334 protein-coding genes, 8 tRNA genes and 2 pseudogenes (1 of these 344 only partly in view) are annotated in these 337906 nt (G+C 69.1%); 205 read left to right on the top strand and 139 right to left on the bottom strand.

Translation table 11 applies throughout. The annotated features are described in order from the left end of the window. The 8 genes from NQ152_RS03810 to NQ152_RS03775 all read left to right on the top strand — a co-directional run. Positions 1-720 (top strand): hypothetical protein (locus tag NQ152_RS03810; protein ID WP_257523056.1); only part of this gene is annotated, 720 nt, incomplete at its 5' end. Next, positions 720-1364, top strand: coding sequence for a hypothetical protein (locus NQ152_RS03805; protein ID WP_257503473.1), 645 nt, complete (start codon positions 720-722; stop codon positions 1362-1364). The genes NQ152_RS03810 and NQ152_RS03805, both read left to right, overlap by 1 nt. 15 nt (positions 1365-1379) lie before the next feature. Beyond that, entirely contained in the window at positions 1380-1664 is a 285-nt protein-coding gene (locus tag NQ152_RS03800; protein WP_257503472.1) for a hypothetical protein, read from the top strand. Positions 1665-1822: 158 nt separating this feature from the next. Next, positions 1823-2524 (top strand): hypothetical protein, encoded by a 702-nt coding sequence (locus NQ152_RS03795; protein WP_257503471.1) that lies wholly within the window; start codon positions 1823-1825, stop codon positions 2522-2524. Beyond that, entirely contained in the window at positions 2524-3144 is a 621-nt protein-coding gene (locus tag NQ152_RS03790) for a DNA/RNA non-specific endonuclease (RefSeq protein WP_257523055.1), read from the top strand. The genes NQ152_RS03795 and NQ152_RS03790 overlap by 1 nt, the downstream gene beginning before the upstream one ends. Before the next feature lie 20 nt (positions 3145-3164). Further along, a complete protein-coding gene (locus NQ152_RS03785; RefSeq protein ID WP_257523054.1) occupies positions 3165-3554 on the top strand; it encodes a hypothetical protein in 390 nt (129 codons plus the stop codon). Positions 3555-3696: 142 nt separating this feature from the next. Further along, positions 3697-4419 (top strand): hypothetical protein, encoded by a 723-nt coding sequence (locus NQ152_RS03780; RefSeq protein WP_257503482.1) that lies wholly within the window; start codon positions 3697-3699, stop codon positions 4417-4419. A 45-nt stretch (positions 4420-4464) separates the two neighbouring features. Continuing rightward, on the top strand, positions 4465-5739 hold the full coding sequence (locus tag NQ152_RS03775) for an alpha-hydroxy acid oxidase (protein WP_257523053.1): 1275 nt from the start codon (positions 4465-4467) through the stop codon (positions 5737-5739). Between the two features lie 29 nt (positions 5740-5768). Here NQ152_RS03775 and NQ152_RS03770 read toward each other — a convergent pair whose 3' ends face one another. The 5 genes from NQ152_RS03770 to NQ152_RS03750 all read right to left on the bottom strand — a co-directional run bounded on the left by NQ152_RS03770 (position 5769) and on the right by NQ152_RS03750 (position 12460). Then, entirely contained in the window at positions 5769-6557 is a 789-nt protein-coding gene (locus NQ152_RS03770) for an HAD-IIB family hydrolase (protein ID WP_257503467.1), read from the bottom strand. Between the two features lie 77 nt (positions 6558-6634). Next, positions 6635-6708: transfer RNA gene (locus NQ152_RS03765), tRNA-Pro, on the bottom strand. Between the two features lie 70 nt (positions 6709-6778). Continuing rightward, positions 6779-8674, bottom strand: a complete 1896-nt coding sequence (locus NQ152_RS03760; protein ID WP_257523052.1) for a hypothetical protein — start codon at positions 8672-8674, stop codon at positions 6779-6781. A gap of 139 nt (positions 8675-8813) precedes the next feature. Continuing rightward, positions 8814-9752, bottom strand: coding sequence for a metallophosphoesterase (locus tag NQ152_RS03755; RefSeq protein ID WP_257523051.1), 939 nt, complete (start codon positions 9750-9752; stop codon positions 8814-8816). After that, positions 9752-12460 (bottom strand): transglycosylase domain-containing protein, encoded by a 2709-nt coding sequence (locus NQ152_RS03750; protein WP_257523050.1) that lies wholly within the window; start codon positions 12458-12460, stop codon positions 9752-9754. Before NQ152_RS03750 ends, NQ152_RS03755 begins: the two co-directional genes overlap by 1 nt. A 96-nt stretch (positions 12461-12556) precedes the next feature. Between NQ152_RS03750 and NQ152_RS03745 the strand changes: the two genes are divergently transcribed. Together NQ152_RS03745 and NQ152_RS03740 are read left to right on the top strand one after the other, a co-directional pair. Next, positions 12557-12778: a DUF4177 domain-containing protein gene (locus NQ152_RS03745; protein ID WP_257523049.1), complete on the top strand. Its 222-nt coding sequence runs from the start codon at positions 12557-12559 to the stop codon at positions 12776-12778. Next, positions 12775-13242, top strand: coding sequence for a RidA family protein (locus tag NQ152_RS03740; RefSeq protein ID WP_257523048.1), 468 nt, complete (start codon positions 12775-12777; stop codon positions 13240-13242). Before NQ152_RS03745 ends, NQ152_RS03740 begins: the two co-directional genes overlap by 4 nt. 12 nt (positions 13243-13254) lie before the next feature. Here the strand turns inward: NQ152_RS03740 and acs are convergent, their stop codons facing one another. Beyond that, positions 13255-15222, bottom strand: coding sequence for an acetate--CoA ligase (gene acs, locus NQ152_RS03735; RefSeq protein ID WP_257523047.1), 1968 nt, complete (start codon positions 15220-15222; stop codon positions 13255-13257). A 417-nt stretch (positions 15223-15639) separates the two neighbouring features. On the opposite strand from acs, the gene NQ152_RS03730 reads away from it, so the two are divergent. From NQ152_RS03730 to NQ152_RS03685, 10 genes are all read left to right on the top strand, one after another. Beyond that, positions 15640-16728, top strand: coding sequence for a TadA family conjugal transfer-associated ATPase (locus tag NQ152_RS03730; protein WP_257523046.1), 1089 nt, complete (start codon positions 15640-15642; stop codon positions 16726-16728). Beyond that, entirely contained in the window at positions 16713-17651 is a 939-nt protein-coding gene (locus tag NQ152_RS03725) for a type II secretion system F family protein (RefSeq protein WP_257523045.1), read from the top strand. The genes NQ152_RS03730 and NQ152_RS03725 overlap by 16 nt, the downstream gene beginning before the upstream one ends. Before the next feature lie 104 nt (positions 17652-17755). Next, positions 17756-17950, top strand: a complete 195-nt coding sequence (locus NQ152_RS03720; RefSeq protein WP_257503458.1) for a DUF4244 domain-containing protein — start codon at positions 17756-17758, stop codon at positions 17948-17950. Between the two features lie 29 nt (positions 17951-17979). Then, a complete protein-coding gene (locus tag NQ152_RS03715; RefSeq protein WP_308209098.1) occupies positions 17980-18282 on the top strand; it encodes a TadE family type IV pilus minor pilin in 303 nt (100 codons plus the stop codon). Beyond that, positions 18282-18599: a helicase gene (locus tag NQ152_RS03710; protein WP_257503456.1), complete on the top strand. Its 318-nt coding sequence runs from the start codon at positions 18282-18284 to the stop codon at positions 18597-18599. The genes NQ152_RS03715 and NQ152_RS03710 overlap by 1 nt, the downstream gene beginning before the upstream one ends. A 67-nt stretch (positions 18600-18666) precedes the next feature. After that, positions 18667-21441: a type I DNA topoisomerase gene (gene topA / locus NQ152_RS03705; protein ID WP_257523044.1), complete on the top strand. Its 2775-nt coding sequence runs from the start codon at positions 18667-18669 to the stop codon at positions 21439-21441. After that, complete coding sequence (tmk, locus tag NQ152_RS03700) at positions 21438-22148, top strand: dTMP kinase (RefSeq protein ID WP_257523043.1); 711 nt, start codon at positions 21438-21440, stop codon at positions 22146-22148. Before topA ends, tmk begins: the two co-directional genes overlap by 4 nt. Positions 22149-22158: 10 nt before the next feature. Then, entirely contained in the window at positions 22159-23349 is a 1191-nt protein-coding gene (locus NQ152_RS03695; RefSeq protein WP_257523042.1) for a DNA polymerase III subunit delta', read from the top strand. A 56-nt stretch (positions 23350-23405) separates the two neighbouring features. Further along, on the top strand, positions 23406-24941 hold the full coding sequence (locus tag NQ152_RS03690; protein WP_257523041.1) for an alpha/beta hydrolase: 1536 nt from the start codon (positions 23406-23408) through the stop codon (positions 24939-24941). Between the two features lie 83 nt (positions 24942-25024). Further along, positions 25025-25100 (top strand) — tRNA-Thr (locus tag NQ152_RS03685). Here the strand turns inward: NQ152_RS03685 and NQ152_RS03680 are convergent. Next, positions 25088-26143 (bottom strand): NADPH:quinone reductase, encoded by a 1056-nt coding sequence (locus NQ152_RS03680; protein ID WP_257523040.1) that lies wholly within the window; start codon positions 26141-26143, stop codon positions 25088-25090. The genes NQ152_RS03685 and NQ152_RS03680 overlap by 13 nt on opposite strands. A gap of 209 nt (positions 26144-26352) precedes the next feature. Between NQ152_RS03680 and NQ152_RS03675 the strand changes: the two genes are divergently transcribed. Further along, positions 26353-29679: a hypothetical protein gene (locus tag NQ152_RS03675; RefSeq protein WP_257523075.1), complete on the top strand. Its 3327-nt coding sequence runs from the start codon at positions 26353-26355 to the stop codon at positions 29677-29679. A 125-nt stretch (positions 29680-29804) separates the two neighbouring features. Here the strand turns inward: NQ152_RS03675 and NQ152_RS03670 are convergent, their stop codons facing one another. Beyond that, positions 29805-30311, bottom strand: coding sequence for a CGNR zinc finger domain-containing protein (locus NQ152_RS03670; protein ID WP_257523039.1), 507 nt, complete (start codon positions 30309-30311; stop codon positions 29805-29807). Between NQ152_RS03670 and NQ152_RS03665 the strand changes: the two genes are divergently transcribed. Continuing rightward, entirely contained in the window at positions 30295-31713 is a 1419-nt protein-coding gene (locus NQ152_RS03665) for an MFS transporter (protein ID WP_257523038.1), read from the top strand. The genes NQ152_RS03670 and NQ152_RS03665 overlap by 17 nt on opposite strands. Positions 31714-31976: 263 nt before the next feature. Here the strand turns inward: NQ152_RS03665 and NQ152_RS03660 are convergent, their stop codons facing one another. Together NQ152_RS03660 and sigJ are read right to left on the bottom strand one after the other, a co-directional pair. Beyond that, a complete protein-coding gene (locus NQ152_RS03660; RefSeq protein WP_257523037.1) occupies positions 31977-32546 on the bottom strand; it encodes a dihydrofolate reductase family protein in 570 nt (189 codons plus the stop codon). Positions 32547-32936: 390 nt separating this feature from the next. Then, the gene (gene sigJ, locus NQ152_RS03655; RefSeq protein WP_374113549.1) at positions 32937-33839 is read right to left on the bottom strand and encodes an RNA polymerase sigma factor SigJ; all 903 of its coding nucleotides are present in this window, start codon (positions 33837-33839) and stop codon (positions 32937-32939) included. Between the two features lie 113 nt (positions 33840-33952). Between sigJ and NQ152_RS03650 the strand changes: the two genes are divergently transcribed. The 3 genes from NQ152_RS03650 (at position 33953) to NQ152_RS03640 (ending at position 35649) form a co-directional block, all read left to right on the top strand. Further along, positions 33953-34390, top strand: a complete 438-nt coding sequence (locus NQ152_RS03650) for a DUF6069 family protein (protein ID WP_257503443.1) — start codon at positions 33953-33955, stop codon at positions 34388-34390. Continuing rightward, on the top strand, positions 34387-34779 hold the full coding sequence (locus NQ152_RS03645) for a hypothetical protein (protein ID WP_257523035.1): 393 nt from the start codon (positions 34387-34389) through the stop codon (positions 34777-34779). Before NQ152_RS03650 ends, NQ152_RS03645 begins: the two co-directional genes overlap by 4 nt. 321 nt (positions 34780-35100) lie before the next feature. Further along, on the top strand, positions 35101-35649 hold the full coding sequence (locus NQ152_RS03640; protein WP_257503441.1) for a hypothetical protein: 549 nt from the start codon (positions 35101-35103) through the stop codon (positions 35647-35649). 76 nt (positions 35650-35725) lie between these two features. Here NQ152_RS03640 and NQ152_RS03635 read toward each other — a convergent pair whose 3' ends face one another. After that, positions 35726-36133 (bottom strand): DUF6157 family protein, encoded by a 408-nt coding sequence (locus tag NQ152_RS03635; protein WP_257503440.1) that lies wholly within the window; start codon positions 36131-36133, stop codon positions 35726-35728. Between the two features lie 915 nt (positions 36134-37048). On the opposite strand from NQ152_RS03635, the gene NQ152_RS03630 reads away from it, so the two are divergent. Beyond that, the gene (locus NQ152_RS03630) at positions 37049-38347 is read left to right on the top strand and encodes a sodium:proton antiporter (protein ID WP_257503439.1); all 1299 of its coding nucleotides are present in this window, start codon (positions 37049-37051) and stop codon (positions 38345-38347) included. Positions 38348-38420: 73 nt separating this feature from the next. Here NQ152_RS03630 and NQ152_RS03625 read toward each other — a convergent pair whose 3' ends face one another. Next, positions 38421-39212 (bottom strand): ZIP family metal transporter, encoded by a 792-nt coding sequence (locus NQ152_RS03625; RefSeq protein ID WP_257523034.1) that lies wholly within the window; start codon positions 39210-39212, stop codon positions 38421-38423. A 117-nt stretch (positions 39213-39329) separates the two neighbouring features. Here NQ152_RS03625 and NQ152_RS03620 point away from each other — a divergent pair, with 117 nt between their 5' ends. Together NQ152_RS03620 and NQ152_RS03615 are read left to right on the top strand one after the other, a co-directional pair. Further along, entirely contained in the window at positions 39330-39509 is a 180-nt protein-coding gene (locus NQ152_RS03620) for a nucleic acid/nucleotide deaminase domain-containing protein (RefSeq protein WP_306815617.1), read from the top strand. A gap of 229 nt (positions 39510-39738) precedes the next feature. Then, complete coding sequence (locus NQ152_RS03615) at positions 39739-40134, top strand: hypothetical protein (protein WP_257503438.1); 396 nt, start codon at positions 39739-39741, stop codon at positions 40132-40134. Between the two features lie 28 nt (positions 40135-40162). On the opposite strand, the gene NQ152_RS03610 is transcribed toward NQ152_RS03615, so the two are convergent. After that, positions 40163-41128 (bottom strand): EamA family transporter, encoded by a 966-nt coding sequence (locus NQ152_RS03610; protein WP_257523033.1) that lies wholly within the window; start codon positions 41126-41128, stop codon positions 40163-40165. A 56-nt stretch (positions 41129-41184) separates the two neighbouring features. On the opposite strand from NQ152_RS03610, the gene NQ152_RS03605 reads away from it, so the two are divergent. The 3 genes from NQ152_RS03605 to NQ152_RS03595 are packed head-to-tail and all read left to right on the top strand — an operon-like array spanning position 41185 to position 44619. Continuing rightward, entirely contained in the window at positions 41185-43515 is a 2331-nt protein-coding gene (locus NQ152_RS03605) for an efflux RND transporter permease subunit (protein WP_257523032.1), read from the top strand. Continuing rightward, positions 43512-44093, top strand: a complete 582-nt coding sequence (locus tag NQ152_RS03600; protein ID WP_257523031.1) for an isochorismatase family protein — start codon at positions 43512-43514, stop codon at positions 44091-44093. The genes NQ152_RS03605 and NQ152_RS03600 overlap by 4 nt, the downstream gene beginning before the upstream one ends. After that, positions 44086-44619, top strand: a complete 534-nt coding sequence (locus NQ152_RS03595) for a GNAT family N-acetyltransferase (protein WP_257523030.1) — start codon at positions 44086-44088, stop codon at positions 44617-44619. Before NQ152_RS03600 ends, NQ152_RS03595 begins: the two co-directional genes overlap by 8 nt. Before the next feature lie 69 nt (positions 44620-44688). Here NQ152_RS03595 and NQ152_RS03590 read toward each other — a convergent pair. Continuing rightward, positions 44689-44761, bottom strand: a tRNA-Lys gene (locus NQ152_RS03590). Positions 44762-44961: 200 nt separating this feature from the next. Continuing rightward, positions 44962-45618, bottom strand: coding sequence for a fasciclin domain-containing protein (locus NQ152_RS03585; RefSeq protein WP_257503432.1), 657 nt, complete (start codon positions 45616-45618; stop codon positions 44962-44964). Positions 45619-45878: 260 nt separating this feature from the next. On the opposite strand from NQ152_RS03585, the gene sigK reads away from it, so the two are divergent. The 4 genes from sigK to NQ152_RS03565 all read left to right on the top strand — a co-directional run bounded on the left by sigK (position 45879) and on the right by NQ152_RS03565 (position 49114). Further along, positions 45879-46481: an ECF RNA polymerase sigma factor SigK gene (gene sigK / locus NQ152_RS03580; protein WP_257523029.1), complete on the top strand. Its 603-nt coding sequence runs from the start codon at positions 45879-45881 to the stop codon at positions 46479-46481. After that, positions 46478-47281: an anti-sigma factor gene (locus NQ152_RS03575; protein WP_257523028.1), complete on the top strand. Its 804-nt coding sequence runs from the start codon at positions 46478-46480 to the stop codon at positions 47279-47281. The genes sigK and NQ152_RS03575 overlap by 4 nt, the downstream gene beginning before the upstream one ends. Before the next feature lie 113 nt (positions 47282-47394). Beyond that, positions 47395-48033: a DNA-directed RNA polymerase subunit beta gene (locus NQ152_RS03570; RefSeq protein WP_257523027.1), complete on the top strand. Its 639-nt coding sequence runs from the start codon at positions 47395-47397 to the stop codon at positions 48031-48033. 196 nt (positions 48034-48229) lie between these two features. Beyond that, positions 48230-49114, top strand: a complete 885-nt coding sequence (locus tag NQ152_RS03565) for an aminotransferase class IV (protein WP_257523026.1) — start codon at positions 48230-48232, stop codon at positions 49112-49114. Between the two features lie 19 nt (positions 49115-49133). On the opposite strand, the gene pstB is transcribed toward NQ152_RS03565, so the two are convergent. The 7 genes from pstB to NQ152_RS03530 all read right to left on the bottom strand — a co-directional run bounded on the left by pstB (position 49134) and on the right by NQ152_RS03530 (position 57163). Then, on the bottom strand, positions 49134-49913 hold the full coding sequence (gene pstB / locus NQ152_RS03560; RefSeq protein ID WP_257503427.1) for a phosphate ABC transporter ATP-binding protein PstB: 780 nt from the start codon (positions 49911-49913) through the stop codon (positions 49134-49136). Between the two features lie 18 nt (positions 49914-49931). Next, complete coding sequence (gene pstA / locus NQ152_RS03555; RefSeq protein WP_257523025.1) at positions 49932-51041, bottom strand: phosphate ABC transporter permease PstA; 1110 nt, start codon at positions 51039-51041, stop codon at positions 49932-49934. Between the two features lies 1 nt (position 51042). Beyond that, positions 51043-51984, bottom strand: coding sequence for a phosphate ABC transporter permease subunit PstC (gene pstC / locus NQ152_RS03550; RefSeq protein ID WP_257503425.1), 942 nt, complete (start codon positions 51982-51984; stop codon positions 51043-51045). 73 nt (positions 51985-52057) lie between these two features. Further along, the gene (gene pstS, locus NQ152_RS03545) at positions 52058-53170 is read right to left on the bottom strand and encodes a phosphate ABC transporter substrate-binding protein PstS (protein WP_257523024.1); all 1113 of its coding nucleotides are present in this window, start codon (positions 53168-53170) and stop codon (positions 52058-52060) included. A 132-nt stretch (positions 53171-53302) separates the two neighbouring features. Next, on the bottom strand, positions 53303-54241 hold the full coding sequence (locus tag NQ152_RS03540; RefSeq protein ID WP_257503423.1) for an NUDIX hydrolase: 939 nt from the start codon (positions 54239-54241) through the stop codon (positions 53303-53305). Further along, positions 54238-56403: an RNA degradosome polyphosphate kinase gene (locus tag NQ152_RS03535; RefSeq protein ID WP_257503422.1), complete on the bottom strand. Its 2166-nt coding sequence runs from the start codon at positions 56401-56403 to the stop codon at positions 54238-54240. The genes NQ152_RS03540 and NQ152_RS03535 overlap by 4 nt, the downstream gene beginning before the upstream one ends. A gap of 61 nt (positions 56404-56464) precedes the next feature. Continuing rightward, a complete protein-coding gene (locus tag NQ152_RS03530; protein WP_257503421.1) occupies positions 56465-57163 on the bottom strand; it encodes a winged helix-turn-helix domain-containing protein in 699 nt (232 codons plus the stop codon). Positions 57164-57292: 129 nt separating this feature from the next. Here NQ152_RS03530 and NQ152_RS03525 point away from each other — a divergent pair, with 129 nt between their 5' ends. The 3 genes from NQ152_RS03525 to NQ152_RS03515 all read left to right on the top strand — a co-directional run bounded on the left by NQ152_RS03525 (position 57293) and on the right by NQ152_RS03515 (position 59449). Continuing rightward, on the top strand, positions 57293-57601 hold the full coding sequence (locus NQ152_RS03525) for a hypothetical protein (RefSeq protein WP_306815555.1): 309 nt from the start codon (positions 57293-57295) through the stop codon (positions 57599-57601). A gap of 136 nt (positions 57602-57737) precedes the next feature. Beyond that, positions 57738-58352 (top strand): FABP family protein, encoded by a 615-nt coding sequence (locus tag NQ152_RS03520; protein WP_257523023.1) that lies wholly within the window; start codon positions 57738-57740, stop codon positions 58350-58352. Continuing rightward, complete coding sequence (locus NQ152_RS03515; RefSeq protein WP_257523022.1) at positions 58352-59449, top strand: folate-binding protein YgfZ; 1098 nt, start codon at positions 58352-58354, stop codon at positions 59447-59449. Before NQ152_RS03520 ends, NQ152_RS03515 begins: the two co-directional genes overlap by 1 nt. Positions 59450-59473: 24 nt before the next feature. Here the strand turns inward: NQ152_RS03515 and NQ152_RS03510 are convergent, their stop codons facing one another. After that, a complete protein-coding gene (locus NQ152_RS03510) occupies positions 59474-60298 on the bottom strand; it encodes a class I SAM-dependent methyltransferase (protein WP_257523021.1) in 825 nt (274 codons plus the stop codon). A gap of 71 nt (positions 60299-60369) precedes the next feature. Between NQ152_RS03510 and NQ152_RS03505 the strand changes: the two genes are divergently transcribed. Further along, positions 60370-61119 carry a phosphoglyceromutase gene (locus tag NQ152_RS03505; protein WP_257523020.1) on the top strand — a complete coding sequence of 250 codons (750 nt, stop codon included), beginning with the start codon at positions 60370-60372 and terminating at the stop codon, positions 61117-61119. Positions 61120-61186: 67 nt separating this feature from the next. Here the strand turns inward: NQ152_RS03505 and phoU are convergent, their stop codons facing one another. Continuing rightward, positions 61187-61867, bottom strand: coding sequence for a phosphate signaling complex protein PhoU (gene phoU / locus NQ152_RS03500; RefSeq protein WP_257523019.1), 681 nt, complete (start codon positions 61865-61867; stop codon positions 61187-61189). A gap of 175 nt (positions 61868-62042) precedes the next feature. On the opposite strand from phoU, the gene NQ152_RS03495 reads away from it, so the two are divergent. After that, positions 62043-63257 (top strand): cell wall metabolism sensor histidine kinase WalK, encoded by a 1215-nt coding sequence (locus NQ152_RS03495; RefSeq protein ID WP_257523018.1) that lies wholly within the window; start codon positions 62043-62045, stop codon positions 63255-63257. Continuing rightward, complete coding sequence (locus tag NQ152_RS03490) at positions 63254-63937, top strand: response regulator transcription factor (protein ID WP_257503414.1); 684 nt, start codon at positions 63254-63256, stop codon at positions 63935-63937. The genes NQ152_RS03495 and NQ152_RS03490 overlap by 4 nt, the downstream gene beginning before the upstream one ends. A 48-nt stretch (positions 63938-63985) precedes the next feature. On the opposite strand, the gene NQ152_RS03485 is transcribed toward NQ152_RS03490, so the two are convergent. Continuing rightward, positions 63986-64459 (bottom strand): DNA modification methylase, encoded by a 474-nt coding sequence (locus tag NQ152_RS03485; RefSeq protein ID WP_257503413.1) that lies wholly within the window; start codon positions 64457-64459, stop codon positions 63986-63988. Between the two features lie 146 nt (positions 64460-64605). Here NQ152_RS03485 and NQ152_RS03480 point away from each other — a divergent pair, with 146 nt between their 5' ends. Together NQ152_RS03480 and ispD are read left to right on the top strand one after the other, a co-directional pair. Beyond that, the gene (locus NQ152_RS03480; RefSeq protein ID WP_257503412.1) at positions 64606-65088 is read left to right on the top strand and encodes a CarD family transcriptional regulator; all 483 of its coding nucleotides are present in this window, start codon (positions 64606-64608) and stop codon (positions 65086-65088) included. 139 nt (positions 65089-65227) lie between these two features. Beyond that, positions 65228-66433, top strand: coding sequence for a 2-C-methyl-D-erythritol 4-phosphate cytidylyltransferase (gene ispD / locus NQ152_RS03475; protein WP_257523017.1), 1206 nt, complete (start codon positions 65228-65230; stop codon positions 66431-66433). A gap of 19 nt (positions 66434-66452) precedes the next feature. Here the strand turns inward: ispD and NQ152_RS03470 are convergent, their stop codons facing one another. Then, positions 66453-66914 (bottom strand): GNAT family N-acetyltransferase, encoded by a 462-nt coding sequence (locus NQ152_RS03470; RefSeq protein WP_374113548.1) that lies wholly within the window; start codon positions 66912-66914, stop codon positions 66453-66455. A 2-nt stretch (positions 66915-66916) separates the two neighbouring features. Then, the gene (locus NQ152_RS03465) at positions 66917-67843 is read right to left on the bottom strand and encodes a DMT family transporter (protein WP_257523016.1); all 927 of its coding nucleotides are present in this window, start codon (positions 67841-67843) and stop codon (positions 66917-66919) included. Between the two features lie 102 nt (positions 67844-67945). Between NQ152_RS03465 and cysS the strand changes: the two genes are divergently transcribed. The 3 genes from cysS to NQ152_RS03450 all read left to right on the top strand — a co-directional run bounded on the left by cysS (position 67946) and on the right by NQ152_RS03450 (position 71123). Next, positions 67946-69406, top strand: a complete 1461-nt coding sequence (gene cysS, locus NQ152_RS03460) for a cysteine--tRNA ligase (RefSeq protein WP_257523015.1) — start codon at positions 67946-67948, stop codon at positions 69404-69406. Between the two features lie 3 nt (positions 69407-69409). Further along, the gene (rlmB, locus tag NQ152_RS03455; protein ID WP_257503408.1) at positions 69410-70402 is read left to right on the top strand and encodes a 23S rRNA (guanosine(2251)-2'-O)-methyltransferase RlmB; all 993 of its coding nucleotides are present in this window, start codon (positions 69410-69412) and stop codon (positions 70400-70402) included. 79 nt (positions 70403-70481) lie between these two features. Then, entirely contained in the window at positions 70482-71123 is a 642-nt protein-coding gene (locus NQ152_RS03450) for an NAD(P)-dependent oxidoreductase (protein WP_257523014.1), read from the top strand. A gap of 40 nt (positions 71124-71163) precedes the next feature. On the opposite strand, the gene NQ152_RS03445 is transcribed toward NQ152_RS03450, so the two are convergent. Further along, positions 71164-72603: an amidohydrolase family protein gene (locus tag NQ152_RS03445; RefSeq protein ID WP_257523013.1), complete on the bottom strand. Its 1440-nt coding sequence runs from the start codon at positions 72601-72603 to the stop codon at positions 71164-71166. 270 nt (positions 72604-72873) lie between these two features. Between NQ152_RS03445 and NQ152_RS03440 the strand changes: the two genes are divergently transcribed. Then, positions 72874-73581, top strand: a complete 708-nt coding sequence (locus NQ152_RS03440) for an SDR family NAD(P)-dependent oxidoreductase (protein ID WP_257523012.1) — start codon at positions 72874-72876, stop codon at positions 73579-73581. A gap of 50 nt (positions 73582-73631) precedes the next feature. Here NQ152_RS03440 and NQ152_RS03435 read toward each other — a convergent pair whose 3' ends face one another. Both NQ152_RS03435 and NQ152_RS03430 read right to left on the bottom strand, forming a co-directional pair. Beyond that, positions 73632-74501, bottom strand: coding sequence for an NAD(P)-dependent oxidoreductase (locus tag NQ152_RS03435; RefSeq protein WP_257523011.1), 870 nt, complete (start codon positions 74499-74501; stop codon positions 73632-73634). Continuing rightward, positions 74498-75880, bottom strand: coding sequence for a Xaa-Pro peptidase family protein (locus NQ152_RS03430; protein WP_257523010.1), 1383 nt, complete (start codon positions 75878-75880; stop codon positions 74498-74500). Before NQ152_RS03430 ends, NQ152_RS03435 begins: the two co-directional genes overlap by 4 nt. A 136-nt stretch (positions 75881-76016) precedes the next feature. Between NQ152_RS03430 and NQ152_RS03425 the strand changes: the two genes are divergently transcribed. Next, entirely contained in the window at positions 76017-76712 is a 696-nt protein-coding gene (locus NQ152_RS03425; RefSeq protein WP_257523009.1) for a helix-turn-helix domain-containing protein, read from the top strand. Between the two features lie 15 nt (positions 76713-76727). Here the strand turns inward: NQ152_RS03425 and NQ152_RS03420 are convergent, their stop codons facing one another. After that, positions 76728-77789: a zinc-binding dehydrogenase gene (locus tag NQ152_RS03420; RefSeq protein WP_257523008.1), complete on the bottom strand. Its 1062-nt coding sequence runs from the start codon at positions 77787-77789 to the stop codon at positions 76728-76730. Further along, positions 77786-78097, bottom strand: a complete 312-nt coding sequence (locus NQ152_RS03415; RefSeq protein ID WP_257503400.1) for a Dabb family protein — start codon at positions 78095-78097, stop codon at positions 77786-77788. Before NQ152_RS03415 ends, NQ152_RS03420 begins: the two co-directional genes overlap by 4 nt. A gap of 173 nt (positions 78098-78270) precedes the next feature. Between NQ152_RS03415 and NQ152_RS03410 the strand changes: the two genes are divergently transcribed. After that, positions 78271-79302, top strand: coding sequence for a ketopantoate reductase family protein (locus tag NQ152_RS03410; RefSeq protein WP_257523007.1), 1032 nt, complete (start codon positions 78271-78273; stop codon positions 79300-79302). A gap of 46 nt (positions 79303-79348) precedes the next feature. Here NQ152_RS03410 and NQ152_RS03405 read toward each other — a convergent pair whose 3' ends face one another. Beyond that, positions 79349-80044 carry a GntR family transcriptional regulator gene (locus NQ152_RS03405; protein WP_257523006.1) on the bottom strand — a complete coding sequence of 232 codons (696 nt, stop codon included), beginning with the start codon at positions 80042-80044 and terminating at the stop codon, positions 79349-79351. Further along, positions 80041-80571 carry a VOC family protein gene (locus NQ152_RS03400; protein ID WP_257523005.1) on the bottom strand — a complete coding sequence of 177 codons (531 nt, stop codon included), beginning with the start codon at positions 80569-80571 and terminating at the stop codon, positions 80041-80043. The genes NQ152_RS03405 and NQ152_RS03400 overlap by 4 nt, the downstream gene beginning before the upstream one ends. A gap of 231 nt (positions 80572-80802) precedes the next feature. Between NQ152_RS03400 and NQ152_RS03395 the strand changes: the two genes are divergently transcribed. After that, on the top strand, positions 80803-82992 hold the full coding sequence (locus NQ152_RS03395; RefSeq protein ID WP_257523004.1) for a thiamine pyrophosphate-dependent enzyme: 2190 nt from the start codon (positions 80803-80805) through the stop codon (positions 82990-82992). Further along, positions 82977-84272, top strand: coding sequence for a dihydrolipoamide acetyltransferase family protein (locus tag NQ152_RS03390; protein WP_257523003.1), 1296 nt, complete (start codon positions 82977-82979; stop codon positions 84270-84272). The genes NQ152_RS03395 and NQ152_RS03390 overlap by 16 nt, the downstream gene beginning before the upstream one ends. Positions 84273-84274: 2 nt before the next feature. Here the strand turns inward: NQ152_RS03390 and NQ152_RS03385 are convergent, their stop codons facing one another. Both NQ152_RS03385 and NQ152_RS03380 read right to left on the bottom strand, forming a co-directional pair. Then, a complete protein-coding gene (locus NQ152_RS03385; RefSeq protein ID WP_257523002.1) occupies positions 84275-85612 on the bottom strand; it encodes a DUF4032 domain-containing protein in 1338 nt (445 codons plus the stop codon). A 74-nt stretch (positions 85613-85686) separates the two neighbouring features. Then, positions 85687-86793: an ABC transporter ATP-binding protein gene (locus NQ152_RS03380; RefSeq protein WP_257523001.1), complete on the bottom strand. Its 1107-nt coding sequence runs from the start codon at positions 86791-86793 to the stop codon at positions 85687-85689. Positions 86794-87039: 246 nt separating this feature from the next. On the opposite strand from NQ152_RS03380, the gene NQ152_RS03375 reads away from it, so the two are divergent. From NQ152_RS03375 to NQ152_RS03350, 6 genes are all read left to right on the top strand, one after another. Further along, positions 87040-88023 carry a thioredoxin domain-containing protein gene (locus NQ152_RS03375; protein WP_257523000.1) on the top strand — a complete coding sequence of 328 codons (984 nt, stop codon included), beginning with the start codon at positions 87040-87042 and terminating at the stop codon, positions 88021-88023. A gap of 73 nt (positions 88024-88096) precedes the next feature. Continuing rightward, positions 88097-88172: transfer RNA gene (locus NQ152_RS03370), tRNA-Thr, on the top strand. 344 nt (positions 88173-88516) lie between these two features. Next, entirely contained in the window at positions 88517-89209 is a 693-nt protein-coding gene (locus NQ152_RS03365) for a hypothetical protein (RefSeq protein WP_257503391.1), read from the top strand. A gap of 176 nt (positions 89210-89385) precedes the next feature. After that, entirely contained in the window at positions 89386-89724 is a 339-nt protein-coding gene (locus tag NQ152_RS03360; protein ID WP_257503390.1) for a helix-turn-helix transcriptional regulator, read from the top strand. A gap of 1 nt (position 89725) precedes the next feature. Next, the gene (locus NQ152_RS03355; RefSeq protein ID WP_257503389.1) at positions 89726-90373 is read left to right on the top strand and encodes a dihydrofolate reductase family protein; all 648 of its coding nucleotides are present in this window, start codon (positions 89726-89728) and stop codon (positions 90371-90373) included. Positions 90374-90382: 9 nt separating this feature from the next. Beyond that, complete coding sequence (locus NQ152_RS03350) at positions 90383-90844, top strand: SRPBCC domain-containing protein (protein ID WP_257503388.1); 462 nt, start codon at positions 90383-90385, stop codon at positions 90842-90844. A 129-nt stretch (positions 90845-90973) separates the two neighbouring features. Here NQ152_RS03350 and NQ152_RS03345 read toward each other — a convergent pair whose 3' ends face one another. Then, positions 90974-91426 (bottom strand): hypothetical protein, encoded by a 453-nt coding sequence (locus tag NQ152_RS03345; RefSeq protein WP_257503387.1) that lies wholly within the window; start codon positions 91424-91426, stop codon positions 90974-90976. Between the two features lie 637 nt (positions 91427-92063). Between NQ152_RS03345 and NQ152_RS03340 the strand changes: the two genes are divergently transcribed. Continuing rightward, positions 92064-92333: a hypothetical protein gene (locus tag NQ152_RS03340; RefSeq protein WP_257522999.1), complete on the top strand. Its 270-nt coding sequence runs from the start codon at positions 92064-92066 to the stop codon at positions 92331-92333. Positions 92334-92413: 80 nt separating this feature from the next. Then, positions 92414-93655, top strand: coding sequence for a phosphotransferase (locus NQ152_RS03335; protein ID WP_257522998.1), 1242 nt, complete (start codon positions 92414-92416; stop codon positions 93653-93655). Positions 93656-93685: 30 nt separating this feature from the next. Here the strand turns inward: NQ152_RS03335 and treS are convergent, their stop codons facing one another. The 3 genes from treS to NQ152_RS03320 all read right to left on the bottom strand — a co-directional run bounded on the left by treS (position 93686) and on the right by NQ152_RS03320 (position 97069). Then, positions 93686-95998, bottom strand: a complete 2313-nt coding sequence (gene treS / locus NQ152_RS03330) for a maltose alpha-D-glucosyltransferase (protein ID WP_257522997.1) — start codon at positions 95996-95998, stop codon at positions 93686-93688. A gap of 112 nt (positions 95999-96110) precedes the next feature. Next, positions 96111-96371: a hypothetical protein gene (locus NQ152_RS03325; RefSeq protein WP_257522996.1), complete on the bottom strand. Its 261-nt coding sequence runs from the start codon at positions 96369-96371 to the stop codon at positions 96111-96113. 143 nt (positions 96372-96514) lie between these two features. Continuing rightward, a complete protein-coding gene (locus tag NQ152_RS03320) occupies positions 96515-97069 on the bottom strand; it encodes a carboxymuconolactone decarboxylase family protein (protein ID WP_257503382.1) in 555 nt (184 codons plus the stop codon). Positions 97070-97308: 239 nt separating this feature from the next. Here NQ152_RS03320 and NQ152_RS03315 point away from each other — a divergent pair, with 239 nt between their 5' ends. Further along, entirely contained in the window at positions 97309-98184 is an 876-nt protein-coding gene (locus tag NQ152_RS03315) for an oxygenase MpaB family protein (RefSeq protein ID WP_257503381.1), read from the top strand. Positions 98185-98191: 7 nt separating this feature from the next. Here the strand turns inward: NQ152_RS03315 and NQ152_RS17220 are convergent, their stop codons facing one another. From NQ152_RS17220 to NQ152_RS03295, 4 genes are all read right to left on the bottom strand, one after another. After that, positions 98192-99400 carry an FAD-dependent oxidoreductase gene (locus NQ152_RS17220; protein ID WP_257522995.1) on the bottom strand — a complete coding sequence of 403 codons (1209 nt, stop codon included), beginning with the start codon at positions 99398-99400 and terminating at the stop codon, positions 98192-98194. Further along, on the bottom strand, positions 99397-99753 hold the full coding sequence (locus NQ152_RS03305) for a Rieske 2Fe-2S domain-containing protein (RefSeq protein WP_257522994.1): 357 nt from the start codon (positions 99751-99753) through the stop codon (positions 99397-99399). The genes NQ152_RS17220 and NQ152_RS03305 overlap by 4 nt, the downstream gene beginning before the upstream one ends. 128 nt (positions 99754-99881) lie before the next feature. After that, complete coding sequence (locus tag NQ152_RS03300; protein WP_257503378.1) at positions 99882-100175, bottom strand: hypothetical protein; 294 nt, start codon at positions 100173-100175, stop codon at positions 99882-99884. A gap of 217 nt (positions 100176-100392) precedes the next feature. After that, on the bottom strand, positions 100393-101028 hold the full coding sequence (locus NQ152_RS03295) for a hypothetical protein (RefSeq protein WP_257522993.1): 636 nt from the start codon (positions 101026-101028) through the stop codon (positions 100393-100395). 116 nt (positions 101029-101144) lie between these two features. Here NQ152_RS03295 and NQ152_RS03290 point away from each other — a divergent pair, with 116 nt between their 5' ends. After that, entirely contained in the window at positions 101145-102062 is a 918-nt protein-coding gene (locus NQ152_RS03290) for a DMT family transporter (RefSeq protein WP_257523072.1), read from the top strand. Positions 102063-102065: 3 nt separating this feature from the next. Here the strand turns inward: NQ152_RS03290 and NQ152_RS03285 are convergent, their stop codons facing one another. After that, positions 102066-102710 carry a nitroreductase family protein gene (locus tag NQ152_RS03285; RefSeq protein WP_257522992.1) on the bottom strand — a complete coding sequence of 215 codons (645 nt, stop codon included), beginning with the start codon at positions 102708-102710 and terminating at the stop codon, positions 102066-102068. Beyond that, on the bottom strand, positions 102707-103114 hold the full coding sequence (msrB, locus tag NQ152_RS03280; RefSeq protein WP_257503375.1) for a peptide-methionine (R)-S-oxide reductase MsrB: 408 nt from the start codon (positions 103112-103114) through the stop codon (positions 102707-102709). The genes NQ152_RS03285 and msrB overlap by 4 nt, the downstream gene beginning before the upstream one ends. A gap of 88 nt (positions 103115-103202) precedes the next feature. Between msrB and NQ152_RS03275 the strand changes: the two genes are divergently transcribed. The 5 genes from NQ152_RS03275 (at position 103203) to groL (ending at position 107251) form a co-directional block, all read left to right on the top strand. Further along, entirely contained in the window at positions 103203-104186 is a 984-nt protein-coding gene (locus tag NQ152_RS03275) for a DUF2332 domain-containing protein (protein WP_257522991.1), read from the top strand. Positions 104187-104195: 9 nt separating this feature from the next. After that, positions 104196-104447 carry a DUF3263 domain-containing protein gene (locus NQ152_RS03270; protein ID WP_257503373.1) on the top strand — a complete coding sequence of 84 codons (252 nt, stop codon included), beginning with the start codon at positions 104196-104198 and terminating at the stop codon, positions 104445-104447. A 73-nt stretch (positions 104448-104520) separates the two neighbouring features. Then, complete coding sequence (locus NQ152_RS03265) at positions 104521-105096, top strand: LytR C-terminal domain-containing protein (protein WP_257522990.1); 576 nt, start codon at positions 104521-104523, stop codon at positions 105094-105096. A gap of 126 nt (positions 105097-105222) precedes the next feature. Next, positions 105223-105426 (top strand): cold-shock protein, encoded by a 204-nt coding sequence (locus NQ152_RS03260; protein WP_257503371.1) that lies wholly within the window; start codon positions 105223-105225, stop codon positions 105424-105426. A 205-nt stretch (positions 105427-105631) separates the two neighbouring features. After that, positions 105632-107251 (top strand): chaperonin GroEL, encoded by a 1620-nt coding sequence (groL, locus tag NQ152_RS03255; RefSeq protein WP_257503370.1) that lies wholly within the window; start codon positions 105632-105634, stop codon positions 107249-107251. A 148-nt stretch (positions 107252-107399) separates the two neighbouring features. On the opposite strand, the gene NQ152_RS03250 is transcribed toward groL, so the two are convergent. From NQ152_RS03250 to NQ152_RS03240, 3 genes are all read right to left on the bottom strand, one after another. Further along, on the bottom strand, positions 107400-107687 hold the full coding sequence (locus NQ152_RS03250; RefSeq protein WP_257503369.1) for a WXG100 family type VII secretion target: 288 nt from the start codon (positions 107685-107687) through the stop codon (positions 107400-107402). A 121-nt stretch (positions 107688-107808) separates the two neighbouring features. After that, positions 107809-109527, bottom strand: coding sequence for a cell wall metabolism sensor histidine kinase WalK (locus NQ152_RS03245; protein WP_257503368.1), 1719 nt, complete (start codon positions 109525-109527; stop codon positions 107809-107811). A 69-nt stretch (positions 109528-109596) separates the two neighbouring features. After that, positions 109597-110289: a response regulator transcription factor gene (locus NQ152_RS03240; protein ID WP_257503367.1), complete on the bottom strand. Its 693-nt coding sequence runs from the start codon at positions 110287-110289 to the stop codon at positions 109597-109599. 286 nt (positions 110290-110575) lie between these two features. Here NQ152_RS03240 and NQ152_RS03235 point away from each other — a divergent pair, with 286 nt between their 5' ends. Next, positions 110576-111307: a pyrimidine reductase family protein gene (locus tag NQ152_RS03235; protein ID WP_257522989.1), complete on the top strand. Its 732-nt coding sequence runs from the start codon at positions 110576-110578 to the stop codon at positions 111305-111307. Here the strand turns inward: NQ152_RS03235 and NQ152_RS03230 are convergent. Further along, positions 111300-111848 (bottom strand): TetR family transcriptional regulator, encoded by a 549-nt coding sequence (locus NQ152_RS03230; RefSeq protein WP_257522988.1) that lies wholly within the window; start codon positions 111846-111848, stop codon positions 111300-111302. The genes NQ152_RS03235 and NQ152_RS03230 overlap by 8 nt on opposite strands. 74 nt (positions 111849-111922) lie before the next feature. Between NQ152_RS03230 and NQ152_RS03225 the strand changes: the two genes are divergently transcribed. Then, on the top strand, positions 111923-112810 hold the full coding sequence (locus NQ152_RS03225) for an alpha/beta fold hydrolase (RefSeq protein ID WP_257503364.1): 888 nt from the start codon (positions 111923-111925) through the stop codon (positions 112808-112810). 1 nt (position 112811) lies between these two features. Here the strand turns inward: NQ152_RS03225 and NQ152_RS03220 are convergent, their stop codons facing one another. From NQ152_RS03220 to NQ152_RS03210, 3 genes are all read right to left on the bottom strand, one after another. Then, on the bottom strand, positions 112812-114452 hold the full coding sequence (locus NQ152_RS03220) for a DNA repair helicase XPB (RefSeq protein ID WP_257503363.1): 1641 nt from the start codon (positions 114450-114452) through the stop codon (positions 112812-112814). Between the two features lie 61 nt (positions 114453-114513). Further along, positions 114514-116247 carry a helicase-associated domain-containing protein gene (locus tag NQ152_RS03215; protein WP_257503362.1) on the bottom strand — a complete coding sequence of 578 codons (1734 nt, stop codon included), beginning with the start codon at positions 116245-116247 and terminating at the stop codon, positions 114514-114516. Then, positions 116248-116517, bottom strand: coding sequence for a multidrug ABC transporter ATPase (locus tag NQ152_RS03210; protein WP_257503361.1), 270 nt, complete (start codon positions 116515-116517; stop codon positions 116248-116250). 109 nt (positions 116518-116626) lie between these two features. Between NQ152_RS03210 and NQ152_RS03205 the strand changes: the two genes are divergently transcribed. Both NQ152_RS03205 and NQ152_RS03200 read left to right on the top strand, forming a co-directional pair. Beyond that, positions 116627-117010, top strand: coding sequence for a cold-shock protein (locus NQ152_RS03205; RefSeq protein ID WP_257503360.1), 384 nt, complete (start codon positions 116627-116629; stop codon positions 117008-117010). Next, complete coding sequence (locus NQ152_RS03200) at positions 116994-117671, top strand: DUF3027 domain-containing protein (RefSeq protein WP_257503359.1); 678 nt, start codon at positions 116994-116996, stop codon at positions 117669-117671. Before NQ152_RS03205 ends, NQ152_RS03200 begins: the two co-directional genes overlap by 17 nt. A 166-nt stretch (positions 117672-117837) precedes the next feature. Here NQ152_RS03200 and serC read toward each other — a convergent pair whose 3' ends face one another. Then, positions 117838-118953 carry a phosphoserine transaminase gene (gene serC, locus NQ152_RS03195; protein WP_257503358.1) on the bottom strand — a complete coding sequence of 372 codons (1116 nt, stop codon included), beginning with the start codon at positions 118951-118953 and terminating at the stop codon, positions 117838-117840. Between the two features lie 211 nt (positions 118954-119164). Here serC and NQ152_RS03190 point away from each other — a divergent pair, with 211 nt between their 5' ends. The 3 genes from NQ152_RS03190 (at position 119165) to NQ152_RS03180 (ending at position 121851) form a co-directional block, all read left to right on the top strand. Then, a complete protein-coding gene (locus tag NQ152_RS03190; RefSeq protein WP_257503357.1) occupies positions 119165-119866 on the top strand; it encodes a metal-dependent transcriptional regulator in 702 nt (233 codons plus the stop codon). A gap of 256 nt (positions 119867-120122) precedes the next feature. After that, positions 120123-121022, top strand: coding sequence for a M23 family metallopeptidase (locus tag NQ152_RS03185; protein ID WP_257503356.1), 900 nt, complete (start codon positions 120123-120125; stop codon positions 121020-121022). A gap of 331 nt (positions 121023-121353) precedes the next feature. After that, positions 121354-121851 (top strand): HNH endonuclease, encoded by a 498-nt coding sequence (locus NQ152_RS03180; RefSeq protein ID WP_257503355.1) that lies wholly within the window; start codon positions 121354-121356, stop codon positions 121849-121851. Between the two features lie 6 nt (positions 121852-121857). Here NQ152_RS03180 and NQ152_RS03175 read toward each other — a convergent pair whose 3' ends face one another. Beyond that, positions 121858-122358, bottom strand: coding sequence for a MarR family winged helix-turn-helix transcriptional regulator (locus NQ152_RS03175; RefSeq protein ID WP_257503354.1), 501 nt, complete (start codon positions 122356-122358; stop codon positions 121858-121860). 39 nt (positions 122359-122397) lie between these two features. On the opposite strand from NQ152_RS03175, the gene NQ152_RS03170 reads away from it, so the two are divergent. The 8 genes from NQ152_RS03170 (at position 122398) to NQ152_RS03135 (ending at position 132348) form a co-directional block, all read left to right on the top strand. Next, a complete protein-coding gene (locus tag NQ152_RS03170) occupies positions 122398-123333 on the top strand; it encodes a DMT family transporter (protein WP_257503353.1) in 936 nt (311 codons plus the stop codon). A gap of 190 nt (positions 123334-123523) precedes the next feature. After that, on the top strand, positions 123524-124096 hold the full coding sequence (locus NQ152_RS03165) for a cysteine hydrolase family protein (RefSeq protein WP_257522987.1): 573 nt from the start codon (positions 123524-123526) through the stop codon (positions 124094-124096). A 90-nt stretch (positions 124097-124186) separates the two neighbouring features. Next, positions 124187-124882 carry a hypothetical protein gene (locus NQ152_RS03160; RefSeq protein ID WP_257503351.1) on the top strand — a complete coding sequence of 232 codons (696 nt, stop codon included), beginning with the start codon at positions 124187-124189 and terminating at the stop codon, positions 124880-124882. 1 nt (position 124883) lies between these two features. Further along, complete coding sequence (locus NQ152_RS03155; RefSeq protein WP_257503350.1) at positions 124884-126440, top strand: DNA polymerase Y family protein; 1557 nt, start codon at positions 124884-124886, stop codon at positions 126438-126440. A 33-nt stretch (positions 126441-126473) separates the two neighbouring features. Continuing rightward, a complete protein-coding gene (locus tag NQ152_RS03150; protein WP_257503349.1) occupies positions 126474-129965 on the top strand; it encodes an error-prone DNA polymerase in 3492 nt (1163 codons plus the stop codon). A 64-nt stretch (positions 129966-130029) separates the two neighbouring features. Next, positions 130030-130347 carry a helix-turn-helix transcriptional regulator gene (locus NQ152_RS03145; protein ID WP_257503348.1) on the top strand — a complete coding sequence of 106 codons (318 nt, stop codon included), beginning with the start codon at positions 130030-130032 and terminating at the stop codon, positions 130345-130347. Then, entirely contained in the window at positions 130347-130910 is a 564-nt protein-coding gene (locus tag NQ152_RS03140; protein ID WP_257522986.1) for an SRPBCC domain-containing protein, read from the top strand. Before NQ152_RS03145 ends, NQ152_RS03140 begins: the two co-directional genes overlap by 1 nt. Further along, positions 130900-132348, top strand: a complete 1449-nt coding sequence (locus NQ152_RS03135; protein ID WP_257522985.1) for an MFS transporter — start codon at positions 130900-130902, stop codon at positions 132346-132348. Before NQ152_RS03140 ends, NQ152_RS03135 begins: the two co-directional genes overlap by 11 nt. A gap of 319 nt (positions 132349-132667) precedes the next feature. On the opposite strand, the gene NQ152_RS03130 is transcribed toward NQ152_RS03135, so the two are convergent. Beyond that, entirely contained in the window at positions 132668-133075 is a 408-nt protein-coding gene (locus tag NQ152_RS03130; protein ID WP_257522984.1) for a hypothetical protein, read from the bottom strand. A 107-nt stretch (positions 133076-133182) separates the two neighbouring features. On the opposite strand from NQ152_RS03130, the gene NQ152_RS03125 reads away from it, so the two are divergent. Continuing rightward, positions 133183-134148: an NAD(P)-dependent alcohol dehydrogenase gene (locus NQ152_RS03125; RefSeq protein ID WP_257522983.1), complete on the top strand. Its 966-nt coding sequence runs from the start codon at positions 133183-133185 to the stop codon at positions 134146-134148. A 69-nt stretch (positions 134149-134217) separates the two neighbouring features. On the opposite strand, the gene NQ152_RS03120 is transcribed toward NQ152_RS03125, so the two are convergent. Further along, the gene (locus NQ152_RS03120; RefSeq protein ID WP_257522982.1) at positions 134218-135381 is read right to left on the bottom strand and encodes an ROK family protein; all 1164 of its coding nucleotides are present in this window, start codon (positions 135379-135381) and stop codon (positions 134218-134220) included. Positions 135382-135529: 148 nt separating this feature from the next. Here NQ152_RS03120 and NQ152_RS03115 point away from each other — a divergent pair, with 148 nt between their 5' ends. From NQ152_RS03115 to NQ152_RS03095, 5 genes are all read left to right on the top strand, one after another. After that, on the top strand, positions 135530-136570 hold the full coding sequence (locus NQ152_RS03115; protein WP_257522981.1) for a substrate-binding domain-containing protein: 1041 nt from the start codon (positions 135530-135532) through the stop codon (positions 136568-136570). A 92-nt stretch (positions 136571-136662) separates the two neighbouring features. Further along, the gene (locus NQ152_RS03110; protein WP_257503341.1) at positions 136663-137658 is read left to right on the top strand and encodes an ABC transporter permease; all 996 of its coding nucleotides are present in this window, start codon (positions 136663-136665) and stop codon (positions 137656-137658) included. Continuing rightward, complete coding sequence (locus NQ152_RS03105; protein WP_257503340.1) at positions 137655-138422, top strand: ATP-binding cassette domain-containing protein; 768 nt, start codon at positions 137655-137657, stop codon at positions 138420-138422. Before NQ152_RS03110 ends, NQ152_RS03105 begins: the two co-directional genes overlap by 4 nt. A gap of 53 nt (positions 138423-138475) precedes the next feature. Next, positions 138476-139342 (top strand): sugar phosphate isomerase/epimerase, encoded by an 867-nt coding sequence (locus NQ152_RS03100; RefSeq protein ID WP_257522980.1) that lies wholly within the window; start codon positions 138476-138478, stop codon positions 139340-139342. Continuing rightward, on the top strand, positions 139335-140048 hold the full coding sequence (locus NQ152_RS03095) for a nucleoside/nucleotide kinase family protein (RefSeq protein WP_308209096.1): 714 nt from the start codon (positions 139335-139337) through the stop codon (positions 140046-140048). Before NQ152_RS03100 ends, NQ152_RS03095 begins: the two co-directional genes overlap by 8 nt. Positions 140049-140084: 36 nt before the next feature. Here NQ152_RS03095 and NQ152_RS03090 read toward each other — a convergent pair whose 3' ends face one another. From NQ152_RS03090 to NQ152_RS03080, 3 genes are read right to left on the bottom strand one after another with little or no spacing between them, the layout of a single operon-like run. After that, positions 140085-140732 carry a response regulator transcription factor gene (locus NQ152_RS03090; RefSeq protein ID WP_257522979.1) on the bottom strand — a complete coding sequence of 216 codons (648 nt, stop codon included), beginning with the start codon at positions 140730-140732 and terminating at the stop codon, positions 140085-140087. Continuing rightward, on the bottom strand, positions 140729-141865 hold the full coding sequence (locus tag NQ152_RS17215) for a histidine kinase (protein WP_257522978.1): 1137 nt from the start codon (positions 141863-141865) through the stop codon (positions 140729-140731). The genes NQ152_RS03090 and NQ152_RS17215 overlap by 4 nt, the downstream gene beginning before the upstream one ends. 9 nt (positions 141866-141874) lie before the next feature. Further along, positions 141875-142528: a DUF2306 domain-containing protein gene (locus NQ152_RS03080; RefSeq protein ID WP_257522977.1), complete on the bottom strand. Its 654-nt coding sequence runs from the start codon at positions 142526-142528 to the stop codon at positions 141875-141877. Between the two features lie 108 nt (positions 142529-142636). On the opposite strand from NQ152_RS03080, the gene NQ152_RS03075 reads away from it, so the two are divergent. Then, positions 142637-142708, top strand: a tRNA-Arg gene (locus NQ152_RS03075). Between the two features lie 39 nt (positions 142709-142747). Here NQ152_RS03075 and NQ152_RS03070 read toward each other — a convergent pair. Both NQ152_RS03070 and NQ152_RS03065 read right to left on the bottom strand, forming a co-directional pair. Beyond that, a complete protein-coding gene (locus NQ152_RS03070) occupies positions 142748-143368 on the bottom strand; it encodes a hypothetical protein (protein ID WP_257522976.1) in 621 nt (206 codons plus the stop codon). A 291-nt stretch (positions 143369-143659) separates the two neighbouring features. Further along, positions 143660-144247, bottom strand: coding sequence for a helix-turn-helix domain-containing protein (locus tag NQ152_RS03065; RefSeq protein WP_257522975.1), 588 nt, complete (start codon positions 144245-144247; stop codon positions 143660-143662). 382 nt (positions 144248-144629) lie between these two features. On the opposite strand from NQ152_RS03065, the gene NQ152_RS03060 reads away from it, so the two are divergent. The 12 genes from NQ152_RS03060 to NQ152_RS03005 all read left to right on the top strand — a co-directional run bounded on the left by NQ152_RS03060 (position 144630) and on the right by NQ152_RS03005 (position 156689). Then, positions 144630-145682 carry a dimethylarginine dimethylaminohydrolase family protein gene (locus NQ152_RS03060; protein WP_257522974.1) on the top strand — a complete coding sequence of 351 codons (1053 nt, stop codon included), beginning with the start codon at positions 144630-144632 and terminating at the stop codon, positions 145680-145682. A gap of 5 nt (positions 145683-145687) precedes the next feature. Continuing rightward, the gene (locus tag NQ152_RS03055; protein WP_257523070.1) at positions 145688-146929 is read left to right on the top strand and encodes a M20 family metallo-hydrolase; all 1242 of its coding nucleotides are present in this window, start codon (positions 145688-145690) and stop codon (positions 146927-146929) included. A gap of 316 nt (positions 146930-147245) precedes the next feature. After that, positions 147246-148607, top strand: coding sequence for an NAD-dependent succinate-semialdehyde dehydrogenase (locus tag NQ152_RS03050; protein WP_257522973.1), 1362 nt, complete (start codon positions 147246-147248; stop codon positions 148605-148607). Between the two features lie 521 nt (positions 148608-149128). Further along, positions 149129-150028: an amino acid ABC transporter permease gene (locus NQ152_RS03045; protein ID WP_257522972.1), complete on the top strand. Its 900-nt coding sequence runs from the start codon at positions 149129-149131 to the stop codon at positions 150026-150028. Continuing rightward, on the top strand, positions 150025-150777 hold the full coding sequence (locus tag NQ152_RS03040) for an amino acid ABC transporter ATP-binding protein (protein WP_257522971.1): 753 nt from the start codon (positions 150025-150027) through the stop codon (positions 150775-150777). Before NQ152_RS03045 ends, NQ152_RS03040 begins: the two co-directional genes overlap by 4 nt. A 22-nt stretch (positions 150778-150799) precedes the next feature. Then, the gene (locus NQ152_RS03035) at positions 150800-151681 is read left to right on the top strand and encodes a transporter substrate-binding domain-containing protein (protein WP_257522970.1); all 882 of its coding nucleotides are present in this window, start codon (positions 150800-150802) and stop codon (positions 151679-151681) included. 57 nt (positions 151682-151738) lie between these two features. Then, complete coding sequence (locus tag NQ152_RS03030) at positions 151739-152596, top strand: cyclase family protein (RefSeq protein ID WP_257522969.1); 858 nt, start codon at positions 151739-151741, stop codon at positions 152594-152596. A 43-nt stretch (positions 152597-152639) separates the two neighbouring features. Then, positions 152640-153341: an SDR family oxidoreductase gene (locus NQ152_RS03025; RefSeq protein ID WP_257522968.1), complete on the top strand. Its 702-nt coding sequence runs from the start codon at positions 152640-152642 to the stop codon at positions 153339-153341. A 116-nt stretch (positions 153342-153457) separates the two neighbouring features. Next, positions 153458-155050 (top strand): thiamine pyrophosphate-binding protein, encoded by a 1593-nt coding sequence (locus NQ152_RS03020; protein WP_257522967.1) that lies wholly within the window; start codon positions 153458-153460, stop codon positions 155048-155050. A gap of 167 nt (positions 155051-155217) precedes the next feature. Next, on the top strand, positions 155218-155421 hold the full coding sequence (locus tag NQ152_RS03015; protein WP_257522966.1) for a hypothetical protein: 204 nt from the start codon (positions 155218-155220) through the stop codon (positions 155419-155421). A gap of 77 nt (positions 155422-155498) precedes the next feature. Continuing rightward, positions 155499-155933: a hypothetical protein gene (locus tag NQ152_RS03010; RefSeq protein ID WP_374113547.1), complete on the top strand. Its 435-nt coding sequence runs from the start codon at positions 155499-155501 to the stop codon at positions 155931-155933. Between the two features lie 420 nt (positions 155934-156353). Next, complete coding sequence (locus NQ152_RS03005) at positions 156354-156689, top strand: hypothetical protein (protein ID WP_257522965.1); 336 nt, start codon at positions 156354-156356, stop codon at positions 156687-156689. 272 nt (positions 156690-156961) lie between these two features. Here the strand turns inward: NQ152_RS03005 and NQ152_RS03000 are convergent, their stop codons facing one another. The 4 genes from NQ152_RS03000 to NQ152_RS02985 form a co-directional block, all read right to left on the bottom strand. After that, entirely contained in the window at positions 156962-157282 is a 321-nt protein-coding gene (locus NQ152_RS03000) for a GNAT family N-acetyltransferase (RefSeq protein WP_257522964.1), read from the bottom strand. 168 nt (positions 157283-157450) lie between these two features. Then, complete coding sequence (locus tag NQ152_RS02995) at positions 157451-159892, bottom strand: GAF domain-containing protein (protein WP_257522963.1); 2442 nt, start codon at positions 159890-159892, stop codon at positions 157451-157453. Positions 159893-159904: 12 nt separating this feature from the next. Then, entirely contained in the window at positions 159905-160585 is a 681-nt protein-coding gene (locus NQ152_RS02990) for a response regulator transcription factor (protein WP_257522962.1), read from the bottom strand. 4 nt (positions 160586-160589) lie between these two features. After that, on the bottom strand, positions 160590-160949 hold the full coding sequence (locus NQ152_RS02985) for a response regulator (protein WP_257503292.1): 360 nt from the start codon (positions 160947-160949) through the stop codon (positions 160590-160592). Between the two features lie 136 nt (positions 160950-161085). Between NQ152_RS02985 and NQ152_RS02980 the strand changes: the two genes are divergently transcribed. From NQ152_RS02980 to NQ152_RS02970, 3 genes are read left to right on the top strand one after another with little or no spacing between them, the layout of a single operon-like run. Next, positions 161086-161925, top strand: coding sequence for an alpha/beta fold hydrolase (locus NQ152_RS02980; RefSeq protein WP_257522961.1), 840 nt, complete (start codon positions 161086-161088; stop codon positions 161923-161925). A 27-nt stretch (positions 161926-161952) separates the two neighbouring features. After that, positions 161953-162852, top strand: coding sequence for an alpha/beta fold hydrolase (locus NQ152_RS02975; RefSeq protein ID WP_257522960.1), 900 nt, complete (start codon positions 161953-161955; stop codon positions 162850-162852). 25 nt (positions 162853-162877) lie between these two features. Continuing rightward, positions 162878-163498 carry a DNA-3-methyladenine glycosylase gene (locus NQ152_RS02970; RefSeq protein ID WP_257522959.1) on the top strand — a complete coding sequence of 207 codons (621 nt, stop codon included), beginning with the start codon at positions 162878-162880 and terminating at the stop codon, positions 163496-163498. A gap of 62 nt (positions 163499-163560) precedes the next feature. Here NQ152_RS02970 and NQ152_RS02965 read toward each other — a convergent pair whose 3' ends face one another. Together NQ152_RS02965 and NQ152_RS02960 are read right to left on the bottom strand one after the other, a co-directional pair. After that, on the bottom strand, positions 163561-163941 hold the full coding sequence (locus tag NQ152_RS02965) for a cupin domain-containing protein (protein WP_257522958.1): 381 nt from the start codon (positions 163939-163941) through the stop codon (positions 163561-163563). A gap of 300 nt (positions 163942-164241) precedes the next feature. Continuing rightward, entirely contained in the window at positions 164242-167004 is a 2763-nt protein-coding gene (locus tag NQ152_RS02960) for a LuxR family transcriptional regulator (protein ID WP_257522957.1), read from the bottom strand. 352 nt (positions 167005-167356) lie between these two features. On the opposite strand from NQ152_RS02960, the gene NQ152_RS02955 reads away from it, so the two are divergent. Genes NQ152_RS02955 through NQ152_RS02945 form a run of 3 tightly spaced genes read left to right on the top strand, consistent with a single transcriptional unit; the run spans position 167357 to position 168741 of the window. Then, on the top strand, positions 167357-167938 hold the full coding sequence (locus tag NQ152_RS02955) for a small multidrug efflux protein (protein WP_257503285.1): 582 nt from the start codon (positions 167357-167359) through the stop codon (positions 167936-167938). Positions 167939-167947: 9 nt separating this feature from the next. Continuing rightward, positions 167948-168094 (top strand): hypothetical protein, encoded by a 147-nt coding sequence (locus NQ152_RS02950; protein WP_257503284.1) that lies wholly within the window; start codon positions 167948-167950, stop codon positions 168092-168094. A gap of 14 nt (positions 168095-168108) precedes the next feature. Next, positions 168109-168741, top strand: a complete 633-nt coding sequence (locus NQ152_RS02945) for a hypothetical protein (RefSeq protein ID WP_257522956.1) — start codon at positions 168109-168111, stop codon at positions 168739-168741. Between the two features lie 23 nt (positions 168742-168764). Here NQ152_RS02945 and NQ152_RS02940 read toward each other — a convergent pair whose 3' ends face one another. Continuing rightward, positions 168765-169202, bottom strand: a complete 438-nt coding sequence (locus NQ152_RS02940) for a VOC family protein (protein ID WP_257522955.1) — start codon at positions 169200-169202, stop codon at positions 168765-168767. A 91-nt stretch (positions 169203-169293) separates the two neighbouring features. Between NQ152_RS02940 and NQ152_RS02935 the strand changes: the two genes are divergently transcribed. Beyond that, positions 169294-169809: a hypothetical protein gene (locus NQ152_RS02935; protein WP_257522954.1), complete on the top strand. Its 516-nt coding sequence runs from the start codon at positions 169294-169296 to the stop codon at positions 169807-169809. A 26-nt stretch (positions 169810-169835) separates the two neighbouring features. Here NQ152_RS02935 and NQ152_RS02930 read toward each other — a convergent pair whose 3' ends face one another. Further along, entirely contained in the window at positions 169836-170597 is a 762-nt protein-coding gene (locus tag NQ152_RS02930; RefSeq protein ID WP_257522953.1) for a membrane protein insertase YidC, read from the bottom strand. Positions 170598-170697: 100 nt separating this feature from the next. Then, complete coding sequence (locus NQ152_RS02925) at positions 170698-170982, bottom strand: DUF6412 domain-containing protein (RefSeq protein ID WP_257503279.1); 285 nt, start codon at positions 170980-170982, stop codon at positions 170698-170700. 160 nt (positions 170983-171142) lie between these two features. On the opposite strand from NQ152_RS02925, the gene NQ152_RS02920 reads away from it, so the two are divergent. From NQ152_RS02920 to NQ152_RS02900, 5 genes are all read left to right on the top strand, one after another. Next, positions 171143-172183, top strand: coding sequence for a lactonase family protein (locus NQ152_RS02920; RefSeq protein WP_257522952.1), 1041 nt, complete (start codon positions 171143-171145; stop codon positions 172181-172183). A gap of 85 nt (positions 172184-172268) precedes the next feature. Then, entirely contained in the window at positions 172269-172457 is a 189-nt protein-coding gene (locus NQ152_RS02915; protein WP_257503277.1) for a hypothetical protein, read from the top strand. A gap of 155 nt (positions 172458-172612) precedes the next feature. Beyond that, on the top strand, positions 172613-172882 hold the full coding sequence (locus tag NQ152_RS02910) for a hypothetical protein (RefSeq protein WP_257503276.1): 270 nt from the start codon (positions 172613-172615) through the stop codon (positions 172880-172882). Between the two features lie 66 nt (positions 172883-172948). Continuing rightward, on the top strand, positions 172949-173449 hold the full coding sequence (locus tag NQ152_RS02905; protein ID WP_306815550.1) for a DUF6804 family protein: 501 nt from the start codon (positions 172949-172951) through the stop codon (positions 173447-173449). Between the two features lie 312 nt (positions 173450-173761). Beyond that, positions 173762-173971, top strand: coding sequence for a hypothetical protein (locus NQ152_RS02900; RefSeq protein WP_257522951.1), 210 nt, complete (start codon positions 173762-173764; stop codon positions 173969-173971). Between the two features lie 37 nt (positions 173972-174008). On the opposite strand, the gene NQ152_RS02895 is transcribed toward NQ152_RS02900, so the two are convergent. Then, on the bottom strand, positions 174009-175112 hold the full coding sequence (locus tag NQ152_RS02895; protein ID WP_257522950.1) for an alpha/beta hydrolase: 1104 nt from the start codon (positions 175110-175112) through the stop codon (positions 174009-174011). Positions 175113-175271: 159 nt separating this feature from the next. Between NQ152_RS02895 and NQ152_RS02890 the strand changes: the two genes are divergently transcribed. Together NQ152_RS02890 and NQ152_RS02885 are read left to right on the top strand one after the other, a co-directional pair. Then, positions 175272-176876, top strand: coding sequence for a glycosyltransferase family A protein (locus NQ152_RS02890; protein WP_257522949.1), 1605 nt, complete (start codon positions 175272-175274; stop codon positions 176874-176876). 271 nt (positions 176877-177147) lie between these two features. Beyond that, on the top strand, positions 177148-177348 hold the full coding sequence (locus tag NQ152_RS02885) for a hypothetical protein (protein ID WP_257522948.1): 201 nt from the start codon (positions 177148-177150) through the stop codon (positions 177346-177348). A gap of 51 nt (positions 177349-177399) precedes the next feature. On the opposite strand, the gene NQ152_RS02880 is transcribed toward NQ152_RS02885, so the two are convergent. Next, positions 177400-178572, bottom strand: a complete 1173-nt coding sequence (locus NQ152_RS02880; protein WP_257522947.1) for an epoxide hydrolase family protein — start codon at positions 178570-178572, stop codon at positions 177400-177402. Between the two features lie 74 nt (positions 178573-178646). Between NQ152_RS02880 and NQ152_RS17345 the strand changes: the two genes are divergently transcribed. Together NQ152_RS17345 and NQ152_RS02875 are read left to right on the top strand one after the other, a co-directional pair. Further along, complete coding sequence (locus tag NQ152_RS17345) at positions 178647-178757, top strand: DUF1731 domain-containing protein (protein ID WP_257503270.1); 111 nt, start codon at positions 178647-178649, stop codon at positions 178755-178757. Positions 178758-178797: 40 nt separating this feature from the next. Further along, positions 178798-179115: a hypothetical protein gene (locus tag NQ152_RS02875; protein ID WP_257503269.1), complete on the top strand. Its 318-nt coding sequence runs from the start codon at positions 178798-178800 to the stop codon at positions 179113-179115. Here NQ152_RS02875 and NQ152_RS02870 read toward each other — a convergent pair. Further along, on the bottom strand, positions 179084-179602 hold the full coding sequence (locus NQ152_RS02870) for an ATP-dependent endonuclease (protein ID WP_257522946.1): 519 nt from the start codon (positions 179600-179602) through the stop codon (positions 179084-179086). The two genes, NQ152_RS02875 and NQ152_RS02870, sit on opposite strands and share 32 nt — an antisense overlap. A gap of 65 nt (positions 179603-179667) precedes the next feature. Then, positions 179668-181422, bottom strand: a complete 1755-nt coding sequence (locus tag NQ152_RS02865) for an FAD-dependent oxidoreductase (protein WP_257522945.1) — start codon at positions 181420-181422, stop codon at positions 179668-179670. Between the two features lie 107 nt (positions 181423-181529). Here NQ152_RS02865 and NQ152_RS02860 point away from each other — a divergent pair, with 107 nt between their 5' ends. Genes NQ152_RS02860 through NQ152_RS02850 form a run of 3 tightly spaced genes read left to right on the top strand, consistent with a single transcriptional unit; the run spans position 181530 to position 184371 of the window. After that, entirely contained in the window at positions 181530-182681 is a 1152-nt protein-coding gene (locus NQ152_RS02860) for an NAD(P) transhydrogenase subunit alpha (RefSeq protein WP_257522944.1), read from the top strand. Beyond that, positions 182681-182995, top strand: a complete 315-nt coding sequence (locus tag NQ152_RS02855) for an NAD(P) transhydrogenase subunit alpha (RefSeq protein ID WP_257522943.1) — start codon at positions 182681-182683, stop codon at positions 182993-182995. Before NQ152_RS02860 ends, NQ152_RS02855 begins: the two co-directional genes overlap by 1 nt. Beyond that, the gene (locus NQ152_RS02850; RefSeq protein ID WP_257522942.1) at positions 182992-184371 is read left to right on the top strand and encodes an NAD(P)(+) transhydrogenase (Re/Si-specific) subunit beta; all 1380 of its coding nucleotides are present in this window, start codon (positions 182992-182994) and stop codon (positions 184369-184371) included. The genes NQ152_RS02855 and NQ152_RS02850 overlap by 4 nt, the downstream gene beginning before the upstream one ends. Before the next feature lie 62 nt (positions 184372-184433). On the opposite strand, the gene NQ152_RS02845 is transcribed toward NQ152_RS02850, so the two are convergent. Both NQ152_RS02845 and NQ152_RS02840 read right to left on the bottom strand, forming a co-directional pair. Then, a complete protein-coding gene (locus NQ152_RS02845) occupies positions 184434-184778 on the bottom strand; it encodes an Lsr2 family protein (protein ID WP_257503263.1) in 345 nt (114 codons plus the stop codon). 240 nt (positions 184779-185018) lie between these two features. After that, positions 185019-185876, bottom strand: a complete 858-nt coding sequence (locus NQ152_RS02840; protein WP_257522941.1) for a LuxR C-terminal-related transcriptional regulator — start codon at positions 185874-185876, stop codon at positions 185019-185021. 319 nt (positions 185877-186195) lie between these two features. On the opposite strand from NQ152_RS02840, the gene NQ152_RS02835 reads away from it, so the two are divergent. Both NQ152_RS02835 and NQ152_RS02830 read left to right on the top strand, forming a co-directional pair. Further along, positions 186196-186543: a DUF485 domain-containing protein gene (locus NQ152_RS02835; protein WP_257503261.1), complete on the top strand. Its 348-nt coding sequence runs from the start codon at positions 186196-186198 to the stop codon at positions 186541-186543. After that, entirely contained in the window at positions 186540-188162 is a 1623-nt protein-coding gene (locus tag NQ152_RS02830) for a cation acetate symporter (RefSeq protein WP_257503260.1), read from the top strand. Before NQ152_RS02835 ends, NQ152_RS02830 begins: the two co-directional genes overlap by 4 nt. A 65-nt stretch (positions 188163-188227) precedes the next feature. Here the strand turns inward: NQ152_RS02830 and NQ152_RS02825 are convergent, their stop codons facing one another. Further along, a complete protein-coding gene (locus tag NQ152_RS02825) occupies positions 188228-188749 on the bottom strand; it encodes a methylated-DNA--[protein]-cysteine S-methyltransferase (RefSeq protein WP_257522940.1) in 522 nt (173 codons plus the stop codon). 271 nt (positions 188750-189020) lie between these two features. On the opposite strand from NQ152_RS02825, the gene NQ152_RS02820 reads away from it, so the two are divergent. After that, entirely contained in the window at positions 189021-192641 is a 3621-nt protein-coding gene (locus NQ152_RS02820) for an AAA family ATPase (protein WP_257523068.1), read from the top strand. Next, a complete protein-coding gene (locus tag NQ152_RS02815) occupies positions 192628-192807 on the top strand; it encodes a hypothetical protein (RefSeq protein ID WP_257522939.1) in 180 nt (59 codons plus the stop codon). Before NQ152_RS02820 ends, NQ152_RS02815 begins: the two co-directional genes overlap by 14 nt. 26 nt (positions 192808-192833) lie before the next feature. On the opposite strand, the gene mscL is transcribed toward NQ152_RS02815, so the two are convergent. From mscL to NQ152_RS02800, 3 genes are read right to left on the bottom strand one after another with little or no spacing between them, the layout of a single operon-like run. Continuing rightward, the gene (mscL, locus tag NQ152_RS02810) at positions 192834-193259 is read right to left on the bottom strand and encodes a large conductance mechanosensitive channel protein MscL (protein ID WP_257503257.1); all 426 of its coding nucleotides are present in this window, start codon (positions 193257-193259) and stop codon (positions 192834-192836) included. A gap of 34 nt (positions 193260-193293) precedes the next feature. Then, complete coding sequence (locus NQ152_RS02805) at positions 193294-193626, bottom strand: FmdB family zinc ribbon protein (RefSeq protein WP_257503256.1); 333 nt, start codon at positions 193624-193626, stop codon at positions 193294-193296. A 16-nt stretch (positions 193627-193642) separates the two neighbouring features. Further along, entirely contained in the window at positions 193643-194239 is a 597-nt protein-coding gene (locus tag NQ152_RS02800; RefSeq protein WP_257503255.1) for a 5-formyltetrahydrofolate cyclo-ligase, read from the bottom strand. 95 nt (positions 194240-194334) lie between these two features. Here NQ152_RS02800 and galU point away from each other — a divergent pair, with 95 nt between their 5' ends. The 5 genes from galU to NQ152_RS02775 all read left to right on the top strand — a co-directional run bounded on the left by galU (position 194335) and on the right by NQ152_RS02775 (position 197574). Beyond that, positions 194335-195222 carry a UTP--glucose-1-phosphate uridylyltransferase GalU gene (gene galU, locus NQ152_RS02795; RefSeq protein WP_257503254.1) on the top strand — a complete coding sequence of 296 codons (888 nt, stop codon included), beginning with the start codon at positions 194335-194337 and terminating at the stop codon, positions 195220-195222. A 23-nt stretch (positions 195223-195245) separates the two neighbouring features. Next, a complete protein-coding gene (locus NQ152_RS02790) occupies positions 195246-195875 on the top strand; it encodes a GNAT family N-acetyltransferase (protein ID WP_257503253.1) in 630 nt (209 codons plus the stop codon). A gap of 56 nt (positions 195876-195931) precedes the next feature. Beyond that, on the top strand, positions 195932-196819 hold the full coding sequence (locus tag NQ152_RS02785; protein ID WP_257522938.1) for a large exoprotein: 888 nt from the start codon (positions 195932-195934) through the stop codon (positions 196817-196819). 28 nt (positions 196820-196847) lie between these two features. After that, the gene (locus NQ152_RS02780) at positions 196848-197456 is read left to right on the top strand and encodes a flavin reductase family protein (RefSeq protein WP_257522937.1); all 609 of its coding nucleotides are present in this window, start codon (positions 196848-196850) and stop codon (positions 197454-197456) included. 42 nt (positions 197457-197498) lie between these two features. Continuing rightward, positions 197499-197574 (top strand) — tRNA-Ala (locus NQ152_RS02775). Between the two features lie 105 nt (positions 197575-197679). Here the strand turns inward: NQ152_RS02775 and NQ152_RS02770 are convergent. The 3 genes from NQ152_RS02770 to NQ152_RS02760 form a co-directional block, all read right to left on the bottom strand. Then, positions 197680-198120 carry a pyridoxamine 5'-phosphate oxidase family protein gene (locus NQ152_RS02770; protein WP_257522936.1) on the bottom strand — a complete coding sequence of 147 codons (441 nt, stop codon included), beginning with the start codon at positions 198118-198120 and terminating at the stop codon, positions 197680-197682. A 103-nt stretch (positions 198121-198223) separates the two neighbouring features. After that, entirely contained in the window at positions 198224-199300 is a 1077-nt protein-coding gene (locus NQ152_RS02765) for a Glu/Leu/Phe/Val dehydrogenase family protein (RefSeq protein WP_257522935.1), read from the bottom strand. 179 nt (positions 199301-199479) lie between these two features. Continuing rightward, positions 199480-201378: a heavy metal translocating P-type ATPase gene (locus NQ152_RS02760; protein WP_257523067.1), complete on the bottom strand. Its 1899-nt coding sequence runs from the start codon at positions 201376-201378 to the stop codon at positions 199480-199482. A gap of 162 nt (positions 201379-201540) precedes the next feature. On the opposite strand from NQ152_RS02760, the gene NQ152_RS02755 reads away from it, so the two are divergent. The 3 genes from NQ152_RS02755 to NQ152_RS02745 all read left to right on the top strand — a co-directional run bounded on the left by NQ152_RS02755 (position 201541) and on the right by NQ152_RS02745 (position 203301). Next, on the top strand, positions 201541-201921 hold the full coding sequence (locus NQ152_RS02755) for a VOC family protein (protein WP_257502238.1): 381 nt from the start codon (positions 201541-201543) through the stop codon (positions 201919-201921). 30 nt (positions 201922-201951) lie between these two features. Continuing rightward, positions 201952-202428: a YbaK/EbsC family protein gene (locus NQ152_RS02750; protein WP_257522934.1), complete on the top strand. Its 477-nt coding sequence runs from the start codon at positions 201952-201954 to the stop codon at positions 202426-202428. 69 nt (positions 202429-202497) lie between these two features. Beyond that, positions 202498-203301 carry a methyltransferase domain-containing protein gene (locus NQ152_RS02745; protein ID WP_257522933.1) on the top strand — a complete coding sequence of 268 codons (804 nt, stop codon included), beginning with the start codon at positions 202498-202500 and terminating at the stop codon, positions 203299-203301. Between the two features lie 92 nt (positions 203302-203393). Here NQ152_RS02745 and NQ152_RS02740 read toward each other — a convergent pair whose 3' ends face one another. From NQ152_RS02740 to NQ152_RS02725, 4 genes are read right to left on the bottom strand one after another with little or no spacing between them, the layout of a single operon-like run. After that, positions 203394-205328 carry a glycogen debranching N-terminal domain-containing protein gene (locus NQ152_RS02740; RefSeq protein WP_257522932.1) on the bottom strand — a complete coding sequence of 645 codons (1935 nt, stop codon included), beginning with the start codon at positions 205326-205328 and terminating at the stop codon, positions 203394-203396. Beyond that, positions 205325-206227: a carbohydrate ABC transporter permease gene (locus NQ152_RS02735; RefSeq protein WP_257522931.1), complete on the bottom strand. Its 903-nt coding sequence runs from the start codon at positions 206225-206227 to the stop codon at positions 205325-205327. Before NQ152_RS02735 ends, NQ152_RS02740 begins: the two co-directional genes overlap by 4 nt. Continuing rightward, a complete protein-coding gene (locus NQ152_RS02730) occupies positions 206224-207318 on the bottom strand; it encodes a carbohydrate ABC transporter permease (RefSeq protein WP_257522930.1) in 1095 nt (364 codons plus the stop codon). Before NQ152_RS02730 ends, NQ152_RS02735 begins: the two co-directional genes overlap by 4 nt. Position 207319: 1 nt before the next feature. Next, a complete protein-coding gene (locus tag NQ152_RS02725; RefSeq protein ID WP_257502244.1) occupies positions 207320-208573 on the bottom strand; it encodes an extracellular solute-binding protein in 1254 nt (417 codons plus the stop codon). Positions 208574-208775: 202 nt separating this feature from the next. Between NQ152_RS02725 and NQ152_RS02720 the strand changes: the two genes are divergently transcribed. Continuing rightward, the gene (locus tag NQ152_RS02720) at positions 208776-209795 is read left to right on the top strand and encodes a LacI family DNA-binding transcriptional regulator (protein ID WP_257522929.1); all 1020 of its coding nucleotides are present in this window, start codon (positions 208776-208778) and stop codon (positions 209793-209795) included. Here the strand turns inward: NQ152_RS02720 and NQ152_RS02715 are convergent. After that, positions 209782-210570, bottom strand: a complete 789-nt coding sequence (locus NQ152_RS02715) for an IclR family transcriptional regulator (protein WP_257522928.1) — start codon at positions 210568-210570, stop codon at positions 209782-209784. The two genes, NQ152_RS02720 and NQ152_RS02715, sit on opposite strands and share 14 nt — an antisense overlap. A 61-nt stretch (positions 210571-210631) precedes the next feature. On the opposite strand from NQ152_RS02715, the gene hutH reads away from it, so the two are divergent. The 3 genes from hutH to hutI are packed head-to-tail and all read left to right on the top strand — an operon-like array spanning position 210632 to position 215060. Further along, complete coding sequence (hutH, locus tag NQ152_RS02710) at positions 210632-212176, top strand: histidine ammonia-lyase (protein WP_257522927.1); 1545 nt, start codon at positions 210632-210634, stop codon at positions 212174-212176. After that, on the top strand, positions 212173-213831 hold the full coding sequence (gene hutU / locus NQ152_RS02705; RefSeq protein WP_257522926.1) for a urocanate hydratase: 1659 nt from the start codon (positions 212173-212175) through the stop codon (positions 213829-213831). The genes hutH and hutU overlap by 4 nt, the downstream gene beginning before the upstream one ends. Continuing rightward, a complete protein-coding gene (hutI, locus tag NQ152_RS02700; protein WP_257522925.1) occupies positions 213828-215060 on the top strand; it encodes an imidazolonepropionase in 1233 nt (410 codons plus the stop codon). Before hutU ends, hutI begins: the two co-directional genes overlap by 4 nt. Positions 215061-215086: 26 nt before the next feature. On the opposite strand, the gene NQ152_RS02695 is transcribed toward hutI, so the two are convergent. From NQ152_RS02695 to NQ152_RS02670, 6 genes are all read right to left on the bottom strand, one after another. Continuing rightward, entirely contained in the window at positions 215087-215557 is a 471-nt protein-coding gene (locus tag NQ152_RS02695) for a histidine phosphatase family protein (protein ID WP_257522924.1), read from the bottom strand. Further along, positions 215554-216441 carry an arginase family protein gene (locus NQ152_RS02690; RefSeq protein ID WP_257522923.1) on the bottom strand — a complete coding sequence of 296 codons (888 nt, stop codon included), beginning with the start codon at positions 216439-216441 and terminating at the stop codon, positions 215554-215556. The genes NQ152_RS02695 and NQ152_RS02690 overlap by 4 nt, the downstream gene beginning before the upstream one ends. A 95-nt stretch (positions 216442-216536) precedes the next feature. Next, positions 216537-216884, bottom strand: coding sequence for a gamma-glutamylcyclotransferase family protein (locus NQ152_RS02685; protein WP_257522922.1), 348 nt, complete (start codon positions 216882-216884; stop codon positions 216537-216539). Positions 216885-216949: 65 nt separating this feature from the next. Beyond that, the gene (locus NQ152_RS02680) at positions 216950-218221 is read right to left on the bottom strand and encodes a DUF445 domain-containing protein (protein WP_257522921.1); all 1272 of its coding nucleotides are present in this window, start codon (positions 218219-218221) and stop codon (positions 216950-216952) included. Positions 218222-218239: 18 nt separating this feature from the next. After that, a complete protein-coding gene (locus tag NQ152_RS02675) occupies positions 218240-219412 on the bottom strand; it encodes an acyl-CoA dehydrogenase family protein (RefSeq protein ID WP_257522920.1) in 1173 nt (390 codons plus the stop codon). After that, positions 219409-220164: an alpha/beta fold hydrolase gene (locus tag NQ152_RS02670; protein WP_257522919.1), complete on the bottom strand. Its 756-nt coding sequence runs from the start codon at positions 220162-220164 to the stop codon at positions 219409-219411. The genes NQ152_RS02675 and NQ152_RS02670 overlap by 4 nt, the downstream gene beginning before the upstream one ends. Positions 220165-220266: 102 nt before the next feature. Here NQ152_RS02670 and NQ152_RS02665 point away from each other — a divergent pair, with 102 nt between their 5' ends. Beyond that, a complete protein-coding gene (locus NQ152_RS02665; protein ID WP_257522918.1) occupies positions 220267-220692 on the top strand; it encodes a pilus assembly protein CpaE in 426 nt (141 codons plus the stop codon). Between the two features lie 48 nt (positions 220693-220740). Here NQ152_RS02665 and NQ152_RS02660 read toward each other — a convergent pair whose 3' ends face one another. Then, positions 220741-221946 carry an MFS transporter gene (locus NQ152_RS02660; RefSeq protein WP_257522917.1) on the bottom strand — a complete coding sequence of 402 codons (1206 nt, stop codon included), beginning with the start codon at positions 221944-221946 and terminating at the stop codon, positions 220741-220743. A 358-nt stretch (positions 221947-222304) separates the two neighbouring features. Here NQ152_RS02660 and nrdH point away from each other — a divergent pair, with 358 nt between their 5' ends. From nrdH to NQ152_RS02635, 5 genes are all read left to right on the top strand, one after another. Continuing rightward, positions 222305-222538, top strand: a complete 234-nt coding sequence (nrdH, locus tag NQ152_RS02655) for a glutaredoxin-like protein NrdH (protein WP_257502258.1) — start codon at positions 222305-222307, stop codon at positions 222536-222538. Between the two features lie 14 nt (positions 222539-222552). Continuing rightward, positions 222553-223023: a class Ib ribonucleoside-diphosphate reductase assembly flavoprotein NrdI gene (gene nrdI, locus NQ152_RS02650; protein WP_257522916.1), complete on the top strand. Its 471-nt coding sequence runs from the start codon at positions 222553-222555 to the stop codon at positions 223021-223023. Further along, positions 223005-225164 carry a class 1b ribonucleoside-diphosphate reductase subunit alpha gene (gene nrdE / locus NQ152_RS02645; protein ID WP_257522915.1) on the top strand — a complete coding sequence of 720 codons (2160 nt, stop codon included), beginning with the start codon at positions 223005-223007 and terminating at the stop codon, positions 225162-225164. Before nrdI ends, nrdE begins: the two co-directional genes overlap by 19 nt. A gap of 49 nt (positions 225165-225213) precedes the next feature. Next, the gene (gene nrdF, locus NQ152_RS02640) at positions 225214-226191 is read left to right on the top strand and encodes a class 1b ribonucleoside-diphosphate reductase subunit beta (protein WP_257502261.1); all 978 of its coding nucleotides are present in this window, start codon (positions 225214-225216) and stop codon (positions 226189-226191) included. Positions 226192-226598: 407 nt separating this feature from the next. Beyond that, a complete protein-coding gene (locus tag NQ152_RS02635; protein WP_257522914.1) occupies positions 226599-227501 on the top strand; it encodes a hypothetical protein in 903 nt (300 codons plus the stop codon). 89 nt (positions 227502-227590) lie between these two features. Here NQ152_RS02635 and NQ152_RS02630 read toward each other — a convergent pair whose 3' ends face one another. Then, positions 227591-228151: a site-specific integrase gene (locus NQ152_RS02630; RefSeq protein WP_257522913.1), complete on the bottom strand. Its 561-nt coding sequence runs from the start codon at positions 228149-228151 to the stop codon at positions 227591-227593. 147 nt (positions 228152-228298) lie between these two features. On the opposite strand from NQ152_RS02630, the gene NQ152_RS02625 reads away from it, so the two are divergent. Continuing rightward, a complete protein-coding gene (locus NQ152_RS02625) occupies positions 228299-229339 on the top strand; it encodes a serine hydrolase (protein ID WP_257522912.1) in 1041 nt (346 codons plus the stop codon). A 39-nt stretch (positions 229340-229378) separates the two neighbouring features. On the opposite strand, the gene NQ152_RS02620 is transcribed toward NQ152_RS02625, so the two are convergent. Beyond that, positions 229379-230746, bottom strand: a complete 1368-nt coding sequence (locus tag NQ152_RS02620; protein ID WP_257522911.1) for a glucose-6-phosphate dehydrogenase — start codon at positions 230744-230746, stop codon at positions 229379-229381. Positions 230747-230901: 155 nt separating this feature from the next. Here NQ152_RS02620 and NQ152_RS02615 point away from each other — a divergent pair, with 155 nt between their 5' ends. Continuing rightward, positions 230902-231081, top strand: coding sequence for a hypothetical protein (locus NQ152_RS02615; protein WP_257522910.1), 180 nt, complete (start codon positions 230902-230904; stop codon positions 231079-231081). Next, a complete protein-coding gene (locus NQ152_RS02610; protein WP_257522909.1) occupies positions 231078-231821 on the top strand; it encodes a hypothetical protein in 744 nt (247 codons plus the stop codon). Before NQ152_RS02615 ends, NQ152_RS02610 begins: the two co-directional genes overlap by 4 nt. A 130-nt stretch (positions 231822-231951) precedes the next feature. Here NQ152_RS02610 and NQ152_RS02605 read toward each other — a convergent pair whose 3' ends face one another. After that, complete coding sequence (locus tag NQ152_RS02605; protein WP_257522908.1) at positions 231952-232320, bottom strand: UBP-type zinc finger domain-containing protein; 369 nt, start codon at positions 232318-232320, stop codon at positions 231952-231954. Between the two features lie 196 nt (positions 232321-232516). Here NQ152_RS02605 and NQ152_RS02600 point away from each other — a divergent pair, with 196 nt between their 5' ends. Beyond that, positions 232517-235090 (top strand): ATP-dependent Clp protease ATP-binding subunit, encoded by a 2574-nt coding sequence (locus NQ152_RS02600; RefSeq protein ID WP_257522907.1) that lies wholly within the window; start codon positions 232517-232519, stop codon positions 235088-235090. A gap of 89 nt (positions 235091-235179) precedes the next feature. Here the strand turns inward: NQ152_RS02600 and NQ152_RS02595 are convergent, their stop codons facing one another. Beyond that, on the bottom strand, positions 235180-235920 hold the full coding sequence (locus NQ152_RS02595; protein ID WP_257522906.1) for an EI24 domain-containing protein: 741 nt from the start codon (positions 235918-235920) through the stop codon (positions 235180-235182). 80 nt (positions 235921-236000) lie between these two features. On the opposite strand from NQ152_RS02595, the gene NQ152_RS02590 reads away from it, so the two are divergent. After that, positions 236001-236465, top strand: a complete 465-nt coding sequence (locus NQ152_RS02590) for a DUF3817 domain-containing protein (RefSeq protein WP_257522905.1) — start codon at positions 236001-236003, stop codon at positions 236463-236465. A gap of 14 nt (positions 236466-236479) precedes the next feature. On the opposite strand, the gene NQ152_RS02585 is transcribed toward NQ152_RS02590, so the two are convergent. The 5 genes from NQ152_RS02585 to NQ152_RS02565 form a co-directional block, all read right to left on the bottom strand. Further along, positions 236480-236851 (bottom strand): VOC family protein, encoded by a 372-nt coding sequence (locus NQ152_RS02585; protein WP_257522904.1) that lies wholly within the window; start codon positions 236849-236851, stop codon positions 236480-236482. Between the two features lie 80 nt (positions 236852-236931). Continuing rightward, the gene (locus tag NQ152_RS02580) at positions 236932-237399 is read right to left on the bottom strand and encodes a heme-binding protein (protein ID WP_257502274.1); all 468 of its coding nucleotides are present in this window, start codon (positions 237397-237399) and stop codon (positions 236932-236934) included. 1 nt (position 237400) lies between these two features. Continuing rightward, on the bottom strand, positions 237401-237658 hold the full coding sequence (locus NQ152_RS02575) for a DUF6510 family protein (RefSeq protein WP_257502275.1): 258 nt from the start codon (positions 237656-237658) through the stop codon (positions 237401-237403). After that, entirely contained in the window at positions 237658-238440 is a 783-nt protein-coding gene (locus tag NQ152_RS02570; protein WP_257522903.1) for an FAD-binding oxidoreductase, read from the bottom strand. The genes NQ152_RS02575 and NQ152_RS02570 overlap by 1 nt, the downstream gene beginning before the upstream one ends. Then, positions 238437-239027 carry a molybdopterin-dependent oxidoreductase gene (locus NQ152_RS02565; protein WP_257502277.1) on the bottom strand — a complete coding sequence of 197 codons (591 nt, stop codon included), beginning with the start codon at positions 239025-239027 and terminating at the stop codon, positions 238437-238439. The genes NQ152_RS02570 and NQ152_RS02565 overlap by 4 nt, the downstream gene beginning before the upstream one ends. Positions 239028-239133: 106 nt before the next feature. Here NQ152_RS02565 and moaA point away from each other — a divergent pair, with 106 nt between their 5' ends. Continuing rightward, a complete protein-coding gene (moaA, locus tag NQ152_RS02560) occupies positions 239134-240201 on the top strand; it encodes a GTP 3',8-cyclase MoaA (RefSeq protein ID WP_257522902.1) in 1068 nt (355 codons plus the stop codon). Then, on the top strand, positions 240194-240439 hold the full coding sequence (locus tag NQ152_RS02555; RefSeq protein ID WP_257502279.1) for a MoaD/ThiS family protein: 246 nt from the start codon (positions 240194-240196) through the stop codon (positions 240437-240439). The genes moaA and NQ152_RS02555 overlap by 8 nt, the downstream gene beginning before the upstream one ends. Before the next feature lie 20 nt (positions 240440-240459). On the opposite strand, the gene NQ152_RS02550 is transcribed toward NQ152_RS02555, so the two are convergent. From NQ152_RS02550 to NQ152_RS17210, 4 genes are read right to left on the bottom strand one after another with little or no spacing between them, the layout of a single operon-like run. Further along, positions 240460-240882: a molybdenum cofactor biosynthesis protein MoaE gene (locus tag NQ152_RS02550; protein WP_257522901.1), complete on the bottom strand. Its 423-nt coding sequence runs from the start codon at positions 240880-240882 to the stop codon at positions 240460-240462. Continuing rightward, complete coding sequence (gene moaCB / locus NQ152_RS02545) at positions 240875-241864, bottom strand: bifunctional molybdenum cofactor biosynthesis protein MoaC/MoaB (protein WP_257522900.1); 990 nt, start codon at positions 241862-241864, stop codon at positions 240875-240877. The genes NQ152_RS02550 and moaCB overlap by 8 nt, the downstream gene beginning before the upstream one ends. Continuing rightward, positions 241861-243051, bottom strand: a complete 1191-nt coding sequence (gene glp / locus NQ152_RS02540) for a gephyrin-like molybdotransferase Glp (RefSeq protein ID WP_257522899.1) — start codon at positions 243049-243051, stop codon at positions 241861-241863. Before glp ends, moaCB begins: the two co-directional genes overlap by 4 nt. A gap of 20 nt (positions 243052-243071) precedes the next feature. Further along, on the bottom strand, positions 243072-244163 hold the full coding sequence (locus tag NQ152_RS17210) for a ThiF family adenylyltransferase (protein WP_257522898.1): 1092 nt from the start codon (positions 244161-244163) through the stop codon (positions 243072-243074). A 124-nt stretch (positions 244164-244287) separates the two neighbouring features. On the opposite strand from NQ152_RS17210, the gene NQ152_RS02530 reads away from it, so the two are divergent. From NQ152_RS02530 to NQ152_RS02510, 5 genes are all read left to right on the top strand, one after another. Further along, positions 244288-244701: a hypothetical protein gene (locus NQ152_RS02530; RefSeq protein WP_257522897.1), complete on the top strand. Its 414-nt coding sequence runs from the start codon at positions 244288-244290 to the stop codon at positions 244699-244701. Beyond that, on the top strand, positions 244691-245317 hold the full coding sequence (locus tag NQ152_RS02525) for a hypothetical protein (protein WP_257522896.1): 627 nt from the start codon (positions 244691-244693) through the stop codon (positions 245315-245317). Before NQ152_RS02530 ends, NQ152_RS02525 begins: the two co-directional genes overlap by 11 nt. Before the next feature lie 70 nt (positions 245318-245387). Then, a complete protein-coding gene (locus NQ152_RS02520) occupies positions 245388-245804 on the top strand; it encodes a hypothetical protein (RefSeq protein WP_257522895.1) in 417 nt (138 codons plus the stop codon). Between the two features lie 39 nt (positions 245805-245843). Further along, the gene (locus NQ152_RS02515) at positions 245844-247367 is read left to right on the top strand and encodes an ATP-dependent DNA ligase (RefSeq protein WP_257522894.1); all 1524 of its coding nucleotides are present in this window, start codon (positions 245844-245846) and stop codon (positions 247365-247367) included. Next, complete coding sequence (locus NQ152_RS02510) at positions 247364-248083, top strand: NAD-dependent deacylase (protein ID WP_257522893.1); 720 nt, start codon at positions 247364-247366, stop codon at positions 248081-248083. Before NQ152_RS02515 ends, NQ152_RS02510 begins: the two co-directional genes overlap by 4 nt. 18 nt (positions 248084-248101) lie before the next feature. Here NQ152_RS02510 and NQ152_RS02505 read toward each other — a convergent pair whose 3' ends face one another. The 12 genes and pseudogenes from NQ152_RS02505 to NQ152_RS02455 form a co-directional block, all read right to left on the bottom strand. Next, positions 248102-249235 carry a class I SAM-dependent methyltransferase gene (locus tag NQ152_RS02505; protein ID WP_257522892.1) on the bottom strand — a complete coding sequence of 378 codons (1134 nt, stop codon included), beginning with the start codon at positions 249233-249235 and terminating at the stop codon, positions 248102-248104. 93 nt (positions 249236-249328) lie between these two features. Beyond that, positions 249329-250597, bottom strand: coding sequence for a sugar ABC transporter permease (locus NQ152_RS02500; RefSeq protein ID WP_257522891.1), 1269 nt, complete (start codon positions 250595-250597; stop codon positions 249329-249331). Beyond that, positions 250594-251400, bottom strand: a complete 807-nt coding sequence (locus NQ152_RS02495) for an ATP-binding cassette domain-containing protein (RefSeq protein ID WP_257502291.1) — start codon at positions 251398-251400, stop codon at positions 250594-250596. Before NQ152_RS02495 ends, NQ152_RS02500 begins: the two co-directional genes overlap by 4 nt. A gap of 84 nt (positions 251401-251484) precedes the next feature. After that, positions 251485-252570, bottom strand: coding sequence for a sugar ABC transporter substrate-binding protein (locus NQ152_RS02490; RefSeq protein WP_257522890.1), 1086 nt, complete (start codon positions 252568-252570; stop codon positions 251485-251487). 307 nt (positions 252571-252877) lie between these two features. Continuing rightward, positions 252878-254137: a sugar ABC transporter permease gene (locus NQ152_RS02485; RefSeq protein ID WP_257502293.1), complete on the bottom strand. Its 1260-nt coding sequence runs from the start codon at positions 254135-254137 to the stop codon at positions 252878-252880. After that, positions 254134-254937 (bottom strand): annotated as a pseudogene (locus tag NQ152_RS02480) (ATP-binding cassette domain-containing protein); the annotation flags it as partial. The gene NQ152_RS02485 and the pseudogene NQ152_RS02480, both read right to left, overlap by 4 nt. Before the next feature lie 150 nt (positions 254938-255087). Continuing rightward, positions 255088-256182, bottom strand: a complete 1095-nt coding sequence (locus NQ152_RS02475; RefSeq protein WP_257522889.1) for a sugar ABC transporter substrate-binding protein — start codon at positions 256180-256182, stop codon at positions 255088-255090. 7 nt (positions 256183-256189) lie between these two features. Next, positions 256190-257377 carry an ROK family transcriptional regulator gene (locus NQ152_RS02470; RefSeq protein ID WP_257522888.1) on the bottom strand — a complete coding sequence of 396 codons (1188 nt, stop codon included), beginning with the start codon at positions 257375-257377 and terminating at the stop codon, positions 256190-256192. Between the two features lie 60 nt (positions 257378-257437). Next, on the bottom strand, positions 257438-257695 hold the full coding sequence (locus tag NQ152_RS17340; RefSeq protein WP_374113553.1) for an OST-HTH/LOTUS domain-containing protein: 258 nt from the start codon (positions 257693-257695) through the stop codon (positions 257438-257440). A 393-nt stretch (positions 257696-258088) separates the two neighbouring features. Then, positions 258089-258676, bottom strand: a pseudogene (locus NQ152_RS17335) (NYN domain-containing protein); the annotation flags it as partial. A 62-nt stretch (positions 258677-258738) separates the two neighbouring features. Further along, positions 258739-259722, bottom strand: coding sequence for a Gfo/Idh/MocA family protein (locus NQ152_RS02460; RefSeq protein ID WP_257522886.1), 984 nt, complete (start codon positions 259720-259722; stop codon positions 258739-258741). Continuing rightward, a complete protein-coding gene (locus NQ152_RS02455) occupies positions 259719-261068 on the bottom strand; it encodes an O-acetylhomoserine aminocarboxypropyltransferase/cysteine synthase family protein (RefSeq protein WP_257522885.1) in 1350 nt (449 codons plus the stop codon). The genes NQ152_RS02460 and NQ152_RS02455 overlap by 4 nt, the downstream gene beginning before the upstream one ends. A 101-nt stretch (positions 261069-261169) precedes the next feature. Here NQ152_RS02455 and NQ152_RS02450 point away from each other — a divergent pair, with 101 nt between their 5' ends. Continuing rightward, positions 261170-262024 (top strand): sulfurtransferase, encoded by an 855-nt coding sequence (locus NQ152_RS02450; protein WP_257502299.1) that lies wholly within the window; start codon positions 261170-261172, stop codon positions 262022-262024. A 138-nt stretch (positions 262025-262162) separates the two neighbouring features. On the opposite strand, the gene NQ152_RS02445 is transcribed toward NQ152_RS02450, so the two are convergent. After that, positions 262163-263104 carry an NADP-dependent oxidoreductase gene (locus NQ152_RS02445; RefSeq protein ID WP_257522884.1) on the bottom strand — a complete coding sequence of 314 codons (942 nt, stop codon included), beginning with the start codon at positions 263102-263104 and terminating at the stop codon, positions 262163-262165. 27 nt (positions 263105-263131) lie between these two features. Beyond that, positions 263132-267160, bottom strand: coding sequence for an ATP-dependent RNA helicase HrpA (gene hrpA / locus NQ152_RS02440; protein ID WP_257522883.1), 4029 nt, complete (start codon positions 267158-267160; stop codon positions 263132-263134). A 46-nt stretch (positions 267161-267206) separates the two neighbouring features. On the opposite strand from hrpA, the gene NQ152_RS02435 reads away from it, so the two are divergent. Further along, a complete protein-coding gene (locus NQ152_RS02435; RefSeq protein ID WP_257502302.1) occupies positions 267207-268043 on the top strand; it encodes an aldo/keto reductase in 837 nt (278 codons plus the stop codon). 70 nt (positions 268044-268113) lie between these two features. Beyond that, entirely contained in the window at positions 268114-269964 is a 1851-nt protein-coding gene (locus tag NQ152_RS02430) for a thioredoxin domain-containing protein (RefSeq protein ID WP_257522882.1), read from the top strand. Here NQ152_RS02430 and NQ152_RS02425 read toward each other — a convergent pair. After that, positions 269961-271520, bottom strand: a complete 1560-nt coding sequence (locus NQ152_RS02425) for a phospholipid carrier-dependent glycosyltransferase (protein ID WP_306815577.1) — start codon at positions 271518-271520, stop codon at positions 269961-269963. The two genes, NQ152_RS02430 and NQ152_RS02425, sit on opposite strands and share 4 nt — an antisense overlap. Before the next feature lie 53 nt (positions 271521-271573). Here NQ152_RS02425 and rsmI point away from each other — a divergent pair, with 53 nt between their 5' ends. The 3 genes from rsmI to NQ152_RS02410 all read left to right on the top strand — a co-directional run bounded on the left by rsmI (position 271574) and on the right by NQ152_RS02410 (position 275067). Then, positions 271574-272392, top strand: a complete 819-nt coding sequence (gene rsmI, locus NQ152_RS02420; RefSeq protein WP_257522880.1) for a 16S rRNA (cytidine(1402)-2'-O)-methyltransferase — start codon at positions 271574-271576, stop codon at positions 272390-272392. Between the two features lie 109 nt (positions 272393-272501). Next, complete coding sequence (gene metG, locus NQ152_RS02415) at positions 272502-274079, top strand: methionine--tRNA ligase (protein ID WP_257522879.1); 1578 nt, start codon at positions 272502-272504, stop codon at positions 274077-274079. 94 nt (positions 274080-274173) lie between these two features. Then, positions 274174-275067, top strand: a complete 894-nt coding sequence (locus NQ152_RS02410) for a TatD family hydrolase (RefSeq protein WP_257522878.1) — start codon at positions 274174-274176, stop codon at positions 275065-275067. A gap of 136 nt (positions 275068-275203) precedes the next feature. Here the strand turns inward: NQ152_RS02410 and NQ152_RS02405 are convergent, their stop codons facing one another. Continuing rightward, on the bottom strand, positions 275204-276667 hold the full coding sequence (locus NQ152_RS02405) for a sugar porter family MFS transporter (protein ID WP_257502308.1): 1464 nt from the start codon (positions 276665-276667) through the stop codon (positions 275204-275206). 129 nt (positions 276668-276796) lie between these two features. On the opposite strand from NQ152_RS02405, the gene rsmA reads away from it, so the two are divergent. Further along, positions 276797-277636, top strand: a complete 840-nt coding sequence (gene rsmA, locus NQ152_RS02400; RefSeq protein ID WP_257522877.1) for a 16S rRNA (adenine(1518)-N(6)/adenine(1519)-N(6))-dimethyltransferase RsmA — start codon at positions 276797-276799, stop codon at positions 277634-277636. A 119-nt stretch (positions 277637-277755) separates the two neighbouring features. Continuing rightward, a complete protein-coding gene (locus tag NQ152_RS02395; RefSeq protein WP_257522876.1) occupies positions 277756-278679 on the top strand; it encodes a phosphodiesterase in 924 nt (307 codons plus the stop codon). On the opposite strand, the gene NQ152_RS02390 is transcribed toward NQ152_RS02395, so the two are convergent. Further along, positions 278627-280207, bottom strand: coding sequence for a stealth family protein (locus NQ152_RS02390; RefSeq protein WP_257522875.1), 1581 nt, complete (start codon positions 280205-280207; stop codon positions 278627-278629). The genes NQ152_RS02395 and NQ152_RS02390 overlap by 53 nt on opposite strands. Before the next feature lie 158 nt (positions 280208-280365). Here NQ152_RS02390 and mgrA point away from each other — a divergent pair, with 158 nt between their 5' ends. From mgrA to NQ152_RS02355, 7 genes are all read left to right on the top strand, one after another. Next, the gene (mgrA, locus tag NQ152_RS02385; protein WP_308209092.1) at positions 280366-281433 is read left to right on the top strand and encodes an L-glyceraldehyde 3-phosphate reductase; all 1068 of its coding nucleotides are present in this window, start codon (positions 280366-280368) and stop codon (positions 281431-281433) included. After that, positions 281430-282353, top strand: coding sequence for a 4-(cytidine 5'-diphospho)-2-C-methyl-D-erythritol kinase (locus NQ152_RS02380; protein ID WP_257502312.1), 924 nt, complete (start codon positions 281430-281432; stop codon positions 282351-282353). The genes mgrA and NQ152_RS02380 overlap by 4 nt, the downstream gene beginning before the upstream one ends. 176 nt (positions 282354-282529) lie before the next feature. Then, positions 282530-282850: a DUF427 domain-containing protein gene (locus NQ152_RS02375; RefSeq protein ID WP_257522874.1), complete on the top strand. Its 321-nt coding sequence runs from the start codon at positions 282530-282532 to the stop codon at positions 282848-282850. Between the two features lie 42 nt (positions 282851-282892). Then, positions 282893-283714 (top strand): ABC transporter ATP-binding protein, encoded by an 822-nt coding sequence (locus tag NQ152_RS02370; RefSeq protein ID WP_257502314.1) that lies wholly within the window; start codon positions 282893-282895, stop codon positions 283712-283714. Then, the gene (locus tag NQ152_RS02365; protein ID WP_257522873.1) at positions 283711-284394 is read left to right on the top strand and encodes an ABC transporter permease; all 684 of its coding nucleotides are present in this window, start codon (positions 283711-283713) and stop codon (positions 284392-284394) included. Before NQ152_RS02370 ends, NQ152_RS02365 begins: the two co-directional genes overlap by 4 nt. After that, the gene (locus tag NQ152_RS02360) at positions 284391-285128 is read left to right on the top strand and encodes an ABC transporter permease (RefSeq protein ID WP_257502316.1); all 738 of its coding nucleotides are present in this window, start codon (positions 284391-284393) and stop codon (positions 285126-285128) included. The genes NQ152_RS02365 and NQ152_RS02360 overlap by 4 nt, the downstream gene beginning before the upstream one ends. A 33-nt stretch (positions 285129-285161) precedes the next feature. Further along, positions 285162-286079 carry an ABC transporter substrate-binding protein gene (locus NQ152_RS02355; protein ID WP_257502317.1) on the top strand — a complete coding sequence of 306 codons (918 nt, stop codon included), beginning with the start codon at positions 285162-285164 and terminating at the stop codon, positions 286077-286079. A 102-nt stretch (positions 286080-286181) separates the two neighbouring features. On the opposite strand, the gene NQ152_RS02350 is transcribed toward NQ152_RS02355, so the two are convergent. From NQ152_RS02350 to NQ152_RS02335, 4 genes are read right to left on the bottom strand one after another with little or no spacing between them, the layout of a single operon-like run. After that, positions 286182-287963 carry an ABC-F family ATP-binding cassette domain-containing protein gene (locus NQ152_RS02350; protein WP_257522872.1) on the bottom strand — a complete coding sequence of 594 codons (1782 nt, stop codon included), beginning with the start codon at positions 287961-287963 and terminating at the stop codon, positions 286182-286184. A gap of 41 nt (positions 287964-288004) precedes the next feature. Next, positions 288005-288232 (bottom strand): hypothetical protein, encoded by a 228-nt coding sequence (locus tag NQ152_RS02345; RefSeq protein WP_308209091.1) that lies wholly within the window; start codon positions 288230-288232, stop codon positions 288005-288007. After that, positions 288229-289731, bottom strand: a complete 1503-nt coding sequence (locus tag NQ152_RS02340; protein ID WP_374113546.1) for an SDR family NAD(P)-dependent oxidoreductase — start codon at positions 289729-289731, stop codon at positions 288229-288231. The genes NQ152_RS02345 and NQ152_RS02340 overlap by 4 nt, the downstream gene beginning before the upstream one ends. 34 nt (positions 289732-289765) lie before the next feature. Continuing rightward, positions 289766-290263 carry a MarR family winged helix-turn-helix transcriptional regulator gene (locus NQ152_RS02335; protein WP_257502319.1) on the bottom strand — a complete coding sequence of 166 codons (498 nt, stop codon included), beginning with the start codon at positions 290261-290263 and terminating at the stop codon, positions 289766-289768. A 102-nt stretch (positions 290264-290365) separates the two neighbouring features. Between NQ152_RS02335 and NQ152_RS02330 the strand changes: the two genes are divergently transcribed. The 7 genes from NQ152_RS02330 (at position 290366) to NQ152_RS02300 (ending at position 298715) form a co-directional block, all read left to right on the top strand. Continuing rightward, positions 290366-290437: transfer RNA gene (locus tag NQ152_RS02330), tRNA-Gln, on the top strand. 1 nt (position 290438) lies between these two features. Beyond that, on the top strand, positions 290439-291911 hold the full coding sequence (glmU, locus tag NQ152_RS02325; protein WP_257522871.1) for a bifunctional UDP-N-acetylglucosamine diphosphorylase/glucosamine-1-phosphate N-acetyltransferase GlmU: 1473 nt from the start codon (positions 290439-290441) through the stop codon (positions 291909-291911). Then, positions 291886-292920: a ribose-phosphate diphosphokinase gene (locus NQ152_RS02320; RefSeq protein WP_257522870.1), complete on the top strand. Its 1035-nt coding sequence runs from the start codon at positions 291886-291888 to the stop codon at positions 292918-292920. Before glmU ends, NQ152_RS02320 begins: the two co-directional genes overlap by 26 nt. Positions 292921-292936: 16 nt before the next feature. Then, entirely contained in the window at positions 292937-295639 is a 2703-nt protein-coding gene (locus tag NQ152_RS02315) for an HAD-IC family P-type ATPase (RefSeq protein ID WP_257522869.1), read from the top strand. A 92-nt stretch (positions 295640-295731) separates the two neighbouring features. Next, positions 295732-296223: an FMN-binding protein gene (locus NQ152_RS02310; protein WP_257522868.1), complete on the top strand. Its 492-nt coding sequence runs from the start codon at positions 295732-295734 to the stop codon at positions 296221-296223. A 9-nt stretch (positions 296224-296232) separates the two neighbouring features. Beyond that, positions 296233-297147: an FAD:protein FMN transferase gene (locus NQ152_RS02305; RefSeq protein WP_257522867.1), complete on the top strand. Its 915-nt coding sequence runs from the start codon at positions 296233-296235 to the stop codon at positions 297145-297147. Continuing rightward, positions 297144-298715: an FAD-dependent oxidoreductase gene (locus NQ152_RS02300; protein ID WP_257522866.1), complete on the top strand. Its 1572-nt coding sequence runs from the start codon at positions 297144-297146 to the stop codon at positions 298713-298715. The genes NQ152_RS02305 and NQ152_RS02300 overlap by 4 nt, the downstream gene beginning before the upstream one ends. On the opposite strand, the gene NQ152_RS02295 is transcribed toward NQ152_RS02300, so the two are convergent. The 3 genes from NQ152_RS02295 to NQ152_RS02285 form a co-directional block, all read right to left on the bottom strand. Then, positions 298702-300153, bottom strand: coding sequence for a cell wall metabolism sensor histidine kinase WalK (locus tag NQ152_RS02295; RefSeq protein WP_257502326.1), 1452 nt, complete (start codon positions 300151-300153; stop codon positions 298702-298704). The genes NQ152_RS02300 and NQ152_RS02295 overlap by 14 nt on opposite strands. 131 nt (positions 300154-300284) lie before the next feature. Next, the gene (locus NQ152_RS02290; protein WP_257502327.1) at positions 300285-301019 is read right to left on the bottom strand and encodes a response regulator transcription factor; all 735 of its coding nucleotides are present in this window, start codon (positions 301017-301019) and stop codon (positions 300285-300287) included. A gap of 77 nt (positions 301020-301096) precedes the next feature. After that, positions 301097-302086, bottom strand: coding sequence for an SDR family oxidoreductase (locus NQ152_RS02285; RefSeq protein WP_257522865.1), 990 nt, complete (start codon positions 302084-302086; stop codon positions 301097-301099). Positions 302087-302129: 43 nt separating this feature from the next. Between NQ152_RS02285 and NQ152_RS02280 the strand changes: the two genes are divergently transcribed. Together NQ152_RS02280 and NQ152_RS02275 are read left to right on the top strand one after the other, a co-directional pair. Beyond that, on the top strand, positions 302130-303140 hold the full coding sequence (locus NQ152_RS02280) for a magnesium and cobalt transport protein CorA (protein ID WP_257522864.1): 1011 nt from the start codon (positions 302130-302132) through the stop codon (positions 303138-303140). 52 nt (positions 303141-303192) lie between these two features. Beyond that, positions 303193-304518, top strand: coding sequence for an FAD-binding oxidoreductase (locus tag NQ152_RS02275; protein WP_257522863.1), 1326 nt, complete (start codon positions 303193-303195; stop codon positions 304516-304518). A gap of 17 nt (positions 304519-304535) precedes the next feature. On the opposite strand, the gene gndA is transcribed toward NQ152_RS02275, so the two are convergent. Continuing rightward, positions 304536-306011: an NADP-dependent phosphogluconate dehydrogenase gene (gndA, locus tag NQ152_RS02270; RefSeq protein WP_374113552.1), complete on the bottom strand. Its 1476-nt coding sequence runs from the start codon at positions 306009-306011 to the stop codon at positions 304536-304538. Positions 306012-306374: 363 nt separating this feature from the next. Between gndA and NQ152_RS02265 the strand changes: the two genes are divergently transcribed. Further along, on the top strand, positions 306375-306887 hold the full coding sequence (locus NQ152_RS02265; protein WP_257502332.1) for a gluconokinase: 513 nt from the start codon (positions 306375-306377) through the stop codon (positions 306885-306887). Here NQ152_RS02265 and NQ152_RS02260 read toward each other — a convergent pair. Continuing rightward, positions 306872-306997 (bottom strand): hypothetical protein, encoded by a 126-nt coding sequence (locus NQ152_RS02260; protein WP_257502333.1) that lies wholly within the window; start codon positions 306995-306997, stop codon positions 306872-306874. The two genes, NQ152_RS02265 and NQ152_RS02260, sit on opposite strands and share 16 nt — an antisense overlap. 244 nt (positions 306998-307241) lie before the next feature. Between NQ152_RS02260 and NQ152_RS02255 the strand changes: the two genes are divergently transcribed. Together NQ152_RS02255 and pth are read left to right on the top strand one after the other, a co-directional pair. Beyond that, positions 307242-307892 (top strand): 50S ribosomal protein L25/general stress protein Ctc, encoded by a 651-nt coding sequence (locus tag NQ152_RS02255; RefSeq protein WP_257502334.1) that lies wholly within the window; start codon positions 307242-307244, stop codon positions 307890-307892. A 100-nt stretch (positions 307893-307992) separates the two neighbouring features. Beyond that, on the top strand, positions 307993-308577 hold the full coding sequence (gene pth / locus NQ152_RS02250) for an aminoacyl-tRNA hydrolase (protein WP_257522862.1): 585 nt from the start codon (positions 307993-307995) through the stop codon (positions 308575-308577). Positions 308578-308590: 13 nt separating this feature from the next. On the opposite strand, the gene NQ152_RS02245 is transcribed toward pth, so the two are convergent. Then, positions 308591-309190, bottom strand: a complete 600-nt coding sequence (locus NQ152_RS02245; protein WP_257522861.1) for a hypothetical protein — start codon at positions 309188-309190, stop codon at positions 308591-308593. Positions 309191-309346: 156 nt separating this feature from the next. On the opposite strand from NQ152_RS02245, the gene mfd reads away from it, so the two are divergent. The 3 genes from mfd to NQ152_RS02230 all read left to right on the top strand — a co-directional run bounded on the left by mfd (position 309347) and on the right by NQ152_RS02230 (position 315549). Continuing rightward, positions 309347-313006, top strand: a complete 3660-nt coding sequence (gene mfd, locus NQ152_RS02240; protein WP_257522860.1) for a transcription-repair coupling factor — start codon at positions 309347-309349, stop codon at positions 313004-313006. A 101-nt stretch (positions 313007-313107) separates the two neighbouring features. Next, positions 313108-314799, top strand: a complete 1692-nt coding sequence (locus NQ152_RS02235; RefSeq protein WP_257522859.1) for an MFS transporter — start codon at positions 313108-313110, stop codon at positions 314797-314799. Positions 314800-314841: 42 nt separating this feature from the next. Further along, positions 314842-315549, top strand: a complete 708-nt coding sequence (locus tag NQ152_RS02230) for a DUF2652 domain-containing protein (RefSeq protein WP_257502339.1) — start codon at positions 314842-314844, stop codon at positions 315547-315549. 58 nt (positions 315550-315607) lie between these two features. On the opposite strand, the gene NQ152_RS02225 is transcribed toward NQ152_RS02230, so the two are convergent. Beyond that, positions 315608-316963, bottom strand: a complete 1356-nt coding sequence (locus tag NQ152_RS02225) for an HNH endonuclease signature motif containing protein (protein ID WP_257522858.1) — start codon at positions 316961-316963, stop codon at positions 315608-315610. A 225-nt stretch (positions 316964-317188) separates the two neighbouring features. Here NQ152_RS02225 and NQ152_RS02220 point away from each other — a divergent pair, with 225 nt between their 5' ends. Then, entirely contained in the window at positions 317189-317788 is a 600-nt protein-coding gene (locus NQ152_RS02220) for a gamma carbonic anhydrase family protein (RefSeq protein WP_257502341.1), read from the top strand. Positions 317789-317824: 36 nt separating this feature from the next. On the opposite strand, the gene NQ152_RS02215 is transcribed toward NQ152_RS02220, so the two are convergent. Then, a complete protein-coding gene (locus tag NQ152_RS02215) occupies positions 317825-318022 on the bottom strand; it encodes a hypothetical protein (protein WP_257522857.1) in 198 nt (65 codons plus the stop codon). A 187-nt stretch (positions 318023-318209) separates the two neighbouring features. Here NQ152_RS02215 and NQ152_RS02210 point away from each other — a divergent pair, with 187 nt between their 5' ends. The 5 genes from NQ152_RS02210 to NQ152_RS02190 all read left to right on the top strand — a co-directional run bounded on the left by NQ152_RS02210 (position 318210) and on the right by NQ152_RS02190 (position 322472). Further along, complete coding sequence (locus NQ152_RS02210; RefSeq protein ID WP_257502343.1) at positions 318210-319379, top strand: Na+/H+ antiporter NhaA; 1170 nt, start codon at positions 318210-318212, stop codon at positions 319377-319379. Between the two features lie 101 nt (positions 319380-319480). Beyond that, a complete protein-coding gene (locus NQ152_RS02205; protein ID WP_257502625.1) occupies positions 319481-320101 on the top strand; it encodes a MazG family protein in 621 nt (206 codons plus the stop codon). A 31-nt stretch (positions 320102-320132) separates the two neighbouring features. Further along, positions 320133-321395 (top strand): histidine--tRNA ligase, encoded by a 1263-nt coding sequence (gene hisS, locus NQ152_RS02200; RefSeq protein ID WP_257523063.1) that lies wholly within the window; start codon positions 320133-320135, stop codon positions 321393-321395. Between the two features lie 298 nt (positions 321396-321693). Then, positions 321694-321948 (top strand): hypothetical protein, encoded by a 255-nt coding sequence (locus tag NQ152_RS02195; protein WP_257522856.1) that lies wholly within the window; start codon positions 321694-321696, stop codon positions 321946-321948. Next, positions 321945-322472, top strand: a complete 528-nt coding sequence (locus NQ152_RS02190; RefSeq protein WP_257502345.1) for a hypothetical protein — start codon at positions 321945-321947, stop codon at positions 322470-322472. The genes NQ152_RS02195 and NQ152_RS02190 overlap by 4 nt, the downstream gene beginning before the upstream one ends. A 19-nt stretch (positions 322473-322491) precedes the next feature. On the opposite strand, the gene NQ152_RS02185 is transcribed toward NQ152_RS02190, so the two are convergent. Then, positions 322492-322959 carry a DUF4442 domain-containing protein gene (locus NQ152_RS02185; RefSeq protein WP_257522855.1) on the bottom strand — a complete coding sequence of 156 codons (468 nt, stop codon included), beginning with the start codon at positions 322957-322959 and terminating at the stop codon, positions 322492-322494. Between the two features lie 86 nt (positions 322960-323045). On the opposite strand from NQ152_RS02185, the gene NQ152_RS02180 reads away from it, so the two are divergent. The 16 genes from NQ152_RS02180 to NQ152_RS02105 all read left to right on the top strand — a co-directional run. Next, positions 323046-323402: a GntR family transcriptional regulator gene (locus NQ152_RS02180; RefSeq protein WP_257522854.1), complete on the top strand. Its 357-nt coding sequence runs from the start codon at positions 323046-323048 to the stop codon at positions 323400-323402. Next, positions 323392-324399: a DUF1648 domain-containing protein gene (locus NQ152_RS02175; RefSeq protein WP_257522853.1), complete on the top strand. Its 1008-nt coding sequence runs from the start codon at positions 323392-323394 to the stop codon at positions 324397-324399. Before NQ152_RS02180 ends, NQ152_RS02175 begins: the two co-directional genes overlap by 11 nt. A gap of 50 nt (positions 324400-324449) precedes the next feature. Then, a complete protein-coding gene (locus NQ152_RS02170) occupies positions 324450-325118 on the top strand; it encodes an O-methyltransferase (RefSeq protein ID WP_257502349.1) in 669 nt (222 codons plus the stop codon). Positions 325119-325231: 113 nt separating this feature from the next. After that, the gene (gene eno / locus NQ152_RS02165) at positions 325232-326512 is read left to right on the top strand and encodes a phosphopyruvate hydratase (RefSeq protein WP_257502350.1); all 1281 of its coding nucleotides are present in this window, start codon (positions 325232-325234) and stop codon (positions 326510-326512) included. Positions 326513-326573: 61 nt separating this feature from the next. Beyond that, complete coding sequence (locus NQ152_RS02160; protein WP_257523062.1) at positions 326574-327119, top strand: septum formation initiator family protein; 546 nt, start codon at positions 326574-326576, stop codon at positions 327117-327119. A 57-nt stretch (positions 327120-327176) separates the two neighbouring features. Next, a complete protein-coding gene (locus NQ152_RS02155) occupies positions 327177-327695 on the top strand; it encodes a DUF501 domain-containing protein (protein WP_257522852.1) in 519 nt (172 codons plus the stop codon). Beyond that, the gene (locus NQ152_RS02150; RefSeq protein WP_374113551.1) at positions 327695-328960 is read left to right on the top strand and encodes a S8 family serine peptidase; all 1266 of its coding nucleotides are present in this window, start codon (positions 327695-327697) and stop codon (positions 328958-328960) included. The genes NQ152_RS02155 and NQ152_RS02150 overlap by 1 nt, the downstream gene beginning before the upstream one ends. A 32-nt stretch (positions 328961-328992) precedes the next feature. After that, entirely contained in the window at positions 328993-330390 is a 1398-nt protein-coding gene (locus NQ152_RS02145; protein ID WP_257523061.1) for an FAD-dependent oxidoreductase, read from the top strand. Positions 330391-330420: 30 nt separating this feature from the next. Next, positions 330421-330494, top strand: a tRNA-Leu gene (locus NQ152_RS02140). A 321-nt stretch (positions 330495-330815) separates the two neighbouring features. Next, the gene (locus NQ152_RS02135) at positions 330816-331301 is read left to right on the top strand and encodes a hypothetical protein (RefSeq protein WP_257522851.1); all 486 of its coding nucleotides are present in this window, start codon (positions 330816-330818) and stop codon (positions 331299-331301) included. A gap of 406 nt (positions 331302-331707) precedes the next feature. Next, the gene (locus tag NQ152_RS02130; protein WP_257522850.1) at positions 331708-332175 is read left to right on the top strand and encodes a hypothetical protein; all 468 of its coding nucleotides are present in this window, start codon (positions 331708-331710) and stop codon (positions 332173-332175) included. Positions 332176-332867: 692 nt separating this feature from the next. Further along, on the top strand, positions 332868-334097 hold the full coding sequence (locus NQ152_RS02125) for an alanine racemase (RefSeq protein WP_257522849.1): 1230 nt from the start codon (positions 332868-332870) through the stop codon (positions 334095-334097). Beyond that, positions 334094-335404: a D-arabinono-1,4-lactone oxidase gene (locus NQ152_RS02120; RefSeq protein WP_257522848.1), complete on the top strand. Its 1311-nt coding sequence runs from the start codon at positions 334094-334096 to the stop codon at positions 335402-335404. The genes NQ152_RS02125 and NQ152_RS02120 overlap by 4 nt, the downstream gene beginning before the upstream one ends. A gap of 86 nt (positions 335405-335490) precedes the next feature. Continuing rightward, entirely contained in the window at positions 335491-336060 is a 570-nt protein-coding gene (locus tag NQ152_RS02115; RefSeq protein WP_257522847.1) for a LemA family protein, read from the top strand. Positions 336061-336171: 111 nt separating this feature from the next. After that, positions 336172-337059, top strand: a complete 888-nt coding sequence (locus NQ152_RS02110) for a M48 family metalloprotease (RefSeq protein WP_257522846.1) — start codon at positions 336172-336174, stop codon at positions 337057-337059. A 53-nt stretch (positions 337060-337112) separates the two neighbouring features. After that, positions 337113-337906 carry the 5' portion of a DNA glycosylase AlkZ-like family protein gene (locus tag NQ152_RS02105; protein WP_257522845.1) on the top strand. It continues 301 nt past the right edge of the window, so 794 of the gene's 1095 nt are visible here — the first part of the coding sequence; it begins with the start codon at positions 337113-337115; the stop codon falls past the right edge of the window.

The raw sequence follows: 337906 nt of genomic DNA, 5'->3' as shown, positions 1-337906 counted from the left end.
GGAGGTGTGGCCGTGGGGATGATGTTGCCGAACGAGCTGGTCTGGGTGATGGAGAAGCTCGGGTTCGAGTGGCCGGACATCGATGAGGACGAGGTGCGCAAGGGCGCGGTTCTGGTCCGCAATCTGGGCACTGATCTGGAGGATGTGATCCAGGCGGTCGATCGCAAGGTCAACGGCGATATCTCCGGTGCGATGCGGGGGCAGACGGGGCCGGCGACGTTGGGTGCGTGGAACGCGAACCGGTCGCAGAATCTGCAGAAGCTGGTCGACATCATGCCGCCGGCTGCGATGGCGATGGATGTCGGTGCGGAGGCGATCTTCGCGTTGAAGATGAAGGTCATCGTTGATGTGTCGTCGACGTTGATCACGCTGGTTGCGATGCTGACGAATCCGCTCACCGCTGCCGGTGCGGGGCCGATGCTGCTGGTCAAGAAGAAGCTGTTGAACGCGGCGGTGGACATCGCCGTGGAACAGCTGCTGAATCAGCTTCTGCCGTTGGCGATCGAGCCGATGTCGGAGCAGCTGCCTGCGGTGATCGACGCGGTCCTGGATGCGCCGATGGTGGAGGCGACCGCGGGGGATTCGGATGAGTTCTATGCGGATCTGGCTGCCTTGGAGGATGCGCAGGCGACGATGAAGCTGCATGGTGCAGACCTTCAGTCGGTGACCTCCACGTTCTTCGCGGAGTTCTCCGCGCTCGACTTCGGAGGAGACGACTGATGAGCAGTGCGACCAAAGCGGTCTTCCGGGAGTTGCGGCAAGCGGTTCTCAAGGGAACCGCGCACAGCAGAGACAAACTCCACCATCTCGCCGACAACATGAACGACCATCTCGACAACGTCGTGCGTCAGGTTCGCGACAAGGACAAGTTCGACGACGCGCCGGACACTCCCGCGGCCCCCCGACCGTACAATCCCGTGCGCGGCCAGGACGGTCGATATGAGCCCGGCAGCCTCCCCTCCATCGACGAGCTTCGCGCGTTGACCAGGACGGACCCGGACACGGCGTTCTACTGGTCCGGTCGGGACGCCAACGGTGTCGGTGTCGGGCCCGGCGGGTCCGGCATCGCCGAGAACATCGCCACCGGAAGCGGCGGGCGGACGCTGGAACAGACGCTGGCCGCCAACGGAGTCGACCCGCTTCCGGTCTGGAACCAGAAGGACCCGGAGTCCGTGCGCTTCTGGGAGGACGCCTCGGCGGCGTTCGCGGAGAACGCGAGCGGACAGGTCCGCGCGGTCGTCGGCAGCGATCTGCGGCCGGGAAACATCTGGCAGACTGTCGAGATCCCGCGGCTGGTGGACAACCCGAATGTCACGAGCATCAGCCAGCTCGACCCCGACACCGGCATCTGGGCGCAGCTCTGACCGAAAGGCACCGTCATGACGGACCAACATCTGGACATCAGCGAAGCCGTTGTGGTGTTCCTCAAGAACTACCCGGGCCAGAACGACGAGGAGTTCGAGGCCAGGTTCGGTACGGATGCCGCTCGTGAAGCGGTCCGCGCGGTTCTCGACGAGACCTCGAGGATCCGGATCGACTGGGCGGACAAGTCGCTCGTCGACATCGGCGAAGAGGTCGAGCAGGTGATGCACGAGAGGCACCCCGAGCTGTCCGCCGCTGCGCTCGAGAAGCTCTCGAACTACTTCACGTACCTGGTGAGGTGACCCCTCTGGCGCGGTGACGGCCCTTCTGCGGTCACGTGCGCGCAGAGCGCCCGAGGCGACCGTGACCACTGCCGTGATGCGCAGCTGGTGGGAAGTGCTACCCATGGTCGGTTCCTGACCCGAAACGTAGATTCGACTCAGGAGGTGTGGCCGTGGGGATGATGTTGCCGAACGAGCTGGTCTGGGTGATGGAGAAGCTCGGGTTCGAGTGGCCGGACATCGATGAGGACGAGGTGCGCAAGGGCGCGGTTCTGGTCCGCAATCTGGGCACTGATCTGGAGGATGTGATCCAGGCGGTCGATCGCAAGGTCAACGGCGATATCTCCGGTGCGATGCGGGGGCAGACGGGGCCGGCGACGTTGGGTGCGTGGAACGCGAACCGGTCGCAGAATCTGCAGAAGCTGGTCGACATCATGCCGCCGGCTGCGATGGCGATGGATGTCGGTGCGGAGGCGATCTTCGCGTTGAAGATGAAGGTCATCGTTGATGTGTCGTCGACGTTGATCACGCTGGTTGCGATGCTGACGAATCCGCTCACCGCTGCCGGTGCGGGGCCGATGCTGCTGGTCAAGAAGAAGCTGTTGAACGCGGCGGTGGACATCGCCGTGGAACAGCTGCTGAATCAGCTTCTGCCGTTGGCGATCGAGCCGATGTCGGAGCAGCTGCCTGCGGTGATCGACGCGGTCCTGGATGCGCCGATGGTGGAGGCGACCGCGGGGGATTCGGATGAGTTCTATGCGGATCTGGCTGCCTTGGAGGATGCGCAGGCGACGATGAAGCTGCATGGTGCAGACCTTCAGTCGGTGACCTCCACGTTCTTCGCGGAGTTCTCCGCGCTCGACTTCGGAGGAGACGACTGATGAGTGCCGGCGCACGGGCAGTGATGCGCGAGTTGAAGCAATCGGTCGCGGACGCGGGTCGCCGTCTGAGTGACCGGCTTCCCCAGCTCGCCGACCGGATCACGGACCACCTGGACAACGTCGTGCGGCAGGTCCGCGACACGGACAAGTACGCCAACACCGTCACCACGCGCGGCCCCAACACCAAGACGACGCACTTCGATCCTGACACCGGACGGCCGGTGCAGGAGCAGGGGAAGATCCTCGAGGATTTCGGCGGCTCCGCTCGAGGCGACAATGCGACGGCGATCGGCCGACTGGGCAATCCCGGGGACGACGGCGGCCACCTGGGTGCGCACCGCTTCTTCGGGGACACCCGGGATGAAGGAATCGTGCCGCAGATCGCCAACCTCAATCGCGGCGCATGGAAGAAGATGGAGAGCGAGTGGGCCGACTGGGTTGCCGAGGGCGCCCGCGTCGACTACCGCATTCAGGTCGACCCTCCCGGTGCCGTCCGACCTGATAATTTTCAGGTTGTGTATGTGGTGTCCGACCCATCGACCGGCGACATCATCGAGGTCCGTAATCCGAGTTTCGCGAACGTCAACGGCGAGACCTTCGACCGCATCCACACGCGGTGAACAGACTCGAGAGGAACTCCATGCCAGAAAATGTCACAGCCGATCTCATCCGCGCTCTCATCGACAACATGCAAGCGCCCAACCTCGACGCGGAGGGCTGGGAGGCTCTGGCAATCATCCTGGAGTTCCCCGACGGGGAGTTCAACGAGGCGCACGGCTACCTCTACTGGCCCGACGGCGTGGTATCGGCCGTGGCGTCGGATCCGTGGGCGGTGGCACCCGCGCTGAAGGCCTACACCGACAGCTATTACAAGCCCGGCGAGGCCCTGCCGCGGAAAGCCCTCGTGCAGCTGGACCGCACGACGGGTGAGTACCGGGTGACCTTCGAGGAGACGGACGAGGGGCGCTGGAAGACGACCCCGCGCAACTTCAGGCAGCTGCGTGAGGAGTTGCGCCCCCAATTCACGTGACCCGGCCGCGTGACTTCATCCGACGCCGCGTCACGCCGGTGACGCACTCTTGCTGGCAGGATGTCAGGTGAAGGAGCGTTACGTGACAGATGTGAAATCGGCAAGCGAGCTCGACAGCCTCGACGCGGAGGGCGCGGGCGACGTGGCGCCACTTCGACTTGAGTTCGCCGGCGAGTGGCACGACCTGCCGATCGACCGGCCGTTCATCATCGGTCGCGAGGGCGACCTTGAGATCGACGACAACCGGTATCTGCATCGGCACTTCCTGGAGCTGTCGCACCGCGACGGGCTGTGGTGGCTCGCGAACGTCGGGGTGCGACTGGCGGCCACGATCTCGAGCGCCGGTGGAGCCGTGCAGTCATGGCTCTCACCGGGGGCGCGGATGCCGCTCGTTTTCGAGCGCAGTGTCATCGTGTTCACGGCCGGCCCCGTCACCTACGAGCTGAGCCTGCACACCGAGCAGGCGCCGTACGAGGTTTCGCGCCAGGTGTACGCGTCGATGAGTGGCGAGACCACGGTCATGCCGGCCAGTTTCACGCCCCTGCAGAAGCTGCTCATCGTCGCTCTGGCCGAACCGATGCTGCGTCGTGAGGGCGTCAGCATGAACGAGCTGCCGTCGTCGAGCGCGGCAGCGCAGCGACTGGGTTGGACGATGAGCAAGTTCAACCGCAAGCTCGACAACGTGTGCGACAAACTGGACCGCATGGGCGTGCAGGGTCTTCGCGGTGGGGCCGGCAAGCTCGCGACGAACCGGCGTGCCCGCCTGGTCGAGTATGCGGTGACGTCTCATGTCGTCACGCGCGCCGATCTGCCTCTCCTGGACGACGAGACGCTGCGGAATCGGATCGACTCCGAGAGCGACTGACGCGCCCCGGACGGGTCTGGCCCGCGCCCGACGAAAGGACCGACGATGGTCAAGCGCCAGCTCCCCAAACCCGTCGAGCTGCTCGAGCTCATGCAGTTCAAGAAGCCGGAACTGAACGGCAGGAAGCGCCGTCTGGGTGCCGCGCTCACCATCGCCGATCTGCGGACGATCGCGAAACGTCGCACACCGAAAGCAGCCTTCGATTACACCGACGGCGCCGCCGAGGGGGAGTTGTCGCTGACCAGGGCCCGACAGGCGTTCCAGGACATCGAGTTCCACCCCGGCATCCTCCGTCCCGCGGACCTCGTCGACATGTCCACCACCATCCTGGGCGGATCCAGCGCTCTGCCGTTCGGCATCGCGCCGACGGGGTTCACGCGACTGATGCACACCGAGGGTGAATCGGCAGGGGCGGCGGCAGCCGGCGCTGCCGGGATCCCGTTCACCCTGTCCACCCTGGGCACGACCTCCATCGAGGACGTCCGCGCGGCGAACCCAGGCGGGCGGAACTGGTTCCAGCTGTACGTCATGCGTGATCGGGAGATCTCCTACGGGCTGGTGCGTCGTGCCGCCGCAGCGGGTTTCGACACGCTGCTGTTCACGGTGGACACCCCGGTGGCGGGAGCCCGCCTCCGTGACAAGCGCAACGGTTTCTCCATCCCTCCGCAGTTGACCGTCGGCACGATCCTCAACGCGATCCCGAGACCGTGGTGGTGGTACGACTTCCTCACCACACCCAAGCTCGAATTCGCGTCTCTGTCCACGACCGGGGGGACGGTCGCGGAGCTGCTGAACGCGGCGATGGACCCGACCATCGGCTTCGACGACCTCGCCGTGATCCGTGACCTGTGGCCGGGCAAGATCGTGGTCAAAGGCGTCCAGACCGTTGCGGACTCGGTCCGACTGATCGACGCCGGGGTGGACGGCGTCGTCCTGTCCAACCACGGCGGGCGCCAGCTGGATCGCGCCCCGGTCCCGTTCCATCTGCTGCCGGCGGTCGTGCGGGAGGTCGGCCGGGACGCCACCGTGATGATCGACACCGGCATCATGAACGGAGCAGACATCGTTGCGTCGGTCGCCCTCGGCGCGAAGTTCACGCTCGTGGGGCGGGCGTACCTGTACGGGCTCATGGCCGGCGGACGAGCCGGAGTGGACCGTGCCATCGCGATTCTGCGGGACGAGATCGCCCGCACCATGACGCTCCTGGGCGTGGCCTCACTGGCCGAGCTCGAGCCGTCACATGTCACCCAGCTGGCGCGGCTGGTGCCGCTCACCGTCGACAGACAGGACAGTCCGCGGCATCCGGCCGTTCAGCCGTGAACGGACGCCGGGCGACTCGAAGGGGCGGCTCAGCGCCGGATCGTCAACGTCGGCAGCAGTTCATCCAGGTATTCGGCGGTGTCTTCCCAGCCGGTGACCGCGTGGCAGTCCACGCCCATCTCGAGTACCGGATAGTCGTTACCATCCGGGTCCAGCCGGTCGCCGACGAACAGCATGCCCTCCAGCGGAATACCCGTCTGCTCGGCGAGCTGCCGCATGCCGTACGCCTTGTCGATACCGCGATGAGTGATGTCGATCGATGTCGAGCCGCCCGAGCGCACCTCCAGATCGGGAATCCGAGGGGCCACGGCATCCCGCAGTGCGCTCTTCTTCGCCCCGGTGGGGTCCCATGCCTTCTTGGCATCCAGCGGCGCATGCTGCCCGAGAGCCGAGAAGGTGATCTGCGAGCCGCGGTCCTCCAGGATGTCGCCCCACGTCTCGGGCTCCCACAGTCCCAGCCGACGTGCCTCTTGCTCGACGGCGCGCAGCGCCCGCGTCTTCTGGTCCTCGGTGAGCGAATGCGCGTACACGGTGTCGATGCCGTCGGGCGTGATTCGGTAGTACTGGGTGCCGCAGGTGGGCAGCAGATGGACGTGGGTCAGGGTCTCGGCCGGCGCATCCGGCAGTCGGTCCACCACCTGCGCGCGGAACTGCTCCAGCTGACCGCCGGAGATGATCGCCACCTCGACGCGTTCCGCGAGCTGGATCAGCAGTCGGCCGATGCGCGGATCGATCGCGGCCTTCGAGGGGGCCAGCGTGTCGTCCAGATCGAAAGCGACCAGTCGCGGCGGGATGCTGTCAGCGGGCGTTTCGGTCACAGTGCTCCTGTCCGGGGGCGGTAGACGAAAGGCTCCGCACTGCTTCTTTCCAGAAGCGGTGCGGAGCCTCTCTGCTGTCGGGGTGACAGGATTTGAACCTGCGGCCTCGTCGTCCCGAACGACGCGCGCTACCAAGCTGCGCCACACCCCGTGCAACCGTTCGAGTCTACCCGATGCTCCGGCGTCCTTCGAACGCAGGCGCAACTCAGTGGCTCGGTGGATCATCCGATCGGGCTTGCGAGACGTCGGCGCCGGGAGAGGGTCAGGGAGGTGGCACCCGCTGTGAGGCACCCGACGGCGATCGCGCCGATGGCATGGCTTCGGTCCGTGGCGAGCCCGGTGGCGGCGAGTGCGGGCGCCTGCGGAGCCGAATCCGCCGCTGCGGGTGCGAGCACGCGGGTCGTTTCGCTCGGCGTCCCGCACTCGCCCAGGTGGACCACTTCGCCGGCCGCGTCCATGGCGCGCTCCTGCCAGAAGTACGTACCGGGTTGACCCGGAACCGGTGAGGTCACCGTGTGTTCGCCCGGAGCGGTCATGAGGTGTGGGTCGCTGGCCCACACCAGGTTCGACGGCGTGCACACCTCCGCCGGGGCGGTGCCGTCCGGAGCGAGGTAGACCGCGGACGAGACGAGCAGCCCCTCGGCGGGAAGCGGCGAGCCCACGATGACCGTGTCCGTCAGTGGCGACTCGGCGGTCACCGTCGGCTCGGCCAGCGACGAGACGGCCGGCACCATCGCGATCTGCGTCGTCTCGCCGAAACTCTCCGTCCAGGTGTAGTCCGCCCGAAGATGACCGGCCACGGCCTCGGTCTGCGCCCCCCGGTCCACCGTCCACACGGCGGTGTAGACCCCCGGCCCCGGAAGAGCCCACCCCGAGATCACGGTGTACGACGTCGTCGGCCCGCCCCGCTCGTCCGTGGTCAGCGCGAGCGTCCCCACGGCCACCGCGTCGGTCGGCACGCCGGCCTCAGCGCGGGCGGGCACGCTCTCGGTGCGGTAGACCGTCCCGGCAGCCGTCACCGGAAGGAATCCGCCGTCCGGTGACCGGGGCCAGTGCTCAACGGAGCCGCCGAACACGATGGCGTCGATGAACGAGCCGGCGGCCACGTATTTCGACGCGACCTGGGTGGACACCGTCGGCGCGAACAGCGGGACGCGGGGGGCGGCATCCTCACCGGAGACGTCGAAGCCGACCTCCCCGGCCGGTCCGGCGGTGTCCTGGCCTCCGGCCGTCGTGAAGTGACGCACGGCCGCGACGTCCTGCACCACGAAGCGCCCGCTGCCGGTGACGACGTACGGGCGGCCGGGGGCAGGCGGCTGAGCGGTGATGGCGTAGTCGCGCCCGGGCGCGGCGTTCGGCAGCGTGCTGGTGCCCGTGTCGGCGAATGTGGCGTTCGCCAGGGTGAGCGTGCCGCGGGCCGCGTGGGTGGAGGCATCCACGCGCACGCTGCCGTGCGCGGGTTCCGCGGCATCCGTCGTGAAGACAAGCGCACCGGAGGCGGCGGCTACGCCGGGGGGCGTGCTTCGGCCCTCCTCGTAGTAGGCGACGGCGAGGTTCTGGACGCTCGCGTTCTGCTCGGGGGCGAGGGCCGAGAAGGTCCAGTGGATGGCACCGGCCAGGGAGTCGCCGCGATAGCCGAAGTGGTGCAGCGTCTCGTCCCAGTTCGCGATCGCCTTCACGGCCCAGCCGACGGCTGCAGCCTGCACCGGATCGCCGGTCTGGCCGTATTTCGTCACGAGCAGATTGATCCCGGTCAGCTGCTGCGGCGACAGCCCCGCGGCCGACCCGCTCACCCCGTGGTCGACGCTGGTGCCGGTCGGTGCCGGCGCGCCGGGGAGGATGCAGTACGTGTGCACTCCGTCGATCACCATCGAGCCGTGCCACCCGTACGGCGACAGCGGCGCCCACGTGCCGAAGCCGGCACCCGGGGCCGCGGCGTGCGCGGGCGCCGGCGCGGCGATGACCGCGAGTGCGGCCAGCACGCAGGCGAGCGCGATCGCCATCACTCCGCGGGTGGCGCGGGCTGGGACGAGGCGTTGCTGGACGTGGCTTGTCTGGACGTGGCTTGTCTGGACGTGGCTTGTCTGGACGTGGCGTGTCTGGGCGGGCACCGGCATGGCTTCTCCTCCGAGTGGACAGGCTCCGATCGTCGTCCACCCGGGCGCGTCGCCGATTGCCGGCACGGGCATCGGGGGGTTCTCGGGGGCGTCCGCGGGCTGGGGAGGAGCCGCCGTGGGACGGGGTCGTCCGGCGCGGCTACGCGCGGGGGAGGAGGGTGATCAGCGACGCCTCGGGTCGGCAAGCGAACCGCACCGGGGCGTAGATCGAGTGGCCGAGACCGGCGCTGACGTTCAGCGGTACCGACCTGCCGGCATGCCGCCACCGGCTCAGGCCGCGGGCCTGGCGCAGCGGGATGTCGCAGTTGGCCACGAGTGCGCCGTACCCGGGCACGCGCACCTGGCCGCCGTGCGTGTGGCCGGCGAAGATCATGTCGGCGCCCAGGTCGACGAAGGAGTCCAGGACGCGCCGGTACGGGGCGTGGGTCACTCCCAGTGTGAGTGTGGCGGGACCGACGTCGGCGCGCAGGTCCTCCAGGAGCCGGGGGAGGACACCGAGCGCGTCCCAGCCGCGGTGGGCGTCGCTGACCCCGAACGCGTCGATGCGGGCGCCCGCGATGTCGATGGAGCCGACCGCGTTGTTCAGATCCAGCCAGCCCAGCTCATCGGCCAGATAGCCATCCAGCGCCGCGGCATCCAACGGCTCGCTCGCCGTTCTGACCTTCGACGGACCCGTGAAGTACCGGAGCGGGTTGCGCGGTTGCGGGGCGGCGTGGTCGTTGGAGCCGTGCACGAACATACCCGGGATGCCGCGCAGCGGGTCGAGGGCGGCGCGCAGACCGCCGAGCCCTCGCACGTGGCCGAGGTTGTCGCCGGTGTTGACGACCAGATCGGGTCGCCACTGCTCGGCCAGCGAGGCCATCCAGCGCTGCTTGCGGTGCTGCCACGGCGCCATGTGGGCGTCGGACAGGTGCAGAACCCGCAGCGGGGCGCTGCCCGCCGGCAGCACGGTCACGGTGTGCTCGCGCACCGTGAACAGGTAGCGCTCGATGCCGACGCCCCAGATCGCGGCGCTCGCGCCGACCGCCCCCACCGCCGCGAGGGCGGTGAGGGCGGTCTTCGCCTGCGAGCCCGGCACTAGCCGTTGCCGGGGCCGAAGCCGCCGGCGCAGATCAGGCTCGAGTAGTTCACGGCGATTGCGGCATTGCGATTGACCAGGCTGCCGGCCCCCGGTGAGGTTCCGGTGGCGGTGGGCTGGGCGCCCGCGGCGGCGTTGACGGTGCAGGCGCCGTCCGCGACGTTGCCGAACCCGGCGCCGCGGAGCGCCTGTTTCGCCTCATTCAGAGAGCGTCCCGCGATGTCCGGCACCGCCAGACCCTGGCCGTTGCTGGGGTGGATGGTCACCGTGGTGCCCCCGGCGACGCTGCCCGCACCCGGGTCCTGGGCGGCCACGATGCCCTCAGCCTCGGGCGAGTCCACAGGTTCCCCCACGGCGGAATCGAATCCGGCCGCATCCAGTCGCTGCTGGGCTTCCGGGATGCTCAGACCGACCACGTTGGGCAGATCGCGCAGCACCCGGCGGGTCAGGTTCGAGTCGGGTCCGGGGAACGAATTGCCGCCGTACACGGCGTTCGCGGCGCGCTGGACGTCTTCCGCGAGCTGATAGCGGAGGTTGGACAATCCCCGGCGGAACAGGTCGCCGCTGCCGGTGGAGTTGCCGACCCACGCGGCAGTGACCACGTTGGTGCTGGATTCCACCATCCAGGTCTGCTTCTGCTCATGTGTTCCGGTCTTGCCGATCACGTCGACGCCGTCGTTGGGGTTCGCCGCCGCGCCGGTGCCGCCGTTCATCACACCCTCCAGGGCGTACGCGGCCGTCGCGGCCACAGCGGGGTCGAGCACCTGCGTGCATGACGTCTGCGGCGGCGTGATCTCGTTGCCGTCGGAGTCGGTGACCCGGTCGATCGCGCGCGGCTGGCAGTAGATGCCGTTGTTGGCGACAGTTCCGTAGGCGCCGGCCATCGCGATCGGCGAGAGGTTGTTCGACCCGATCACCGAGAACAGCGTGTCCATCGAGACAGGTGTGCCGTCACCGCGGGTGGCTCCCATCTTGGTCGCCACCTTCTGGATGTCGCACAGGTCGAGCTGCTCGGCCATCGCGAAGTAGCCGGTGTTGAGCGAATCCCGGGTGAACTGCATCGGGGTTCCGGTGTAGCCGCTCTGATTGTTGAAGTTGGACACCCGGGCGTTCTCGACGTTCACCCAGTCGCCCGTGCAGCTGTTGGTCATCCTCTTGAAGATGCGCACTCGACCGTTGAGGGTCTCGTTGACGGAGTGGCCCTTTTCGAGCCAGTCCACGAGGGTGAAGATCTTGAACGTCGATCCCGCTTCGAATCCACCGGAGTTGCCGTACTTCTCATCTCCGGCGTAGACCAGGGACGAGAAGTTCGGGTCGCCCGCCAGTCCGGCATCCTCGCTGAAAGTCGTGTTCTGCGCGATGGAGAGGATCCGGCCGGTGGTGTTCTCGATGCTCACCGTGGCGGCGCCGAACTTGCCGGTGTCCGGGGACACCCAGCCCTCGACCGATCTCGGCGCATTCTCGGCCATCGAGGCCTCGGCCGGCATCTGCACCCGCGGGTCCAGCGTCGTGTAGACGTTCAGGCCGCCGCGCTGCAGCATGCGGATGCGGTCCTCGGGGGTCGCGCCGAAGGCAGGGTCGGTCTTGATGATGTTCTTCACGTACTGGCAGAAGTATGCGGCTCCGCCGGCCACGGCACAGCCGGTCGTGGCGGGGTGCAGCGAGGGGGTGAGCGGTTCGATCACCGCGGCGACGTACTGCTCCTGCGTGATCTTTCCGTCATCCAGCATCCGGCTGAGGACGTAGAGCTGGCGGCCCTTGGTGGAGCTGTATCCGTCCGCGGCGGCGACGTACTGCTCCTGCGTGATGGTGCCGTCGGCCAGCAGGGTGTCCAGCGCGGCCAGCTGACCCTTCGGAACGTCGTCGACCAGGCCGTCGGGAGCCTTGTTGTAGCCGACCCCGTTGGCGTCGAAGATCGATCCGGCGGGCTGGTCGATCCGGTAGGTGTTCGGGTTCTGCACGATTCCGGCGATCGTCGCCGCCTGCGACAGGGTGAGATCCTTCGCCGCGACGCCGAAGTAGTACTTGGCGGCCGCGTCGACGCCGTAGGTCTGCCCGCCGAGGTTGGCGATGTTCAGGTAGCCCAGCAGGATGTCGTTCTTGGAATACTTCTGCTCCAGGGCGATCGCGTACCGCATCTCCTGCAGCTTGCGCTGGATGCCCTCGGTGCCTGACGCCGTGGTCGCCTCGTTCCAGCAGTCCAGGAGCTCTTCGCCGGTGGTGGCGTCGCGCTCGCAGCGCTGGATCAGGACGTTCTTGACGTACTGCTGGCTGATCGATGAGCCGCCCTGCGTCTCGCCGCCGCCCTGCATGTTCTGCAGCAGCGCGCGCGAGGTGCCGATCAGATCGACACCGCCATGCTGATAGAAGCGGGGGTCCTCGCTGGAGAGGATCGCGTCGTACATGACCGGAGCGACCTCGGTGAACTCGACCGGGGAGCGGTTCTGGTCGTAGAACTGCGCCAGCTGGATGTCCTCGCCCGTGTCCGGGTTCTTCGCGTACACGGTCGTCGGCACCATCAGCTTGTCGATGTCCAGGACGCTGGGCAGGTTGTCGAACATCGTGATCGCGCTGGTCGCCGCCGCGCCGGACAAGGCGATGGCGGGGGTGACCGTCGCGGTGATCAGAACTCCCGCGACAGCGCTCAGTCCGACCAGTCCCAGGAGGCCGCCGAGCACGCCGCTGGCCGTCCGTTTCGTATCAGGCATAGGCTTGATCGTAGGGGAGCTACCTGGGCGATTTCTTTACGGACCCGCCTTTTCGCGCCGATTCCCCGCATCCGCCCGCGACCCTTCGGAGCCTCTATGACCACGTGGGAGTACCTCACCACCCCGCTTCTCATCCACAACACTGCGGCGATCCTCAACAACTGGGGCAAGCAGGGCTGGGAGCTCGTGCAGGTCGTGCCCGGGCCGGAAGGCGGGCTGGTCGCCTACCTGAAGCGCCCCTCTGCGGGCGGCGCGGCCAACGCGGGCCTGGATGCTGCGGCCCAGGCGGCCCGGCAGTTCGAAGGAACCGCGCAGTGACCGTCACCGACCGGCTGGCCGAGCTGGGCATCGAGCTTCCGACCGTCGTACCGCCGCTGGCTGCGTACGTTCCGGCCAAGGCGCACGCCGATCTGGTGTACACCGCCGGGCAGCTGCCGATGGTGGCCGGGTCGCTTCCCGCCACCGGCAAGGTCGGAGTCGGACCCGGGTTGATCCCCGCCGAGGACGCCACCTCCTATGCGCGCCAGTGCGCGCTGAACGCCGTCGCGGCTGCCGCGGCCGCCGTCGGCGGAGCGGATCGGCTCACCGGCGTCGTCAAGGTGGTCGGTTTCGTCGCATCGGTCGCGGACTTCACCGGTCAGCCCGGTGTGGTCAACGGCGCGAGCAACGTGCTCGGCGAGATCTTCGGCGAAGCGGGGCGCCATGCCCGGTCCGCCGTCGGCGTTTCGGTCCTGCCGCTGGACAGTCCCGTCGAGGTCGAGGTCGTCTTCACCTACGCATAGCCCGAGCGGGGGCTACCGCACCTGCGCGGAGATCACCGACATCACCGCGGTGTCGGCGAGCGTGGTGGTGTCTCCGACCTCGCGGCCCTCGGCGACGTCGCGCAGCAGCCGGCGCATGATCTTTCCGGAGCGGGTCTTGGGCAGCTCCTCGACGATGTACACGTCTCGCGGTCGTGCGATCGGTCCGATCTGCTCCCCGACCCATCCGCGCAGTGACTGCGCAAGACCGTCGGGGGAGTGGGCCGCGAGATAGCTCTGTTTGATGATCACGAACGCCGCGACCGCCTGGCCGGTGGTCTCGTCCGATGCGCCCACCACCGCCGCTTCGGCGACGGCCTCGTTCGCGACCAGCGCGGATTCGATCTCGGTCGTCGACAGCCGGTGACCGGAGACGTTCATGACGTCGTCGACGCGTCCGAGGAACCACACATCGCCGTCGTCGTCCAGACGCGCGCCGTCGCCGGCGAAGTAGTAGCCCTGCGCGGCGAACTTGTCCCAGTAGGTCTCCTTGTACCGCTCCGGGTCGCCCCAGATACCGCGAAGCATGCTGGGCCACGGCTCGGTGACCACCAGCAGTCCGCCGTTGCCGTTGCCGACGTGGACGCCGTCGTCATCGACCACGTCGATCGAGATGCCCGGCAGCGGCACCTGGGCGCTTCCGGGCTTGGTCTCGGTGACCCCGGGCAGGGCCGAGATCATGATCGCGCCGGTCTCGGTCTGCCACCAGGTGTCCACGATCGGCGCGGTCTTGCCGCCGATGATCTTGCGGTACCACATCCACGCTTCCGGGTTGATCGGCTCACCCACCGAGCCCAGCAGCCGCAACGAGGACAGGTCGAACTTCTTGGGCACCGACCGGCCGATCTTCATGAACGACCGGATCGCGGTGGGCGCCGTGTACAGCACCGTCACGCCGTACTTCTCCACGATCTCCCACCAGCGGCCCGGATGCGGCGTATCCGGCGTCCCCTCGTACAGCACCTGTGTTGCGCCGTTCGCGAGCGGGCCGTACGCGACGTAGGTGTGCCCCGTGATCCAGCCGATGTCGGCCGTGCACCAGAACACATCGGTCTCGGGGTGGATGTCGTGGACGACCTTGTTGGTGAAGGCCGCCTGCGTGAGGTAGCCGCCCGAGGAGTGCATGATGCCCTTGGGCTTGCCGGTCGTGCCCGAGGTGTACAGGATGAACAGCGGTGTCTCGGCAGGGAAGGCCCGGGCCTCGTGTTCGGCCGGAGCCTGCGGCACGACGTCGTGCCACCAGATGTCACGGCCCTCGGTCCACTCGACCCTGTTGCCGCCGCGCCGGACGACCAGGACGTGCTCCACGGTCTCCTGGATGCCGGCGCCGTTGCGGTCGGACAGCGCCATGTCCACGGCGGGCTTGAGCGAGGAGACTTTGCCCTTGCGGTAGCCGCCGTCGGCGGTGATGACCAGCTTGGCCCCGGCATCGTCGATGCGGGAGCGCAGGCTGTCGGCCGAGAAGCCACCGAACACCACCGAGTGGATCGCGCCGAGGCGCGCGACGGCGAGCATCGCGGCGATCGCCTCGGGGATCATCGGCATGTAGACGGCGACCCGGTCGCCCTCTCCGATCCCGAGGCCCTCGAGCACGTTCGCCAGCCGCTTGACCTCGTCGGTCAGCTCGGCGTAGGTCATCTGCCGTGATTCGCCCGGCTCGCCTTCCCAGAGGAGCGCGACCCGATCGCCGTTGCCCGCCTCCACATGCCGGTCGAGGCAGTTGTAGGAGACATTGAGCTCACCATCGGCGAACCATGTCGCGAACGGCGGATTGGACCAGTCCAGAACCTGTGTGAACGGCGTGTGCCAGTGCAGGTCGCGGGCCTGCTCCGCCCAGAAGCCGTCGCGATCGGCCGCGGCCTTCGCATACAGCTCGGCTGTCCCCACGGCGTTCTGCGCGAACGCCGGTGGTGGTGCGAACCGCCGGCTCTCAGAGAGGAGGTGGTCGATCTGGCTGCTCATGCTCGCTCCTTCGCGGGCCGTCCCGGGGCTGCACGGTCGGGAAGACGTGCCGCAACGACAGGGCCAATCTATCCAGCGTCCCCGGCGGTCACTACCTCCGATAGTGGGGAGCGCAGCGGCCCCGCGCACGGCCAGCCGGGGGCGAAACGATATATCGGTCACAGCCTGATGAGGATGTTTGGAGGCCCGATGGAATGTGCGTATGCTCGTCCCCGGCCGAACATTTGATTCTGGCATTGCGGCACCCGACCCTCCCCCGAACTGTGGTGTCGCTTGTGGCGGCATCCCATTCCCCCCATGGGATGCCGCCCTCTCTTTCCCGGTCGCCACTCCTCCCCAGGTGCCTCTCTTATGACGCTCTGCACGGGAACGCGAGACGCTGATCGGGACGCTCCGATGTCGACCTAACGTCGAGGCATGCGCGAACGGTTCGTCGTCCAACCCCGGGTCCCGGGCGACGCGTTGCCGCCGGGCGGCTCCGCCCCGACCGCGACCCACGTCCCCGGAGCGAGCGGCCCGGACAGCGCTGTCTCCGTTCCGGCGACGCGTCGGCGCCCTGCCGGCACGGGGCATCCCGCTCTGCAACCACTGGCACGGTACCTCGATGACCCGGAGGTGACCGACCTGTTCGTCAACGGCGCCGCCGGGCTCTTCGTCGACCGCGGCCGTGGCGCGGCACCGGCCCAGGAGTGGCGCGCCAGGGAAGAGGACGTGCGCGATCTGGCCGTCGCGCTCATCGGGCTGGGCGGGCGCCACATCGACGACGCGACCCCGTGCGTGGATGTCCGCCTCGAGGGCGGGATGCGCGTGCACGCCGTGCTTCCCCCGGTCGCCGCGGAAGGAACAGCCATCTCCATCCGCGTGCCACGTCTGGAAAGCCCCGACCTGGCCGCACTCGAATCGCGGGGCATGTTCGACGCGCCGACCCGCAGACGGCTGGAGGAGCTGGTCGGACGACGCGCCAACCTGCTGATCACCGGCGCAGCCGGCGCGGGCAAGACGACGCTGCTGGCAGCGCTGCTCGGCCGTGCGCCGGTCGCGGAACGGATCGTCACGATCGAGGACGTCGCAGAACTGCGTGTGCAGCACCCCCACCACGTCAAGCTCGAGGCGCGCCAGGCGAATCTCGAGGGGGCGGGCGCGATCGGCCTGGCCCGCCTGGTGCGCGAAGCCCTGCGGATGCGGCCGGACCGGCTCGTCGTGGGCGAATGCCGCGGCGAGGAGGTTCGGGAGCTGCTCAGCGCCCTGAACACCGGCCACGACGGCGGGGCGGGGACGCTGCACGCGAACGGGCTGCACGATGTGCCGGCGCGGCTCGAGGCGCTCGGGGCGCTGGCCGGGCTGGACGATCGGGCCCTGGCACGCCAGGCCGCCAGCGCCATCGGCTACGTCCTGCACGTCGCCCGGGATGTGGACGGGCTTCGCCGCCTGGCGGCCGCCGGACGCCCCGTGGTCAACGCCGCGGGGCGCCTGGAGATCGAGGAGCTGCCATGGCAGCTCGGGTGATGAGCGCGTCGATCGCCGAGACGGTGCTGAGACTGGCGGTGCTGCTGCAGGCGGGCATCGCCCCGGCCCGTGCCTGGACGTACCTCGCCGAGTCCGGGGATCCCCATGCGGCGCGCGTCGGAGAACGCGTGGCGACGGGTGTCCCGCTGGCTGCTGCGATCGCGACCGCCGCGGCCACACCCGCAACCGCCGGTCGACGGCGGATCGTCCGATCTGCGAAGCCGGCGCCGGATGACACGGATCCGTGGCGCGACGTGGCTGCCGCGTGGGAGGTCGCCACCGCCGTCGGTGCACCCCTCGCGGAGAGTCTGCGGGCGTTGTCGGCCGCGCTGCGCGACGCGCAGGAGGCGGCGGACGAGGTGCGCGTGGCGCTCGCCGAACCGGCCGCCACCGCGAAGCTGATGGGCTGGCTTCCCCTGGTGGCTGTCCTCCTCGGCGTCGCGCTGGGCTTCGACACGTTCGGCACGCTCGTCAGTCATCCGATCGGCATCGCGTGCCTCGTGCTCGGGAGTGCGCTGATCCTGGCCGCGCACCGCTGGAACGCGGCGCTGGTGAGGCGAGCCCGCGCCGGATCCGGCATCCCCGGCCTGGGCGCGGAGCTTCTGGCCATCGCGTTGAGCGGCGGCGTGTCGATCGACCGTGCCCGCCGTCTCGTCCAGGCGGCAACCGGCGACGGAACGGATGCCGAGACCGACGCACTCCTGGACCTTTCCCGCAGTGCAGGCGTGCCCGCCGTGGAACTGCTGCGCGCATCCTCGGCCCTCGCGCGCCACCGCGCCCGGGTCGAGGGGCGCCTGCGCGCTGCCCGCCTGTCGTCGCGGCTGCTGCTTCCGCTCGGCGTCTGCACGCTCCCGGCGTTCATGCTGCTCGGCGTCGCGCCGATGCTCCTCAGCGTGATGACAGCGATGCCGATGACGATCTGATCCACCGACTGTGCCCACCGACTGTGCCCACCGCCTGTGCCCACCGACTGTGCTCGCCGACTGTGCCCACCGACCGTGCCCACCGATCAGGAAGGAACCCCTCCATGTCACTGCCCCGTCTCACCCGCGCCCGCGCGTCGCAGCTCTTCGCCGACGACGCGGGCGCCGCCACCGCGGAGTACGCGATCGCGACCATGGCCGCTGTCGCGTTCGCCGGGCTCCTCGTCGTCATCATGCGCAGCGACGAGGTGCGCGGCATCCTCACGGACCTCGTGCGACGCGCGCTCACGGTCGCGTGATGCGCCGCGGGCTCGGCGACCGTGGTTCGGTGGTCGCCGAATTCGCCGTCGCCCTGCCCGCGGTCGCGCTCGTCCTGCTGCTGGGCGCGGGGGCGCTGGGCGCGTGCGCGCGGCAGGTCAGCCTCCAGGATGCTGCGGCCGACGCCGCGCGACTCGCCGCGCGCGGCGAACCCGACGGCGCGCCCGGGGTGGTGGCCACCGCGGTCCCCGGCGCGCACGTCGTTATCGAGGCCCGCGGGGACCTGGTCTGCGTGCGCGTGACAGCGCCCGCGGGCCACGCCCTGCCGCTCATCCTGAACGCGACCGGCTGCGCGCTGGACGGGGGTCGCTGATGGCGGGAACGCTGCTCTGCGTCGGTGTGGTCGCGTGCGCGGCGACGCTCTCGTTGAGCCTTGTGACAGCGGGCTCCGCGGCGGCGTTCTCGCAGAATCTCGCGGGCGTGGCGGACGCCGCAGCGCTCGCGGCGGCCGACGCGGCGTCCGGCGCCGTCGAGGGGGAACCGTGCGCGCGTGCCGCCCAGATCGCGGCGACCTCGGCCGCCCGAATCGCCGCTTGCGATCGGGATGAACTCGTCGTGACGGTGACGGTGACCGGCGCTTTCGGGTGGCTCACGGCGACCGCTTCGGCCCGTGCCGGGCCGCCGCGGTGAGCCGGCGTTCACAGCGCCTGCCTGCCGAGTGGTGTGTATGGTGTGCTTCGAAGAAAGGACGCCCCCGTTGGCAACAGGCAAGAAGCTCGTCATCGTCGAGTCACCGACGAAGATGAAGTCGATCCAGGGCTATCTCGGAGATGACTACGAGGTACTCAGTTCAGTCGGTCACATCCGCGATCTCGCGAGTAAGAAGGACATCCCCGCCGACAAGAAGTCCGCGTACGGCAAGTACTCGATCGACATCGACAACGACTTCGATCCCTATTACGTCGTCAACGACCGGAAGACCAAGACGGTCGCCGAGCTCAAGCGCGCCCTGAAGAACGCCGACGAAGTCCTGCTCGCCACTGATGAGGACCGCGAAGGCGAGGCCATCGCGTGGCACCTTCTCGAGGTGCTCAAGCCCAAGGTGCCCGTGCGCCGCATGGTCTTCCACGAGATCACCAAGGACGCGATCCGGGCCGCGGTCGAGGACACCCGTGAACTCGATCACGCCCTGGTGGACGCGCAGGAGACCCGGCGCCTGTTGGATCGCCTGTACGGGTGGGACGTCTCGCCGGTGCTGTGGCGCAAGGTCGGCAGCGGCCGCGAAGGCGCGGCGCTGAGCGCCGGGCGTGTGCAGTCCGCGGCCACGCGGATGGTCGTCGAACGCGAGCGCGAGCGCATGGCGTTCGTCTCCGCCGGCTACTGGGACGTCCAGGCGCTCGCGCTGACGAAGTCCTCGCCGGAGCCCGACGAAGCATCCTTCACGACTCGTCTGGCACGGATCGACGGTGCCCCGCTGGCCCGCGGAACCGACTTCGACGACCGTGGCCAGCTCAAGAAGGTCGTCGTCGTCCTCGACGAGGTCAAGGCGCGCACGCTCGCCGCGGCGATCGAAGGCGTCGGCGAAGCATCCGTCACCGCCCTGGAATCCAAGCCCGGCAGCCGCAGCCCGAAGCCTCCCTTCACGACCTCGACTCTCCAGCAGGAGGCCGGTCGCAAGCTCTCGATGAGCGCCAAGCACGCGATGAGCGTCGCGCAGCGTCTCTACGAGAAGGGGTTCATCACCTATATGCGCACCGACTCGACCGCCCTGAGCACTCAGGCGATCACCGCGGCGCGTGAGCAGGCGGTTTCGCTGTACGGCGAGAAGGCCGTGCCGCTGAACCCGCGCGTGTACCGGAGCAAGAGCAAGAACGCGCAGGAGGCGCACGAGGCGATCCGTCCGTCGGGCGAGCAGTTCCGCACCCCCGCTTCTGTGTCCGCCGAGCTGGATCGCGACGAGCAGCGGATGTACGACCTGATTTGGAAGCGCACCGTCGCCAGCCAGATGTCCGACGCCAAGTACGAGACCACCACGGTCACGCTCACCGTGGACGCGCCCGTCGACGGTGAGGTGCAGCGGGCCGAGTTCACGGCATCCGGCACGGTGTACACCTTCAAGGGATTCCTCGAAGCGTACGAAGAGGGTCGCGACGAGAAGCGCGGTGACGCGGACAAGGCCGACGACCAGTCGCTGCCGATCCTCGCCATCGGCGACGCCCTCCGACTCAAAGAGGTCGAGCCCAAGGGCCACGCCACCACGCCCAAGCCCCGCTACACGGAGGCCAGCCTGGTGAAGGCCCTCGAGGAGAAGGGCATCGGCCGCCCCTCCACGTTCGCCAGCATCATCGACGTGATCCTGGACCGCGGCTATGTCACCAAACGCGGGCAGGCGCTGGTTCCCAGCTGGCTCGCGTTCAGCGTCATCCGCCTGCTCGAGGAGCACTTCGCCGACCTCGTCGACTACGACTTCACGGCCGCCCTCGAGGACGACCTGGATGCGATCGCCCGCGGCGAGCAGCAGCGCACCGCCTGGCTGCGCGAGTTCTACTTCGGCTCCGACACCCAGCCCGGACTGCGCAACATCGTCGAGAACCTCGGTGAGATCGACGCGCGCGAGCTGAACGCGACGCCGATCAGCGCCACCACGACGCTGCGATTCGGCAAGTACGGGCCCTACCTGGACATCATCGACCCGGACAACCCGGACGCTCCGCCGCGCCGCGTGAACATCCCCGAGGACCTGGCCCCGGATGAACTGACGCCGGACAAGGCCCAGGAGCTGATCGACGCGCCGGTCGCGGGCAACCGTGTGCTCGGTGAGAACCCCGAGAACGGCAAGCTCGTGGTCGTCAAGGACGGCCGCTTCGGGCCCTACGTCGAGGAGACCGATCCCGAGGACCCGACGGCTGTGGACGAAGCGACCGGAGAGGTCGTCGAGGAAGCGCCGAAGAAGGGTGCCGCCAAGAAGGGCACAGCCAAGAAGGGCACAGCCAAGAAGGATGCCGCGCCCAAACCTCGCACGGCATCCCTGTTCAAGTCCATGTCTGTCGACAGCCTCGACCTGGAGACCGCACTGCGCCTGCTGGACCTGCCCCGCACGGTGGGTGTGGATCCCGAGTCGGGGGAGCCGATCACCGCTCAGAACGGGCGCTACGGGCCGTATCTGAAGAAGGGCACCGACTCGCGCACGCTGGACTCCGAACAGCTCATCTTCGACATCACCCTCGATCAGGCGCTCGCGATCTACGCGCTGCCCAAGTACGGCGCCCGGCGCGCGTCCAGCGCGCTCAAGGAGTTCGAGAACGATCCGGTCAGCGGCAAGCCCATCAAGCTGAAGGACGGCCGGTTCGGCCCCTACGTCACCGACGGCGAGACGAACGCGACCATTCCCCGCGGCGAGGTCGCGATGGACATCACGTTCGAGCGGGCCGTGGAACTGATCGCCGACAAGCGTGCGAAGGGCCCGGCGCCCAAGCGGACTCCGGTGCGCAAGGCGGCCACCACCCGCAAGGCACCGGCGAAGAAGAAGTGAGCATCGACGTTCCGGGACCGACGTCCGGCGCGCCGGGCTCCGCGGGAGCGCGGGCCGGTCTGTTCGTCACGTTCGAGGGGGGCGACGGCGTCGGCAAGACCACCCAGGCGGCGCTGCTGGAGGAGTGGCTCGTCGCGCGCGGCCGCACGGTCGTGCGGACCCGGGAGCCGGGCGGCAGCGAGGTCGGCGTGCTGATCCGGGACATCGTCCTGCACCATCGCGGCGAGGTCGCTCCGCGTGCCGAGGCGCTCCTGTACGCGGCGGACCGGGCGCAGCACATCGCGACCGTCGTGCGACCGGCGCTGTCCCGCGGAGGCGTGGTCATTCAGGACCGCTACCTGGACTCATCCGTCGCCTACCAGGGCGCCGGACGCGTCCTGGGCCGTGACGAAGTCCGCGACCTCTCCCTGTGGGCTGCCGAGGGGCTGCTTCCGGACCTGACCGTGCTGCTCGACCTGGATTCCGGACTGGCCCGCGATCGGCTGGCTGCCGACGACAAGCCTTTCGACCGGCTCGAGGCCGAGCACGACGGCTTCCACGACAGTGTGCGCACCGAGTTCCTCGCCCTGGCCGCCGCGGAACCCGAGCGCTTCCTCGTGCTGGACGCCGCCCGCGTGCCGGCCGACCTGGCGACGGACATCCAGGGACGCGTCCAGCTGCTCCTGGATCAGCGGGCCGCGCCGGACGCTGTCGTCAGCGCCGATTAGGCTGGACGCCATGGACAGCGCGGCGATCGCGGATGCTCCCGCGGCGACAGAGGTCGAGGTCCCGTGGGGCGCTGTCTGGGGGCAGGACGCCGCCGTGGCGACGCTGCGGGCGGCGGCATCCGATCCCGCGTCCATGACGCACGCGTGGCTGATCACGGGCCCGCCGGGCTCGGGACGATCGACCCTCGCCTATGCGTTCGCCGCCGCGCTGATCGCCGAGGACGGCGATGAGCGGACCATGCGGCAGGTGCTCGCCGGCACCCACCCGGACATGACGGCCCTGCGCACGGAGGGCGTCATCATCTCCATCAAGGACGCACGTGCTCTCGTCGAGCGCTCCTATTTCGGCCCGTCCCTCGGCCGGTACCGCGTCATCGTCATGGAAGACGCGGACCGGATGGTGGAGCGCACCTCCAACGTCCTGCTGAAGGCGCTGGAGGAGCCGCCGGAGCGCACCGTCTGGATCCTGTGCGCGCCCAGCGACGCGGATCTGCTGCCCACCATCCGCTCGCGGGTGCGCACGCTGCGACTGCGCGAGCCTGACATCGCGGACGTCGCGCGTCTGATCGCACGGCGCACCGGCATCGACCTCGCCGTCGCGGAGCAGTCCGCCCGGCACGCGCAGCGCCACATCGGGATGGCGCAGCGCCTCGCCACCGACGCCGGGGCACGCGCGCGTCGCGACCAGACCCTGCGCGGCGTCCTGGCCGTGCGCGGCGTCGGCGATGCCGTCGATGTCGCCGGCCGCGTCGTGCAGGCGGCGACCGAGGACGCCAAGGCCCTGACCGCCGAACGCGACAGCACCGAGCGGGCTGGCCTGCTGCGCACGCTCGGCATCGCCGAAGGAGCTGCTGTTCCGCCTGCGGTCCGCTCGCAGCTGAGCGCTCTGGAGGACGATCAGAAGCGTCGCGCGACCCGCAGCCTCCGCGACGGTATCGATCGGGTCCTCACCGATCTGCAGTCCATGTTCCGGGACGTCGTGATGCTGCAGTTCGGACGCGGGGGACCGGATGAGGGCGACCTGATCAATCGCGAACTCGAGCCGGAACTGCGCGCGCTCGCCGCCGCGTGGACCCCGGAGCGCACCCTGGTCGTCCTCGACCGGATCGCCGAGACCCGCCGCAACCTGGAGCAGAACGTCGCACCGACTCTCGCCCTGGAAAGCATGCTCGTGACGGTTGCGAGCGGAAGGACCCCGTGAACCTCCACCTCCCGCGAACGGCGGGCACTCCCGCGCGCCGCCGAACCTCGGGCCCGGTGCGCCGCACGCGCCGGCTCGTCGCCCTCATCACGACGCTGGCCGCGGCATCCCTCGCCCTGTCCGGATGCCTGTACTCCGTCATCCCGGAATCCCCGCCGCGCTCGTCCGCCAGTGCGACGCCGGACACGGACGGGGTGGGGGCCGACCTCATCCCGTTCTACTCGCAGCCGCTCACCTGGGTGCCCTGCGACGCGTTCGAATGCACGACGGTCACCGCGCCGCTGGACTGGTCGAATCCCGGTGCCGGTCAGATCGAGCTCTCCGTCATCCGTCAACGGGCGGTGTCGGGCACACCGATCGGCTCCCTGCTGATCAACCCCGGCGGACCGGGGGCCAGCGGCGTGGACTTCGTCCGCGAGAGCGTCGACTTCGCCGCTCGGGAACCGCTGCAGGAGCAGTACGACATCGTCGGGTTCGACCCGCGCGGGGTGGGCGCGTCGACCGCGGTGCGCTGCTACGAGCCGGCTGACATGGATGCCTACCTGTTCGGCATCCCCTCCGCGCCCCGCGGCTCCGACGCGTGGATCGCCGAGCGCACCGAGGCCAACGAGGAGTTCGCCGCCGCCTGCGACGCCAACAGCGGCGGCATCCTCCCGTACATCACGACGGAGAACTCCGCCCGCGACATGGACCTGCTGCGCGCCGTGCTGGGGGACTCCGAACTGCACTATCTCGGCTACTCCTACGGCACCTTCCTCGGGGCGACCTACGCGCAGCTCTACCCGGACCGGGTGGGGCGGCTCGTTCTGGACGGTGCCGTCGACCCCGCCGCGTCAATCGTGGACGTGAACGTCGTGCAGGGGGTCGGTTTCGAATCCGCCCTGCGTGCGTACGTGGCGGCCTGTCTGGACGGGTCGGACTGCCCGTTCCGCGGCACGGTCGACGAGGCCATGGCCGACCTGGGCACCCTGCTGGCGGGCGTCGCACGCTCCCCGCTTCCGGCGTCGGACGGCAGGATACTGGGGGCGGACTCGCTGCTGACCGGCATCGTTGCAGCGTTGTACTCCGAAGGGAGCTGGCCGTTCCTGACCGCCGCGCTGACCGAGGTGCTGGAGGGCAATCCGGATGTCGCGTTCCAGCTCGCGGACTTCTACTACAACCGCGTGAACGGCGCCTACCTGGACAACTCGACCGAAGCGTTCCGGGCGTACAACTGCATGGACTACCCCGCCATCACCCCGGAAGAGATCGCGGCCGGTGACGAGCGGCTCGCGGTGGAGGCGCCCACGGTCGCGCCGTACTGGACGGGCGTGGATCCGTGTGCCGTCTGGCCGTACCCGCCGACCGGGATCCGCGGGGAGATCACCGCCGAAGGTGCACCGCCGATCGTGGTGGTGGGAACCACGAACGATCCGGCGACGCCGTACGAGTGGTCCGTCTCGCTCGCCGATCAGCTCGCGTCCGGCGTCCTGATCACACGGGTGGGGGAGGGGCACACCGGCTACAACAAGGGCAACGCCTGCGTGGATGCGGCCGTCGAGGCGTATCTGCTCGGTGGCACCGTGCCCCAGGACGGGCTGCGCTGCGAATAGGACGGATGCCGGGCCTCCGCGGGTTCGCGGGGGCACCGGCGACCCTGTAAGATCGATGTTCGTGCGTCGCGCAAGCGAAACACGCCACCTTAGCTCAGTCGGCAGAGCGATTCACTCGTAATGAATAGGTCAAGGGTTCGATTCCCTTAGGTGGCTCCACACACCTGTCCGGGGGGTCGCCCCAGGTCGTCGGTGACGCGGATCAGAACCTTTCCGGTGACTCCGTCCTCAACGGCATCGTGCGCGGATGCCGTGTCCTCGAGCGAGAACCACGTCAGCGGCAGGCCGGCTTCTTCACCTACGGGGAGGGCGCCCGCCTCGAGGGCTGCGGTGATGTCTTCGGCGGCGACGGCCAGCGCCTCCGGGCCCACGGTGTAGAGCAGCAGCCCCTGCCAGCGCGCGTTCTTCGCGAAGCTCGTCGCGATCGGCACGCTGAACTCGTCGCCGTTGTTGTTCGCGTAGTACGCGATGCTGCCGTGGTTGGCGAGCACCTCCACATCGAGCGCGGCGTTCTGCGCGGGCGCGACCTCGACGATGTGATCGACGCCGCGGGGAGCGACGGAAAGCACGTGGGCGGAGAGATTACGATCCGGGTACTGAAGGACGTGATGCGCACCTGCCGCGCGGGCCAGCGCCGCCTTCTCATCGCAGCTGACCGTGGCGATCACCGTGGCGCCCGCCCATACCGCCAGTTGGATAGCGGCGTGTCCGACGGCGCCCGCGCCACCCTGCACCAGCACCACTCGTCCGTCCAGGGCGCCGGGCGCGAGACGCGCCGGGCCGAGTTCGTGCACGGTGAGCGCACGATGAGCGGTCATCGCGGGCACGCCCAGACTGGCGGCCACATCGAAGCCGATGCCGTCGGGGAGATGGACGACGCGACTCGCCGGCACCACCGTCCACTCCTGCGCGGTCCCGGTCGGGCGCTGGTGGGCGGCGAGGAAGAGCCACACACGGTCGCCGACCGTGAAATCCTCGACATCGGAACCGACAGCATCCACCACGCCCGCCCCATCCTGGTTGGGGACGACGTCGGCGAACTCGAGTGGCCTGTTTCCCGCGCGGGCCTTCCAGTCCGTCGGGTTGACCCCCGACACGGCGATACGGACCCGGACCTCATCCGGCCCGGGCTCGGCCAGCGGTCGGTCGGTCAGTTCGAGAACCGACGACGGTCCGGACTGGGAGTAGATGATTGCGCGCATGAGGTCTCCAAGGCAGAAGCGCCGGCAAACATTCCGACGCGGGCAGCGGCGCTCAGGCAGTCAGCACACACCTGGGCTTCCACGTCGCGGAATCGTGCGGGGGCGGTCGTCTCGGCCTCACTAGGCTGAACTCGCCATTCGGGTGGTCCATTCAACCGAGTGATTTTCGGCGCTTCGCGCCGGAATCGACTTCGGGGTAAGGACCTTGCATGAGCGTTTCACGATGGATCACTGCCGTGGCCGGAGGCGCGCTCGTTCTGGGCGTGCTCGTGCCTTTTCCGCACAGCGCCGAAGCGGCCACGTTCGCATCGACGGCTGCCGTAGGCGATGCCGCACCGTGTCCGCTCATTCAGCGCACCGTCGCCTCGGATGCGCTGGGCTCGACGCTCGACGATTCCGCGGACACCGCGGGGGGAATCTTCTCGGGTGTTGCGACGACCGTGCTCACCGGGGTCATCTCAGGTGCGGCGGGCAAGGTGGGCGGTGCCTTGGTGGGTTGGGCGCTGGACGCGCTGACGGGCGGCCCAGGACCGACTCCCATCGAAGAGGAAGAGCTCGCCGACCTTCAGCAGATTCAGACGCAGCTTTCCACGGTCCAGCAGGAGATCACGACTCTGAACATCACTCTTCAGCAGGACGAGCTCGCGCTGGCCAATCAGATCGAGGTAGCGGCGCAGTACGGCGCCTATGTCACCCAGGTCACCGCCGCCAATACCGCGCTCGAGAACGTCCGTAACGACATCCAGCTGGTCTGCCAGCTGTCTGCGAACCTGACGACCTCGGCGCAGGCAAGCGGCAATACCAGCTCTCTCTCGGCCGATCAGATCGACGAACTGAAGGCTGTCGTGGAGAGTGGCCAGCAGAGCGTCAACGCCCTCGACGAGGCGCTCATCGGTACGGACGGACAGTCCGGCGTATTCGGGTCCTACCGCGCGCTGCTGTGGGCGGCAGAAGCTTCGGGATCGTCCACACCGTCCGGCACGCTCCTCCCCTCCGAACTGGCCAACAAGATGCAGGCGCAAGCGGCGTTCTATGCCGGCGTCACCACGCTCCACCTGAACGCGTACGCCGAGGCCGTGCACCTGTCCGCCACCGGCGGCGTCACCGCCGATCTGCAGAACTACTACGAGAACACGTACGTGCCGTCGGTGCAGGCGTGGTCATACCTCGCCAACGACAACCTCCCGACTCTTCCCGACGGGGTCAGCGCCGATCTCAGCACCCCGGCGTCGCCGAACCCGGGGTCGGCCGACAGCAGCGGGTTCATACGAGTGTGGACCACCTCGCCGGTGACCCTCGCCGGCACCGACCAAGACCGGTACTGCATGTATCCGAGCACCTGCTATGCCGCTGATTGGGCTCCTGCCGCGGCGAGCGTCAACGTGATCGCCGCGTCGGTCGTACCGGCGACGGCCGTGCTCGCCTCCTATCTCGCGGTTCCGCAGGCCGGCATGACGGGCTGGCGGATCCCCCAGATCGATGACTTCACGTCGCTTGCCGCCACGCGTGCTCCGGTCATCGGAGGCATCCCGGCAGGGGTGACCGTCCCCGACATCTCGCATGGCGTTTCCGCGTGGGCCGCCGTCGAGGGGATCCCCGCGCTGCAGGCCGCGCCCGTGACGGCGCCGAACGGAACCTTCCAGACGATTCCTCCTGTACTGGTGGACTGGGGGCAGGCCCAGGTACTCGGGTTCAACGACCCGAACTTCTCGCAACCGGAGCCGTTCTTCATGGGTGACACGGGGCAGGGTTTCTCCTCCACACCGAATCAGAGCTACGGCGGGGCGCTCATGGTCGTGCAGGATCTGCCGGTGGGTCCGCCCGAGACCCCGCCGTTCCCCGCTGCCTCCTCGTCCTCCGCGTCCACTCCGGTGGGCGATGCGGCTCTGGCCGCGCAGCGCGACGGAGTCGTGCCCTTTGTTGCGAACCCGCCGAGCACGAGCTCGATGGATGCCGCGCAGGCCACCACCTTCACCACCCCCGCGGACTGCAACTCGGGTGCGAACGAATTCGTCCAGCCGTCCGGATACAACGCGGTGACCATCGTCGCCGTCGGAGCCAAGGGCGGCAACGGCATGGCGTACGACGAAACCGACAGCCAGGGGGGAACCGGCGGGGTGGTGACCGCAACCGTTCCCGTCATCGCCGGCAGCCAACTCTTCGTCGGTGTCGGCGGTGCCGGTCAGGACTGGCAGCAGAACACCGGACAGGGGGGAGCGGGCGGTCTCAACGGCGGTGGTGTCGGCGGAAGCATCAACGGCTACAACGGGCAGTTCGACGGTGTGGGCGCGGGAGGCGGCGGATCGTCTCAGGTGTCCCTCGACGAGTCGTGCAGTCTCCCGCTCGTGGTGGCCGGCGGGGGCGGAGGGTCCGGGTCATCCAACCGGGAATCCACGACCAGCGGCGGCAACGCCTGTGTGTCCCTCGCCTGCGCAGGAACGGACGGAGACGGTGGGGGCGGCGGCGGAACGCTCACCCAGGGCGGTGCCAACTGGGGATCGGATGCAAGCCCGCTGGCGGGTGCCGGCGCACCGGGAGCGGGTCAGGCGGGGGGCGCGGGGGGCTCCGGCGGAGCCCCCGGTGGCCTGCGCGGCCTCGGTGGCGGGGGCGGCGGGGGCGGGTTCACCGGTGGAGGTGGCGGCGGCGGCGCGTCCGGTGACGTGATCTCCTGCGGCAATTACGGTTGCGCGGCGGACAAGGGCACGGGCGGGGGTGCGGGCGGTTCCAGCTTTGCAACGGCCGGCGCGATCGACGCGTCGTTCGAGCTCTCCTCGGCGGCAGGATACGGACCCAACGGCTCGGTGACGATCACACCCATCGTCGTCCCCGAGTTCTCGTTGGTCGCGGACGATGCCAGCGGCGCCGGGTATCGGTCGGTGCAGCTGGACGATCAGCTTCCGCCGGACGTCATCGCCGTCCCGGTCGACGCCAGCGACCCCAGTCAGGTGACCGGCGGCACGGGCTGGGCGACTCTGACGCTCCCGTTCGACCCGACCACGCTCTTCGGTTCTCAGCTGTTCGATCCAGTCTCGCAGCTGTGCGTCGATGCGCAGAACGGTGGCGCAGGTCCGCTGCAGATGATCGCCTGCGACACCACGGGGCAGAACCTCGGTCAGCGATGGTCCGCGACCGTCCTGGCCGGTGTCGCCGGTGGGGCCAGCTCGATGGACTTCCACTCCGGGAGCGGCGTCAGCGTCAGCGCCGCGCTCGGACTGCAGGGTCAGGGTCTGATCCTGGTGCCCGGCGCGTTGTGGACCGCAGGCCCGCCGCTCAAAGACGCGTTGAGCGAAGAGCCGCCCGCCCCTGCCGAGCCCGAAGCGCCCAGTCCGGAGACCCCGCCCGCGTCGGGTCAGCCCTCCTCGGAGGGCGGCGACCAGGTCGAGCCCGACACGAACACGGCCCGTTCCGGCAAGCTGGCGTCGACCGGCAGCGATCCGACCCTCTGGCTCGCAGTGACGATCGCAGGCGCAGCGGCAGGGGTGCTCGGCGGGATGCTCCTGGCACGGCGGCGTCGCGCGGCCACTGCGGACGAATGAACAGCTGTCAGGGCTGGTCCAGTACCTCGCGAAGCCCCTCGGCGAAGGCCTCGGGCTGGCCGGGGTAGCCGAACTCGCCACCCATGAGTCGACCGGAAGCCGGTCCTCGACCGCGTCGGTCGACCTCACGCGGGCAGACGCTCGGGGTCACCTTGGCCGGCACGCCAACGTTTCTGTTTCGCGCGATTGCCGCAGATGCTCATCGAACACCACCGACCGGTCCGCGAGCGGGAGTGATCGTAGAAGGCCCATTGGCACGCGTCATTGACGCAGGACTTCAATCTGGGCCACGTTCCATCACTCACCGAAGCCGCGACTGCCGCGACGATTCTCGCGAAGGCAAGGTCCATTCCCGAGCCGGCGGTCCGGAACCTCACGCCGTCGCCGTCGAATCCCACTCTGACATCGCACTGGTCGGCGGCGGAGTGCAGAGCGTCGATCATCCGGGACGGCAGTGGGGACCTGTCGTGATTGGCCAGCAGTCCGGCTCGAAGCGCCTCACGCAACCGGCGTGCGGAGTCCAGATCATCGGGGGATGCGGCCCCTCTGATGCCGTGAGCATCGGCCCACGCCGCCCAGTGGCTGGAGTCACGCAACGCGTCGGAGCCGGTCTCGATGTCCAGCGTGTTCACGAACGCGCGCACGAACTCCAGCTCACCGGGTGCTGCTGGTCCGACGCTTTCCGTCATGCACCGATCTAACCACTGTTGCCCCGACGCCGGTGTCTCGCTAACCTTCGTTGGCATGAAGACGGTTAACAGCGTCTGGCGTAACACGCAGTTCCGACGCGTGTGGGGAGCCGGCGGGATATCCGCGTTGGGTGGAGAAATCGGCGAACTGGCGATCCCCGTGCTGGCCCTCATAACGCTCGGCGCGACAGCTGCGCAGCTTTCTTTCGTCCGCGCGGCGCTGCTTCTTCCTTATTTGGTTCTGACACTGTGGCTGGGCGTTCTGGTCGATCGCGGCAAACGTCGCCCGCTGATGATCGTCGCAGACGTCGCACGAGGGATCTTGCTCGCCATCGTGTGCGGGCTCGCGCTTGCCGGGTGGCTCACCATCCCGATGCTCGTCGCAGCCGCAGCACTCGTCGGATCCTTCACCGTCCTGTACGCGATGGCGGAGTTCGCCTTCGTCCCACTGGTCGTCGAGAAGCAGCAGCTCCTTCAGGCCAACGCGGGGATCACCGCGACCCAATCCGCGGTGGGAATCGCCGGCGCCGGGGTCGGTGGTGCGCTCGTTCAACTGATCACGGCGCCGGTGGCGATCGGTCTGAACGGGCTCAGCTACCTGATCTCCGGAGCCCTGATTGCCTCCGTCCGTGCGGACGAGAAGCCGATCGCGACACCCCGCAAGGACTCGGCGTTCCGTCAAGCTCGCGCCGGCATCGTGGTCCTGCTCAGGCATCCGGTCCTGCGCGGACTCGTGTCCGAGGCGAGCATATGGAACTTCGGCAACGAGATCTTCACCATTGCGCTGGCGGTTCTGCTGTTGCAGGACTACAAGTTCGGGCCGTTCATCTTCGGGCTGGTACTCATGAGCGGGGGGCTTGGCGCCTTTCTCGGGAGTGTGACCAGCCGGCGACTCACCGAGCGGTTCGGCTATGGGCGCATCCTGATCGGCTCGCTCCTTCTCGGTAACACCGCCCCCCTGGCAGGAGTACTTTTTGCAACCACGGCCACGCCGTCGACCTTCATCGCGATGACACTCGCCTTCTTCGTCTCCGGGGTCGGTATCGGCATCGCAAACTCGCAGGCCGTCAGCATCCGTCAACTCGCCGTCGCGCCGGAAATCCGCGGCAGAGTCAACGCCGGCTACCGCCTCGCATCGTGGGGCTTCCTCGCGATCGGTGCGCTCGCCGGCGGCGTTCTTGTGACACTCACCGGCGCGTGGCCAGCAGCGATCATCGGAGCCGTGCTCATGACCTTCGCCACCATTCCCGTCGCCGCCTCCCCGGTCCGCAGCGTCGTCACGATCGCCGACCTCACTCACACCGCGCCGGCTTCTCCCGCGTTACGGGATCTTGGCGGCGACTGAACAGTCTCCGTCCGCGTGGCTGTGCCGGACCCGCTCGACCGGCCCTTCCTGGAGCGGACCGCCCGGTATCCGTGCTCCGGTCTCCGCAGGTCAACGCCGTGCGGGCGCTGCTGGCGCCCGCGTGCCTGTCCTGCAACGCGCCTCAGCGCGATCACTGCGCGGGAGAACGGCGACCCGGTCGTCCAGGCGTTCAACGAGACGGGCCACTTCGCCCCCTGATGCGCTGCCCCAGCGAGACGACCTCAAGCGAGACCGGAGCGCGGCTAAGACGTGTCTCGCGCGGGTCGGTAGCGCATGGCGACCGCCCCTGACCGGAACTCATGGCGATCCACGAGCTCGAGCGGGATGCGCTCGCGCAGCCCGGCCAGCAACGTCGGCCCATGTCCGGCGAGCACCGGCTGCACGAGAAACTCGTACTCGTCGATCAAACCCAGGTCTGCCAACGCCAGCGGCAGCGTCACGCCACCGACCGACAAGCGCTCGCCTGGCTCCTGCTTGAGCCGCTGAACCGCAGGCCCCAGTTCGCCGCGCAGCAGCTCCGCATTCCAGTCGACCTGGCCAAGCGTGGCGGACACGACGTACTTCTTCGCCTGATCAATGGACTCGGCGAACGGGATCTCCCATTCATCCATCCAGTCAGGCCACGTGCCCGTAGCCGGTTTCCGCCACGCGGACTCCATCATCTGGTAGGTCACCCGGCCGAACAGCACGGCGTCGGCTCGCTGCATCTCCGCGGTCCAGTAGCGCATCGATTCCTCGTCCGGAGGAAGTCCTGCCTCGTGATGGCAGCAGCCGTCGAGCGTGACGTTGATCGAGTATCGAAGTGGTCTCATTGCCTTGGTCTCATTGCCTTGGTCTCCTCTGACCCGGGCAGCGCGCTGTTAGTGCATGGACAGTCAGGCGGAGCGCGCGTTCGCTCGAATCGCTCATGGGGTGAGGATAACGAAGGTCGCCGCTCGGCTGCAGCGTCAGCGCGGAAAGAGCGCCGCGTACGGTCGCGCCCGCAGGCGGATCCATCAGCGGCGGTCGAACTCATTGGGATCGGCTACCGCGGCGGTAAGGGCGCGAGATCCTCTGCCCACTTGCTCGCAGTGAAATTGGGGCCGACGCGATCGCCAGGAATGACCACGACAAACTCGCCCTGATCGTTCGGTTGCTCACCGGGCGGTAACGACTGGAGCCCGATAGTCACGCGGCGGAGAGCGGCGCCACTCGCGACACCGTCAGCGGGAGTTCGGTGTCGGACCGCGCTCACTGTCGGCCCAGGCCCGCAGCTTCTGAGGATTCCGCATGGCCCAGATGCGGAGAATGCGGCCGCCGGCGATCTCGAAGGCGAGGACGACGGCCACTGAACCGTCTTGTTCTGCCACAAGACCGGGCTGGCCGTTCACCGTGCGCTCCCTCACCACCAGATCCGGTGCTCGATCTGCCAACGCGGCGAAGGACAGGGCGATCTGGTTCAGACCCTCGACAGGCTCGAGGGTGGCCGGGACGATGCCACCGCCGTCAGCGCTTATCGTCGCGTTCGGATCCAACAGTGTCAGGAGCCGGGGGATGTCCTTCGCTTCCCAGGCACTCTTGAAGACTGCGACGATCTCGCGTTGTTGTGCGATCGGGGTTGACGCCTGTCGAGACGCGCGGATACGGCGGCGTGCCGATGTGGCGAGTTGGCGGCACGCCGCGGGTGTGCGCCCGACGATAGACGCCACCTCGGTGAAGGGGTACCGGAAGACATCGTGAAGGATGAATGCGACACGTTCTGCGGGGGTGAGGTGCTCTAGGACGACGAGGAATGCCATCGAGATCGACTCGTCGAGCGTGACTTGGTCCGCTGGGTCCGTCTGATGGTCGAGCGAGTAGGCAGGTAGGGGCTCGGGGATCCATTCGCCGACGTAGCGTTCACGACGAGCACGGGCCGATCCGAGCACATCGAGACAAAGACGACTCGCGACAGTCGTAAGCCACGCGCCGGGCGATCCGATCGCGTGTCGCTGTTGCGGGGACATCGCATACCACCGGGCATAGGCCTCCTGCGTGACGTCTTCCGCCTCCGTGATCGACCCAAGCAGGCGGTACGCGACGCCCACCAACTGTCGGCGGTGCTTCATGGCTTCGTCCACTGGCATGCCCTCCTCACTACTCGACGATGCGGCCCTGCCGAATGTGAGACCGAAGGATCACATTTCCCGCTCCTGCGCCGTCGGACAGGTGAACCCCCGATGCATATGAAGGAGACCACATGCTCACCGATCTTCCGCGCCGCCTCGTGGCAGTCGCCATCGCAATAGCCGCCGCCGTACCCGTGTGGATCGTCGCCTCCATCGCGGGGGTTCGACTCGAGGTCACCAGCCCCGTGGCCGGCCCCGTCGCGATCAGCATCCCACTCGTCCTCATCACGGCGGCCGTCGCCGCGGCCGCCGCATGGGCACTGCTAGCGGTGTTGGAGAGGCGCTCGGAGAACGGAACCAGGGTCTGGACGATAACAGCGGTGGCGGTGCTCGTGGTGTCCGTGGTCTCTCTGTTCCTGCTCGGCGCTTCCCTTGCGACAGTCATCGCGCTCGGACTCATGCATCTGGCTGTGGGCCTGACCCTCATCGTTCTCCTTCCGCGACGAGGTTCACAGCGTCGTGCGACGACAGTCGCGGCGATGAACCGTCACCTGAGCAGAGAGGGGTGAGCATGCCGACGAACTCGACACGCTTCCGCCCGCGCGGTGCGCGCCTCACGCTCGTCGCCGCCTTATTGGTCGCTGCCCTCGGCATCCTCATCCAGTTCCTGACCGGCGTTCCCGGTTTTCCCGTCGTACCGCCGGGACCGATCATCCTGGCCGCGGTCGCCGTGGTCGTGGCGGTCGTGCCTTGGCGATTCATCCCCGTGTTAGGCCTGATTGCCGCGGCTTTCGTCCTCACCGGGATGTTCTTGGCGGGCACAGGCGATCGGCTGATCAACCCTGCGGACATCGGTCCGTTCGCCGGCACCTGGATGCAGTTGGTCGGCCTTCTCACCGCGCTGTCTGCCGGCATCGTTGCGACTGTATCGGCGGCGCGGGCAACCCGACAGGCGTAGCGGCGCGCGTCCTTCTCCGGCGCGCTCCGAAGACTTAGCGCGCCTCCGGAACTCCCGGCGTGGTCGTCGAGCCCGCGACCCGCCGGCGCGCAAGGGTCAGGGGCTGCGCCGGACGAGGCTGTGTTCGGCTCGGTGTGCTTGCTCATGGACCCTGGCGTATCCGATCTGTATTCCATCCATCGGCCCAGCGTCGTACCGCTCTACAGACGCCACACGATGAGGATCCCTCAGCGGGCTGGCGGCCAACGACCCGCGAGAGGATACTCGTCGGCAACTGACACGCTGGGGGGTGGTGTCGTGAGTGGCGCCAAAGCATGGGGAATGACGGCCACGGTGGTGGCCCTGCTGCTGATCGCGGGATGTGCGGGTGGCGCGCCCGCCGCTGATGAACCGGCGCCGGAGGGGACGGCGGCGTCGACGCCGAAGGCAGATCCGACGACAGCGGAGCCGGCGGCACCGGAAACCAGCGACTACGCGCCCTGCCCACCGGGTGTTGCCGACACCTTGAACGCTGCGAGCTCGGGCAGCACGACATGGGAGGAGGGCAGCTGGCAGGACGTCCCCGTCGGTGAAGCCATCGACGCGCCGGTCCCGTCCTGCACGATGATTCGCGGGTCGGATTGGACGGCCTCTTTCTATGTCGGGGGAGACCAAGCGCTGTGGGATCAGCTCGCCGCGTCCATCACAGCCCTGGGAATTCCGGAGATGCCGACTGACGTCGCCATACCCGGAACGAAGGTCTGGGGAACCGCCGAATCGGGAACGGTGAGTGTGACAAGCATCACCCCCGGCGACACTTCGACCATCCTGGGGCCCGCGTTCGCCGAGCCCACGGTAGAGCTGCAAGTGATGATGGACCCGTTGCCCTGACGCACGAGGCCCCGCCCACGTGTGGCCGAGTACCCGGCCGCGTGCTCTCGCACACCGCGACCGCGATGCTGATCAGTCACGCGCGTCGCGACCTCATAGCGCGCGTGTGCGCGACGGCGGGATCGCCGGCCAGCCGACGGTACTCGTCGGACTCCACCGGATACGCCGCAACCCGCCCGTCCGCGTCCGAGTGGACGCCCCACCCGTAGCGCTTGCCCAGCGGCGACGAGCGCAGGCACGGCTGCCCCTTGGCAAAGAACGCCGCCCGGGCGGCATCCCGTTCGTCATCGGGAATCCCGGCACGGCGCGCATGGGTCTCGAAAATCACGTCGTCGGAAGTGCGCGTATACGGCTCCGCCGCGATGAGATCGTAATGCAGCGCCGCGATGGTCGCGTTCATCACGGCGGGCGGTTCCTGTGCGGACTCGACCGGGCAGTCTTCGGCGACTTCGATGAAGGTGTTGTAGTAGTTCGTCGTGTGCATCGTGCATCCTCCTCCCGCCGAGGGTAGTAGCGGGTGGCGACGTCGATCCTGAAAAATGGTGGCCCTGAGCTTCTTGTCGCTGAGCGCGACAGGTTCACCGCCTCAGCGCTGATCCTCGGGTGGCCGGCCTCACGAGCCGCGCAGACCGTCGAGTGCGTCGAGCTGCGCAGACGGTAGAAGTCTCCACTGGCGGCGATCGAGCCCGTGAGATCGGTCATCAGCCCACCTTGCCCGACGATCGCACGATTCCTCCTCCACAGCCGTCGCCCACTCGCGCCGGCACAGCGATCGGTCCGCTCACGGCGCGTCCATGTCGGCGAGTCTGGGCGGTGCCTTGGTCCGCGTTGAGCGAGGCGACGAGGGCATGGGCCGCGGAGGTGTCGTCATCGAACCGATCCGGTCTTTGCGGGCTGGTCATCTGCCACTTCGTCGCTGAAGAGGGTCTGGCCTCGTTCGGGTGCTGCTCACGGGGTCAACCACTACGGCACGCCTGCACCCGCCGTCGGCCGACTTCATTGAGGGTTCGCTCAGTGTTGCGTCAGAAAGTCAACCGTCAACTCAGCGGACGCTTCTCGACATATGGTCTCCCCATGAAGCACATCGCCTAGACAAGCGGGTCCCTCCTCGCAGGGGACGACGACGCAAACATTCTCCCCACGCGCAGCACTCGCGGACATCGATCATTCCGACACCGTCATATTGCAGCCGATGCTGTCGACTGCAGCGCGGTCGAGTGGCGGCTTCGACGTCAGGTCCCCGGGTGCATTCTCGTCGGCGTGCGCGGTGATCATCACGCCTCCATCCGACTCGGCTGATCGGGCGTACACCTCAACCTGCACACGGGAGACCTGCCAGTTGGACCACACCATGGTCCACCCCGGGATAGCCCTCCTCACCCCACCGAGGGGCACACAAATGACGTTGGATCCTGTCGGGCTGGTCTACCTTTCGGCTGGCATTGCGACCGTGTTCGCTGCCTTGCTGCCGCGACTGCTCGGCAAAGCACCGGTGTCCATGCCCATGGTCTTCGTTGGTGCAGGCATCGTTGCGTTCACCATCGTCCCCGGATTGCCAGATCCCAATCCGACGGAGCATCCCGTCATCGCCGTCCACCTCACCGAGCTCTGCGTCATCATCTCTCTGATGGGCGCTGGGCTTGCGATCAACAGGGTCTTCAGCTGGCGCACGTGGTCCACCACGTGGCGGCTGCTGGGCATCACGATGCCCTTGTCGATCGTCGCGGTTGCGCTGCTGGGCTGGTGGGGACTCGGGCTTGGTGCCGCCAGCGCGATCCTGCTTGGGGCGGCTCTGGCACCCACCGACCCTGTGCTGGCCAGCGAAGTGCAGGTCGCCGAACCGCTCACCGAAGATGACCACGGCGACGACGACGAGGCTCGCTTCGCGATCACCTCCGAAGCCGGCCTCAACGACGGCCTCGCGTTCCCGTTCACATACGCCGCCATCGCGATCAGTACCGTCGGTCTGGCCCCGTCGGGGTGGCTCAGTGAGTGGTTGCTGATCGACGTCGGGTGGCGTCTGGCTCTCGGCATGCTCCTCGGCCTCGGTGTGGGGTGGCTGTTACGCCGCCTGTTCTTCTCCGGACTCTCGCAACGGTTGGGATTCACCGACAAAGCCGACGGGTTCATCGCCCTGGCGGCGACTTTCCTCGCCTATGGAGCAGCGGAAGTCGCTGAAGGATACGGATTCCTCGCGGTCTTCGTCTGTGCCTGCACCATCAGAGCGGCAGAACGAGCCCATGGACTCCACTCGGTCCTGCACACCTTCGTCGAGCAAGTGGAACGGCTCCTCACTGTGGCTGTGCTCATTCTCCTCGGCGGGGCTGTTGCCCGTGGACTGCTTCAGTCGTTGACACTCCCGGATATCCTCGTTGCTGCGGCGGTCCTTCTGGTCATCCGACCCCTCAGCGGCTGGGTTGGTCTTACGCCGGGGAAGACAGGTCCCCGAGAACGAGCGGTGATCGCGTTCTTCGGCGTTCGAGGGGTCGGTTCCCTGTTCTACATCGCCTATGCACTCGAGAACGGCGACTTTCCCGGCGGTGAACGGCTCTGGGCGATCGCGTCCGTCGTGGTTCTCGGCTCCATCCTGATTCATGGGGTGGCAGCAACTCCCACCATGACGCTTCTCGACCGAGCGCGGCGGCGCCGCGCGCAGCGACCGGAGAACGACGCGGGAGCGACCAACACACCCGTCTGAAGCCCGACGCGAAGCGATGAGCGGGAGAGCTGGGGACCGCCGGCACCGCAAGAAGCACCAGGGGTCTCATCGGCTACGCGAGCGACAGTGCGAAGGACACCGCGAACCCCGCGGCCGTGCTCAACGCGACCGCAGGGCCACCGTGCTCGTACGCCTCCGGCATGAGGGTGTCTGCCAAGGAGGCGATCACGGCTCCGGCCGCGAACGCCAACGGCAAGGAAACCACTGCCGGGTCGCTCTGAGAAAGGAATACCGCTCCAGCCACAACCGCACCGCTGAGGAGGACAGCACACGCCGTCCACAACCACATGATCTGCGAGGTAGTCCGTCCCTGGTCCCGCATCGAGGCAGCGCCGACAAGCGCCTCGGGAAGGTTGGATGCAAAGATCGCCGCGAGCAGCGCGATGCTGCCGGTGCCCTCAGTCAGCGAGATGCCCAGTGCCAGATTCTCTGGGACGCCGTCCAGCGTCACAGCGGCCAAAAGCGCCACCCCGGCGGTGCCTCGGGTTGTCGCCGAGCTGGCGCTCCGGCCCGCTGCGGCGGCGTCCGTGTCCAGCTTGACGCTCCCCTTGACCTCGTCCGCAGGCTTCGAACGCGATCCGGCTTGAGCCCAGCGGTCCAGAAGCGCGCTGAGGATCGTGAACACTACCGCGCCGGCGAACAAGCCGACCACCGCAAGCCAGATCCCACCGCGCTCATAGGAGTCCTCGAACAACTCGAACGAAAGGGCCGTGATCAACGCTCCGGCCGCGAAAGACAAGAGAATCGCGAGCAGACGTTTGGGCAGCTCCAGCCGGGCACCCACCGCAGCGCCGATCACGAGCGCGACGGATGCGACGGCTCCGAACAACAAGATCATCCACATGCGTCCAACTCCCAACGGTGGACCGCGTGTAACGTCCGCCGGGCGATCAACTATGACACCGCTGACCAGCACCTTCAAGGCATCGCACCGACGCCGTGAAGGCGGACTCGTCGTTGCCTGCTGCGCAACCGGTTCGGCCGCGAAAATGTCGCGTTGGAGCAGCTGTTCTCGGAGCGGATTCCGTGCGGCGAGTGTCTTCCCGAACTCGAGCGCACCTTCAACGCGGAGATCTTCTCCTCCATCGCCAAACGCGGCAGCCGAGCCACCGACCACATGAGGGCCTACGGCATCCACTAGCGGCTTTCGATGGTTTCGAGCTACGCCGGGGCGCGTCGACGCATCCGTTACACTGGTCTCGGCACATCGAACGCACCGGGCGGGAAACCCCCGGTCAGGTCCAGGTTCCTCAAGACGTCGTCACATCGGGTCGCCTGTCGCGGCCTGTCGTTCATGCGGGCGGTGACGCGAACAAGTCTGGCCGCTGCAGGCCCTGATCTAGGATCAGCGACAGGGGTGGCTCAGCGACATGGACAAAGCGATCGATGCCGTCATCGAGATCTTCACCTGGGTCGGACTCGGGGCCGGAGTCCTCCTGGCAGTCATCGCCCTGGTCGTTCACCTGGTCGACGGGACCTGGGTCCCGGTGCGCGCCGTCGTGGAAGCCACGGAGCACGGCACGGTCGTGCGCTGGTTCGGCGAGGACGGTGGCGTGAACGAGGCGCCGCTCACATCCGAACAGATCCACGCGGTCGGCGGCGCCGGCATGTACGACATCTTCGTCCGGCGCGGCTGGCAGAACCGTATGCGGTTCACGCACGGCTCGCCGCTGGTTCGGGCGCTCACGTTGCTCGCCGGTGGGTTCCTCGCGCTGGGCGTGGCGGGGCTGATCGCGTCCTCAGTGCTGCTGTTCGCGCGCGGCTGAGCCGCGGTGTGTCGGCGCCGGCGGGCGGTCACGCCAGTGCGAGCATGCCCCCGGCGACCAGGGCGAGCGCCAGGCCGGCCCACTGCAGCCAGGCGACGCGCTCACGCAGCACGATCGCGGCGAGGACGATCGTCCCGGCCGGATACAGCGCAGTGAGGGCCGAGACGATCGACAGTTCACCGGCGCGCAGCGCGAGCAGCAGGAGGGCGTTGGCCGCGGCATCCACCACGCCGCATGCGATCGCCAGCCACCATGCGCGGGTGCGCGTGGTGGGCAGCCGGACACTCTGCGGATCGCCGTGGACCGCATGCTCGAGGTCGGCATGGCCGGTGGGTGTGGCGCCGACCCGGAGGCCCGCGGCGTTCACGACGGAGGCGGCCGGTCGCCCTTTGACGACAGCTCGGATGGCCAGGACGGCGACGACGGTGACCGTGATCAGCAGGTTGGTGCCGCGGTTGAGGATCAGCGGAACCACACCGCTCTGGTCGCTGGTCTGGTCGATGACGATGAGGAAAGCGCCGATCGCCAGCCCCGCACCGACAGCCATGAGCAACCCGCGGGTGCTCGGCCGGACCATCTTCTCGCCCGGGATGAACCCGACCAGCACGACGGCCACGATCGCGACGCCGAGCCCCGCATAGCCGACGGGAGAGAGTGTCTCGCCGTCGACGAGCAGCCCCCACAGCATCGGGGCGATCGCCGAGACCACCGCGGTCAGCGGCGAGAGGATGCTCATCGGACCGATGGCCAGGCACGCGTACAGCAGCGCGATCGCGACGACGCCGATCGCCCCGGACAGCGCGCCCCAGGCGACGTCCGACGCCGTCCAGGTTCCGCCCACGAAGGGCAGGGCGGCGCCGAGCACAGCCAGACCGGATGCTGCGGCCACGGCGGTCACGACGATCGAGCGCAACCGCTTCGCGGCCAGACCGCCCAGGAAGTCGGCCGCCCCGTAGACGACGGCACCGACGAAGGCGAGCACGGCCGAGAGCATGGTCGCTCCAGCTTAGAGATTTCGCCGTTCGGGATATTGCTAGATAAGCTAGCGATATGCAGAAATCGCCCTCCGCGCTCCGTCAGCCGACTCGGTGGTTGAGGATCGGCATCCCGATCGTGCTGGCGTTGGTCTGGCTCATCGGCGGGGCCATCGGCGGGCCGTACTTCGGCAAGGTGGGCGAGGTCTCCACGAACGACCAGTCCTCGTTCCTCCCGCAGAGCGCAGATGCGACGCAGGTCAGCGAACGGCTCGCGGATTTCACCGGGGGAGACACCATCCCGGCTGTTGTGGTCATCGCGGGCGACGACTCGCTCACGGACGACGAGATCGCCACTCTGCAGACGGTCTCAGCCGACATCGGCGCCCTGGACGGCGTGTCCGGTGACGTGTCGCCGCCGGTGATCTCCGAGGACGGTCAGGCCGCGCAGATCTTTGTGCCGGTCGCCACGGACGGTGAGATCCGCGAGATCGTCGAGGAGATCGCGGCGACACTCGAATCCGAGCTGCCGGAGGGGCTGGAGGGGTGGGTGACCGGTCCAGCCGGGTTCACCGCCGATCTGGTCAGCGGATTCCTGGGCATCGACGGACTGCTGCTGCTGACTGCGCTGGGCGCCGTCTTCGTGATCCTGATCATCGTCTACCGATCGCCGCTGCTGCCGGTGCTCGTGCTGATGACGTCGCTTTTCGCGCTGTGTGTGGCCTTGCTGACGGTGTGGTGGCTGGCGAAGGCCGGCATCGTCGTGCTCAACGGCCAGGTGCAGGGCATCCTGTTCATCCTCGTGATCGGCGCCGCGACGGACTATGCGCTGCTGTACGTGGCTCGATTCAAGGAAGCCGTCGCCGACGGAGCGACCAAGTGGGACAGCGTCACGCGCGCGTGGCGGGGCGCGTTCGAGCCGATCCTCGCCTCCGGCGGCACGGTCATCGCGGGTCTGCTCTGTCTGCTCCTGTCCGACCTCGCCACCAACCGCGCGCTCGGCCCGATCGCGTCGATCGGCATCGCGTTCTCGATGCTCTCCGCCCTGACCTTCCTCCCCGCGCTGCTCGCGCTCGTCGGCCGCGCCGCGTTCTGGCCCTTCATCCCGAAGCAGCCTGCCGCTGAGCTGCCTGCGGATCTCACCCAGCCGGTGAAGGGATTCTGGGCCAAGCAGGCACGCCTGGTCGCACTGCATCCGCGCCCGGTCTGGATCATCACGACCCTGGTGCTGCTGGCCGCGTGCGCGGGAGCGCTGCAGCTGAAGGCCGACGGCGTTCCCTCCAGCGACCTGGTGCTCGGGGCATCCGAGGCACGAGACGGGCAGGAAGTGCTCGCGGAGCACTTCCCCGCCGGATCCGGCAGCCCGGTGTACGTCATCGTCCCGGAGGATCAGATCGTGGATGCGGTGGGCGTCCTCGACGACAACTCCGGTGTCGAGTCCGTCGCCATCGTCTCCGCGGATTCCCCCACCGGTCAGGCCGCCGTGGCGATCGAGGCCGGCGCGCCGGTGTTCACCGCGCCCGGTCCGCCCGGAGCCGCGGCCCCGGAGCCGACCGTCGTGGACGCAGACGTGCTGCTGGTGGGGACGCTCACGGATACGGCCGATTCGGTGACCGCGGAGGACACCGTGCGTGAACTGCGGGCCACCTTCACGGACGAGTTGGGCGAGGGCACCGCTCTGGTCGGCGGAGTCACGGCGACGGATGTCGATACGAACGACACATCGATCCGGGACCGCACCTTGATCATCCCCGTCATCCTGTTCGTGATTCTGCTCATCCTGATGCTGCTGCTGCGCTCCATCCTGGCGCCGGTCCTGCTCATCCTGAGCACCGTGCTGTCCTTCGGTGCGGCCCTGGGCGTCAGCGCGCTCGTGTTCAACAACGTGTTCGATTTCCCGGGTGCCGACCCCGCAGTGCCGCTGTACGGGTTCGTGTTCCTGGTCGCGCTGGGGGTGGATTACAACATCTTCCTGATGTCTCGGGTGCGGGAGGAATCTCTCGTGCACGGAACGAGACGCGGCATCCTGCGCGGTCTGGTCACCACCGGCGGGGTGATCACCTCGGCCGGCCTGGTCCTGGCCGCCACCTTCGCGGCGCTCGGGGTCATTCCGATCCTGTTCCTCGCGCAGATCGCGTTCATCGTCGCCTTCGGCGTCCTGCTGGACACGTTCGTCGTGCGCTCGCTGCTCGTCCCGGCACTGTCCTACGACATCGGACGGGCGATCTGGTGGCCGTCGAAGCTGTGGCGACGCGGACCGGAGGTGACCGGTCGCCCGCAGCCGCAGGCCGGGAACGGCGGAGCCGTCGCAGAGGCGCCGGTGCCTGCGAACACGGTGCCGGAAGTGCTCGCCGACGACGGGCACCCGCTGACACGCGAGGAGTACCGTCGTACCCTCGGGTCATGACCCGAGCGCTGTTCATCGTCGATGTCCAGAACGACTTCACCGAGCGCGGCGCGCTGGGCGTGGTCGGTGGCGACCAGGTCGCCGAGCGCGTCACCCGGTTCCTCGCTGAGCATGCGGGTGACTACCGCATCGTGGTCGCCTCGCGCGACTGGCACGACGGCGACAACGACAACGGCGGCCACTTCGCATCCGGCGAACCCGACTTCATCGATACCTGGCCCGTCCACTGCGTCGCCGGGACGTTCGGCGCGGAGTACGACGAGGGCTTCGACACCTCCACGGTCACGCACCACCTGAAGAAGGGTCAGGGCAGGCCGGCCTACTCGCTGTTCGAGGGCATGACCGACGACGGTGTCACTGCCGGGCACCTGCTCGAGCAGTACGGGATCATCGACATCGACATCGCCGGGCTCGCGACCGACTACTGCGTCCGCGCGTCCGCGCTGGACGCCATAGAGCATGGCCGCCGTGTGCGGGTCTTCACCGATCTGGTGGCCGGTGTCCATCCGGACTCCAGCGAAAGGGCACTCGCCGAGATCGCCCACGCCGGCGCCGTCCTCCTCGACTCACGTGCCTGATTCCGCAGCGGTGCGTCGCGTGCGGCTGAGCGAGGCGGATCGGGTGCGCAGCATCCGGCTCGAGGCGCTCCGCGACCCGGCCGCGGGCATCGCCTTCCTGGAGACGCATGATCAGGCTCAGGCGCGTCCCGCGGGGTTCTGGCAGGAACGCGCGGCCGGTGCGGCGCTCGGCGAGTTCTCGGCGCAGTTCATCGCCGAGGCCGGCCGCGATTGGGTGGGCACTGCGACGGTGCTGATTCCCGAACCCGGAGGGGTGGACTACTTCGGTCGCCCGCACGTCGCAGGTCGCGCTCTGGTGGTCGCCGTCTACATCCGTCCGTCCCACCGCGGCGGCGGCATCCTCTCCGCCCTGATGGATGCCGCGGCCGAATGGGCCGGTGATCAGGGGCAGCGCGAACTCGCCCTCGACGTGCACGAGGACAACGCCCGTGCGCAGGCCGCCTATGCCCGGGTCGGGTTCGTCGCCACGGGGATGACCTCGGCCGGGCCGAACGGTGTGGAGCGTGAGATGCTCCGTGCGCTGTGACCGGCCCCGGGCATCTGCGCGGCCCGGCATGACGGAAGGGACACCCTGAGGGGCGTCCCTTCGCGCGAGTGGGCCCCGTGGGGCTCGAACCCACGACCCGCGGATTAAAAGTCCGATGCTCTACCGACTGAGCTAGAGGCCCGCGACCTCCAGCCTACTTCGGCTGGGACCATGCCTCGCAGCATCGCACTCACGCGTTCGGCTGTCACGATCTGCGAACAGCTGCGGCGTGTCGTGACAGGGGAGCGGGTGGGGTGCACGACCAGAGCGACCGCCGACGCCACCTCGCAAGCGTCGGCGGTCGCTCCGCCCCCCGGGATGCCGGCTCAGCCGGCGGTCTGGTTACATCGCCGGCGGCATCAGCACCGTGTCGATGAGGTAGACGGTCGCGTTGGCAGTCTTGACGCCACCGCAGATGACGGCGGCCTCGCCGTTGACCATCAGGTCGTCTCCGCTGCCGGTGACCTCGAGGTCTGCGCCGTTGACCGTGGTGTGCGTGCCGGCGACGTCGTCCGGTGCGACCTGACCGGGAACGACGTGATACGTCAGGATCGACGTCAGCAGATCGCTGTCGGTCTTGAGCACCTCGATGGTGGCCGGGTCGATCTTCGCGAACGCGTCATCGACCGGCGCGAAGACCGTGAACTCGTCTCCGTTGAGCGTGTCCACCAGGTTGACGTTCGGGTTCAGCTGACCCGAGACCGCAGCGGTCAGCGTCGTCAGCAGCGGGTTGTTCGATGCTGCGGTGGCGACGGGATCCTGCGACATTCCCTCGACCGAGCCCGCTCCCTCGGGCACCGCCTCGGCGTAGCCCGCGCAGCCGGCCCCGACCAGGTCGGCCGCCGGATCCATCTCGGTCTCCGGCGTCATGCTCTCCTCGGACATGGGCGGTGCGGTGGTCTCGGTCGTGGTGCTCGCGCCCGAGGAACAGGCGCTGAGGGTGATGGCGGCGGCGAATGCGATCGGAAGTGCGAGCAGGTACAGCTTCTTGCGGGACATGATGTCCTCCTAGGTTTCGCGTCGCCGATGCGGCGTCGCAGGGCCAGCGGTGCTGTGGGCCACCGAGGCGGCCTACACAAGGTCTTCGGCGCGAGGTCCGGATCGGATGGGACGGGCATCGGCGTCCGCCCGGAATCCGCCGGTTTCGCAGCCGGGTGGGGGCTGACAGCGGTCATGTCCACGCCTTGCGGATCCAGATCCCATCAACCGCCGTGTGTCAACCCTCGCGTCGCGCACGGGGAGCAGGGCCGTCCTGGGGCATGCTGTTCAGTGTGGTGATCGATGGCGTGGACGTGCCCGATGAGGGCTCGGGTGTCGTCGACCATGCCGGCGAGCTGCTGCTGCGTGTTGCCGGCGGCGACCAGGTCGCCTTCGCCCGCCTCTATGACATGCTCTCGCCGCGGGTCTTCGGCCTGATCCTGCGTGTGCTGGTCGACCGGTCGCAGAGCGAAGAGGTGCTGCAAGAGGTGTTCCTGGAGATCTGGCAATCCGCGGGCCGGTTCGCTCCGAACAAAGGTCAGGGAAGATCGTGGGTGCTGACGATCGCACATCGCCGTGCCGTGGACCGCGTACGGTCGGCCCAGGCGAGTACCGATCGCGATGTGCGGGCGGGCTTCCGGGACATCGGCGTGGCATATGACGGTGTCGCCGAAGAGGTGGAGCTGAGGATCGAGGGCCGACGTGTGTCAGAGGCCCTCGCAACGCTCTCGGACCCGCAGCGCGAGGCCCTGACCCTTGCGTATTACGGCGGTTACAGTCAGAGCGAGATCGCGGCACTGATGGGGACGCCGCTGGGGACGATCAAAACGAGAATGCGGGACGGCTTGTCCCGGCTGCGGGTGGAAATGGGGGTGACGACGTGAACGAGCAGGACTTCGCCGAACTGGCGGCAGGCTACGTGCTGCACGCGCTGTCACCCGAGGACACCGACGCGTTCCGCGCCGCCCGGCGACAGCATCCGGAGTGGGAGCACTACGTCACAGCGGATGCCGCGACCGCGGCGCTGCTGGCAGAGGCCGTCGTCGAGGTCCAGCCCCCGCAGGGCGTGCGCGCCGCGCTTCTCGTGCAGATCGCCGGGAGCGGCCGGCCCGTGGAGGTCGCCCCGCTCTCGCCCGACACGGCGGCGGACAGTCCGCTGCCGCCGGCCGAGCCGCCTCGCCGCACCTCCTCCGGCGGCACCGGCGCGCCGGCGCCCGGCGGGTGGCGACCCCGAGCGTGGTTCACGCTGGCGGCCTCTCTGGTGCTCCTGGTCGGAGTCGGCTGGGGCGCCGTCTTCGTCGGCCAGCAGCTGAACCCCCCGGCATCCGTCGTCGCGCTCAACGAGATCGAAGCGGCGCCGGACGCGCAAGCAGAGACGGTGACCCTCCCGGAGGGCGGGGAAGCGACCGCGCACTGGGCGGAGTCTGTCGGCAAGGTCGTGCTGGTCACGGACGGACTGCCGGAGATCGCCGAAGACAAGAGCTACGAACTGTGGTTCGTCCGAGACGGGGAGCCGATCTCGGCCGGTGTCTTCGCGGCCGATGACGGCAGCGCCACCGCTCTGCTCTCCGGTGCCATGGAACCGGGCGACGTCATCGCCGTGACCGTCGAGGTCGCCGGGGGGTCGCCGACCGGGCTGCCCACCACGGACCCGATCGTGGCGATCCCGACGCAGGACTCCTAGCTCCGAGTGCGGCGCCTGCGTCCGACCGCGGGGCGCCGGCGCGTTCTTCATGACGCGTCCGACCGGCCGTCCCGGCCGAACTGGGGATGTCGCACCGCGAGTAGCCTGGAACGGTGAGCGACGATTCGAGGGAGTTCCACAAGCCCGTGAAGCGGCCTGCCGAGCTGTTCGACCGCCGGTTCGCGGCCGAGGACCCCGCGGAAGTGTCGCGTGTGGCCCACTCGACGGCGCAGGCGCTGCTGGCTCGGGCGCGCTCCGACCCGAACGGGGAGGTGGTGGACCGTCTGGTGGCGTTCACGGACGAGCACGGGATCGACGACATCGCCGAGCTGTGGTCCCGATCGCCGTCGCGGTCGCTGCCCGGCGCGCTGTGGCGGCTGTACCTGATCCAGCTGATGATCCACGACGACCCGCATACCGCCGCGCTGCTCTACGAGAGGGGCAGGAACGAGATCGTCTCGGCCGACCCCGTGGTCGCCGGCGCACCGACTCCGGCAGGACCGGAGGAACTGGTCGAACTGGTCGACACGATCCTGCGCGGACTGTTCCAGGGCGACTTCGCCGTCGCGTTGGACAGGGCGGCCGCGTTCTGCCGGGTGCAGGCATCGGGCGCCAGCCACCTGGCCGATGACTACGAGGCGACCGAATCGGAGCGCGCATCGGCACTGACCACCCGCGCGCTGCGGCTGGCCGATTACGCGGGCGACCTCGCCGCCTGCGCCTCGCTGTGGCGGCGGGAATCACTCACCTAGGGCGGGAGCGTCGGCGACTGCGCGCGGAAAGCCCCACCGGGGGAAATGAGGTGCCGGGCCGCAGAACGCCTCTCGGCGCGAGGCCGCTCGGAGCGGCAGAAGATGGAGCCCGGGGTTACTGCGGCCCGGCTGTCTCAGTGTAACCGAGCCTGCGGCATGGGCATTCCCCGTGGAGCGTCCTCGCTAGGCTCGGACCATGGTTTCGCGATACGCCCTCATCATCGATCCGGCGTCACCCGATGACCCGCGAGCCGACTTCACCTCGACCTTCGCCGAGGTCGATCCGGCGGCGCCCGCGCTCAGCGTCGGAGAACTGAGCACGCAGCGCGGCGACGGCATCTTCGAGTCTGTCGGCGTCGTGGACGGGCACGCGCAAGAGGTGCAGGCGCACCTGGACCGCCTCGCGCATTCCGCCGAGATCTGCGACCTGCCCGTACCGAATCTGGAGCAGTGGCGAGCGGCCACCGCACTGGCCGCCGCCCATTGCGGGCCCGGCGAGAGCGTGATCAAGCTCATCCTCAGCCGCGGCGTGGACCACGGGCCGGCCCCCACCGCCTGGATCACCGCGAACCCCGCCCCCGACTTCACCGCCGTCCGCGTCCGCGGTGTCCGGGTGGTCACGCTCGAGCGCGGCTACGACAGCGCGGTTCCGGCGCGCGCGCCCTGGCTCCTCCTCGGCGCGAAGACGCTCTCGTACGCGGTGAACATGGCTGCGATCCGCGAGGCCAAGCGCCGCGGAGCCGACGATGCGATCTTCGTCTCCACCGACGGCATCGTCTTCGAGGCGCCGACCGCGTCGCTGATCCTGCGGGTGGGCGACCTGTACCTCACGCCGGCGCCCAGCGGCGGCATCCTGCACGGCACGACCCAGCTGAGCGTGTTCGCCTGGCTCGAGCAGCAGGGACTGGCCACGCAGTATCGCGACATCCCGACCGACGAGCTGCCGCAGGCGGATGCCGCGTGGCTGGTGTCCTCGGTGCGCCTGGCCGCCCCGATCACCGAGATCGACGGCGCGCCGATCCCGCTGGACGCGGAGTTCACGGCGCGGCTGAACCAGTACCTGCTCAGCCCGCGCGACTGAACCCGGCGGTGCGCGCGCTCTAGCCGAACCGTCCGGAGACGTAGTCCTCTGTCGCCTGCACGCTGGGGTGGGTGAAGATCGTGCGCGTGTCGCCGTATTCGATCAGCTTGCCCGGCTTGCCGGTGCCGGCGATGTTGAAGAAGGCGGTCCGGTCCGAGACGCGCGAGGCCTGCTGCATGTTGTGCGTGACGATCACGATCGTGTAGTCGTTCTTCAGCTTGCCGATCAGCTCTTCGATCGCGTACGTGGAGATGGGATCCAGCGCGGAGCACGGCTCGTCCATCAGCAGCACCTGCGGTGAGACCGCGATCGCGCGGGCGATGCACAGCCGCTGCTGCTGCCCGCCGGACAGGCTCGAGCCGGGCTTGTCCAGGCGGTCCTTGACCTCGTTCCACAGGTTCGCGCCGGTCAGGGACCTCTCCACGAGATCGTCGGCGTCCGACTTCGAGATGCGCTTGTTGTTCAGCTTCACCCCCGCCAGGACGTTCTCCTTGATCGACATCGTCGGGAACGGGTTGGGGCGCTGGAAGACCATGCCCACCTGACGGCGCACCAGCACGGGGTCCACGCTCGCGGCATACAGGTCGTCGCCGTCCAGCAGCACCTCGCCCTCCACGCGGGCGCCGGGGATGACTTCGTGCATGCGGTTCAGGGTGCGCAGGAACGTGGACTTGCCGCAGCCGGAGGGGCCGATGAAGGCGGTGACGCTGCGCGGCTCGATCTGCAGGGAGACGCCCTCCACGGCGAGGAAGTCGCCGTAGTAGACGTTGAGGTCGTTGACTTCGATGCTCTTGGACACGAGATTCCTTCTGCCGGCTCAGCGGCCGGTCTTGGGGGCGAACACCTTGGCGATCAGGCGCGCGACCAGGTTGAGGACCATGACGATGACGATGAGGATGAACGCCGCCGCCCACGCGCGGTCGATGTAGGCCTGCGCCGGGATGCCCTGGTTCATGTACTGGGAGTAGGCGAAGACGGGCAGCGTCATCATGCGGCCCGAGAAGAGGTCGTAGTTCATCGACGCGGTCACCCCGGCCGTGATCAGCAGGGGCGCCGTCTCACCGATGACACGCGAGATGGACAGCATGATGCCGGTGGTGATCCCGGCGATCGAGGTCGGCAGCACGACCTTCACGATCGTGAGCCACTTCGGCACACCGAGCGCGTACGCCGCCTCGCGCAGCTCGTTCGGCACCAGGCGGAGCATCTCCTCGCTGGAGCGGACGACCACCGGGATCATCAGAACGGCCAGCGCGACCGAACCCATGATCCCCAGCCGGATGCCGGGTCCGAAGAAGATGGCGAACACGGCGTACGCGAACAGCCCGGCCACGATGGAGGGGATCCCGGTCATCACGTCGACGAGGAAGGTGATGCCACGCGCCAGCTTGCGGTCCTGCCCGTACTCGACCAGGTAGATCGCGGTGAACAGGCCGATCGGGATGGAGATGACGGCAGCGGCGAGGGTGATCAGCAGGGTGCCGACCACGGCGTGCAGGGCGCCGCCGCCTTCGCCGACGACATTGCGCATCGAGTTGGAGAGGAACTCCGCCGACAGCCCCGCCACGCCGTTGGCCACCACGGTCCACGCGACCGACACCAGCGGCACCATGGCCAGCAGGAAGGCGGCCGACACGACTCCGGTCACGAGGCGGTCGATCCCTTTGCGCCGCCCTTCCACCAGTGAGGAGATGACCACGATGAACACCAGGTACGCCAGCACGGCGACGATCGCCGCTCCGGCGAAGTTGATGTCCGACTGTGCTGCCAACGCGATGACGGCGAACGCCAGCAGGCTGAGGGCGATGGTGCCGACCAGGATCGCCCACGGCGCCCAGCGGGGAAGGTGGCCGTTGGTCAGGCGCAGCGGTTGCGCCCCGATCTCGGGCGCGAGGGGGGGAGCGGGGGGAGCGGTGGTCACAGTCATGTCAGTTGGCTCCCGAGAATTCCTTGCGCCTGCTGACGATCCAGCGTGCGAGCGCATTGACGGCGAACGTGACGACGAACAGGATCAGGCCGGTGGCGATGAGGACGTTGATGTTCGTGCCGTAGGCCTCGGGGAAGGTCAGGGCGATGTTGGCGGGGATCGTTCCGGGGTTCTCCGCGGTGAACAGCCGGAACGTGACGATGTTGGCCACCGAGAGCACCATGGCGACGGCCATCGTCTCGCCCAGCGCGCGGCCCAGGCCGAGCATCGATGCCGAGACGATGCCGCTGCGTCCGAACGGGAAGACCGCCATCTTGACCATCTCCCACCGTGTCGCGCCGAGGGCGAGCGCGGCCTCCTCGTGCAGCACCGGAGTCTGCAGGAAGATCTCACGGCAGATCGCGGTGATGATCGGCACGACCATCACGGCGAGCACGATCGCGGCGGTGAAGATGGTGCGGCCGGTACTGGAGACGGTTCCGCCGAAGAACGGGATCCATCCGGCGTTGTCGTTGAGCCAGGCGAACACGGGCTGGACGGCGGGCGCGAGGACGATGATCCCCCAAAGGCCGAACACCACCGACGGGACGGCAGCCAGCAGGTCCACGATGTAGCCCAGGCCCTGTGCGAGTCGGCGGGGGGCGTAGTGCGAGATGAACAGAGCGACCGCCACGGACAGCGGCACGGCCATCAGCAGGGCCAGCAGGGACGCCCAGATCGTGCCGAACGCGAGCGGCCCGACGTACTGCCAGAAATTGCCCCTGAGCAGGGATGCCGTGTCGCTCGTGGCCGTCAGTCCAGGGATCGACTGGACGATCAGAAAGATCGCCACGGCGGCCAGCATCACCAGGATCATCGATCCGGCGAACAGCGCCGTTCCGGAGAACCAGCGATCGCCGGGCCGCTGCTTGACCTTGACGGCCGGAGCGGTGGTGGTGGTCATGAGTTCCTGTCTGGCTCTCGGTTCGGTCCGGTTCCCGGCCCGACGCCTCACGGCGCGGACCGGGACCGAGCGACTATTCGGTGACGATCAGGTCGATCGCAGCGTTGACCTTCTCGGTGAGCGCCTCCGAGATCGGGGCGTTGCCGGCGGATGCCGCTGCGGTCTCCTGCCCCTCCGGGCTCGCGACGTACTCGAGGAAGCCCTTCACCAGCGTGGCGGTGCCCGGGTCGGTGTACTCCTGGCAGGCGATCATGTAGCTGATCAGAACGATCGGGTAGACCCCGGCGGCCTCCGAGGTGCGATCCAGCGCGATGGCCAGGTCGCCTTCGGTGCGGCCCTCTTCGAAGGGGGACTCGTCCACGATCGCGGCGGCCGCTTCGGGGGAGTAGGTGACGAATTCGTCGCCGACCTGGACGGCCGCCGTCGCAAGGCCCTGCTCGGCTGCACGCGAGGCATCCGCGTAGCCGACGGTGCCGTTGCCGCCCTGAACTGCCGAGACGACGCCGGAGGTGCCCTGGGCGGCCTCGCCGCTGGAGAGCGGCCACACGCCGTCGGGCTCGAAGGTCCAGACATCCGGGGCGGTGGCGAACAGGTAGTCCGTGAAGTTCTCGGTGGTGCCGGAGTCGTCCGCGCGGTGCACCGGTGTCACGGCCAGGTCGGGAAGCGTCACGCCCTCGTTCAGAGCGGCGATCGCCGGGTCGTTCCACTTCGCGATCGTGCCGGAGAACAGGCCGGCGATGGTCGCCGGGTCGAGGTTGAGCTCGGTGACGCCCTCGACGTTGAAGATGACGGCGATGGGCGAGATGTACGTCGGCAGCTCGATGATGTCGGTGTCCGCGACGCAGCCGTCGAAGGCGCCCGCCTCGATCTCCTCGATCGTGAAAGGGCGGTCGGATCCGGCGAAGGCGACCGCCCCGGCCTGGAACGACTCCCGGCCCGCGCCGGAACCGGCCGGGTCGTAGTTGATGGTCACGTCCGGGTTTGCGCCCTGGAATCCTGCGGTCCACGCCTGCACGGCGACTTCCTGCGACGAGGCACCCGCGCCGGCGAGTTCGCCGGACAGACCGGCGGGCGCGGATGGGTCGACGTTCGCGCCGCCGCCCGTCTCGTTCGCAGCGCAGGCGGTGAGGGCGAGGGCCGCGACAGCGCCGATGGCGCCGATCTTGGCAATGCGGGAGAGCTTCACTGTGAATCCTTCACGGTTGTCGGGTCGTGCCCGGTGCGGGGCACGGATTGACCGTAGACAGCCACGCTTACGAGAGTGCGCGCTCCCGGTGAACAGAAGGTGAACGCGGCGAGGTCAGCTCGAGATCCGCGGTCAGATCTTCGGAGCGTGCGTCTCGATCGCGACGATGCCTGATCCCGGGTTGTCCGCCGACAGGTGCACGACCGAGAAGCCGCCCGCCTCCAGCGCTGAGGCGCTGCCCAGATACGATCCACGCAGCGTGCCGGTGGCCAGGGCGATCTCGGTCAGGATTTCCGGCAGCACGGGCCCATGGCTGCACAGCACCGCGGGCTTTCGCGCCCGCACGCGCTCGCCGACGATGGTGCGGGCGTCGGAGCGACCCTCTTCCCACGCGTCCTGGCTCAGCAGAGCTGTCGTATGGATCTTCCGGCCGAGGGCGGCGGAGAGGGGATCCACCGTTTTCACGCAGCGTTTGGCGGGACTCGAGATGATCCTGCGCACACCGAACGACCGCAACGGCCCGACGATCGTCTTGGCCTGAGCGCGCCCGCGTCCGGAGAGCGGACGGGCGGCGTCCTCGCCCTCCCACTCTTCCCGCGACACGGCCTTCGCGTGGCGCAGCGCGATGATCGGGAAGGTCCGCAGCACACCCTCGTCGACGAGGGTCGCGAAATGCTCGAGGATCTCCACGTCCACGGGATAGCTCAGACGGCCGAAGGCCTTCTTGAGGCTCACCCACTCGAGGGCGGCGATCTCCTTGTTCGGCACGAAGGCGGAGGCGCGGATGGCCGCTTCGGTCGCCTCGGCTGCCCAGTAGTGCACGATCTTCTGTCGCCTGTTCGGCATGCGATATCGCGAGACACCCACCGGCACGCCGAGATCGGCCCGGATGCCGGTCTCCTCGAAGATCTCCCGGCTCGCCGTCTCGGCCAGCATCTCGCCGGGGTCGACCTTTCCCTTGGGCAGGCTGACGTCCCGGTAGCGCGTGCGGTGGATGAGCAGCACGAGGAGCTTCGCGTCGACGATGCGCCACAGAACGCCGCCCGCCGCGTAGACGGCGGTTTCGGTCATCGCGCCGCCCGTGCCCGCCGGCGCCGGCGCACGTTGGTCATGGTGCGGTCCTGAATGTCCACGAGGGGCTTCCCCTCGTCGTCCAGACTGTGCCGGGTCCACGCTCCCTCGGTATCCAGCCACCACGAACTGATCTTGTCGCTCATGGCGAGCTCGAACAGGTCCGACAGCTCCCTCAGGTGCGTGGGCGCGACCACGCGCACGAGTGCTTCGACACGTCGATCGAGGTTTCGGTGCATCATGTCCGCGCTGCCGATGTAGACCTGCGGATCGCCCGCGTTCTCGAACATGAATAGGCGTGAATGCTCCAGATAGCGGCCCAGGATGCTGCGCACCCGGATCGTCTCACTCATTCCGGCCACGCCGGGCTTGAGCGAGCAGATGCCGCGCACCCAGATGTCGATGGCGACGCCGGCCTGACTGGCCCGGTACAGCGCATCGATGATCTGCTCGTCCACCATCGAGTTGACCTTGATCCGGATGCCGGAGGGCTTGCCGGCCAGTGCGTTGCGGCGCTCCTTCTCGATCAGTCGCAGCAGCCCCTTGCGCAGGTGCAGCGGCGCGACCAGAAGACGCTTGAACTTCTTCTCGATGGCATACCCGGACAGTTCGTTGAAAAGGCGGGTCAGGTCCCGGCCGACCTGCTCGTCCTTGGTGAACAGGCCGAAGTCCTCATAGATGCGGCTGGTCTTCGGGTTGTAGTTGCCCGTGCCGATGTGGCTGTAGCTGCGCAGCATCCCATCTTCCTCGCGGATGACGAGCGCGAGTTTGCAGTGCGTCTTGAGACCCACCAGGCCGTAGACGACGTGGACGCCGGCCTTCTCCAGCTTTCTGGCCCACACGATGTTGGCCGCCTCGTCGAAGCGCGCCTTGACCTCCACCAGGGCCAGCACCTGCTTGCCCGATTCGGCGGCGTCGATCAGCGCCTGCACGATCGGGCTGTCGCCGGAGGTGCGGTAGAGGGTCTGCTTGATGGCCAGGACATGGGGATCCTTCGCGGCCTGCTCCAGGAACGCCTGCACGCTCGTCGCGAACGATTCGTACGGGTGGTGCACCAGGACGTCCGCGCGGCGGATGGCCGCGAAGATGTCGGAGCGGCCGTTCTGGTCGGCGGGCTGGAACGCCACGGCCGTGGTCGGGACGTGCGGCGGGTAGTGCAGGTCGGGGCGATCGATGCGGGAGAGGTCGAAGAGCCCGCGCAGGTCCAGCGGTCCGGGCAGGCGGTAGACCTCCTGCTCGGTGATGTCCAACTCGCTGATCAGCAGGTCGAGGGTCAGCTCGTCCATGTCGTCGCCTACTTCGAGGCGGATCGGCGGCCCGAACCGGCGGCGCAGCAGCTCCGCCTCCAGCGCCTGGATGAGGTTCTCGGTCTCGTCCTCTTCGATGACCACATCCTCGTTGCGGGTGAGGCGGAACGCGTGGTGGTCGAGGATCTCCATCCCGGGGAACAGATCCTCCAGATGGTTGGCGATCAGCTCTTCGAGCGGCAGGTAGCGCACGGTGTCGCCGTGGCGCGAGACATCCACGAAACGGGGGAGCATCGGCGGGACCTTGAGTCTTGCGAACTCCTGCCGACCGGTCCGGGCGTTGCGGATCCGAATGGCGAGGTTCAGCGACAAACCGGAGATGTACGGGAACGGGTGGGCAGGATCGACCGCCAGCGGCATCAGCACGGGGAACACCTGGCGCTGGAAGTAGTCCGACAGACGCGCGCGTTCGTCGTCTTCGAGCCCCTTCCACGAGATGACCTCGATGCCCGCCTCGGCCAGCGCAGGGCGGACCTGCGAGGTCCAGACGTCGGCGTGCCGCAGCTGCAGGGCGTGGGCATCGGCCGAGATGTCCGCGAGCACCTCCTGCGGCGAACGGCCGACGTTCGTGGGCACCGCCAGTCCGGTGAGGATGCGGCGCTTGAGGCCGGCCACGCGCACCATGAAGAACTCGTCGAGGTTGCTGGCGAAGATGGCCAGGAAGTTCGCGCGCTCCAGGACCGGCAGTGCGGTGTCTTCTGCCAGTTCCAGCACGCGCTGGTTGAAGGCCAGCCAGCTCAGTTCGCGGTCGAGGTAGCGGTTGTCGGGCAGCTGCGAGTCGAAGACCTCGGAGAGGTCGAAGTCGTCGTCGTCCGCGTCGCCGAGTCCGGCGTCGAGCACGTCGTGTTCGATCATCCCTTCATCATTGCAGGGTGAGGTGACGAGTGTGTGAACGTGTTCCCTCTCGGGCGCCGAGCTATGCGCCGGTGTGCTCGCGCGGTGCCGGGATCTGATCGTCCTCGTACACGTTGAAGCGGTATCCGACGTTGCGCACTGTGCCGATCAGCTGCTCGAGATCTCCGAGCTTGGCCCGCAGTCGTCGGACGTGCACGTCGACGGTGCGGGTGCCGCCGAAGTAGTCGTAGCCCCACACTTCGCTCAGCAGCTGTTCGCGGGTGAACACGCGCGAGGGGTGGGTCGCGAAGAAGTGCAGGAGCTGGAACTCCTTGTAGGTCAGATCCAGCGGCTTGCCGTGGACCTTCGCGGAGTACGAGGACTCGTCGATGGAGATGCCGGAGGTCTGGATGCGGGTGGAGACCTGATCCTTGGTCATCCGCCCCATCGCCAGACGCACCCGCGCATCCACTTCGGCGGGGCCGGCGGTCACGAGGATGACGTCATCCACACCCCAGTCGGTGGAGACGGCGGTCAGGCCGCCCTCGGTGACGACCAGCAGCAGCGGCGCATCCAGACCGGTGGTGTTCAGGATCTTGCACAGCGATTTCGCGCCCACCAGATCCACCCGCGCGTCGACGAAGATGATGTCGGCCGCAGGTGCGTTGACCAGCTGGGCCGGCTCGGCCGGAATCTGCCGCACGCGGTGGCTCAACAGCTCGAGCGAGGGCAGGACGGGGCCGCCGCTGTGGGCGGAGCTCAGAACGAGAAGCTGTGCCAAGAAAGCCGTCCTCCCGGCGCACGGGACGCGCCGTTTCCTCAGTTTAGGGGCGTCGGATGCCGTCGCCCCCGCATCCGGTTGAGCGGGTGTCCGGCGAGAGCCTGTCAACGCCGTGCTGTGAGCACCGAGATGAGCGACAATGAAGAGGTGACCACTCCGGAACTGGCTCCCCGTCGCACCTTCGGCGGCGTGATCGCCGTGTGGGTGATCGCCGCTCTCGTGGGCATCGCCATCGGCGTGTTCGTCGCCGAGGAGTGGCGGGCGGCGTGGCTGACCGTCGGCCTGGGCGGATGCCTGGTGGTGGCGTTCGCCATTCAACTCTGGTTCGGCCGCTCCCAGGGTTTCACCGAGCGGGTGGCCGCCAGCGTCCTCGGAGCACTGCTGGTCATGGGCGTCCTCAGCCTCGGGTTCGGTCTGGCCTCCATCGTTCCCGGCTAGACTCATCGCATGGATCTCGTCGCGCTCGAACTCTTCTTCGTCGGGCTTCTCGCCCTCGCGTCGCTTGCGATCGTCTTCGTCTCCGGCGTCGTGATCAAGAACCTCTATCGCGGCCAGCGCTGACGGCGGCTGCGTCGTGTTGGATCTGCCCACTGATCTGCCCGCCGACCTCGCGCCGCTGTCGTGGCTCATCGGGGTGTGGGAGGGGACCGGCGTGATCGACTACGAGGCCGCCGACCACCGATTCGCGGGCGAGTTCGCCCATCGGGTCAGCTTCAGCCACGACGGGGGAGCGTACCTGAACTACTCGGCCAGCGCCTGGCTTCTGGATGACTCCGGCGGGGCCGAGCCGGTACGCACGCCGCTGGTGTCGGAGATGGGCTACTGGCGCCTCTCCCGCGCGGCGACGGATGCCGATGCCGGACCCGGTCTGCTGCCGGCCCTCTCGGAGCCGGTCGTGCGCACGGCCGACGACGTGGAACGGCTGCGCAATGCCGACGGCGGCTTCGACATCGAAGTCTCCCTCGTCCACGCGGACGGCATCAGCGAGTTGTACCTCGGACAGATCCGCGGCCCCCGCATCGACATCGCCACCGACGCGGTCATCCGTACCGCCGCGGCCAAGCCGTACACGGCGGCCGCGCGCATGTACGGACTGGTCGAGGGCCATCTGCTGTGGGCGTGGGACATCGCGGCCCTGGGCACTGAGCTGTCCTCGCACGCGTCGGCGCGACTGGCGCGGGTCGGCTGATGCCCGGGCCCTTCGCACGCGTCCCCGGTGCCGTCACAGATGACTCCGGGCTCCGCCACCTCGGAAACCCGCTCGGCGAGCAGCGCGCCCTCGCTTCCGGCGCCGCCCTCGCCCCACTGGGCGACCGCGCCGTGCTGGCCGTCCCCGGTGAAGACCGGCTGTCCTGGCTGGATTCGCTCACTTCGCAGGCGCTGACCCGGCTGCCCGCCGGTGCGAGCACCGAGCTTCTCGTGCTGGACCCGCAGGGACACATCGAGCACGCGGCATCCGTTCTGGACGACGGGGAGACGACGTGGCTCATCGTCGATGCCGCTGATGCGGAGGGTCTGCTCGCCTGGCTCCGCAAGATGCGCTTCCGGCTGCGCGTGGACCCGCGGGACGCGAGCGAGGAGTTCGCGGTGATCGGCGGCACCCGGGCTGCCCTCACGGCAGTCGCCCCCGCCGCGCCCAACGGCATGCCTCTGGTCTGGAGCGACCCCTGGCCGGAGGTCACCGCGGGCGGTCATGCCTACGCGACCGTCGAACCGCACGCCGCCGCCGGGCGGGATTGGTCCGAGGCGATCGTCCCGCGCGTCGAGGAGGAGCGCATCGCACTCGCTGCGTCTGCCGGCGAACTGAACCTCGCAGGGCTGGCTGCCGTCGAGGCCCTGCGCATCGCCGCCTGGCGTCCCCGGTGGGCGAATGAGGTGGACGAGCGCGCGCTTCCGCACGAATTGGACTGGCTGCGCACCGCGGTGCACCTGGAGAAGGGCTGCTATCGGGGCCAGGAGACGGTCGCGAAAGTGCACAACCTCGGCCACCCACCCCGGCGGATCGTGGGGCTGCAGCTGGACGGCAGCGACTCTCTGCTGCCGGTCCGCGGAGACGAGCTCTTCATCGGCGAGAACGCCGTCGGTGTGATCACCTCTGCGGCCCTGCATTTCGAGGACGGGCCGATCGCGCTGGCCGTCGTACGTCGCAACACCCCGGTCGACGCGGAGTTCGTCGTGCGGACCGCCGACGGAGCCGTCGTGGCCGCTCAGGAGGTCATCGTCCCGCCCGAAGCCGGGGCCACCGCCAACGTCCCGCGTCTGCCGCGGCTCGGCCGCCGCCGCTGACGACGCTCCGGCCGGCCGCATCGGTCATCCCGGTGCGACGGCGCTCCAGGGCACGGTGAGCTCGCCCAGGCGCCACCGGGACCTGTCGCGCACCGGCCAGCCGCCGTTGCGCAAGGCCCCCAGCGCCGCTTCCCAACGCTGAACGGGGCCGAACGCGGCCACGCTCGCAGCCCGATCCCACTCGTCATCGAGCGCCCTGAGCAGATCGTGGACTCGTTCGCCGGGCACATTGCGATGGATGAGCGCCTTCGGGAGCCGCTCGGCCGCGATGGAGGGCCGTTCCAGTCCGGCGAGCCGCAGCGCGACCGTGAGGGTACGCGGTGCGGCATCCGGTCCGATCGCGATCCAGGTGCAGACGCGCCCCAGTTCGTCGCAGGTGCCTTCGACCAGCAGCCCGTCCGTCGCCAGCGTTGCCGCCATCCGCTGCCAGGCACCCCGCACGTCCGGCTCGTCGTACTGGCGGAGCACGTTCATCGCCCGGATCACGGCCGGCCGGCGGTGCTCCGGCGTCGGCACCTCGAACCCGCCCAGCGCGAAGGAGACGCGGGTGTCTGCGGCGAAACCGGTCGTTCCGGCGCGCACCTGCGAAAGCTGGGAACGGGCGCGCGCAACGCGCTGCGGGTCGATCTCCAGCCCCAGAACCTCGACGTCGGGCCGCACGCGGGCCAGGCGGGCAGCCAGCTCCAGTGCGGTCACCGCGCTCGCGCCGAAGCCGAGATCCACCACGAGCGGGTCGGCCGCGCGCCGCAGCGCGGGATGCCGGGCGATCCACCGATCCACGCGCCGCAGCCGGTTCGTTCCGGTGGTGCCCCGGGTGACCTGGCCGACGGGGGAGCGTCCGGGGGTCATCAGCCCATGATGCCAGGCGGCGCCGTGCGTTCCGGCCGGTCGAGTGGCGGGCCGCTCGGTATCATGGGGCAATGACCGCGCCCTACACGCTGATCCTCCTCCGCCACGGCCAGAGCGAATGGAACAAGCTCAACCTGTTCACCGGGTGGGTCGATGTCCGCCTCTCCGAGCAGGGCAAAGCCGAAGCCGTCCGCGGTGGCGAACTGCTGGCCGAGGCCGGGCTGCTGCCGGACGTGCTGCACACCTCGGTGCTGAGCCGCGCGATCCAGACCGCCGACCTCGCGCTGGACGCCGCGGATCGCCTCTGGATACCGGTCAAGCGCAGCTGGCGCCTCAACGAGCGCCACTACGGCGCGCTGCAGGGGAAGGACAAGGCGCAGACGCTCGAGGAGTTCGGATCCGAGCAGTTCATGCTGTGGCGCCGTTCCTTCGACGTCCCGCCTCCGCCGCTGGACGACGCCTCCGAGTTCAGCCAGGTCGCCGATCCCCGCTATGTGGGCATCGACGGCGAGGTGCCCCGCACCGAATCGCTCAAGCTCGTCATCGACCGCTTCCTGCCCTATTGGGAGAGCGACATCGCCCCGGACCTCCGCTCCGGCCGGACGGTGCTGGTCACCGCGCACGGCAACTCGCTGCGCGGGCTGGTGAAGCACCTGGACAACATCAGCGATTCCGATATCGCGGAGCTGAACATCCCGACCGGCATCCCGCTGGTGTACCGGCTGGACGAGGACCTCCAGCCCGTCGAACCGGGCGCTTACCTGGACCCGCAGGCGGCTGCCGCCGGCGCCGCGGCCGTCGCCGCGCAGGGCAAGCACTGACCGGGCGGACACCCGCAGATGAGCGGATGCCGCACCCGCGGCATCCGCTCAGTGGGTTGCGGCCGCGCTACCTCGCCGTTGTGACGATGTCGATCGCGTCGGTCTCCATCGTCCAGTCACCGGTCGAGAGGTAGACCACCTTCTTCGCGACCGAGACGGCATGGTCGGCGAAGCGCTCGTGGTACCGGCTGGCCAGGGTCGCATCGACGGTCGCGGACGCCTCGCCCTGCCAGCTGTCGCTGAGGACCTTCTCGAAGACGTGGACGTGCAGATCGTCGAGCTTGTCGTCGTCGTTGCGGATCTCTTCCGCCAGCGCCTGGTCCTCGGTGCGAAGCAGCTCGGTGAGCTTGCGCGCGACATTCACATCCAGCTGGCCCATCTTGATGAACGTGGACTTGAGGCCCTTGGGGATGGCGCGCTCCGGGAAGCGCATCCGGGTCAGCTGGGCGATGTGCTCGGCGATGTCGCCCATGCGCTCCAGCGACGCGCTGATGCGCAGGGCGCTCACGACGATGCGCAGATCACGGGCGACAGGCTGCTGGCGGGCCAGGATCTCGATCGCCAGTTCGTCCAGCGCGATCGCCTTCTCGTCGATGATCGCATCCGCCTCGATGACCTCTTCGGCCAGGGCGACATCGCTCGAGCTGAACGCCCGGGTGGCCTTGTCGATGGCGATCGCGACGAGCTCGGCGATCTCGACCAGACGTCCCTGGACGTCCTCGAGCGACTGATGGAAGACTTCGCGCATTGCAGCACCTTTCGTGTTCCGCAGCGGGCACGTGCCTTGCGACCTGACGATTGTCGCCGGAGAAGGTTAACGAACGGTGCCGCGAGAGTGAATAGTAGCCGGATCGCATCCGAGCCGCCCGAAAGCGAACGGAAGCGAACGGAAGCACCGCGTCCACGCCCCGTACGCTGGATGCATGGACACGACGCAGCTTGTGCTGCTCGCCCTGCTGGTGGGGGCGATCATCGGGGGCTCCATCGCCGCGGTCATCGTCCTGTCGCTGCGCGCGCGCGACCGGGCGCGGGCGGAAACCTCCACGCTCATTCCGGACGGGGTCCGCGAGGTTCTGCGGGGAATGGATGACGCAGCGGTGGTCGTGGACAGCTCCTCGACGGTCGTGGCGGCCTCTTCCGCTGCCGGTCCGTTCCACCTCGCCGAGGGCGAGGTGGTGCGCTCCGACAAGCTGCGCGCGGTGGCCCGCCGCGTGCGGGACGGGGATTCCGCGACGACCGTCACCCTGCGACTGCAGCGCGGCGCACCGCCGGCCGAGCCGCGCCTGGTGTTGGTGCGGGCGACGCGGATCTCGCCGCGACTGAGCCTGCTGGTGATGCGTGATATCACCGAGCGCGAGCGTGTGGAGCAGATGCGCCGAGACTTCGTCGCCAACACCAGTCACGAGCTGAAGACCCCGGTGGGCGCGGTCAGCCTGCTCGCCGAGGCGATCGAATCCGCCGCCGACGATCCCGACCAGGTGCGCAATTTCGCGGCGCGGCTGACGGCGGAGGCGTCCCGTCTGGCGTCGCTGACCGCACGCATCATGAACCTCTCGCGCCTGCAGGCAGCGGATGAGCTCACCGACGACCGCGACGTGGCCGTCGACGAGATCGTCGCGGCGGCCGTGGAAGCGCACGCGTTGCAGGCAGGCTCTGCCGGCGTGGCGGTCGTGCGCGGCGGACAACGCGGTCTCTGGGTGCGGGGCGATGCGCAGATCCTGATCGAGGCGGTCGGCAACCTGCTGGCCAACGCGATCCACTACTCGCCGCCGGGCTCCGAAGTCGGCGTGGGAGTCAAGGCCGCCGATCGCGTCGTGGAGATCGCCGTCGCCGACCGGGGGATCGGGATCCCCGAGCCAGACCAGGAGCGGATCTTCGAACGGTTCTACCGAGCCGACCAGGCACGTTCCCGCCGCACCGGCGGCACCGGACTGGGACTGGCGATCGTCAAGCACGCCGTGCAGCGCCACGGGGGCGAGGTGCGGCTGTGGTCACGGCCGGGACGGGGGTCCACCTTCACCATCCGCCTCCCGCAGATCAATCCGCCCGCCGACCAGGTGCCGCCCCCGCGGCGGGGCAAGAAGAAGCGACCCGTCGCGGCGCCGGCAGTCACCCCCACGAATGGAGCATCCGCATGACTCGCGTTCTGATCGTCGAGGACGAGCCCGATCTGGCCGATCCGCTCGCCTATCTGCTGCGGCGAGAGGGGTACGACGTCGAGATCGCCGAAGACGGCCCGTCGGCCTTGGTCGCGTTCCGCGAACGCGGCGCGGACATCGTGCTGCTGGATCTCATGCTGCCCGGAATGTCCGGGACCGAGGTGTGCCGCCAGATTCGCGCGACCTCACGCGTGCCGATCATCATGGTGACGGCGAAGGACTCCGAGGTGGACATCGTGGTGGGATTGGAGCTCGGTGCGGACGACTATGTCACCAAGCCCTACTCCGCCCGCGAGCTGCTCGCGCGCATGCGTGCGGTGCTTCGCCGACTGGCGCAGACCGAGACGGACCTGGAGGAGCACGTCCTCGACGGTGGACGTGTGGTGCTGGACATCGATCGGCACACCGTCGCGGTGGACGGGCGCGAGATCAACATGCCGCTCAAGGAATTCGAGCTGCTGGAGGTACTCATGCGCAATGCCGGGCGGGTGCTGACGCGCGGCCAGCTCATCGACCGGGTGTGGGGCACCGACTACTTCGGCGACACCAAGACCTTGGACGTGCACATCAAACGGATACGCTCACGCATCGAAGAGCATCCCAGCGAGCCGGCGATGCTGATGACGGTGCGCGGACTGGGCTACCGCTTCGAGAACTGACCGTGAGCGCCGGATCGATTCGACGTGCCCGCGACGGGTGACTCCGGATCAGGGCGCCAGGCCGGCGAGGTAGTCGAGCGAGTCATCGAGCACCGGCACGGTGAACAGGATGCCGTCGGCGTCGCCGGACTGGAAGTACATCGGCAGGTCCGAACCCGGCTTGGTGTCGATGCCCTCGAGCAGCAGCGGCTCGGTCTCTTCGGTTCCCAGGCTCACTGTCGTGTTCGCCGGAACGCGGATGGACTCGGTGGACTTGGCCGAGCCTTCACCGAACTCGATCCGCAGCGTCTGCGAGTCGGAGGTGGCGTTGACGATCGCCGCGACGAGATTGCCGTCGTTGCCTTCCTCGTCGGCCACGATCAGGACGTTGCGCACCTCGAGGGGTCCCGAGTCCGGGATGTTCACGCCATCCGACGGCGAATACTGCAGCGTGGTGGCCTGCACGGAGATCATCGAGCAGCCGCTGGTACCGAGGACCACGAGGGCGCCTAGGGCGAGCGACGCGATAAGGCGCGATTTCACAGATCCTCCTGGGACGGCTGACGGCATCTCTAGCATTCTAGGGGGTGGCCGCGACGACCGTTGGGGGTGCACCGGTGGGGCGGGCGGCGAACCTTACCCTATGTTGGCCTGTGGTATCCTAGAGGTTGCCGAAAGGACATAACTACATGCTTTTTGAGGTTGGCGAAACGGTCGTCTACCCCCACCATGGGGCCGCGACGATCATCGAAGTCAAGGACCGGGTCATCAGGGGCGAGACCAAGAAATACCTGAAGCTCAACGTCACCCAGGGCGATCTCATCATCGAGGTCCCCGCAGAGAATGTCGACCTCGTCGGCGTGCGTGACGTCATCGGCAAAGAGGGTCTGGACCGGGTGTTCGAAGTGCTCCGTGCACCGTTCACCGAAGAGCCGACCAACTGGTCCCGCCGGTACAAGGCGAACCTCGAAAAGCTCGCGTCCGGCGATGTCATCAAGGTCAGCGAAGTCGTCCGCGACCTGTGGCGCCGCGATCAGGACCGTGGGCTGTCCGCCGGCGAGAAGCGCATGCTCGCCAAGGCGAAGCAGATCCTCATCTCCGAACTCGCGCTCGCCGAGAAGACCGACGAGGAGAAGGCCGGCGCCATCCTCGACGAGGTCCTCGCGTCTTAGTCGTCACGGAGCAATGCGCGCAGCGCGTCGGTGCGTGACGCATCTCGATACGCGCTGCGCGCTTCACGATGACCGGTCTGGCAGGCGGCGGGCGACAGCTGGACTCCGCGTGAGCGCACGTGACCGGTAGCGTGAGGGCGTGAGCATCACGCCCGTTCCCCGCGTCGCTGTCATCGTCGTTGCGGCAGGCTCCGGCACGCGTCTCGGTGCCGCAGTCCCCAAAGCCTTCGTCGGGATCGACGAGCACACCATGCTCCGGCATGCGCTGGCCCGCGTGTTCGCCGCGCCTGCGGCGCAGGTCGTGGTCGTCGCGCCTGCCGGCCGCGAGGGCGACGCGCTCACCGAGGCGATCGCGGCCGCCGGCGATCGCCGGGACCTCGTCTCCGTCGCCACCGGCGGCGCCACCCGGCAGGCCTCTGTCGCCGCCGGGCTGGAAGCCCTCTGGGGCGATGTCGAGATCGTGCTCGTTCACGACGCTGCACGCGCCCTTGCGCCGCCTGCCCTCTTCGAACGGGTCATCGCCGCCATCGAGACCGGCTCCGCCGGGGCCATCCCCGTGCTGCCGGTCATCGACACGATCAAACGCGTCGAGAACGAACGGATCGTGGCCGCGGTCGACCGCTCCGAGCTGTCTGCTGCGCAGACGCCGCAGGGCTTCCGCCGCGGCATCCTGGACGCTGCGTACCGCACCGCGACGCAGGAGCACACCGACGACGCGGCCCTGGTGGCAGCGGCAGGGCACTCCGTCGCGGTGGTCGAGGGGGATCCGCTCGCGTTCAAGATCACCACGCCGGCGGATCTGGAGCGCGCCCGCCCGCTCGTGGCGCGGCATCCGCTGGGCCGTTCCGACGCCCGGCTGGAGAACTCACCGCCCCCGCCCCGTGTGGGCATCGGCACCGACGTCCACGGATTCGGCGGTGAGGGCGCGCTGTGGCTGGCCGGACTGGAGTGGCCGGGGGAGCAGGTGCTGTCCGGGCACTCCGACGGCGATGCGGTCGCCCACGCCATCGTGGATGCGCTGCTGTCCGCGGCAGGGCTGGGCGACATCGGAACGCATTTCGGCACGGACCACCCGGAGTACGCCGGCGCGCACGCGGGGGTGTTCCTCTCCCGGACGGTGGCGCTGCTGGGCGAGGCAGGCTACCGGGTGGGCAACGTGGCGGTGCAGGTGCAGGCCAATCGGCCGCGCTTCGCGGCGCGCCGCGTCGAGGCGGAGGCGGTGCTGTCGGCGGCGCTCGACGGCGCCCCGGTCTCGGTGTCGGCCACCACCACCGACGGACTCGGCTTTCCCGGCCGCGGTGAGGGCGTCGCCGCGTTCGCGATGGCGCTGGTCGTGCCGGCCTGACCCGGCCGGGCGCGGCCCGTCAGAGGGCGCGCGTCATGAACACCGAGAACGGGTCATCGGCATACCCGTCGAACGGATCGCAGCGGACGAACCCCTCGCTCTCGTAGAGGCGCTGCGCGGGAACGAAGTCGTCGGGACTGCCCGTCTCCAGCCACAGGCTCCGCATGCCCCGTCCGCGCGCAACGGCGACGATGTGACGCAGGATCGCGCGTCCCACACCGCCGCCGCGGAACCGGTCGTGCACGCGCATCGACTTCACCTCGCCGCGTTCGGCGTCGATGGACTTGAGAGCGCCGATGCCGGCCAGGTCATCGCCGATCCACGCCGACCAGAACGTGATGGACGGATGCCGCAGGCCGTCGATGTCGAGCGCGTGCACGCTCTCGGGCGGGGAGGTCGCGTACATGCCGGCCAGATGCGCCGCGATCAACTGCCGGGTGTCCGCCCCGGAGAGATCGTCGGGTCGAATCTCGATGCCCACGCTCAGCCCTCCACCGCGAACGGGACGGGGTCCCGTGGGGCGCGCGATCCCCACGCCAGCAGCGCCAGTCCGACGGCCAGGACGATCAGGCCGGCGATGGCCAGGACGGAGAGCCGTTCGCCCAGGACGGTGATCCCCAGCACGCTCGCCGTCAGCGGCTCGCCGAGGGTGAGCGTCGCCGCCGTGGCGGCCGTCAGCCCGCCCAGGCCCCAAGTGAACAGCACGTACGCGATCGAGATCGTCGCGATCCCCAGCCACAGCGCCATCACCAGGCCCGGTGTCGTCGCCAGCCACCGGAGGTCCACGAAGGGCAGCACCAGCGCCGAGAGCACCGCGGAGCCGGCCCCCATCGACCCGACCACGGTGAACGGGTCCCAGCCCTGGTCGAGCAGCCCCCGCTGCACGTTGGCGATGACCGCGAAGGTCGCACCCGCCCCCACACTGCCGATGAGTCCGAGCGGATCCGTGCCCGTGGTGGTGCCGGCCTCGCCGCCGAATCCGAGGAGCACGACCCCGACGGTGGCCAGAGCGGTCGCCATGATCCAGGTGCCGCCGGGGACCCGTCGGGTCAGCGCCCACTCGAGCAGACCGGCCAGGATCGGCGCGGACCCCAGCGCGACGACCGTCCCCACCGCGACACCGTTGCGTTCCGTGCCCAAGAAGAACAGCGGCTGATACAGGGCGAGGCAGAAGCCGGTCAGACCCATCAGCGCCAGCGGCCGGACGCCGAATCGGGGCGGACGGGCCGGTGAGTGGCGTGCATGACGGCGGGCCAGCACGAACGCGATGGCCGCGAGGCCCGTGCCGCCGATGACCAGACGCACCGCGCCGACCGACAACGGCGTCGTATTCTCGGGGCCGAGCGCCATCGAGGTGCCCGTCGTGCCGAACAACAGGGCCGCGGCGAGGACGGCGAAGACGTGAAGCACAGTGTCATTGATACTCCATACCCGCGGGCCGCCCGGACGCTGGCAGGACGGACCCTGGATCGCGGCCAGGTTGGGTCGGAGTTGCGCCGGTAGGCTGGTGCAGTGACACCCGGTACACCGCCCGTGCGGATCTATGACACGAAAGCCCAGACGCTGCGCGCTTTCGCGCCTCTGGACCCGTCGAACGTGACGGTGTACGTGTGCGGACCCACGGTGCAGTCCGGGCCGCACATCGGTCACCTTCGCGGCGCCTTGAGCTTCGACCTGCTGCGGCGGTGGCTGGCCCACCGGTTCGGGCGGGTCACGTTCGTCCGCAACGTCACCGACATCGACGACAAGGTGCTCGCCAACGCGACCGACGCCGAGCCCTGGTGGGCGCTGGCGTACCGCATGGAGCAGGAGTTCACCCGCGCGTACACGGCGATCGGCATCCTGCCGCCGACCTACGAACCACGGGCGACCGCATCCATCCCGCAGATGCAGGAGCTCATCGCCCGCCTCATCGAGCGCGGCAACGCGTATGCCGCCACGGACTCGGCGACCGGTGCGGGTGACGTCTATTTCGACGTGCGGTCCTGGCCCGAGTACGGCAGCCTCACCCGCCAGTCACTGGACGCCATGGAAGCCGCCCAGGACGCGGATCCCCGCGGCAAGCGGGATCCGCACGACTTCGCGCTGTGGAAGGGCGCGAAGGCCGGTGAGCCCTCCAGCGCAACGTGGGATTCGCCGTGGGGACCGGGCCGCCCGGGCTGGCACATCGAATGCTCGGCGATGTCGCGGCGCTACCTGGGCCCGGAGTTCGACATTCACGGCGGCGGCCTGGACCTGCGCTTCCCGCACCACGAGAACGAACTGGCGCAGTCCACCGCGGCCGGGGATCCGTTCGCGCGCTACTGGGTGCACAACGGGCTCGTGACCGTCGGCGACCAGAAGATGTCCAAGTCACTGGAGAACTTCCTGCTCGCAGCGGACGTCCTCAGCGCGCGCGATCCGCTGGTGGTCCGCTACGCGCTGGCCTCCGCCCACTACCGCTCGAACCTCGACATCACGGCCTCGTCGTTCGACGAGGCCGAGGCCGCGCTGGAGCGGATCCGCGCCTTCATGGAGCGCGCGGTCCGCACGTTGCGCGATGAGTCCGACGATCTGCGCATCGAGGTGACCGTCCCGGCGCGGTTCGCTGCGGCGATGGACGACGATCTGGGTGTCCCGCAGGCGCTCGCGGTGATCCACGAGACGGTCCGCCTGGGCAACACGGCGCTGGATGACGGTGACCTCGCCGCAACCCGCGGAGCTTTCGCCGACATCGCGGTCATGACCGGCATCCTGGGGATCGACCCGCTCGATCCGGCCTGGAACACCGGGTCCGGCGGCGCCGAGGCGTCCGCGCTGGACGCGCTCGTACGCACTCTCATCACCCAGCGCGCCGCTGCGCGCGCTGCCAAGGACTGGGCGGCGGCCGATCGCATCCGCGACGCGGTCGCAGCCGCGGGCATCGCGCTCGAAGACGGTGCCGACGGCACCCATTGGAATCTGCTCGGGACACAGCCCGGGACGAAGGAGTAGGACATGGCCGGTAAGCCGGGGCGCCCGGGCGCCAGCAAGGGCAAGAAGGGCCCCACCAAGGGCACAGGCGGCAAGAACAAGCGATCGCTGGAAGGACGCGGACCGACCCCGAAGGCGGAGGACCGGGCGTGGCACCCCGCGGGCAAGCGCAAAGCCGCGGCCGAGCGCTATTCCGCTGCCGGCGGCTCCGGCAAGCCGGGGCAGAAGGCGAGCGCCTCGCGGCAGTCGCGCGCGAAGAAGGACGATGACACCGAGGTCGTGACCGGGCGCAACTCCGTTCTGGAAGCACTCCGTGCCAAGATCCCCGCGACCGCCTTCTACATCGCTCAGCGGGTGGAGATGGACGACCGCGTCAAGGAGATGCTGTCGATCGCCACGCATCGCGAGATCCCGGTGATGGAGGTCACGCGGCCCGAACTGGACCGCATGGCCGGCTTCGACGGCGTCCACCAGGGCGTCGCGCTGAAGGTGCCGCCGTACGAGTACGCGCACCCGCAGGATCTTCTGGAGCAGGTCATCGACCGCGGCCAGACGCCCCTGTTCGTCGCTCTGGACGGGGTGACCGACCCGCGCAACCTGGGCGCGATCATCCGCTCCACGGGAGCGTTCGGCGGCCACGGCGTGATCCTGCCGCAGCGACGGTCGGCGAGCGTGAACAGCGCCGCTTGGAAGACCAGTGCGGGCGCCGCAGCACGCATCCCGGTGGCGATCGCACCGAATCTCACGGCCACCCTGAAGGAATTCAAGAAGCAGGGCGTCTTCGTCCTCGGACTCGATGGCGGGGGAGACGTGTCACTGCCTGACCTCGCACTCGCCGACCGCCCGGTCGTCATCGTCGTCGGCTCGGAGGGCAAGGGGCTGTCTCGCCTGGTCAGCGAGAACTGCGACCAGATCGTGTCCATCCCCATCGACACGGCGACCGAGTCGCTGAACGCGGGGATCGCGGCATCCGTCGCCCTGTACCAGGTCTCCACGCTGCGCGCGCAGGGCAAATGATTGCGTCACACGTTCGATCCACGGCAATGAACCAGCCAGACTGAGACTTGAGACCCGAAACCCCGTCGAAAGGAACAGCATGACTCGCATCGCCGTCATCGGAGGAACCGGCTACGCCGGCCGCAACATCGTCGCCGAGGCGGTGAGTCGGGGGCACACGGTGGTGTCGGTCGCGCGGAACGTTCCCGCTGAGCGGGTCGAGGGTGCCACGTACCTGGAGGGGAACATCCTCGATGTGCCCAGCCTGGTCAGCGAGTTGGAGGGCGTCGAGGTCGTCGTCTCCACCGTCCCGGCCCGCGGCGACATGGTGGGCAACGTGCGGCCGAGCACGGCCGAGCTGGTCGCTGCGCTGCCCGAGAACGTACGCTTCGGCGTGATCGGCGGCGCAGGCGGCAGCCTCATCGCCGAAGGCGGTCCGCGACTGGTGGACCAGGATTCCTTCACCGAGGAGTACAAGCCCGAAGCGCTCGAGGCGATCGGCATCCTTGAGGATCTGCAGGCGACGGACGCCTCGCGCGACTGGTTCTACGTGCATCCCGCGGGCGGCTTCGGCGTCTACAACCCGGGAGAGCGCACCGGCTCGTACCGCATCGGCGGCGACGTGCTGGTCACCGATGACGAAGGGAACTCGTACATCTCGGGCCAGGATCTGGCCGTCGCGATCGTCGACGAGATCGAATCGCCGAAGTACTCGCGCGCACGCTTCACCGTCGGATACTGAGCGCAGGGTGGGGCCGCTGATTGCGACCCCACCCCGACCGCTACTTCTTGTACTGATACGGGTTGAAGAGCACTTCGCTCTCGGGGATCTCGGGGAACTGACCCGAGATCCAGTCGTCGCCGACCTCGCTCTCCAGATAGGCGACCGTGTCCGCCAGCTTGCCCTTCACGGAGGCCAGGTCCCCGGCGACCACCTTGCCGCCGGCCTTGACCACTTCGCCACCGACCAGCACGGTGTGTACATCGCCGCGCTGGGCCTGGTAGACGATCTGGCCCCAAGGGTTGATCAACGGAGCCCAGGTCGGCGAGTCGTCGTTCTTCAGCAGGACGACGTCGGCGAGCTTGCCCTCCTCGAGCGAACCGATCAGGTGGTCCTTGCCGATCGCCTTGGCCCCGCCTCGGGTGGCCATGTAGACGACATCCTGCGCACGCAGCTTCACGTGGGTGATCGTCTCGGCGGGCTCCAGCTGATGCGCGTGCATGTGCTCGAGCGCACGGTCCGCATTGACGGTGGCCCGCATCGCGGAGAACAGATCGGCGCTGAACCAGACGCTCGTGTCCACTGACAGCGACACCGGGATGCCGTAGCGACGCAGATGGTGAATCGGCGGGTAGCCCTGACCGCAGGTGTCCTCCGACTCCGTCGCGAGTGATACGTTCCCGCCGGTCGCAGCGATCTTCTGGTACGAGTCGGCGGAGAGGGAGGCGGCGTGCACGTAGGTGAACCCCTCCTCCATGACTCCGGCGTCATATGCGTTCCGGATGCCCCAGTCGTTGGTCGCCCCCCAGACGCCGGCGTGGGTCGTGACGCGCAGACCGAGGTCCTTGGCCACTCGATAGGCTGCCAGCTCGGGGAACTCCTCGTCCTGGTTGGGCACGTCGAAGGCGATCTGCGTGCCGAACATCCGGGAGTCATCGCGTGACCTGATCAGCAGGTCCTGGACGGCAGGATCGGCCGTCCACTCCCACGGCGACTGGTGGATGTTGCCGTAGGCGAAGACGAATCGTCCGGGTGAGGATACCAGCGCGTCCACGGCTGCTTCGGCGTGCTCCACGGTGCGCAGGCCGTGCGACCAGTCGACGCTTGTCGTCACCCCGGATTCGACGGCGTCCAGTGCCGAGATGAGGTTGCCGGCCGCATAGTCCTGGGGGCGGAACTTCATGCCGTGCTGCAGGTAGTACCAGACGAAATACTGCGTCAGCGTCCAGTCGGCACCGTACGCGCGCATGGCGGTCTGCCACATGTGCCGATGCGTGTCCACCATGCCGGGCATGATGATCCCGCCCGCGGCGTCGATCTCGAATGTCCCGTCCGGAACGGCCAGGTCGACGCCGACACCGGCGATCTTGCCGTCCACGACGAGGACGTCGCCTTCGGGCAGGACGGTGAGGGCATCGTCCACGGTCAGGACGATCCCGTTCCGGAACACGATGGGTTGGCCGGGCTGAGAAGCGGGTGTGCCGGTCATTGTGACGCTCATCCTCCTTGATTCGCAGTCGCGCGGATGCCGACTTTCCCTAGCCCGCGCCCTCGCCGCGCACGCTGCTCCTGCTTTACTTGCCAGCGTGATCGACGTGACCTAGGTTAAGCAGTACTGAACACCGATGTCCAGTGCCACTTGGCTCCGTTTCCCGGCCGGCTCCGCGCGCGGCGGCGGGTGAAGGGTCGGAACAGTCGCGTATCCCAGGTCGGAGCAATCTGTGGTCGCCGGTTCGGTCGGCACAAGATGACACACCCGCGAGGAGCTGCATTGGGCGACAGGACCATCGTCATCGTCGGTGGAACATCCGGCATCGGACTCGAACTCGCGAAGGACTGCATCGCCCGCGGCGATCGCGTCGTGGTCACCGGGCGCGACCCGGAGCGCACCCGGGCGATCGCGGCATCCCTCGGCGCCGAGGCGACCGGCGTGGCGCTGGACATCTCCGAGCCGGACACGATCGCCGAGCGGCTGAGCTCGGTGGGCAAGGTGCACGGACTCGTGCTCTCCGCGATCGAGCGCGACCAGAACACGATCCGCGAGTTCAACGTCGGTCGCGCCATCCGGCTCGTGACCCTGAAGCTGGTCGGCTATGCCGAGACGGTCCACGCCCTGCTGGACCGGCTGGAGCCCACCGTGGACACGGGCATCGTGCTGTTCGGCGGCCGCGCGAAGGACCTGCCGTATCCGGGCTCGACGACGGTCTCCTCGATCAACGGGGGCGTGACCGGGCTGGTCAACACCCTGGCGCTCGAGCTGGCTCCGATCCGGGTGAATGCCCTCCACCCCGGGATCATCGGCGACAGTCCGTTCTGGGCTGACAAGCCCGACGGCGTGCTCGCCGGATACGAGCGGCACACTCCGGGCGGGAAGCTCGCGACGATGGCCGATGTCGTGGATGCGACGCAGTTCCTGTTGCGTAACCGAGGGGTCTCCGCTGTCAACCTCTACGTCGACCGCGGATCCGGCACGATCTGATCCCGGCGCCGCCGCCACGATCGGCGCGCCGACCCCTCGCGCGCGGCGGGTCAGGCGAGACCGCGGCGGGAGACTTCGGCGATCGCCGCCCAGTCCAGGTCCCGGAGTTCGGGATCGGCCAGCGCGCGATCGAAGACCGCGATCAGCGCCGGCATCGTCGCGGGGTGCACGCCGCCCGCGACGGCCACCTCCTCCGCGAGCGCGAGGTCCTTCCGGCCGAGGGCGATGTGAAACCCCGGCGGGGCGTACGCGCCACGGGCGATGATGTCGCCGTACCCCGTGTACACGACACCGCCGAAGAGCGTGCTGGAGAGCAGTTCGGTGAACAGTGCCGGATCGACGCCCTGGCGTTCGGTCATTGCGACCGTCTCGCCGATGGCCTGCAGCGCGTGGATGATGTTGTAGTTGACTGCTGCCTTCACGGCTGTCGCCACCGACGGTCGATCGCTGATGCGCCACACGCGCCTCCCGAGCAGGGCCAGGTAGGGCTCGACCGCATCGATGTCGGCCGGATCTCCGGCGGCCAGGATGCTCAGGTCGCCGGCGGCCGCCACGGCAGGGCGGCCGAGGACCGGCGCGCTGACGAAGCGGGCACCGGCATCCTGGAATCGCAGTTGCAGAGCCTCGGTCAACGACGGGCTGACCGAGGCCATGACCACGTGGCGGCGGCCGGCCGCGGATCTGACGGACTCGGAGTCGAGGACGGCATCGGTGGCGTCGTCGTTGGCCAGCATCGAGAACGACACGTCGGCGGCGAGTGCTTCCCCCGGGGTGGCCGCAGCGCGGGCGCCGAAGGCGACCAGCTCGCGGGCGGGACCGGGCGAGCGGTTCCAGACGGTGACGTCGTGGCCGGCATCGATCAGGCGGCGGGCCATCCCGCCGCCCATCGAGCCCAGCCCGAGGAAGCCGAGTGTGGTCACGCCTCTCCGCGCCCCCAGGTCGTGTTCAGATGCGACTGAGCGTCCCGCTGGAGGTTCAGCGGACCGTCGACCGTGTAATAGCGGCGCCCGGCCACCAGCAGCTCCTCAGCGGGGAACTTGGTGATCACCTCGCAGCCGTCGGCGGTGACGACGAGTTCCTCCTCGATGCGCGCCGCCCCCCACCCGTCCGCGGATGGCCAGTAAGTCTCGAGGGCGAACACGTTGCCTTCCTGCAGCACTTCGGGGTGATCCAGCGAGGTCAGACGCGAGAAGATCGGCTTCTCCCAGATGGACAGTCCGACCCCGTGTCCGTACTGCAGGGCGAACGCAGCCTCCTCGTCCGCGAAGCCGAACTCCTGCGCGGTCGGCCACACTGCCACGATGTCGGCGGTGGTCGCTCCGGGCTTGACGAGGGCGATCGCGCGGTCCATGTACTCCCGCGATCGCGTGTAGGCGTCCCGCTGCGCGGCGCTGGCCGAGCCGACCGCGAACGTGCGGTAATAGCAGGTGCGGTAACCGTTCCAGCTGTGCAGGATGTCGAAGAAGGCCGGGTCGCCCGGCCGGATCAGCCGGTCCGAGAAGACGTGTGGGTGCGGTGAGCAGCGTTCGCCGGAGATCGCGTTCACGCCCTCGACGTACTCCGATCCGAGGTCGTAGAGCGTCTTGGCGACCAGGCCCACGGCCTCGTTCTCGCGCACGCCGGGCCGGAGAAACCGGTACAGCTCCTCGTAGGCGGCATCGACCATCGACGCCGCCTGGGTCAGCAGGCGGATCTCGTCGGGTGTCTTGACGCGTCGCGCCTCCATGAAGACCTGCTGACCGTCGACGACCGTGATGCCCTCTCTCTGGAGCGCGAACAGGATCGGCAGTTCGATCACGTCCACGCCGAGGGGCTGGTCGGCGACCCCGAACTTCTCCAGTTCACGCTTGATCTTGCGCGCGACGCCCTCGGCGATCTCCGCATCGGGCGGGAATGCCCCTCGGAGGGTCGAGATGCCCGCGCGCGCGCCGGATTCCAGGCGAGGCCGCTTGGCACCCTCATGCGCGGCGTTGGGGTCGGCATCCATCTCTGCCGTGGTGGTGTCCAGCCACGGGTTGTAGAGCGCGTGGTGCTTGGCTGCCGATCCGAAGTCCCACACGATGGGGTCGGTGTTGCGGGTGAGGAGGGCGAAGCGGATCAGCTTGTCCATCGCCCACGTGCCGATATGCGTCGCGCTCATGTACCGGATGTTCGAGAAGTCGAACGCCAGCACCGCGCCGAGCTCGGTCACATCGAGTTCCGCCTTCAGCCGCGCGAGCCGGGCATCTCGGAGGCGCTCGAAATCGACCCGCTCCTCCCAGTCGACGGCGTTGGTGCCGGTCGTGCCAGTGCTCTTCATCGAGTCCTCCTGAGCGTCGCTCCACGATCTGCGCGTGCAGTACAGCTTAACAGTAGCGACTGTCTGTCGCCCGTAGAATGACAGCAGCGACCGTGCCATTGCAGGACCGGTTCACGACGAAGGTGAGTGGGAAAGCATGCCGGACAGCCTCGGTGCACGGCTCCGCGAAGTGCGAACGCAGCGTGGGCTCAGCCTGCGCAGCGTTGCGCAGTCGCTCGGCGTCTCGGCGTCCTTGATCTCCCAGGTCGAGATCGGCAAGACGCAGCCTTCGGTGGCCACGTTGTACGCGCTGGCCAGCCACTTGGGGGTCTCGCTCGATGAGTTGATGGGCATTCCGCAGTCCGGGGCGAAGCCGGCCGCGTCGCTGTTCGGTCACTCCGGACCGGCCTTGCCGGACGTGCAGCGCGGGGCGGAGAACCCGCGCATCGAGATGGAGAACGGCGTGGTCTGGGAACGGCTCGCGGTGGGCGCCGGCGGGCCGGCCGATGCGCTTCTGGTCACCTACGCGCCCGGTGCGAGCAGTTCCATCGAGGGGAAGCTGATGCGGCACTCCGGCGTGGAGTACGCCTATCTGCTCGAGGGGGAGCTGACCCTGCATCTGGATTTCGAGACCTTTGTCCTCCGTCCCGGCGACTCGCTCCAGTTCGACTCGGTGAGGCCGCATCTGTACTCGAACCGCACGGGGTCTGTCGCGAAAGGCGTGTGGTTCGTCGTGGGGCGGCGACAGCAGAATGAGTCGCTCCGGGACGCACCCGGCGCGGAGGCGGCCGCCGGGCGGGCTCCGTCCTCGGCCGTGGACGTCCTCCGGGCGATGGACGATCTGGACTCCTGAGGCGGTCCGCCGGCGTCAGCGGGAGTGCTGCGCGGCCCGGGGCGTGCTCGCCCACGGATCGACGAGTGTCTTGATCTGACGCGAGCGACCTTCCAGCAGCGGCTGAAGCCCGGCCTCCACGACCTCGTCGATCGGGATCACCTCACCGGCGATGTCGGACCAGTCCTCTCGTGTGCCGAGGAGGCGCACCGCCTCAGGGAAGTCGTCCTGGTACACATGGGCGACCGTCCCTACGATCGTGAATTCGTTCAGCGTCCACCGGCCCAGAGGTAACGCGGGTTCGCCGCGCTGGATGCCGACCGGCACGATGGTCGCGCCGGGCTTGGCTGCATCGAGCACTGCGGCCAGGCCGGCGGCGGACCCGCTGACCTCGAAGAACACGTCCACGTCCATCCCGAGCTCATCCAGCCGGGCAGCCATCGGCATCGACCCGGAGATGAGGCCCGAGGCTGCCCCGAGGCGGAGCGCGAGCTCGATCCGGTCCTGATTGAGGTCGACGACCAGCAGCCGGGCGCCGGTGGCGGCTGCGGCGACCGCAATGAACGCTCCGATGCCGCCGACGCCGACGATGACGGCATCCTGGCCGGCGCGCAGCCCACTGCGGCGGACGGCGTGCACGGCGATGGCCATCGGCTGGGTGAGCCCGAGAGTGTCGAGAGCAAGGCCCGAAGCCGACACGTCCAGCACGATCCCGGCCGGCACGAGGACGTAGCCGGCGAGACCGCCATCGTGGTGGAAACCCACCGTCGTGTAGGAACGGCACAGGTTCGTGCGGCCGTTGCGGCAGGGCTTGCACTCTCCACACGAGACGCCGGCGCCGCTGACGACCGTGGCGCCGACCGCGAGCCCGTCCACGCCTCGTCCGACGGCCGCCACGACGCCGACGAACTCGTGGCCCAGCGTCACCGGCGGCACCGCGAGCACCAGCCCGCGGCCGAACTCCGTCGCATCGCTGCCGCAGACGCCGCAGACGGCCACGCGGATCAGGACCTCGCCCTCGGCGGGAGCGGGCACCTCGACCTCCTCGATGCGGAGATCGCCCACATCGTGCAGCACGGCCGCGCGCATCGACGTCATGCGAATGCGCCATCGGAGATGGGCAGCTGCACAGCAGAACGCTCCGCGATCATCCAGCCCAGGTACTTCTCGTAGACCGCCATGTGCTCCGGGTGATCCAGGTAGGTGTTCAGCGCCGCCGCATCGTCGAGGATCGCGGCGATCCCGTAGTCGGCGCCGGCGGGGCGCAGGCGGAGGTTGGCGCCGGCGACATACGACCGGATCTGGGGGATCCCGGAGGCCATCTCCCGAAGCGCCGCCGTCAGTGCCGCGACATCCGCCTCGGCGACCTCTGGCTTCCAGCGGAAAGCTGCGATGTGGAGGATCATGTCCTGTTCTCCTCGCTGACTGGTGACCTGGCCTGAAGATACTGTCGAGCGATTCTCGTGTCATGTCAAGTGAAGGTGTACAACGGGACCAGCCAGCGCGTGTTTCTGAGACTATCGCGGGCCCGGTGTACATCTGGGCTGTATTCTCGATTCGCCCGCGAAGGAGAGGACCCATGATGAGCGACCCGCGGATCGCCGTGCTCGGCGCCGGCGCCAACGGAGCATCGATCGGCGCGGATCTCACCGCCGCCGGTCACGACGTGGTGCTCGTGGAACAGTGGCCCGCGCACGTGGAACGGATGCGGACGGACGGATTGCGCGTACGGACGCCCGAAGGTGAACTGCACGTGCGGCCACGCGTGATCAACCTGTGCGAGGTCGCCGAGCTGAAGACGCAGTTCGACGTGGTGCTCATGGTGATGAAGGCGTACGACTCCCGCTGGGCGGCGCAGCTGCTGGAGCCTCACCTCGTCGCGGACGGTCTGATGGCGGGCGTGCAGAACGGGATGACCGCTCGTGTCGTGGAGGACGTCGTCGGGGCAGAGCGCACCCTGGGGGTGGTCATCGAATGCTCGGCCACGATGAACGAACCCGGTCTGGTGCACCGGCACACGGGCGTGGCGCGGTCGTGGTTCGCCGTCGGAGCTCTCCCCGGCGGACCGTCCGACCGCATCGAGGAGGTTGCGAGCCTGCTCCGACACTCCGGAACAGTCGCCGTCTCAGATGACATCCAGGCCGCGAAGTGGATGAAGCTGGTCAGCAACGCGACGCTCCTGGTCACGTCGGCGGTCCTTGGCCTGCCGATGCTGGACGCCCTGCACCTGCCCGGCTATCGGGACGTCATGGTCGCAGCCGGTGACGAGGCGCTCGCGGTCGGGGCGGCGCTGGGCCACCCGGTGCTGCCGATCTTCGGGCTCACGGCGGGGGAGATCGCCGACAGCTCGAGGGTCGTTCAGATCATGACCGACAAACTCTTCGCGGCGTTCGTGGTGCCCGGCGCCACGACGACCGTCCTGCAGGACTGGCGCAAGGGACGCCACAGCGAAGTCGACGACATCAACGGCCACGTCGTCGGCGAGGGCGCCCGCCTCGGCATCCCCACCCCCGTCAACGCCGTCGTCCTCGAATTGGCGCACCGCATCGAGCGTGGCCGGCTCCAGCCCGACCCGGTGCTCCTCGCGCGCCTGCTGGCCGCGGCGCGCTGAGTCGCAGCGCACGCCCGGGCATCGGTCGCTGCCGAGCGGATGACGCTCAGCTCGCGAAGATCTGCGGACTCTTCACCAGCTGGCGCCGGGTGCGGCGGATGTGCCCGGCCAGCACGCGCTCGGCCTCTTCGATATCGCCGTCGCGCAGAGCGGCGACGATCAGGTGGTGCTCCTCGTGGGCGATGCGTCTGGAATCCGCCTCCCACGAGGCGACGTACGCACGCCGGTACGGGGCGGTGGTGTTCCAGAGCTTCTGGATGAGATCGCCCAGCACCGAGGTGTGTGCACCGGCGTAACTGGCGAGATGGAACCGCCTGTCCAGCGCGAGGAAGGTGTCGGTGTCGGCACCCTCGACGGTGATGCGCTGGGCGAGGTCGGCGAGGCTCTGGATCTCGGACGGGCTCAGATGCGGCGCGCTGTAGCGCAGCAGAAGAGGCTCGAGCCGTTCGCGCATCTGATACACCTCCTCGCACTCGGCCAGCGTCAGGCTCGCCACCCAGGCGCCCGCGTTCGCCACGACCGTCACGAGACCTTCGTACTCCAGCTGCTGCAGCGCCTGGCGCACCGGGACTCGGCTCGCGCCGAATCTCGAGGCGAGGTCCTCTTGGCGGATGCGCGTCCCCGGCGGGTAGTCGCCGCGGATGATCCCCTCGCGGATGCTGTGCGCGATGCGCGCGCCGGCGTCGCCGTCCCGGCCGCGACCGGGCTCGAGCGTGCCGCCGCCGCTGTCGTCGTCGCTCATTGGGCCGGCCTCGCCGGATGCCACAGTGTGACCGGAGCCTCCGCTTCGTATGCCTTGCCGTCCGGGAAGCTGACCAGCTCGAACTGCATGCCCCAGGGCGAGCGGAAATACAGCCAGCGCTGACCCGCGGACGCGCCGGCGCTGCGGACCGGTGCACCCATGACCTCCACGCCCTTCTCGCGCAGGAACGCCTCCGCCGCGTCCATGTCGTCGACGTACAGAGCGAGATGATGACCGCCGATGTCGCTGTTGCGCGGCTGTGCACGCTGCCCATCGGCTGCGTCATAGGCGAACACTTCGAGATTGGTGCCCGAACCCAGCCGATAGAACCGGATCTCGCGGATCACCGTTCGCGGATGCACGCCGAGCTGCGTGGCCATCCACTCGTCGTCGGCCCGCTTTTCACCCAGCGTGTAGACCGGGATGGCACCGAGCACGTCCACCAGGAAGCGCTCCGCCTCATCCAGATCGGGCACCGTGAAACCGACGTGATCCACGCCTCGCATGCCGGGCAGCGCTGCAGTCATGCCTGACCTCCTCGTCCTGATTGGATCCAGTATGGCAAGCAACGACGCAGCGGCGCACGCATATCCCGCACAAAGGCTTGTATTGGATCCAATTGCGGGTTAGTTTGACAGCCACGCTCGGTTGCGGCGCGGGATCGGGCACGCGTGATCGGGCAACCGTGATCGGGCAACCGTGATCGGGCATGCATGATCAGGCATGCATGATCAGGCACTGTCGAGGGAGATGGCCGGATGCCGAAGCGACGACGCTTGCAGACCGGGGTGGAATGGGTTCAGCTCCAGACCACCCCCGCGGACTGGCAGGCGGCGGATCCCGCACTGCTGAGCACCATGCTGGGACAGCTGCACCTGATCCGGGCATTCGAGGAGTCCGTCCTCGATCTTGCTGCGGACGGTCTCGTGCACGGCCCCGCGCACTCCAGCAACGGCCAGGAGGGCGGAGCGGTCGGTTCCATCGTCGGACTGCGCTCCACGGATGCCGTGAACGGCTCGCACCGCGGTCACCACCAGTTCCTGGCGAAGGCCATTCATCACGTCGCGACCGGTCCGCTCGACGCGGCCGCACTGGTGACGTCGCCGCTGCAAGACCTGCTCCAGCGGACGCTGGCCGAGATCCTGGGCCTGGCGCAGGGATTCTCCGGCGGGAGAGGCGGATCCATGCACCTGCAGTGGCTGGAGGCGGGTGCCCTCGGCACGAACGCCATCGTCGGCGGCGGGGCCCCCATCGCGACCGGACACGCGTGGGCGCAGAAACACGCCGCGACCACCGATGTGTCGATCAACTACTTCGGCGACGGCGCCAGCCAGATCGGGTCCGTTCTGGAATCGATGAACCTCGCGGCGGCGTGGAAGCTGCCGGTCATGTACTTCATCGAGAACAACCTCTACGCCGTATCGACGCACGCCGAGGAGGTGACCGCGGACCCCCGGTTCTCGGTGCGCGGACAGGGATTCGGCATCCCCAGCTGGCGTGTGGACGGCATGGACCCGCTCGCGGTCCACCTCGCCACGGACGAGGCGCTCGCCCGCATGCGCGCGGGGGAGGGGCCGGCCATCGTGGAGGCCGAGGTCTACCGCTTCTTCCACCAGAACGGCCCGTACCCCGGGAGCGCGTTCGGCTACCGCACCAAGGACGAAGAGACCGGGTGGCGTGCACGTGACCCGCTTGAGCTGGTGGCGACCCGGATGCGGGAGCTGTCCCTGATCGATGACGGCACGATCGCCTCGATGCGCGAGCAGGCTCAGGCGGCGATGGCCGCAGCCGTGGCGAATCTCACCGAGGACGACCCCGACGACGACGGCCGCCGCCGCATCCGGCCCGAGCTGTGGCCGGATCCGGCCGTCGTGGACACCGGGATCCGCGGAGACGCGAGCGAATTGGAGGGTCTGGACGCCCGCGAGCCGGAGGAGCACGCCGGCGCCTGGCGCGAGATGAAGTTCGTCGATGCGGTCGCGGCCACGATGGATCGGCGCATGGAGACCGACCAGCGCATCATCGTGCTCGGAGAAGATGTGCACCGCCTCAACGGGGGCACCAACGGCGCGACCAAGGGCCTGGCGCAGAAGTACGGCCCGGACCGGGTGATCGGCACGCCGATCAGCGAGAACGGCTTCTTCGGACTGGCCGGCGGGGTGGCGCTGGATGGGCGCTTCCGGCCCGTGGTGGAGTTCATGTACCCCGACTTCATGTGGGTCGCCGCCGACCAGGTCTTCAACCAGGTCGGCAAGGCCCGGCACATGTTCGGCGGCAACAACACCGTCCCGCTGGTGCTGCGCACCAAAGTCGCGATGGGGTCCGGCTACGGCTCGCAGCACCTGATGGATCCGGCCGGGATCTTCGCGACCCAGCCAGGGTGGCGGATCGCCGCGGCCTCCACCGCGGCGGACTACGTGGGGCTGATGAACGCCGCGCTCGCGCTGGAGGACCCGGTGCTGGTGATCGAGCACGTGGACCTGTACGGACAGGCCGACCGGATCCCGGACGGGGATCTCGACTACGTCATCCCGCCTGGCCACGCCGCCGTGCGTCGGAGCGGATCGGAGGTCACCGTGCTGACCTATCTGTCCATGGTCGGGCACGCCCTGGAGGCTGTGGAGCAGACCGGCATCGACGCCGAGGTGATCGATCTGCGTTGGCTCGACCGGGCGTCGCTGGACTGGGACACGATCGGCGACAGCATCCGCAAGACGAACAACGTGCTGATCGTCGAGCAGGGTGCGCGCGGTCCGTCCTACGGCGGCTGGCTGGCCGACGAGCTGCAGCGCCGGTTCTTCGACTGGCTGGATCAGCCCATCGAGCGGGTGACCGGGGGTGAGGCCAGCCCCAGCATCTCGAAGGTGCTGGAGCGCGCCGCGATCGCCGGTACCGACGACGTGGTCGCCGGCCTGCAACGGATGCGCGCCGCATGGGGAGGCCGCTGATGGGCGTGGTGGTCAGGATGCCGCAGCTGGCAGCAGGCGGGAACGAGGCCGCCATTCAGACCTGGCTGATCGACGTCGGCGACCAGGTCACCGTCGGTCAGGCGATCGTCGAGATAGAGACCGAGAAGGCCGTTGTCGAGTACGAGGCCGAAGCGGACGGGACGATCGCCGGTGTGCTCGTGGCTGCCGGCGAGACGGCCACGGTGGGAAGCCCGATCGCCGTTCTGGCTGCGCCGGGCGAGAGCGCCGAAGAGGCGTTGCGGAGCGTCGAGGCGACGGCGACGGCGGCGGCGGCGGTCGCGCAGGATGCCGCGCCCACACCGACCGCCGAGGTCACGACGGCCACCGCAGCCGCCGCGTCCACTCCGGCCGCCGCGCCGGGTGGAGCCGGCAGCCGACTCTTCGCCAGCCCGCTGGTGCGCAGGCTCGCTCGCGAACGCGGCATCGACCTTTCCGCGGTGGTCGGGTCGGGGCCGAACGGACGGGTCGTGCGACGAGACCTGGATGCCGTTCTGACGGCCGCTCTGGGCGGTTCGGCGCGCGCTGCCGTGCCGCCGGCGCCGGCCTCGGCATCCGCTCACGTCGACGCCGTGCCGGACCAGTACACCGACATCCCGCACACCGGCATGCGCCGTGCGATCGCCCGGCGGCTGGGTGAGAGCACGGCGACTGTGCCGCACTTCTATCTGGTCGCGGACTGCCGGGTCGACGAGCTGCTCGCCGTGCGCGCACGCATCAACGACGCGGCGGATGTCAGCGTGTCGGTGAACGATCTCGTGGTCAAGGCGGTCGCCGCAGCGCTGCAGGACGTGCCCGAGGCGAACGCCATCTGGACCGACGACGCCATCCGCCGGTTCACCGGCGTCGACCTTGCGATCGCGGTCGCGGTGCCCGGCGGTCTGCTGACACCGGTCGTGCAGGGAGTCGAACGGATGCCGCTCGGCGAGCTCAGCCGCGCCATCCGGGATCTCGCGGAACGTGCGCGGGCAGGTCGTCTCAGGCAGCACGAGCTGGAAGGCGGTTCGTTCTCGGTCTCCAACCTGGGCATGTACGGAACCCGGGAGTTCTCGGCGATCATCAACCCGCCGCAGGCGGGGATCTTCGCGGTGGGCGCCGCGACCCGGCGCCCCGTGGTCGATGCCGACGGCGAGCTGGCGGTCGCGACGGTGATGACGGTGACGCTCTCGGCGGATCACCGGGTGCTGGACGGTGCGCTGGCGGCGCAGCTGCTGGCGGCTTTCGTCCGCCGCATCGAGAACCCGGTGAGCGTGCTGGTCTGAACTCAGACCAGGTCGCGCCAGTCCAGGCTGTCCGCTTCCTCGTCCGCCTCCAGAGGGGCGTTCTCGTCCGGCCCGAGCGGCCGGCCACTGGAGGTGACCACCGGCAGCGACATCGTCTCGGTGACCGGCCCCATCAGGGTCGCCTCGTCGCGCCGGTGGCGCAGGACGTCGTCGATGTAGCTGGTGAGCACCTCGGCCAGCGGCACCGAACGCCCGCGACGCTGAGACATGTACCAGCGATGCTCGAGCACCTGGTGGAACACCTCGGCCGGTTCGAGCTTGGCGCGGAGGTCGAACGGGATGGCCTTGATCACCGGCTCGAAGACGCGCGTGAGCCACTCGTGCGCCACCATGTCCTCGTCATCGCCCGTGCGCGAGATCCTCGCCCGGAACTCGTCCAGATCGTTCAGCAGTCGCCGTGCCTGGTTCTCTTCGACGTCCAGGCCGGTCAGGCGCAGCAGTCGGCGCTGATGGTGCCCGGCGTCGACGACCTTCGGCTGGATCGAGACACGCGTTCCGTCGGTCCTGGCCTGGATGGACATCTCCCCGATGTCGAACCCGAGATCGTTCAGTCGCTGCACCCGCTCGGTGATGCGCCAGGACTCGTTCGCGGCGAAGGTCTCCTGATCGGTCAGGGCCGCCCACAGCAGCCGGTACGACGAGAGGATGCCGTCGGCGATGGCCACCGCATCCACGCCGCCTTCGAGGCGGCCGCCCGCTTCCAGGTCCATGATCTCGCCCGCGATGTTGGTGCGGGCGACATCCAGGTCGTGGGCGCGCTGGCCCGGTGTCAGACCGGATTCGTGCAGCTCGCCGGTCTCGGCGTCCACGAGGTAGGCCGCGAAGGCGCCGGCGTCACGGCGGAAGAGGGTGTTCGACAGTGAGACATCGCCCCAGAAGAATCCCACGTTGTGCAGACGCACCAGCAGGACCGCAAGCGCATCCACCAGGCGGTTCGCGGTGTCCGGGCGAAGCACCTGCGTGAACAGTGCACGGTACGGCAGGGAGAATTTCAGATGCGCGGTGACCAGCGCTGCCGGCAGGGCTCTGCCCGCGGCATCCATCCTTCCGGCGATCACCGCGACGCGATGGACGCAGGGCGCATCGAGGCGATCCAGGTTCCCGAGCATGTCGTACTCGCGACGCGCCATCTGCTCGGTCGTCTCCTTGATCGCCACCACGCGGCCGGAGAGGTTGGCGAAGCGGACGAGGTGACGGGAGAGTCCCTTGGGCAGGAACACGATCGTGCTGCTCGGCCACTCGGCCAGCGGAGTCGACCAGGGCAGTGCCAGCAGGGCGGGGTCGACCGAGCTCGCGGTGATGCTGAGCGCGTCTGACATATCCCTCCAGGGTCTCTGGAAAATGAAACCGCGGCGCGGGGGTCGATGACCCTCCGCGCCGCGGTTGCTGTTCGCTACGTGCCCGAGATGACCGGAGCGTCGTTGAGGCGCTCGCCGGTTTCCACATCGAAGGCGTGGACGTGTCCGGCGGTGGCGGCCAGCGTGACCGTCTCACCCGCGTTCGGGTGGTTGCGGCCGTCGACGCGCGCGACGATGTCGGTGCGCTTGCCGCTGATGTCGGTGTGCCCGTAGAGGTATCCGTCTGCGCCGAGCTCCTCGACGAGATCCACCACGACCGACAGGCCACGGCCGTCGGCGGGGCCGACCACGATGTCCTCCGGGCGCACGCCGATGGTGACCTGGCTGCCGTTCGCGCGGCCGACCGTGTCACGATCCAGCGGGACAACCTCGGAGCCGAACCTGACGCCGCCCTCGGCGAGGTCGGACTGGAAGAGGTTCATCGCGGGCGAGCCGATGAATCCGGCGACGAACACGTTGTTGGGGCGCTCGTACAGCTCGCGCGGCGTGCCGACCTGCTGCAGGAGGCCGTCCTTCAGCACCGCGATCCGGTCACCCATGGTCAGGGCCTCGGTCTGGTCGTGCGTGACGTAGACCGTGGTGACGCCCAGGCGGCGCTGCAGTGACGCGATCTGGGTGCGCGTCTGCACGCGCAGCTTCGCGTCCAGGTTGGACAGCGGCTCGTCCATCAGGAAGACCTGGGGCTGGCGCACGATCGCGCGACCCATCGCGACGCGCTGACGCTGGCCGCCGGAGAGCGCCTTCGGCTTGCGCGTCAGGTAGTCCTCGAGGTCCAGGAGTTTGGCCGCCTCCAGGACGCGCGCCGCGCGCTCCTCCTTGCCGACGCCGGCGATCTTCAGGGCGAAGCCCATGTTCTCGGCGACGGTCATGTGCGGGTAGAGCGCGTAGTTCTGGAACACCATCGCGATGTCGCGGTCCTTGGGCGGGACGTCGGTGACATCGCGGTCGCCGATGAGGATCCGACCCGAGTTGACCTCTTCGAGGCCGGCCAGCATCCGCAGCGAGGTGGACTTGCCGCAACCGGAGGGTCCGACCAGGACGAGGAACTCGCCGTCGCCGACTTCGAGGTTGAGCTTGTCGACCGCCGGGCGGGTGCCTCCGGGGTACAAGCGGGTTGCGTTGTCGAACGTGACTGACGCCATTGTTTTCTTCTCCTTCACCGGCAGGTACGTGCCGGACGATCCGTAGTGATGGAATTTGCGGGGCGAACCGCACGCCCCTCATCGGGCGCTCCATTAGTATGCCACGGGCTCTCACGCAGACTCCGTCTGGGTATTTCACAGCCTGTCTGGCTAGCATCGTCATCGGCCGCCCTACCCGTGCGGCCGCGCCGCAACTCCGCCGCGAAAGCGACGCCGACCGGCCGTATGTTCGCTCCGAGAGGTCCCATGTCCAGCGACGAATCCCCGAACGTGCCCGCTGGGCGCGACCGCCGACACGCGGTGCGCGAGAAAGCGCAGCAGGTTCAGGCCCAGCAGTCGCGGGCACGCGTCATCCGCACCACATCGATCGTGACGGCGCTGATCGCGGTCATCGCGATCGCTGCGGTCGTGGTGGTCTGGGCTGTGACGTCGGCGAGCTCGAAGCCGTTGCTGAAGCCGGCGAACGTCACCGACGATGGTTTCGTCGTGACCACCGTCTCCGGGGTCGGAGTGCCCACCGAGGCGGGGTCCGTCCGCGACGAGACGCCCGGTGCGCTCGGCGCGCTGCCCACCGAAACGGAGCCTCCCGCCGAGGCCGTCACGCCGGCTCCGGCGGAGACCGCACAACCCGTCGTCGATATCCGCGTCTACGTCGACTATCTCTCGACCGGCTCGCACGACTTCCAGGTCGCGAACGTCCAGCAGCTGTCCAAATGGGTCAGCGAGGACGCGGCGACCCTGACCTACTATCCGGTCGCGATGCTGACGGCGAAATCCAACGGCACCAAGTACTCGCTGCGCGCCGCCAGCGCGGCCGCGTGCGTGGCGACGCACTCGCCGGCCACGTTCTTCGCGTTCAACAACGCTCTGCTGGGCCAGCAGCCCGCCGTCGACTCCGACGGATACACCGACGTGGAACTCGCCGACATGGCGATCGCCAGCGGATCGGACTCTGCGAAGGTCGTGCGCTCGTGCATCGAGAACGAGTCCTTCGCCTCGTGGGCCAAGTCTGCGACCGAGCGTGCGCTGCAGGGACTGCCGGACACCAAGGGCGTCGCCCTCACCGGCACTCCGATGGTGCTCGTCAACGGGGTCCCGTATGTCGGAGCCCTCGACGACCCGAAGGAGTTCGCGCAGTTCGTGCTGACCGGCGCGAGTGACGCGTACTACAAGACGCCCACCGCGACTCCGACGCCGACCGTCACCCCGGCGCCCACGACCACACCGTAGCGGGCGGCTGCGGTTCGATTGCAGGATGCCGCCGTCCGCGGTCGCGCATCCGCGTTCGGTAGACTGGGCACCTGCCGACTTGGCGCAATTGGTAGCGCACCTAACTTGTAATTAGGGGGTTACGGGTTCAAGTCCCGTAGTCGGCTCCAGAAGGCCCGTGACCACGTCTGCCTGTCCGATGGGGGGATTGCGCCGTCCGTCGTGGTGCGGCATGGATGCTGCCTACTCCGTCGCGTTACGGCAGCGATCCTGTCTCGGGCCCGTGTCGACGAAGGCAGGGCAACGGATGTGGCACGGTCGTTGACCGGGTTCCCGTCGATGCCTTCGAGGCGCGCTATGTCGGGGACGACGCGAAGCTCGCCGAGGGGATCCTGATCGTGCCGGCGACGGGGAAGTGACTCGGGGCGGCACGTCATGGCGCCGTCGCGTGGTCGACCACTGCGAGGTCGCATAGGATGCCACGGGCTGGAAGTCGACGGGCCGGGGGTGACAGGTGGCCGAAGGATTCACGATCATCGTGCGCGTCCAGGTGACAAGTGGCGCGGAGGTCTGGTCGGCGTTGGGCGAGCTCGAACGACTGGTGAGATACGTCACGGCGGGGGAGCTCGCCAAGCCCACCCGCTGGCGGGCCGGTGATGGCAGACGTCAGGTCAACCACGACGACCTCAGTGCCCTGCGAGATTCGCTGCAGCAGCATCCGCTGGACCCGACGTCGATCGAGGTGTCCATCCGACGGCGAGCACCCGCTGCATCTTGGGTGCTCCGGGGCTGGATCTATGAGAAGACGTCCGCCTTCGAAGCGAGCGCCCAGATGACCGGCCTGGATCGGGCAGAGGTCGAGCGACTCTCTCGACGGCTGGCCGTCGAACTCGAGCGCGGCGGGTCGCTGCCGGCCATCGGTCGTCTCCGAGCGTCAGCCATCGCCGACGACCACGATGCGCCGGACGCGGACCACGCGCCGCGCTCCAGTGAGGGTGTTCTCACGACGGATGGCATGCCCGTAGGTGAGGAGCCCGAAGCTGAACCGATGACGACACCAAGCGAAGGCGCGAGCGCGCCGGCTGGGCGTGAGCGCCGGACCTTCGGGCGTTTCATCGCGGACCATTCCACGGCGCTGTCCGTCACCGTCGTAGGCTGCGTCACCGTCATCGCGATAGCTCTCTGGCTGGGGCTCATTCCCTTCTGAGGGAGCTCGTGCCGCTCGACGCTGCCGGGCCGGCGACTGCCATCCACCGTGCAGTCGGCGCGCTCGGGGAACGAGGTCGGCGTGGCGCAGAGCAAGGCCGGGGCACGTGATCCGGGTCGGCAGCGATCGTCTGCGCCGGGTTGACGGCGAGCGACCCAACCGCAATGGTTAGGTGTATGCCTAACTATCGTGACGAGGTCGATGTGGTGCTTCGCGCGCTGGCCGATCCGACCCGTCGGGCGGTGGTGGAGCGTCTGGCGAAGTCACCGGCGGTGGTGTCGGAACTGCTCCCTCTGTTCTCGATGGCGTTGCCGTCGCTGCTCCAGCATCTCCGCGTGCTCGAAGACGCACGAGTGGTCACGTCGACCAAGGCGGGGCGCGTCCGCACCGTTTCCCTGCGGCCCGGCGCTCTCGACGTCCTGCACCTGTGGCTCGGGGAGCAGCGTACGCCGGCCGAACGCTCAGCGGATCGCCTGGGCATCCACTTGTCCCGCACAACCTCGAAGGAGACCTGAGATGACCCGCGTTCGGATCGACCTGTTCTCGTCGCTTGACGGATTCACTGCGGCGCCGACGGCCGCATCCGAAAACCCCATGGGCGAGGATTGGGGTGCGTTGACCGCGGCGTACGCGGCCACCCGCACGTTTCGGGAGAAGGTCTTCGGTGACACCAGTGGAGCGGGGACAACCGGAATCGACGATGCCTACGCGGCAGCGTTCTTCACGGGTGTGGGCGCCGAAATCATGGGCGCCGCCATGTTCGGATTCCACGAGCACCCCGACGACCCGGAGTGGAAGGGATGGTGGGGAGATGAACCGCCGTTCGGCTGCCCGGTCTACGTCCTGACCCACACGGCACCCCGACCGCCCATCCCGATGGCCGGCGGCACCTCGTTCCATTTCCGGACAGGTGCGATCGCGGACGTTCTCGCCGAAGCGACCGCTGCTGCTGAGAACCGTGACGTCCGCGTCGGCGGCGGAATCCGAACGGCGCGGGAGTTCCTGCGCGCGGACCTGGTCGACGACCTTCACATCGGAGTCGCTCCCATCGTGCTCGGCCGAGGCAACCGCGTGTGGGAGGGCCTGCGCGGGCTGGAGTCCACGCACACCGTCACGACGGAGGTCGCAGAAAACGGCACGATCCATGTCACCTTCACCCGATAGGACCTGCCGATGACTGTCGAACGCCGACTGGCCCACTCCGGTTTCACACTGACCCGCGACTACCCCGTTCCCGTGGCGACCATCTGGGGTGCGTTCTCTGAGGAAGAACGAAAGCGGGCGTGGTTCGGCGACGGTGACACGTTCGATCGCCGCGAGTGGCTGTTCGACTTCCGCGTCGGCGGTCGCGACGTCGACGAAGCGAAGTTTCATGGTGGGCCGCTGTCCCGTTACGAAGGCACGTACACGAACATCGTCGAGCACGCCCGAATCGTCACGACCTACGACATGTGGCTCGACGGCGCCCACATGTCCACCTCGCTCGCCTCGTTCGAGTTCGAACCCATTCCGCAAGGAACGCGACTCACGCACGTCGAACACGGAGTCTTCTTCGATCAGTTCTGGGCTGACGGTCCGCAACGCGAAGCAGGCATGCGCGGCATCCTCAGTGCCCTTGCCCACCATCTCGACTGACACGGCTGCCGGCGTATCGAACTCCCGCAGACGTGGCCCGTTCGCGTGCTGGATCGGCGCGCGGGGCGCGCACTCCACCGGACGTTCGTTCATTCCGGCGAGGCGGGGCCTCGCGCCGCGCGTGCTGTGTCAGGGCGAGGGCGTCTGGACCTCCTCGCCAGGGGCGTTCGGCGTCCAGCCATACCAGCCACCCCGGGTGGGAACGATCGTCCATTTGCCGCACGCGTAGACGGTGTCGACGGCGTACACGTCGGGGGCTCCTGCGATCGAGAGGGACGGCGCCGACTGGCGATCGACGGGTGCGCAGACCGCAGGATCGAGATCTGACGCGCTATCGACCAGGACGGTGGCGTCCGTCGCGCCCTCGCGCGTCGATTCGACGAGGCGGATGGATGTCGCGTCCGACGGCATCCATTTCAGCTGGAGGGCTCCGTCTTCGTTCATCTGGGAAACATCTTCGAACGATGTCGAGTGCCGCTGGTAGGCGATCTCATCGACCACGGAACAGGCCGGAACTGCAAGGAGAGCCACGACGGCGGTGGCGAGGGCGAGGAATGACTTTGCGGCACGGTGAGCGGGCATGACACCAGCTTCCGGCGTGACGCCTCGAGGCGCGTCCGCCGGGGGAGGTATCGGGCTCCACCCTGAGATGTAGTTGCTGCGCTCAGGGAATGGGATCCGCGTGAACGTATGTCCGGGCACCTCAACCGGACGGACGCGCACCCATCGCCCTGCGCCTCGAACGCGCTGCGGCCACTGCCGAACGCGCGACGACTCTGGGCTAGTCGCCCACCGACACGCGGCGGTTGTGCAACGGGATGGTGAGAAGGGCAGGCAGTAGCGCCGCCGTCAGGACAGCGACCGACCAATACCCGATCGTCGGGGCGAGAAGGCTCGCAGAGAGGCCCGCGATGAAGACCCCGACGGCTCGCAGTCCAATCGCTGCACCAGGCGTGACCTCCGGATTGCGCCAGTAGGGAAGCCGTCGTCGGGCGTTCGCGCGACGAACGACCCTCATCGACAGGTAGAAAACGACAGCACCAGCGAGGACTCCCACCCAAGCCGCAACAGCCATCATCCGCACATCCGACCATGGTTTGCACGGCCAAAGCAAACCGGTCCTACCGCGGGACAGTCTGCGTCCTCACGTGGATCGTGCCCCTCCTCTCGCCGACTGCGGCATGCCAGCGGTGGACTGCGAACGCGAGATGATAGGCGCATGTCCTCTTCCGTCGAACGCCGCTCCAATCCGACAGCCTGGGCCGCCTTCTGGATCGCGCTGGCCGGTCTCGTGCTCATGCCCATCCCGCTGTTCATCGGTCTGATCCTCGGCGGTGCCCTGTCCATCGTCGCCGCGATCCTGGCCGTGATCGCCCTCCTGAAAGGCCTCGCACGCAGCGGCCAGGGCATCGCGCCCGTGGTGTTCGCAGGCATCTTCATCGCGCTCACCTGGGGCGGCATCTCCGTCGGCGGTGGCACCGTCTGGTAGGTCGGCCGGAGCGCCTCTACGCTCTTGCGGTTCCGCCGTCCACCCCTTTCTTCCCGAGCCCATCCGGGTCACAGTGGGGTGTGCATTTCACGGACGATCTCGGCGCCTGGGTGGCGCAGCAACGGTGGTACGCGGGCAAGAGCCACGCTCCTCGATTCCGGATCCTGGACGCCCAAACCGTCCCCGGGGCCATCCGCTACCTGGTCATGGACGACGGCGGCACAGCGCCGGCCCTGTACCACGTGCCCCTGGCGCTGTCCGTGGAGCCCGTCGACCCGAGCGCGGTCATCTGCCGGGACGACGCCGGCTATCTGGTCGATGCGACACGGCATCCCGAATTCGCCCTCGGGATGCTGGCACAGATGGGACTGGACATCAGCCGGGTGACCGGCTTCCGCACGCTCACCGGGGAGCAGTCCAACACGTCGATCGTCTTCGATGAGGACGGGGAGCAGACCATCATCCTCAAGCTCTTCCGCAATCTTCATCACGGGGAGAATCCCGACGTCACGGTGCAGCGGGTGCTGAGCAACGCGGGGTCGCCGTACGTGCCGCGATTCTTCGGCGACCTGGACGCCGAGTGGCCCGATGTCGGCCGCGAATCCGGCGTCGCGTGCGGCACCCTGGCATTCGCGCAGGAGTTCCTCCGGGGCGTACGGGACGGATGGGCGGTGGCACTGGAGGCCGCGCGCGCCCGGCGGGATTTCACCGAGGAGGCCCGAGAGCTCGGAACCGCCGTGGCCGGAGTGCACGCCGCGCTCGCCGCGTCGCTCGAGACGGCGGATGCCGGCCCGGACGAGATGGCCTCGACGGGCGCCTCCTGGCGGCAGCGGCTCGCGATCGCGGCCGCCGAAGTGCCCGCCGTCGCGGAGCGGCTTCCTGCGATCGACGCGGTGTACCGCGCCGCACTGGAGCGCCGGTGGCCGCGCCTGCAGCGCATCCACGGCGACCTGCATCTCGGGCAGGTGCTGTCGGTTCCCGGCGGCGGGTGGCGCATCGTCGATTTCGAAGGCGAGCCGCTTCGCCCCATGGAGGAGCGTGCGATCCCCGACCTGCCTCCTCGAGACGTGGCCGGGATGCTGCGATCCTTCGACTACGCGAGCGCCGTGGGCGGCGGAGCGGATGCGAAGGACTGGGCCGCCGCGTGCCAGGCAGCGTTCGTGGACGCATACGCCGGTGCCGCGGAATCCGTCGAGCTCGATCCGGTGCTCCTGAACGCGCTCGTGCTCGACAAAGCGGTCTACGAATCGATCTACGAGGCCCGCAACCGTCCCGACTGGCTGCCGGTCCCGCTGGCGGGCATCGACGCCACGCTGGCCTGAGGCGGTCGCCCGGCGCCCGCCGGGGCGGGCTTACTCGGCGCCGGGGTGATCGGAAACGGGCTCGGCCGGCCGGAGCATGAGGAACATCGCTCCGTAGGCCGGGAGTGAGACCGAGAAGCTGCGCAGGTCATCGACGCTGCCGACCTTGTCTCCGGATGCCGCGTCCACGACGTCGCTTCCGGGCACGAGACGTTCGGAGCGGACTGTGCCCTCGGTCGGAACCTGCGAGAAGTTCAGTACGGTCACCTGGATCGGGGCGTCGATGTGCGGGTCCCCGTCGTCGATGCGGTGGACGAGCACCAGCATGCCGGCGTGCGCCACGTCCGGGATGTCCACCTGCGACGCCGTCGCGATGCCATACTCCCGCCGCAGGCGCAGGATGCCGGCGAGGCGGGAGGCGAACGAGGCGGGGTCCTCCAGCTGTGCCGGCAGCGGGCCGTACAGCGCGCGTGCGCGCGGCATGCCCTCCGCGGATCGCGTCGCCTCCGGGTCGACGTCGAGCAGGTCGTGAGCTCCCCGCTCGATCCATCGGGTATCGCCGGCCGCGATGAGATCGGCGACCTCGGGGGCCGGGACGGTGAGCATGCCGGTCAGATCCCAGCCCGAGAGCGCGAAGACGCCGGGCTGCCAGGCGTTCGCGGCGCACAGCAGCAGATGCGCGTCGCGGATGGCGGGGATGTCGTCCTCTGAGATGTCGTCCAGGTGACCGAATCCTCGTGTGGCCGCGATCAGCGAGGCCGAGGTGCCGGCGATGCCGTTCTGGGTGAAGACTCGGTTGTAGTCGGCGGTGCCGGTGAGGCTTTCGGTGAGGTCGGCGCGTACTTCCTCGGCGAGCTGACTGCCTGAGATCTCACGACCGCGGAACTGGAAGGAACTGTCACTGCGGCTGCTCGCCCAGTGCACGAGTTCGTAGGTGAGCTCGTCGTGGTTCTGCAGCCCGTGGACCAGCTGCACGGGCTGCACGCCGAGGCGAAGCGAGGTGGTCAGGGCGAGACGGAGGAATTCGGTCTGCCCGGTCGCGAGGGCGTGATGGTAGCCGGGGCGTCCGATGAAGTCGTAGGAGAGATCTGCTCCGACCGCCCCGGTGTCCCGGATGTCCTCGATCGTGAGGTTGAGCTCCTGGAAGGTGAAGCCGCCCACTTTGCGCACCATTCCGGCGATGATGTGGTTCGCCGCATGAGAGAGCGGGTGCCCCTCCGACCACGCGGGAAGCCCTTCGGCGCTCTTCTCGACGCCGAGGAAGCCATTCGCGTCCAGGCGCAGGGCAGTGGCGCCGAGCTCGCCGAGTGAGTGCAGGGCGTCGCCGATGACCAGCCGCATTCCCGCGAAGGTCGGATCGAGCCAGTTGATCGACGGCTGCCCCTGCTTGAAGTAGTGGAGGTAGACCCACCGTCGAGTGACGCCGTCGGGACCGGTGACGGCAGCCGTCGCGCTCCAGTTCGTCTCCTTCACGCCGGGCGTGTAGAAGATGACGCGTTGGAGGGCACCGATGATGTAGCCGTGCTCGGCGAGGTCGTGCTCTGTCTCAGGGTCGAGATTCACGCTGTCGGCGCCGCCCGGCACCTCCGGAAGGAGCGACCAGTCCTCCGGCGGGATCTCGATCATGTGGTAGATCCCCGGGTAGTCCTTGTACCCCATCTCGGCAAGTCGGAAGTCCGCGCCCTTGCCGGTGTGCCCCGGCACGATGTCGTCGATGATGCTCCCGCCGTGCGCATCGGCGACGTCGCACAGCGCGCGGAACTCGTCGTCGGTGCCGAACGCCGGATCGATCTGCGTGCTGATGCGATCGAAATGACCGTCGACGCTCGGGGTCTCCACCCATCCGTCGATGCCGCCGGCGCGTTTCACCGGGCCGGTGTGCACCGCCGTGATCCCGATGCGTTCGAAGGTGGTCCACAACTCCTCATCGCCCAGTGCCGCCAGGAACGACTGCCCCGGCCGGGTGATGAGCGAGATCGGGTAGGCCGTGAACCACACATCGGTCGTCGCGATCGCGCGTCGCGCATCGGGACGAGCGTAGGCGTTGCGCCACATCGTGGGCTGCCCGGACAGCCGACGCGCCAGCACGTCGGCGTCTTTGAGCATCGCCTGGCGCACCAGCCACTCGACGTACGACGGGTTGGTGCCGTTCGCCGTGCGCGGGTCCGTCCTGATCCGGCGCACGCTGCTGCCGCGAAGGTGGTCACGCGGGCGCAGCCGTCGGGGTCGCGCGGGATAGCGCTGCTCGTCGTAGCTGATCTCGGGCGTCTCCGGATCCAGGCCTTCACCGTCTGACGCGTTCACTGCGGCCAGGTCGATGGGGCCGGTGTACAGGTCATCAAGCTGCTGCTCGTCGGGTGCCATTCTTCAACGCTAGAGGTCCCGCAGCTTCGCCTGGAGGGGGTGGTACAGCTGATCTCGAGGCACTAAGGGGTTTGACGCGTACGATGCCGGGTGGACGGGCGAGGAGCACTCATCAGCGTGCGGCTGATGAGATGACCGCGCGCTGTGCCACCGTGAGCGTGCCGTACCGCCCGATGCCGTTCGAGTCGCGGTCGACCGCGACGAATGACCCCGTCCCCGTGAGGACCACAGCCCCCAGCAGTGCACCGGATCGGCGGGCGACGTAGGAGCCTGGCTCCACCTCCACCCACGACGCCGACGCGGGACGGCGAAGCGGCTTCGCCGGAGCCGGCGCCATCGGATTTTTGCCTGTCAGCACCTCGGACAAGTTCATCGGCTGCTCCCCACTCTGTGTGGAGTCGGCCAGGGTCCGGGGGCGACCTACGCCAATTTTACGCTCGTCCTTTCACCGGGGCAAGGATCTGCGCAGGCGCGCCGCGCGATCTCGGGCACCCGGTGTTGCGCGGCCGCTTCGCCTCATCCCACCCGGAACACCCGCAGCTGCAGTGCAAGTGTGGAGTAGTACCCGACCAGAGCGGTGAGCTCGAAGATGCCGTCCTCGCCGATGACCGCGGACGCCTCATCCCACGCGTCCTGCGGAAGATCGCCGGCCAGCAGCGCGACGGTCGCGCGGCCGACGACACCCTCGGCGGCGGTGAATCCCGACACGTCCAGCGCACGGATCGCGGCGAGTTCGTCGTCGGTGAAGCCGATCGCGCGCGCAATCGCTTCATGTGACTCCCGCTCGAAGGCGCTGTCCGCGTGGGCTGCGACCAGCAGGATCGCAAGCTCCCGCATCCGGTCGCTGAGTCGGGTGCGATAGCGGATGGCGGCACCGAGCTCCTGCTGGGCGGTGCCGACGGCGGGGGAGCGGAGCATCAGGTCGAACGGGCCGCGCAGCGATCCGTCGGCGGCGGTGAGGGCGAAGTGCTGGGTGCCCGCGGCGCGCGGTCCGCCGGTGATCGTCTCGTAGAGCTCCCGCTGATCGGGGGTCAGCTCGCCAGGGGTGAGTGAACGAACACGAGCTGCCATGCGGGTTCCCCTCCGGATCGTGCGGAATACGGGCGACCGACTATACCTGTCCACCCAAATGCCCCTTTCGCCATGTAACAGGATGAATCTCCGGAATGTCGCGGAAGGAGCACGGTCTTTCGGGGTCCTTCCGGACCGATAGGTTCGAAACGACGCACCAGGCCCGATGACGCACCGTGCGAGGTCGAGGTCGAATGGCGCAGGGGCGCCGGGTGGTCGTTCCGAAAGGGGAACATGCAATGACGGACGTCTACCCGAGCCGCTCGCTCGCCGACGCACCACGCGCTGATGACGGCTATTACGGCCCCGACAGTGTCTCGTGGCGGGTCTTCTCGGATCCCGGTTCGGCGCTGGGTGCCAAGAACGCCATATTCCTGCAGATGCTCGAGGCGGGAATGATGACGCACTTCGAGCGCGTCTCGATGACCACCGAAGGCCCGGAGGCGATGGCAGCCCGGTTCGACCGGACGTCGGCTTATCTTCGCGATGCGGTGTTCGCCGACAAGGCGCATTCGGATGCCGCGGCAGCCCACGTCGACATGCTTCACGAGCGATCCAGCTGGACCAACCCCGAAACCGGGGAGGTCGTGAGTGCGAAGCAGCCGGCGTGGCAGCGCTGGACGTGGTGGACCTACATCTGGTCGGCGGTGCGCGGCTATCAGGAGTTCGGACCGGGCCTTTCTGTGGCGGATGCCGATCGGGTCGTCGTCGAGTCCCGGCTGGGCGCCCAGAAGCTGTTCGTGCCCGGGCCGTATTTCGATACGTTCGCGGAGCTGGACGAGTACATCCGGGCCGACCTGAACAGCAAGTCGCTGACCATCTTCGCCGCGCTCGCCGGCCACTCGCTTCGTCATCCCGACGTGAAGGGCCCCGTGGCGAAGTGGGTGACGCGTCAGGTGCTGAACGGCGTGCTCTCGCTGCTGCCGCCGAACGCGCTGCTCTTCTACGCGCTGGAGGATCGCAGCACGAAGGAGCTGGCGCGAGGTGCCCGGTTCACGAAGTGGATCGCGAAGCTCTCCCGCAAGAATCAGACCGCGGAACAGCTCATCGCGCAGGCCATCGGCGACTCCATCGCCAAGCCCTATCAGAAGGTGCGTGTCAAGAAGGCCGCCTGAACGACGGTCACCCGCGGGGGAGCAGTGAGCGCAACGGCACTCCCGGGTCGGAGAGCTGGTCGACGCTGACGGCGACGGAGCGATCGATCAGCCGCCGTGCCGCGCGCACCGCCATCGGGTCATCGACGCTGGCCGCGCCGAGCAGTCGATCGCCGTCGATCCGGAACGCGGTCGGGTGGGGGCCGGGCCGGACGACTTCACGCCCGTCCCCGGCCATGTCGCCGACCACTTCGATGTGGTGTCCGTAGCGGTCCGACCAGAACCAGTCCGCTCCGCGCGGGTCGGGCGCGGTACCCAGGATCGCCGCCGCGACCGCCCGGCCATCCAGCCTCGCCGCTTCCCAATGCCCCCGGGAGGCGGCGAGGCCGCCCGGCAGGCGCCGGCGCGTCGCGTCGCCCACGGCGAAGATCCCCGCCGCGGAGGTGCGCCCCGCGTCGTCGACGACGATGCCCTCGTCGACGTCGAGCCCGGCATGATCGGCGAGCGTGGTGTCGATGACGATCCCGGTTCCGACCAGCACGCCGTCCACGTCGACGCAGCCGCCTCCGGTGAGCTGGACGCGGAGCTCTCCGCCCTCCGCGGCCGTGACAGCGGTGACCCGGTCCGTGCGCGTGTCGACGCCGTGATCGGCGTGCATGGCGTGCAGGTACCCCGCCATCGTCGGGCCGAAAGCGCGCACGCCCGGCACCTGGTTCGGGTCGATCAGCACGACCGGTGATCCGGCCTGGTGCAGCGCCGCCGCCGCTTCGGCGCCGATGAGTCCGGCGCCGACCACGGCGACTCTGCGACCGAGGAGCCCCTGCAGGGTCACCGCATCGGCGTAGGTCCTCAGCGTGCTCACACCCGGCAGGGCAGCACCTGGAAAGGCGGGCACGCGTGCGAACGCGCCGGTGGCCAGCACGACGGCGTCGGCCGCCACGGCGGCGCCGTCGTCCAGAGTCACGGACAGGTCTGCGGCATTCAGGGCGGTGGCCGTGCGGCCGACGCGCGTCTCGATGCGCAGTTCGGCGAGCTTGGCGTCATCGGCGAACCGCAGCGCATCCAGGGGCGTGTGGTCGACCAGCGCCGTCTTGGACAGCGGGGGCCGGTCGTAACAGGCGGCCTCGCGTTCGATGATGACGATCGCGTCGTCGTAGCCGCCTTCGCGCAGAGAAGCGGCGACGGTCCAACCAGCGATCCCTCCACCGACGATGACGACTCGTCGGTGTCCGCTCACGCGAGGCGCTCGGGGTTCGGGGTGAGCATCAGATCCTCACCCACGACCTCGATGGTGTGCGCGGCGACGCCGCGCGGTGCCGGCGGGGAGAGCACCGCGCCGTCGGCGAGCCGGAAGGTCGATGAGTGCAGCGGGCACTCCACACAGCCCGCCTCGATCCATCCCTGCGCGAGCGAGGTCTGTTCGTGGGTGCAGGTGTCATCGATCGCGAAGTAGCGTCCGCCGCTGAAGATCACTGCGATGTCATCCTGTGTGCCGGCGGTTGCACGCGGCACCACCAGCGCCTCGTCCTCGCCGATGTCGCCCACGACACCCACCTTGATCGAATTCCCCGTCTGCGTCGGCATGCCCATCCGGTCACCGTATCAGCGCCCGATTGCCGTGCTCGCACACGCCGGTGGATGCCGCGCCGCACAGACCGCGTGCGCTCCACCTGCGTGGGCGCGCGGGTGTGCGCTGCGGCTTTCGGCGCTCGGCCGGGTCACCCCGCCATCATCGAGCGCGCCGTCACCGGGCGCCGGTGCGGAATCGGCGTGGGTTTCGTGGATGCCGAGACCGTCCGTGCGACATCTTCCAGAACACCCGCGATCGACGGGTACCGGTCCGGTAACGCCAGCTCTCGCAACCAGATCACCTCGACCTCGAGCTGGCTGATCTCATCGACGCATGCGACCGTGCGGCGCGGATCGTTGAATGCGAACCAGTTGTCGTTGATCACCCATTCCGTCGCTGTCAGCCGCTTCAGTTCGAACCTGGAGTCCACCGCTCTTGCCATGACCACTCCCAAGTCAGGTCCCAGCCCTGACGGGCGACGCGCCACCTGACCACCGGCGGAGGCCCGTTGACGCCCGACGGGTCGCCGACCACGGCCTGCGGAGGCCACCTTGCCTCGCTGCGCGACCTCGACGGCTCAGCCCACTCGTCGGACGTCACCCTGAGGATAACCCCGTCCGCTCGGCGCGGCAATGGATGCGGCGTCCGGTTCGGCTGCCTCAGCGGCCCGGCTCGAAGACCAGCGTCACGAGGGTCGTGCCGCCGTCGCGATGGAACAGAAGCTGCGCGGTGACCTGAGCGCCGCCATCGGAAGGACCGACGGTCGCCGTGAAGGCGTCTTCGGTCCCGTCCCGGTTGAAACGGGCGAGCTCCTCGTCCAGGGCGGTGACCTGCTCCTCATTCCAGCCGACCGTCGGGGCCAGCGCGCGGACGTGGGCGAGCGCATCGAACCACGTCCCGGGGCTGTCCAGGGTGACCGCCACCGACGCGAGCTCACCGTCCTGGGTCGTCGCGGTCAACGCGGCGGTGTCGTCGATGACGTAGACGTCGTCGCGGCCGGCGATGACCGCCCGCACCGGGCGGCGGAACTGCGCCGACTTCTCCACGTCGGCGCCCATGCCCAGCTGGTCGGCAGGCAGCGCGCCCTCGCCGATGCGCACCCGGACGATGCCCTCCACATTGGCGTAGTCGAATCCCGCGTCGGTGAGCATGCTGGAACCGTCCGGCGCCTTCTGGTCCGAAGATGCGGCCGGGTTCTCTTCGGCCCACCACGAACCCTGCACCGCGAAGGTCGCGACGACCACCAGCCCGATCACGAGCACGAGAATCGTGGCCGGCAGCCAGGTCAGTGACATGCGCCGGCGCCTGCTGACAGACACACTCCAGGGTAACCGCGGTGCCCGACACGGCGGCTGCCTGCCCGGCATCACGGCATGATGGGCACGTGACCCGCCGACGTCTGCCTGCCTGGATGTCGCTGGGCGGTGCGGTGCTCGTCGGGGTGCTGACCGCGGCACAGGCGCGCATCAACGGGCAGCTCGGTGTCCGCCTAGAGGACGGGCTCGTGGCCGGGGCCGTCTCGTTCGGGTCCGGCCTGCTGATTCTCATCGTCCTGTCCCTCGCACTCCCGGTCGGGCGTCGCGGATTCAGCGCGCTCGTCTCGGGGGTTCGTTCAGGCGGCATCCCGTGGTGGATGCTGGCGGGCGGCGCAGCCGGAGCCCTGACCGTGGCGACCCAGGGGATCGCCGTCGGCATCATCGGGGTGTCGCTGTTCACCGTGGGAGTGGTGGCCGGCCAGACGGTCTGCGGACTTGCGCTGGATCGTGCCGGCTACGGGCCGGCGGGAATCGTCGCGGTGACCCTGCCCCGCGTGGCCGGTGGGGCCCTCGCGCTGGTCGCGGTGGGAATCGCCGTGGTCGGCGATGGGCTCAGCGGCATCCCGCTGTGGCTGCTGCTGCTGACCCTGGCAACCGGTGTCGGCGTCGCGTGGCAGCAGGCGACCAACGGCAGGCTCAAGCAGCGCGTCGGGACACCGCTGACGGCGACGCTGGTGAACTTCATCGGCGGGACGCTCATCCTCGCCGCCGCCGCGGCCGTGCACGTCGCGGTGGTCGGGACCCCGGCGGCCGCGCCGACGGAGCCGTGGCTGTACTTCGGCGGCGCGATCGGCGTGGCCTACATCGTCCTGTCGGCAGCGCTGGTCGCACACACCGGTGTGCTGCTGCTCGGCCTCGGGGTGGTGGCCGGGCAGCTGATCGCCTCGTTCGTGCTCGACGTGCTCTGGCCGGCGCCCGCGGGTCCCGGGCTGGTGCAGGCGGTCGCCATGGTGGTCGTCGCGCTGCTGTCGGTCGTGGTCGCCACCGTGCCGTGGCGGCGTCTGCGACGCTAGCGGTCAGACCTCGTCGGCGGCGGCGTCGATGCGCTCGACCGTCGCTGTGTCCGCGGGCAGCCGGGTGAGGTGATGACGCGCATCGACGGCCTTGCGGCGTCCGAGCCGGGCGTTCGCCGGCTTGCCGCCGACGTACAGCCAGCCCAGGAGCTCCTCCCGCTTGCCCAGACCGTGCACCTTGGCGACCGCCTTGCTGCGGGTGTAGTGCCCGGTGCGCCAGATGACGCCCCAACCGGCCTCGTCCAGCAGCAGGCTCAGCGTGTGGGCGACACCGGCGGCGACGGCCTCCTGCTCCCAGCGGGGGACCTTGGCGTTTTTGCGGTAGCTGACCACGATGGCGATCAGCAGCGGCGCGCGCAGAGGCTTGGACGAAGAGCCCTTGTCGCCGTTGGCCTTGTTGATCGCCCTGCCCAGGCGCTCACGATCGGTTCCGCGCAGCTCGATGAGCCGCCACGGCTGCAGCGAGGAGTGATCGGCGACCCGTCCGGCCGCGGACACGAGGGTGAGCAGCTGAGACCGGGTGGGTGCGACGTCGGTCACTTTCGACCAGGAGCGCCGCGCCCGCACCGCCTCCAAGACCGGGGCCACGCGGCCCGCGGCTGCGCGCGACGCGCCGGCGGAGGGCGGAGGGGTCGCGGGGACGGTCATGTTCCGGATTCGGGAGTGAAATCGAGCGCGAGCGAGTTCATGCAGTACCGGTCGCCCGTGGGCGTGCCCACGCCATCCGGGAAGACGTGGCCCAGATGGGAGCCGCACGACGCGCAGCGCACCTCGGTGCGCAGCATCCCGTGGGTGCGATCTTCGATCAGCTCGACCGCCTCGGGACGCACCGACTCGTAGAAGCTCGGCCAGCCGCAGTGCGAGTCGAACTTCGTACCGCTCTGGAACAGCTCCGATCCGCACGCCGCGCACGTGTAGAGCCCGGCACGGCTCTCATCCAGAAGCTCACCGGTCCACGGGCGCTCGGTGGCGGCCTCTCGCAGCACCTCGTACTGCTCCGGAGCGAGTTCGGCGCGCCACTGCTCGTCGCTCTTCTGAACGCTGTAGGTCATGGGAGTCCCTCCTTAGCCAGCCTCCATTCTCCCGCACTGCAGCCGGTCACGTCGCGCTCAGCCGCCGTCTCACCACGAGAATGGGACGGTGGATGCCGCTGCCGTCGCCGAACGCTTCGAACGATTCGCGTTCGATGAGGCGATCGGACGGTCCGCCCTCTACGCCGACTGGGCCGCGGGCGTCGCGAGCGACCTCGCTGTGCAGGAGATCCTCGTGCGCATCCCGGCCGAGCGCCGGCAGCCGCCCCTCGTCTTCGCGGTCACCCGGATGCTCGGGGCGCCGGAGGATCCGTACCGGCAATGGCGGGAGTGGCTGATCGGGCATGCGGACGCCGTCGTGGCGGAATGCTCCCGGCGCACCCTGCAGACCAACGACCCGCTGCGGTGCGCCGCACTGCTGCCGGCGCTCAGCGGGCTGGAGGGCCCCCTGGCGCTGCTGGAGGTGGGGGCCAGTGCGGGTCTGTGCCTCTATCCGGACCGGTACTCCTACCGCTACCGCGGCGGACCCGCCCTGGATCCTCACGACGGTGTCTCGCCCGTGGTGCTCGAATCGGCCGTCCATGGGAGACCGCCGCTGCGGCTGCCGGATGTGATCTGGCGCGCCGGCATCGACCTGGCACCGCTGGATGCCTCGGATGCCGCTGACCGCCGGTTCCTGCTCAGCCTGGTCTGGCCGGGGGAGCAGGGCCGCGCGCAGCGGATCGAGGCCGCACTCGACCTGGTCTGCGCCGACCCGCCCCTGCTCGTACGCGGCGACGCGACCGTGCCCGGGGCGCTCGAGGAGCTCGCCGCCTCCGCCCCGTCGGAGGCGACGCTGGTGGTGACCACGCCGGGCGTGCTGCCGCACATCCCGCGGGCCGGCCGCGACCGCCTGCGCTCGATCATCGCCGCGATGGACGCGGTGTGGGTCTCGATCGACCCCCCGATGGTGCACCGGCAGTGGAATCGCGGCGCCGAGCGGGACGGGTGGGACGGTTTCGTCCTGACGCGCGACGGTGCGCCGCTGGCGACGGTCGACCCGCTCGGGGCTTCTGTGGAGTGGCGCACGGGTGGGGCGTCCGGACGGCGCTAGCGTGATGGCGTGCCCCTCAGCGACCGCGACCGTGCCATCCTCCGGTTCGAGGCGGAGTGGCGTCGGCACGCGGGGGCGAAGGAGGAGGCGATCCGGGCGGATCTGAATCTGTCACCGGCACGCTATTACCAGCTGCTCGGCCGGCTGATCGACACCGCCGACGCTCAGGAGCACGACCCGATGCTCGTGAAACGGCTCCGCCGCATCCGCGACGCGCGGCAGCAGGCCCGCCTCGCCCGCGCCTCCGGGGCTCCCCGGTAGTCGTATCGCCGCCGCGCAGGACCTCCATCGGCACGCCGCACGGGCTCCGGCCGCGGGCGGGTACCATCGGGGGGTGCCGAGAACGACCTTCCCGCGGGACCGCTTCGACGACCTTCCCGCGGATGCGGGCCGGGTCGGCGCCCATCGCGCCGAGAATCCGCGGATGCGCGGCTGGGTCGTGCTGTTCTGGGCGGTGTTGGCGACCGTCGTGCTGATCGCGGTCGGCATCTTCGGAACTCTTCTGGTCAGCGGCCGGGTGGTGCTGTTCCCGACCCCGGAGCCGACCGTCGCCCCCTTGCCGATCGTCACGCCGGTCGTGGACACCGCCTTCGACGTCCTGGTTCTGAACGCCACCCCGGAGTCGGGACTGGCGACGCAGACGAAGGACGTCGTCGTCGCCGCCGGCTGGGCCGAGGACACCGTGCTGGCCAGCGAGGCCGGTTCCACAGACTTCGCCGAGACGACGATCTACTACTACCTGCCCGAGGATGAGGCCGCCGCAGCCGGGCTTGCCGAGGTGATCGGCGGAGCCCGGATCGAGCAGAGCGACGTGTACCAGCCGGCAGAGGATCCGCAAGCGCGACAGTTGACGATCGTCATCGGACTGGATCGCACATCGACGCCGCCGGACGCCACTCCCGCACCGTGACGGCCACCCGTGTTTCACGCGGGTAAACAGTTCGATGCACGCGTGTCAACACTGGTCTCAGACCTGAATCGGCGCGCATCGGCGTGCATACGATGGCGGTGTTTCCCCGCAATCCAGGAGAGTCTCATGACCCAAGGCACCGTCAAGTGGTTCAACGCCGAGAAGGGCTTCGGCTTCATCACCGTGGCAGAGGGGCAGGACGTCTTCGTGCACTACTCCAACATCGACATGAGCGGATTCCGCGTCCTCGAGGAGGGCCAGGCCGTGGAGTTCATCGTGGGCACCGGCCAGAAGGGGCCCCAGGCGGAGTCCGTTCGCGTCGTAACCTGACTCCCTCGCGCCGACGCGCGGCGCCCCCCCCGGCGCGCGTCGGCCTGGTCCGACGGCCATGTGTTCGTCCCCGGCCCGGATGACGTCCGGAGTCGGCTTGCTCCCTGCGGCTTGCACTCGGTAGTGCCGAGTGCCAGAATGGATTAGCACTCGACACATCTGAGTGCTAAGAATTCGCATACGTCCGGGAGGGACGAGAAAACACATGGCTAAGATCATCGCTTTCGACGAGGAGGCCCGTCGTGGTCTCGAGCGCGGCCTGAACATCCTGGCTGACGCCGTCAAGGTGACACTGGGCCCCCGCGGTCGCAACGTCGTACTTGAGAAGAAGTGGGGCGCCCCCACGATCACGAACGACGGCGTCTCGATCGCCAAGGAGATCGAACTCGACGACCCGTTCGAGAAGATCGGCGCGGAGCTCGTCAAGGAGGTCGCCAAGAAGACCGACGACGTCGCTGGCGACGGCACCACCACCGCAACCGTGCTGGCTCAGGCACTTGTCCGCGAAGGCCTGCGCAACGTCGCAGCCGGCGCTGACCCCATCTCGCTGAAGCGCGGCATCGAGAAGGCCGTCCAGGCCATCTCGGACGAACTGCTCGCTTCGGCCAAGCCCGTCGAGTCCAAGGAGCAGATCGCGGCCACGGCATCGATCTCCGCGGCTGACACCACCATCGGCGACCTGATCGCCGAGGCGATCGACAAGGTCGGCAAGGAAGGCGTCGTCACCGTCGAGGAGTCGCAGACGTTCGGCACCGAGCTCGAGCTCACCGAGGGCATGCGCTTCGACAAGGGTTTCATCAACCCTTACTTCGTCACTGACCCGGAGCGTCAGGAAGCCGTCTTCGAAGACGCGTACATCCTGATCGCGAACCAGAAGATCTCCAACATCAAGGATCTCCTGCCGATCGTCGACAAGGTGATCCAGGACGGCAAGGAGCTCGTCATCATCGCCGAGGACGTCGAGGGCGAGGCGCTTGCGACTCTCGTGCTCAACAAGATCCGCGGCATCTTCAAGTCGGCGGCGGTCAAGGCTCCCGGCTTCGGCGACCGTCGTAAGGCGCAGCTGCAGGACATCGCGATCCTCACCGGTGGCCAGGTCGTCACCGAAGAGGTCGGTCTCAAGCTGGAGAACGCGACGCTGGATCTGCTCGGCCGCGCTCGCAAGGTGATCATCACCAAGGACGAGACGACCATCATCGAAGGTGCCGGCGACGCCGCTCAGATCGAGGGTCGCGTGACCCAGATCCGTCGCGAGATCGAGAACACCGACAGTGACTACGACCGCGAGAAGCTCCAGGAGCGTCTCGCCAAGCTCGCAGGTGGCGTTGCCGTCATCAAGGCGGGTGCGGCAACCGAGGTCGAGCTCAAGGAGCGCAAGCACCGCATTGAGGACGCTGTCCGCAACGCGAAGGCTGCGGTCGAAGAGGGCATCGTCCCCGGTGGTGGCGTCGCGCTGATCCAGGCAGGCAAGGTCGCGTTCGCGACGCTGAACCTGACCGGTGACGAGGCGACCGGCGCGAACATCGTTCGCGTGGCCATCGAGGCACCGCTCAAGCAGATTGCGCTGAACGCCGGTCTCGAGCCCGGTGTCGTCGCGAACAAGGTTGCCGAACTGCCCATCGGTCACGGCCTCAACGCCGCAACCGGTGAGTACGGTGACCTGTTCGCGCAGGGCATCATCGACCCGGCCAAGGTCACGCGCTCTGCTCTGCAGAACGCGGCCTCGATCGCCGCGCTGTTCCTCACCACCGAGGCCGTCGTCGCCGACAAGCCCGAGCGCGCAGCCGCTCCGGCCGGTGACCCGACTGGTGGCATGGACTTTTGACGCAACCCGGGTCGATGCCGCGCAGCGGCGTTGATGCGGGGCGGGTCAAGGTCGAGTAGGCCGCGCAGCGGCCATATCGAGACCCCGTCTCACCAGAAGAGCCCCTCCTTCGGGAGGGGCTCTTCTGCCTTTGGTGCGGGCGCCAGTGTCACCGGAACAGGCTCATCGTGGCCTGCTCGGCGTCCGCGTACTGCCTGCCGGCGGCGCTGAGCGCGGTGTTGATGCTCGTCAGGCTGTCCTCAACCTGGCGCTGGGTGGCCCGCCACTGGTCGATGACCGTGGCGAAGGCGGCCGACGCGCTCCCTGTCCAGCTCGTCTGCAGCTGGGTCAGCTGGGTGAGCATCGCCTGCGTCTCGCCCTGCAGACGGTCGATGGTGCCGCGGACGGCGGCGGTGGTGGCAAGAACGGCGTCGCTGTCGACGGAGAAGACGGCCATGAGGACTCCTTGATCGGTGAACGGGGGTTCTCACGCTAGAAGCATCCGTGTGTGCCGTTCCGGCCGCAGACCGCGCCTGTCGGACTCCGGCGTGCAGGCACCGCTGGGGAGGAGAGGACGCTCAGTCGGGCGGGGACTCGAAGCGGGTGAGCGGCTGCGTCTCGATGAGCAGGTGATCCTGAGCGTCCCGTTCCCCGGCCAGCGGGATGCCGACACGGAAGGTCGCACCACCGCCGGGAGTGTCGCGCACGGTGACCGTGCCGTGCAGGGCCTCGACGATGGATGCGACGATCGATAGCCCGAGTCCGGTGCCCCCCGTCTCCCGGGCGCGGGACGTGTCGGCGCGCCAGAAGCGCTGGAAGATCTTCTCCCGGATCTGGGGCGGGATGCCTTCGCCATGGTCGGCCACCTCGATCCACCCCAGGCCGGCTTCGGCGTCGACGCCGACGCGCAGGTCGATCGGTGAATCGTCCGCGGTGAAGCGCCGCGCGTTTCCCAGCAGGTTCGCCACGACCTGGCGGATGCGGTTCTCGTCTCCGAGCACGATGGGCTGTATCGGTTCCGTCACGGGTGCGGCCGTCACCGGCTCGGCAGGCGCGGTCTCGTCCGCGGAAGGCTGCTCATCGGATGGGGCCAGGCGCTGCCGGCGTCGCAGCAGCGAGAGCGCACCACCGCTGACGCGGGCGATCGCCGATGTGGGCACCCCGGCGCGCCGCCGCGCATTCCGTTCGGACTCGGCAGCCGAGTTCGCATCCCATTGCACGCGCGGAGCGGGCGGCTCGAGCGTGGTGTCGATCACGGTGACCTGGCGGTGCGGAGATGTCGCACGCACGTCCAGCGCGGCATCCCTTGCGATCGGTCGCAGATCGACCGGCGCGATGATGACATCTCGTCGCTCGTCGAGCCGGGCCAGTGCGAGCAGGTCCTCGACCAGCACGCCCATCCGCACCGCCTCCTTCTCGATGCGGTCCATCGCCTGCGCGACCTCGTCGTCGCCTGAGATCGCGCCCATGCGGTACAGCTCCGCGTAGCCGCGGACGGTGACCAGCGGTGTGCGCAGTTCGTGGCTGGCATCGCCGATGAACCGGCGCATCTGCCGTACCGACGAGTCCCGCTGGTTCAGCGCGGCATCGACCCGGCCGAGCATGGCGTTGATGGCGGCTTTGAGGCGGCCCACCTCGGTGGTCATCGGCTCGATGTCGGTGAGGCGCTGGCTGAAATCACCCGCAGCGATCGCCATCGCAGTCTCCTCGACCTGGCCGAGGCTGCGGAACGTCAGGGTCACCAGCCATCGGGTCAGCAGGGCACCGCTGATGATCGCGATGACCGACAGGATGCTGTAGATCCCGAGGAACGTGCCAATGGCCTGATTGATCGGCGCGGTCGGCAGCGCCACCATCTGGCTGAACAACGCCCCGTTGACCTCCAGGGGAGCGACACTGGCGCGGAACTGCGCGCCGGTCTTGCTGTCCTCCAGCGCGAAGGTGTCGATGCCGCCGGTCAGGGTCTTCTCCAGGGCGAACTTCGCCGGGAAATCCGGCGCTGGCTCTTCCCCGCCGCCGCTGATCAGCAGCGCTCCCGGCGGTTCGGCCGCATACAGGGCGACGTGGTAGTCGGTGCGCGGCGGATCACTCTTGTCCGCGACCTCGGCGACCCCGTTGGCCACCTCGATGTCGAACAGCCCGGTCGCCGTCTCGGCGGTGGCCGCCTGCTGGACGGTGCTCTCCAGGTTCGCGATCAGCGCGTTCCGGAAGAAGACGGTGGCCCCGGCGCCTGTCGCGAACAGGCCGATCGCGAGCACGGCGACCGTGACCCCGGTGACCTTCGCGCGCAGGCTCACGCCACGCCACCTTCGGGTGACCGCGTCCGTCTTCTGCGCCAGGGCGGCCCCTTCGAGTCAGGGACCGCGTCAGGCGGTCTTGCCGGCTTTGAGCATGTACCCGAAGCCGCGCTTGGTCTGGATGAGGGGTTCGCTGGAGTGCGGATCGATCTTGCGCCGCAGGTAGGAGATGTAGCTCTCCACGATTCCGGCATCCCCGTTGAAGTCGTACTCCCACACGTGATCGAGGATCTGCGCTTTCGACAGCACGCGATTGGGGTTGAGCATCAGGTAGCGCAGCAGTTTGAACTCGGTCGGGCTCAGGTCGATCGAGACGTCTCCGACCAGCACGTCGTGGGTGTCCTGGTCCATCGTCAGCTCGCCGGCGCGGATGACCGATTCCTCATCGGCCTGCATCGTGCGGCGCAGAATCGCCTGAATGCGCGCGACGATCTCGTCCAGGCTGAACGGCTTGGTGACGTAGTCGTCGCCGCCCGCGTTCAGGCCGGTGATCTTGTCCTCCGTCTCGTCCTTGGCGGTGAGGAAGAGGATCGGGGCGGTATATCCGGCGCCGCGGAGCCGTTTGGTGACGCTGAACCCGTTCATGTCCGGAAGCATGACGTCGAGGATGATGAGGTCTGGTTCCTCCTCCAGGACGGCCGAGATGGTCTGGGCGCCGTTGGAGACGGCCCTGACCTGGAATCCGGCGAACCTGAGGCTCGTGATAAGCAGGTCGCGGATGTTCGGTTCGTCGTCGACGACCAGGATGCGCGGTGCGGTCATGCCCTCATTATTGCCTTGTCGGGGGTGAATGCGTGCGAAGCGCGCGTGCAGGCGGGTCGGGCAGCGCGCCGCCGGCGGGTCGTGGAGCTTCCCGAGGGGACCCTCTAAGGTCGGGCGGAAGGGTGCGCGCCACCACGTTGCGCCCCCGTCTCATGAGGGTCCACCCACGCTGCCACCGTTCGAGCGCGTCGTGATCAAGACCGAGGAGAGAGCATGTCTCACATCGTCATCATCGGCCGGCGGCGGCCGGTGCGTGTGCTGCACGGCGTTCCGGCGGGGGATCGCGATGCCCTCGCGTGAGGAGCTGCTCGCGGCGTACCGGCTGCCCGATCGGGAGACACCGCGGATCCGCATGAACTTCATCGCCAGCGTGGACGGCGCCGCGACCGTGCACGGCGGCAGCGCAGAGCTGGGCGGAGTCACCGACCGGGCCCTGATGCAGATCCTGCGTGCGATGGCGGATGTGATCGTGGTCGGCGCCGGCACGGTCCGAGCGGAGGGATACGGTGGCACCGGGGTGGGGGGCGCGGATGCCGCGTGGCGCACGTCGCAGGGCTTGCCGGACCAGCCCCGGCTGGCGCTGGTGTCCCGCGGGCTGGAGATCGCGCCGCAGCATCCCTTCTTCGCCGAGGCGGTGGCCCGCCCGCTGGTGGTCACCTGCGCGGACGCGGACGCCGCACGGCGCCGGGCGCTGGAGGAGGTCGCCGACGTGCTCGTCTGCGGCGAGACATCGGTGGATCTGCCGGCGATGCGCGACGCGCTCGCTGAGCGGGGACTGCGGCAGGTGCTCTGCGAAGGCGGCCCGCATCTGTTCGGCGCGCTGTACGAGGACCGGCTCGTGGACGAGGTCTGCCTCACCCTCGCCCCGCGCCTGGTCGGAGGCGACGCCGGCCGCATCCTGCGCGGTGCCGATGAGGCGGCGGCGCGGCTGCGCCTACTGTCCGTCCTCGCCGACGCGGAGGGGTTCGTGCTGCTGCGCTATGCGAGCGTTGCCGGCGGCGAGGGCGATCTCAGCTGATCGCCCCGCGCACGATCCGGCTGACGAGGGGGCGGATCTCGGCATCCGGGTCCACGGTCAGGCGGTGCAGCACGACGCCTTCCAGACCGGCCATCAGCGCGCGAGTGGATTCCCCGGGGTCGGCCGTGCCGATGGCGGTCAGGAGCGCACGGATCCACTCGTGGAACGCCGCGCGCTGCGCGAGCAGTGGGGCCAGCAGGCCCCGGCCGGTGCCCGCCTCCAGGAACAGCGCGTACCGCGCCCGCGTCCGGCCGGCGAAGCGCCCGGTCTCCGCCCCGATCATGCCGGTGAAGGCGTCGATGAGCCGCTCCGGTGTGTCGATCGGGTCGGCCGCCGCCTGGGCGAAGTCTTTGCGCTCGCTCTCCGCGATCCAGGCGATCACGCCCGCGAGCAGGGCATCCCGGGTGCGGAACCAGTTAGAGGTCGATCCTTTGGGCAGTCCGGCCCGCTCGTCCACGCGCGCGTGGGTCAGCGCCCGGATGCCCTGGTCGCCGATGAGCGCGACGGCCGCGTTCAGGGCTTGCTCTCGTGTCCTGCTCACCCGCTCACTTTAGGTGCGGCATCCCCACTACAAAAGTAGTGACACGTCACTACGGAAGTAGTATTCTCGCTGCCATGGGCGAGCAGAGGGATACCGCGGCCATCCTCGAACGAACCGTGCCGGTGCGGGGGCTGAACGTGCACGTGAGAGAGGCGGGTGCCGGAACGCCCCTCTTGCTGCTACACGGCTTTCCGCAGAGCTCTCGCGAGTGGGTGGGCACCGTGCCGCACCTCGCGCCGCTGGGTCGCGTCATCGCGCCGGACCTGCGCGGGTCGGGTCGGACCGATGCCCCGCGCGGATCGTACGGCCCGGACGCGCTGAGCGAGGACGCGGTGGCGCTGCTGGATGCGCTCGGGATCGATCGCGCCGTCGTGGTCGGCCACGACATCGGGGCGCTGACGGCGTTGTCGCTGGCGGTCCGGAGCCCGGAGCGCGTCTCGCGCCTGGTCGTGCTCGCGGTGCCGCCCTTGTACCTGCGCATGACCGGGTCGATGCTGGGCAGCGCGAAGCACCTGTGGTTCCAGTACGCGCTCGCCACGCCCGGGCTGGGCCCCCGACTGCTCAGCGGCGGTGGGCAGCGGCTGCCGCGGTGGCTGTTCTCGGCGTTCGCGGGTCCGGCGGGTGGAGTGCAGGCAGTCGATGTCGAGGACTATCTCGCCGCCCTCCGCGACCCCGACCGGGCCTGGGCCGGGTCACGCGTGTACCGGCAGCTCGTGCTTCCGCTGTTCCTGCGCATCGTGCTGGGCAGGTACCGCACCCGGCTGCCGGCGATGCCCACCCTTGTGCTGCTGGGGGAGCAGGACCGGATTCTGCGCAGGGACGCCCTGGCGGGCGTGGAGAAGTACGCAGCGGACGTGCGCGTCGAAGAGGTCGCCGCGGCCGGGCACTTCCTGGTGGACGAACAGCCCGCCGAGGTCGCACGTCGCATCGCCCGGTTCGCAGGGCTGACCGGGGCCGGGTGAGTCAGGCCGCGATCGCGTGCGCGTCCAGAATCGTGTAGCTGTAGCCCTGCTCGGCCAGGAAGCGCTGGCGGTTCTGCGCGAAGTCCTGGTCGACCGTGTCCCGCGCGATCAGGGTGTAGAAGCTCGCGGTGCGACCGGACTCCTTCGGCCGCAGCAGGCGTCCGAGCCGCTGCGCCTCCTCTTGGCGTGACCCGAACGAGCCGGAGACCTGGATGGCGACGGATGCTTCAGGCAGGTCGATCGAGAAGTTGGCGACCTTCGAGACCACCAGCAGCGTGATCTCCCCTTCGCGGAACGCGCCGTAGAGCCGCTCCCGCTCGTCGACCGGCGTCGCGCCGGTGATCTGCGGGGCGTCGAGGGCCTCGGCGAGGATGTCGATCTGATCCAGATACTGCCCGATGACGAGGATCCGCTCTCCGGCGTGCCGCTCCACGAGCTGGCGGACCACGCCGATCTTGGCGTGTGCGGTGGCGGCGAGCCGGTAGCGCTCGTCGTCGGCGGCCGCTGCGTACTCGAGGCGGTCGACGGCGGGCAGATCCACGCGGACCTCGTAGCACGCGGCGGGGGAGATGAAGCCCTGCGCCTCGATCTCCTTCCATGGGGCATCGAACCGCTTCGGCCCGATCAGACTGAACACATCGCCCTCGCGTCCGTCCTCTCGCACGAGTGTCGCGGTCAGCCCGAGCCGGCGGCGCGCCTGCAGGTCGGCGGTCAGCTTGAAGACGGGCGCGGGCAGCAGGTGGACCTCGTCGTAGACGATCAGGCCCCAGTCCAGCGCGTCCAGCAGAGCGAGGTGCGCGTACTGCCCGGACCGCTTGGCGGTGAGGATCTGGTACGTGGCGATGGTGACCGGCTTGATCTCCTTCATCTGCCCGGAGTACTCGCCGATCTCCTCCGCGGTCAGGGAGGTGCGCTTGAGCAGCTCGTCGCGCCACTGGCGCGCGCTGACCGTGTTGGTCACCAGGATCAGCGTCGTCGTCTTCGTGTCGGCCATCGCGGCGGCGCCGACCAGCGTCTTGCCGGCACCGCAGGGGAGCACGACGACGCCGGATCCTCCCTCGGTGAAGATGTCGACGGCCTGACGCTGGTACGGGCGCAGCGACCAGCCGCTCTCATCGAGCTCGATCGGGTGGGGCGTGCCGGGCGTGTAGCCGGCGAGGTCCTCGGCCGGCCAGCCGATCTTCAGCAGCTCCTGTTTGATCTGCCCGCGCGCCCAGGCGTCGATCACGAACGACTCCGGCGAGGGGCGACCGATCAGCAGGGGCTGAATGCGCTTGTTGCGCGACACTTCGGTCAGGACCGCCGTGTCGGTCGCGGTCAGCAGCAGCCGGCCGTCCTCGTCGCGTTCGATCGTCAGACGCCCGTAGCGTCCCACGGTCTCGCGGATGTCGATGGACACCGATGGCGGCACCGGAAAACGCGACCAGCGCTCCAGCGTGTCCAGCATGTCCTCGGCGTCATGGCCGGCGGCGCGGGCATTCCACAGGCCCAGCCTGGTGATGCGGTAGGTGTGGATGTGCTCGGGCGCGCGCTCGAGCTCCGCGAAGATGGCGAGCTCGTGGCGCGCCGATTCCGCGTCCGGGTGCGCGACTTCGAGAAGCACAGTGCGGTCGCTCTGCACGATGAGGGGGCCGTCAGCCATAAGGATCGATTCTAGCCGGGCAGCGGTGCCATCGGCTCGCGGTGGTGTGCGGGAAAGGGGCTCAGGGTGCGGGGCGCACGCTGACGATGCTCGAGACCGGAAGGGTGCGCTCCACGTCGGCCCCGCGATCGCGACCGCGCAGGCGGCCGCCGCCCAGCCCGGAGGCCTCGAGCGTGAGTGAGCGCTCGGTGCCGTCCGGCATCCGCACCACCACGATGATCGCGGTTTTCAGGCGGACCGCCTGCTCCAGTTCGCGGCCCAGCCACGCGGCGTCCGCGTCGGTCTCGTGTCCGGCGCGGAGGGCGCCGATCAGTCGTGCGTACACGTCGCGCGGTGCCGCCTGTGCCGCCGCCTGCGCGGCGCGCGCGCGGCGATGCAGCGATTCCGGGGCACCCTCGCCGTCCAGGGCGACCACCGGATAGCGAGCGTCCGCGAGCGACCAGTACACCGAGTCGCGGGCGGCCCGTGAGGTGAGCTCGTGACCGTCCCGCACGAAGCCGAGTGGCCGCAGCGCCTGGTCGACCAGGATCGTGTCGCGCAGGCTCGGGTCGGTGGCTTCCAGGCGGGTGCGGCCGGATGCCGCGTCGGTGCGCACCCGGATCAGCCCGTGCCGCGCAGCCGTGCTGTCGATGAGGTAGTCCAGAGGCTGTGGGATGCCGGTCAGCGAGATCTCGCGCAGGAAGGAGCGGATGGACTCCGCCGTCTCACCCTCGGTCATGCCGGCGCCGAGCGATTCGGTGCTGAACCGGTACGTGGATGCCTGGGCGCGGGATTCCCGGACGGCGATGGTGCGCAGGCGCAGGTCCAGCGCGGGTGCCAGCGGACCCGGGGCGATCGCGGTCAGATCCGCCTGCAGATAGACCCGGTCGATCTCGGCCGGGAGGTGCTCAGCGAGCGTCTCGGTGTCGGGGTCTGCACCGGCGCGCAGGGAGGACGTCCATGCCAGCTCGGTGCCGGCCGGCGTGATCAGACCCCACATCTCGGCGATGCGACGCAGCCGCGCTGCGCGCTCGGTCCACTCGGTGTGCAGCGGGTAGGCGGCCGACCACGTGTCCGGAGGTCGGAACCCGCCCTCCGGGGTGCGCAGGCCGGGGGGAAGCGCCTCGCGCAGTCCGACTGCGACGATCGACCAGCGGCGAGTGGTCGTCGCCTCGAGCCACTCGGTTCCGGCGTCGGTGACGACCCACTCGCGGCCGACCGGCACCACCAGGCCGCCCGCCTCGGCGGCGGCGACCAGGTCGTCGATGTCCTCTGCGGAGCCCAGGACACCGGCATCCGTCAGCCGCCGGCGATCGACGGCGCTCACGGCACCGGTGCCGGTGCGAGCCAGCGGCGTGTGCAGTCCCGCGAGCAGGACGTCCGCGAGGATGCCCACCGTTGTGAACGCGCGCTCAGCCGCCGCTGCGGCATCGGCGGGGTCGGCACGGGCAAGGTCGTGCTCGGGCTCGGCCACGAACGCGTCAGGACGCGCCGCTGCCAGCGCCCGCACCCGCGCGGTGACCGCGCCGTAGGGGACGGCGTTCTCGCCGACGAGGGCCAAGGACTTCAGCGGCTCCTCCTCGTGCGCGTCCACCGGTGTGCCCTCGAGGGCTTCGGCGAGCGATACCAGCGCCGTGCGGGGGAGCCGGGCGATGGCGCGCTCCAGGGACGTGGAATCCAGCATCCCCGCGGCCGCGTCGAAGAAGTCGTGCCATGACGCCGCCGGTGCCACACCGCGCTCGGCGAACGTGCGAGCCAGAGCATCGTCGTCGGTGGACGCGAGGCGGATGGCGAGTGCCCGCTCGTCAGAGACCATTCAGTTCCCTCGGTTGGCTCGCGCCCTTCGCACGAAGGTCATGATCAGCAGCGCCACGATCATGAGAAACGCGACGGGAAGGGCGATCAGCGGGAGCAGGGCCACCACGGGCCAGACGCCCTCGGTGAAGTCGGTCACGCCTGCCGGTCGCGCGATGATGACCGCGAAGAAGCAGCCGATCGACAGGACCGCCAGACCCAGCGACATATAGGCCAGAATGCGGTCGAGGCGGCGAATCGGGATGTCCCCGCCTGGGGTGCTCGTACTCATTGGAGTCAGCCTATCGGGTGTCGGGCGTGCCGTAGGCTGTGGGCAGGGCCGATCGGCTCGGGTTCCGCCATGCCCATCGCACGAGGGCGCACGACACAGCGAGGTTTCCATGCCCACCGGCAAGGTCAGGTTCTACGACGAGGAGAAGGGGTTCGGCTTCATCGCGTCCGATGATGGCCAGGACGTCTTCCTGCATGCCACCGCCCTTCCCGCCGGCGTACCGGCACCGAAAGCGGGCACCCGGCTGGAGTTCGGCGTGGCCGACGGCAAGCGCGGACTGCAGGCGCTGTCCGTGCGTGTCCTGGAGGCCCCGCCGAGTCTGGCGAAGCGGGCGCGAAAGCCCGCGGACGACATGGCGATCATCGTCGAGGATCTCGTGAAGCTGTTGGACGGCATCGGCGGCGATCTGCGTCGCGGTCGCTACCCCAGCGGCTCCCACGCGAAGAAGGTCGCGGCCGTGCTCCGCAAGGTCGCCGATGAGCTTGACGCCTGAGCCGATCGACGAGACGACGGCACGCGAGCTGGCGCTCGCCGCGCTGCGTGAGATCACGCCCGCCTCGACCATCGGAGAGCTGGCCCAAAGCACCGTCCACGAGGACGGCGTCCTCACGCTGCGCTTCGATAACCGCATGCAGGGATACCCGGGCTGGTTCTGGACGGTGAGCCTGGCGCAGGTCGAGGACTCCGCACCGACGGTGCTCGAAGTCGAGCTGACTCCCGGCGAGGGCGCGCTGGTCGCACCGGATTGGCTGCCGTGGGCGGAGCGCCTCGCCGAGTACCAGGCGACGCAGGCTGCGCTGGCCGCCCAGGGCCTGGCCACGGACGACCTCGTCGTCGCCGACGAAGATGACGAAGACGATCTCGACGACGTCGACGACCTCGATGCGTCGGACTTCGACAACGACGGCTCGCCCATCCTGCATTCTGGGGACGTGGACGGCGTCGACATCGACGAACTCGCCGATGACGAGGACGACTCGGATGACGACGACGACTCGGATGACGAGGACGACTCGGATGACGACGACTCGGATGAGGACGAGGACTCGGATGACGAGGACGACTCGGACGAGGACGACTCGGACGAGGATGATGACGACGACGACGACGAGTCGGATGCGGAATTCGCGAAGCTGAACCGCTCGCGGTCGTGAGGCGGTAGGCGGCTCGGGGTACGGCGCGCGTTGCGCCCTGCCCGACCGCCGGGGCCTTGCGCGACCACGGGTTCGGCTCGTCAGGAGAGGTCTCGATACGGGCGCGGTGCGCCCTACTCGACCTTGACCCGGTTCGCGTCAACGCTTCGCATTGACCCGAACCGCGTCAACGAACCGCGTCAAGCACGAAGTCGATGCAGCGGATCAGCTGCCGGACATCGTCGGGCTCGATCGAGACGAACGTGGCCACGCGCAGCTGGTTGCGGCCCAGCTTGCGGTAGGGCTCGGTGTCGACAATGCCGTTCGCGCGCAGGGTGGCCGCGATGGCTGCGGCATCCACCGAGTCGTCGAAGTCGATCGTGACGACCACCGGCGAGCGATCCGCCGGATCGGCCACGAAGGGGGTCGCCACCTCAGATGCCTCTGCCCAGTCGTACAGTGCCTTCGATGACTCGTGGGTCCGCTGGTCCGCCCAGGTGAGCCCGCCGTTATCGAGGATCCACTGCAACTGCTCGTCCAGCAGGAACAGGGTGGTCAGCGCCGGCGTGTTCAGAGTCTGGTTCAGGCGGGAGTTGTCCAGCGCGTTCTTCAGGCTGAGGAACTCCGGGATGTACCGGCCGGATGCCGCGATCCGCTCGATCCGCTCGATCGCGGCGGGGGAGACGACCGCGAACCAGAGGCCGCCGTCGGAGCCGAGGTTCTTCTGCGGGGCGAAGTAGTAGACATCCGCCTCGCCGGCCGCGAAGTCGATGCCGCCCGCGGCGCTCGTGGCGTCGATGACCGTCAGCGCGCCCTCGTCGCCGGCGACCCGCGCGATGGGCGCGGCGACGCCGGTCGAGGTCTCATTGTGCGGCCACGCGTACACATCGATGCCGCTTACCGGCTCGGCTGTAGAGCGGGTGCCGGCCGGCACGGTGCGGACATCCGGCGCCTCCAGCCACGGAGCCTTCGCGGCGGCGGCGAACTTGCCGCCGAATTCGCCGAACACCAGGTTCTGGCTGCGGCGCTCGATCAGGCCGAAGGCCGCGGCATCCCAGAACGCTGTCGAACCGCCGTTGCCGGCGATGACCTCGTAGCCCTCCGGCACGCGGAACAGATCCGCGAGGTGCGAACGGACGGCGCCGACCAGGTTCTTCACCGGCGCCTGACGGTGCGAGGTCCCCAGCAGGGCCGCCCCGCGGGTGAGCAGGCCCTCCAGCTGCGCACCGCGCACCTTGGAAGGGCCGCAGCCGAATCGTCCGTCGGCGGGCAGCAGATCGCTCGGAATCACGAGGTGGGGCATCCTCCGATTCTATGGTCGAGAGCACCGCCGCCTTTGTCGCCGTGTCGTTCCGGGACGTGTGAGGCCCTGTCCCGGTTGCGATCACGGCCCGACTCCGGGCTCCGACCGCGAGGAGCCGACGGACGCTCCGCGCGGCCGCGCCGCCGTCGGCCGTGACCTGCGCAGGACTGGATAGGCTGGTCTTGCCCTATTTCCGCGTCTGCGAGGCATGATGACCGACCTGATCGACACGACAGAGATGTATCTGCGCACGATCCTCGAGCTCGAGGAGGAGAACATCGTTCCCCTTCGTGCGCGCATCTCCGAGCGACTCGGTCACTCGGGTCCCACCGTGTCGCAGACCGTGGGGCGTATGGAGCGCGACGGGCTGGTCGTCGTCTCCGAGGACCGCACACTCGAGCTGACCGACAGCGGACGGCAGAAGGCCGTGGACGTCATGCGCAAGCACCGCCTCGCCGAGCGGCTCCTGTCGGATGTGATCGGACTGGACTGGGCCTACGTGCACGAAGAGGCCTGTCGCTGGGAGCACGTCATGAGCGAGCAGGTCGAGCGTCGCCTGGTCGAGCTGCTCGGCCACCCCACCGAATCTCCCTACGGCAACCCGATCCCAGGCCTGGACCAGCTCGGCGATGTGCCGGCCAAGACCTTCGAGCAGGGTGTCATCGGTCTGGTGCGGCGGCTCAATGCCGAGGGCGGACCGATCACCGGCACCGTCCGCCGCCTGGCCGAGCCGGTGCAGGTCGACCCCGAACTGCTCCAGCAGCTGAAGGCGGCCGGCGTCCTTCCCGGTGCGACCGGCGACTACCGGTACAGCGAGGGGTACGTGCTGGTGCAGATGGACGGCAGCGACGAAGGTCTGGAACTGCCCGTCGAGGTCGCCTCGCACATCTTCCTCGTCGACGACCCCCGCTGAGGTCGGTGGCCGTTCCGCCGGCCGGATGAGGGCTTTGGGAGCGGTTGCACACGCCCAGAACCTTGCCAGTTCCGCAGCGTGACATATTCGTTACCTTCAGGTAGCGTGGGGGAGTCCACAGGCGAGAAGCCCGCCGTCGGACGCCACACGGATTGCCTCCCCGGCTCGTCGTCCGCGTGGTCTCACCCGCATCGTGCCCCGACATCGAATGCTGACGAGCCAGTGCCTTTATGGTGCGGAGGCGCCGGAGGAACTATTGGCTGAAGAAATACACTCGCCCGCGAGCGACCCCCAGCGCGCAGAGACCAGTCTCACGCGACGCGACCGCGGACGAACCGGCGCACTGCCGGGAACCAAGACAGCGGCGGCCCGCCGCCCGAAGAAGCAGCGAGCCGCTCGAACGGCACCTGCGGGTCGCGCCTCCGGCAAGAAGGCCGGACCCCTGCGCAGTCTGGTGATCCTCAGCATGGTCGGCGGGCTGATCGCCACCGTTGCCCTCCCCGCCTACGGCTCCTGGCGCCCCGAGGCCGAGGCGGTCACCCTGCAGCAGGTCGCCGCCGACGACGCCCAGTCTCTGCTGGTCGCCTCGGACTCCACCGGAGCAGCGCTCGCCCGCGAGAGCTATTCGGCGACGACGCAGGAGGAGATCGATCAGCGCAAGGCCGAAGAGGCCGCCGCTGCGGCCGCCGCGGCCCGCGCGCGTCTGACCTCGACCGTGTCGGCCGGACTCCCGGTCAACATCGCCCTCGTCTCGCCCGGTAGCGGCGAAGTGCGCTGGCCCCTCCTGAACTTCACCCTCGGTCGTGGACTGTGGGATTCCGGCTATCACCAGGGAGTCGACCTGCTCGCAGCGGGCGGCACGCCCATCTACGCCGCCGCCGCAGGCGTGGTCAGCGTCTCGCAGGAGAGCTATGGCGGCTACGGTGTCGCCGTCACGATCGATCACGTCATCGGCGGACAGTCGGTCAACACGCTGTACGGCCACATGACCTACGGCAGCCGTCAGGTATCGGCGGGACAGTACGTCCAGGCCGGTCAGATCATCGGCCTGGTCGGCAGCACGGGCAGCTCCACCGCCAACCACCTCCACTTCGAGGTGCACATCAACGGCGGCGTCGTCGACCCGTGGGCGTGGCTTCAGGCCAACGCCGGCTGAGCCCGCTCGGCCCGCGCCGAGCCCCGCGTTCCCCGACACGCCCCGACGCGTTCATCCGCTCCTGCGACCCCGCCGCGTTGGGCGTGCGTTAGCCTGAAACCCGACGCTGAAAGAAGCGGAGGGCGCCGATGGACCGCACACCACGCATCCGAACCATGGATGCGATTGGACGCCATGTCCTTCGGCATTGCACGATTCACTGCCGCGGCTCTGCCGTGGCGCCGAGGCGCTGTCTGTAGACAGCGTCTTTTTTCATGCCCCTGCGCACCTCGAAACGTCTCCGTAAGTCGAATCACCGGGAAGCCGTCCCGGCCGTTCGAGAGGATGAGGAATGCGCACTCTGGTGCTCAACGCGGGCTACGAACCGCTCGCCGTCGTGTCGTTCAAACGGGCGCTCGTGCTCGTGATGAACGAGAAAGCCGTGGTCGTCGAGCATGTCGACGGTGATCCCGTCTGGGGTGCGCGGGGCCGCTACGACCGCCCCGCAGTGATCCTGCTCACCCGCTACGTGCGGGTACCCGGTGGCGGGCACGTCCCGGTCACCAGACGGGGAGTGTTGCGCCGAGACGCGCACCGCTGCGGATACTGCGGCAAAGCGGCATCCACCATCGACCACATCCTGCCGAGATCCCGGGGCGGTGCCGACTCGTGGGAGAACCTCGTGGCCTGTTGCCTGCGTTGCAACAACCTCAAGGGCGATCGCACGCCGCAGGAGATGCGGTGGGACCTGCTGATCACCCCGCGACCGCCGCGCGGAGTGCAGTGGACGGTGCGCGGCACGGATCGTACGGATCCGTGCTGGGAGCCCTACCTCGCCCTGGCCGCCTGAGGCCGCTCAGTCGTCACCGAGCACCCGCAGCCAGCGCTCCAGCAGCCGTTCGAGCCGGGCCGCGTCTGCGTGGCCGATCCCGTCGAGCAGGCGGTGCTCGTTGGCCATGTGGGCGGTGAACGCGGCGTCGATCGCCTCGACCCCGTCGGGGGTCAGGGCGATGATGCGCTGCCGTGCGTCGACGGATCCGGCCCGGCGCTCCACGAGGCCGCGCTCCACCAGCCGGTCCACCCGCTTGGTCAGACCGCCGCTGGTGATCATGGTGTGATCGGCCAGGTCTCCGGCACGGCGCGCATAGGGAGTGCCCGAGCGGCGGAGCGCCGCCAGCACGTCGAAGTCCGCCTCGGTCAGGCCGTAGCGGGAGTACACCGCCGCCAGTTCGTCGGTGAGGATGCGGGCGAGCCGGTGCAGGCGCCCGATCACGCCCTGCGGGGACGGATCGAGGTCGGGGCGTTCCCGCCGCCACTCGGCCTGGATTCGTGCGACGCGGTCGGGGGCGGCATCCATAGGGGAAGGATATCTTGCCAGTAAGATAAACTCTCTTCCGTGGAAAATAAATTCGCGCGGATCGGCTGGATGCTGGTGACGGCGTTCGCGCCGATCGCCTGGGGGAGCAGCTACGTGGTGACCCGCCAGCTGCTGCCGCCCGAGTCGCCGCTGTGGGGCGGACTGCTGCGCGCGCTTCCGGCCGGGCTCATCCTGCTGCTGATCGCGCGCCGCCTGCCCACCGGGGCGTGGTGGTGGCGGTCGATGATCCTGGGCGCGTTGAACATGGGCGGCTTCTTCGTGCTGATCTACATCGCCGGTCAGCGACTGCCGTCCAGCCTGGCCGCGACGCTGATGTCGATATCCGCGGTCGTGATGACGCTGCTGGCCTGGGCGATGCTGCGCCAGCGTCCCCGGCTGATCGCGCTGATCGGCGCCGCGGTGGGGCTGGCCGGAGTGGCCGTCATGCTCGGGCTGGGCGGGGGTCCGGTTGACCCGTGGGGTGTGGCCGCGTCGCTCGGTGCGATGCTCGCATCCTCCTTCGGCTACATCCTCACCGCGCGCTGGGGCTCAGCGGTTCCCGCCGTGACGATGGCGTCCTGGCAGTTGGTGGGCGGCTCCGCGCTGCTCATCCCGTTCGCCATCGCCTTCGAGGGCCCCCCGCCCACGCTGACCCTCTCGTCCGCGGCGGGTTTCGCGTACCTTGCGGTGATCGCCACGGCCGTGGCCTACGTCGCCTGGTTCACCGGACTGCGCCGTCTGCCGGCCGGCGTGGTCGGCGTGGTGGGACTGCTGAACCCGGTCACCGGAGTCGTACTCGGCGTGGCGCTGGCCGGCGAAGTCTTCGGCCTCGCCCAGGGCGTCGGCCTCGTACTCGTGCTCGGCGGCATCGTGCTCGGCTCGTTGCCGCCCGTTCGCCGGCGTATCCGGCCTGCGCCGCTGGTCGCCCAGTCGCTCGCGACGGCGCCCATCGCGCTCGCGACTCCTCGCCGGTAGCCGCGCTCGCTGCCTTGGCTCTCGCCGGTAGCTGCCTTTGCTCCCTCCGCTCGCCTGTCGCGAAGTGCGGGGCGTGTCGGCGTGTCGTGACAGGTGAGCGGGGGTAAGGGGATGCCGCGCGGATCGGTGGGCGGCGGAGCGGGAGCTGCGACGCTCGCGGGGCGGGGCGGGGCGTGATGGGATGGGTGTCATGACCCGGGCTCTTCTCGTGATCGACATGCAACGCGCCTTCGACGACCTGGACTTCTGGGGCGCCACGACCAACCCGGACTGCGAGGCCAACGTCGCCGCACTGATCGACGCGTGGACGGGCGCGGGGGATCCGATCGTGGTGGTGCGCCACGATTCGACCTCGCCGCTCTCGCCGCTGCATCCGGGCAGCCCCGGCAACGCCCTGGTTGACCCGGTGGCGCGGGTCGAGCCGGCGCTGTCGGTGGCCAAGAGCGTCAACTCGGCGTTCTACGGCGAACCCGACCTGCAGGCGTGGCTGGGCGCACAGGCGATCCGCGAGCTGGTGATCTGCGGCATCCAGACCAACATGTGTGTGGAGACGACCGCGCGCATGGCCGGCAACCTCGGCTACGACGTGACCGTGGTGGTGGATGCCACCCGGACGTTCGACCTGCGAGCGGATGTCGCTGGCCTGGGCGTCGTGACCCGGACGGCTGCCGAGCTCATGGCCACCACCGCGCTGGACCTGCAGGCGGGCGGGTTCGCGAAGATCGCGACCACCGCCGAGCTGATCGGCGATAATCGAACATAATGCACGGTTCGCCCGCTTTCGATGTCGGAAGGCGGCGGTAGCGTTCCTCACGACATTGACCCACTAGAACATCTGTTCTAGCCTGTGGGAGTGAGGGCAGCTGTGCGGAGCGAGGTGCATCCCGAGGGCGATGTGGTCCGTCTGCGCGCCCAGCTCGAGCGGGTGCAGGGGCGGCGGCTGGATGCCCCGGTGCTGCCGGTGCACCCCGCCCTCGCCACCCTCCTGCCCGGAGGCGGCCTCCGGCCGGGATCCGCGTACTCGATCGCGCCGTCCTCATCGCTCCTGTTCGCCCTGCTCGCGCAGCCGTCTCAGACCGGGTCGTGGTGCGGTGTGGTCGGCATGCCGCAGCTGGGCACCGAGGCGGCGGAGCGACTGGGAGTGGACCTGACGCGCCTTGTGCTCATCCCCGATCCCGGATCCCGCTGGCTGGCCGTGACCGCCACCATCGCGGAGGTCCTTCCGGTCGTGGCCGTGCGTCCGTCCGGACGAGCCTCCGACGGTGACATCGCCCGTCTTGCCGCCCGGTTGCGCGACCGCGGTGCGGTTCTTCTCGTGCAGGGCCCGTGGGCGCAGGCCGAAGCATCCATCGGTGTCGCCGACCCCGGCTGGACCGGTCTGGGGCGGGGGCACGGCTATCTGGCCGGACGCGAGCTGACGGTGACGGTGACGAGCAGGCGCACGCCCGTTCCCCGGCGCGGGCGGATGCTGCTGCCGAACGTCGACGGCGCGCTCGTCCCGACGCGGCCACCGTCGGTGTCCTACGTGCCCCTCGAGGCGGTGGGCTGACATGCGCGCCGATGCTCCGGTCCGCAGCCTCGTGCTGTGGTTCCCGGACTGGCCGGTTACGGCACTGACCCGGGACGGCTCCCTGCCCGAACCCCTGGACGCCGCGCTGCCGATCGCGGTGATGGAGCACAACGCCGTCGTGGCGTGCTCGGCTTCGGCGCGCGCGGAGGGCGTGCGGCGCGGACAGCGTCGGCGCGATGCCCAGGCCCGGTGTCCGCGGCTGACGGTGGTCACCGCCGACCCGGTGCGCGATCATCGTGTCTTCGCGCCGATCGTCGCCGGAATCGAAGAGCGTGCACCCGGCGTGCAGATCGTGCGCCCGGGGCTGTGCGCCCTGCGCGCCCGCGGACCTGCCCGCTACTACGGCGGGGAGTCGGAGGCCGCGCGCGTGCTGCTGAGCGCTCTGCGGGACCTCGGACTGGAAGGCACCCGGGCGGGCATCGCGGACGGGCCGTTCACGGCGGAGCAGGCGGCGCGAATCGGCGCGACCGCCGCGGACCCGGTGTTCTTGGTGCCCTCCGGCGGGGCGGCGGGCTTCCTCGCGCCGCTGCCGATCGCGTCTCTGGAGGATCCGGAGATGGCCGGGCTTCTGGCCCGACTGGGTGTGCGGACGCTCGGGGATTTCGCCGCGATGGAGGCCGACCGGGTTCGCGAAAGGTTCGGGGAACGCGGCATCCGCCTGCACGAGCTGGCGGCAGGGCGCGACTCGCGCGCCGTCGAGCCGCGGGTCCCACCCCCCGAGCTGCACCGCGAGGTGGTGTTCGAACCGCCGCTGGAGATCGCCGAGCAGGTCGCGTTCGGTATGCGGATGGCCGCCGATGCGTTCATCGCGGGTCTGGGCGCCCTCGATCTGGTGTGCACCGAGCTGCGGGTCGAGCTGGCCGGGGATCGGGGTGAGCGCAGCGAGCGGGTCTGGCTGCATCCCGGATCCTTCGACGCGGCATCCGTCGTCGACCGGGTGCGGTGGCAGCTGGGGGAGGCGGCCGGCGAGATCGGCAGCGGAGTCGCCCGCGTGCGGATCGAGCCGGCGGCGGTGGATGCCGTATCCCACCACGCCCCCGCCATCTTCGGAGCGGGCACCGACGAACGGGTGCACCACGCGCTCTCGCGCGTGCAGGCGATGCTGGGGCATCGCGGAGTGCTGACCCCGGCGATCGGCGGCGGACGGTGGCTCGCCGAGCGTCAGGTGCTCGTTCCCTGGGGAGACCGGGTCGTGCTGGCCAAGGAGCGCGCACGACCCTGGCCGGGGAGCCTGCCCGATCCGCTGCCGGGAACGGTGTTCGCCACGCCCCTGCCCGTGGAGGTGTCCGCCGAGACCGGAGCGACGGTCGGCGTCGACGAGCGCGGGCGCGTCACCGATGCGCCGGCGATGCTGGTGGAGAGCGGGCGACGGCGGGGGATCGAAGCGTGGGCGGGGCCGTGGCCGGTCATCGAGCGGAGCTGGGATGCCGCGCGCTCCCGCCGCGCGCATCGGTTCCAGGTCGTGGACGCCGACCAGACCGCGTGGCTGCTGGTCTGCGAGAACGACCGCTGGACCGCCGAGGCCCGCTATGACTGAGACCCGTAGGCGCGCGATGACAGGGCCCCGCTGATGGGCTTCAACAACCCGTCCGTTCCCTGGTCGGAGATGGAGCGGCTGCTCAGCGACAAACGCCGCCCGGGCAGCCCGCCGGCGAACGCCGACGGGGGTGACAGCCCGGCATGGTCGCGCAAGCGCGGTCCGTACGTGTCGCAGCAGATCGCCCGGCCCGACGACCCGATTCCCTATGCGGAGCTGCATGCCCACTCGTCGTTCTCGTTCCTGGACGGCGCCTCCTCTCCCGAAGAGCTCGCCGAAGAGGCCGAGCGGCTGGGGCTGCATGCCCTCGCGATCACGGATCACGACGGCTTCTACGGCATCGTGCGGTTCGCCGAGGCCGCCGAGTCGCTTCAGGTCAAAACCGTCTTCGGGGCGGAGCTCTCCCTCGACCTGCTGAAACCGCAGAAAGGCGAGCCCGACCCGGCCGGGTCCCATCTGCTGGTCCTGGCCCGCGGAGAAGAGGGCTACCACCGCCTCGCGGCCGCGCTCACGCACGCGCAGCTGAACGGAGCCGAGAAGGGGCGGCCCGTCTACGACCTCGACGAGCTTGCCCAGCAGTCCGGTGAGGCCTGGGCGGTGCTGACCGGATGCCGCAAGGGCTCGGTGCGTCGCGCGCTCGCCGAGCGGGGACCGGATGCCGCGGCATCCGAGCTCGATCGGCTCGTGACCCTGTTCGGAGGGGATGCCGTGCACGTCGAGCTGATCGACCACGGCGGACCCCTCGACACCCGCGACAACGACCTGCTGGCGGCGATGGCCGCCGAGCGGGGACTGTCCGTGCTGGCCAGCAACAACGTGCACTACTCCGTGCCGCAGCGCCAGCAACTGGCTGCCGCGGTGGCTGCCGTGCGCGCCAACCGCGGCCTGGACGAGCTCGACGGGTGGCTTCCCGCGCACGACGGCGCGCATCTGCGCTCCGGCGCGGAGATGCACGAGCGCTTTCTGCGCTACCCCGGCGCGGTGGCGCGGACCGTGCAGCTCGCCGACGAACTCGCCTTTCCGCTGCGGCGGGCAAAGCCCGCCCTGCCCAAGCAGGAGGTGCCGCCCGGACATACGCCGATGTCGTGGCTGCGCCACCTGGTGTGGGAGGCGGTGCCCCGCAAGTATCCCGACCTGGCGCCGAAGGATCGCACGCGCATCGAGAAGGAACTCGGTGTCATCGAGATGAAGGACTTTCCCGGCTACTTCCTGATCGTGCACGGCATCGTGCAGGAGGCGCGGCGCCGCGGCATCCTGTGCCAGGGCCGTGGTTCGGCCGCCAACAGCGCCGTCTGCTACCTGCTGGATATCACGGCGGTCGACTCGATCGCCTATCAGCTGCCGTTCGAGCGGTTCCTCTCCTCGTTGCGCGATGAGGAGCCCGACATCGACGTGGACTTCGACTCGGACCGCCGCGAGGAGATCATCCAGTGGGTGTACGCCACCTACGGGCGGGAGCGGGCGGCGCAGGTCGCGAACGTCATCCAGTACCGGCCGAAGAACGCCGTGCGCGACATGGCCAAGGCGCTCGGACATTCGCCGGGACAGCAGGATGCCTGGTCCAAGCAGGTGGAAGGATGGGGCGCCTCGCTGGAGACCGGGCCGGACCACGACATCCCCGACCAGGTGATCGAGTACGCCACCGAGCTGCTGAAGGCGCCGCGGCATCTGGGCATCCACTCCGGCGGAATGGTGCTCACCGACCGTCCCGTCGGCGAGGTCGTGCCCATCGAGCACGCCCGCATGGAGAACCGCACGGTGATCCAGTGGGACAAGGACGACGCGGCCTGGATGGGACTGGTGAAGTTCGACCTGCTCGGCCTGGGGATGCTGGCCGCCCTGCAGTACTGCTTCGACCTGATCGACGAGGCGACGGGGGAGCGGTGGGAGCTGGCGACCATCCCCAAGGAGGAGAAGGCGGTCTACGACATGCTGTGCCGCGCCGATTCGATCGGCGTGTTCCAGGTCGAATCCCGCGCGCAGATGGGACTGCTGCCGCGCCTGCAGCCGCGGAAGTTCTACGACCTCGTCATCGAGATCGCGCTCATCCGGCCCGGTCCGATTCAGGGCGGCGCGGTGCATCCGTTCGTGCGGCGCAAGCTCGGCTACGAGGAGGTCACCTATCCGCATCCCAAGCTCAAGCCGGTGCTGGAGCGCACGCTCGGAATCCCGGTGTTCCAGGAGCAGCTGATGCAGATGGCCATGGCCGTGGGCGAATGCTCGGGGGAGGATGCCGATCTGCTGCGTCGTGCGATGGGCTCCAAACGCGGGGTGGAGCGCATCGAGTCGCTGAAGGAGAAGCTGTACGCCGGCATGGCGAAGAACGATCTGGTGGGGGAGGCGGCCGACGCCATCTACGCGAAGATCCAGGCGTTCGCGAACTTCGGCTTCGCCGAGTCCCACTCGCTGTCGTTCGGACTGCTGGTCTACGCCAGCTCGTGGATCAAGCTGCACTACCCCGCGGCTTTCCTGGCGGGGCTGCTGCGTGCCCAGCCGATGGGCTTCTACTCACCCGCGACCCTCAGCGCCGACGCGCGGCGCCATGGGGTTGAGGTGCGTCGACCCGATCTGCTGCGTTCGGGTTCGCAGGCCGTGCTCGAGCCGGTGGACGTCGAGGGGGCGGCCACCGGCGGCTCGGCCGAGGGATCCGGTGGTCGAGTAGCTGCCGGCGCAGCCGGCGTATCGAGACCCGGAGGCGACGCCGACCGCCCCGCACCACCGACGGGGCTCGACGCCTGCACCCACCGCGTGCAGCCGCCGGTCGGGCTGTTCGACCGGAACGAACCCGACGAGTCCGCCGCGCACCGCCGCGACGGCCGGTTCGCGGTGCGGCTCGGGCTGGCCGCGGTCAAGGGCATCGGCGAGGCGGTCGCGGACCGGATCGTCGCCGAACGCGATCGCGGCGGCGCCTACCGGGACCTGCGCGATCTGGTGCGGCGGGCGGGGGTCACCCAGGCGCACCTGGAGGCGCTGGCCACCGCGGGGGCCTTCGACTGCCTCGGGCTCAGTCGGCGGGAGGCGATCTGGCTCGCCGGCTCCGCGGCGCTGGACCGCGCCGAATTCCTGCCCGACTCGGTGACCTCGGTGCAGCCGCCGCTGTTCACCGACCCGACCAGCTACGAGCAGCTCGCCAGCGACCTGTGGGCGACTGGCATCTCCACCGATGATCACCCGATGACGCACTACCGCGCGGGTCTGGATGCGCGGGGCGTGCTCACCTCAAACGAGCTGCGCGAGCACGAGGCCGAGCGCCGGGTGGAGGTCGCGGGGCTGGTCACCCACCGGCAGCGGCCGGCGACAGCATCCGGAATCACGTTCATGAACCTCGAGGACGAGCACGGCCTGGTCAACGTGATCTGCTCGGTCGGAGTGTGGAACAGGTATCGCCGCGTCGTCCGTGACGCCCCGGCGTTGATCGTGCGGGGGATGCTGGAGCGCTCCGTCGAGGGAGTCACCAACCTCGTCGCCGACCGGTTCGAGGACCTGCGCGTCGGAGTCGAGCATCGTTCCCGCGACTTCCGGTGAGGGGAGCGGCCTGCGAGGTTCACCATCCTTGACATGTGACCATTAGGTCACCTATTCTCGTCGCGTGACCGACGATCTCGTTTTCCGTGCGCTGAGTGACCCGACCCGCCGGGTTCTCCTCGATGCCCTGTTCGCCCAGGACGGGCAGACGCTGGGCGAGCTCGAGGCCGGCCAGGAGATGACCCGCTTCGGTGTCATGAAACACCTCAAGGTGCTCGAGGAGGCGGGACTCGTCGTCAGCCGCCGGAGTGGGCGGCAGAAGCTGCACTTCTTGAATCCGGTGCCCATTCGACTGATCCACGATCGCTGGATCAGCAAGTACACGCAGCCGCACGCTTCGGCGTTGGTCGAGCTCAAGAACGAACTGGAGGGATCCGCATGATGGACGAGCGCGAAGGAACCGACGTGGCGCCGCGGCTCACGGACGCCGACGTCCAGAGCGTCAGCACGACCACCCAGCACGTCTACCGGGTCGAGATCGAGGCGACGGCCGCACGCATCTGGACGGCGATCACGGACCCGGAGTGGACGGTGCGCTACGGGTACAGGGGTGCGGTCCAGATGGAGCACCGCGTGGGGGGCGAGTACACGGTGCATAAGCCGGAGGGTCTGCGGATCCAGGGTGACGAGGGGCCGCTTCCGGCGCCGGAGGTGCTCATCACAGGAGTCGTGACCGTGTACGACCCGCCACGGCGGCTGAGCGTTCTGATGCGCTTTCTCGTCGACAGCGAGGCCTCAGCGGAGCCGGCCACGCATGTGCGCTACGAGGTGGATCAGCTCTCCGCCACCCGGTGCTCGCTGACGATCGTGCACGATGTCGAGGGGGCACCCCGACTGGCCGCCGTCGTGAGCGGTGAACTGCGTGACCGCGGCGCGGGGGGCGGGCATCCGTTCCTGCTGCGGGAGCTCAAGCGGCTCCTGGAGAGTCAAGACGATGTCCGATGAGAGCACGCACACCGATTCGACGTCGCAGATAGCCCCGCACCGGTGGAGGGCGCTTGCGCTCCTGGCCAGCATGCAGTTCCTTCTCGTGGTGGATCTGACTGTCGTCAACATCGCGCTGCCGCGCATCGGGTCAGACCTCGACCTCGACCCGTCCGGCCTGGTCTGGGTCGTCGACGCGTATGCCCTCACCGCAGGGGGACTGCTGCTTCTGGGTGGCCGAATCGCCGACCTGGTAGGACGACGACGCATCTTCCTCATCGGCGTGACCGTGTTCGCTGCCGGCTCGCTGCTGGCAGGTGTCGCTCCGGCAGCCGGATGGCTCGTCGCCGGCCGGGTGCTGCAGGGCGTCGGCGACGCGCTCGCCGCTCCGGCGGCTCTCGCGCTGATCGTCGTTCTCTTTCCCGACGGTTCGGAGCGGGCGAAGGCGATCGGCGTCTGGGGTGCGCTGGCGGGAATCGGCGGCGTCACAGGCACCGTCATCTCGGGAGTGCTGACTCAGTTCGCGTCGTGGCGCCTGGTCTTCCTGATCGCGCTCCCCGTAGCCGTTACGGTTCTCGCGCTGCTGCCGCGCGTCGTCGTCGGTGAGAGTCGGATGCGGAGCGCAGTCCCGCCGCGATTCACCGGCGTCGCGGCGGGTACCGTGGGGCTCGCGTCGATCGTGTTCGGCCTGGTGCAGGCGTCCACCGAGGACTGGTCATCGCCGAGCGTCTTCCTGCCGCTGATCGCGGGGGCGGTGCTGGTGGGGGTGATGGTGCTCATCGAGCGTCGGAGCCCGGCTCCCGTCATCCCCCTTCGGTTCTTCACCGATCGTGTGCGTCTCACGGCCAACGCGGTCACTCTGGTCAACGCGGGCGCGTTCGTCTCGTACCTCTTCGTACTCAGCCTCTATGTGCAGCGAACGCTCGATTACTCGGCGCTCCAAGCCGGGCTCGCCTATATCCCCATCGGTCTCGCGATCGGAGCCGGTCTCGTGGCGGCGAACGCCGCATTGCCCAGAATCGGGCTGCGCACCACGTTCGCCCTGGGCTGCGCGGTGACGGCGATCGGTCTCGTGGTGACGGTGCTGAGCCTCGGTGCCGATGCCGCGTACGTGAGGGATGTGCTCCCGAGCATGGTGATCGTCGGGCTCGGCCAGGGCATTCTTCTGCCGACCATGACCAACGCGGCACTCGTGAGAGTCGACGGCCAGGATGCAGGCCTCGCCTCGGGGGTCCAGGTGACGATGAGTCATCTGGGCGGCGCCCTCGGACTCGCTGTTCTGATCACTGCCGCGGCACGGCGCAGCAACGCCGAAATCACCGATGGTGCTGCTGCCGACGGCGCTCTGTTGGCCGGCTATGCCACTGCGCTGAGCATTGCAGCAGTGGCGATGCTGACAGCATCCGTCGCCGTCCTGTTGCTCGCCGGCCCGGGAAAAAGGCGCGTCGCAGCGACGTGATGAGATGGGGCGGATGTGAGTGAGTACCCGCGTGCGCGAAAGGTCGTCGTGTGCGAGTTGGTGTGGGTTCTGGCCGGATAGTGACATCGAGCCGTTCGCGTCCGTGATCAACGCGGTTCCGAAGCACGTGGCGACGTCCGCCCCGCTCGAGCCGCCGCCGCTTCGCGTTACCCCGTACCGAGCGTCATCTCCCCACAGGCTGCCTGATTCTCGACAGTCGCGTCGCCGGGTGACCGTTGTTCAGTCGTCGACCTCCCGGTTGGGCTGGGTCTGCACGGGGACTGGCGTGCTGCCGTGCGCGCCGGAGGGATCGCGCCGGTCACAGGCCTTCGCGGAGGAGGTCGTCGAACGGCGCGATCGGGATGATGCCGTTCGCGGCGGCGGCGAGGAGCGGATCTTCGGTGATCAGCACGTCGGCCTGCAGGGAGGCGACGGCGAGGTACTCGGCGGGCGCGGTGTCGTCCAGACCGAGCCGCGTGGCGATCTTCCACGCCACGCCCCGGGACACGCGGTCGCCGAGCAGGCGGATCTTCAGCGAGGCGAGCTGTTCGAGCTGCCCGCGCGCGCTGCGCTCTTCGAGGGTGCCGTCGCGCACCTCGGCGTACAGCAGTGACAGCACGTCCGATCGCAGTGCGGCCGGGCCGACGAGCTTGTGCCGGTCGCCGATCGCGGCGTCTTCGCGGATGATGCGCAGCGCTGTGGGTGCGTCGATGCCGTATCTCGTCATCCGTCCATCGTGGCACCGGGGTCCGACGCCCGTCAGTTCCACATCGGCCCGCCGGGGCAGGCGTACGCTGTGGCCATGTCCCTGCGTCACGCATGGTCGGTCCTCCGATGAAGGCCGTGGTGTACGACCGTTATGGGCCGCCGGAGATGCTCCGCACCGCGGACATCCCCGTTCCGAGGCCGCGCGCGGGACAGATGCTCGTGCGGGTCGTCGCGACGTCGGTGAACCTCAGCGATTGGGAGGGGCTGCACGGGTCTCCCGCGTACGCGCGCTTCGGTGGACTGTTCGCGCCGCGCCGACGGATCCTCGGTTCCGATATCGCGGGCGTCGTCCACGCCCTTGGTGTCGGCGTCACCGGGTTCCGCGTCGGCGACCAGGTGTACGGCGACAACCTGCAGTTGATGGGCGGGTTCGCGGAGTACGCCGTGGCAGACGCGGCGATGTTCGCGATCAAGCCTGCCGAGCTGTCGTTCGCGCAGGCATCGACGCTGCCGCAGTCCGGGGCGATCGCGGTGCAGGCCGTCGCGAGGGCGCAGCCGGGCGGGCGGATGCTGGTCAACGGCGCGGGCGGCGGAACCGGCGCGTTCGCGCTCCAGCTCGCCACCGCGGCCGGGCTCGATGTGACCGGTGTCGACAATGCCGGAAAGCTCGACTTCATGAGGTCGCTCGGTGCCGCGGAGGTCATCGACTATCGCGCTGAGGATTTCACCCGGCGTGGACCCTATGACCTGATCGTCGACCTGGTCGCCCGGCGTTCGGTGTTCGCGTACCGCCGCGCCCTCGCCGCAGGTGGGACATACCTGATCGTCGGCGGGACCATGCGCGCGCTCCTGCGCGTGGTCACGATCGGGGCGGTGATCGGGGCGGTGACAGGACGGCGCCTCAGGGTACTCGCGGTGAAGCCGGGACCGGCGCACTTCACGCCGCTCGCGGAGCGGTGCGTCGCGGGCGATGTGCGCATCCCCATCGATCGGATGTTCTCCCTCGACGAGGTGCCGCAGGCGCTGGCCCACGTCGGAGAGGGGCGGGCGCTCGGCAAGGTCGTCATCGCCGTCGATCCTCGGTTCGAATGAGAACCGGCAGGACAGTGAGCTCCAGCTCGGGTCCGTCGGCGCTGCGCGGGCGCGAGGCGATGCCGTGGGTCAGCTGCGGACCGCGGGGCGCCGGATGACGGACTCCAGGGCGGAGGGCTCGAGCACCGTGTCGCTCGCGATCAGGGCGAGGCCGATGACACCCGCCAGCGACCCGAGGGTGGAGCGCGCGACGATGAGATCGCGAGTGACCAGCGGTGTGGCGCGCTGATAGATCCGTTCGCGGATGCCGGCCATCAGGATCTCGTCGCACTCGGCCAGGAGCCCGGAGAGGGCGATTGCGCGCGGGTTGAGGATGCTGACGAGGTCGGCGATGGCGTCGCCGATTACGCGCCCGGCTGCGCGTACCTTGCGGACGGTCTCGATGTCGCCGCGCGCGACGAGGTCGACGATGTCGCGCACCCCTGAGGTGCGGATGCCGATGGCGGCGAGTTCGCGCTGCAGCGCCCAGCCGCCCGCATAGGCCTCGACGCAGTCGAAGCTGCCGCAGCGGCACTCCCGCGGCTCGGGGTCGGTGATGACGGCGCGCGTGTGACCGATGTCACCGGCGGCGCCTTTGTCGCCGCGGATGATCTGTCCGTTGAAGACCAGCCCTGCCCCGATGCCCGTGCCGAGCTTGAGGCCGATGACGTTGTCGAGACGGCGGACGCGGGCCTCGGCGACGGCCCGGGCGTTGGCGTCGTTCTCCACGATGACGGGGGCGGTGGAGAAGGGGGCGAACCACTCCGCGATGTCGAATCCGTCCCACCCGCTCATGATGGGCGGGTTGACGACGCGGTGCGCGGCGAACTCGACGGGACCGGGGACTCCCACCGCGATCGCCCAGATCTCGGCGACATCGGGCAGTTCGCTGAAGGCTTCGAGTACAGCTGAGAGGACCGCTTCCGGGCCCTCCCACACATCGATGCTGCGCTCGACGGATGCCAGGGCCGCGCCGGTGAGGTCGCAGACCGCGGCGGTGAAGCCGGTGGCGCCGATGTCGGCGCAGAGGATCGCCGCCCGGTCGGCGCGGAACTCGAACCTGCTGGAGGGGCGGCCGCCGGTGGACTCGCCTCCCTCGATGGGGGTGAGCAGGCTCGCCGCAGTCAGGGCGTTGAGGCGGTGATTCACGGTCGATCGGGAGAGGCCGGACAACGTCATCACGTCCGTGCGGCTCAGCGCTCCCCGCTCGCGGAACAACGCGAGGATGTCACTCTCGTGGGAACCGACCTCCATGTCAGCCGCCTTCCTCTGTCGTGGCTTACGCCCACTCTAGTGAATGGATGACGGAAAGTGTGCAGACTTTTGTGTTGACCAAACACGAAAGCATGAGTACATTGAGGTGATCGGCACGCAGTGGTGCCCCTAACCTCGAAGGACACTGATGTTCAGCACAGCTCCTCGGCGCCGACTGGTTCTCCTGGCCGCGCCTGTTGCGGTCCTTGCGCTCGCTCTCGCCGGATGCTCGTCGAGCCCCAGCGCAGACTCGACCTCCGGAGACGGCGCGACCAAGATCGCCGCGGTCATCAAGGGACTCGACAATCCGTTCTTCCAAGCGATGGAGGACGGCATCACCGAGACCGCCGAAGCCGCCGGAGTCGATGTCACCGTGCAGGCCGCGGCTGACATCGGCGACACCACCGGTCAGGCCGACAAGCTCACGACGCTGTCCGGCCAGGACTTCGGCTGCTTCATCGTCAACCCGATCAGCGGCACCAACCTGGTGCAGTCGCTCGCGCCGATCGCGGCCGCGGGCAAGCCGATCATCAACATCGACCAGCCGATCGACGAGGATGCCGCGGAAGCCGCGGACATCACCCCGGCGACCTATATCGGCACGGACAACGAGGCCGCCGGCGAAAAGGCGGGCGACTACATCGCGAGCCTGGTCGACGCGGGCGGGGAAGTGGCCATCATCGGCGGCATCTCCGGCGACGTGACCAGCGCCGCTCGCGTGGACGGGTTCAAGGACGCCGTCGACGGCGCGCTCGAGATCGTGCAGGAGGATGCGGCGGACTGGAAGCGCGAGATCGCGCTCACCAAGGCGACCGACATCATCGCCGCCAATCCCGACATCGTCGCCTTCTTCGCCGCGAACGACGACATGGGCCTGGGCATCGTCAAGGCCGTGGAGAACAGCGGCAAGACCGGGGAGATCGTCGTGGTCAGCGTCGACGGCAACCAGGACGCGCTCGAGTCCGTCGAGGCCGGCGGGCTCGCGGCCACGGTCGCGCAGTACCCGTACGCGATCGGCTCGCTCGGCGTGCAGGCCTGCCAGGTGGCACTGGATGGCGGGGATCTTCCCGACGACATCGAGTCGCCCACCGCCCTCGTCAACGCCGACAACGCCGCGGACGCGATCGCGAGCTTCCCGCAGCCGTTCGAAGGCTTCGACAACCCACTCGCCGACCAGCTCGACGAATGAGGCCTCCCGCGCATCTGGGCCGCACGCTTCGCCCGGATGCGCGGGACAGCCCGCCACCACTCCGTCACACTTCCCGAAGAGACAGGCATGCCGTGACCACGCCATTGAAGACGACGACCATCGAGGTCCCTCCCAAAGGGCTCCGCACGGTCGCGAACGACGCCAAGCATCTGAGCTTCTGGGCCGAGAACGCCGCTCCGGTGGGGCTGGTCCTGCTGGTGATCGTGTTCGCGACCCTCAGTCCCACCTTCCTCACCCTCGGCAACATCCAGGCGATGCTGATCGCCGCCGCCATCCTGATCATCCTCGCCGTCGCCCAGTCGTACGTGATCACCACGGGCGGGATCGACCTGTCGATCTCGGCGACGATGACGCTCGGGGCGGTCGGGTTCGGCCTCTCCTGGCAGGCCGGCCTCGGGTTCTGGCTGTCCGCCCTGATCGCGATCGCCTCGTCTGGGCTCGTCGGCCTCGTCAACGGGCTGCTCATCGCGAAGGGCAAGGTGACCGACTTCATCGCGACGCTCGGAACCCTCTCGGTCGCCACCGGGCTGGCGCTCATCCTCACCAGCGGAAAGCCCATCTCCATCACCAGCCTCGACCTGCTGTGGCTGACCACGGGGACAGTCTGGATCTTCGGGTACCCGTTCCTCATTGCCGCCGTGATCGCCGTGATCTCCTGGTTCGTGATGTTCCGCACCCGCTTCGGCCTGCACGTGCAGGCCGTCGGCGGAAGCGAAGAGGCTGCGGTCGCCAACGGCGTCAACGCGCAACGGGTGCGCATCGCCGTGTACCTGATGGCCGCGATGCTCGCCGGCCTCGCCGCCATCCTCCTCGTCGCCCGCGTCGGTGCCGCCGAGCCGGCCATCAACACCGGCTATCTGCTCAACTCGATCGCCGCCGTGGTGCTCGGCGGCGTCGCCCTCACCGGCGGGCGCGGCAAAATCGTCGGCCCGGTGCTGGGCGCGCTGCTGCTGACCGCGCTCACCAACGGGCTCACGCTGCTCGGGGTCTCCCAGTTCTACCAGCCGCTCGCCGTCGGACTCGTCGTCGTCCTCGCGGCCCTTCTCACGAGGTTCCAGAACAAATGACCAACGAAACCGCGGTCGGGAACGACAAGGTCTTCACCGCCGCCAACATCACCAAGTCCTTCGGCGGGGTGCATGCTCTGCGCGGAGCATTCATCACGATGCGCTGTGGCGAGGTCACCGCCCTCATCGGCGACAACGGCGCGGGCAAGTCCACGCTCGTCCGATGCATGTCCGGCATCCACCGCCCCGATTCGGGCACGATCACCCTCAACGGCGAACAGGTGCATTTCGACAGCCCACTCGCCGCGCGCGAGCACGGCATCGAGACCGTGCAGCAGAATCTCGCGCTCGTGGAGGATCTCACCGTGTGGCAGAACTTCTTCCTCGGGCGGGAGAAGACCCGGGGGTTCGGGCCGTTCCAGTTCCTCGACCGCAAGGCCATGCGCGCGACCGCGCAGGAGCTCGTCTCCGACCTGGCGGTGAACGTCCCGCCGGTCACCGCCCGGGTGCGGCGCCTGTCCGGCGGTCAGCGTCAGGCGGTCTCGATCGCGCGCGCGGCAGGCTGGGGCGGGTCGATCGTCATCATGGACGAGCCCACGGCCGCTCTCGGGGTGCAGGAGACCGCCCGCGTCGAGAGCATCATCCGCAAGCTCAAGGAGCAGGGCGTCGCCGTGCTGCTGATCAGCCACAACTTCGACCAGGTGCTTCGGCTGTCCGAGCACGTGTGGGTCATGCGCGGCGGACTCACCGTCGCCGAGCGGCGTGCCGCAGACACCGACGGCGACGAGCTGGTCGCGCTGATCACCGGTGCCAAGGCGGCCTGATCGCCATCCGTTCGCCCGCCGTCCGACCACCATCCGCAGAAGGAATCCCACCTATGCCCATCAATTCGCTCGGCGTGCACGCGCTCGTCTTCTCCGGAGGGACCACCCCCGACGAGATGACGCGGATCATCGATCAGACCGCCGCGGCGGGCTACGACATCCTCGAACTGTCTTTGCACGATGCGGCCCGCCTGGACGTCGCGGACGCGCGGAAGAAACTGGATGCTGCGGGCCTGGGCATCGTCTGCTCCCGAGGTCTCGCGTTCGAGGCGGATGTCTCGAGCGACGACCCCGAGGTGGTGGCGCGCGGTGCGAAGCTGCTGCAGGACTCGCTGCAGGTGACGCACGACCTCGGCGGCACGCACTTCACCGGCGCGCTCTACAGCGCGCTCGGCAAGTACGGTCACGCCCTGACGGCGGCGGGTCGCGCGAACGTCGTCTCGACCCTCAAGGACCTCGCAGTGGAAGCCCAGGGCAAGGGCATGACGCTGGGCCTGGAGGTCTGCAACCGGTACGAGACGAACGTGATCAACACCGCGGCGGACGCCATGCGCCTTGCCGACGACATCGGGTGCGACAACGTCGTGATCCACCTGGATACGTACCACATGAACATCGAGGAGGATGATTTCAGCCGGTCGGTGCGCCTGGTCGGAGACCGCCTCGGCTACGTGCACATCGGCGAGAATCACCGCGGATTCCTCGGCAGCGGCCACCTCGACTTCACGGAGTTCTTCCACGCGCTGGCCGACATCGCTTACGCGGGTCCGATAACGTTCGAGTCGTTCTCGTCGGCTGTCGTCTCACCCACGCTCTCGAACGACCTCGCCATCTGGCGCGACCTCTGGAACGACGGTCCCGCCCTCGCGCGGCATGCGCGTGCCTTCATGACGAATCACCTCGAGGCGCAGCGTGTCTGAGCAGGGGAGTGGCTTCGCTGTGGCGGGTCCGCCGGGGCACGTGCTCGACAAACTGGTGCGCCGGATCGAGAACGCGGTCATTCCCGGTGCCCGCTATCTGCTGGGTGTGACCGGCAGCCCGGGCAGCGGCAAGACGACGCTCGCCGTTGCGCTCGTCTCGCGCATCAACGAGCGGCGTCCGGGGACCGCGGTGCACCTGCCGATGGACGGATTCCACCTCGCCAACGCGACGCTCGACAGGCTAGGCATCCACGATCGCAAGGGCGCCATCGAGACGTTCGACGGGTGGGGGTTCGTCGCGCTTCTCGACCGGGTAGGTACTGAGACGGACCACACCGTGTACGCGCCGTGCTTCACGCGCGCGGTCGACGAGGGTGTGGCCGGCGCGATCGCGGTTGAACCGCACGCGACGACCGTCGTCGTGGAGGGCAACTACCTGCTGGCAGATCGGATGCCGTGGTCCGGCGTCCGGGATCGCCTCGATGCCGTCTGGTTCTGCGCGACACCGGCGGAGGAGCGCGAGGCTCGTCTCGTAGACCGGCACACGCGGCACGGCCGGAGTGTCGAGGCGGCGACAGCGTGGGCCCGGGAGGTGGATGGCGCGAATGCCGTGCTGATCGAGGCTTCGCGCAATCGAGCCGACCTCGTGCTGTCGGGGGTGACGGGATTGCCGCTGGCGGCGTCGAGCGAGATCAGAGGGCTTTAGACACCCGGCGACGTGCGCAGGGGTGTCGGGTCGGTTTCAGACCCGGTGCGTCTCATATGCCCACATCGCCGCCTCGACGCGGTTGCGGGCACCGAGCTTGAGCAGGATGCTCGCCAGGTGCGCCTTCACGGTGCCGAGACTGACGAACAGATCGGCGGCGATCTCGGCGTTGGTGCGGCCGCGGGCGACGGCGCTCAGCACCTGCTCTTCGCGTGGGGTCAGCGGTTCGCTCGGGGTGGCGGCAGAAGCCCGGGGCGCGGCATCCGCGAACGCCGCCAGCAGTCGCACCGTGACAGCCGGATCGATCAGCGCGTCACCGGCGGCGGCCGCTCGCACCGCATCGGCCAGCAGAACCGGCCCGGCGTCCTTGAGCAGGAAGCCGTGCGCGCCGGCCTTCAGCGCCGCGTGCACGTACTCGTCGAGGTCGAAGGTCGTGATCACGACGATCGCGAGCGGATCCCGAACGGCAGGGCCGGCCAACTGGCGGGTGGCCTCGATGCCGTCGAGGTCGGGCATCCGGATGTCGAACAGTCCGACGTCGGGTCGCAGTTCGCCGGCCAGGCGCACCGCCTCCCGGCCCGTCGTCGCTTCGCCGACGACGGCGATGTCGGGCTGCGCGTCCAGGATCAGGCGCAGGCCGGTGCGCACGACTGGCTGGTCGTCGGCGATCAGTACCCGGATCATCGGGTGGCGCTCGCCGTGGGCAGATCCGCCGTCACGGTCCAGCCGCCGTCGGGGTCGGGGCCGGCGATGCAGGTGCCGCCCAGCAGGGCGGCGCGCTCCTTCATCCCCTCGATGCCGAATCCGGAGCCGGCAGCGGAGGCGGGCAGGCCATCGTCATGGATTCGGATGCCGATGCGGTCGGTGCTCGCGGTGACCGTGAGTTCGATCAGGGAGGCCCGCTGCGCGTGGCGGCGGGCGTTGGTGACCGACTCCTGCGCGATCCGGTAGGCCGCGTTCAGCGCGGTTGCCGTCGCGGAGTCGAGCTCGCCGTGGAGGGCGAGGGTCACGGGTGGCTCGCCGTCGCCATTGGCCAGCGCACGCAGCTCGGCGACTCCGGCGGTGGGGGAGCGGTGTGCCGGGGTGTCGTCGCGGAGGACGCGCACCATCGATCGCATCTCCCGCAGGCTCTGGCTGGCTTCATCTTCGATGACGCGCAGAGCCTCGTGCGCGGCGGCCGGGTCGGTGCCCGCCGTGATCAGGCCCGCCTGGGCGCGCAGGAGGATGGCCGAGACGTGGTGGGCGACGGTGTCGTGCAGATCGCGCGCGAGGTGCTCGCGCTCCTCGAGGCGCACCTGCGCAAGGCGCTGCAGGCGGGCGGCGGCGCGGTAGCGCATGGCCGCGCCGAGTGAGACGCAGACGGCGACGACGGCGATGCCGCCGATCACGTTCTGCAGATCCGCGGCATCCGCCAGGAAGGTGCGCACCATGCTGAGGAGGATGACGGTTCCGCCGGCGAACAGGTGCCGGCCCGACCCCCACCGCACGAGGGCGTAGATGAGCACGAGCATCGCGACGAGCGCGTAGCTGTCGGTGGGGCGCACTCCGGCGATCTGGCGGACCGTGTCCATCACCACAAGCGCGCCGAATGCGAGGACCACCATCGGCCCCGGGTGGGTGCGCCGCCACAGCAGGGTGGCGATGAGTCCGAGCTCGAAGACTAACGTGGGCCAGCGCCAGGGCAGATCGGGGCGGAGGAGGGCTTCGAGCAGCGCCCCGAGCGCCAGGATGCCGACCAGCGCCCAGTCCCGCCAGACCCGGGCGGGCGCGCCGGGCGCCGCCGGAAAGTCCCAGGCTCTGCGCAGGATGCGGGTCACGGCTGAATCCTATGAGGTGGGGCGTCGGCGGATGATCCACTCCGCGACGGCGAGGTTGAGAATCCACCCCGCCGTCATTGTGATCGTCTTGGCCGTCGCATCCTGCGCACCGACTGCCAGCACCCACGGCAGTGTGGTGAACACCTGCGTGCCTGCGGCGATGCCGATGGCGTACGCCCGGATCATCCAGGCACGATGCATGGCGAACTCGCGCCGTAGGACCGTCGCGACTCCCAGCGCGATCGCGGCGACCATGCCGAGGCCGAACACCCACCGTACGAGGGGCAGCAGGCCACCGTCAGTCGCGGGGAGCGCGTAGAACGCCGTCATCCACAAGCCTGATAGGGCGGCGACCAAGCCCATCGGGATCAGGATCCGTCCGCTGAGGCGGTGCCATCGTGGATGCCGACGGCGGAAGCTCGTCTGAAACTGGAAGGCGCCGAGCAGGCAGTAGGTGGTCGAGCCGACGATGTGAAGGATCACCGGCAACGGCATCCCGACGAAGCGGGCGTTGTCGGGGGTGAGTTCCACGCCGGTCGCGAGGGACGCCACGCGGGAGGCCCCGGCAACCACGGGGACGAGGCTGAGAGCGATCAGCCCGAGGGGAATGAGCCAGTCACGGGTGTTTCTGACTCGGGTGGTGCGGGCGAGGGTCTCGGTCATGCCTTGATCATCCCGGTGCCGGACGAAACCCACATCGGCCGAACGGCCAGTATTGAGGCGGCCGCTTCGTCGGGGAGCCTGCGGCATTCGGCTAAACTGACCCGGCCAGCCTCTGTAGCTCAATGGAAGAGCAGTTCCGTCCTAAGGAAACGGTTGGGGGTTCGAGTCCCTCCAGGGGCACAGTCTTTTTTTGCCTCTGACCAGGGAGTTCTTCCGTGGTCAGACCACGCAAAGGGCGTTTTTGCCCGCTTTTTGCCCGCGAACTGTTCGTCGAGGCCTGTTTTCAGCGGTTGCTCGATGTTGGTGGACTCCTCCCAGTCCCGCATGATTCCGCGGTTTTTGCCGGTTTGGGTCGGATTGAGCATTATGCTCAGTCGTGTTCGAGTCCCTCCAGGGACACAGTCGTTGTTTGGTCTGACAAGGGATTCTCCTGAGGTCAGACCAGAGGAAATGCCGCTTGGCCTTCGACTCCTCCGACGCGAGGTCCGACACCCAGTCCCGGACTTCAGAGCGCCGCATCGACGAGATCTCCCTGTCCGCCCATACCGGAGCAACATGGTCTTCCACGCCCGCTCCAGCGTCATGTAGTATGCGGGCTTCGACATCGGCGGCCGGTTGGACCGCAACCCAACTGCCCCCGAGCATCCGGACCGGAACCCGCCACGAGGACGGGTCGATGTACTCGCCCTTCGAGTTCGATACCGGGACCATCGAGAGGTACAGCTTCGCGTCGCGCATCGTCGTGAAGCTGCGTTTCTCCGCGTCGGTGCGATCAGGCTTGCGATGGCGCACGCGGTAGCGACGGCCCTTCGCCGTATCGTACGGAGTGATCGTGCCCATGTCGACCTCGCTAAATGTCAACTCGTTCGGTCAGTGTTAGCCGAGTGTCGGACATGAAGAGGACATCGTCCACCGCGCTCGGATGTGCTGCAGGACGATGCTCGCGAATGACTTCAAGTGTCCAGACGGGAGCGACTGGGCCGCGATGGGCGACAGGTTTCCGGGCACGCGCCAGATCTGATCAAATACGGCCGACCATGCGGACGCTTTGCACTGCGATTATGACTAATGGCAGCAGACTCGAACTATCTCGGCCACCCGGCGGCGGCGCTGGTTAATGGGGGTGGGAGATCAGCGAGCGGCGCCAGCTCCACTCCACGCGGCGGGAACCAACACCCACAGCAACTCGACGCCGAGCTCGCTGCGCCATTGGTGCGGTTCGCGGCCATCGAAGGTGATCGAGTCTCCTGCCCGCAGATCAAGCTGTCCGTCGCTGAAGAACACAGTGACAGCGCCGCTCAAAACGTGAAGCAATTCGGCGTCGGCATTGATCGTGTACAGCTCGTCCCCCCCGTTGCCACCCGGCGATACGGATGATCGGATGACCTGGAAGCGGGCATTGTGGCGAGGGCTGAGCAAGTGTTCGACCGCATCGATTCCGCCTAAGTTGATGCGCGGAGCATCATCGGCTCGGACGAGCTGAGAATCGGTAGCCGAGAAGACATCACCGATCGAGATTCCTACTACGTCGCAGATAGCAACAAGCGTCGACACGCTGGGTGACGTTAGATCGCGCTCGACGCGGCTGAGGAAGCCTTTTGTCAACCCTGTGCTCTCCGCTACCTGAAGGATGGTCAGCGAGCGCATCTGGCGCGCGGCCCTCAAACGGCTACCGATCGCCGCCCGCGGCGAGGCAGCTTCAATGGGTAACGCGCGCACGATATCCCTCCAAGCGATGCTGCTCTACCTGAGACGAAGTGACGACGCCCGTGAAGTCCGCAGGCTCAGTGAGAGATTACCGGATTCTCGTGTGGGCGCCGCCAGACGTATGACCCGGTGACTTGGCGTTTATAGCGGCAAGCGAGTGTTCTCGTCCGTAGAAGCCTGCGAAATGTAATACGCCGGAAACGTCTCGGTGACGCTGGACCGAGTTTAGTAATGAAATACTTCGGTTACTAATCAGGCAACCCCGTTCCGGCCGACGCCAAGCGCGTGTCTTGTTCGAGGTCGCTCCGTGGCAGCGCGCGGACCGTGGCCGTAGTTACAACGACATGGTCCGGTCTAACGCGGGCAAATCTCACTCTCCGTTAAAGGATTACAAATGAGCACCATCATTTCGGCACCTGACAGTGTTCCAAGTCCCACGGTGGGTTCGGCCTCGTTCGACTCCACCACGGAAGTATCCGACGGTAGATTCCATGCTCTGATGGGCCCGGAAGGAGCACCGGGCTTTCTTGATCACACCGAACTTGAGTCGACCTGGGGGCGCCGCTGGGGCGCCGCCGACGAGGTAGGAAGGCTGCGCTCAGTGCTTATGCGCAGACCAAGTGCTGGGCTGGCTGGCATAACTAGTGAGCACTATCTCCCCGGGGTCGACGCGCTCGTCGACCCCGATCGACGCTGGTACTGGACCGGCAAGGACGCACCAGATATGCCTCGCGTCCATAACGAACACGAGGGTTTCGTGCAGGCGCTGCGCGACAAAGGTGTCGAGGTCTTCTTCGCGGACGACCTACCGAGTTACACCAAGTCCCTCTACACCCGCGATCCGCTCGTGACCATCCCGGGCGGTGCGATTATCACCCGACTTGCTGCTCGCATGCGGCGCGGAGAAGAGCAGTCGATATCCCGCGCTGTCGCGGCTGCCGGTGTGCCGATACTCGGTACCATAACCGGCGAGGGTGTGGTCGAGGGCGGCACCTTCGTGAAGGTACGCCGCGATCAAGCATTCCTCGGCACCTCGGTTCGCACAACGCCCGAGGGATACCGCCAGTTAGCAGCTCTGCTTGACATCCATGGCATCGCGCTACACCGCGTCTCCCTCCCGGGTTACCTCATCCACCTGGACATGTGTAGCTCGATGATCGACGACGATCTGGCGTTGGTCAATCCGCGACTAGCGCCCTACGACTACATGAGTGCTTTAGAGGGTCTGGGCATCGAGCTCGTCGAGGTGCATCCATCTGAGGAATGGGCCAGCAACCTCCTGGTGCTCGACCGTCGCTCGGTAATCATGCCAGATCACTTGCCGCGCACCGCTGAGCGGCTCAGCAACATGGGAGTCGAGATTTTCACCGTTTCATATCGGGAGATCTTGAAGAACGGCGGCGGCCTGCATTGCTCCACCATGGAACTTCAGAGGGATTGGGTGTGACCGACATGCCAGAAGACAGCCACGAGACCTTCCTCGCCGACTTCGCCTTGATGTCCACCTTCGGCGCGACTGCGGGTGGAGGTGTTGAACGCCAGGCAGCAACGCCAGAGGATGGCCAGGTTAGGGCCTGGCTCACGGACTTGTTTCGCAAGAGCGGGTTCGAGGTACACCTTGACGGTATCGGCAACCTCTACGGGCTTATCGAATTCTCACCGGGCGCAGACTATGTGCTGTTTGGTTCGCACCTTGATAGCCAGCCCATGGCGGGCAAGTACGACGGAGCTTACGGCGTGCTCGCGGCCTTCCACGCAGTAGTCCGCGTTGCCGAAGCCCACCGCGCGGCGGGAACGATGCCGAAGTACAACCTTGCCGTTGTTGATTGGTTCAACGAAGAGGGCAGCCGTTTCAAGCCCAGCATGATGGGTTCTGCCGTGTATTCCGGGAAGCTCTCGATTGACGAGGCGCTGTCAATATCTGACTCCGGCGGAGTGTCGGTGCGCGATGCATTGACCGCACTCGACGCCGTCGGCGACTTCACGCTGCCGCCCATTGCCGGATACGCGGAGATTCACATTGAACAGGGTCCATCGATGGATGACTCGGGCGTCAAGATTGGCGCCGTCGCCGCCACCTGGTGTGCATACAAGTACGAGGTCGCGGTGCAAGGCGAACAAGGCCACACAGGTTCGATGCGCATGGCATCGCGCAAGGACGCGCTGCTTGGTGCGGCGCACCTCATCACGGCGGTGAACGAGCTCGTTGACGACTTTGAGCAAGAAACCCTCCACACAACGGTGTCCGAGCTTTATGTACTGCCAAACTCCCCAGTGACCATCGCGCGTGAGGTACGGCTTCACATCGACATGCGTGCTGAAAACACCGAGATCCTGGATCGCGCCTTAGCCCTCCTGCTCGCGAAGATCGAGCTGCTGGAGCAACGGACCCGCACCGCGGTACAGTTCCTCGCGAGCAACACCTGGCGGAGCGGTACGTTCGTCGAGGCCGGCGTCAAACTTGTCGAAGACGCGGCCGACGAACTAGGACACAGCCATGCGCGCGTGAAGACCCTCGCCGGCCACGACGCTACCAATATCAAGGACCTCGTTCCCACTGTGCTGGTCTTCGTGCCGAGCATTGACGGCATCTCGCACAACGAGCGCGAGCTCACGTCAGACATCGACATGCTCGCTGGAGTCGACGTATTCGAGCGAATTGTACATGCGATCGTCACCGGAGCGCTGGACTAGCCATCTGTTCCACGCCGACGGCGCCGCCGCCGCTCGGACTCTCGGGCGCCTCCGCGCCGTGCAGCACACCACTAACGAATTGGAGTCTCATGCGTTTCGACCCGGCCTGCTCGGCGAATATGGTCGAATTTTCCCAAAGGCGCTCATACCCCATGTCGGTTTACGAGCGTTCATTCGATGGGTCGAAGCCCGCCGGTACGGCAGACACGGGCTGGGGCGGGCACGCTTCCGGCGCGGCGGGCGTCAGCGCCGTACTGGACCCAATCCACTGCAACAGGGCATTAGGCGCGGACTCAACAAGCGAAAGGGTTCAGTGGTGACCGTATTCCAAGTAGTCAATCCGTTCACCGGCGAGAGCGGCTGCCCTGTTCCGCTCTCGTCCACCGACGAAATCGAGGAGATCCTCGTTCGCGCAGAGGTCGCATGGTCGAGTAGTGCGGCAGCCACGCTGGATGATCGCGTCAGCGTTGTAGCCCGCATCGCCGGGATGCATCGTGATCGTCGTAGGGACTTAGCAGAGATCATAGTGCGCGAGATGGGCAAGCCACTTACGGAGGCGCTTGGGGAGGTCGATTTCTGTGCGGCGATTTACGCCTACTATGCCGACAACGCGAAGGAGCTCTTGGCCGATGAGTTGATCGAGACGCAGAGCGGCGTCGCAACAGTTCGCAAGAGCCCGCTCGGCACGATACTTGGAGTGATGCCGTGGAATTTCCCGCTCTATCAGATTGCGCGGTTCGCGGCGCCCAACCTGATCCTGGGAAATGCTGTGCTGGTAAAGCCCGCGCCACAATGCCCCGCCTCTGCGAGTGCCTTGCAGCAGTTGATCGACGAGGCCGGTGCGCCGTCCGGTACTTACTCCACAGTTCTGCTCAGTAACGAGCAGACCGGGACTCTCATCGACGATCCGCGCATCCGCGGCGTCTCGCTGACGGGCTCTGAGCGAGCCGGACGAGCAATCGGTTCCCGCGCCGGTGCCAATATGAAAAAGGTGGTCTTGGAGTTGGGTGGGTCAGATCCATTCATCCTCCTCTCTACAGACGATATGGCCAGGACTGTAGCGGCTGCCGTATACGCCCGAGTCGGCAACAACGGTCAGGTATGCAATGGCGCGAAGCGCTTCATCATCGTGGAGGAGCTTTACGAGGAGTTTGCTTCTCGATTGACGGAGGCGCTGCGCTCCATCGTGCCGGGGAACCCGATGGCGGAAGGCACGGTAGTAGGACCCCTGGCCTCCATTGCCGCCGCGCAGAACCTAGCGTCACAGGTATCTCGGGCGGTCGTGGCGGGGGCCAGTCTGAGAATCGGCACGGGTGTTAACAATGGCGCGTTCTTCGCGCCTACCGTGATGGAAAATGTCGATCCGCTGAACCCCGCCTATCGGGAAGAGTTCTTCGGCCCGGTCGCCCAGCTGTATAAGGTCGCCGACGAGAACGAGGCGGTAACCGTAGCGAACGCGACTCCCTTTGGGCTGGGCTCGTACATATATAGCGTGGACGCGGCGCAAGCAGAGCGGATAGCCAGCCGTCTCGAGGTGGGAATGGTGTTCGTCAATGAGGTGGGCTCCGAAGCTCCCGAGCTCCCATTCGGCGGAATCAAAAACTCTGGCACCGGCCGAGAACTAGGGGCGCGGGGCGTCGAGGAATTCATGAATCGCAAGGTGATCAAGCGGGCGTGAGTCCTCAAGGCCGCGGTGGCCGGAGGCCTCGATATGTGAGGCTTGCCGGTCCTGCACTCGCTAGCGGAAGGCGTGAGCCCGCCGCCGAGTACGTTCATAACTTTAGCTCCGCCAGCTCCCGCTCGCTCGCTACGACGCCGATCGCTACCCAAGCAGAAACCTGTTACACGGGCGAAATACTGTCGTCGCTCCGCCGACACCGAGCATCGCTAGTTTTGTAATGAAGAACCTCAGATGCCTACAGGACAACCAAAGTCGCGATAAGAGGAAGAAGTGAGTATGTCGAAATTGGCGAAAAGCGGTGCTGAACGGCTAGTTGTTCAGCGCTCTGCAGCCCAGCCCGTGGCATTCTTCGACGCCGCCGAGTCATCGATCATCAGTGGACGACCGTGGAGCGCAACTAACAGTGCTGGCGGCGTATGGCCCGTGATCAATCGACGCCCTAACCGGACCAAGGCACCTCTGCTTGGGCCTTGCCGAGGCGGCCGCTCGAGCGATCTAGTCGGGCGACGGAGCTATCAGTGAACAAATTAAGCACAACTGCAGCGCTGCCCGAATTCGTGGACTCAGACCAGGACGCTCTGGTGAGCGCGAGCCGCATGCGTCGTGCGAAACCGAGGAATTACGGGAGCATACTGGGCGCAACGGTCAGTATCTTCGTCTTGCTCACGGTCATCTACGCGTTTGCGACGAGCCAGCTGTCCTGGCCCACTGTAGGTGAATACCTGTTTGCCCCGAGGATCATGAACGGGGTCAAGAATGTCATCCTCATGACCATCGTGGCGATGGCGTGCGGAATCGCCATTGGCACGGTTGTCGCGATGATGCGGCTCTCCCAGAACCGAGTTCTTTCCACAATCTCGAAGTTCTACACCTGGTTCTTCCGCGGTGTGCCGGAGTTGCTGCTGCTCATGCTCACCTACAATTTTGCGCTCGTGCTACCGATGATTGGTATTCCCGGTGTCTTCGAGGCGCGAACGATCGACTTCATGACTCCCATCGTCGCTACTCTGATCGCGCTGTGCCTGCATGAAGGTGCATATTTCGGCGAAATTGTTCGCGCCGGACTCAACTCTGTCGACTCTCTGCAAAGCGAGGCGGCCCGCTCGCTGGGCATGACGCGAGTTCAAACTCTGCGATGGATTCTGTTTCCTCAAGCCATGCGGATGATCGTGCCTCCGCTAGGCAGTCGCACCATCATCATGGTGAAGCTGACGTCGCTCGCTTCCGTTATTCAGTTTGAGGAGCTTCTATTCAACGCTGAAATCATCTACCTGGTGAACACACGGGTCGTGGAGTTGCTCATCGTCGCGACGTTCTGGTACTTGGTGCTAGTTACAGTCCTGACCTGGGGACAGTCGGTTCTGGAGAAGCGCTTCGCTCGAGGGTTCTCCAGGCATCAATTGGGGGGAAAAAGATGATTGACGTTGTGAATGTGTCGAAGTCGTATGGCGAAGTGTGCGCTCTGAAGAATGTCAGCCTCAAGGTGGACAAGGGGGATGTGCTTTGTATCGTCGGTCGTAGCGGCTCTGGAAAGAGCACGCTTCTGCGCTGCCTCAACCAGCTCGAAGGAATCGATGACGGCCTGATCTTCTTCAATGGCGAAATCCAGGGCTACACACAACGCGGCGGCGCGCTTTCCGAGATGACCGAACGAAAAAAGGCCATGCAGCGAACCAAGTTCGCGATGGTTTTTCAAAGTTTCGGGCTGTTTCCTCACCTGACGGTCATGGAAAACCTCACCATCGGTCCGCGGAAGGTACTCGGCAAGAAGGTCGGCAAGGAGCTTTCCGACTATCGCGACCTCCTCGCTCAAGTCGGGTTGTCGGACAAGGCGGATTCGTACCCCAGATTCTTATCCGGCGGTCAACAACAGCGAGTCGCGATCGCGCGGGCACTCGCTATGCGACCCGAGGTGCTGTTATTCGACGAACCGACATCAGCGCTTGACCCCGAACTTGTGGGCGAGGTGGTCGATTCCATCAAGGCACTCGCGCACTCGGGCATCACCATGATTCTCGTAACACACGAAATACGTATGGCTAGAGACATCGCGACCAAAGTCGCGTTCATGGACAAAGGCGAAGTCGTCGCTTTCGGCACGAGCGACGAGGTCTTCAACGCAAATTCCGACGAGCGGCTTCACGTCTTCATTGACGCGCTGAATTAATCACCGTACGGTCCACATCGAAATGCACACGACAGGAAAAAAGGCTATGGTTCGGCTAAACAAATACGCATTGTCCATTGCGGCGCTTGCGACTGCGACCCTTCTGGTCAGCGGGTGCAGCGGCGCAGGCGAGAACCCGGATGACACAAAGCCCAACGAAGTACTTCCGAGCGGTAAACTAACATCCGCCATTCACCTAGGATTTCCTCCACTTGAATACACGGACCTGTCGACTGACGAGATCGTCGGATTCGACGTCGACATGCTTGACGCCATCGCTGAAGTCTTGGGGGTCGAGGTCGTTCTGGAAACTATGGAGTGGCAACAGATGATGCCGTCATTGGAGACGGGACGCGTCGACGTCATCATGTCCGGTACCTACGACACAGTGGAACGCCAGGAGCGATTCGATTGGATCGATTACCTCCGTGACGGAGGCCAGATGTTCACCACATCGGCTCACGCCGATGAGTTTACCGAGATCGGCGACTTCTGCGGAAAGACAATTGGCTCGGTGCGCGGAGAGAAGATCGCGGATGAGCTCGTCGCCTGGTCCCAGGCTAATTGTCCGGCAGACCAGCAGTTCGAAATCGTTCTTGGCCAGGGTGCACCAGACCTCTTTACATACCTGGCGCAGGACCGCGTTGTCGGGGCGGCGACGCCTGCGGCGACGCTTGCGTTTCAAATGGCCGAGAATCCTGGCGCGTTCGTGACAGTCGATGAGCAGCTTTCACCAAACTTCTTCGGGATCGCGGTCCTCAAATCGGAGCCTGCCCTTCGCGACGCGATCTGGGACGCTCTGCAGCAGTTACGAGACGACGGGACCTACGACGCTCTGCTCGAAAAGCACGGATTGGCGGACTCAAAACTTGCCGAGTTCACCCTCAATCTCGAGAAGCCTTGACCCCTCTCAACTGTGCTCAACGCAGCCCTCAACTAGCTCATTCGAACGGAAGGCGTCATGACCATGAATAATCCCGACAGCGAATACGGACCGCCGGTTGTGCTAGAGGCAATGAAGCTGATTCGAGAGGGACGCATAATCGAGCTGAACCATGTCGTTACTCCTTCGGTTCCCCGGGTTCCGAACGCAATGGGGCCGTACAGCCTCGGCACGTGGCAGCACCCAGATTCGAGTCGAAAACGGTACGAAGCAAAAGGAGCGGTGAACGGTATCGGCTTCTTTGACGAGCGAATTGAGATGGACTTCCACACCGGAACGCATATTGATGCACTAGGTCACGCGACTCAGCATCGCAAGCTCTTCGGTGGCGTCTCAATAGACGACGTCGTCACCGATCGAGGCCTCACCAGTCTGGGTTCGGAGGAAATTCCCGCGTTCATGACTCCAGCTCTGGTCATCGACATGCCAACGGTTTTGGGCCGAGAAATGCAAGCCGGCGAAGTAGTCAACGGGGCTCACTTGAAGAAGGCGTGCGAAGATTTCGGCATAGAAATTTGCCCGGGAGATATCGTCTTCATACGCACAGGTTGGGATGCCTGGTACGAAGCCGATCCGCTGAAGTATGCATCATCGGCTCCCGGTCTGTCCGCCGATGGCGCGAGATGGTTGGCGGACAAACACGTGCTCGCGGTCGGCGCGGACAACATGAGTGTCGAAGTCGTCCCCTCAGAAGATCCCGCACACCCGTATCTCGTGCACCAGATCCTTCTCGCCACCCACGGAATCTTCATGATCGAACAGGCCTACCTCGCCCCGATGAAGGACTCCAGGGGTCAAAAGTTCTGCTGCATCGCTATGGGGCCCAGGTTCAAGGGGACCACCGCTGCACTGCTACGGCTTGTGGCCGTGGTCTAGCGAAGTGAAAGTACATTCTGCGCGAACCGTTGAAACGGTCATCGTGACCGGCGCGGCCCAGGGAATCGGCCTCAGGATCGCGGAAATTCTGGCGGAGGAGGGTTACCGCCTGTACCTGACCGATCTGAACACGGAGAAATTGAGCGCCGTAGCCGAACGTATCGGGGCACGGCACGGGCACGTTGACATTTCTGATAGGGCTTCATGTTTGCTCATGACAGAGAATGCAACAACGTCCCTCGGGCAGATTGATGCTCTGGTGAACGTCGCAGCTATCGACGCTCAGTACATGCCCGGGTCAAGCATCACCGTCGAACACTGGTCGGGCATCATCGATACAAACCTGTCCGGAACGTGGTGGTGTATCAACGCGATCCTCGACCACATGGTCGAACTCGGGGGCGGACGCGTGATCAACATCTCATCTGCGTGGGCGTTTCGACCGTCGAAGGGGGTCTCTGTCGCGTACGCGGCATCGAAAGCCGCAGTTGCCGGCCTCACAGTAGCCCTCGCTGAAGAGTATGAGAGCGCGGGGATACTGGTAAACGCGATTGCAGCTGGAGCAACCGGCAACACCGGAACGCCGATAGATCCCCACAGAGCCGCGAACTATCAGCGATCGCATCCGCTCGGTTTTGGCGGTCCTGATCCTGTCGCCCACATGGTCAGCCATCTACTCGGTCCGGGTGGCGACTGGGTCAGCGGCGCCGTCATGAACGTCAGCGGTGGATACCTCCGGGGCTAAGGAGCAACGCGCGAGCGAGTCAGGTGTCTCGCCATCCCCGCTCCACCACGCGCAACTGACGATGTTCGGAATCTAAGCGGTTCATGGGTTCAGCCCAACCAATTCTGAGGTGAAGAGTGAACGAATCCACAACCAGCAAGGCGATCATCGATGGGCTGACGCACAACGGAGTAGAGGTCGTCTTCGGCATACCCGGCACTCACAACTTGCCACTGTATCGGCACCTTGGCTTCTCCGGCATTCGCCACGTGACTCCACGGCACGAACAAGGTGGTGGTTACGCAGCCGACGCCTATAGCCGAACGAGTGGCTTGCCCGGTGTCGTCATCACCACCTCAGGCCCCGGTCTGACCAATGTCGTGACAGCTGCGGCTACCGCCTATGCGGATTCGGTTCCCATGCTCATCATCAGCCCCGGACCTCCCGAGGATTTACTGTCGCGTGAGCAAGGGCGTCTACACGAGATGAAAGATCAGCGCGCCCACATGGATGCTGTAGTCGATATGGCCCTCCGGGTCCGCACCCCAGGTGAGGCTGCTCATGCGATCAACGATATTTTCAGCGCATGGCGTGTAGGACGAACCCGTCCCGCATACATTGAAATCCCTATCGACATGATGGAGACACCCGGCGAAATCCCGGTGCTTCTTGCACCTCATCTACCGACCCCCATCCGTCCTCGGTCAACCCAGCTTCGCTCGGCAGCGAAAGCCATAGCTCAAGCGACCTCGCGCGTCATTATTCTTGGAAGCGGAGCCCGAAACGCAGAAAAAGAGGTGACGGCCCTCGCCGAGCTACTCGGATGTCCAGTCGTCACAACAGTCAATGGAAAAGGGTGTTTCCCGGAGCAGCACGGGCTGTCTCTTGGTGCGTCAATAAAGATCCGCGGTGCACTTGATCTGATCAACGACGCAGATGTGGTTGTCATAGTCGGGGCGACCCTGGGTGATGCCGAACTCAGCGGCGCTCAACTGAAGCCTCGGGGAAGCGTTGTCCGTATCGACGCCGGATACGGTCAACTCGACCTGAATGTGCGAGCTACTCACAAAATATGGAGTGAAGCGTCCCTCGCGCTAGCTGGCCTTGTCGAGATCCTTAACGACGATCACCTCAGCGAGGGTGTTAGCGAAAACGTTGAGATTGTCACGCAGACGCGGGCACGCATCAGCAAGGAAGTACTTGACAAGTCGCCTGTATACGCTCGGATACACGATGCGCTGCTGTCCCAAATACCCCCGGACACGATCATCGTCGGAGACAGCGCACAAGTCTCGTACCTAGGCACCGCTTTCCACCTACGGGCACAACGGTACGGACAATTTTTGTACCCGACTCGCTTCGCGACTCTGGGCTACGGGATTCCCGGGGGCGTGGGCGCATCCCTGGCCGCACCCACCACATCTGTGATGGTCCTCATTGGCGACGGAGGTGCCATGTTCACTATCCAGGAGTTTGCTACGGCGGTTGATCTCGGGTTGAGCCTCCCTGTCGTGATCATCAACAACGCTGGCTTTGAAGAAATTCGTCAGCAGATGGTGTCGGCTGGCATCGACCCATTAGGCGTCGACGTCCGAGTTCCAGACTTTCCGCTGCTCGGCAAAGCCCTCGGAGGCGAGGGCGTACTGCTGAAGAGCATCGACGAGCTAGGGTCCGCTGTACGGGACGCCTTGCAAAGATCAGTCCCAACGATCATTGAGCTGCGCATTTAGGGGTCAGTGTTGTGCCCAAGATTCGCGGCTGACGTCTTCCTGACGTGCCGAAAATTGGCGCGGACGCGCACCAACTGTCACAATTCGTGACGCGCTAGCGCCAGCCAGACCCGTGGCACCCGCGGCGTCATCTCGTGGCTTGGATGCCCACCCTCGAAAGGAAATTCGTGAGCGACCACATCCGCATAGGCGGCTTGCACGTCGCCCCAGAGCTCAAAGAGTTCATCGAGCGCGAAGTTTTGAAGGGGTCAGGGATAGCTAAGGACACCTTCTGGACTGGCCTGGAAGACATTGTCGAAGAGCTGGTCCCACGCAATCGGGAGCTTCTCGCTGAGCGTGATCGCCTCCAGGTGATGATCGCCACCGCGTAGATGTCGCTGGGCGTCAGCGTGAACTGGCTGCTGGCAGGCCCCGCACCTCGATTCAACAGCTGCTGACCATCCCTACGATGCCCGCCCCCACGTTGACGCCGACGGAAATCCAGGAAGAAATTGACAACAACGTCCAGTCGTTACTCGGTTATGTAGTCCAGTGGATCGACCACGGCGTCGGATGCTCGAAGGTTCTCGACATACATAACGTGTGGCTGATGGAGGACCGCGCGACCCTTCGCATTTCGAGCCAACTACTGGCGAACTGGTTGCGGCACGATCTGGTGATCCGCGATCAGCTTGAGGAATCGCTCATAAAGATGGCGGGAGTCGTAGATGCACAACACTCAGTCGACTCGGCGTACCGGCCTATGGCCAGCAACCTGGCTGGGAACGCCGCATTCCAGACAGCGAAGAAATTGATTTTCGAGGGCGTTCGCCAACCCAACGGATACACCGAGCAAATTCTGCATCGCCGTCGTCGCGAGGCGAAGGCGGCAACGCAGCGTTAGCGTCACGTGGTTTTGCTTGGGACTGCTGCACGGGTAGGTGCCATCTGACCTGGCTTGCCCGAGTGGTGGGCCCAGAACGATGATGCTGTGCCCAAGCCCTACCCGAGCGATTTCTGTGACGACGTGGTCCGGGTCCTGAGGAATCGCGAGCCCGGAGCGAGATCGAGCAGATCGCGAAAGACTTCGGGATCCACTCGATGACGTAGCAGAGGCGGACGCCTCCCGTCGACATCGACGAGGCCGCGAAGGCAGACCAGTCCCGGACTGAGGCGGCTGAGATCCGCGGGCTGCGCGAGCGGAATCGCCTGCTAGAGCAGGAGAACGAGGTGCTACGGCGCGCGGCGGCGTATCTGTCGCAGGCGAACTTGCCGGGAAAGGTGGTACCTGCTCCTGACGGGGCTCGCCGCCGCAGGGACCGCTGTGACGGTGACGTGTCGGGTGCTCAAGCTCTCTCGTCAGCCCTACTACCGGTGGCTGGTCGAGCCCATCAGGCCCAGCGAGGTGGTGGAGGCCTATCACGCGAACGCGCTCTTCGACGCCCATCAGGACGACGCCGAATTCGGGCACCGACTGTTGGCTGACGAGGCCCGTGACAACGGCGAGGTGATGCCGGATCAGACCCGGTGGCGGATCGCGTCGGCCAACGGCTGGTTCCGCGCGTTAGGGATGCCCAAGCGTGGCAAAGGCCGACGCCCCGGATCACCCGTCCACGATGACCTCTGCGCCGGCGTAAACCCTCTGGCGAGTTCGCGCTAAACCTCCCATCCGATAGCGAACCGGGCCGTTGCGTGCGCCGCGACGATCCCTGCGCGCGACGACCAGAGCGCGCACAGCAGCGAGCGGCCTGGCGGCCCGATCGACTTCGGCGGTACGCCGCGCCCGTTATCGCGATCGCAACGCAGTGGAGGGGTGCTTCAACAAGCTCGAGCAATCGCGCGGGTCGCATGCGGTCAGCAAGCGCGCCCGGGACTACCACGCCGGCTTCTTCCTCGCCGCGACCCTCCACTGGCTGAAAGCGGCATCGCCGCTCAGCTCGACAGTGACATCGCAGGAAGGGCGAACCCCTTTCCGCGAGCAGCGGGCGAGAGCCAGTAGTACATCCAGGCGGTCTCGTGCCGGAACTCGATCCCGGAGGCGCCGACGTTGCCGACCGCGACACCAGCGTCGACGACCGCCCAGTTCTTCGCGTGGCCATCAAATCGCAAAGCTTGTTCGATGAACGCCTGCGCCGCCTTCAGGCTCGACACATCGGCACCACCGAACTGCGTCGCCAGATCCGGTGCAGCCTGGGCGGCGCCCACCAGTGCGGAGGCATCCCCTGAGGCCCAGGGGCGAAGAACGACACTCACCCCCCAATCCTGCCTCAGCAGCCGGACACGCCCGCTCCTCAGCCTTTAGCAACACGACCTAGGTAGACGCAGAAGCGCGCGGTGCCGCATCCTGTCGCAGAACTCGGAGCTGCCCTAGCCGCACACCAGGCACATCGTCGGTGAGGGCGATGCATCCGTCCCAGGCCACTACCGCCCGTCCGACGCACCCAAAGGGATGCGTGCGACGATCCGGGTGCCGCCCCACAAAGGACTCACGATTTCTATCGCTCCGTAGCTCGCCTCGATGCGGTCTCGGAGCCCGGTCAGCCCGGTGCCACGGGACGGGTCCGCGCCGCCCACTCCGTCGTCTTCGACAGTGAGGATCAGCTCGTCGGCGTCGCCAGAAAGTGCGCACGACACGCCGACATGCGTCGCCTGCGCGTGCTTGACCGCGTTGGTGATCGCTTCGGCGACCGTGAAATACGCCGTTGTTTCGAGGGCCACCGGCAATCGGGGAATGACGAGGGCGAGATCAACGGGAATGGGGGTTTCGGCGGCGAGCGACTCGATACCGGCGGCGAGCCCGTTGCGGCTGAGTGCTGCGGGCAGGATGCCGCGGACGACGTCCCGCAGCTGCCGATTGGCTTCTTCGGCGTGCGCCAGCGCATCGACAAGCATCGCGGTGACCTCGCCCCCGGCGGCCGCGGCATCCCTCGCCAGCTTGAGGATGAGGATCGTGTGCACGAGGCGCTGCTGCGCGCCATCGTGAACGTCGCGCTGCAGTCGTCGTCGAGCGTCGTCGGCTGCGGCGATCACGCGCGCGCGGGATTGCGTGAGCCCTGCCCGATGCTCGGCGTTGGCGATGGCCGCGGCCATCAGATCGGCGAACGGCTTCAGGCGGTCTCTGCCATCGACCCGGCTCGGCGAATCGGAGTCGACCGCGAGCGCGCCCCAGCTTTCGCCGTTGACCAGGATGGGTGCTTCGGCATGGTGAGCCCCGGCGGTCGGCTGCAGTCTGATCTCGGCCATCACGCGTGCGTCACCGAATCCGCCGACGGGGTCGCGGACGACCTCGGCTGATGAGGCGTTCAGAACACGGGCTGCCTCTTTCACGACCGCGTCGAACACCGTGGGCAGCGGTGATTCGCGTGCGACGAGCTCGGCGACATGGCGCAGGGCTGCCTGTTCATCCGCGAGGCGGCGAAGGATCTCTCGGGCTTCGGCGTTGGCGATGGCCGCCCAGGTCAGTTGGGCGAAGCCCTCCAGACGTTGTTCGGTGTCGTGGGGGAGAGGTGCGGTCTGGGATGTCGAGACGAAGGCGCCCCAGAGACGGTCGTCGATGAAGACCGGAACCCCGACGCCAGCGCGAATGCCGTACCGTCGAACGATTTCGGCGCTCGGCATCGCGTCGAAATCGTCAACGCGAACGGCCTTCTTCGTCCGTGCCACCCGATCGGAAAGCGATCCGGGCGGGTGAACGACCCGGACGCCGATCGGGACAGGGCCGCCGTGCGTCGCGACGGCCACGATGGTGTCGGCGCTTTCGAATTGCAGGAGCGTGACCTCTTGTCCGCCCAATTGGTCGGATGCCGCCCGGCAGATCACCGCGAGGATGTCGTCCAGGGGTCTCGCCCGCGGCGCTCCACGGGCTGCGAGTTCGGCGATACGGCGCAGGGACGCCTGCTCGTCGATGAGTTCGCTCAGATGCTGCCGGTTCGTGATCGCGAGAATGATGCGGCCGGTGACTTCACTCAGATCCGTCAGAAATCGGGTCGTCTGGCTCGGTAACGCGGGCAGGGTCGTCTCGACCGTGAACGCGCCGACCCGCTCTTGCTGTGCCGTGACGGGGAATGTCACGGTCTGCGTCGGACGGATGGACGAGTCGGTGATCGACACGACCGGGTTGGTGGCGGTTGCCTCCACGCCGCCGAGAGCGGTCAACGTGGCGTGCTCTATCCCGCCCAGTTTGGCCGCGTACTCCACCAGGCGCGTGGCGATGTCCGTGATTGTGCCCTCGTCGGCGTCGTGCTGGATCGCACGCATGGTCTCGTCGTGTTCTGCCACAGCCCGCAGCTGGTTTCGTGCCTCGATGCTGTCGAAAGAGGCGGTGACCAGCTGCGCGAACGCGGCGAGCAGCGTCTCCGTCTCCCGCGGCAGCGCGCCGAGAGCCGAGCTGACGAAGAACATGCCCCAGGTCCGGCCTTCCACGATGATCGGCACCGCAACTCCTGCCGCGATCCCGAACCGCGCCGCCAGTTCGGCATCCGGCTGGCTTCGGTAGTCATCGACTCGACACGGCCGGCCGGTACCGACCACGCGGTCGGGGAGCGTGTCGGCTTCGAAGACGATGCGCATGCCGGCATCCGCGGGGCCGTCCGGCGAGGCCAGCACGAGCAGCTCTCTGGACCCGACGAACTGGGTCAGGGTGACGGGTAGGCCGTGCACCTGCCGTGACGCCTCGCGAACGATCACGGCGATGACATCCACGTCTGCTCCCGCGCGGGCGATCAGGTTCGCGACGTCACGCAGAGCGCGTTCCTTCTCGACCAGGCTCCGGATCTCGTCGCGCTCGATCCGGGTTCCGATCAGGCTCGGCTTGTGTTCCGCGCTGGCGCTGCCCGGTTGGATGCGCTCTGGAACGTCGCCCATGTCGACAGAGTCTCAGGCTCGTTGGGCGGTCAGGTATCGGAGCACAGCGCGGACGCGCCGGTGGTCGGCGCCGTCGGACGGGATGGACAGCTTTCGGAAGACGGCGGTGACGTGCTTCTCCACTGCGGCGTTGCTGATGAGCAGCGCCCGTGCGATTCCTTGATTGGACAGGCCCTCCGCCATGGCGGCGAGGACGGCCCGTTCTCGCGGCGTGAGCGGTGCAAGCGGTTCTGGAATGGAACGTGGCCGGAGCATGCGCACGACGACCTCCGGATCCAGAGCGCTCCCGCCCCGGGCGACCCGCATCACCGCTTCGACGAAGTCGTGGATGTCACCGACCCGCTCTTTCAACAGGTAGCCGACACCCTCGGGCCGGTCCCCGATCAGCTCGATCGCGAACTCCGGCTCGCAGTGCTGAGTGAGGAGCACCACGCCCATGGTCGGAACCCGTTCCCGCAGTTCGATCGCCGCCTGCAGCCCGTCGTCATCTCGGCGTGGCGGCATCCGGATGTCAACGACCGCGACGTCGGGTCTGTGCGCGAGAGTCTGGGCCAGGAACTCCACGGCGTTGCCCGCCTCCGCAACCACGCTCAGTCCACCGTCGGTGAGGACGCGGACGACACCCTGCCGGAAGAGAAAATCGTCCTCTCCGACGGACACCCGCACCGGCTGGTCCTGGATGTCGATGCTCATCGCCCTATTCGTCCTCGAGGAAGGAGCGAAGCAGCGCGCGGGACAGCTCGGTCTTGGGGATGAACGCCGCGGCGCCGGCAGCGGTCGCCTCTGCCGCTGTCGTCGCGTCGCTGTCGGACGAGGTGAGGATCACACGGATTTGCCACGGCGCCTCTGCCAGGATGCTGCTCAGTTCCAGGCCGGTGCCGTCGGGCAGACCGATATCCACGAGCGCGACGTCGGGTCGGCGCTCTGCTACATGTCGCAACGCTTCGGTCACGCTGCCCGCCTCACTTTCGGGTCGGTAACCCCAGTCAGTGAGCATTCTCCTCGCCAAGTCGCGAAAGCGCTCGTCATCATCGACGATCAAGACTGTCACGGCCATGCTCCCATCGTGCGACCGACGAGAGCGACCGACTGTAGGGTTTGCCGGAAATCTTCTCGGGTTCGCCGTGATGCGGCGGCGCCGGCCGGCGGGCGACGCTGACTGCGTCACCTACTTCGAGCCCGAGGAGCACACTGTGAGCACCATCACCGTCGGCGAAGAGAACTCCGCGCCGATCGACCTGTACTACGAAGATCAGGGCAGCGGCCGACCGGTCGTGCTCCTTGCGGGGTGGCCCTTCGACGCCCGCTCGTGGGAGCCGCAGCTGCACCCGCTGCTGGACGCGGGATACCGAGTGATCGCCTATGACCGCCGTGGCTTCGGTCGATCCAGCGCGCCCATCCAGGGGTACGACTTCGACACCCTCAGCGCTGATCTGGATGTCGTGCTGCGCACCCTGGATCTTCGCGACGCCACGATCGTGGGCTTTTCGCTGGGGACCGGCGAAGTGGCGCGTTACATCGGCCGGTTCGGCACCGAACTGCTGGCCAGCGCGGTTCTCATCGAGAGCCTGACACCGACCTTCATGCTCAGCGACGAGAATCCGAAAGGAGTCGATGCGGCGGGGGTGTCCGGCGTGCAGCAGGCGATCCTGGCGGATCGGTTCGCGTGGCTGACCGGGATGATGACCAACTTCCTGAACCTGGACGAGTACCAGGGCACGCTGGTCAGCGAGGACACCGTCCGTGCTCTGTGGTCCACCGGCGCTGATGCGTCTCCCTACGCGACCTGGGCGTGCCCGCACACCTGGCTGGAGGATTTCCATGCCGACCTGGAACGGTTCGACGTGCCCGCGCTGCTCATCCACGGCACCGCCGACCGCATCCTCTCGATCGACGGGCAAGGTCGCCGCGCGCACGAAGCCCTGCCGGCGGCACGGTACATCGAGATCGAGGGCGGACCGCACATCAACCCCGTCACCCACACCGCCGAGGTCAACCGCGAACTCCTGCGCTTCCTTGCCGACCCGTCTTGACCGACCCGTCACGACACGGCTGAGACCATGTTCGACACATTCACCGCCCGACCGGTCGACGTCGCACGCGGACCAATTTTCACGCTGACCGGAGGCGAAGGCCCTCCCATCCTGCTGCTGCACGGATACCCGCAGACGCACCTGATGTGGCACGCAGTGGTCGAGCACCTCACCGGCGACCACACGGTGGTCGTGGTCGACCTGCCCGGTTACGGTGGGTCGTTCCGGCCAGAGACCGCCCCCGATCACGGCACGTACTCCAAGCGAGCCATCGGGGACGACCTGGTCGAACTGATGCACATCCTCGGCTTTCCCGCCTTCGCGGTCGCCGGGCACGACCGAGGCGGCCGGATCGCCTACCGGATGGCGCTGGATCACCCGGACGTGATCTCCGCCGCTGGGGCATTCGACGTCGTGCCGACCGGCGAAGTCTGGTCCCGCGCCGATGCCCGGATGGCCCTGACGTACTGGCACTGGGCGTTTCTTGCGCAGCCGGCACCTCTCCCGGAGGATCTGATCAACGCGAAACCCTCCGCGTTCTTCGACCACCACGTCCGCACGCTCGGACTCGGGCGCACGGCACGCCGGTACCCCGAAGAGCTCATGGCGCAGTACCGTGCTCTCCTGGATGACCCGAGCGTCGTTCACGGCATCTGTGAGGACTACCGCGCCGGCGCGGGAATAGACCGGGAACACGACGACCACGACAAAGCGGACGGCCGTCAGATCCGCTGCCCGCTGCTGGTGCTGTGGAGCGCGCCGGGTGCGCTGCCCAAGTTCTACGGGGACGTGCTGGACATCTGGCGCCCGTGGGCCAAGGATCTGCGCGGGCGCGGCCTGGACGCCGGACATTTCCTCGTCGAGGATCAGCCCGAGCAGGTCGCGCAGGAGCTTCTGCATCTGCTCTCCAGGCGGCGGGTGCCGTGACGAGGTCGCAGGCAGGGGTCGTCCCATGACTGTGCCGTCGGTCGCTGCGGGCTATGCCGTCCTGGGCCGCACCGACCCGGTCCTGGACCGCTTGATCAAGAAGGTGGGCACTCCCGATCCGTTCGCCTTCCCTGACGGGGGACGCACGACAGGCAACAACTTCGCCGGGATGGTCCTGCACATCGTTGCGCAGCAGATCTCCATCAAGGTGGCGCTCGTGCTGTACGACCGGCTGATCGCTGCCCTGGACGGTCCGCCGACACCGGGTGGCGTTCTCGGCCTTGACGTGGACCACCTCAGGGCGATCGGGATGTCGCATTCCAAGGCCGCGTATCTTCACCACCTGGCCGACGCGGTCGTGGCCGGAGATCTCGCGATCGATGCTCTCGACGCGGTGGGCGATGACGACGTCATATCTGCGCTCACTCGCGTGAAAGGGATCGGGCCGTGGAGCGCGGAGATGTTCCTGATCCACCAGTTGAAGCGACCGGACATCCTGCCGGCTGGAGATCTCGGCATCCGCACCGCAGTGCGACGCGCGTACGAGCTGACCGACCTGCCCCTCATCGCCGACGTGCGCCGGCGAGGCGCCGCGTGGTCTCCCTACCGGACTCTCGCGTCCACTCTGCTCTGGCGATCCCTGTGAACAGCAGGGACAGCGACAGCCCGCGGAGCGCCGCCGCTCAGCAGCTGATCGCGCGCCGGCTGTCACGGCTCCAGAGTGGCGATGGGCTTGCCGGTCTCCACGAGGTAGGTCGACAGCATCCTCCCGGTGTCGGGGCCGAGGTCGGTCGCGTTGTGGGGGACTCCTGGGGGGATGAGGAAGCCGTCGCCGGCGCTCAGGATCTGGGTGGCGGCGTCTTCGCGTTCCATGCGCACCTTGCCGGCGACGATGTAGCCGACCTCCTCGCCGGGATGGTGGTGCCATCCCGAGGACACGTCAACGGGGATTTCGGTGAGCACTTGAACAATGTCTCGTCCGGGGATCGATGATGAGGCGTGCTGGATCTCGGTCCGCTTCAGCCTTCCGCGCAGCTCGTCTGCTGCCTGCCCGGCGGTGACATCGGGAGTGGATGGTGAATCGGTCATGATGTCTTCCTTCTCGACGACTCGGCGAACGCGTTGACCAGGAGTCTTCGCGGCCTCGGCCGCAACCGCGCGCCGGTCAGCCGGAGAAGATTTCCGGAGAACCCCACGCTCGAGTCCCCGATGCTCGCAGTGGGGCGATCGTGCTCGATGCGCCGGCCGCGGCCGTGCGCCACGACCCGCAGCAGCTGCTCGACTTCCTCGTCGTCTGACGACGCCGCGGGGCGCGCCGAGCGCCGGACGCGAACTCACGATCGAGCTGGACCGCGACCAGCACGACGCTCAACACCTGCTCGCACCGCCTCAGCGGTTCACGAGTCCGGGAAGCGGCAGGTCCCTGAGCTGGCGACGGGAGCTGATGCCGAGCTTGCGGAAGATGTTGCGCAGGTGGGCTTCGATCGTGCGTGGGCTCAGGAACAGTTGCGTGCCGACCTCGCGGGACGTCGCGCCGTTGGCGACCAACCGCGCGATGTGCAGCTCGTGGGCCGTGAGCGCGTCGGTCGGCTGAGCGGCTCGTGTGCGCGGGTGCTCGCCGGTGGCCTGCAGTTCGCGGGCGGCGCGCGCGGCGAACGCTTCGGCCCCCATGTCCGACAGCAGATCGTGTGCGGTGCGCAGCTGCTCGCGTGCGTCGTGACGCCGGCCCTCGCGACGCAGCCACTCTCCGTAGACGAGGTGCGTGCGGGCGAGCTGGGTGGCCATCTTGGAGCGTGCAAGCTGCTCGATAGCCTCGCGAAAATGCTCCTCGGCCTCCGGCCCGGTGCTGGTGAGCGCTCGGGAGCGCGCCGCGAGCCCGAGCGCCCACGGGGTGGCGCAGGCGACGGCTCGTGAGGTGAGTTCCTCCAGCGCCTGGGCCGCACTCTCCGGCCGACCGGCCCGGCAGGCCGCTTCGATGAGTTCGGAGTGGGCGAGATTGCTGTGCCTGAGCTCGTCGGATTCGAATGCGCGCGCCGCGGCGGCCTGAGCCGCCGGGTAGTCGCCGAGGCCGTTGTGCTGCACCGCCATGGCGTACTCGGCCAGAAAGACCTCGGTGCCCGGCCCGCGCGCGGCCGCTTCCTGCTCAATGATCGCGTGGACCTGGTCCGTCTCGACGGGATCGCCTCGCCAGGCCGCCAGGATCAGCTGGGCGTGCAGCAGTGGCACCGCCGTGGTGGCGGACCCGATCTCGGTCTGCTCGGCGGCTTGCCCGAACTCACCGGAGAGCACCAGCATCACCGACTGGACCAGAAGTGCGGCGGGGAGCGTGGCCAGCGCGCCGGCCTCGCGCGCCAGCCGAACGTGGCGGGCGGTCAGCGCGAGAACGAGTTCGTCGTCGAAGACGGCCATCGCCGTTCGGCTGGCCAGCCATCCCCACCGGCGCAGGTCGGCATCGCCGACGGCGTCCCGATCCGATTCGTCCTGGCAGAACGCCGCCAACGCTTGCCGCAGGCGGGGCGCGCCCGCGGTGTACCCCTCCGTGAACGTCGTCACCAGTCCATCCAGCAGCAGATCCGCCGGCCGCGGCGGCCCGGGCGGCGCGGGCGCGGCGCGCGCGGCTTCGGCGACATCCCGCACGCTCGGGCCGGAGCCGACACCGCCGGTGACGATGGCCGCATCCAGCGCATCCAGGTAGGTCTCCCGGGACAGCGCCGGATCGAGCGGGGCAAGGCTGCCGGCGGCACCCAGCAGCATCCGCAGCCCCTCGCCGCCGCGCGCGCGGTGGAACCCGATCCGAGCGTGCAGCAGTTCCAGCCGAGCCTGCTGGAGCGCATCGAGTGGGCCGGCGGCGGCGCGCGTGAGCAGCTCACCCGCGGCCTCGGTCGCGCCGGCCTCATGGGTGGCGAATGCGGCTTCCAGGGCCCGACCCGCACGCGCGGCCGGTTCTGGGCTGAGTCGGGCGGCGTACGCCATGAAGGCCGCCGAGGCGCCCAGCCCGCCACGCGCGCGGGCGCGGCCGGCTGAGCGCTCCAGCTCTGCGGCGGCATCCTCGTCGGTGCCCTGCACCGCCTGCGCGCGGTGCCACGCGCGACGGTCGGGGTCGGTGGCTGGATCGGTCGCGGCAGCCAGCGCGCCGTGCGCCCGGCGCTGCTCGGGCGGTGTCGCGTCCCGGTAGACCGCCGAGCGGGCGAGCGGATGCCGGAACCGAACCTTGTCGGCGATCTCGAGCAACCCGGCGTCTTCGGCGGCCGCGGCCGCGCCGTCGTCGATGCCCAGCTGAGCGGCGGCGCGCCAGAGGAGGGCGACATCCCCGGTGGGCTCGGCGGCCGCGACCACGAGCAGCAGCCTCGTGTCCGCAGGCAGGCTGCCCGATCGACGTCGGAAGCTCTCCTCGACGCGGCGTGGGACATCCAGGACGCCGGGCAGTTCGAACCCGCCCGTCAGCTGCGCCGGCGAGGCGCTCAACGGAAGCTCCAGCAGCGCCATCGGATTGCCGAACGATTCGGCGACGACACGCTCGAACACCCGGTCATCGAGCGGCATCGGCAGCGCGGATGCCAGCAGCGCACGCGCATCGGCCTCCTCCAGTCCGTGCAGTCGCAGGACGGGCAACCCGGCCAGTGCTGTCAGCTCCGGCCCGGGTTGATCGCGTGCCCGATCGCGCACCGCGAAGACCAGCGCGATCCGCTCGGCAGCGAGACGTCGCGCCACGAATGCGAGAACCTGTGCCGATGCTTCATCCAGCCACTGCGCATCGTCGATGAGGCACAGGAGCGGCCCCTCCTCCGCGACCTCGGCCAGCAGATTGAGAGTCGCCAGACCGACCAGGAAGCGGTCCGGGGTCTCACCGCCCTCCTGCCCGAACGCCACACTCAGCGCGGTCTGCTGCGGATCTGGCAGGGCGCTCGCGCGGTCCAGCAGCGGCGCGCACAACTGGTGCAGACCTGCGAACGCGAACTGCGTCTCGGACTCCACCCCGACCGAGGTCTCCACTCGGAACCCGGATGCGTCCGCTGCGCGGCGGGCGTGCTCGAGCAGCGCGGTCTTGCCGATTCCGGCCTCCCCGTGCACGACCAGGGCTCCGCTCTGCCCGGCGCGTGCCCGGGAGAGGAGTCGGTCGATCGCTTCGAGCTCGGCGCGCCGGCCAATCAAGTGCCCCAGTGTCGTTCCTTTCAGCGGATGCCGGCACCGCACTAGGCACTCATCACCGACGCGAACGAGGTGGTCCACACCTTAGCGTCTCCGAATACCCGGCAACGGGGACGGGTGTTCTACGGACGCGATGCCCTGGTGGGCGGTGTCAGCCTGGCGGTGCAGCGAAAGGCCCAGACGCGCAGAACGTCCGGCCCGGCAGCGAGCGGGAGCCCCGCAGGCGACCGCGAGACCAAGTTCGTGGCCCCAGCGCGATTTGACCCGGTTCTGAGAACACGGTTTCTCCTGGAACCACCGCCCCAATCGCTCGAGCCGAAAACCCGAAACCCGATACCCGAAAGGACGATCCGAAATGAATCCGATCCAAGACCTCATCATCCGCTTCCAGGAACTGGTCGCTCAAGTGCCCGAGTTCATCCAGCCGTTCATCGTCATGCTGGCCGGCGCCGTCCCCTTCATCGAGGGGGAGCTGGGGGCGACCATCGGCATCGCCGGCGGTCTCAATCCCATCCTCGCGGCGGTCGCGGCCGCCGGCGGCAACTTCCTCAGCGTGCTTGTCGTCGTGCTCCTCACGTCGCGCGCCCGCACCGCCGTCGTGAACCGGACCCGAGTCCCGGTCGGGGTCGCCGCGGGGGCCGCCGGCTCCTCTACGAGCGGTGGGGACGAGTTCGCCGCCCCGCTTGCGCAGGCGGACGCCAAGCCGCAGTCCAAGGGTCGGGCGCGCTTCAACAGGTGGCTCATCCGCTTCGGCGTTCCCGGTGCCAGCATCCTGGGCCCGCTGGCGATCCCGACCCAGATCACCTCCGCGATCCTGGTCGCCGGCGGCACCTCCCGCGCCTGGGTCCTGCTCTGGCAGGCCGTTGCGATCGTCCTGTGGACGACGGTGAGCACCGTCTTGGTCTGGGCCGCGCTCACCTTCCTCGTCGGGGTGTGAGCGAACCTGATGCTCCGGCAGATCAAGCACGCCATGTACCGCCCGCAACCCGCCGACATCGAACTGCCGGCGACGGTCTCCATCGATCTGAGTCATCTCGTCGTCGTCGCGGTCGCGGCCTCGATGTCCATGGCGCAACCCCCGACATCCGGCTGAACAGGAGGCAGGACATGGAGCAGGTCACACCCGGCGACGGGCATGCGCTTGCGCGCTATCGATGGTGGCAGCAGTTCTCGCGTTCGCTGTTCCATCTCCGCCTCCGCATCGATGCCGCCACATTCGAAACCTGGTCGGTCGATGTCCGAATCGGAGGCGATGAGGATGGGAACGTGCACGCCCAGCTCTATCGCGACGGCGTGAACGTGGCCCGATCCGCGCTGCCCGCGGCGTTCCCCGTGCCGGGAGGCGTCATCGAGGTGGCCGCCAGCGCCTACGGTCTCAAGCGCTGTGACTATGTCACCCCGGACGGGGCCCGACGCCAACTCGTTCCGGACCCCGCGTCCGCCGAGGGTCGACGCGCGCACTTGGACCGGACACGCCCCGGCTTCAGCCGTGCTCTCGGGACCGCCTCGGTCATCGTGCTCATCGTCGCGCTTGTCGTGGGTGTGCCACAGGGCATCGAGCAGATCACCACTATCCCTGTCGTCGCCGACACCATCGGCACGTTCATCAGCCCCTTCCAGCTTCCGGCATGGGCGAACATCTCGCTCGTCTTCGTCGCGATCGCCGCCAGCACCGAGCGGGCCCTCCGGTTGCGGCACAACTGGCTGCTCGACGGCAGCCTCTTTGAGGGCGGCGAGTAAGCACAGGGCCGAGACGGTCCGCGTCAGGTCCTGTTCAGCTCCTCGGCGAACATCACGATGATGCCACTCGGACCCCGGACGTAGGTCAGCTTGTACACGTCCTGGTAGGTGGCCACACCGCGCAGGGGGCGGCATCCGTGTCTGGCGGCGATCTCCAGGGCCTCGTCGATGTCATCGACTGAGAACGCCACGCGGTGCATACCGATCTCGTTCGGACGGGTGGGCTCCGTATCGATGGCTGCCGGGTGGAGGTACTCGAACAGCTCGATGCGGCCGTGACCGTCCGGGGTCTGAAGCATCGCGATCCGAGCGTGGTTGCCGTCCACGCCCACGGCGGTGTCGGCCCAGTCGCCACTGACCGTGTCCTGGCCGATGAGCGAGAGACCGAGGTCGGTGAAGAACGCGATCGTCGCGTCCAGGTCGCGCACCGCGATGCCGATGTTCTCCAGTGTGATGGGCATGCCCTGCACGCTACCCAGCCGGTTCGATCGGCTCCAGTGCCGCCCGTAGGGTTGTCGAGGACATCGCAGCAGATACCGTCCCGGGAAGGCCATGGCAGACACAGATCACATCGGACTGCTCGAGACCCCGATCGGCGGGCTGTCGCGAGCAGAGCTGCGGAGCGAGCTGTCCGCACGCGGCATCCTTTTGAACGCGCACGCCGAAACCCTGCTGGCCGACGCCGCGTTCGACCAACAGCCTCGTCGGGTGATCGCGGTCACGGAGTGCTCGGTCGCCGCCCTCGGCCGCCCCGAGGGTGCCCACCTCTCCGAGATCTTCGCACTCGCGCGCGAGGAGGGACTGCTGCTGTGCCCACCCGACGCGGGACCCTATCTGCGTCTGGCGCTGACCGACCAGGACACGTCGCCGGATTCGGTGATGTCCGCCGGCAACGCACCCACCGGGTCCCTCACGGTCGCCGCCGAGCCGCTCAGGGCGGACGACGAGTTCCCGAAGGGCTTCTACCTCCGTGTGGTCGACGGCCGACCTTGGCTGCGCGGCTACCGATGCGATGACGCGCACACCTGGTCCGCTGAGGACCGCTTCCTCTTTCGCGTGCCGGCATAGGCGGAGCGCATGCCGGGCGGTCCGGGTCAGCCCGCCGTCGGACCGGCCGGCCGCACGGGGTAGATCCGGCGCAGGATCACCCGCTGGACCAGCGTCCACGTGACCGTCACCAGGAGGTACAGCCCGGCGGCGAGCGGGACGAAGATCGCAGCCACCGCGCTCGCGAACTGAAGGAGGCCAACGAGGTGAAGCGCCCCGACGGAGCCCGGTGCGGTGGAGTCGACCGCCGGTTGCGGTCGCAGGATGCGCCGCGTGATCTCGGCGACGGCGGCGATGGCGGCGATCAGAACGACGAACACGGCGCCGGTGCCGAACGTCACCGCGCCCGTGCCCAGCTCCGCGATGAGGCTGGTTCCCAGCGGTACACCCAGGAGCGGCTCGGTCAACAGACCGTTCGGATGACCGGCGATGGAGGTGTGCAGGAAGAGCGCGTAGATCACGCCGACGACCGGAGCCTGGATCAGCACGGGCAGGCAGCCGGCGAAGGGGGAGGCCTTCTCGTCGGCGTAGAGGCGCATCGTCTCGCGCTGCAGGCGCTCGCGGCCGTTCTTGTGTTTCCGCTGAAGCGCGATCAGCTTCGGGGCCAGACGCGCGCGGGTCTGCTCGGCTTTGGCCTGAGCGACCCCGGTGGGGATGAGGATGGCGCGCACGAGGAGGGTGAGCAGGATGACGGCGACCGCTGCGGACGCGGCGCCGGTGATCGGGTGCAGGAAGGCAGCGAGCCCCATCAGCAGCGCATACGCGGCATCCAGGGTGGCGGCGATGGGTGGCAGTGCGAAAAGGTCCACGGAATGTCCGTTCGTCGATGTCAGAGGTGGGCGCGGAGCGGCCACGTGGGACATCGACGGACACGGAACTGCGCCCGGTCGGGCGAGCGTGCGTCGAGGACTAGGCGGCCGAGGCCGCGAGACCGGGAGCTCGAGAGCGGGGGTGGCCGGCGGCATCCGGATCGCTCTGCGACATCGGCGCGGAGACGTCGGCCGTCCGGCGCGGACGCGCCAGTGACGCCGAGACGGACCGCGGGAGCGTGATGGCCAGCACCACGGTGAGGATCAGGGCCGCAGCCGATATCACCGCGACGGCGACCGTCACCGCGGCGGGGTCGGACCCGGCGGCGAGGAGACCGAGCGAGGTGAGCAGGACCTGCAGGAATGAGCCGATCATGTCCGCCATCGCACCCTCCCGCCGTTCTGGATGCCGTCACGCTAACACGACCGCGCCGTCCACCGACCGGGATCCGGCGACCGCCGTCGTTGCGCCGGCGCAGCTGCGGCGTGTGTGCGCCGTCCCACCGATCCTCGCGGCGCACGCGGTCAGGTCATAGCATCGGGGGATGGCGGACTCCTCACTCGTGCTCGTCGCAAACGCCGGCGACGGCAGCATCAGCACCTTCCGGCTGGAGGACGGCTCGCTCCAGCGCCTGGCGGTGACCGCGGCGCTCGCGGGCTGCTCGACCTTCGCGGTCGATTCGGCGCGGGACCTGGTCTACGCGGCGGTACAGGACAGTGGGCAGGACGGACGGGCCGGCATCCTGACCCTCCGCCTGGATCGCCGGACCGGCGCGCTCGAGGCGGGCCCGCGCCGGGATCTGCCGGGGGGCAAGCTGAATTACGTCGCCTTGTCCCGGCACGGCGCCGGACTGCTCGGCGCCTCCTACGACGGTGGGTACGGGATCAGCTGCCCGATCACCGACGGTGTCGTCGGTGACCCCGTCTCGCGGGTCGCCTTCCCCAACCTGCACTCGGTGCTGCCGAGCACAGACGGCAGGTTCGCCTACTTCGTCTCCCTCGGCGCCGACCTCGTGGCGCAGTACGCACTGGGAGACGATCTGCGCCTGGCGCCGCTCGAACCGGCGACGGTCGCCGCGCCGGCCGGAAGCGGTCCGCGTCATCTCGTGCTGAACGACGCAGAGGACGCGCTCTACGTGCTCACCGAGTTCTCCGGCCAGGTGCTGCACTTCGCCCGCGACCCCGACTCCGGAACGCTCGGGCTGCGGGACGCGACCGACGCGTTCGACCCGTCGACGGGTCTGCGCCACAGTCGATTCGGCGCAGACCCGACGGCGGAGCACCTCATCTGGGGCGCCGACCTGCATCTCGGCGCGGACGGCCGCTACCTGTGGTGCTCGGAACGGACCGAGAGCACGCTCGGCGCCGTCGCGGTCGCCGACGACGGCTCGGTGTCTGCGCCCGACCGGTTCGTGACCACCGAGCCGCAGCCGCGCGGCTTCGCGGTCAGTCCCGACGGTGCTCACCTGGTCGCGGCGGGGGAGCGGTCCACGACCATCTCGCTGTACGCGGTGACGGGCGATCGGCTGGAGCTGCTGCAGCGGGCGGAGACGGGTCGCGGCGCGAACTGGGTCCGCTTCGTCTGAGCCCGCGCCGCTCGGGTCTGCCGTCGGCGCTGCCCGCGCGGTTCGGGATGCCGGGACGCGTCGTGTTCGGCCTACGCTGATGATCATGTCGACCGAAGGATTTGCCGCGTCCGCCGATGACGACCGTTCGCGGGCGCACGTTCCCGGCCCGGACGATCCCGGCCTGCCCGAACTGGAAGAGGACGAGACCATCGCGCCGCGCCCCGAGGAGGAGGTCGCCGACGTGCTGCGGGCCCGACCGGACCTGGAAGATCACAGCGAACGTCCCGAGTGACGGCACACCGCCCGGAGCGGTGAGCCGCCCCGCCGGCGTCCCGGCGCGATGCTGAACCACGGCTAGCGCATCGTCGGCGGATCGTCCAGCCCCCACCTTTCCGGCCCACCCCGTTCTAAACAGGTCTCACCCTCGCGAAATCAAGGGAGATGAAGATGGCCGAAGTTCCTCAGCCCGTCAACGACAACAGCATCAAGGTCCGCCAGCTGACCCACTATCAGTTCTCCTGGGTCGCGGGTGAGCCCGCCGAAGAGGGCACGTTCACCCTGCAACTGGTCCTCGATCAGGGAGCATGGGAGGAGGTCCTGACCGTCGACGCCGACGACGCCGATGTGCTGCAGGATCTGCTCGTGAACACGAGCGATGTCCATTACGACATCGACCGGCGCACGCTCATGTTCGGCGTCACCAAAGTCGGGCACTGATTCACGGATGCCGGTGCACGGCCTTCCGGGCCGGCACCGGCATCCCCGCTCCCGGGGCTGGGCCGAATGGACAAGCCCGTCGTGATCACCGAAGATCGCTACGGCGCTCCGATCGACGCGGCCTTGCAGTACTGCGGTGGCGGCGTCGGTCTTGCGGCGTCGGCATCCCCGGCTCCGGCCGGCGGCCCGCAGATTGATCCCCACGGAACGGACACCACACCCATGGCCCCATCGACACCGGCCGCCCCGGAGTTCCAGCGCAATGCGTTCGCCCCGGGGATCCTCGCCGCCATCGCGTGTCTGGCGGGAATCGCGCTGGTGGGCCACGAGTACTACCTCGCCGTCCAGTTCGTCATCGCCATCCTCGCGGTCATCGTCGGGTGGTTCGCGATCCAGGCGGGGCAATGGTGGTGGGCTCCGGTGATGCTCGCGATCGCGATCCTGTGGAACCCGTTCTACCCGTTCGCCTTTTCGGGACCCTGGTGGGCTGCCGCGCACATCGCGGCGGCCGCCGCGTTCCTCGCCGCCGGCGCGACCGTGCGGACCCGCCGGAACCCGACCCGGTAGCCGGCCCGGCCGGGCACCGCTACGGCACGGCGATCGTCCTCGGCCTGACGTTCGCCGCGCGCGGCGGCCGAACGACGACGGCCCGCGGGCATGAAAAAGCCCCGACCGTTACCACGCGGCCGGGGCGAGACGGATGAGAAGTCCGCCTATCCCCTCCAGCATACCCCGCCGAATCACCGACCCGGGCGATCCGCCAGACCTGGCCGTGGAGTGGACCGCACCGCAGTCAACCCCGTTGCGCGGCGTCCGGTGTCGCCGGAGGCTGGAGGGAAACGATGCAGACCGGAAACGATGCAGACCGGAGGAGAACTGATGAGCAGCGAATCGCAGTCGCAAGAACCCGCGCAGGACGAAGAACCCGCGCAGAACGAGCAGATGCCCGCGAACGAGGATCTCGAGGAGCCCAGCACCGAGAAGCCGCCGGAGGAGCAGCCGAAGGCCCCCGACGCCGGCGACCCGGAGCCCAGTCATGAGGCGGTGGGGATCGGCGTGATCGGCCGCCCGCTGGTCGATCCCGAGTAGCTTGGCCTGCGGAGTCGCGAAGACCGAACGGGTCCGCTCAGTCCTCGTGCAGGCGTCGCAGGGCGCCGATGACGTCCCGATGCCAGCGTCGCGCGGAAGCCAGCGCGCCGGTGAAGATGGCGGTGTCGTGGGTCACCCCCAGATACTGGACCGCACTCGCCTCGACTCCGGCGGCCCGGAGCCGGGCCGCGTAGGCGGCGCCGTCACCCCGCAGCGGGTCGTACTCCGCGGTCAGGATCACCGCTTCAGGCAGACCCGCATGCGACGCGGCGAGCAACGGTGAGGCGAGGGGGTTGCGCCGATCGGCTTTCTGCGCCAGGTACGTGCGAGCGACCGAGCTCAGCTCGCGCAGCGCGATGAAACGGGGGATGCCGAGGGCCCGCGTGGCGCGCAGGTCCAGGTGCCGACCCGTGAGGTCCGTGACCGGCACCTCCAGCAGCTGCAGGCGGATCGGCAGGCTCGTCCGGTCACGGTTGGCCAGGGTCAGCGCTGCGGCGATCGACCCGCCCGCTGAGGTGCCGGCGACTCCGACGCGGTCCGGATCGATTCCCAGGTCCGCTGCGTTCTGGTGCAGCCACACCAGTGCCGCGTGCGCCTGTTCGATCTGCGTCGGAAACCGGTGCTCGGGGGCCAGGGCGTAGTCCACCGCGGCCATCGCGACACCCGCCTCGGCCGCGCGGCGGCGGTTCGCGGCATCCGTCGTCGGATAATCGACCCCACCGATCCGGAACGCTCCACCGAAGAAGCTCAGCCACGCCGGCACCGGCCCGGCGTCGGCCGCGTCGGGATAGTACATGCGCACACGCACGGACGGATGCCCGGGGACGGGCACCTCGTGCTCGGTTGTGCGAACGTCCGGACCGGGCGTGCCGACGCTCTGCAGCTCTTTGCGGTCCCACGCCAGGGCGGCCCGGCGGTGCCGGGCGCGTGCCTTCTGCGGATCGGCGCGACCCTGCGGCGTGCGCCGAACCGTCGGCTGGTCCGTGGAGGCGGGCGTGGCATCGGTCGTCGCCGCGCCGGCGCCTCCCCACAGCAGTGCTCGCCAGCCGGCCACGCGTTTGCGGGCTGCTTCGAGGACCTGGCCGATCAGGTAGCGCCGGTGCACGCGCAGCCGTTCGGAGAAGAACGGGTCCAAGGGCATCGGGCGCTCCTCGAGAGTCGGGCTTCGATCCTACCGAGCGTGCCCGTCCCCGGCACCCGCGATCACGTGCGTCCTGGGCGCGTATGGCACCGGGCGCGGCGGCGAGATGAGATTGAATACGGGTATGACCAATCGATCAGTCCCTCCCCGCACGGTGTCGTGCCCGTGCGGGTAAGCGTCGTCGTTCCGGTGTTCAAGCCGGGACTGGGTTTCGACGAGCTGATGGAGTCCTTCGACCGGCAGAGCCTCGGACCGGACGATTTCGAGGTCCTTCTGTGCGATGACGGCTCGGGCAGTCCGACTCGAGAGCGTCTGGAACAGATCTCGCGCGCGCGTCCCCACGTCCGTGTCCTGACTCTGCCGCACACCGGGTGGCCCGGAACGCCGCGCAACCACGGCATCGAGGCCGCGCGCGGCGAGTACGTCTTCTTCGCCGATCAGGACGACCGGCTGTTCGATGACGCGCTCGAGCAGCTCTGCGACTACGCCGACCGCCACGCATCCGATGTGGTCATCGGCAGGGAGGTCGGCGTCGGACGGCGGATCCCGCGGGGGATCTTCCGTCGCGACATCCCGCACGCCGTGCTCGGCAAGGACCCGATCCTCGAGTTGCTCACGCCCCACAAACTGTTCCGCACCTCGTTCCTGCGATCCCACGGCATCCGGTTCCCCGACGGCCGCGTGCGGTTGGAGGATCACCTCTTCGTGATGCAGGCGTATTTCCGCGCCCGCACCATCTCGGTCCTGGCAAGTCAGCCCTGCTACGCGTGGGTGAAGCACCCGGGCAGCGCCAGCGCGTCGCGCATCGACCCGGTGACGTATTTCCCGCACCTGGAGGCCGTGCTGGACCTGGTCGAGGCCAACACCGAACCCGGCACCCTGCGGGACACGCTCCTGCGGCACTGGTATCGCGGAAAGATCCTGGGCCGCCTGGGCGGACGGCGCATGCTCCGCTATCCGGCGGACTATCGCGACCTCTTCCTGGACGTGGTCATCCCCATCGCGCAACGCAGATTCACTCCCGCCGTCGAGGCGGGGCTGGCCTTTCCCCTCCGAATCCGATCGGCGCTGCTGCGTGCAGGGGAGCGGGAGGGCCTGCTTCGCCTGGCCGAGTTCGACGCCGAGCTGGACTGCCGCGCCGAGGTGACCTCCGCCCGCTGGACGCGCGCGGGAAAGCTGGAGCTGACCGTCGAGGTCCGCGTGCTGCGCGAGGACCGCGATGCTCTGATCTTCGACGTGCCGGAGACGAACGCGGAGTCCTCGGCCGGGGCCGGTCGCGAAAGGACGTCCCGCCCCGCGAGCTGGCGGGCTCCGGCCGGGATCAGTGAGAATCTGCCGAGGCCCGACGTCCTCGACGCGACGCGCGACCTGCGCCGGGACCGGGTCGAGGTGCTGGTCCGCGACGTCGACGGCAGCGAGCGGCGCATCCAGGCGCGACCGGCGCAGACCCTGCTGCCCGCGGTCCTCACCCTCGACCCGCTGCGTTTCTTCGGCCGGAGCGACATCTCCACCGGCGGACAGCTCGTCACGCAGGTGCGGCACGCCGGGTGGAGCTTCGACGTGCCGCTGCGAGCAGAACACACCGTGCTCGACGGCCTGGGCGCTTCGCCGTTCCTGGCGGGACGGACCTGCCGGGTGGTCGCGGGCGAGGACGGCAGCGTTCAGCTGCGGCGCGAGTGGCCCGGGGGCCGTCTGCGGGATCTCGCGGCCCGCGCGATCCGTCGCGCGCTCGGATCCGTGCGACAGGCGCTCCGCCGACGGTGATCGGATGCCGCGCCCGCACGCTGCGGAACACGTCGACGCGGCGCGGGGAGATTGCCCCGGGGGCGTCATGCCCCCCGACAACGCCCCCGGAGGATCCCAACGTAACCCGCGCACGAGTTCGCGCCGCAAACGGCGCCGAGGGGTTGACTCGCCATCCGTATTCCGATAGTCCGATCCGATGACCGAGGCCTTCCGCCCAGCGGCGATCTGAGTAATGTCGCAGTGAAGATCTGAGTAATGTCGCAGTGAAAAGGTGACAGGAGGAAGCCGGATGCCCGAGTCCACGACATCCCCGCCCGAAGATCTGCGCGGCACCGCCGACGAGCGCATGGCTCAGCTTGCAGAGTGGGACGCAGCGGGGGGCGCGCTGTCTCCGGAGTGGCTGCGCCGTCAGCTGGATGCGACGCTGGCGGCGTGGGCACAGGACGAGACGACGCTCGACATCGAGAAGGACGCGCACACCGATTTCTGAGCGCGGGGCGGCACGTCCCGCACGACCGCTCCGGCACACCGCTGGGTGCACTCAGCTACTCAGCGCCGAGCGGTACGGGCGGAAGAACTCCCGCAGCTCCTGCACATAGAGCTCCGGCTGCTCGAACGGGGCGAAGTGACCGCCGCGGTCCGGTTCCGTCGCACGTGCCAGATTCGTCATTCGTTCCAGCCATGCGCGCGGGGGCCGGACGATGTCGGCGGGGAAGATGGAGAACCCGGACGGGACCTCGACCCGGCGGGACAGCTGCTCGGCGGAGATCGACGCGTTGCTGTGGTACATCCGCATCGCCGAGCCGATGTTGCCGTTCACCCAGTACTGGGTGAGCAGAGTGAGGATCTCGTCCTTCGTGAAGCAGCGTTCCACGTCGCCGTCGCAGTCGCTCCAGCTGCGCAGCTTCTCCACGATCCATGCCGCCAACCCGACGGGTGAGTCGATCAAACCGAACGCTGCGGTCTGAGGTTTGGTGCGGTGCATGGCGGCGTAGGCGCCCTCCGCGCCGGCCCACGTGGCCGCATCGTCCAGCCAGTCGCGCTCGTCTTGTGTCAGCTCAGACCGGTCGCCGGCGAAGAACGGAAGTCCGGCATCCATCCGGTGCACCGCGATCACACGATCCGGGTGATCGAGCGCCAGGAAACGGCTCACGCCGCTGCCGATGTCGCCGCCCGCCGTGACGAACCGGTCGTAGCCGAGGAGGGTCATCAGCTCGGACCATCGGTCCGCGACGTCGGGAGAGGTGAGGGGTCTGGTCGGACGCTCGGAGTATCCGTAGCCCGGCATGTCGGGGACGATCACATCGAAGGCGTCGTCCGGGTCGCCGCCGTGGGCACCGGGGTCGGTCAGCAGCGGGATGACCTTGAGGTAGCGCCAGAACGAGTCCGGCCAGCCATGGGTCAGCAGTAGCGGCAGCACCGGGCGGCTGCGGTCGGCGGCTCGGGCATGCACCAGATGGATGCGGGATCCGCCGAGTTGCGCGCGGTAGTGCGGCAACCGGCCGATCGCATCCTCCTGCGCGTCCCAGTCGAACTCGTCGGCCCAGTACGCCACCAGTTCGCGCAGGTAGGCCAGGTCGGTGCCGAGCGACCACCCATCGCCTTCCGCGGCGTCCGGCCAGCGAGTCGCGCGCAGCCGTGCGCGAAGGTCGTCGATCACGGCCGGATCCGCGCGGGGCGTGAACCGTTCGAGCTGATATGCCTGTTCCGCCATGAAAGCAGAGTAGCGCGCGACCGGACGTCGGCAGCGCTGGGCCGAACCCGACGCCGTCAGCACCGCTCGCGAACGTGGCCGGTGCGCGGTGGGTGCTGCCGGAGCGCCTCACCGCGGCCGGGTACGCGTTCTCGCAGCCGGACCTGCGCGGGGCGCTGCGATCACTGGTCCCGGGTGCCGGCTGAACCCTGGTGCTCACGGCCGCGGCATCCGATCATGGGTGTCATGAGTGCACACGAAACCGTCGTGCGGATGTGGCGCGGAGCGGTGCGGAGCGAGGATCGGGACGCCTATGTCGACTACGTCGAGCGCACCGGGATGCGCCAGTACCGCGCCACCCCGGGGAATCTGGACGCCTGGCTGCTCACGCGCGAGCGGGGCGACGGACTGACCGAGATCCTCACCGTGTCGCGGTGGGAGTCGTTCGACGCGATCACGGGGTTCGCGGGCGCGGATGCCGAGCGGGCGGTGTTCTATCCGGATGATGACCGCTACCTCGTCGAACGCGACCTCACCGTGCGGCATTACTCGCAGGCGGGGTGAGGTCGCCGTCGCCGGCGGCCCTCAGCAGTGCGCGGATCGGCGGCGGCGCATGCTCCAGCGGCACCGCCTGGGCCATCAGCCGCGCGTACCGCAGCTTGTTGCCGCTGCGGCCGCTGAAGAACCGGGCCAGCTGTTGCTCCGGGGTGCGCGACCGCTGGGCGGGCTGACGCTGCAGGCGGCGCAGCGAAGCGAGCTCACCCTGCCCGGCGATGAGAGCCACGACGGCGGGTACGCCGAGGGCATCGATGAACTCCGCCTCCAGGTCGGGGTCGCAGACGAACACGGTCTTGATCACCCGCTCGAAATCCCGCCGCTCGGCGATGTCGACCAGCCCGATGACGCGCTCATCCGCGTGCGCGGCGGCGGCGCGGGCCGCGCCCTTGGAGCCCCCCACTGCGACCACCACCGGAACGCGCAGACCGAGCCGTCCGGCGATGGTCTCCACGGCGGCCCGGTCGCTGTCTCCCTCGACGATGATGACCGCCATGGCAGCGAGATTATCCGGCGCCGCGACCGCGTGGGTGGCGGCGGGCCGATGCTGAGCGGGCCGGGTCACCCGCCGACGTGGGCGCCGAGGTGCGCGTGCACGGCGGAGATCACGACGGAGCCCTCACCCACCGCAGACGCGACCCGTTTGACCGACCCACGTCGCACGTCGCCGACGGCATAGAAACCCGGCACCGACGATTCGAACTGCGTCGGCGCGCCCTCGGCGCCGAGCCAGGCACGACGGCCGCCCTCTGTGAGCACCTCCGCTCCGGTGATGACAGATCCCCACTTGTCACGCAGCACTTCGGGCGCCAGCCACTCGGTGTGGGGGTGCGCTCCGATCGTGATGAACACTGCATCCGCCGGCAGTTCCAGGCGCTCCCCGGATTCACTGCGTTCGAGGATGACGTGATCGAGCCGGTCGGCGTCGTGGGCGCCGGCGTCCACGACCCGCGCGCCGGTGATCAGACCCACGCCCGCGGCATCCAGCTGGTCGATCAGGTATCGCGACATGCTCTCCGCGAGCGAAGGCCCGCGCACCACGAGCGAGACCGACCGCGCATAGCGGGCGAGGTGCAGCGCCGCCTGCCCCGCGGAGTTGCCGCCGCCCACCACGAGCACCGCCCGCCCCGCCTGTGCGCGCGCCTCGACGGAGGAGGCACCGTAGAACACCGACGCGCCGACGTACGGCCGCAACCCGGGCGCCGCCAGGCGACGGTAGCTGACCCCTGACGCGAGCACCACCGAGCGTGCGCGCATTCGCTCATCGCCATCGACCTGCAGCTCGAAGCTTCCATCGGACACCGCCATGCCCACCACGCGGCGGGTGTGCGCGAAGCGGGCGCCGAAGGTCCAGGCCTGCTGATATGCCCGTTGCGCGAGTTCGGTGCCGGATACCCCGCGTGAGAACCCGAGGTAGTTGCGGATGAGGGAGCTGGACCCGGCCTGTCCGCCGATCGACCCGGCCTCCAGCACCACCGTGTCCAGGCCCTCGGATGCCGCGTACACGGCCGCGGCCAGCCCAGCCGGTCCGGCGCCGACGATCGCCACGTCCACGACGCCCTCGGGAAGGGAGGTGTCCAGACCGTACGAGCGGACCAGGGCGGCATCATCGGGGTCGATCAGCACGGCACCGTCTGCGGTGCGCACCAGCGGCACGGCGTCGTAGTCGATCCCCGCGTCCGCGAGCAGGGCCATCGCCTCGGGCGAGCCGGGATCCAGGTGTTCGGCATGGATGCCGCCGCGCTCCATCAGCGTGTGCAGCTCGTGGGTGCGCGGCTGCGCCTGGTCGCCGATGACGGTGAACCCCCGCCGCCGCTGTCCACTGGAGAACTCCCACTCGTGGAGGAAATCCGTGATCGCCCGGTGGAACGATTCGTCTGCCCGGTCCACGGGTCTCACGACGTAGTAGTCGATCTGCACGAGCGAGATGAGTTCGAGCACCGCGGCGGTCGTGTCGCGATTCGCCCACGAGCCCCACTCGATGACCAGGCCGCGCCGGACGTTGGGGAAGCGGCGGCGCGCGGCGGCGAAGACGTTCTCGTGACCGTGGGCGGGTGAGGCGTCATCGGAGAGCACCAGCGCCAGGTCCCCGCCGGAGGCATGCAGGTCCTCGATCGCCGTGACGCCGCTCTCCGCCGCGCCGGCGTCGAGAATGCGATAGTCCCGCGCGTAGCGGCGGTTCAGCGGGTCGACCACCGCTCGGCGGAGCCGGTCATCGCCCGAGACGACCAGGATCGCGGGCAGACGTGGCGTCGCCTCACCGGGGTTCATCCCGGCTTCGTGCACCGTGTGGCCGTCGGAGGATCCCGAGTCCATGCGCGAAGCATACGCCGGGGTGCTCTCCAACGCGCCGGTGACGATTTCCGCCCGCTACGATTCCGGAAAGAGGCCCGACGCTGCCGTCAGGCCGGAGTGGGGAGTCAGTGACCATTCACGTGCGCATACGCGCAGAGCGCGCGCCCGGCGAGAAGCGCGTCGCCGCGACACCGGATAGCGTCAAGAAGCTGCGCGCCGCGGGAGCCTCCGTTCAGGTGGAGTCCGGCGCCGGTCTGGGCTCCCTGCTGACCGATGCCGCCTATGAGGCCGCCGGCGCCGGCATCGTGGCAGACCACGCGGCCGTCGAACCCGGGACCGTGCTGTTGCATGTCCGCCCGCTGAGCGCAGACGAGACCTCCGCTCTTCCGGCCGGCACCGTGACCGTCGGGACGCTGGACCCGTTTCAGCACCCCGGCTCGGTGACGGCCGCCCGCGATGCGCGCGTGACGACGTTCGCGCTGGACATGCTGCCGCGCATCTCTCGGGCGCAGTCCATGGATGTGCTCTCCTCACAGGCGCTGCTGGCCGGCTACCGGCTGGTGACGCTGGCCGCCGACGCGTTCGGTCGCATGTTCGGCATGACGATGACCGCCGCCGGCACCCTCGCTCCGGCCCGGGTGCTCGTCCTCGGCGCGGGGGTGGCGGGTCTGCAGGCCATCGCCACGGCCAAGCGGCTGGGCGCAGTCGTCTCGGCCAACGACGTGCGCGCGGCATCCGCCGACGAGGTCCGCTCGGTCGGCGGCACGTTCATCGACCTGGACCTCGGCACGGCGGAAGCCGGCGGGGGCTACGCGAAGGAGCTGGCCGAAGACCGGGCGCGGCGCCAGCAGGAACTGCTCGCACCCCACATCGCGGCATCCGACATCGTCCTGACCACCGCCGCCGTCCCGGGTCGAGCGGCTCCGCGACTGGTGACCGCCGACATGGTGGCGGCCATGAGGCCCGGCTCCGTGCTCGTGGACCTCGCCGCCGAATCGGGCGGCAACATCGAAGGGTCCGTGCCGGGGGAGTGGCGGACCGTTCCCGTGCCGGGAGGGGCGCTCACGCTGATCGGCGCCCGCGACATCCAGTCCGACCTCGCGCCGGACGCCTCCAAGCTCTATGCGATGAACTGCGCGAACTTCACCGCGCTGATCATGAAGGACGGTGACCTCATGCTCGACTTCGACGATGAACTGGTCTCGGGAAGCGTGGTGACCCACGATGGCGCCGTGCGCAACGAGCGGGTCGCCGCGAGCATCGAGGGGGTGCGCGCCTGATGGACGGTTTCGCTCTCCTCACCATCACGATCCTGGCCGTGTTCCTCGGCTTCGAAGTCGTCTCCAAGGTCTCCAGCACGCTGCATACGCCGCTGATGTCCGAGGCGAACGCGATCCACGGGATCATCCTGCTCGGGGCCGTTCTGGTGGCCGGACAGGCGGAGGACCCCCTGGCCCTGGCCCTGTCGATCCTGGCCGTGCTGCTGGCGACGATCAACGTCGTGGGCGGCTTCGTGGTCACCGACCGGATGCTGCTGATGTTCCGGGCAAAGCCGCGCGCAACGCGGAACACCGGCGCGGAGGTGGGCGCGTGAAACTCCTGCCCCCCGAAGTCGTCACGGTCTGCTACATCGTCGCGGCAGTGCTGTTCATCCTCGCGCTCAAGGGCCTGAGCAACCCGCGCACCGCGCGACGGGCCAACCTGCTGGGCGCGGCGGGGGCGGCGCTGGCGATCCTCGCCTTCGGGCTCAGCGTCGAACTGCGCAACCTCGGCTGGATCCTCGGTGCCATCGTCGTCGGCTCCGTGATCGCCGTGATCGCCGCTCGTCGCGTGCAGATGACGCAGATGCCCCAGCTGGTCGCCGCGTTCAACGGCGTCGGCGGCGGGGCGGCCGCCCTGGTCGCGCTCGTGGAGATCGCGCACAGCGAGAACCCCTGGACGTTGGGCGTGGTCGCGGTCACCGTGCTGATCGGCGGCGTTTCGCTGACCGGCTCGTTCGTGACCTTCGGCAAGCTGCAGGGGATCATCACGACGCGGGCGGTCACCTTCCCGGGGCTGCGCGTGCTCATGGTGGTGCTCGTGCTCGCCGCCCTGGCCGCCGGTGCGGCGCTGATCGCGACCGGCGACGCCGTCTACGCGTACCTGCTGCTGGCCGCGGGGCTGATTCTGGGGGTGCTGCTGGTGATGCCGATCGGCGGCGCCGATGTGCCGATCGTCATCTCGTTGCTGAACGCCTTCACCGGCCTGGCCGTCGCGGCATCCGGCCTGGTGCTGTCCAACGTGCTGCTCCTGATCGCCGGCACCCTGGTCGGAGCGAGCGGCACGATCCTGACGATGGCGATGGCCAAGGCGATGGGCCGCACGGTCACCGGAATCGTGTTCGGCGCCTTCCGTGCGCATGCGGCCGGTGGCGCCGCCGCGTCCGCGTCGGATCGGCCGGTGCGGACGATGGAGGCTGACGACGTCGCGATCCTGCTCGACTACGCGCAGCGGGTCGTCATCGTGCCCGGGTACGGGCTCGCGGTTGCCGGCGCCCACCACGCCGCCGCCGAACTGGCCGAGCTGCTGCGCGACCGGGGAGTGGACGTCGTGTTCGGCATCCACCCGGTGGCGGGGCGGATGCCGGGGCACATGAATGTCCTCCTGGCCGAGGCCAACGTGCCCTACGACGCACTGGTCGAGATGGACGAGGTCAATCCGCGGTTCAAGACGACCGATCTGGTGCTGGTGATCGGCGCCAACGACGTCGTCAACCCGGCCGCCAAGACCTCGCCCGGCTCGCCCATCTACGGGATGCCGATCCTCAACGTCGCCGAGGCACAGCAGGTGGTGTTTCTGAAGCGGTCACTCAACCCCGGGTTCGCCGGCATCGAGAACGAGCTGTTCTTCGATTCCAAGGTCTCAATCGTGCTGGGCGACGCGAAGCAGACGCTGACTGGAGTGCTCTCGTCGGTCAAATCGACCGCCTGAACCGCGTTCGGGTGGTGAGTCGCGGACGGTTCGCACCCGCGCGAGGCCGACCCGAATCGCCCTCAGTGCGCGGCTTCGTACGCTTCGATCACCGCTGCCGGGACCCTGCCCCGTTCGGAGACCTGGAAGCCGTTGTCCTTGGCCCATGCGCGGATGGCGCTGTAATCCTGCTGCCCGGGTCGACGGCGACCACGGGAGTCGGACGAGGCCTTGCGCGACGAGGAGATGGAGCGGGCGGCGGATACGTACGGGGCCACCGCGTCACGCAACGCAGCGGCATTCTCGGCTGTCAGGTCTATCTCGTATGCCACCCCGTCGATCGAGAAATGGACCGATTCGCCCTCACCCACTTCGAGGAGGGTTCCGTCCAGGTCATCAACCAGCTGGTGAACAATTCTTCGCGCCATGGTTCAAAGAATACGCTCCGTCGCCCGAATTTACTATCGGCAATCCGGCGGGTCGTATTCCGACTGAATTCGAACGCAAATGCCTATCCGGTGCCGAATGCGGTGTCCAGAGTCCAAGGTCCTAAATGCCTTGCCGTCGCGTGTCGAATCCGCGACTTTACGATTCAGGCTCCCTGCGACACTGCGGAAGAAGGGCTGCTGCCGCCTTTTACTGCGCGCGTGAAGTCCGGCGCGCAATGGTCACGGGAGAATGCCGGCCCGGCGAGCTTTCGCGACGGCGGCGTGACGGGTCGAGGCCTCCAGCTTCGCCATCGCCGATTGCAGATAAGACTTCACCGTGCCCTCTTTCAGAGCCAGACCGGAAGCGATCTCCGCATTCGTGGCACCCAATGCGACACGGGAGAGCACATCGATCTCGCGCGGCGACAACGCGATCGCGAAATCCGCCGGCGTGCCCGTGTCGACGTTCGATATCGCGGCTATGCGCTTTTCCAGAAGCTCGAGCCGTTCCCGTACATGGACGTCTTTGACGACCGAGGCGATACTGCGCAACTCCGCGTAGCTCTCCCTCAACTCTTCCCGGGCCGCGGCATCCAGACCCCACGTGTCAGTGGCCGGCGGAACCAGCGCCATGCGGCGTTCCACCTCGTCGCGGATCCGCAGTTCGCTGCTGAGCGCGTCGGCGACGGTGAATGCCGGCCGGGTGACCATGTCCCCGACGGGCACCTCGGACCAGGTGCCGCAGTACAGCACTCCGCGGGCCGTGCCGCCGACCAGAATCGGGATCGCGAAGAGCGTCGCGATCCCCTCGCCGAGCACGGCACGGTCGTAGTCATGGGTGATGTTGCGTGAGGTCCGGTAGTCCAGAGCCAGCCGCGGGCGCTTCTCGACCAGGGCGCGACCGCCCAGACCCCGGGTCGCATGCACGACCAGCCCGTCCAGGCTCCGCGTGCGCGTTCCTGCCGTCGCGGTGACCGCAACCGCACCGTCACGCTCGAGCCCGCCGAATGCGACCGGGAAGGCGGTCTTGCGGGTGAGGTCCGCGACCGCACGCGCAACCAGTTCGGTCTCTGTCTCGGTGCCGGTCCGCGCGGCCACAGATACCTACTTCCGGGGGTGACGATGTGATCACCGCTTTTCGTAGCGTCGACGATACCACCGCGGCGAAGCGAGGTCGGCAGCCGCTGGGACAGGTTTCAAAGGAGAAACTCCCATGGTCGGATACACCTCGGAATGGCGTCGGAGTCTGGATGACCCGACCGCGTTCTGGACCCGGCCGTCCTCGGCGCCGTGACCGTCGCTGTGCGCGGCGCGCTCGGGGCTCGGCAAAAAGCTCGCTGAGCGTTTCGCAACACCTCGCAACACCTCGCAACACCTCGCAACACCAAAGAAGCAAGGCACAAGGCAAGGAGGCCACATGTCCGATCCACGCATTGACACGGCTCCACCCGGTATCGACTACATCGCCGTGGAAGAGTCGCCGCAGTTCCGGGAACTGAAGCGCACCCAGCGCAGCTTCATCTTTCCGCTGTCGATCGCATTTCTGCTCTGGTATTTCGCATATGTCCTGCTGTCGTCCTTCGCGCCGGATTTCATGGCGCAGCGGGTTTCCGGCGACATCACGATCGGGCTGCTGCTCGGACTCGGCCAGTTCGTGACGACCTTTGCGATCACGATGGCGTACGTGTGGTTCGCCAATCGCAAGCTCGACCCGAAGGCCGAGGCGATACGCGAAGAACTCGAGAAGCGTGAGGCGGCAGCATGAACGACATCTTCGGTTCCATCCATGCGGCGGTTCAGACCGTGGAGAACAACCCGGTTCTGAACATCTCGATCTTCGCGGCTTTCGTCGCGGTGACGCTGTTCATCGTCATCCGCGCCAGCCGGAACAACAAGACCGCTGCCGATTATTATGCGGCCGGTCGCTCGTTCACCGGTCCGCAGAACGGCTTCGCGATCTCGGGCGACTACCTGTCCGCCGCCTCGTTCCTCGGAATCACCGGCGCCATCGCGATCAACGGCTACGACGGTTTCCTCTATTCGATCGGGTTCCTGGTCGCGTGGCTGGTCGCGCTGCTGCTCGTGGCGGAGTTGATGCGCAACACCGGCAAATTCACGATGGCCGACGTGCTGTCCTTCCGGCTCAGGCAACGTCCGGTGCGGATGGCCGCTGCCATCACGACGCTCGCGGTCTGCTTCTTCTACCTGCTGGCTCAGATGGCGGGTGCCGGCGGACTGGTGTCGCTTCTGCTCGGCATCAACGAGCGCATCGGGCAGTCCATCGTGGTCGCTGTCGTCGGCATCCTCATGATCGTCTACGTCCTGGTCGGAGGAATGAAGGGCACCACCTGGGTGCAGATCGTCAAGGCGTTCCTGCTCATCGGCGGTGCCCTGGTGATGACGGTCTGGGTCCTCGCGATCAACGGCTTCAGCCTGAACACGCTGCTGGAAAGCGCCGTGGCCGCGGCGGTGACAGACCCGAAGGACGCGATCCTCGGCCCGGGCCTGCAGTACGGCGCCAACCCGTGGGACTTCATCTCGCTGGCCATCGCCCTCGTGCTGGGAACAGCCGGCCTGCCGCACGTCCTGATGCGCTTCTACACGGTCCCCACCGCCAAGGAAGCGCGGCGTTCCGTCGTGTGGGCCATTTGGCTGATCGGCGTCTTCTACCTGTTCACGCTCGTGCTCGGCTACGGTGCTGCCGCTCTGGTCGGGCCGGAGACGATCGCCGCGGCGCCCGGGGGTGTGAACTCGGCGGCGCCGCTGCTCGCGCTCGCGCTCGGCGGACCCGTGCTGCTGGGCTTCATCTCGGCGGTCGCGTTCGCCACGATCCTGGCAGTGGTGGCGGGCCTGACCATCACCGCGGCGGCGTCCTTCGCGCACGACATCTACGCGAACGTGGTGAAGAAGGGTGACGTGCCGCCGGACGGGGAGGTCAAGGTCGCGCGGCGCACCGTCGTGGTGATCGGCATCCTCGCGATCATCGGCGGCATCGGCGTCCAAGGGCAGAACATCGCCTTCCTGGTGGCCCTCGCCTTCGCGGTGGCCGCGTCGGCCAACCTCCCGACGATCCTGTACTCGCTGTTCTGGCGGAAGTTCACCACGCGCGGCGCGGTGTGGAGCATGTACGGCGGTCTGGCCGCGGCGATGATCCTCATCTTCTTGTCCCCGGTGTTCTGGGGGGCGGAGACGAGCGTGTTCAAGAACGTCGGCGTGGCGATCTGGCCGTTGAACAACCCCGGAATCGTCTCGATCCCGATCGGGTTCTTCCTGGGATGGTTCGGCTCGGTGCTCTCCCGCAAGGCGGAGGATCGGCGCCTGGCGGCAGAGATGGACGTGCGCTCCCTGACCGGATTCGGCGCGGAGAAGGCCACCAATCACTGACGGCCATGAGTAAGTGCGCGGCCCCGGGGCGGGGGATCCCCGGGGCCGCGCGGCGCGCGGGCGGCCTACTCGCCCGCGGCCCGTTCCAGATCCAGCAGGAACGCCTTGACCTCGGCATGACCGCCGTACTCGCCGATCGAGCCGTCGGAGCGGACGACCCGATGCACCGGCACGATGATCGAGAACGGCGTCCTCGCGCAGGCGGTGCCCACCGCCCGGGCCGCGCGCGGGCTGCCGGCATGCGCGGCGACCTCACCGTATCCGGCGGTCTCGCCGTACGGGATCCGGCGGACCGCCTCGAGAGCGGCGCGGGTGAACCCGCGGACGAGCCGCCAATCGAGCGTGAGCTCGAACTCGCGGCGCCGCTGCGCGAAATACTCGTCGAGCTGACGGGCGGCGTCCTCGGCCGCGGCGTCATCGTCGGAGCGGTCCAGGGGAGCGCGCAGCGCGCGGGTCCGACGCTCCAACTCCTGCTCGAGCGCGCCGCGCAGCGGGTGCAGGGACACGATTCCCTCGTCCGTCGTCACGATCAGGACATCGCCGATCGGGGTGGAGTGCGAGGTGAATCGAGTGCTCGAGGCGGTCATGCCACCATCCTGGCGCGAGCCGCTCGGAGCGTGCGCAGGCGTCCGCTGGTTGCGGATGATCAGCGCCGATCCCGCGCTGGGGAGGAATCGCAGATCAGGTGGCGAGTCGCCAATCCGGCGAAACTCGGGAAGGCTGCTCAAGCCAACGGCCCGCGGCGCTTAGTGTGGCCGTGTGTGGCGAGCAGAAGGCAGCGCCGTTATCGGCGCAGACGATGACGCTCCCTCGGTGACCCCGGGCGACCTCGGTCTGTCCGAGCCCGGGGTGACGGTCATGCACGTCGCGGAACCCGAACGGGACCGCCTGCGCGCGTTGGCGGCGGAATTGGGCGGCCCGTCGACGCTGCTGCACTTCGACGACGCGAACAGCGGCGGCATCGAGATCACCAAAGCGCACCCCGGCAGCCTGCCGCAGTTCATCACCGGACGGTCCACACTGCTGTCCAACCTGTTCCGCGATGAGGTCGCACTGCGCAACGCGCGCCTGGCGGCGGAGCGGATCACGGCCAAGAACGTCGAGCTGCGCACCGCGCGCGGCATCGAACCGGTCCATCTCGCCGTCGGCCTGGCCTCCTGGCGGATCGGCGGACTGGCGTGCACGGCGCCCGTGCTGCTGCGGCCGCTCGGCATCCGTCGGCACCACTCCGACTTCGAGCTGAAGCTGCACGGGACCTTCATCGTCAATCCCGAGTTCGTCCGCGCCGCGCGCACGCACTTCGGCATCGAGCTGGACGGTGTGGCGCTGGCCACCCTGGCGCACGAGGACGGTGTCTTCAAACCTCAGCCAGTGATCGACCACCTGCGAGCGCTGACTGCGACGATCGACTCGTTCACCGTCCACCCGCGTCTGGTCGTCTCGACCTTCGCGGATGTCGGCGCCGCCATGGCGCGGGATGCCGTCAACCTCGACCACCCGGTGCTCAACGCGCTGGCCGGCCACCCGGAAGACCGCAAGACCGTGTCCCTCCGCAGGCCCGCTCCGCCGGTGCCGAGCCCGGACGAACGCGCTCCGGCATCCGACACGCTCCTGCTCGATGCGGATGCCGAGCAGGAGGGCGTGCTGGCGCGGATCGCGGCCGGGCACTCGCTGGCCGTGCACACCCTGCCGGGCACCGGCGGAACGCAGACGATCATCAATGCGGTCGGCTCGCTCGTGCGGGACGGCAAGCGCGTCCTCGTCGTCAGCGCACGCCGTTCCACCCTGGACGGGGTGCGCCACCGCCTGACCGGCATCGGGCTGCAGGGGCTCGCGGTGTCCCCGCGCAACGTGCAGCGAGACCTGATCCGCGCGATCGGTCGGAACGAGAAGGCCGTGCAGCCCAAGGTGGGCGAGATCGATGACGCGCTGGTGCGCCTGAGGGGGGTGCTGCGGGACTACCGCGGCGCGGTCACCACGCCGCATCCGGCGCTCGGCGTCTCGGTGCTGGACGTGCTGCGTCGGCTCGCCGAACTGGCCGGTGCCACCCCCGCCCCCACCGCCCAGGCTCGCTTCGACATCGACGTGCTCGTCAAGCTGGCGCCCGCCCGGGCCAAGGCGGCGGCCGCGCTGGCCGCGGCGGCGCGCCTGGGCGAGTTCCGGTTCGGGCCCGGGGACTCGCCGTGGTACGGCGTCTCCTTCGCCACCACCGGCGCCGCCCGCGCCGCGCACGCACTCGCCGGCCGGCTCCACCGTCAGGATGTGCCGAACCTCCTCGAACGCGGCTACGAACTGATCGCGCAGACCCGGATGCGGCCGTTCCAGACGATCACCGAGCTGGGCGCGTACCTGCGCGTGCTGCAGGGCATCCGGGATTCACTGGATCGGTTCAGTCCGACCGTGTTCGAGCGGCCGCTGGGCGAGCTCATCCAAGCGCACGGTCCGCGCCGTGACGCGCCGTCTCTGACCGGAGCCCAGCGCCGTCGGCTGCGTCGGCTCTCACGCGAGTACGTGCGGCCCGGTGTGCACATCGCCGACATGCACGAGGCGCTGGTGCGGGTGCAGCAGCAGCGCACCGAGTGGCAGCGCTTCGTCGAGGCCGGCGTCGGGCCCGCAGTCCCGCTGGGCCTGTCGGACGTCCAGGTTGCGTGGCAGCGGGTCGAGGCGGACCTCGCCGAACTGGACGGCATCGTCGGCCGCGGCGGCGCTGATCGTCTGGCTTCGCTTCCGGTCGCACGCCTCGTCCGCACCCTGGCGGGCCTGGCCGCCGACTCCGACGTGTTCGACAACCTCGTCGAGCGCGCCACGCTGCGCTCCCAGCTGGCTGCGCTCGGTCTGGAGAGCCTGCTCGCTGAGCTGTCCGTCCGCCACGTTCCCGAAGACGCGGTCGGCACCGAGCTGGAGTACGCCTGGTGGCAGTCCGCGCTGGAGTATCTGCTGCGCAGCGACCGAGCCCTGCTGGGTGCGAACACCGCGGTCGTGGACCGCCTCGAGCGCGACTTCCGGCTGGTGGATGAAGCGCACGCTGCGGCATCCGGACCGCTGCTGGCAGCCCAGCTGGCCACGCAGTGGCGCATCGGGATCGTGGACGAGGCCGCCGAGGCAGCGGCGCTGAAGCGTGCACTCCGAGACCCACGGACGACGCCCGCCGATCTGGCCGCAGCAGCACCGGTGCTGCTGCGCACACTGGCCCCGGTGTGGCTGGCTTCGCCCTACGAGGTGCCCCAGATCCCGGAGACGCTGGGATTCGACGTCGTCATCCTCGCGGATGCCGCGGCGCTGAGTCTGGCCGAAGCGGTGCCGGCACTGCGGCGCGCGCAGCAGGTGGTGGTCTTCGGCGACCCGGTGACCCAGAAACCCACGCCGTTCCGCCTGTCCTCCGGGATCCCCGAGGACAGCGACCCGGTTCGCGGACCCTTCGACGAGACGAGCGTGTTCGAGCGTCTCGCCGAGCTGTTCCCGGTGGAGACGCTGACGCACAGCTACCGCGCCGGCGGCGAGGACCTGGCCGAACTGGTCAACGACGCGTTCTACGGCGGAGAGCTGGTCTCGCTGCCGTGGGCGGGGTCCTATCTCGGGCGCGGCAGCCTGAGCGTGGACTACGTCGAAGGCGGCACGGGTGCACCCGACCCGGTCAGCGGAGCGGTGGAGAGCCCCGACGCGGAGGTTGCACGCGTGGTGACCCTTGTGGTCGAACACGCGGTCAACCGCGGGAACGAGTCGCTGATGGTCGTGACCGCCAGCGCGAAGCACGCCGAGCGGGTGCGCGCGGCGGTCGAGGCCGCCTTCGCCGGACGCTCGGATGTCGCGGACTTCGTCGCGCGGGACACCGCCGAGCCCCTCGCCGTGCTGACCCTCGAGGAGTCCGTGGCGGAGAGTCGCGACCGGGTGATCTTCTCGCTCGGATTCGGCCTCACCAAGCACGGCCGGGTGCTCAGCGACTTCGGCGACCTGTCCACTCCGGACGGCGAGCGTCTGCTCACGGTCGGGATGACACGGGCGCGACGCTCGATGGTGATCGTGTCCTCCATCCGCCCGTCGGCGTTCGACGACGGGCGACTCGAGCACGGCGCGGCGACACTGATGAGCATCCTCGGCGGCATCGCCTCCCGCGCCCGGCAGGCGCGTCTGGAAGACCTGGCCGACCCGCTGACCTTGGCGCTGGCGCGCGAACTGCGCCGACTGGGCATCTCGGTCGATGTGCACTACCGCGGTCTGCTTCCGCTCGTGGCGCAGTACGACGGCCGCGCGGTGGTCGCCGAGAGCGACCCCGAGACGATCGGCGAGTCGCTGCGGGAGTCGCTGCGGCTGCGCCCGCAGATCCTCCGCCGGCTCGGCTGGCACTACGTGCGCGTGCACTCGTTCGACCTGTACAGCGACCCCGCGGCCGTGGCGGCCCGGATCGCGGCGCTGCTCGGCGTGCCGCCGGAATCGTCCGCGGCCGACACCGAGACGCAGCCGATCGATGTCATCGAATAGGCGACAGCGGATCGAGCGGGTCCCCGGCGCGCGCCGCGCCAAACTCACCCCCGCGCCGGGCACATCCGCGGAGCCGGCCGAGCCGACGGACGACACCGAGCCGGGCCTCGCCACATCCGGCCCCAACGACGAACAGCTGCGCCGCGACGTCCCACCGCACTGGTGAGGCGCGCACCACGCAGCAGCGTCGACTCAGGCGCGCGGCGGGGGAGTGCTCTGACGTTCCAGCAGGTCGCGGATCTGGACCAGCAGCTCCGACTCGGTGGGCAGCGGCTCGTCGCCCTCGGTGACCCCGGCCTTGGCGGCGCCACGCTCGCGCAACCGGTTCATCGGGACCACGAAGACCAGGTACACGACCAGCGCGACGGCGAGGAAGTTCACGATCGCGCCGAGGATCGCGCCGAAGGAGAACGTCGCAGTGCCGCCGAGGAGCGTCGGAACGGTCACCTGCAGTGCCGTGTCCAGGCTGTCCGACGCGAAGAACAGGCTGATCAGTGGATTGATCAGCGCCGAGACCAGAACGTTGACGATTGCCGTGAAGGCGGCGCCGACCACGACCGCTACGGCGAGATCGATGACGTTCCCGCGCAGGATGAACTCCTTGAACCCTTGGATCACGTGAATCACCTGGCCTCACTTCGGCCGAAGCCGATTAGGTTCCTGACGGTGCAGGGGAGGCCTTCGCCTCCGGCTTCGATGATGCCCCAGAGGAGGACGACTCGCTAGGACCGGAGGACCCACCGGCCGAAGAGGTGGCGGGCTCGGAGCTCTTCTTCTCCCGGCCCCCGCCGGAGCCCTTGCCGTCGGCGGCGCGGGAATCGGTGCGGTAGAAGCCGGAACCGTTGAAGGTCACCCCGATCGATCCGTACTCCTTGCGCAGGGTGCCGCCGCACGCGGGGCACTCGGTCAGGGTCGGCTCGGCGAAGGACTGCACGGCATCGAAGCGGTGGCCGCATTCTTTGCAGGCATAGGCATAGGTAGGCATGGGTGCTTTCGGACGATCAGGGCCGGGCAGGCGAGAGGACGAGGGTCTGAGTGGGGGTGACGACGCCGGTCACCGGCTGGTCGTGCAGGTCGCGGGGGACCTCGTCGAGGAGCTCGGAATCGTAGATGACCGCGTAGACGGGCGGGCATCCCTCCATCGAGCCGATCGTCTTGTCGAAGAATCCGCGACCCCAGCCCAGGCGCATGCCGTCCCGGTCGACGGCGGCCGCGGGGATCACGAGCAGATCGACGTCGTTGACCGCAATGGGGCCGAGCAGCTCGCCCACCGGCTCGGGCAGCCCGAACATCCCCTCGGCGATGTCGAAGTCCGGGTGCGCGACCGACCAGTCCAGCAGGCCGTCGGTGCGGGTCACCGGCAGGAGCACGCGGATGCCGCGGCGCACCGCCGCGTCGACGAACTCGCGCGTGCCGGGTTCGCTGGGAGTGGACAGGAAGCACGACATGGAGCGGACCCCGAGGGAGTCCACCAGTGCGTCCAGCTGTTCCCGGATGCCGGCTGCAGCGGAGTCCTTGGCAGGCTGAGAGAGCAGCTGGCGCCGCTCACGCAGCTCCGCGCGCAGAGCGCGCTTGGCCGTTGCGATGTCGTCGTGCATGGGTTGATTCTAGGCGCGATTACCATGCGCCGCGGTCGAGGGCAAGGGGAGCAGGTCGCACGGCGGAGGGGGGCGCCGTCAGTAGAGTATGAGCCATGCCCCCTAAGCCCATGAAGGCCGTGATTCCCGCAGCCGGCCTCGGTACCCGTTTCCTGCCCGCGACGAAAGCCATGCCGAAGGAGATGCTCCCGGTCGTGGACAAGCCGGCCATCCAGTATGTGGTGGAAGAGGCGGCGCAGGCGGGTATCAACGACATCCTGGTGATCATCGGACGCAACAAGAACGCGATTTCGAATCACTTCGACTCCGTTCCCGAGCTCGAGGTAAAACTGCGCGACAAGGGCGACGCCGACCGGCTTCGTCGGGTGATGGCCTCCAGCGACCTCGCGGACATTCACTTCGTGCGTCAGGGTGAGCCTCGCGGGCTCGGGCACGCCGTCTCCCGCGCCCGGGCGCATGTGGGTGAGTCGCCGTTCGCGGTGCTGCTCGGCGATGACCTGATCGACGAGCGCGACGCCCTGCTGACCACGATGATCGCGCAGCACGAGCGCAGCGGCGCGACGATCATCGCGCTCATGGAGGTCGATCCCGCCCAGATCCACATGTACGGCGCCGCAGCCGTCGAGGCGACCGACGACCCGGATGTCGTGCGCGTCGTCGGTCTGGTCGAGAAGCCCCCGCGTGAGGACGCTCCGTCCAATCTCGCCATCATCGGCCGGTACGTGCTGACCCCCGCGATCTTCGACATTCTGGAGCGCACCGAGCCCGGCAAGGGCGGCGAGATCCAGCTGACCGACGCGCTGCAGGAGCTCGCCACGGACGCCGAGGGTCCTGGCGTGTACGGTGTCGTTTTCCGCGGACGTCGCTACGACACCGGGGATAGGGTGGACTACATCAAGGCCATCGTGCAGCTCGCCGCCGACCGTGAGGATCTGGGTCCTGAGCTGCGTCCCTGGTTCAAGGAGTTTGCGGCGACTCTGTAGCGCCGCACGTTCGAGGGGGTGTCGTGGATCTGACGACTCCTGTCCGGCACGGGAACGTGGCGATCCGCCTCGTTCGGCCTCGCGACGCGCGCACGCTGCAGCACGAGCTGCTCTCCAACCGTGCCTGGCTGCAGCCGTGGGAGGCGACCAGCCCGGACGGGCCGGTCTCGTTCGACATGCGCACCGGTGTGAGGCGACTGCTGCAGCAGTACCGCGACGGCACCGGCATCCCGTTCGTGATGGAAGACGGCGGGGAGATCGCCGGTCAGCTGAACGTGTGGGGGATCGCGCGCGGGTCGCTGGCGTCGGCGACCATCGGCTACTGGGTCAGCGAGCGGTTCGCAGGGCGCGGCATCACCACCACGTCGGTCGCACTGGCGACCGACGTGTGCTTCAGCGAGATGCGACTGCATCGGATGGAGATCTGCATCCGGCCCGAGAACCAGGCCAGCCTGCGCGTCGTGGCGAAGCTGGGCTTCCGGTACGAGGGACTGCGGCGGCGGTTCATCCACATCGACGGTGACTGGCGCGACCACTATGCGTTCGCCCTGACGCGCGAGGACGTGCCCGAAGGCGTCCTGCAGCGCTGGGTGCAGGGGCGTGCACCGGCGGACGCCGCGACGGTGCCGCCCAGCGATCGTTCGCGGGCCTGAGACGACACGCCGCAGGATGCCGGGGCGAGGGCGCACCGTCGCCTACCGTTGACCGCATGGGCGGGCAGGTACTTGGCGGGGGAGTCATCGTGCTCGTCGCCGTGCTCCTGTGGATGGTCTATCTGCTGCCGTCCTGGCACAGTCGCCGCCAGTTCGACGCGGCCGAGCGCAACGCCGTGCGGCTCAACCAGGCACTGCGCGTCCTGGCCGAGACGAGCGAGACGCCGCACGAAGTCCGGCTCGAACTGAACGCGCGCACCGCACTGGCCCAGCAGCGTCTTGCTCGCCGGGCGGTCGCCGAGCGCGAGCAGGCCGCTCTCGAGCAGGCCCGGATCGATCTGGCGCAGGCCCGCGACGAACGTGCCGCAGCGCGGTCGCGGCCGAGCGCCCGGCGGGCACGCGCCCGCCGTCGCACCCGACTGGCGCTGACCGTCCTCGGACTCGCCGGCGTCGGCGTCTCGGTGTGGGGCGCGTGGGAGGTCGTGGCGACCGGTTCGCAGCTGATGCTGTGGTCCGGAGTCGCCGCCGCGTCGATGTCCGGAGTGCTGCTCGGACGCATGACCCGCGTCGGGGCGCGCGCGGTGAACCGCGTCGCGATCGAGGACGCCTCGGCACGCGTGCCACGGGTCATGCAGGATGTGGAGCTGACCGCGACCCCGCGCACCGGCTGGGCGCCGCGTGAGCTGCCCCGCCCGCTCACCGTCTCTGCCGGATCGCGCGCGGCGGCGATGCTGGATGCCGCTGCGGCCCGAGAGGCGCTGCGTCAGGCCGCGGTCGAGGAGGCCGCACGCCAGCGCGCCGCCGAGCTCGAGCCGCCGTCGATCGCCGCTGTACGCGCGGCGCGGGAGAGCGCCGAGGCGTCGCCGTATGCGGCGATGGGCAGAGTCGACGACGCCGAGATCGAAGCGCACGTGCGCCGGCTGCTGGCCAGCCGGGCAGGCTGAGCGCGTCCCGCTCACACGGGTCCCGACGATGTTCTACTTGCCCGCCGAGCGCGACCGAGCCCGGCTGCCGCATGATCCGTTCAAGGCGATGATCGCACCGCGGCCGATCGGCTGGATCTCGACGCTGGACGCGCAGGGCAGCCCCAACCTGGCGCCGTACAGCTTCTTCAACGCGGTGTCCGACAACCCGCCGCTGGTGATGTTCTCGAGCGCGGGCATGAAGGATTCGGCATCCCACGCGCTGGATCGTGGCGAGTTCGTCTGGAACCTCGCCACCTTCGACCTGCGTGAGGCGATGAACCAGTCCTCGACGACGCTGCGGCGCGGCGAGTCCGAATTCGCGTTCGCGGGCATCGAGGCTGCGCCGTCCCGCCTGGTCGCGCCGGCGCGGGTCGCCGCCAGCCCCGTCGCGCTGGAGTGCACGGTGACTCAGACGCTGCAGCTGACGGATGCCGCGGGCGGGCTGATCGACCGCCATCTGGTGATCGGGCAGGTTGTGGGCGTGCATCTGGACGAGCGGTTCATCCTGGCGGACGGGCGGGTGGACACCGCCGCCATGCGCCCGATCGCCCGCAGCGGCTACCGCGATGAGTACTCGGTGCTGGACGCGGTGTTCCATCTGCCGCGCCCGGACTGAACGGGCAGCCGGCAGCCAGCGTGATAGCCTGTCGGAGGTTCAGGGCCTGTGGCGCAGCTGGTAGCGCACCTCGTTCGCATCGAGGGGGTCAGGGGTTCGAGTCCCCTCAGGTCCACCAATGAAATGAGCGCCCCCTCGTGGGGCGCTCATTGTCGTTAACGGGTGCAGCGACTCGTACCCTCTGCGGACCTGCGGTGATTCGGGCGCGGGCAGCCGCGGACGCTCACCAGGCCAGCAGGTGGGTCGGCGTGAAGTCGATCCTCGTGCTGAACCTCTCCGCGATCGCGTCTGCCGGCATGCCGTAATCGGCGATCGCCTCGGCGTACTTGCCGAGGTACGGTTCGCGGAACCGACCAAGCCACTCCACGCCGGTGCCCGGGGCGAGGTGCGCGTCGCCGCGCAGCACGACCACGTCGTCTCCGAACTGTCCACCGGCGTCGAGGTGGACGAGCACCGGGCAACCCCGCCGGATGTTCTCCACCTTGTGCGAGTCCGGCTCGCTGAGGATCGTCAGCACGCTGTCGTGCCAGAAGAACCAGACCGGCACGGCGCGTGGTGAGCCGTCCGCCGCGAGGGTGACGATCCAGGCGATCAGGTCACGCTCCAGCATCCTGAGTGCTTTCACGTGCGTCTCATCCGTGTCGTTGAAGATGCTCGTGCCCATCTCGTCTCCTCATCGACACCGTGTTGAGGGCGAGGGTACCGCGTCGAGCGTGCCGCCCGCACGGGCGAGCCGGACGCTGCCGGCGCGGCGCCGCCGGTGACGCCTAACCCGCGAACGCGTGCTGGCGGGCACCGGCGGCGAGGCGTTCCGCGGCCAGGCCCTCGGCCGCCTGCAGGGGGGTGACGCTGCGCGACTCGGCCTCGTCGAAGACCCGGCGGACGGTGTCGCCGATCGCCGCCACGCGAGCCAGGATCTCGTCCCGACTGCCCAGCTGCTTCGCGTCGAGGTCCAGGTAGATCACCCCACCGGCGTTGACCACGAAATCGGGGGCGTACAGGATGCCGCGGGCAGCCAGCCGGTCAGCGCCGGAGTGATCGGCGAGCGGGTTGTTCGCCGGTCCGCACACGGCGCGCGCCTCGAGCGCGTCGATGACCCGGTCGGTGAGCAGCCCGCCGATGCCGGCGGGGACGAACACGTCGGCCGGCACCAGGTGCTCCTCGCCCGGCGTGATCCAATCGGCCCCGAGCTGCACCGCGAGATCCCGCTTGGCGGGGTTCACATCGGTGACGGTCAGCCGCGCGCCCTCCGTGCTCAGGCGCACGGCCAGCCGGCTGCCCACCTGTCCCATGCCCGAGATCGTGATGCGGCGGCCGGCGACATCCGGGGAGCCGGTGATGCGCTCGAGCGTGGCGCGCAGCGACTCGTACACGCCCAGGCTGGTGGGGCCGGCCGGTTCGCCGGAGCCGCCGCCGGCCTCGGGAAGCCCGACGACGTGCCGGGTGCGCTCGCTGACGGTCAGCATGTCGGCCGTGGTCGATCCCACGTCCTCGGCCGTGCGGTACAGCCCGTCCAGCAGCTCCACCGCATCACCGAGGTCGAGGAACGCCGCGCGCCGACGCTCGGCGTCCAGGACGGAGTCGGGCGGCAGGGCGATCACGGACTTGCCGCCTCCGGCATCCAGTCCGGCCGCCGCGTTCTTCAGCGTCATGGCAGCCGACAGCCGCAGGACATCGCCGAGCGCGTCGCTCCAGTGCGGGTAGCTCCACAGACGCGCGCCGCCCAGCGCTGAGCCCAGCACCGAGGAGTGCAGCGCGACGGCGATGAAGAGCCCGCTGCGTCGACCGGTGAGCGTTTCGACGCGTTCGTGCGCGAAATCGGGCAGGGGCAGGGTCGCAGACATGTTGGTCCTCGTCGATCAGCCGCCGCGGCGTCTTCGTGAGAGCCCGGCGGGAGCGTGCGGATGGCGGCGTTGCGCATCCACCCCTATTGGACCACCACTGAGCCGATCGTTCAACGTGTCACTGTGCACCTGAGCAATGTGCTCACAGAAGCAGCCTCCGCGTGCGTGATGGCGCAGGATCAGGCGCGATCGTGGTCGGGCAGTCCGACGTCCACGGCCTGCGCCGACGCGTCCGCCTCCGGTTCGTCGAAATCGGAGGACGGCCCGCCCAGCGCACGCAGCGCGTACAGGATCGTGGTCAGGTCGACCAGTTCCTGCACCAGTGCCCCGACCACCGCAGGGATGACCCCGGTGGTGGCCACCAGCATGAGTCCGACGCTGAGCAGGATGCCGATCCAGATCGCCGTGTAGGCCACCCGCAGGGTGTGGCGCCCGATCGAGACCGCGTCCACGACCTTGGCGAGCGAATCCTTGAGGATCACGGCGGCCGCGGCATCCCCCGCCGCAGTCGCACCCTTCGCTCCCATCGCGATGCCGATGTCCGCCGCGGCGAGCACCGGCGCGTCGTTGACACCGTCGCCCACCATCAGCACGGGCCGCGGGCGCATCTGCGCCGCGAGGTGCACCTTCTCCGGGGGCAGCAGCTCGGCGTGCACCTCGGTGATTCCCACCTCGTGCGCGATGGCCTCCGCGGTGGCCTGCGCGTCGCCGGTGAGCATCGCGATCCGCTCCACCCCGTGCGCGCGCAGCCAGGCCACCACCGCGCGGGACTCCGGCCGCGGGTCGTCTGCCAGGACGAGCACGCCGGCGAAGCGTCCGTCGACGGCCACGTAGGCGGCGGCCTGACCCGCAGCCAGCGCCATCCGCGAGGTCTCCGGCGCGAGGGCGGCGATGTACGCCGGCTTGCCGACCACCACGACGCGCCCGCCGATCGTCGCGGTCACGCCGTTGGTGGCCACTTCGCCGGCCTGTGACGCGCTCTGGACGGGCACGCCCCGCTCCGCGGCCGCACGTCGGATCCCATCGGCCAGCACATGGCTCGAGTACTGCTCCGCGGAGGCGGCCAGGCCGAGCAGGACCTCGGGGTCGATCCCGTCCACCGCCCGGACCTCGACCAGGTCGGGTCGGCCCTGCGTGAGCGTCCCGGTCTTGTCGAACGCCGCGGACTGCACGCGTGCGAGTTGCTCGATCACCGCTCCGCCCTTGACGATGATCCCCGCCTTCGCCGCCCGCGAGAGCCCGCCGAGGAACGCGACCGGCGCCGCGATGAGAAGCGGGCAGGGCGTGGCGAGCACCAGGACCTCGGCGAACCGGGTGGGGTCGCCCGAGATGCCCCACGCCGCACCGGCGATGACGAGCGACACGGCGGTGAACGGGACCGCGAACCGGTCCGCGAGGCGCACGACCGGCGCACGCGACTCCTCGGCATCCCGCACCAGCGCCACGATCTGCTGGTACTGGCTGTCGGCGCTGCGGCGCACAGCGCGGACCCGTACCGCCTGCGAGCCGTTGACGGCGCCGGAGAGCACCTCATCGCCCGCGTGACGGGTCACCGGAAGGCTCTCCCCGGTCAGTGAGGACTCGTCGAACGAGCCGGAGTCGGTCAGCAGCAGCGCGTCCACGGGTACGATCTCGGACGGGCGGATCAGCAGCACATCGCCGACCCGCACGTCGTCGGCCGCGGCATCCGTCACTTCGTCCGATGTGTGATCGTCGGGATGGACGATGACATGGGCGATCTGCGGGGAGCGGTCCAGCAGCGCGGTGAGCTCGCGTTTCGCGCGACGGCCGGCGTAGTCTTCGAGCGCTTCACCGCCGGAGAGCATGAGCACGATGATCAGCGCCGCGACGTACTCGCCGACCGCGAGGGTCGCGACCATTGCGACGACCGCCAGCACGTCGAGCCCGACGTGGCCGCGCAGGACGTCCCGCACCATGCCGATCAGGGTCCACACGATGACCGCCGCGACGTACAGAGTGGCCAGCCACCGGCTCGCGCTCTGCCTGTCCGACAGGTCCAGGACGAGCACCGCGATGCCGACCACGACTGTGGCGGTGATCACCGGGTACCGGGCCATGACGCGGGGGATGCGGCGCACAGGATCAGCCTGGTACACCCGAGCGCCCACCGCCAGCGGTGCCGTGCGGACCGGGGCCGGCCGATCCCCTATCGAGCGGTGTGCGACGGGAGTACCGTCTGCGCCAAGGAACCCGAAAGACACACGCACGAGGGGATAGTGATGTTCGAAGATGCACGCGGCATGGCCGCGATCGCCGCGTCCGATCTGGCCCGCGCCCGGTCGTTCTACGAGGGCGTGCTGGGATTGACGCCCGAAGAGATCCAGGAGGATGCCGAGACGGTGATCTATCGGCTCGCGGGGGTGCCGCTGCTGGTCTATCGCTCCGGGTTCGCCGGAACCGCGAAGAACACCGTGTTCGGCCTGCAGACCAGGGATCTGGCCTCCGATATGGCATCCCTCCGCGCGAACGGGGTGGAATTCCTCGAGTACGACTTCCCTGGCCTGAAGACGCAGGACGGGGTGGCCGAGATGGGCGGGGAGCGCGCGGCGTGGTTCGAGGACAGCGAGGGGAACATCCTCGGGCTGTTCGAGCGTCGCTGACCGGTCCGCGGCATTGCCTAGGCTGGTCCGGTGACTGATCAGCTCCCCACGCGCAGCCGCATCGTCCAAGATGCGCTGCGAACCGCCGGCATCACCGGCGACATCGTCGTGCTTCCGGATGCCGCGGCCACCGCGCCGCTGGCCGCCGCCGCACTCGGCGTCGAGGTCGGCGCCATCGCGAACAGCCTCGTCTTCTGGTCCGACGGCGAGCCGCTGCTGGTCATGACCAGCGGTGCGCACCGCGTGGACACCGCAGCCCTCGCCGAGCGGCTCGGCCGCGGCAGCATCCGCCGAGCCAGCGCCGAGCAGGTGCGCGAGGCGACCGGCCAGGCGATCGGCGGGGTCGCCCCGTGCGGGCATCCCGCGCCGCTGACTACCGTCATCGACGCCGACCTCGCCGCCTTCGAGCAGATCTGGGCGGCCGGCGGGACGCCGCATACCGTCTTCCCGATGACCTTCGAGGAACTGGTCGCGCTGACCGGCGGAACGATCACGACGGTGGTGTGACCGGCCGGTCCGCGGGTCCGCGCCGGCATCGCGACCGGGCCGCCCCCTGAGCGACGCTAGGGTCGGAGCGTGAGCCCCGACGCGTACACCCACGGCCACCACGAGAGCGTCCTGCGTTCGCACCGGTGGCGCACGGCCGAGAACTCCGCCGCCTACCTGCTGCCGCTGCTGGCTCGCGGGTGCACTGTGCTCGATGTCGGGGCGGGGCCGGGAACGATCACGGCCGACCTGGCCGAGCGGGTGGCGCCGGGGCAGGTGGTCGGCCTCGATGCCGCCGCCGGGGTGGTGGCGACGGCGGATGAGCTGCGTTCCGAGCGCGGACTGGACAACCTGTCCTTCGAGGTCGGTGACGCGTACGCCCTGGCGGTCGCGGATGACAGCGTCGACATCGTGCACGCGCATCAGGTGCTGCAGCATCTGGCCAGGCCGGTCGACGCGCTCCGGGAGTTCCGGCGGGTCGTCTCGCCCGCAGGAGCGGTCGCGGTTCGTGATGTGGACTACGAAGGGGTGATCTGGTACCCGCAGGTGCCCGCCTTGGACGAGTGGATGGAAGTGTATCTCCGGGTCCACCGGGGGATGAGCGGGGATCCCACCGCCGGGCGTCACCTCAAGGCATGGGCCCGCGAGGCGGGGTTCACGGACGTGACGGCGACCGCCTCGGTCTGGCTGTTCGAGAGCGACGAGGACCGGCAGTGGTGGGGCTCGGCGTGGGCAGAGCGAGCCGTCGCCTCGTCCTTCGCCGAGAACGCCCTCTCGCTGGGCGTGACCGACCGGTCCGGCCTCGCCCGCATCGCCGAGGCGTGGCGCCTGTGGGCGGCCTCACCCGATGGCTGGCTGCTCATGCCGCACGGCGAGGTCATCGCCCGCGGGTGAGCCGAGCAGAGCCCGGCGCGGTGCGCGGTGCGGGGCCGTCCGAGACAGCCGGTGCTCTTCGCAGACCGCGGACGGGAACCGGGTCGCCCTCCTCAGCGGCTCGCGGAGAGGAACTCGAACGCGGTGACCGCCGATGCAGCCGACCACGCCTGCGGGCGGCACGCGGCGGGGTAGGGCAGCGGAACGGTCGTCGGGCCCGGGTCGCTGCCGCCGGAACCGGCCGGATCTCCGCTGTGCAGCTCGGGCACGCGGTAATCGAAGCCCGCTGCGGCGGCCAGCATGTTCTCCACGACGGCCTCGGCCGCCTCGTCCAGGCCGGCGCGCTGCATGCCGCGGGCGATGATCGCGGTGTCGTGGATCCACACACTGCCGCCGTGGTAGCTCAGCGGCCAGTACCCGTGGGCGCCCGTCGACATCGTCCGGATGCCGAAGCCGGACAGCATGCTGGGCTGGGTCAGAAGCGCGGCGACGTCGCGTTCCTGGTGCGGTTCGAGCAGGCCCGTCCCCAGCAGGTGTCCGATGTTGCTGGTGAGCGCGTCGACACCGCGCCCGCTGGCATCCAGCGCGATGGCGGGGTAGTCGCCTTCGGGGGTGCTCACCCAGAAGCGATCGGCGAATCGCCGCCGCAGACGGGCGCCCCACGCGCGGGCCGCGTCGCCCCCGCTCTCGCCGTAGGCATCCAGGATGCGCGCGCCCGCCATCACGGCTTCGTAGGCATAGCCCTGCACCTCGCACAGCGCGATGGGACCCTGTGCCAGAGCGCCGTCGCGCCACTGGATGGAGTCACCCGAGTCCTTCCAGCCCTGGTTCGCCAGGCCGCGCCCAGTGCCGTCGTAGTAGGACACGAACCCGTCGCCGTGGCCCATGATCCATGCCAGACATTTCTGCATCGCCGGCAGGAGTTCCCGCACGTCCGCCTCCGGCAAGCCCGCATCGACGGTGTCGCCGAAGAGCCCGACCCACAGCGCCGTCGCATCGACGGATCCGTAATAGACCGGCGGCAGCGAGAACCCCTCCCCGGGTATGTCGAAGGCTTCGGCTCGCAGTTCGTGCAGGATCTTGCCGGGTTCCTCCGCCGTGGCGGGATCGACGCTGCGGCCCTGTCGGCGCGCCAGAACCCGGAGGGTGGATGCCGCGAGCGTCGGATTCGCGTGCAACGCCAGCCGCGCCGCCCACAGGGAGTCGCGTCCGAACAGGGTGAAGAACCAGGGCGCGCCGGCGGCGTAGAACTCGTCGTCGGGGTGATCCGGGAGCGCGAGGCGCAGCGCATTCAGATCAGTGAGAGCCGTGGCGAGCCACCGCTCGGCGCGGTCGTCGATCGAGCCGCCCCCGTACACCGCGGGTGGCGGGGGAGTGCTCCCGGACCGGACCACCAGGGCGTCGTCGGTCATGCGCACGCCCCACGCCACAGTGACGGAACGCCCGGGCGGGATCTGCACTGCCCAGGTGACCACCACCGCGGTGTCGGCCTCGATCGAATCCGAAACGCGGACGCTCCCGTCCGTTTCCAGCTCGATCCGTCGCGGCCCCGCGGTGAGCACGACGGTCCCGGCACCGCCGGGGCGTTCCGACCACGCCCGCGACTCCGGCATCCCCGCCTTCACCGCGTGCATGGGGGAGAACTCCGGGCGCAGCGTGAGGGTGATCTCCGCGTCGATCGGGTAGGTCAGGTGCGAGGTGATCTTGATCTGTTCGGTGACTCTCGCCTCATCGACGGTCCGCTCCCGAAGAAGCCGCATCTTCGGGTCCGCGCTGAGATCGTCCAGGCCGCGCAGCAGGCCCTCGAAGACCACTCGGGATGCCTCGTGCGCGGACATGCCGAGCCACTCGGCATCGCCTCCGGTCACGGCGACCGCCGCGGTCCGGATGAAACGCGTGTCGCCGTGGTAGATGCCGTCGATCGCGCCCTCGCCCACGTTGCCGTCGGCGCGGGACCACACCTGCGTGGGCGCGCGCAGGGCGACCACCCCGTCGTGAAGGAACGGCTGCAGTCCGCGTGCGGGCATGGCGAAGGTGCGCTCGGTCATCCCTTGAGCGCTCCTTCGGCGGTGTTCATGATCTTCTTCTGGAAGATGAAGAACATCACCGCAACCGGAATCGTCATGATCGCGGCGGCGGCGAGCTTGAGCGGGTACTGGTTTCCCTGTCCGAGCTGGCCGGACGCCAGTGAAGCCACCCCCTTGGTGAGGGTCGTCAGCTCCGGCGACTGCGTCGACACGATGAAGTGCCCCAGCTCGTTCCACGATCCCTGGAAGGAGAGGATCACGATCGTGATCAGCGCCGGTCGGGCCATCGGCAGCACGACCGACCAGAAGACGCGGAACGTGCCCGCCCCGTCGATCCGGGCCTGCTCCTCGATCGCTGCCGGGATCGACTCGAAGAAGTTCTTCATGATGAACACGCCGGCGGCATCCACCAGCAGCGGCAGGATCATGCCCACGTACGAGTTGTAGATGCCGATCTGGTTGAGGACGAGGAACTTCGGGATCAGCAGCACGACGCTGGGAACCGCCATCACGGCCACGACCAGGGCGAAGATGACGCCGCGTCCGCGGAACCTCAGACGAGCCAACGCGTAACCGGCCAGGGACACGAAGAACACCCGGCCGAGGGTGACGCTGATCGTCACGATCGCCGAGTTCATCGCCCACAGCGGGAAGTCGCTGCGAGTGAACAGGCGTTCGTATGCGGCCAGCGAGAACACGCTCGGGATGAGGGAGATGGGATCGGCAGTGGCCTCGGCATCCGTCTTGAACGACGTGGCGACCTGGACCAGGAACGGGTAGATGTAGATGATCGCGAGCACGATCAGGACGGCGTACAGCACGACTTGGGCCCAGCGGGCGCGAGCGGCCCACCTCCGGGTCCGCTGCGGAGGCGCGGGCGGTGCGACGGCGGCCGTTTCCGGTACGGCGGTGACGGTCATGAGGTCTTTCCCTTCACCTGGTATTGCCGCGCTCGGCGCTTGGACACCGGCCTGTCGCGCAGCGCCCACCGCTGCAGGGCTGCGAAGAAGATGATGATCAGGAACAGGATGAACGCGATCGCGGCGCCCTGCCCCCAGTCCTGGTTGATGAAGGCGGCCTGGTAGGTCAGGTACGCCGGGGTCACCGTCGTCTTGGCAGGGCCGCCCTGGGTCCCGGTGTAGATCTGGTCGAACACCTGCCAGCCCCCGATCAGACCGAGGGTGAGCACCGTGAACAGCGTCGGGCGCAGCTGCGGGAGCGTGATGTGCCAGAACCGCTGCCAGCCGGTGGCGCCGTCCATCATCCCCGCCTCGCCCAGTTCGACGCCGACGTTCTGCAGCGCCGCGATGAACAGCAGCATCATCGTTCCGCTGGTCGTGAAGATCGCCATCAGGATGAACGCGCTCATCGCGATCGAGGGGCCGGCGAGCCACTCCCACCACGAGATGCCGAGGAATCCGCCGCCCGTCAGCGCTTCGGGACCGTTCCGGACGCCGACGCCGCCCAGTGCGACATGAACGATGCCCCGCGGATCGGCGAACCAGTTCGGCCCGTTGATGCCCACCCACGAGAGCACCTCGTTGATGACGCCGGTGGTGGAGAACAGGAACAGCCACAGCACGGTGATGGCCACCGAACTGGTCACCGACGGAAAGTAGAACGCCGTGCGGAAAAAGCCGCGGCCGCGCAGGATCGCACGATTGACCAGCGTCGCCAGGAACAGGGCCAGGATCGTCTGCAGCGGAACGACCAGCAGCACGTACCAGGCGTTGTTGCGCAGCGCGATGCCGAAGTTCCGTTCCGGAAGGCCGCCTCCCGTGGTCACCGCGGCGTAGTTGTCCAGTCCCACGAATCCGACGCTCGGAGACAGCGGGCTGCCGCGCCCTGACCAGTCGGAGAAGCTCACCCACAGCGCCATCAGCACCGGGATGAACAGGAAGACGCCGAGGATGACGATGATCGGCGCGGTGAACAGCCATCCGGCAAGTCCCTCGCCGCGGCGGATCCCGGAGAACCGGCCGCGGCGAGGGGTGCTGACCTGGGCGGTCATGTCAGCCGACCACGGCCTCGAGGTTGGTCTGCACCGAATCCAGGATCTCCTGCGGGTTCCCGTTCTTCAGCGACTCCAGCTGTGCGTTGAAGTCCGCGATGACGTCGGTCGCTCCCTCCACGGTGGGCGGGAACTGGGCGTAGTCCGCGCCGGTCAGGAATGCACTGAGGTCGGGGTTGGCCTCCGTCCACGCATCTGCGGCGGACTGGATCGACGGCATCGGCCCGAATGCCTCGGAGAAGGCCAGCTGCTGATCGGTGGAGGTCAGGAACTCCACCAGGCTGAGCGCGGCCTCCTGGTTCGGGCTGTCCGCGGCCATACCCCAGCAGTTCGTGAACTGCAGCGTGCCCTGGCCGGCGGGGCCGGCCGGCAGTTCGGCGACGGCGTACGCGACATCCGGGTAGTCGGCGCTCAGTGCGCCGGTGATCCAGTTGCCCTCGATCACCATCGCGGCCAGCTGGTTGCCGAACGCCTCACCGCCCCAGCTCGCCCCGATGTCGGTCGAGAAGGCGAACGTGCCGTCCTGCAGGCGTGCCTGCACGTACTCCAAGGCCTCGACGTTCTCGGCGCTGTCGGCCACCGGCTCGCCGTCCGCGAGCAGACTCCCGCCGGCCTGCGCCATGAAGGTGCCGACCCGCTGGTACTCCGGGCCGAACGCGAGACCCACCGCGCCACCCGTCGTCAGCGTCTTGGTGACGGCGGTGAGGTCCTCCCAGGTCGCGGGAATGTCCGCCTCGGTCAGGCCGGCTGCGGCCCACAGGTCGGTGTTGATGATCAGCGCGAGCGTGGAGAAGTCCTTCGGGGCGCAGTAGAACTCGCCGTCGAGGGTGAAGTTCTCCACCAGCGACGGGTAGAAGTCGTCTTTGTTGTCCAACTCGTCACCGTAGGCGACCAGAGATCCGTTGCCCGCGTAGCCGGCCAGCGCCTCGGGAGCCAGGTAGAACAGATCCGGCGGGGAACCGCCGGCGAAGCCCTGGGACAGCTGCTGCGGAAGGTCGTTGGCCACCGAAACCGTCGCCTCCACGCCGGACTCCTCGGACCACGCCGCGACGGCATCTTCGACCGCTGCCGTCTCCGCCTCGCCGCTGGAGCCGATCAGGATGGTGAGCGCGTCGTCCGAGGAGGTCAGCCCGCCTTCGCCTCCAGAGTCGCCGGTGTCATCGAATCCCGAGCCGCCGCCGCATCCGCTCAACACCAGTGCTCCTGCGACGACGAGCGCACCGGCACCCGTCAGCGCGCGTGTCTTGCGTGTCATGTCCGTCTCCTTTGATAAACACCGCAGTGACCTCAGTGGGGGCGAGGTCATCGGACCCTTCTTTTTGTCGTTCCGATCTTTGAACGATCAAACTGATCGCTTGGAGGAACGTTAAGAGCCGCGCCGCGGGAGTGTCAACCCCCTGCGCTGTACTATGCGGTAACGATTTGAACGTTCCGATGCATGAAGATCCGGGGGAACGATGGCCAAGCCGCCGACGGTCGAAGACGTCGCGCGCGCGGCGGGCGTCTCGCGGCAGACCGTATCGAACGTCCTCAATTCGCCGGGCATCGTCCGTGAGGCGACCCGGGAGCGGGTGCAGCGGGCCATCGCGGATCTCGCCTATCGTCCGCACGCGGCCGCGCGTCGCCTCCGCACGCGGCGCAGTTCGACCCTCGGCGTGCACTTGGACCCCTACTCGGGGGGGATCTCCGGCGTCATCCTCGACCGGTTCGTGCACGCCCTCACGGAGCGGGCGGGCGAGCGTGGCATGCGCGTGCTCATCTACAGCGCACGATCCGCCGACGAGGAGATCGCCCGGCTCGGCGATCTCATCGACGGTGCCGAGATCGACGGGGTCGTGGTCACCGGCACGTTCTTCGGCGACCCGCGCACGGGCTGGCTGATGCAGCGGGACGTGCCGTTCGTCTCGTTCGGCCGGCCGTGGGGCGGCGATGACGTCTACAGCTCGGCGCACACCTGGGTGGACGTGGACGGCGCCGCCGGGACCCGGGCGGCCACGGCGCACGCGATCGCGACCGCCGGGCCGCGGGTCGGCTTCTTCGGGTGGCCCCCGGACGGCGGCACCGGCGACGACCGGGAGCGGGGATGGCGGGAGGCCATCACGCAGGCCGCCGCCGACGGCCCGCGCTTCGAGGCGACCGAAGGGCTCGCCCGCGCTCGCGACGTCATGGCACAGGTCTTCGCCCGTGCACAGACCCTCCGCGAGCTGGATGCCCTGGTCTGCGTCAGCGACTCGCACGCGGTCGCGGCGCACCTCGCCGCCGCCGACGCCGGCCGGCGCGACCTGCCGGTCTTCGGGTTTGACAACACCCCGGTCGCCGAGGCCCTCGGGATCTCGAGCATCGAGCAGTCGCCCGAGCTGGTCGCCGCCGCCGTCTTGGACGGCCTGATGGGAACGACGGGTTCGGCGGTGGAGCTGCGCGACCGCGACACGGCGCCGGCGCACGTGCTGGTGGAGCCTCGCCTCATCGTCCGCTAGCGCCGCGACCACCGATCCGGCGCCCCAGCTCGGCGGCGGCGGGTGCGATGAGGTCGGCCAGCGCGGCGACCTGCTGCGGGGTGTCACCGGGATAGGTCACCGCAAGCGCCGCGATCGGCCACCCGGTGTGGTCGCGCACCGCGACGCCCACCGAGCGCAGGCCCAGTGTGACCTCGCCGTCCTCGGTGGCGTAGCCGTCGGCGCGCACCCGCCGCAGCACATCATGCAGCTCGCGGGGGCGGGCGGGACCGCGCCCGGTCCGATCGGCGAAGGATGCGGCATCCGGGTACAGCGCCCGCACCTGCTCGCGCGGCAGGGCGGCGAGCATGGAACGTCCCGACGCGGTCAGATGCGCGGGCAGGCGGACGCCGACATCGGTCACCAGCGCCGGGCGGCGCGGCGCGCGCTCCTCGACGAGGTACAGCACGTCCCGGCCCGTCATCACGGCCAGGTGCGCGCTCTCGCCGGACCGGTCGGCCAGCGCCGCGATCAGCGTCCGGCCGAGCAGCGCGAGCGGCTGCTGCCGGGCGTACCCGCCGGCGAGCTCGAACGCGGCAGTGCCGAGTCCCCAGCGACGCTCTGCGGGCAGGTGCACGACGTAGCCGTGCGCTTCGAGGGTGGCCAGCAGGTGGTAGACACTCGATCGCGGCACGCCCAGCTGCGCCGCGACCGTGCGGGCCGCGATCGGCCCGGGCTGACCGGCCAGCAGCGACAGGATCCGCAGCGTCTGATCGGCGGCCGGCACTTGAGGGTGCGGCGAAGAGGTGTCTGGCATGACAGACACAGGATGGCACGGTCCTCTGTTTCCCGCGAGCCCGCGGGTGTGGAATCAACCCATGAGCACCCTCACCGACACCGCGGTCGTCGTCGGCGCCGAGCCGCTGCGCGCCGAACAGGTCGTGGCGGTCGCCCGCCACGGGGCGCGCATCGAGCTGGATGCCGGCGCGCTGCGCGCGGTTGCGGCATCCCGTGCCCTCATCGAGGGACTCGCCGTGGACCCGAAACCGCACTATGGCATCTCGACCGGCTTCGGCGCGCTGGCCACGACGTTCATCGCAGCCGACCGCCGGGCTCAGCTGCAGTCCAGCCTCATCCGCTCGCACGCCGCCGGGACCGGCGCCGAAGTGGAGCGCGAAGTCATCCGCGCGCTGCAGCTCCTGCGCCTGCGGACGCTCGCCACCGGGCACACCGGGGTGCGGCCGGTCGTGGTCCACACCTACGCGGCGATGCTCAACGCCGGGATCACCCCGATCGTGCGGGAGTACGGATCGCTCGGCTGCTCAGGCGATCTCGCCCCGCTCGCGCACGTGGCGCTCGCAGCGATGGGCGAAGGCGATGTCCGAAACGAGGCGGACGAGGCGGTGCCGGCCGCGGCCGCACTCCACGACGCGGGTATCGCCCCCCTGGTGCTGCGCGAGAAAGAAGGGCTGGCGCTGATCAACGGCACCGACGGGATGCTGGGGATGCTGCTGCTGGCAGTCCACGACCTGTCGATCCTGCTGGAGACCGCCGATGTCGCGGCCGCGATGTCCATCGAGAGCCAGCTCGGCACCGACGCGGTGTTCGCTGCCGGCCTGATGGATCTGCGCCCCCAGGTGGGGCAGGCGGCATCGGCGGGCAACCTGCGTGCGTATCTCGGCGGCTCGCCGATCGTGGCCTCGCACAAAGGACCGGAGTGCACACGTGTGCAGGACGCCTACTCGCTGCGCTGCGCACCTCAGGTGCACGGGGCCGCGCGGGACACCGTCGAGCACGCGCGCACGATCGCCTCGCGAGAACTGATCTCGGCCGTGGACAACCCGGTGATCACCGACGCCGGCGGCGTGGAGTCCAACGGCAACTTCCACGGTGCCCCGATCGGCTATGTCCTGGACTTCCTGGCCATCGCCACGGCCGACGTGGCCTCGATCTCGGAACGGCGCACGGATCGCGCGCTGGACCCCGGGCGCAACCAGGGGCTTCCCCCGTTCCTGGCGCACGAGGTCGGCGTGGACTCCGGGCTCATGATCGCCCAGTACGCTGCGGCCGGGATCGTGTCGGAGCTCAAGCGACTCGCGGTCCCGGCATCCGTCGATTCCATCCCCTCCAGTGCGATGCAGGAGGACCACGTCTCGATGGGGTGGGCGGCCGCGCGCAAGCTGCGCCGCGGGATCGACGGGCTCGCCCGGGTGCTGGCCATCGAAGTGCTCACCGGCGCTCGCGCGATCGACCTGCGCGCACCCCTGCAGTCCGGTCCCGCCACCGGTGCGGTGCGGGATCTGGTGCGTACGGTCGCGCGCGGGCCGGGCAGCGATCATCACCTCTCGCCCGACATCGAGGCGGTGACCGCTCTGGTGCTCTCCGGCCAGGTCGTGCGCGCCGCAGAAGGAGCACTCCGATGAACCCGGTCACCGATGCCCGCACCGTCCGCGCCGCGCGCGGCAACGTCCGCACCGCCAAGAGCTGGGGCGCCGAAGCGGCCAAGCGGATGCTCATGAACAACCTCGATCCCGAGGTCGCAGAGCACCCGGAGGATCTCGTCGTCTATGGGGGGACCGGCAAGGCAGCCCGCAGCTGGGCGGCGTACGACGCCATCGTGCGCACTCTGGACGAGCTGGAGCCGGACGAGACCCTGCTGGTGCAGTCCGGCAAGCCGGTGGGCGTGTTCCGCACCCACGAGTGGGCACCGAGGGTGCTGATCGCCAACTCGAACCTCGTCGGCGACTGGGCCACCTGGCCGGAGTTCCGCCGGCTCGAGCAGCTCGGTCTCACCATGTACGGGCAGATGACGGCGGGTTCGTGGATCTACATCGGAACGCAGGGCATCCTGCAGGGCACCTACGAGACCTTCGCGGCCGTGGCCCGGTCCCTGGGGCGAGACTCGCTTGCGGGCACGCTGACCCTGACCGGCGGATGCGGTGGCATGGGCGGCGCGCAGCCGTTGGCGGTCACGATGAACGGGGGAGCGGTCCTGATCGTCGACGTGGACGAATCCCGCCTCGCGCGGCGCGTGGAACACGGGTATCTCGACGAGTACACGACCGACCTCGACGAGGCCGTCGACCGTGTGGTCGCGGCCAGGAACGAGGGCCGCGCGCTCAGTGTGGGAGTGGTCGGAAACACCGCACTGGTCTTTCCCGATCTGCTCCTGCGCGGCACCCCGATCGACGTCGTGACCGATCAGACCAGCGCGCACGACCCCCTGGCCTACCTGCCGGTCGGGATCGATGTCGCGGACTGGCGCGCCGAGGCCGAACGTGACCCCGAGGGGTTCACTGCACGGGCGCGCGGGAGCATGGTCAAGCAGGTCGCGGCGATGGTCGGCTTCCAGGATGCCGGTGCGGAGGTCTTCGATTACGGCAACTCGATCCGCGCCGAGGCGCAGCTGGGCGGCTTCGCCCGGGCGTTCGAGTTCCCCGGGTTCGTGCCGGCGTACATCCGCCCGCAGTTCGCGGAGGGTCGTGGTCCGTTCCGCTGGGTGGCCCTCTCCGGAGACCCGGAGGACATCCGCAAGACCGACGCGGCGGTGAAGGCGCTGTTCCCGGACAACGCCGGCTTGGTGCGCTGGCTCGACAAGGCCGGCTCGACCGTGCACTTCGAAGGGCTGCCCGCCCGCATCTGCTGGCTGGGCTACCAGGAGCGGCACCTCGCCGGACTGAAGTTCAACGAGATGGTCGCCTCGGGGGAACTGGCCGCCCCGATCGTGATCGGCCGCGACCACCTCGACGCGGGATCGGTCGCGTCGCCGTACCGCGAAACAGAGGCGATGGCGGACGGCTCCGACGCCATCGCCGATTGGCCGCTGCTGAACGCGCTGCTGAACACCGCGTCGGGCGCGTCGTGGGTCTCGATCCACCACGGGGGAGGCGTGGGCATCGGGCGCAGCATCCATGCCGGGCAGGTGACCGTCGCGGACGGCACGGCGCTGGCGGCGGAGAAGCTGGCCCGGGTGCTGACCAACGACCCCGGTACCGGCGTGATGCGACACGTCGACGCCGGCTACGACCGCGCGAAGGACGTCGCCCGGGAACGCGGGCTGAAGGTGCCGATGCTGTGAGCGGCGCAACTCTGATCACGAACATCGGCGAGCTGACCACCAACGTCGCCGCGGACGGTGACCCCTGCGGCACGCTGCACGACGCCGCAGTGCTGATCGAGGGCGACCGCATCGTATGGGTCGCCGCCCCCCTAGACCGCGAGACTGCATCGGGTGCTCGAGACAGCGGGCTTGCGCCACAGTCTCGAGGCGCGGATGCAGTCTCGCGGGAACGGATTGAGGTGGTGGATGCTGGTGGCCGAGCGATCATCCCGGGCTTCGTGGACAGCCACACGCACCTGGTGTTCGGCGGAGACCGCGCGGACGAGTTCGAGGCGCGGATGGCAGGCGAGCCGTATGCTGCCGGGGGCATACGGCGGACCGTGGCCGCGACCCGGGCGGCGAGCGACGACGAGCTGCGCCGACGTCTCGCCGGTCTCGTCGCCGAGCTGCACGCGCAGGGGACGACCACCTTCGAGGTGAAGACCGGGTACGGCCTCACCGTGGCGGACGAGGCACGGCTCGCCCGGCTCGCCGCCGAGGTCACCGACGAGGTGACGTACCTGGGCGCGCACGTCGTCCCGACCGAGTACGGCGACCGCCGCGACGAGTACGTCGAGCTGGTGTGCGGCGAGATGCTGCAGGCGTGTGCCGCGCACAGTCGCTGGATCGACGTGTTCTGCGAGCGCGGGGCGTTCAGCCCCGCCGAGAGCCGACGGATCCTCGCGGCGGGCATCGCGCGCGGGTTGCAGCCCCGCGTGCACGCCAACCAGCTCGGATCGGGCGAGGGGGTGCAGGTCGCGGTCGCCCTGGGCGCGGCATCCGTCGATCACTGCACCTTCCTCGACGATGACGATGTCGCGGCCCTCGCGGCGAGCGGAACGGTCGCCACCCTGCTGCCGGGCGTGGAGTTCTCGACCCGGCAGCCTTACCCCGACGCGCGGCGCCTGCTCGACGCCGGGGTCACCGTCGCCCTCGCCAGCGACTGCAACCCCGGATCGAGCTTCACCAGCTCCATGCCGCTGATGATCGCGCTCGCCGTGCGCGAAATGGGCATGACCACCGCGGAGGCGGTATGGGCGGCCACCGCGGGGGGCGCGCGTGCGCTGCGGCGCGACGACGTCGGCGTCCTCGCACCCGGCGCGCGGGCGGATCTGGTCGTGCTGGACGCGCCGACGCGGACGCACCTCGCCTACCGGCCGGGTGTGCCGCTGATCCGAACCGTGTGGCGCGGCGGCACCGCGGCCTGACGGCGGCCGGTAGCGGCGCGGCGCGCTCAGCGCGGCGTATCGAAGGTCCAGTCGTCGGGCTCTTGCGGCGCGACGTGGTCCCAATCTGGAGCGTCCCACCGAAAGGTCGCGACCGCGCAGGTCGGCATGTGCTCGATGCCGTCATCCGACAGGCTCGCGGCCAGCGCGCTCATCCCGGGGTCGTGCGCGACCACGATGACCTGCCGCGCACCGCTGGCGGCGGCCTTCTCGAACAGCGTCCGAGCGGGTGCGCCGTACAGCTCCGGGTCCAGGTTCACCGCGACATCGAAGGCCGCGCCGAACGCCTCGGCGGTGGTGCGGGCGCGCAGCGCGGTGCTGGAGAGGATGAGCTCCGGCCGGAAGCCGGTCTCGGCCAGCGCGCGCGCCATGCGCGGCGCGTCCCGCATGCCCCGGTCGTTCAGCGGGCGATCATGGTCGTCCAGATCCGGGTCGCCCCAGTCGGATTTCGCGTGTCGCACCAGCACGAGGCGGATCATGCGCGCACCCCCACTCCGGCGAGCAACTCCAGGACGCACAGCGCCGCCAGCCGCACGGTGCGTTCATCCGGCGTGTCGGCCGTCGCGTCGACCTCGACGATGTCCGCGGAGACCACCCCCGGATCGGTCGCCGCTGCCCGCGCCAGCGCGCGCAGCTCCCACGCGGCAAGGCCTCCCGGCACGCTGGCGGGACAGCCGGGGGCAACCGAGCGATCGCAGACATCCACGTCGATGTCCAGGTGGATGCCGCCGCCTCCGGCCCCGGCCACCTCGAGCGCTTCGGCCATGACGTCCGCGACGCCTCGGCGTCGCACGTCGTCCAGGCCGATGACCGTGATTCCGTAGTCCGCGGCACGCCGGGCGTACGCGGCCGAGTTGGCGAAGTCGGCGATGCCGATCTGCGCCACGCGGCGCGGGTCCAGCCCGTCCTGGATCAGCCGTCGGACGGGGGAGCCGTTGGAGACGCCGTCGCGCAGGTCGAAATGCGCGTCCAGGGTGATCAGTCCGGTCGCACCGGTTCCCTGCGCCACGGGGTAGGTCGCGCTGTTGTCGCCGCCCAGCGCGACCACCAGGCCGCCGCGGCCGCGCGCATCTGCGGCCAGGGCGCGGACGGCGGCCTCGCCCTCGGGACCGTCCGGCTCGGCGATGTCGCCGGCGTCCGCGACGCGCAGCGTCCCGAGGTCGACCGGCCCGGCCATCAGCGCCGCGCTGTACCGGCGCAGCGCCGCCCGCACCGCGGCGGGCGTCTGATGTGCGCCGGTCGGCGAGAGCGACGTCCGCCAGGTCGGAACGCCCATCAGCACCGCGTCGAGGGGACCGTCGAACGAATCCGGCGCGAGCCAGTCGCCGGCGCGCGGCCAGAGATCGTCGGAGGAGAGTGTCACCCCTCCGACGGTACCCCGTGACGTCGCAGTGCGGTCCGCGGCGGCGCGAGTCAGCTGGTGTGGTCAGACCGTGACGTCGTCAGACGGTGACCTGGTCAGATCGTGACGTAGACCCAGGCCGGCCGACCGCTGGCCAGCCGGACCTCGACCCTGCGGTACAGCTCGAGCTGGTATTCGTCCGCGGCGTCCAGTTCGTCCTGACTGACCCGCAGAACCTTGCCGATCACCTTGTCCAGCTCGTTGCCGGTCGCGCGGACGATGGGGTGCACCGATGCGCCGGATGGTTCCACGGTGCGCGGGTCCTCGATGTCGGCGTAGTCCACCGTGAAGCCCGGCAGGACGTCATCCTCGCCGGTGAGCAGCCGTCCGAACGTGTCCAGCTGCACCACAGGGCTCTGCAGGGTGCCGTAGCTGAACAGCAGCTGTTGGGGGCGCTCGACCACGCACTCAGGGTAGCGCTCGGGTCGGCGTCAGCCGTTGACGTTTCGCAACATGTCGCCGAGCGTTCTCAACCCAGCAGCGCGTGCGCGATGGTGAAGATCACCACCCCCGCCAGCGCGCCGACCACGGTGCCGTTCAGTCGGATGTACTGCAGGTCGCGGCCCACCATCAGCTCGATCTTCTCCGTCGTCTCGGCGGGGTCCCAGCGGTCGACCGTGTCGGTGATGATCGATGCGATGTCGTGCCGGTAGCGATCGACGAGGAACACCGCGGCTTCGGTGACCCATCCGTCCACACGGGCCTGGAGCGCGGCATCCGTGGACAGACGTTCGCCGATCTCGCTGAGCGCCTGCGCGGCGCGGCGGCGCAGGCCGCTGTCCGGGTCGGCCAGCGATGCGAGCAGGCCGGCCTTGGCGGTGTTCCACGCTTCGGAGGCCAGCTCGCGCACGCGCGGGCTGTCGAACAGCGTGGCCTTGCTCTCCTCGAGCCGCGCCATCGTGGCCGGATCGCTCTGCAGGTTCTCGGCCAGTCGATTGAGGTACCCGTCCACGGCGATGCGCGCCGGATGCTGCGGATCGGCGCGCACCGCCGCGACGAACTTGACGGCTTCGTTGTAGACGGTGTCATCCACCAGGCGCTGGGCGATCGAGGGAACCCACGACGGCAGACGCCGCGAGACCAGTCCGGAGAAGGATTCGTGGTTGGCGGTGAGCCAGGTCGAGATGCTGTCGACGCCGAGGTCGACCGCGCCGTGATGGGCGCCGGAGTCGACGATGCGGCCCAGCCATGCGCCCAGCGGCGGGCCCCATTGCGGTGCGATCAGGTGCTCGCGGGCCAGGTCCTCGATGACGTCGTTGACATCATCGTCGCTGAGGGCGCGCAGCACGCCGGCGGCCATCAGCGCCACCTCCTGGCCGACCCGTTCCGCGTGCGCGGGCGCGCTCAGCCATTCCCCGAGGCGAGCCGCGATCGCGGTCTCCTCGAGCTTGGTGCGCACCACATCGCCGCGGAGGAACTCCGTCTCGACGAACTCGCCCAGGGTGTGGCCGATCTCGTCCTTGCGGCTGGGGATGATCGCGGTGTGCGGGATCGGGATGCCGAGCGGATGCCGGAACAGCGCGGTGACGGCGAACCAGTCGGCCAGTGCGCCGACCATGCCGCCCTCCGCGAACGCGCGGACGTACGCGAGCGCCGGCACCTGCTGCTGGAAGGCGAAGGCGAACACGAACAGCACCGCCATGAACACCAGCGCCCCGAGGGCGACGCCCTTCATGACCCGCAGCCCGCGGCGGCGTTCCTGGTCGGCGGGGCTGAGCAGGGCCGTCGGAGTTCGCGTCATCGGATCACCGGTTCCGTGTCATTGTTCGATCGGCCCGAGCCAGGCGCTCGCGACCGTCGCGTGGGCCGATTCCGGATCGGACGGGTGGAACAGTCCAGCCAGCACATCGCGGTAGAGGCGGCCGAGCTCGCTGGAGGAGAAGTACGACGAGCCGCCCGCCACGAGGATCGCATCGTCCACGACGCGCTTGGCCATGGTGACCGCCCGGTGCTTGACGCCGGACAGCAGCGAGAACCAGCGCGCCCCGTGGTCGGCGCGGTCGTCGATGTCCCGGCTGATCGCGGCGAGCTCCGGGGGGAGTGCGTCATACGCCAACGCCATCTCGGCGATGCGCCACCGGATGTCCGGATCCTGGCTGTATGCCTTGCCGGTCTTCTTGGATCGGCGCGTGCCCGCCGTCTGCACCGCCAGATCCAGCGCGCGGCGCGCGATGCCGGTGTAGACGGAGGCGAGCAGCACCTCGAACACGCTGAAGATGCCGAAGACGATGGGGTCCGGACTGGGCCCGGGATCGATCCGGCGCACCACCCGGTCGGCGGGAGAGATCGCGCCGTGCAGCTCGGTGGTGCGGGACTGCGTGCCGCGCATGCCGAGGGTGTCCCAGTCGTCCCGGGTCAGCACTCGGCCCTGCTCCTGCTCGGAGCGGGGCACGAAGGCGTAGACGAGCTTCGGGGCGTCCGGCGAGGCGGTGTCCAGGCCGTGCAACCCGATCCAGGTCCACACCGGCGCGAGCGAGGTGAAGATCTTGGTGCCGGTGAACGCGTACGAGCCGTCCGATCGGGCGGCGGCATCGGTGTCACTGCCGAACAGCACCAGATCGTTGCCCGCCTCGCTGATGCCGAAGGCGAAGACCTCGCCGGCTGCGGCGCCCTCCTGCACGAACCGAAGGTCGGTGACGCCCCGATCCGCGAGCACCTTCGCCACGCCCGTCCACACCAGGTGCATGTTCACGGCGAGGGCGGTGGCCGGAGCGGCTCCGGCCAGGCGCTGCTGGAGCACGGATGCTTCGGCAAGACCCAGGCCTGCGCCGCCGAGGTCGGTGGGCACCAGGATCGCGAGGTATCCGGCATCCGTCAGATCGGCCAGATCCTGCTCGGGGAAGGTGTTCTCCCGATCGTGGTCGGCCGCGCGGGCGCGGATCCGCTCCAGCAGGTCGTCGGGCAGGTAGAGCGCGGGGTCGAAGCCGATCATGCCAGCGCCCCCAGAAGCTGCGCGATCGTCGCGTCGGGTTCGTCCCGGTGCGGCGAGTGGCCGGCGCCGGCGACGACCGACATCGAGAGCATGGGGTTGCCCAGCACCTGCTCGGCGAGCTGTCCGGTGAAGATCGAGTACACCGCCGGGTCGGATCCGATCACGTGCGTGGGGACGGTGAGCGCGGACGCGGCATCCCGCACATCCCACGTCGCATTCTGAACGCTGGTCTGCTCGACCGCCCATCGGCTCGCCTGCTGGGCGGACACGGCCTTCAGCTCGATGTCCTGCTCGTGCCAGCGCGGGTGCTCGGCGCGCACGGCCGCCGGGGTGGGATCGGCGAAGGAGCGCTCCTGGCTCTCGCGCACCGTGTCGCGGTCGGCGGGGGCGAGGTGGATCGCCGGGTCGACCAGCACGAGCCGGCGTGTCCACCCCGGGTCGGCGGCACTGGCGACGGTCGCCGCGGCGCCGCCGAGGGAGTGTCCGACGACCAGGTTCCAGGGCGACACGCCATCGGGCCGGGTCGCGCCCACATCGGCCGCGTACGCGGCGATGGTGTAATCCAGGGCGCGCGGCGCGACGCCGTGACCGCGCAGATCCACGGCGTACGCCCGCCACCCCGCGTCGGCCAGCGCAACGCCGAAGCGCCACATCAGCGCGCCGTTGGAGCCCAGGCCGTGGATGAGCAGTGCGCGCCGGGCTGCGTCGGGCGATCCCCACGACAGCCGGGGGAGGGTGACGGGTGCGGGCATACAGCAATGCTACGGACGGATGCCGGACCTCGGGCGCCCGGGCGCCGCTCGCCGCCGATGCGGTTCGGCCCATCCGCGGGCATCCGGCCGCACAATGGAGGGGTGATCTCGACGGAATCGGCCGTGGCACTGCGCGATGCCGGCCTGGTGTGGCATCCGCGCTCGGGTGACCGCTTCCAGCTGGACGAGCCCGAGTTCGAAGCGGACGTCTTCACGGTCAGCGAGATGACGATCGAGCCGCGCGAGTACTCCACCGGGCGGATCCTGTCCTTCAACGGCACGACGGAGTGGGCGCTGGATTCGGTGGCCCTGGAGGACGCGCTTTGGCTGCCGTCGGAGAGTCAGCTCCGCGAGCTGCTGCGCGGCGCGTTCCGCACGCTGCGGCGTCTGCCGGACACGCACGAGGTGGAGATCGTGTTGAATCGGCCCGAGCAGCCCCAGGAGCAGGAGGTGCTGGTGTTCCAGCATCCGGAACCGGCCGACGCGTACGCCATGGCCGTCCTGGAGCTGCTGCGCCGCATCGCCTGAGCGATCGTCGCCGGCGCGGTCTGACTCGGGGACTGCCTCCGCACCGGCTCAGGTGATGGTGCCGACCGGTTCGGTATCCGGGATGGGGCTGGGATCGCGGTGGCGCAGGTCGGGGAAGGCCCGCACGCACGCGACGGCCACGACGGTCCCGGCGATCGCGAACGCCGCCGCGGCCCAGTAGGCGCCCTGTGGGCCGGTGCCGTCGATGAGGAACCCGGCCACCGCCGAGCCCGCGGCCGCGCCGATCAGCTGGCCGGTGCCGATCCATCCGTACGCCTCGGCGGTCTCGCTGAATTTGACGCTGACGCTGGTCATGGCGAACAGCACGGCCAGCGCCGGTGCGATGCCGATACCGGCCAGAAAGAGCGTGCCGCCGAGCCACCAGATGTTCAGCGAGACGACGGTCAGTGACAGGCCGACGGCCACAATGCCCAGTCGCCGGGCCATCGCCCACCGCCCGATCGGGATGTGCCCGAACGACAGTCCGCCCGCCAGGCTCCCGATCGAGAAGACGGCCAGCACGAGCCCCGCCTCCAGGCCGCCGTGATCGAAGGTCGCGACGACCCCGGCCTCCACCGCCGCGCAGGCACCGATCAGCAGGAACCCGATGACGGTGGCCAGCAGGACCGGCGGCTTGGCCAGCACCTTTCCGATGCTGCGGCGGCTACGCGGGATCCGGACGCGGCCGACCTCGGGGGAGAGGATGAACCACGCCCCGCCGCTGATGAGGATGGCCACGATCAGCAGGAGCGCCGGCACCGTGCCGGCCTGGGTGGCCACCAGGGTGATGACCACCGGTGCGACGATCCAGATGATCTCCTGCAGCGACGCGTCCAGCGAGAACAGCGGCGTGAGCTGTCGCGAGTTGACCAGCTTCGGGTAGATGGTGCGCACGGCGGACTGCACCGGAGGCGTGGAGAGTCCGGCGATCAATCCCAGCACCATGTAGACGGGGACGACCGTCTCGACCAGCGCGAGGACGGTGATGGCGACCGCGCAGACCGCGAGGGTCGTGGTGAGCACGCGGCGCATGCCCCAGATGCCCATCCAGCGGCTGGTGACCGGGCCTGCGATGGCCTGTCCCACGGACGTGGCGGCCAGGACGAGCCCGGCCGCGCCGTACGAGCCGGTCACGAACTCGACGTGCAGCAGGATCGCCAGGCTGGTCATGCCGTTGGGGAATCGCGCCGTCAGCTGCGCGGCCATGATCCGGCCGACGCCGGGCGTGCGCAGAAGATCCCTGTACCCGGCCACCCGTCAACGGTATCCGTCGCGTCGCCCGGCCGCGACACGCGGGCGACACGCCCAGCGTGCATATCACCGCCCGATCCGTGTCCGAACCCGGCGCTACGGTCGTGCCTGTGGACAGATGTGCCCGCGGCATCCGAAACCGGCGTGATTCAGGGTGTTTCCAGGTTCCGGACGGATCCGTCTCCTGTGGATGAAACGGTGGACAACCTGTGTTGTATCTGTGGAGAGCGGTGCAAAACTACACGGATGTAACTACTAGCCCTTGTGGTGCTATCCAATGTCCGTACCCATATGTAGTATTGGACTCCCGGCGGGGGACCACCGGACGAAACACACGATTTTGAGGGAGAACGGGTCACACATGTCGATCACCGTCTACACCAAGCCCTCCTGCGTTCAGTGCACGGCGACCTACCGCGCACTTGATTCGAAGGGCATCGAATACGAGGTCCTCGACCTCTCGCAGGACCCCGCGGCCCTGGAACAGGTCAAGGCGCTCGGCTACCTGCAGGCGCCGGTCGTCGTCACCGACGAGGACCACTGGTCGGGTTTCCGTCCCGACAAGATCGACGAACTCGCCGGTCGTCTCGCCTAGCGTCTGGAGGAAGAATGGTTGCTGCGGCCGCCGTGCATCAGCGCAGCGCGACCGAGGGAACCGGCCAGATCGCGCCGCTGCTGGTGTACTTCTCGAGCATCTCCGGCAACACGGCCCGCTTCATCGACAAGCTCGGCATGCGCGCCGTGCGAATCCCGCTCCACCTCTCTGATCCACCTCTGATCGTCGACGAGCCCTACGTGCTGGTGACCCCCACCTATGGGGGCGGCCAGGGAAAGGGCGCGGAGAAGGGCGCCGTACCCAAGCAGGTCATCCGGTTCCTCAACGACGAGCAGAATCGCAGCCTCATTCGCGGCGTGATCTCCGCGGGCAACACCAACTTCGGCGAGCACTTCTGCTTCGCCGGAGAGATCATCAGCCGCAAGTGCTCCGTGCCGCACTTGTACCGGCTGGAAATGTTCGGCACACCCGAAGACGTGGATCGCGTGAGCGAAGGATTGGAACGATGGTGGAAGCTGCAGTGAAGGAAGAGAAGGCGTTCAACGCGGACGCGCGATTCGAGGGTATGGACTACCACTCGCTGAACGCGATGCTGAACCTGTACGACGCGAACGGCAAGATCCAGTTCGATGCGGACAAGCGCGCCGCGCGCGAGTACTTCCTGCAGCATGTCAACCAGAACACGGTCTTCTTCCACACGCTGAAGGAGCGCCTCGACTACCTCGTCGAGAAGCAGTACTACGAGCCGGCCGTGCTGGAGAAGTACTCGTTCGATTTCATCCAGGAGCTCAACGACTTCGCGTACTCCAAGAAGTTCCGCTTCGAGACCTTCCTGGGCGCCTTCAAGTACTACACCAGCTACACGCTGAAGACCTTCGACGGCAAGCGCTACCTCGAGCGGTTCGAGGACCGCGTCGTGATGACGGCTCTGGGGCTGGCCGACGGTGACGAGAAGCTCGCGAAGGATCTGGTCGAGGAGATCATCTCCGGCCGCTTCCAGCCGGCGACACCGACGTTCCTCAACTCGGGCAAGGCGCAGCGCGGCGAGCTCGTGTCGTGCTTCCTGTTGCGCATCGAAGACAACATGGAGTCCATCTCGCGCGGCATCAACTCGTCGCTGCAGCTGTCCAAGCGCGGCGGCGGCGTCGCCCTGCTGCTGTCGAACATCCGCGAGGCCGGAGCGCCGATCAAGCAGATCGAGAACCAGTCCTCGGGCATCATCCCGGTCATGAAGCTCCTCGAAGACAGCTTCAGCTACGCCAACCAGCTCGGAGCCCGTCAGGGCGCCGGCGCGGTCTACCTCAGCGCCCACCACCCCGACATCATGCGGTTCCTGGACACCAAGCGCGAGAACGCCGACGAGAAGATCCGCATCAAGACGCTCTCACTGGGCGTCGTCGTGCCGGACATCACGTTCGAGCTGGCCAAGAACGGCGAGGACATGTACCTGTTCTCCCCGTACGACGTCGAGAAGGTCTACGGCGTTCCGTTCGGGGACATCTCCGTGACGGAGAAGTACCGCGAGATGGTCGACGACGCGCGGATCAAGAAGACCAAGATCAACGCCCGCGAGTTCTTCCAGACGATCGCGGAGATCCAGTTCGAGTCCGGATACCCGTACATCATGTTCGAGGACACGGTGAACCGGGCGAACCCGATCAAGGGCCGGATCAACATGTCCAACCTGTGCAGCGAGATCCTGCAGGTCAACACGCCGACCACGTACAACGAGGACCTCTCCTACAAGGAGATCGGCAAGGACATCTCGTGCAACCTCGGCTCGATGAACATCGCCCTGTCGATGGATGCCGATGACCTGGGCCGGACGGTCGAGACGGCGATCCGCGCGCTGAGCGCGGTGAGCGAGCAGAGCCACATCGCCTCGGTCCGCTCCATCGAGGACGGCAACGACCGCTCGCACGCGATCGGTCTCGGGCAGATGAACCTGCACGGCTACCTCGCCCGTGAGCACGTGCACTACGGGTCCGAAGAGGGCATCGACTTCACGAACATCTACTTCTACACGGTGCTGTTCCACGCCCTCCGGGCCTCGAACAACCTGGCGATCGAGCGTGGTCGCGCGTTCGACGGCTTCGCCGACTCCAGCTACGCCACCGGAGAGTTCTTCGACAAGTACATCGAGCGCGCGTGGGTTCCCGAGACCGAGAAGGTCAAGGAGCTGTTCACCGGCAAGCACATCCCCACGCAGGAGGACTGGGTCGCGCTGAAGGCGTCCATCCAGCAGCACGGCATCTACAACCAGAACCTGCAGGCCGTTCCCCCCACCGGCTCGATCTCCTACATCAACAACTCCACGAGCTCGATCCACCCGATCGCCTCGAAGATCGAGATCCGCAAGGAAGGCAAGCTCGGTCGCGTCTACTACCCGGCCGCCTTCATGACCAACGACAACCTGGAGTACTACCAGGACGCGTACGAGATCGGCTACGAGAAGGTCATCGACACCTACGCCGCGGCGACGCAGCATGTCGACCAGGGACTCTCGCTGACGCTGTTCTTCAAGGACACCGCCACCACGCGCGATATCAACAAGGCGCAGATCTACGCGTGGCGCAAGGGTATCAAGACGATCTACTACATCCGTCTGCGTCAGATGGCACTCGAGGGCACGGACATGACCGAGTGCGTCTCGTGCATGCTCTGACCGGTCTGCGGTTGCCGAGTGGCCAGATGAAGCGAAGGAAGAAGAGAAGATGACCCCCGAGAAGCTCAAGCTTCTGGACCACGTTCAGGCGATCAACTGGAACCGCATCGAGGACGATAAGGACGTGGAGGTGTGGAACCGCCTCGTCAACAACTTCTGGCTGCCCGAGAAGATCCCGCTCTCCAACGACATCCAGTCCTGGAACACGCTGACCCCCGACGAGCAGCTGCTCACGATGCGCGTGTTCACCGGTCTCACGCTGCTGGACACGGTGCAGGCCACGGTGGGCGCGGTCTCGCTCATCCCCGATGCGATCACCCAGCACGAGGAGGCCGTCTACACGAACATCGCGTTCATGGAGTCGGTGCACGCCAAGAGCTATTCCTCGATCTTCTCCACGCTGTGCTCGACGAAGGAGATCGACGAGGCGTTCCGGTGGTCGGTCGAGAACCCGAACCTTCAGAAGAAGGCTCAGATCGTGATGGAGTACTACCAGGGCGACAACCCGCTCAAGCGCAAGGTGGCCTCCACGCTGCTGGAGAGCTTCCTGTTCTACTCGGGCTTCTACCTGCCCATGCACTGGTCGTCGCGGGCCAAGCTGACCAACACGGCCGACTTGATCCGCCTGATCATCCGCGACGAGGCCGTGCACGGCTACTACATCGGCTACAAGTTCCAGAAGGGTCTCGAGCGCGTCAGCCAGACCGAGCGTGACGAGATCAAGGACTACACCTTCTCGCTGCTGTACGAGCTGTACGACAACGAGGTGCAGTACACGCAGGACCTCTACGACGGCGTCGGTCTGACCGAAGACGTCAAGAAGTTCCTGCACTACAACGCCAACAAGGCCCTGATGAACCTCGGCTACGAGGCGATGTTCCCGTCATCGGTCACCAACGTGAACCCGGCGATCCTGTCCGCGCTCTCGCCGAACGCCGACGAGAACCATGACTTCTTCAGCGGGTCCGGTTCCTCGTACGTGATCGGCAAGGCCGAGGCGACCGAGGACGACGACTGGGACTTCTAGAAGTCCAGGTCAAGGGGGGGTACAGCGTGCAACACGCGAACGGAGCAACAGCGAGCGCCGCGACGCTGCTGTTCGCGCTGGTCGTCGCGTTTGCCCACGCAACAACCACATCCGTCCGACACCGACCGCGCCGTCGACTTGACGCCGGCGTCATCAACGACCCCCGTGAGGGCTTCCACACATCTGTGGGAGCCCTCACGGCCGTTCCGGCGACCGCCCGCCGTGAACACACCTGTAAAGACCTCTGGCCCGCACTCACTGCAATGAGTTCGGGCCAGATTCGACGTCTCGAAAACGCCAAGGTGACTGCTAGGTCATCCTCAGCGTATCGGAGTCCGCGGGCGCACAGGGTGCCCACTCCGAGATTCGAGCGTCCTGATTGGGCATCGCCCAGGAAGGCGTCTCTCATGACGCAGCGAATTACTGACCACTACCAGCTCGACGGCGAGGTTCCGTTCGTCGATGTCTTGATCGACGAGGACAACCTCCTGTTCGTCGACATGCTCGCCATTCGGCTGAGCAGCGGACCCGAACCATACCGGGCGACCGCGATCGCGGCGGCGGACTCCTTCCTCGCCGAAATCACCGGTTGTGTCCTCGACGGATCGCGGGCCGCGACGGCCCGGGGCCGGGACCTGCTGGCAGGCTTCCGCGAACCTTGGGAGACTCGCTTCGGCATGTCGGAGATCGGCTTCTTCGGTCGCGGGGGCGCCAGCAGCATCGGCGTGTCCATTTGGGAGGCGATTAGCACCGACCTGCAGGCGCTCGTCGAGGTGGGAATGTTGAGGCGCCTCGAACACCTTCCGGTGTTCGTGGAGGGCCTCGGGGCTGACATTTGCTCCGACGTGACCACGCGCGTGATCTACGCGGCCCTCGCTGAGTTCACACGCGAGATGATGGTCGCCTATCCCGAGCTGCAGCGTGAGGTCGTCGAGGTCAGGGCGAAGATGTGGGACTCAAGCAGGGGCGAGTGGGCCTATCGTTCCGTCACTCTGCCCGCTCCGGAAGGCAGGGCACTTCTGCTCGTACCGAAGCAATGGGGGCGCCGCAATCCGCTCGTGACGGCACCCCGGTTCCACAATGTGACCGCGTTGGGATTCGTGCAGGAGGCCGAATCGCGGTATTCGCCGACGACGAAGCAGCTGATCAAGACGCCGAAGCACGAGCTCGCGCGTCGGAGCGATCTGCGTCCGGTGCATGAGTCAAACATCAGGCTGACTCTGCATGCGCTGCAAGGCCAGGCCGACCTGCTCGATGTCTTCGACGCTTACGTCAGCGCGTGGCTTCGCGACCAGGAGCGCGTGGCCTAGGCGGGCGATGGGTGCGAGCTGCAATCGGCTCGCACCCATCTCTGATGAACTGTGATTTCCTCAGCTGTTCTGTGGCCCGTTTCTGCAGATCAGCGCTCGGAGACGGCGGACGTCCTGGCAACGCTCATCGCTACGGCGACTGCCTCGAGGTCGTGGTCAAGCAACTCCGCATACACGTCGAGCGTCATGGCGGCCGACGCGTGTCCGAGCATCCTCTGCACGGCCTTCACGTTCGCGCCTGAGCTGATCGCGAGCGACGCCGCAGTGTGACGCACGTCGTGCGGGGTGATCGTCGGGAACGTCGCGTCAGCGAGCTGCGCGCGTCGCACAGCGCCAACGAACCAGCCCGATGTCGAATCCGGGTACGGGGCGGGGGACACCCCGGCGCCGAACACGAACCCGTCCCGCGTCTTCCCCTCACAGAGCCGTGCCAGCTTTGGGAGCATGAACGGCGGGATCATGACCTCACGGCTCAAGCCGCTCTTTGGTGTTCCGTGCTCGTACACGCCGTCGACGCGGACGGCGTTGTCCTCGACGAGGATGCGCCGGCGGAGCATGTCCAGGTGCCTCACGCGCAGCGCGACGGCTTCACCCCATCTGAGCCCGGAGTACGCGAGCAGGTGGACCAGAAGGCCTATGTGGCGTTCCAACGGACCGTAGCGAGTCCGCCGCTGAGGACCTTTCGCGCGGGTGGGGGAGAAGTAGCGTAAGAGGCACATCCCGCCGGGTCCGGCATCCTCGTTTGGACTCGATCGGCATGAGTTTTCAACCCCATCCCCGCCGTCACGGAGTCCGCGATGACCATTCCCCTCACCCCCGAAGCGCTGGACGCCGCTATCACAGCGGAGTCGTTCACCGGCGTGCTCACCGTCGATGTCGGCGACCGGCGCACGCTCGAGCGCTGCGAGGGGTTCGCGAACCGCGCCCTCGGAGTGCCGAACACCCCGAGCACCCGTATCTCGGCCGCGAGCGGCAACAAGGGCGTCACCGCGCTGATGATCATGCGGCTGGTCGAGGACGGGACGCTCGGCCTGCAGGACCGGGTGCGTCCGATCCTCGGCGACGACCTGCCTCTGATCGATGACGCGGTCACGATCGAGCAGCTGCTCACGCACACCTCCGGCATCGGCGACTACCTTGACGAGGACGGCGACGGAGAGACCGACGACTACGTCTTCTCCATTCCGCTGCATCTGCTCGCAGAAACCGAGGCGTTCCTGCCCGCCCTCGACGGCTTCCCACAGAAGTTCCCGCCCGGCGCGCGATTCTCCTACTGCAATGGCGGGTACGTGGTGCTCGCACTCATCGCCGAGCGGGTGGACGGCCGCGGTTTTCATGAACTGGTCCAGACCGAGGTCTGCGATCGGGCGGGGCTCACCGGCTCGGGATTCCTCCGCTCCGATGACCTCCCCGGGGATGCTGCGCTCGGCTACCTGGACGAGCGAGGCAACCGCACCAACGTGCTGCATCTCCCGGTCCGAGGCAACGGCGACGGCGGGATGTACTTCACTGCGGACGACCTGCACCGGTTCTGGAACGCATTACTGGACGGGCGGATCGTGTCGCCGTCCTCCCTGGCGGAGATGATTCGTCCTCGCTTCGACGTTCCGTCGGAGCACAAGCGGTACGGGATGGGGCTGTGGCTCGGCCGCCGCAACTCCTCGCTGATCCTGGAGGGCTACGACGCCGGCGCATCATTCCGGTCCACGCACGTCCCCGAGACGCGCACCACGGTGACTGTACTCGGCAACAGCTCGGAGGGCGCCTGGCCGGTGATCTACGCCCTCGCGGACGCCATGGACGGGACGGTTCGCGGGAAATTCGCGGACGAGAGCTGACAGGAGAAGGTGCAAGGGCCCACCCGGCAAAGCGCGGGCTCACCAGCCCTTCGGGCCGAGAGACCCCGCGGGGTACTCCTCGAGCGGGACCTCGTCCTTGCGCCACGCGCTGATCACCGGATCGAAGATGCGCCAGCATTCTTCTGCCATGTCGGCTCGCACCGAAAGCAGCGGGTCGCCCTCGACGATGCCCTGCAGGACCTGGCCGTAGGGCAGGAGGTCGCCGAGCTCCTTCTTCGCGACCAGCGTGCTGCGCTCGAGGGTGAACGGATCGCCACTCCCGTTCATCGTCAGCCCCAGTTCCACCGCCCCGGACTTGAGGTCGAGCATGATGGAGTCGGGGGCCGGTGCGCCGCCGAATCCGGGGATCTCCGGGACCGGCCGCAGGCGCACGCGGACCTGCGTGGTGTAATTCCCGATCGCTTTGCCCGACCGCAGCACGAATGGCACGCCGCGCCACCGTGCGGTGTCCACCTCGAGCGTCACCTGCGCGAGCGTCTCGGTCTTCAGCGCCGGGTCCACACCCGGTTCGTCCGTATAAGAAGGCAGCGAACGATCGCCCACCTTGCCGGCCGTATAGCGTGCTCGGTGGCTGGAGGCAGCCGGGTCGTCGCCCCAGACGTGTGTCGCGCGCAGGATCTGGGCCGCGTTCGATCGCAGTTCCACTTCGTTCAGCCGCGGTGGCTGCTCCATCGCAATGAGCGCGAGCACCTCGAGCAGGTGGCTCTGCAGCATGTCGATCAGCGCACCGGCGCGGTCGTAGTAGCCGCCGCGTCCCTCCAGGCCCAGCAGCTCGTCGTACACGATCTCGATGCGCTCGATGCGGCGGCCGTTCCACACCGACTCGAAGAACTGATTCGCGAAACGCAGTCCGAGGATGTTGAGCACCATGGACATCCCGAGGAAGTGATCGATGCGGAACACCTGCTCTTCCGGCACGAGTTGCGCGATGAGGCGGTTCAGAGCGCGGGCAGAAGTCAGATCCGTGCCGAACGGCTTCTCGAGGGCGAGCCGGGTGCCTGCGGGGAGGTCGAGCTGCCGCAGGGCCGCGCACACGCGGGCGGTGACGGCCGGCGGCAGGGCGAAGTAGATGATCGGCGTGTGGTCGCACGCCTGGATCAGGAGGCGCAGCTGTTCGGGGTCGGTGACGTCGGCGGTGATGTACCGTGCCGACTCGAGATACCGGTCGGCGTTCTGTGGATCGGTGACCTGTCCGAAGCTGTCTCGGATCAGCTGCCGCCACTGCTCGTCGGTGCGTTCCTCCTGCGCGGCGCCGAGCACCTGCACGTCGTAGTCGTGCGCGGACAGCAGGCTCGCCAGCCCCGGAAGCAGCAGACGCTTGGTCAGGTCGCCGCCGGCTCCCAGGATCAGGATGCTGACGCTCTCCGGCACATTGCGCTTGGTCACAAGCCGAGGGTAGGTCGCGCTCGTCTGACGCAACGCCCCCTGGTGCGCACGCGCCGCCGGTGCTAGTTCCGCGCGCTCTGCTCGTTCTCGCTGGGGGTCATCCACGTCCGGCGCACGGTTGTCCTGCCGCCTGCTCCGGGCGTACCGTGTCGGGCATGCAGCCGAAGGCGCGGGCAGCCGCGGTCGTGATCGCCACCGCCGCGGCGGCCGTAGGGCTCGCCGCCCTGCGGCGGCGGCGACGTGCCGCCGAGTACCAGTACGACTACGGTCTGTCCGCGGCGCACGCCCGCACCGCCGCGGTCTCGGGTCGGTCACCCGGCGGGGAACGGCCGTGAGCGGAGACGAGGAACAGCCGCCCACACCGCCCGTCACGCATCCGCCCGCGAACGAGAAGACGCCACCGATCACGCGCCCGCCCGCTGCGCCCGCCGAGCCGCGGCCGGCCGCGGCGCCGGGCATCACCCGCGCCGCGCTGATCTGGATCGGGGTGGCGGTCATCGCGCTGTCGTTCGTGGCGTCTTTCCTGGGTGCAACGCTCGCACGCTCGGCCGAGTCCGCGCCGACCACGGAGCCCATCACCACGCCCACGGCGACGAGCGAACCCAGCACGGACGAGTATGAGGACGCGCTCGAGGAGATCCTCCCGGCAGGTGCCGCAGTCCGCGCCGGGTCTGGCGTCCCGGCCGCCGGCAAGGGCTACGAGGGCGAGGTCTACATCGACATCTCCACCGCCGATCTCTATCTGTTCCAGGACGGGGAGTGGGTGAAGGTCGGCAACATCCGCGCCGCGGCGGCTGAGCACCTCACCGGCCAGACCGGTCCCGAGGGCGCGGCCGGCGAGACCGGCTCTCCGGGCGAGGCAGGTGCGCCAGGTGCGCCAGGCACCCAGATCTCCCTCGGCGTCGGCACACCGGCGAATGATGCGTGCGAGACCGACGGGGACATCTTCATCGACACCGAAGTCGTCGCGTTCTACCAGTGCACGGCCGGCGCGTGGATACGCTTCGGGCCGTCCGCGGGCGTGGCGCCCGCCCCGCTGCCCACCCCGACCACCGACCCCGGGTCGGACGGCTGATCGATCACGTCTGCGGCGGCATCCGACGGGGAACGCCGCCCCGGGAGTGGGCACTCCTCCTGCGACCAGGACCATGGGGGACGCCCACGATCGCGTGCCGATCCTGGACTCGTTCTCGGATTGAGGCGACTCAGTCCGCCTCGGCCGCGGCCTCGAGGATTGCTCGCCAGTTCGCCGGCACCCGATCGGCGGGACCGGGGACGGTCTGGCTCAGCGGGTGGCTCTCCGGCGGCGCGAGCCGCGGACCGCGCGCGTATTCGTTGGCCACGTAGTCCCAGAACCAGTCCTCACCGGGTTCGAAGCTGCGGATGATGCGGTGCCCCGTGGCGCGGAAATGCTCTGTCGCGTGCTTGTTCAGGGAGTCGTCGCAACAGCCGATGTGCCCGCACAGCGCGCAACGGCGCAGATGCACCCACCACGAGCCGGTCTCGTCGCATTCCAGGCAGCCATCGCCGCTGGGCGGAACGCTCGGATCGATGTAGTCCGACAGTTCGGTCATGATTGCTCCTCGCCGGAGGATGTGGCCTTCCCGCGATGCTACCGAGAGACGGACGACAGCGTGTGCGAAAGCGAACCGCCCCGCGGATGCTGGGAATACCCTCGGCGCTAGATCGTTTAAGTTGATACGAGTTGGCTCAAGTACCTAAACTTGACACAGCAAGACTCAAGTTTCATCAGGAGAGATTCCAGAGACAATGCCCCAAGACTTCACACCCCAGGATGCCGAAAACGGCTCGAGTGCGTTCGACGAGTTCCTTGCGCGCTACCTCGATGGTGAGCGCGCCCGCGCGTCGCGGTCCATCGACCTGACACGCTTCCTGAGCCTGCGCACACAGCAGTTCCTGCAGCAGGCCGGCGCCTTCGCGCTGGAGCGCGGCCAGCGTGAGCTGGACGCCCTGCACGTGCTGCGCATCCTCGTGAGCGAATCGCCCGCCAAGGACGCGGTGCAGCGCATCGGCGCCGACCCGGCCGCGATCGCGCGCGCCGCCGAGCAGCGCCTGCCGCAGTCATCCGACCCGGCCGACGTCGAAGGCGCCGTGATCACCCCGTCCGTGCAGCGCGCGCTCTTCCACGCCTTCCAGGTGGCGCGCTCCTCCGGCTCGACCTACGTCGACCCCGAGCACCTCTTCTTCGCGCTCGTCCTCGGCCAGGACGCCCCGGCGGGGCAGATCCTCGCCCAGGCCGGCGTCACGGCGGACGCGCTGCTTCAGGGCGCGCGCCAGACCGTGTCTCCCACCGGCGAGCCGGTGACCGAGCAGGGTCAGGATGCCGCGGCCTCCCAGACGCCCATGCTCGACAAGTTCGGCACCGACCTGACCGCGCGTGCGCGCGCGGGTTCGCTGGACCCCGTGATCGGCCGCGAGGACGAGATCGAGCAGACCATCGAGATCCTCAGCCGGCGCACGAAGAACAACCCCGTGCTGGTCGGCGAGGCCGGTGTGGGCAAGACCGCGATCGTCGAGGGCCTCGCCCAGGCCATCGTCGCCGAGGCGGTGCCCGAGCAGTTGCGTGACAAGCGCGTGATCTCCCTCGACCTGCCCGCCATGCTGGCCGGTACCCGGTACCGCGGCGACTTCGAAGAGCGCCTGACCGCCACGATGGACGAGGTCTCCAGCCTGGCCGGCGAGCTCATCCTCTTCATCGACGAGGTGCACACCGTCGTCGGTGCCGGCGGCGGCGGCGAGGGTGCGATGGATGCCGGAAACATCCTCAAGCCCCGCCTGGCCCGCGGTGATCTGCACCTGGTCGGTGCGACCACCCTCAAGGAGTACCGGGTCATCGAGAAGGACCCGGCACTGGAGCGCCGGTTCCAGCCGGTCCGCGTCGCGGAACCGAGCCGGGAGGATGCCGTGCTGATCCTGCGCGGACTGCGGCCCGCCTATGAGCAGCACCACGCGGTCACGTACACGGATGACGCTCTGCGCGCGGCCGTCGAGCTGAGCGACCGCTACGTCTCCGACCGCGTCCTGCCGGACAAGGCCATCGACCTGATCGACCAGGCCGGCGCGCGTCTGCGCCTCCGGCTGGGCGTCAAGGTGGATGTCTCGGCACTGATGGCCCGGCTCGCCGAGCTGGAGGCGGACAAGAACGCCGCCGTCGGAGCGGAGAAGTACGAAGAGGCATCCCGCATCCGCGACCAGATCGCGGAGGTCCAGGAGCGTCTGAACCAGGCCACCTCGCAGCCCGCCCCGACCGCGGTCGTGGACGAGCCGGAGATCGCCGCCGTGATCAGCCGCGCCACCGGCATTCCGGTTCAGCGGCTCACCGAGACCGACCGCGAGCGCCTCGCCGCCCTCGAGGACGAGCTGCACGCGCGGGTGATCGGCCAGGATGACGCGGTCACCGCGGTCGCCAAGGCCGTGCGTCGCAACCGCACCGGCATGGGCGACTCGCGCCGGCCGGTCGGATCGTTCCTGTTCCTCGGCCCCACCGGCGTCGGCAAGACCGAGCTGGCCAAGGCCCTGGCCGCGAGCCTGTACGACGACCCCTCCACGGGCACGGGCACAGGTGGCAACGTGATCCGGTTCGACATGAGCGAGTTCGGCGAGCGGCACACCGTATCGCGGCTGGTCGGCGCCCCTCCGGGATACGTCGGCTACGACGAGGCCGGTCAGCTGACCGAACGTGTGCGGCGCAACCCGTATTCGATCGTGCTGTTCGACGAGATCGAGAAGGCGCACCCCGACGTGTTCAACCTGCTGCTGCAGGTGCTCGATGACGGCCGCCTGACCGACGGTCAGGGTCGCACCGTCGACTTCCGCAACACCGTCATCGTGATGACCTCGAACATCGGAAGCGAGTTCCTCGCCTCCCGATCGGGTGCCATCGGGTTCGTCGCAGATGGTGGCGGGGAGACCGGGTTCGGCAGCGAGAAGGATCTGCGCGACCGCGTCATGGGCAAGCTTCGCGAGGCGATGCGCCCTGAGTTCCTCAACCGCATCGACGAGATCGTGCTCTTCCGCAAGCTGGCCCGAGCGCAGCTGCGCGAGATCGTGCGGCTGATGCTCGGGGCGACCGAGCAGCGGCTGGCCGGACGCGAGGTCACACTCCAGGTCACGGACGCCGCGATCGACTGGCTGGTGGACAACGGCTACGAGCCCGAGTACGGCGCTCGCCCGCTCCGCCGCCTCATCCAGCGCGAGGTGGATGACCGGATCGCCGAGCTGTTCGTCAACGGCGAGCTCGTCGACGGCGGGGCCGTCACCGTCGACGCACGGGACGGCGCAGTCATGGTCTCCAGCGCACAGGTGCTCCCGGTCGCTGCCTGATCATCCCTGCATGACAAGAACGTGCGCCGCAATCGCGGCGCACGTTCTTCGTGTCCGAGGCGCCGGTGCCTCCGCGGGCCGGACACGGCTCAGCGCTCCACCGGTTTCTTGGCCAGAAGCGACCGCGCGAGAACCGTCGACCCCGCCACGGCCGCCGGCATCGTGGCGACCGCTCCGAGCGGCACCAGGAAGCACAGCTGGGTGGCGACGCCGAACCCCAGCACGCGGGCACGGTTGGCTCTCATGAGCACGCGCCGCTGTGCGCGCTGCACACCCCGAGCGGACAACGCGCGCGACGAAAGCTCCTCGGCCAGCAGCCAGCCGGTCAGCAGCACGGCCAGCACCGCCCCGAGGACTCCGCCGACGACGGGGATCAGCCCCACCAACGCCGCGCAGACGGCAACCAGCACACCGCGCAGGAACAATCCGACACCATCGCGCACCGACCGCCAGAAGCCCGCATCGGCGTCGATCTCGGCATCCCCGAGGTCACGCTCGACCGACCGCCAGATCCGGTCGTAGAACGGCTCGCCCACGATCAGAGTCAGCGCGGTGAACGAGACCGCCACGAGCACGAGCGCGGCGCCCACCATGGCTGTGCCGATCGTGACGCGCACGACCGTCGCCCACAGCCCCGGCCAGCCATCCGCCCACGGGGTGATCGCGACGGTGAGCCCTGGCAGCGCGACACCGAGGGCGATCAGTCCGGCCAGCAGTACCGCCGCGACGATCCCGGCGGGGATCAGTCCGAGCGCCATGAGGCCGGGCCTGCGACGCCAATAGGCGAACCCGCGGCCGAGCAGCCCCATCCCTCCGATGAACTCGCGCATCGCTGACAGCCTACGGGCGCGCGGAGGCGGGTCCCGGACCCGCGTAGGCTCGTACGTTCCGCCACCCGCAGAGGAGACCTGTGTTCCGCGCACCCCGAACTCTGTTCCGCACGCTCGCGGTCGCCGAGGCCATCTCATGGACCCTGTTGATCACGGGGCTGATCATCAGGGCGACCCTGGACGTTCCCCTCGCCGTGACGATCGGCGGCGGCATCCACGGATTCGTCTTCCTCTCCTATGGGGCCACTGCCATCCTGGTCGCCAAGAATCAGCGGTGGGGCGTCGGGCCGACGGCGATCGCCGTGGTGAGCGCGATCATTCCGTACGCGACCATCCCCACCGAACTCTGGCTCGACCGCACGGGACGGCTTTCCGGGGCGTGGCGGGTCGCGGAATCCGATGATCCGCGCGATGCCGCATGGCACGACCGCCTCATGCGGGTGCTGCTGCGCCGTCCGTGGATCCTGGCACTGCTGATCGCCGGGGCCGTGATCGCGGTCTTTGTGGTGCTGCTGGTCCTGGGTCCGCCGGGAGGGCGCGAATAGCAGCCCCGGCCGGGTCAGTCGCGGGCAGGCAGCTGCTGCAGCGTCCAGGTGTTCCCGTCCGGATCGTCGAAGGTCACGAAACGACCCCACGCCTGGTCGTCCACGCCGCTGGCCTCCACGCCGAGCGAGCGGAGGTGCGCGAGCGCCTCATCGGCATCCGGCACGACGACCTGGATCGTGTTCTGCTGCCCGGGTGGCAGGTCGATGCCGAGGCCTTCGCCGAACGCGATCGAGCACGCCGATCCCGGGGGCGTCATCTGCACGAAGCGGAGCCCGTCGAACGGCACCTGGTCATGATCGGCTGAGAAGCCGATCATGCCGTAGAAATCCTTCGCACGATCGACGTCCGTCACCGGCACGAAGACGAGTTCGATCTTCCAGTCCATGTCGCTGCCCTTCCTCCGGCGCGGGTGCGCCGGCGCCCACTGTAGGGACCACCGCGGACACGTCCGGTCCGGATCCGCGGTCAGAGGGACCGGAAGCGCCGGAGGGTCTCCGCCGCGACGGCATGGTCGATGACATCCGGTTCGCCCGACATCGTGATGGTGCCGACGAGTTCGCCCGCGACGAAGATCGGCACCGCCCCGCCGTGCGCGCGGAAGAGGTCGTGGTCGAGGTCGGTTCGTTCCGCGAACGGCGTGCCGGCCGCTTCGTGCCGCCGTCGCACCAGCAGCGAAGGCTCGCCGAACCGTTCCGCCACGGCTGCCTTTCCGGCGAGCCAGACATCGTTGACCGGGCCGGTGGCGCCCAGTTTGGCGAGGAAGACCTCGTCTCCGCGCAGCACGATGCGCACGGCGAGATTGCCGCCGTGATTGCGGATCATCTCGACGGCGAGCAGGCCGAGCGTGACGGCGTCGTCGTTGTCGAAGGCGGGGCGGTCGAACGGGGGGACCGCCTCGAGATCCTCGATGGTGAACACCGGAAGATCGGGCATGTCAGCGGCTCACCTCCAGGGCGCTGATGCCGGGCATGCCGAACCAGACACGACCACCGTCGCCTTCGACGAACGTCGCCAGCACACTGTCGCAGTGGCTGCAGCGGGCGACCGTGCCCATCGCTGTCGCGTACACGACTGCGACTGCGATCATCCCGTGCGTGCCGCACGTGGTGCAGCGGGCCTCCGCCGTGGTGGCATCCCACCCGAGCATGTCCACCAGGCGTCCGGCCAGGACGTTTCCATCCAACTTCGTCATCACGAGCCTCCGAATCTCTCGGTACGGACGCTGCCGGGCCGGTGCCCGGAATCGACCAGCCACCCCGCCACCGTCTCCACGAACGGCGTCGGGCCGCACACGAACACCAGCGGGTCGGATGCCGCGGGCAGCGTCGCCGCGTCCAGCACCTCGCGGGTGATCCGGCCGGGACCGGTCGGCCACCCCTCCGGAACCTGTCTGGTGTAGACGAAATCCAGCCACAGCGCGGGAGCGGCGGCAGTGAGCTGTTCCAGCTCGGCGCGGAAGAACACGTCCTGCGGCGTGCGTGCCGAGTACAGCAGGCGGAACTCGGTCGCATCGTGCGCTTCGGCGTGCGCGCGGGCCATTGCGAACAGCGGGACCACGCCGGAGCCGCCGGCGATCAGCTGCACCGGCCGGGACGGTTCGCCTGCCGGTGGGGGCGTCCACACGAAGTACGCACCGAGAGGCCCGTGCATCTCCACCTGGTCCCCTTCACGCAGGTCGTGCACCAGGAACGGCGAGACTTCTCCGTCGGGCAGCTCATCGACGGCGAGGAGGACGCGTGTGCCCTCGCCCGAGGAGGCGATCGAGTAGGACCGGGTGGCCTGGTACCCGTCGGGTGCGGTCAGGCGGACATCCAGGTGCGATCCGGCGTCGTTGCCCGGCCAGGTCGGCACCTCGAACGCGATGCGCCGCGCCGTCGGGGTCTCCGGCCGGGAGTCGGTCACGGTCGCCGTGTGCCAGCCCGCCCGCCGGTGCGCCTTCGCGGGGGGCGCATCCGCCGGAGCCGGCCCGCTCACCAGTACCGCTCCTCCAGCCATGGGTCACCGTGCAGGTGGTAGCCGTTCTGCTCCCAGAACCCCGGGTCGTCGTCGGGCATGGTGACCAGCCCGCGCACCCACTTCGCGCTCTTCCAGAAGTACAGGTGCGGCACCAGCAGCCGTGCCGGCCCGCCGTGCTCCGGATCCAGGGGCTCCCCGTCGGCCTCGAACGCGACCCAGCTCTTGCCGTCGAGCAGATCCTCCAGCGGGAGGTTGGTCGTGTAGCCGCCGTAGGAGTGGGCCATGACGTACTCGTGTTCGGTCTGGACGCTCTTCCAGATCTTGTCCAGCGGAACGCCCCGCCAGGGCATCTCGAGTTTGCTCCAGTGCGTGACGCAGTGGATGTCGGTGGTGATGTCCTCCACGCCCAGTGCGCGCAGCTCGTCCCAGCTCCACCGGTGCACGCCGTTCTCGGTGCGGATGGAGAACTCCCAGTCGGCGGTGTCCACGTGAGGGGTCGGCCCGGCCGAGAGCACCGGCCAATCCGCGACGAGCGTCTGGCCCGGGGGAAGCCGCGGATCGCGGTCGCCGCGTCGGCCGGAGAAGCCACGAGTGATGAAAGACATGGGAGAGCCCCTTCCCGTTTGGGGATCACACTAGTGACGCGACCCTGCCGCTGTCACGGGACTCCTGCATCGCCCCGTCACCGAGCGGTGCGCATAGGCTGAAGTCATGTCGACCCTCCAGCTCGGGATGCCGCGGATCCACCGCGATCCTTCGAGCGCGCCGGATACGACCGGGCGCCCGGACACGCCCGATCTGGTCGATCGCTTCGGCCGCGTCGCCCACGACCTGCGCATCTCGGTCACCGAGAAGTGCTCGCTGCGCTGCACCTACTGCATGCCCGCGGAAGGCCTGCCCAGCATCCCCAAACGCGACCTGCTCACGGCCGAGGAGATCGCGCGCCTGGTGGGCATCGCCGGACGGGATCTCGGCATCCGCGAAGTGCGATTCACCGGCGGGGAGCCGCTGACCCGCGCCGACCTGGTCGAGATCGTGGCACGCTCGGCCGCGGCGGCGCCGGGGCTGGATCTGTCGATGACCACCAACGGCATCGGCCTGGACAAGGTCGCCGAACGCCTGGTGGGAGCCGGGCTGGGGCGCGTCAACATCTCGGTCGACACGATCGACCGTGAGCACTTCGCGCGGCTGACGCGCCGCGATCGGCTCCCGGCGGTGCTGGCCGGCATCGACGGTGCCGTCCGTGCCGGACTGGGGCCGATCAAACTCAACGCGGTGCTGATGCGCGAGACGCTCGATGATGCTCCCGCGCTGCTGGCCTGGGCGGTCGAGCGCGGGCTGCGTCTGCGGTTCATCGAGCAGATGCCGCTGGACGCGGACGCGGCCTGGCGCCGGGCGAACATGGTCCCCGCCGCCGAGCTGCTGGACGTGCTGTCCGGGCGGTTCGGTCTGACCGAGGCGGGGCGCGACGATCCGTCCGCGCCCGCCGAGGAATGGCTCGTGGACGGCGGCCCCGCCACCGTCGGCATCATCGCCTCCGTCACGCGGTCGTTCTGCTCCGCCTGCGACCGGACCCGGGTCACCGCCGAAGGAACGGTGCGATCGTGCCTGTTCGGCGACGACGAGACCGACCTGCGCACGCTGCTGCGCGGCGGAGCGAGCGATCAGGACATCGCCGACCGGTGGCGTGCGGCGATGTGGGGCAAGCAGGCCGGGCACGGCATCTCCGATCCGGGCTTCGTGCCGCCGGAGCGTTCGATGGGAGCGATCGGTGGCTGAGGTCCGGGTGCGGTACTTCGCGGCGGCAGCGGATGCCGCGGGACGCGTCGACGAGACGCTCTCGGTGCCCGGTGCCACCGTCGGCGACCTGCGGGAGCTGCTGGTCACCCGCTACGGCGAGGCGATGGCGCGGGTGCTGCGCTCCGGCTCGATCCTGGTGGACGGCGTGGTCAGTCGCGACCCGCAGCGCACCCTCGGAACCGGCGCGGACGTCCTGCCCCGCTTCTCCGGCGGCTGACCCGCGGTCGACGGGGCGGCCTACAGGCCGACCCACTCCGTCGTGCCGGTGGCGAGGTGCTGCCGCTTCCAGATCGGCGTGCGCTCCTTGACGAGGTCCACCAGCTGCGCGCACACCGCGAACGCGTCCGCGCGGTGCGGCGCCGAGACCGCTGCGACCAGCGCCACGTCGCCTATCGTGAGGGCGCCGACGCGGTGCACGGCCGCGACGCGCAGACCCGAGGCCTGCGCGATCTCGGCGCAGACGGCGGCGAGGAAGCCCTGTGCGTCCGGATGCGCCTCGTAGTCGAGGGCATGCACCGACTCCCCGTGGTCGTGATCGCGCACGACGCCTTCGAAGACGACCAGTGCGCCGTCGGCGGCGGTCATCACGAACGCCTCGGCCGCCGCACGGTCGATGGGCTGATCGGTGATCAGGGCGAGGTAGCGCTGCGGGTCACTCATGTCCGCCGCCCTCGGCCTGATCCAGCACGTGCGCGAGGAGCGGCTCCAGGACCCCCAGGCCGTCACGGACTCCGCCGGGCGAGCCGGGCAGGTTGACGATCAGTGTGCGGCCCGCCATGCCCGCGACCGCGCGGCTCAGCGCGGCCGTCGGCACGGCCGCGCGTCCGGCCGCGCGGATGGCCTCGGCGATGCCGGGCAGTTCGAGGTCCAGGAGCGCCCGCGTGACCTCCGGGGTGCGATCCTGCGGATGCAGCCCGGTGCCTCCGGTGGTGAGCACGACATCCGGCGCGTCCGCTACGATCCCGGCCAGCGCGGGCCCCACCGCGGCATCCGCTGTCACCGACGCGTCACTGACGGTGAACCCGCGCTCACGCAGCCACTCGACCAGGAGCGGGCCGGTGGTGTCGGCGCGGGTGCCCGCCGCGGCGGCGGTGGAGGACACCAGGACCTCCGCGCGTCGTCCCAGGCCGATCGGCGCCGGTGGGTTCTCCGACTCGGGATGCCGCGCCCCGCCGTCCCGGGACCACTCGCCGTGCTTGCCGCCGGACTTCTCCAGCAGCCGGATCGCGCCGAGCTGCGCGCGCGGATCGACCGCCTTGATCATGTCGTGCAGCGTGAGTCCGGCGATCGCCACCGCGGTCAGGGCTTCCATCTCGACGCCCGTGCGCGCCGTGACCGAGACCGTCGCGTCGATCAGGATCGTGTCCCCGTCGAAGTCGAAATCGATGGTCACCGAATCCAGGGGGAGGATGTGCGCCAGCGGGATCAGCTCGCTCGTGCGCTTGGCGCCGGCGATGCCGGCGATGCGGGCGGTGGCCAGCACGTCGGCCTTGGGCAGGCCGTCCGCGCGCACCAGCCGGAGGACCTCCGCGGTCGTGGTCAGGCGGCCGGCCGCCCGCGCGACGCGACGCGTGACCGGCTTGGCGCCCACGTCGATCATGCGGGCGCGGCCATTGTCATCGAGGTGGCTCAGCGTGCTCATAGGTCAACGGTATCCACCGTGGCGCCGGCCGGGAGCACGGTGACCTCCGCGGGCACGTCGATCAGCACATCCGCGGCCGCCAAGGCCGCCACCAGATGCGATCCCGGACCGGCCACGGTCGCCACACGGTCGTCGTCGGTGAGGCGTCCGCGCAGGAACTGCCGGCGCCCGCAGACCGACTGCAGGGGCGCGGCGAGCACGCGCGGGGCGCGAGCGGCGGGGGGCAGCCCGGCGAGGTCGCGCAGCAGCGGTGCCACGAACAGTGCGAAGCCGAGCTGGCTGCTGACCGGGTTGCCGGGGAAGCACACGACCGGGACGGTCCGGTACCGGGCGTACGCCTGCGGACCGCCCGGCTGCATGTCGACGGTTCCGACGGTGGCGCCGAGCGGCTCCAGCAGCTGCCGCACCGGCTCGTGGGTGCCCATCGAGATGCCGCCGCTGGTCAGCACCAGCTCGGCCCCGGCGGCGATCGAGCGGTCGATCACCCTGCCCAGCTGTGCGGCGTCGTCGCCGGACAGCTGCAGATCGACCACCTCGGCGCCGGCTGCGGACGCCGCCGTGGCGATCGCGATCCCGTTCGCGTCCGGAAGCCGGCCGTTGCGCAGCGGCGTGCCCGGCGGGACCAGCTCGTTGCCGGTGCTGATGACCGCCAGTCGCACGCGGGCGCGGACGGCCACATCCATCAGGTTCGCCGCGGCCAGTGCAGCGAGGTGGCGCGATGCCAGCCGGAGGCCGGCCGGCAGCAGCACCTCTCCGGCCGCCAGATCCGACCCCGCCTCGCGCACGTGGTCCCCGGCATCCCGCCCGCGGAGGATCTCCACGACACCGTCCGTGAGCCGGGTGTCCTCCACCGGCACCACCGCGTCGGCACCCGCCGGAAGCGGCGCGCCCGTCATGATCGCGATCGCGGAGCCTTCGGGCAGCGCCGCCGGATCCACTGCGCCCGCCGCGATCTCGCCGAGCACCGGCAGCCGGACCGGGATGCGGCGCAGGTCCGCGGCGTGGACGGCGAACCCGTCCATCTGGGAGTTGCGGAAGCTGGGCAGCGCGATCGGGCTGCGCACGTCGTCGGCGGTCACCCGACCGGCGGCCAGGGCGAGCGGGACGTGCTCGAGCGGCCTGGTCAGCAGCGGCGCGAGGTGGTCCCGGATGATGGCTGCGTACTCCTCGACGGCGATCCGGTGCATGGCTTCAGTATCGCGTCTGCTCAGTAGCGGGCGAGTGTCGGATCGACGGTGCGCGACCAGGCGTCGATCCCGCCGGCCAGGTGCCGGGCGCGGGCGAACCCCGCCTCCTGCAACCGGTCCAGCGCGCGCGCCGAACGCACCCCGAGGTGGCAGTACACGACTGTCGGAGCCGCGGGATCCAGCTCGGCCAGACGCTGCTCCAGCACGCCGAGCGGAATGGCGACGGCGCCCGGCAGCGCGCCGAGGGCGACCTCATCCGGCTCTCGAACATCCAGCAGCACCGGCCGTTCGCCCGTCGACTCCGCCAGCAGTGCGGCCAGTTCCCGCGCCGAGATGGACGGATCGGATGCCGCCAGGGCGGGCCGGTCCGCGAAGCCCGCGGCATCCCTGTCCGGGTCCCGCGCGTAGTGCAGCTCCTGCGTGGTGCCGCTGAGCGCGTCGAAGAGGAGCACGCGGCCCAACAGCGGTCGGCCGAGTCCGGTGAGGAGTTTGAGGGCCTCCGTCGCCATGAGACCGCCGGTGACGGTGCAGACGCTGGGCAGGATCCCGGCGATCTCGCACGTGTCGGCCTCGGTGTCCGGACCGCCGGGGAACAGGTCGCGATAGTCGGTGCCGGCCCATGCGACGCCGACCTGGCCGCCCCAGCGCAGCGCCGAGCCCCACACCAGCGGGATGCCGGCCGCCGCGGCGGCGTCGTTGGCGGTGAAGCGGGTCTCGTTGTTGTCGGTGCCGTCGATGAGGATGTCGGCTCCGGAGAGCATCTGCGCGGCCGTGGCAGCGGTGAAGGACCCGCGCAGCGCGACGATGTGCGTCTGCGGAGACTGAGCCCGGATCGTGTCGGCCGCCGAGTCCACCTTCGCGCGGCCGACGTCGGCTGCTCCGTGCAGGATCTGACGGTGCAGGTTCGTCTCATCGACCAGGTCGTCGTCGATCACGGTGATGGTGCCGACGCCGGCGGCCGCGAGGATCGGCAGCACGGCGCTGCCGAGCCCGCCGGCGCCGATGACGACGGCGTGCGCTGCCGCCAGCTTCTGCTGGCCCTCCTCGCCGAAGCCGGGCAGGATGCGCTGACGCGCGTATCGAGGGGCGTTCGGATCCGATGAGCTCGCCACCCCGTGATTCTTTCACCGATCCCGGGGCGCAGGCCCGGGGAGCCGCCCGCGGGCTCCGGTTGCACCCGGTCCGTTCGCCGGTTCACCGGCCCGCACTGCGGCGACCTCGGGTACCGTCGGAGCCATGAGTTCGTCCTCGGCGCGCACTGAGACCGTCCTCGCTGCCGCGCGCTGGGCGCTGGCCGGGCTCCTCGCGGCGGCCGGCGCGTCCCACCTCACCTGGGGTCGACGCGGTTACCGCATCGTGGTGCCGGACTGGGCGACACGGCTCACCACGCTGGACAAGGATGCGATCGTGGTCGCCTCGGGCGCAGCAGAACTGATGCTCGCCGGAGCGCTGGTCGCGCTGCCGAGGGAGCAGAGGACGGTCGGCGGGCTGGTCGTGGCGTTCCTGGTCGCGGTCTTCCCCGGCAACATCCACCAGTGGCAGACCGGCAGGCCGGCGCCGATGCTGCGGACCGATCGGGCGCGGTTCGCTCGCCTGCTTCTGCAGCCGCTGCTGATCGCCTGGGCTTGGAGGAGCACACGTGCCGAATGACACACGACTGAGTTATCGCGTTTTCGGAACACCGGGCGCGGAGCGCCTCGTGGTGCTGGTGGGCAGGGGAATCGCGGTCACGCTCGATCCGCACCCGACCGAGACAGCCGCACGCGACATCTGCGTGCTGGCGGTCGCGCTCGCCGGCGGCGAGATCCTGGACTCGGGCACCTACGGCAGCGAGACCCCCGCCGAGAGCACGGCGAGCTCTCTCGCCGATCTGATTCACGAGTCGCTGGCCGCTATTCAGAGCGCGCGCGGTGGTGCCGTCGTGCGCACGGCGGCGGTGGTCGCGTACCGCGACGGGGTGGATGTCGCGCTGCGGGCTGCGGTCGGTCTGGGCAGCACGGTCGACAGCGCGGCCCTGGTCGCCGTGGCCGCGCCGGCAGCGCCGCTGGACCGGGACGATTTCGGCAGTCTGCTCGGAGCGGTGTCCGCGCAGACGCTCATCCTCAACGGCGTCGGCGAGCGGTCGGCCGGTGAGGCGGACGCGCTCTGGTACCAGGATCAGATGCCGGCCGCCCGGGCGGAGATGGTCCCGGTCCGGAATGCGCTCACCCTGCCGGCGGTGTGGGGCCGCGTGCTCGCACACGTCGCACCGGGCACCGAACGCTGATCCGCGCCCCGCGCCGCAGATGATCGGTGGTGCGGGCGACAGGGGCGGGTGCAGCGGGCAGACTGGGCCGATGAGATCATCCGGCATCCCGCGATCCACACCCGCTCGCACGATCGCACGGTGGGCTCTGGGCGGCGCCATGGTGTTCGCCGGCCTGTCGCATCTGTTCTGGGCGCGCCAGGAGTTCCAGGCGCAGGTGCCGGACTGGACGGGCCGCGTGATCGACAAGGACGGCGTGGTGGTGGCCTCCGGCGTCGTGGAGATCATGCTCGGCACCACCCTGGTGGCGCTGCCGCGCGAGCGCAGCCGCATCGGGATGATCCTCGCGGCGTTCTTCGTCGCAGTGTTCCCGGGCAACATCGAGCAGTACACGAAAGCCAAGGACGGATTCGGGCTCTCCGATGACCGGAGCCGGCTGATCCGTCTGTTCTTCCAGCCTGTTCTGGTCGCGGTCGCACTGTGGAGCACCCGCCCGGCCAAAGGCTGACCGGCCCCGGCTGTCGGGTGGGAGTGGAAGGATTCGGGGATGCTGCTGCACGATGTCGTCGTCACGGCCGATGCCGTGGCATCCACCTCGTCGAGGCTGACGAAGACCGACGCCCTCGCCGGGCTGCTGCGCCGCCTGGAACCGGACGAGATCGTGCCGGCGGTGGGGTTGCTCATGGCACGTCCACGACAGGGCCGTGTCGGCGTCGGCTGGCGGGGTCTGGCTGCGCCGGCGGTCGCCCACGCGACCGAGCCGACCCTGTCCGTTCGGGATGTCGATGCCGCCCTGGAGCGGCTTGCCGCCACTTCCGGCAGCGGGTCCGCCGCCGTCCGCCGCGCCGCCCTGGACGGCCTGCGCTCTCGCGCCACCGCGCAGGAGTGGGACTTCCTCACGCGGGTGATCCTCGGCGAGCTGCGCACCGGTGCCTTGGGGGGTGTCCTGCTGGATGCGATCACGCGCGCGTCGGGCCAGGACGCGGCCGTCGTCCGCCGGGCGGCGATGCTCTCCGGCGACCTCGGCGAGGCAGCGCGGATCGCCCTGGCCGGCGCGCCCGGTGAACTCGGCGACGTCGGCCTGGTCGTGGGTCGGCCGGTGCTTCCCATGCTCGCCTCGACCGCGGGCTCCGTGACGGAGGCGATCGCGCAGATCGCGGCCGCGGCATCCGTGGAATTCAAGCTCGACGGTGCGCGCATCCAGGTGCACCGGTCCGGGGATCAGGTCGGCGTGTACACGCGCAGCCTGGCCGACATCACCGCTCGCGTGCCGGAGATCGTCGACGTGGCCCGCGCGCTGCCCGTGCACGACGTCATTCTGGACGGCGAGACGCTTTCGCTCGACGCCGACGGAGGGCCGCGTCCGTTCCAGGACACCATGGCGCGGTTCGGCTCGGAGGCGGTCAGCGCGACGCTGCTGCGACCCTGGTTCTTCGACGTCCTGCACCTGGACGGGCGCGACCTCATCGATGAGCCGCTGCATGTGCGCCTCGCCGAGCTGGAGCGCATCGCGGGGGAGTGGCGGGTCCCCGGCGTGGTCACCGCCGATCCCCAGGCGGCCGAGCAGGTCTCGCGCGACGCGCTCGCCGCCGGGCACGAGGGCGTGGTCGTCAAAGCCCTGGACTCGCGCTACGCCGCCGGACGGCGGGGCAAGAGCTGGATCAAGGTCAAGCCGGTGCTGACCTACGATCTGGTCGTGCTCGCCGTCGAGTGGGGGTCCGGGCGGCGGACCGGGATGCTCTCCAACCTGCATCTGGGTGCGCTGGACCCGACCGGCGAGTACGGCCCGGCGGGCGGCTTCGTGATGGTCGGCAAGACGTTCAAGGGGCTCACCGACGCCGTGCTGCGCTGGCAGACCGAGCACTTCCCCTCGATCGAGACCTCCCGCACCGCGAACACCGTGCACGTGCACCCGGTGACGGTCGTGGAGGTCGCGATCGACGGCGTGCAGCGCTCGCCGCGCTATCCCGGCGGCGTCGCCCTCCGGTTCGCGCGGGTCAAGGGGTACCGCCCCGACAAACGCCCCGACGAGGCGGATACCATCCAGTCGCTCCGCGAGCTGCTGCGGTGATTGACGTCGCTGCGGCGGGGCAGCAGCGCATCGTCGTGCTGACCGGCGCGGGCATCTCCGCGGAGAGCGGCGTGCCCACGTTCCGCGATGCGGGCGGGCTGTGGGAGGGCCACAGCGTCGAGGACGTCGCGACACCGGAGGGCTTCGAGCGGGATCCTGCCGCGGTGCTGAAGTTCTACGACGCACGACGCCGGGCCGCCCAGGCCGCCCGGCCCAATCCGGCACACCGGGCGCTGGCCCGGCTGGAAGCCGCGCGGGGCGAGCGCGTCCTGATCGTCACCCAGAACGTGGACGATCTGCATGAGCGCGCCGGTACACGCAACCTCATCCACATGCACGGCGAGCTGCGTCGGGCGCTGTGCACGCTCTGCGGCACGCGGCACGCCTGGTCCGGCGATCTCGCCGGCCGGCCGCCGTGCCCGACCTGCGGCGAGCGGATGCTGCGTCCCGACGTGGTCTGGTTCGGCGAGATGCCGTACGACCTGGATCGGATCGAGAACGCGGTCGTGGCCTGCGACGTGTTCGTCTCGATCGGGACATCCGGTGCGGTGTACCCGGCCGCGGGCTACGTCGCCCTCGCCGCCGCGTTCGGCGCGCGGACGATCGAGCTCAATCTCGAGCCGAGCGAGTCCGCGGTGCGCTTCGACGAGGTCCGCACCGGCCGCGCGAGCGAACTGGTTCCCGCGTGGGTCGACGAGGTCCTCGCCGGCGGGTGAAGAGAGGGTACTGCCCGGTCAGCCGCGCGTGGATACCGTGACGGTGAACTTCTTGTTCCGCGCGACCTGCCGGGTCCGGCCCACCAGCCGCTCCAGCGCCCCACGGTACTGCAGGGGCGAGTTCCACACCGTCCACAGCTCGCCTCCGGGCTGCAGGACACGGCCGGCCTCGGCGAACAGCGGCTCCGCGACCCCGTCCGGCACCGCGGTGCCGGTGTGGAACGGCGGGTTCAGCGCGATGAAGCTCGCGCTGGCATCGGGCCGCGACGCGAGACCGAGGTCGCGCACCACCGTGACCCGGTCGGCGATCCCGTTCGCGGCGGCCGTGGCCGATGCGGAGGCCACCGCGACCGCGGACTGGTCGGTGGCCAGCACGGTCGCCTCCGGATTGCGGAGGGCGAGCCAGGCGGCGATGACGCCGGTGCCGCAGCCGAAATCGATGATGTCGCCGCGGGCGACCGGGCTCGGGGTGCCGAGGTGCTCCAGGAGGAACCGGGTGCCGATGTCGATCGAGGTGCCCGCGAACGCGCCGCCGAACGCGCACACGGTGAGCGGCTCGTCCAGACCCGGCACCTCGTGCGCGCGCGTATGCGGCTGCGGATCGGACGCCGGCAGCGGGCCGCGAGCGATGAGCACCCGGGACTTCTGGCGGGCGTGCGTCACATCCACCGATCCGAACGACCGTCGCAGCACCTCGTTCATCGCCACGGTCATGTGCTTGATGCGCCCGCCGGCGAACACGACGACGTCGGGATCCGCGTGCGCGGCGATGAGCGCGGCGATGTCATCGAGTGCGTCCAGGGCGCGGGGGAGGCGCACCAGCACGACGCGAGCGCCGGTGAGCAGCTCGGAGCCGAACGGGAGCGAGCGGAATGCTCCGGCCAGACCCGCGCGGTCGGCGTTGGCGCTCAGTGCGCGCTCTGCGGAGAGAAGGTCCTGGTGGACCCGGATGCCGGCGGCTCCGGCGTCCGCAGCGCCCAGAGTCAGAGCGCCATAGGAGTCGCCCACGATCACGAGGCTGCCCTCCGGTGCGTCCGCGCGAGCGGCGGCCGATTCGTCGAGGAGGAGGCGGTCGGCGGCGTCGATCGCGAACAGCTCGGCGGATTCGACGTCGGGCCAGCGGCGCAGGGCGTCGGGGGAGTAAGAAGGCATCCGGACAGTCTCGCCTACTCGACTGGGAAGTCCGCCCCAACGGGTGCGGCCGGGACCCTCCCGGCCCCCGGCCGCACCCGTTCGGCACGGCGGTCAGACGCCTGCTCCTCCGGACCTGAGCCGCGAGAGCGCATCCACGGTGGCGGCCAGGATCAGCACGCCGCCGGTGACCAGCAGGTTGATGCCGGCCGGGAGGTTCAGCAGCGCCAGACCGTTCGAGATCACCGCGATCACGAGCGCTCCGATCGCCGCGTGCATGAGGCGGCCGCGTCCGCCGAACAGGCTGACACCACCGACCACGGCTGCGGCGACGCCGCTGAGCACGATGTCGCGCCCCACGGTGGCATCCACCGACCCGACCCGGGCGACGCTGAACAACGCGGCCGCGACCGCGAGCGACGAGCAGATCACGAACGCCCACCACTTCACCCAGCGCACCTTCACACCCGAACGGCGCGCGGCTTCGGCGTTGCCGCCGATCGCGTAGATGTACCGCCCGAACTTCGTCCGGTCCAGCACGAAGGTCCCGATCCATAGGATCAGCAGGACCACCGGGACGATGACGGGAACGCCCTGCACGGGGTTGACCGACTGACCGCGATCCTGGTTGAGGACGAACACGAACGCTCCACCGAGCACCGCGATCACGGCGAGCTTGATGTACACGAGCGAGACCGCACGGTTGGGTACGCCTGCTCTGGTGCGCCGGGCGCGGTCCCAGAACGCGGTGCCGCCCGAGATGACCAGCATGATGAGCAGCATCGCCCATCCGCCCCAGACCGGGAGCCTGCCGTTCTGCAGTGCGATCAACTCCGGCACCTCGAGACGGAAAAGGCCGCCGGGACCGATGATCACCAGGGCCAGACCCTGGAATCCGAGGAACAGACCCAGCGTGACGACGAAGGACGGAATCCCGACCCGGGCGACGAAGAAGCCGATGAGCGCGCCGGTGACGAAGCCGAACCCGAACCCGATCAGCAGGGCGAGCGGCCATGGCACGCCGAACTGCGCGTTCAGGACGACGAACAGCGCCATGCCCACGCCGCCGGTCACGCCGGCGGACAGGTCGATCTCGCCGAGCAGGAGGACGAAGACCAGCGCCATGCCGAGCACCACCAGCGGCGCGGCCTGGTTCAGCAGGTTCGCGAAGTTGCGCTCGGTGAGGAAGAAGGGGCTCAGCGCCGCGAACAGGGCGCTCAGCACGAGCAGTCCGCCCACGGCGGGCAGCACCCCCATGTCGCCGCCGCGGACCCGCTGCCACCAGGCGCGCACCTGGTCGCCGAGGCCGCCCTCCACACCGCTGCCGATCATGTCGCTGGCGAGCGGATCGGGTGCGGCCTCGGTTCGAGTCGTGCTGGTCATTCTGCGACCTCCGTCACGATCGTCGAGGTTCCGGTGTGCTGGATGCCGCCGAGGGTCTTGGTTCCGGTGATGTAGCCGACCACGTCGTCGCGGGTGGTGTCCGCGACGTTGACCTGGGCGACCATCTGACCGAGGTAGAGCACCGCGACGTCGTCCGCGACCTGGAAGACGTCTGCCAGGTTGTGACTGATCAGGACCACCGCGACGCCCTGCTCGGAGAGCCGCTGGACCAGGTTGAGGACCTGCTCGGTCTGCGCGACGCCGAGCGCAGCGGTCGGCTCGTCCAGGATGACGACGCGTGCCTTCTTGAGGACGGCGCGCGCGATCGCGACCGTCTGACGCTGCCCGCCGGAGAGCGAGGAGACCTTCTGCCGAACGGACTTGACCGTGCGGACGGACAGCCCGCGCAGGGTGTCGGACGCGTCCTTCTCCATGCGTCCCTCGTCGAACGTGCCGAAGGTGAGCTCCTCGCGGCCGAGGAACATGTTCTGCACGATGTCGAGGTTGTCGCACAGTGCGAGGTCCTGGTAGACGACCTCGATGCCCAGATTCGCGGCATCCCTGGGGGCGTGCAGGTCGCGGTGCTGCCCGTCGATGAGGACCTCGCCCTCGTCGTACGGCTGGACGCCGGCGAGCCCCTTGATGAGGGTCGACTTGCCGGCGCCGTTGTCACCGACCAGCGCGGTCACCTTGCCGGGATAGACCTTCAGGTCCACCCCCTTGAGGACGTTGACAGGGCCGAAGGACTTCTTCACACCGACCAACTGGATGATCGGCTCTGCTGCTGTGATGGTCTCTGACATACTCGCTTCCTTGCGCTGACGAACAGGAGCGCGGAGGCGCCGCGCCTTCGATGACGCGACGCCCCCGCGGCTGTGGCGGTGGGGTTACTCCGTGACTCCGAACTCCTCGCAGGCTGCCGCGACATCGGGCGTGCAGACGTCATCGAAGGAGGCGTCGCCGGCGGCGATGACATCCTTGACCTCGTTCGGCCCGACCAGGATCGGCGTGACCTGGATGTACGGCGTGCCGTCGTCCAGCTCCGCGTCGGTGGACACCTCCTCGCCGCTGAGCAGCGCGACCGCGACCTCGACAGCGGCATCCGCCTCGTCCTTGACCGGCTTGTAGACCGTGGCCGTCTGCCAGCCGAGCAGGATGTTCTGCAGACCGGCGACGTTCGCGTCCTGGCCCGACACGGCAACGCCCTGGAGGTTGTTGTCCTGCAGGACCTTGATGACGCCCGCCGCGTTGGTGTCGTTCGCCGCCCACACGCCGCTGACCTGTCCGCCGAGCGAGGTCAGCGCCTGCTCGAAGCTGGTCTGCGACTTCGCCTGGTCCCAGGCCCCCGGGGGCTCGGCCGCAGGCACGACGCCCGCTTCGGCGAGCACCTCGTCGGCGCCGTCATGGAACATCTTGGCGTTGCCGTCGGTCGGGTCTCCGCCGATGTACACCACGGTCGCGTCAGCGGGCGCGACACCGGCGGCCTCGAGGCCGTCGAGCACCGTCTGGCCCTGCAGGCGGCCGACTTCGACGTTGTCGAAGGACACGTAGTAGTCGGCACCCGAGAACGGCCGGTCGTAGGCGATCACGGGAATGCCCTCGGCCTTGGCCTTCTCGGCCACCGCCTCCGCCGCGCCCTGGTAGTCCACCAGCAGCATGACGCCGCAGCCCTGAGTCAGCTGCTGGTCGGCGATCGTGGAGAACTTGTTCACGTCTCCCTGGGCGTTCTGGATGTCCACCTCGAAGCCGGCACCCTCCAGACCCTCCTGAAGGTACTTGCGGTCGAAGTTCTCCCACCGCGGCGATGAGGCCGCGTCGGGAAGGATGACGCAGGCACGGCCGGCGGCGTCACCTCCGCCGTCGCCGCCGGTCTCGCTGGGCGTCGCGCCGCCACCCGAGCCGGCACAGCCGGCCAGGAGCAGCGCGGCCGCGCCGGCGAGGGCGGCTGCCGAGAGGATTGAAGACTTCTTCATCTTTCGCCTTTCGTCTTTGAAGATGCGAACGCCGGGCAACACCCCCGCGTGGTTCGCGCTTGAGGAAGATCCTGACGACAACGCGCCTTGGCGTCAAGACATGAACGTAACGCTTTGGCAACAGCCGCGAGGGAGGCCCGCGGACCGTGATCATGGCATCCGGACCTGCGGTCGGAATGAACGAATTGCGTGATGTGAGCTACGCGAACCGAGCAGGATGCTCAACTACAGGGGTCGAGACCGAGAATCCGGGGCTCCACGAGTTTTTCACTTGAACGCATGAACCGGTCCGGCTGGCGCTCCGGGGTCATGCCCGCCCGACTGCGGTCCGCTTGCGCCGGGACAGCGAATCGACCGTGACCGCCAGCACCAGCACCACGCCGGTGACCATGAACTTCACCGATGAGTCCAGATTCAGCAGTGTCAGCCCCGACGCGATGGACTGGATCACCACGATGCCCAGCAGCGCCGCGAACGCGGTGCCGCGTCCGCCGAAGAGGCTGGCGCCCCCGATCACGGCTGCCGCGATGGCGTTGAGGTTGACGTCGCCGGCGCCGGAGCTCTGGTTGGCGGCCGCGAGTCGAGCCGCTGCCAGGATGCCGCCGACCGCGGCCAGAGTGGAGCAGAACACGAACACCGAGATGTAGATGCGGTCCACCCGGATCCCGGCCCGCCGCGACGCCTCGACCGAACCGCCCACCGCGTAGACCGCGCGTCCCCACCGCGTCCGGGTGAGCGCGAAGTTCGCGATCACCACCAGCGCGAGGAAGAACACGAACATCACGCCGACGCCTCGGGACAGGTTCAGATACCACGAGGCGACGAGTAGGAAGGCCAGCAGCGCACCGCTGCGCAGGGCGATCTCGAGGTAGCTCTGACTGACCAGATTCGCTGCCGCGCGCTGGCGCGCGCGGTGCGTGAGGATCCACGCGTATCCTCCCGCGGCCACTATCGCCAAGGCGTAGGAGGCCCACGCGGGCAGGAACATTTGCTGAGCGAATTGGACCAGCCACGAATCGAACGGCAGATTGATGGACCCGTTCGGCCCCAGCACCCACAGCTGCAGACCGAGGAAGCCGAGCAGACCGGCCAGCGTGATCACGAAGCTGGGCAGGCCGAACCGCGTGTAGAGGAACCCGTAGAGCAGCCCGACCAGCGCACCGGCCGCGACGGCGGCGACCAGCGCGAGGAGCAGGTTCCACTCCAGCTGCACGAAGCCCACCGCCAGGATCGCCGCGGCCAGCCCGGAGACGGAGCCCACGGACAGGTCGATCTCGCCCACGAGCAGCACCAGCACGATCCCCAGCGCGATCGTGCCGATCGCCGCGCACTGCATGGTGAGGTTCACGAGGTTCGTGCTGGAGAGGAAGACGGGGTTCAGCGCCTGGAACACCGTCCAGATCAGGACCAGCCCGACGATGACCGGAAGCGATCCCAGATCGCCGCCGCGCACCCGGGTCAGCAGCAGCGCGACCGCGCCGCGCACACTGCGCGGGTTGAGCACGCTGGCGTCGGCGGGATCGGTCATCGGCGCTGCCGCTGCCGGATCCTCACGGACCGACTTCATGCGCCGCCGGGAGCGTTCCGCGTCCCGCGGCGGCTCTTGTCGGTCATTCGGATGATCTCGCCCTCCGGCGCCGGGTCGCCGTCGGGCCGGTCGGCCGCGCGGCGGCTGACCGCGTTGTCGGTCGCCCCGGTGATCGCGGCGATGAGCGTTTCGCTGGTCACGTCGGCGATGTTGTAGACGCCGTTGTTGCGCCCCAGGCGCAGGACGACCACCCGATCCGCGACGGCCATGACGTCGGCCATGCTGTGACTGATCAGGACCACGCCGTGCCCCCGCTCCCGGAGACGCTCGATGAGGTTCAGCACCTCGGCGGTCTGGGCGACCCCGAGCGCGGCGGTGGGCTCATCGAGGATGACCACTCGGGGATCGCCGATCAGCGACCGGGCGATCGCGACGGTCTGACGCTGTCCGCCCGAGAGCGAGGCGACCGGAATACGCACCGAAGGGATCTTGGCCGACAGCTCCCGCAGCAGCGTCCAGGTCTGCTGCTCCATGTCCACCTCGGCCAGAGTGCGTCCGGTGCGCAGTTCGCGGCCGAGCCACAGGTTGGCGACCACGTCGAGGTTGTCGCACAGCGCCAGATCCTGGAACACCGTGGCGATGCCGAGTTCCTGCGCGTCGGCGGGGCTGGTGATCTCCACCACGTCGCCGTCGTACTCGATGATCCCCGAATCCGGCGCGTGGACCCCGGAGAGCACCTTCACCAGAGTGGACTTTCCGGCCCCGTTGTCGCCGATCAGAGCGACGACTTCGCCCTCGTTCACCCAGAAGTCCACGTCGGTCAGCGCTCTGACAGCGCCGAACCGCTTCGCGATGCCGCGCATGGTCAGCACGCGCTCGCGCGCACGTCCGGTGCGGGCCGCAGGCAGCGACATCGTCACGTCCTCATCCTCGGGGGGTCGTTTCGAAGAACCCTACCCGCGGTCCGCGGCGCTCGTGTCCGCACCGGCTCACTCCGCCGGGAGCCCGGCCGCCGTGCACGCCGCGCGGTAGGCGGGGGTGCAGATGTCCGCGATCGTCCAGAACCCGTCCGCGACGACAGTGCTGAGGATGTCGTCGACCGTCACGGCGACCGGATCCAGCAGGGTCGTCGGGGTTCCGTCGATCTCGAGCGGGGCGGTGACCTCCTCGCCGTGGAGCAGCGCGACGGCGACTTCGGCGGCCAGCTCGGCCTGCGGCTTGATCGCCTTGTACACGGTCATGTGCTGGTCGCCGGTGAGGATGCGTTGGATCGCGGACAGTTCGGCGTCCTGGCCGGTGACCACCGGCCACGGGGTGACGTTCGCCGCCTTCAGCGCCGAGACCGCGCCGCTGGCGGTCCCGTCGTTCGCGGCATAGACCCCCACGATGTCCGGCCCGTACTGCGAGATCTGGCCGGTGACCCACTCCTGGGCCTTGTCCGGGCTCCAATCCGGTGTGGCGTACTCCGCGAGGATGCGCAGCCCGGCCGCGTCGATGACGCCGTGCGCGCCCTCGGCGAAGCTGGTGGCGTTGCTGTCGGTGGGGGATCCGTTGACCATCAGGATGCCGCCCGCCAGCTGACCCCGCTCCGTGAGCGCGTCGACGAAGGCGCTGGCCTGCAGCTGGCCGACCTTCTCGTTGTCGAACGACACGTAGTAGGCGATGTCGCCGCCTGCGACCAATCGGTCGTAGGAGACCACCGGAACGTCCTGCGCGTTCGCCGCAGCCACGATCGTGACGGCGGCGCCGACGTCGACCGGGTCGAGGACGAGTACGCCCGCTCCCGCGGCGAGGGCGGACTCGGCTTGTTGCTGCTGCTTGGCGGCATCCTGATCGGCGTTGGTGTACAGCACCTTGTAGTCACCGAGCTGCGCGATCCGCTGCTCGAAGAAGGGGCGGTCGAAGGTCTCGTAGCGCGCGGTCTTGGCATCGGGAAGCAGGAGCGCGACTGTTCCCTGCGCCCCGTTCTCGCCGTCGGTGCCTGCTGCCGCGCACCCCGTGATGGCCGCGCCGGTCAGGGCGATCGCGATCAGCGCGGCGCCGGCCCGTCCCACGACGCGTCCGGCCGACGCAGGGAGGGGCATGGCGCGCCTAGGCCGTGAAGGGCAGAGCGTCGGCTTCGACGATGACGTGATCCAGGGCGATCGTGATCGCTCCGCGCGTCTCGGCCCACTCGCCGAACGACGCGCCGACGATCTCCGGCAGCCCGTTGGCCGAGGCGAGCGCGGTGCGCTCGAGCGAATGCCGCATCGGCGCCATGAGGATCTCCCCGGCCTGCCCGAGCTCGCCGCCGACGACGATCAGCTCGGGGTCGAACAGGTTGCACAGACTCGCCGCGGCGATGCCGATGTGGCGTCCGGCGTCGGCGATGACCCGCCGTGAGCTGCCGTCGCCGGCATAGGACGCCTGAATCAGATCGCTCAGACGCTGCATCCCCTCGCTCGGCGGGAACAGCGACAGCAGCGCGGGACCGCCCGCGTAGCTTTCCAGACAGCCGCGGTTGCTGCAGCGGCAGATCGGGCCGTTCTCGTCGATCGTGACGTGCCCGATCTGACCGGCCTTGCCGTTCACCCCGCGGAACAGATCGCCCCCGACGACCAGGCCGGCGCTGATGGTGTGACCGACGCGGATGAACACGGAGGAGGACGCGGAGCGTGCACTGCCTTCGCGCGCCTCGGCGAGTCCGGCGAGGTTCGCCTCGCTGTCCACGAAGACGGGGCGGCCGATGCGGGCGGTGAGGCTCTCGGCGACGTCGATGCCCTCCCAGCCGCGGAGCAGCCCAGGGGTGGCGACCATCCCACTGCGCGGGTCGATGGGGGCGGGCAGGGCGAGCCCCACGGCCAGCAGCTCCGCGACGGTGCCGCCGAGGGTCTCCATCATGTCGCTGAGCAGGATGCTGAGGCGATCCAGCTCGGCGTCGTGACGATGATCCAGCGGAAGGGGGAGTGTGGTCTGGGTCACCACCGTGCGGGTCGCGTCGGCGATCGCGATGTGCAGCTGACGTGCGCTGAAATGGACGCCGGCGACCAGACCGAGCTGCCGGGTCAGCGACACCAGCGTGGCTCGGCGCCCGCTTCGCGAGGTGATCGAGGTGTGCAGCAGCCCCGAGGCGGTCAGCTCCTTGACGATGTTCGACACGGTCGCGGGGGAGAGTCCGGTGCTCCCGGCCAGTTCCACCTGTGTCAGTCGCCCATGCCGTTTCAGCGACTCGACAAGCCGGGCTCGGTTCGCTTCACGGAGTGAAGACTGCGAGCCAGGCGGGGCGATGCGTCGGACCACAGTCGACACTGTACCGGACGGTTTTGGCGGGGACGAGGAGTTCCGCGGCGCCGCCTCGGGCTACTCGCGGAGGCGCACGAGTCTTTCGTGTCCGGTCTCCTCGAGCTCGGCGATCGACTCGCGCGCCTTGACGAAGTCCGAGAAGGACCGGTAGCCGAGGGCCTTCTCGCTGAAGGAGGGGTCCATCCGCCGCATGTGGGTCTTGACCGCTGAGCTGTGCAGCCACTCGGCGTCGTCGTCCTTGTCGTGCCCGAGCCGGAGCGCCCGCTCGAGCAGACGCGTGGCGACCTCCTGAGGGTCCTCGGAGGGCTCCTCCACTGTGGCGACCGAATCGGCGGCGTCGACGTTCGCCGCGACGGTCGTCGAGGACGCACGGCGGTTGGTCCGCTTCGGCGGGGTGGCCGGCCCCAGCGCGTCGATCAGGGATGCCTCCACGGCTGCGGCGTCGGCTTCGGCGGTCTCCGGGACGGCGGTCGGGGAGTCGGCGTCCACCGGCGGGGTGGTCTCCGCAGGGTCGGCCGCGGCATCCTTCGCCGGAGCCTTGCGTCCCCCGCGTCCGCCCCTGGTCTTGGGAGCGGCGGCGGCGGGCGCTTCGGCGGCGGCTTCGGCGGTGACCTCCGCACCGGCGGCGTCGGCTGCCGCCTCGGCCGCTGCGGCCTTGGATCGGGACCCGGACCCGCGGGACGGTGTGCGCGAACCGGACTCCTTCGCCACGGCCGCGACACGGGCGGGACGGGGGACACCGGGCAGGGAGTCGTAGGCTTCGAACTCGTCGCAGGCGGCCGCGAGTGACTTCGCGGTCGATCCCGCGACACCCACGGCGACCACGTACCGACCGAGGCGGCGGCAGCGCTGGGCGAGCGGGACGTAGTCGGAATCGCCCGCGACGATCACCACGTGCGTGAGATCGGGAAGCCGGAACATGTCCTCCACCACGTCCACGGCCAGGCGGATGTCCGCGCCGTTCTTGGCGTAGGCGGCCGCGGGGAACAACTGCACCAGGTCGACGGCGCGGGCCACGAGCTGAGTGCGGTAGACCGCGTTGACGGGTGAGGACCAGTCCGCGTATGCGCGCGTGAGCACGAGGGTTCCGAACGATGCCGCGTAGTCGATGATCGCGCCCACGTCGATCGTCGCCGCGCTCAGTCGCTCCGCGATCTCCGGGTCCTCCGGCGTCTCGATGATGCGCTGGCGGTCACGGCCGTAGGAGTTGCGGCCGTGGACGCGGTCGTACCAGGAGATGACGATGTTGTCGAAGTCCAGATAGACGGCGACGCGGGCGTTCTGCGAGTCGGGCATGAGTCCAGTCTGACAGGCGGTTCCCGACGTCAGCTGTGCGCCGGCCCGGTGCGCCGGTCCGCTCAGCGCTCGCCGGGGTACTGCAGCCCGATCTGCCGGCGGATCTCGTCGAGGGTCTGCATGATCGCCACCGTCTCGTCGATGGGCAGGATTTCGCTGTCACTGCGCCCCTCGGCGACGTACTGCTCGGCGGCGATCGCCTGGTACTGCATCCCGCGTCCGTCGACCTCGGACTCGAACGATTCCCGCACGCTGCCGTCGGGGGCGACCAGACGGAACGAGGTCGGGTTGTACCAGACCCGGTCGATGTCGATCCGCGCCTCGGTCCCCACGATGTGAGCGGTGTTCGGCCCGGCCGCGTGGGATGCCGAGATCGAGGTCGACAGCGCGCCGGAGGCGTGCGCGAGGATCGTCGCGACCTCGCCGTCCACACCCGTCGGGCCGAGCGTCGCCGCCGCGGTCACCGAGACAGGAGCGCCGAGGATGTCCCACGCGAACGAGATGGGGTAGATCCCCAGGTCCAGCAGAGCGCCGCCGCCCAGCTCGAGTGCGTTCAGGCGGTGGCCGGGGTCGGTCGAGATCCGCTGAGTGTGGTCCGCGAAGACAGCCCGCAGATCACCCAGCGCGCCGCTGCCGACCAGTTCACGGATGCGGATCATGTGCGGCAGGTACCGCGTCCACATCGCCTCCATCGCCAGGAGACCGGTTCCCGCGGCCGCATCGCGTACCGCCGCCGCCTCCGCTCCGGTCAGCGTGAACGGCTTCTCGACGAGCACGTGCTTCCCGTGCTCCAGAGCGAGGATCGCGTTCTGCGCGTGCAGCGGATGCGGCGTGGAGACGTAGACGATGTCGACATCCGGGTCTGAGACCAGCTCCTCGTAGGAGCCGTGCACGCGCGGGATCCCGAATTCCGCGGCGAACCGCGCCGCGGAGTCCGCGGAGCGCGATCCGACCGCCGTGACGTTCAGCCCGGCGGTGCGCAGATCTCTCGTGAAGGCGTGGGCGATACCGCCCGTGGCAAGGATTCCCCAGCGCAGTCCAGTCATCCTCCGAGCGTACCCACCGTCGACCGCGCCGCGACGCGGGTCGACGTCAGGGCGGCATCCAGATCCCGCAGGATGTCGGCGGGATCCTCCAGCCCCGGCGACAGGCGGATCGTGGTGGCACCGATGCCGGCGTCGGCGAGCTGGCGCGGCGTCAGATGGCTGTGCGTCATCGAGGCCGGGTGGGCCACCAGGCTGCGCGCGTCGCCGATGTTGGCCACCAGCCGCACGACCTCCAGTCGCCCGATGAATCGCTCCACCAGTGCGAAATCCGCGTCCGGATCTCCCGTCGAGTGCAGGTCGAACGAGAAGACGGACGCCGCGCCACGCGGCAGATACGTGCGGGCCAGCACGTTCCAGGCGCTGGATTCCAAACCGGGGTGATGCACGCGGGCGACGGCGGGGTGGCTCTCCAGAAAGCGTGCGGCGGTCAGAGCGGTGGCTGCGTGTCGCTGCATCCGCAGGTCCAGCGTCTCCAGCCCCTGCAGCAGCTGGGAAGCGTTGAACGCCGATAGCGAGGGACCCAGGTCGTGGACGTACTTCGTCTTGACCAGCGCGATGTACGGGGATCCGGTCGCACCGAACCGGTCGATCAGGTTCCCGCCCGGGACGCGACGGTACGGCTGCGTCAGCTGCGGCCAGCGCGCGGGATCGGCGGTGAAATCGAAGGTGCCCAGGTCGACCACCACTCCGCCCAGCGACGTGCCGTGTCCGCCGAGGAACTTCGTCGCCGAGTGCACGACGATATCGGCGCCGAAATCCCCGGAGCGCTGCAGATAGGGAGTCGCGACGGTGTTGTCGATCACGAGCGGGACGCCGGCATCGCGCGCGATCCGCGCCACCGTGCGCATGTCCAGGACCTGTGCGATGGGGTTGGTCACCGACTCGGCGAACAGCGCACGCGTGGTGGGACGCACCGCGGCCTGCCACGCGTCCGGGTCGTCCTGGTCGACGAACGTGACCTCGATGCCCCAATCGGCGAAGGTGTCCTGCAGCAGGTCGACCGTGCCCCCGTAGAGCTGCTTTGCCGCCACGATGTGCTGGCCCTGTTTCGCCAGCGCGAGCAGAGCGACCGCGACCGCCGCCTGCCCGGACGCGACGCCCGCGGCTGCGACCCCGCCCTCTAGCGCGGCCACCCGCTCCTCGAAGACCAGAACGGTGGGATTGGCGGCGCGGCTGTAGATGTTGCCGTCGCGGCGGAGGGCGAAGCGGTCGCGGGCCTCACTGAGCGAGGAGAACTCGAACGCGTTCGACTGATAAATCGGCGGCACGGCGGTGTTCTCGGCGACGCCGGGCCGGTAACCCGCCTGCACCTGCGCCGTCGCGAAGGAACGGGGGGTTTCGGGCATGACCCCATTCTGGCCGCGACGACACGCGCAGCCCGCGCCGTGTGTCGAACTGTTGCACGCGGCGCTGCGCCGGTGTCCCCGTGCGGGGGCACCATGGGGCCATGGCGCTTCTGATCTCACCGCCCGAGCTCGTCGACCTCCACGACTCCGGTGCCCCCGTCCGTCTGCTGGATGTGCGCTGGCGGCTGGACCGTCCGCAGGGCCGCCCGGACTACCTCGACGGGCACCTGCCGGGCGCGGTGTACGTGGATCTCGATCACGAGCTCGCGCGCAAGGGGGAACCGGCCGAGGGGCGGCATCCCCTGCCCACCCGCGAAGCGCTCCAGGACTCGGCCCGGCGCTGGGGGCTGCGCGCCGGCGAGACGGTGGTGGTCTACGACGACGTGCAGTCCGTCGCCGCCGCGCGGGCATGGTGGCTGCTGACCCGCTGCGGCGTCGACGATGTGCGCGTCCTGGACGGCGGGTTGCGCGCGTGGATCGCCGCGGACCTGCCGCTGGAGACCGGCGATCTCCAGCCGCCGCGCGGAGACATCACCCTCACCGAGCCGACCGGCGGGATCGCCACGATCGACCAGGTCGCGGCATGGCCGCGCGCCGGGGTCCTGCTGGACGTCCGCGCGCCGGAGCGCTACCGCGGTGACATCGAACCCCTCGACCCGGTGGCCGGTCATGTGCCGGGGGCGGTCAACCTCCCGACCGTCGTGCACCTGGAGGCAGGACGCTTCCGGGATCCCACTGCCATCCGCGCCGCCTTCGCCGCCGCCGGCGTCGCGGAGGGCGCTCGTGTCGCGGCGTACTGCGGCTCCGGGATCACGGCGGCGCACACGGCGTTGGCGGGGGCGCTGGCCGGCATCGAGGTCGTGGTCTTCCCCGGGTCGTGGAGCGAATGGTCCAACACCCGCGGCCGCCTGATCGCGACCGGTCCCACCCCGCAGGGGAACGTCGGCCCGGCATGACCGACCCGGGGTCGGGGCGCGGGTGAGCGAATGTGACGCCGCGTGCGCGCGGCGGGTCTGGACGACCTGCAGATGAGACGGCGGCGAGGGCGCGGGGACGTGCCGCGCCCATCCGGTCTCGCGAGGGGCCGACGGGGGTCAGGGAAGGAGGGTGATCTTGCCGTCGACGCCGTCCTCGACCGCGCGATGCGCGGCGGCGGCGGCCTCCAGCGGGAACGAGGGACCCAGCTCCACCGAGAACCGACCGGCCGCCAGCAGCGCAAGGGTCACCGGCATCGCCTCGCGCCGCCAGCGCTGCTGGATCTCGGTCAGTGGCCGCGGGCTGCCGCCGGAGAACGCGCGGATGCCGAAGGACGCGGCATCCGCTCCGCGCACGAGCGTGGCGATGCGGTCGCGATCGGCCACGAGCTGCACAGAGACATCGAGCGCTTCGTCCGTGCCGGCCGCGTCGATGGCCGCCGTGATACCCTGCGGTGCCACCGCGCGCACCCGGTCGGCCAACCCCTCGCCGTAGGCGACCGGGATCGCTCCCAGCTCGCGGACGCGGTCGAATCGTCGCTCGGACGAGGTCGCCACGACCGTCGCGCCCCACAGCACCGCGTACTGGATGACGGCCTGCCCGACCGAACCGGATCCGCCGTGCACCAGCAGCGTGTCGCGGCGGCCGACGGCGAGCGCGCGCAGCGTCTGGTACGCGGTGCCGACCGGGATGCCCAGCGCCGCGCCGACCTGGGCGCTGACTCCCGGCGGGCGCGGCTGCGCGTCCGTCTGGGGCACGACGATCTCGGACGCGTACGTGCCGGACGCACCGAAGACGATCACCTCGTCGCCGACGAGGAAGCCGTCGACGTCGGCGCCGACCGCGGAGACCGCTCCGGCCGCGTCGCTGCCCACCCGGCGCGGTCCGGTCAGCTCCGGCGAGGCGCGCCGGCCGGCGCGGAGCTTGGCGTCGATCGGGTTGACCCCGGCCGCCTCGACCCGCACGGCGATCTCGCCGGCACCGAGCGGGGGTATGGTGACCTCGGTCCGGGTGAGGACCTCGGGCCCGCCGAATTCGGCGTAGACGATCGCTGTGGCCATGGCGGACACCTTTCTCTTGCCGAAACCCTATTCCCGCAGCGACTTCTGGATCCGCTGCAGCGACACCGCCTCGGCGGTGCCGAGCTGCTGCGCGAACAGGCTGACCCGATACTCCTCCAGCAGCCACCGGGTGCGCTGGATGGCCGGCGGGGCATCCGGTGACAGGGGGATCGACCCGCCGGCATCCGCATAGACGGTCGCGGCCCGCTCGAACTCGGTCATCCGCTGCCGGTCGCGGCCGGGGTTGTCCGCCAGTGCGTTCACCCGCTCCCGTGCGCCCTGCAGATACCGCGGCACGTGCTGCAGCCTGGTGACGCCGATGCGGGAGATGAAGTCCGGGAAGACCAGGCCGGCCACCTGTCCGCGCACGTCGTTGAGCGCGCCGAGCAGGGTGAGCGAGTTCTGCGAGCGCACCGCCCGATCGACCTCCCGCGCGATGGTGAGGATGCGCGCGGCCAGCGACACCGTCTGGAACGTGGAGTCCACCACGGCGGACGAGAACGCGTCGCGGGCCCGCTCGAAGCCGGCGCGGGTGCGCACCGCGCCCGATCCTGCGGTCTCGTCCAGGACGGCGTCGGCCACCGCCAGGCGCGCGTCCTCGATGAGGGCTTTGGCGGAGGGATAGGGGGATGCCGCGAGCGCGAGCTTCTCGGCCGAGGTGAGGTGCTCCAGCACGTAGGAGGCGGGGGAGGGAACGGCCAGCAGCAGCAGGCGGCGAACGCCCGCGCGCGTGGAGCGCTCCGCGGCCTCGGGCGTCGCCTCCACGCGAAGGGCGACGCTGGATCCCTCATCCACCAGGGCCGGGTACCCGCGCACCACGCCGCCGGCCACCTTCGTGTCCACGACGGCGGGGAGATCGCCGATGTCCCAGTCGGTGATGCCCGTCCGCGGCTGCACTCCGGCCGCCGGTCCGGCCGGACCGGAGGGCCGTGCCACCGCGCCCGGTCCGGGGCGATCGGGCGCGGCCCGCGCGTTCAGCGAGCGGGTGAGGGATTTCTCCACGGAGTTGCGGGCGCGGTCCGAGAACCGCTCCTGCAGGGCGCGCAGATCCCGGTCCGCACCGAGTGGGCGCCCGCGCTCGTCGACGACGCGGAACTTCACCAGCAGGTGCACGGGCACGCGGTCCAGGTCGAAGTCGGCCGCGGTGACCGGCTGGTTCGCCACCCGTTGGATGCGCACGGCCAGCGCCGCGCGCAGCGATGTGGCGGGCAGTCCGGCGTGCGCCTCCGGTCCCTGACCCTGCAGTTCCTCGGCGAACCGCGCGGCCCAGTCCGCCGCCGGGACGACGTGGCGGCGGATCGATTTGGGCAGGGAGCGCAGCAGCGCGGTGATCAGCTCGTCGCGCAGGCCGGGAACCTGCCAGTCGAACCCGTCCGGACGTACCTGTGCCAGCAGCGCGAGCGGGATGACGGCGGTGACGCCGTCATCCTCGGACCCGGGCTCGAACCGGTAGCTGAGCGAGAGGACCTGGTCCTGCTGCCGCCAGCGCGCAGGGAAGTCGCGCTCGTCCGCCCGCGCCGCATCATCCAGGAGGTCGGCCTCGGTCATGTCCAGCAGATGCGGGGTGCGCGCCGCGGCATCCCGCCACCACGCCTCGAACGATCGCACGTCGAAGACGTCTCGGGGCAGTCGCGCGTCGTAGAAGGCGAACACCGCCTCATCGCCGACCAGGATGTCGCGGCGGCGCTCCCGCTCCTCGATCTTCTCCAGGCGGCGGCGCAGCTCCAGGTTGCGCCGTTCGAAGGCGGTGAGTCGCTTGTCCAGCCCGGACGGGTCCCATTCGCCCTCGACCAGGGCGTGACGCACGAACAGCTCACGGGCCAGCGGCCGGTCGAACCGGGCGAGCTGGGCTCGGCGCCGGGGGATGATCTCCACCCCGAACAGGGTCACCTTCTCGTAGACGGATGCCGCGCCGGCCGTCTTGGACCAGTGCGGCTCGCTGAGCTGACGTTTGGCGAGGTCACCGGCCAGCGGCTCCGCCCATGCCGGATCGATCGCCGCGACCGTCCGGGCGAACAGCCGCGACGTCTCGACCAGCTCTGCGGCCATCACGGCGGACGGGCGCTTCTTGCGCAGGCCGGAGCCGGGGAAGATCGCGAACCGCGCCCCGCGCGCGCCGAGGTACTCCCCGCCCTGCGCACGTTTGGTCTCGCTGCGCCCGCCCGTCGAGCGGGCCGCGACCGGCTTGGCCGCGCTGCGCTCGTCCAGGATGCCGATGTGCGAGAGCAGCCCGGACAGGATCGCCTTGTGCAGGTCGTCGGCGTTCGCCCCGGGGGCGGCGGACGGCTGAGCGGAGGCGGGTGCCTTGCCGTCGCGCTGTCCGCCCATCAGCGTCCGCAGCTGCCGGTGCACGTCGACCCACTCGCGCACCCGCACATAGTTCAGGTACTCCGAGCGGCACAGCCGCCGGAAGGCGCTGGAGCCGAGCGCGGACTGCTGCTCCTGCAGGTGGTTCCACAGGTTCAGCAGCGTGACGAAGTCGCTCGTCGGGTCCACGAACCGGGCGTGCAGCCGGTCCGCTTCCTCGCGGCGGTCCTCGGGGCGCTCCCGCACGTCCTGGATGGACATCCCGGCCACGATCGCCAGCACGTCGCGGGCTACGCCGGTGCGCCGCGCCTCGATGAGCATCCGGGCGAAGCGGGGGTCGATCGGCAGCCGTGAGATCTCGCGACCCAGGTCGGTCAGTCGGGTGCCCGTCCCGGCTGCCGCCCGCCCCTCGGCGCCGCGCCGCGCGCGTGCGTCGCCGGCCGGACGGACGGCTCCCAGCTCCAGCAGCAGGTCGATCGCAGCCTTGACCCCGCGCGAATCGGGGGGAGTCAAGAACGGGAACGAGGCGATGTCGCCGAAACCGAGCGAGAGCATCTGCAGGATGACCGAGGCCAGGCTGGTGCGCAGGATCTCCGGCTCGGTGAACTCGGGGCGCTTGTCGAAATCGTCCTCGGAGTACAGCCGGATCGCGATCCCCGCTGCCGTGCGGCCGGCCCGGCCGGCCCGCTGCTGGGCGGATGCCTGCGAGATCGCCTCGATCGGCAGCTGCTGGATCTTCGTGCGATTGCTGTAGCGGGAGATGCGGGCCGTGCCGGTGTCGATCACGTATTTGATGCCGGGCACGGTCAGGCTCGTCTCGGCGACGTTGGTGGCCAGGATCACCCTCCGCCGCACACCGGCGACCTTCGAGCGTTCGAAGACACGGTGCTGCTCGGCCGCGCTGAGCCGGCCGTACAGCGGCAGCACCTCGACCGGAGCGGAGGCCTTCGCGTACATGCCCGAAACGGCATCCATCGCGTCCCGGATCTCCGCCTCACCCGGCAGGAACACCAGCACGTCGCCGGGGGCTTCGCGATCCAGTTCGCGCAGCGCGGCAGTGATCCCGTCGACCTCGTCGCCGGCGCTGGACGTGTCCGCTCTGCGCTCGGCGTCGCCGGAGGACCGCTCGGCCGCCCCGGCGTCGGGACCGCGGTAGCGGATCTCCACCGGGTACGTCCGGCCGGAGACTTCGATGATCGGGGCCGGGTTGCCCTCGGCGTCGGCGAAGTGCGTGGCGAAGCTCTCCGGATCGATCGTCGCGCTCGTGACGATGACCCGCAGGTCGGGGCGTTTGGGCAGCACCTCGGTGAGGTAGCCGATGAGGAAGTCCACGTTCAGGGAGCGCTCGTGCGCCTCGTCCACGATGATCGTGTCGTAGCGGCGCAGCAGCCGGTCACGGTGGATCTCGTTGAGCAGGATGCCGTCGGTCATCAGCGTGACGCGGGTGTCCTCCTGCACCTTGTCGGTGAAGCGGACCTTGTATCCGACCGTCGTGCCCAGCGGCACCTCGAGCTCTTCGGCGATGCGCTCCGCGATCGTGCGCGCGGCGATCCGGCGCGGCTGGGTGTGCGCGATCCGACTCCGGCCCAGTTCGAGGCAGATCTTCGGAAGCTGGGTCGTCTTGCCCGAACCGGTCGCGCCCGCGACGATCACGACCTGGTGATCGCGGATCGCGCGCGCGATCTCGTCCCGCGCGCCGCTGACGGGCAGCTCCGGCGGGTAGACGATGACGGGTTCGGGCGCGCGCATAGCCTTCGATCGTACCGCCGCCGGTCTCAGCTCTTAGGCTGGACGCATGACGATTCCCACGGTTCAGCTCAACGACGGCTTCGACATCCCCCAGCTCGGGTACGGCGTGTTCAAGGTTCCGCCGGCGGACACGGAGCGCGCCGTCACCGAGGCGCTCGAGGTCGGCTACCGCCACATCGACACGGCCGCGATCTACGGCAACGAGGAGGGCGTGGGCGCCGCGATCCGCAAGAGCGGCATCCCGCGGCAGGAGCTGTTCGTCACCACCAAGCTGTGGAACGACCGCCAGGCCGGCGACGAACCGGACGCGGCGATCCGCGAGAGCCTGGACAAGCTCCAGCTCGAGCGCGTGGACCTCTACCTGATCCACTGGCCGGCACCGGCGAAGGACAACTATCTGCACGCCTGGGAGAAGCTGATCGAGGTGCGCTCGGCCGGACTGGCGCGCAGCATCGGCGTCTCCAACTTCCTGGTGCCCCACCTCGAGCGCATCGTCGCGGCGACCGGTGTGACGCCCGCGGTCGACCAGATCGAGCTGCACCCCGCCCACCAGCAGCGCACCGTCACCGACTGGGCAGCAGCCCACGGCGTGCGGATCGAGGCGTGGGGGCCGCTGGGGCAGGGCAAGTACGACCTGTTCGGCATCCCGGCCGTCGCGGACGCGGCATCCGCGCACCGCAAGACGCCCGCACAGGTCGTGCTGCGCTGGCACATCCAGAAGGGCAACATCGTCTTCCCCAAGTCGGTGCGTCGCGAGCGGCTCGAGGAGAACCTGGACGTGTTCGACTTCGCGCTCTCGGACGCGCAGATGCGGGCGATCGATCAGATCGATCCGGGCGACGGCTCCGGTCGGGTCAGCGCGCACCCCGACGAGGTGGAGTGAGCGGCGACGCCGGCCGCGCTACGCAGCGGTAGCCCTCCACAGCGCGCGCCATGCGTCGTAACGTGAGGGGATGAATCCGCGCCTGGAGGAGTCCGCCAGCCCGTATCTCAGAGCCCACGCGGGAAATCCGGTCGCCTGGTACGCCTGGGGCGATGAGGCCTTCGCGGAAGCCCGCCGCCGGGACGTGCCGGTGCTGGTCTCGATCGGCTATTCGACCTGCCACTGGTGTCACGTGATGGCACGGGAGTCCTTCGCCGACGACGCGACGGCCGCGGCGATCAACGCCGATTTCGTTGCGGTGAAGGTCGACCGAGAGGAGCACCCCGAGGTCGACGCCGCGTACATGTCGGCCGCCGCGGCGTTCACGCCGCACCTGGGCTGGCCGCTGACCGTGTTCGCGACGCCCAGCGGCCGCCCGTTCTACGCCGGAACGTACTTCCCCCCGGAGCCGCGTGCGGGCATGCCCTCCTTCGGCCAGGTGCTGGCCGCCGTCCGTGAGGCGTGGACGCAGCGCCGGGGCCAGGTGGACGGCACCGCCGATGCGGTGGCACAGGCGCTCGCCCAGGCGCAGCAGAGCACGTCGACGGTGGCGGAGCTGCCCTCCCTCGCTGATCTGGCCTCGGCGGCCGCGGCGATCGCGGCACGCGAGGACCGCGAGTACGGCGGCTTCGGCGACGGCGACCCCGCGACGCCGAAGTTCCCGATCGCCACCGCGCTGAGGTTCCTGCAGAGTCCCGCCGTGCGCAGCGCCGAGCCCGCGGCATCCGCCGTCGCGGAACGGGCGCTGAGCGCGATGGCCGCCTCGCCGCTGCGCGATCCGGTGGAGGGCGGATTCTTCCGCTACGCCACCCGACGAGACTGGACGGTCCCGCACTACGAGCGGATGCTGACCGACAACGCCCAGCTGCTCGAGGTCGCCGTCGACGCCGGCGACGAGAGCACGGCGCGCGGCATCGCGCGGTTCCTCACCGACGTCCTGCAGCAGCCCGCGGGCGGGTTCGGCGCCGCGCAGGATTCCGAGTCGTGGATCGACGGCGTGCGCAGCGAAGGCGGGTACTACCTGCGGGATGCCGCCTCCCGGGCGGACATCGAGCCGCCCGCCGTCGACGGCAAGGTCGTGACCGGGTGGAACGGCCTTGCGATCGCAGCCCTGGCCCGCGCGGGGGCGCGCCTGGACGAGCCGGCGTGGATCGAGTCGGCACGCTGGGCCGCGGACGCCGTGATCGGCGCGAACATCGACGCCCGCGGCCGGCTCGTCCGCGCCTCTCTGGACGAGATCCCCTCCCGGGCGGCGGCGACCCTCGCCGACTACGGGCAATTCGCCGTCGGGCTGGCCGCACTGGGCGCGGCCACCGGCGAGGTCGTCTATGCCGTGCGGGCGCGGGATCTGGTCCAGGCCTGCACCGGCGAACGCGGGCAGCCGCGCACACCGGGCGGCGGTGACCCCGTGCTGCGCGCACAGGGCATACACAGCCCGGATGCCGCATCCGACGGCGACGAACCGTCCGGTCACGCCGCGCTGGCCGACGCGGCGCTCTCGCTCTGGCAGCTCGGCGCAGCCGATGAGCTTCGCCGTTTCGCCGAAGACGTGGTCTCGGCACATGCGGCAGCAGCGCTGGCGCAGCCGATCGCCTACGGAGCGCTGCTGCGCGTTGCGGCCCGGCTCGCGCAGGCGCCGCACCAGCTGGTCGCAGTCAGCGACGATCCGACCGCGCCGCTGGTGCGCGCCGCGCGGCCGATTCCGGCGGATGTCCTGGCGATCGTGACGGACGCCGGGTCGGCGCAGTGGGCGACGGCGGGCTTCGCGCTGTTCGAGGGCAAGGTCGCGCTGGGCGGCCGGCCCACCGTGTACGACTGCCGCGACTTCGCGTGCCGTCTTCCGGTCACCGACCCGGCGGAGCTGGAGCCGGCCCGGCGCTAGACCCAGCCCGGCAGCCAGTTGTGGGCGCGCCAGAAGTCGTACGGCACGAGCATGCCGGTGAGGATCGGATACCAGAACGCGGACAGCACCGTGGCCACCAGCAGGAAGACCAGCACCATCCGTTGGCCGCTCAGCCGTCGGTACAGATCGGCGCGGCCCGCCCCGGACAGGTCGCGCAGGGCGAAGGTGAGTGCCAGCAGCAGGAACGGCAGCATCGCGATCGTATAGAACTGGAACATCGTCCGCTCCGGGTACAGCAGCCACGGCAGGTAGGTGACGGCCACCCCGGTCAGCACGACCGCGTAGCGCCAATCGCGGGTGCGGACGAACCGGTATCCGAGATACAGGACCGCGGCGACACTCGCGAACCAGATCAGCGGATTCGGCATGCTGTAGATGTTCTCGATGCACCCGTTCGCGAAGGAGCACCCGCCCTCCCCGTACGGCGTGGTCTCGGCGTACATCGACGTGGGTCGCAGCAGCAGAGGCCACTGCCATGCCGGACTGGCGTAGGCGTGCGCCGAGCTGAGCTCGACGTGGAAGTTGTAGATGGACCGGTGGTACAGCCACAGGCTCTGCAAGGCCGAGGGCACCCAGGACCAGAACCCGGTCACCGGAGCCAGGTCCGCGGCGTGACGGTCCCACCCGCCGTCGGTGGCCAGCCAGCCGATCCACGAGGCCACGTAGACGACCAGGGCGATGGGCACGAACATCACGAAGGTCGCCGGTCCCTGCCGGAGAGCGGCATCCGTCGGCCAGAACCCCACCCCGGCGCGGCGCCGGGCGAGGGCGTCGGTGACCACGAGGTAGATGCCCAGCCCGGCGATCACGTACACCCCGGACCACTTCACCGCCGTGGCCGCGCCGGCCGCGGCACCCGCGGCCATCACCCAGGGGCGGCTCCACAGCACCGGACCCCACGCCGGGCGCTCGCCGCCCGCCGAGCGGGCCGCCACCAGCGCAGCGAGCCGGACCACGTGCTCGCGCCGATCGAGCAGGACGAACCAGAACGCCAGCAGCACGAAGAAGGTCAGGAAGATGTCCAGCAGCGCGATCCGACTCAGCACGATCGCCAGGCCGTCGATGGCCATCAGGTACGAGGCCACGGTCGCGAAGGCCACCGACCCGGTCAGGGTCTTCGCGACGAGGTACAGCAGGAGCACTGTCGCCGTGCCGAACACGGCAGTGGTGATCCGCCAGCCGAACGACGAATCGGCGCCGAAGATCGCCATGCCGACGCCGATCAGGAACTTCCCCAGCGGCGGGTGCACGACGAAGCTGCCCTGCGAGGAGAAGCCGTCGGTCTCGCCCGCCACAAATGCCGCGTTGGCCCCGTCGGGCCATTTCGCGGCGTAGCCGAGGACCCACTGCGCCCACGCGTCTTTGACGTAGTACGTCTCATCGAACACGAGCGCGTGCGGATGTCCGAGGTTCCACAGCCGGAGGATCCCCGCCAGCAGTGTGACCAGCGCCGGCGCCAGCCAGGCCCACCGCCGCGCCACGCGGGGATCGGCCGCCGCGCGGGCCGTCCACCGGTCGTAGAAGGACGGCCGCATCCGGGGGAGCAGAGGAACGGTCGCCGGCACAGGCACCAGCCTAAGGTGGGACCGTGATCATCCTGGCTGCGACCCCGATCGGCAACCTCGGCGACGCGTCGCGTCGCCTGGTGGAAGCCCTGGAATCGGCGACCGTGATCGCGGCGGAGGACACCCGCACCACGCAACGGCTGCTGGCGGGTCTGGGCGTGGCCAACCGCCCGCGGCTGATCGCCCTGCACGATCACAACGAGAAGGAGCGTGCCGCCGAACTGGTCACCCTCGCCCGGGAACAGGACCTGCTCGTTCTCAGCGACGCCGGCATGCCCACGGTGAGCGACCCGGGATACGGGCTGGTGGCCGCCGCCGTGGCAGCCGGCGTTCAGGTCACCGTGATCCCCGGTCCCAGCGCGGTGCTGGCCGCACTGGCGGTGTCGGGTCTTCCCACCGACCGGTTCACGTTCGAGGGCTTCCTGCCGCGCAAGGCCGGAGACCGCCGGGCCGCCCTGCGCGCGCTGGCCACGGAGCGGCGGACGATGGTCTTCTTTGAATCGGCGGCGCGGGTCGCGGCATCCCTCACCGACATCGCCGCGGCGCTGGGCGCCGAGCGCCGCGTGGCCGTGTGCCGCGAGCTGACCAAGCTCTACGAGGAGGTCGTCCGCGGAACCGCCGGATCTCTGGCCGAGTGGGCCGCCGCTGGGGTGCGCGGCGAGCTGGTCCTGGTGGTGGAGGGCGCCCCGGCCGCGCAGATCTCCTTTCCGGATGCGGTCACCCAGGTACTCGAGCTGGTGCGCACCGGCACGCGGCTCAAGGATGCCGCCGGCGAGGTGTCCGGTCACACCGGGCACTCCTCGCGCGAGCTGTACCAGGCCGCTCTCGCGGTCAAGAACTGACCGCGAGAGCGGATCGGCGCCACGAGACCGACGCCGACGCACCCCGTCGCGCGGCGTCCATGCCGTCACGCGGGGGGAAGGCCGCGTTGAGCCCAACTAGAATCTCCTGGTGAGCACCGGGGAATCCTTTTACATCACGACGCCGATCTACTATCCGAGCGACGTGCCCCACATCGGCCACGGCTACACCACCGTGGCGGTGGACACGCTGGCCCGCTGGCACCGCCAGGCCGGCGATGACACCTGGATGCTGACCGGCACCGACGAGCACGGACAGAAGATGCTCCGTGCCGCCGCAGCCAACGGTGCGACGCCGCAGGAGTGGGTGGACCGGCTGGTGGCCGAGTCATGGCATCCGATGCTCGAGACGCTGAACGTGGCCAACGACGACTTCATCCGCACCACGCAGGAGCGGCACGAGGAGCGCGTGCAGAAGTTCGTCCAGGCGATCTACGACCGCGGTTACATCTACGCGGGCGAGTTCGAGGCGCTCTACTGCGTCGGGTGCGAGGAGTTCAAGACCGAGTCCGAGATCGTCGACGGCACCGGCCCGTTCGAGGGTCTGAAGGTCTGCGTGATCCACTCCAAGCCGCTGGAGCTGCTGCAGGAGAAGAACTACTTCTTCAAGCTCAGCGAGTTCCAGGACCGGCTGCTGGAGCTGTATCGCACGGTGCCCGACTTCGTGCGGCCCGAATCCGCCCGCAACGAGGTGGTCTCCTTCGTCAAGCAGGGACTGAAGGACCTGTCGATCTCGCGGTCCACGTTCGACTGGGGCATCAAGGTGCCGTGGGACGAGTCGCACGTGATCTACGTGTGGGTGGATGCGCTGCTGAACTACGCCACCGCGGTGGGCTACGGGTCCGATCCTGAGGAGTTCGCCCGCCGCTGGCCGGCCTATCACGTCGTCGGCAAGGACATCCTGCGCTTCCACGCGGTGATCTGGCCGGCGATGCTGATGGCCGCCGGCGTCGAGGTGCCCAGGGGCGTCTTCGCGCACGGCTGGCTGCTGGTCGGCGGGGAGAAGATGTCCAAGTCGAAGCTCACCGGCATCGCCCCGAGCGAGATCACGGATGTGTTCGGCTCGGACGCCTACCGCTTCTACTTCCTCTCCGCGATCGCGTTCGGACAGGACGGCTCGTTCTCATGGGAGGACCTGTCCGCGCGCTATCAGGCGGAACTGGCCAACGGGTTCGGCAACCTCGCCTCGCGCACGACGGCGATGATCGACAGGTACTTCGAGGGCATCGTGCCGCCGGCGGGGGAGTACACCGAGCAGGACCTGGCGATCCAGCGGACCGTGGCCGACGCCGCAGCCGCTGCCGACGCGGCCATGGCGCGGTTCCGCATCGACGAGGCCATCGCCGCGATCTGGACGATCGTGGACGCACTGAACGGCTACATCACCGAGAACGAGCCGTGGGTGCTGGCCAAGGACGACGCGCAGCGCGTCCGCCTGGGCACAGTGCTGTACACCGCCGCGGAAGGGCTGCGTGCCATGGCGGTGCTGATCTCCCCGGTGACGCCGATCGCCAGCGAGAAGCTGTGGGTCGCGCTGGGCGCCGCCGACACGCTCGGCCGTCTGCAGGACCAGCCGATCCGCGAGGCGGGACGCTGGGGCATCCTGCCGCCCGGCGCCTCGGTGAGCGCGCTGGCGCCCCTGTTCCCGCGCGTCGAGCAGAGCGTGTGACGAAAGCGGCAGCATCCGTGTCCCCACTTCCGCAGCTCCGTGTCCCCGATGTTGTTGCCCGCGGGGGCCTCAGGCACCGCTTTTCGGGACACGCATGAGTGAGCCGGCCGACCCCAGCGCGTACGTGCGCGAGCGCCACAACGACGGCAAGCGCGACATCCGCCGGCCCGCCGCGCCGGCGCCGCTGCCGGTGGCCGTCTACGACAACCACGCGCACCTGGAGATCGCCGATGGCGACGAGCCGCTGAGCCTGGACCAGCAGCTCGCGCGGGCGGCGGCGGTCGGAGTGGCCGGGGTGGTGCAGGCGGGCGGTGACATCGACTCGAGCCGCTGGTCGGCGTGGGCCGCGGCATCCCACCCCCGGGTGCTGGCGGCGGTGGCGATCCACCCGAACGAGGCCCCCGCGTACGAGGCCGCGGGGCAGCTGGATGCCGCGATCGCCGTCATCGACGAGCTGGCCGCTCAGCCGCGCGTGCGCGCGATCGGCGAGACCGGCCTGGACTTCTTCCGCACCGAGCAGGAAGGGTTCGCCGCACAGTTCCGCTCATTCGAGGCGCACATCGAGCTGGCCAAGACGCACGGCATCGCGATGCAGATCCATGACCGTGACGCCCACGACGCGGTCCTGGAGACCCTGGAGCGGGTCGGAGCACCCGAGCGCACCGTCTTCCACTGCTTCTCCGGCGACGCCGCGATGGCCACCCGGTGCGCGGAGCGCGGGTACTACCTGTCCTTCGCGGGAAACGTGACCTTCAGCAACGCGCAGAACCTCCGCGACGCGCTCAAGGTCACGCCGCGGGATCGGATCCTGGTCGAGACGGACGCGCCGTTCCTGACCCCCACCCCGCACCGCGGTCGCCCCAACGCGCCATATCTGGTCCCGGTGACGGTGCGCTTTCTGGCAGTCCAGCTCGAGATCGAACTGGACGAGCTGTGCGCGCAGCTGGCCGCCAACACCCTCGAGGTCTACGGGTCCTTCGCGGACTGAGGGCTACTCGTCCTGATCGTCGAGGCGCTTCTGCTCCTGTTCCTCCAGGCGGTCCTTCTCCCGCTGCGCTGCCTCACGCTCCTCGCGGACCCTCTCGTGCTCGGGCTTGTTGTTCGTCATGGGTCGGATCTGCTCCCTACTCGGCGGTCTTCGCCGGCTTCGGGGTCTTCGCGGCCCTAGCCGGCTCCGTGTCGGTCATCGACTCCAGGGTGCGACCCTTCGTCTCGCGCACGAACCTGAGCACGAAGAAGATGGCGACCAAGGCGAAGAACGTGTACACGCCGTAAGCCAGGCCCAGTCCGACCGATGCCAGCGCCGGGAACGTGGTCGAGATGACGAAGTTGGCCGCCCACTGCGCCGCCGCGGCGACCGAGAGCGCGACCGCGCGGATGCGGTTGCTGAACATCTCGCCCAGCAGCACCCAGACCACCGGCCCCCAGGATGCGCCGAAGAACACGACATACAGGTTCGCCGCCAGCAGCGCAGTGGTTCCCGCGGCGCCCTCGAGCATCGGCTGGCCGTTGACGATCGGCGCCGTGGCGAAGACCACCGCCAGCACGGCGAGGCACACGAACTGTCCGATCGCGCCGACCAGCAGCAGCGGCTTGCGTCCGACCTTGTCGATCAGCAGGATCGCGACCACCGTGGTGACGATGTTGGTCACCGAGGTGATCACGGTGATGGTCAGCGAGTCCTGCTCGGTGAAGCCGACCGCCTGCCACAGCGTGGAGGAGTAGTAGAAGATCACGTTGATGCCGGTGAACTGCTGGAGCACGGACAGGCCGATGCCGACCCAGACGATCGGCAGCAACCCGAATTTCGACCCGTGCAGGATCGAGAAGCGCGGCCGGTCGGACTTGCCCTCGACGGTCTTGAGGATGTCGGTCGTGGTCTTCTCGACGTGCCCGCCCACGTAGCGGGTGAGGACGTCCTTGGCGCGCTTCATCTCGCCGCGCGCGATGAGGTAGCGCGGCGACTCCGGGATGGTCAGCGCGAGGGCCCCGTAGATTAGGGCCGGGATCACCGCGGAGACGAACATCCATCGCCACGCCTCGGCGCCCAGGAGCCAGGGTTCGGTCGAGCTTCCTGCGGTCGCCACGATCGCCGCGTCGGTCAGCAGCGCGACGAAGATGCCGCTGACGATCGCCATCTGCTGCAGCGACCCGAGCCGCCCGCGGTGCTCGGGCGGCGAGACCTCGGCGATGTAGGCCGGTGCGATGACGGATGCCGCGCCCACCCCGAGGCCGCCGACCACGCGCCAGAACGACAGATCCCAGATGCTGAACGCGAAGCCGCAGCCCAGCGCGCTGATGATGAACAGCGCCGCTGCGATGAGCATGACCCGGATGCGGCCGTACCGGTCGGCGATGCGCCCGGCGAACCAGGCGCCGACCGCACAGCCGATCAGGGCCGACGCGACGGCGAAGCCGAGCAGGAACGGGCCGGCGTTGAACTGCTCGCCGATGGCGCTGACGGCGCCGTTGATCACGGCCGTGTCGAAGCCGAACAGGAACCCGCCGAGAGCGGCGGTGGCTGCGACCAGAATGACGCGCGTGATGGGGACGGTGATGTGGGGATCGGATGTCTGGGCCGAACTCACGGGGGGCCTCCTCGTTCGAACCTGCTGCGGGCGTCCTCGTCCGCTGCGCCCACACTTGCGCGCCCGGCGCGGCCCTGTCAAGGGCTGGCGGACGCGGGCGCGCACCCTCGCCCGGCTAGGCTGGAACCCATGCCCGTGACACTTCTCGGCGCGGCCGAGATCCGCGCGCTGGCCTCCGAACTGGATCTGACCCCGACCAAGAAACTGGGTCAGAACTTCGTCGTCGACGCCAACTCCGTCCGGCGCATCGTGTCCGTCGCCCGGGTGCAGCCCGGCGAGCGCGTGGTCGAGGTCGGCCCGGGGCTGGGCTCGCTGACCCTGGCGATCCTCGAGACGGGCGCGTCGGTGACCGCCGTCGAGATCGACCACCGCCTGGCCGCACGCCTGCCGCAGACGGCCGCCGCGCACGGCGTGCCGGAGGGAATGCTCGAGGTCGTGGACGCGGACGCACTCCGGATCACCTCCCTGCCCGGCGACCCCACTGTTCTGGTGGCCAACCTGCCCTACAACGTCTCGGTGCCGGTGCTGCTGCACCTGCTGGAGACCTTCCCGGGAATCCAGCGGGGCGTGGTAATGGTGCAGGCAGAGGTCGGCGAGCGGCTCGCCGCCGCGCCGGGCTCCAAGATCTACGGCGCACCCAGCGTCAAGGCCGCCTGGTACGGCCCGTGGCGGCTGGCCGGCACGGTCTCGCGTCAGGTGTTCTGGCCCGTGCCGAACGTGGACAGCGTGCTGGTCGCGTTCAGCCGCGATGCGCAGCTGCGGGGGACCGAAGCCGAACGGCTGCGCACCTTCCAGATCGTGGATGCCGCGTTCCAGCAGCGGCGCAAGATGCTGCGGCAGGCCGTGTCGGGGGTGTTCGGCTCAGCGGCCGCGGCATCCGTCGTTCTGGAGAAAGCCGGAGTGGCACCCACTGCGCGCGGCGAGGAACTCGGCGTCGAAGAGTTCCTGCGCATCGCCCGGGCCTCCTAGGTCCCGATTCGGAACTGTTCGCGCGCCGGTCCCAGGGTGTTCACGAAACATCCCGGTAACATTTGCCTGGGTTCGCCACAGTGGTGGATGCGCGCCGTCGGCGCCGAGGGAGAGGTCCCATGCACACCGCGGAGTATCCGGCGCCCGAGCGCGTCCTGCTGCACCTGAGCGATACACATCTGCGCGCGGCGGGTTCACGTCTGTTCGACCTAGTCGATGCGACCGATCGTCTCACGCGTGCTCTCGGCGTCATCGAAGCATCCGGGATCGCCCCGGATGGCATCGTCTTCACCGGCGATCTGGCCGATCTCGGCGAGGGCGCGGCGTACTCCGAGCTGCGCCGGCTCATCGAACCGTTCGCCCAGCGCCTGGGCAGCAGGGTGTTCTGGGTCATGGGAAACCACGATGATCGTGCCCAGTTCCGGACGCGCCTGCTCGACGAGCGTCCCGGCGCCGACCCGCTGCCCGTCGACCGGGTGGATGAGCTGGACGGGCTGCGGCTGGTGACCCTCGACTCCAGCGTCCCCGGCTTCCATCACGGCGAGATCAGCGATGCGCAGCTGGCGTGGCTGTCCGATGTGCTCTCCACCCCGGCGCCGCTGGGGAGCATCCTGGCCATGCATCATCCGCCGGTGCCCAGCGTGCTTCCCCTGGCCAGCAGTGTGGAGCTTCGCGATCAGAGCCGCCTGGCGCGCGTGCTGCGCGGGACCGACGTGCGAACGATCATCGCCGGGCACCTGCACTATTCGACCTTCGCGACGTTCGCGGGCATCCCCGTGTCGGTCGCCTCATCGACCTGCTACGCGCAGGATCTGACCGTCCCGGTCGGCGGAACCCGTCCCCAGGACGGTGCCCAGGCGTTCAATCTGGTGCACGTCTACGACGACACCGTGGTGCACTCGGTCGTGCCGGTCGACGCCCCGCACACCCTCGAGCACATCGACGCCCTCGAGGCGCGGCGCCGCCTCAAGGATGCCGGTGTGCTGCCGTTCAACCTGCGACGGTCCGCTCCGCCGACGGAGCCGATTCCCGTTCTGCGCTGACGTCCGTCCGCTCCCACGGAGCCGGAATCGGGAACATGCGCTGCAGGATGTCGGTGAGGGTGCGCACGCGCAGCTCCTCGGGCATCTCCGCCTCGCCGCCGTCGTTCAAGCAGAACATGTCGACGTCCTGCCGGCGGGCCAGACGCTCCATGCCGGCCAGCGACGCGGCCAGCGTGGTCTGGATATAGCGCACGTGCGGCCGCGTGGTGGCCACGGCGCGCCCGGTGAACTGCGCGTAGTAGTGGTACAAGCTGTTGGTCACCGAGATGTCGGTCGCCGAGCGGAAGCGCGAGGCGGCAGTGCGGGCGAAGTCCGCGGCGAACTCGCGCTCGAGCTCGGCCAGGACGCTGCGGCGCAATGGCGTCGCGCAGTGCTCCAGATCCCGGGTGATGGTGCGGCCGAACCGCTGCCTGAGCAGATCGCGGTTGATGCGGAGGGCGTTGTCGTGACCGCTGCGGCTCGGCGAGGTCGGCCCCGCGCCGATCCGCACGCCGCACTCGACGAACCGGGTCAGGCCTGCCGCCGAGAAGAACAGCTCGGGATCGACGGAGCGGCCGAAGAACATGTCGTCGTTCGAGTAGAGGAAATGCTCGGCCAGCCCGTCGATGCGGTGCAGCTGCGCCTCGACGGCGTGGGAGTTGTGGATCGGCAGCACCGAGGTGTCGGCGAAGAACTCCTCACTGCGCACGATGGTCACGCGCGGGTGATCCAGCAGCCAGGCCGGCGCGGGGGAGTCGGTGGCGATGAAGATCCGCCGGACCCAGGGCGCGTACATGTGCACGCTGCGCAGCGCATAGCGCAGCTCGTCGACGTGACGGTATCGCGCCGGTCCGTCATCGCCCTCGCCGACCACGTACTCGGCCATCTGCGCCGCGCGCTGGCGCTGGAAATCGTTGGAGGACCCGTCCACCCACGAGAAGACCATGTCCACGTCCTCGGTGACCTCGGCCGGATGCACGTCGAACATGCCGCTGATCGTGCGCCACCGGCGCCCGCAGCGCTCCACCTCGGTGAAGGACAGGTCCGGCGTCGGGGTGAATCGCCGGGTCAGCGCGTTGTCGTGCGGCGCCTCCACGAGCTCCTCGCCGAAACGCCAGAACTCCAGACGGATGCCGAGCTCGTGGTTGTAGCGCAAGCCGCCCGTCGCGCTGATCCGCGGGCGATACACGCGGATCGAGGTCGGTGCGGAGGATGCGGCATCCACGTCGGCGACCAGCATCGGCGCCTGCGCCTTGCGCTTCACGTACAGCGGCTCCGGGACGCCGCCCAGGGCGGCCAAGGCGTTCTCGGCGTGCGCGAGGTCCACGACCAGGGCGAGGGTGCGCAGGTCGTGCCGGATCAGCAGCACCGGTACACCGGCGGCTTCGAGGGCCTGTGCGGTGAGCAGGAGGTCCGCGGTGCGCGCCTCCTGAGGGGTGGTGTGCTCATGGCGCAGCCGCAGCACGCCCTGATCCAGGACGATGTCGTCGCGCTCGAGCAGAGCGGTCCAGCTGCGGGGGTGAGCGGGCAGAGCGGCCAGCGTCGCCATAGGGCCTCCTAGGGAAGAGACCCACTCTAATCCGCTTCGGTTTCGGCGACGTTTCCGGCAGCAGGGCATTGACACCGCCACTCGGACCTGCATCCCGCCCGACGCGGGCTGATCCGGCATCCCGTGACCGCGCGGCCTGCCGGGGCTAGGCTCGGGGCGTGACCGATGCATCGCGTTTCCGCTCCGACATTCGAGACATCCACCGTCCGTACACGGCGGCCGCAGACCGGTATTCCGCGACGGATTATCGGCAGGTCGGCGCGTCCGGGCTGTACCTGCCGCCGCTCTCACTGGGACTGTGGTGGAACTTCGGCGACAACATCCCGTTCGACCGGCAGCGCGAGCTTCTGCGCCACGCGTTCGACAAGGGCATCACGCACTTCGACCTGGCCAACAACTACGGACCTCCGCACGGCAGCGCCGAGACCAACTTCGGTCGCATGATGCGCGAGGATCTCCGTCCGTACCGCGACGAGCTGATCATCTCCTCGAAGGCCGGCTGGGACATGTGGCCGGGACCGTACGGCGACCTGGGCTCGCGCAAGTACATCCTCGCCAGCGCCGACCAGTCCCTGACCCGGATGGGCCTGGACTACGTCGACATCTTCTACTCGCATCGCGTGGATGCCGTCACGCCGATCGAGGAGACGATCGGCGCTTTGGACACGCTTGTGCGGCAGGGCAAGGCACTGTATGTCGGCATCTCCTCGTACAGCGCCGAGCGCACCGCGACCGCGGCAGCCGTGGCCCGCAGCCTGGGTACGCCGCTGGTGATCCACCAGCCCGCCTACTCCATCCTGAACCGGTGGGTCGAGGACGGACTGACCGGTGTGCTCACGCAGGAGGGCATGGGTGCGATCGCCTTCACCCCGCTGGCTCAAGGCCTGCTGACGAGCAAGTACCTCGGCGACGGCACGGCCGAGCGCGCCCAGCAGCGATCCTCCCTGCCGCACTCGACGCTCTCCGAGCACGGGCTCGCGACGCTGCGTGCGCTGGATGTCATCGCGAAGGAACGCGGACAGACCCTCGCCCAGCTGGCGATCCAGTGGGTGCTGCGCGACCCGGTGGTCTCCTCGGCACTGATCGGCGCATCGCGGACCGAACAGCTGGATGAGAACATCGCCGCGCTGAAGGGCCCGGCATTCTCGACCGAGGAGCTCGAGCAGATCGACATGCTCTCGGACGACATCGCCGTGGACCTGTGGGCGGAGTCGACCCAGCTGTGAGTTCGCCCGCCGCCACCGGCCGCGTCCATGCACGCGCGCCGGGAAAGCTCAACCTCTTCTTCGAGGTGGGCGACGCGCAGGAGGACGGCTATCACGAGGTCGCCTCCGCCTATCAGGCCGTCTCGCTGTACGAGGACGTGTGGGCCGAATCGGCCGAGGACTTCTCGGTCACCGTCTCCGGAACCGTCGATCTCTCCGGCGTCCCGGCCGACGACCGCAACCTGGCGCTGCGCGCCGCTCGGCTGGTCGCGCAGAAGATCGGCTACGCCGGAGGCGTGCATCTGGAGATCGTCAAGCACGTGCCCGTCGCCGGGGGCATGGGCGGGGGCTCGGCGGATGCCGCGGCCGCACTTGTGGCGTGCGATGCCCTGTGGGGCGCCGACCTCGGCACTGCGCAGCTGCACCAGCTGGCCGCACGATTGGGTGCGGATGTCCCGTTCGCGCTGATGGGCGGCACCGCGATCGGCACCGGTCGCGGCGACCAGCTCAGTCCGGCGTTGGCGAAGGGCAGGTTCGACTGGGTCGTGGTCCCGGCCGACGCCGGCCTGTCCACCCCGGAGGTGTACGCGCATCTGGACGTGCTGCGGATGAATCCCGACGTCCTCCGCGCCCCCCGTACTCCCGCCGTCCCTCCCGGCGTGCTGCAGGCCCTGCGCGCGGGCGATCCGGTCTCGCTGGCCGAGCGGGCACGCAATGACCTGCAGACTGCCGCACTCTCGTTGCGACCCCCGCTGAGGGACGCGCTCGAACTCGGCGAGGAGGCCGGCGCGCTGGTCGGACTGGTCTCCGGGTCGGGGCCGACGCTGGCCTTCCTGGCGAGCGACCCGGAGTCGGCTCTGGAACTGCAGGTCGTCCTCTCGGCGGCCGGGTACCGCGCCCTGCACGTCCACGGGCCGGTGCACGGTGCGCGTCTGGCTTAGCTGACGCCGGACGTCCGTCCGGACGGTGCGCTGCGACCACGTCCGTGCGAACTGCGCCACTTCGGGCCCAGTGTCCGTGGGGTTCGCTACGCTCGAAGGCGGTCGGGACCCCGGCCGCTGTGACGAGCCCCGAAGCGCTGCCCTGCACCGAGGACGCGTTTCCTGGAAGGAAATCCATGCAGGCGCGACTGAACGGCACCGTGATCGCCGAGGCCGAAGACGATGACCTCATCCGGATCGAAGGCAACTGGTACTTCCCTCCGGACAGCGTCAACCACGAGTATCTGCAGGAGAGCCCGACCCCGTACACCTGCGCGTGGAAGGGCGAATGCCAGTACTACTCGGTGGTCGGCGACGACGGCGTCCTCCAGGACCGGGCATGGAGCTATCCCGAGCCGTACCCCAGCGCGATCGAACGGGTCGGCAAGGACTTCTCCGGTCACATCGCGTTCTGGAAGGAAGTCGAAGTCGCGGCCTCACCCCATCCCGGGCAGTGAACACGTCGATGAGCGAGTTCGCCACCTGATGGAGCAGGCGCCGTGATCGAATTCCGATCCGCCTCCAAGGAGTTCCCCGACGGCACGCGCGCCGTCGAGGACTTCAACCTCGTCATCCCGTCCCGCAAAACCACGGTCTTCGTCGGCTCATCCGGTTGCGGCAAGACGACGCTCCTGCGGATGATCAACCGGATGGTCGAGCCGACGGGCGGGGACATCGAGATCGACGGTGACAGCATCCTGACACAGGATGCCGTCAAGCTGCGTCGGCGAATCGGCTACGTGATGCAGAACTCCGGGCTGATGCCGCATTTCACCGTCCTGGACAACGTCGCCACGGTCCCGGTGCTCAGCGGCGTGCCCAAGAAGCGGGCGCGCGAGCAGGCTCTCGCCCTGCTGGACACCGTCGGGTTGGACCGGGCACTGGCGGGACGCTACCCCAGTCAGCTGTCCGGCGGGCAGCAGCAGCGCGTGGGCGTGGCCCGCGGGCTCGCCGCCGACCCGAACATCCTCCTGATGGATGAGCCGTTCGGTGCGGTGGACCCGATCGTGCGGGCCGACCTGCAGCAGGAGCTGATCCGGCTGCAGCGCGAACTGGGCAAGACGGTCGTGTTCGTCACGCACGACATCGACGAGGCGTTCCTCCTCGGCGATCAGGTGGTGATCCTGCAGAAGGGCGCCCGCATCGCGCAGGTCGGCTCGCCCAGTCAGATCATCGAGGACCCCGCCGACGATTTCGTGGCGAGCTTCATCGGCACCGACCGCGGCCGGCGGGCGCTGACGCTCAAGCAGACCGAGCGCGGGACGGTGGTGGTCGACAGCGACGGGCGCACCCAGGGGGCGATCGTGGGAGGCACCGCGTGAACTGGGTCGGACAGAACCTCGATCTGATCTGGGAGCTGGCGCTGGTGCACCTGCGCCAGTCCGTGATCGCGCTCGTCCTGGGGTTCGTGCTGTCGGTTCCGCTGGGCTGGCTGGCCTGGCGCTACCGCGCCGCGCGAGGCGGCATCCTGGCCGTCACCGGACTGCTGTACACCATCCCGTCGCTCGCCCTGCTGCCCATCCTGCCGGTGCTGCTGGGCACCCCGATCCTCAGCGAGATCAACCTGATCCTCGCGCTGACGATCTACGCCATCGCGCTGATGGTCCGTTCGGTCGCTGATGGGCTGGCCTCGGTCGACACGTCGACGAGACTGGCGGCGACGGCGCTGGGCTACGGCGCCGGCCGCCGCTTCTTCGCCGTGGACTTCCCGCTCGCCGGCCCGGTCATCCTCGCGGGTCTGCGGGTCACGGCCGTCAGCACCATCGCTCTGGCCACCGTCGGCGCCCTGATCGGCATCACCAATCTCGGATACCTGTTCACGAACGGTTCGCAGCGCCGCATCATCCCCGAGGTCCTCGCCGGCATCCTCGCCGTGCTGCTGATCGCCCTGGTGATCGACGGCCTGCTGATCGTGGCCGGGCGGGTGCTGATGCCGTGGACGCGGACGCAGCGGCGGCGCGCGCGGCGCGGCGCGCCCGCGCTGGAGGTGAGCGTCGCGTGAACCTCATCGTCGATGCGATCTCGTGGATCTTCTCGGGCGATCCGGGCCGCGGCCTCGCGCCCATCCCGGTGGCCCTCGCTCAGCAGCTGTTCTACACCTTCCTCTCCGTGCTGATCGCGGCGGCGATCGCCATCCCGCTGGGCTGGCTGATCGGCCACACCGGAAAAGGCCGTGACGTCGCAGTCGCGCTCTCGGGTGCGGCCAGGGCGATCCCGTCGTTCGGTCTGCTCGTGCTGCTGGTGCTGCTCATCGGAGTGCTGCGCACCACCGAGGCGGCGGTCATCACGTTCGTCCTCCTGGCGATCCCGTCGATCCTCGCGGGGGCGTACGCGGGATTCGAGGCGATCGACCGCAGGGTGATCGACGCCGCGCGATCGATGGGCATGACCGAGTGGCAGATCCTCTGGCGCGTGGAGGCCCCGCTGGGCCTGACCCTGCTGATCGCCGGTCTGCGCTCGGCCACGCTCCAGGTCGTCGCGACCGTCACGATCGCCGCCTACGTCAACCTCGGCGGGCTGGGGCAGTACATCCTGGCCGGCATCCCGCTGCGACGATTCGAGGTGGTCCTGGGCGGCGCGCTGCTCGTCGCCGCGCTCGCCCTCGTCCTGGACGGCGTCTTCGCGCTGCTGCAGCGCGCCTCCGAGCCGGCCGGCATCCGTGCCGCGCAATCCGAAGATCGTTCTCGTCCGAACAGATCGGCGACCGCTCGCGCGGCCGCCACCGCTCGCGCCTGAAGTCACACAGTCCCCAACCCCGAAGGAAACATCATGTTCACAGCACGCAAGTCCCGGGTCGCGTTCGCCGCGGCCATTCTGGCGGGCGTCGCGCTCGTCGCGACCGGCTGCTCGTCGGGTGACCCGCTCGCGGACGACACCGGAGCCGCGGAAGCCGGCGGCGACGTGATCGCCATCGGCTCGGCCGAGTACTACTCGAACGCGATCATCGCCGAGATCTACGCGCAGGCGCTCGAGAACGCCGGCTTCGAGGTCTCGCGCGACGGATTCAACGCCGGCCAACGCGACAGCTACATGCCCGCCGTGGAATCCGGCGAGATCACGCTCATCCCCGAGTACACCGGAAACCTCCTCCAGTTCTTCGACCCCGAGACCGAGGCGCGCACCTCCGAGGACGTCTACGCCGCGCTGCCGGACGTGCTGCCGGAGGGGCTGTCCGTGCTCGAGCAGTCCACCGCCACGGATCAGGACTCGTACACGGTGACCAAGGCGTTCGCCGACGCGAATTCGCTGGTGGAGATCGGCGACCTGGCGAGCGTCAGCACGGCGCTGACGCTGGGTGGACCGCCCGAGCTGGCCGAACGCCCGTACGGCCCCAGCGGGCTGCTCGAGACCTACGGGGTGACCGTCGGGTTCTCGCCGACGGCGACCACCACGCTGGACGCGCTGCTGGCCGGCACGATCCAGGTCGCGAACATCTACACGGCCGACCCGGCCATCCAGACGAACGACCTCGTGGTCCTCGAAGACCCCGAGGGACTGTTCCTCGCCTCGAACGTCGTTCCGCTCGTGAGCGGCGAGCTGCCGGATGGTGCCGCAGAGATCCTCAACGCGATCAGCGCCGCGCTCACGCCCGAGGGGCTGGTGGCGCTCAACGTCCAGAGCACTGTCGATGAGCTGAACCCCGACGAGATCGCCACGCAGTGGCTCACTGAGAACGGGTTGATCTAAGCCGCGGCGACCGCCCGCGAGACGGGATACGCGCCACCAGACCGGGATCCACGGACTCGGGCTCGCGGCGCCTATCCCGTCTCGCGGTGCAGGCAGGACCGGTCAGTGGCCGAGCGATTCGCCGAGCTCGAGCCAGCGCTCCTCGAGGTCGCCGAGGTCGGCTTTCATCGTCTGCAGCTGAGCGTTCCGCTTGCCGATCGCGACGTAGTCCGACTGGTCGTGCGCAGCCAGGTCGGCGTGCGCGGCCGCGATCCGCTGCGTCAGCTTCGTCATCTGCCGCTCGATCGCGCTGAGCTCCTTCTCGGCGGCGCGCCGGTCGGCCCCGGCCAGGCCGGCGCCGGTGGCCGGCGACGACGAGAGCGCCGCGGCGGGCGCATCGCGTGCGGCCGCGCGGCGGCGCAGGTACTCCTCGACACCCCCCGGCAGGTGCCGCATGCCCTGCCCCTCGATCGCGTACTGCTGGTCGGTGACGCGCTCGATCAGGTACCGGTCGTGCGAGACGACCAGCAGCGTTCCGGGCCATGAGTCCAGCAGGTCCTCGAGGGCGGCGAGCATGTCCGTGTCCAGATCGTTGGACGGCTCGTCCAGGATCAGCACGTTCGGCTCGTCCAGCAGCACCAGCAGCAGCTGCAGGCGCCGCTTCTGCCCGCCGGAGAGGTCGCGCACCGGCGTGGACAGCTCCGAGGAGCGGAACCCGAGCCGTTCCAGCAGTTGGGTGGGAGTCAGTTCCCTGCCGCCCGTGACGTACGAGGTCTTCTGCAGCGCCAGCACGTCCCGGACCCGCTCGTCCGCGTACTGATCCAGTTCGGTCAGGCGCTGGCTCAGGGTGGCCACCTTCACCGTCTTGCCGCGCTTGACACGTCCGGACGTCGGCTCCACCGTCCCGGCCACCAGGCCCAGCAGCGTCGATTTGCCGGCACCGTTCGGTCCCAGGATGCCGGTGCGTTCGCCAGGCGCGATGCGCCACTCGACGTCCTTGAGGATCGGACCGGCGCCGTAGTCCACGCCGGCGTCGAGCAGGTCCACGACGTCCTTGCCGAGGCGTGCGGTGGCGAGTTTGGCCAGTTCCACGTTGTCACGCGGCGGCGGCTCGTCCTCGATCAGCTGGGTGGCCGCCTCGATGCGGAATTTCGGTTTGGAGGTGCGCGCCGGCGCCCCGCGGCGCAGCCACGCCAGTTCCTTGCGGAGGATGTTGCGGCGTTTGGTCTCGGCCACGTTGGACTGGCGCTGTCGCTCGACACGCTGCAGCACGTACGCGGCGTAACCGCCCTCGAACGGATCGACCGTGCCGTCGTGGACCTCCCACATGCGCGTGCACACGGCATCCAGGAACCACCGATCGTGGGTGACCAGCAGCAGGCCGCCCGCGTTGCGCGCCCACCGCTGCGCGAGGTGCTCGGCGAGCCAGGCGATGCCTTCCACGTCCAGGTGGTTGGTGGGCTCGTCCAGGGCGATGACGTCCCAGTCGCCCACGAGCAGACGGGCCAGCCCCACCCGTCGGCGCTGACCGCCGGACAGGGCGGACACGACGGTGTCCAGCGGCACGTCCCGCAGCAGACCGTCCAGCACGTCGCGCACGCGTGCGTCACCGAGCCACTCGTGCTCCGGGCGATCGCCGACGATCGCGTGGCGCACGGTCTCGTCGTCGGGCAGGTCGTCGTCCTGGGCCAGCATCCCGACCCGCACGCCCCCGCGCATCGTGACACGGCCGGAGTCGGGCTGCAGCCGGCCGGTCAGCACCTTCATGAGGGTGGATTTGCCGTCGCCGTTGCGTCCGACGATGCCGATGCGGTCGCCGCCGTCGACTCCCACGGTCACGTCGTCCAGGACGACTTTCGCGGGGAACTCCACGTGCAGGTGCTCGCCGCCGAGGAGATGGGCCATCCTCCCAGCCTAAGCGGCGGCGGGCGCCTGGCCTGCCGCCGCTAGGTGCGGCGGACCCGCGGAGCCGGCGGCGGCGGCACCGCCTTGGCCGCGATCACGGCCGCCAGGGCGACGGATTCGCGCCCGCGCCGGGTCTCCACGACGACGGCGTCGGCATCCTTCGATCGCAGATAGCCGAGCGCGTCCGTTGCCCCGCCGTCCTCGAGCAGGGAGCGGACCACGACGCGCGTGCCGATCGGCGCGTGCCGCAGGAACTCGGCCGGGTTCACCAGCTGCCGACCGCGTAGTCCTTCAGGAAGACGCCGAAGATGTCCTCGCCGGCCTCGCCGCGCACGATCGGGTCGTACACGCGCGCTGCGCCGTCTACGAGGTCCAGCGGCGCGTGGAAGCCCTCCTCGGCGAGGCGCACCTTCGTGGGGTGCGGGCGCTCGTCGGTGATCCAGCCGGTGTCGACGCTGGTCATCAGGATGCCGTCGGTCTCGAACATCTCGCGGGCGCTGGTGCGGGTCAGCATGTTCACGGCCGCCTTGGCCATGTTCGTGTGCGGGTGGCCCGGACCCTTGTACCCGCGACCGAACACGCCCTCCATGGCGCTCACGTTCACCACGTATGTCCGCCGGGCCGGACTGGCCGCCAGCGACGGACGCAGCTGCGATACCAGCAGGAACGGGGCGGTGGTGTTGGCCAGCTGCACTTCCAGCATCTCCAGCGGATCCACCTGCTGCACGTGCTGAGTCCACGAGTTCGAGTCCTCCAGGTCCGGCAGCAGCCCCCCGGCGTCGATCGCCGTTCCGGCGGCGAGACGGTCCAGCGAGCTCGAGCCGGCAGCCATCGCCTGCTCGGTCAGCTCTTCGGCACGCGTGGCCGCCGCGGCCAGGATCGGATGTGCGCTGACGGACTGGGCCAGGGCGAGCGGGTGGGCATCGTTGGTGTGCCCGAAGGTCACCAGCTCGGGCAGCGGGCCGTCCGGCAGCGGCGCCAGCTCCGCGTCGACCAGGGGCTGGTACGCGCCGGGAGAGCGTCGCACCGTTTGGGTGGCGTTGTTGATGAGGATGTCCAGCGGTCCCTGCGCGGCCACGGATTGGGCCAGGCCGATCACCTGGGCAGGATCGCGCAAGTCGATTCCCACCACGCGGAGCCGGTCGATCCACTCCGCCGAGTCGGGCAGGCTGGTGAAGCGGCGCACGGCGTCGCGGGGGAAGCGCGTCGTGATCGTCGTGTGCGCGCCGTCGCGGAGCAGCCGCAGGGCGATGTACATGCCGATCTTGGCGCGGCCTCCGGTCAGCAGCGCGCGGCGGCCGGTCAGGTCCGTGCGCGCGTCCCGCTTGGCGTGGCTCATCGCCGCGCAGGTCGGGCACAGCTGGTGGTAGAACGCGTCCACGTGCGTGTACGGCTGCTTGCAGATATAGCAGGCGCGCGCTTTGATCAGCGTCCCCGCCGAAGACGAGCCGGAGGTGATCGCCAGCGGAATGCCGCGCGTCTCGTCATCGATCCGGTCGGGTGCGCCGGTGGCGGTGGCCGCGACCACCGAGCGGTCCGCGTCGGCGATGAGCGCGCGCTTCTCCAGCCGTCGCACCTTCTTGGCCGACTTGAACATGTTCGCCGTGGCGTGCCGCACGGTCCGGTAGTCGGGATGCTGCTGATCCACCTCGTCCAGCTGCGCAAGCACCCGCAGCGTGATCGCCAACTCGGACGGGTCGATGCCGCTGGGGCCGTGATCGGCGGATTCGGGCGCGGGCGAGGCGGGTCGCTGATCGGAGAAGGGCACACAGAATTCTACGCCCGGACGCCTGTGCGTCCCCTCAGACGTCGAACCCCAGGCTGAGCTTGCGCAGCAGTCCCGCCAGACGCTCGCGATCCGAGCGGGACAGTGAGGCCAGCAGCAGAGCCTCCGCGTCCACGAGGCGGGTGATGGCGGCATCCACGCGGATCCGGCCGTCCTCGGTGAGGGTCACCAGGATGCTGCGCCCGTCGTCCGGGTCGGCCTCACGGTGCACGAGACCTCGTCCGACCAGTCGGTCGATGCGGTTGGTCATCGTTCCGCTGGAGACCAGTGTCTGCTGCAGCAGCTGCTTCGGGCTCAGCTGGAAAGGCTCGCCGGCGCGGCGCAGGGCGGACAGCACGTCCCAGTCCCACGGCTCGAGGTCGCTGCGGCGGAAGGCGTCGCGACGGGCACGGTCCAGGTGGCGGGAGAGCCGATCGACGCGCGAGAGCACCTCGAGCGGCGAGAAGTCCAGGTCGGGACGCTGCGCCGTCCACGCTCCGACGATCCGGTCGACCTCGTCCGTCTCCTGAGCCATGTCCTCATTATCGTGGTCGGCCGCCCCGCCGGCACGCGGAGCTTCAGCGGGCGTCTGGCAGACTTATCGGGCGGCCGCTCCCTGTGCAGGCGGGGGTCGCGGTCCGCCGTGGTGTAATGGCAGCACGACAGCCTTTGGAGCTGTTAGGTCTAGGTTCGAATCCTGGCGGCGGAGCATGTCCGAGAACATCACCGCGCCCCAGCTGGCCGTCATCATCCTCGCCGCGGGTCAGGGCACGCGGATGAAATCGAGTCTGCCGAAGGTTCTGCACCGGATCGGCGGGCGTCCGCTGCTCGGCCACGTCCTGGACACCGCGCGCGCGCTCGACCCGCAGAAGGTGCTGGTCGTGGTCCGGCACGAGCGCGACCTCGTCGCCGATGTCGTCCTGGACATCTCACCGGAGATCGTGGTCGTCGATCAGGACGAGGTCCCCGGCACGGGTCGCGCCGTCGAGGTGGCACTGGCTCAGCTGCCCGACTTCAGCGGCGATGTGCTGGTGCTCAGCGGCGATGTGCCGCTGCTGGATGACCAGACTCTGGCGCGCTTGATCCGCACCCACCGCGAGAGCGGTGCCGCGGCCACCGTGCTCAGCGCCGTCGTGGCCGACCCGACCGGATACGGCCGTGTCATCCGCGACTCGGCCGGAGGCGTGCAGCGCATCGTCGAGCAGAAGGACGCCACCGACGATGAGGCATCCGTCACCGAGATCAACGCGGGGGTGTACGTGTTCCAGGCGGAGCCGCTGCGCCGGCACATCGCCCTGGTCGGCAGCGCCAACGCCCAGGGCGAGCGTTACCTGACGGACGTGGTGGCGCTGCTGCGCGATTCGCGCTTGACGGTGGGTGTCTCGCAGGCGACGGAGGCGACCGCCGCGCTCGGGGTGAACGATCGCGTCCAGCTGTCCGAAGCGGCGCGGCTGCTGAACGCCCGCACGGTGCGCAGGTGGCAGCTGGAGGGGGCGATGATCCTCGACCCGGCCACCACCTGGATCGATGTGACCGCATCGCTCGCGCCGGATGTCACGGTGCTGCCGAACACGCACATCCTCCGCGCGACCTCGATCGCCGCCGGCGCCACGGTCGGGCCGGACACCAGCCTGGTGGACTGCGAGGTCGGCGAGAACGCATCGGTGACGCGCACCGATGCGACTCTGGCCGTCATCGGCGCCGGCGCCACGGTCGGCCCGTTCGCGTACCTGCGGCCGAACACCGTCCTGGGCGACCGGGGCAAGATCGGCACGTTCGTCGAGACCAAGAACTCCACGATCGGCGAGCGCAGCAAGGTGCCGCACCTGTCCTACATCGGCGACACCACGATCGGCACGGGCGTGAATCTGGGGGCCGGGGCGATCACCGCCAACTACGACGATCTCACCAAGCACCGCACCGAGATCGGCGACGAGGTCCACACCGGGTCGCACAACGTGTTCGTGGCGCCCGTTAGGATCGGAGCAGGCGCGAAGACCGGAGCCGGCGCGGTGATCCGAAAGGACGTGCCGCCCGGGGCACTGGCGCTCAGCGTGGCCCCCCAACGCAACGTCGAGGGATGGGTCGAGACCAACAGAGCGGGAACCGGCGCGGCGGACGTCGCGGCCAAGGCCCGGTCGGCACAGAAGGCAGACGATGGCGCGCAAGCGGAAAACGGTTGATCTCGATCGCGATAACGACATCGCCCCCGGTCTGGTGGCCAAGACGAAGAAGCGCCTGGTCGTCGCCGGTGGGCGCTCGCACCCGGCACTTTCCAGGGACGTCGCCGCGGCCATCGGGACCGAGCTGGTGCCCACCGAGTACCGCACCTTCGCGTCGGGCGAGATCCTCACCCGGTTCGAGGTGTCCATCCGCGGCTGCGACTTCTTCCTGATCCAGAGCTTCGGCCCGCCGGTCAACGAGTGGCTCATGGAGACGCTGATCATGCTGGATGCGGCCAAGCGCGCGTCCGCGAAGCGGATCACCGTTGTCGCGCCGTACTACCCGTACTCGCGCCAGGACAAGAAGAGCCGCGGGCGCGAGCCGATCAGCGCGCGTCTGGTCGCGGATCTGCTCAAGACCGCCGGAGCAGACCGCGTGATGAGCGTCGACCTGCACGCCGCGCAGATCCAGGGGTTCTTCGACGGCCCCGTCGACCACCTCTTCGCCAAGCCGGTGCTGCTGGAGTACTTCCAGCGCACGCTCCCGCCGGAGGACCGCGCAAAGCTGACCGTGGTCTCGCCGGACACCGGCCGCGTGCGGGTGGCCGACACCTGGTCTGACAGCCTCGGCGCCCCGCTCGCGATCATCCACAAGCGTCGCGACCCGAAGGTCGCCAACCAGGTCACCGTGAACGAGATCGTCGGTCAGGTGGAGGGCCGGGTCTGCCTCCTCGTCGACGACATGATCGACACCGGCGGCACGATCGTCAAGGCCGCGGAGGCGCTCAAGAAGAGCGGCGCCGAACGCGTCATCGTCGCGGCCACGCATGCGATCTTCAGCGACCCGGCCTCGGAGCGCCTGCAGTCGGTGGCCATCGACGAAGTGGTCGTCACCGATACCGTGCCGATCCCGGAGCACAAGCTGTTCCCCGCGCTGACGATCCTGCCGATCGCGCCGCTGCTGGCTCGGGCCATCCACGAGGTGTTCGAAGACGGGTCGGTCACGAGCATGTTCGACGGGGCCGCATAGCGCGGCGGGTGCATCCATGACACTCCCGGCACAGGCAGCGACCCTGGTCGTCGATCGTCCGTTCGCACGGACGGTGCCGGAGGTCGAGCGCGCACTGCGCACGGACACCGCGGGTCTGACCGCCGTCGAGGCGGCAGCGCGTCTGCAGGACGTCGGGCGCAACGAATTGCCCCCGCCGCCGCGCAGACCCGCGATCCTGCGTTTCCTGATGCACTTCAACGACACGCTGATCTACATCCTGCTGGGCGCTGCTGCCGTCAAGGCGATCATGGGCGACTGGCTGGATTTCTGGGTGATCATCACCGTGGCGGTCATCAACGCCGTGATCGGCTTCGCCCAGGAAGGCCGCGCAGAGTCGGCGCTCGCCGGCATCCGCGGAATGCTCTCCGCCGACGCTCGCGCCCGTCGCGATGGTCGGTGGATGACCGTGCCCGCTGCTGAGCTGGTGCCGGGCGATGTCATCCGCCTGGCCCCGGGCGACAAGGTGCCGGCGGATGTGCGCCTCTTCCAGGCGGTCCAGCTGCGCATCGACGAGTCCGCGTTGACCGGCGAATCCGTGCCCGCATCCAAGGCGGTGGACCCGGTGCCCCTGGAGGCCGGCGTCGGAGACCGAGCCTCCATGGCCTTCTCCGGCACCATCGTCTCTGCCGGGCAGGGCCGGGGGATCGTGACCGGAACCGGCACCGCGACCGAGATCGGAAAGATCCAGGAACTCGTCGGGGATGCCGGCTCCCTGGCCACCCCGCTGACCAAGCAGCTGGATGACTTCGGCAAGAAGCTCACGCTGGTCATCCTCGGCATGGCGGTGCTCATGCTCGTGATCGGACGGTTCGGGCACGGGATGCCGTTCGCCGAGCTGATCTCGGCGACGATCGGCTTCGCGGTGGCAGCCATCCCGGAAGGGCTGCCCGCGCTGGTGACGATCACCTTGGCGATCGGCGTGCAGCAGATGGCGCGTCAGAACGCCATCACCCGCAAGCTGCCGGCCGTCGAAGCGCTGGGTTCGGTGACCACGATCTGCTCGGACAAGACCGGCACGCTGACCAAGAACGAGATGACCGTGCGGCGCATCGTCACACCCGTCGGCGACTACGAGGTCACCGGCCTGGGCTACGACCCGGACGGCGAGATCCTCGCCGACCACGGGCAGCCGCCCGCCGCAGACGTGGCGGCCATGCTGTCGGTCGCGACGCTGTGCAACGACGCGCATCTGGTCCGCGACACCGCGGACGGGGGCTGGAGCCTGGTCGGGGAGCCCACGGAAGGCGCGCTGAAGGTCGTCGCGCTGAAAGGCGGTGTCAGCTCCGCCGGCATCCGGCGGGTCGATGTGGTGCCGTTCGACTCGGCGCACAAGCTCATGGCGACCCTGGACGAGGCAGCGGACGGCTCGCGCGCCGTTCTGGTGAAGGGGGCGCCGGACCGTCTGCTGGAGCGATCGACGAGCCAGCGCGGTGCGGCTGGCCGGGAGCCGCTGGACGTGGAGCGCTGGGATGCCGAGGTCGCAGAGCTGGGCGGCGCAGGGCTGCGGGTGCTGGCAGCGGCCCGCCTGCCGGTGGATCGGACCCGCGAGGTGGTCAGCCTGGACGATCTGCACGGACTGGAGTTCCTGGGCGTCTGGGGCATCCTGGACCCGCCACGCCCGGAGGCCGTCGACGCGATCGCGGACTGCCACGCCGCCGGCATCCGCGTGAAGATGATCACCGGCGACCACGCCGGCACCGCCCTGGCGATCAGCCGCGAGATGGGCATCGTGCACGACGCCGACGCGCGCGTACTCACGGGGGCCGAACTTGAGGCGATGACGCAGGAGCAGCTGAAGGCGGTGGTCCGCGACGTCGACGTCTTCGCCCGCACCAGCCCGGAGCACAAGATCCGCATCGTCCGCGGTCTGCAGGCGCATGGCGAGGTCGTGGCGATGACCGGGGACGGGGTCAACGACGCCCCCGCGCTGACGCGGGCCGACATCGGGATCGCGATGGGCATCAAGGGCACCGAGGCGACCAAGGAGGCCGCCGAGATCGTCCTCGCGGACGACAACTTCGCCACCATCCGCGCGGCGGTCCGCGAGGGGCGCCGGATCTACGACAACCTGCGCAAGTCCGTGGTGTTCATGCTGCCCACCAACGGTGCGCAGGCACTGGTCATCCTCGTGGCGGTCGTGTTCGGGCTCGCGCTGCCGCTCACACCGGTGCAAGTGCTCTGGGTCAACATGGTGACCGGGCTGACGCTCTCGCTCGCTCTCGCCTACGAACCGGCCGAGCGGGGCATCATGACCCGGCCGCCGCGCGCCCCCGGCGGGTCGATCGTCTCCGCCCGCGAGCTCGGGTTCGTCTTCCTCGTCTCGCTGCTGATCGGCGGCGCCACGCTCGGGGTGTTCTACGGCGCGGTCGCGGGCGGCACCGATATCGCCTACGCGCGCACCGAAGCGGTCGCGATGCTGGCGCTCGGACAGCTCGCGTATCTGTTCAACTGCCGGTTCCTGAGCCGGTCAAGCCTGACCGTCGACGTGGTCCGCGGCAACCCGGCGGTGTGGTGGTCGGCGCTCGCGCTGGTGGTGGTCCAGCTCATCTACACCTACGTGCCGTTCATGAACGACCTGTTCGGCTCCCGTCCGCTCGCGGTGTGGTCTTGGGGCCCGCCGATCGCGCTGTCGATCGTCATCTTCCTGGCGATCGAGGCCCTCAAAGCGCTCCGCCGGGGCCGGCGCGGGCGGGGGTGACCTGTTCAGGCTGCGTTCAACGACGCTCCATAGGTTGGTCGGGAACAGTTCTCGCATCCGCACCCACCGTCAGGCATCGCAGGAGGACCACCATGATCCGCACCGACGCAGTACCGCGCCCCCTCCGCATCGGGGCAGGCGTGGCCGCCGTGGCCGCGACGTTCGCCCTCGCCGGGTGCGCCCCCACGGACGCCGGGGGCGGCACCGAGGCACCCGCTGCCGGCCCGAGCCGAAGCTCCGCCCCGGGCTCGGGCGCGTCCGAGCCGGCAGCCCCGCCCGGGGACAGCACGTACGCGGACGGCACGTACACCGCCGACGGCTCCTACGCCACACCCGAATCGGTCGAGACGATCACGGTCACCGTCAACCTGGAGGACGATGTGATCGCGGAGGTGTCCGTCGTCGGGGATCCCCAGAAGCGCGAATCCGAAGAGTATCAAGGGCGCTTCATCGGCGGGATCGCCGACGCCGTGGTGGGAAGGGACATCGACGAGATCGCGGTCAGCAGGGTCGCCGGATCGTCGCTGACCAGCGGCGGCTTCAACCAGGCGATCGAGACGATCAAGTTCGAAGCTGCGGCGTAGCGGCTCGCCATGGCACCACCGGATGACGCCGGACGCTCTGCCGGCGCCGCGAGGCCTGCCGTCTGGCGATTCGACGCGATCGGCACCCGCTGGCAGATCGACACACCCGCGCCGCTCGACGCACGCGCCCGCGTGGCCGTCCTCGGCGTGATCGCGGAGTTCGACCGGCAGTGGTCGCGATTCCGCAGCGACTCGCTGGTCGCGGCGCTGGCCGGCGGCGCGGAGGCGGTGCCGGCACCGCCCGATGCCTCCGCCATGCTCGACGCGTTCGATGCGCTCAGCGCGGCCACAGCCGGCGCCGTCAACCCACTGGTGGGAGCCTCGCTGGAGGCGCACGGGTATGACGCCGGGTACCGTCTGGTCGACCGGGGCGCCGCACCCGCGCCGGCGAACTGGCAGGACGTGCTCTCGTGGGATGGCGGGATGCTGCGCCTGACCGAGCCGGCCGTCCTGGACGTCGGCGCCCTCGGGAAGGGGCGTCTGGTGGATCGGGTCGCCGAGGCGCTCGAGCCGTGGACGCGGGACGGCCTGGTCGTCGACGCGAGCGGGGACATGGTCGTGCGCGGCGGCCCGCACCGCATCGGACTGGAGCACCCGTACGACGCGCGGCGCGCGATCGGGGTCGTCGAGGTGACGGATGCCGCGCTGTGCGCCTCGGCGACGAACCGGCGCAGCTGGGGCGAGGGCCTGCACCACGTGCTGGATGCGCGCACAGGGGAGCCGGTGCGCACCATCGCGGCCACCTGGGCGATCGCCCCGGCTTCGCAGCCGAGCCCCGCGATGCGCGCCGACGCGATCGCCACCGCACTGTTCTTCGACGGAGGCCCCCAGCTGGCCGCGCAATGGCGTGTCGAGTGGGTGCGCATGAGCACGGACGGCCGCGTCGAGTGGTCGCCCGGCAGTACGGCAGAGTTGTTCGCGTGATCGGAACCTTCACCTCGCTGTGGAATCGCGTCTTCGCGGTGCTCGGACGCGTCTCGATGTACCGGCTCGCGCTGCTCGCTCTGGGCGTACTGTCCGTCCTGGCACTGATCGCCTCGGTCTTCGGGCTGGTGGCGCCGACACCGGGGGAGCTGCTGGTGACGGCCGTGGTGCTGACCGTGGTGTGCGCCGGTGTGGATGCCGCCGCCCAGGCGGTCGTGCGGCTGCCCTGGCGGCTGGAGTCCTCGCTGATCACAGCGGCGATACTGCTGTTCGTGCTGCGCCCCACGCTCGATCCGGCCGGGCTGGCCGGGATCGCGCTCGCCGGGGCCGCGGCATCCCTCTCCAAATACGTGCTGGCCTGGCGCGGACGGCACATCTTCAATCCGGCCGCCGTGGGCGCGACCGTGCTGACCGTCGTGGCTGTCGCGGTGCCCAGCCTGGGGGCATCGTCGTGGTGGGTCGGCACGCCGGTGCTGGCCGGGCCGGTGATCCTCCTCGGCCTGGCGGTGCTGGTGCGCACCGAGAAGGTGCGCGTCATCGCGGTCTTCGTCGTCGCTGCGGTGGCGGTCGGCGTGCTGCGCACGTCGGCGCAGTATCAGGCCGCAGGACTGCCGGTGCAGATCGGCGATGTGCTGTGGCCGCTGCTGTGGTCCTCGCCGATCCTGTTCCTCGGCGCATTCATGCTCTCCGAGCCGCTGACCCTGCCGCCGCGCCGGTGGCAGCAGTTCACCGTCGCCGGTCTGGTCGGCGTGCTGGTGGGGTGGCCGATCGACCTCGGTGCGATCAGCCTCGGCCAGGAGCGCGCTCTGCTGATCGGCAACCTGCTGGCGTTCGTGTTCGCGTTCTCCGCCCGCTCGGCGGTGAAGCTGGCCTTGGAGTCGCGCGTGCTGCTGACTCCGACGGTGCACCTGCTGACCTTCCGGGCGCGTCGCCGTCTCGCATTCATCCCCGGTCAGTACCTGGAGTTGGACGTGCCGCACCGCCATCCCGACGCGCGGGGGACTCGCCGTGAGTTCAGCATCGCCTCGGCACCCGAAGACCTGCCGCTGCTGTCGGTGGCCTTCCGCGAGGTGCCCGGCGCGAAATCGCAGAGCTCGTACAAGAAGGCCCTGGCCCAGATCTCCACGGGGGATGCTCTGGCCGTCACCGGAGTGTGGGGAGATTTCGTCCTCCCGAAGAAGCCCACCAGCGCGGTGTTGATGGTCGCCGCCGGCATCGGGATCACGCCGTTCGTCTCGCAGCTGCGGCATGCGCGCCTTGCCGGCGAAGACCGCGACGTCGTCCTGGTGTACGTCGCCGCCGAAGCGGCCGAGCTCGCGTTCCGCGAGGAGCTGGAGGCATCCGGTGTGCCGGTCGTGGTCTTCACGCGCGACCAGCCGCGGGACCTGCCGCGCCACTGGCTGTGGGCCCGCGGTGTCCGCCTCGACGCGGAGGGCCTGCTGCAGGTCGTGCCCGACATCGCGGCCCGCCACGCCTACATCTCGGGTCCCGCCGGGCTGATCGCGGACCTCGCTCCCGCGCTCGAGCGGGCGCGCTCCATCACCACCGACGCCTTCAGCGGGTACTGACCTCGGCAGCGGCAGCGGGCGGAGTGACCGGCAGCCGCACCTCGAACGTGGTGTCTCCAGGGCTGCTGCGCACGGTCAGAGCGCCGCCGTGCGCGGCCACGATCGCCCGCGCGATGGAAAGGCCCAATCCGGTGCCGCCGGTCTGGCGGGCGCGTGAGCGGTCGGCTCGTGAGAACCGGTCGAACAGCTCGTCGGCGATCGCCGGATCCACGCCGGGACCGTCATCGTGCACGCGGATCACGGCATCCGTCCCCTCGCGCGCGACCGTGAGCGTGACGTGGGTGCCCGCCGGCGTGTGCGTGCGCGCATTGGCGAGCAGATTGCCCAGCACCTGGTGCAGCCGGGCGGCGTCGCCCGTGATGACCACCGGCTCCTCGCCGACATCGAGCTCCCACCGGTGGTCCGGGCCCGCAGGGCGCACATCGGCGATCGCCTCGATCGCCAGTCGCGACAGGTCGACGGTGCCGTAGACGAGCTCCTGCCCTTCGTCCAGTCGGGCCAGCAGCAGCAGGTCCTCGACGAGCCGGGTCATCCGGATCGACTGCGCCTGGATGCGCTCCAGCGACGTCACGGTGTTCTGATCCTCCGACGCGGCATCCCCGTGGCGCAGCGCGCGCAGCGACAGCTCGGAGTAGCCGCGGATGGAGGCCAGCGGCGTGCGCAGCTCATGGCTGGCGTCGGCCACGAATCGACGCATCCGCTCCTCGTTGCGCTGGCGGGCGTCCAGCGACTCGCCGACGTGGTCCAGCAGCGTGTTCAGCGCGTGCCCGACGCGTCCGATCTCGGTGTGCTCGTCCGTCTCATCGTCCGGCACGCGCTCGGTGATCGAGACGGCGCCCTCGGCCAGCGGCAGGGCGGCCACGCGCGTCGCGGTGTCGGCCACTGCACGCAGCGGCTTGAGCCCTGCGCGGATCACGAACGCGATGGCCGCGGCCAGCAGGAGCAGACCTCCCGCGGTGACCAGGGTGATGGTCGTCAGCGTGGCCGCGATCGTGCTGCGCACCTCCGAGACCGGCAGTCCCGCGATCCCGATGAAGTTGTCTCCCTGCACCAGGCGGATGCGGTAATCGCCGATGTCATCCCCCAGCGAGATGGTCGTGAAACCGCCCTCGTCGATCGCGTCCACGACACCGGCGATCTGGTCGTCGCTGAGACGGACGACCTCGCCGTCGCCGCCGATGTACGCGCCGGACACCCCGCCGCTGACCGACTGGACGACGAAGAGGAAGCCCGGTTCCTGCGGACCTTCGGCCAGTACGTCGAATGCATCCCGGACGGTGAGCGGGAACTGGGGCGTCTGCAGGGACTGACCGGCCTGCTGGGCGGCGTTCTCCAGGCGGGCGTCGAGGTTCGCTTCCAGGACGCGGCCCAGGGCGGCGCTGGTCGCGATCGCGACGATCACCAGGATGAGGGAGACGATGCCGATGACCGTCGCCATCAGACGCGTCTGCAGACTCCACCGATGACGTGCGCGCCGCGGCGCAGGGGGCGGTGCCTCGTCACGAGCGTCGTCGTCGGCGTCCGTCGGGGGCGCCGCGAGCGGTACCGGACCCGTGGCGGGGGCTGCGGTCACTGCGGGGCCTTGATCATGTACCCGACGCCGCGAACGGTGTGGATCAGCGGTTCGCGACCCTGGTCGATCTTCTTCCGCAGGTACGAGATGTACAGCTCGACGACGCTGGAGCGTCCGCCGAAGTCGTAGTGCCAGACGCGGTCGAGGATCTGCGCCTTCGACACGACGCGACGCTGGTTGCGCATGAGGAAGCGCAGCAGCTCGAATTCGGTGGCGGTCAGTTCGATCTGGTCGCCGCCGCGCTCGACCTCGTGGCTGTCCTCGTTCAGGGTGAGGTCGCCGACGCGCAGGATCGGCTCGGCGTCGGCGGACTGGGCGGTGCCGGCACGACGCATCAGCCCGCGCAGACGCGCCACGACCTCTTCGAGGCTGAACGGCTTGGTGACGTAGTCATCCCCGCCGGCCGTGAGCCCCGCGACACGGTCGGCCACGGCGTCCTTGGCGGTGAGGAAGAGCACGGGCACGTCGTTGCCCGAATGGCGCAGGCGCTGCAGCACGGCCATCCCGTCGAGGTCGGGCATCATGACGTCCAGGACCATCGCATCCGGCTGGAAGTCGCGCGCGGCCTGAAGCGCCTCGAATCCGGAGCCGGCGGTGCGGACCTCCCAGCCCTCCATGCGCAGCGCCATGGACAGCAGATCGGTGAGCATCTGCTCGTCATCCACGACGAGCACGCGCAGGGCGGTGCCGTCCGGGCGGCGGAGTGCGGGGGCGAGAGCTGTGGCGGCCATGAGGCCATTGTGCTCGCTCACCTATGCAGTTCCTGTGGAGCCAGCTATGCAGTGGCTGTGAGATCCGGCCGGAGGGGTCAGGAGCGGGCGTAGGCGGCCAATCCGTCGAAAACGGCGTCCCGCTCCGCGTCCACGGCCTGTTCCGCGGGGTGCGCGTCGAAATGGGCGAGAATGCGGCGCGCACCCTCGTCGAACGTGATGGTGGTGCGGAACTCGGGGACCAGCGCGGTGACCTTGCCGATGTCGAAGAGCATCGAATGCGACTTGTCTCCGAGCAGGCCCGGCCCGAGCTCCGCAGAGCGGGCGGCGATCGCCTCCGAAGCGACGTGCACGAAGTCCGGGTCCGGCACGCCGGCGGCATCCGCCAGCCATCGGTAGATCTGGTTCCAGGTGGGCGCGTGAGTGCCGGTGATGGTGAAGGCCTCGCCGATCGCGGCCGGGTTGGCGAGCAGGCCGGCGAAGCCCACCGCGAAGTCGTCGCTGTGGGTGAGCGTCCACAGGCTGGTCCCGTCGCCGTGGATCACCACGGGCTTGCCCCGGCGCATACGGGAGATGTCCGTCCAGCCGCCCATCGTGGGCAGCAGCCGCTCGTCGTACGTGTGCGACGGACGCACGATGGTCACCGGGAATCCGCGATCGCGGTACGCCTCGACCAGAAGATCCTCGCAGGCGATCTTGTCGCGGGAGTACTGCCAGAACGGATTGCGCAGCGGCGTGGACTCGGTGACGGGAAGCCGCTGCGGCGGCTTCTGATAGGCCGATGCCGAACTGATGAACACGTACTGACCGCAGTGCCCCTCGAATCCGGCCAGATCGGACTGCACGTGCTGCGGTGTGAAGGCGAGGAACTGGGCGATCACATCGAACCGGTCCTGGCCGACCGCACGCTGCACCGCATCGGCATCGCGGATGTCTGCGACCAGTTCCCGCACGCCGTCGGGCACGGGTCTGCGCCCAGAGCCCCGATTCAGCACCGTGACGTCGTGGCCGAGGAGCAGGGAGCGGCGGACGCAGGCCGAGCTGATCGTGCCGGTGCCGCCGAGGAAAAGGATGCGGGTGGCTGCCATGCACTGACCCTAGCGGCCGCCTCCGGCGCTTAAGGTGGCACGCATGGCTCTGATCGATTCCGCGGTGTACGTCGGCAGTACACGCATCGGCGAAGGCGCCCCGCCCGCCGAGGCGATCCGGCAGGCACGCACGGAGGGCGGCATGGTGTGGATCGCGCTGCGCTCACCGGATGCCGACGAGCTGGGTGAGCTGCAGACGCTGCTGGATCTGCACCCGCTCGCCGTCAAGGACAGCCTGCGCGGGCACCAGCGTGCGAAGTTCGAACGATTCGGCCGCATGTCGTTCCTCGTGGTGCAGCCGGCCGCGTACGTCGATGAGACCGAGACCGTCGAGTTCGCGGAGGTCGACTTCTTCGTGGGGGACGACTTCATCGTCACGGTGCAGGATGACGACATCGACGTCCGGGGTGTGCGGGCGGAGCTCGAAGAGCATCCGACGATCCTCGCGAAGGGCACGTACGGCATCGTGTGGGCGCTGCTGAGCCGGGTCCTGGACGCGTACGGACCGGTCGTTGACGGCGTGGAGAACGACATCGACGAGATCGAGCAGGAGCTGTTCTCCCAGGTGCCGGACGTGTCCCGGCGCATCTTTGGACTCCAGCGGGAGGTGATCGACCTGCAGCACGCCACCTCGCCGCTGCTGGACATCTTCGAGCGGTTGCAAGTGCTGTTCGCCGACGAGGCGGACGGACGCGACGCGCCCGCATTCCGGGAGCTCGGCGATCGGGCCGGGCACATCGTCGACCGCGTCGATGCTTTCCGGCACACCCTCGACAATGCCCTCACCATCCACACCAGCCTGGTGGAGCAGCAGAACAACGAGGCGATGCGGCGCATGACCGAGGCCGGGCTGCAGCAGAACGAACAGGTCAAGAAGGTCTCCGGCTGGGCAGCGATCCTGTTCGCTCCGACGCTGGTCGGCACCATCTACGGCATGAACTTCGACAACATGCCGGAGCTGCACTGGACCTTCGGCTATCCGCTGGCGCTGCTGGCGATGCTGTGCACCAGCGTGACGCTGTACGCGATCTTCAAGCGCCGCGGCTGGCTCTAGCCGTCCGCACGGGTCTCGACCCGTGTCGGGCCCCTCCGGTATCGTCTGTGCGATGCGAATCGATGGGCTGATTTCTGAACTGCCCGGACGCGCTCTGGCTCCGGGGGATGACGGGTGGGAGGCGGCGCGGCACTTCCATTCCGGCGTCGGCCAACCGGATGTGATCGTGCGCGCCGCCTCGGTCGACGACGTGGCGGCCGCGGTGCGCTGGGCCTCAGCGGAGGGCGTCCCGATCGCGGTGCGCGGCGGCGGTCACAGCGCCTGGGGCGCACTCCCCGGCGGGTTGACCCTGGACCTCGCCGCGCTGAGCGAGGTGGAGGTGGACGGCACGCTCGTGCGGGTGGGCGGCGGCGCGGTCTGGGGGCACGTCGCCGGAGTGCTCGCCCAGCACGGGCTCGGTCTCAGCTCGGGCGACACCGCTTCGGTCGGTGTCGGCGGCCTCACCCTCGGCGGAGGCATCGGCTGGATGGTGCGGTCGTGGGGCCTGGCCGCGGACCAGCTTGTCGGGGTCCAGATCGTCAGCGCAGCGGGTGCGCTGATCGAGGCGACCGATGCCTCGCATCCCGAGCTGATGTGGGCGCTGCGGGGTGGGGGAGGCAACTTCGGCGTTGTCACGCGCTTCGACTTCCGCGCGCACGAACTGCCCGCGGTCGTGTTCGCCACGCTGGCCGTGACCGGTCCGGCCGAGCCCATGCTGCGTGCGCTGCGGGAGGTCATGAAGCAGGCCCCACGGGAGCTGACGGTCACGTACATGGACGTCCCGCCGATGGATCCGAACGCTGCAGCCGGCGCGAGCGTTTCGGCATGCTGGGCGGGCGCTGACGAAGCCGCCGCCCGCGCCGCGCTCGCGCCGCTTCTCGCTCTGGACGGCGTGGAAGCGGTCGAATTCGGGGCGCGCTCCTATCCGGGCATCCTGATCGAGGCGCCGCCGGCAGAGGCCGATCAGCCGATGCCCGGCCTGATCGGAGGCAACACGCTCCTGCGGGAACTGAGCGAGGACGCCATCGAGCGGCTTGCGTCCTTCCGAGCGGCGAACCCGGCGTCGGTGCTGCTGCTGCGTTCGCTGGGCGGCGCGTATGGCGATGTCCCACAGGAGGCGACTGCGTTCCCCGCCCGCGACGCCACGTGGTTCGCCATGGCGATGGCCTTCGACATCCCCGGGATGCTCGATGACGCCGGGCGCTCGCGGGTCGCTGCGGACTGGGACGCCATCGAGGCGCTGGGCGACGGGTTCTACGGCAACTTCACGATGTCCACCGAGCCCGGCCTGGTCTCGCACATGTTCTCAGCCGACACGATGGCGCGCCTTGCCGCGGTGAAGCGCGAGTGGGACCCCGCGAACGTGTTCCGCCGGAACCACAACATCAGACCGGACTGAGCGGGCGCCGCCGAACGTCAGTGCGTGTCCTCGGCCTCGATCTCGCTGCGGTCGCCGGACCAGAGCGTGTGGAAGGTGCCGGGCTTGTCGATGCGCTTGTAGGTGTGCGCCCCGAAGAAGTCGCGCTGGCCCTGGATCAAGGCCGCCGGCAGGCGCTTCGCGCGCAGCCCGTCGTAGTACGACAGCGAGGAGGAGAACGCGGGGGCGGGGATGCCGGCCGCCGCCGCGGTCGCGACGATCCGGCGCCACGAGTCCTGTGCACGCGTGAGGGCGTCCACGAAGTACGGTGCGGTGAGCAGAACCGGCAGGTCGGGCGTCTGCGCGTACGCGTCGGCGATGCGGTTGAGGAACTGCGCGCGGATGATGCAGCCGCCGCGCCAGATCTTCGAGATGGCCCCCAGGTCGATCGCCCAGTCGTACTCCGCCGCGCCGGCGCGAATCTCGTCGAAACCCTGAGAGTAGGCGACGAACTTGGACGCGTACAGGGCCAGGCGCACGTCCTCGATGAACGCGTCCTGGTCGGCGACGGACAGGGCCTCGGTCGGTCCGGGCAGGTCGGCGGACACGGCGCGCTGCTCGGGGTGGCTGGAGAGCGAACGGGCGAACACCGCTTCGGCGATTCCCGAGACCGGCACGCCGAGGTTCAGCGCGGTCTGCACCGTCCATGCCCCGGTGCCCTTGGCGCCGGCCTGGTCGAGGATGACATCGACCAGCGCCTGCCCGGTCTCCGCGTCGACCTGCCTGAGCACCTCGGCGGTGATCTCGATCAGGTACGACTCCAGTTCGCCCTCGTTCCACGCGGCGAACACCTCCGCGATCTGCGCCGGCGTCCGGCCGGTGCCGCGACGGATCAGATCGTATGCCTCGGCGATCAGCTGCATGTCCGCGTACTCGATGCCGTTGTGCACCATCTTCACGAAGTGGCCGGCGCCGTCGTGTCCGACGTGGGTCACGCACGGCTCGCCCTCGGCGATCGCGGCGATGGACTTCAGGATCGGACCCAGCGTCTGCCAGGACTCGTCCGAACCGCCGGGCATCAGCGACGGGCCCAGCAGCGCACCTTCCTCGCCGCCTGACACGCCCATGCCGACGAAGTTGATGCCGGTCTCGCGGACCGCCTTCTCGCGACGGATCGTGTCCGTGAACAGCGCGTTGCCACCGTCGACGATGATGTCGCCCGGTTCGAACACGCCCACCAGCGCGTCGATGACGGCATCCGTGGCGGCACCGGCCTTGACCATGATGATGGCCGTCCGCGGCTTCTGCAGCGACGCCGCGAACTCCTCGTAGTCGTAGGAGGGCACGAACCCGGCCTCCGGGTGCTCGGCGAGCAGCAGATCGGTCTTTCCGCGGCTGCGGTTGTGGATCGCCACGGTGTTGCCGATGCGGCTGGCGAGGTTGCGGGCGAGGTTCGAGCCCATCACCGCGAGACCGACCACACCGATGTTGGCGGGACCTACGCTCGGCACCCCGGGGCGCTGCGCGTCCCCAATCTCGAGTGGGACGTCCTCCGGCGCCGGTGCCGCGGTGTGCTGCGGCGCGGAGTCGGGGGCGTCCTCACGGTCGTGGGAAATGTTGGTCTCTGCCGACTTCTCGTTCGAGGACACGCCTACTCCTTAGGGGCCAGAGGTTTGTTGCGAAGGTGGGCAGCGGGCCACGCGCCCACCAGATCAGCATAGGGACGTCGGGCGCCCACGGGAGGTTCTCGCGCCGCCGCGACCACGCGGTCCCCGCGGCGGCAGCATCACCGCCGGATAGCATCGGAGGATGCCCGAACCGTGCCGCCTCGCCCGTCTCGCGTCGGCGGCGTTCGCCGGAGCCGGCCGGCCGGCTGCCGATGCGATGAGGGAGCAGCGGTGATCCCGGAAACCCCGCTGGTCTGCGTCATGGGGGTATCGGCGGCCGGCAAGTCCACCGTCGGGGCGGCCCTCGCCCGGACGATGCGGGTCCCTTTCGTGGACGCGGACGACCTGCACTCGGACGCGAACCGGGCGAAGATGGCGGCGGGGATCCCGCTGGCCGACATCGACCGCCGGCCGTGGCTGGATGCCGTCGGCGAGCAGTTCGCCGGGCATCGGCGAACGGGTCTGGTGATGGCGTGCAGCGCGCTGCGCCGGGAGTACCGCGACCGGATCCGCGCGGTCGAGCCGACGGTGGTGTTCGTGCACCTCGACGGCTCCCGCGAGCTGCTGCGACAGCGCGCGGACGCGCGAGCCGATCACTTCATGCCGGCTGCCCTGCTGGAGTCGCAGTTCGCCACACTGGAGCCGCTGGCCCAGGACGAGACCGGCCTGCGCGCAGACGTGTCCGCACCGCCCGGGGACCTCGTCGCGGACATCGCGGCGCGGCTGCGTCAGTCCTTGCGGTAGCCGGCGCGCCCCAGCGACCAGAAGGCCAGGACGGTGCCGATCAGGCCCAGTCCGGCGATGGCGGCGACCGTGCCGACGAGGATCGAGGTGGCGAGCTGCGTGTCGAGCATGGATCCTCCGGGTGGCGAAATGGGGCGTCCTCATCGTAGCGGGGCCGCTGATAGACTGGGACCTTGAACTTCGGCGAGGGATGACTCGCGCCGGCCCGACCGGCCGGATGCGGCATCCGTGATCGACGCAGTGATGCAGGCTCACGGCTTTCCTCACGCGCTCGCGTTCGAGTCGAATGCAGACCCCCATACCCGGGCCAGTGGGCCCGACATCAGACCGGGCCGTGTGCCCGCAAGGAGAACCATGTCTACTGACACCAAAGAGATCGACTCCAAGGTTCACGCCGAGGTTCGCGAGAACTTCGGCAAGGGCTTCGCACGTCGCCTGCGCGCCGCCGGCAAGATCCCCGCCGTCATCTACGGGCACGGCACCACCCCGGTGCACGTCGCGCTTCCGGGCCACCAGGTCGCGCTGCTGATCCGCCGCGCCAACGCGCTGCTCGAGCTGGACGTCGAGGGCACGCAGCACCTCACGCTGGTCAAGGACGTGCAGAAGGACCCGGTGCACCAGATCATCGAGCACATCGACCTGCTGGTCGTGCGCAAGGGCGAGAAGATCCAGGTCGACGTGCCCATCTCGGTCATCGGCGAGTCCGCGCCCGGCACCATCGCGGCGCAGGACGCGAACACCGTGCTGCTCGAGGTGGAGGCCACCCACATCCCCGAGCGCATCGAGGTCGACGTCGAAGGCCTCGAGGAGGGCGTTCACATCACGGCGGCCGACCTGAAGCTTCCGAAGGGTGCATCGCTGGCGGTCGACCCCGAGACGCTGATCGTCGCGGTCTCGATCCCGTCGTCCACACTCGCCGCAGAGGACGAGATCGCCGAGGCGGACGCCGCCCTGGCCGCCGAGCAGTCCGAAGAGTCCGAAGAGTCCGGTTCGGCCTCCGAGTAGAACCGATTTCAGGAAGGGGGTGCGGATTCCGTGCCCCCTTTCCTGTTGGACGGAACTGACCGCCCGGCGCCGCCGGGCACTCACGCGGCAGGATGAGGTCATGGCAGACACGTGGCTGATCGTCGGTCTGGGCAACCCCGGACCGCGCTACGCGCCGACCCGGCACAACGTGGGGCAGATGGTCCTGGACGAGTTGGCCGCGCGTCGCGGCGAGAGCTTCCGCGCGCATAAGGCCAACGCACGCGTCGCCGAGACCTGGCTGCGCCCCGGCGGTGCGAAGCTCGTGCTGGCCAAGCCGAACACGTTCATGAACGTCTCCGGGGGACCGGTGGCGGGGCTCGCCCGGTTCTACGGAGTGGACCCCGAGCATGTCGTGGTCGTGCACGACGAGCTGGACATCCCGTTCGACGTGATCAAACTCAAGGTCGGCGGCGGACACGGCGGCCACAACGGCGTCCGCGACGTCGCCAAAGCACTCGACACTCCCGATTTCGCCCGCGTGCGCGTGGGCATCGGCCGCCCCGACGGCCGCCAGGATCCCGCGGAGTGGGTGCTGGACCCGTTCGGCGCCGCGGAGCGCAAGAACCTGCCGATCCTGCTGGCGGACGCCGCCGATGCCGTGGAGCAGCTGGTCGATGAGGGATTGCTGGCGGCGCAGCAGAAGCACCACGCGCCGCGCACGTAGCCCCGGGCCGGGGTCAGGACAGCGACGCGCCGGTGGCGAACCCCGCCGCGAGGAGGCCCTGGACGCCGATGCTGAACGCGACCGGGCCGATCGCGGCGATCACGATCGCGGCGATGGCCCATCCTCGTCCGCGGTTCTTGACGGTCGCGACGATGCCCTGCACGAGCGCCCAGATGCCCAGCACCGTGCCGGCCCAGAACGCGAGCTCGCCGATGAGCACCCATTCGCGCACCGGGGTGAGGATGGACCAGTCGAAGTCGATGTCGCCGGGACTGAGCGCGAGGTCCCGGCCGGTGCCGAGCCCGATGTTGTAGGCCGCGACGGCGCCGAGCGCGGTCGCCCCCAGGGCCGCGGTCATGGCCAGCCAGAAGGCGACGGTGCCGAGCCAGGGGCGCCCTGCGGGGCGGCGGGGCGTGGGCGGCGCGTACGGGCCGTACCCCTGGAGCGGTGCGGCATAGCCGGGGGGTGGCGCGAAACCCTGCGGCGGCCCGGACACGTGCTCGGGGGCCGCATAGGGAGGGGTGTACGGGCGAGCCGTGGGCGGCAGCGACGGCGCACCGGGGTCGGACGGCGCGTGCGGGATCGGTCGGCTGGGCGTCACGGGGTCGCTCACGGCACTCATCCTACGAGCCCCGCGCCCTCGATCCGGGCGCCGCGACCGGGCGGCCCTGTCGCGTCCGCGGGTTGGGGGCGGGCCGGATGCCCGGGTCGGCCCGGTGGGCGGCCCCGCGGAAGGCACGGTGTCCGTCATCGGCCGTAGACTCGTCCGGTGACAGTTCCCGGGATCGTGCGCGCCCTCGAGCAGGCGGAGTCGTTCCGGGATGCGGTTGCCGCGGCATCCGTGGATGCCGACTTCTCGCTCGTCGAGGGGCTCGGCGCACCGCTGCTCGCGTCGCTGCTCGAGAAGAGGCGAGCCGGCGGCCGCGTCGGCGCCCTGTTCGTCGTCGCGCCCACCGGCCGCAGGGCGGAATCGCTCGGTCCCGCCCTGGAGGCGCTGCTTCCCGGTGCCGAAGTGCTGCACTTCCCGGCATGGGAGACATTGCCGCACGAGCGACTGAGCCCCAGCCCGGAGACGGTCGGCCGGCGTCTGGATGTCCTGCGACGGATCGCGCGCTGGGACGGGAAGACGCCGCTGGTGGTCACCTCGTCCGTGCGCGGGGCATTGCAGCCCCTCGCCGCCGGTCTGGCCGACGCCGGGGAGGTGCACCTGGCCGTCGGCGAGCGCGGGCACGATCTGACCGAGGTCTCGGCGCGTCTGGTCGAGCTGGCCTATCACCGGGTGGACATGGTCTCGCGGCGCGGCGAGTTCGCGTTGCGCGGCGGCATCCTCGATGTGTTCCCTCCGATCGCCGACCACCCCTACCGGGTCGAGTTCTTCGGCGACGAGGTCGACCAGATCCGGGCGTTCTCGGTCGCCGACCAGCGTTCGCTGCCCGGGGATGTCCCGGCCGTCGAGCTGCCGGCCAGCCGCGAGCTTCTGCTGACCCAGGCTGTGCGCGATCGCGCCCGTCAGCTCCAAGACGGCTTCCCCGGCATCCGCGGAATGCTCGAGAAGATGGCGGAGGGGATTCCGGCCGAGGGCATGGAGTCGCTGATCCCCGCCCTCGTCGATGACATCGTCACGGTGGTGGACTATCTGCCGGAAGGATCGGCCATCGCCCTGGTGGACCCGGAGCGCTCGGTCACCCGGGCGGTCACGCTGCTGGAGACGAACCGTGAGTTCTTGGAAGCCGCCTGGAGCGCGGCCACGGCCGGAGCGGCCAGCCCTGTCGATATCGGGTCGGGGGACTTCGTCAGCCTGCCGGAGCTGCGCGCCGACGCCGGCCGGCACCGCATCGCCTGGTGGACGCTGAGCGCGTTCGACTCCGGTGCCGCGGATGCCTCGGACGAGGGACTTCTGGAATCCTCCGGCGTCGGTGCCGGGGCGGAGATCCGCGTACGGGGGGCCTCGGTGCCCTCATTCCAGGGCAACGTCGACGGCGCCACCGCACACGTCGGCGCGCTCCTGGCCGATGGCTGGCGGGTCGTGGTCACGGCATCCGGCGCCGGGCTGGTCGAGCGCGCGCGTGACGTGCTGGCCGAACGCGGGATCGCGGCCCGCCGCGTCGATGACGTCCTCGAGCCCCCCGAGCCCGGCGTGGCGCACGTGGTGCTGTCCACCTTGGAGCGCGGGTTCGAGTCCGCCGATGCCAAGCTCGCGGTGCTGACCGAGTCCGAGTTCTACGGGCGGACCATCGGCAGCGACCAGCGCCTGGTCAAGAAGCTGGCCTCGCGTCGTCGCAATGTGGTCGATCCGCTCCAGCTGAAGGCCGGTGACTACGTCGTGCACGTGACGCACGGCATCGGCCGATTCGTCGAGCTCACCCAGCGGGAGGTCTCCAGCGGCGGACGCAATCCGGTCAAGAGCGTGCGGGAGTATCTGGTGCTCGAGTACGCGCCGGCCAAGCGAGGCTACCCCGGCGACAAGCTGTTCGTGCCGACCGATCAGCTCGATCTGCTCTCCAAATACGTCGGCGGCGAGGCGCCCACCCTGTCGAAGATGGGCGGCAGCGACTGGTCCCAGGCGAAGGGCAAAGCACGCAGGGCGGTCCGTGACATCGCCGTCGAACTCGTCAAGCTCTACTCCGCGCGCATGGCCGCGAAGGGCTACGCATTCGGTCCGGACACGCCCTGGCAGCGCGAGCTCGAGGAGGCGTTCCCGTTCGCCGAGACACCCGATCAGCTGCAGACCATCGACGAGATCAAAGCGGACATGGAAAAGCCCATCCCGATGGACCGGCTGCTGTCCGGCGACGTCGGATTCGGCAAGACGGAGGTGGCGGTCCGCGCCGCCTTCAAGGCGATCCAGGACGGCAAGCAGGTCGCGATGCTGGTGCCCACGACGCTGCTGGTCAAGCAGCACATCGAGACCTTCACCGAGCGCTTCGCCGGGTTCCCGGTGCAGGTGCGCGCACTGTCCCGATTCCAGACCGACAAGGAAGCCCGTGCCACCCTCACCGGCATCACCGACGGCACGGTGGACATGGTCATCGGAACGCACCGGATCCTCACCGAGGGTGTGATCTTCAAAGACCTCGGGCTGCTGATCATCGACGAGGAGCAGCGGTTCGGCGTCGAGCACAAGGACAAGCTGAAGAAGCTCAAGACCAACGTCGACATCCTCGCGATGAGCGCCACCCCCATCCCGCGCACGCTCGAGATGGCGGTGACCGGCATCCGCGAGATGTCGACCCTGCAGACCCCGCCCGAGGACCGGCATCCGATCCTGACGTACGTCGGGGCGCGCAACGACAAGCAGATCGCCGCCGCCATCCGCCGCGAGCTGCTCCGCGAGGGACAGATCTTCTACGTGCACAACCGGGTCTCCTCGATCCAGCGGGTCGCCGCCCACCTGGCCGAGCTCGTCCCCGAAGCTCGCATCGCGGTGGCGCACGGTCAGATGGGGGAGCACGCCCTCGAGCAGGTCGTGGACGATTTCTGGGAGAGACGCGCCGACGTCCTGGTGTCCACCACGATCATCGAGACCGGGCTGGACATCGCCAACGCCAACACGATCATCATCGACAGGGCCGACAAGTACGGTCTGTCCCAGCTGCACCAGCTGCGCGGACGGGTCGGCCGTGCCCGCGAGCGCGCCTACGCCTACTTCCTGTACGACGAGAACAAGCCGCTGTCCGAGACGGCGGCCGACCGGCTGGAGACCATCGCCGTCAACAACGACCTCGGCAGCGGGATGCAGGTCGCCCTGAAGGATCTCGAGCTGCGTGGCGCGGGCAACCTGCTCGGCGCCGAGCAGGCCGGGCACATCGCCGGCGTCGGCTTCGACCTGTACCTGCGGATGATCGGCGAGGCCGTGGCCACGTTCCGCGGCGAGGACACCGAGGGGCCAACCGAACTGCGCCTGGAGCTGCCCGTGCAGGCCCGTATCCCGGAGTCGTACATCGACAGCGAGCGACTGCGACTGGAGGCGTACCAGAAGCTGTCGGCCGCGGCATCCGCCACCGCCAAGGAAGATGCCCTCGACGAGGTCGTCGACGAGCTGCGCGATCGCTACGGTGAGCTGCCGGCCGAGGCCGAGGGCCTGCTCGCGGTGGCCCGACTGCGACGGCGCGCCGCCCAGTCCGGACTGGCGGACATCGTCGCCATGGGCCCGAACCTGCGGATCGCACCGGCGAACCTTCCCGATTCGATGCGCGTGCGCCTGCAACGGCTGTATCCCAGCTCGAAGGTCATGGCCGGTGGCGAGGCCATCGTCATCCCGATGCCGCGCGCCGGCGGCGAGCGGGTCTCGGATGCGGATCTGATCGCCTGGGTGCGCCAGCTGCTGGACCAGCTGTTCCCGCTGCCCGCGCCCGCGCCGACCGCTGAGAGGAGCGCCGAGGCGATCCCTGGCGCGACGGCGGCCGCGGACGCTCCGGCGGACGCCTGACGCACGCGCGATACGAGGGTCACGCTCGCGTCGGAGCGCCTTGGGCTGCAGCGTGGAACTGCCGCTGGCTGTGACGCTCGGGCAGGCCTTAGAGTCTGCCCATGGGCCTTGGGGCGAGCCGCCGCCGGCTCCGTGAGGCCGGCTGCGCCTTCACGAGCAACTGGCGCAACCACAACCTGCGTCGCGCCCAGCTGAGTTTTCTCGGCGCGTGGACCGCGGAGTGGGCCTTCACCGTCGCGCTCGGCATCGTCGCCTACGACGACGGGGGTGCCCTCGCGCTCGGTCTGGTGGGGCTGCTGCGCATGCTCCCCTCGGCACTGCTCGCGCCGCTGCTGTCCCCATTCGCCGATCGCGGACGCCGGGAGCGGGTGCTCGTCGTGGTCTCGACGTTGCGCGGGGTCGCGACGGGTGTCGCGGCAGTCGTGGTCGCCCTGGCCGGCCCGATCCTTCTGGTCTACACGCTGGCGGTGCTCTCCACGATCGCGGCCACTCTGTTCCGCCCCGCACACTCCGCACTCCTGCCGACCCTGTGCCGCACCGGGCACGAGCTGGCCAGCGCCAACGTGGTTCGCGGGATGCTCGACTCGATCGCGACCCTGGTCGGACCCCTGCTGGCCGCGGTGCTGCTGGCGTTCACGGACGTCTCCGTCGTGTTCGCCGTGGCGGCGGCCGCTTCGTTCTGGGCGGCGCTGCTGCTGCTGCGGGTCCGCTACGACGCGCCGCCGCGCCCGGCGGCACCGCGTCGCCCGGATCTGGGTCGCGAAGCGATCGAGGGCATCCGCGTGGCCGTGCAGAACCGCGATCTGCTGCTGATCCTGGGTCTGGCGGCGGCACAGTCCCTGACGCGGGGGGCGCTGACCGTGTTCTCCGTCGTCGTCGCGATCGAGCTGCTCGGCACCGGAGATCCGGGCGTGGGTGCGCTCATGGCCGCGGTCGGAGCGGGAGCCGTGCTCGGCTCCCTCGGGGCCTCCCTGCTCGTCGGGACGGGGCGGCTGGCCGCCTGGTTCGCAATCGGTGTCGCCCTCTGGGGACTGCCCATCGCTCTCGTGGGTGTCTTTCCGCAGGAGATCGCCGCACTGGGTCTGCTGGCCTTCGTCGGTGTCGGCAACGCCCTGATCGATGTGGCCGGGTTCACGCTGATCGCGCGGCTGGCACCCGACGCGGTGCTGGCCCGAGTGTTCGGCGTGCTGGAGAGCCTCGTCGCCGTGTCCATCGGGCTCGGGGCCATCCTCGCGCCGGCTGTGATCGGGTGGCTCGGGGTAGAAGCCGCCTTGATCGGGATCGGCCTGGTCTGCCCCGTTCTCGCGGTCGCTTCCTGGTGGCGCCTGCGACGGCTGGACCGGTCCGTCGACAACCTCGACGTGGACATCGGGCTGCTGCAGCGGGTGCCGATGCTGGCGCCGCTGCCGCTACCCGCGATCGAGCAGCTGGCGCGTGGACTCGAGACGGTCACGGTGCCCGCCGGCCAGGCGGTCCTCACGCAGGGAGAGGTCGGCGACCGCTACTACGTGATCGAGTCGGGCGAGGCCGAAGTGGTGGGCGACGGGCGGGTCGTGGCGACGCTGGGTCCGGGGGACGGGTTCGGCGAGATCGCGTTGCTGAGGCGCACGCGCCGCACGGCGAGCGTTGTGGCCGCAACCGCGCTCGAGCTGCGCGCACTGGCCGCCGACCGGTTCGTCTCGGTCGTCCTCGGCTATACGCCCAGTGCCCGGGCGGCCGAGGTGGGAGTCCAAGACCGGCTGGACCGTTTCGCTCCGAAGGAGTCGTTCGACGAACCCCCGACCACGTCCTGAATCCTCTGTTGAGATACCCGGGCGTTGATGGGATTGTGAGGCATGACATCCGAGCGCGCGGCGCTGCTGATTGCCGATATCGGCGGGTACACCCAGTACATGGGTTCGCATCGATTGACGCTTGCACACGCCGAGGTCAATACCGCTCGGATGCTGGAACGGATGATCGAGGCAGCGCGCGGCTTCGATCTGGTCGAGATCGAAGGCGACGCCGCGTTCCTCTCGCGCCCGACCGGTGCGCGCGATCCCGACACGACGATCACCGACATCCTTCACGTGGCCGTGGCCATGCATCGAGCCTTCCACCTCGAGCGGCAGTACGTCGCGGCCAACCTGTGCCCCTGCGTGGGCTGCCGCGAGGCGGCCGAACTGAAGCTCAAGTTCGTGGCGCACGTCGGCGAGGTGGCCACCCAGACGATCCGGGGGCGGATCAAACTCGTCGGCATCGACGTGATCCTCGTGCATCGTCTGCTGAAGAACTCGGTCGACATCCCCGAGTACGTTCTGATCTCCGAGGAGCTCTACCGCACGGACGAGGCGTCGTTTCCGGAGCCCGTGCGCGAGATCTCCCCGAACCTCGAAGGGATCGGAACGGTCCGCGCGTACTTCGTCGACGTCGCGGACCTGGACGGAACGCTGCCGCCGCCGCGCGCGGCGTCCTGGCGCGCGCGCCTGGGGAGCACGTTTGCGGCGGTGGGCCAGGGGATGCCGTACATGCTCGGCCTGAAGCAGCCCCGCAAGGTGCGCTGAGATTGAGAGCCGAGCGCGAGCGGGGGTCGCAGGCCGAGGTGCGGCCTGACGCATCCGCTCAGAAGGGCGGTGGGACGCCGTCGGGCGACAGCGCGAAGGCGGATTCCGGTACGAAGCTGACGGTACTCGGTGGCCGGTCGGTGTAGCGACGCAGCGTCGGGCTCGTCCACTCCAGGACGCCGCTACCGACCTGCGTGACCTTCCACTCCGAGGCGTGCTTGAGAGTGTGGTGACGGCGGCACAGGTTCGCCAGGTTCTCATGGCTGGTCACTCCGCCGCGTGCGGCATCGGTCGTGTGATCCAGATCACAGCGCCACACCGGCATCCGGCATCCGGGGAACCGGCAGTGCTCATCGCGCACGGCCAGAAACCGGCGGAGTTCGGCGCTCGGACGGTAGCGGTCGACGGCGAGCGGCATCCCCGTGTGCGGGTGGATCATCACGCGGTCCCAGCCGGGAGCGTCTGCAGCAAGTCGTCGCGCGGTCGCGGAGTCGATGGGCCCCTGACCGGCCAGGAGTGCGGGCTGGTCACTGAGGCCGGCCGCTGTCAGAACGGGGACGATCACCTGAACCCGGCCGCAGATCGCGGCGAGCGCATCCCGGTCGCCGTGGGCGGTCGGCGTCGCGGTCAGGAGGATATCGGCGAGGATGTCGGCCCGCAGCTCGCCTATCGAGCGACAGTCGAGCTGGGGTGGATTCGCGGAAGCGCCCACGGTGCACGGGTCGTCCGCGCAGATATCGGGCGCGGCGAAGCCCGGGTCGCGCACGGTGTGCGCCATCTGGGTGAGCCGGTCGCAGATCGCGTACGCCGGCACCGCCGGGAGATCCGCGATCAGGCGCGCCATGCCGTCCTCAAGACCGATCACGCGCACGTCACGACTCGCCCGCGCCACGCGGTGACGTTCATCGATGGATGCGGGGTCGATGCGTGCCGCCACCACTCGTCCGAGAACACGCAGCCGCCCGGGGCTTTCGTGTGCTGCAGCCTCGAGCATCTGACGTTCGTAACGGGCGCGTTCCGCAGCATCGGCGATACCTGCTCCCGCGTCGCGAATCGCCGCCACGTGTCCAGCGTCGATCAGGCCGGCCCTCCACGCGTCGTGGGTCGCTCGGAAGGAGGTCAGGAGTGTGGTCGCGTCGCCGATGCGAGCCTGAACGGTTCGATCGCTCATCCGCATGGCGGCGCCGAGCTCCGCGCAGATCTCGCGAAGCGGCAGGTCGCTGTCAGTCCGCGGGCGGCTCTGGGCCCGGCGTTCTTCGGTGCGGGAGATCATGAGGTCGACGGCATCTGCCAGGAGTGATGCTTCGTCGGCCTGAAGCGAAGCGATCGCGGCGCGATTCTCGACGACCCGGGTGACGAGGTCGTCGAGTTCTTTCCATGCCCCGGGTCCGTCGCTGCCGACCACGTGCCCCATGCGGATCTCCACATCGGTTCTGCCGATTCTGCGCTGTTGGGCACGTGCGCTTCGTTGCCTCGATTCTAGCACAGAACTACGAAGCTACGCGGTCATTGTGGGGAAATCGGTGTCCTCAGTGTAGAACGAAGAACCTATCAATTGCCGCGGAATCCGCGGGAGTCGCCGTCGCGTCGGCGCTACGCTGACCCTGATCGAGGCTGACCCTGATCGAGGAGGACACGCGTGCAGTTCGAGCATCTCGGGGCCAAGCCCCGCATCCATCCCGACGCGGTGATCGCGCCGACCGCCGTCATCAGCGGCGACGTCCAGATCGGCGCGGACTGCCAGGTGCTGCACGGCGCCGTCATCACAGCCGAGGGAGGCCCGATCACGCTGGCTGCGAACGTCATCGTGATGGAGAACGCCCTGATCCGGGCGAGCGCCACCAACGCGGTCCACATCGGCGCGCACACGCTGGTCGGCCCGATGGCGAGCATCTCGGGCGCGACGATCGGCGAGGAGGTGTTCCTGGCCACCGGCACCCGCGTCTTCAACGGCGCGCGCATCGGCGAGCGCAGCGAGGTGCGCATCAACGCCGTCGTGCATCTGCGCTCCGTGCTGCCGCCGCACAGCGTGGTTCCGATCGGGTGGGTCGCGGTGGGAGATCCGGCGCTGATCCTGCCCCCCGAACGGCACGAGGAGATCTGGGCGGCGCAGAAGGAGCTGGACTTCCCCGGCTACGTGTTCGGCCTCGACCGCGAGACCCCCGACCTGATGATCCAGCTCACCGAGCGCTACGGACGCAGCCTCGCCCGCCACGAGCGCGACATCCGGCTGGACTGACGAGCCGACGCTGCGGCGGTGTCGGATGCCGAGGGCTCAGCGCCAGCGCGATCCACAGGCTGCGCAGCTGAACTCGACATCGACGTCGCTGCTTTCCCGACGCACTTCGTCGCCGCGTTCGAGTTCCAGCACGAACCAGTCATGCTCCCGTTCACGCACCCGGGTCGATTCGCACACCGGGCACGTCTCGGTGAGCTGCGTGGCCACGCCGGTGTCGTCCCATGTCCTGGTCATGGCGCCCAAAGTACCCGCGCCGAGGGAACAGCCCGGCAGCGACGCGCCCGTCTGCCGGTGTTCTGCAGACCGGCGGAAGGATCGCGTCCGCCGCTGGGTAGCATGATGACGATGCGTCGAGTGCTCGACGCCCGCACCTGGATCGGCGCGGCGGCGGACGAGCTCGCCTCGGACCGGACGGAGAACCATGGCACTGCTGCGGTCCGTGCGCTTTCCCGCGATCCTGTTGCTGCTGGCCGCGATCGCCGGCCTCATCGTCGCCAACTCCCCGATCGGCGCTGCGGTCATCCAGTTCTCGCTGACGCACGTCGGAATCCCCGGAACAGTCGCGGACCTCTCGCTCGCGCACTGGGTGTCGGATGGGCTGCTCGCGATCTTCTTCTTCGCCGTGTCCGTCGAGCTGCAGTACGAGCTGACACGGGGCGAGCTGCGCAGTTTCCGGCGCGCGATACAGCCGGCGATCGCCGCGGCCGGCGGAGTGCTCATTCCGATCGGCATCTATCTGGCGATCGCGGCCGGCAGCGGTGTCGAGGAGGGCTGGCCGATCCCGACGGCCACGGACATCGCCTTCGCCCTCGGCGTGCTGGCTGTCTTCGGACGCGGCCTGCCCTCGACGGTACGGGTGTTCCTGCTCGCGCTTGCAATCCTCGACGACATCGTGGGGATCGTGTTCATAGCGGTGCTGTTCGCGACGGATGTGAATTTCGGCATGCTCGCCTTGGCGCTTCTCGCGGTCGTCGCCTTCGCGATCCTGAGTCGTGTGCTCGACACCCGAGCGCGAGCGCTGGTCGTCGTGCTGCTCGTCCTCCTGGCCGCCGCCACCTGGGTGCTGGTGCTCGCCTCGGGGGTGCACGCCACGATCGCCGGAGTGCTCCTGGGGCTGGCGATGGCGCAGACGCCTGCCCTGCGGGTGCGCCACGCGATCGAGCCGTGGGTGAATGCGCTCGTGCTCCCGATCTTCGCGTTCGCGGCCGCGCTGGTGCCGATCCCGCAGGTGGCGGCCTCCCAGCTGTCCCCGGCGTTCTGGGCGATCCTGGTCGCACTGCCGCTGGGAAAGATCATCGGCATCGTCGGGGCGGGGTGGGCGGCGCAGCGGATCGGGGCGGGCGACCGCGACCAGAAGCTGCCGCTCGGCGACCTGGTCGCTGCGGGAGCGCTGGGCGGCATCGGCTTCACCGTGTCGCTGCTTCTGGCGAACCTGGCCTTCGCCGACTCGCCGCTGGTGCGCGACGAGGCGATCCTGGGCGTCCTGGCCGGGTCGATGGTCGCCCTCGTGCTCTCCGGAGTGCTCGTCTCATGGCGCGCCCGCCACTACCGGCGCCTCGCCGCCGCGACCCCGACGGAGGCTCCCGCGTGACCGATGCTTTCCCCCAGCCCACCATCCCTGAGCCCGGCCGTGGCGACCGCGCGCCGGATCCGCGCCGCGGCGGCGATCCGCTCCGCAATGCGGCGGAGACGATGCACGCGGTGCGCGACCGGTGCGTCTGGACGCAGCAGGTCGATCACCGTGCGCTCGTGCCCTACCTGGTGGAGGAGAGCGCCGAGCTGATCGATGCCGTCGAGAACGGTTCGCGCGCCGAGCTGCGCGAGGAACTGGGCGACCTGCTCTGGCAAGTTCTGTTCCACGCCGAGATCGCCGCACGTCATCCGGAGGATCCGTTCGACATCGACGACGTCGCGCGCAGCCTGACCGAGAAGATGGTGCACCGGCATCCGCATGTGTTCGCCGGCGAGGTGGCGGAGACGCCGGAGCAGGTCCTCGTGCTGTGGAACGCCGCCAAAGCGGCGGAGAAGCACGAGCGCACGAGCGTGCTGGACGGCGTCTCACAGCGGATGCCGTCGCTGGCGCTCGCCCAGAAGCTGATCGGCAAGGCGTCCGCGGTGGGGGTCGGTGTGGGCCTGACGGCAGCGGATGCCGTCGCCGCCGGTCCGCGCTCGGAGGCCGAGCTGGGTGAGGCACTGCTGGGGCTGGTCGCCGTGGCGCGCGCGAACGGGTGGGACGCTGAACGCGCGCTGCGCGAGCGTCTGCGGACGCTGCAGTCCGCGGTGCGGGACGCCGAGGCGGACCTGGGACAATAGGGGCGTGGCATCGGTCAACCCTCCTCGCGGCATGCGAGACTTCCTTCCCGCCGAGAAAGCGCGCCGCGAGCGCGTTCTCTCCGTCATCCGGGAGCGCTATCGCGCGCACGGCTTCGACGAGATCGAGACCCCGGTGATGGAGGAGTACTCCCGTCTGCACGCCGGAATCGGCGGCGATAACGAGAAGCTCGCCTACAACGTGCTCAAGCGCGGGCTGGACGCGGACGCGATCCGCGCCGCGGCCGATGACCCGGCAGCGCTGGCCGACCTCGGCCTCCGCTACGACCTGACGGTGCCGCTGGCCAGGTTCTACGCCAGCCACCGCGCCGAGCTGCCCGCCGTGTTCCGCGCCGTTCAGATCGCGCCGGTGTGGCGGGCCGAACGGCCGCAGAAGGGCCGGTATCGCCAGTTCGTCCAGTGCGACATCGACATCCTGGGCGATGCGTCACCCCGTGCCGAGGCGGAATTGATCGTCGCGACGCTCGACGCGGTCGACGCCCTGGGTCTGGACGGCGCCACCGTGCGGATCAACGACCGCCGGATGCTGGATTGGATGCTCGACGGCTTCGGGTTCACCGCCGAGGAGCGGCCGGGCGTGCTCATCACGATCGACAAGCTGGACAAGATCGGGCCGGGTGGGGTGATCGGGGAGCTCCGGGAGCGCGGCGCGACGCCCGATGCGGTGGAGGAGTTCTCCGGATTCCTGCACCGGCCCCCGCTGGTGGAGTACGACCCTTACGGAGAGCGGCCGATCCGCAGCGTCCTGCCCGACGGTGCACCCGAGGCGATCGTGTCGGATCTGGTGGCCATCGGCGACGCGGTGTCGGCCGCCCGCGCGCCAGGCGACGCGCGCATCCCGCTCGTGTTCGACCCTTTCCTCGTGCGCGGGATGGGGTACTACACCGGCACGATCTTCGAGCTCGCCCACCCCTCGGTGGACTACTCGCTGGGCGGCGGGGGACGCTACGACGGCATGATCGGCCGGTTCCTCGGTCAGGACGTCCCGGCGGTCGGCTTCTCGATCGGCTTCGAGCGGATCGTGGACCTCCTCCAGACCGCCGATGATGCCGCCGGAGTATCCGTCGTGCTCGTCCACGACCGTGACGTGCCCCCGCGGGAGCTGCTCGCCCACAAGGCCGCGCTCGTCGCCGGGGGAGCGCGGGTGCGTCTGGAGCACCGGACCAAGAACCTCAAGGCACTCCTGGAGCGCGCGGCATCCGACGGCTACTCCGCCTTCGCGACGGTGCCTGCCGGGGCAGAGGTGGGCACGCTGGAGATCAAACCCCTGACGTGACTCTCACCCCTGACCTTTCACCGCGGCCGCGCGTCACCTAGTTGGGCTGCGACCGCCGTATGCCCGCTGGGCGGGGCGTCGGGCTTGGTCGGGACAGGTTGGTAAGCGAACCCGAATGACCCGCGAGGACGCCCCGGGGCGTCCTCGCCCCAGATGGTGAAAGACGTGAGGGATGCCGTAGTGAGCGTGGGTGCGGGCTCGCTCGGGCTCGCGTATGCCATCCCGCACGGGACCCCTCCCGCGGCAGTTGTCAATCGAAGGTTGACAGCAGGGGATTGTCAAGCGTACCTTGACAACCATGACGGATAACGGAAACCAAAAGTCGGCTGTCTTCGGCCGCATCGTCGTCTGGGCGATCGCGGCGATCATCGCGGGCGCCGCCCTCCTCCTCGTGGCCATAGTGCTCGAGTGGAGCGGATTCTGGGGAGGGCTCGTGCAGGGCGGCGGCATCGGACTGATGGCCGTCGGCGCATACTTCTGGGGCTTCGGCAACGGCATCCGTCGTGCCGGTCCTCGCGCGTCCTGGCTGCCCAGCCAGGACGCCCACCGATGAGCGAACTCGCGGATGCCGTGGGCCGGGCGATTCTCACCGCCGCGCAGGTCGATGACGAGGGCACGCTGCGCGTAGCGGACCACCTGGCGCTCATCGCGGCGAGCGCTCGCGCCGAGGAGGAGGCGCGGACGCTGCTGCAGCGCTCGGTCAGCGCCGCGCGCGCCGGAGGGGCGAGCTGGGCGCTGATCGGTGCAGAGCTCGGCATGACGCGGCAGGCCGCGCAACAGCGCTTCGGAGCGCAGAGCGAATCGGCGGTCACCGGCGAGACGGAGCGCTGGCTCGGTCCGATCACCGCGTTCGACGAGATGGCTGAGCTCGAGATCGCCGGCCGGACCGGATGGCACACCGTCGAGGCGGGCATGCTGTCGCACCGCATGGTCTTCACCGGGACGCAGTGGGAGCATCGCCGGATCCTGTGGCGCACGTCTCTGGCGGCGGATGAGGCTGCGGGCTGGCAGGTCGGATGCCGGGCATTCCCGTGGATCTACCTCGTCCGCGACACGGGGCTTCCGGTCGAGGGCTGACGCAGCGTGGCGCGACCCGTCATGCAGCCCGGGTGACGCGCTTCTTCTCGCGCACGTAGACCTGGCGCCGTACGCGCGCGACGACATCGCCCGAGGCATCCGTGATCTCGGTCTCGAACCACTCCAGCACCTTGGCGCCGCCCCGCGCGCGCTCGCGCAGCTCGGCGGTCTTGCCCGGTGGCACTCCGAAGTGCGCCGTCAGCACCCCGCGCCCGGGCTTCACGAACTCGATCTCACCGCGGCTGTCCCAGACGACGTACTCGCGCCCCAGCTGGTGCATCACGAGCATGAAGAAGTACGGGTCGCTCATCGCCGACATCGAGCCGCCGAAGGCCGTCTTGACGTAGTTGCGGGTCAGGACGTTCACGTGAAGCTCTACGGTGGCGCTCGTCCAGTCGTCGGCGAAGCGCTTGACGCGGATGCCCGAGAACAGGTTCGGCGCCCACAGGCTCATGACCCAGGCAAGGCGGCGGGGAGTGACTCGCATACGTGGCAGTGTGTCGGAATTCCGCGCTCCGCCAGCCATCGGCTGTGCGTTCTCTACAACTGTTCTAGTTGTTATAGAATCAGAGCATGCTGCTGAGAGTCGATCCGACAAGCGAGGAACCCCTGTTCGCGCAGGTCGCCGCGTCTGTCCGAGCGGATGCCGCGGCGGGGCGGCTGCTCCCCGGTGACCGCCTGCCCTCTGCTCGGGATGTCGCGGACGCGCTGGGTGTCAACCTCCACACCGTCCTGCACGCATACCAGGATCTGCGCGACGAAGGACTCGTCGATATGCGACGCGGCAGAGGAGCGGTCGTGACCGCCGCCGCCGCCCCGCTCGCGCAGCTCCACGACGACATCGCCGCCCTCGTCGACCGCGCCCGTGCGCTCGGCCTCTCGACCGACACTCTTGCCTCCCTCGTGAAGGAGATCGCCCGTGACCGCTGACGCTGTCCCTGCCCTTGCCATCCGCCGCTTCGTGATCGTCGCGCTCATCGTTCCGGTGGCGATCGCCCTGGTCGGCGTGGTGATTCAGCTGGCGTTGCTTCCGGTGATGCCCACGACGATCGCGATGCACTGGAACGGCGCAGGCGAGGCCGACGGCTTCGCCCCGGTCTGGACGCAGCCCTTGGTGACGATCGGATTCGGCATCGGCGTCTCCGCGCTGATCGGCCTGACGACCCTGCCCGGCCTGCGCAGTGGGGGCCGAGGCGCCACCTACCGGCTGATGGGCGCGGTTGCCGCAGGGACATCGGCCTTGGTGGTCACCGCCGCCACCTGGACCTTCGCCATGCAGGCGGGGCCTGCGGGCGGCGCGGAACCGCCCACCATGGGCTGGAGCATGATCGGGTCCGTCGCCGCAGGAGTCCTCGTGGGTGTGGTCGCGTGGTTCGCACAGCCCGCCCAGAGTGACACGCGCGCGGCGGATGAGCCCGCGGCGGCGTTGCCGCTCGAGCAAGATGAGCGCGCGGTGTGGCTGCGGACGACGAGCGTGGCGCCCGGTGTGGTGATCGCCCTCGCCATAGCCGTGGGGGCGGTCGGCGTGAGCGCGCTCGTGGCCTGGATCACCGGTGCGTCAGCGGCCACCTGCTGGACGCTGACGATGGTCACGGTGCTGGTGTTCGCGCTCACGGCTGCGAATGTCGCGTTCCGCGTGCGGGTCGACGCGACCGGACTTCGCGTGGACTCGGTGCTCGGCCTCCCAAGGCTGCGCGTGCCGATCCACGAGGTGGCGTCCGTCTCGTGCGTGTTCGTCGATCCGATGGGGGAGTTCGGCGGCTGGGGGCTGCGGCTGAGTCCCGATCGCCGTTTCGGCGTCGTGCAGCGGCGAGGGGCCGCCATCGAGGTCACGCGCCGCAACGGCAAGCGGTTCGTCGTCACGGTCGACGACGCCGAGACAGGAGCGCGATTGCTGCAGGCGCTGGTCGGACGCGTCCATAGCTGACCCGCGCGGACGCCCTTGACGTGCCCACGGCGGCCAGCGAAAGTGGAGCGGTGTCTGAACCCACTCCCGCCGTCTGGCGGCGCCTGGATGCCTACCTGACCGAGACACTCGTCGGGCGCGACCCAGACCTGGAGGCGGCGATCGCCGAGCAGGAGGCGGCGGGGCTGCCGCCCATCGAGGTGGCGCCGGTCAACGGCAAACTCCTCCACCTGCTCGCGCGCATCGCCGGGGCACGGCGGGTGCTCGAGATCGGCACCCTGGGCGCGTATTCGACGATCTGGCTGGCGCGCGGCATCCCCGATGACGGCCGGGTGGTCACGATCGAGGCCGAGCCCCGGAACGCGGCGATCGCGCGGGCGAATCTGGACCGTGCCGGCGTCGGTCACAAGGTGGACATCCGGATCGGCCGCGGCGAACACGTGCTCCCGATGCTGGACGGCGAGGAGCCGTTCGATCTGGTCTTCATCGACGCCGACAAGGAGTCCAACACGATCTACCTGGACTGGGCGGCACGCCTCGGACACCCCGGCACCGTGGTGGTGGTGGACAACATCGGCCGGGCCGGCGAGGTCGCCGATCCGGCGACCACCAGTTCGCAGGTCATCGGCACCCAGCGCGGGCTGGAGATGCTCGGCCGTGACCCGCGCTTCGATGCGACGGCCATTCAGACGCTGGACCTGAAGGGCTGGGACGGGGTCGCGATCGCTCTCGTGGTCTGAGCCGGAGCGCCGGTGACGACGCGGCCTGTGGCCGCGGCATCCCCGTCACTAGACTCGACTGCGGACCGACGACGCTCCGCCCCGCCCCCTCACGAACCGACAGGGAGTCCTCCGTGGCACTTATCGAGGCAGTCAACGCGCGCGAGATCTTGGATTCGCGCGGAAACCCGACCGTCGAAGTGGAGGTCCTTCTCGATGACGGCATCGTCCAGCGAGCGGCCGTCCCCTCCGGCGCGTCGACCGGCGCATTCGAGGCGTACGAGCTGCGCGACGGAGACAAGACCCGCTACGGCGGCAAAGGCGTGCTGAAGGCGGTCGACGCGGTCATCGATGAGCTCGGCCCGGCCCTGGAAGGTGTGGAGGCCAGCGAGCAGCGCATCGTCGATGAGATCCTCATCGAGGTCGATGGCACCGAGAACAAGAAGCGCGTCGGAGCCAACGCCATCCTCGGCGTGAGCCTCGCGGTGGCCAAGGCGGCTGCAGACTCGGCCGATCTGCCGCTGTTCCGCTACCTCGGCGGACCGAACGCCCACATTCTGCCCGTCCCGCTGTTCAACGTCATCAACGGCGGATCGCACGCCGACAACGGCATCGACATGCAGGAGTTCTTCCTGGCGCCGATCGGCGCCTCGACGTTCGCCGAAGCGCTGCGCTGGGGCACCGAGACCTACCACGTCCTCAAGGGCGAGCTCCTGGCCGCCGGGTACGCCACCGGCCTGGGCGACGAGGGCGGCTTCGCCCCCGACCTGCCCAGCAACCGCGAAGGTCTGGATTTCCTGATCGCCGCCATCGAGAAGGCCGGCTTCACACCCGGCACGGACATCGCCCTCGGCATGGACGTCGCGGCCACCGAGTTCTTCCGGGACGGCGCGTACGCGTTCGAGGGGAAGAACTGGACGGCCGAGCAGCTCACCGAGTACTACATCGAGCTCGCTGACGCCTATCCGATCATCACCATCGAGGACGCGCTCGCCGAAGACGACTGGGACGCCTGGAAGCACCTGACCGACAAGCTGGGCTCGAAGATCCAGCTCGTCGGCGACGACCTGTTCGTCACCAACCCGACCCGCCTGGCGGACGGGATCAAGCGCGGCGTGGCCAACTCGCTGCTGGTGAAGGTCAACCAGATCGGAACCCTCTCGGAGACCCTGGACGCCGTCGACCTGGCGCACCGCTCGGGGTACACCACGATGTTCTCGCACCGTTCCGGCGAGACCGAGGACACCACCATCGCCGATCTCGCCGTCGCCGTGAACTCCGGCCAGATCAAGAGCGGCGCGCCCGCCCGCAGCGAGCGCGTCGCGAAATACAATCAGCTTCTGCGCATCGAAGAGGAACTGGGCGATGCGGCGGAGTTCGCCGGCCGCTCCGCGTTCCCCCGGTACCAGGGATAGCGCACCGCAGACCGAATCGCCGCGTGCCGGCGAGTGAACGAGAGGGGGAGCCGTGGCCAAGATGACGGCTCCCCCCTCTCGCGCCGGCCGCCCGGAACGGGCTCCCCGCCGCACCGCAGCGCGGCAGCCCGTGGACGTGCGGGGCTGGCTCGGCGGCATCCGCCTGTCCGGATTCATGGTCATCATGCTCGGACTCGTGGTCCTGGCCGCGTTCGTCCTCGTGCCGACGATCGGCACGTACGTGGACCAGCGCCAGCAGATCGGGGCGCTGCAGGCCGCGGTGCAGGTCAGCCGCGACGACGTCGCCGACCTGGAAGCGCAGCGCGACCGCTGGACCGACCCGGCCTACATCACCACGCAGGCGCGGGAGCGGCTCTACTACGTCAAGCCCGGCGAGGTCGTCTACCTGGTGGACAACGACCTCCCCGCGGCGCTGGTCCCACAGGAGCAGGCGGCCGTCAGCGGCGATGTCGAGCAGACCCGCACGGACTGGATGGCGCAGTTCGTCCGCTCCGTGACGGAGGCGGGGATGGCCCAGACCGTCGCGCCGCCCTCCATCGGGGTTCCCGATATCGCGCCGGAAGAGACGCCGGCCGGCACTCCGTGACTTCCGCGGCACCGGCGGCCAGCGTCGTCCCAGCCGCGGAACGGTACCCTGGGCGGCGTGACCACCCCGCCGTTCCCGCCCGTTCGTGAGACTGATCTGCGCGTCCTGCGTGCCCAGCTCGGGCGACCCGCCCGCGGCGTCGTGGGGATCGCCGCGCGCTGCGTGTGCGGCAACCCGACGGTGGCGGCCACGGCACCTCGCCTCGAGGACGGAACGCCGTTTCCGACGTTCTACTACCTGACTCACCCGGCCGCGACCGCCGCCATGTCGGGGCTGGAGGCGGGGCAGGTGATGCGCGCGCTGAGCGACGACCTGGAGGCGGACTCCGACCTCGCCGACGCGTACCAGCGCGCCCACGAGGCGTATCTGCGCGACCGTGCGGGGTTCGGTGCGGTCGCGGAGATCTCCGGGATCTCGGCCGGGGGCATGCCCACCCGGATCAAGTGCCTGCACGCGCTGGTGGCGCATTCGCTCGCGGCGGGACCCGGCGTGAACCCGATCGGCGACCGCGCACTGGCGCTGTCCTCGTGGTCACCGCTGCGCTGCGTATGCGCAGAACCGGGAGGCGGTGCATGATCCGGCCGCTGCTGGCCGTCTGCGCCTCAGCGCTGGCCGTGGTGCTGCTGACCGGGTCGGCCGTGATCCCGGACGCATCCGCGCAGGATCCGGTGCGCGCCGCGGAGTACTGGCTCGACGACTACGGCGTCAAGGCGGCGTGGGCCACCACTCGGGGCGCGGGAGTGCGGATCGCGATCATCGACACCGGGATCGCTCGCGGTCCGGCGGAGTTCGAGGGCGCGGTGGTCGGCGGGACCGACGTGTCGGGAACGGGCGCACCGGACGGTCGCGCGCCGGTCGGCGCCGTGGACTCCAATCACGGCAGCTGGGTGGCCTCGCTGGCCGCCGCACGCGGCACCGGCCCGTCGACCGGGATGATCGGCGTCGCGCCGCAGGCGGAGCTGCTCTCGGTATCGGTCGGCTTCGGGTCGTCCGCGAAGGTGCCCTTCACGGAGCAGATCGCCGAGGCGATCCGGTGGTCGGTCGACAACGGTGCCGACGTGATCAACCTGTCGCTGACCACCAACACACTGGACTGGGACAAGAGCTGGGACTCCGCGTTCCTGTACGCCCACGAACACGACGTCGTCGTCGTCGTCGCCGCCGGAAACCGGGGCAGCGGCACGTCCCGCGTCGGCGCGCCGGCAACGATCCCCGGCGTGCTGACCGTGGCCGGAGTCGACCCGTCCGGGCGGGCGAGTCTCGAGGCATCCACCCAGGGCATCACCATCGGCGTCTCGGCACCGAGTGAGGATCTCGTCGGGGTGTCTGCCGACGGCCGGCTCGTGCTGTGGAACGGCACCAGCGGCGCCGCGCCGATCGTAGCCGGCGTCGCGGCGCTCGTGCGCGCCGCCCACCCGGATCTGGACGCCGCCAACGTCATCAACCGCATCATCCGCACCGCCCGGCCCGTGGCATCCGCACGGGCGGTGCCAGATCCGCTGTACGGGTACGGACTCGTGGATGCCGCGGCGGCCGTCTCGGCGAACGTGCCCGCGGTCACCGCCAACCCCATGGGCAGCCTGGAGGAGTGGATCCGCCTCTACCGTCGTGCCGAGACCGACCCCGAGCCGGCCCCGACGGTCAAGCCTGTCGAGGTGCCGCCGCTGCCCCCCTCGGATGCCGCACGCCGGGTCTCCACCCCGCTGCTGCCCTCGACGGATTCGCTGCTCTATGGCACGCTGCCGCTGATGGGGGGATCAGCCACCGCTATACTTGTGGCTCTCGGCGTCATCGCAGCTGTCCGACGTATCCGATTGGCGTCACGGGCGCCGAGCCGCTGATCCCCAGGAGTACTCCCCACGTGAGCAACACCGTGCCAAAAATCCTCATAGTCGGTGGCGGCTACGCGGGCTTCTACACTGCCTGGAAGCTCGAGAAGCATCTGCGCAAGGGCGAGGCCGAGGTGACCATCGTCGACCCGCTGCCGTACATGACCTACCAGCCGTTCCTGCCTGAGGTCGCGGCCGGATCCATCGAAGCCCGGCACTCCGTCGTCGCGCTGCGCCGCCACCTCAAGCGCACCACGGTGGTCGCCGCCAAGGTGACCGGGATAAGCCACGCGAACAGAGTCGCCACGATCACCCCGATCGCCGGTGCGCCCTACGAACTCGAGTACGACCAGATCGTGGTCACCGCCGGGGCCGTCTCGCGCACGTTCCCGATCCCGGGCATCGCCGACAACGCGATCGGACTCAAGACGATCGAGGAGGCCGTCGCGATCCGCGACCGCCTGATGTCCAACTTCGACAAGGCCTCCACGCTTCCGCCCGGACCCGAGCGGGACCGTCTGCTGACGGTCGTCGTGGTCGGCGGCGGGTTCGCGGGAATCGAGGTGTTCGCAGAACTGCGTTCGCTGGCGTCGTCGCTGGTGGCGCGCTACCCGGAGATCACCTTCGACGACACGCACTTCCACCTCATCGAGGCGATGGGTCGGATCATGCCCGAGGTGTCGCTGAAGACCAGCGAATGGGTGCTGAAGGATCTCGCCAAGCGCGCCGCCTACGTGCACCTGGACACCCAGGTCACCGGCGCCCTCGGCGGCAACGTCGAGCTGTCCACCGGAGAGGTGATTCCGAGCGACCTGATCATCTGGACTGCCGGCGTCATGGCCAACCCGACCGTCGTCCGCGGCGGAGACCTGCCCGTCGAGGAACGCGGTCGCATCCAGACCCGCGCCGACCTCCGCGTGGGCACCGACGACGAGATCGTCGAGGGCGCCTGGGCAGCAGGGGATGTTTCGGCCGTTCCCGACCTGTCCGGCGGTGGCGTCGGCGGATACTGTGTTCCGAACGCGCAGCACGCCGTCCGCCAGGCAAAGCTGCTCGCCAAGAACCTCGTGGCGGTCCTGCGCGGCGAGCTGCCGCGGGAGTATTTCCACAAGAACCTGGGCGCGGTCGCCGGCCTCGGTCTGTACAACGGCGTCTTCCAATCCGGCAACCTCGCACTCAAGGGGTTCATCGCGTGGGTCGCGCACCGTGGATACCACGGCCTGGCGATGCCGTCGTGGGAGCGCAAGTTCCGGGTCGTGTGGGGCTGGTGGAACAACCTGTGGCTGGGCCGCGACCTGGTCAATCTGCAGGCCGTCCAGGATCCGCGGTACGTCTTCGAAGAATTCGCCGCGCGCCCGCGCACGCCGCAGCCCGTCGAGGCGGCTCCCGCCAAGGTGCCCGTCGTGGCGGATGCACCCAAGCAGGTCTCCGCACGCGGCTGACCGGTACCGTGGAGGCGGGCCTGCGTGCACGCCCCCGTAGCCCAACCGGGAGAGGCAGGCGACTTAAAATCGCCCAAGTGTGGGTTCGAATCCCACCGGGGGTACGGTTCTCCCGCGTGATTCCGCGCAATGCGCCCCAACTGGCTCCGGCCGGATGGGGCGCATTCGCTACTTACTCGCTGTTTTCAGCGAACATCGCGAGCGTTGAAGTCGGTCGGGTCCCTCGTGCAGCATCTGGATGTAGTCGGTCGCTTGTGCCCCCAATCGAACGCTTACTCTGAACGCCCTGACGCCCTCGGGCTCACCCTTCACCGGGTGGGTTCGGGGGCGTCTTTCGTCGTGTGCCCGCCATCGTTGTCCTCATATGCGAATCGGGGTATCTTGCGATCACCGGTTAGGGTCGGCCGGGAATCTGCTGGAGGATCATGCCCACGAGCGATGCAGACCACCAAGGTCACCCCCGTGCCGTGACATGGGCGTCTGGGTTGTGGATATTGGGCACGGCGGTAGGTCTGGTCAGCGCGGTACTCCTCTTTTCCGCGGTCCCCTCCCCGGGTTATCTGCTTGCGGTGCCGACCAGCGACAGCGAGAGGGCAGCGGGGATCGGGGTGCTGCTTGCGGCCTGGAGCCTGGCCCGACTGGTGTTCGCGTGGTTCATGCTTCGCGGCCACGTTTGGGCGCGTACAGTCCTCACGGCGCTGGCCGGACTGGGCCTCGCGGTCATCACTTTCCATTTCGAGTATGTGACTGCGCTGAACTGTATCGCTGCGGCCATAAATGTGGTGGCCGTCGTGCTGCAGTTCCTACCTTCTTCCAACGCGTACTTCTCGCGCTGCTATCACCGCACACATGCGCCCTTCGATGCCCCAGAACAGCCGCTGAGGCCGAGCGAGCGACGAGCGCAGATTTAGACGGAGCACGGCATCGGTCAGTTGGGTTCTCCCATCCCCGCTGGCAACTCAGAGCATTGAGCGGGTGGACCCGGGTGTGACCCGTCGCTGGCACACTGAGTGCATGACCTGCCCTGAGTGCGGCTCGCACAACATCGAACCCATGGACGCCCGCGTGGCGGTTCGCGCCGCATTCGAGTGCAAGAAGTGCGACCACTCGTGGGAGGTTCCTTCTCCGCCAGCTCACGATGTCCGCCTGAGCCTCTGAAGGACCAATAGCTCGCTGCCGAATGCATTGAACTGGGGTCCCGATGACGCCCTCGGGCTCACCCCCTTATTGGGTGGGTTCGGGGGCGTTATTCGTCGTAGCCGCTATGGGGTCGATCGCCATACGATTCGACGTGTGCTCGAACGACAAATCCAAACGATGCTGGACGACATCACGTTCCACGCGGAGGTACTGGACGTAGCGACGGATACCGACAGCCGGCGCCGGGCCGTGGAATCCGCACTGGCGCTGGTGTACCGGGTACAGGATGCCTTGCATAAGCGGCTCAAGAACGTCTATTGGGATGCCGTCGACGGAACGCCGGACGGTCAGCTCACTGGTGCGCTGAACCTAGTGCGCAACGTGAATACCCACTCGCTGGTGGTGGTGGAGTCAGCCTTCGGTGAGCTGTCTCCGAGCGATCATCTGCATCCGAGGCCTGCGGTGGTTACCGGCGCGATGATGCGATGGTCGGACTTCGGCGACGTCGAGGAAGAACTCGAGGCGCCACGGAAGAACCAGACTGATCGCAGGCCCTACTACCGTGCACATCTGTCCCAGGCGGCGGTGGTGCCAACCCTCCGAACGGTCGTCGGGTTCTACGAGGGACTCACCGAGGACGATTGAGGCACGCACTGTCGTCGGCTCACCGCGTTCCGCCACGCGACGTTGGTCGGCGGCCACGGCGTCCACTCGACGACGACGACGTATCTCCGCGCACCCCGCACCGCGCATCCCTACTGTCCGCTTCGGTGCGGAGGGGTTTTCTGGGGAGACGGAGGTATTGAGGTGCAGGCGCGTGGTACCGGATGATCGGAACTCATACGACAACGGTGGGGAGGTCGACATGTTCGCTGAACTCTGGGGGTTCCTACGCTGGCTCATGAGCTGGTGGAGGTGATCACGAGTTTCAACATCAACGCCCCGCGTCCTGCGCCCCCAGGTGAATGGACGCGGGGCGTCAAATGTTGCACGACGCCTGGCGACGCCGACAGGTGTCAGCCTCTCTTCGGGGATTCCCCCGATTCCCGGAGGGGGGCCACCGGTCTTCCTTCCAGCACACCGCGGCGCGTGGTCTCCCGGGTGGTCGACAGAGGCGCGTGCGGGCTGCTGTCTTGTGTGCACGGAGCCGTGGCCGCCACGCCACGTAGGGAGAGGGTGTTGCCGAGTGATTCGCAACCCTCTATCGCCCAAGTGTGGGTTCGAATCCCACCGGGGGTACGGTTCCTCGCACCATCCGCAGGACGGTGTGCGGAACCCTTTCCGGCGCAGCCCTAGGCTTACGCCATGTGCTTCCCCTCGCCGGAGAACGTGATGCCGTGACGATCGACCTGCTCTCCACCGCCGGCTCGGGGACGCCCTGGGCGGACCCCGCCGTCTACTGGAGATCGGTGGACGCTGCCGTCGCGGAGATCTCCGGGCCGGTTGCAGCGCTGAGTCTTCCTGCCCTGCGCTACAACGCCCTCGACATGCTGGTGCGGGCCGCCGGGGTACCGATCCGCGTCGCCAGCAAATCGGTCCGCGTGCGGGACGTCCTCGATGCCGTGCTCGCACTGCCCGGATATTCCGGCATCCTCGCCTTCGCCCTTCCCGAGGCGCTCTGGCTCGCTGAAGAGCATGACGACGTGGTGATGGGGTACCCGACGGCGGACCGCGCTGCGATCGCCCGCCTGGCCGCCGATGACCGGGCCGCATCCCGGGTCACCCTGATGGTGGACGACCTCGCGCAGCTGGATCTGGTCGATGCAGTGGCGGCCCCCGCAGCGCGTGCGACGATCCGCGTCGCCATCGACGCCGATGCATCGTGGCGCGCTCCCGGGTTGGGGCACATCGGTGTGCGGCGTTCGCCGCTGCACGAGCCGGGCGAAGTGGCCGGCCTCGCTCGCGCGATCGCTGCTCGGCGCGGCTTCCGCCTGGTCGGTCTCATGATGTACGAGGCGCAGATAGCGGGCCAGGGAGATGCCACCGGCGCCGGGGACGGCATCATCCGCTGGATGCAGCGCCGCTCCGCGCAGGAGCTCCTGGAACGGCGGGCCGTCGTCGTGTCGGCGCTGCGGGACATCGCCCCGCTGGAGTTCGTCAACGGCGGGGGAACCGGATCGCTCGAGCTGACCGCATCCGATCTGGCCGTCACCGAGTTGACCGCGGGGAGCGGGCTGCTGGCCGGTCATCTCTTCGACGGCTATCGCGCGTTCGAGCCGGCGCCGGCGGCCGCGTTCGGCCTCGAGGTCGTGCGAAAGCCGATGCCGGAGATCGCGACGGTCCTCGGCGGCGGCTGGATCGCGTCCGGCCCGCCGGTGGCCTCGCGCCAGCCGATGCCGGTGTGGCCGGCGGGGTTGACCATGCTGGCGCGCGAAGGGGCCGGCGAGGTGCAGACCCCGCTGCGGGGGGATTCCGCACGATCGCTCGCCGTCGGCGACCGGGTGTGGTTCCGTCATGCCAAGAGCGGAGAGCTGGCCGAGCGGGTGGAGCGCTACCGGTTGGTGGAGGACGGACGAGCGGTCGGCGAAGCGCCCACCTACCGGGGCGAGGGGAAGGCTTTCCTGTGACCCGTCTCGGCGGAACGTGGCACAACTGGAGTCGCACCGAGACCGTCCGGCCGCAGCGGGTCGAGACGCCCGCCTCGACCGCCGCCGTGCAGCGCTCCGTCCAGGCCGCCGCTGCGCGCGGGATGCCGCTCAAGGCGGTCGGCGCCGGTCACAGCTTCACCGGCATCGCGCTGGCCCCCGGCGTGCTGCTGGATCTGACCGACCTGACCGGGCTCGTCTCAGTGGACCGTGACCGCGCACGGGTCACCCTGCGCGCCGGCACGCGGCTGCATCAGGTGCCGAAGCTGCTGGCGCCGTATGGACTGGCGATGCCCAACCTGGGGGACATCGATCGTCAATCCATCGCCGGGGCGATCTCGACCGGCACGCACGGCACCGGGGCGCGCTTCGGCGGCCTGGCCACGCAGGTGACCGGCGTGACGCTGATCACTTCGGGCGGTGACCTGCTCACGGTGGATGAGAACGAGAACACCGACCTGCTCGGGGCCGTCGCTCTGGGTCTGGGTGCGCTGGGCATCCTGGTGGAAGTGACGCTGCAGTGCGTGCCCGCCTTCCTGCTGCACGCGGTGGAGCGCCCTGAGCCGTTGGAAGCGGTCTTGGGCAGTCTGGACTCGCTCGTCGCGGCATCCGATCACTTCGAGTTCTACTGGTTTCCGCACACCGAGCTGGCGATGACCAAGACCAACACGCGCCTGCCGGAGAGCGCCGTGCGTCATCCGCTGCCGCCGCTGCGCAGATGGGTCGACGACGTCGCCGTCGGTGGCCTGGCCCACCAGCTCGCCTGCAGCATCGCGCGGACGGTCCCGGCCGCGGCGCCGGCGATCAACCGGCTCTCAGCCAGAGTGTGGAGCGATCGCGAATTCACGGATGCCTCGGCCCGCGTCTTCGCGACGGAACGATTCGTCCGCTTCCGCGAGATGGAGTTCGCGGTGCCGGCCGGGAACGTCCGACCCGCGTTCGAGGCCGTGCGCGCGCTGATCGAGGACCGCGGGTGGCGAATCGCCTTCCCGGTCGAGGTGCGCTTCGCCGCAGCCGATGACGTGTGGATGTCGACCGCGCACGGGCGTGCGTCCGGATACATCGCCGTGCACCGCTACTGGCGGGAGGATCACGCGGAGTATTTCGAGGCCGTGGAGCACATCATGATCGGGTTCGAGGGTCGCCCGCACTGGGGCAAGCTGCACTCGCTGGACGCCGGGATGCTGCGGGGCCGATACCGGCGGTTCGACGAGTTCGTCGCCCTGCGCGATCGGCTGGACCCCGACCGGATGTTCGATAACCCCTACCTCCGGCGTGTGCTCGGGTGAGTATGGGCTGGGAGTCGTGAGACGGCTCTCATGAAGCCCGGTGCGCCTCGCTAGGATGAGACAAACCTCGAACGGAGTCGCACGCTATGTGGGAATGGCTTATCCCAGTACTGATCGTTGTGGCGCTGGTCGTCATCGTCGGCATCTACCTGTGGGCGACCTACAACTCGCTCGTCGCGCTGAACGTGCGCGTCGACGAGGCATGGAGCGACATCACGGTCCAGCTGAAACGCAGGGCCGACCTGCTGCCCAACCTGATCGAGGCCGTCAAGGGCTACGCGGCGCATGAGAAGGCCGTCTTCGAGAATGTCACCCGTGCCCGGGCTGAGACGCTGACGGCGGGGGGTCCCGCCGAGGCGGGTGTGGCCGAAGGGCACATGCAGCAGGCGCTGAAGTCGCTTTTCGCAGTCGCCGAAGCGTATCCGCAGCTGCAGGCGAGCCAGAACTTCCTGCAGCTGCAGCAGTCCATCGTCGACACCGAGGACAAGATCCAGGCGTCCCGCCGGTTCTACAACGGCGGCGTGCGGGAGCTGAACACCAAGATCAAGGTGTTCCCGAACAATCTCTTCGCCCGCAACCTGGGCTTCCACGAGCGCGAGTTCTTCGAAGTCGTGGACGGCGCGGCGATCTCGGAGCCGCCGCGGGTTCAGTTCTGACGCCGAGCGGATCACTGTGCGAGGCCACGATGATGCGCTCGAGTGTCAGGCTCGAGTAGCAGCCCCGCGGACGGCGTATCGAGATCCCGTGGGCCTCCGCGGAAACCTCTGATGTACACCGCCATCGCCCGCAACAAGCGCAACACGTGGGTCATCCTGATCGGCTTCGTGCTGTTCCTGGGCGGGATCGGTGTCCTGGCCGGCTGGCTGGCCGGCAACAACTGGTGGATCACCGCGTTCATCCTCGTGTTCGCGGCCGGGTACGCGACCTTCCAGTACTTCTTCGCGGACCGCGAGGCTCTGGCGATGGCAGGTGCCGTCCAGGTGGAGCGCAGCGATGCCCCGCGCTACTACCGGATCGTGGAGAACCTGTGCATCACCACCGGCACGGTGATGCCGAAGCTGTACGTCGTGGATGATCCGGCACCGAACGCGTTCGCCACCGGCCGCAAACCCGAAGAGGCCTCGATCACCGCGACGACCGGCCTGTTCGAACTGATGACCGACCGCGAGCTCGAGGGCGTGCTCGGCCACGAGCTCGGACACATCCGCAACTACGACATCCGCGTGTCGCTGATCGTCTTCGGGCTGGTCGTCGCGGTGGCCATCCTGGCCGACCTGTTCCTGCGCCTCGCGTTCTTCGGGGGAGCCCGTCGCAGCGGAAACAACCAGGCGCAGCTGCTCTTCGTGGTCTTCGGTGTGGTGGCGGCCCTGGTCGCCCCGCTGCTGGCAGGCGCCGTCCAGGCGGCCATCTCGCGTCAGCGTGAGTACCTCGCCGACGCCACCAGCGCGATGACCACCCGGGATCCGGACGCGCTCGCATCAGCGCTGGGCAAGCTCGCGGAGTACGGGCGCCCGCTGCAGAAAGCCAGCACGTCGATGGCGCACCTGTGGATCGCGGATCCGCTGAAACCCAATGCGCTGGCCCGGATGTTCTCCACCCACCCGCCGATCCCCGACCGGATCGAACGGCTCAGGACCATGGGCGGGACGTTCTAAGACCCTGGTCCGCTGCCTCCGCCACGTCGTCGCCGACCGCTATCCTCGCCGGTATGCATCGACTCACCCGCGAGGGGGCGCGTCGCATCGCGGTGCGCGCTCAGCTGCTCACGGCAGATCGTCCGGGTGGGATCGTCGAAGCCGTCGACGGCCTGTCTCTGGTGAACATCGACCCGACCGCGGCGGTCGCTCCCAGCGCCGACCACATTCTGTGGAGCCGGATCGGATGGCCCTACCAGGCGGCGGATCTGATGCGCGTCACCGAAGACGACCGCGCGGTGTTCGAGTGGGCGGGCTTCTACCGGCCGATGGCCGACCTGCCGCTCTTCCGGCCGCTGATGCGCGCGTGGCCACCGTACCGTCAGCACCGCGAGTGGCTGGCCGCCAACGACCGCTTCCGCCGCGACGTGCTCGCTCGACTGCGCAGCGAGGGGCCTTTGCGCACGGGCCAGATCCCGGACACCAGTCAGGTCGCCTGGAAGTCCACGGGCTGGACGAACAACAGGAACGTCACCCAGATGCTCGAGTTCCTGGTGCTCCGCGGCGAGGTGGCGATCTCCGGCCGGGACGGCAAGGAGCGGGTGTGGGATGTCGCCGAGCGCGTCTACCCCGCCGACACCGTCGAGCTCTCCGCGGAGGAGGCGGGTCGCCTGCGTGCCGAGCGGAGGCTGGGGTACCTCGGGCTGGCCCGCGCGAAGGCGCCACGCCAGCCGGTTGAGCCGCTGGATGTCGGGACGGCGGGGGAGGAGGCCGTGGTGGAGGGAGTCCCGGGCAGCTGGCGCGTTGATCCGACACTGCTGCACCCGCCCGATCCCTTCCAGCCGCGCACCGCACTGCTCTCGCCGTT

It is taken from the genome of Microbacterium sp. zg.B48 (assembly GCF_024623505.1).
GTDB lineage: Bacteria > Actinomycetota > Actinomycetes > Actinomycetales > Microbacteriaceae > Microbacterium.
Note: the sequence above shows the minus strand (reverse complement) of the source record. Positions and strands in the feature narration are given on the sequence as shown.

Coding starts and splice junctions, on each gene's coding strand:
- NQ152_RS03250 (WP_257503369.1), bottom strand. CDS start 107,687: ATGGCCGTCTTCTCCGTCGACAGCGACGCCGTTCTTGCCACCACCGCC.
- NQ152_RS03355 (WP_257503389.1), top strand. CDS start 89,726: ATGACCCGCGTTCGGATCGACCTGTTCTCGTCGCTTGACGGATTCACT.
- NQ152_RS03405 (WP_257523006.1), bottom strand. CDS start 80,044: ATGAGCGACGACGACAGCGGCGGCGGCACGCTCGAGCCCGGTCGCGGC.
- NQ152_RS03165 (WP_257522987.1), top strand. CDS start 123,524: ATGACCCGGGCTCTTCTCGTGATCGACATGCAACGCGCCTTCGACGAC.
- NQ152_RS03585 (WP_257503432.1), bottom strand. CDS start 45,618: ATGTCCCGCAAGAAGCTGTACCTGCTCGCACTTCCGATCGCATTCGCC.
- NQ152_RS03210 (WP_257503361.1), bottom strand. CDS start 116,517: ATGAGTACGAGCACCCCAGGCGGGGACATCCCGATTCGCCGCCTCGAC.
- NQ152_RS02210 (WP_257502343.1), top strand. CDS start 318,210: ATGGCACTGCTGCGGTCCGTGCGCTTTCCCGCGATCCTGTTGCTGCTG.
- NQ152_RS03380 (WP_257523001.1), bottom strand. CDS start 86,793: ATGGCGTCAGTCACGTTCGACAACGCAACCCGCTTGTACCCCGGAGGC.
- NQ152_RS02715 (WP_257522928.1), bottom strand. CDS start 210,570: ATGCCAGACACCTCTTCGCCGCACCCTCAAGTGCCGGCCGCCGATCAG.
- pstA (WP_257523025.1), bottom strand. CDS start 51,041: ATGACTGTGACCACCGCTCCCCCCGCTCCCCCCCTCGCGCCCGAGATC.
- NQ152_RS03030 (WP_257522969.1), top strand. CDS start 151,739: ATGACCATGAATAATCCCGACAGCGAATACGGACCGCCGGTTGTGCTA.
- NQ152_RS03115 (WP_257522981.1), top strand. CDS start 135,530: ATGTTCAGCACAGCTCCTCGGCGCCGACTGGTTCTCCTGGCCGCGCCT.
- NQ152_RS02280 (WP_257522864.1), top strand. CDS start 302,130: ATGGCTCTGATCGATTCCGCGGTGTACGTCGGCAGTACACGCATCGGC.
- NQ152_RS03625 (WP_257523034.1), bottom strand. CDS start 39,212: ATGTGGATGATCTTGTTGTTCGGAGCCGTCGCATCCGTCGCGCTCGTG.
- NQ152_RS03730 (WP_257523046.1), top strand. CDS start 15,640: ATGCGCGAACGGTTCGTCGTCCAACCCCGGGTCCCGGGCGACGCGTTG.
- NQ152_RS02990 (WP_257522962.1), bottom strand. CDS start 160,585: ATGAGCATCGACATCCAGGACCAGCCGGTGCGGGTGTCCGTCGGAGAG.
- NQ152_RS03745 (WP_257523049.1), top strand. CDS start 12,557: ATGACCACGTGGGAGTACCTCACCACCCCGCTTCTCATCCACAACACT.
- NQ152_RS03790 (WP_257523055.1), top strand. CDS start 2,524: ATGAGTGCCGGCGCACGGGCAGTGATGCGCGAGTTGAAGCAATCGGTC.
- hrpA (WP_257522883.1), bottom strand. CDS start 267,160: ATGCGCGCGCCCGAACCCGTCATCGTCTACCCGCCGGAGCTGCCCGTC.
- NQ152_RS02815 (WP_257522939.1), top strand. CDS start 192,628: ATGTCATCGAATAGGCGACAGCGGATCGAGCGGGTCCCCGGCGCGCGC.
- serC (WP_257503358.1), bottom strand. CDS start 118,953: ATGCCCCACCTCGTGATTCCGAGCGATCTGCTGCCCGCCGACGGACGA.
- NQ152_RS02600 (WP_257522907.1), top strand. CDS start 232,517: ATGCCCCAAGACTTCACACCCCAGGATGCCGAAAACGGCTCGAGTGCG.
- NQ152_RS03640 (WP_257503441.1), top strand. CDS start 35,101: ATGACGGCCACGGTGGTGGCCCTGCTGCTGATCGCGGGATGTGCGGGT.
- NQ152_RS02290 (WP_257502327.1), bottom strand. CDS start 301,019: ATGGCCGCCACAGCTCTCGCCCCCGCACTCCGCCGCCCGGACGGCACC.
- NQ152_RS03795 (WP_257503471.1), top strand. CDS start 1,823: ATGATGTTGCCGAACGAGCTGGTCTGGGTGATGGAGAAGCTCGGGTTC.
- NQ152_RS02780 (WP_257522937.1), top strand. CDS start 196,848: ATGTTCTACTTGCCCGCCGAGCGCGACCGAGCCCGGCTGCCGCATGAT.
- NQ152_RS02940 (WP_257522955.1), bottom strand. CDS start 169,202: ATGCCCATCACACTGGAGAACATCGGCATCGCGGTGCGCGACCTGGAC.
- NQ152_RS03175 (WP_257503354.1), bottom strand. CDS start 122,358: ATGGATGCCGCCCCCGACCGCGTCGCACGAATCCAGGCCGAGTGGCGG.
- NQ152_RS02970 (WP_257522959.1), top strand. CDS start 162,878: ATGACTGTGCCGTCGGTCGCTGCGGGCTATGCCGTCCTGGGCCGCACC.
- NQ152_RS02695 (WP_257522924.1), bottom strand. CDS start 215,557: ATGATCCGCCTCGTGCTGGTGCGACACGCGAAATCCGACTGGGGCGAC.
- nrdH (WP_257502258.1), top strand. CDS start 222,305: ATGTCGATCACCGTCTACACCAAGCCCTCCTGCGTTCAGTGCACGGCG.
- groL (WP_257503370.1), top strand. CDS start 105,632: ATGGCTAAGATCATCGCTTTCGACGAGGAGGCCCGTCGTGGTCTCGAG.
- NQ152_RS02565 (WP_257502277.1), bottom strand. CDS start 239,027: ATGTCTTTCATCACTCGTGGCTTCTCCGGCCGACGCGGCGACCGCGAT.
- NQ152_RS03650 (WP_257503443.1), top strand. CDS start 33,953: ATGCTCACCGATCTTCCGCGCCGCCTCGTGGCAGTCGCCATCGCAATA.
- NQ152_RS03325 (WP_257522996.1), bottom strand. CDS start 96,371: ATGAACTTGTCCGAGGTGCTGACAGGCAAAAATCCGATGGCGCCGGCT.
- NQ152_RS02395 (WP_257522876.1), top strand. CDS start 277,756: ATGCACACCGCGGAGTATCCGGCGCCCGAGCGCGTCCTGCTGCACCTG.
- NQ152_RS03105 (WP_257503340.1), top strand. CDS start 137,655: ATGACCAACGAAACCGCGGTCGGGAACGACAAGGTCTTCACCGCCGCC.
- NQ152_RS03035 (WP_257522970.1), top strand. CDS start 150,800: ATGCACACGACAGGAAAAAAGGCTATGGTTCGGCTAAACAAATACGCA.
- NQ152_RS02390 (WP_257522875.1), bottom strand. CDS start 280,207: ATGGCGACGCTGGCCGCTCTGCCCGCTCACCCCCGCAGCTGGACCGCT.
- NQ152_RS02920 (WP_257522952.1), top strand. CDS start 171,143: ATGGCGGACTCCTCACTCGTGCTCGTCGCAAACGCCGGCGACGGCAGC.
- NQ152_RS02830 (WP_257503260.1), top strand. CDS start 186,540: ATGAACGACATCTTCGGTTCCATCCATGCGGCGGTTCAGACCGTGGAG.
- NQ152_RS03725 (WP_257523045.1), top strand. CDS start 16,713: ATGGCAGCTCGGGTGATGAGCGCGTCGATCGCCGAGACGGTGCTGAGA.
- NQ152_RS02880 (WP_257522947.1), bottom strand. CDS start 178,572: ATGGCGGAACAGGCATATCAGCTCGAACGGTTCACGCCCCGCGCGGAT.
- NQ152_RS03290 (WP_257523072.1), top strand. CDS start 101,145: ATGTCGCTGGGCGGTGCGGTGCTCGTCGGGGTGCTGACCGCGGCACAG.
- NQ152_RS02460 (WP_257522886.1), bottom strand. CDS start 259,722: ATGACTGGACTGCGCTGGGGAATCCTTGCCACGGGCGGTATCGCCCAC.
- NQ152_RS02110 (WP_257522846.1), top strand. CDS start 336,172: ATGTACACCGCCATCGCCCGCAACAAGCGCAACACGTGGGTCATCCTG.
- NQ152_RS02760 (WP_257523067.1), bottom strand. CDS start 201,378: ATGGCCCGGTACCCGGTGATCACCGCCACAGTCGTGGTCGGCATCGCG.
- NQ152_RS02430 (WP_257522882.1), top strand. CDS start 268,114: ATGAATCCGCGCCTGGAGGAGTCCGCCAGCCCGTATCTCAGAGCCCAC.
- NQ152_RS02315 (WP_257522869.1), top strand. CDS start 292,937: ATGACACTCCCGGCACAGGCAGCGACCCTGGTCGTCGATCGTCCGTTC.
- moaA (WP_257522902.1), top strand. CDS start 239,134: ATGTCGACCCTCCAGCTCGGGATGCCGCGGATCCACCGCGATCCTTCG.
- NQ152_RS02205 (WP_257502625.1), top strand. CDS start 319,481: ATGCACGCGGTGCGCGACCGGTGCGTCTGGACGCAGCAGGTCGATCAC.
- NQ152_RS03150 (WP_257503349.1), top strand. CDS start 126,474: ATGGGCTTCAACAACCCGTCCGTTCCCTGGTCGGAGATGGAGCGGCTG.
- NQ152_RS02865 (WP_257522945.1), bottom strand. CDS start 181,422: ATGGACTCGGGATCCTCCGACGGCCACACGGTGCACGAAGCCGGGATG.
- NQ152_RS03610 (WP_257523033.1), bottom strand. CDS start 41,128: ATGCTCTCGGCCGTGCTCGCCTTCGTCGGTGCCGTCGTCTACGGGGCG.
- NQ152_RS02915 (WP_257503277.1), top strand. CDS start 172,269: ATGTCGACCGAAGGATTTGCCGCGTCCGCCGATGACGACCGTTCGCGG.
- NQ152_RS02870 (WP_257522946.1), bottom strand. CDS start 179,602: ATGGCGGTCATCATCGTCGAGGGAGACAGCGACCGGGCCGCCGTGGAG.
- glp (WP_257522899.1), bottom strand. CDS start 243,051: ATGCACCGGATCGCCGTCGAGGAGTACGCAGCCATCATCCGGGACCAC.
- hutU (WP_257522926.1), top strand. CDS start 212,173: ATGAACCCGGTCACCGATGCCCGCACCGTCCGCGCCGCGCGCGGCAAC.
- NQ152_RS03125 (WP_257522983.1), top strand. CDS start 133,183: ATGAAGGCCGTGGTGTACGACCGTTATGGGCCGCCGGAGATGCTCCGC.
- NQ152_RS03375 (WP_257523000.1), top strand. CDS start 87,040: ATGTCCAGCGACGAATCCCCGAACGTGCCCGCTGGGCGCGACCGCCGA.
- NQ152_RS02455 (WP_257522885.1), bottom strand. CDS start 261,068: ATGCCCGAAACCCCCCGTTCCTTCGCGACGGCGCAGGTGCAGGCGGGT.
- NQ152_RS02425 (WP_306815577.1), bottom strand. CDS start 271,520: ATGCGGCCGTCCTTCTACGACCGGTGGACGGCCCGCGCGGCGGCCGAT.
- acs (WP_257523047.1), bottom strand. CDS start 15,222: ATGAGCAGCCAGATCGACCACCTCCTCTCTGAGAGCCGGCGGTTCGCA.
- NQ152_RS02925 (WP_257503279.1), bottom strand. CDS start 170,982: ATGGCGGACATGATCGGCTCATTCCTGCAGGTCCTGCTCACCTCGCTC.
- rsmA (WP_257522877.1), top strand. CDS start 276,797: ATGCCCGTGACACTTCTCGGCGCGGCCGAGATCCGCGCGCTGGCCTCC.
- NQ152_RS03505 (WP_257523020.1), top strand. CDS start 60,370: ATGACCGCGCCCTACACGCTGATCCTCCTCCGCCACGGCCAGAGCGAA.
- NQ152_RS03680 (WP_257523040.1), bottom strand. CDS start 26,143: ATGCGCGCAATCATCTACTCCCAGTCCGGACCGTCGTCGGTTCTCGAA.
- NQ152_RS03130 (WP_257522984.1), bottom strand. CDS start 133,075: ATGACGAGATACGGCATCGACGCACCCACAGCGCTGCGCATCATCCGC.
- NQ152_RS02735 (WP_257522931.1), bottom strand. CDS start 206,227: ATGACCGTCACCGCCGTACCGGAAACGGCCGCCGTCGCACCGCCCGCG.
- NQ152_RS02115 (WP_257522847.1), top strand. CDS start 335,491: ATGTGGGAATGGCTTATCCCAGTACTGATCGTTGTGGCGCTGGTCGTC.
- NQ152_RS02260 (WP_257502333.1), bottom strand. CDS start 306,997: ATGCTCGACACGCAGCTCGCCACCTCGATCCTCGTCGGCACGGTCGCC.
- pth (WP_257522862.1), top strand. CDS start 307,993: ATGGCAGACACGTGGCTGATCGTCGGTCTGGGCAACCCCGGACCGCGC.
- NQ152_RS02410 (WP_257522878.1), top strand. CDS start 274,174: ATGAGTGAGCCGGCCGACCCCAGCGCGTACGTGCGCGAGCGCCACAAC.
- phoU (WP_257523019.1), bottom strand. CDS start 61,867: ATGCGCGAAGTCTTCCATCAGTCGCTCGAGGACGTCCAGGGACGTCTG.
- NQ152_RS03260 (WP_257503371.1), top strand. CDS start 105,223: ATGACCCAAGGCACCGTCAAGTGGTTCAACGCCGAGAAGGGCTTCGGC.
- NQ152_RS03535 (WP_257503422.1), bottom strand. CDS start 56,403: ATGATCGAACACGACGTGCTCGACGCCGGACTCGGCGACGCGGACGAC.
- msrB (WP_257503375.1), bottom strand. CDS start 103,114: ATGACCTACAGCGTTCAGAAGAGCGACGAGCAGTGGCGCGCCGAACTC.
- NQ152_RS02515 (WP_257522894.1), top strand. CDS start 245,844: ATGCTGCTGCACGATGTCGTCGTCACGGCCGATGCCGTGGCATCCACC.
- NQ152_RS02825 (WP_257522940.1), bottom strand. CDS start 188,749: ATGACCGCCTCGAGCACTCGATTCACCTCGCACTCCACCCCGATCGGC.
- NQ152_RS03305 (WP_257522994.1), bottom strand. CDS start 99,753: ATGGGCATGCCGACGCAGACGGGGAATTCGATCAAGGTGGGTGTCGTG.
- NQ152_RS02995 (WP_257522963.1), bottom strand. CDS start 159,892: ATGGGCGACGTTCCAGAGCGCATCCAACCGGGCAGCGCCAGCGCGGAA.
- NQ152_RS02305 (WP_257522867.1), top strand. CDS start 296,233: ATGGCACCACCGGATGACGCCGGACGCTCTGCCGGCGCCGCGAGGCCT.
- NQ152_RS03240 (WP_257503367.1), bottom strand. CDS start 110,289: ATGACCGCACCGCGCATCCTGGTCGTCGACGACGAACCGAACATCCGC.
- NQ152_RS03760 (WP_257523052.1), bottom strand. CDS start 8,674: ATGCCGGTGCCCGCCCAGACACGCCACGTCCAGACAAGCCACGTCCAG.
- sigK (WP_257523029.1), top strand. CDS start 45,879: ATGCTGTTCAGTGTGGTGATCGATGGCGTGGACGTGCCCGATGAGGGC.
- NQ152_RS02285 (WP_257522865.1), bottom strand. CDS start 302,086: ATGGCAGCCACCCGCATCCTTTTCCTCGGCGGCACCGGCACGATCAGC.
- NQ152_RS03120 (WP_257522982.1), bottom strand. CDS start 135,381: ATGGAGGTCGGTTCCCACGAGAGTGACATCCTCGCGTTGTTCCGCGAG.
- NQ152_RS03285 (WP_257522992.1), bottom strand. CDS start 102,710: ATGACCGTCCCCGCGACCCCTCCGCCCTCCGCCGGCGCGTCGCGCGCA.
- NQ152_RS02755 (WP_257502238.1), top strand. CDS start 201,541: ATGTTCGAAGATGCACGCGGCATGGCCGCGATCGCCGCGTCCGATCTG.
- NQ152_RS02215 (WP_257522857.1), bottom strand. CDS start 318,022: ATGACCAGGACATGGGACGACACCGGCGTGGCCACGCAGCTCACCGAG.
- NQ152_RS03320 (WP_257503382.1), bottom strand. CDS start 97,069: ATGGCAGCTCGTGTTCGTTCACTCACCCCTGGCGAGCTGACCCCCGAT.
- NQ152_RS03040 (WP_257522971.1), top strand. CDS start 150,025: ATGATTGACGTTGTGAATGTGTCGAAGTCGTATGGCGAAGTGTGCGCT.
- NQ152_RS03510 (WP_257523021.1), bottom strand. CDS start 60,298: ATGACCCCCGGACGCTCCCCCGTCGGCCAGGTCACCCGGGGCACCACC.
- NQ152_RS03695 (WP_257523042.1), top strand. CDS start 22,159: ATGGACAGCGCGGCGATCGCGGATGCTCCCGCGGCGACAGAGGTCGAG.
- NQ152_RS02875 (WP_257503269.1), top strand. CDS start 178,798: ATGAGTGCACACGAAACCGTCGTGCGGATGTGGCGCGGAGCGGTGCGG.
- NQ152_RS02680 (WP_257522921.1), bottom strand. CDS start 218,221: ATGACGCGAACTCCGACGGCCCTGCTCAGCCCCGCCGACCAGGAACGC.
- NQ152_RS02500 (WP_257522891.1), bottom strand. CDS start 250,597: ATGACCAGCACGACTCGAACCGAGGCCGCACCCGATCCGCTCGCCAGC.
- NQ152_RS03235 (WP_257522989.1), top strand. CDS start 110,576: ATGCCCTCGCGTGAGGAGCTGCTCGCGGCGTACCGGCTGCCCGATCGG.
- hutH (WP_257522927.1), top strand. CDS start 210,632: ATGAGCACCCTCACCGACACCGCGGTCGTCGTCGGCGCCGAGCCGCTG.
- NQ152_RS03100 (WP_257522980.1), top strand. CDS start 138,476: ATGCCCATCAATTCGCTCGGCGTGCACGCGCTCGTCTTCTCCGGAGGG.
- NQ152_RS03425 (WP_257523009.1), top strand. CDS start 76,017: ATGCCGGACAGCCTCGGTGCACGGCTCCGCGAAGTGCGAACGCAGCGT.
- NQ152_RS02720 (WP_257522929.1), top strand. CDS start 208,776: ATGGCCAAGCCGCCGACGGTCGAAGACGTCGCGCGCGCGGCGGGCGTC.
- NQ152_RS03360 (WP_257503390.1), top strand. CDS start 89,386: ATGCCTAACTATCGTGACGAGGTCGATGTGGTGCTTCGCGCGCTGGCC.
- NQ152_RS02765 (WP_257522935.1), bottom strand. CDS start 199,300: ATGTCTGCGACCCTGCCCCTGCCCGATTTCGCGCACGAACGCGTCGAA.
- NQ152_RS03205 (WP_257503360.1), top strand. CDS start 116,627: ATGCCCACCGGCAAGGTCAGGTTCTACGACGAGGAGAAGGGGTTCGGC.
- NQ152_RS02615 (WP_257522910.1), top strand. CDS start 230,902: ATGCAGCCGAAGGCGCGGGCAGCCGCGGTCGTGATCGCCACCGCCGCG.
- NQ152_RS03070 (WP_257522976.1), bottom strand. CDS start 143,368: ATGGGCACGATCACTCCGTACGATACGGCGAAGGGCCGTCGCTACCGC.
- nrdI (WP_257522916.1), top strand. CDS start 222,553: ATGGTTGCTGCGGCCGCCGTGCATCAGCGCAGCGCGACCGAGGGAACC.
- NQ152_RS02530 (WP_257522897.1), top strand. CDS start 244,288: ATGAGTTCGTCCTCGGCGCGCACTGAGACCGTCCTCGCTGCCGCGCGC.
- pstC (WP_257503425.1), bottom strand. CDS start 51,984: ATGACCACCACCACCGCTCCGGCCGTCAAGGTCAAGCAGCGGCCCGGC.
- NQ152_RS02490 (WP_257522890.1), bottom strand. CDS start 252,570: ATGAAGAAGTCTTCAATCCTCTCGGCAGCCGCCCTCGCCGGCGCGGCC.
- NQ152_RS03775 (WP_257523053.1), top strand. CDS start 4,465: ATGGTCAAGCGCCAGCTCCCCAAACCCGTCGAGCTGCTCGAGCTCATG.
- NQ152_RS02335 (WP_257502319.1), bottom strand. CDS start 290,263: ATGGCTCAGGAGACGGACGAGGTCGACCGGATCGTCGGAGCGTGGACG.
- NQ152_RS02910 (WP_257503276.1), top strand. CDS start 172,613: ATGGCCGAAGTTCCTCAGCCCGTCAACGACAACAGCATCAAGGTCCGC.
- NQ152_RS03605 (WP_257523032.1), top strand. CDS start 41,185: ATGCAGAAATCGCCCTCCGCGCTCCGTCAGCCGACTCGGTGGTTGAGG.
- NQ152_RS03750 (WP_257523050.1), bottom strand. CDS start 12,460: ATGCCTGATACGAAACGGACGGCCAGCGGCGTGCTCGGCGGCCTCCTG.
- NQ152_RS03720 (WP_257503458.1), top strand. CDS start 17,756: ATGTCACTGCCCCGTCTCACCCGCGCCCGCGCGTCGCAGCTCTTCGCC.
- NQ152_RS02845 (WP_257503263.1), bottom strand. CDS start 184,778: ATGGCGCGAAGAATTGTTCACCAGCTGGTTGATGACCTGGACGGAACC.
- NQ152_RS02595 (WP_257522906.1), bottom strand. CDS start 235,920: ATGCGCGAGTTCATCGGAGGGATGGGGCTGCTCGGCCGCGGGTTCGCC.
- NQ152_RS03420 (WP_257523008.1), bottom strand. CDS start 77,789: ATGACGTCGATGCGCGCGGCCGTGCTGCACGATGTGGGCGATCTCCGC.
- NQ152_RS03515 (WP_257523022.1), top strand. CDS start 58,352: ATGCCCGGGCCCTTCGCACGCGTCCCCGGTGCCGTCACAGATGACTCC.
- nrdE (WP_257522915.1), top strand. CDS start 223,005: ATGGTGGAAGCTGCAGTGAAGGAAGAGAAGGCGTTCAACGCGGACGCG.
- NQ152_RS02835 (WP_257503261.1), top strand. CDS start 186,196: ATGTCCGATCCACGCATTGACACGGCTCCACCCGGTATCGACTACATC.
- nrdF (WP_257502261.1), top strand. CDS start 225,214: ATGACCCCCGAGAAGCTCAAGCTTCTGGACCACGTTCAGGCGATCAAC.
- NQ152_RS03135 (WP_257522985.1), top strand. CDS start 130,900: ATGTCCGATGAGAGCACGCACACCGATTCGACGTCGCAGATAGCCCCG.
- NQ152_RS02485 (WP_257502293.1), bottom strand. CDS start 254,137: ATGAAGTCGGTCCGTGAGGATCCGGCAGCGGCAGCGCCGATGACCGAT.
- sigJ (WP_374113549.1), bottom strand. CDS start 33,839: ATGCCAGTGGACGAAGCCATGAAGCACCGCCGACAGTTGGTGGGCGTC.
- NQ152_RS03140 (WP_257522986.1), top strand. CDS start 130,347: ATGGACGAGCGCGAAGGAACCGACGTGGCGCCGCGGCTCACGGACGCC.
- glmU (WP_257522871.1), top strand. CDS start 290,439: ATGTCCGAGAACATCACCGCGCCCCAGCTGGCCGTCATCATCCTCGCC.
- NQ152_RS03345 (WP_257503387.1), bottom strand. CDS start 91,426: ATGCCCGCTCACCGTGCCGCAAAGTCATTCCTCGCCCTCGCCACCGCC.
- NQ152_RS03215 (WP_257503362.1), bottom strand. CDS start 116,247: ATGGTCTCTGACGAGCGGGCACTCGCCATCCGCCTCGCGTCCACCGAC.
- NQ152_RS02185 (WP_257522855.1), bottom strand. CDS start 322,959: ATGCGAGTCACTCCCCGCCGCCTTGCCTGGGTCATGAGCCTGTGGGCG.
- NQ152_RS03450 (WP_257523014.1), top strand. CDS start 70,482: ATGACTCGCATCGCCGTCATCGGAGGAACCGGCTACGCCGGCCGCAAC.
- NQ152_RS02180 (WP_257522854.1), top strand. CDS start 323,046: ATGCTGCTGAGAGTCGATCCGACAAGCGAGGAACCCCTGTTCGCGCAG.
- treS (WP_257522997.1), bottom strand. CDS start 95,998: ATGGCACCCGACGAGCAGCAGCTTGATGACCTGTACACCGGCCCCATC.
- NQ152_RS02505 (WP_257522892.1), bottom strand. CDS start 249,235: ATGCCTTCTTACTCCCCCGACGCCCTGCGCCGCTGGCCCGACGTCGAA.
- NQ152_RS02295 (WP_257502326.1), bottom strand. CDS start 300,153: ATGGCGACGGTCATCGGCATCGTCTCCCTCATCCTGGTGATCGTCGCG.
- NQ152_RS02770 (WP_257522936.1), bottom strand. CDS start 198,120: ATGGGCACGAGCATCTTCAACGACACGGATGAGACGCACGTGAAAGCA.
- NQ152_RS02625 (WP_257522912.1), top strand. CDS start 228,299: ATGACCATTCCCCTCACCCCCGAAGCGCTGGACGCCGCTATCACAGCG.
- NQ152_RS03390 (WP_257523003.1), top strand. CDS start 82,977: ATGGGGAGGCCGCTGATGGGCGTGGTGGTCAGGATGCCGCAGCTGGCA.
- NQ152_RS02195 (WP_257522856.1), top strand. CDS start 321,694: ATGACGGATAACGGAAACCAAAAGTCGGCTGTCTTCGGCCGCATCGTC.
- NQ152_RS02905 (WP_306815550.1), top strand. CDS start 172,949: ATGGACAAGCCCGTCGTGATCACCGAAGATCGCTACGGCGCTCCGATC.
- NQ152_RS02190 (WP_257502345.1), top strand. CDS start 321,945: ATGAGCGAACTCGCGGATGCCGTGGGCCGGGCGATTCTCACCGCCGCG.
- NQ152_RS02805 (WP_257503256.1), bottom strand. CDS start 193,626: ATGCCTACCTATGCCTATGCCTGCAAAGAATGCGGCCACCGCTTCGAT.
- NQ152_RS03225 (WP_257503364.1), top strand. CDS start 111,923: ATGGGCGAGCAGAGGGATACCGCGGCCATCCTCGAACGAACCGTGCCG.
- NQ152_RS02675 (WP_257522920.1), bottom strand. CDS start 219,412: ATGATCGGCTTCGACCCCGCGCTCTACCTGCCCGACGACCTGCTGGAG.
- NQ152_RS03635 (WP_257503440.1), bottom strand. CDS start 36,133: ATGCACACGACGAACTACTACAACACCTTCATCGAAGTCGCCGAAGAC.
- NQ152_RS03565 (WP_257523026.1), top strand. CDS start 48,230: ATGGTTTCGCGATACGCCCTCATCATCGATCCGGCGTCACCCGATGAC.
- NQ152_RS03430 (WP_257523010.1), bottom strand. CDS start 75,880: ATGAAGAGCACTGGCACGACCGGCACCAACGCCGTCGACTGGGAGGAG.
- NQ152_RS03410 (WP_257523007.1), top strand. CDS start 78,271: ATGATGAGCGACCCGCGGATCGCCGTGCTCGGCGCCGGCGCCAACGGA.
- NQ152_RS02225 (WP_257522858.1), bottom strand. CDS start 316,963: ATGGGGCACGTGGTCGGCAGCGACGGACCCGGGGCATGGAAAGAACTC.
- NQ152_RS03525 (WP_306815555.1), top strand. CDS start 57,293: ATGAGCGACAATGAAGAGGTGACCACTCCGGAACTGGCTCCCCGTCGC.
- NQ152_RS03540 (WP_257503423.1), bottom strand. CDS start 54,241: ATGACCGAAACCGCCGTCTACGCGGCGGGCGGCGTTCTGTGGCGCATC.
- NQ152_RS03220 (WP_257503363.1), bottom strand. CDS start 114,452: ATGGCTGACGGCCCCCTCATCGTGCAGAGCGACCGCACTGTGCTTCTC.
- NQ152_RS02985 (WP_257503292.1), bottom strand. CDS start 160,949: ATGGCCGTGACAGTCTTGATCGTCGATGATGACGAGCGCTTTCGCGAC.
- NQ152_RS02255 (WP_257502334.1), top strand. CDS start 307,242: ATGTCTACTGACACCAAAGAGATCGACTCCAAGGTTCACGCCGAGGTT.
- NQ152_RS03295 (WP_257522993.1), bottom strand. CDS start 101,028: ATGTCACTGACCTGGCTGCCGGCCACGATTCTCGTGCTCGTGATCGGG.
- moaCB (WP_257522900.1), bottom strand. CDS start 241,864: ATGAGCACGCTGAGCCACCTCGATGACAATGGCCGCGCCCGCATGATC.
- NQ152_RS03190 (WP_257503357.1), top strand. CDS start 119,165: ATGACCGACCTGATCGACACGACAGAGATGTATCTGCGCACGATCCTC.
- NQ152_RS03615 (WP_257503438.1), top strand. CDS start 39,739: ATGGACAAAGCGATCGATGCCGTCATCGAGATCTTCACCTGGGTCGGA.
- NQ152_RS03710 (WP_257503456.1), top strand. CDS start 18,282: ATGGCGGGAACGCTGCTCTGCGTCGGTGTGGTCGCGTGCGCGGCGACG.
- NQ152_RS02230 (WP_257502339.1), top strand. CDS start 314,842: ATGACATCCGAGCGCGCGGCGCTGCTGATTGCCGATATCGGCGGGTAC.
- NQ152_RS02800 (WP_257503255.1), bottom strand. CDS start 194,239: ATGCACGACGACATCGCAACGGCCAAGCGCGCTCTGCGCGCGGAGCTG.
- NQ152_RS03350 (WP_257503388.1), top strand. CDS start 90,383: ATGACTGTCGAACGCCGACTGGCCCACTCCGGTTTCACACTGACCCGC.
- NQ152_RS03395 (WP_257523004.1), top strand. CDS start 80,803: ATGCCGAAGCGACGACGCTTGCAGACCGGGGTGGAATGGGTTCAGCTC.
- NQ152_RS03800 (WP_257503472.1), top strand. CDS start 1,380: ATGACGGACCAACATCTGGACATCAGCGAAGCCGTTGTGGTGTTCCTC.
- NQ152_RS03055 (WP_257523070.1), top strand. CDS start 145,688: ATGCCAGAAGACAGCCACGAGACCTTCCTCGCCGACTTCGCCTTGATG.
- NQ152_RS02785 (WP_257522938.1), top strand. CDS start 195,932: ATGGGCGGGCAGGTACTTGGCGGGGGAGTCATCGTGCTCGTCGCCGTG.
- NQ152_RS02965 (WP_257522958.1), bottom strand. CDS start 163,941: ATGACCGATTCACCATCCACTCCCGATGTCACCGCCGGGCAGGCAGCA.
- NQ152_RS02950 (WP_257503284.1), top strand. CDS start 167,948: ATGCTCCGGCAGATCAAGCACGCCATGTACCGCCCGCAACCCGCCGAC.
- NQ152_RS03200 (WP_257503359.1), top strand. CDS start 116,994: ATGAGCTTGACGCCTGAGCCGATCGACGAGACGACGGCACGCGAGCTG.
- NQ152_RS03415 (WP_257503400.1), bottom strand. CDS start 78,097: ATGATCCTCCACATCGCAGCTTTCCGCTGGAAGCCAGAGGTCGCCGAG.
- NQ152_RS03090 (WP_257522979.1), bottom strand. CDS start 140,732: ATGATCCGGGTACTGATCGCCGACGACCAGCCAGTCGTGCGCACCGGC.
- NQ152_RS02550 (WP_257522901.1), bottom strand. CDS start 240,882: ATGAGTGACCCGCAGCGCTACCTCGCCCTGATCACCGATCAGCCCATC.
- rlmB (WP_257503408.1), top strand. CDS start 69,410: ATGGCCGGTAAGCCGGGGCGCCCGGGCGCCAGCAAGGGCAAGAAGGGC.
- NQ152_RS02235 (WP_257522859.1), top strand. CDS start 313,108: ATGGGCCTTGGGGCGAGCCGCCGCCGGCTCCGTGAGGCCGGCTGCGCC.
- NQ152_RS02670 (WP_257522919.1), bottom strand. CDS start 220,164: ATGCCCGCACCCGTCACCCTCCCCCGGCTGTCGTGGGGATCGCCCGAC.
- NQ152_RS03490 (WP_257503414.1), top strand. CDS start 63,254: ATGACTCGCGTTCTGATCGTCGAGGACGAGCCCGATCTGGCCGATCCG.
- NQ152_RS02635 (WP_257522914.1), top strand. CDS start 226,599: ATGACGCAGCGAATTACTGACCACTACCAGCTCGACGGCGAGGTTCCG.
- NQ152_RS02900 (WP_257522951.1), top strand. CDS start 173,762: ATGAGCAGCGAATCGCAGTCGCAAGAACCCGCGCAGGACGAAGAACCC.
- NQ152_RS02975 (WP_257522960.1), top strand. CDS start 161,953: ATGTTCGACACATTCACCGCCCGACCGGTCGACGTCGCACGCGGACCA.
- NQ152_RS02605 (WP_257522908.1), bottom strand. CDS start 232,320: ATGACCGAACTGTCGGACTACATCGATCCGAGCGTTCCGCCCAGCGGC.
- NQ152_RS02855 (WP_257522943.1), top strand. CDS start 182,681: ATGGACGGTTTCGCTCTCCTCACCATCACGATCCTGGCCGTGTTCCTC.
- NQ152_RS03300 (WP_257503378.1), bottom strand. CDS start 100,175: ATGGCAAGAGCGGTGGACTCCAGGTTCGAACTGAAGCGGCTGACAGCG.
- NQ152_RS02375 (WP_257522874.1), top strand. CDS start 282,530: ATGCAGGCGCGACTGAACGGCACCGTGATCGCCGAGGCCGAAGACGAT.
- NQ152_RS02160 (WP_257523062.1), top strand. CDS start 326,574: ATGACGGCTCCCCCCTCTCGCGCCGGCCGCCCGGAACGGGCTCCCCGC.
- NQ152_RS03785 (WP_257523054.1), top strand. CDS start 3,165: ATGCCAGAAAATGTCACAGCCGATCTCATCCGCGCTCTCATCGACAAC.
- NQ152_RS02935 (WP_257522954.1), top strand. CDS start 169,294: ATGGCAGACACAGATCACATCGGACTGCTCGAGACCCCGATCGGCGGG.
- NQ152_RS03495 (WP_257523018.1), top strand. CDS start 62,043: ATGGACACGACGCAGCTTGTGCTGCTCGCCCTGCTGGTGGGGGCGATC.
- NQ152_RS02520 (WP_257522895.1), top strand. CDS start 245,388: ATGAGATCATCCGGCATCCCGCGATCCACACCCGCTCGCACGATCGCA.
- NQ152_RS02130 (WP_257522850.1), top strand. CDS start 331,708: ATGCTGGACGACATCACGTTCCACGCGGAGGTACTGGACGTAGCGACG.
- NQ152_RS02955 (WP_257503285.1), top strand. CDS start 167,357: ATGAATCCGATCCAAGACCTCATCATCCGCTTCCAGGAACTGGTCGCT.
- NQ152_RS02945 (WP_257522956.1), top strand. CDS start 168,109: ATGGAGCAGGTCACACCCGGCGACGGGCATGCGCTTGCGCGCTATCGA.
- NQ152_RS03155 (WP_257503350.1), top strand. CDS start 124,884: ATGCGCGCCGATGCTCCGGTCCGCAGCCTCGTGCTGTGGTTCCCGGAC.
- NQ152_RS03805 (WP_257503473.1), top strand. CDS start 720: ATGAGCAGTGCGACCAAAGCGGTCTTCCGGGAGTTGCGGCAAGCGGTT.
- NQ152_RS02885 (WP_257522948.1), top strand. CDS start 177,148: ATGCCCGAGTCCACGACATCCCCGCCCGAAGATCTGCGCGGCACCGCC.
- NQ152_RS03315 (WP_257503381.1), top strand. CDS start 97,309: ATGACGGACGTCTACCCGAGCCGCTCGCTCGCCGACGCACCACGCGCT.
- NQ152_RS03600 (WP_257523031.1), top strand. CDS start 43,512: ATGACCCGAGCGCTGTTCATCGTCGATGTCCAGAACGACTTCACCGAG.
- NQ152_RS03660 (WP_257523037.1), bottom strand. CDS start 32,546: ATGAGACCACTTCGATACTCGATCAACGTCACGCTCGACGGCTGCTGC.
- NQ152_RS02320 (WP_257522870.1), top strand. CDS start 291,886: ATGGCGCGCAAGCGGAAAACGGTTGATCTCGATCGCGATAACGACATC.
- NQ152_RS03445 (WP_257523013.1), bottom strand. CDS start 72,603: ATGAGCGTCACAATGACCGGCACACCCGCTTCTCAGCCCGGCCAACCC.
- NQ152_RS03675 (WP_257523075.1), top strand. CDS start 26,353: ATGAGCGTTTCACGATGGATCACTGCCGTGGCCGGAGGCGCGCTCGTT.
- NQ152_RS03480 (WP_257503412.1), top strand. CDS start 64,606: ATGCTTTTTGAGGTTGGCGAAACGGTCGTCTACCCCCACCATGGGGCC.
- NQ152_RS03340 (WP_257522999.1), top strand. CDS start 92,064: ATGTCCTCTTCCGTCGAACGCCGCTCCAATCCGACAGCCTGGGCCGCC.
- NQ152_RS02275 (WP_257522863.1), top strand. CDS start 303,193: ATGCGAATCGATGGGCTGATTTCTGAACTGCCCGGACGCGCTCTGGCT.
- NQ152_RS02580 (WP_257502274.1), bottom strand. CDS start 237,399: ATGCCCGATCTTCCGGTGTTCACCATCGAGGATCTCGAGGCGGTCCCC.
- NQ152_RS02495 (WP_257502291.1), bottom strand. CDS start 251,400: ATGTCAGAGACCATCACAGCAGCAGAGCCGATCATCCAGTTGGTCGGT.
- NQ152_RS02310 (WP_257522868.1), top strand. CDS start 295,732: ATGATCCGCACCGACGCAGTACCGCGCCCCCTCCGCATCGGGGCAGGC.
- NQ152_RS03180 (WP_257503355.1), top strand. CDS start 121,354: ATGCGCACTCTGGTGCTCAACGCGGGCTACGAACCGCTCGCCGTCGTG.
- NQ152_RS02585 (WP_257522904.1), bottom strand. CDS start 236,851: ATGGACTGGAAGATCGAACTCGTCTTCGTGCCGGTGACGGACGTCGAT.
- NQ152_RS02740 (WP_257522932.1), bottom strand. CDS start 205,328: ATGACCGAGCGCACCTTCGCCATGCCCGCACGCGGACTGCAGCCGTTC.
- NQ152_RS02445 (WP_257522884.1), bottom strand. CDS start 263,104: ATGGCCACAGCGATCGTCTACGCCGAATTCGGCGGGCCCGAGGTCCTC.
- NQ152_RS03385 (WP_257523002.1), bottom strand. CDS start 85,612: ATGTCAGACGCGCTCAGCATCACCGCGAGCTCGGTCGACCCCGCCCTG.
- NQ152_RS02135 (WP_257522851.1), top strand. CDS start 330,816: ATGCCCACGAGCGATGCAGACCACCAAGGTCACCCCCGTGCCGTGACA.
- NQ152_RS02450 (WP_257502299.1), top strand. CDS start 261,170: ATGGCGCTTCTGATCTCACCGCCCGAGCTCGTCGACCTCCACGACTCC.
- NQ152_RS02435 (WP_257502302.1), top strand. CDS start 267,207: ATGACGATTCCCACGGTTCAGCTCAACGACGGCTTCGACATCCCCCAG.
- NQ152_RS02730 (WP_257522930.1), bottom strand. CDS start 207,318: ATGACCGCCCAGGTCAGCACCCCTCGCCGCGGCCGGTTCTCCGGGATC.
- NQ152_RS02355 (WP_257502317.1), top strand. CDS start 285,162: ATGTTCACAGCACGCAAGTCCCGGGTCGCGTTCGCCGCGGCCATTCTG.
- NQ152_RS02725 (WP_257502244.1), bottom strand. CDS start 208,573: ATGACACGCAAGACACGCGCGCTGACGGGTGCCGGTGCGCTCGTCGTC.
- NQ152_RS02350 (WP_257522872.1), bottom strand. CDS start 287,963: ATGGCCCATCTCCTCGGCGGCGAGCACCTGCACGTGGAGTTCCCCGCG.
- NQ152_RS03010 (WP_374113547.1), top strand. CDS start 155,499: ATGCCCGCCCCCACGTTGACGCCGACGGAAATCCAGGAAGAAATTGAC.
- NQ152_RS03080 (WP_257522977.1), bottom strand. CDS start 142,528: ATGACCGAGACCCTCGCCCGCACCACCCGAGTCAGAAACACCCGTGAC.
- NQ152_RS03665 (WP_257523038.1), top strand. CDS start 30,295: ATGTCCAGCGTGTTCACGAACGCGCGCACGAACTCCAGCTCACCGGGT.
- NQ152_RS02575 (WP_257502275.1), bottom strand. CDS start 237,658: ATGACGAAGTTGGATGGAAACGTCCTGGCCGGACGCCTGGTGGACATG.
- NQ152_RS02895 (WP_257522950.1), bottom strand. CDS start 175,112: ATGCCCTTGGACCCGTTCTTCTCCGAACGGCTGCGCGTGCACCGGCGC.
- NQ152_RS03400 (WP_257523005.1), bottom strand. CDS start 80,571: ATGACTGCAGCGCTGCCCGGCATGCGAGGCGTGGATCACGTCGGTTTC.
- NQ152_RS02820 (WP_257523068.1), top strand. CDS start 189,021: ATGCACGTCGCGGAACCCGAACGGGACCGCCTGCGCGCGTTGGCGGCG.
- galU (WP_257503254.1), top strand. CDS start 194,335: ATGCCCCCTAAGCCCATGAAGGCCGTGATTCCCGCAGCCGGCCTCGGT.
- hisS (WP_257523063.1), top strand. CDS start 320,133: ATGCGAGACTTCCTTCCCGCCGAGAAAGCGCGCCGCGAGCGCGTTCTC.
- NQ152_RS03630 (WP_257503439.1), top strand. CDS start 37,049: ATGACGTTGGATCCTGTCGGGCTGGTCTACCTTTCGGCTGGCATTGCG.
- NQ152_RS02475 (WP_257522889.1), bottom strand. CDS start 256,182: ATGCCCCTCCCTGCGTCGGCCGGACGCGTCGTGGGACGGGCCGGCGCC.
- NQ152_RS03060 (WP_257522974.1), top strand. CDS start 144,630: ATGAGCACCATCATTTCGGCACCTGACAGTGTTCCAAGTCCCACGGTG.